Here is a 461373-nt window from a genome sequence, read left to right on the forward strand (position 1 = left end):
AGGCTTTATTATTGAAACTTATGGCGATTACGCAGCAAATGGCGTAAACAATCCTTCATGGGATTTGTCTCATGCGATGACATAAAATGCTGAGACACTTGTCGAGATTACATGTAATAATCGGCGGCTGAATTACCCATAAACAGTTCAGCACGTTATAAACGTTAATGCGCTTGGCGAAAGGATTTTTTATGAAGCTGAAGAACACGATCATCGCATCAGCCTTGTTATCACTCACTGCGCTGTCTGCTCATGCGGCACTTGAGTTAACTCCTGAAAAAGCAGCGGCGCTGAAGCCGTTTGATCGCATCACTATTACCGGCCGCTTTAATGCCATCAATGAAGCCGTTGAGGCCGTATCCCGCCGTGCAGACAAACTGGGCGCAGATTCCTTCTACATCCAGGACAGCAATAACAGCAACAATGGCGGCAACTGGCGCGTCACCGCAGATCTTTATCATAAAGACGCGGCAGAAGTGAGCAAAGAGCCTAAGTACCGCGTCATTAACGGCGTGACCGAATTACCGAAAGAACAGGCGTACCTGCTTGAGCCTTACGATACGGTAACCGTCAGCGGTTTCTACCGCAGCCAGCCGGACATCAACGACGCCATCACCAAAGAAGCGAAAAAGAAAGGCGCTGCCTCATTCTTTATTGTCCGTCAGGTTGATGCTAACCAGGGTGGTAACCAGTTCATCACCGCCTACATCTATAAAGCCGATGCGCCTAAGCGCGTGGTCCAGAGCCCGGATGCCATTCCTGCCGACTCTGAAGCCGGCAAAGCTGCATTGGCCGCCGGTGGCGCTGCCGCCGCCCAGGTTGAAATCCCGGGCGTGGCTTCTTCAGGTTCGCCAAGCCGTGACGTAGGCCGTTTCTTCGAAACCCAGTCTTCTACCGGCCAACGCTATACCGTCACGCTGCCGAACGGCACCAAAATCCAGGAAGTGAACAACGTCACCGCCGCGCAGATGGTGCCGTTTGATTCCGTGACCTTCACCGGTCACTTCAACAGCATGACGGACATTTCCACCGAAGTGGCGAAGCGTGCCGCTGCGAAAGGTGCCAAGTTCTACCACGTGACTCGTCAGTGGCAGAACAAGAGTGGCGGCAACCTGACCGTGAGCGCCGATCTGTTCAAATAAGTTTCACTTCGCGGTTTACTCTCGGGCAGCCATTGGGCTGCCCGTTTTTTTGCCGATTAGCCCCCCGCGTCGGTTGAATAATTTTTTGTAAATTCCGCATATTCAATCATTGCATCGGCAACGATCCATCCGTAGAATTTGCGCCTGTTTTTAGGGCTATTATCTATTTGTTCAGTAATTGTCATTACGTTGTTACTGCCAATCAGTTATCTAACAGTTGTTTATTCTGCGCTCAGGATCCGTCATTGGAAAAAAAACTAGGTCTTACCGCGTTAACCGCATTGGTGCTCAGTTCCATGCTGGGCGCCGGGGTTTTCAGCCTGCCGCAAAACATGGCGCAAGTCGCCAGCCCGGCCGCCCTGCTGCTGGGTTGGGCGATCACCGGCGTCGGCATCCTGTTTCTGGCTTTTGCCATGCTGTTGCTCACCCGCCTGCGACCCGATCTGGACGGCGGGATTTTCACCTATGCGAAAGAAGGCTTTGGCGAGCTGGTGGGCTTCTGCTCCGCATGGGGATATTGGCTATGTGCGGTGATCGCCAACGTCTCCTATCTGGTAATCGTGTTTGCCGCACTGAGCTTATTTACCGATCGCGGCGGCGATGTCATTTTGGGTGACGGCAATACCTGGCAGGCGCTATTGGCGGAATCGTTGCTGCTGTGGATCGTGCATGCGCTGGTGCTGCGTGGGGTGCAAACCGCGGCCAGTATCAACCTGGCGGCAACATTGGCCAAGCTTTTGCCGCTTGGCCTGTTTGCCGTCTTGGCGGCTATCGCGTTCAAAATGGACGTATTTACCCTGGATTTCCACGGCGTCGCGCTCGGCAAACCGGTGTGGGAACAGGTAAAAAACACCATGCTGATTACTCTGTGGGTGTTTATCGGCGTGGAAGGCGCGGTGGTGGTTTCCGCGCGAGCACGCAATAAAAAAGATGTAGGCCGTGCAACCATGTTGGCGGTGCTCTCCGCGCTGGCGGTTTACCTGATGGTGACGCTGCTGTCGCTGGGAGTGGTGCCGCGCAGTGAAGTGGCCGGGATGCGTAACCCCTCGATGGCGGTGCTGATGGTCGATCTGATTGGCCCCTGGGGGGATGTGATTATCGCCGCCGGCCTGATCGTGTCCGTATGCGGCGCTTATTTGAGCTGGACGATTATGGCCGCTGAAGTGCCGCTGCTGGCCGCCCAGCACGGCGCTTTTCCTAAAATATTCCGCAAGCAGAACAAGAATCACGCGCCTTCGGCTTCGTTATGGCTGACCAATATCGCGGTGCAATTCGCGCTGGTGGTGATCTGGCTGACCGGCAGCAACTATAACTCGTTGCTGACTATCGCCTCGGAAATGATTCTGGTGCCTTACTTCCTGGTCGGCGCCTTCCTGTTCAAGGTCGCGCTGCGCCGCCAGGACAAACGACTGATGTTCGCCGCCACCGGTGCCTGCCTGTACGGTATTTGGCTGCTGTACGCATCAGGGTTGATGCATCTGTTGATGTCGGTGTTACTGTATGCGCCGGGGTTGCTGGTGTTTATCTATGCTCGACGCGGGCACGAGAATGTCAAATTGCTGAATCAGCTGGAGAAAAGCAGCATTTTGCTGTTGCTGGTGGCTACGGTGCCGGCGGGTTGGTTTATGCTGCAGTAGTGAAGGACGTCCGGGTGGAATCACCCGGTCAATACCTTAGGATGCGCGCAAGGTAATGGTCATGCGTTCCCCTATCTGAGAGATGATAATCCCCTCAACGCACTCTTGCTGAATGGCCGCCAACTGCTGTTGGTCCAACGCATACGGCAGTTTAATGTCGAACACTGCCAGCCCCTGCTGCTGCGCCAGATCGATCAGGCGCACGATATTGGTTTCGTCGCTGACCTGGGTGGATACCACCTGCAGCGCCAGTTCCTTCAACTGCTCTTTTCGCGTTTGCGAGGCGCAAGCCTGAGATTTCAATACCATGCCGAAAAATGGCATCACGCCATAAATTGCATCAACAAAGCGCCAGTGCTTCTTGCACGATGCGGACAGAAAATCCATGTAATCAAAACAGATTTTCTCACTGCGCGCGACGGATGCAAGGTGACTGCTGTTCATCCCTTCCTCCCTCTCATTGCCAGTGTATTACATCCTGAAATGGATAATCGATGCGAAGCTTTAACGAATTTCCGACGTATAATGGCATAATTCCCCTATTGTTTGCCAGTCTGTCCAGGAGCTTTAATCAATGGAACATCACAACTCCGCACCGGTGCTGATCACCGGCGGCGCACGCCGGATTGGGCTGGCGTTGGCCAGGTCATTCTTGCAGCGTGACATCCCCGTGATCATTGCCTATCGCAGCGATTACCCGGCACTGAACGAGCTGAAAAGACTGGGAGCAACGTGCATTCAGGGCGATTTCTCGACTCACGACGGCATTTACCGTTTTGCCGAGCGGGTGCGACAGGTCGCACCGAAATTGCGCGCAGTGATCCACAACGCCAGCGCTTGGTTGGCCGAATCTGCGGAGGTGCCACCAGAGCAGGTTATGGCAGCGATGCTGCAAATCCACGTTTATACCCCTTACCTGCTCAATCAGTTGCTGGAGCCCTGTCTGCTTGGCCAAGGGCAGGCAGGCGCAGATATTATCCACCTGACCGATTATGTGGTGGAGAAAGGCAGCGACAAGCATATCGCTTATGCTGCCAGTAAAGCCGCGCTGGACAACATGACACGCTCTTTCGCCCGTAAACTGGCGCCGGAGGTCAAGGTCAACGCCATCGCACCGGCGTTGATTATTTTCAATCCGGGCGATGATGAGCCTTATCGTCAGCAGGCTCTGGCAAAATCGCTGATGAAAATCGCCCCGGGCGAGAGCGAAGTGGTCAACCTGGTCAATTATTTGCTGGACAGTCGTTATGTCACCGGCCGCACCCATGGTGTGGACGGAGGACGACCTCTGCGCTAGGCAAAGATGTGCATGGCGTATCGCTGACCCCCGCGTTATGCTGAACTCCGTTATTCTTATAAAACCGCTGAATATGCATAAAATTGTTTTTGTGGAAGACGATCCTGAAGTCGGCAAGTTGATTGCCGCCTATTTGGGCAAGCACGATATAGAAGTGTTGATTGAGCCGCGTGGCGACAGTGCGCAAGCGCGCATAGAGCAAGAACTGCCGGACCTGGTGCTGCTCGACATTATGCTGCCCGGGAAAGACGGCATGACGCTGTGCCGCGATTTGCGCCCGACCTTCCCCGGGCCGATCGTGCTGCTCACTTCGCTCGACAGCGATATGAACCATATCCTTTCATTGGAAATGGGTGCCAACGATTACATTCTGAAAACCACGCCGCCGGCGGTTTTGCTGGCACGGCTGCGTTTACACCTGCGCCAGCATGGCAATCACCCCAAGGAAGAGTCAACGCAACCGATCACCCAGCACAATGCGCTGCACTTCGGGTTGTTGTGCATCGATCCGGTTAACCGCCAGGTGACGCTGAGTGAAGAAGTGATCACCCTTTCCACCTCGGATTTCGATCTGCTGTGGGAGCTGGCCACCCACGCCGGGCAGATCATGGACCGCGAGGCACTGTTGCAGAATTTGCGCGGCGTGAGCTACGACGGCCTTGATCGAAGCATCGACGTGGCGATTTCCCGTCTGCGCCGCAAGCTGTACGACAATGCGCTGGAGCCTTTTCGCGTCAAAACCGTGCGCAATAAAGGTTATCTGTTCGCACCAAATGCCTGGGAGTTCGTACAGCAATGAGAAAGCTTTTCGTGCAGTTCTTCCTGCTGCTGTTCGTCTGCTTTCTGGTGATGGCGATGTTGGTGGGCCTGGTGTACAAGGTCACAGCCGAACGCGCCGGTCGCCAGTCAATGGACGACCTGATGAAAAGCTCGCTGTACCTGATGCGCAGCGAACTGCGGGAAATTCCATTGAAAGACTGGAATAAGACCATCGCGACGCTGGACTTGAACCTGTCGTTTAAGCTGCATATCGAACCGCTCGGCAAACAGGATCTGAGTGAAGATCTGAAAAAACGTCTACGCCTCGGTGAAATCATCGCTCTCGACGATCAATACACCTTTATGCAACGCATCCCGCGCAGCCATTACGTGTTGGTGGTCGGCCCCATTCCGTACCTGTTCTACCTGCATCAGATGCGGCTGCTGGATCTGGCGCTGCTGGTGTTTATCGGCATGTCGCTGGCGTTGCCGGTATTTTTATGGATGCGTCCGCACTGGCAAGATTTGCTCAAGCTGGAGAACGCCGCCCAACGACTCGGCGCAGGCCATCTGGATGAGCGCACCCATTTTGACCCGACCTCGAGCCTGAATCGGCTCGGGGTGGCTTTCAACCAGATGGCGGACAACGTCAATACGCTGATTGCCAGTAAAAAACAGTTGATTGACGGTATCGCCCATGAATTACGTACCCCTCTGGTGCGGCTGCGCTACCGGTTAGCGATGAGCGATAACCTTTCAGATAGCGAACAACAGGCGCTCAACCGCGATATCGGTCAGTTGGAATCGCTGATAGACGAGCTGCTGACCTACGCGCGGCTGGATCGTCCACAGGTGGCGCTGAACATAGAACCGCTCGACCTGCCCAACTGGCTGGAAGACAAAGTAGAGGATATGCGCCTGATTCACCCGGAGCGCGAGATCCAGCTGGATATTCCGCATGCCGGCGATTTTGGCGGCGTCGATTTACGGCTGATGGAGCGGGTTCTGGATAATCTGGTGAACAATGCCTTGCGCTACAGCGAACAGCGCCTGCGTATCGGCCTGTGGTTTGACGGCGACGCAGCCTGCCTGCAGGTAGAAGACGACGGGCCAGGCATTCCACCTGAAGAACGCGAACGCGTGTTCGAACCCTTCGTGCGCCTGGATCCCAGCCGCGATCGCGCCACCGGCGGTTGCGGGCTGGGCCTGGCGATTGTTCACTCTATCGCCGTCGCCTATCAGGGCCAGGTTTACGTAGACGCCAGCTCACTCGGCGGCGCCAGCTTCCGCTTCTGCTGGCCAGTGAAGCCCACTTTCAATTTAAAAGCAGACCCGGTGTAACCCCGTCAGCGCAACACTCTGAACGATCAGGTTATCCGGCTCACAATAATAGGGAGCCAAACAATGACATCTGCACATTCGCCTTCATCCGCCTACCGCGAACTGCGCGCCATTTTCACCCGACTATCGCGATTCGGCCACCTGTCCGCCATTGCCGGCTGGGATATGCAGACCATGATGCCGCCGGGCGGAAACAAAGCGCGCTCGGAAGCACTGGCCGAACTGAGCGTGCTGCAACACCAGATTTTGACGGCGGAAAATACCGGCCGCCTCTTTGAACGCGCGCAGCAGGAAACGCTGGATGGTTTTGACCAGGCCAATTTGCTGGAAATGCGCCGCCAATATGACAACGCCGTACTGGTGCCGGAGTCGCTGGTTGAGGCTAAATCGCTGGCTGGTGCGCGTTGTGAACACGCCTGGCGCTCCCAGCGCCCCGCCAACGATTGGGAAGGGTTTTCGGAGAACCTGCGTGAAGTGGTCAAACTGACCCGTCAGGAAGCGCAGATCCGTGCTGAAGCTGCAGGTTCAAGCCGCTATGACGCCCTGCTCAACCTGTATGAGCCAGGCATGCGCAGCAGCGATATTGACCGTATTTTTGGCGATCTCAAAACCTGGCTGCCCGATCTCCTGCAAAAAGTGGTGGCCCGGCAGGCCCAAGAGCCTTGCCTCATTCCCGAGGGGCCGTTCCAGGTCGATACCCAGCGTCAACTGGGCCTGAGCGTGATGAAACTGCTCGGTTTCAACTTCGACGGTGGCCGCGTGGACGTCAGCGCTCACCCCTTCTGCGGCGGTGTGCCGGAAGATGTTCGTATCACCACCCGCTACAATGAGAAGGAATTCCATACCGCATTGCTCGGCATTATCCACGAAGCCGGCCATGCGCGTTACGAGCAGAACCTGCCGCGTGATTGGCTGGGCCAACCAGTAGCTCAGGCGCGTTCTACCGCGATCCACGAATCGCAAAGCCTGCTGTTTGAAATGCAGTTGGCGCGTGGCAGCGATTTCCTGAAAATTCTGCGCCCGTTGATTATCAAGCAGTTCGGTGAGCAACCGGCGCTGGAAGAAAGTAACTTCATCCGCCTGAATCAACGCGTTAAACCTGGCCTGATCCGCGTGGATGCGGACGAAGTGAGTTACCCGGCGCATGTGATCCTGCGTTATGAAATCGAGAAAGCCCTGGTCGAAGGCGCTATTGAAGTGGAAGACATCCCGGCGCTGTGGAACGAAAAAATGCGCGATTACCTTGGCCTGGATACGGTCGGTAACTACCGCAATGGCTGCATGCAGGATATTCATTGGACCGACGGCGCATTCGGTTACTTCCCGACTTATACGTTGGGCGCGATGTACGCTGCGCAACTGTTCCACAGTGTCCGTGAAGCGCTGCCTTCGCTGAGCAGCGACATCGCCGAAGGTAACCTGACCCCGTTATTCCAATGGCTGAAACAGAATATCTGGCGTCACGGTAGCCGTTTCTCTACTGATGAGCTGATCACCAAGGCTACCGGTGAAACGCTCAACCCGCGCTATTTCCGTCAACACCTGGAAAACCGCTATCTGTAATGCCCCTGGCACGGGTAAAACCGTGCCTTTTCCCTCCTGCTTAGCCCTACGCCCTTCCATAGAGCACTCTCCTTGCTTACGACACCTTGGCCACAGAGTGGCGGTTGGTGATACGCCACATGTATGTTGTAACTAAAATAACCCTACAGGCTGGCGCATTTCTGCCGGCCAGGCTACCGCGCGGCATGTGCGCTGATCATCTCTATCAATTGCGGCCGCAACTGAGGCGGCAGATCGTGGCCCATCTTCGGGATGACCTGCAGTTGCGAATGGGCTATCGCTCTGGCGACGGCAACGCCACCGGCTTTGCGCACCAGACGATCGGCACTGCCGTGGATCACCAGCGTCGGTGCCGTGATCCGGTGGCTGTAACGACGCAAGTCACCACTGCCGAGTAACGCCGACAACTGCCGTTGCAGGCCTTCGGCATCCATCCCCCGCTTTAATAAGCGCCTGACCAGCATATCCAGTTCCGCCTCCTCGAGCGGATAAGCCGGGCTACCCAACGCACGCAATCCGTCTTTCAAAGACTGGCATCGCTGCTGCGGCGTCGCATTTGCCGGCGGGCGCCGCAGCAACAGTTTCAGCAATGAAGGTGCCGGCGGCGGCAATAACGGTTGGTTGGTGCTGGAAAACAAGATGGTCAGCGACTTTACCCGCTGCGGGTATTCCGCCGCCAGCACCTGAGCAATCATGCCGCCCATTGAGGCGCCCAGCACGTGAGCCTGCGCTATTTGCAGGTGATCCAGCAAATGCACCGCGTCTTGCGCCATGTCCTCCAACGAATACGGCACTTGGGTTTGCCAGCCCAGTTGAGCGCGCAATATCAATAGCCACAAGGGCTGCAACCTCTTGCCCTGCGTCTTGCCGGACAGGCCGACATCGCGGTTATCGAAGCGGATCACCCGAAAGCCTTTGTCCACCAACGCGCGACAGAAATCGTCCGGCCACAGCAGCATCTGCGCGCCAATGCCCATAATCAACAGCAACGGTGGATGTGCGATATTGCCCCAATCCTCATAGGCTATAGGTACTTCGCCCTGCTCTGTGAGCCCGCGACGGATCGCGATATCGTTCATTTGCCGTTCCTTTTTGCGTTATGGCACGCCGCTGCAGGCTACCTCCTGCGGCTTGTACATTAGGTTACACGCCGAAACCAATCACTCACGGAAAGCATTCCGCCATTTGCCTACTATCTTAACACCGGCCCCGCAGTGGGCTTGATACATGACGAGTAATTTGAGGATTCTTTTATGAAAAAAGTATTAGCTCTGGTTGTTGCCGCTGCAATGGGTCTGTCTTCTGTTGCCTTCGCTGCTGACGCTGCCACCACCACTACCGCACCTGCGGCGACGGCGACCACCACTACTACTGCTGCACCGGCTAAAACCACTCACGTGAAAAAACATCACGCGAAGAAAGCGGCAGTTCAAAAAGCGCAGTCGGCTAAAAAGCATCACAAAGCCACCGCTAAAAAAGCCCCGGCTCAGAAAGCTCAGGCAGCAAAAAAACACCACAAAAAAACCAGCCATAAAAAAGCTGCGTAACAGCAATCTGATGTGAGGCTCCCCTCACCAGTCCAGAATTGATTTGTCCAACACCCGGTTCGCCGGGTGTTTTTTCATCGGGGGTTCTCATCAATGCTGCGCCGCTACTTATTTGAAATCATTCTGGTCGCCCTGATCCTGTGCGGGTTGGTCGCCACCTTCTTTTATTTGTAGCCGCAGATGTCCTCCGGTTATAAATTATCGAAAAATCAATCACTGCCCATCCACACAATAGCTAAATCAGTCTATAGTTAGCATTCCGTGTGTTTATGGATGATTCGTATTTGCCAGGCAAGAGATCTATGCGCATAACCGTTTTGCTGTTGCTGTGCTCATTCCCGCTCGCATTCTCCCTCTCAGCCCGGGCCGACAGCCCATCCGACGCGTCGATGGCTGAGCAAACCCGCTTATTTTTCGGTAAGGATGATCGGATAAAAGTCACAGAAACCGAGGGGTGGCCCTGGCAGGCAATTGGCCAGGTGGAAACCGCCAGCGGCAACTTGTGCACCGCCACACTGATTTCCCCCCATCTGGCGCTTACCGCCGGCCATTGCGTACTGGCGCCGCCAGGCCAATTGGATAAGGCCATCGCCCTGCGTTTTGTTGCCGGCAATAAGAGCTGGAAATACCAGACCGACAATATCGAAACGCTGGTCGACCGCAAGTTGGGGAAAAAGCTCAAGCCTGACGGCGAGGGATGGATTGTGCCGCCGGCTGCCGCAGCCTATGACTTTGCGCTGATCCGCCTGAAGGATAAAAAACCGCTGCCGATTAAACCTCTGCCCCTGTGGCAAGGCGACAGCAAAGCGCTAACTCTGGCGATGAAACAGACCAAACGACTGATTACCCAAGCGGGTTACCCGGGAGATCATCTGGACGATCTCTACAGCCACCAGAACTGTAAAGTGACGGGTTGGGCGCAACAGGGGGTGCTATCGCACCAGTGCGATACCCTGCCTGGCGACAGCGGTTCGCCCCTGCTGCTGAAAACCAACGACGGTTGGTCGTTGATCGCCATTCAAAGCTCCGCGCCGGCAGCCAAAGACCGTTACCGCGCCGATAACCGCGCGTTGGCAGTGACCGGCATACGCGATGCGCTGGACGCGCTGGCTGCGGGAAAATAACGACGGGGGTTCAGCATGCTGAACCCCTCGCTTAGTCAGGCCGAAAGCTGCTCGATAGTCTGCAAGATACGTTTGTCCGAAATCGGATAAGGCGTGCCGAGTTGCTGGGCGAACAGGCTGACGCGCAGCTCTTCGATCATCCAGCGCACTTCTTTCACCTCGTCATCCTGCCGACGTTTCGGCGGCAGCTTGTTCAGCCACTGTTGCCACGCCTGCTGCACCTGATCCACCCGCAGCATCTGCGCGCGATCGCGGTGCGGATCGATCGCCAGCTTCTCCAGCCGGCGTTCAATCGCCTGCAAATAACGCAGCGTATCCGGCAGGCGCTTCCAGCCGTTGTTGGTGACGAACCCGCGATAAATCAGGCCACCAAGCTGGGTTTTGATATCCGAGAGCGCCAGCGCCAACGACATGTCCACCCGGCCCTTCAGCCGCTTGTTGATGTTAAATACCGTGGTCAGGATCTGCTCGACCTGCTTGGCTACCCCCACCACGGTTTCATTCAGCTCGCCTCGCACCAACTCTTGCAAGCGTGCGAAGTTATCTTCCTGCCATACCGGCCCGCCATGTTCGGCGATCAGCTTGTCGATACCGCACGAGATGCAATCGTCGATCAGATCCAACACCTTGCCATAAGGGTTAAAATACAGCCCCAGCTTGGCTTTGTTGGGCAGTTTTTCATGGAGATACTTGATTGGCGATGGGATATTCAGCAACAACAGGCGGCGCGTACCCTGCCACATCGCCTGTTGCTGCTCTTGCTCGCTGTCGAACAGGCGGATCGCCACGCTGTCTTTTTCATCCACCAGCGCCGGATAGGCTTTCATCGAGTAGCCGCCGCGTTTCTGCTCATAAAACTCGGGCAGTTTGCCGAAGCTCCAGATATGCAAATTGCTTTGTTCCAGCCCATCATCCGCCACCGCCGACAGCGTCTCCTGCACTTTGTCCTTCAATTGCAGCTTCAGCGCCGTCAGATCTTTGCCTTCGAGCAAGGTTTTGTGATTTTCACCCACCACACGGAACGTCATTTTAAGATGATCGGGCACCTGATCCCAGTGCCAGTCGTCTCGTGACACCGTCACGCCAGTCATGCGCCGCAATTCACGCTCCAGCGCATCCAGCAGCGGCAGCTCCAGCGCGGTCACCCGCCCGAGGAAAGCCTCGGCGTAGTTCGGCGCCGGCACAAAGTTTCGGCGAACCGGCTTCGGTAGCGACTTGATCAGCGCAATCACCAACTCACGGCGAATCCCCGGGATCTGCCATTCGAAACCCTGATCTTCAATCTGGTTGAGAATAGGCAGAGGAATATGGACCGTGACGCCATCGGCATCGGTGCCAGGTTCAAACTGGTAAGTCAGGCGCAGTTTGAGATTGCCCTGGTGCCAGGCATTCGGGTAGTCCAGCGCGCTGACCTTGTTGGCGCCGTCCTTGATCAGCATCTCTTTTTCAAAACTGAGCAGGTCCGGCTTTTGTTTACCGGCGGTTTTCCACCAGTTGTCAAAATGACGCCCGGACACCACATCGCTCGGAATGCGCTGGTCGTAGAAACTGAACAAAGTCTCGTCATCCACCAGAATGTCACGGCGGCGCGATTTATGCTCCAGCTCTTCCACCTCGGCGCGCAGCTTCAGGTTGGCGCTGAAGAATGCATGCCGCGTCTGCCAGTCGCCTTCCACCAGTGCATGACGGATAAACAGCTCACGGCACAGCAGCGGATCAATAGTGCTGTAATTGACCGGCCGCGCGGCGACAATCGGCAGCCCAAACAGCGTCACTTTTTCGCTGGCCATCACCGCGCCCTGGGATTTGGACCAGTGAGGTTCGCTGTAACTGTGCTTCACCAGATACTGGGCCAGCGGTTCAATCCACTCAGGTTCGATGCGCGCGGCGATGCGGCCCCACAGGCGGCTGGTTTCCACCAGTTCTGCCACCATCGTCCATTTCGGCGGCTTCTTGAACAGGCCGGAGCCTGGGAAGATCGAGAAACGGGCGTTGCGGGCCCCGGTGAACTCTTGCTTGTCGGCATCCTTCTGGCCAATGTGCGACAGCAACCCGGTGAGCAACGCGGTATGCACGCTGCGGTAATCGGAAGGTTCGCTGTTAACCGGCAGCCCCAGCTCTTTCACCACCTGGCGCAGTTGGGTGTAGATATCCTGCCATTCACGCACCCGCAGGTAGTTAAGGAAATCATTGCGGCACAGCCGGCGGAACTGGCCGGAGGAGTGCTCTTTTTGCTGCTCTTTCAGGTAGTCCCACAGGTTAACGTAGGCCAGGAAGTCCGAGTCTTTATCGGCGAAGCGACGGTGTTTCTCGTCCGACGCCTGCTGCTTGTCCATCGGCCGCTCTCGCGGATCCTGGATCGACAGCGCGGCAGTGATGATCATCACCTCACGCACGCTGCCGCTCTTTTGCGCTTCCAGCACCATGCGCGCCAGACGCGGATCGATAGGCAACTGCGCCAGTTGGCGGCCCTGCGGAGTGAGCTGATAATGGCCGTTTTCAGCCGTTTTAATCGCTCCCAACTCCTCCAAAAGGCGCACGCCGTCCAGAATATTGCGCTTGTCCGGCGCTTCGACAAACGGGAATGCGGCGATATCCCCCAGCCCGAGCGACGTCATCTGCAAGATAACCGACGCCAGGTTGGTGCGCAGGATTTCCGGATCGGTAAACTCCGGCCGCGACAGGAAATCCTGTTCGGAGTACAGGCGGATACAGATACCGTCCGACACGCGGCCACAGCGGCCCTTACGCTGGTTGGCGGAAGCCTGCGACACCGGCTCGATCGGCAGGCGTTGGACCTTGGTGCGGAAACTGTAGCGGCTGATGCGTGCGGTGCCCGGATCGATGACATACTTGATGCCCGGCACCGTCAGCGAGGTTTCCGCCACGTTGGTCGCCAACACAATGCGGCGGCCATGATGCGACTGAAACACCCGGTTTTGTTCGCTGTTCGATAGCCGCGCATACAGCGGCAATACTTCGGTATGCGGTAAATCAAGACGGTTCAACGCATCGGCGGTATCGCGAATTTCACGCTCGCCGCTCATAAAGATCAGGATATCCCCGGGCCCTTCGCGACCAAGTTCATCCACCGCGTCGAAAATCGCCTGCAGTTGATCGCGATCGGTATCCTCGGCGTCGTCCACCACCGGGCGATAACGCACCTCGACCGGATAAGTGCGGCCGGAAACTTCGATAATCGGCGCGTGATTGAAATGGCGCGAAAAACGCTGCGGATCGATGGTTGCCGAGGTAATGATGACTTTCAGATCCGGGCGTTTCGGCAACAGTTCGCGCAGATAACCAAGGATAAAGTCGATGTTCAGGCTGCGTTCGTGCGCTTCATCGATAATCAGCGTGTCGTACTGCATCAGCAGCCGGTCCTGCTGGATTTCCGCCAGCAAAATACCGTCGGTCATCAGCTTGACCAGCGTATTTTCCCCGACCTGATCGTTAAAGCGCACCTTATAACCGACGCTGCCGCCGAGCGGCGTTTCCAGCTCATCGGCAATGCGGTTTGCTACGGTGCGCGCCGCCAGGCGCCGTGGCTGGGTATGGCCGATCAGCCCCTTCACCCCACGCCCCAGCTCCAGGCAGATCTTCGGCAACTGGGTGGTTTTCCCCGAACCGGTTTCCCCGGCGACAATCACTACCTGATGGTCACGGATCGCGTTCAGGATATCCTGCTTTTTCTGGCTGACCGGCAGGTTTTCCGGATAGGTGATTTTCGGGCAAGAGGCGGCGCGCGCCTGCACTTTCTGCAACGCAGCCGCAATGTCACTTTCGACTTCAGCGACGGCCGCCTGCTGAGCATCGGGATTTTTGATTTTTCGTGCGCCCTGCAACCGACGTTGCAGGCGTTGTTGATCACGGAGCATCAGTTCGCCCAGTTGGGCAGTGGATGCCGCGAGCGGAGATTTCACGTTCGGTATTCCTTGTCTCATCGCTGCCGTATCAAGGTTTAGCAACGGTTTAATGATGTGTAAGCACATTTTCAGCTTTAGCCGCTCAGAATATCACAAGCCGCTTTTTCCCCATAATCCATCTGCTTAAGCGGCATTGGGTCATTCAATAAAATCGAACAAAGATCTCGAAATATTGCGCTATCACTGTTGGAAGAATGTGAATAGAGTGTACTGCATGCAAGGGACGCGTTGTCCTGATGTCACTGTCATAACGTAAGGAATTACCGATGAGCAAAGTATTGGTTCTCAAATCAAGCATCCTGGCGGGTTATTCTCAGTCCAACCAACTGGCCGATTTCTTCGTGGAACAGTGGGCCAACACCCACGGCAACGACACCATTACCGTTCGCGATCTGGCCGCACAGCCAATCCCGGTGCTCGACGGCGAGCTGGTTGGCGCACTGCGTCCTTCCGATACGCCACTGACCCCACGTCAGCAAGAAGCGCTGGCGCTGTCGGACGAACTGATTGCCGAGCTGCAGGCCAATGACACCATCGTTATGGCGGCGCCGATGTATAACTTCAACATCCCGACTCAGCTGAAAAACTATTTCGACCTGATTGCCCGTGCCGGCGTGACCTTCCGTTACACCGAAAACGGCCCGGAAGGTCTGGTGAAAGGCAAACGCGCCATCATCCTGACCAGCCGCGGCGGCATTCATAAAGGCACGCCAACCGATCTGGTTGAACCTTACCTGCGTCTGTTCCTGGGCTTCATCGGCATCACCGACGTTGAGTTCGTCTTCGCCGAAGGCATCGCCTATGGCCCGGACGTTGCAACCAAAGCGCAGGCCGATGCCAAAGCCGTGCTGGCGCAAGTTGTCGCCGCCTGATGCTTCTCGCAGGGGTAATGTGCCCCTGCCGAACCCTACCGATCTGCGTTAATACCTTTCAGACCTGCACTGCCCTCATAAAAATTCCAGATTTGTATTACCGCTGCGCGCCAAACGGCGCGCTTTTTTATTTCTTCAACCACTGACCGTTAATGCCACGCACGTACTCTCCCGCAGGCGCACGCGTCACCAGCTTCTGCCCGGCCATGCGCGCCACTTCATCGATGGCGATATGGTTGCCGTCCGCCACTTCCTGATATTTTTCGGTACGTCCGGCGTTAATATTTTTCACCAGCGCCAGGGTTTCGGCGTCCTGCTTGACCGGGGCAATATAGCCGCTGAGCGTCTCGCCCACCCGGCCCTGCTGTTTGGCTTCGTCCAGCGTCAGCGCCATCGCCATACTGCTGAATAACCAAGCGACCCCCACCAAGCCTAAATAACGTTTTTTCATTTTTGGTTTGGCTCCTAGAACAGACCGCTTTGGGTTTTCAGCAGATTATCGACGTCCTTATCCACCTTGATGTGTATTTCATGTTCGATCTTCACGTTCATATTGATGGTAATCGGGTCTTTGGGCGTCGCGACCTCAATGCGCGGCACGCAGCCGCTCAGCAAAGAAGTGCCCAATACGGCGACCAGCAAGGGCCCGCTGATGATTTTCATGGTTGTTCCCCGGGTTTTGAGAGGGCCTGCTCTAGCCACTCCTGTAAATTGTCGCCAAAGCGCAGACTACGCCATAGCTGAAACACGTTTTCCTGATGGGTATAGTTCAGGATAACCTCACGTTTGGCACTTTTTTGCGGGTTAAGCCCGTCAATGTGCGCTTTTAGCGTCAGTTCGCCCAAATTGTCGAGATCGACACTGGCCCGCGAACGGTTGATCTCCATGTAGCGCAGCCAGTCTATCGCCGCCCCGGTCGCCAGATTATTGCTGCCGATAGCATCAGCCATGTCTTTGTCCAGCCGCAGCGTCAGCATGCCGGCATTGGCTATCCACCCATTGCGCACCAGCCATTTGGGGTGATTGAGGTACAGAGGCAGCTCACCGTCGACCTTGCCGGACATGGCAAGCTGTTTTGGCTTCAAGGCGGTAAACAGCGCGCTCAGATCCACTTTATCCAGCTTCAGCACCGCAGCATCATGTTGCGGCATCCGCAACGCCGACAGGCTGATATGCCCGTTCAGCACATCCAGGCCGACATTGCTCAACGTTAACGGCGCCGGCTCGCTGTAGGGATAAAAGCCCTGAAGATCGGCCGTGATATTCTGCATTTCGAACAGATTGCTGAATGACTTGATACGCAGCGTCACCGGCCCTTTGGCGCCCAACTGCCACAAATGATTTTTCAATCGGTAGGACATGACAAAATCCAGACCGCTCATCTCACCGTCTTTCAGCCACATGCCGCCATTGTTCACGACCCAGTGGCCACCGGCTTCAAAGCCCTGTACGCGGGCGGCGGAAAAGGCCGACTGAGCATAAAACTCGCCGTCGCGCAGTTTGATATTGAGATCCGGCGAGATCAACGGCTGGAATACTTTCAGCGATTGTTTCGGCCACCAGCCTTCGCCGCGCAGCCGCTCGCCGTCCCAACGGCCATGCAAGGCGATGGGCCCAATCTGTTCCGCCTGCAATTTGCCCTGCCACTGGAAGCTGTCCGGCGTCGTACCTTTAAGCTGCAACGCCAGCACCGGCGCGGGTAAGTGACCACCGTCCGTGAAACTGACCTTGCCGGCCACCAGTTGTATATCGGCATTGAACGCCGGGTTCTGCTCGCCACGCTGCCAGCGCAGTGGCTGGCCAAGGCTGAGACGCGGCCCATCCACCGTCACCAGGCCGTACTTCAGCTTGTCAAAACCGGTGGAAAGACGATCGAGAACAATCGTCGTGTCCTGCCAACTGCCGCTGCCAGCAACGTCCCAGGCCGCCTGCAACGGCGGTAACTGTCCCTTCCCCCAATAGCGCCATTGCCAATTGCCGTGGTCCGGCCAAAAATCCTGCGCTTTACCGTCCAGATGCAGTTTAAAGCGGCCCCAGTAGCTGTCGCTGGCGTTGATGATGGCCTGCAGGCGGCCGGTAATGCCGCCGGCGGTAACCTTGACGCCGGCCAGCGGCAAGCGCGCCTCTTCCAGTTTCATTTCCGGCGAGGCGTTGCCCCACAGGCGTAGCAACGACCCTGGCTGCAAAACCAGAGTGGGATTAAGGATAGTGCCACTGAGAATGCCGGGAATAGAGGCGGTCATGGAAAAATCGGCCAGATTCGCCTGGCCGGTCAGTTGGAAACGCAGATCGCTGTCGATCAATCCGACCTTGCCCGGCCCCAGCGTCAACACTGCATTGCCTTTACCATTGTGGCCGGCGGTAATCACATTCAAACGAGCGCTGATTTGGGTTTCATCAAGCCCCTTGCTCCAGTCGTGCAACGCCACGTTCAGCCCGCCGTTAAGCGGCTGCTGGCTGTAGGGCCAACGCCACTCGCCTTGATTGATGCTGACCTGCTGCGGGGTGATTTCCCAGGGTAACGTCACCAGCGGCTTATCGTCGCCCTTTTCCGTCAGCGTCAACACGCCTTGCTGCTGTTGCCAGCGCATATCGAGCAGCAACGGCTTTTCGAGATAACCGGTTTGCATCTCGCCCTGCAACGCGCCCTGCGCAGGCAGGCTGTCCAAATCCAGCGGAATGGCAATCTTGCCGGTCAAATGCAGGGGTTGCGGGCTGTTGGGCGGGGTAAGCGTCATGCTGTTCAGCGTCAACTGCTGATGTTTATCCAGCACGGCTTCGACGCTGAGGTTCTTCCCCTGGTACAGCAGGTGCTGGCCGCCAGCAGAAGCTTGCAATTGCAGCTTTCCGGCGTAGTGTTGCCACGGGATTACCGTGAAATCATTGATGGTGACATCCAGCAACGGCAGCTGTTTTTGCAACTTATCAAGCGCCAGAGGAGCGCTGTTGGCGTCGCCGGCAGGCAACTTTGATAAACAGGCGCTATCAATGCTGAGTTTGTCGCCGATCAGTTGCCAGCGCCCCTGCCGATAAGTCAACCGGGTCGGCCCGACGGCGGCCAGCAAACAATCCTGTGCGGTAAACCGGGCGCCATCCAGTTGCAAGGCACCCTGCTGCCACCGCGGTTTACCCTGCAAAACCAACTGACTGCCCTGCGGCAGCCAATGAGCAAGCACGCGCGGCAGCCAGCGCGGCAGGGTTTGCCACAGCGCCAGCAGCAGGATCACAATACCTGTCACAATCCCTATGAATACTTTCAATCGCTTAGTCATTAAATGATTGCTTCATTCCTGAGTTAGGCATTATCCCCCCAAACCGAACGCCATTTAAGGGTAAGTCTATGCCTGAATTGGCAATAATGATGGCACGAATTTAACATAGGGTGAAGTCGATAGCACCGGTAACGCCTGTTCAGGCGGTTTTCCAGTCATCGATGCTACCCTTGTAGACTTTAGTTACATATTCATAATGTGAATAATATATGTTTCAGACTTTTGTTATTGTAGTTGCGGTTGTTCATTAATAGTCTTGCAAGCATTCTAACAAAAGTCAGCCGCGAGCTTACTGTACTTGAGAAGCCATTCCCCACCCCCGTGGGGATTTTTTTACCTCGCCCCCCGCGCCCTTCCGCTACTCTTAATCCTGCCCCCAACAAAGCGTTTTACCCATACCGAACATAAGCTAACCAATTGTAGAATTTACTAAAATCTGTTAAATTCGTCACAAAATCACGCGGGAGAAACCACGATGAAATTGGCGATATACAGCACCAAACAGTACGACCGTAAATATCTCGAACTGGTGAATCAACAGTTTGGTTATGAACTGGAGTTCTTCGACTTCCTGCTCAGCAAGAAAACCGCCAAAACTGCCGCCGGTTGCAAAGCGGTGTGCATTTTCGTCAATGACGACGGCAGCCGTGAAGTGCTTGAAGAGCTGGCGGCGCTGGGGGTTGAAATCCTGGCCCTGCGTTGCGCCGGTTTCAACAATGTGGACCTGGACGCCGCCAAAGAATTGGGCATCAAAGTGGTCCGCGTACCGGCTTATTCTCCGGAGGCGGTGGCGGAGCACGCCGTGGGGATGATGATGTGTCTTAACCGACGCATCCACCGCGCCTACCAACGTACCCGCGACGCCAACTTCTCGCTCGAGGGGCTGATCGGCTTCAACATGCATAATCGCACCGCTGGGGTGATCGGCACCGGTAAAATTGGCGTGGCAGCCATGCGTATCCTGAAAGGGTTCGGCATGAAACTGTTGGCTTACGATCCCTATCCAAGCGAGCAAGCGCTGGAGTTGGGCGCAGAATATGTCGATCTGAAAACGCTGTACGCGCAATCGGACGTGATCACCCTGCACTGCCCGCTGACGCCGGAAAACCATCACCTGCTGAATACCGACGCTTTTGCGATGATGAAGGACGGTGTCATGATCATCAACACCAGCCGTGGCGGCCTGATTGACTCCTCGGCGGCAATTGACGCGCTGAAGCAACAGAAAATCGGCGCGCTGGGGATGGACGTATATGAAAATGAACGCGACTTGTTCTTCGAAGACAAATCCAATGACGTGATTCAAGATGACGTATTCCGTCGCCTGTCAGCCTGCCACAATGTGTTGTTCACCGGTCACCAGGCTTTCCTGACAGAAGAGGCGCTGACCAGCATCTCGGAAACCACGCTGAAAAACGTCAATCAGTTGGATCGCGGTGAAAATTGCCCTAATCAGCTTAACGCCTGATTTTTTAGTGAGGGAAACGCATGAAAAAGTGCCTGCCGATGGCGTTAGCAGCGCTGTTATTAACGGGGTGTGGAATGAGCCAGAGCGGTAAAACGGTCACGGAAGACGACCTGTTACATCACAATTTCGTGCTGCAAAGCGTGGACGGCGTTGCGGTGAAGCCGCAGCCCGGTAACGCCCCGAGCATTGAGTTCGGTGAAAAAATGCATGTTTCCGGCGCGATGTGTAACCGCTTCTTTGGCAGCGGTCAGTTGCAAAACGGCGTGCTGACGGTGAAAAACCTGGCCTCAACGCGGATGCTGTGCACCGATGCGCAACGCAATCAGTGGGATCAGACTCTCAGCGCAGTGCTGGAAAAAGGGGCAAAAATCAGCCTCAACGCTCAGCAGTTAACGCTGAGCGGCGGCGACCATGTCCTGGTATATACCCTGCGAGACTGGGTGCAGTGATCCCTGTTCACCAGGCTGTGTGATCGGCCTGGTGTTCTTTCTTGTTAACCGGCGGTCGAGCAAGCCCCTTTACCCAGGGTCCACTCCTCACACTGCTTACCGTTCGGCATCTGGCACATTCTTACCGCTTCACCGTTTAAATTATGAGCCACGGTAGTGATGCCGCCAACGCTGGCGCAGTTGGCGCTGGTCTGTAACGTATTGATTCTTGCGCTGTTGCCCTGCTGAACTGGTTCTTCACTCTTGCTGCTACATGCGGCCAAAAGCAGTACGGCGCCGGCAAGCAGCCACGTTGATTTTTGCATTATTTCACTCCTGAACCCGGAACTGCGCTGTGTAAAATCGCCATTGCTGATAACCCGCGTCACTTTAAATGCGGACACGTTCAGTTATCTTTGATGCAAACCTGTTTAATTTAGCCTGATAAATTAATTATGGAAATATATTCCTGCAATTATTTGGCGTTTATTTGAACAAAATCGCCATTATTATCGTTACGGAATTTCTTTAGCTCCGATGCCATGCCGGCACCGAGGGTCGGTGACGTACTGCGGGTTTGCAGGCAACGGCGTCGCGGTGGCGAGGCGCAGTGACAACCAAAGTTTTAAATCTTGCTGGCGAGCAAGGCGGAGGTGGGGATCTTGGGCTGCTGCGAATTTTTAGCTACCGGAGCGGGAGATATTGCCGGCCTCTGCTACGGGTTAAAACATCCGCGACATTCGGGCATTAGCTGCATTGGCCTTAATTTGAAATTGGCTGGGTACAACAGTCCCTTATTTTTCGTTATTTGTTCCTGAATGATTCAGCCAGCGTCACTGAATGTCACGCTGGCTATTCTCACATTAAAATAACAATCAATGCGCCGCCGTTTTCGACAGTAAATTAATCACCAGTACGCCGGCAATAATTAATACCATGCCGATCACCGCAGGCAGATCCAGCTTTTGCTGATAGACGAATACGGCCGCTATCGACACCAGAACAATGCCCATGCCCGACCAGATAGCATAGACTATCCCCAGCGGCATGGTTTTCACCACCATTGACAACCCCCAGAACGCCACGGCGTAGCCCACGACAACCACCAGCGAGGGCCACAGTCGGGTAAAGCCTTCAGAGGCTTTCAACATGGTGGTGGCGATCACTTCCGCAACAATCGCCATGGTCAAATAGATAAATCCGCTCATCGTTTTTTCTTCTGTAAGTGAACACGTTCACCAGTATGGCGCGTCGCGAATAAATTGTCGTTAAACCACCCGGCTAATTCTCCGTTTGAAAACAATTTTTACCGAAAATATTACCTCGCGCGTGCGCTCTGTTGTTTTTTCGCCCGCCACACAAACGCGATAAAGGGCCAATATATCCCTCTGCTAGACTTTGTTAATTACTGCGAGAGGCAACTTTTGCAGCTTTTTGAGCAATGAAAGGTAAAGTCGATGATTACTACAGATGGTAATAATGCAGTCGCTTCCGTCGCCTATCGCACCAGCGAAGTGATTGCCATCTACCCGATCACCCCCAGTTCAACCATGGCGGAACAGGCGGATGCCTGGTCCGGCGACGGCCGCCCAAACATCTGGGGAGACGTGCCGCGCGTGATGGAAATGCAGTCCGAAGGCGGGGCCATCGCCACCGTGCACGGTGCGCTGCAAACCGGCGCGTTGTCGACCTCATTCACCTCATCGCAGGGCCTGCTGCTGATGATCCCGACGCTGTACAAGCTGGCCGGTGAACTGACGCCGTTTGTGTTGCACGTCGCCGCGCGTACCGTGGCGACCCATGCGCTGTCGATCTTCGGCGACCATTCCGACGTAATGGCCATACGCCAGACCGGCTGCGCCATGCTGTGCGCCAGTAGCGTCCAGGAAGCGCAAGACTTTGCGTTGATATCCCAAACGGCGTCCCTCAACAGCCGCCTGCCGTTTATTCATTTTTTCGATGGTTTCCGCACCTCGCACGAAATCAACAAAATCGTGCCGTTAAGCGACGATACCCTGCGTCAGATGCTGCCGCAGGAAGCGATTGACGCCCATCGCAGCCGTGCCTTGTCACCGGACCACCCGGTGGTGCGCGGTACTTCCGCTAACCCGGATACTTATTTCCAGTCGCGTGAAGCCACTAATCCCTGGTACGACAGCGCCTGCCAGCATGTGATTGATGCGATGGACAAATTCGCGCAGGTCACCGGGCGGGCATATCAACCCTTTGAATATTACGGCCACCCCCAGGCCGAACGCGTAGTGATCCTGATGGGTTCCGCTATCGGCACCTGCGAAGAAGCGATTGATGCCCTGTTAACGCGCGGTGAAAAGGTCGGCGTGCTGAAAGTACGGCTGTTCAGGCCCTTCTCCGCTCGGCATCTGCTCAGCGTGCTGCCGGAAAGTGCCCGGAAAATCGCCGTACTGGACCGCACCAAAGAGCCGGGCGCGCTGGCGGAACCGCTGTATCTGGATGTGATGACCGCACTGGCCGAGGCCTTCAGCCGTGGCGAACGCGCGGACATGCCGATGGTGATCGGTGGCCGTTACGGCTTGTCCTCGAAGGAGTTTGGGCCGGACTGTGCGTTGGCGGTATTCAACGAACTGCAACTTGCCAGGCAGCGCCCGCGCTTCACCGTCGGCATTTTCGACGATGTGACCGGCCTTTCCCTGCCGCTCAGCGAAGAAACCCTACCGCCGCGCGCTTCGCTGGAAGCGTTGTTCTACGGTCTGGGCAGCGACGGCTCCGTATCCGCCACCAAGAACAATATCAAAATCATCGGCAACAGCACGCCGATGTACGCGCAAGGGTATTTCGTCTACGACTCGAAGAAGGCCGGCGGCCTGACGGTTTCTCACCTGCGCGTCAGCGAACAGCCCATCAATTCGGCCTATTTGGTCAGCCGCGCAGACTTCGTCGGTTGCCATCAACTGCAGTTTATCGATACCTACCAGATGGCGGAACGGCTGAAACCCGGCGGCATCTTCCTGCTCAATACGCCGTACGGGGCCGATGAGGCATGGTCACGGCTGCCGCAGGAGGTTCAGGCGGTGCTGCAACAGCGCCAGGCGCGTTTCTATATTATCAACGCGGCAAAACTGGCGCGCGAATGCCAACTCGGCGCGCGCATCAATACCGTTATGCAGATGGCATTTTTCCAACTGACGCAAATTCTGCCGGGCGACGTGGCGCTGCAGCAACTGCGGGACGCTATCGCCCGCAGCTACAGCAGCAAGGGCCAGGAGATCGTCGAACGCAACTGGCAGGCGCTGGATGCCACGCTGGATGCGCTGATTGAGATCCCGCTGCAACCGGTCAACGCCGGCAGCCCGCTGCGCCCACCGGTAGTCTCGGATGCCGCCCCCGATTTTGTCAAAACCGTTACCGCCGCGATGCTGGCCGGGCTGGGCGATGCGCTGCCGGTCTCGGCCTTCCCGCCGGACGGCACCTGGCCGGTCGGCACCACCCAATGGGAAAAACGCAATATCGCCGAGACGATCCCGCTCTGGCAGCCGGATCTCTGCACCCAATGCAACCACTGCGTCGCCGCTTGCCCGCACTCTGCCATCCGCGCCAAAGTGGTGCAACCGCAGGCGATGGAGCACGCCCCCGCCAGCTTGCAGTCGCTGGATGTCAAAGCGCGTGACATGCGCGGGCAGAAGTATGTGCTGCAAGTCGCGCCGGAAGATTGTACCGGCTGTAACCTGTGCGTAGAGGTGTGCCCGGCGAAAGACCGCCAGAACCCGGACATCAAGGCGATCAACATGGCTTCGCGCCTCGATAATCTTGAGGTGGAAAAGCAGCATTACGATTTCTTCCTGCAGTTGCCGGAGATTGACCCAGCGCAGATAGAACGCATCGACATCCGCACTTCGCAGTTGATCTCGCCGCTGTTCGAATACTCCGGCGCCTGTTCCGGCTGTGGCGAAACACCCTACATCAAGCTGCTGACCCAGCTCTATGGCGACCGGTTGCTGATTGCCAACGCCACCGGCTGTTCATCCATTTACGCCGGCAATCTGCCGACCACGCCTTACACCACCAACGCCGAAGGCCGCGGCCCGGCGTGGGCCAACTCGCTGTTCGAAGATAACGCCGAATTTGGTCTGGGCTTCAGGTTGACGGTCGATCAGCACCGTAGCCGCGTACTGCGGTTGCTGAATACGCTGGCGCCGCAACTGCCTGAGCCGTTGGTCAACGCGTTGCAGATGATCGACGTCGCACCGGAACCGCGCCGCCGACAGATCGCTGAATTGCGCGGCTTGTTGACGCAAATCGAGGGTAACGACGCCCGCCAGTTGGCGACCGACGCCGATTATCTGGTGGATAAATCCATCTGGCTGATTGGCGGCGACGGCTGGGCCTACGATATTGGTTTTGGCGGATTGGACCACGTCCTTAGCCTGACCGAGAACGTCAACGTGCTGGTGCTGGATACCCAGTGTTACTCCAACACCGGCGGCCAACAGTCGAAAGCCACGCCGCTCGGGGCGGTCACCAAGTTCGGCGAGCACGGCAAACGCAAGGCACGCAAGGATCTGGGTGTCAGCATGATGATGTATGGCCATGTGTATGTGGCGCAGATCTCCCTGGGTGCGCAGCTCAACCAGACGGTGAAGGCCATTCAGGAAGCGGAGGCCTATCCGGGCCCGTCACTGATTATCGCCTACAGCCCCTGCGAAGAGCACGGTTACGATCTGGCACTTAGCCACGATCAGATGAAACAGCTGACCGCTACCGGTTTCTGGCCGCTGTACCGTTTCGATCCCCGCCGCGCCGACCAGGGTAAACCCGCGCTGGCGCTGGACTCTCGACCGCCAAACAGCGATCTGACCGAAACCCTGCTGAAAGAGCAGCGCTTCCGCCGCCTGAACTCACAGCAACCGGAGGTCGCCAGCGCGTTGTACCAGGCCGCCGAGAAAGAGTTGAAAGAGAAGTACGACTTCCTCAGTATGTTGGCCGGCAAGACGGAACAATCGTCCGCCGAGTAAGTTCCCCTTCAGGGCGCGATCGGTTCGCGCCCTGCTTCCAGCCAGCTTTGCCGCTGCGCTTCTTTTACCGCACCGCGCACATAGTTTTCTTTTCCCTGCCATTGCGCAACATCGAACCGCACCTTCTCGATCACCGGCTGGTAACGATCTATTTTCATTAGGCTATCCGCCTGAATCAACAGCGGCACGATGCGCACCCCAACCCGATCAAGGCTTGGATAGGGCCATTTCCGCCCTGCATCAGCGTAAGGTGCCATAAAATCCAACGCCGCCAACAACGAACTGCCTTGCGTCGAGCGGTAATGCCACAAGTCAATGCCCTGGCGCTGCGCCACCCCAGCCATCAGCACCAACGCCTGCAGATTGAAATAGCTGTAATGGAACGAACGGGTGCGCAACAATTCTTGCGGCTGCGAACCGTTAACGGCGAGTTGTAAATCAAGCTTATCCTGCGTCAGCGTCGCCATCTCCCGCACCACGTCATCACGCCCGAGCCAGGCGGCAATCCCCGCCACCTGAACGGCGTACCAACTGCCGTGGTTATTCTTCGCGGCGGCTTCCTGTTTACCGGCGGGGCTGTGCAGTAGCCAATCGAGGTAGCGGCCAAACCATTGCCGCGTCCGACTTTCATCGTCCAGCGTCCAGCCTGGCGTCTGGCGCAACAGCAGCAGGCTGTCAACAATCCGGGTGGCGAAATAACGCCCGTCCAGAATGCCGTTACCGCGGCCGCTGTCGCGCCCTGGAATACCCTGTGCGTAGTTGAGGTTCGGGTTCATCCGCGTTTGCGGGTTGATAAACCAGGCGCGGATCAACGCGATCGCCCTGTCGCTATAGCGTTGTTGCCCGGAGAAATAACCCGCCAACGTCAGAACCTGTACCCGCTGAGTGAACTCCGCCAGCCGCACGCCATCACTCTGCTCGTTTTTACTGGCCGGATTCACAAGCCCATCGCGGCGCACCCAGGGCAACCCGTTCGCTTTGCCGGCATCCGGCCACCAGTAGGCACCGAGACTCAGGTAATCGTGCTTGTCGCCGCTGGGGGGAGTCAAACCTTTGTCGGTGACGCTGAGCAAGGGTTTTTGCATCGCGCTGTCGGCGTCCTGCAGCAGCCGCTTATAGTTAGCGTCACCACTGAGATGGGTTTTTACCTGTAACAACGACGGTTGCTGCAAGAAAATGCAGCACTCTGCGGCGTGGGCCGCAAACGACGCAAAACAAAGCAATAACCCGGCCTGCAAGAATTTACGCATAATCCCCCCTGCCATATGACCCCTTACACGGACGCGCTCTTGGGATAACACCCGGCAAACCGGCAATCTGTCAGGAGTGAAGTTCGGCCACGGTCATGGTGAAGATCAATTTCCCCTCACCCTGATTTGAATAATGATGCGGCACATCGGTGCTGGCGACGGCAGAAGCACCCTCAGGAACAATCATCTCGGTACTCCCCACCTTCAGGTGGAGAACGCCCTGCTCAACATGCAACAGCTCGAAGGTACCTTGAGGGTGGCCCGAGGAGGCAAACAGCTCATCAGGAAACATCTCCCAGCGCCACAGCTCAATCATATTCGGCCCACGCGTCCCCGCCAGCAAACGGGCCGTTCCGCCCGAGTCACCCGTCCACAATGTAGGTATATCTTTTTTATCGATAAGATAAGCGGAGGGCGCATCGGTGACATTAACGATATCGGCGACAGACAGGCCCAGCGCCGCCGCTATTTTGCACAATATGGCAATGCTCGGATTCGCGGTTCCTTTCTCGATTTCCACCAGCATCCCTTTGCTGACGCCCGCCCTGCGTGATAGCTCATCAAGCGTCAATTTCTTGTCTTTGCGGTGCTGTTTGATGGTGCTTGAAACCGCTTCATTGACAGTTTGAATGTCCGCGCCGTGCTCGGTCGATATATTGACTTTATTGGTCATTAGTCATTACCATGAAATAAATTAGTCATTATAGGATTATCAGATGTTTTCAGTTCTTCCGTCAATCGATCCCAAAGTCTCCTCCGTGGCCCCCGGCTTCAGAGCCTTAAGCATTGCGGTTGAAGCCGCGCCCATTATCAACCCGAGGATTGCCGGCCAGGCTTTGGAACAGGCTTGTCATTCTATTTCTGCGGGTGATGCCCCCTGGGCTGAGGCTCATCTTGCCGCCTGGGGTGAGGTATTTACCCGATTCGGCGCCAAACCCAAGCGCACCCCCTGCTCTGCAGAAGCACTGCGCAAACGGGTCATTCGAGACGGCTCGCTACCCGGTATCGACCCCGTAGTTGACCTCTATAATGCCATCAGCATTCGCTATGCCATTCCCGTTGGCGGGGAAAATATTGAAGCCTATGTCGGGCAACCCAGGTTGGTGGTTGCCGACGGAAGCGAACTGTTTGATACGGTGAAAGACGGTGAAGTGGCACATGAATCACCGGAACCGGGAGAAGTCGTCTGGCGCGACGATCTGGGCGTAACTTGCCGTCGCTGGAACTGGCGCCAGGGGATAAGAACCCGGCTGAACGCAGATGCCGGCAAGATGTGGTTTATTCTGGAGAGCCTGCCGGCCATGCCGTTACAGGCGTTGTTTGATGCCGGTGAAGAGTTGATCAAGGGGCTGCATCAGATGATGCCGGGCGTAAAAACCGAGCAGACACTGATTGGTTTCGATCTGGCTGAAGAACATCAAACGAAGTAAAAAGACGGCTTTTGCTCCTCATTGGGCCATGCCTGGAGCTCATGCATAAAACTCGCTGGCATTCGGCGGCGTAATCCGTACCATACGCGACATACTTTTGCCTGCTGGTTGTTGTCTGCGGGCGCGAACCCATTTTTATCGCAAACCAGATGGAGCATGATATGCGCATAGGGTCTTCAGGCCTCGGGTGCAAACAGGGCAGAAATGAATAATGACCCAAACCGCCTGTTGAATGTTAAACTCGCGGTCTATATGTCATGCCCCCATAGTGCCCCCAATTGAAAACGAGCACGATTTAAATGTCAGAAAAACAAACCGTTAGTCAAAAAGAGCAGTACAACCTCAACAAATTGCAAAAACGTCTGCGTCGCAACGTAGGCCAGGCGATCGCCGATTTCAACATGGTTGAAGAAGGCGACCGCATCATGGTCTGCCTGTCCGGCGGCAAAGACAGCTACACCATGCTGGAAATCCTGCGCAACCTGCAACAAAGCGCGCCGGTGAACTTCTCGCTGGTGGCGGTCAACCTCGACCAGAAACAGCCGGGCTTCCCCGAGCATATTTTGCCCGCTTATCTGGAAAGTCTGGGGGTGGAATACAAGATTGTCGAGGAAAACACCTACAGCATCGTCAAGGACAAGATCCCTGAAGGCAAAACGACCTGCTCACTGTGTTCACGCCTGCGCCGCGGTATTCTTTACCGGACCGCCACCGAACTGGGCGCGACCAAGATTGCCCTTGGCCACCACCGTGACGACATTCTGCAAACGCTGTTCCTCAATATGTTCTACGGCGGCAAGCTGAAAGGCATGCCACCCAAGCTGATGAGCGACGATGGCAAACATGTGGTGATCCGCCCACTGGCCTATTGCCGTGAAAAGGATATCGAGCGTTTCTCGGTGGCCAAAGAATTCCCCATTATTCCGTGTAACCTGTGCGGTTCACAGCCCAACCTGCAGCGTCAGGTGATTGGCGACATGCTGCGCGATTGGGATAAACGCTATCCGGGCCGTCTGGAAACCATGTTCAGCGCAATGCAAAACGTGGTGCCTTCACACCTGAGCGATTACAACCTTTTTGATTTCAAAGGCATTCACCACGGCAGCGAAGTGGTAGGCGGTGGCGATCTGGCCTTTGATCGCGAAGATATTCCAATGCAACCGATCGGTTGGCAGCCGGAGGATGCAGACGAAACTGCACCGGCGCTGGAGCGTTTAAACGTCCTCGAAATCAAGTAAGCCCTGGCGCCGCCCGTTATCTGCGGGCGGCGTTCTTTCCTCCCGACAGTTTTCGATCCTGCTCACAATTTCAGCATAATTTATCGGACAGCGCCGCCTTTCCTCTATACTGTGTATTCATACAGTCATAAGGAGATTGCCGATGAACATTACCCCCTGCTTATCCCACGTTTCCCTGGGTACCAATCATTTCGATGCCGCCGCAGAGTTTTACGATAGTACGCTCTCCGCATTGGGCTGCCGGCGAGTGCTGGAACACCCCGGCGCTATTGGCTATGGCCGTGATTACCCGGAATTCTGGTTGCAAGTGCCGATCGATAACCAACCCGCCTCTACCGGTAACGGCGTGCACGTAGGCTTTTTCGCCACCAGCAAGCAGCAGGTCAATGAGTTTTACCGGCTGGCGCTGCAGGCCGGCGCGAAAGATGAAGGAGCCCCAGGATCACGACCACACTATGGCGAAGCCTATTACGGGTGCTTTGTTCGCGATCTGGACGGGCATAAAATCGAGGCCAGTTTCTGGGACGAAAGCGCGGCCTGAAGACGGTAAACTGCAGACAAAAAAATGCCGGTGGTTAGACCGGCATCGTATGAATCAATGTGCTATGCAGCAATTCTAAATAATAAGAAAGTAAGACAATTATGGAGCGCAACGCCCATCGCTTGACGTTGCATTCACCTGCGAGAGAGATCATGCCCCATTTCCGCCCGGCAAAAGTTGATATCGCTCAATGTTAACCGGGTTTTCGCGCTTTTTTGGCTACAGCCAGCGGCTGCGTTTCAACCACCAGGCCACGCCGAGCACCAACCCCGTCAGCATCAGGCAAAACGTGGCAAAACCAAAGGGATTGCCCCCGCCGGGAATGCCGCCCAGGTTAACGCCGAACAGTCCGGTCAAAAACGTGGTGGGCAAAAATACCATTGCCAGTAGCGACATGGTGTAAGTTCGGCGGTTCATGGCATCAGCCATCACGGTGGTAATTTCATCGGAAAGGATCGCGGTACGCGCAATGCTGCCATCCAGATCGTCCAGACCGCGCCCCAGCCGGTCGGCAACATCTTGCATACGGCGTCGATCGTCATCGTTCATCCAGGGCAACCGCTCGCTTGCCAGCCGGGAAAATACGTCGCGCTGCGGTGCCATGTAACGGCGCAACACAATCAGTTGTTTGCGGATCAGCGCCAACTGCCCGCGCTCCGGGATTTGCTGCTCCAAAAGCGCATCTTCCAGATCGATGATCTTATCGTGCAGATCCTCGATAAAATCGCTGGTGTGATCGTTCAACGCATCGGAAACCTCCACCAGCCAGTTGCCGCTGTTGGTCGGCCCGGCGCCGCTTTGCAGATCGTTCACCACCTGATCGATAGAGTACACCTTACGGTGCCGGGTGGAGACGATCAGTTTATCGGTCAAGTAAACGCGGATGGTCACCAACTGATCCGGCCGTGAGTTGGCGTTGAAATTAATACTGCGCAACGTGATCATGGTGCCATCGCCCAGACGGCTGACCCGCGGGCGTGAGCTTTCCCCTGATAACGCTTCTCTTACCGCATCCGGCAACAGCGGCGTAGTGTTCAGCCATTCGGCGCTGGCCGGGTGCGCATAATCCAGATGCAGCCAGCAAGGCTCATCGCAGGTGATTTTATCATCGTAGTCAATCGATGTTACGCCACCTTTGCCGTCTAGCTGGTAGGCATACACCGCATCAGGAACCTGTAACTCGCGCCCCTCAATGACATCCATTCCTTATCCCCTTCGCTTTTCAGTTACACCAGAGTCTAGCGTTAATGTTTTGCGACTCAAAGATAAAGCCGCTTGATGCTTACCCCTGACTCGCACCTTATGCGCTAACATGGGTGAATAACGACCAACGTTCAGCCTGGTACCCATGAAATACGCATCGACATTACTGTTAGCCTCTATTTTGACGCTTGCTGCTGCGCCATTCTATCCGCTGTTTGCCGCACAGGGCCCGCTCGAGGGTATCGCTGATGCCTATCGACTCAAGCTCAGCGACTCGGCGGGTAATTTGCCTTACTACGTCGCAAAAACCCACGGCCGAACACCGAATTCCGCTTTAATCGTGCTGCACGGCCACCCCAGAGATGCCGGGAAAACGCTGGCTGCGGCGCTAAAAGCGGCACGACTGGCAGGTAAAATCGACGATACTTTACTGGTTGCTCCGCTCTATCCGGTTCCCGCCGCTCAGGCCCGGCGCTGCCACTCACCCGGCCTCCCTGCGGCGCAGCCGGGTGATGCCTTGTGGAGTTGCAGTTCCTGGATAGACGGCGGGTTGAGTTTGCACTCAAACGTCAGCTCATTTTCCGCGCTTGACCAATTGATCGCCGAACTGAAAATCAAATGGCCGCAGTTGCGGCTGGTCACTGTCGCTGGGTTTTCCGCCGGCGCGCAGTTCGTGCAGCATTATGTCGGGTTTGCGGAACCGCCCACCGGCGTGAGCGTGCGCTATGTCGTTTCCGACCCCGGCAGTTGGCTTTACTTCGATCGCCTGCGCCCGCGGCCGGTTGTCGACTGGCTCAGTTGCCGTCAGGAAAAAGATTGCGACTTTACCTGGACGGAAGTTAACACCGACTCGTGCCCAACCCTAAACCACTGGAAATACGGTATGGAAGATATCCCCGCTTTTCATGGCCAAACCCGCGAGACGGTGCGTCAGCGCTATGCCGCAGCGGACATCACTTATATTGAGGGAGGAAAAGATACCGGCAACGCGCCCGGCGCCTTCTACAAAATACTCGACAAATCCTGCGCCGCGCAGGCTCAGGGCCCCTACCGTCTGCAACGCGGCATCGCCTATGCGGCTTACGATCGGCGTTTTATCGCACCTGGCGCCAAACGTCAGTTACTGATCGTCCCCGGCTGCGCGCACGATGTGTCTTGCGTATTTCCATCCGCCATTGCGCGTAGGGCGTTGTTTGTGGCGCCATAACCGCCATAGTTCCGCCACAAAAATAAAACCCCGCCATTAGCGGGGTCTGGTGAAAATACGTAGCAAACGCGGCTGATCAATGCTGCAAAATATACATTGTCTGGCTGTAGGCCACGTCCTCCGGGTTGGTGATCGGGTAGCCTTTTACCCAAGGCTTGATCAGGCGACCGTTGGTGTACTGGTAAATTGGCGCGATCGGCGCCTGTTCCGCAATGATCTGTTCCGCTTTATTGTAATCCGCCGTCAGGGCCTTTGCGTTGGTTTCCCGGCTGGCCTGTGCCAGCAGGTTGTCATACCTGGCGCTCTTGAATTTGGCGATGTTGCCGCTGTGGGAAGAGCTCAGCAGAGACAGGAAGGTCGATGCCTCGTTGTAATCGCCCACCCAGGACGCGCGCACTACGTCGAAATTACCGGTGTTGCGGCTGTCGATATAGGTTTTCCATTCCTGGTTTTGCAGCTTGACGTCAATCCCCAGCGTTTTCTTCCACATCGACGCCACGGCAATCGCGATTTTCTGATGGCTTTCCGAAGTGTTGTACAACAGCGTCAGTTTCAGCGGATTATTTGGGCCGTAGCCGGCGGCCTGCATCAACGCCTTGGCCTGCGCATTCAATTCCGCCTGCGATTGCTGCTGCATCAGGCTCACTTCCGGTTTGAACCCGGCGGTCACGTCCGGCGTGAAGTGATAGGCCGGCTTCTCACCGGTGCCCAGCACTTTTTCGGCGATAATTTTACGGTCGATCGCATACGACAGCGCTTTACGCACTCGCACATCGTTGGTCGGCGCACGTTGGGTATTGAAGGCGTAATAATAGGTACCGAGCTGATCCGGGGTATAAACCTGGTCCGGGATATCTTTCAGCAACTTCTGGTACATGTTTTTCGGGAAGGACTCAGTGATATCGATGTCGCCGGCCAGATAACGCTTGGTGGCGTTGGACTCCTGGTTGATCGGCACAAAGGTCACTTTGGTCAGCACGGTATGCGCGTGATCCCAATAGTGTTCATTTGGCGTCAGCACCAGTTTCTCATTGACCACCCGCTCTTGCAGTTTAAACGCACCGTTACCCACCAGGTTGCCGACTTTGGTCCAGTCATTGCCGAATTTCTCCACCACCGACCGGTTAACCGGGAACAGGCTGAAGTTGGCGGTCAAGCTGACAAAGTACGGTACCGGTTTGTTCAACTGCACTTTAAAGGTGTAGTCATCCAACGCCGTTACACCCAGCTTATCGGCAGGCAGCTTGCCGGCGATGATCTCGTCGGCGTTCTGAATGCCGGCCAGTTGGGCGAACCAGGCAAAGGGTGACAGGTTCTTCGGCTCAACCAGGCGTTGCCAGCTGTAAACGAAATCCTTCGCCGTTACAGGGTCACCGTTTGACCAGCGCGCATCTTTGCGCAGCGTGAAGATATAAGTTTGATTATCAGTCGTCTGCCAACGGGTGGCGACGCCAGGGATCACCTTGCCGTTGGCATCCTGATTCACCAGCCCTTCGAACAGGTCACGCGCCAATTGCGCCTCCGGCAAGCCCACGGCCTTGATCGGATCCAGTGAGGCCGGCTCATCTTTAATATGGCGAACGATTTCCTGCTTTTCCGCCAGAGTGGTGCCTGGGGGAACCTGCGCAGCCATCGCGCTGCTCAATCCTGCGCCGATAGCCACTGCACACAACGCCAAACGAAAACCTTGCTGAATTTTTCTTCTCGTCATTCTGATTCATCCCCGTTAACCATCTGAATTTTTTATCATATAGCACAAGATCCCTCTCACCTATAGCCCAGGGCGGACAAGATGCAAAAACTGAGGGCCAGACAATAAAAAATGCCCGTGCGACAACGTCGACACGGGCATTTTTGTCTCAGGGAGAGTTAGTCGTACAGGTGAATGCTGTTGATGCGATAGCTGAACTCTTCGCCCTCTTCCTCGTCGAAAATGGTGAAGAAACTTTGCTCGGCGAGCGGTTTAGAATATATATCGGTTTTTTGCATCTGGCGCGACTCGGCATCGTCATAACCATAGTCGAGATAGAAGGTGTTTTTCTGGTAGTCGACGTGCAGAGTAAAGGGATAATTGGACTCATCGCCACGCCCGTCATCATTTTTCACCACGCCGAACCATTCCCCCTGACGGATCTGATTTTCCTCATCCACGCCGCACAGCAGCGTGATGGTATCCTTTTCATTTTCGCTATAGCTGGCAACTATTCTGGCTACTGGCATGTTAAATCCCCTGCTTGGTTATTGGGTTAGCTTTGCCGATAGTATAACAACAGCGAAATGACCGGCGCGGTTTTATTATTGCCTGCGCCAACGCACAGCTCACATATCAGGCAAAGGTGAAACAATAGCTCTGGGAAAGATAAGCCAAAGCGTAATACACTGAATAAAATGATAATGACTCTCGACATTTAACTCAGGGACAACACCATGATCCAGCATCGACCGCGCAGTGAACGTGGCCAATTGGCCGTTGCAGGAGAGAATTACGGCAGTTCGCTGTTAGGGGCACCGCTGCTTTATTTCCCCGCAGCCATCAGCGGGCCGGAAACCGGGCTGATCATCGCCGGTACCCACGGTGACGAGGGAGCAGCTATCGTCACCCTTTCTTGTGCGCTACGCAGCATTGCGCCAAACCGGCTGCGCCATCACGTGATACTGGCGGTCAATCCCGACGGGTGCCAACTGGGGTTGCGCGCCAACGCCAACGGCGTTGACCTGAACCGTAACTTCCCCGCCGCCAACTGGCGCTCCGGCGATACGGTTTATCGTTGGAACAGCGCAGCGGAGGCGCGGGATGTGAAGCTGTCAACCGGCGGCCGCCCCGGTTCAGAACCGGAAACCCAGGCGCTGTGCCACCTGATTCACCGGTTGAAACCGCGCTGGGTGGTGTCGTTTCATGAACCCTTGGCCTGCATTGAAGATCCCGCCAGTTCCCAACTCGGTGTCTGGCTTTCACATAAGTTTGCTTTGCCGCTGGTCACCAGCGTGGGTTACGAGACGCCGGGTTCGTTCGGCAGTTGGTGCGCAGATTTGTCGCTGCCCTGCATTACCACCGAATTCCCGCCGATCTCCGCCGATGCCGCCAGCGAGAGCTATCTCGATGCAATGGTAGAGCTGTTGACCTACCAGGGTTAATTCTGCCGAGGGGCGAGATTGATCGCCCCATAGTCAAAATCCAGCCCCGCGTCGACGTCCTTCGCCAGCCAGGTCGGGCCATCCAAATCCACAAAACGCGCCCCTGGGGCCAGGGGTAACGCCGCGTTGATCGCCCGTGAAGTACACAACATGCAGCCGAGCATAATGGCGAACCCCTGCTCGCGCGCCTGCTTAGCCAAAATCAGCGCTTCCGTCAGGCCGCCTGTTTTATCCAACTTGATATTGACCATCTGATAGCGGCCGATAAGCGCCGGCAGATCGCGACTGGTGTGGCAACTCTCATCGGCACAAATCGGCAGCGGGTGGATAAAGTTCTCCAGCGCGCCGTCATCGGCGGCCGGCAGCGGCTGCTCCAACATTGCCACCCCCAGATCCGCCAACAGTTGGCAACGCGCAGCCAGGCCTTCCGCCTGCCAGGACTCGTTGGCATCGACGATCAGCGTCGCTTCCGGCACCGCTGCGCGGATGGCCACCAACCGTTCGCTGATCAGGTGATTATCCAGCTTGATTTTCAACAGCCGTGCGCCCTGCTGGTCGAGTTCGCGTGCGGCGAACGCCATTGCCTCCGGCGAGCCGATGCTGACGGTTTGCGCCATCAGGATGCGTTCCGGCGCCGTGACACCGCTGCGCTGCCAGCGGCTCTGGCCACTGAGACGGCACTCCAGATCCCATAGCGCCGAATCCACCGCATTGCGCGCCGCGCCTGCGGGCATCAACTGCTGCAACTGCTCACGCGTCACTCCCCGTTCGATAGCCGGTGCCACCTCCGCCAATTGCGCCAGCACCGAGGCTTCGCTTTCGTCATAGCGCGCATACGGCGTGCATTCGCCGATGCCGCGCACACCCTGCAGTTCAATCTCGACTACCACCACTTTCGCTTCGGTGCGGCTGCCGCGGGCAATGACAAAGGCGGTATGCAATGGCCAGGCTTCTGGGTAAAAACGCATGCTTCTCATAACGGCTCCTGAGCGGAAATAGCGTATAAAAACGGGCTAACGGGCGGATGATTTTTGGACACAACCTAATATATACAACTATTTAGCAAACTTTATATATCCAACCCACAATTGTTGACTTAAACTGACGCCAGGGCGTGAACCTAATGGCAAACCCAGCCATAGCGGCTATTTTATTAGGTTCATCCCCTTTGTATAAACACCTGTAAAAGGAACCAAGCCAATGACTCAGACAGTACATTTCCAAGGCAACCCGGTCAGCGTTGCAGGCCATCTGCCACAGTCAGGCGAACAAGCCAAAGCGTTCTCGCTGGTTGCCAAAGACCTGTCAGACGTAGCGCTAAGCAGCTTCGCGGGTAAACGCAAAGTCCTGAACATTTTCCCAAGTATTGATACCGGCGTTTGCGCTGCCTCGGTACGTAAATTCAACCAACTGGCCAGCGGTCTGGATAATACCGTGGTGCTGTGCATCTCCTCCGATCTGCCGTTCGCCCAGTCACGCTTCTGCGGCGCTGAAGGCCTGAGCAACGTAGTGACGCTGTCTACCCTGCGTGGTTCAGAATTCAAACAGGCTTACGGCGTCGAAATCGCTGAAGGCCCGTTGGCAGGTCTGACTGCACGTGCGGTCGTGGTGCTGGATGGCCAGGACAATGTGCTGTACAGCGAGCTGGTGAATGAGATCACCAACGAGCCGGATTACGATGCTGCGCTGGCTGCACTGAAGTGATGCCACCAGGGCCGGCTTTCGCGGGCTCTGATAAACGAAACGGGCGCCGCGGCGCCCGTTTTTTTATTCTTCGCTTTCCCCCGCCGCCTTGCGGCTGCTGAGGCCATACTCGCGCAGCTTGTTGGCAATCGCGGTATGTGAAACCCCCAGGCGTTTCGCCAGTTTTCGCGTGCTAGGGTAAGTGCGGTATAACCGCGTCAGCACCGAACGCTCGAAGCGCTTGCTGATATCGTCCAGCGAGCCGTCCAGCACTTCGTCGCCCAGCGACATCTCGACCTCAAATTCCGGCAGCACGATATCCTGCGGGCGCAGCTCAAAGCCTTCCGTTTGCGTCAACGCACGGTAGATGGCGTTTTTCAACTGCCGCACATTGCCCGGCCAGCCATACTTGCTGAGGAAACTCCCCAGATCGTTCGCCAACTTCGGCCGTGCCACACCCTGTTCGTCGGCAAAGCGCGCCACAAACAGCTCGGTCAACGGCATGATGTCCTGCGGACGCTCGCGCAGCGGCGGAATAGTGATGGTCAGCACGTTAAGGCGATAGTAGAGATCCTCGCGGAATTCACCGCGTTGCACCAGCTCCGTCAAGTTTTTCTGGGTGGCGCAGATGACCCGCACATCCACGTGTACTTCGTGTTCTTCCCCTACGCGACGGAAAGTGCCGTCGTTGATGAAACGCAGCAGTTTGGTTTGCATGCGCGGCGACATTTCACCGATCTCATCCAGCAGCACCGAGCCGCCGTGCGCCTGTTCGAAGAAGCCTTTCTTGCCCTCCAGCGCATTGGGGTAAGCGCCGGGCGCATGGCCGAACAGCTCGCTTTCCACCACGTCATCCGGCAGTGCGGCGCAATTCAGCGCCAGGAACGGCTGTTTGCCGCGCGGGCTGCGCAGGTGGCAGGCGCGAGCCAGAATGTCTTTGCCGGTACCGGTATCGCCGACCAGCAGCAACGGCGCATCCAGCATCGCCAGTTTACGCGCCTGTTCCAGCACCTGGCGCATTTTCGGGCTGACGGCCACGATATGATCGAATTCGGTGTCGTCGTTCACCGACAGGTTCTGTAGCTGGCGCCCCATGCGTGCAGTCGACTTGAGCATGACCACCGCGCCAACGGTGGCGTTCTGCTGGTTTTCGTCTTCCAGGTAGATGGGCGTGATATCCATCAGGAAATCCTGGCTGCGGATCACGACCCGTTCGGAGTGCGGCGCCGTTTGTTCGCTCTCCAGCCAGCGGCTGAAGTTATAGCCGCCAATCAGAGCCGTAGCCGTTTGATTGCGGATTTTATCTTCGCTGAAGCTGAACAGCACCTGTGCCGCCGGGTTGGCCAACTCGACCTTGCCCCGCATATCAATCGAAAATACCGGCTCCGGCATCGACTCAAGCAGCGCCCGCAACGCACGGTGTTCACGCTCGGACGGCATGAAGTTAACGGTGCGCACGTCAGTCACGCCGGCAATGCGGCGGATCTCCGCCATCAGAGCGCGGAAGGTGTCAAAATCCAGTTGGGAAAAATTGAGGTAAATGCGGCCGATGGGATCGATTTCGATACCCCGTAAATCGATGCTGCGCGATACCAAAAGATCGAGTAATTCTCGAGTCAGACCGAGCCGGTCTTCGCAAAATACTTCCAAACGCATCAGTGTTGGCCTTATCTCTGCAGGTGCGGGGATGACTGACGATGATGATACTCTCTCACCCCGAGCGGTAGAAGCAATCTGTCAGCAAAAGTTGACAGAACTCTGATTTATCGCCGTTGTTGATGATTTTAAACGCAAGTAAATAACACCATCGGCGTCATTTTAGTTCATTTGCAGAGAGTTATCATAACCGGCAATAATTTTTCAGATAAATATAATGTGATTGCAGGGGGATCGTCTTTCGTCAACCAGGGGTTACGTACTGAGTTGTGCAGTGGCTATTGATGCAGAAACAAACAACTGCGCCCAGGGCGGGCGCAGTTGGTGAGTTACTTGGCTTTATTGTCGTTTTTTTTCATGGCGTCTTTCAGTTGACCGACCAACTGGCTGCGGAAATCTCCGAGTTTGGGCTTCTCACCTTCCAGCCACGGAAGCGGGCGGCACAGCTCCATCGCCTTGATGCCCAGCCTGGCGGTCAGTAAACCGGCGCCAATGCCTTGGGCTGCGCGGGCGGACAACCGTGCAGCCAGATCCTGTGACATCCAATCCATCCCCACCTCACGTACCAGTTCGGACGCACCGGCAAAGGCGATATTCAACAGCACCAAACGGAACAGCCGCAGACGGCTGAAATAACCCAGTTCAATGCCGTACAACGTCGCAATGCGGTTGATCAGCCGAATGTTACGCCAGGCGATAAATGCCATATCCACCAGCGCCAGCGGGCTGACGGCGATCATTAATGTGGATTCTGCCGCCGAACGGCTGATTTCACGACGCGCCTGATTATCCAATACCGGTTGCACCAGCTTGGCATAAAGCGCTACCACTTCGCGGTCATTTTGAGTTTCATGCAAGGAAGCCTGCCAGCGCTGTAACGCCGGGTGCCCCTGATCGAGGCCGGCCTGCCGCGCCAGCTTCTCGCAGAATTCGCGCCCCTTGCCCAACCCGTGGCTGTGCAACAGTTCCCGCGCTATGTCGCGCTCTTCCGCACGCTGGCGCAGACGATACAACCGGCGCCATTCGGTCACGACCGACCCTACCCCGGCAAACACGATCAAGCCGCCAGCCACGCCGCCGCCCATGGCAATCCAATCCTGCTGCACCCACGCGGTATGCACCCACTGCACGCCCTGCGCCACCACGCTGACGCCGAACAACGCCAACCCGGCAGTAACCATTTTGCGCCACAGGCTGCGTTTGGGTTTCAAGGCGGCATTGATAATGCCTTCGGCTCGCCCTTCCTCCTCTTCTTGTTCCAACTCAGGCGCGGCCGGGAAAAAACGCTCCGCCTGCTGTTCATCAAAAGCGACGTTGGCGCGCAATATCGGTTCTTGCGGCGGCTGCAACGGCTCTTCAAAATCGATACGCGGCTTTATCGGTTCGCTCATCGCAATTTATCTCCCAGTAAAAATTCCATCACCGCGTCCAGACGGATGTGCGGCAACGGGCTGTCTACGCTCATGGCGCGGGGACGAAACTCATCAAAGTGGAACCCCTGGTTTTGCCAGAAAGCCGGCCCCGGCAAACGCGCCGGTACTTCGCCGGGGAACACCGTCAACGGCGCGCCATCGACGAGGCGATTGCCCTTCAAGGCCGGGATCCGCTGCCCCTGGTGATCGACGATGCCGCTTTCGGTCGCCTGTACGGAGGCCAACCCCACGCAATCCATGCTGATGCCCTCAAACGCCGCGTTCTGCCACGCTTCCTGCACCAACTGCTGCAACAACGACACCAGATTGGCGTGCTGGTCGGCGGTAATGTGATCCGCCTTGGTGGCGGCAAACATCAGCTTGTCGATGGTCGGCGAGAACAAGCGACGGAACAGCGTGCGCTTACCGTAGTGGAAACTTTGCATCAATTGGGTCAGCGCCAGGCGCATATCGTTGAACGCCTGTGGACCGCTGTTGAGCGGTTGCAGACAGTCAACCAGCACAATCTGCCGATCGAAACGGACGAAATGTTCTTTATAGAAGTTTTTGACGATTGATTGGCAGTAGTAATTGAAACGCGCCCGCAGCATACCGATGTTGGTGTGCTTGTCAGCCTGCGCCAGCTTCGATTCGCCGAGGCTGTCGACATTGGGCCACGGGAAGAACTGCAGTGCCGGCGCACCGGCCAGATCGCCCGGCAGCACGAAGCGGCCCGGCTGGATAAAGTGCAAGCCTTCGCTTTTGCAACGCAACAGATAATCGGTGTAGGCCTGAGCAATGGCCGCCAACTTGTTTTCGTCGGCCGGCGCGAGCGGATCGCAACCTTTGCACAGTTCTAGCCAGGGTTTGGCCCACTCGGCGCGATCGCCCTGCAACAGACCGGCCATCTGGCGCGACCAGGCCAGATAGTCCTGTTCCAGCATGGGCAAATCCAGCAACCATTCACCGGGATAATCGACGATTTCCAGATACAGCGTCGAGGTATCTTTAAAATGCCGCAGCAACGAGTCGTTGGAACGGTAGCGCAGCGCCAGGCGAATTTCGCTGACGCCGCGCGTCGGGGTCGGCCAGCTTGGCGGGGTGCCATAAAGCTGCGCCAACCCTTCATCATAGGTAAAACGCTGAATGCCAAGATCGCGCTGCGGAATGCGTTTCACGCCCAGAAGCCGCTCTTCGCGCACTGGCGAAAACAACGGCATGCGCGCACCGCTGTGAACGTGCAGCAACTGATTGACGAAGGCGGTGATAAAGGCGGTTTTGCCGCTGCGGCTAAGGCCGGTCACCGCCAGACGCAAATGGCGATCCATCCCGCGGTTGACCAGCGAGGTTAACTCATTTTGCAGTCGTTTCATTTTGCGTAGAGTGACTTCCTTTTGTTATATAAAACATGGATTTATATAAAATTCGTTAATCTCGGCAGCCTATGAGCATTATTATAGTCATAAGCCAGATTATTTTATGTCATGGATAAGGTCTTTCGCGCCTGCACCGCTTGCCATACATGTTATTCGTTGTGTGGTATATAGCCGAACGACCTAATATCGCACCTCATAAAAAACCAAGATAGCATTATCTTGCTGGGAATAATCTCAATATTGCACCTTCAATCCGAAAAAATTTGGCGTCGAAGATGCTTTCTCTAACATTTAATACTACCCGGAGAACTCTATGAGTGCAATTAATTTAGAGCAAAACACAGCCGCAGCAAGCACTATGAATGCATTAAGAAACACCTTGCCAGAATATGATGGGCAACGTATTTTTTTAACGGAGTACTATGCGGGAAAAGGCAAAGGCGGTGGCGTATTTACAGGTTATCTTAACATTGCCAATGCAATTGATGACGGCGGATACTCCACTGTTATAGTTAATCAATCAACAGCAGTGTGGCGACGAAACGATTTAACGCAACTTTCTTTATATGATGGCGGTTGCGATCCTACCCTAAGTGATAACAGCTCATTTATTCAAAACATTTCACTGATACAAGGCGATCGCTCGGTAAAAATCCCAAGCGGTTACTGGAATATTGCAAAACCGGTCATTTTCCCAGCTAACAGAGGGATCGCGCTCTACGGCGAAAACAGTTTTAACGGGCGTGCAGTGTTAACCTACTCCGGGCCAGATCTAACTGATATTTCAGATGTTAGTGGAGTTATTACCGTTTCTGCCAACGCAGGGGAAATGACGTATAGTGGGATCAACTTCAGAAACTTTCAAATACGTGGCAATAATAAAATCATTAGTGGATTAAGCATAAAATACGCTGGTTACGTGCAAGTACAGAATGTAAGCATCCTCTATTGCAAAGGTGCAGGTCTCTATCTTGATAAAGTTCAGGATAGTTACTTTAAATTCCTTGAGGTCCAAGGTTGCGGCAGAACTTCCGGGGATTATAACAGTTATGCCGACATTACAGATTATGAGAAAATGCTACTGGCCCCCGTTCATTTAACCTCAACCATCAAGGACGATGATTGTAACATGTTGCGCTTTGAAGATTGCCAATGGGAAGCCAACCTGATCAGCCCGACTATTTACATTCATGGCGGCATTGGATTGTGGTTCACGAAATTGCATATGGAACATCGTAGCGGCCCATTGAAAACATTAATTGGAGAGAATACCAATGCCAGCCGATTATTACACATGAACTCTGGGGAAGTTTATCTTAATGAAATTCAGGCGTCGGAAGTAAATGATTTGGTTTACAGTACGGGGTATGGTGTTTTGTATGTAACCAATATTAACCGTGCGGGGAATATTACGCATGCTGCATCCGGGAAACGGTTCAATATTTTCATGAGCGGATGCTGGTTACAAGACATGAACTTTTCCTCCAGCGTAAAGGCCATGATCAGCAACAGTTGGTTAGCGAATCTGACGTGGAGCCACCCTTCTTATCCGAGTACTATTTCTGACACCTATTTCTCCGGCAACGTTGCCCTTACCGGAGATGGCGCAAATACCCGGGTCGATCTGGCTGACTGTCAGTACGGCAGCGTAAGCTGTAACACCAGTAATCTGCGCTTCCTTGGCGGCCGCTGCCTGGGCGACTTTCGTTATGCCTCACTGTCTGGCGCAGGTTCGGTCATCGATGTCGATGTCGAAGGCGCGACAACTATCAGTACTAGCTATGGCAGTTCATATCAACCAGGAAAAAGCAGCTATAGCGTGGCGCGTGTCGCCGATGTTCCCAAAGAGCTAGGGAGTGTAATGCGCCCTATCGGCTCCGAATGGTTCAATACAGCGGTAACAGGGGACCAGGAAGGCGCGATTTACAGTTGGGTGAAAACCGCTGCCGGCTGGCGGCCTAACAGTCGCATCAGTCGCTTTGGTACCCATTTGTCGTCAATGACGTTTTCTCAGCTTCCCGCTGCGATCTCCTGCAAAGGCACCGTTATTTTCTGTACCAATACTGCAGCCTCTCCTACGGCTCAGGCCATTATCAGCGACGGCGCAGACTGGGTCTATCTGGCAACACCGGGGACGAAAGCGACCGCCGCCAATTAAAGTTTATGCCACCCTATCTGGGTGGCATTTTTGCACCCGCTACGTAACGACCAAATACCTTGTTCAGGCCTTTGCGGAACAGGGGTTCCAGCACCAGCGCCAGCACAAAGCGAATCGGTTTGCGGCCAACGGTCCGCAGCAGCCAGCCCGCCGCGCCGGCAGGGCCGTAATTCAGTAACGCCATGATGATCACTTTAGACAACGTCTTCAACACCGTCCCTGCTCCTTGTTTGATTCCAGCGGATTTAACGGCCTTTGCGGCATAGGTTTTATTCATTTATCAATGCCCTCCGGCACGGTTGCTTGAAACAGGATGATGGCAGGCGCAATGCCTGACCTGCGCCACGCGCAGGTCATTGCACGCGAGGCAGGGTTACAGCTTGCGGAAACGGCTCTGTACGCCGAAGGTGTCCGACGTGACATAACGTTCAACCTGACGCAGTTGCTGTTCGCCGCTGCCCAACTCATACTCCAGTTGATCGAGCAATTGGCGCGGCGTTTTATAGTTTTCGCCTTCGAAACGGCTGGCCAGCGCTTCATCCAGCACGAAAACCAGCGCGAAATAGGCCACCAGCGTGAAGAAAAACAGGCCGAAAATCATCGACAGCACCACTATTACGCGGATCAGACGCACCGGCACGTCGAAATAATGGGCCAGCCCGGCGCAGACGCCCTTCACCATGCCTTCCTCAGGTACGCGATAAAGTTTTTTACTGCCCAGAGTATTGCTCATCAAGACTGTCTCCAGTTCGGGTGTTCCGCATCGAGGATTTCTTCCAGCGCCTGAATGCGTTCACGCATGCGCTTGGCATCGTCGGCCAACTGCGCCAGACGCTGCATTTCCTGATGGCTCAGTTGAATGCCGCTTTGTTGCCGATTGCTGTAATGCAGCCAAAGCCAAATCGGTGCGACAAACAACACGAAGATTGTCAACGGAATGGCAAGTAGTAGAGCACTCATTTCTTTTCCTTCTTATTGCGTCTTTAATAGGCGGCCACCTCGCCGTGGCCGCTGTCGCCTTACTCAGTGCGGTTCATTTTGGCTTTCAGCGCCGCCAGTTGTTCGCTGATGGCATCGTCGGCTTTCAGTTCGGCAAATTCCTGGTCCAGAGACTTCTTTTTACCGATGATGACGCTTTCCGCTTCGGCTTCCATATGATCGATACGGCGCTCAAACTGTTCGAAACGCGCCATCGCCTCATCCAGTTTGCCGCTGTCGAGCTGGCGGCGCACGTCGCGGGAAGAGGATGCTGCCTGGTGGCGCAGCGTTAACGCCTGCTGGCGCGCACGGGTTTCGGTCAGCTTGTTTTCCAGCTCGCCGATTTCGCTTTTCATCCGGGCCAATGTCTCTTCCACGGTAGACACTTCGTGGGTCAGCGTGGAGATCAGGTCAGCCACCTTCTGTTTTTCGATCAGCGCCGCACGGGCCAGGTCTTCCTTATCTTTGCGCAGCGCCAGTTCGGCCTTGTCCTGCCAATCGTTGAGCTGATTTTCACCCTGCTCAATGCGGCGCAGCAGTTGCTTTTTCTCCGCCAGCGCACGCGCCGAGGTGGAACGAACTTCAACCAGCGTGTCTTCCATCTCCTGGATCATCAGGCGCACCAGTTTTTGCGGATCTTCCGCCTTATCCAGCAGCGTATTGATGTTGGCGTTCACGATGTCGGCAAAACGAGAAAAAATACCCATAATTCACTTCCTCTTGGTTCTGATGGCGTCTGAAGCGCCGCGTTAAATAATACAGCTTGCCCAAAGACTTAATCAAAACTCGTGCCAACTTTTATTTAATTGAATAATAAGGATTATTTATTTTTGACACTCCGTCAACTTGCTGTAGAGTGATTATTTTCACCAAACATTGGCGAATTTCATCATGAGCGAACAGTTAGAAAACCTGCTGGGCGAAGCGAACGCCTTTGTCGAAGTATTGGAGCAAGTCTCGCAACTGGCAAAGTTGAACAAGCCGGTGTTGGTGATCGGCGAACGCGGCACCGGCAAAGAGCTGATCGCCCACCGTCTGCACTACCTTTCCAACCGCTGGCAAGGGCCGTTTATCTCGCTTAACTGCGCGGCTTTGAATGAAAACTTGCTGGATTCCGAGCTGTTCGGCCATGAAGCGGGAGCCTTTACCGGCGCGCAGAAACGCCACCTGGGTCGCTTTGAACGCGCCGACGGTGGCACGCTGTTTCTGGACGAACTGGCCACTGCCCCCATGCTGGTGCAGGAAAAACTGCTGCGGGTGATTGAATACGGGCATCTGGAGCGCGTAGGCGGCAGCCAACCGCTGCAGGTCGATGTGCGGTTGGTGTGCGCCACCAACGATGACTTGCCTGCGCTGGCGGCAGCGGGGAAATTCCGCGCCGATCTGTTGGACCGGCTGGCGTTCGACGTCGTTCAACTGCCGCCGCTGCGCCAGCGGCAGCAAGATATCATGTTGCTGGCTGAACACTTTGCGATTCAGATGTGCCGCGAGCTGTCGCTGCAGCTGTTCCCCGGCTTTACCGAACGCGCCAGGGATACGCTGATCGCCTATAGCTGGCCGGGCAACGTGCGGGAATTGAAAAACGTGGTGGAACGTTCCGTATACCGGCACGGCACCAGCGCCAACGCGCTCGATGAGATCGTTATCAATCCCTTTGCCCAACGGGAAAGCCCCTTCCCGCTGCCGGAGCGCGAAACGCGCAATGACCGACCGACGCTACCGCTGGATTTAAAAACCTGGCAGTTGGAACAGGAAAAGTCGTTGATCGAGGCAGCACTTCAACAAGGGAAATTTAACCAACGCAAGGCGGCGGACCTGCTGGGGCTGACCTATCATCAATTGCGGGGGATGCTGAAAAAACATGCTCTCCTGCAAAATGGGGGGGCGGAAGAAGACTAATGGGCAAAAAAAAAGCCAGCACCCGAGCTGGCTTAAAAAACACTGGAAGCAATGTGAGCAATGTCGTGCCTTTCACAGCAGAGCCACTGAGCGTGGCCTTCCGTGAACGACAAACAAATGATAATGGTTATCACTATCACCTGTAAAGCAATTTGTTGAGAATTTTTCTCATCACCACACTGATGTTGTGTACTTACCACTCAGGGAAGGGATCGGCCATCCTCCGCCAATAGTCCACACCGGCCACCATTTCGTCATCGGTCAGTAAGCAGGCATCCAGCAAGCGGGTAATCTCCGCCTGTCGCAGATTCTGGCCGATAAACACCAGCTCCTGACGCATATCGCCAAACGGCTCCACCCATTTTGCCTGAATCTGCGCCCGGGTTTCTTCATCTTGTGGCCAGCTCTCCTGCGACAGCGCGCGCCAGAAGGTACCCGCCAGTCCATAATGAGCGATGCCACCGGCCTGACTCCACTGCCCCGCTTGTCTCGGACGCGTAGCCAGCCAGAAGAACCCCTTTGAACGCAACAGCTTACCGCCACCCCAGTCGCCGTTGATCATCCGATAAAATTTATCCGGCGCAAACGGCCGCCGCGCCTGATAAACAAAGCTGCTGATGCCATAGTTTTCCGTCTCCGGAACATGCTCGCCCCGCAACTCCTTCAGCCAGCCCGGTGCCTGTTGGGCCTTTTCGAAGCTGAAACTGCCGGTGTTCAATACCGCCTCCAGCGGCAATTTACCGGGGGAGATGGGGATAATATTGGCATCCGGGTTAAGGCTCGCGAGCAGCGCCATCACTTCCCCCTGCTGTTCTGGCGTCAGCAAGTCGGTTTTACTCACCAGCATCACATCGCAAAATTCGATTTGCTCGATAAGCAGATCCGCCACGCTGCGCAGATCGTCCTCGCCCAGGCTTTGCCCGGCCTCCTGCAACGTTTGAGCCTGCTGGTATTGCTGCATAAAATTCACGCCATCCACCACCGTGACCAGCGTATCCAGCCGGGCGAACTGCGACAGGCTTTCACCCTGTTCGTCTTCAAAGGTGAAAGTTTCCGCCACCGGCAGCGGTTCTGAGATCCCACTGGATTCAATCAGCAGATAATCGAAGCGACCGGCCTGCGCCAGTTCGCGCACCGAGATCAACAGATCTTCGCGCAGCGTGCAGCAGATACAGCCATTGCTCATTTCCACCAGCTTTTCCTGTCGGCGATCGAGCTGGACCTGGTTTTCGATCAGCGCAGCATCAATGTTCACTTCGCTCATGTCATTAACGATCACCGCCACGCGCATGCCCTGGCGGTTATTCAGAATATGGTTGAGCACCGTGGTTTTACCGGCGCCGAGAAAACCGGAAAGTACGGTAACGGGTAACGGATTCATCAGGTTCCTCACTTAAAACTCATTACGTAATGCCTGGTAGCCGCGAACCAGTTCGACGTTAGTGGCGGCCACTTCTTCAGAAAATTGCAGCGCGCCGCGATCAACCTGGCGATACAGCGACAGATCGCTGTCGGCGCCGACGCGCTCGGTCGATGGGATATACAGGTTCTCCGGCAGCGTGACGCCATCCACCACCGCGTTGTACCGCACCACGCAGCCGGAACGGATATGGCAGTTGAACAGCACGCTGTTGAACCCGATAAACACCCGATCCCCGATGCGGCACGGGCCGTGAACAATCGCGCGATGCGCGATGGAGCTGTAGCTGCCGATGGTGACCGCCGCGCCGCTTTTCGAGTGGATCACCACGCCGTCCTGAATATTCGAGTGAGAACCGATAACGATCGGCTCCATATCGCCGGCCGCATTCAGTTCATCGGCGCGGATCACCGCGTAGGGGCCAACGTAGACAAAATCTTCGACAATCACCCGACCACAGATAATGGCGGTAGGATCGATATAGGCCTTTGGCGATACCTGCGGCAGGTGGCCACTGGGGTTTTTACGCAGCATCGCCTTCCTCCCGCCAGCTCAGTTCGGCCACCGCATTGTGGGCGTGCAGGCTTTCCTGATGCTCCACCCGCAACGAGAATCCTCGCAGGCCGCATTGGCTGCGCAGCATCCGGTACAGACGGCGCGCGGCGTCCTCGCAAAACATCAGGTTTTGGCCATTAGCCAGGGCGAAGGCCTGCTCATCGCGACGCTTTACCAACGTTTGCGACGGCGTACCCAGCGCATGCTCAATGCGATCGATTAAATTGACCACCGGTAACGCCGGTTCACTGCTACCGAGCGTCAGCGTCACCCAGGCCCAACTGCGCTGGCTGTGCGGGGTCGCGGGCATTCCCTGCTCACCCAGCCAATCGATCACCTGCTGCCGATCGACCCTGTTCGGCTCCTGTTCAAAATCAAACTGAAACTGCTGTTGCGCCAGTTGACGGCTGAGCGCCGCCGAGCTGGGACAGGTGGAGGAATAAGGCACGCCGATCGTCAACGACAGCGTCAGAGCCTGGGCTAACGTGGCGTCAATGCGCAACGGGTAGGCTTTCCAGCCGCGATGCGGCGAGAGTAGCGCCGGACGTGACACCAGCAGTTCGCCGCGGATACTCAGGCTGGCATGGTCGCTGTGTTCAGGCTGCGAAGCCAAAAAAGCATCCAGCGTTCGCCCGATGCGCTGCGGCGTCAGTTCGCCTTGCGTCAATTCATCCAGCGCGAGATACAGCCGCGACATGTGTATTCCCCGCGCGCCCTGCCGACCGGCACGCAGATTGATCCCGGCATTAACCTTCGCCATCAGCGGTTTGCCCGCAAGCTCCAGCGGCAGCGCTATCTCTTGCATCCCGACCCAATCGAGCCCGACGTCACTCATCTCACCCCGCCAGGCCTGCGCATCCGGCAACGGCTGGCGGGGTGGAAGTGCAATCTTGTTCATACGTCCCCTTGCTGTTATTGATATCGTGCCTGGGGACGGTAGCATGAAATTGTTATGTTATAACATATCATTTTAAAGATTTTTTGCCTGTGGCGGTAAAGTGTTCAATCAAGTCGCAGAAAACTCTGCCATTTTGCTCAATGGATTGGGCAGTTCGCCAGAGTGCGATACACTAACGCTATTGCTTATTAACCCATGAAGCGTCTATGCGTGGTTTACCCCTTTGGATACTGTCATTGTGCCTTACGAGTTCTGCCCTGGCCTCAACACCGCCCGCGGCGCCGCCGTTGCCGGACATCCGCCAGAGCGGCTTTGTCTATTGCGTCAGCGGCATACTGAACACCTTCAATCCGCAGATGGCCAGCAGCGGGCTGACGGTCGATACCCTGGCCGCACAGCTGTACGATCGCCTGCTGGATGTCGACCCTTATACCTACCGGCTGATCCCCGAACTGGCGCAAAGTTGGGAAGTGCTGGATAACGGCGCAACCTACCGCTTCCACCTGCGCAAGGACGTGCCGTTCCAGACCACCGCCTGGTTTACGCCAACCCGCAAATTGAACGCCGACGACGTGGTGTTCAGCTTTGAACGCATGTTTAACCAAAAGCATCCGTATCATGACGTCAACGGCGGCGAGTATCCGTACTTCGACAGTCTGCAGTTTGGCGACTCGGTGCAAAGCGTGAAGAAGCTCGACGACTACACCGTCGAGATCCGTCTGCAGGCGCCGGACGCCTCGTTTTTGTGGCATATCGCGACCCATTACGCCCCGGTGATGTCGGCAGAATATGCGGAAAACCTGACGCGTGAAGGCCATCAGGAAATGATCGATCGCGAGCCGGTCGGCACCGGGCCCTTCCTGTTGAATGAATATCGTTCGGGGCAATATATCCGTCTGGCGCGCAATGACGTTTACTGGAAAGGCCAACCGCGCATGCCACAGGTGGTGATCGATCTGGGCGCCGGCGGCACCGGCCGGCTGTCGAAGTTGTTGACCGGTGAGTGCGACGTGCTCGCTTATCCCGCGGCCAGCCAGCTCTCGATTCTGCGCGACGATCCGCGCCTGCGCCTCACGCTGCGGCCGGGCATGAACATCGCCTATCTGGCCTTTAACACCCGCAAACCGCCACTGAACAATTTAAAAGTGCGTCAGGCCATTTCGCTGGCAATCAACAACCAGCGCCTGATGCAGTCGATTTACTACGGCACGGCGGAAACCGCCGCCTCCATTCTGCCGCGCGCGTCGTGGGCCTACGACAACGAAGCGCACGTTACCGAATTTGATCCCGCAAAATCGCGCGAAATGCTCAAGCAAGCGGGTATTGAATCGTTGAATCTGAAGCTGTGGGTACCCACCGCCTCGCAATCTTATAACCCCAGCCCGCTGAAGACCGCCGAACTGATCCAGGCCGATTTGGGCCAGGTTGGCATTAACGTCACTATCGTGCCGGTCGAGGGCCGCTTCCAGGAGGCGCGACTGATGGAGATGAACCACGATCTCACACTCACCGGCTGGGCCACCGACAGTAACGACCCGGACAGTTTCTTCCGGCCGCTATTGAGTTGCGCGGCAATCCGCTCGCAAACCAACTATGCTCACTGGTGTGACCCGGGGTTTGACGAGGTGCTGCAAAATGCCCTGCTGTCGCAGCAGTTGGCGCAGCGCATCGAAAACTACCAGAAGGCGCAAAAAATTCTTGAGCAGCAACTGCCGGTGTTGCCGCTGGCCTCCTCATTGCGCCTGCAGGCTTACCGCTACGACATCAAAGGACTGGTATTGAGCCCGTTCGGCAACGCGTCATTTGCCGGGGTGTACCGTGAATCCGCGGAGGGGCCGAAAAAGTGATTATCTTTACCTTGCGCCGCATCTTGTTGCTGCTGATCACGCTGTTCCTCCTGACTCTGGTCAGCTTTAGTCTGAGCTATTTCACGCCGCGCGCGCCGCTGTACGGCGCCGCCCTGCTGGATGCCTACCACTTTTACTTCGTCAGCCTGCTGCACTGGGACTTTGGCGTTTCCAGCATTAACGGCCAGGCGATCAGCGAGCAACTGCGCGAAGTGTTCCCCGCCACCATGGAACTGTGCCTCCTTGCTTTCACTCTGGCGTTGTTTATCGGCATTCCGCTGGGGATTATCGCCGGCGTGATGCGCGGCAAATGGCAAGACACCGCCATCAGCACCTTTGCCCTGATCGGATTTTCGATGCCGGTTTTCTGGTTGGCGTTGCTGTTAATGCTGTTTTTCTCGCTGCACCTTGGCTGGTTGCCGGTCTCCGGCCGTTTCGACCTGCTGTATCAGGTCAGGCCCATCACCGGTTTTGCGCTGATTGATGCCTGGCTGTCGGATTCGCCGTACCGTTCCGAGATGATCGGCAGCGCGTTGCGCCATATGATATTGCCGATTACCGCGCTGGCGGTGGCCCCCACCACCGAAGTGGTGCGCCTGATGCGGATCAGCACCGACGACGTGCTCAGCCAAAACTACATCAAAGCCGCCGCTACCCGGGGCTTGTCCCGCTTTACCATTATCCGTCGCCATGTGCTGCATAACGCGCTGCCGCCTATCGTTCCCAAACTGGGGTTGCAGTTCTCCACCATGCTGACGCTGGCGATGATCACCGAAGTGGTCTTCAATTGGCCGGGCCTGGGGCGCTGGATGATTAACGCCATCCGCCAGCAGGATTATGCGGCAATCTCCGCCGGCGTGATGGTGGTCGGCACCTTGGTGATCGCCATTAACGTCCTGGCCGATATTTTGGGCGCAGCAACCAACCCACTGAAACATAAGGAATGGTATGCCCTTAGATAACGTATACCGCGAAAAGAAAATGCCCAGCCCGCTGCTTTACACCTGGCGGATTTTTTACGGCGATGCCCTGGCGATGATCGGCTTCTACGGCGTGATCGCGCTGCTGTTGCTGTGCGTATTCGGCAGCCTGTTGGCGCCTTATGCACTCGATCAACAGTTCCTGGGTTATCAGTTGCTGCCGCCCTCCTGGTCGCGTTACGGCAACGTCTCCTTCTTTCTCGGCACTGACGATCTCGGCCGCGATATCCTGAGCCGTCTGTTGACCGGTACCGCCGCCACTTATGGTTCGGCGTTGTTGGTTACCGTCGCCGCCGCCTTTTTCGGGGTGATCCTCGGCGTGTTTGCCGGCGTGACCCACGGCCTGCGCTCGGCGGTGCTGAACCACATTCTCGACACCCTGCTCTCCATTCCCTCGCTGCTGCTGGCGATTGTGGTGGTGGCGTTCCTTGGGCCAAAGCTCGAGCACGCGATGCTGGCGGTCTGGCTGGCGTTGTTGCCGCGCATGGTGCGCACCATCTACAGCGCAGTGCACGACGAACTGGAAAAAGAGTATGTGGTGGCGGTGCGCCTCGACGGTGCCTCGACGCCGCAAATCCTGTGGTATGCCGTGATGCCGAACATTGCGGCGGTGCTGGTGACCGAATTTACCCGTGCGTTGTCGATGGCGATCCTGGACATCGCCGCACTCGGTTTCCTCGACCTCGGCGCACAGTTGCCCTCTCCTGAATGGGGCGCCATGCTCGGCGACTCGCTGGAGCTGGTGTACGTCGCGCCCTGGACGGTAATGCTGCCCGGTGCGGCAATCCTGATCAGCGTGTTGCTGGTTAACCTGTTGGGCGACGGCATGCGCCGCGCAATCAACGCAGGAGTGGAATAATGCCGTTACTTGATATCCGCAACCTGACGATTGAATTTATGACCGCCGACGGGCCGGTCAAGGCGGTCGATCGCGTCAGCATGACGCTGACCGAAGGTGAAGTACGGGGTTTGGTGGGTGAATCGGGCTCGGGCAAAAGCCTGATCGCCAAAGCGATTTGCGGCGTAACCAAAGACAACTGGCGCGTCACCGCCGACCGTTTCCGCTTTGATGATATCGATCTGCTGCAATTGACGCCGCGCGAGCGACGCAAGCTGGTCGGGCATAACGTCTCGATGATTTTCCAGGAACCGCAGTCTTGCCTGGACCCTTCGGAGAGCATCGGCCGCCAACTGGCCCAGGCGATCCCCGGTTGGACCTATAAGGGCCGCTGGTGGCAACGTTTCAACTGGCGCAAACGTCGTGCCATTGAGTTGCTGCACCGCGTTGGCATCAAAGACCATGTCGACATCATGGGCAGCTTCCCCTACGAACTGACCGAAGGCGAATGCCAGAAAGTGATGATCGCCATCGCTCTGGCCAACCAGCCGCGCCTGCTGATTGCCGATGAACCGACCAACGCCATGGAGCCCACCACCCAGGCGCAAATTTTCCGCCTGTTGGCCCGGCTTAATCAAAACAACAACACCACCATTTTGTTGATCAGCCATGATTTGCAGATGATGAGCAAATGGGCCGACCGGGTGAACGTACTGTACTGTGGCCAAACGGTGGAAAGCGCGCAGTGTGAAGATCTGCTGGCTGCTCCTCACCATCCGTACACGCAGGCGCTGATCCGCTCAATGCCGGATTTTGGTCGTTCATTGCCGCATAAAAGCCGGCTCAATACGCTGCCGGGCGCCATTCCATCGCTGGAACATCTGCCGATCGGTTGCCGGCTGGGGCCTCGCTGCCCCTACGCGCAGAAAAAGTGCATCGAGACGCCGCGCCTGCGCCCGGTGAAAAACCACTTATTCGCCTGCCACTTCCCGTTGAACATGGAGGAGCAATAACATGGAAACGCTGTTGGAAGTGCGCAACCTGACCAAAACCTACCGTTACCGCACCGGGCTGTTCCGTCGCCAGCACGTTGAGGCGGTGAAATCGGTCAGCTTTACCCTGCGTGAACGGCAGACGCTGGCGATCATCGGTGAAAACGGTTCCGGCAAATCGACGCTGGCCAAAATGCTGTCCGGCATGGTTGAACCATCATCCGGGGAACTGCTGATTGACGATCACCGGCTCGGCTACGGCGATTATCGCTACCGCAGCCAGCGTATCCGCATGATATTTCAAGATCCGAGTACGTCGCTTAACCCGCGCCAGCGCATCGGTCAACTGCTCGACGCCCCGCTGCGGCTGAATACCGATCTGGAGGGCCCAGAGCGTGAACAGCGCATCTATCAGACGCTGCGCCAGGTGGGCATGCTGCCGGACCACGCCTATTACTATCCGCATATGCTGGCCTCCGGCCAGAAACAGCGTGTGGCGCTGGCCCGTGCGCTGATCCTGCAGCCCAAGGTCATCGTCGCCGATGAGGCGCTGGCTTCGCTGGATATGTCGATGCGTTCGCAGATCATCAACCTGATGCTGGAACTGCAGGAGAAACACGGCATCTCGTACATCTATGTGACTCAGCATCTGGGCATGATGAAGCACATCAGCGATCAGGTTATGGTGATGCACGAAGGGGAAATCGTTGAGCGTGGCAGCACCGCCGAAGTGCTGGCCGCGCCATTGCACGATCTGACCAAGCGCCTGATCGCCAGCCATTTCGGTGAAGCGCTGACCGCAGACGCCTGGCGGCGCGACGGCGGCCGATTCTGACGCTGGCAGGAAACCCGCTTTCGAGCGGGTTTTTTATTGCCGAACAGCCCGCCGCGCTTATCCAATAACCTCAAATACAAATTACAATTTTGTTATATATCATTATATTTTATTCCATTCAGTTATTGATTAGCACTTAACATTATTTTATCTCGCCTATCGAATCGGTGAGGATATCCCCTACGTTGAGCTTATTAAACGACAGGATATCGCACTGATGAACAGCCCCCGCAATCGCCGACTCGCGCAGTTTCTGCTCGCTTTAGCCGCAGGTTTCTCTGTTTATGGTCACGCATTGTGTTGCGATGACCGCCGCTGATCCTGCCATTCCATGCCCGCTTCGGGTATGCACCTCTTTTGTCTTGCCGCCGCTGCCTGTCGCACCGGTGGCCGTTGCTCATGATTAAGGATTACCCCCTATGGAACTACTACGTCGACAACATAATGCCCAGTGGTATCACGAAACCCAAAGCAGCGTTCGCGGAGACCAGCCGCTTGAGCCGCAAGCGGCCACCGTCCGCGACAAATTCTTGCTGGGGCTGGGCGCATTTGCCGACGAAGCGTTGAACACCGCACTGACCGCGCGCGCCGGGGTATTTAATGCCTCGCACGCCAGCTATCACGTGTTGTTCCCGGATCATGTGACACTGACAAGAATGGTGACATTGTCACCTTACGATCGCCTTAGTACCGCACTGACCGTGGCTCAGGTGACCGGCGTTCAATCCCTTTGTAGCCATTACGCCGCTCGCCTCGCCCCGCTGCACAGCCCCGACGCCTCACGCGAAAGCAACATCCGCCTCGCCCAAATCACGCAATACGCCCGGCAACTCGCCAGCCAACCGACCCTGATTTGCAGCAAAGCGCTGCAACAGCTCAGCGATGTCGGATTAAGCCCGGCGGATATCGTGACCTTCTCGCAGATTATCGGTTTTGTCAGTTACCAGGCGCGCGTCGTCGCCGGCGTGGCGGCGCTGGCCGGGCGGCCAACGGGTGTGGTGCCCGGTTTCCCGAATATAGAGGATGCTGAAGGAGTGGAGTTCACCGACGAGGAACTGACGTGGCAATCGCGATTACCGCCGATAGCCCTGGAAGACGCTCGCGCTGAACAGCTCGACGTGCTCGACCAAAGCCACCCGGACGCTCGCAGCGAGCCTTATTATCTGCTGCTGGCCCACGATGCCCCCGCGCTGCGCGAACGCAACGGCGTCTTTAACAGCATCAACGCGGACGGTTACGGGTTGTCGGCGCGGTTGAAAGCGCTGGCGACGCTGGCCGTTTCGCGCATTAACGGCAGCCGCTATTGCGCATCGACCGTGGCCCAGGATATTCAGGACGCCGCATTGGCAGGCGCCATCTTCACCGACATTAACCGCGGGCTGGAAAGCAGCGATAATCCCGTAGTCCAGGCGGTGATCCGCGTTGCCGCAGACCTGACCCGCACGCCGGAAAAGTTCACCCCGCGCAGCGTACAGCCGCTGTTTAACAGCGGGCTGAATCAGGCTCAAGCCCTGGACGTGATCCTCACCGGTGCCCTCTACGCCTGGGAGAACCGTTTACGTCAGACCCTCGGCGATACACAGACGATCGGCGAGAGCCAACCGGCATAATTACTGCAACAGCCAACTGCTGGCGGCGTCGAAAAAATGCTGGGCCAACGGCGACGCCCGTCCCGGCTCAGCTATCACCACTGCCGCATGCCGCGACATGGCGGGAATGGCGACTGGCCGCCGCTGCAAGTCCGGCGTCATGGCCGGCAGCAGGTTACCTTGCGGAAACAGGCCACAGCCCAGGCCAACAAAAATGCCTTCCAGCAGTTGGAAAATAGACGTGGTTTCCATGCGCGCATGCAACGTCAACCCGGCTTCACGAAAGTTTTGATCGAGGTAACGGCGGAAGTAACGTGTAGGTTCAGCCAGGCACAGCGGCAGCGCGGTGACCTCCGCCAAGGTCAAAGGTTTATCCCCCACCAAGTGCGGGAAGTGCTGCGGATGGAAGACCAGTTCGACGCCGGCGTCAGCCAAAGGCTGCGACTGAAAATGCAGCTCTTTCAGCGTCGCCAACTCAAAGAAACCGATGCCGATATCCACGGTATGCGCCGTCAAGGCTTCCAGCAACTGATCGGCGCTCAACACCGCAACCCGATAGTCCAACTGCGGGAAACGCTCGCTGACCGCTTTAAGCATTTGCGCCAGTGAAATGCTGCACTGCGGCACGGCACCGATACGCAGGGTGCCGTTAAAGCCGTGCTTGAGCGATTCCACCTCCAGTTTCAACCCCTGATAAACCGATACAATCTCGCGCGCCCACGCCAACACACGCTCGCCTTCCGCGGTAAAACCGCCAAAGTTATTGCCGCGGTTGATCAACGAAACACCCAATTCTTTTTCCAGGTTTTTCAACCGCATGGATAACGTTGGCTGGCTAACGAAACTGGCTTCCGCCGCTCGGCCAAAGTGGCGCTCTCGTTCCAGATTGCACAGGTAGATCAGTTGTTTAATATCCATAAGGCGGCTCGGGAAATAATGACTGTCCTTAGTATATCACTGCGGGGACTTTTGGGCGCTGTGCTCGATGGATCAGAGTTTCAGCTTCGCATAGTCCATCAGGCGCGAGAACATACCGCCGTCGTTTACTGGCTGCAGCGCCACCAGCGGCAGAGTTTTCAACAGCTTGCCGTTATCGCTGATGCGGATCTCCCCAATCGACTGCCCCTGTGCCAACGGGGCCTCAAGACGCGAAGGTTTTATCACATACTGGGCTTTCAACTTGTCCGCCTCGCGCTTTGGCAGGCTGAGGTATTGATCCTGTTCACTGCCCACCGGCACAAGGTGGCGATCGCCATACCACACTTTTTCCTGCCCCAGCGTTTGCCCGGCGCTAAACAGATGCACGGTGGCGAAATCTCGCAGACCCCAGGTCAGCAGTTTGCGGGCCTGATCTTCTCGCCCTTTTGCGCTTTTACCGCCCATCACGACGGCAATCAAACGCCGGTCGCCTTCGGTTGCGGAGGCAATAATGTTAAAACCGGCCGATGCGGTATGACCGGTTTTCAGGCCGTCCACCCGCAGGTTTTTATCCCACAGCAGCCCGTTGCGGTTCTGTTGGGTGATCCCGTTCCAGGACAGCGATTTTTCGCTGTACATATGATACTCCGCCGGTTCGCTCATGATGATGGCGCGTGAAATCACCGCCAAATCGCCGGCCGTAGTGAACTGGCCCGGTGCGTCCAGCCCGTGGACGGTTTCAAAATGCGTATTTTGCAGGCCAAGCTGAGTGCTTTTTTCATTCATCAATTTGACGAATGCGGCCTGGCTACCCGCCACGTAGTCCGCCATCGCCACGCAGGCATCGTTGCCGGAGTCAATAATAATGCCGCGACTGAGATCGCGCACCGTGACCCTGTCACCTGGCTTCAGAAACATCAGCGAGGAGCCCTTGAACACCGGATTGCCCTGCGCCCAGGCGTCTTTGCCCACAGTCACCACGTCGTCCAGGCCAATTTTGTGCTGGTCGAGCGCATGATCAATCACCAATCCGGTCATCAGTTTGGTCAGGCTGGCCGGATTGCGTCGCTCGTCCGCATTGTTCTCCGCCAGTACCTGACCGGTGGTATAATCCATCAATACGTAAGAAGCCGCGTCTATCGCCGGCGGAGTATTGAGAGGGAAACTGAGTGGCGCATCCGCCGCCTGTACCGCCAACGGCAGCAGAACTCCGGTCATCACAGACAATACTGAACGCTTCACTCACCCATCCTTAAATAAAATTCTAATATAATCCGCGGGATAGACTGCACTAAAGGCGCAGTCAGCGGAATCATTAGTCTTTTTCAGGGAATAACATAGTGAAACTATTTGTATGTCCAGCCGAGGAGCAAAACCGCGCGCGATAAATCCGCTCTATGCCGCGATTACCTAATTCTATTAGACGCTCCTGCCGTACCCACCTAAACTTGCGACATAAATACCTAAAACGATTAAAAAATCGTTTACTTTTTAGCTACAACACATGCGAAAACAATCATGAAATTCAAACCGTCAATAAAGCCGTATACCGGCGCGGCAGGCGGCTGGGGTTCACTCGAAGCCACCACGCGCTACGTGCTCGACAGCAAACAGACGCTGAAAAACCTGCGCAATCTGATGCGCGTGAATAAGGTACGCGGCTTCGACTGCCCGGGCTGCGCCTGGGGCGACGACAATCACAGCACTTTCAGCTTCTGCGAAAACGGCGCCAAGGCGGTCAGTTGGGAAGCCACGCGCAATGCGGTTGAACCGGCATTTTTCGCCACCCACAGCGTCAGTACCCTGCAACAGCAAAGCGACTATTTCCTCGAGTATCAGGGCCGCATTACCCATCCGATGCGCTATAACGCAGAAACTGACCATTACCAGCCGATCGGTTGGCCGGACGCGCTGGCGCTGATCGCCCGGCACATCCAACAGATGGATAATCCGAACCAGATCGAACTTTATACCTCCGGCCGCGCCAGCAACGAAGCCTCTTATCTGTATCAGCTGTTCGGTCGCATGCTCGGTACCAGCAATTTCCCCGATTGTTCCAACATGTGCCATGAGGCCAGCGGCGTCGGGTTGAAACAAAGCATCGGCGTGGGTAAAGGCACCATTCGCATGGATGACTTTGAAAAAGCCGACGCCATCTTTGTGTTTGGCCAAAATCCGGGCACCAACCATCCACGCATGCTGCACAGCCTGAAAAACGCCGCCGCTCGTGGCGCGCGCATCGTTAGCTTTAACACCCTGCGCGAACGCGGCCTGGAGCGCTTCGCCGATCCGCAAAACCCGATTCAGATGCTGACGCCAGCATCGTCACCAATAAGTTCAGCCTATTTTCAGCCCAACCTCGGCGGGGATATGGCGGCGGTACGCGGCATGGTGAAAGCGCTGCTCGAGAGCCATCGCCGACGTTTGGCGGCCGGTGAGCCTGGCCTGTTCGATTTGGCGTTCATTGAGCAGCACAGCGTTGGCGTGGAGCGCTACCTGGCGCAGGTGGATGCCACCTCCTGGACTCACATCATCCAACAGTCCGGCCTCAGCGAAGCGCAACTGCGGCAGGCGGCGGCGATTTATCAGGGCGCCGAACGGGTGATTTGCACCTGGGCAATGGGCATCACGCAGCATAAGCATTCGGTGCCGACGGTGCGCGAGATAACCAACCTGCAACTGCTGTTCGGCCAGTTGGGCAAACCGGGCGCCGGCCTGTGCCCGGTGCGCGGCCACAGCAACGTACAGGGCAACCGCACCATGGGCATTGACGAGAAATCACCCAAGGCGCTGCTCGACAGCCTGGAAAAACATTTCAACTTCTCCCCACGACGCGAGCCGGGCCATAACACGGTAGAGGCCATCGAAGCCATGCTGCGCGGTGAAGTGAAGGTGCTGTTGGCGTTGGGCGGCAATCTGGCGGCCGCCGCACCGGATACCGAACGCACCGCTCGCGCCCTGCGCTGCTGCGATCTGACGGTACATATCAGCACCAAGCTCAACCGCAGCCATCTGGTCACCGGTAAAGACGCGCTGATCCTGCCGACGCTGGGGCGTACCGAGCAGGATCTGCAGGCCAGTGGCCCGCAGTACATCACGGTGGAGGATTCATTCAGCATGGTTCACGCCTCCGAAGGCGTCGGTAAACCGCTGGCGGATACCCAAAGGTCGGAAACCGCCATTGTCTGCGGTATCGCCGATGCGGTGCTGGGCAACAAGCCAGTGGATTGGCTGGCGCTGGCAGATGACTATTCGTTGATCCGTGACCATATCGCCGCCACCGTTCCCGGCTTCGAGGATTTCAACCGTCGCTGCGATCAACCCGGCGGTTTCTATCTGGGCAATGCCGCCGCCGAATTGCGTTTCGCCACGCCTAGCGGTAAGGCGGAATTCAGCGCAGCCTCGCTGCCAAAGAGCCAGCTCCCGGAGTTCGACGGCCAAAAAGCGCCGTTCACGCTGCAGACTCTGCGTTCCCACGATCAATACAACACCACCATTTACGGATTGGATGACCGCTATCGCGGCGTGTATGGCCAGCGTGAAGTGCTGTTTATCCACCCGGAAGACCTGGCGGCGTTGGGCATGCAAGACGGCGAGTTTGTGGAGATCGAAACCCTGTGGAATGACGGCGTCATTCGCAAGGTGAGCGGTTTCAAACTGGTGAGCTACGATATTCCGCGCGGCAACCTGGCGGCCTACTATCCGGAAACCAACCCGTTGGTGCCACTGGCCAGCTTTGGCGACGGTACCGGCACGCCGACCTCCAAATCCATTCCGGTGACGATCCGCCGCTGCGCGGCGCAACCGACGCGGCGTATCGCCTGACTTGATGCGCCCGGTTTACGCCGGGCGCATGACGCTCTGCGGCCACCTTGCGCGCGGCGATTTTCTTTCCCGCCTTTTGATCGCCGGATATTCAGTAAAATCGCGTGCCAACACAGGAAAACCGTGACGTTAGGCTTGCCCGCAGCGGGTGATTCGCGTAAAACTGTCTGCCGCAAATCTTGCCACTCACAACCCATTCACTGGACGATATGTTTCAAGATAACCCGCTGCTGGCGCAGCTTAAACAGCAACTTCACTCTCAGACCCCGCGCGTTGAAGGCGTAGTAAAAGGGACTGAGAAAGGCTTTGGCTTTCTTGAGGTCGACGGTCAAAAGAGCTATTTCATCCCACCGCCGTACATGAAGAAAGTCATGCATGGGGATCGCGTGATCGCCACCCTGCACACCGAGAAAGAACGCGAAATCGCCGAGCCGGAAACCCTGGTCGAGCCATTCCTGTCGCGCTTTGTCGGCCGCGTGCAGAAGCGTGATGACCGCCTGTCCATCGTGCCCGATCATCCGTTGCTGAAAGACGCGATTCAGTGTCGCCCGGTGCGTGAACTGACCCATAACTTCCAGGCCGGTGACTGGGCGGTAGCGGAAATGCGCCGCCACCCGTTGAAAGGCGATCGCGGCTTCAACGCCGATCTGACCCACTTCATCACCGAAGGCGAAGATCATCTGGCCCCTTGGTGGGTCACGCTGGCTCGCCATAATCTGGAAAAAGAAGCGCCGGAGATGGTGGCCATCAGCGAGCCGGACGCCGCGCTGCCGCGTGAAGATCTGACCGCGCTGAATTTTGTCACCATCGACAGCGCCAGCACCGAGGATATGGACGATGCGTTGTTCGTTCAGGACAACGGCGACGGCTCGCTGCAACTGACCATCGCCATTGCCGATCCTACCGCTTACGTAGAGCAAGGCAGCCCGTTGGATGATATCGCCCGCAAGCGCGCCTTCACTAACTACCTGCCGGGCTTCAACATTCCGATGTTGCCGCGCGATCTGTCAGATAACCTGTGCTCGCTGCGCCCGAACGAACGCCGTCCGGTACTGGCTTGCCGCGTCACCATAGGTACCGATGGCGCGTTGGCTGACGATATTCGTTTCTTCGCCGCCGAGATCGAGTCGAAAGCCAAACTGGTTTATGACGAAGTCTCCGACTGGCTGGAAGGCATTACCGGCTGGCAGCCGCCAAGCGACGAGATTGCACAGCAAATCACCCTGTTGAAACGCGTCTGCGATGCCCGCAACGCCTGGCGCCATCAGCATGCGCTGGTGTTCAAGGATCGCCCTGATTACCGTTTTGTTCTGGGCGAAAAAGGCGAAGTGCTGGATATCATCACCGAACAACGCCGCAGTGCCAACCGTATCGTTGAAGAGTGCATGATTGCCTCCAACGTGTGCGCCGCCATCGTTCTGCGCGATCGCCTGGGCTTCGGGATTTACAACGTGCATACCGGTTTCGATCCGGCGCTGGTGGAGCAGGCGGTGACCGTGCTGCAAGCCAACGGTGTGGAAGCCGATGCCGAGAAACTGCTGACGCTGGACGGGTTCTGCGAACTGCGCCGTCATCTGGACTCGCAACCTACCCAGTTCCTCGACAGCCGTATCCGCCGTTCCCAGACTTATGCCGAGATCAGCACCACGCCAGGCCCGCATTTCGGCCTAGGGCTGGAAGCCTATGCCACCTGGACCTCGCCGATCCGTAAATACGGCGATATGGTCAATCACCGTCTGCTGAAAGCCATCATCGCCGAACAGCCTGCCGAAAAACCTCAGGACGACGTGACGGTCCAATTGGCGGAACGCCGTCGTCTTAACCGCATGGCGGAGCGTGACGTCGGTGACTGGCTGTATGCGCGTTACCTGCAAGACAAAGCCGGCACCGATGAACGCTTCAATGCGGAAATCATCGACGTGACCCGAGGCGGTCTGCGCGTGCGCCTGCTGGACAATGGTGCGGTCGCCTTTATCCCTGCACCGTTTATTCACTCGGTGCGTGATGAAATGGTCTGCAGCCAGGATACCGGCACGGTGCAAGTGAAAGGCGAAGTCGTCTATCGCCAAAGCGATACTCTGCAGGTCAACATCGCCGAAGTGCGTATGGAAACCCGTAGCGTGATCGCCAAACCGGCGGCGTAATCTTGCGCGAGTAGCCCAGCGTCATGTAAACACCGGCAGGGAAACCTCCGGTGTTTTTTTTCGTCGGTCGACAGGCCACGCCGGTGAAAAGATCCGGATGATGCGAGACTTCGGTATCGCCCTCTTACGTCCCTTGCAGCTCTCCGCAACAGCGACATCACATTGTTTTTACGCTATTACTCAACCAGCATCACATTTCTCATCCGACCTGCTACTTTTCGCGCGCAAAACTCCTATTTTTAATCTGTATTCATTCTCCATAAGAACATCTCTTTCTTTATCTCTGCACACCAAGGAGTTGTTGATCATGAAAAACGTCAAGTCCGGGATTATCTGGCTGGTGGTGGCGTTAGTCGGTGCATTTGCCTTCGCCATGCTGGCGCTCAGCCGCGGAGAGCATGTTAACGCGGTCTGGCTGGTGGTGGCTGCCGTCGCCTGTTACAGCATCGCTTACCGTTTCTATAGCCTGTTCATCGCCAAGAAAGTGTTTGAGCTTGACGACCGCCGCATGACGCCGGCGGAACGTCGTAACGATGGCCTGGACTATGTCCCGACCAACAAGTGGGTGCTGTTTGGTCACCACTTTGCCGCCATCGCCGGCGCCGGGCCACTGGTTGGACCGATTCTGGCCGCGCAGATGGGTTTTTTACCGGGCACCATCTGGATCCTGGTCGGCGTAATGCTGGCCGGTGCGGTGCAAGACTTCCTGATCCTGTTCATCTCTACCCGCCGCGACGGCCGCTCGCTGGGTGAAATGGCCAAACAGGAACTCGGCGCCTTCGCTGGGGTGATCACCATGCTTGGTGCTCTGGGCGTAATGATCATCATTTTGTCTGCGCTGGCTCTGGTGGTGGTAAAGGCGCTGGCCGACAGCCCCTGGGGGCTGTTCACCATCGCCGCCACCATTCCTATCGCGCTGTTTATGGGCGTGTACATGCGTTTTATCCGGCCGGGGAAAATCGCCGAAATCTCGGTGGTCGGCTTCGTGCTGATGCTGCTGGCGATCATTTACGGCGGCAATGTGGCGCAGCACCCTTACTGGGGCCCCTTCTTTACGCTGCATGGCACCACGCTGACCTGGGTGCTGGTGATCTACGGTTTCGTCGCTTCGGTGCTGCCGGTATGGCTGTTGTTGGCGCCCCGTGACTACCTTTCCACCTTTATGAAGATTGGCGTCATTATCGGGCTGGCGATAGGCATCGTCTTTGCCATGCCGGAAATGAAAATGCCCGCGGTATCGCGGTTTATCGACGGCAGTGGCCCGGTATTCGCCGGTTCACTGTTCCCGTTCCTGTTTATCACCATCGCCTGCGGCTCGATTTCCGGCTTCCATGCGCTGGTGTCCAGCGGCACCACGCCGAAACTCGTCGAGCGCGAAAGCCATATTCGTTTTATCGGTTATGGCGCCATGCTGATGGAGTCCTTCGTGGCTATCATGGCGCTGATTTGCGCTTCGGTGATCGACCCCGGCGTTTACTTCGCCATGAACTCTCCGGCGGCGCTGATTGGCACTACGGTGGAAAATGCTTCGCAGGTCATCAACAGTTGGGGCTTTATCATCACGCCGGAAACCCTGACGATGATCGCCAAAGACGTGGGTGAGCATTCGATCCTGTCGCGCGCCGGTGGCGCACCGACTTTTGCTGTGGGGATGGCGCACATCATCACCGAAGTGTTTAACAGCCGCGCGATGATGGCGTTCTGGTATCACTTCGCCATTCTGTTTGAGGCGCTGTTCATTTTGACCGCCGTCGATGCCGGCACCCGCGCCTGCCGTTTTATGGTGCAGGATCTGGTTGGCGTGGCGATCCCTCGGCTGGCCAACAACCGCTCATGGTTCGGTAATCTGGCAGGGACGACGGTGGCCGTCGCCGGTTGGGGTTTCTTTGTTTATCAAGGCGTGGTCGATCCGCTCGGCGGCATCAACACCCTGTGGCCCCTGTTCGGCATAGGCAACCAGATGCTGGCCTCAATGGCGCTGATTCTCGGTACCGTGGTGCTGTTTAAAATGAAAAAACAGCGCTACGCCTGGGTGACCATTCTGCCAACCGTCTGGTTGTTCATTACCTCGATGACCGCCGGCTGGCAAAAAATCTTCCACGAGAAACCCAGCATCGGCTTCCTGGCTCAGGCGAAGAAATTCTCCACCGGCATTGAGCAAGGCACACTGATTGCCCCGGCCAAATCGCTGAAAGATATGGAAACCATTGTCTTCAGCAACCAGATTAACGCGGCTTTGTGTGCGTTCTTTATGCTGGTGGCGGTAACCATGCTGGTTTCTGCGTTCTTTGTGATCCGCCGGGCGCTGAACGCCAACCAACCTACGGCAAATGAGTCGCCAGTCGTCTTGCGTGAAGAAACTAGTTAAGCAGGTTGGTGCCGAATGCCCCCTGCCAATCCTGCTCGAACTGTTCGACCGCCGCCTGTACCGCCGGAGCGGCAAGGAACTGTTCGGCCACATCGACAGGCAAGGTAATGGCCTGGCAACCCGCCAGCAGGCACGCCAGTGCCTGCCGCGGGGTCTTGAAACTGGCGGCCAGCACCCGGGAGCCCGGTGCATGCAACGTCAGCAATTGCTGCAGTTCATGCACCATTTCGATGCCGTCACCGCCCTGCGCGTCCAGTCGGTTAACGTAGGGGGCTACGTATTCCGCGCCGGCCAGAGCCGCCAACAACCCCTGGCCGGCACCGTAGACTGCGGTGCCCAGCGTTGGAATCGACATAGATTTCAGTTTTTTAATCGCCGCCAACCCCTCTGCGGTCGCCGGGATCTTGACCACCAACCCAGGCACTCGCTGATGAAGCAGCGCCGCCTCCGCCACCATGCGCTCGGCGTCGTTGGCCATCACTTGGGCAAACAGCTTGCCGGTCCCGCCCAGGGCATCACGCAGCGCCGGCAGCACCTCCCAAATGGGTTTCCCCTCTTTGGCGACAATGCTCGGATTGGTAGTAACGCCGTGCAGCGGCAGAATGCGTGCCAGGCGTTTTACAGCATTCACATCAGCGGTATCGAGATAAAGCTCCATTACGAACTCCTGAATCTTCTGTGGGCGAATTCAAACTCTCATCATAGTAGGACAAAAGAACTTATGATTTTTGATCACAATCAAATCAATTTTCATTCAAAACCCCTTTAATATGAAAAATGGAGTAATTGAATGACGGGTCACTTGCGTTCCCCACTCTGCAACGCTATTCAATCCCTGCCGACCGAGCATTCGCAGCGTAGTCTGCTCGCATCGCTGGATATTCCGCTTTCTTTACCGCATCATCTTCTGACGCGCAGGATGGTATTATTGCGCGAACAGAACATACTATTTAAACAATAAATATTAGCGGCCGCACATTGGTAGCCGCACATCAGGTCGATATGAATTCAAGACAACAAACAATCCTGCAGTTGGTGAACGAACGCCGAAGGATCAGCGTCAGCGATCTGTCGCGCACCACCGGTGTTTCAGAGGTCACTATCCGTCAGGATTTGAACCTGCTGGAGAAGCGCAGCTATCTGAAACGGGTGCATGGCTCTGCGCTGGCGCTGGAAAGCGACGACGTCGATGCTCGCATGATGTCCAATTTTTCTCTCAAGCAGAAGCTGGCGCGATTTGCCGCTGCGCAGGTTAACGACGGCGAAACCATCTTTATAGAAAGTGGCAGCACCAACGCCCTGTTGGCGCGCTATATCGCCGAGCGCAAAACCATTACGCTGATCACCGTCAGCCACTATATCGCCAACCTGCTCAAAGAGAGCGATTGCGAGGTGATAGTGCTGGGCGGCATGTATCAGAAAAAGAGCGAGACCGTGGTCGGGCCACTGACGCGCATGTGCATTCAGCAAGTGCATTTCAGCAAGGCGTTCATCGGCATTGACGGTTACCATGCGGAAACCGGCTTTACCGGCCGCGATATGATGCGCGCCGACGTAGTCAACGCCGTGCTGGCGAAGGGCGTGGAAAATATCGTGCTGACAGACTCGTCTAAATTTGGTCAGATCCAGCCCAATCCTTTGGCATTGCATGGCAAGGTTGATCGGGTGATCACCGATTCACGCCTGGAATTGGAGTATCAACATCAGTTGAAACGCCAGGGAATACGGCTGGACAAGGTCGGCGATTAATCGCCTCGAGGAGCGGCGGGCATGGCTTGCCCGCCTGATGATCACTGCCCGTAATAAGCGTTTTTACCGTGCTTGCGCAGGTAGTGCTTATCCAGCAGCGTTTGCTGCATGTTCGCCAGCCCAGGCGTCAACTGGCGTGAAAAAATCCCCATATAGGCAATCTCCTCCAGCACGACGGCATTGTGCACTGCGTTCTCCGCGTCTTTGCCCCAGGTAAACGGCCCGTGCGAATGTACCAGTACCGCCGGCATGCTGGCCGGATCCAATCGCCTTTCGCGGAAGGTTTCGACGATCACCCTGCCGGTCTCCCATTCATAACGCCCGGCGATTTCCTCATCCCGCATTGTTCGCGTACAAGGAATGTCACCGTAGAAGTAATCGGCATGCGTCGTGCCCCAGGCGGGAATATCCTGGCCGGCCTGCGCCCAGATGGTGGCATGTCGCGAATGGGTGTGCACGATGCCGCCGACCGCGTCGAACTCGAGATACAATGCCCGGTGGGTATCACTGTCTGAAGAAGGTTTTTTATTGCCCTCCACCACCTTGCCGCTTTCGAGTTCCACCACAACCATGTCGTCGCGGGTCATCACCCCATACTCCACCCCCGAAGGTTTGATCACCATCAGCCCTGCCTGGCGGTCAACGGCACTGACGTTGCCCCAGGTGAAGGTCACCAGGTGATGGCGTGGCAATGCCAGATTAGCGTCCAATACCTGCAGTTTGAGATCGTTGAGCATTTGTCTTTCCCGGTTAAGCCTGTCTGCGAATATTGTCGGTAGGCCGGCGACGGGGCGGTATGGCATAAATCGCTAAAGACCGCGTAGGCTTCTGCTGGATGCGGAGTTCTGTGGGGTTAGCGGCGAATCGCTCATATCAACGAAGGAGAGGCATCGGGAATTTCGGACTATTTACCTGTTTATTGACCAACGGAAGCTTATAGTGAATTTGGGCAGAGAGACCGCTTTCAACTTTTTATTGTTCTGCCTTTAACAAATAATGCCATTTTTTATATCGATACTGTATGGGAGCCGATAGCAGGCCGAATTTATGGTTCACGCCTATACTTAAAGGGCACTTCCATATAGCCCATGCTAAGGAGAAGTCATTATGATGATTATCAATAAACGTTTCGCCACCGCCGCTCTGGCACTGACTCTGGCGTTTTCACTCAGCGCTTGTTCCAACATGTCCAAACGCGACCGTAACACCGCAATTGGTGCCGGCGCAGGGGCCGTAGGCGGCGCAGTGCTGACCGATGGCAGCGCATTGGGTACGCTTGGTGGGGCCGCCGTTGGGGGTATCATTGGTCATCAGGTAGGTAAATAACCTGCCCGGCCACTTCATATACCTCTGCCGACAGGCTGGCAAAAGCGTTATCGCTTTGACGTATTAAGCATAATAAAGATTATTTCAGGTCTGTTTTATCTTCAAGCCATGGCATTTTCGCCATCGACGGGCTCCGGTCCGACAGCTCGACCTAAGCCATGCCGCAGCTATTGCACCGCGGCATGGCACTCCGCCTGCGGCAGTTAACCGCCCGCCAGCTTGACCTTCATTCCTTTGGCTTCCAGCAACTGCTTAAGCAGATCGCGCTTATCGCCCTGGATCTCGATCACCGCGTCTTTGACCGAACCGCCACAGCCACATTTCTTCTTCAGCTCTGCCGCCAACTTTTCCAGCGCCGCATCGTCCAAATCAATTCCGGTGATCAGGCAAACGCCTTTCCCCTTACGGCCGCTGGTCTGGCGCTGAATGCGCACGATGCCGTCACCCTTGGTTCGCTGCGGTTTGGCCTCTTCTTGCTTGATACGCCCGCTGTCGGTGGAGTAAACCAGCCGGCTATTGTCGTCATTCATCGCGAGCCCCCTCAGGCCAGGGAAGCGCGAATAGCGCTCAGCGTAGCGGCAGGATCGGCGGATTGGGTGATCGGACGCCCAATCACCATATAATCTACCCCGGCGGCCTGCGCCTGCACCGGCGTCATAATACGGCGCTGATCGCCGGCTGCGCTGCCCTCTGGACGAATGCCTGGCGTGACCAGTTGGAACTGACGCCCGCAGACCGCTTTCAGCCGTTCAGCTTCATGCGCCGAACAGACAACGCCGTCCAACCCGCAATCACGAGTCAAACGCGCCAGCCGCTCAGCCTGCTCAGCCGGGGAAATGTCGATGCCGATAGCTTGCAGATCCTCCGCCTCCATACTGGTAAGAACGGTAACGGCGATCAACAGCGGCGCCTCTGCGCCATAAGGCAGCAACGCTTCTTTAGCCGCGGTCATCATACGTGCGCCGCCGCTGGCATGGACGTTAACCATCCATACGCCCAGTTCGGCCGCGGCCGCTACCGCATGGGCCGTGGTATTGGGGATATCGTGGAATTTTAAATCCAGGAATACGTCGAAGCCACGATCGTGCAAATCACGCACCAATTGCGGCCCAAACAGGGTGAACATTTCTTTGCCCACTTTTAACCGGCAGTCCTGTGGATTAATGCGATCGACAAACGCCAATGCGGCGCCAATATCTGCGTAATCCAACGCAACGATGATTGGAGATGATTTTAAGTCATTGTTATTAATGTTATTTTCAGACTTCATTTCTTCTACCTTCTTTAAAATGGACATAACCAGGTAACAACCCACCAAACTGACCGCCGCATTCTACATGCCGCCCGGCAGAAATCCCAGCCGCAGCGCACCCTGCCGTTAAGTAATGTTAATCCATCGTTCGTCATCAAGCGTCAATAAAGCCTCAAAACCAATAGCGCAGGCTGCGTAAAGCGCCGTAAAGATGCGTAAATTATCAATCAGATATTTTGAATAAGATGCTCAGCATTATCAGATTTTAAATCCCCATGGATGCTTTATTATTCAACTCATCGGAAGCGAACTGCTTCCAACCTAAAAAAACTGACTGGAGTCACCCATGAAAATCATCAAATATTTTGCAACTGCTGCCGCCATCGCCCTGACCTCTTTCGCTACCTTCGCCGCTGAGCCGGTTAATTTGCAGCAGGCTAACGACCTGGCCCCTGCCGGCGTAGTCTCCGCAGGCCACGCGACGACCCTGAGCGGTCTGGAAGCCAAACTGGCGGCGAAAGCAGAAGCCCAGGGCGCCAGCAGCTACCGTATTATCTCCGCCGGTGGTAACAACTTGCTGAGCGGTACTGCCATCATTTACAAGTAATTCTCTTTGCATAGGGCCCGGCACGCCGGGCTCTGCCTATTTCCCCGCCATTACGTTCATTATTCCCGCGCTCAATGTTACATAAATATTAAATTTTTATTACACCCTAGACTCTTACTCATTACTGGCTTAGCTTGAAGGTATCTTCCCGCAGAAAGGCTTCAAAATGAGCGAGATATCTACACTAACCATCAAAATCCCTCTGGAACTCAAAGAGAAAATTCGTGCTATTGCCGCTGATAACCAACTCTCTCTGAGTGCTGAGGTGTGTCAACGCCTTGAAAGCAGCTTCGAAGCGCCGGTTAAAGCGGAAAAAACCGCTAAAAAATCGGATGAGCTGCACCACGGCGAAATCGATAATCAGGGGATTGAAGAAGAAATCGAACAGCCTCTGAATCAAAAAGAATTGAAAAAGCTGCGTCAGTTGCTGAAAGGCGGCGTGAAAGCAGGCAAGAAAAAGTAATTCCGTCTACTACGAAAAACGGGGCGATCATCGCCCCGTTTTTTATTGTCCATCCAGCCCTCGAATCGGCTTAACCGATGCCCAGGCCCGACATGACGGGCAATGCCAATAAAGTGAATGTGCGGTAAAACCGCATTTATGGCAACGATAGCGCGGCTTGGTGCGGATTTGCTCACCCACCATGTCCCGCAGCAGCAGCAGGCTCTCTTTTGCGCGCCCATCTTCGGCGTCCGCCAGGTGGTAATCCATCAGGCGGTAAAACACGCGCATGGTCGGATGACGCTGTAACTGACGGTTGATATACACCTGAACTACGTCGCGCCCTTCATGCTGTTCGATGATCTCCGCCAGCATCAGTTCGGCGGTCGCGCCCGTATTTTCCTCAACGCAACGTTTGAGGAACTCCGCCCAATCCTGTTGGTTTTCCAAATGCTGATAACATTCATGCAGCATAGGCAGCGTTTCGCTTACCAGCTCTTTATCCTGATTCAGCACCCGCTGCAGAGACTCGACCGCTTTGGCGTATTCAGCCTGCGCCATGTAGATGCGGCCGACCATAATCGACACACGGGCGCACTGTTTATCCGCCGAGGCCGCACGTTTCAGCAGGCTCATCGCCTTATCGAGATCGTCACTGCCCATTGCCTGGAGCGCCAGCTCACAGTAGAAATGCGCGATCTCGATACGTTGTTTGTCTTTACCCAGCTTGACCAGCTTTTCCGCCACGTCGATCGCTTTCAGCCAGTCGCTGGTCGCCTGGTGGATCACCAGTAATTGCTGCAGCGCCGAGATACGGAAATCCTCTTCGCCGACCAACTGGCCGAACATGTCTTCCGCGCGATCGTACATGCCGGCGGCCATATAGTCGCGGCCCAGCTGTTGTACCGCCAGCAGGCGTTGTTCGAAAGTGAGAGAAGCGCTTTCCATCAGCGCCTGATGGATGCGTATTGCGCGGTCGACCTCGCCGCGCGAGCGGAACAGGTTACCCAGCGTCAGGTGGGCCTCAACGGTGGTACTGTCCTCTTTCAACATATCGAGGAACAGATCGACCGCTTTATCCTGCTGATTGGAAAGCAGGAAGTTAACCCCGGCCACGTACTCACGCGACAGGCGGTTGGCTTCCTGTTGTTTATCCTGTTGAGCACTTCTGCGCCCCATGTACCAACCGTACGCGGCAGCCACGGGCAGCAACAGAAACAACAGCTCTAACATAGAAGATTATTCCTTGCTGACAACGGACTGAGCTGCCGGCTCAGCAGGTTGTTCAAGCTGCAGTTCCAGCCTCTTGACTTTGCGTTCGGCTCGCCCCAGCGCAATGCGGGTACGCAGATAAAACAGGCCACAAATGACCCAGCCGAGAACAAAACCGGCGCCAAACAACGCAGCCAACAGGGTCGATATACGATAATCACCCTGCGCAACCAGGTAATTAAAACTCACAACCTGATCGTTATGCGCGCCCAACGTGACAGAAATCACGAAAACCACCAGAACCAACAAAAAAATCAGCAAATATTTCACATTCTTTCCCGCGATGCCGAGTTAATCGGATGAATTATACCCGATGTATTTCAAGTTGCCGCCTGGCGGCGACTTGAAAGACGAAAGGTATATGCCAATACGTGGCGTCCCTCCCATTAAGTTAGCATTTCCCATCGTGCCAGGGAAACCCTGCGGCACGATAAAACCAGATATCTGCCGGCATATTCGGCAGTAAATGGCGCTCCCGGGGAAATTAATGAGAAAGCTTCTCAAAATAATGAATTTATAAAGATATGGGGGCAATCATAGCAATTGCAATGATTGGCGAATGTAAGAGATTAATACGGCGCCTTCTCGGCGCCGCGTTAAGTGACAATGTCACCTAATGTTTCCTTCCGGACGTTCTTTCCACCACTTCCTGTTGCTCCTGAGGAGGCAGCGTCAGCGGGCCAAACCAGCGCTGCGCCAGCCAGCAGGCAATCGTCACCAGCAGCCAACTGATCAATGTCGCCATAGCCAGGTCGCGCGGCCAGTGCATGCCCAGCAGCAAACGGCTGCCCATCACGCCGCTCGCCCACAGCATCAGCAATGCGACGGTTTTGTAATGACGGCGCGGCCACAACAGCCCCACTCCCAGCAATGCCCAGGTGGCGGCGAACAGGGTATGCCCTGAAGGAAAGGCAAAGCCGGTTTCAAACTGCCAGTGCTTGCGCAGCCAGACGGGCACCAGCGGCTGATCATGCAACTGTTCCGCCACCAGCGCGCTGCGCTCTTTGCGAGGCAGCGAGTAAAAGTATTTTTCGTCCACGCCGTGATTTTGCTCCAGCCAGACGACAAAAGGCCGAGGCTCCTGTACACGATCCTTGATCAGTGATTTAACGCCCTGGCCGATCAATACCGCGGCAGAGAGTAAAATGACCAGACCTATGGCTGCCTTGAGGCGAAAGCGCAGACACCAAAGAAACCAGGCGGAGAGAATGATGCTGGTGATGATTCCCCACGGCGAGGTCACGGTTTCGGTGATCCAATACAGACCTTTCAGCAAGGGGTCGTTACCGCCCGGCTGCCATTGCCAGCCGGATAACCACACGGCCAGCGGCATCAGCAACAGCACTATCGCCCCCGCTGCCGTACGTTTTGCTATCTCAAACATTCCAGGTTTCCTTTGTTTAAGCCAAAGGTCAGTGTAACAATCTTGCAATATCGATAACACTCGAAAAATTAAACAGATAACAAACCTGTCGCAATAATAATGAGCTGAAAACGCCGGATGCTGGTTTGCTGAGCACCTCAGGGCAAGAAGTTATGGCAAAATAACCGATAATTAACGAAATAGAGATCGTCGTTGCGCGTTTTAATACTGGTCAGGTCACTGCGTCGGACGTAGGATGCGCAACAATGATTGAATCGGATGTGTTTGTGGAGAGCAACATGCAGCTTAAACGGGTGGCAGAGGCAAAACTGCCAACACCTTGGGGCGATTTCCTGATGGTAGGATTCGAAGAACTGGCTACCGGGCACGATCATCTGGCGCTGGTCTTCGGTGATATTACCGGCGCGACGCCGGTACTCTCACGCGTACATTCTGAATGTCTGACCGGCGATGCATTATTCAGCCTGCGCTGCGACTGCGGTTTCCAGCTGGAAGCGGCGTTGGAGCATATCGCAGAAGAAGGCCGCGGGATCCTGCTCTACCACCGCCAGGAAGGTCGCAATATCGGGTTGCTGAACAAGATCCGCGCTTATGCCTTGCAGGACAAGGGCGCCGATACCGTAGAGGCCAATCATCAACTCGGCTTTGCCGCTGATGAACGTGATTTCACCCTGTGTGCGGACATGTTCAAATTGCTGGGCGTGGACGCGGTGCGTTTGTTGACCAACAACCCGAAAAAGGTTGAGATCCTGACCGAGGCGGGGATCAACATCACCGAGCGCGTGCCGTTGATCGTCGGCCGCAATCCAAAAAATGAACGCTACCTGGCGACCAAAGCCGCCAAAATGGGCCATTTGCTGGACCAGAAGTAATTTCCCTTCAAAAAATCAGGGCGCCATCAAAGGCGCCCTTTCTTATTACCCTACTCTTACAGCATTTTCCTGATCACATAGTGCAGGATGCCGTCGTTCTCGTAGTAGGTCAGCTCATTGCCGGTATCGATACGGCAGCGGGTATTGACCACTTCCTGACGACCATCCGCATAAGTGATATGCACCGGCACCGTCTGCCCCGGCTTCAGCGTTTGCAAACCGCTTACGCTGATCTGCTCATCGCCGCTCAGCCCCAGTGTTTTGCGGTTGACGCCTGCCGGGAACTCCAGTGGCAGAATGCCCATACCGATCAGGTTCGAACGATGGATACGCTCGAAGGACTCGGCAATCACCACCCTCACGCCCAGCAGACGCGGCCCCTTCGCCGCCCAGTCACGGCTGGAACCGGAGCCATACTCTTTCCCGGCAATGACCGCCAGCGGCACCTGCTCCTGCTGATACTGCATGGCGGCATCGTAGATCGACAGCTGATTTTGCGACGGAATATGGCGGGTGTAGCCTCCTTCAACCCCCGGCACCATTTCGTTGCGGATACGGATATTGGCAAAGGTGCCGCGCATCATCACTTCGTGGTTACCACGACGCGAACCGTATGAGTTGAAGTCCTGCGCCGCGACACCGCGATCGCTCAGGTAGCGCCCCGCAGGGCTGTCACGCTTGATATTCCCCGCCGGGGAGATGTGGTCGGTGGTCACAGAATCCGCCAGAATGGCAAGAATGCGCGCATTCTTGATATCCTGCACCGGATCCGGTTTCACCTGCATGGTGCTGAAAAACGGCGGGTGTCGGATATAGGTGGAATCAGCCTGCCATTGATAGGTGGCCGATCCGGTTACCTGAATCGCCTGCCAATTGGCGTCGCCGTCAAACACCGCGCCATATTCCTTGTGGAACATTTCGGTGCGAACCTGCTCCACCGCCAGAGCAATGTCCTGGCTACTCGGCCAGATATCCTTCAGATAAACCGGCTTGCCGTCACGCCCGTCACCTAGCGGCTCTTTGGTCAGATCAATCTTCATGCTGCCTGCCAGCGCATAGGCCACCACCAGCGGCGGCGAGGCCAGCCAGTTGGTTTTCACCAGCGGGTGGATGCGTCCCTCAAAGTTGCGGTTACCCGACAGCACCGCGCCCACGGTAAGATCGCCCTCTTTGATCGCCTGCTCGATGGGCTCAGGCAATGGCCCTGAGTTGCCGATACAGGTGGTGCATCCATAACCCACCAGATTAAAACCCAGCTCTTCAAGGTATGGCGTCAGTTTGGCGCTGTCGAAATAGTCGGTGACAACCTTGGAGCCTGGCGCCAGAGAAGTCTTCACCCAAGGCTTGGTCCGCAACCCTTTGTTCACCGCATTCTTCGCCAACAGGCCGGCGGCCATCATCACGCTGGGGTTGGAGGTATTGGTGCATGAGGTGATCGCCGCGATCACGACCGCACCATTGTGCAGTTCGTGCTCCCGGCCGCTGAGGGTAAAGGATTTGAATTCCGACTTGCTCTTCTGGCTGGCGATGTCCAATTCGGTTGCAGCATTAAACGCCTTCGGCACATCCGGTAGCGCCACCCGATCCTGCGGGCGTTTCGGCCCGGCGAGGCTGGCTACCACCGTCGACATATCTAAAGCCAAGGTACTGGTAAATACGGGTTCGTCGCCCGGATGGCGCCACATGCCCTGCGCTTTGGCGTAGGTTTCCACCAGCGCAATTTGCTCATCGCTACGGCCGCTCAATTTCATGTAGCCGAGTGTGACTTCATCCACCGGGAAGAAACCGCAGGTGGCGCCAAACTCCGGCGACATATTGGCGATGGTCGCCCGATCGGCCAACGGCAAGCTGGCCAGCCCATCACCGTAGAATTCAACGAATTTGCCGACCACGCCATGCTTGCGCAGCATTTGGGTCACCGTCAACACCAGGTCAGTAGCGGTGATGCCTTCGCTGAGTTTGCCCGTCAGCTTGAAACCCACCACATCTGGGATCAGCATGGATACAGGCTGGCCGAGCATCGCGGCTTCAGCCTCAATGCCGCCAACGCCCCAACCGAGAATGCCCAGGCCGTTAATCATGGTGGTGTGAGAATCGGTGCCGACCAAGGTGTCCGGGTAGGCGACGTGCCTGCCGCTTTCGTCAGTGTGCCACACCGTCTGGCCAAGATATTCCAGGTTAACCTGGTGACAGATGCCGGTGCCTGGCGGCACCACACGGAAGCGGTTGAAGGCTTTCTGCCCCCAACGCAGGAAAGTGTAGCGCTCGTGATTGCGCTCCATTTCGATACGCACGTTTTCTTCAAACGCATCGTCGTCACCGAACTCATCCACGGTGACCGAGTGGTCAATCACCAGATCAACCGGCGACAGCGGGTTAACCTGGTCAACATTGCCACCCAACCGCTGCACCGCTTCGCGCATGGCGGCCAGATCCACCACCGCAGGCACGCCGGTAAAGTCCTGCATCAAGACGCGCGCCGGGCGGTAGGCAATTTCGCGATCGGCATGACCGGTTTGCAACCAATCGACGATGGCTTTCAGATCGTCAACCTGCACGGTGTCGCCATCCACATGACGCAGCAGGTTTTCCAACAGCACTTTCATTGATTTTGGCAGCCGGTCGATATCACCCAACTGTTTCGCCGCCAGCGGCAGACTGTAATAGTAATACTCGCTGTTCAACGCAACCAGCTTATCCAGACTCGTTTCTCTAAGATCGGACGACATAGCTCCTCCATTTCTTATTATGAATAAAACAGGGTAATCACTGAGGTCTTGTTTAAAGATACCACATAGAGAAATTAACGTTTTGATAACAACACGTTTTGATCAGAACGATAGGCAGAAGTAATCAAGTGAGTGAAGTGACCTTGGCTCAACAAGTTAATCGCCAATGTTTATTGAACCCTGACAGAGCCCGAACAAAGTGCCTCTCCTTTCCCCCGACGCTACTCTTCACAGGCAAAGTCATGCAGCAGGTACAGCTATCTGGACACCCCGCCTTGCATGTCAATTTTTCATTACATGGGAAGAAAAATATGGCCGAGACTAAAATCAATACACTTGCAGATGTGGCTGCATTAAGGGCTACCGAACCAGAATCAGAAGGTCAGGTGATTTTGTTACGCGGCACTGCCGATCGCGTGCTTTTCTATGTTTATAAAGCGGGCGACAACACGGCTGATGACGGTACATTGACGGTAGTCACTCAGGCGGGCAAACGCTGGCGTTTGGTTAGAGACGGTAATACGCTCGAACTTGTCTGGTTTAAGACCGTCAATAACAGTTGGGACCAAGCAATGGAGACATTGCTCAACCATGCCTCGACGATCAATGGGAATGCAGCCAAAATTGTGTTTCCGCGTGGAACAGTGAATTTTAAAAAACCTATAGTGCTGGATTACAGCAAAGATTGGTTTTTGGAAGGGCAAGGCGGCCACGGCGCTTCAGGTACCGTGCTCGACTTTAATATTCCGCGCAGCGCAGGCTATGGTGATTACGGTGCTATCCATTGCTGGGGCGAACCTTTTGGATTCCAACAGCTCACCCTGCGCAACCTGATGGTACAAGGGATTGGTACCAGCATCGTTGATCCCACCCAAGACGAAAAAGGTCGGGCATACTGCCACGGCGTCTATTGTCGTACCACTGCCACCATGTGGGAAGATGTCGCCATACAAAACTTCCGGGGTTCAGCGTTGTTCCTCGACAATGCCTTCGATAACAACTTCAACCGGGTTTCCGTTTTTGCCTCTGGTCGTATGAAGGACGGTTACAGCTACACCAACCTTGACGATGTCGCCAACCCAGATGCTACCGCTTACCCACCCCTGTTAATCATGAGCACCCGCCCTGGTGATCAAAGTAATTTTAACCGCTTTTTTGATGGTTCTATCGAGCTGAACAACGTTACCCCGTTTGTTGAGGTCCGTGGCGGCATTCAAATGCACTTTACGCGAATGCACGCTGAACGCCCCGGTGGGGGTAACGCTGAAGGACATTGGCCATTAGGGACCTTCATCAAAGTGGGGGGGGAGATTTGGCTAACCGAATGCGGCATTAGCAATTTCACGCGCGCCGTTTCTTACGGTCCATACGCTCAAATGGTGATCAATGGTTGTCACCGCCTTTCAGGGGATATTTATCCTTACGATACGACAACAATTGGTAACGGTCGTATCAAACTCGATAACACCCTCTGCAGCGGTTTGTATATATCAGGCAATATTCAGGGCGATTACCAGATCAGCAACAGCATTCTGAATTACCTGAGGACAGTTGTGATGTCGGGTTCAACTCTGGTTACCAACTGCAGGATCAACGGCGATGTGACGGTCGCTGCAGCAGCAGGCACACCGCTCGGTTCCGCTGGCGGAGTCAAAATTAGCAATAGTCAGATTACCGGTAGCCTTATCGCGGGCACCACGGCACAGCGAGTTAGCGTTGCCGGCTGCCATATTTTCGGCGATCTGACGTTACCGGGCGCCAATTGCAGCGCAGTACATAACGTGGTGATCGGGAAAGAATCCATTGCGGCTACGGGAAATAACATCAGCATCGGCAAAACCTCCCCGGCCATTATTTATGTTGATAACAGCTATACCGAAATCAGCGGCACCATTCAAAAAGGAGCACTAATTCTGAAGCGTGAGGCGTTGGCAAACCAGTCACCAGGCTGGGTGTGTACATTCAGCGGTGCTCACGGTTCTGGACTGAAAGTTGCGCCATTAGCCACTTTGGGGGCAGAGGTTTGACATTTCAGCAGCCTTGTTATTCACGGGATTGCCAGCATGAGCTGGGGATTTTTTAACCAGTTATGGTATTGCCAACTTACTGATTGCTGATACGCGGTAAAAAGCAAAAACGGGAGGGGGAACCCTCCCGTTTCTCGGAGTGAAAGCGGGTATACGGCGTTTACTTAATCGGCAGCTTGATGTCCTTGAACATCGCTTCGATCTCTTCGTTGGATCGCAGTGCTACCGCGTTGTCGACCACGTCGCGAGTCAGGTGCGGTGCAAAGCGCTGGATAAAATCGTACATGTAGCTGCGCAGGAAGGTGCTGCGACGGAAGCCGATTTTGGTGGTGCTGTAGGTGAAGATATCACGCGCATCCACGGTCACCAGATCCGGATCCTGCACCGGATCCACCGCCATGCTGGCGATCACCCCGACCCCTAATCCCAGGCGCACGTAGGTTTTGATCACATCGGCATCCGTTGCGGTGAATACGATGCGTGGCGTCAGGCCGGCGCGATTGAACGCCGTGTCCAACTCGGAGCGACCGGTAAAGCCGAAGGTATAGGTGACGATCGGGTACGCCGCCAATTCTTCAATGGTGATATGACTTTTGCCGGCCAATGGGTGATCGGGCTTCACTACCACCGCACGGTTCCAGTGGTAACAAGGCAGCATGATTAAGTCGTCGTAAAGATGCAGCGCTTCGGTGGCAATGGCAAAGTCTGCATTGCCTTTGGATACCGCTTCCGCAATTTGGGTCGGCGATCCCTGGTGCATGTGCAACGAAACGCGCGGATAACGCTCGATAAAGCCTTTGATGACGTTAGGCAACGCATAACGCGCCTGGGTATGGGTAGTCGCGACGTACAGCGAACCTTTATCCGGATAGGTGTGCTCGCCGGCAACGGCTTTGATCGCATCCACTTTGGACAGAACTTCACGCGCGATGCGGATGATTTCCTGGCCTGCGGGGGTAACCTGGGTAAGGTGTTTTCCGCTGCGAGCGAAAATCTGGATACCCAACTCATCTTCCAGCATTCGCACTTGCTTGCTGATACCGGGTTGTGAAGTGTAAAGCCCTTCTGCCGTCGATGAGACATTCAGGTTGTGGTTAACCACTTCCACAATGTAACGAAGCTGCTGCAATTTCATATCTTATACCATCCTAGGTTAAACACTGCGGCTTACCCGCAGCCAGGTATATCGGTGTCGCCCCGGTATGCTGAAAACTAACAAGCCTTAACACAGTGTCTCACCCAGATGCTGAAGAAAACGCCGTTATTAATAAGCTTTAATCATAAAAAAACTTTTTATATAACCACTATATCACGTAGCAGCTTCAAGTATAGATCCGCATCACACCATGATAACGATTATTTTGCATTGCTATCAACGCGAAACCCCAGCCCAGTGAAGGAAAAACGGCAAAAAATAGACCCGCTATCGTTCAGGCAACAAAAAACCAGCCACAAGGGCTGGTTTTTATTATTGCATTCAGGCTGCAAACTTACTTTTTGCCTTCAACCCATTTGCCGTCAACGTAGAAAGCGGACCAACCCGTGGCCTTGCCGTCTTTCTCTGAAGAGACATACTGCTGTTTGGTTTTACGGCTGAAACGCACCATCGTTTTGTTGCCTTCGCCATCCGCTACCGGCGCATCCGCCAGGTAACGCAGTTTTTCCGGCAGACGATCCTTGAAACGGGCCAGCTCTTCTACCAGCGGCGCACGAGTCTCGCGCGATTTAGGGAAGGTGTTGGCCGCCAGGAACACGCCGGCTGCACCGTCGCGCAGAACAAAGTAAGCGTCTGACTTTTCGCACGGCAATTCCGGCAATGGAACCGGATCTTCCTTCGGCGGCGCAACATCGCCGTTACGCAGGATTTTACGGGTGTTTTTGCACGTCTCGTTGGTGCAGCCCATGTACTTACCGAAGCGCCCCATTTTCAGGTGCATTTCGGAACCACATTTGTCGCACTCAACTACCGGGCCGTCATACCCTTTCAGGCGGAATTCGCCCTCTTCGATTTCATAGCCGTCACACGCAGGGTTATTACCGCAAACGTGCAGCTTACGCTGGTTATCGATCAGGTAGCTGTCCATCGCCGTGCCGCATTTTTGGCAACGATGGCGAGCACGCAACGCGTTGGTTTCTGCATCATCCCCTTCGAGGATATTCAGCACTTCCGTTTCCGGCACCAGGTTAATGGTGGTTTTGCAGCGCTCCTTCGGCGGCAGCGCATAACCGGAACAACCGAGGAACACGCCGGTACTGGCGGTACGGATGCCCATTTTACGGCCGCAGGTCGGGCAATCGATGCTGGTCATGACCATCTGATTCGGGCGCATACCGCCGTCTTCAGGATCTTTCTCCGCCGTTTCCAACTGTTCGCTGAACTCGGCAAAAAACTCATCCAGCACCGCTTTCCACTCGGCGTGGTTATTGGCTACCTGGTCAAGGCCGTCTTCCATGCGCGCTGTAAAGTCATAGTTCATCAGCTCACGGAAGTTTTCTTCCAGACGGTCAGTAACGATCTCACCCATTTTCTCGGCGTAGAAACGGCGGCTTTCGACCCGCACATAGCCACGGTCCTGAATGGTCGAGATGATCGACGCATAGGTCGATGGGCGGCCGATACCGCGTTTTTCCAGTTCTTTCACCAGCGAGGCTTCGCTGTAACGCGCAGGCGGCTTGGTGAAGTGCTGGCTCGGGATCAGCTTTTGCAGTTCCAGATCGCTGCCTACTTCAACATACGGCAGGGTACGGTCTTCATCACCCTTGCGCAGAGCAGGCATCACTTTGGTCCAGCCATCGAAACGCAACGTACGGCCTTTGGCACGCAGTTGATAATCGCCAGCCTTCACTGACAGCGTAGTGGAATCGTACTGCGCAGGCGTCATCTGACAGGCCACAAACTGGCGCCAGATCAGCTGATACAGCTTTTGCGCATCTGCTTCCATATCTTTCAACTGCTCGGCCAGCACGTTCACGTCCGACGGACGGATAGCTTCGTGCGCTTCCTGCGAGTTTTCTTTGCTGCTGTACTGGTTTGGCGCTTTCGGCAAGTACTTGTCGCCGAAATTGTCGCCGATATAGCCACGCACCATGTTGAGCGCATCCTGGCTCAGATTGGTGGAGTCAGTACGCATGTAGGTGATGTGGCCGGCTTCATACAGCCGCTGAGCCATCATCATGGTTTTCTTCACGCCAAAACTCAGACGGGTACTGGCCGCCTGTTGCAGCGTAGAGGTAATGAAAGGCGCGCCCGGCTTGCTGCTGGTAGGTTTGTCTTCGCGATCCAGCACCGTATAACGGGCTTTCTCCAGCAGTTTGAGAGCGGCGTGGGTCTGCTCACGATTAACCGGTTTGAATGGCTTGTCGTGGGCATGCGTCACTTCCATCTGCAGCGCGGTATCATTCTTCGCCAGCAGATCCGCGTGCAGTTCCCAGTACTCTTCCGGCACGAAGGCTTTGATGTCGCGTTCGCGCTCCACCACCAACCGTACCGCAACGGATTGCACGCGCCCAGCGGACAGGCCGCGGGCAATTTTTTTCCACAGCAGCGGCGATACCATGTAACCCACCACGCGGTCCATAAAGCGACGCGCCTGCTGTGCGTTAACACGATCGATATTCAACTCGCCCGGCTGTTTAAAAGCCTGTTGGATCGCGTTCTTGGTGATTTCGTTGAACACCACGCGGCTAAAGCGTTTGTCGTCACCGCCGATCACTTCCCGCAGGTGCCAGGCAATGGCTTCCCCTTCGCGGTCAAGGTCCGTTGCGAGATAAATGTGGTCGGCGTTTTCCGCTAACGATTTTAACTCTGCGACAACTTTTTCTTTACCTGGCAGAATTTCATAATCCGCTTTCCAGCCATGGTAAGGATCGACGCCCATTCGATTTACCAGCGCCGTTTTCTCATCTTTTTTAACTTTCTTCTTGGCTTTGTCTTCGGTTGAGTCAGCGCTCTTTTTGCTGGCTGAGCCACTGGTCGGCAAATCACGGATATGACCGACGCTGGACTTCACCACGTAGTCATTACCTAAGTATTTATTAATAGTTTTGGCTTTTGCCGGGGACTCAACTATTACGAGAGCTTTACCCATATTTACCTTTACCTAAATTTGTTTCTTCTAAAAAGAAGTCTTTTATCTCGCCGTGCCGCAGCGATTCATATCTCTTTTTTATATTGCGGCAGTCTGGCAAGAGATCAACATGTTTTTTTCTTTTGGTTGCTTAACTGCTCAACCTGAACGCAAGTTGTTGATCCCGCCAGCTAATCACCCATGCCCCAGAAGTATGGCCGTGTGAGACTCATTCATGGCGTAAACAAAACCTTCCACCTGACGCCGCAAAATCCCACACTGTACCTGATAAAAAGCGTCACGCAACCTAATTAGCACGGAAACAGCGATTTCGCCAATCGACAGATACCGCTAGCCATCCAGACGGCAAATAAACCTTAGTCTGTTTGCGGATAAATGCGAACCGGCGTTAGAATACGCGCAGAATTTATGATTGGAGTGTAATAATGTGCACTAATACTACCCCCATTGGCCGTGAGGCTCTGTTGCAAGAAGCAAATAATATTATCCGACAACATGAAGATTATCTGCAGGGCATGGTGGCTAACGACGTTGAACAAAAAGGCAGCGTTTTAGTTTTCCGCGGCGAATTCTTTTTGGATCAGGATGGATTACCTACGGTAAAAACCACTGCTGTATTTAATATGTTTAAACATTTGGCCCACGTGCTTTCCGAAAAATATCATTTGGCCGATTAAGAAAAAAACGGGGGTTTTTAGCCCCCGTTATGTTTAATCAAAGCGCTTAAAGCAACGGTTTTTCACCGCGCTGCCACCAGCGCAGCAGCAAACGGTCGACGCTTTCAGCAGCGCTGCCGGTAAATCGATCCATCAGACGTTTACGACGCGTATAGCGCACCCCGACCACTTCGTGATTTTCCATTTCGGCGATCAGCAGATCGTCACTGGTGCCAATCGCATCAATCAGCCCTTTCTCTTTCGCCTGAGAGCCAAACCAGTGCTCGCCGGTCGCCACGCTGTCGATATCCAGCGAAGGCCGTTGCTGGTGTACAAATTCTTTGAACAGTTCATGGGTTTCATTCAGATCTTCGCGGAACTTCTCACGCCCCTGTTCGGTGTTTTCCCCAAACAGCGTCAGCGTCCGTTTGAACTGGCCTGCCGTATGCAACTCCACATCAATATCGTTCTTTTTCAGCAGGCGATGGAAGTTGGGAATTTGTGCCACGACGCCGATAGAGCCGATGATGGCGAAGGGTGCCGCGACGATGCGATCCGCCACGCAGGCCATCATATAGCCGCCGCTGGCCGCTACCTTGTCTACCGCTACCGTCAGGCGGATGCCGCCGGTACGCAGACGCGCCAACTGTGACGACGCCAGACCATAACCATGCACTACCCCGCCCGGGCTTTCCAGCCGTAGCAGTACTTCGTCCTGCGGCGTTGCCACTGCCAACACCGCCGAGATTTCTTCGCGCAGCGAAGTCACTTCATGAGCATCCATGCTGCCTTTGAAGTCCAGGACATACAGGCAGGGTTTGGTTGCTTCAACGGCACCGGCTTTAGCGCGTTGTTTCTTCAGTTTATCGTCGGCTTTGGTCTGTTTTTTAAACTGTTTACTCCAGGCTTTTTGTTCCGCTTCACCCATACGCGCCAGGCGCATGTCGCGTTGCATCTCGCGATATTGCTCCCCGAGATCAGTCAGCTGAAGCTCACCTTTCTGACGGGTCTTACGTTGCCCAAGGCTGACCGCCAGCAACGCCAGCGCAGCGATGGCAATCACTACCGTCGCGACTTTGGCCAGAAACAGGCCGTAAATAGATATAAACTCCACAGATTCCGCCTTTATTTACAGGTTGTTAGTATGATCTCGTTCATTCTAGCCAACCGACGCGGTGGCTGTCGCGGCTAAATAAAAATTCCTTGTGATGCCTCTTTACTATGTGGGCGCATTTTGACTTAACCAAGCCGGCGCTGTTCCATTTTTGTTACAAAAGAATGCCGATTCTGCTGCCTAATCATTGAAAATACGATCCATTTGAGGCATATAACACGGATTATTCATCAACATGATGAGCCAAATTCGCTGCGGGGCCCTGCATGCGGTCGAGCCTTTGCTCCCGCCGGGGTCTCTTAATCCACACCACTCCCCGATGCAAGCGGGAGACAGCCATCACGGCGCGAGGAATTATTGTGCATTACCAACCTAAACATGACCTGCTGGAACAAAGAATCATCCTGGTCACCGGCGCCGGTGACGGCATCGGACGCGAAGCCGCACTTACCTATGCCAAATTTGGCGCGCAACTGGTGCTGCTGGGCCGTACCGAAAGCAAGCTACGGGCGGTACAAAGCGAGATCGCCCTACTGGGCGGCGCACCAAGTTTCACCGTTACGCTGGATTTGCTGCACACCACGCAGGAACAGTGCAAACAGGTTGCGGATGATCTGGCCACCCAGATCCCGCGCCTCGACGGTGTTTTGCATAACGCCGGGCTGTTGGGGGATATCGCTCCGATGGCTGACTTGTCGATGGAAATGTGGCACGACGTCATGCAGGTCAACGTCAATGCAACCTTTATGCTCACCCAGGCGCTGCTGCCGCTGCTGCTGAAATCCAACTCGGGATCGCTGGTATTTACCAGTTCCAGCGTGGGTCGTACGGGCCGCGCCAACTGGGGCGCCTACGCGGTGTCCAAATTTGCCACGGAGGGCATGATGCAGGTGTTGGCCGAAGAATACAAAAGCCGCCATCTTCGGGTAAATTGCATCAATCCTGGCGGAACACGCACTCAAATGCGCGCATCGGCCTTCCCGAACGAAGATAAAAACAAGCTGAAAACACCGGCGGATATTATGCCGCTTTACCTCTATTTAATGGGCGATGACAGCCGCCGAAAAACCGGCATGAGCTTCGATGCTCAACCCAATCGTAAACCCGGCGCCGCTGAATAAAGGAGGCTTTATCATGGCCGAAGACCGCCATCAACAACGTCAGCAGCGCCTGAAAGAACAGGTCGACGCTCGTATCGCCGCCGCCCAGCAAGTCCGCGGTTTAGTGCTGGTATTCACCGGTAACGGTAAAGGCAAAACTACCGCGGCGTTTGGCACAGTAACGCGCGCCGTCGGCCACGGTATGAAAGCCGCCGTTATTCAGTTCATCAAAGGCGAGTGGCCGAACGGGGAGAAAAACCTGCTGCAGCAGCACGGGGTAGAATTCCAGGTAATGGCAACCGGCTTCACCTGGGAAACCCAGAATAAAGCCGGCGATACCGCAGCCTGTCAGGCGGTATGGCAGCACGGCAAACGCATGCTCGCCGACAGCAGCCTGGATCTGGTGCTGTTGGATGAGCTGACCTATATGGTCAGTTACGGCTATCTTGAGCTGGATGAACTGCTGGAAGCGTTGCGGCAGCGCCCTGCGCACCAGACGGTCATTATCACCGGGCGTGGCTGCCATCGCGATCTGCTGGAACTGGCGGATACGGTGACGGAAATGCGGCCGGTAAAACATGCGTTCGACGCAGGTATCATGGCGCAACAGGGAATTGACTGGTAACGAAAAGAAAACGCCGCAGCCCAGAGAGGGTTGCGGCGTAATGATTAGCTGCGCTTGCTTGGTTTGCCGGACTTGCTGCCTGGCGCGCTGCGGCGGCCACTGCCCGCCACCTGGGTATGGCGTTTGACCGCACGACGGATCTGATTCGCTTTCACGCGGCGACGCTCGCGCTCCACCGGCATCTTGCTGACCGTTTCGGGCTTCAGCTCAACCAATTCGCGCAGATAGTTGATCGCCGGCAGTTCCAGCTCGGTCCAACCGCCACGCGGCAGGCCTTTAGGCAGATCGATATCGCCGTAACGTACGCGGATCAGGCGGCTGACCTGCACGCCAACCGCTTCCCAAAGACGACGCACCTCACGGTTACGCCCTTCGGTCAGGGTCACGTTGTACCATTGGTTAATGCCTTCGCCGCCCTGGAAAGTGATGGTGCGGAAGGCGGCTGGGCCATCTTCCAACTGAACGCCCTTGCTCAGTTGCTTCACTTTTTCATCGTCAATCTGGCCAAAGACGCGCACCGCGTATTCGCGCTCGACTTCACGGCTAGGGTGCATCAGGCGGTTTGCCAACTCACCGTCGGTGGTGAACAGCAGCAGGCCTGAGGTATTGACGTCCAGACGCCCCACCGCTACCCAGCGAGAGCCACGCAGCTTAGGCAGGCGATCGAACACCGTCGGGCGGCCTTCAGGATCGCTACGGGTACAGAGTTCACCTTCCGGCTTGTAATAAGCCAGCACACGGCAAACCGTTTCTTCGGATTCTTTAATTGAAAGTACGTGACCATCCAGACGAATTTTCATCGAGGCAGTCACTTCAACGCGGTCGCCCAGTTTGGCGACTTTACCGTCAACGCTGACGCGGCCGGCTTCAATTATGGTTTCGATTTCACGACGCGAGCCATGGCCGGCGCGCGCTAAAACTTTTTGTAACTTTTCGCTCATTGAGCAACCTCTAGTGTCGCCTTCACAGGCGTCGGGGGGATGACCACTGCGGCGACAGGCACCACAGCAGTAACAATACGTTTACTTGGATCGAACCGCGCATTATACAGGCTTTCTATAGTGTTGGAACCCACTTTATTAGCAGACCGATTATCGAAATCTATTAACCGCGGGCACAGGCCCGCATCAGGTTAAGCCAGGCAAAAGGTTAATCGCCAAGAAAGTTAACCACCGCCCGATACACGTCATCCGGCCGCTCGAGGATCCCCAGGTGCGTTCGGGCATGTTCCAGCCGCAAGACCGAGAAGAGCGGATGGTCGGTCGCAAAAGCCTGCTGTTGCCTCAGATAATTTTCATCACGATCCAGCGAGTAAATATGCCTGCACGGGAGCGGCGAGCCAAGTTCGCTTAACCGGTTAAGCGGCGATTGGTATTGCCGATAAGCGTGTTCTATCGCCACGCCGGCGGCCTGCCAGAGGCGAAAGTCCTCACGGGCCATTTCAACGGTCAGATGATGCTTCACCGGCTGATGGTCAACCCCGCCTTGCCAGAAGGCAAACAGGGCATCGCGCGCCGCCAGCCATTGCTCTGGCCGTTGCATTTGCTGCACCGACTGAAAAAATGCCGGCGCGGGTTGCGTCATGATCCAATCGAGAAATACCAAGCCTTTGACCTGCTGCGGCATGAGCTCTGCCAAGGCGACGGCAATCCAACTGGCGTGTGCCACCGAAAGCGTCACAAAGCTTTCCACCTGCAGGGCAACCAGCAACTGATGGATGTCCGCCAGCAAATCTTCGGCACCAAGCGAAAGCGCGTCATCACAGGAAGACAGGCCGTGCCCACGCCAGTCGAAGCTAATCACCCGGTATCGCTCACTCGCCAGCGCGCTGAAGGGGGCAAATACCGTTTTTGGCTCACACCAGCCGGGCAGCAAGACCAGCGTCAACGGGCCGGAACCGGCATCATGATAATCGAGGGAGTGGGTAGCAAAGTGAAACGCTGTCATTTTACCTCCTGAAGCGTCATGCCCTCAAAGCGGTTAAGAGGGCTTGTGCGCAGGAAGTAAACTGACAGCGTTTGGCGATTTAATCTATTGAAGAACGTGCTAAAAAACGGGGAGCGCACCAAATGAAAATATACGCACCAAACGAACGGATTTAGTGCCTTTCACAAGGATAAGCCGCGGTTAACGCCAGCATGATCACTGAAGGTGCAGAATAATGCAGCTGTTCCGGGTGTTCATTTAAATAATGCATTACCGCGTCGGAAGCCATGCCTACGCTCATGCCAGCATCCGGGCAAATATTGCGGTTGCCCTGCATCGAATAGGTGTCAAAGACGCCGGCCACATAGCCCATGAACATGCCGCCATCGAGCGCTTCCGCAACGGTAGCAGCCCCATTTTTGTTTTTCACATAGCCGCCCGTTTCAGACAGCAAAGCGTTACCGGAATAAAAACCGGCATTGGCCACAGAGGAAAACAATAAGACCGCTAAAAGAGAACCCCGTTTAATCATCGCCATGCATCCTGCCTATTTTCAGTTTTTGATTGTGTAGAATAGCGGCTTTCACGATAAATGACGTCGTTTCAGCCACTTTTCAGAAAATGAGCAACCGTCGCGGCGATAAAATCAACGGAAAGGCGTTATGTCGCCCGCACCTTCGCGCACCACTTCCGGCGCCGACTCAGTCAGATCAATCACCGTGGTCGGCTGCTGGCCCAGGAAACCGCCGTGGATCACCAGATCCACTTGCTTGCCCAGATGATCGCTGATCTCTTCCGGATCGGACTCGGCGAAATCGTTACCCGGTAACATCAGCGTGGTCGACATCATCGGCTCGTCCAGCACTTCCAACAGCGCCAGCGCAATAGGGTTCGAGGGTACACGCAGGCCGATGGTTTTGCGTTTGTCATTCATCAGGCGGCGTGGCACTTCTTTGGTCGCTTTCAGGATGAAGGTGTAGTTGCCCGGCGTGTTGTTTTTGATCAAGCGGAATGCGGTATTGTCGACATAGGCGTAAGTCGAGAGTTCGGACAAATCACGGCACATCAGCGTAAAGTTGTGGTTACCGTCCAACTGGCGAATACGGCAAATACGTTCCATAGCCGATTTTTCTTCCAGCTTGCAGCCCAGCGCATAACCGGAATCGGTCGGGTAGACAATCACCCCGCCCTTGCGCAGCACGTCCACCGCCTGGTTGATCAAACGCGGTTGAGGATTATCTGGATGAATATAAAAAAGCTGACTCATGACTTGCTCCTAAAAATGATGCACGCGGGCGCATCCGCCCCCCGTAAAATCAATATACTGCTGCCTGCTGCGGTTGCGGCCAGTCACGCCACACCGGCTCAACGCCACCGGGTAACCACAGTTTACGGCCCAGTTCGATCCACGCGCAGGGCTGATGAAAATCAGACCCCTGCGATGCCAGTAATTGATACTCTTGCGCATACTTCGCCAGTAGCGAACGCTCATGCGGTGCTTGCTGACACTGGGCCACTTCCATCGCGTCGCCGCCGTGTTCGGCAAAATGCGCAAACAGCCGCTTCAGCCATTTGGCCGTCAGATCGTAACGGCCCGGATGCGCTATCACCGCCTGCCCGCCAGATTGATGAATCACATCAATGGCTTGTTTTATTGTACACCACTGTGGCGGAACATAACCGGTTTTGCCCTTGGCCAGATATTTCTTGAACACCTGCGCCATGTTGTCGGCAATGCCGATCTGCACCAGATAACGCGCAAAGTGCCCACGCGTCACCGCCCCGCCGTCCGCCAATTTTTGCGCGCCTTCGAAGGCGTCATCGATGCGTGCTTTTGCCAGCCGTACGCCAATCTCCTGCGCACGCAGGTTGCGACGTTCAGTCTGTTCGGCCAATAACTGCACCATCGCCGGATGGGCGATATCAATCCCCAGGCCGACGATATGAATCTCGTGGTTTTCCCACAGCGTGGAGATTTCTACCCCATTCACCAGTTGCAACGGCAGCGACAACTCGGCAATAGTCGCGGCGGCCGCAGCCAGCCCATCGGTGGTGTCGTGATCGGTGATCGCCAATACGCCAACCCGCATTTCAACCGCCCGCTGCACCAGTTGCGCCGGTGTCAGGTAGCCGTCAGAGGCGGTGGTATGGCTGTGGAGGTCGTAAAGGGTAAACGCGGAAGGCTGGGGGTTGCTGTCTGTCAAAAGAAATATCCGGCAATGGCTTGGCCTTCTATCATACCCGCGATCGTCGGCCGGACGGAAATCTATTCTGGCCCGCTCACATTCGCCCTGATGAAAATAACTCACGTTTGCCGCTAAAACATTGTGTAAAAAGAGGGTTGACTTTATTCCTGCGAACCAGTTAACTAGTACACAAGTTCAGGGGCATCCCCTGGTTGGATGATAATCGAGAGAGCAAAGATATGAACAAGCAAACTTCTCTTCTTCGTTGGTGGCGTACTTCCCTTTCGCGGGCGGTGTAATCACGCATACCTGTCATCTGACACTGCAGATTCCCTAAGCCCGCTGGTAATGCGGGCTTTTTTATGGACAAAATCTAACTGGAAACACCCATGATGAACATCAAACCACAACTCACACTGCTGAAGGCGGAAACCCACTACCGGGGCGATCCGACGACCATTTTCCATCAGTTGTGCGGCGCGCGCCCGGCCACCCTGCTGCTGGAGTCTGCCGAAATAAACAGCAAGCAAAACCTGCAAAGCCTGCTGGTGATCGACAGCGCCCTGCGCATCACCGCGCTGGGCCGCAGCGTCACGCTGCAGGCGCTGACCGCCAACGGTGCGGCGATGCTGCCGCTGCTCGATGAAGCATTGCCGGCGGAAGTGCAGATTCAGGTTCGCCCAAACGGCCGTGAACTGACCTTCCCGGTCATCGATGCGGTGCAGGATGAGGATGCCCGTCTGCGCTCACTGTCAGTGTTTGACGCACTGCGCACTCTGCTGACACTGGTCGACGCCCCGGCGGACGAACGTGAAGCGGTCATGCTCGGCGGCCTGTTTGCCTATGACCTGGTTGCCGGTTTCGAAGATCTGCCGGCGCTGCGTCAGGATCAACGTTGCCCGGACTTCTGCTTCTACCTGGCGGAAACCCTGCTGGTGCTGGACCACCAGCGCGGCGTGGCTCGCCTGCAGGCCAGCGTGTTTACCGCCGATGCGGCGGAAGAACAGCGCCTGCAACAGCGTCTTGAGCAGTTGCAGACCCAGTTGAAGCAGACCCCGCAACCCATTCCTCATCAGAAGTTGGAAAACATGCAGTTGAGCTGCAACCAGACCGATGAGGAATACAGCGCCGTGGTCAGCGAACTGCAGCAGGCCATTCGCCAGGGCGAGATTTTCCAGGTAGTGCCGTCACGCCGCTTCTCGCTGCCATGCCCGGCCCCGCTGGCGGCCTACCAAACCTTGAAAGACAGCAACCCAAGCCCTTACATGTTCTTTATGCAGGACGACGAGTTCACTCTGTTCGGCGCCTCTCCGGAAAGCGCGTTGAAATACGACGCAAGCAACCGCCAGATCGAAATTTACCCTATTGCCGGTACCCGTCCGCGTGGCCGCCGCGCTGATGGCTCGCTGGATCTGGATCTCGACAGCCGCATCGAATTGGAAATGCGCACCGATCACAAAGAACTGGCCGAGCATCTGATGCTGGTCGATCTGGCGCGCAACGATCTGGCGCGCATCTGCCAGGCCGGTAGCCGCTACGTGGCGGACCTGACCAAAGTGGACCGCTACTCTTTCGTGATGCACCTGGTTTCCCGAGTGATCGGTACCTTGCGCGCCGACCTTGACGTGCTGCACGCCTACCAGGCTTGCATGAACATGGGGACCCTGAGCGGCGCCCCCAAGGTTCGCGCCATGCAGTTGATCGCCGCCTCTGAAGGCTCCCGTCGCGGCAGCTACGGCGGTGCGGTGGGGTATTTCACCGCCACCGGCGATCTGGATACCTGTATTGTCATCCGCTCCGCGTATGTTGAAGACGGTATTGCCACCGTGCAAGCCGGCGCCGGCGTGGTGCTGGATTCTGTTCCTCAGGCGGAAGCCGATGAAACCCGTAATAAGGCACGTGCCGTGCTGCGTGCCATTGCCAGCGCGCACCAAGCCAAGGAGGTGTTCTGATGGCCGATATCTTACTGCTCGACAACGTTGATTCCTTTACCTATAACCTGGTCGATCAACTGCGTGCCAGCGGCCACCAGGTGGTGATTTACCGTAACCAGATTTCTGCGGACGTGATTATCGAGCGCCTGCAACAGTTGGAGCAACCGGTGTTGATGCTGTCACCGGGCCCAGGTACGCCATCCGAAGCCGGCTGCATGCCGGAATTGCTGCAACGCCTGCGCGGCCAGTTGCCGATTATCGGCATCTGCCTGGGGCACCAGGCGATTGTAGAGGCCTACGGTGGGCACGTCGGCCAGGCGGGCGAGATCCTGCACGGTAAAGCCTCGGCCATTAGCCACGATGGCGAAGGCATGTTTGCCGGTATGGTGAACCCGCTGCCGGTGGCTCGCTACCATTCACTGGTCGGCAGCAATATCCCGGCCGAACTCACCGTTAACGCTCGCTTCGGCGACATGGTGATGGCAGTACGTAATGACCGGCACCGCGTATGTGGTTTCCAATTCCATCCGGAATCGATCCTCACCACCCACGGCGCACGTTTGCTTGAGCAAACGCTGGCCTGGGCGCTGGCGAAATAATAAGGGAAACGACGATGCAACCTATTCTTGAAAAACTGTACCGCTCAGAATCAATGAGCCAAGAGGAAAGCCAGCAGTTGTTCAGCGCCATCGTGCGAGGCGAGCTGGAACCCAGCCAACTGGCAGCGGCACTGATCAGCATGAAAATCCGCGGAGAGCGCCCGGAAGAGATTGCCGGTGCCGCCAAGGCCCTGCTGGCCGACGCCCTGCCGTTCCCACGCCCGGATTATCCGTTTGCCGATATCGTCGGCACCGGCGGCGACGGCACCAACAGCATCAATATCTCTACCGCCAGCGCCTTTGTGGCGGCGGCATGCGGTGCCAAAGTGGCAAAACACGGTAACCGCAGCGTCTCCAGCCGTTCCGGTTCTTCGGACCTGCTGGCGGCATTCGGTATCCGCCTGGATCTGCCGGCGGAAGAGTCCCGCCAGGCGCTGGATGAACTGGGCGTGTGTTTCCTGTTCGCACCGCAATATCATACCGGTTTCCGCCATGCGATGCCGGTACGCCAACAGTTGAAAACCCGCACGGTATTTAACGTGCTCGGCCCGTTGATCAACCCGGCACGTCCACCGCTGGCGCTGATCGGCGTTTACAGCCCGGAGCTGGTATTGCCGATAGCCCAAACCCTGCGTGTACTGGGTTATCAGCGTGCCGCCGTGGTGCACGGCGGTGGCATGGACGAAGTGGCAATTCACACCGCGACCCACGTGGCGGAGCTGAACAACGGTGAGATTGAAAGCTACCAATTAACGCCAGAGTCCTTTGGCCTGCAACGCTACCCGCTGGAAGCCCTGCAGGGCGGATCGCCGGAAGAAAATCGTGACATTCTGGCACGGTTGTTACAAGGTAAAGGCGACCCGGCGCACGCCGCAGCGGTAGCGGCTAACGTGGCGCTGTTACTGAAGTTATTCGGGCATGAAGACCTGCGCCAAAACGCGCAGCAGGCACTGGACATGATTCACAGCGGGCAAGCTTACGAGCGCGTCACCGCACTGGCAGCAAGAGGATAAATGATGCAGGAAACCGTGCTCAACAAGATTGTTCGTGATAAAGCGCAATGGGTCGCAGCACGACAGCAACAACAACCACTGGCCAGCTTTCACGATGAAATCGTCCCAAGCGAACGCGGCTTTTATCATGCGCTGCAAGGGGCCAGAACGGCATTTATTCTTGAATGCAAAAAAGCGTCCCCTTCCAAAGGGTTGATCCGCGAAAACTTTGATCCGGTCGAAATCGCTTCGGTCTACAAGGATTTCGCTTCGGCCATCTCGGTACTGACCGATGAAAAGTACTTCCAGGGCAGTTTCGATTTCCTGCCGCTGGTCAGCAAAACGGTCACGCAGCCGGTGCTGTGCAAAGATTTTATTATCGACCCGTACCAGATCTACCTGGCGCGGTTCTATCAGGCCGATGCCATCCTGCTGATGCTGTCGGTGCTGGACGACGATCAATATCGTCAGTTGGCAGCCGTGGCGCACAGCCTGAACATGGGCGTGCTGACCGAAGTGATCAGCGAAGAAGAACTGCAGCGGGCAATCGCGCTCGAGGCACGCGTGGTCGGCATTAACAACCGCGACCTGCGCGACCTTAGCATTGATCTGGACCGTACCCGCCAACTCGCACCACGCGTGCCGCACGGGGTGACGGTGATCAGCGAATCCGGCATCAACAATTACGGCCAAATCCGCGAACTGAGCCACTTCGCCAACGGGTTCCTGATCGGCAGCGCACTGATGTCGGAAACCGACCTGCGCGCCGCCGTACGCCGGGTAACGCTGGGCGACAATAAAGTCTGCGGGCTGACCCGCCCACAAGATGCCGCAGCCGCCTATCAGGCCGGCGCGATCTACGGCGGGCTGATTTTTGTCGGGCGTTCACCGCGCTATGTCGACATCAACCGCGCCCGCGAAGTGATTGCCGGCGCACCGTTGAAATACGTCGGCGTGTTCTGCGACGCGCAGGTGGAAACCCTGGTGCAAACCGTTGAACGCCTCGGTCTGAAGGCGGTGCAGCTACACGGCGCGGAAGATCAAGCCTACATCGACACCCTGCGCGCCAAACTGCCTGCCTCCTGCCAGATCTGGAAAGCGCTGAGCGTGAAAGACAGCTTGCCGGCACGTGATCTGCAGCACGTTGACCGCTATCTGCTGGATAACGGCGCCGGCGGCACCGGCCAGCGTTTCGACTGGTCGGTATTGCACGGCCAAAACCTGGGCAACGTGATGCTGGCAGGCGGTCTGAGCGCAGACAACTGCGTTGACGCAGCCAAACTCGGCTGTGCCGGGCTGGATTTTAACTCCGGCGTCGAGAGCGAGCCCGGGATTAAAGATCCTGCCCGCCTGGCGGCGGTATTTCAAACGCTGCGCGCCTACTGAATGCGAACACAATTTAACGGATAATAACGGGAACTATAATGACGCTGCTTAACCCCTACTTCGGCGAATTTGGTGGCCAATATGTGCCGCAGATTCTGATGCCGGCATTAAAACAACTGGAAGAGGCCTTCGTCAGCGCACAGCGCGACCCTGAATTCCAGGCTGAGTTTATCGATCTGCTGAAAAACTACGCCGGCCGCCCGACGGCGCTGACGCTGTGCAAAAACCTCACCGCCGGCACCAAAACCAAGCTGTACCTGAAGCGTGAAGATTTGCTGCACGGCGGCGCGCACAAAACCAACCAGGTGCTGGGGCAAGCGTTGCTGGCCAAGCGCATGGGCAAAACCGAAATCATCGCCGAAACCGGTGCCGGCCAGCATGGCGTGGCCTCTGCTCTGGCCTGTGCATTGCTCGGCCTGAAATGCCGCATCTATATGGGTGCCAAAGATATTGAACGCCAGTCGCCGAACGTGTTCCGCATGCGCCTGATGGGTGCAGAAGTGATCCCGGTGCACAGCGGCTCCTCCACGCTGAAAGATGCCTGCAACGAAGCGCTGCGCGACTGGTCCGGCAGCTATGAAACCGCCCACTATATGCTGGGTACCGCAGCCGGCCCGCACCCGTATCCGACCATCGTGCGTGAGTTCCAGCGCATGATCGGCGAAGAAACCAAAGCGCAGATGCTGGAGCGCGAAGGCCGCCTGCCGGACGCCGTATTGGCGTGCGTCGGCGGCGGTTCTAACGCCATCGGCATGTTCGCCGACTTTATCGATGACGTCAGCGTTGGGCTGATCGGTGTGGAACCTGCCGGCCTCGGTATCGAAACCGGCCAACACGGTGCACCGCTGAAGCACGGCCACGTCGGTATCTATTTCGGTATGAAAGCGCCGATGATGCAGACCTCCGAAGGCCAGATCGAGGAGTCCTATTCCATTTCCGCCGGGCTGGACTTCCCGTCCGTCGGGCCGCAGCACGCCTATCTGAACAGCATTGGCCGTGCCGAATATGTGTCGATTACCGACGACGAAGCGCTGGATGCCTTCAAGGCTTTGTCGCGCAGCGAAGGCATTATCCCGGCGCTGGAGTCCTCCCACGCCCTGGCGCACGCGCTTAAAATGATCCGTGAAACGCCGCAGAAAGAACAGATCCTGGTGGTTAACCTGTCCGGCCGCGGCGACAAAGACATATTTACCGTTCACGACATACTGAAAGCTCGGGGAGAAATCTGATGGAACGTTATCAGCAACTGTTCAAACGTCTGGAAAGCAACAAGGAAGGCGCCTTCGTCCCGTTTGTCACCCTGGGCGATCCGAACCCGGCACTGTCGCTGCAGATTATCGATACTCTGGTTGAAGCCGGGGCAGATGCGCTGGAGCTGGGCATCCCGTTCTCCGATCCCTTGGCCGACGGCCCGACTATTCAGAGCGCTGCGCTGCGTGCCTTCGCCTCCGGCGTGACGCCGACCCAGTGTTTTGAAATGCTGGCCGCCATTCGTCAGAAGCACCCGACCATTCCTATCGGCCTGCTGATGTACGCCAACCTGGTGTTTCATAAAGGCATCGATGCCTTTTACCAGCGTTGCGCCGAAGTCGGCGTGGATTCGGTGCTGATTGCCGACGTGCCATTTGAAGAGTCTGCGCCCTTCCGTGCCGCCGCTACCCGCCACGGCATCGCGCCTATCTTTATCTGCCCGCCGAACGCAGACGACGATTTGCTGCGTGAAATCTCTTCGCACGGACGGGGTTATACTTACCTGCTGTCCCGCGCAGGCGTTACCGGCACCGAAAGCCGCGCTCAATTGCCACTGCATCATCTGGTGAACAAACTGCGCGAATACCATGCCGCGCCACCGCTGCAGGGGTTCGGCATTTCCGAGCCTGCGCAGGTGCATGATGCACTGCGGGCCGGTGCCGCCGGTGCGATCTCCGGTTCGGCGATCGTCAAAATTATCGAGAAAAATCAGGCGCAGCCGGCAGAAATGCTGACTCGGCTGGCGAACTTTGTTCGCGAAATGAAAGCCGCGACCCGAAGTTGATCCTCCCTGAGGCGGGCGTGATGGATCGCGCCCGCCGATAACATCTTGTTTCCTCTCAGTGTTGTTCGATTTTTTTACATCTAAAATTTGAACAAACCCGCTTATTGACTCACACTTGAAGGTGCCCGTTGCAGATTTCTGCATTTTGCGGAAATACTGAGCGTTTTCAGGTAATAACCTGAATGTAGTTTCAACAATAACATTGCATGGAGAGTAATTTATGAAGCTATTTAAAACCCTTTCGGCCTTATGCATGGCAGCCGTTGTGGCATTCGCAGTAAGCGCCTGCGCGCCGACAGCGAAATCCGAAGGGACTGGCGGTTATATTGACGATACGGTGATTACCACCAAAGTGAAATCAGCACTGCTGGCAGATAAAAACATCAAGTCGAGAGAAATCAGCGTAGAGACCTTTAAAGGCCGGGTGCAATTGAGCGGCTTTGTCACTTCCAGCGAAGATGCCAACCGTGCGGTGCAGACCACACGCGGCGTGGCGGGTGTTAAATCCGTTGAGAACGTCATGCAACTCAAATAACGATCGCAGGGAGGCATTGCGCCTCCCTGTCTCGGTCATCCTCAGAAGCGATAACCTGCCCCGAACATAAACACCCAAGGATCCAACCGCGTATCAATGCTGTGATGGTTGCCGTTGGCGTCATCAAAGCGGGTTTTGGTCTCGATATTCATCCACCACACCGACATATTCAACATCCAGTGTTCATCCAGGTTGTAATCCAGGCCCGCCTGCGCAGCGACACCCCAGGAGTCTTTCAGGCTCAGATTACTCAGCCCGGCTCCTTTGCCATTGTCATTGAATTTTTCATCAAAGAAGGTGGTGTAGTTCACGCCAAGCCCCAGATACGGACGCAGTTTGTCCTGCTTGTCGCCAAAGTAATATTGCGCCATCAGACTCGGCGGCAGATCGCGCACCGTGGCGATGTTGCCGTTCACTGCCGCGCCGTTCAACGACACCTTATGGCGGAACGGCGTCGCAGCCAGCAGTTCCACGCCAATATTGTCCGTTACCATATAGCCGAAGGTCAGGCCGAGCTGGGTATTATTATCGGCATTGAAGGATCCCTGCCCCAGTACGTCGTCCGATCCTGCATTGGGCCGAACCGTCGCCGCCCCCGCGCGGAAAAGAAAATCACCCGCCTGATGCGCGCTTGCCAACATTGGGGCCATCATAGCCGCCAATACCACCAGAGTTGTCTTTTTCATTATCCATTCCATTTGTATGGTTACTATTCGGAAGGGAATATACCTACTTACGGGTATTTATGATCCCATCGGGATCACATCTTATGTGTAAATTTTTTTATTCCTACTAAAAACAAGGTTACCTAAGGGACTAATAAATCGAGAATTGATCTGAATCAAAAAATGCATTTTGTTGCAAAACATCTGCATGTTCAAACTTCGGTTGCTAAAAAAACAGCCACTGAGTAAGTTCATTATCCGTGTTGGTTTTGGTGAGTGCCGTCAGGAGTCGGCGCGATCAAGATGAGCGAAATTCATAATCCCTGTGTCAGTTGCGGCGCATGCTGCGGCTATTTTCGAGTGTCATTCTATTGGGCCGAAGCGGAAGATGGCGGCGGCGTGGTTCCTGTCTCTCTTACCGAGCCCTTAACTCCCTTTTTGCGCTGTATGCAGGGGACCAACAGCAAGTCCCCGCGCTGTACCGCTCTCGAGGGCGAAATCGGCAAGGCCGTGTCCTGCTCCATTTATCTCAATCGCCCCAGCCCTTGTCGCGAATTCGATCAGTCCGGAGAAAACGGCCTGCGCAACGAAGCCTGCGATCGCGCTCGCGAGCGTTATGGTCTGCCGCCGCTGCCGGTTCCTTTACCCTTGTCGCTGCCAATAACGGTGATTGCCGAAGAAATAGCCGCAGTGCAACTCGCGGGGTGCCACAGCGACGCGGAACAGGGTACAATCGCCCACTGATTTTGCTATATACCTATGAATTTCAAGTTGCGGCCAACCATGGCGCAACTTGAAAGGCGATGGATATATCTTTGTTTCTCGACGCCAAGGAGTCTGCATGCCTATCACGGCCAACACGTTGTACCGTGACAGTTTTAACTTTTTCCGTAATCAACTGACCAGCATTCTGATGCTGGCGCTGTTGACCGCGTTCATTTCTGTACTGCTCAATCAGGTTTTTAGCCCTGACGTCGAGCAGTTGAAGATCTTGTCCGCAACGGAAGGTGATTTTACGGCATCCGCCGGAATGGGGATCCAGGAAATCATTCAGCAAATGACGCCCGAGCAGCAGATGGTGTTATTGAAGGTGTCAGCTGCCGCCACTTTCTCCGCTTTAGTGGGCAACGTGTTGTTGGTTGGCGGGATGCTGACGCTGATTAGCCTGGTTTCCCAGGGGCAACGCATCAGCGCGCTGCGCGCTATTGGCGCTTCTGCGCCGGAATTGCCGCGTTTGCTGCTGCTGCTGTTTATCTGCACTCTGCTGATTCAGCTAGGCTTGACGCTGTTCGTCGTGCCGGGCGTAATCATGGCGATCGCCTTCTCGCTGGCGCCGGTGATCACCACCGCCGACAAAAAAGGCGTGTTCGCGTCGATCAAGTTGAGTTGCAAACTGGCCTTCGCCAATGCGCGCGTGATTGTGCCGGCCATGATGCTGTGGTTGGCCGCCAAGCTGCTGGTGTTGTTTATGGTGAGCCACCTTTCGGTACTGACCCCGAATGTCGCCAGCGTAGTGCTTACCGCGCTGAGCAACCTGGTTTCCGCCCTGTTGCTGATTTACCTGTTCCGTCTGTATATGCTGCTGCGCAGTTGATCTGCCTGCAGTGACTAAAAGGGCACGCCTCGGCGTGCCCTTTTTGCTTATGGAACCGCGGCCGTCTCAGCCTGTTCCTTACTCTGAATCAGCTTCAACGCCAGATACAAATCCGGCACCAGAATCAATTCCCGATCGCGTCCCAGCCGATTGATGCGGAACCAACGCGTCAGCTCGGTTCGCCTCCCTGCCAACACCAGTTTAACGTTACGCTGTAACAGATCGCGTTTCAGCTCATCTATCGCCGCCAGAACGCTGATATCCGCGTGGGTAAAGCTGGCGACAGCATCCACCACCACCCAGCGCGGCTGAAATGGTGTACTGTCCACCAAATTCAGGATCCGGCGCTTGAAGTACGCCACGTTAAAATAGGTTAACGGCGAGTTGAAGCGGTACATCATCACGCCGGGTACCGCTTTAACGCCGTTGTTGTTGCCCATCGAGTGGATCATGCCCTCGTCGTTCACACCCAGCAACTGCTCCGTCGGACGAAATACCGTGCGCAGGAACTGCATCAGCCCCAGCAATACCGCAAGGCCGATACCGCTGATCACCCCCACCAGCAGCACGCACAAGAAGGTGAACATGGCCAACCTGAAGGCCTGCGCATTGCGGCGGCGCATGATCCAGATGCCCCGAAAATCCAGCAGCGACCAGGCGGCATACATCAGCACTACGCCTAACCCCGCCACCGGAATAAACTGCAGCGGCGCCATCAGGAACAACAGCACGAAAGCAATCACCCCCGCTGCAATGATCGACACCAATTGACTCTTGCCGCCGTTGGCATCGTTAACCGCAGTACGGGAATCCGCCCCGCTGATGGCAAACCCCTGCGAAAGCGCCGAAACGATATTCACCAGCCCCAGCGCGCGGAACTCAGCGTCGGCGTTCACCTCATAGCCATTCTTTGCCGCAAAACTGCGCGCAGTCAGCATCATGCTGACAAAACTCACTACCGCCAGGTTGAGTGCCGGGATCACCATGTCTCGCAGCAACCCTGGCTGGAAATCCGGCCACTGGACTATCGGTAATACGTCGCTAACCCCCCCCACCGTCACTACGCCATGCCGTTGTAACCCGCCTATCCAGGTGACGAAAGCCGCCAATACGATGGCAAACAGCGGTGCCGGCCAGTTAGGGCGCCATTTTTTAAACCCCAGCAGCGTGACCAGCGTCAACAGCGACACTGCCATAGTCAGCCAGTCGCTGTGCAGCAGGTTGCCCGGCAGCGCGTAAATGCGCTCAATCAACTGCGCAGGGTGAACGCCAAAACCGAGGACCTTGCCGATCTGATCGACCATGATAGTGATCGCCACACCGTTCAGCAGCCCGCTGAGTATCGGCCGGGAGAGCAGATCCGCCAATGCGCCCAGTTTGAAACGGCTAGCCAACAGGCACCAGGCGCCCATCATTGCCGTCATCATAATGGTGAGTTGCCAGTGCCGCTCCATATTACCCGCAGCCAGCGGCGTCACTACTGCGGCTATCACTGCACAGGTGGCTGCGTCCGGCCCGACAATAAGTTGGCGCGACGATCCGAAAAACGCGTAGGCGACCATCGGCAAAATACAGGAGTACAGCCCCACCACCGGGCTGACCCCGGCCAGCTCGGCGTAAGCGATCGCCACCGGCAATGCCACCGCAGCTACGGAGAGCCCGGCGCGTATATCCGGTTTAAGCCAACTGCGTTGATACCCTAATAAATGCGTCAAACCAGGCGTCAACGCCTGGAGAGATTTCCACTGCATAAACTGTTTTCCGTTATAAATTATCCGTCTATTATTACGCGTATCATGAGATGCCAGGGCCGCGCTGGCAATCGGCCCACCACGAAGTCGCGACCTCAATCGTAAGTTTATGCAAATTCCTGCTTTCATGGCAGAAATCCGGCCCCCAAACGCCGATAATCAGCGCTTCCCAGCGGTACACAGAGCCCGCCGAATCCGGTATAGTCGGGCGATGAACAGATGATGGATTGATTTATGAAGCAGTTTCTTGATTTCCTCCCGTTAATTGTCTTTTTTGCTTTTTATAAGCTCTACGATATCTACGTCGCCTCCGGCGCGTTGATTGTCGCTACCGCACTGGCGCTGGTGTTCACCTGGATCAAATACCGCAAGGTCGAGAAGATGACGCTGATCACCTTCCTGATGGTGCTGGTGTTCGGCACCCTGACGCTGGTATTCCATAACGATTTGTTTATCAAATGGAAAGTCACGGTCATCTATACCCTGTTTGCGTTGGCGTTGCTGATCAGCCAACTGGTGCTCAAGAAGCCTCTGGTTCAGCGCATGCTGGGTAAAGAGCTGACGCTGCCGGACAAAGTGTGGAGCAACCTCAACCTGGCCTGGGCGGTATTCTTCCTGGTCTGTGGCCTGGCGAATATCTACGTCGCCTTCTGGCTGCCGCAAAGCGTTTGGGTTAACTTTAAAGTGTTCGGCCTGACTGCGCTGACGTTGGTGTTTACCCTGCTCAGCGGTATTTATATTTATCGGCACATGCCGGAAGAACAGAAAAAATAGTTACAAAATTGTTAATGCCCGTTGCGCTTGCTGCGGGCAGTATAATGAAAACCCTTCTTTGATAAGCAGACGGCTATGACTCAACAACGACCTTTACCCAGTGGCGAAATGGTGCTGCGTACTCTGGCAATGCCGGCAGATACCAATGCCAACGGTGATATTTTTGGCGGCTGGCTGATGTCGCAAATGGACATTGGCGGCGCTATTCAGGCGAAAGAAATTGCCGAAGGACGCGTAGTGACAGTGCGTGTCGATGGTATGACCTTCCTGAAACCGGTCGCAGTGGGTGATGTGGTTTGCTGCTATGCGCAGTGTATCCGCACCGGCCGCAGTTCGATCACCATCAATATAGAAGTGTGGGTAAAGAAAGTGTCCTCCGCGCCTATCGGTCAGCGCTACCGTGCAACCGAGGCGGTATTTACTTATGTGGCGGTGGACGATGAGGGCAATTCACGCGCCCTGCCCGATGGCAAAATGAACTTCCGCGTCGGCTTTGAAGAATAGCTGAAATGCAGACAGCAAAAAGGGTCGCTTCGGCGACCCTTTTCTATTGGCGCCAACGTCGATATCAGTCCATCTCCGTGGTGCCGTTAATTTTAAAGATAATATTCGTGGTGCGATTTTTCGCTTCCTTGGCTTCATAGCGCCACTTGCGCATTGCCTGTTTCACTTCACGCTCGAACATATTGCGCGGTTCCGCAGACAGAATACGCACGTTTGTCACGCGGCCGTCGCTGTCGATATCAAATTGAACCCGCACATTGCCTTCAATCTGCAAGGCTCTGGCGCGTGGTGGGTAGATCGGATCTGCACGGCTGATTGGCTTCGGCCCCACATCACGCGAATTGCCCTGAACCGGCGCTGAAGGCGCTTGCTTCACCGGCGCTTTGTCGACTGGCTTGGCTGGCTCGTTATTTTCAAACGGCGATGGCTCGCGCGGCTCGGTTTTCTGCGGTTCGCGTTTGACCGTTTTTTCGACCTTCGGCTTGGGTTTCGGCTTCGGTTTGGGTTTTACCGGCTCAGGCTTCAGTATCGCCTTTGGCGGTGGCTCTGGCAGCGGTTCCGGCTCTGGTTCTGGTTCCGGTTCCACCTGCGGTTCTGGCTCAGCAGGCGCGGGCGGCGGCGGCTCGGCCATTGCCGCGGTATTGACCATCATGACGCTGATCGGCGCATCCTCTGGTTTCGGCAACTCCATGACTTCATTGACAGAAGCATAGAGCAAGCTCGCCACCAGGGCGCTATGTAAGCCAACGGACAGGACAATCGGCACTGATAAACGGCGATTAAGGAACATCTTTTTTAGCGGCATAATGATTCTGTTTCCTCTGGTTCGCCAAGTTTAAATGCAAATAGCAATCATATTCAATAACGAATGGCAAACTATCGCTTTAATCGTCATTATTCATCGCTAAAACCTGTAAACTCATGGGGATATTAACCTTTTATTTGCATTTTTACTGAGGATTTCACACGCTCTATTAACCTGATTTATCGCGACAAAAACAAAAAAACCCGCCGTAGCGGGTCATTCTTCACCAATGCGGCGTTATTCTTCATCACCGTAATACAGCACGCCCAATTTGATCAGTGGCCGCCCCTGCGCTTTGCGATGCAGGTTGGTATCACGCAACGAATAGACACAGCCACAGTATTCTTGCTGATAGAAGCGTTCGCGCTTGCTGATTTCTATCATTCGCGATGCGCCGCCTTTTTTGCGCCAGTTGTAATCCCAATACTGCAGGTCAGGATATTTTTCTGCCGCGCGAATACCGCAATCGGTGATTTGCTGCATATTCTTCCAGCGGGAAATACCCAGCGAACTGGAGATGGTGTCGTAGCCGTTTTCATGTGCGTACAACGCGGTGCGCTCGAAACGCATGTCGAAACACATGGTGCAACGGATCCCACGCTCTGGTTCGTTTTCCATGCCTTTGGCGCGGGCAAACCAGTTATCGGTATCGTAATCGGCGTCAATAATGGGTATCCCGTGTTGCTCGGCAAAGCGAATGTTCTCTTCCTTGCGCAGCAGATACTCTTTTTGCGGGTGAATATTCGGGTTATAGAAAAAGATGGCGTATTCGATGCCGGAGGCCTGAATGGCTTCCATCACCTCACCGGAACAAGGCGCACAGCAGGAGTGCAGCAACAGCTTGCTTTTGCCCTCAGGCAAGTCGAGTTTATCCCTAACCAGTTCCGTCATTTCCTCACCTCTCACACAGGGGTTCAATTCATCGCGCGGCCGCACTATACGAATAAAAACTAGCTGCTTCAAGGCATAAGCGCCAGCTAGAGGTAAATTCCCCCTGCCAGGCATTCCCTTGGCGCGCCTTTTGCGCTACCTTGAATCACCCCCTTCTATACTAATGATTTTAAAGGTGAAACATGCTTTATCTGATCTACGCGCAGGACGTCCCTAACTCATTGGAAAACCGTCTGTCGGTGCGGCCGGCGCATTTGGCACGCCTGCAGGCGCTGCGGGATGAAGGCCGTCTGGTGGTTGCCGGCCCAAACCCGGCTATCGACAGCAACGATCCGGGTAGTGCGGGCTTCAGCGGCTCTACGGTGATTGCGGAATTCGCCTCGCTGGCGGATGCCCAAGCCTGGGCTGAACAGGATCCCTACGTCGCTGCCGGCGTTTATGGTGACGTGACGGTAAAACCCTTTAAACAAGTATTTTAGATAGTCATCAAGTAAACCTGTTGCTTTCCATTATAACGGGTTGCACTGCTACAATTACGGGTCACGTTAAGTGGTCCGTGACTTGTTTCTCCACCCGCCTCAGAATGAACAACACCGTAAAAAAAGCCAGCACGGAGTGGCTGGCTAAAGGGGTCTTCGAGGGAATATCTTATGAGATAACCCTACGCTTTCCTCTTTGGCCCCGCCAGCTATCGGTGCGATAGCTTTTCTCTTAAAGCGAAGCGTATGGCGGCGCATTCCGGCTTCTGGTATGGTTAACGGGCAGCCTATAACCATATAAATAATAATGAATTAACAGAGGGGAGTATACTTGCAGCGACAACCGGTTTCATCTTCAAGAATTATATCAATAGGCTATGATGAAACTGCTCAGGTTCTGGAAATCCAGTTTCGTGATGCAGGGATCTATCAATATATCGGGGTTCCCAATCGTATCTACCAGGACTTTGTCGTGGTGGTTTCGAAAGGCAGATTTTATGACGGCGTCATAAAGGGCAAATACCTGTGCCGTAAAACAGGGTAACCGACCAGGCCGATATCAACCCGGCCTGCGCGCCAACCCCGAACGGTATCGGGGTTAAGGTGACTTTCGCATATTACTTCAATGCCGGATCCTCTGTTGCCGTTTGGCTTTGCGCCAGAATCAGTGCCTGCATATCCGTAAACATAGCGTCCCACTCTTGCTGGTCGATATTCATCAAACCAAAAAAACGCAGCATAAATGCCCCTTCGGTGGCCAGAAAGGCCAGCCGCGCGCGCCTTCCTTGCTCAGTGGTCAAATCCAGACCGGCAATTCGGCTGCGGTACCATTCACGCGTGCTGTCCAGATGCTCCGGCGTTTGAATCAGCGTCGCCATCAACCCCGCAGCCTTGGCGCTGGATGCCTGATCGGAACTTCTGGTCGCCTGCATATGCGCCTGCACGGCGGTGGTCGCCGAGGGGTTCTCCCCGGCAATCGCGTCGAACAGGGTGTCATACGCCTTGCCCCAGCGTTCAAACATCGCATCAATCAACGCATCTTTACTGCCGAAGCAGTATTGCACTCCGCCTTTGGAGATCCCCATCGCTTTCGCGACGGAATCAATGGTCAGTCCGGCGGCGCCCTGGTTGGCGACAATCTCTTCGGCCGCATCCAGAACCTTGTCACGATCGATGCTGCGTTGACGTCCCATTGATAGACTCCTCTTTTCAATACGTACGTATGGATATATATTATGACCAGTATACCACCAGTGGAGACTGGGGTTTACCTTCTGGCCGCGCATCCGCGCCGGTCGCATTTTTTGGAATAATATTATGTTCGTAAACAACCGCTGGTTGATTTTGGCCTTAATCTCCAGCGCACTATTTCTGATCGTTATCGACATGACGGTGTTGTACACCGCCTTACCGCGGCTGACGCAGGCGCTGGATGCCAATGCGTCACAAAAATTATGGATCGTAAACGCTTACCCGTTGGTGGTTGCAGGTCTGTTACCTGGCGCAGGCATGCTGAGCGATCGCGTCGGTCATAAGCGCTTGTTTATGGCCGGATTGCCGGTTTTTGCCGCCGCCTCACTTTGCGCCGCTTTTTCACCCACGGCAGAATGGCTGATTGCTGCGCGCGCATTCCTTGCCGTAGGTGCCGCCATGATGATGCCGGCAACCCTGTCCATCGTCCGTCATATCTTTACCGACGAGCGCGAGCGTGCTCTGGCTATTGGCATCTGGGCGGCGGTAGCCTCCAGTGCCGCCGCGCTGGGGCCCGTGGTCGGCGGGGTGCTACTGGAATATTTCTGGTGGGGGTCGGTGTTTCTGATCAACGTGCCGGTGGTAATGTTGGCCCTGCCGCTGGCATGGCGACTGATACCGCACTGCGGCGGGGAGAATACGCGCCCTTACGACATCATAGGCTCGGTACAAATCATGATCGGCCTGGTGGGCAGCATCTATGCGCTGAAAGAATTGAGCAAAACGGCACCTTCGTTTATTGCGTTAGCGATGTCCGCGGCGCTCGGCATTGTCTCTCTTGTCTTTTTTGTACGCCGCCAAAGGCAAACGCAATACCCGATGATCGACTTCACGCTGTTCCAAAACCGGCTGTTTGCCGGTGGCGTCGGCGTCGCCTTGCTCTCGATGATAGCGCTGATTGGCGTGGAACTGGTTCTGAGTCAACGCCTGCAACTGGTTCTCGATCTGAGCCCATTGCAAGCCGCGCTATTTATTTTGCCGATCCCGCTGGCCTCCGTGCTGGCCGGGCCGCTGACAGGCTTATTCCTGCCCCGCTACGGCGAACGCCGCATGATACTCGGCAGTTTTATGCTGACCGGTTTCGGGATCGCAGGTCTCGCCCTGTTCTATCAAAGCAGCGTTTTATTGCAATTGGTTTGCCTGTGTATCACTGGTTTTGGCGGTGGATGCGCCATTACCGCCGCATCCACCGCCATCATGTTGAATGCGCCTGAAGAAAAGTCCGGCATGGCGGCGTCGATTGAAGACGTTTCCTATGAACTGGGCGGGGTTTTGGGTATCACCTTGCTCGGCGGGCTAATGACTGCCGTCTATAGCCACAGTTTGACGTTGCCGGGCAGTTTGCCGGTGAGCGACATCGCCTATGACAGCATTGATGAAGCTCTACGGCTGGCCGCCACTCTGGCCACCGATCAGGCCGAACAGCTAAAACAGCTGGCGCGCATGGCTTTCGACCGGGCATTTATCGCGGTACTGATAGCGGCAGCGCTGTTAATGGTGCTGGGGGCAGGCATGGCGAAATGGACTTTAGGCAAGAAATGATAACGTTCTGAATCAGGGGGAGTTTGTCGCTGAGGAATACAAGGGCGTATCCCCAGGTTTAAAGGCAACTTTTTCATCGAATTCACAGTCCCTGCCGGGACTGTTTTCGTTTTACCACTCGTAGGCGACCACAAACAGCAATGCGCGCCGGTGCTGGTCATCCAGGCGGCGTCGCACCCGAATAATGTGCCGGTTGCTGCATGACTGGCGTTCCAGCCAGCGATGTCTGCGGCGCTGACTCTGCCGCAGCATCCGCCAACGGCCCACCTCGTTTCTACTGCGTCTCATCGTTTCGTCACTCGTCCGTCAAATGCCAACGGCGGGCATTATAGCGCTTTCGCCGTGCGATCCAAGCCACAGTTCGTCGCACTTTCACGTCGCCAAGCGACGCGATGGCCGGATAAAAATGTTTTTTTCGCTTTCAGCAAGTGCCTTAAGGCAATCATATTTATGCAACATAAGCGCCGAGAAAAGGTTCCCCCTTTACCATTCTGTGCGTACACTCATTGTTGGTGGTTTGCGAACAGGATTTTTCGCCTTTATGACAACATTTTATACCGTAATCAGTTGGCTCATGGTGTTCGGTTACTGGCTGCTTATCGCCGGGGTCACGCTACGTATTCTGATGAAACGTCGCGCTGTACCTTCCGCCATGGCCTGGCTGTTGGTTATCTATATTCTGCCGTTATTCGGTATCGTGGCTTATTTATCTTTCGGCGAATTGCATTTAGGCAAACGTCGCGCCGAACGAGCCAAAGCGATGTGGCCCTCGACCGCTCGCTGGCTCAGCGAATTAAAAGAGAGCCAACGGATCTTCGCTACGGAATACAGCGAGGTTGCCAGGCCTCTGTTCCAGCTGTGCGATCGTCGCCAGGGTATTGATGGCGTTAAGGGCAATCAACTGCAATTGCTCACCACCACAGACTCGACGATGAAGGCCCTGATCCGCGATATCGAGCTGGCACGCCATAATATTGAGATGGTGTTCTATATCTGGCAACCCGGCGGGCTGGTGGATCAGGTCGCCGAATCGCTGATGGCTGCCGCGCGACGCGGCGTGCACTGCCGGGTGATGCTGGACTCTGCCGGCAGCCTGCAGTTTTTCCGCAGCCCTTATCCGGGCATGATGCGCAATGCCGGCATCGAGGTGGTAGAAGCGCTCAAGGTTAACCTGTTCCGCGTGTTCCTGCGCCGAATGGATTTACGTCAGCACCGCAAAGTCATCCTGATCGACAACTACATCGCCTATACCGGCAGTATGAATATGGTCGATCCGCGTTATTTCAAACAGGGCGCAGGCGTCGGCCAATGGATCGATCTGATGGCGCGTATGGAAGGCCCGGTCGCCAGCACCATGGGTATCGTTTATGCCTGTGACTGGGAGATTGAAACCGGCAAACGCATTCTGCCGCCGCCGCCCGATGTCAATATCATGCCGTTCGAACAAGAAAGCGGCCACACCATTCAGGTCATCGCCTCCGGCCCCGGCTTCCCGGATGAGATGATCCATCAGGCGTTGCTGACCGCCGTGTACTCTGCGCGTGAGCAATTGATCATGACGACGCCTTATTTCGTACCGAGCGACGATCTGCTGCATGCCATTTGCACCGCCGCGCTGCGTGGCGTCGAAGTCAGCATCATAGTGCCGCGCGACAACGATTCAACGATGGTACGCTGGGCCAGCCGTTCCTTCTTCTCTGAATTACTCGAAGCCGGCGTGCGCATCTACCAGTTTGAAGGCGGCCTGCTGCATACCAAGAGCGTACTGGTCGATGGTCAACTCAGCCTGGTAGGCACGGTGAATCTTGACATGCGCAGCCTGTGGTTGAACTTTGAAATCACCCTGGTCATCGACGATGACGGCTTCGGCAGCGATCTGGCCTGCGTGCAGGATGACTATATCGCCCGCTCACAGTTGCTGAACGCCCAAGAGTGGCAGAAACGGCCGTTCTGGCACCGTATTGTCGAACGCCTGTTCTACTTTTTCAGTCCGCTGCTATAAAAGCCGCGTCGGGCATGGTTTAATAATGCCAAATCATTTTTTATCGGGATTTTTTTATGGATTTGAATAACCGCCTTACCGAAGACGAAACGCTGGAACAGGCTTATGACATCTTTCTGGAATTGGCCGGCGACAATCTGGATCCGGCGGATATTCTGCTGTTCAACCTGCAATTTGAGGAACGCGGCGGCGCCGAGCTGTATGATCCGGCGGAAGACTGGTCGGAACATGTGGATTTTGACCTGAACCCGGACTTTTTTGCCGAAGTGGTCATTGGCCTCGCAGACAGCGATGGCGAACCGATCAACGACGTGTTTGCCCGCGTATTGCTCTGCCGCGAGAAAGACCACAAGCTGTGCCACATTTTGTGGAAAGAATAAGCGTCCTGCTTGTATGAAAAAACCCGCCAACGTTGGCGGGTTTTTTTTGGTGACGCAGCGAACAAGGCTGCGGCTTGAAGACGACGGGTAAATTATAAAGGATCGACTTTCAGGCACGACACCGCATGGCGGAAACTCCCCTCCAGCAGCGGCCGGGTTTTGGCGCATTCCGGCCCGGCAATCGGGCAGCGAGTGCGGAACACGCAGCCTGAAGGCGGGTTGATCGGCGAAGGCAATTCCCCTTCCAGCAGTTGGATCTGTTTTTCCCTCTCCTTGTCCGGGTCCGGGATCGGCACCGCCGACATCAGCGCTTTGGTGTAAGGGTGCTGCGGGTTGTGGTACACCTCATCGTAGGTTCCCAGCTCCACCGCATGGCCCAGATACATCACCAGCACGCGGTCGGAGATGTGCTTGACGACCGCCAGGTCATGGGCGATGAAGATCAACGACAGCCCCATTTCACGCTGCAGTTGCTGCAACAGGTTGACCACCTGCGCCTGAATCGACACATCCAGTGCAGAGACCGGTTCGTCACAGATCACCAACTTCGGTTCCAGGATCAACGCACGCGCAATGCCGATACGCTGACACTGACCGCCGGAGAACTCATGCGGATAGCGGTTGATCAAGTTTGGCAACAAGCCCACCTTCAGCATCATCGCCTTTACCTTGTCCTTCACTTCCTGACGCGGCATCTTCGGGTAATAGGTGCGCAACGGTTCGGCGATGATTTCGCCGATGGTCATGCGTGGGTTCAGTGAGGCCAGCGGATCCTGGAAGATCATCTGGATATCGCTGCGCGTTTTGCGCCAGTCGGTATCGCTCATGCCGAGCAGATCCTTACCTAACCAGGCAACGCGCCCGCTGGTGGCTTTCACCAGGCCGATAATGGCGCGGGCGAAGGTCGATTTTCCGCAACCGGACTCGCCAACCACGCCCAGCGTTTCCCCTTCGAACAACCGCAGCGTCACGCCGTCGACCGCCTTCAGGGTTTTCGCCGGCTGCCAGAACCACTGTTTGTCATCATGAATGTCGAAGTGCACTTTCAAATCGGCCACTTCGAGCAGCACTTTCTTGTCGGTTACCGCTGTCATACCAACGCCTCCACCGGTTTAAAGCAGGCGCGCAGGCGCCCTTCACCAAACTGCTCCAACGGCGGAGCGCTCGCACATTGTTCCATAGCGAACTGACAACGCGGCTGGAACGGGCAACCTTTCGGCAGACGCAGCAGATTCGGCGGGTTGCCGGGAATGGTCATCAAGGCTTCACCTTCAGCGTCCAAACGCGGTACCGCATTCAACAGACCGATGGAATAAGGGTGGCTTGGGTGATAGAACACATCACGCGCGCTGCCGTATTCCATCGTGCGCCCGGCGTACATGACCAGCACCTTATTGCAGATACCGGCCACCACGCCCAAATCGTGGGTGATCATGATAATGGCCGTGTTGAACTCGCGTTTCAGTTCATTCAACAACGTCATAATCTGTGCCTGAACCGTCACATCCAGTGCGGTGGTCGGTTCATCGGCAATCAATAGTTTGGGCCGACACAGCAACGCCATGGCGATCATCACCCGCTGGCGCATACCGCCGGAGAACTCATGCGGATACATGCGCATGCGCTTGCGCGCTTCCGGCATTTTTACCGCATCGAGCATACGCACCGACTCTTCGAAGGCTTCGCTTTTGCTCATTTTTTTATGCAGCATCAGCACTTCCATCAACTGCTCGCCAACGCGCATATAAGGATTAAGCGACGTCATCGGATCCTGGAAGATCATCGAAATCTCTTCCGCCCGCAGCTTGTTGAGCTGTTTTTCCGGCAGGTTGAGGATTTCGCGGCCGTTAAATTTAGCCGAGCCGCCGATGCGGCCGTTGCTGGCCAACAGCCCCATCAGCGCGAAAGCGGTCTGGGATTTGCCCGAACCGGACTCACCGACGATGCCCAGCGTTTCACCGGCTCGCAGGTCGAAGTTCAGATCGTTCACTGCCGTCACGTCACCGTCCGGGGTGCCGAAGGTCACGCGCAGGTCTTTTACATCCAGCAACAGCGGCGATTTGGCGACGGCACTGGTTTGCAACTGCGGGTTTTCAATGGTGCTCATGATGGCACTCCTTAACGATCTTTCGGGTCGAGGGCGTCACGCAGACCGTCGCCGATAAAGTTGAAACAAAACAGAGTGACTACCAGGAAACCCGCCGGGAACAGCAGCAACCACGGTGAAACTTCCATCGAGTTGGCGCCGTCGCTGAGCAATGCGCCCCAGCTGCTTAATGGCTCCTGCGTGCCCAGCCCCAGGAAGCTGAGGAAGGATTCGAACAGGATCATGCTCGGCACCAGCAATGAGGCATACACCACCACCACGCCAAGCACGTTAGGCACGATATGGCGCAGTACGATATTTCGGGTTGAAACCCCGCACACCAATGCCGCTTCGATAAATTCTTTACGCTTTAAGCTCAGGGTTTGCCCACGCACAATACGCGCCATATCCAGCCACGACACCATGCCGATTGCCACAAAGATCAGCAGGATATTTTGACCGAAGAAGGTCACCAGCAGGATCACGAAGAACATGAACGGGAAGGAGTTGAGGATCTCCAGCAAACGCATCATCACCGAGTCGGTCTTGCCGCCCAGGTAACCTGACATCGCGCCGTACAGGGTACCGACAATCACCGCCACCAGCGCCGCAGCCACGCCGACCATCAGCGAGATGCGCCCGCCAATCGCCACGCGCACCAGCAAATCGCGGCCGGAGGAGTCAGTGCCGAAGTAGTGCGCAGATTCAAGACTCGGCGCAGCCGACATCATCGCCCAGTCGGTATCGTCATAGGCGAACTGAGACAGCCACGGCGCTACAATCACAAACAGGGTAATCAGCCCCAGCACAAACAGGCTGCTGACCGCCGCACGGTTATGCACAAAGCGGCGACGAGCATCCTGCCACAGGCTGCGCCCTTCCACTTCCAGCTTTTCGCCGAAGTGTTCCAGAGCTTCGCTGTTCTTTTTCGTCAACATCATTTGCGTGCTCCAGCTTAATAACGAATTTTGGGATCGATAACGGCGTACAGCACGTCAACAATCGCGTTAAACAGAATAGTCAGGCCACCCACCAGAATGGTTAGGCTCAATACCAGAGAATAGTCGCGGTTCAGCGCACCGTTAACGAACAGCTGGCCGATGCCCGGCAGGCCATAAATGGTTTCGATCACCATCGAACCGGTGATGATGCCGACAAAGGCAGGCCCCATATAAGAAAGCACCGGCAATAACGCAGGTTTCAAGGCATGACGCAGAATGATGCGGCGCATTGGCAAACCCTTGGCACGGGCTGTACGGATAAAGTTTGAGTGCAGCACTTCAATCATCGATCCGCGCGTGATACGGGCGATACTGGCAATATAGGCCAGCGACAACGCCACCATCGGCAAGATGATAAATTTCGGTGCCCCGCCGTTCCAACCTCCGCCTGGCAACCATTTCAGCGTGATGGCGAAAATCAATACCAGCAACGGCGCCACCACGAAACTGGGGATAACCACCCCGGTCATGGCAAACCCCATTACCGTATAATCCCATTTGGTATTTTGATTCAATGCGGCAATGACACCGGCGCTAACCCCCAAAACCACCGCCAGCAAAAATGCGGCCAGGCCCAATTTGGCTGAAACCGGGAAAGAAGCGGCGACCAGATCGTTGACCGAATAATCCTTGTATTTGAAGGACGGGCCAAAATCACCTTGCGCAAGCTGAGCCAGATAATGGCCGTACTGTTTCCAGATAGGATCATTCAAATGGTATTTGGCTTCGATATTGGCCATCACTTCCGGTGGCAATGCACGCTCACCGGTAAAGGGGCTGCCGGGGGCCAAACGCATCATGAAGAATGAAATGGTGATAAGGATAAATAGTGTCGGGATCGCTTCTAACAAGCGACGAAATATAAATTTTAGCATTGCCCTAACCCTGTGCTGCAGCCTGATAACGGCTTATTATTCTCAACATGGGCCGGCGGTTCGCACCGCCGGCGCTTACCGTATCAATGCTTGATGATGTACAGGTTTTTGTCGTACACGTTATCAAGCGGGTCTTGGCCGGTGTAACCGCCAACATAAGGTTTCACCAGACGGGCATTCACATAGTAATAAACCGGAACGATGGCGGAGTCTTTATCCAGCTGAACTTCGGCTTTCTGATACAGTTCGGCACGTTCTTCTTTGGTTTTCGCCGTCAGCACGTTAGCCATCAGCTTGTCGAACTCGGCGCTCTTGTAGTGCGGGGTGTTACTGCTGCTGTCAGACAGCATCATGTTCAGGAACGAGCTAGGTTCGTTGTAGTCCGCACACCAGCCGGCGCGAGATACGTCATAGTTACCCTGATGACGGGTATCCAGGAAGGTTTTCCACTCCTGGTTCACCAGCTTCACATCCACACCCAGGTTTTTCTTCCAGATGGAGGCGGCGGCAATCGCCAGCTTCTTGTGCAGATCTGAGGTGTTGTACAGCAGCGAGAAAGTCAGCGGTTTGCCTGGGCCGTAACCCGCGTCTGCCAGCAGTTTCTTCGCCACTTCGTTGCGTTTTTCCTGCGTCCAACCGAACCATTCCGGCGGAGTCAACTTGGCGCCATCGGTATAAGGCGGCGTGAAGCTGTAGGCAGGCAGGTCACCCTGGTTTTTCACTTTATTGGTGATGATGTCACGGTCCAGGCCCAGTTTCAGCGCTTCACGTACGCGCTCATCGGTAAACGGCGCTTTCTGGTTGTTGATTTCGTAGTAATAGGTACACAGGTACGGATCAACATGAACTTCTTTCGGGATCTCTTTTTTCAGCTTCTGGAACAGCTCGATCGGCATGTTGTTGTAAGTCATGTCGATTTCACCGGTACGGTAGCGGTTAACGTCGGTCACTTCCGACGCAATTGGCAGGAACGTGACTTTATTAATGATGGTTTTTGCGTTATCCCAATATTCCGGGTTACGTTCCAGTACGATGCGTTCGTTGACTACCCAGTCTTTCAGTTTATAAGCGCCGTTGCTGACGTAGTTGGCAGGCAGAGTCCACTTCTCGCCATACTTCTCTACGGCGTCTTTAAACACCGGTTTCATCGCGTAGTGCGGCGTCATTTCAACCAGGTAAGGTACCGGCTCGGTCAAGGTAACCTGGAAGGTATGGTCGTCAATGGCTTTCACGCCCAAGGTTGATTTGTCTTTCTTGCCTGCGATGATGTCATCCACGTTTTCTACGTGGGCGTATTGCAGATAGCTGGCATAAGGGGATGCGGTTTTCGGATCCACCACGCGTTGCCAGCTATACACGAAATCTTGCGCCGTTACCGGTTTGCCGTTCGACCATTTCGCGTCTTTACGCAGGTGGAAGGTCCAGACTTTAAAATCCTTGTTATCCCAGCTTTCCGCCACACCCGGCACGACGGCCCCATCCAGGCCGTTGTTGGCCAGACCTTCCATCAGATCGCGCGTTACGTTATTTTCCGGCACACCTTCGATTTTATGCGGATCCAGCGACTGTACTTCCGAACCGTTGTTTTTAACGATCTCTTGTTTCTCTGCCAGTTGCACACCTGCGGGCACGACGGCAGCAATTGCGCTGCCGGTTGCTGTGATGCCCAGCGCGGCAATGATGCCGGCGGCAAGGAGGTTTTTTTTCGTGATGTTGGTCATTGATATACTCCAGTTTTTTATTATCACAGACTCATCGTGGAGCCTGCGTTGCCCGTGAGCGGACCTTGTTATACCGGCTGCCGATGAACGAAGGCGGCAGGCGGCCTTCCCTGTATTACTCCTCGTTGTTGGCGTGGCGTAATACCCCTTTTACTGCTTGATGATGTACAGATTTTTTACGTCGGTATAATCCAGCGGATCTTTGCCGGTAAAGCCCCCGACCGACGGCCTGATCAGGCGCGCGCTGACACGGTAATACACCGGAACCAACGCAGAATCTTTATCCAACTGCGCTTCCGCCTGTTGATAAATCACGGCGCGTGCAGCCTCATCCGGCGCCTTCAGCGTACTGGCCATCAGGGCGTCGAATGCCGGGCTCTTGTAGAAGATAGTGTTCATGCTGCTATTGGAAACCACCAGATTCAGGAAAGCGCTTGGCTCGTTATAATCGCCGCACCAGGTCGCGCGCGCCACGTCGTAGTCCCCTTGATGACGGCTTTCCAACGAGGTTTTCCACTCCTGATTGCGCAACGTGACATCCGCCCCGAGGTTTTTCTTCCACATCGACGCCGCAGCGATCGCCTGCTGTTTGTTTTGATCAGAGGTGTTGTACAACAGCGTGAACTTCAAAGGTTTTGCCGCAGTGAAACCGGCTTGCGCCAACAGTTTCTTCGCTTCGGCATTACGCTGCTCCTGGCTCCAGCCCGCCCATTCCGGCGTGGTGAATCTGGCGCCATCGGTAAAGGTTGGGGTGAAGTTGTACGCCGGGATCTGGCCCTGACCCATGATTTTGTTGGCGATGATGTCGCGATCGAGCGTTAGCTTCACCGCAGTGCGCACCCGGGCATCGGTAAAAGGTGCGCGCTGATTATTGATCTCGTAATAGAACGTGCACAGGAACGGGTTAACGTGCAGTTGCTCCGGGATTTCTTTTTTCATCTTCACGAACAGATTCGGCGGGATAGCATTGTTGGTGATATCAATCTCACCGCTGCGGAAGCGGTTGACGTCGCTGACCTCTGAAGCGATCGGCAAGAAGGTCGCCTGGTCGATGACCGTTTTTTTGTTGTTCCAGTAGCTCGGGCTGCGCTCAAGCACAATGCGCTCATTCACCACCCACTCTTTCAGGCGGTAAGCGCCGTTGCCGACATAGTTGGCGGGCAACGTCCATTTGTCGCCAAACTTTTCAACTACCGCTCGTTTTACCGGTTTCAACGAGGTATGGCTCAACATGCTGACAAAGTACGGCACCGGCTCGCTCAGTTGAACCTGCAGCGTTTTGTCATCGATAGCCTTGACGCCAAGGGTTTGCGGGCTTTTCTTGCCGGTCAGGATATCGTCGACGTTTTCAATTTTGGCGTATTGCAAATAGCTGGCGTAAGGGGAAGCGATTTTGGGGTCGGCCAGACGCTGCCAACTGTAGACAAAGTCCTGCGCGGTAACCGGGGAACCGTCGCTCCACACCGCATCCGCGCGCAGGTGGAAAGTCCAGGTTTTAAAATCCTGGTTTTCCCAGGTTGTCGCCGCCGCCGGCACCACATGCCCATTGGCGTCGGTGCTGACCAATCCTTCCAGCAGGTTAAGAATGATATTGCTTTCAGGCGTTCCTTCGACCTTGTGCGGATCCAATGAAGCGACTTCGCTGCCGTTGTTGATCACAATGCTTTGCTGTTGGGCCAATTGCACCCCGGCCGGAACATCGGCCGCCTGTACGGAATAAACGGCGCTGATACCCAGCATGCCGGCAATGAACATGGTCAACGGCGTGCGCTTCATTGTTTGCTGCATAGTCGAGGCTCCTTTTCACCGACAAGCATTGCTTATCGATATTTGTGAAGTATTTATAAGAATTCTAAATAACGGACACCAGCAAGAATCGTTCCTACTTTGACGACGCTCTGCAATTATCTAAGCGAATAAAGTTGCTCGGAAATTAGCAGAAGCCAAATTCCATAGCCAATAATTTTTACAAAAATGTTAAGCAATTCTCTTTTATTGCCCAGTGTGCGATTTGCCCCACCGCTAACCAGACAACCCAATCAATAACTAACAGATTGATTTTATTGAATAAAATTAAAATATTCTTTGTACAATTTCTGCACCGCAGGCCAGAACGCACTACTAAGAAACATTCAGTTAACAAAGAGCCCGTTCAAAGAACAAACGCCTGCTTATACGCGGTTAATCACTAATAACACCTGGATGAAAGCGAGACAAGCCCTACAGAATGATGTGACTAAATTAACAGCAGATTTGACATTAGGCAGGCTATAACGGGCAGAAAAGGCGCAAGATAAGGGTCAGAAATAGCGATTAGAGCTTTTATTGAGCAGCAAAGTGGGATTTATGCCACATCATGGTGCAAGTGAAGAAAATTTATTCACATTCCGCACTATATTAATGCGAGCCAATAATTAATTTTAAAAGTTAAAATTAATTTGAGTCGCGAATTATCCTATTCGCGACCCACTGACCTGATTACAACAGCCCCGGGAATATGGCTTTAATACCGGTAACAATAAACTCGATACCCAATGCCATCAGGAGCAGACCCATGATTCGGGTAATAACGTTGATGCCGGTTTGTCCCAATAAACGCACCAGCAAGGGAGCGGCACGGAACAGCAGCCAACAGCAGAAAGCAAACAACGCAATCGCCAGGCTAAAACCCAGCAGGTTTTGCCAATTGTGATAACGGGAACTCCAGACAATAGTGGAACTGATAGCGCCCGGCCCCGCCATCAGGGGCAACGCCAACGGCACCACGCCGATGCTTTCACGGATCGCGCTCTCTGATTTTTCCTGCTTGTTCTGTTTATCTTCACCCAGCTTGCCGCTGATCATCGACATGGCAATGCTTACCACCAGAATGCCGCCGGCAATGCGGAACGAATCAATAGAGATGCCGAACATGCGCAAAATCCCCTCCCCCAGAAACAGCGAGGTCCACAGGATAATGGCAACCGACAGGTTGGCGGTCATGTTCGTTTTATTGCGTCCGGCCGCCGCCTGGTAGCTGGTCATGCTGATGAACACCGGCAAAATGCCCACCGGGTTCACCAGCGCAAACAGGCCGACAAAAAATTTAATGTAGCCGGAAAAATCCAACAGAGATTGGCCCACAAATGACTCCGCTTAAATAGCTTTGAAAAGTGATACTGCCTACGCGCGCTAATGTAATTGAATTGCCACGGGTAATCTATTGGCCAAATGCAGCATTTTTATCCATTAAGAATAAAAGTTATGAAATAATTCACTATTGTTAAAGTAATGTGTGGTTTATGATTTTTTATGTTTAAAAAACACGTCTGCCACACAGTTATCAAGAATAATTATCAACAACTAGAGCTGAATGGTGTCAGCCTGCACTTTTCATGATTTAAATCACAAAATCGCTAATCAAGAGTAGTTAAGCTCTTAGTCGTAGTCAGGGAGTAGAACAGGTTAAGGAAAAAGAGGTATCTCTGTTCAGCCCACCGGTCTTCCCCAGAGGCAGTGGGAAAGCTCTTTAAGCAAATCAGCAGCATGCGTTGCACAGTATGGAAAGCCCTTGTTTTTAAGCAGCATTTTCCGCTTAGGTGTCTATACTAGTTGCTCGCACGGCTTATTTACTGAAAGAGTTTAACATTATCAGGAGAGCATTATGGCTGTAACGAATGTCGCTGAACTGAACGAGCTAGTCGCACGTGTCAAAAAAGCCCAGCGCGAATATGCCAACTTCACTCAAGAGCAAGTTGATAAAATCTTCCGCGCTGCTGCCCTCGCCGCTGCCGATGCCCGTATTCCCCTGGCCAAAATGGCCGTTGAAGAATCCGGTATGGGTATCGTTGAAGATAAAGTGATCAAAAACCACTTCGCTTCAGAGTATATCTACAACGCGTATAAAGATGAAAAAACCTGCGGTATCCTGTCTGAAGACGATACCTTTGGCACGATCACCATCGCCGAGCCTATTGGCTTGATTTGCGGTATCGTACCGACCACCAACCCAACCTCTACGGCTATTTTTAAAGCGCTGATCAGCCTGAAAACCCGTAACGGCATTATCTTCTCGCCACATCCGCGTGCGAAAAACGCCACCAACAAAGCGGCGGATATCGTGTTGCAGGCGGCCATCGCTGCCGGGGCACCAAAAGACATCGTCGGCTGGATTGACCAGCCTACCGTTGAACTGTCCAACCAGTTAATGCACCACCCGGACATCAACCTGATCCTCGCTACCGGCGGCCCAGGTATGGTGAAAGCCGCCTACAGCTCCGGCAAGCCTGCAATCGGTGTTGGTGCCGGTAATACTCCGGTGGTGGTTGACGAGACAGCGGACATCAAACGCGTTGTTGCCTCTATTTTGATGTCTAAAACCTTCGACAGCGGCGTGATTTGCGCCTCCGAGCAGTCTGTCATCGTCGTTGACTCCGTCTATGATGCAGTGCGTGAGCGTTTCTCTTCCCACGGCGGCTACCTGCTGCAGGGCAAAGAGCTGAAAGCGGTCCAGGACATCATTCTGAAAAACGGCGGCCTGAACGCGGCCATCGTCGGCCAATCTGCGCCGAAAATCGCTGAAATGGCCGGCATCAAAGTGCCTGCCAGCACCAAGGTACTGATCGGTGAAGTGAAATTGGTTGATGAATCCGAACCTTTCGCTCACGAAAAACTGTCTCCGACGCTGGCAATGTATCGCGCCAAAGATTTTGAAGACGCCGTCAGCAAAGCGGAAAAACTGGTCGCCATGGGCGGTATCGGCCATACGTCCTGCCTGTACACCGACCAGGATAACCAACCGGAACGCGTTGCCTTCTTCGGCGACAAGATGAAAACCGCACGTATCCTGATCAACACCCCGGCGTCTCAGGGTGGTATCGGTGACCTGTACAACTTTAAACTCGCTCCGTCACTGACGCTGGGCTGCGGTTCCTGGGGTGGTAACTCCATCTCTGAAAACGTCGGTCCAAAACACTTGATCAACAAGAAAACTGTAGCGAAGCGAGCAGAAAACATGTTGTGGCATAAACTTCCGAAATCAATCTACTTCCGCCGTGGCTCATTGCCTATCGCGCTGGAAGAAGTAGCGACCGACGGGGCAAAACGCGCCTTCATTGTGACCGACCGTTACCTGTTCAACAACGGCTACGCAGACCAGATCACCACGGTTCTGAAATCGCACGGCATTGAAACAGAAGTGTTCTTTGAGGTAGAAGCTGACCCAACGCTGTCCATCGTGCGTAAAGGCGCCGAGCAGATGAACTCCTTCAAACCAGACGTGATCATCGCGCTGGGTGGTGGTTCACCGATGGATGCTGCGAAGATCATGTGGGTGTTGTACGAGCATCCGGAAACCCATTTCGAAGACCTGGCGCTGCGCTTTATGGATATCCGTAAACGTATCTACAAGTTCCCGAAAATGGGCGTCAAAGCAAAAATGATTGCCGTCACCACTACCTCAGGTACCGGTTCTGAAGTCACGCCGTTTGCGGTAGTGACCGACGATGCGACCGGCCAGAAATACCCGCTGGCTGACTACGCATTGACGCCGGATATGGCGATCGTTGACGCCAACCTGGTGATGAACATGCCGAAATCCCTCTGTGCCTTCGGCGGCCTGGATGCGGTTACCCACGCACTGGAAGCTTATGTATCGGTACTGGCGAACGAATACTCTGACGGCCAGGCGCTGCAAGCCCTGAAATTGCTGAAAGAATATCTGCCAGCCAGCTACAAGGAAGGCGCCAAGAACCCGGTAGCCCGTGAGCGTGTGCACAACGCCGCGACCATTGCCGGTATCGCGTTTGCCAACGCCTTCCTGGGGGTTTGCCACTCCATGGCCCACAAACTGGGCTCTGAGTTCCATATCCCGCACGGCCTGGCCAACGCCATGTTGATCTCCAACGTCATTCGCTATAACGCGAACGACAATCCGACCAAGCAGACGGCCTTCAGCCAGTACGACCGCCCACAGGCACGTCGTCGCTACGCTGAAATCGCCGACCACCTCGGCCTGAGCGCACCGGGCGACCGTACCGCGCAAAAAATCGAGAAGCTGCTGGTATGGCTGGATGAGATCAAAACCGAGCTGGGCATCCCTGCTTCCATCCGTGAAGCCGGCGTGCAGGAAGCCGACTTCCTGGCGAAAGTCGACAAACTGTCCGAAGACGCCTTTGACGACCAATGTACCGGCGCCAACCCGCGTTATCCGCTGATTGCCGAACTGAAGCAAATCATGCTGGATACCTTCTACGGACGTAAGTTCAGCGAAGCGGACGAGGAAGAAGTTGTGGTTGCACCGGTTGCGGCCAAAGCGGAAAAAAAGTCCAAAAAATAACGGTTCATTGAGCCGACAAAAAAACCGCCGAAAGGCGGTTTTTTTATGTTGATAAATCATTCATTCGGCCTCACGGCACGGTAGCGCTAAAACGTCCCACAATGCGTGCTACGCTGCCCAGTGGCTTACTCCAGTGCGTGTATGGCTTCCTTGTAATGTTTGCGGCAAACGGACACGTAGCTCTCGTTACCGCCTATCACGACCTGTTCACCTGCATGCATTGCCTGGCCGCTTTCATCCAGCCTCAGAACCATATTCGCCTTGCGGCCGCAGTGGCAGATGGTTTTCAACTCCACCAGTTTATCCGCCCAAGCCAGCAAATATTGGCTGCCGATAAACAGCTCACCCAGAAAGTCGGTGCGCAACCCATAGCACAACACCGGAATATCCAGTTGGTCGACTACGTCGCACAATTGCTCAACCTGTGCTTTCGTCAAGAATTGGCTTTCATCCAATAACACGCAGTGTACCGGCTGCTGCTGATGTTCCTGAGCAATCATGGCATAGAGCATGGAGTCATTATTATAGAGCTGCGCCTGAGACGACAATCCGATGCGCGAACTCACCTTCCCTACGCCAAAACGATGATCGATTTCGGCAGTAAACACCAACGTGCGCATACCACGTTCTTGATAATTATATGAAGATTGTAACAGCGCGGTGGATTTTCCTGCATTCATAGCAGAATAATAAAAATAAAGTTGAGCCATGGGCCCGCAACTCCAATGGTATAAGAAATATTCAGACGTTGATTCAAGCGCTAAGTGTACCATAACCCGTAAGCCTGCTCATGCTCTGGGTTCTCAATATCCTGGGAAAGGTAATAGCAGGCTTTCAAATGAAACATTTCGTTCTGATCCAGCCCCTCTTTTACATCTATTTACAGGATAATCTTTGCCTGCCATCACTATTAATTACCGCTAATGATTTGCCCTCCGCATTAATGGTTAAGCTAGTGGAGAGACGCCGTCGCACGACTGCCCCCCGGTTACAAACTCAAATCTATTAACCCCAAAAGGGAGTGCCGAGAAATTTAATGACATAAAACAGACAAAGGCACAGTTCTTGACGTTATCTTTACCCGCATACCCCCATTGTTTACAATGTCTGCATACTGAAACACGTGATTAAGCCCACAGAATTCGTCGTAATATCGATATAAAACACAATTATAACTTAGCCATAAATGCCTTACAGCTCCATCAAACATAGTGCGGCTGTTGAAAATTTGACTTAAAAATGGGGGTTGTAATACTTAACACCCCTACCTATATTAGCCAAACGGATCTGATTAACCGTTTTTTTAAAGATAAATTTGAGCACTCCTTTCAATTTGGCTATTGCAGAAAAGAAAAGAGCACTCTATTATTATCCAGACGCCCCCCACCAATATAATTTGAGACTAGGATAATGAGCGAAGCATTAAAGATTTTGAACAACATCCGTACTCTACGCGCACAGGCAAGAGAATGCAGCCTGGAAACGCTGGAAGAGATGCTTGAAAAACTGGAAGTTGTTGTGAACGAACGTCGCGAAGAAGACAGCCAGGCTCAAGCAGAAGTGGAAGAACGTACCCGTAAACTGCAGCAATATCGTGAAATGTTGATTGCTGACGGTATTGACCCAAATGAACTGCTGCAAACTATGGCTGCGACTAAAGCCGCTGGTAAAGCCAAACGTCCAGTACGTCCAGCTAAATATCAATATAAAGACGAAAACGGCGAACTGAAAACCTGGACCGGCCAGGGCCGTACCCCGGCAGTGATTAAGAAAGCTATCGAAGAGCAAGGTAAATCTCTGGACGATTTCCTGCTGTAATAGCATTTCGCTGCACGTTAAAAAGGCTCCCTATGGGAGCCTTTTTGTTATGTGTATTTTCTGCCTGCCAAGCCCACAGCTTAGCTTTGACGCAAATATCCACCCACGCCAGGCTCCCCATTCTTCTTATCGCCTGAGCTATCCCTGGCGTTTTTCAAGACATAAAAAAGGGGCCGCAGCCCCTTTATAACATTGTTCAGTTGTTCAATTACTGAACTTTATAAAATGACTTATACCACTCGACAAAGCGTTTCACGCCTTCTTCAACACCGGTTTCCGGCTTGAAGCCGATAACGCGATAAAGCTCGGCGGTATCCGCGCTGGTATCCAAAACGTCGCCAGGTTGCATCGGCAGCATATTCTTGCGCGCCTCAATCCCTAACGCCTGCTCCAGTGCGCGAATATATTCCATCAACTTCACCGAACTGCTGTTGCCGATATTATAGACACGATAAGGCGCAGAACTGGTTGCCGGTGAACCCTGCTCGACCGTCCATGCCGCGTCAGCCTGAGGAATAACCGCCTGCAACCGCACAATAGCTTCAGCGATATCGTCAATGTAGGTAAAGTCGCGGTGCATCTCGCCGTGGTTATATACGTCGATGCTTTCGCCCGCCAATATGGCCTTGGTAAATTTAAACAACGCCATATCAGGGCGGCCCCACGGGCCATATACGGTAAAGAACCGCAGGCCGGTAGTCGGAATACCATATAAGTGGGAATAGCTGTGCGACATCAGCTCATTGGCTTTTTTGGTTGCCGCATACAATGACACCGGATGATCAACTGAGTCTTCCGTCGCAAAGGGCAGTTTACGGTTCAGACCGTATACCGAACTGGAGGAGGCATATAACAGATGCTCAACTTTATTGTGGCGACACCCTTCCAGCACGTTTAAATGCCCAATGAGATTGGCATCCGCATAGGCCAGAGGATTTTCCAGCGAATAACGTACACCCGCCTGCGCACCCAGATGAATCACCCGTTGAAACTTTTGCTCCGCAAACAGCCCCGCCATACCCTCGCGATCGGCCAGATCCAGCTTAATAAACTGAAATTCAGATTTATCCGAAAGCAACTCAAGGCGGGCCATTTTCAGGCCCACATCATAATAATCATTCAGGTTGTCGATACCGACAACCTGATGCCCGGCAGCCAACAAACGCTCAGCAATATGATAACCAATAAACCCTGCAGCGCCTGTAACCAGGAATTTCATGTTCACCCCTTAAATAACCGGCTGAATGGACGCGCCACGGCCGATTGCATAATACGTGAAACCGCGGCTTTCCAGACGTTCTGGATCAAACAGGTTGCGGCCATCAAAAATGACAGGCTCTTTAAGAGAACCTTTAACCACATCGAAATCTGGCGCACGGAAATTCTGCCATTCGGTACAGATAACCAGTGCGTCAGCCCCCTGCAGCGCCGCCTCTTTGGTGCCCACCAGCTTCAGGTCGTCACGCTGACCATAGATACGCTGTACCTCGTTCATGGCTTCCGGGTCGAAGGCTTGAACGATAGCACCCGCTTCCCACAGTTGCTCCATCAGTACGCGACTGGAGGCCTCGCGCATGTCGTCGGTATTGGGTTTGAATGCCAACCCCCACAACGCGAAGGTTTTACCTTTCAAATCTTCACCGAAGTGATGCTTGATAAATTTAGTCAGCTTATATTTTTGCTGATAGTTAACCTGCTCTACCGCCTGCAACAGTTTTGGCTGGTAACCAATATGCTCCGCAGTGCGGATCAGCGCTTGAACGTCTTTCGGGAAGCATGAGCCGCCGTAGCCACAGCCCGGATAGATGAAGTGGTAACCGATACGCGAGTCAGAACCGATCCCCTGGCGCACTTTCTCAATATCCGCACCCAACATTTCGGCCAGATTGGACATTTCGTTCATAAAGCTGATCTTGGTCGCCAGCATACAGTTGGCGGCATATTTGGTCAGCTCGGCGCTGCGGATATCCATCATGATCATGCGATCGTGATTGCGGTTGAACGGCTCGTAAAGCTCACGGATAGGTTCGATAACCTCTTTGTTATCGGTACCGATAACAATACGCTCCGGACGCATGCAGTCCGCTACCGCCGCGCCCTCTTTCAGGAACTCCGGATTGGAAACCACGTCGAATGGCACTGTGCTGCCGCGTTTTTTCAGGGTTTCTTCCATCACCTGGCGTACTTTATCCGCAGTACCGACCGGCACTGTAGATTTGTCGATCACCACCTTGCGATCGGTCATATGTTCCGCGATGGTGCGCGCTACGGCAGTCACGTATTTCAGATCGGCAGAGCCGTCTTCATCCGGTGGCGTCCCCACGGCGATGAACTGAATGGTACCGTGTGCAACACCGGCTTTAGCGTCGGTGGTGAAGTGCAGACGACCCGCTTCATAGTTTTGCTGCACCAGCGGCGTCAGACCGGGTTCAAAAATGGGGATATTCCCGTTCTTCAGGTTTTCGACTTTACGCTCGTCTACATCAATACACATAACGTCATGGCCGACTTCTGCCAATACCGCAGCCTGTACCAGGCCAACATAGCCAATACCAAAAACTGTTACTTTCATGGGAAAATCCTAGTTTTTCAAATTAAGACGAAAGATAAATAAATTATTTCTTATCAGCGGCCAACAGTTGTTGCAACCACTGAGAAAATTCTTTGCCAAGGCTGGCATGGCGCAGACCATACTCGACGAAAGCCTGCATGTAGCCCAGCTTGTTGCCGCAGTCATGGCTCACCCCTTTGAGGTGATAGGCTTCTACGGTTTCCTGCTGCATCAGCATTTCAATACTGTCGGTAAGCTGGATCTCGCCGCCGGCGCCTGGAGGCGTTTTCGCCAGCAACGGCCAGATATCGGCAGAAAGCACATAGCGGCCAACAATAGCCAGGTTTGACGGCGCTTCGTCTGGCGAAGGTTTTTCGACCACACTGACCATCGGAGCGCTTTCGCCTGCCTGCAGTTCATAACCTTTGCAATCAGCCACGCCATAATTGCCGACATCTTTCTGCGGCACAGGTTCAACCATAATCTGGCTGATGCCGGTTTGTTCGAACCGCTGCAACATTTCGTGCAAATTGTCTTTTTTCAGATCGGCGCTGTACTCATCGAGGATCACGTCCGGCAAAATTACGGCAACCGGCTCATCGCCCACCAATGGATAAGCGCACATGATGGCATGCCCAAGGCCTTTCGCCACCCCTTGACGCACTTGCATCACGGTGACGCCCTTCGGGCAAATAGACTGCACTTCATCCAGTAGTTGACGCTTAACGCGTTTTTCCAGCATCGCTTCCAGCTCAAAACTGGTATCGAAATGGTTTTCAATCGAATTCTTGGAGGAATGGGTGACCAGCACAATCTCGTTAATCCCTGCCGCAATGCATTCGTTGACCACGTACTGGATCAATGGCTTGTCAACCAGCGGCAACATTTCTTTTGGGATGGCTTTTGTCGCCGGCAACATTCGTGTTCCCAAGCCTGCAACCGGGATCACTGCCTTTCTGATTTTACGATTTACAGCAGGCATTATTTCCTCTCTCTAATAGAATTGGCGCTCATTTTGTGAGCTTCATCTGCCATACAAAAAACCTTCGGAGTATACCAGTTTATGACTGTCTGGCATTAGTCTGAGCACAAATAGAAAAAATTTAGGACAATTACCCAATCAGATTTTCTGAGATAAAAATAAGTATGTTGAATATCTTAATTTCAAATAATATTTTTACAACTGCTTGCTATTCGGCGCTAAGCATCAGCCGCAGCCTGCCCCCAGAGCCCCAAACCTGACACTGCCAGGCGGAACAGTGCTGGCTGATTTGGTTCATGTAGGTTGCGCCCAGCATACCCAGAGGCACGCCGTTGCTCAGTTGGATTTGATTGTCACCGGTATTCACATTGGCATGCAGGCCCGCAGAAACCAGAATCAAGTTTTTATATTCGGCGTGATAATAACCAACTAACAGAGGAAATTGCCCTTCCAGCTTTCCTTGGCGCAATAATTGATTAACTTGCTTTAACAGTGTTGTCATTTGCGGCAACCGATGACGCTGATTAACTAAATGATCCTGCAATAACCCGTTAAATAAAGCACGCAGCAACAGCGCAGCCAATACGCCATTATCACCGGCGCGGGTAACATCCAGGCAATAGAAAGCCAGGTCCTTATCCGACAGTGCGGCTATATCGAGCACCAACCCCGGATTCTCGCTGGTGGTTAATTGCCGATAATTAATCCGACAATGGGCTACGGTCTGTTGCACCGGCGGCTGAAGCTGTTTGAGTAATTTTACCGCTTCGGAAGGATTTTTACTCAGCGCATTCCAATCCTTGAACAGCTCTGCTTCTTCCAGAGCCGGAGAGGTAAACATATTGGGATATAAACACCCCAATACCGCTTCACGCAGTCGGTTCAGATCGGCCACCGGTTTCAGCAACACGTCCTGCACGCCCAAACGCAGTACCTTGGCGATATCCGCCATTTTATCCGTGGCCGAAATCACCAGAACCGGGATTTGCAGGCCTTGCAGCCGCAGATGTTCGACAAACTCGATCCCGCCCATTTCCGGCATGGCGAGATCGCACAAGATTAAATCGGGATGGACATCGTCGACGGCACTCAGCGCCTGCAAACCATTGGTCGCTTCACTGGTCTCCGCTCCCAACGATTTCAAATAGCCAACAAGCACGGAACGAAACACCAGTTCGTCCTCGACGATCAAAATCCGCTTGTGAGTGAGTGGTAATGCCATCAGCCGAGCCTCTTCCCTTTTCATAGTGTAATAGTGGCTCAAAAAGGGCATTTACGCTTGCCGGAAAATGTCCCAACCGCACGTTGCCCCCCTGAAGCCGGCAGCTATTTATTTTTTATCAATGGCAACAGCATATCGAGCTGTTTTTCCACCGCCAGTTCGCCGGCTTCAATCGCCTCATTGGCGCGGTGAAAGTCCAGCGTTGAAATTTGCGGGCAGTAGGGTTGAATCAACACATCGGGCGGATCGCCGGCCATGCGGTTGCGTTTCAGGCGATTTTCCAACACCTGTATCGACGTCCCCATGATTTCCATCGCCGTTGGCGTGAAGTTAGGCTTTCTCAACGTCATCTTGCTGATTCGTTCGCGCAAACGCCCCCGCCAGTTGCGGGCAGGGAGATCGTTCGGCTCTTCCATATCATTGCGAACCGAGAACAAATCCTGCTGCATCAAATGCGCGTCATGTTGCAGGTCAACGGCGATGACGATATCGGCGCCCATCGCGCGAGTTAATGAGATGGGAACCGGGTTAACCACCGCACCATCCACCAGCCAATAACCGTCGAACCACACCGGCGCCAACAAGCCGGGCATGCTGCATGAAGCTCGTACCGCCTGATGAATATCCCCTTTCGTCAACCACAACTCCCGCCCGGTACTCAGATTAGTCGCCACGGCACCGAATTTCAGAGAGCACTCGGCAATATCATCGATCTTCAACAACAGCCCCACCGCATTGAACACCCGCTCGCCCCGCAACAGGCCGCCCCGCTGCCAGGACAAATCCATCAGCCGAATCACATCCCAATAACTGAACGAACGCACCCACGTCTCCATGGCGGGCAGACGATGGCTGGCAAAAGCGGCCCCCACCAGCGCGCCAACCGAGCAACCGGCTACTATATCGACCTCAACGCCCAATTTCTTTAGCGCGTTGATGACACCGATATGCGCCCAGCCTTTGGCCGCCCCCGCCCCTAATGCCAGTCCTACTTTAATTTGTCGCATAACGCCTGCCCTTTGCCCGGTAAATTGTATCAAACCTGCTGTCAGCGTAGATTGTCACGACCGAATAATGTTAGGTAACATATGCGCTAAATTCATTTCATCATCGTTGGCCCGTTCTTTTTCGTGCCGGCCATTTTAGGAGTTACCTTGCCTGAATTATGCCCCTGTGGCGGCGGTCTGGAGTATAGCGCATGCTGCGAACCCTACATTAACGGGGTCAGATTCGCCCCCACTCCAGGCACGTTAATGCGCTCGCGCTTTAGCGCCTACGTAAAACACAATGTTGATTATCTGATCGCCACCTGGCATCCCGATTGCCATGCCAATGAATGGCGCAAGTCCATCGTCGACAGCTTCAAAGGCACCGAGTGGCTTGGTCTGACTGTAGTAGAAGAAAAAGAAGGTCATGATACCGGCGAAGGTTTTGTAGAATTCATTGCGCGCTTCGTTGACGCCGACAGCGGCGAACACAAGGCGATGCATGAGCGTTCGCGCTTCCTTCAGCTTGACCAACGCTGGTACTATATTGATGGAACCAAACCCCAGCCTGGCAGAAATGCAATTTGCCCCTGTGGTTCAGGTAAAAAATATAAAAAATGCTGCGGGCGTTAGCCGGTTGTCATTGTGTCCCATAGCGTTCAAGCCGCAGCCGACCAGGCTACCGTTTGAAGATGAAGACTATAAAAACTCTCGCCTGCACAGACAGGACGTTCAGTATCAGACAGGATCCTCATTCCCATGCCACACCAACAAAATGTACAAAGAAAAGTTTTGCGCACCATCTGTCCGGATGCCAAAGGCCTGATCGCCAAGATCACCAACATTTGCTACAAACATGAACTCAACATTGTTCAAAACAATGAGTTTGTTGATCACCGCACCGGGCGTTTCTTTATGCGTACCGAGCTGGAAGGTATCTTCAACGACACCACGCTGCTGGCAGATCTCGACAGCGCCCTGCCGACAGGCTCTGTTCGCGAACTGCACAACTCCGGCCGTCGCCGCATTGTGGTACTGGTGACCAAAGAAGCACATTGTCTGGGCGACTTGCTGATGAAAAGTGCTTACGGCGGTCTGGATGTAGAGATTGCTGCGGTTATCGGCAACCACGATACGCTGCAAACGCTGGTGGAACGCTTCGATATTCCGTTCCATCTGGTCAGCCATGAAGGGTTGACGCGCGACCAGCACGATCAAAAAATGGTGGCTCAGATCGATCAATATCAACCGGATTACGTGGTATTGGCCAAATATATGCGCGTGCTGACCCCGGCATTTGTTCAGCATTACCCGAACCAGGTGATCAATATCCACCATTCGTTCCTGCCGGCCTTCATTGGCGCACGGCCTTACCATCAGGCTTACGAACGCGGGGTAAAAATCATCGGCGCTACCGCGCACTACGTTAACGATAATCTGGACGAAGGCCCAATCATCATGCAGGAGGTAATTCATGTTGATCACACCTATTCTGCTGAAGATATGATGCGTGCCGGGCGTGACGTAGAGAAAAACGCGCTCAGCCGCGCGCTGTATCATGTGTTGGCCCAGCGGGTATTTGTTTACGGTAACCGCACGGTTATTCTGTAACGGCCAAATATATCCGATAAATTTCAAGTTGCCGCCAGGTGCCACTCGCTTATCCCCGGGGGCGAATATATCTGCCCCCTGGGGTGAGCCAGCGCAGCCAAAAACGCGACAGCTTGAAAGGTTAGGGGGATAAAACGGGGCCTTTCGTTCAGGAATGCACCGCCACGGGCAAAAAATCGGCAAACGATTCATTTTCTGCATTTCAATACTTTACACGCGCGCTTCATTTGATATGATGCGCCCCGCTTACCGAGACAGACGTTTCGCAAGCAAGGCCAGTGGTGGGGTTCCCGAGCGGCCAAAGGGAGCAGACTGTAAATCTGCCGTCACAGACTTCGAAGGTTCGAATCCTTCCCCCACCACCATCTTCTCTCTGTTGATGAGAGCACAGCGAAAGCTGAGGCTACATAAAACACCGAGGAGACAACGAAACCGGCCAGGTTTCTTCCGGGCAAAACCGGAGCTACAATTTGTAAATCCATGAATATCATGGTGGGGTTCCCGAGCGGCCAAAGGGAGCAGACTGTAAATCTGCCGTCACAGACTTCGAAGGTTCGAATCCTTCCCCCACCACCATCCTTGTACTTCCCCCTTAATTTAAATCAAACTCAGCCGTAGCCTGTCGCATCACTAATCAAAATAGTTGCACGTCACATTTATCAGTTACCTTAACCATTGACCTCACGCTCAGCTTGAACTCCGGTCAACAATTCGCTATACCACTGACTTCTTTAATGCAGTAAGGAAAAAAGTGCATGCGTAACAATATCTGCGTTTTTTGTGGTGCCAGCGAAGGCGCTAACCCTGCTTATGCCGATAATGCCCGGCAATTGGGCCGGACGCTTGCCAGCCAGGGCAGACGTCTGATCTATGGTGGCGGTAAAAAAGGGTTAATGGGCATTGTGGCGGACGCAGTGCTTGAAGCCGGTGGTGAAGCCGTGGGTATCATTCCTGAACGGCTGGTAGAAGCAGAAACCGCGCATCGTAGTCTGACCGAACTGGAAGTCGTGCCGGACATGCACACCCGCAAAGCACGCATGGCGGCCCTGGCGGACGGTTTTATCGCCCTGCCCGGCGGTATTGGTACTCTGGAAGAACTGTTCGAGATCTGGACCTGGGGCCAGATCGGTTATCACAGCAAACCGGTTGGCCTGCTGGATGTAAACGGGTTCTATCGCCCGTTGAACAATTTCCTGCAGCATGTAGCCGATCAGGGCTTTATGCGCCATGACTACCTCGGCACCCTGCACCTCAGCGAATCACCGCATACCCTGCTGCAACAATTCGACGATTACCAGCCAAAGAATTACGATCGCTGGGCAAAATAACGCGGCTTGCCGGCGGCGGCAGTTGCCGCTGGCCTGCGTTACATTTCTGGCCAAACTCTGCTACTATCTCAACACATTTTTCTCGCGAAAACGGCACCGCTCATGAAGTTTGTCTCTTTCAATATCAATGGACTGCGCGCGCGTCCGCATCAACTGTCCGCAATTATCGAACAGCACCAACCCGACGTGATTGGCCTGCAGGAAACCAAAGTTCACGATGACATGTTCCCGCTGGAAGAAGTCAGCCAGCATGGCTATCACGTGTTCTATCACGGCCAAAAAGGCCACTACGGCGTCGCACTGCTGACTAAAGATGAGCCGATTGCCGTACGCCGCGGGTTCCCTACCGACGATGACGACGCGCAGCGCCGCATCATCATGGCCGATCTGGCCACACCTCAAGGCACATTGACCGTAATTAACGGCTATTTCCCGCAGGGAGAAAGCCGTGACCATCCGACCAAGTTCCCGGCCAAATCACGCTTCTACCAGGATCTGCAGAACTACCTGGAGCAGCAACTTTCCGTGGAATCGCCGGTGCTGGTGATGGGCGACGTAAATATCAGCCCAAGTGATTACGATATCGGGATCGGTGAAGAAAACCGTAAACGCTGGTTGCGCACCGGCAAGTGCTCCTTCCTGCCGGAAGAGCGCGAATGGATGGACCGTTTGCTGAACTGGGGCCTGGTAGATACCTACCGCCATGCCAACCCGGGACGCAACGATGAATTCTCATGGTTTGACTACCGCTCACGAGGGTTCGATGAGAACCGGGGTCTGCGCATCGATCTGCTGCTGGCCAGCACGCCGCTGGCGGCGCGTTGCACTGCAACCGGCATCGATTACCAGATCCGCGGGATGGAAAAACCGTCGGATCACGCCCCAGTCTGGGCAGAATTCTCGCTGTAATTCCTCCAACCCCGGCAACTGCCGGGGTTTCACGCTGTGGTACGCATGAAAATTATCGACGTCGTCGCTGCCATCATTGAAAAAAATGGCAAAATTTTACTGGCTCAACGCGATGCAAACAGCGATCAGGCCGGCTTATGGGAGTTTCCCGGCGGTAAGGTCGAGGAAGGCGAAAGCCAGCCGCAGGCGCTGGCCCGTGAGTTGGATGAAGAGTTAGGGATTATGGCGAGCGTAGGGAATTACGTCGCCAGCAACCAGTGGCAACACAACGAACGCATTATCCGGCTGCATGCCTGGCGTATTGAAGCATTCAGCGGCGAATTGCAGAATCGCTGCCATTCTGATTTTGTCTGGCTAACACCGGAACGGGCGTTCGACTATGCCCTGGCCCCGGCGGATGTGCCGCTGTTAGCGGCCTATATTGCCTCTTTGCCGCCCAAGAGCTAAACGGCAACGTTACCTCGTCACTTTTTCAAGCGGATCCAGATCAACGGATTGGTGCCAACCACGTTGGGATCGCGAGTGCATTGCAGCACTTCCCCTTCGACCTTGAGCACCGCCCCTTCAGAATAGTGTTGATCCTGATAAATGCAGCACCGGCTGCAAGGCTGTGCTGCCGGCTGGGCGGCGGCGTCTTTCGCCGTGCCCCAGATTTCCGGCGCCACCGGCAACACTACATCCACATCACCACGATTGGCCGCCGCAACAGTGGAAAACAACAGCCCACCTGCGGCCAGCATCAGTAACCCATGATTCACTCGCTTTTCTCCCGCGCCTTGCCGGCGCTTTTCTTGCGTTTTTTTGCCCCGGCGGAAGGCGACGGCGGCAACCCGCGAAACGCCATACTCGCCCGGCTTTGCTTGGCCTGATAAATCAGCTCCTGCAAAGTACCTACCAAGGGTTGCATAAAGTCCTGATAGCGGCAGGATTTTTCACTGATTTGCGTCAGCGTAGCCTCCCAGTTGGCCGTCATATCAGGGCGAGCCGCAATATCCGGCAGCGAATGGATCAACGCCCGACCGGTCTCGCTGGAATGAATATAACGCCCTTTCTTGTACAAAAACGCCCGCTTGAACAGCAACTCAATGATGCCCGCACGCGTCGCCTCGGTACCTAAACCATCGGTCGCTCGCAGGATTTTCTTTAGCGCTTTATCTTGTACGAAACGCGCTATGCCAGTCATGGCAGAAAGCAGACTGGCATCGGTGAAAGGCCGCGGAGGCTGAGTCTGGCGTTCCACCACCTCACCACGTTCGCACAATAGCTCATCATCTTTCGCCACCACCGGCAACGGAGAACCTTCGTTTTCTTCGTCGCGTTCTTTGCTGCCCAGCAGCGTCCGCCAGCCCGCTTCGGCCAGGAAACGCGCTTTGGCAACAAATTTCCCCCCGGCGATATCCAGCTCAATCACGCATTTGCGGAACATGGCATCCGGGCAAAACTGCATCAGGTACTGGCGCGCCACCAACCCGTAGACGTTCAATTCGTCCTGACTGAGGCTCACTTTGCTGGCGCGGGCAGTAGGAATAATGGCATGGTGGGCATCAACTTTTTTATCGTCCCAGCAACGGTTGCGGCGATCGCTGTCGATCACCGGCTGCGGGTAAAGATCCGGTTGATGAGCGCTGATCGCGTTAAGCACCGCATGACGCCCGGCAAAATGTTCTTCCGGCAGATAGCGGCAGTCGGAACGCGGATAGGTGATCAATTTATGCGTTTCATACAACCGCTGGCAGACATCCAGCACCTGCTGCGCACTCAGGTTGAAACGTTTGGAAGCCTCAATCTGCAGCGTCGAGAGCGAAAACGGCAGCGGAGCGGTATCTGATTCCCGTTTATCATTATAGGACGTGACCAGCGCAGGCTGGCCCTCGATGCGTTTAAGCACGTGCTCCGCCAGCGGCCGATGCAGCAGACGCCCTTCTTCGTCCTGATAAGGCTCGCAAGAATCACTCGGCTGCCAAAGCGCGACAAAGCGCTCTTCCTTTGGCGTCACGATGTGCGCTTTGACTTCAAAGAAGTCTTTTGGCACAAAGTTTTCAATCTCTTCATCACGCCGCACCACTAACCCCAACACCGGCGTCTGCACCCGCCCAACGGACAACACGCCGTCATAGCCGGCATTTCGCCCTAAGATGGTATAGGCTCGGGTCATATTGATGCCATACAGCCAATCAGCGCGGGAACGCGCCAGCGCGGAGACGCACAGCGGGATAAAGTCGCGGTTGTCACGCAGCCGTTCTATAGCGCGCTCCACCGCCTGCGGGTTGAGATCGTTAATCAGGCAACGGCGCACGCTGTGACGTTTTTCCGGCGTCAACGCCAGATAGTCCAGCACCTCATCCACCAGTAATTGTCCTTCGCGATCCGGGTCACCGGCATGCACGACCTCGTCAGCATCATGTAATAGCTTTTTAATCGCATTAAGCTGTTTACTGACCGAGGGACGCGGCTGCAGTTGCCACTTTTCGGGGATAATGGGCAGATCCGCCAGCGACCAGCGCGCATAGCGGCTATCGTAGGCATCCGGCTGCGCCTGCTCTAGTAAATGGCCCACACACCAGGTGACCACATCATTGTTGCCACAGGCAATAAACCCGTCACCGCGACGATGCGGTTTGGGAAGAACGTCGGCAATGGCGCGCGCCAAACTCGGTTTCTCGGCAATAAACAGTCGCATTATTCACCGTTATTCTGGCTGTACGTCATCAGGAATTCTCTTACTTCAGCATCATTCCCGCGGAAAGCGCTCCGTCGGGATTTCTTTTCCAATTGATAGTGATACATCTGATCATAGTCGTGCCGCAACACCGGCACCAGCCACTTCTGATGCGCGTCACCCTTGCCGCCGGCATGCTGGAACTGCAACGCCCATTCAGGCCGTTGCGTCGGCAACGGGAAGCGTTCCATTAGGCGACGGCCACCATGCTGTTTTTTCAGCAATAACACAGCCAGACGATTCTCAAAATCAATCTGCGTGTTTGACACTAACAACCTCAATCAGCGGCTTGCCCGACCTCGGCGAATGCAATTCACCGATGGCGGTTAGCTGAACACCGTGGCGCTCGGCAATCGCCAGCACCTGCTGTTCTGCTGCGGGAAGCACCGCCAGCAACAGGCCACCGGAAGTTTGCGGATCGCACAACAACTGGCGTTGCAGATCGGTCATGTCACCAATCAGGTGCCCGTAGCTGTCAAAGTTACGCCCAGTGCCGCCCGGCACGCAGCCTTCGGCAATATAGCGTTCGACATCCGGCAGTTTCGGCACCTGATCAAACCATAACGTCGCCTGCAAATCTGAACCCTGACAAACTTCGCTCAGGTGGCCCAGCAGGCCGAAGCCGGTGACGTCGGTCATCGCCGTCACGCCGGCGACCTCGGCAAAATCCGCCCCCGGTTTGTTCAGTTGACACATCACTTCCGTCGCCAAGCCTGCATGTTCAGGGCGCAGTTTGCTTTTCTTCTCCGCGGTGGTCAGCACGCCAATACCCAGTGGCTTGGTAAGGAATAATTGGGTGCCGGCTTGCGCTGCGCTGTTTTTCTTTACCCGGTCGGTATTGACGATGCCGGTTACCGCCAGGCCAAAAATGGGTTCGGGGGCATCAATCGAGTGGCCACCGGCCAGTGCAATACCCGCCTGCTGGCAGGCGTAACGCCCGCCGTCAATGACCTGCTGCGCCACTTCCGGCGACAGTGTGGCGATCGGCCAGCCGAGAATGGCTATCGCCATGACCGGTTTGCCGCCCATGGCATAGACGTCGCTGATGGCGTTGGTGGCGGCGATGCGGCCGAAATCGAACGGGTTGTCGACGATCGGCATAAAGAAGTCAGTGGTACTGATGATGCCAACGCCGTTGCCGATGTCATACACCGCAGCATCGTCACGGGTCTCATTGCCAACCAACAAGCGCGGATCGACAAACTTTTCCCGTTCGCTGTGCAGAATGGTTTCGAGAACTTTCGGTGAGATTTTGCAGCCGCAGCCTGCACCATGGCTGTACTGGGTCAAACGGATCGCTGGCGATGTCATATACCACTCCCTTCGGTTAACGGCATTCAAGATATCATAGGGTAGCGCTTGCCGACGGGATTGATAAGAGCGGGCTGCCGATAACCGTACAGCCTGCTCAGAAACAACGCAGAATTGCGGGATCCGGCGCATTTTCGCGCAACCCCGCAGGGGATCAGAAGTAACTGACGAAAGATGTGCTGTCGGGGGCGACAACTTTAGTAGCGGCTTTCAACTGTGGCGTGCCCAGATAGAGGAAACCGACGATTTCGTCTTGCTCACGGCACCCAAAAGCTTCGCGAACCAGTGGGTGTTCGGTCCAGGCACCCGTGCGCCAGATCCCGTTGAAGCCCTGCGCCAGGGCGGCCATCTGCATCGCCTGTACCGCGCAACCGGCAGAAACCACCTGCTCCCAACGCGGCACCTTGGTTTCTTCGTTGCAATGCGCCACCACCGTGATGATAAGCGGGGCGCGGAACGGTGCCTTTGTGGCCTTTTCTACCGCAGCGTCGTCCAGTTGATCCTGTTTCGCAGCAGTTTGTAACAATTGGCTGAAACGCTCCAGACCCTGATTCTCGATCATCACAAAGCGCCACGGCTGCAGCGCCCCGTGATCGGGCGCACGAAGGCCCGCATTGATGATATTCTGGCGAATATCCCCCGTTGGCGCTGGGGCCGCGAGGCGTGATGCAGAACGGCGATTCAGTAAAAGATCCAGTGCATCCATCGTAAACTCCCAATAATAATTTTCATTACGATCACGTTAACATAGCTCAACGGTGAGTTACAGCCTCGGCGATAGCTCCCGTGACTCACGATTTAAAGCTGACTTTTCTTCGGCCGCTCATTAGGATAGCGGGACATTCTCGACTCTTGTTGGAGAGCACATGCGCACATTGTGGCAAATCATTGCCGGCGTTTTCAGGTGGACATGGCGTCTGCTGAACTTTATCAGGGAACTGATCCTTAATCTGTTCTTGGTGTTGCTGATCCTGGTTGGGGTCGGTATTTATCTTTCATTCCAGAGTTCCACTACCCCTGCCGTCCCGACGAGCGGTGCGCTGCTGGTTGATTTGAGCGGCGTGGTCGTTGACCAACCGTCAATGAACAACAAAGTACGCCAGTGGGGCCGCGAACTGCTGGGCGCTTCCAGCAACCGTCTGCAGGAAAACTCGCTGTTCGACGTGGTCGACAGCATCCGCAAGGCCAAAGACGACAAAAACATTACCGGCATGGCATTGCAGTTGAATGACTTTGCCGGCGCCGATCAGCCTTCGCTGCAGTACATCGGCAAAGCACTGCGCGAATTCCGCGATAGCGGTAAACCGATCTTCGCCATCGGCGACAGCTATAACCAGACGCAATATTATTTGGCCAGCTACGCCAACAAGGTTTACCTGTCACCGCAGGGCGCGGTCGACCTGCACGGCTTTGCCACCAACAACCTTTACTACAAATCGCTGTTGGAAAAACTCAAGGTCACTACCAATATCTTCCGCGTCGGCACCTACAAGTCGGCCGTGGAACCCCTGATCCGCGACGATATGTCACCGGCGGCGCGCGAAGCCGACAGCCGTTGGATCGGCGGGCTGTGGCAAAACTATCTGGATACCGTGGCGGCCAACCGTCAGATCACTCCGCAGCAGCTGTTCCCGGGCGCGGCAAGTGTACTGACCGGCTTGCAGGCGGCCGGCGGGGATACCGCCAAGTTTGCGCTGGACAGCAAATTGGTGGATGAACTGGCGTCACGCACCGTTATCGAGAACCAACTGATCAAAACCTTCGGTTGGGATAAACAGGCGAATGATTTCAACGCCACCAGCATCTACGATTATCAGCCAAAACCAACGCCGGATCAGGGCGGCAAAATCGCCGTGGTGTTTGCCAATGGCGCCATCATGGATGGCCCGCAAACGCCGGGCGCCGTTGGGGGGGATACTACCGCCGCGGAACTGCGCCAGGCTCGTCTTGACCCGTCAATCAAAGCGGTGGTGTTCCGCGTGAACAGCCCAGGCGGCAGCGTCAGCGCCTCCGAAGTGATCCGTTCTGAACTGGCTGCAGTGCGTGCTGCCGGCAAACCCGTGGTGGTGTCGATGGGCGGTATGGCGGCCTCTGGCGGCTATTGGGTCTCTACGCCGGCGGACTACATCATCGCCAGCCCGAGCACCCTCACCGGTTCCATCGGCATCTTCGGGGTCATCAATACTTACGAGCAAACGCTGGACAGCATCGGCGTGCATACCGACGGCGTCGCAACTTCGCCGCTGGCGGACCTCGCCGTGACAAAGGCGCTGCCGCCGGAATTCTCGCAAATGATGCAGTTGAATATCGAGAACGGGTATAAGAACTTTATCGATCTGGTTGCCAAATCACGCAAAATGACGCCGCAACAGGTCGATCAGATCGCTCAGGGCCACGTGTGGCTTGGCAGTGACGCCAAAACCAATGGCCTGGTCGATCAGTTGGGCGATTTCGACGATGCGGTGAAGAAAGCCGCCGAGTTGGCGAAGCTGAAGCAGTGGCAGCTTAACTGGTTTGTCGATACCCCAAGCCTGACCGACATGGTGCTCAGCCAATTTGGCGTGTCAATTCACGCCATGTTGCCGGCGGCCATTCAGTCGATGCTGCCGGCTCCACTGGCATCCGTCGCCATGGCGGTGAAAGAACAACCTGGATTGTTCAATAATCTGAACGATCCGCAAAACCGCTATGCCATCTGTTTGACCTGCGGAGAGGTTCGCTAACAAAATAATCCTGAGCCCGGCACACGCCGGGCTTTTTTTCTGCCGTTATCCCCCTATAATTCAGCCCATCTTATTTTCTGTTAAAACAATTACTATGCAAAAAAAATCCATTTACGTCGCCTACACCGGCGGGACCATCGGCATGCAACGCTCTGAACAGGGCTACATTCCGGTTTCCGGCCACCTGCAACGCCAACTGGCGCTGATGCCTGAGTTTCACCGGCCGGAAATGCCGGACTTCACCATTCATGAATACGCACCGCTGATCGACTCTTCAGACATGACGCCGGAAGATTGGCAGCACATCGCCGACGACATCAAACGGAATTACGATAGCTATGACGGCTTCGTCATTCTGCACGGTACCGACACCATGGCCTTCACCGCTTCAGCGTTGTCGTTCATGCTGGAAAACCTGGCCAAACCGGTGATCGTGACAGGTTCGCAAATCCCACTGGCAGAACTGCGCTCAGATGGCCAAACCAACCTGCTTAACTCGCTCTATCTGGCCGCCAATCATCCGGTAAACGAAGTCAGCCTGTTCTTCAACAACAAACTGTTTCGCGGTAATCGCACCACCAAAGCGCATGCAGACGGCTTCGACGCCTTTGCTTCGCCCAATCTGCCCGCGCTGCTGGAAGCCGGTATTCACATTCGCCGCCAGAACGGCATCGACAGCCCGGTTTGCAACGGCGAACTGCAGGTCCACAACATCACGCCGCAACCGATCGGCGTGGTGACGATTTATCCGGGCATTTCCGGCGCTGTGGTGCGCAACTTCCTGCTGCAACCGGTGAAAGCGCTGATTCTGCGCTCTTATGGCGTGGGCAATGCGCCGCAAAAAGCGGAGCTTGTCGATGAATTACGCGATGCGTCCGAACGCGGCATCGTAGTGGTGAACCTGACCCAATGCATCTCAGGCCGGGTGAACATGGAAGGTTATGCCACCGGTAATGCCTTGGCCCATGCAGGGGTCATCAGCGGCTTTGACATGACCGTCGAAGCGGCGTTGACTAAACTGCATTATTTGCTGAGCCAACCGCTGACGCCGGAGCAAATCCGCAGCCAGATGCAGCAAAACCTGCGCGGCGAGCTGAGCATTACAGGCTAAGTCTACCCAGATTACGGAGCCGAGATGAAAACCGCCCTGTTGTTAATCGATTTGCAAAATGATTTTTGCCCCGGTGGCGCGTTAGCGGTGACGGACGGCGATGCCACTGTTATCGCCGCCAATCAGGCGATTGCCGCCTGCGTGGCGCGCGGTGAACCGGTAGTCGCTTGCCAGGATTGGCACCCCGCCAATCATCGCAGTTTTGCGGTAAATTCAGGGACTGAGGTCAACACGCAAGGTGAGTTGGCAGGATTGCCGCAGGTGTGGTGGCCGGTGCACTGCGTGCAGGAAAGCCACGGGGCGCAATTGCATCCGCAGTTGCACCGAGAGGCCATTGCCGAGGTGTTCCGTAAAGGTCAAAACCCGGATATCGACAGCTACAGCGCCTTCTTTGACAACGGTCACCGAGCGCAAACCGCGCTGGACGGTTGGCTGAGGGCGCAGGGCGTCACTCACCTGGCTATCATGGGGCTGGCGACCGATTACTGCGTGAAGTTTAGCGTTCTGGATGCACTGGAACTGGGATATGTGACCTCAGTGATTACCGACGGCTGCCGCGGTGTCGATTTACAGCCAGGTGACAGCCCAAAAGCGTTCCAGACAATGGAGCTGGCCGGAGCGCAGCTCGTTACCCTGTCACAATTCATCGCACATTGATTCCAGCGGGCGCCCCAGGCGCCCGCTTCTTCTCCCTCGGGGCAAATCTCGACATCGCTCACATTCCAACCATTTTCCCGTGATTACATCTTGTTCCCAGACGTTGCTTTTGCTGTTATGACCGCTGATGCCTTCGCATCAATCGGTTATACGCATCCGGGGCCCCTTGAGCCCGGCTTTATGTTACCGCCTCAGGCGGTTTCGGTCGGCCTTGCCGACCAAAGGAGATAACATGGCATTACCCCGTAGGCTGCTGCCTTTGCTGGTAGCGGTGCAATTAGGCATGGCCGGAGCCGGCATGGCTCACGCGGCTTCTTACCTGTCCGTCGGTTATTTTAACGGTGGCGGCGACGTCACTGCCGGCCCCGGTGGCGATATCAACAAGCTGGATGTCACCCAAATCACCCACCTCAACTACTCTTTCGGCCTGATTTACAACAATGAGAAAGAGGAAACCAATCCGGCGCTGAAAGACCCGGCTCGGCTGCATCAGATCTATTTATCGCCGAAGGTTGAGGCCGATCTGAAGCTGTTGCTGGTGTTGCGCAAACAAAACCCTGAGTTGAAGGTGCTGCTTTCCGTTGGCGGTTGGGGAGCGCGCGGTTTTTCCGGCGCCGCCGCCACCCCGGAAAGCCGGGCAATATTTATCCGTTCGATACAACAGGTAATTCAACAATTTCACCTCGACGGCATCGATCTCGATTGGGAATATCCGGTCAACGGTGCCTGGGGCCTGGTCGAAAGCCAACCGGCGGACCGCGCCAATTTCACCCTGCTGCTGGGGGAATTGCATAAAGCGCTGGATAAAGGCAAATTGCTGACCATCGCCGTCGGCGCCAACGCAAAAAGCCCACAGGAATGGGTCGATGTAAAAGGCATTGCGCCCTATCTCGATTACATCAACCTGATGACCTACGACATGGCGTATGGCACCCAATATTTCAATTCCAACCTGTATGACTCTAAACAGTGGCCAACCGTCGCCGCCGCCGATCGTTACAGCGCCAATTTCGTGGTGGATAACTACCTGGCAGCCGGACTGAAGCCCGCACAGTTGAACCTGGGCATCGGCTTTTACGGCCGGGTGCCCAAACGGGCGACGGAGCCGGGCATCGATTGGGATAAACCGGATGCAGCCAAAAATCCGGTTACCCAGCCCTATTTCACCGCACGTGAAACCGCCGTGTTCAAGTCACTGGGGTTGGATCTGACCAAGGACAGCTATTTTAAGTACAACGATATCGTCAGCAAACTGCTGAACGATCCACAGCGCCGCTTCAGCGCCCATTGGGACAACGACGCCAAGGTTCCCTACCTGACCCTGCAATCCGCCGAGGGCAAACCGTTGTTTGCGATTTCGTATGAGAATCCGCGTTCGGTCGCGATCAAAGCTGACTACATTAAAAGCAAGGGGCTGGGCGGCGCCATGTTCTGGGAGTATGGCGCAGACGACAACAATCGGCTGGCACACCAGTTGGCGGAATCATTGGAGATAAACGGCGGGAAACGCTAAACCGACAGGGCGATGGTTGCATCGCCCTGCCTTCGGATTTATTGCGGCTTCAACTTAACCAGCGGTTCGGCAACGAACTGCTGTTTCAGTTCCTGCTTGCTCTTCATCACTATCTGGCCGTCAGTGCCAATAGTCATATGCTGCGGATCGGCATTGTTCAACGATTGCCACAACATCACCGCCTGCAGACTGTTTTCTTTCTGTTCCGGCGTCAGCGCAACGCCGTCTGGCCATTTACCCAGTTCTACCGCCTGTACCAGGCGCTGATAGATCTCCGGGGTCATTGCGGCAATCAGGTCTTTCACGTCCATCAGAGCATTTCCTCACTCGTGGAAGAATAATTAGCTGAATCGATTTTTCTGGCAGAATAATCCTCAGCCGGCTGTTTTTTCGCCGTTCTCGCCGTCGGTAAAACTCAACGAAGCCGAGTTAACGCAGTAGCGTTCACCGGTAGGCTGCGGGCCATCGGGGAATACGTGCCCCAGATGAGCGTCGCAGTGGCCGCAACGAATCTCGATCCGATGCATATTGTGTGAATTATCATCAATATAACGAATCGCATCATCGGATACCGGCTCATAGAAGCTTGGCCAGCCACAGCCGGAGTCATACTTGCTGTCGGAATAGAACAGCGGATGGTTGCAACACAGGCAATGGTATACACCTTCGCGCTTATTGTGCAGCAATTTACCGGAGTACGGCGCTTCAGTGCCCCGTTCCTGGGTCACATAACGTTGGATTTCATTCAGTTCCGTGGCCGGATGGTCAGGGGTTGTGTCTTTAGCCATTTGCGTGATTCTCTGAATGTGGATAATGTCAACGAAAACAATGAGTAATAATAACAAAAAATTAACAACATTGCAGTGCTTTTTGGCCTAAACTGTAGCGCATAAAGGTCACGCTGCGGCGTTATGTGATACCGATCACATATATGAAGTAGGGTGACTTTATACTTGGCGGTTTGACCCCATATAACGGATGAGGCCGAACGCAAACGGAATGTGCAATAAGCAAGCAGATCAAGCCCCGTGATTTGATTTGCAGCAAGAATTGACACGATTCCGCTTGACGCTTGGTAAGGTTTTTGTAATTTTACAACCAACCTTTTATTCACTAACAAATAGCTGGTGGAATATATGACTATCAAAGTAGGTATCAACGGTTTTGGCCGTATCGGTCGCATTGTTTTCCGTGCTGCTCAAGAACGTTCTGACATCGAAATCGTTGCAATCAACGACCTGTTGGACGCAGAGTACATGGCATACATGTTGAAATTTGACTCTACTCACGGCCGTTTCAAAGGCACTGTAGAAGTCAAAGACGGCCATCTGGTTGTTAACGGCAAAACCATCCGTGTTACCGCAGAGAAAGACCCGGCTAACCTGAAGTGGAACGAAGTGGGTGTTGACGTTGTTGCAGAAGCGACCGGTATCTTCCTGACCGACGAAACCGCACGTAAACACATCACTGCAGGCGCTAAGAAAGTTGTTCTGACCGGCCCTTCAAAAGATGCGACCCCAATGTTCGTACGTGGCGCAAACTTTGAAAAATATGCTGGCCAGGATATCGTTTCCAACGCATCTTGCACCACCAACTGCCTGGCTCCGCTGGCTAAAGTTATCAACGACAACTTCGGCATCGTCGAAGGTCTGATGACTACCGTTCACGCGACCACCGCTACTCAAAAAACCGTTGATGGCCCGTCTCATAAAGACTGGCGCGGCGGCCGCGGCGCATCCCAGAACATCATCCCTTCTTCTACCGGCGCAGCTAAAGCAGTTGGCATCGTTCTGCCAGAACTGAAAGGCAAACTGACCGGTATGGCGTTCCGCGTTCCAACTCCAAACGTGTCTGTAGTTGACCTGACCGTTCGTCTGGAAAAAGCAGCGACCTACGAAGAAATCAAGAAAGCCATCAAAGCCGCTTCTGAAGGCTCTATGAAAGGCGTTCTGGGCTATGTTGAAGACGAAGTGGTTTCTACTGACTTCAACGGCGAAATCCTGACTTCCGTGTTTGATGCCAAAGCGGGTATCGCGCTGAACGACAACTTTGTGAAACTGGTTTCCTGGTACGACAACGAAACTGGCTACTCCCACAAGGTTCTGGATCTGATCGCTCACATCTCCAAATAATGGAATGATGGAAAGCTGATAATGAGGGGCGACATTTTGTCGCCCTTTTTTTGTTTCTGCGGCGAACTAAAGGCAACCTAATGAACGAAAAAATTTTCACCCTGCCCGTTACCGAACAAATTTCACCTTACATCAGTCAACGTCAGCTCGAAGAACTGCCGGTAGTGGTCGTCTCTCACCCGAAAGTCCGCGCCGCTGTTGCGCTGCAAGGCGCACACCTGTTAGCCTGGCAACCTGCCGGTGATAAGCCGGTTATCTGGCTGAGCAACAACACCCCCTTTAAAAAAGGCAGCGCCATTCGCGGCGGTGTGCCTATTTGCTGGCCCTGGTTTGGCCCGGCAGCGCAACCCTCGCACGGTTTCGCCCGCAATCAACCCTGGAACCTGACTGCGCACGATGAAGACGACAACGGTGTCATTCTGACCTTTACCCTGAAAGACAATGAGCAAACCCGCAAGCTTTGGCCGCATGCCTTTACGCTGATTGCCCGTTTCAAGCTGGGTGAAGAATGCGAGATTGAGCTGGAGTCACACGGCGACTATCAGGCTACCGCAGCGCTGCATACTTATTTCCAGATTGGGGATATTGAACAAGTAAAAGTAGCGGGCCTCGGCGAACCTTATATCGACAAAGTGGCCGGTGGAGCAGAAGCTCGTCAGACCGGAGACCTGGCATTTATTGGTCAAACCGATCGGGTCTATACCCAACCAGACTCTTTCAGCCTGATCAAAGATCCTTCTCTGCAACGCACCATTGAGGTTCATCACCATCATATGAGCGATGTGATTGCCTGGAACCCAGGCGTGGAGCTGTCCTGCAGCATGGCAGACATGGCGAATGACGGTTATAAAACCATGGTTTGCGTGGAAACCGGCCGTGTCAGTAAACCGTTGGTGGCCGCAGGCGAACAACCAGCCCGGCTGGCGGTAACCTTCCGCAGCCGTAAAAAGGCTTGATGTTTATAGGGCGGCGAGCCAGTCGCCCTGTTTCCCCCTTGCCCCCTCGAACGACATATCGCACTATACCCGCGTTACCCGCGTTACCCGCGTTACCCGCGTTATGCCCGTACTTAACGCATACTGCGCGCGCACCGCAGATGTGCAAAAGGAGCGCAAGCGCCCCTTTATGATGCAGTCATTGCACAATATTCGTGCAATTTTCTTTTAGAAGCTGTAGCTCACACCTGCCATCAGCAACCCTGTGTAAGATTTATCCACCATTGGGCTGTCTTTCACTTCATTAGACAGCCGGATGTAACGCCCGGTGAAGAAAGCATCCCAGTCCTTGTTGATCTGATAATTGGCGCTCAGTTCAACGTAAGGTGCCCAGCTGTCGCCCGGCTTGTAGCTGTCCAGACCACTGCGGCGAGATTCGTTATCGCTGACACCGTAGTAGTATTTGTTCTGGTTTTTGCTGTTCCACATCACGCCCACACCAGGAATCAGGGTCAAGGCGTCTAAATCGAATTTGTAGAGATAAGCGACATCCCCTTCCAGACCGTTGCTGTTGTCCAGAGTATCACCGGTAAAGGTGGAGCGGATCGAGCCCCAATCGGCATTATGGGTATAAGCCAGGCCAGCCATCAGCGTGCCGCGTCGTTTATCCAGACGCTTCATGCGGTCGTCATCGCTGTCGCCGGGACGAAAACCAAACGGCGAGTAATAACCCATTACGCTCAGTTGGTTTTCCTGATCTTTCCACAGGTAGTAACCGGCTGTCAGCGTACGGAAGTAGAAGTCGTCGCCTTCATAGTTAATGACAGGCATCGGATAGACGCGAGTCTTATAACCACGGTACGCGTCAGGGCTAACCAGCGCTGCAGCACCGAGTGACCAGGTTCCTGCCTGAGCACTTTGCGCAAAAACCATTGCGGAAGCGACAATTGCTAACGTTTTGAGTTGAAAATTTTTCACTGGTTCTTTTTCCATAAATAACAGAGTTAATTGCCGACTTAGTTTATGTGAAAATGCCGTTACGCGCCTAATCTTTACAATAGAAAACAACCAAGATCGAATAAGTTAGATCAGAAATATGAATTAATCATGGCGGAACAATGACGTTTTTTGCCGCAAGCCGCGCCAGACAAGGCGTTTGCTCATCCTTGTCACAACTGAGTCATTGATATGACTTAAAAAAAGCTTTTTATGACGCAGGAAATTTTCCGGTATGCCAACTAAGCTTAATCAGAAGGCGAATTTATCCTGAGCCCAGTGGCAATACAACGCAACTCGCGATAATAAGCGTATCAAGTTGGCATACGGGTTGCTGTACTCAGGTAATAACTTCTTCTTTCGGGAGCCAAAACACTATCACCAGCTCCCTTTAACCTGTGCTAATAACGAAAAGGACGGGCATCATGAACATATTTGACCACTATCGCCAGCGCTATGAAGCTGCCAAGGACGAAGAGTTCACACTGCAGGAATTTCTTACCATTTGCCGGCAAGATCGCAGTGCGTATGCCAATGCGGCCGAACGTCTGCTAATGGCTATCGGTGAACCTGTTATGGTCGACACCGCGCTTGAGTCACGCATGTCACGCCTGTTCTCCAACCGCGTGATCGCACGCTATCCGGCTTTCGAAGAGTTCTACGGTATGGAAGAAGCTATAGAACAAATAGTTTCTTACCTGAAGCACGCCGCGCAGGGGCTCGAAGAGAAGAAACAAATTCTTTACCTGTTGGGCCCGGTGGGCGGCGGGAAATCATCGCTGGCAGAACGTCTGAAAGCGCTGATGCAACGCGTGCCGATTTACACTTTGAGCGCCAACGGCGAACGCAGCCCGGTCAACGACCATCCGCTGTGCCTGTTTAACCCGCAGGAAGATGCCAATATTCTGGAAAAAGAATACAACATCCCGAACCGCTACCTCGGCACTATCATGTCGCCGTGGGCCGCAAAACGCCTGCATGAATTTGGTGGCGACATCACCAAATTCAAAGTAGTGAAAGTGCGCCCTTCCATTCTGGAACAGATAGCCATCGCCAAAACGGAACCGGGTGATGAGAATAACCAGGACATCTCTGCGTTGGTCGGTAAAGTGGACATCCGTAAACTGGAAAACCACGCCCAGAACGATCCGGATGCCTACGGTTATTCAGGCGCTCTGTGTCGTGCCAACCAAGGGATTATGGAGTTCGTAGAGATGTTCAAAGCACCGATCAAGGTGCTGCACCCTCTGCTTACGGCTACCCAGGAAGGTAACTACAACGGTACCGAAGGCATCTCCGCCCTGCCGTTCAGCGGGATTATTCTGGCTCACTCCAACGAATCCGAGTGGGTGACTTTCCGTAACAACAAAAACAACGAGGCCTTCCTCGACCGCGTTTATATCGTCAAGGTGCCGTACTGCCTGCGGGTGTCGGAAGAGATGAAAATCTACGACAAGCTTCTTGATCACAGTGAACTGACCCATGCGCCTTGCGCCCCCGGTACGCTGGAGACGCTGGCACGCTTTACCGTGCTCTCTCGCCTGAAAGAGCCGGAAAACTCGAGTATTTACTCGAAAATGCGCGTCTATGACGGTGAAAGCCTGAAGGACACCGATCCAAAAGCCAAGTCGTACCAGGAATACCGCGACTACGCTGGGGTCGATGAAGGCATGAATGGCCTGTCCACCCGTTTCGCGTTCAAAATCCTGTCGCGGGTATTCAACTTCGATCACGCCGAGGTAGCCGCCAACCCGGTGCACCTGTTCTACGTACTGGAACAGCAGATCGAGCGTGAACAGTTCCCGCAGGATCAGTCGGAAAAATATCTGGAACACCTGAAAGGCTATCTGATCCCGAAATACGCCGAATTCATCGGTAAAGAGATCCAGACCGCTTATCTGGAATCCTACTCGGAATACGGTCAAAACATTTTTGACCGCTACGTGACCTATGCAGACTTCTGGATCCAGGATCAAGAGTACCGTGATCCGGATACCGGCCAGCTGTTCGATCGCGAATCCCTGAACGCTGAACTGGAGAAAATCGAGAAACCAGCCGGCATCAGCAATCCGAAAGATTTTCGCAACGAAATAGTCAACTTCGTGCTGCGTGCCCGTGCTAATCATAGTGGCCGTAACCCTAACTGGACCAGTTATGAGAAGCTGCGTACCGTGATCGAGAAGAAAATGTTCTCGAACACCGAAGAGTTGCTGCCGGTGATTTCGTTTAACGCTAAAACCTCAACGGATGAGCAGAAGAAACATGACGACTTCGTCGACCGCATGATGGAAAAAGGCTACACCCGCAAACAGGTTCGCCTGCTGTGTGAATGGTATCTGCGGGTCAGAAAGTCTTCATAACGGCTAATGAGAATTAGCGTCATGGAGATGGCGTAGAAAGTTGGCAACGTCGTTTGGGGGAAGTATGGCGTATTTTATTGACCGACGGCTTAACGGCAAAAACAAGAGCATGGTGAACCGCCAGCGCTTCTTGCGCCGCTACAAGTCGCAAATCAAACAGTCGATTGCCGAAGCCATCAACAAGCGTTCGGTCACCGACGTGGACAGCGGGGAGTCGGTTTCAATCCCCAATGGCGATATCAACGAGCCTATGTTTCATCAAGGCCGCGGTGGCACTCGCCACCGCGTTCATCCCGGTAACGACCATTTTGTGCAGAATGACCGTGTCGAACGCCCTCAGGGCGGCGGCAGCGGCGGGGGTGGCGGTCAGGGAAACGCCAGCCAGGATGGCGAAGGCGAGGATGAATTCGTCTTTCAGATATCCAAGGACGAATACCTTGATCTGCTGTTTGAAGATTTGGCGCTGCCGAACCTGAAAAAAAATCAGTATAAGCAACTTACCGAGTACAAAACTCATCGGGCCGGTTACACCGCCAACGGCGTGCCGGCCAATATCAGTGTGGTGCGTTCGCTGCAAAACTCACTGGCGCGACGTACCGCCATGACCGCCGGAAAGCGGCGTGCCCTGCATGAGCTGGAAGGCGAGCTCACCCAGTTGGAAAACACCGAGCCGGTGCAATTGCTGGAAGAGGAGCGGCTGCGCAAAGAAATTGCCGAGCTGCGCAAAAAAATCGAAAGCGTGCCCTTTATCGATACTTTTGATTTACGTTACAAGAACTATGAACGTCGTCCTGAACCTTCCAGCCAGGCGGTAATGTTTTGCCTGATGGACGTTTCCGGCTCCATGGATCAGGCAACCAAGGACATGGCTAAACGTTTCTATATCCTGCTCTATCTGTTCCTGAGCAGAACCTATAAAAACGTCGACGTGGTGTATATCCGCCACCACACCCAGGCGAAGGAAGTGGATGAACAGGAGTTCTTCTACTCGCAGGAAACCGGCGGCACTATCGTTTCCAGCGCGCTAAAACTGATGAATGAAGTGGTTGAAGAGCGTTACGACCCGGCTCAATGGAACATTTATGCCGCACAAGCCTCGGATGGCGATAACTGGGCCGATGACTCACCGCTGTGCCACGAACTGTTGGCGAAAAAACTGCTGCCGATGGTGCGTTATTACAGCTACATTGAAATCACCCGCCGTGCCCACCAGACGCTGTGGCGCGAATATGAAGACCTGCAGGCCAAATTCGATAACTTTGCCATGCAGCATATCCGTGAGCCGGACGATATTTATCCGGTATTCCGCGAGCTTTTCCATAAGCAAACGGCATAATGTTTATTAAAACAGCCAGTTAATCTTGTTAGCTGGCTGTTCCTTTTACAGGAAAAAAGAACACCCTCTCAGGATCGTTTTCATCCAGGTTTTCAATACAACCGCTCTCAGTAAAGCCGGCTTCCAGTAACAGCCTCTTCATGGGTAAATTCGAACCGTTAGTTGAGGTAAACAGCTTGGGGCGCTCGCAAAGCGATTTTAATTGTTCGAGTAACTTTCGCCCCACGCCTCTGCGTCGGAACCGCTCATCGACCATAAGAATGTCGATAAACCCATAACCGTAAAAGTGATAGTGCAGCACGCCATAAGCCACTATTTCGCCAGCAAGCTCTGCAACATGGCAGACACCGGCCTCGCACCACTCACGGATCTCGGTGTGACGATGCAGATCATGCGATGCAAGGGTATCAAAACCGATCAACACATTAATATCCTGCATTGTTGCAAGGCGAAAAATCATTTTTCCTATCCTCGTCTTTCTTGCCATTAGCACAATCAGCGCTGAGGTAATTCCTAATTACGTTTTCTTTACGCGTTGCTCATTGCTTAGATTGGGAATATTCCTATTTAATGAGTTGGCAAATTGCAATCTTAGGTGAGTGCTATGGAACTACTTCCAATCGCAATCATCGTCGTTTTGATGGCAGTTGTCGTATTTTCCTTTGTCCTCTATTGGCGGCAAAGAAGAACAAGTACTTTCAACACCAAGCGGAAACGACGTTAGGACGACTATCCACAAGGACGTGGTCCCACAGTAACGCTGACAAGCTGCCCCATCACCGCGCAAAACCCTCTTTGAGGATATTCTGATACATGCAGCGCCTTGAACCTTTCACTTGTCCATAAAGTTTCCGTGGGTTAGTGTCACCTTCTGAAGGTCCACACCACCTCATAACCAGAATAAAATCCAATAGCTAGACTATCATCCCTTAATCCCGCCGTCGTGCGGGATCTTTTTAACGCCAGGAAAAATCCCCCCTGCCAGAAATTGACAGTAGCGCCCATTAAACTTGGGATCCTGCGGTAAACCATTCCGCGGACCATTTTCATCCTCATAGGGAAATACACGCCAATGACACGTGCCATAACTCTTCTTACCGATAATTTTTCCGATTGGGAAACCGCGCTGATCAACTCCACTTGTCGAGGCTATTACGGTTTCGATACCCGTTTCGCTTCACCCAAAGCCACCCCCATCGTTTCCTCTGGAGGGATGCTCGTTACCCCGCAGCTATCCATTGAAGCCATCGAACTCGATGATGTTGACCTGTTGATCGTCTGCGGCGGTACGGCATGGCAAAGTGGACAAGCGCCAGACATCACCGCGTTGGTCGCCGAGGCTCACCGAAAAAACATCGTCGTCGCCGGTATTTGCGATGGAACTCGCGTATTGGCACAGTCGGGCGTGCTCGACAATCTCCGCCATACTTCCAATTCAGCGGAAAATCTGTCGCAACTGAACTATGCGGGAGCCGCGTACTATCAGGATGTGCCTTACGCCGTTGCCGATCAACGCGTCGTCACCGCGCCCGGCACCGCTCCCGTCAGCTTTATGGCCGCGATCCTTGGCGTGCTTGGTTTTAACGACGAGAATCTTAAAGCCTATTTGGCGATGCATGCGGCCGAACACAGCAAGCCTGTTTAACCGGCCTGCGGCAAAAAACCGCTGTTGCAAGGCCTTGGTAAGGATATTTCATGAGGTGCTCGCCGCCTCATCAATCAAAGCGACCACTTCTTTTGGGTGCGAGGCAAGCGACGCATGGCTGGCATTCAACGTAATCACTTTTTTAGCGTTCAACCGGGCCGACATGCGCTGCTGATTCTCAGGCGAAATCATCCGGTCGTCGCTGGAAATTTGGTACCAGGAAGGTTTGTGCTTCCACGCAGGCTCATTGATAACGTTACCGAAGGTGCTGGCCAGCGGAGCCTTTTGCGTCACCGCCATCACCAGAGCCTCATCAGAGGAAAGATCCTGGCCGAAGCTTTCATGGAACTTGTCCGGTTTAATCCATAAATAACCGTCGCTGTCCGGCACCAGGTTAGCCATCGCCGCCGGAGGATGTTCCTGCGTGATACCGCCAGGGCTTTCCCCGGTATCCGGCGCAAAGGCGGCGATATACACCAGCCCGACCACGTTGGGTTGGTTACCCATTTCGGTAATAACCGCACCACCATACGAATGACCAACCAACAAAACCGGCCCTGCCTGCTGAGCCACCATTTTGCGCGTACGCTCGGCATCATCGGCCAACGATGTCAGCGGCATTTCTACGGCGTGTATCGAGTGATAACCTTTACGTGACAATTCGCCAATCACCTTACTCCAGTGAGCGGCCCCACCCCAAAATCCATGCACCAGGACTACTGTAGGTTTTGTATTCATACCTGATTCCTTCTTTAAGATGACGGCGTTACGCCGGCCCGCCTGTGCAAGGTCAAACGCCGTTTAGACCTATGATATATAGTTCACCCCAGCAGATTCCGGCAATAGCTACGAATAGTTAACGCGGCTGGACGCCCCCCTCCTGACGTTCCATTCACCCCGCGTCATTTCCCAGATGTCTGATGGCATGCCCACGCAGACGCCTCCCACAACCAAACCTAAACGCAGTTGCAAATCAGCATGAAAACCACTTTAAAACTAGGATTTTTACCCATTAGGATATAAAATCCCATGTAAAAACAATGGGAAGTAAAAACACCAAACATCAAAAGGGAATTTTCACGTGAAGGAAATGATCTCCATCCTTTTCATCGTAAGTCTGTTGGCGATGCTTTTTTCATGGTTGTTTGTCTACGGCCTCAACATTTATTAGACGGCTGAACGGCGTAAAAAACCCCGGCATGCGAACGCATACCAGGGTTGAGAGTCTCGGACTACATGAACATGTCCCCCAGTGCAAAACGGCTGGGCCAGATGATGGCACCACTACTGTTTAGTCTGGATCCAGAAGGCATGAATCAATCCAGGGAAATAGCCCAACACAGTCAGGATAATGTTGAGGATAAAAGCCCCGCCGATACCTTTATCAAGCAACACACCCAGCGGCGGTAGAATAATGGTAAATACGATTCGCCAAAAACTCATACTCTCTCCTCACGTTCTCCAGGGCCTACCAACATATTATATCTGCCAAACGCTTTCAAATTATCCGATTAATTGGGCAACCGCGAGCAGTGGGGAATTATGTTCTTCCGCATCGCCAATACGGCCGCCGAACAATTTCCCCCCACCGAAGATTCCTGAGTTTCCCCCGCGGGTAAACCTATGTCCTGATTTCTCCCATTATCGCTAACAGGAGCCGTCCCGTGCACGTCAGAGCCTAATAACAGCATTAATAATATGGTTATAAATAATAAACTAAATAAACAACTAATAAGCATTGATTATGTGGAATTAAGCCCCTAGAATTCGCGGCTTAAAAATACAACTGGGATAGGTTTCATGTCACCGCTGTGGGTTGCGACACAATATTTCTATTTAATAGGCCTTTTAGTTTCTATGGTTTTTACCTATTTAGTCAGCCGGGATACCATCAAAATTCGTTTTATCAGCGCGTTGACGATTGGTTTGACCTGGCCGCTAAGCCTGCCGGTGGTGTTGCTTTTCTCCCTGTTCTAGCAATGTAAAACCGCCCCGTCGGCAAAGCGACGGGGCGATACGGCCCCTTTCCTCAGAAATCGTACCCCAGGGTAGCCACCACAGAACGTTCCGCCCCCCAATAGCAATAGCCGGTGCCATAACAGGCCGCGACGTATTTCCTGTCGGTCAGATTATTGACGTTCAACTGAACGTAGGCGCCTTTCATTGATGGGTTCACGCTGCCCAAATTCATCCTTACCGAGGCATCCACCAGCGTCACCGAAGGAATGCGCAGCGTATTTTCATTGTCTGCCCACTGCTTGCCGATATAGCGTACCCCAGCGCCAAGATCCACGCCGAATCCGGCCGCGTATTTACCCCACAGAGAAGCCATTTGGTCGGGGGCCAGATACGGCGTATTGCCGTTGTTGCCATCGATCGCGTCTTTAAACTTCACCTTGTTGTAGCTGTAGCCGGCAATCAGATCGAAACGTTCGCTGATCTTGCTGCGCGCTTCCAGTTCAATCCCCTGCGAATGCACTTTGCCGGCCGGCAGATAATAACTTTGCTGCACCACCCGGTTGGCAACGTCTTTCTGCGTCAAATCGTACAATGCCACGCTGTAAATCGATGAACTGCCTGGCGGCTGATATTTCAACCCCACCTCATACTGCTCACTGGTGCTCGGTTTCAGCATGTGTCCGTTTTGATCGGGCAGCGCCTCAGGCGTTACCGCCGTACTGTAGCTGGCGTAAGGTGAAAGACCGTTATCAAAGTGATACAGCAAGGAGGCACGGCCACTGAAATTATCATCGCTGCGCGCATCGCTGGTACCGGTATTGAGCGTCGTATTTTTAGACTCGATACGATCGAAGCGGCCGGACAGGTTCAGATACCAGTTCTGTAAGTTGATTTCATCCTGCAGATATACGCCGCTCTGCTCGTAGTGGCGCCTGGAATCGGTATGCGTCAGGCCGGTTAACGCCGCCCCGCCGGACACACCGGTATAAGGATTCAGCTGCGATGCACCAGCAGATTCTTCCCACAAATTATTGCGAAAGCGCTGATAGTCCAGCCCCAGCATAACCTTATGATCCAGCGCCCCGGTGGTAAAGTCGGCTTCCAGTTGGTTATCGACGGCAAAGGCGTCCAGCGAAGTGGCAGAACCGCTGTAATAACGGTTCAGCAAACGGTGATCGTCATTCCAGCCAATCTGATACACCTGTTGCAACTCAACATTGGAATGGGTGTAACTGGCATTCTGACGGAAAGACCAGACGTCGTTAAAACTGTGAGAGAAGGCATAGCTGTAGATTTGCTCCCAGCGCTTGAACACATTCCGGCTGCTCTCACCGTCAAAGAATCCGCGCCCCAGTTTGTCGCCCGAGCTGGAATAGAGGCTGCCATCGGCCGGCACGGCACTGTGGTAACCGCCGGAAGGATCCTTCTGCAGGTAGGCCTTGAGCAACAGCGAGGTATTTTCATCCGGCTGCCACAGCAATGAGGGGGCGACGGCATAGCGTTCTTCACGCTGATGGTCGTACATGGTTTCGCTGCTGCGCGTCATGCCGGTCAGCCTGTAAGCCCACTGTTCAGACAGCGGTCCGGTCACATCGAAGGCGCCGCCCTGAGTACTGTTGTTGCCTGCCATCAGGTTAACGTGCCCTTCCGTGGCGAACTGAGGCCGCTTGGACGTCAGCGCGACCAATCCACCCGGAATGCTTTGCCCATACATCACCGAGGAGGGTCCTTTGATGACGTCGACGCGTTCCAGGAACCAGGGATCAACCTGCAAGGCGTTATAGGTGCCACCGTCACTCAACAAACGCAGGCCATCAAGGAAAGTGTTATTGACGTCACCGCCATGAAAACCGCGCAATGCAATGGTGTCATAGCGGGTGGCGCCACCGGAAAAATTGGTGAAGACGCCCGGAGCATATTTCAGCGTATCGTTAACCGTCTGGGCATTCTGATCGGTCATCTGCTGCCGAGTTACTACCGAGATCGACTGGGCCGTCAGGGCTAACGGTCTGTCCGTTTTCGTCGCACCCTGGCTGGTCGTAGCCTGATAGCCCTGCGTCGCCGCCTCCGCCGTATCGGCAGATTTGGCAGTGACAACCAAAGTATCCTCAGCCAACGAGGTGAGTGGCAGGAACATGGCGAGCGCGCAGAACAGACGCGATCGTTTAACCGGAAAATGCATCGACATCTCTGTAACCCCTGGTAAATACTCAAAATCACGCCGAATAAGATTCTCTGTCAGCAACGCTGGCTGACAACGTGCAGCGGATCTATCAGTGCACTGAATCCAATGAAAAGATAATATTAATGATAATTATTATCTTTATCGACAAAAAGTTTCAAGCATAGCGACGCTTTTTATGAGCGGGGAAAGTGTTTCATCGTCACTGAAAAACCAAGGGTGTAATCTGGGTTAGTAGACTGAAATAAAAGAAGTAAAAAAATGCCAGCGCGAGGCTGGCAACAAAGATTGGAAGCAATGTGAGCAATGTCGTGCCGGCTTGGGTGGCACATAAGGAGACAATCCTTCTACCCTTACCGACCACTAAATGATAACGACTATCATTATCCATTGTAAAGTGCTTTTTATCTACCTCTTTTTGTCAGTGCACAAGGGTGACTCATCGATGCTTTGTCCTGCCAAGCCAACGATATAAACCCAATATCGCAAAAAAAATGGCCGCCACCAGGGCATTGACTGAAAGCCATACCACTAATATGGGCACAAGGGTCTGATAGATCGGAATCCCGCGTGCAGCAGCGAAGGGATTGAGATGCCAGGATCTAATAAGAAAAAAGGGGTTCAAGTTAAACCATTGGCAGAACAAGGCGATGAGCGTCGGCGGCAGGAAAAAGTAAAGCCCCAACGTGGCAACCAGTAAACATACCGTAGAGTGACCGTTTTTATAATTTTTCATATCAATGTAGTGTCATTACTCTTTCGCTGAAAATACCCTGGACGTTACCGTTTGAACAGACCCAGCAGGCGCTGATTAGTTCCCGTTTGGGGGTAAAATAAAGCCCGTTTGGCGTTTAATTTTCATTTAGCTCTTCGGTGTTATAACGCTATCCAGCTCAGGAGGCCCCAATGATACCGGACTATTGCCCTATCTCGCCAAACACCCAAAAACTCAAAGTCATCTATGGTTGGTATATATATGCCGTCTATACACTGTTGATCTTTAATATCTACCTGGCTGTGTATAACGTCTGCGTCAGGCATCCTATTGAATCGCCAATGATCTCATGGTTTCACAGCCTGTTCATCGCATTTATACTCTACCAATTGCTGAAAAAACGAACGCGTTTTGCCTGGTTAATGCTGGCCTATTTTATTCTGATGCGACTCTATTACGCCAACATATTGCATATCGAATTTAATTCCTGGAGCCGGGGATTGGTATTCGTGATCCTGACAGTGATGTTCACCGGTACGGTTGCTCTGGGACAACTCGCAACGCCGCCGTTGCGTCAGGATTGGCTGGCGCGATTAGGCTGGCGGCAATGGGCTACGTTAGCCTGCCTATCCGGGATACTGACGCCATTGATCACTACCGATTATCTGGGTTGACGACGGTCGTTTATTTTGGAATATGCGGCTCGGAGATATCAACCATACGGCACAGCTTGGTGTAGTTACTGGATTGCTCGCACAGTTTATCGGTGACGTAAACACCAAGGTAACCCAGTACCAGCACATAGGCGGCCATGCACAGAATAAAAATCAACGTTCTCACCGATAGAACCAACCTGACAACAATACCTTGAGCATCATACCTTGATTTCCCTGCTTTAGACTATTTCAAAGTATTTCAGAAATCTGCTGGTCATGTCACGCCAACGAATGTTATGTTATTACATACCATAACTGCTTCGCACAGACACGCTAATGGAAAACCAAAGCCCGCCGTTACTCACCGTAGAACAGTTGACGCTGTCGATTAACGGGGAAGTCAAAATCAGCGATCTGAACTTCACCCTACATGCCGGCGAACGGCTATGCCTGCTGGGCGCATCAGGCTCAGGCAAATCACTCACCGCCGCTGCCATTTTAGGTACGCTGCCGAACGGTGCCGAACTCAGCGGATCGATACGGCTATTGGGGCGAGAAATCAGCGGCCAACGTTTACAACAGCGCAAGTCACTCTCGCTGGCGGCCATTTTTCAAGATCCTTTTACCAGCCTCAACCCCCTGAGCACCGTGGGTAAGCAACTGATCATGGCTCTGCGTGGCCGGAGCGGCATGAGCAAAGAACACGCCCAACGCTGCGCCACAGAACTCTTGGCTGCGCTGGGCCTGCCGCCGGAGAGCATCATGATGCGCTATCCCGGGCAATTGTCCGGCGGCCAATGTCAGCGGATTTGTGCGGCTCTCGCGCTGAGCGGCGAGAAAAGCCTGCTGATAGCGGATGAACCTACCACCGCACTGGACATGGTCAGCCAGCATCAGTTAATCGATATCCTGAAGCGCTACACCGAGCGCCCCGCCGCGCCCGCGCTGCTGTTTATCACCCACGACCTTGCCGTCGCCGCCAGCCTGTGCCAACGGGCCATCGTGCTGGCGAACGGCACGATGGCCGAGCACGGCTCTGTCGCGCAGTTGTTGCGCCACCCTGTACACCCCTACACTCAGCGGCTGGTTGCCACGGTACTGCGCCCGGCATTCGGTCATTACTCCTCTATGAGTATGGCGGGATAACCAATGAGCCACCTACCGGTCAACGCCGCACTGCCTTTTATCAGCCTGCAAAATGTCTGTCGGCGATATGCGTCGGCATCTGGTGGCCTTAGCCCTACCGATCTGAATCTGTATGCCGAAGAACGCATCGGGTTGGTTGGCTGCTCCGGCGCAGGCAAATCCACCTTGCTCAAGCTGCTGCTAGCGCTCGATGCGCCGGATTACGGCCATATCTTCTGCCAGGGTACCGCGATTCGCCCAGCGTCCGTTCGTCGGCTGCGTTGGTACCGACGTTTGGTGCAGTATGTCCCGCAAGACGCCCACTCCTCGCTCAATCCACGCCATACGGTCGCCGAACTGATTATCGCCCCGCTGCGCCAACTCGGTTTGCCGCAGGATCCGGGTATCACTGCAGAGCGTGCTCTGCGTCAGGTTGAACTGGATGAACACCTGCTGTACGCCAGACCGGGCCAGCTTTCCGGCGGGCAGGCACAAAGGGTGGCACTGGCACGCGCTATCGCGCTGCAACCTCGTTTTTTACTGGCCGATGAGCCGGTCAGCGGTCTGGACCAGCCCTTACGCCGGCAGATCATCAACCTGCTCGATCGTATTGCCCGTCAGCAACGGATGGGAATGCTGCTGGTCTCCCATGATATTTCATTGGTGGCCGCCTTATGCCACCGCACGCTGGTGATGGATCGCGGCGCCATCGTGGAAGATCGCCCAACCCACGATCTGTTGCAATCGCCCCGGCATGTCGCTACCCGCGCGTTGATCGCCGCAATCCCATCATTACCCCCCTTTTAGCCCTGAGATCCTGAGGTATTTTGCATGCTGAACCTGCGCTTTATTGGCCCCACCGGCTGCCTGCTTGCCGGCAGTTTGCTGCTTGGCGGTTGCTTTGAACCTGCAAAACCAAAAGAAAGTGTCGCCGAAGAAAAACGTATCCGGCTGGCCATGCTGCAGCCGCCCCGCTCCGGGTTAACGCCGTTGAGCGACGATGCGTTTAAACTCTCACGCTGGAGCAATGCCGAAACCCTGGTGGTGCTGAACGCCAATGGCGATGCCGAGCCGGCACTGGCGACTGAATGGCAGCAAATCGATGAACGCCGCTGGCGCTTTGTGCTGCGTCAGGGTGTCAGTTTCCACGACGGCAGCGTAATGACGGCGCAAAGCGTAGTGCGTTCACTTTCAGCGGCGATAAATGCCGCGCCGAAACCACGCATTCTGGACGGCGTCGAGTTGTCGATCACCGCCGAAGGCGATAATGCCGTGCTGATCGCTACAGCCCGCCCCGATCCTTTAATTCCGCAACGGCTGTCCAGCCCGCAACTGGCGATCCTCGCTGAACGGGCCTACGCCGCCAACGGCGTGGTCAATCCGCTGCAGGCCGGAACCGGCGCTTTCGTGTTAACAGAAATCAACGGCACCAGCAGCGCACGGCTAAATCGTTTTGACGGTTACTGGGGCGAGAAAGCCGCCGCACCGGGGATCGACGTCAGTTTTGTGCCGGACAGCAATGCACGTGCCGCCGCCCTGAGAACCGGCAGCGCCGATCTGGTTGAGGCTCTGCCGGTATCGCAGCTGCCGCTCATTGAAGCGGGGCTGATCCACGAAGTCCCGATGCCGCGCACCAATACGCTGTATCTGAACACTCGTGTCGGCGCTTTCCGCGATCCTGCGGTGCGCGCAGCGGCGGCGGCAGCGGTTCAACGCCAACAGTTAGTGGACAACGTCTACGAAGGCCGTGCCGATCTTGCCACCGGGTTGCTTGGCCCCGCATTACCTTGGGCCGCCTCATTACGGCAACCGCAACCGGCTATCCCGCCGGCGGCGGTGAAAGGCCAAACCATTACCCTGGCGACCTTCAGCGATCGGGCAGAGCTGCCCGAAGTTGCGGTTTATCTGGCTCAACAGCTCAGCGCAGCCGGTTTTACAGTAAAGCAGGAGGTGCGGGAATACGCCCACATTGAAGCCGACGCGTTGGCGGGCAAATTCGATGCGTTCATTTTGTCGCGCGCCACAGTGCTGGATTCCGGCGATCCGGTAGCCTACATGTACAGTGATTTTGCCTGCCGGGGATCGTTCAATATCGCTCAACTCTGTGACCCCGCGGTGGACAAAGCCTTAACCCACGCGGCGACCATCCCGGCCGGCGCGCAAAGACGCCAGGCGATTATCGAGGCGGAGAGCCTCATCCTCGCCACGCATGCGGCTATCCCCTTGTTGCATGAAAGAGTTATCCAGGGTGAAGCCGCCACCCTGCAGCACGCAGAACGCGATCCGCGTGAACGTCGACTGGTGACACCGCGCAGCGTTATTTCCGCCGGGCAGCCCTGATCGTGATAAAGCGCTCGATAAAGACGTTGTTGCCACTCGCCTCACGCCTGCTTGCCCTGCTGGCAATGATTTTGCTCATTGGTCTGATGCCTTGGATTTCCGGCCGCGATCCCGCGCTCAGCCTGCTGCGGGCTCGCTCAAGCGAGCAAGAGGCGACGCCGGAAACCCTGAACGCCATTCGCCAACGATTCGGTTTGGATGACGGGCCGCTGGTGCTGCTTGGCCGGTGGTTTTCGGGGTTGTTGCGGGGGGATGCCGGTAACTCCTGGATCTCGGGTCAGCCCGTGCTGGAAGGCATGCTGCAAGCCGCCGGAGTGTCTTTGATCCTGATGGCCTGCGCGCTCACGGTAGCGCTGTCGGTAGCACTGTTGTTGGCGTTGCCAACCCTGTGGCATGGCATGCGCGGCGACAGTCAGCGCCCTGCCGGCGTTCTGGCCGTAGCGCTGACCTCCCTGCCGGAATTTTTGCTGGCGGCGCTGTTGCTGATTGTCGGCGCCGTCTGGTTGCGCTGGTTCCCGCCCTACGGCTGGCAAAACCTCCAACACGCCGTTCTGCCCGCGCTGGCGCTGGGCCTGCCCGCTGGAGGATTGCTGGGTCTGTTGTTCAGCGACGGGCTGGCCGCAACCTTTTCTGAACGCTGGTTGATCACCTGGAGTCTTGCCGGTATCTCCCGGAGGCAACGTCTCTTGGCAGTATTGCGCCGCACGTTGCCCGCCCTGTTGCCACAAATTGGTCTGGTGCTGGTAGGGCTTACCGGCGGCGCCATTGCCGTCGAGAAGGTGTTTGCCATTCCCGGTCTTGGTCGGGCAACCTTAGGCGCCGCCATCGCACAGGATCTGCCTGCGCTGCAGTGCGGTATCCTGATTCTGCTGATGATCGCCTTCAGCGCCGGTTTCCTGGCGCAGGGAGCGCATTATCTGCTGCTGGGCCGCATCGCCGCGTCCCTGCCTAATGCGCCGCAACCCCAGCACAGCGCCAAAGGCAGTTATCTTGTCGCCGCAATCGCCGCGCTATTGCTGTGCCTGCTGGTGGTGAGCGGGATCATCCGCGATCCGTTCGCGTCCCTGCATATGCGCCTGCAATCGCCCGGCCTGGCGTTACCCTTTGGCGCCGACGCCACCGGCAGGGACATTCTGGCGCGGGTCGCGCACGGCGCGGTGAATACCAGCCTGCTGGCGCTGGGCGTCAGCTTCGCTTCACTGATCCTGGGAATGCTATTTGGGTTGATGCCGCGCCTGATGTGCGGGGTGATTGAACTGGCCAACGCCACGCCCCCCATCATGGCAGGCCTGTTGGTCATCGCCATTACAGGTCCTTCAGCCTACGGCGCCGCGTGCGCGGTGATGTTGGTCAGTTGGGCGCCGTTGGCGGCACACTGTGCCTCGTTATTGACGGAGGCGCGTACGCAGCCCTATATCCGCATGCTCCCCGTATTGGGGATAGGCCGCCTGCGTACGCTGACGCACTACCTGCTGCCGGCGTTAGTCGGGCCGTTGCTTCGTCACGCCATGCTTCGCTTGCCGGGTATTGCGCTGGCGCTGGCCGCGCTGGGTTTCCTCGGACTGGGGCCTCAGCCGCCGGGTGCAGAATGGGGGCTGGTGCTGGCCGAAGCCATGCCTTATATCGAACGAGCGCCCTGGGGCGTTGTGACCCCGGTGGCCGCCCTGGTGTTACTGGCCGTGTTGGCGGTAACGCTGGCTAATGCCGCAGGCCAGCGCCGTGGCTGACTGCGCATCCTCGCCCGGTTTGTAGTAACATACTACGATGACTCAGCCTGCGGAGATCGCCAATGCACCATCTGATGCTAGACATTGAAACTCTGGACATAAAACCCAGCGCAGTGATCCTGGTGGTTGCCGCAGTATTTTTTGATCCCAGGACCGGCCAGCTCGGCGCGGAATTTGAAAACGCCGTCAGCAGCCAAAAAGATCAGCCTGGCAGAACCATCAGCCTGGATACCGTGGCCTGGTGGGCAAAGCAGTCTGACGAAGCACGCAAGCTGGCCTTTGCCGGAACCGAAAGCCTAAAGCGCGTTCTGACCAGCCTGAGCCGTTTTATCCATATGAACAGCACAGACAGAGTGAAGGTCTGGGGAAATGGCAAGGAATTCGATTGCGCGATCCTCGAGCATGCTTTCCAGCAGTTGGAAATGCCCTGCCCATGGAAGTTTTGGGACACGCAGGATGTGCGTACGGTGATCACCCTGGCCGAACTGCACGGCTTCAACCCGAAGAAAGAACGCCCTTTCGAAGGCACACCGCATCGGGCGCTGGACGACGCCAAACACCAGGCGCGTTACGTGGCGGATACGGTTTCCGCACTTTATTATCGCCAAGCCTCTGCCGTGTAATGGGGGAGGCAAAATTAGCCCGTCGAACGCTTATGCTTTGCCTCTTTCCATTTGACGCCAGAATCTCTACTCTACCTCTCTTTGTCACTAGGACGTGCTGTTTTTGTTATGCAAAAATTTCTGTTTCTGCTTCTTAGCCTGGTGCTGCTCGGCCCGCTGGGCATCGATCTCTATCTGCCAACCATTCCCGCTATCGCACTTGGCCTTAACAGCAGTGAGGCGCTGATTCAGTCCACCATTTCCCTGTTCATTCTGGTGTTGGGCCTGGGGCAGGTTATCGCCGGCCCGCTGGTGGATAACTACGGCCGCAAGCCGATCGCATTGGCCGGCGTCGTTATCTACATGATCGGCGCGGCAATGGCGGCACTGGCGACCACGCCAACGGTGTTTGTTGCCTCACGCCTACTGCAGGGCGTTGCCGTGTGCTGTACGGCGGTAGTGGCGTTCAGCGGCGTACGTGACCGTCTGAATGGCGACGACGCTGCACGTGCCTACGGTTTTCTCAACGGCACGCTGAATATTATTCCTGCGCTGGCGCCGCTGCTCGGCGGGTTGCTGGCGGAAGCTTTCGGCTGGCGCGCCCCGTTCTGGTTCCTGGTTTGCTATGCCCTTGCGGTGCTGGTACTGATCGCCCTGCGTCTGCCGGAAACCCGGCCTGCGGATACCGTTAGAGTCAAAGGATTGCCGGTGCGGCAATATGCGCGCATCCTCAGCGATCGCAACTTCCTGTCCTTCGCCGTGGTGAACTCAGGGGCAATGGGAATGGCGTTAACCTATGTTTCCCTGGCGCCGAACGTGCTGATGGGCACCGCCGGGCTAACGCCGCTGCAGTTCTCGCTGGTATTTGGCGCCAACGGTTTTTGGATCATGCTGGTGAGTTATTTCGCCAACCGCATTATTCACAAAGTCGGCCGACCGATTTGCCTGGCGACCGGTGGGGTATTGATGGGGATCGGCTGTATTGGGCTGTTACTGGGCGTTGGCCTGCTTTCCGACGCGGCGCAACCCCACTGGCTGGCGTATATGCTGCCGGTCGCCTGCGCCTGTGCGGGTCTGGCGTTTGTGATGGGCCCGGCAACCAGCTATGCGCTGGAGCCGTACTCCAATGAAGCCGGCGTCGCTTCGGCGTTGGTGGGCTTTGTGCAGATGGCCGGCGGCGCAGCGCTGGGCCTGTTGGCAATGGCTATGCCGTTGCCACCGAAGCTGTCACTGGCGTTGGTCATGCTGGCGGGCTGCTTGCTGGCGCTGCACGCACGGCAGCGCAGCAAGCAAATTAAAAGTCAGTTGAAGAAAATTGCCTGAATTTTACGCCTCGACGGTGACTGGCACTCTCGCGGCCAGCGCCGTCAGCAACTCATAACCCAGCGTGCCTGCCGCGGCGGCGACATCGTCAACCGGCAGGCGCCGCCCCCACAATTCCACTTCCGCACCAATGTCAGCGCCAGGACAGGGCGTCAGATCAACCGCCAGCATATCCATGGAGACCGTGCCCACCGTGTGCGTCAACACGCCATCTACCCAAACCGGCGTGCCGCTCGGCGCATGGCGAGGATAACCGTCCGCATAACCGCAGGCCACTACGCCGATACGTTGCGCCGCCTTGGCGCTGTAACGCCAGCCATAACCGACACGATCACCACTTTTCAGCGCCTGAACGCCAATGATTTCGCTACTTAACGTCATGGTAGCCTGCAAGCCGCTGTCGGCGATATCACGCCACTGGCCGCTTGGCGATGCGCCATACAGCACTATGCCTGGCCGCACCCAACTGCCGTGGGTTTGCGGATGCCACAACGTGGCGGCGGAGTTCGCCAGGCAGCGCGGCAAAGGGATTCCAGCCGCCGCCCCCTCAATGACAGTCATTTGCTCTGCCACGCCCTGTGGGCCGTCGGCGGTGGCAAAGTGGCTCATCAGCGTCAGGCTGGCGATATTGCCCATCTCCCGCGCTTGCAACCAAACGCTGTGCAAACGATCCGGGGAAAAGCCCAGGCGATTCATCCCGCTGTTCACTTTCAGATAAACATCCAGCGGCGCGGACAGTTTGGCTGCCGCTATCGCTGCCAGTTGCCAGTCGCTGTGTACCGAGGTAGTTAAACGGTAGCGGTCGAGCAGGAGCAAATCTTGTGGCTTGAAAAAACCTTCCAGCAGCAGAATCGGCCCTTGCCAACCGGACTCTCGCAGTAAGATGGCCTCGGCGAGATCCAGCAAGGCGAAACCGTCGGTTTGCCCCAGGCTACGCCAGACATGTTTGATTCCGTGGCCATAAGCATTGGCTTTTACTACCGACCAAATTTTGGCGCTGGGGGCGAAACGGCGAATCACCTGCAGGTTATTTTCAAAAGCGGAAAGATGCAGCGTGGCGGTAATCGGGCGAGGCATGGATTCTCCTGCGGACTGGCGGTTGAAGTCACGGGCCAGCGCCCGTGACGTCAGCATTATAAATTAAGAGGATTAACGCGCTGGATGCACATCGTTCAAGGGTGTGGGGTGCTCGTTGCGAAAGCCGGCGCTGTATCGCGCCACCGCCAGATCGTCTGAAGGGATAGCTGGCGTGATTCCGGAAATCAGATCGGAAAGCAATTGCCCGGAGCCGCACGCCATGGTCCAGCCCAAAGTACCGTGCCCGGTATTGAGGAACAGGTTTTTCAGCGAAGTCTTGCCGACAATCGGCGTGCCGTCCGGCGTCATCGGACGCAGACCGGTCCAGAAAGTCGCCTCTTCAATCCGCCCGCCGTTAGGGTAGAGATCGCGTACCACCATTTCCAGCGTTTCACGGCGTTTCGGCTCCAACTGGGTATTAAAACCGACAATTTCCGCCATACCACCGACGCGAATGCGTTTGTCGAAACGGGTAATGGCGATCTTGTAGGTTTCATCCAGAACGGTCGAGAACGGCGCCGCAGCTTCATCCGCAATAGGAATGGTCAGTGAATAGCCTTTCAACGGATAAACCGGGATCGAGACCAGATCGCGCAACAGTGCGGTGGAGTAAGAACCGAAAGCCACGACGTAGCTGTCAGCCTTGAACACTTCTGCGCCGCACTGCACGCCGCTGATCTGATCGCCGTCGACCAGCAGACGATCAACACTGCGGTTATACAAGAAGGTAACGCCCGCCTGCTGCGCCAGCTTGGCCAGTTGCTGAGTAAACAGCTGGCAGTCACCGGTTTCATCATTGGGCAATTGCAGACCGCCGGTCAGCTTGTGCGCGACCTGCGCCAATGCAGGTTCAACTGTCGCCAGTTGGTGAGCTTCCAGCAGTTTATAGGGCACGCCCGCCTCCTCCAGTACGGCAATGTCTTTCGCCGCACTTTCGAACTGCTGCGGGGTGCGAAACAGCTGCAGCGTACCGCCCTGACGCCCTTCATACTGGATGCCGGTTTCCTGACGCAGCGCCTTGATGCAGTCACGGCTGTATTCCGCCAGCCGCACCATGCGCCCTTTATTGGTCATGTAGTGTGAGGTATCGCAGTTTTTCAGCATTTGCCACATCCAGCTCAACTGGAAACTGCTGCCATCCAGGCGTACCGCCAACGGTGCATGGCGTTGAAACATCCATTTGATGGCTTTCAACGGCACACCCGGCGCAGCCCACGGAGCCGCATAGCCCGGCGAGATTTGGCCGGCATTCGCCGCGCTGGTTTCCATTGCCGGGCCAGGCTGGCGATCGATTACCGTCACTTCGTGACCGGCCTTCGCCAAATACCAGGCGCTGGCAACGCCCACCACCCCACTACCTAAAATTACCACTCGCATCGCTGACTCCAGCTCAAGGCTTCACAAAGCATAATCTTCTGCTCACAGGAAATTAACTCAGTGGAAAAATCCGTCCAACATCTTCGTCATCAAACGTGACAACATTCACAATTAATTTATCGTTCATGGCCGCGCCTTTTGCAATACCTACCTATAAATAGCGATAAGATGTCGTCCAAGGCCAGTTTTAGAGGGCAACAGCCGCTGATATGCTATCAATGCTAGCGTTGATAGCATCAAAAAAAACCGGGATGCGCAACAAGCTTTTAACAGAATATAAAAACGAAACACGCGCATTTAAACAGAATAAAAAACCAATAAAGCATCCTTTTATCGCCATAACCTTTTACCGATGGTCGAGTCTGCCATAGCAGAAAAAACTCAGGGCAAAATCCCCCCGGCTCCCCGTTGTGGAGACGTTGCGGGCAGATCGTTGAATTTTTACGCTTTATATCATTATTCCCTATGCGCAGTTTGAGCTACGATTGATACAGGGTCTGCCGTTCGAGCAAGGTCCGTAATAAGAGGGTGCGCTGATGACTACTTCAACACATGATAAGGTCAAGGAAGATAAGCGTCTGAGCGATGGACCGGACTGGACGTTCGAGTTGCTGCAGGTGTATCTGGAGCACATCGATCGCGTAGCCAAACATTACAAGCTCGACACCTACCCGCATCAGATCGAGGTTATCACCTCAGAGCAGATGATGGACGCCTATTCGAGCGTGGGCATGCCGATTAACTATACCCATTGGTCATTCGGTAAAAAATTCATTGAAACCGAGCAGCGCTATAAGCACGGGCAGCAGGGCCTGGCGTATGAAATCGTTATCAACTCCAACCCCTGCATCGCCTATCTGATGGAAGAAAATACCATCACCATGCAGGCCCTGGTGATGGCGCATGCCTGCTATGGGCACAACTCCTTCTTCAAAAATAATTACCTGTTCCGCAGTTGGACCGACGCCAGTTCGATCGTCGACTACCTGCTGTTCGCCCGCCATTACATCAGCCAATGCGAAGAGCGTTACGGCGTTGAGGAAGTAGAAAAACTGCTCGACTCCTGCCATGCGCTGATGAACTACGGCGTGGATCGTTACAAACGGCCGCAGAAAATTTCGCTGATAGAAGAAAAAGCGCGACAGAAAAGCCGTGAGGAGTACCTGCAAAGCCAGGTAAATACGCTGTGGAAAACCCTGCCGCGTGTCGAACGCGAAGAGGCGCCTGAACAGGCCCGCCGCTATCCGAGCGAACCTCAGGAAAACATTCTCTACTTTATGGAAAAAAATGCGCCACTGCTTGAGCCTTGGCAGCGTGAGGTTCTGCGCATCGTGCGCAAAGTGAGCCAGTATTTTTATCCGCAGAAACAAACCCAGGTGATGAACGAAGGCTGGGCGACATTCTGGCACTATACCATTCTCAATCATCTGTACGACGAAGGCCGGGTCACCGAGCGTTTCATGCTGGAATTCTTGCACAGCCACACTAACGTGGTGTACCAGCCTCCGTACAACAGCCCGTACTACAACGGCATCAACCCTTATGCGCTGGGCTTTGCCATGTTCCAGGACATCAAGCGCATTTGCCAATCGCCGACGGAAGAAGATCGTTACTGGTTCCCGGATATCGCCGGTAAAGACTGGCTGGAGACCTTGCATTTCGCCATGCGCGACTTCAAGGATGAGAGCTTTATCAGCCAGTTCCTGTCACCCAAGATCATGCGTGATTTTCGGCTGTTCACCGTGCTGGATGACGACCGCAATAACTATCTGGAAATTGCAGCTATTCATAATGAAGCCGGTTACCGGGCGATTCGCCAAGAGCTGTCTGCGCAATATAACCTGAGCAACCATGAACCTAACATTCAGATTTGGAATGTGGATTTACGCGGCGATCGTTCGTTGACACTGCGCTACATCCCGCAAGATCGCGCGCCGCTGGACAAGAGCCGTCGCGAAGTGATGAAACATCTGCATCGCCTGTGGGGCTTCGACATTATTCTGGAACAACAGAACGAAGACGGCAGCGTCGAGTTGTTGGATCGTTGCCCGCCACGCCCGGCGCCACTGTGATTAGATATGTTATGGGTCGGCCACTTCGTGATTGCGAGGTGGCCAACACTTTCACGCAACCTCTTATCAAAGAAACTACGCATTGAAACTAATTACTCGTAACTTTCGATAAATAAATTTGCATGGTGAGGGAAAAATCCTAAAGCATCACTGAAAAGTGTTTTTTCTTTACAAACCCAACATGCCCTTGCACTATCCTTGCGTCCTCATTACAAGTAGCACTTACATTGTAATATTTTTATAAATCCTGTGGTTATCTAGGTGACTCAATGGAAAACGTAGTAAAAGAAACGGTTAAGAGCTATAGACGAGATATCGATGGCTTACGTGCCGTAGCGATACTGTTGGTAGTTCTTTATCACTCTGGCGTCAGTTTTTTGAGTGGTGGTTTTATCGGGGTAGACGTTTTTTTTGTCATCTCTGGTTTTTTGATTGGCGGTATCATTTATACTGAACTGAATAATAAAAACTTCTCCTATAGTCGCTTCTATGTCCGAAGAATAAAGCGAATTGCGCCAGCACTATTGGTTATGCTGCTTTTTTGCTCGGCATTCGCTTTCTTTTATCTATCACCTCTTGAGCTTAAAGATTTTAGCCTATTCTCTGGCTCAACGATATTATCAGTCCCCAACATTATGCTTTGGCACAAGACCAACTATTTTTCACCTAATGCCGAGCTAAACCCACTATTAATGACCTGGTCTCTTGGTGTTGAAGAGCAATTTTATATTTTCCTACCAATTATTCTATCGATAATTATTAGGGTTAATAAAAAAGCTGTAGCCTCCATAGCAGTAATATCTATTGTCTCATTTGTTTCTTGCGTTATCCTGACCAAAACAAATCCACTATTCTCCTTCTTTATGTTACCTACTCGAGCCTGGGAACTTGGAATTGGTGTTATGCTATCCATAATGCATAAAGAAGGAAGATTCAACAGCTTATCCCTTTTAAAAAAAGAATTTCTACTAATTGTTGGGTTATCATTAATTTTATTTTCCGCTGTCGCCTTCAATAAAAACACGATATTCCCTGGCTATGCCGCTCTATTGCCCGTTCTGGGATCTGCGATGATCATCCTTGGAAATGGACGAATCAGCGCACTTTTACTGGGCAATAGATTTATGGTATTCATCGGCTTGGTATCTTACTCTTGGTACCTGTGGCACTGGCCATTATTGTCTTTCGCACGTTTAGGCATAAATGGCCAACTACCGATGCACAGTGGAATTATAATTTCAGGCATAGCACTTTTCATTGCGTACCTGTCCTATTTATTTGTCGAAACGCCGTTCCGTAAGGGATTTAAGTTTTCAAATAACAAAATAATTTTCGGATATGTCGCAGCATCACTTATTTTGCTTTCACCTACTTTTGCCGCTTACCTGTTACAAGGTATTCCTCAGCGCGTGAACCCTACCGTAGCGCAGGCAGAAATTGATAAGTTGGATCGCATTGCCGATCGCTGCTTGGTAGGTTACGGCTCGACGTCTTATTCCAAGGATAAATCCTGTGTGCCAAACACCGGGCAAGATGCCGTTGCATTGGTTGGTGACAGCCACGCTGCAGCGCTGCGTGGGGGGGTTGACCAATATGCCAAGAAATCTAATATGGCCGTTTACCAATTAACTAAAGCATCATGCCCCATGTTACTTGGCGCCACAAAAGCAATGGGTGATTACCCTTCTCACGCAGCAGAATGTGAGTCCTACAATAGTAAGGTATTAGCACTTATTACTCGCAATGAGAAAATTAAAACCGTTGTTATCTCCGCATTCTGGGATTCTGGTGTTAATGACAAAAACGGGGACTATACAGCAATCAACTCCACGCAGAGCGGAATTGTCGCACTGACCACAGGGTTGAACAATGTTATCCAAAAACTGAATGACTCAGGTAAAAAGGTCATATTGGTTAAAGATGTTCCTTTCTTGAAATTCAACGTTGTCAGGGCGATAGACAATCAGCAAATCCCCTTACGCCGTACCATCAATGAGCTGATCCAACCGGTTTCATTGAATAGTGAATCAACAACTGACTATCGTCTACCGCAGGAGAAAGTCAACGCACTGCTAGCATCAGTAGCAAATGACCACAGTATTGAGATATTTAATCCGATACAGAATTTATGTGATGTTACGGGATGCAAATTTAAAAGCAACAATCGACCACTTTACTATGACAATCAACATCTGACTTATTTAGGAAGCGCATACGCTTTACACGGTTTGTAGATAACAATTGCACTAACGCCCGATATACCCCCATCGGGCTTTTTTTTTAAATCTCTACGTGAATACTGCATTCCGTCATTCTGAATGTAGGAAAACCATCTTGAATTAATTTATCAAGCCGTTTCTTCAATGAAACATACTCAACGGAATATCCGGTGCTATATAAATATCATGGAGTAACCCGTTCGAGGACGAACAGGTATGACGATTATCAGAATGCGCTGATAAAAAGCTGACGAGATACTGAAGACAAAGTGTTTACTCAACGTCCGACATCGAACAGGCGCGACATGAAGGTAAAAGAGTTAGCAAAATTAACAACGCGCGGCAACCGCCTATATCGCTGGCATACAAAAGCCCGACGAGGTTCGTCGGGCGCGAAGATAATCAAAAGTGTCAATCTACAGCAAAACGAGTTAATCACTCAATTTTGGACAAGAGTGAGTGCTAACGGCGGGCGTCGGTCAGGTCGCTCGGCATGGTGCCTTGCATGCTCTGCCAAATGGCACCGCTGTCTTTACCGTAGTTCCGCACGCAATCCATGACCTGATCGTAGGATTTCTCATGGCACAGAGTCGACAGCTTGCTGTAGAAGGCCAGTGCCAGCTTGCGTGATTCCGGGTTGGAGAAATAGTAACGGCCAACGCGGGTATACAAACCTTTCAGGCCGTTGAAGATCAAACCGTAGATCGGGTTGCCGGAAGCAAACGCCAGGCCGCGGAAAATGTCGTAATCCAGCCAGTTGAAGGCATCTGCCTGATCTTCCACTTGGGTAGCTTTAGCCAGCACTTCCAGAGCCTGCTCTGGATGATTACGCACTGCGGCGCGAATAAAGATCGAGGCGATATTGGTGCGCACCGACAACAAATTGTCGATCAATTGCGGGACGCTTTTATGATCGAGGCGCGCCAGGGTCTCAAGAATATTGAGGCCGGATGTTTCCCAGAAATTGTTTACTTTGGTCGGTTTGCCATGCTGAATGGTCAGCCAGCCATCACGGGCCAGGCGTTGTAAAACTTCACGTAACGTGGTGCGCGTGACGCCAATCAGTTCCGAAAGCTCACGCTCCGCGGGCAAAATAGAACCAGGGGGGAAGCGATTATTCCAGATACTCTCGATAATGTATTCTTCCGCGAAACCGGCAGGGCTCTGCGCCTTTATGACCATGTTTTTGACGTTCCGTTGCGACGATAATCAGTAATAGTAATCGGCTGATCATACCAGATCGCACCAGCATGACATAGCGTGAGCGAAAAACATTAAACGAAAGTGTGCATAAAGTGGCAAAAATTGTGCAAAAACACCGCTTCGCAGAAATTTCTCTTCGTAAAGCAAGGCCCTATTGTCTCCGCCCCTGCGACATTGTTAGGGTAATATGCAACCACTTATTTTCAGGACAAGTCACGCAAAATGGAAACAACCCTACGCAGTGCTCTGGTGAAGAACTTTCTCGGGCAATCACCTGACTGGTATAAATTGACCCTCGTCGTTTTCTTATTGGTCAATCCACTGGTTTTCTTCCTGGTCGATCCCTTTATCGCCGGTTGGCTGTTGGTGGTCGAGTTTATCTTCACCCTGGCGATGGCGCTGAAGTGTTACCCCCTGTTGCCGGGCGGCCTGCTGGCGATTGAAGCGGTGCTGATTGGCATGACCAGCCCCGCTCGCGTGGGCGAAGAAATTGCCCATAATCTGGACGTGCTGCTGCTGTTGATCTTTATGGTAGCCGGCATCTACTTTATGAAGCAGTTACTGCTGTTCGTGTTTACCAAGCTGCTGCTCAATATTCATTCTAAAATGCTGCTTTCGCTGGCGTTCTGTCTGGCCGCAGCGCTGCTGTCCGCCTTCCTCGATGCGCTGACGGTGGTCGCTGTGGTGATCAGCGTCGCCACCGGGTTTTACTCGATCTACCACAATGTGGCGTCTAACCGCTCAGATGGCCATACCGACGTCGGTGACGACAGTGAACTGGCGAGCGACGATCACAAGCAAACGCTGGAGCAGTTCCGCGCCTTCTTGCGCAGCTTGCTGATGCACGCCGGCGTCGGCACCGCACTGGGCGGCGTAATGACCATGGTGGGTGAGCCGCAGAACCTGATTATCGCAAAAAGCGCCGGCTGGGGGTTTGCCGAGTTCTTCTTGCGAATGGCTCCGGTTACCTTGCCGGTGATGGTTTGCGGCCTGCTGCTCTGCCTGCTGCTCGAACGCTTTGGCGTTTTCGGTTACGGCGCCAAACTGCCGGAACGGGTGCGCGAGGTGCTGAAAGAGTTTGACCGCCAGGCCACAGCAGGACGCAGCAAGCAGGAACAGGTCAAACTGGTGATCCAGGCGCTGATCGGCATTTGGCTGGTTATAGCCTTGGCCTTTCACCTGGCGGAAGTTGGCCTGATCGGTTTGTCGGTGATCATTCTCGCTACCTCCCTGTGCGGCGTAACCGACGAGCACGCTATCGGCAAGGCTTTCCAGGAAGCGCTGCCCTTTACCGCCCTGTTGACGGTATTTTTCACCGTGGTCGCAGTGATCATCGAGCAACATCTGTTCAGCCCGATCATCCAGTTTGTCCTGCAAGCGGAACCCTCTTCGCAGTTGGCGCTGTTTTATCTGTTTAACGGCCTGCTGTCGTCAGTCTCCGACAATGTCTTCGTCGGCACGGTTTACATCAATGAGGCGCGCGCCGCATTCAACAGCGGAGCAATATCCCTGAAGCAATTCGAAATGTTGGCAGTCGCCATCAATACAGGAACCAACCTGCCTTCGGTCGCCACGCCGAATGGTCAGGCGGCATTCTTGTTCCTGCTGACGTCTGCACTGGCGCCGCTGGTACGTTTGTCCTATGGACGAATGGTGTGGATGGCTTTGCCCTATACTGTGGTATTAACCTTGGTTGGGCTGCTGTGCGTACAGTTTGCTCTGGCGCCGATGACCGAGCTGCTAACCCAGTGGCACTGGCTGACGTTGCCTTCAATCGAAACCGCTGCGCATTAAAGTGCTAACCCACTCTGCTGTCGGCGACTATTTTTGTGCTGAATCCGGCCCAGGTGGCTGGCAGCGGGGTTGAATTGGTTTACACTGCCGGTTCAATTGCTTACTGCATGGAAGAATAAATATATGTTGCAATTCTTTAACCGTTGCTCGCAGGGGCGCGGTGCTTGGCTGCTAATGGCCCTGACTGCGCTGGCGCTGGAATTAGTAGCGCTCTACTTTCAGCACGTAATGCTGCTGCAACCCTGTGTGATGTGCATCTATGAACGCTGCGCGCTGTTTGGCATTCTGGGCGCCTCGCTGGTCGGTGCTATCGCGCCGAAAACGCCGCTGCGCTATGTCGCTATCCTGCTGTGGATTTACAGTGCCTGGGAAGGTTTACAGCTGGCATGGAAGCACACCATGATCCAACTGCATCCTTCGCCGTTTAATACCTGTGATTTCTTCGTCAGCTTCCCGTCCTGGCTGCCACTGGATAAATGGCTGCCGGCGGTATTTCACGCTTCCGGCGACTGTTCAGTGCGCCAATGGCAGTTCCTGTCGCTGGAAATGCCACAGTGGCTGGTAGGTATCTTTGCGGCCTATCTGCTGATCGCCATCGTCGTGTTGATCGCTCAGTTTGTTCGCCCGCGTCGTCGTGACCTGTTCGGTCGCTAAGCGCAGCATTACGACATAATGAAAACGGCGCCTCAGGGCGCCGTTTTGCATGGGGTTGCTTGTGATTTTCAGAGATAACCCGACGTCAAGTATGCGTAAGGTAATAAACGAGCACTATCAGTACGCCAGCCACTGCAAACAGCCGTATCATTTTCATTATTGTACTCTCGAAACCAGACGGGAGAGCGGTCAAAGTACCTAATATCATGACGATAAAGAAGCGCCCTGGCTGGATTTGGCAGGTAATTTACATAACATTAAGTTTGAACGGCATGGCACGTTAATCGCAGGGGGAATGTATTACCCGATCGTCCCTAAGATCGAGAAGCAAAGAGCGGTGATTTTGCACTCATTAAGTTCATACAAAAAAACTCATCATAGTGATGCATTATTGCATCAATATTTTGATGAACTTCTGTCAAAAAATCCTTATAGTAACCGCAAGTTGTATCCCGATTTCCCTGGTGTTGTTGTGTGTCTTGCCCCTCTCTCTTTGCAGGGGCTTTTTTCCTTATCTTGCCCAACTCGGCTTGTTCAAAATATGGTCCTGCCAGTCCACCACTTCACTCTCGCGCACCGCAATGTGCCGTACCGTAATACGTTCACCGTGCATCGCCGCCTTGGAACCGCTTACCAGCGGGTGCCATGAAAACAGCGGTTTACCCTCGCCAATCAGGCGATACGCACAGGTCGGCGGCAGCCAATCAAACGTGGCGAGATTGTCGCGCGTCAGCTTGATGCAGTCTTCTTCCAGCTCGAAGCGGCGTTCATAGTTGCGACACTGACACGACTTAATATTCAACTGGTTGCAGGCTACGTTGGTGAAATAAATCTCGTCGGTATCTTCGTCGATCAGCTTATTCAGACAGCACTGCCCACAACCGTCGCACAGCGATTCCCACTCTTGTTCTGACATTTCCGCCAGCGTTTTTTGTTGCCAAAAAGGGATTTGTGACATGTTCGCGTCCGGTATAGGTAAATGAATAGATAACCTGCGTACAGGTTTTGAGGGTGCACTATATAGATATCAGAGCCAATTGGAAAGGCCGAAAATACAATATAATCATAATGATAACCATAATGCCGCTTAAAAAAAACGCTATTTAAAACAATAACGTCCACCATTGAGCAACAAGAATATCATGGTGTTACCGGTTGTATCCGGTGAATAAAATCACACCCACTGTCCTCAATTATACGTACAAATTACAGGTCCTACACCTTTTGGCGCATCCCGTCAGACACCATCAGCCTTCCGCTCGACAATGTTCGGATTCATCTCATTAAGCACGTTATGCCGCCTGGAACGGAATAATGCTGCTATGTTTAATGTTCGCCTTTAGAACAGAAGATAAGGAGCTAAACATGTTTGGAAAAGCAGAAGACAAGGTCAATGAAGCTGCTGGCGCTGTTCAGGAAGCCTTCGGTGAGGCAACAGATTCGCCGGAGCATCAGGTCAAAGGCGCGGCCCGCAAGTACGCCTCTCAGGCCAGCTATGCGGCTCGCGACGCGGCAGACACGGTGCGAACCCAGGTTGAGTCCAACCCGCTTGCCGGCGTAGCTATCGCCGCAGCCGTAGGTATCGTTTTCGGTTTTTTGTTGGGCCGTAAATAATCCGGTGCCAGAGCGGCAACAGACAGACAAAAGGCCCTTTCGGGCCTTTTTAATTTTGTGCCGCCGGCGATTTTAAATCACGCGGGTGCTCAGTGATTTACCGTTAAGGGTAATCTTCAACATATCGCCAGAGCTCATCGGACCGACGCCCTGTGGCGTGCCGGTAAGAATGATGTCGCCCGCGCGCAGCGTGAAGAAACGGCTCATATAGCTGATCAGCGGCAAAATCGGTGTAATCATATCGCGGGTGTTACCCTGCTGACGCAGTTGGTCATTCACCGTCAGCGACAGCTCGGCATTTTGCGGATCGCCAAACTCCGCTACCGGAATAAAACCGGAGATCGGGCATGAACCGTCAAAACCCTTGGCTTTTTCCCAGGGTTGCCCGGCCTTCTTGAAACCCGCCTGCAATTCGCGCAACGTCAGATCGAGTGCCACGCCATAACCGGCGATAGCACGCGCTACGCGATCTTCATTCGCCTGCTTTAACGGCGTACCGATAAGCACGGCCAATTCCACTTCATGGTGCACCGACCCGAACTCTTTGGGGATAGCCACCGGCTGGCGAATGTCGCACAGCGCTGTTTCAGGCTTGATAAACACTACCGGCTCTGCCGAGGCCGCACTGCCCATTTCCTTAATGTGATCGGCGTAGTTACTGCCGACGCAGACCACCTTATTAACCGGGAAATCAAGTAGTGAACCCTGCCAGTCTCTATGTTGATACATACCGCCTCTCCCTACAATCATGTAGGGGCTTAGCATGCTAAGCCCGTTATTCCACGCTCTGGTGGGGTACCGTAGCGCTAATTTATTGCCCGATACCGTCAGCCATCATACCCACAGCTATCGCAAAATAGTAAGAGCGATTCCAGTGCATGATGGTCCGGAAATTATCATAAACCAGAAACGCGCGGCCCTGCATATCATCGGGTGTGATAACCCAACTGCGCAGGGTTGAGTGCGGAAGCGCTGAACCGTCAGGCCGCCGTACACCACGTTTTTGCCATTCGTTTACACTGCGAGCCTGACGATCTTTCAACCCCAGGCTATCGGTGCCGAAACCCGCCGGCAGCGTCACTTCCCTGCCCCAACCAATGCCCCGTTGCCAGCCCTCACTCGCCAAATAGTTGGCGGTGGAAGCAAACACGTCGTCAGGGTTGTTCCAGATATCGATACGGCCATCGCCGTCGCCATCCGCCGCATAGCTCAGGAACGAGGTCGGCATAAACTGGCATTGGCCCATCGCGCCGGCCCAGGACCCCTTTAGCTGGGTACTGCCGACCCGACCCTGTTCCACGATCTGCAGCGCCGCCATCACTTGTTGGGTGAAGAAGGCTTCACGCCGGCCTTCAAACGCCAAGGTGGCAAGCGCCGAAATAACATCTTCACGCCCCTGAATCTTGCCGAAGGCGCTTTCCATTCCCCACAACGCCACGATATAACGCCCCGGAACGCCATAACGCGCGGTGACGCGGGTCAGTTGCGGCCGATATTGCCGGGACAATGTCCGGCCCTGCTCAATTTTGACGGGTGGCAGTACGCGTTTGAGGTAATCATCCAGAGTGATTTTCTTTTCCGGCTGATTACGATCGGCCTTGATGACACGGTCAACAAAATGCGCGTTGGCGAAAGCGTTATCGATGGTTGCCTGACTAATCCCCTGCGCCAACGCCTGGCGCTTCAGTTGCTCTACATAAGCCGGGAATTGCGCAGGATCGCGGCCAGTTTCAGCCAATGTGGCCACAGTAGCGGTCGTTGTCGGCGCAGGCGCACCCGATGGGGCTGACTCTTCCAGAGCAGCGGCCTGCGCAGCTGTCTGCTGACAGACGCCGCATCCCAGCATCAACAGAGTTAACACCACCGTTATCGCCGACAATTTCATCACACTGTTCCTTAGTCGTTTTGGGGTACTGATTCAGCCAGGCCCCTGCGCGCCAGCAGTGATTATTTTTTGTCCTCTGACAAATGCTGGTTTAATAAATTTTCCACTGGCGGCGGGAATTGCAGATAAAACCCTTCCTCTTTCAAGGCTTCTTTCACTTTCTCAATATCCGCCGAGGCTAACTTTTCCCGTCCTTCGAGGGAAATCACCATCGCCAATTGCGGCGACCCGAAACTTTTCATCAGATCTTCCGGCACTCGGGAGAAATCGTCTTTTTTTTCGACATAAAGATAAGTTTGATCCCGTTTTGGGCTTCTATAGATCACACAAAGCATTTTTTTAACTCTATTTAATTGGGGCAGCGTCTTGCCTGGATATAACTCTGACTATAACATGCTTATAGTACTTCGGAATATCGCACCCCGATTGGTATTCCGGGGATTTAAAGTTGCTGAGACTGAGTCAGGATAGATGTCACAATCGCCAATTGAGCTAAAAGGCAGCAGTTTTACCCTATCGGTTGTTCATTTGCATAATTCGGAACCCGAGGTAATTCGTCAGGCGTTACTGGAAAAAGTGGAGCAAGCGCCCGCTTTTTTGAAAAACGCCCCTGTTGTTATCAACGTTGCAACGCTGAACGGCGATGCAAACTGGAAAGAACTTCAACAGGCTGTCACGGCTGCGGGTCTGCGCGTTGTTGGCATCAGCGGCTGCAGAGATGAGCGTCAGAAACGCGCTATAACCCGTGCCGGGCTGCCGTTACTGAACGAAGGCAAAGGCCAAAAGATGGCCGCCCCGGAACCGGCCCCTGCGCCTGCCCCGGTGGTGGATATCAATGCCCCTGCCAAAACGCGCATCATCAGCGCCCCGGTCCGTTCCGGCCAACAAATTTATGCCCGCAACTGCGATCTGATCGTGACCAGCAGCGTCAGTGCCGGGGCCGAATTAATTGCCGATGGCAATATTCACATTTACGGCATGATGCGCGGTCGTGCGCTGGCCGGCGCCTCAGGAGATACGCAGTGCCAGATTTTTTGCACGCACCTGGGTGCTGAGCTAGTCTCTATCGCAGGGCAGTACTGGTTGAGCGACCAAATCCCGTCCGATTTTCTCGGGCAGGCAGCACGACTCAGCCTGTTGGATAACGCTTTAACCATACAACCTTTAAATTAAGCCCTTTTGACAAGGAATCCATTTCATGGCACGCATTATTGTTGTTACATCGGGTAAAGGGGGCGTTGGCAAGACCACTTCAAGCGCGGCCATCGCTACCGGCTTAGCCCAAAAAGGTAAGAAAACCGTAGTGATCGATTTCGATATCGGCCTGCGGAACCTTGACCTGATCATGGGCTGCGAACGCCGGGTGGTGTACGATTTCGTCAACGTGATTCAGGGCGATGCCACGCTGAATCAGGCGTTAATCAAAGACAAACGCACTGATAACCTTTATATCCTGCCAGCGTCGCAAACCCGCGACAAAGACGCACTGACCCGCGAAGGCGTCGAGAAAATCCTCAACGATCTGGGTGAGATGAATTTTGATTTCGTGGTCTGTGACTCACCTGCCGGCATCGAAACCGGTGCGCTGATGGCGTTGTACTTCGCCGATGAAGCCGTGATCACCACTAACCCGGAAGTCTCCTCGGTGCGTGACTCTGACCGTATTCTGGGCATCCTGTCTTCCAAATCGCGTCGCGCCGAGAAAGGCGAAGCACCCATTAAGGAACACCTGCTGCTCACCCGTTACAACCCGGGTCGCGTCAGCCGTGGCGACATGTTGAGCATGGAAGACGTACTGGAAATTCTGCGCATTCCATTGGTCGGCGTTATCCCTGAAGACCAGTCCGTACTGCGTGCGTCTAACCAGGGCGAGCCTGTTATTCTTGATGTCGAGTCTGATGCCGGTAAGGCCTATGACGATACCGTTAGCCGCTTGTTAGGAGAAGAACGCCCCTTCCGCTTCATTGAAGAAGAGAAGAAGGGCTTCCTGAAACGCCTTTTTGGGGGATAAACCATGGCATTACTAGACTTCTTTCTGTCCCGCAAAAAACCGACAGCCAATATAGCCAAGGAACGGCTGCAAATTATCGTCGCAGAGCGTCGTCGTGGGGACAGTGAGCCCCATTATCTGCCTGATTTAAAACGCGATATTCTGGCGGTAATTTGCAAATACATTCAAATCGACCCTGAAATGCTGCACGTGCAGTTTGAGCAGAAAGGGGATGATATTTCGGTACTTGAACTCAACGTGACATTACCGGAATCGGAAGAAGCAGCTAAATGATTGCGACGCATTAATTACCCCCTGTATATTTTTTACAGGGGGTAACTGTATGCACATCCAGTTATTGAGATAAAAATCACCCATTAACCGTTTTCTCCCTTTGAGATTAATCTCAATTAATCTTGCGCCGCAGCTGTTTAAAGTAAAGGATGGCGATAAAAGTATTTTCTTCGGCTATTCCTAATAAATAACCAGAACAGAGTTTCCTTACCCTGCCCTCTGCTTTTCTACCAATCGATTAATAATTTTTCAGAATGTCCTGAAGTGGCGTCGCTAATAAATCACCGCGCCAACCGCTGACTAATTCCGGCAGGCTATCACCGCTTTTCAATTTCCAATGCCAATTCAGCAGTTGGTTAATCTGCCGCCGCGATGCCAGCAATTCACTGCTCAACCCGCTTTGTTCACTGACGATAACGATCGCCGCTTTGATATCCTTGAACACTTTCTTATAGCCTGGCTGGTCGATCAGGTTGGACAACGGCTCGGGCAGTGCAGCTTCATCCAGCTCGCCGGCCTCGGCCACCAACGCCAACAACGTCTTGCCGTGATAACGAATTTCCGGGCCGCTCAGGCCGAGCGAATCCAACTCTCCCAACGAAGTTGGCATATAGCGCGCCACCTGCCAGAGATTTTCCTCGCGTACCACAAAGTTTACCGCCAAATCACGTTCGCGTGCCTGACGCAGTCGCCATTCCGCCAGTTTCTGCAAACAGCCCAGTTGGCGCGGGCGCAGTTGCCAGGCGTTGGTGATTTCACGGTAGGCCAATTCCGGCGCCAGCGACTCGCTGCGGCGCTGACAGAGCAGCAGGCACTCATTGGCGGCGGCGGCAGTCCAACCGGCGTCTTCGGTTTCCTGCACCAGTTGCTGGGCCATCGGCAGCAGGTAGAACACGTCGGCTGCGGCGTATACGCACTGTTTTTCCGTCAGCGGACGCGCCAGCCAATCCGTACGGGATTCACTTTTATCCAGATCTACCTGCATATACTCCGTCACCAGAGTCGCAAAACCACAAGACAGCGGTCGACCGGTAAAGGCTGCCAGGATCTGAGTGTCGACCATCGGGGTCGGCAGCGTTTTGAACGCATTCAGGAATACTTCAAGGTCTTCGCTGCCGGCGTGCAGGAATTTCACAATCTGGGTATCGCTCAGCAGATCGATAAACGGCTGCCATTGCTTGATCGGCAAGGGATCGATCAGGGAGAGTTGTTCACCGTCGTATAACTGAATCAGGCCTAACTGCGGATAGTAGGTGCGCGTTCTGACAAATTCGGTGTCCAACGCAATCTGGGCATGGTTTCTTGCCTGCTCGCAGACCTGCTGCAATCCGGCATCGGTAGTGATCAACTGATAGTTCAAAACGTCATTCTCTTGGTCGCTTTCATGATTCAAACACAACAACGCCGGCATTCACCGGCGTCGTTGATCTGTAAGGCGTGGATGATAACCTAGGCGGCATCGGCCGCCCGCGTTTTTTTCTGCTCATCACGCAGTTCTCGCCGCAAAATTTTACCGACGTTAGATTTCGGCAACTCGTCGCGGAACTCAACAATTTTAGGCACTTTATACCCGGTCAGGTACCGGCGGCAATGGGTCAACAGCTCTTCTTTAGTCAGAGAGGCGTCTTTCTTCACCACGCAAATCTTGACCGTTTCACCGGACACGTCATTCGGCACACCAATCGCAGCAGACTCCAGCACCTTCGGATGCTGGCTGACCACGTCTTCGATCTCATTCGGGTAAACGTTAAAACCGGAAACCAGAATCATATCTTTCTTGCGATCGACCACGCGTACAAAGCCCGACTCGTCAACTGTAACGATATCGCCGGTTGCGAGCCAGCCCTCTTTTAACACTTCATCAGTGGCGTCCGGCCGCTGCCAGTAGCCTAACATAACTTGCGGTCCTTTGACCCACAGTTCGCCCGGCTCACCCACCGGCACATCATGGCCATCATCATCCACCAACCGAATATCGGTGGACGAGACGGGCAGACCGATGCTGCCGCTGTAGTGCGTCAGATCGTGCGGGTTACAGGTAACCAGCGGCGCGCATTCCGTCAGGCCATAACCCTCAAGCAAATGCCTGCCGGTGACCTTCTCCCATTTGTCCGCCACGGCCTTCTGCACCGACATCCCGCCCCCGACCGAGAAACGCAAAGTCGAAAAATCCAGCTTGTGGAAATCTTCATTATTGAGCAACGCATTAAACAGCGTATTGACGCCGCTGATGGCAGTGAATGGGTATTTGGCCAGCTCTTTCACCAGCCCCGGAATATCGCGCGGGTTAGTGATCAGCAAATTGCGACCGCCCAGCTCGAGAAACAGCAGGCAATTCACCGTCAGCGCAAAAATATGGTAGAGCGGCAGCGCGGTGACTATCAGTTCCTGACCATCGCGGAACAGCGGCCCGTAGGCAGCGTTGCACTGCGCCAAATTGGCCTGCATGTTACGGTGCGTCAGCATTGCGCCCTTCGCCACACCGGTGGTACCGCCGGTATATTGCAGAAACGCCAGATCGGAATTGATGATATCGGGTTTGACATACTGCAGGCGGCGCCCGCGTTGCAAGGCGCTACGGAAAGAAATTGCGGCCGGCAGATGGTATTTCGGCACCAGTCGCTTAATGTACTTCACCACAAAGTTGACCAACGTGCCTTTGGCGGTGGAGAGCTGGTCACCCATGCGCGTCAGAATCACATGTTTTACCTGAGTATTGAACACCACTTTTTCCAACGTATGGGCAAAGTTGGAGACGATCACGATAGCGCCGGCGCCACTGTCATTCAGTTGGTGCTCCAGCTCGCGCGGCGTATACAGGGGGTTAACGTTTACCACCACCATGCCGGCGCGCAAAATGCCGAACAGCGCGATCGGATACTGCAACAGGTTTGGCATCATCAGGGCAACGCGATCCCCCTTCTTCAAGCCCAACTCATTTTGCAGGTAAGCGGCAAAGGCCCGGCTGCGTTCCTCCAGCTTACGGAAGGTCATCATCTCGCCCATGTTGATGAAAGCGGGTTGATCGGCATAGCGCTGAACCGCATTTTCAAACATTTCGACCAAAGATGAATAATGATCGGCGTCGATCTCTGCCGGAACATCTGCCGGGTAACGTTTTAACCAGACCTTATCCAAGGTATTACTCCTGAAATCATTGCTCATTATCATCGCAGCCCCTAACACGCAGCTAAATCATAACAATATTTTAACTCAGCAGACCAGTTTGGGTTTTAAACATTATTCAGGTTGCGATGTACATCACTAATTGGCGGTATTTCCCTGTGCCAAAAGGAAAAGGCGGCCGGAGCCGCCCTGGTAAAATTAGTTAACTTCAAGCACAACCCTACTCGGTAACGATGGTTTGGATCTGCGTAGGACCAGGATTGTACCAGCCATACCCTACGCCCCACCCCGGGCCCCAGGTGCCGCTGCGCCAGCCCCATGGCCCCATCGGCGCCGGTGGCATCATCACCTGCTGGGTTAAGTGCCAGCGCTTGTAACCGGTAGCGTTCATCGTTACAAACTTGTACGGCGTCATGCCGATTTTGCCTTCTTTCACGCCGGTGATTGGCCCGACAACGGTAACCAACTGCCCCTTAAAATCGACCGGCTCCAGGAAACCGTTGACCGTAGCGAGCAAACGGCCCCGCGATGGCTCGCCCAGAATCGGCCGGGCGCCAGAATCGAGCGGCACCGCCGCGATCTCGAGCACCGTGCGCCCCTGTTCGTTAGCGACGTTCACTACGGTGCCGCCAAAGCGGGCTTCAGCGCCTGCAAACAGGTTCGGCGCATTTTGCACCGAAGACAACTGCTGCACCGGCGTCGCCGTACTGCCTTTGATCGCATCCGGCACGGTTACGCAGCCTGACAACGCCAGCGCGCCGCCGGCCATGGCCAGCAGCGACATTTTTTTACTTACAGTGCGGGTTAACATCGTCGCAATCTCCTGAAATGGCTGTAACTTTGACATCAAATCGCTGAGCAAGTTGCAGTTCATTCATAGCCCGGATTCAACCACAGCACAATGGGCTGCCGCTATTCGCGCCCAGGCAGCTTTTTCCAGGTGACTTCGTTGCGCAGGTAAGTCGGCTCGGCATTTTCTACCGCCACCGACAGCCCTTGTTGCCAGGCATGCAGCGCCAGCGGCAACATGTCTTGCGCTTGCGGCAGAAGCATTTGCCCGTCGCGCAGGCACAGGGAAGAGCCTGCAATCAGATCCGGATAGGTTTGCCAGCCGGTGCCCACATGCGCCCAGTTGCCTTGCAGGCCTTGCGCGCGTTCCAGCGCTTGCTGTGGCGAAAGCACCGCTTCACCTTCGCTTTCCAGCCAACTGCCGTCTTGCCGGCGCTCAAACTGCCCCCAGTAGACTTCCCCCATCCGCGCATCAATCGCCGCCAACACCCGGTCTGCACCGGTAACGCGCCAAGCGCCCTGCGCCATGGTTTGCAGCGTAGAGATGCCCAGCATTGGCAACTCGGCCCCCAACGCCAGCCCTTGCGCAATGCCGATACCGATACGTACGCCGGTAAAGCTGCCGGGCCCGCGGCCGAAAGCCAGCGCATCGAGTTGATTAAGGGTTAAACCGGATTCCGCCAGCACTTGCTGCACCATCGGTAAAATGCGTTGCGTATGCTCACGTGGGCACAGCTCAAACAGGGCGTGGATTTCGCCTTGATTCCAGATGGCGACGGAACAGGCTTCCGTCGCCGTATCGATCGCTAAAATTCGCGTGGACATACCAACCTCTGGCGGGAAAAAACAGGGCGCGCATTGTAGCACACCCCCGTGGCTGCGCCTATCCGCTAGCGCTCAGCCTGCAGGAAGGCAATCGCCTGAGCGATATCCCGGGTGCGCGGCGTCGGCGGCAGGCTATTGAGGAACACCTCGCCATAAGGCCGCATCACCAGACGGTTATCGCAGATCACCAGCACACCGCGATCGTCAGTATCGCGGATCAGGCGTCCGACCCCCTGCTTCAGGGTAATGACCGCATCCGGCAATTGCACGTCGTTGAACGGATCGCCGCCGCGCAGCCGGCAATCTTCAATTCGCGCCTTCAACAGCGGATCGTCGGGCGAGGTAAACGGCAGTTTGTCGATGATCACGCATGACAAAGCGTCACCGCGCACGTCAACCCCTTCCCAGAAACTGCTGGTCGCCACCAACAACGCGTTGCCGGCCTCGACAAACTGCGCCAACAGTTGGCCTTTACTGGTTTCCCCTTGCAACAGTACCGGCAGCGTCATGGTGGCACGGAACTCCTCCGCCAGTTCACGCATCATCTGGTGCGAAGTGCAAAGGAAGAAACAGCGGCCGTTGTTGGCTTCAATCAACGGCCGCAGCATGCGCGCCAACTGGCGGGCACCGCCGGGTTGATTCGGCGAAGGCAGAAAACGCGGTACGCACAGCAAGGCCTGGTTGGCGTAGTCGAACGGGCTGGCCAACAACAAGGTTTTGGCTTTGGTCAGGCCCAACCGCTCGGTAAAATGCCCCATCTGCTCGTTGACCGACAGCGTTGCCGAGGTAAAAATCCAGCTGCCCGGTTTCTCATCCAGCAGCTCACGAAAACGATCCGCCACCGTCAGCGGCGTCAGTGCCAACACGAAATGGCGTGAATTGCATTCATACCAGTAGCTGAAACCCGGCTCGTTGACCTCTTTCAATCGTTTGAGGCGTGCGCGATACAGCGTGGCGCGCTCGAAGGCGGCGTCCAGCAAGGCCGAGCGTCCAAGAGACAGTTTAACCACGTCGTAGCACAGCTCCAATGCATCATCGAGCAGCAGCAAGGCGCGCTGCACGTTCGGTTGGCCAAGCACGTCGCGCAGGTTGCCGCGAAACCCCGGCTCCCCCAACATCAAACGGAAATCCTGGGTACTCTGGCTGAGGCGATCGGCGCTTTTTTGCAACTGTGCGGCGTCGCGCACTTCGGTGCGGTAGGCAATAGTAATGTCTTTAGCGAGATCCAGCAGTTGGCGGCTGGTCAGTTGCTTGCCGAAATACTGGCTGGCGATGTCGGGGATCTGATGGGCTTCGTCGAAAATCATCACGTCAGCCTCGGGGATTAACTCGGCAAATCCGCCCTCTTTCACCACCATATCCGCCAGAAACAGATGATGGTTCACCACGATAACGTCGGCATCCATGGCACGACGGCGAGCCTTGACCACAAAGCAATCTTTATACAACGGGCAGTCGCTGCCCAGGCAGTTGTCGTTGGTGCTGGTCACCAGCGGCCAGATAAAGCTGTCTTCCGCCACGTCGCTGCAACTGCTGATGTCGCCCTCTTTGGTCAATGATGACCATTTGCGCAAATGGACCAGATCGATCAGCGTCTGTCCGGCCAGCTCACCGCCGGCCATCGATTGTTGCTCCAGACGCTCCAGACACAGGTAGTTGGAACGCCCTTTCAACAGCGCCATCTTGCCTTTGTACTTGAGCGCTTTGGCGACGGTAGGCAGATCGCGCGCATAAAGCTGGTCCTGCAGGGCTTTTGAACCGGTGGAAATAATCACTTTGCGATCGGCACGCAGCGCCGGCACCAAATAGGCGAAGGTTTTACCGGTACCGGTGCCCGCTTCGACCACCAGCTCCTGTTTGAAATTAATGGCCTCGGTGACCGCTTCCGCCATCTGCCGCTGAGCTTCACGCGGTTTGAAACCCTTGATTGCCTGCGCCAGTGCGCCGTCTGTTGCGAAATCGTCCGTCACGCTATCTCTCTGCCAGTGTAATTCAGCGGTGATTATGCCAATCCTGCCGCACGGCTACCACAGACTTTTACCCTATGGCTTGCAAGCCGCACTGCAGCTTGAAAGACGACGGATTTATCGTCACGTATTTCTGCCGACGGCTGTGTTACCCTTAAGGTGATGATGATATGGAGATAACTGAATGAACATCGAACGCATTGATCCCGACCAACGCTGGTCCGAAGCTGTGATCCACAACGACACCGTCTATTACACCAGCGTACCGGAAAATCTGGATGACGACGCCACCGCACAGACGGCAAATACCCTGGCAGCCATTGACGTGCTGCTGGCCCGCGTTGGTTCCGACAAGAGCCGGATATTGGACGCCACTATTTTCCTGGCAGACGCCGCAGATTTCGCCGCGATGAACGCCGCTTGGGATGCCTGGGTGGTTGCCGGCAGCGCACCTGTACGCTGTACCGTGCAGGCCAAATTGATGAACCCGAAGTACAAGGTTGAAATCAAGATTATCGCCGCGCTGTAAACAAAAAACCGCAGGGAGTGACCCCTGCGGTTTTTATGTTGTCATTCTGCGCGCTGATTAAGCCAGTTTGATGATCACCATACCGACCAGCAGCAGCACCAGGCCGATCCAGCCCTTGGCATTCAGGCGCTGACCGAACAGGATCCAACCGGCGGCGATGGTCGCGGCAATACCGAAACCGCCCCAGAGCGCATAGGCCACCGACAGATCAATCCCCTTCACCGCTTGCGCCAGCGCACTGAACGCACCCAGCACCGACAGCAGAGACAACAGACCCATCCATACTTTACGGAAGCCGTCCGACATTTTCAGAAAGATGTTGGCGACAATTTCCAGGACTATCGCCAGTGCCAGAAACCCGATGTGGTACAACTCAAGCTGTTGCATGGTTGTTACCTCGTGGGCTGACCTGTTTTCGTGCCTTGCGGGTGCCGGATTTCACCAGCATGATGCCGGCAATCAGCGTCACCAGCCCCAGCACTTTCAACGCAGAGATCGGCTCATCAAACCACAACACGCTGAACAGAGTAATAAACAGGATACCGATACCTTCCCACAGCGCATAGGCCACGCCAAGGGCGACGCGTTTTATCGCCAGCGACAGCATTACGTAAGAAGCGGTGATCATCACATACATCACGATATGCCCGGTCATGCCGCCGCTGATACTGGCGTATTTCATCGACAGGGTACCGATAATTTCGGCCACGATAGCCAAACCTAAAAAGATCCAATAAATCATAATTTTTCTCCCAAACGGCGAATAACGCACGCTAAGGCGTATTTATCCCGATTTATCTCGTCGGACAGGCGCAATAAAGCGCTGGCGACGCAGAGATCCCTGGGGATAAATTGACCCAAACGTAATAAAAATGTTTGCCCGGCTACGCGGAATGACGAAGGACTGAGCCTGTCACCAGCACCGGTTAAGGGAGAAAGACGCTATAGCTCGCTGCACCAGTGATGCTCACTGGCAAGGATGGCAGAAAGGAAAAGCTGGCAAGTAGAGGTTCTGAGGGTAGTTCCGTTAAGTTTCATCATAATTATTCTCTATTCTCAGCCGCACACCGTGCGATTTGCCCAATATCCTCATAAAAGTAAAATTTTCAACTGCGATATTTGTACCATAGCCAAAATAAGAAAGCAAACTGCCGTTTTCACAAAAAGCAGAAAAAAACGGGTTAAAAATAAGAAAGTTAAGCATTTTAAAAATAAAAAAAGGTTCAACGGGCCGTTGAACCTTGACGATTTCAAAGGTGGGCAAATAATCGCCAATCCCAGGCGCGGCGCGGGTTACAACGCTGCGCCCTTGACGGCGCTGCGCGCCAGTTCGCTGATGCGTTCGTAGTCGCCGCTCTCCAACGCGTCGGCCGGCACCAGCCAGGATCCACCGATGCACAGCACGCTTTTCAGCGCCAGGTAATCTCGGTAGTTATTCGGCGTGATGCCACCGGTCGGACAAAAACGCACCTGCGGGAATGGGCCGCCGATAGCCTGCAACGCTTTTACGCCGCCGTTGGCTTCTGCCGGGAAGAACTTGAACTCGCGCAGGCCGTAATCCATGCCCAGCATCAGCTCTGAAACGGTGCTGATGCCCGGAATTAACGGAATAGTCCCTGCGGTAGCGGCTTTCAACAACGCCTCGGTCAGACCTGGGCTGATAGCGAATTGCGCACCGGCCTCGGTCACCTCTTGCAACTGTTGGGGATTAATTACCGTACCTGCGCCGATAATCGCCTCCGGCACCTCTTTGGCAATGGCGCGGATCGCCTCCATGGCGCAGGCGGTACGTAACGTCACCTCCAGCACGCGAACGCCACCGGCGACCAGCGCCTTGGCCAGCGGCACCGCATGTTCCAGTTTATTGATCACAATGACCGGAACCACCGGGCCCGCCGTCAGGATCTGTTCTGCGCTGGTTTTCCAGTTTTTCATTATTACGTCTCCACTACTTACGGTTTATAAATGGCACGCCCCTGCCACAGGGCTCCGCAAGTGTATGCGGACGTCCGGCCGTACCCTAAGTGAGGTTGCTATCCCGCGTTCTGCGGGCAAAAAAATGCCGGCAGATAAGCTGCCGGCGGCGTCGTTACTCGAACTCGTTCCAGGAACGGCCATCGCGGGTGATCATCGCGACCGAGGCTACCGGGCCCCAGGTGCCGGACTGGTAAGGCTTCGGCGCTTCGTTGTCCGCTTTCCATGCGTCCATGATGGAGTCTACCCATTTCCAGGCCTCTTCCACCTCGTCACGGCGCACGAACAGCGCCTGAATGCCGCGCATGGTCTCCAGCAACAAACGCTCGTAGGCGTCTGCCACGTGCTCCTGGTTAAAGGTTTCCGAGAAACTCAGATCCAGCTTGGTGGTTTGCAGGCGGTGCTTGTGATCCAACCCCGGCACCTTATTCAGTACCTGGATCTCGATACCTTCATCCGGCTGCAGTCGAATGGTCAACTTGTTCTGCGGCAGTTGCTGGTAAGAATCGCTGAACAGGTTCAACGGCGGGTTCTTGAAGTAAACCACCACTTCAGAACATTTGGTCGGCAGGCGTTTACCGGTACGCAGGTAGAACGGCACGCCGGCCCACTGCCAGTTGTCGATATCCACGCGGATAGAAACGAAGGTTTCGGTGTTGCTGCTTTTGTTCGCCCCTTCCTCTTCCAGGTAGCCCGGCACTTTTTTGCCCTGCACAAAACCGGCGGTGTATTGGCCACGCACCGTGGTTTCACGCACGTTGGTCTGATTAATGCGGCGCAGCGAGCGCAATACCTTCACTTTCTCGTCACGAATGCGATCGGTGGTCAGATCCGCCGGCGGCGACATGGCGATCATTGTCAGAATTTGCAGCAGGTGGTTCTGGATCATGTCGCGCATCTGGCCGGCCTGGTCAAAGTAGCCCCAGCGCCCTTCGATGCCCACCTCTTCCGCCACGGTGATTTGTACGGAATCGATAGTGCGGTTGTCCCAGTTGGAGGCAAACAACGAGTTGGCAAAACGCAGCGCCAGCAGGTTCAGTACAGTCTCTTTACCTAGGTAGTGGTCAATACGGTAAACCTGGGACTCGTTGAAGTACTCCGCCACCTGATCGTTGATCACGCGGGAAGACGCCAGATCGGTGCCCAACGGTTTTTCCATCACGACACGCGCCGGATCGTGATTCAGTTTTGCCTCGCCCAGCCCTTTGCAGATCGCGCCGAAAGTGCTTGGCGGCATGGCGAAGTAGTTGATGGTGGTGCGATGCTTCTGGTCCAGCATTTTACCCAGTTTGGTAAAGTTTTTGCTGTCGTTCACATCCAGGTTGCAGAAATCCAGGCGCGCGCTCAGCGTAGCCCAGAGTTCGTCATCCAGTTTTTCTTTCATAAAGGTGCCAAGCGCTTCCTTGACCACCTTGATATAGGCTTCTTTATCCCACTCGGCACGGCCAACGCCGATAATCCGGGTTTCCGGGTGGATATGGCCGGCTTTTTCTAACTGGTACAGGGAAGGCAGCAGCTTACGACGCGCCAAATCGCCTTTCGCGCCGAAAATAACCAGGTCACACGCCTGGGCTGTAGAGGTTACCGCCATGTTCATCTCCTCGTTGCAGGATATTTGTAATTTTCTTACATTACTAATGTACTCTCTTTGACTACGGCCAGTAAACCCGGATCAAAAGCAGAAAAAAAGCCCCAGAAACTCCAGTGTTAAGTGCGATCGGGCGTAAACGTCGCTGACGAAACTAAAAACTGTAATTTTCTGTCTTTTTTGACGCTCTTTTACCATTATGAAAGTTAGACACAGGTCATGTTCTGATGAAAAAAGTCTGCATACCCTCTGTCGAGACTGCCAACGGTTACCGGCACGTAGTATATTTTCATTAAACCGGCATTGATTTCTCCTTTGATTGAAATCGACATATCCGATGGATTCCAAGTGGCAGCTTGAAAGACTGCGGGTATAAAACCATGAGTGACTCTCGTTATATGAATACGCTGGAAAAAATCCAGAGCCATCTGGAGCTCCTGAGCAAATCTGAAAGGAAAGTCGCCGAGGTGATCCTGGCCTCCCCACAAACCGCCATTCACTCCAGTATCGCCACGCTGGCCAAGATGGCGGACGTCAGCGAACCCACCGTCAACCGTTTTTGTCGCCGTCTCGATACCAAGGGCTTCCCCGATTTTAAGCTGCATCTGGCGCAAAGCCTGGCCAACGGCACCCCGTACGTAAATCGTAACGTGGAGGAAGATGACAGTGTGGACTCCTACACCGGTAAAATATTCGAATCGGTGATGGCCTGCCTGGATACAGTAAAGGCAAATTTGGATATTGCCGCAATCAATCGTGCGGTTGACCTGCTTACGCAGGCAAAAAAGATCTCTTTCTTTGGTTTAGGCGCGTCGGCGGCAGTCGCCCACGACGCGATGAACAAATTTTTCCGTTTTAATATCCCGGTGGTCTACTTCGATGACATCGTCATGCAACGCATGGGATGCATGAACTCCAGCGAAGGCGACGTGGTGGTATTAATTTCCCATACCGGCCGCACCAAAAACCTGGTTGAAATGGCGCAACTGGCGCGCGAAAACGACGCCACGGTGATCGCCATCACCTCACGCGATACCCCCCTCGCCCATGCGGCGACGCTTTCTCTGCTGCTCGATGTGCCGGAAGACACAGACGTTTATATGCCGATGGTGTCCCGAATTGCGCAATTAACGCTCATCGACGTTCTGGCTACCGGATTTACCTTGCGCAGAGGGGCTAAATTCAGAGATAACTTGAAGCGGGTCAAGGAAGCATTGAAAGAATCGCGCTTTGATAAGGGCGCAGTTATCCCGAATAATTTCGACTCGTAACCGATGTAAAAAAACCTGCCGAAAAATTTGAACGGCAGTCTTAGAGGCAGTACCTGTAAAACGCTCATGCGGGTAACCCGGGTGAAACATCAGTGTAGTAAAATTACATTTCACTCCTGGTTTCGTTATCCGACGTTATCGCAACACCAATACTTTGCTTCACCAGTCAACGGAGTAATACATGTCCAGACGGCTCAGAAGAACCAAAATTGTTACCACCCTAGGCCCGGCTACTGACCGCGACAATAATCTTGAAAAGATCATTGCTGCCGGCGCTAACGTGGTTCGGCTCAACTTTTCCCATGGCAGCGCGGAAGATCACCAGGCTCGCGCAGACAAAGTGCGCGAAATCGCTGCCAAACTGGGGCGTCACGTCGCTATTCTGGGCGACCTGCAAGGGCCGAAAATCCGTGTTTCCACCTTTAAGGAAGGCAAAATCTTCCTCAATATCGGTGACAAATTTCTGCTCGATGCCAACATGGCAAAAGGCGAAGGCGATAAAGAAAAAGTCGGTATCGACTATAAAGGCCTGCCTGCCGACGTGGTGCCGGGCGACGTATTGCTGCTGGACGATGGCCGCGTACAGTTGAAAGTGCTCGAAGTTCAGGGCATGAAAGTGTTTACCGAAGTGACCGTTGGCGGCCCGCTGTCCAACAACAAAGGCATCAACAAACTGGGCGGTGGCCTGTCCGCAGAAGCCCTGACCGAGAAAGATAAAGCCGATATCATTACCGCGGCAAAAATCGGCGTCGACTATCTGGCGGTTTCCTTCCCGCGTACCGGCGAAGACCTGAACTACGCACGCCGTCTGGCGCGCGATGCAGGTTGCAACGCCAAGATCGTTTCTAAAGTTGAACGCGCCGAAGCCGTGTGCAGCGACGAAGCAATGGACGACATCATCTTGGCTTCCGACGTAGTGATGGTCGCCCGTGGTGACCTGGGCGTTGAAATCGGCGATCCGGAACTGGTCGGCATTCAGAAAAAACTGATCCGTCGCGCCCGCACGCTGAACCGCGCCGTCATTACCGCGACCCAGATGATGGAATCGATGATCACCAACCCGATGCCAACCCGCGCCGAAGTCATGGACGTGGCGAACGCCGTGCTGGATGGCACCGACGCCGTAATGCTGTCTGCCGAAACCGCTGCGGGCCAGTACCCGGCGGAGACCGTGGCGGCGATGGCGCGCGTTTGTCTGGGCGCTGAAAAAATCCCAAGCATCAACGTCTCCAAACACCGTTTGGACGTACAGTTCGACAACATCGAAGAAGCCATTGCCATGTCTTCAATGTACGCCGCCAACCACCTGAAAGGCGTGACTGCACTGATCGCCATGACAGAATCGGGCCGCACTGCGCTGATGATGTCACGTATCAGCTCCGGACTGCCGATCTTCGCCATGTCACGTCATGAGCACACGCTGAACCTGACGGCGCTGTATCGCGGCGTTACGCCGGTTTACTTCGACAGCCACAACGACGGCGTCATCGCGGCCAATGACGCCGTGAATCGCCTGCGCGACAAAGGCTTCCTGGTTTCCGGCGACCTGGTGATCGTGACACAGGGCGACGTGATGGAAACCGTTGGCACCACCAACACCAGCCGTATCCTGCGCGTAGAATAATCTCGCTTGCCGCCGGCCGTTAACGCGGCCGGCATTTTTTCCCGCACCGCCCTTTCCGCCTGATAAACTCGTCTCCAGTCGCCGCTAAGGCAAACGGAGAGCCAAGATGCTTCATCAACACCCACAGCAAAACAGCAGTTCGCTTGCATTGGATCTTGACGGCCAGGGGCTGGAAAGCCTGGACGATGACCGCCTGCAGGGCAGCGCATTGCTGAAAATCAGCCTGTACGGCAATCGCCTCCGCCAGTTTCCGGCGCAGATCTTTCAGCATCGTGCGCTGCAGGTACTGAATATCTCCTGCAACCAACTCAGTGAACTGCCGGAAGAGCTCGGCCAATGGCAAAAACTGGCGATGCTGGATTGCGGTCACAACAAAGCCGAGCGCGTGCCTGCCAGCATCGGCCAACTCAGCGAACTGACCTATCTTTATCTGAGCGACAACGCTTTCAGCACGCTCCCCATAGAGCTGGGCCGTTTGCATAAATTGCGCTATCTAAACGTGACCGATAACCTACTGAGCGAACTGCCGGCTGCTATCGTTCAATTGAGCGGCCTGCAGGAACTGAGGCTGTATAACAACCAGATTACCGCGTTGCCGGCCGCCATCGGCCAGTTGAGCGCGCTGCAGGAACTGCACCTGATGAATAATCGTCTGGAAACGCTGCCGGAAGAGATCTCGCAATTGTCTGAACTGGCGGTGCTGGACGTGGAAAATAACGCCATCAGCAGGCTGCCTGCGGCATTCTGCCACTTAGCCAGCCTGACCGACCTCAATCTGCGCGCTAATCAGCTACGGCAGTTGCCAGGCTGTTTCGGTCAACTAACGGCGCTCACCACGCTTGACCTGCGCGCTAACCGGTTGAGTGAGCTGCCGGACAGCATGGCGGCATTGACTCGTCTGCGGCGATTAGATTTGCGCTGGAACAACTTCGCCCAAATGCCTGCGGTGCTGGAGCCATTGATGGCGCAAGGCTGTATGGTGCATATATAAGCGCAGTAAAAACAAAGGGCCAGCCACCTTTCGATGGCTGGCCCTTGTGGCCGGAAGCGACTGTGCCGCTTAGCGGTACAAATCGTCGCGTGAATAGGGCTCTGTTTCCCCTTCTTTACGCGTTTTCAGCAGTTTGAGGATCCAGGTGTATTGCTCTGGGTTCGGCCCCACCAAATTCTCCACTTCTTCATTCATGCGGCGCGCAATATAGGGGTCATCGGCCGTGGCCAAATCATCCATCGGCGGGCGAATATGGATATCCAGCATGCTGGTTTTGCCGTCATACACCGGGAACAAAGGCACTATTGCCGCACGGCACACCTTCATCAGGCGCCCCACCGCGGGCAGCGTCGCTTTGTAGGTCGCAAAAAAGTCGACGAACTCGCTATGCTCGGCGCCGTGATCCTGATCGGGCAGATAATAGCCCCAATACCCCTGACGCACCGAGCTGATAAACGGCTTGATGCCGTCATTGCGCGCATGCATTCGGCCGCCAAACTTACGGCGCACCGCATTCCACAGATAATCCACCAAAGGGTTGCTTTGGTTGTGGAACATTGCCGCCATCGGCTGACCACGTGCCGCCATCAGCATTGCGGGGACATCCACCGCCCATCCGTGCGGCACCAGGAAAATCACGTTGCGACCTTCTTCGCGGATTTTATCCAGCACCTCTTCGCCGTGCCAACGCACGCGCTTCAGCACTTTTTCCGGTTTGGTGCAGGCCAGTTCCGCCATCAGAATCATTGATTGCGGCGCGGTGGCGAACATCTCGTCAATAATGTGCTCGCGTTCGTTTTCCGACACTTCCGGCAGGCAATACAGCAGGTTGATACGCGCACGGCGGCGGGCGCTTTTTGCCACCTTGCCGACCAGTTTGCCAACTGCACCTAGCACCGGATCGCGCAAGCGCGCAGGGATCAGTGAAATGCCGGCCATCAGCCCGGTTCCCAGCCAAACGCCCCAGTAGCGTGGATGGTAAAAGGCTTTTTGAAATTGCGGGATGAACTCCAGGTTCGATTTTTTCTCGTTTTGCATGCACAAGCTCTTAACTTAGCGGTTCGGCTAATCATAATTGCAAAGACTGATTTTGCAATTAACAACGACGAAGCGCCAATATAAAACAACATCGGCCCGCAATCAGGCCGATGGAATCACTGGCGCGGCAGCGCGCCCGAACAAAAGGATTAGTCCAACTGCAGTTGAGGAACCACTTCCTTCACCTGCGCCAGATAATCGCTGCGGTCTTTACCGCTCAACCCTTCGGAACGCGGCAGTTTCGCCGTCAACGGGTTGACCGCCTGTTGGTTGGTCCACATTTCGAAATGCAGGTGCGGCCCGGTAGAACGGCCGGTGTTACCCGATAACGCGATGCGGTCGCCACGTTTGACCTTTTGCCCTGGTTTAACCAGCAGTTTTTTCAGGTGCATATAACGTGTGGTGTACTGACGGCCATGACGGATCGCCACATAGTTGCCTGCGGCACCGCTGCGTTTAGCGATCAATACTTCACCGTCACCCACCGCCAGCACCGGGGTGCCAACCGGCATCGCAAAGTCGACGCCTTTGTGCGGCGCAATGCGCCCGGTCACCGGATTCACCCGGCGCGGATTGAAGTTTGAAGAAATGCGGAACTGCTTCATGGTTGGGAAACGCATAAAACCGCGCGCCAGGCCGGAGCCCTGACGATCGTAGAATTTGCCGTCTTCAGCGCGGATGGCGTAGTAATCTTTGCCGCCGGAACGCATGCGCACACCCAGCAACTGGCTTTGCGCGCTCTTGCCGTCAAAGTGTTCGCGTGACATCAATACCGAGAATTGATCGCCCTTGCGCAGTTTGCGGAAATCCAACTGCCACTGCAGCGCTTTGATTACCGCGTTGATTTCAGCGCGGCTCAAGCCGGCAGCACTGGCGCTGCTGACGAAGCTGCCGTTGAGGCGGCCGCTGATCACGTTATTACGCCATTCACCCTGCTGGGCTTCCTGGGTTTCTTTGAAACTATTGCCTACGCGATCGTAGGTGCGGGTTTCACGCCGGGAGACTTCCCAGGTCAAACGCTGCAGATCACCGGCATCGTTTACCGTCCACGACAGTTGCTGACCGATCTTCAGATTACGCAGATCGCGATTTTGCGATGCCAGCATAGAGACGTCCGACATATCTATGCCGTACTGGGTCAGAATGCTGCCCAGCGTATCGCCGGTAGAAACTACATATTCATGCACGCCATCTTCGCCGGCGACCTTCTGGTCCAGTTCATCCTGTGGGATGTCATCATCGGGAGTGGCTTGGTCAAGGTCGATCGGCTCACTGGCTTCTGGCAGTAAGGACCGTAACTGGCTGGATTCTAATTCGATGTTCTTTACGATGGGGTTATGTTCTGGGTGATAAACAAAAGGCCGCCAAACGGCGACGGCCAGTGTAACCACTGTCAGCGACCCCAGCATGACGCGATGGGGCCGTGGCAGATTGTTATACGCCAGAGCGATAGTTCGGACTATCTGCTGCACTCGATATTTTCCTCATAATCTTTACTTCAGGCAGCTCACGTACTGGTTTGACAGCTGAGTCAGGAAGTTCCCGTAGCTGTCTTTCCCCAGTGCGATGCCGGTGCCCAGCGGGTCCAGCGTTCCAGAACGCACTTTGGTACCCTTGGCAACGGCATTGATTACGGCCGGCCTGAATTGTGGCTCAGCAAAAACGCAGACTGCTTTGTGCTCAACCAACTGTGTTCGAATTTGGTGTAGGCGCTGTGCTCCAGGCTGTATTTCGGGATTAACGGTAAAATGGCCCATTGGGCTCAAGCCGAAGTGTTTTTCAAAGTAGCCGTAAGCATCATGAAAAACAAAATATCCCTTGCCTCGCACAGGCCTAAGCATGTTACCAACATTTTTGTCAGTTTGCGTCAGCAGATTCTCGAACTGGCGCAGGTTTGCGTCTAATTTGTCCTTATTTTGCGGCATAAGTTCCAATAACCTGTCGTGAATCGCGATCGCGGTCACTTTTGCCACTTCCGGGGATAACCAAACGTGCATATTATATTCGCCGTGATGATGTCCATCATCTTCGCCATGATCTGCATGGTTATGCGCATCCCCGGCATGTTCATCTCCATGATCGTCGTCGTCCCCCTTCATCAACAGGGGCTTCACCCCGCTCAGTTCACTGATGGCCAACTGACGATTGGCCGATACCGGGGTGAGCGATTTGGTCAGAAAGGCTTCCATGTCCGGCCCTACCCACACCACCAGATCGGCGGCGCGCAGGCGCTGAATGTCGGAAGGCCGCAGAGCAAAATCATGCGGCGAAGCGCCATCCGGCAGCAACACCTCGGTTGACGTCACGCCGTCGGCTATCGCAGAAGCGATAAACCCCAGCGGACGAATGGAAGTCACCACCGCGGCATAAGCGCTGTTCAGCGGCCCGGCCATCATCAATGCGCTGGCCAGCAGCGTGCGTTGCAGCCATTTATTTTTCTGTGCCATTCTCAGTAATCCCGTCGTTTTCATCAGCAAGGCGTGATATTATAACATTCGGTTAGTTCTGCAAAATGTAATCACGAGATGTCTACACTGACAACGCTAAAAAATATCACCGTCTCCTTTGGTAGCCGCAAGGTCCTGTCGAATATTTCGCTCAGCCTCCAGCCGGGCCGTATTCTGACGCTGCTCGGCCCAAACGGCGCGGGTAAATCTACGCTGGTGCGGGTGGTGTTGGGGCTCATTGCGCCAACCGAAGGCACGCTTGAGCGCGAACCTGGCCTGCGTATCGGCTATGTGCCGCAAAAACTGCACCTCGATGCCACCCTGCCGCTTACCGTCAGCCGTTTTATGCGCTTGAAACCCGGCGTCAAAAAGGCCGATATCCTGCCGGCTCTGAAACGCGTGCAAGCGGCCCATCTGCTCGATCAACCGATGCAAAAGCTTTCCGGCGGCGAAAACCAAAGGGTGCTGCTGGCACGTGCGCTGTTGAATAAACCTCAGTTGCTGGTGCTGGATGAACCGACGCAGGGGGTCGACGTCAATGGTCAACTGGCGTTGTACGATCTGATCGATCAACTGCGTAAAGAGCTGGGTTGCGCGGTATTGATGGTTTCCCATGACCTGCATCTGGTAATGGCGAAAACCGATGAGGTGCTGTGCCTCAACCAACACATCTGCTGTTCCGGCGCACCGGAAGTGGTGTCGATGCACCCTGAATTTATCGCCATGTTTGGTAACCGGGGAGCGGAACAGCTGGCGGTTTATCGCCACCATCATAATCACCGTCACGACCTGCAAGGACGCATTGTGTTGAAAAAAACCGGGGGCCGTGAGGCATGATCGAACTGTTATTACCCGGCTGGCTGGCCGGGGTGCTGTTGGCGGGAGCCGCAGGTCCGCTAGGCTCATTTGTTGTCTGGCGTCGAATGTCCTACTTTGGCGATACCTTGGCGCACGCCTCTCTGTTGGGTGTGGCCTTCGGCCTGCTGTTGGATGTGAATCCTTTCTATGCGGTGATTGCCGTAACGCTGGCTCTGGCTCTGGTGCTGGTATGGCTGGAGCGTCGGCCGCAGCTTTCCGTTGATACCCTGCTCGGCATTATGGCGCACAGCGCGTTGTCGCTGGGTCTGGTGGTTGTGGCGTTAATGTCCAATGTGCGGGTCGATCTGATGGCCTATCTGTTTGGCGATCTGTTGTCTGTCACCTTTAGCGATATCTGGATGATTGGCATCGGCGTCAGCATCGTGCTGCTGATTCTGTGGTGGCAGTGGCGCAACCTGCTGTCGATGACCATCAGTCCTGAGCTGGCGCACGTAGACGGCGTTAATCTGGTGCGGGCGCGCACCGTGCTGATGCTGGTCACCGCTCTGACCATTGGTCTGGCGATGAAGTTCGTCGGCGCACTGATCATCACTTCTTTGCTGATTATACCGGCGGCCACGGCACGTCGATTCGCCCGCACGCCTGAGCAGATGGCCGGTTATGCGGTACTGGTAGGCATGCTGGCCGTCACTGGCGGGCTGGCCTTCTCGGCATTTTACGATACCCCGGCAGGCCCCTCGGTAGTGCTGAGCGCTGCGGTGCTGTTTGTGCTGAGTTTATTCAGGAAGCAGCAGGCCTGATACCGGGCTGCCGACAGACGTAACAAGGGCCGCATCCGCGGCCCTTTTTAATGTTTTAATGCTTACTCTTCGCGCGCAATGCCAAAGTGTTTATAGGCATGATTGGTCGCCATTCGTCCACGCGGCGTTCGCTGGATAAAACCCTGCTGGATCAGGAAGGGTTCAATAACGTCTTCGATGGTTTCGCGCTCCTCGCCAATCGCCGCCGCCAGGTTATCTAGGCCCACCGGCCCGCCGGCGAACTTGTCGATTATCGCCAGCAACAGCTTGCGATCCATGTAGTCGAAACCTTCGGCATCAACGTTCAGCATGTCCAGCGCCTGCATCGCAACTTCGCCATTGATCACGCCGTTGGCCCGGACCTCGGCAAAGTCGCGCACCCTGCGCAGCAAGCGGTTGGCGATACGCGGCGTTCCGCGTGCCCGACGAGCCACCTGGTGAGCGCCCTCTTCCGAGAGATCCAGCCCCAGGCAGTTGGCGCTGCGTGAAACGATATGCTGCAAATCGGCAACCTGATAGAACTCCAGGCGCTGCACAATGCCGAAGCGATCGCGCAGCGGCGAGGTCAAAGAACCGGCACGGGTGGTAGCGCCCACCAGCGTAAAGGGCGGCAGATCGAGTTTGATCGAACGCGCAGCCGGGCCTTCGCCGATCATGATATCCAGTTGGTAATCTTCCATTGCCGGATACAATACTTCTTCGACCACCGGCGACAGACGATGGATCTCATCGATAAACAAGACGTCGTGCGGTTCGAGGTTGGTCAGCATAGCCGCCAAATCGCCCGCCTTCTCCAACACCGGGCCGGAGGTAGTGCGCAGGTTAACGCCCATCTCATTGGCGACGATGTTCGCCAGCGTGGTTTTACCCAGCCCTGGCGGGCCGAAGATCAGCAAATGGTCCAGCGCGTCGCCACGCTGCTTGGCCGCCTGAATAAAGATTTCCATCTGCTCACGCACGTGCGGCTGGCCGACATATTCCGTCAGCAGTTTTGGCCGAATGGCGCGATCAAGAATTTCTTCTTCGTTGATCGGCTCAGCAGAAATCAGGCGATCGGCTTCAATCATTCTCTATCCCTTATCAACCTTACAGTGCGGCGCGCAGCGCGTCGCGGATCAGGGTTTCGCAATCGGCGCCCGGCTTGGCGATTTTGCTGACCATGCGGCTGGCTTCCTGCGGTTTATAGCCCAATGCCACCAGTGCAGAAGCGGCTTCTGCTTCCGCGTCCAGCTCGGCCGCCTGCGTCGCCGAAGCGGGCAGCGTGATTTCGCTGCTGTTATTGAACAGATCGCCATTAAGCCCTTTGAAGCGGTCTTTCATTTCGACCACCAGCCGCTCGGCGGTTTTCTTGCCCACTCCCGGCAATTTCACCAATGTGGTGATCTCTTCACGTTCTACCGCGCTGACAAACTGCTGTGCGGACATCCCGGACAGGATAGCCAGCGCCAGTTTTGGGCCCACGCCGTTCACTTTAATCAACTCGCGGAACAGTGCGCGCTCTTGTTTATCGTTGAAGCCGTACAATAGCTGCGCGTCTTCGCGCACCACAAATTGGGTAAATACGATAGCTTCTTGCCCCAGGTCCGGCAGCTCATAAAAGCAGGTCATGGGCATATGCACTTCATAGCCCACGCCGTTTGCCTCCAGTAACACCAGCGGCGGCTGTTTTTCCAGAATATATCCTCTGAGACGACCTATCATTTACCCTCCTGCAGAATTCTTGAGCATGACCGACTGCCATGCCGTGCTGGTAAAGCTTATAACATAAAAAAGGCTGGATGAATATCCAGCCTGAGTTGTCACTGTTCAAGCGCTACTTTAAACGGCCACGAGCCAGGTTTAACCGCCCTTCGCTCATTCGCAGCACGTTTTGGCTGAGATGGCAGTGAGTGATGGCGATAGCCAGCGCATCGGCGGCGTCCGCCTGGGGGTTGGCCGACAGTTTAAGCAGCGAGCGCACCATGTGCTGCACCTGCGCCTTCTCTGCCGCACCGGTGCCGACCACCGTTTGCTTCACCTGACGCGCCGCATATTCAAACACTTCCAGATCCTGGTTCACGGCAGCAACGATCGCCACGCCGCGCGCCTGCCCGAGTTTGAGCGCCGAATCCGGGTTCTTCGCCATAAACACCTGTTCGATAGCGAAAAAATCAGGTTTAAACTGGGTGATGATTTCACTGACGCCTGCGTAGATCAATTTCAGCCGCGTCGGCATGTCATCCACCACGGTGCGAATGCAGCCACTGGCGATATAGCTCAGTTGGCGGCCCTGCTGGCGAATGAGACCATAACCGGTGACGCGCGATCCGGGATCGATACCCAATATGATCGTCATCCCTACACCCACCTTGCGTTAAGCATTAACATCGCCAGGCGCTGCCACAGAGCAGCGCCGTACTGCCACTCCATTACAGCGTCGCTGCAACCTCGTCGGAGATTTCGCCGTTGTGGTAAACCTCCTGCACGTCGTCACAGTCTTCCAGCATGTCGATCAAACGCAACAGCTTCGGCGCGGTTTCTTCATCCATATCGGCCTTGGTCGATGGGATCATGGAAACTTCCGCCGAGTCGGCGGTGAAACCGGCCGCAGTCAGCGCATCTTTCACCTCGCCCAGGTTTTCCCAGGCGGTGAATACGTCGATAACACCGTCGTCGTAGCTGACGATATCTTCAGCGCCGGCTTCCAGCGCCGCTTCCATCACCGCGTCTTCATCCAGGCCCGGTGCATAAGTGATTACGCCCTTCTTGGTGAACAGATAAGCCACGGAACCGTCGGTGCCGAGGTTACCGCCGCATTTGGTGAAGGCATGACGCACTTCGGCCACGGTACGGTTGCGGTTGTCGCTCAGGCATTCGATCATGACGGCAGTGCCGCCCGGACCGTAACCTTCATAAATGATGGTTTCCATGTTGGAATCATCATCGCCGCCTACGCCACGCGCGATGGCGCGGTTCAGGGTGTCGCGCGTCATGTTGTTGGACAGCGCCTTGTCGATCGCCGCACGCAGACGTGGGTTAGCCCCTGGATCTCCACCGCCCAGTTTCGCGGCGGTCACCAGCTCGCGAATAATTTTGGTGAAAATTTTACCGCGCTTGGAATCCTGCGCAGCTTTACGGTGCTTTGTGTTGGCCCACTTACTATGACCTGCCATAAAAAATCTCCGAAAAAAATTACTGGACTGAATTAATCACAAACTCTTCAATCGCCTGCTGATTGCTCCAGGACTTGGTCAACTTCACGGCTTGCGCCGCCTCAAGCCAGCGGTAAGCATGATGCTCGGTAATCACCGGATCGCGCTCTTCAGGCAACGCCAGACAGAACCAGTGCTCTTTATTGCGCGTGGTTCCCGGGGCATAGCGATGTCGCAAATGGACAAAGAGTTCAAACTCCACACAACGCTGGCAATCGAACAACGGCAGATTCTCTGCTTCGATATCGATGCCGACTTCTTCCATGACCTCACGCCGTGCGGCATGCGGCGGCGACTCATTTTCCTCCAGGCTACCGGTAACCGACTGCCAGAATTCGGTATCGTCGCGCCGCTGTAACATCAGCACCCGTCCACTGGATTTGGCGTAAATCACTACCAAAATGGACTCGGGCCGCTTGTAGCTCATCACTCGTTCTCTTCCGGTAACGCGGCTTTCTTGACCACGCAAATCCCCAACTCCTGCAACGACGCCGGGTTGGCGAAGCTTGGCGCTTCGGTCATCAGACAGGCAGCCGCGGTAGTTTTCGGGAAGGCAATCACGTCACGAATGTTGTCGGTGCCGGTCAGCAGCATCACCAGTCGGTCCAGACCAAAGGCCAGGCCGGCGTGCGGTGGTGTGCCGTATTTCAATGCATCCAGCAGGAAGCCGAATTTCTCGCGCTGTTCGTGTTCGTTGATGCCCAGAATGCTGAAGACCGTCTGCTGCATTTCGCTGCGGTGAATACGCACGGAACCGCCGCCCACTTCGTAGCCGTTGATCACCATGTCATAGGCATTGGCAATGGCCGTGGTTGGCGCCGAATTCAGTTCTTCCGGGCTCATGTCGCGCGGTGCGGTGAACGGATGGTGCATCGCCGCCAGGCCACCCTCACCGTCTTCTTCGAACATTGGGAAGTCCACCACCCACAGCGGTGCCCAGCTGTCCAGCTTGGTCAGTTGCAGATCACGGCCCAGTTTCAGACGCAGCGCGCCCATCGCATCGGTCACAATCTTGAAGCTGTCTGCGCCGAAGAACAGGATGTCGCCGGTCTGCGCGTTGGTGCGCGCCAGGATCGCCTCCAGCACTTCCGCGCTGAGGAATTTGGCGATCGGGCTTTGTACGCCTTCCATGCCGGCGGCACGGTCGTTGACCTTCAGCCAGGCCAGGCCTTTGGCGCCATAGATGTTAACGAAGGTGCCGTACTCATCGATCAGCTTACGGGTCAGCTGCGCGCCGCCCGGAACGCAGATAGCGGCTACGCGGCCTTTGGCGTCGTTAGCCGGGCCGGAGAACACTTTGAACTCAACGTCTTTCACCAGATCGGCAACGTCCACCAGCTCCAGCGGGTTACGCAGATCCGGTTTGTCGGAGCCATAGCGACGCATAGCTTCGGCGAAGGTCATGACCGGGAAATCGCCCAGATCCACGCCCTTCACATCCAGCCACAGGTCACGCGCCAACTTCTCCATCACTTCACGCACTTGATCGGCGGTCATGAAAGAGGTTTCAACGTCGATTTGGGTAAATTCAGGCTGACGGTCAGCGCGCAGATCTTCATCGCGGAAGCATTTGACGATTTGGTAGTAACGATCAAAACCCGACATCATCAGCAGCTGTTTGAACAGCTGTGGCGACTGCGGCAACGCATAAAACTTACCTTTGTGCACACGGCTCGGCACCAGGTAGTCACGCGCACCTTCCGGCGTGGCTTTGGTCAACATCGGGGTTTCGATGTCGAGGAAGCCGTTGCTGTCCATAAAGCGACGCACGAAGCTGGTGATTTTGGCGCGGGTCTTCAGGCGATCGGCCATTTCCGGGCGACGCAGATCCAGGTAGCGGTATTTCAGGCGCGCTTCTTCAGTGTTGACCTGGTTGGAGTCCAACGGCAACGGCTCGGAGCGGTTGATGATCTCCAGAGCATGAGCGAACACTTCCACTTCCCCGGTGGACATATCTTTATTGATTTGGCTGTCCGGACGCGCACGCACGGTGCCGACAATCTGAATGCAGAACTCGTTGCGCAGGTCGTATGCCTTGTCAAACGCGGCTTTCTGGTCCGGGTCGAAGAACACCTGCACGATGCCTTCGCGGTCGCGCATATCAATAAAGATCAGGCCGCCCAGATCGCGACGACGGTTGACCCAACCACACAAAGTGACTTCCTGGCCCACGTGGGACAGATTCAATTGCCCGCAATATTCAGTACGCATACGCTATCCTTTTGGCTTAAGCCGATTCCGCGCGGGCTTTTGCGCCGGCCACGCGGCTGTTAACTGATGAACTCTATTTATTACCCGGTTTGAAGTCTGTTGCATACCAACCGGTGCCCTTTAACTGGAAACCCGTGGAAGAAATCAACTTGGTTAACGCGGGCTGCCCACACGCCGGACAGTCAGTCAGCGGCGCATCGGAAAATTTTTGCAATTTCTCTAACCGAAGGCTGCAAGCACCACATGCATATTCATAAATCGGCATAGTTCGTTGGAGTAAAGTGTGTTGAAAAAAGGCGATCATTATAAAGGAAATTCATGCTCCAGATAAGTGCGAACACAGCTTTGTTGCAGCACTAAATGGCGTGTTTTTGTCCGAAGTAACACATTGATTAACAAATTTCTCATTAACCGGTGACCCTTTTTTCACGTAGCCTGAATTCACCCTGGTTTTAGCGCGCCGTTCTGGCTGCGCATATTTTATCCACCCAGTAACGGGAGACCCCGATGTTGAAACTCGATGCTCAAACCACAGCGCTGGTGCTGATTGATTTGCAAAACGGCATTCTGCCTTACGCCGGCGGGCCGCACAGTGCCGAAAGCGTGGTAGCCCACGGCGCGCAACTGGCAGCTCGTTTTCGCTCGCTCGGCGCGCCGGTGATCCTGGTGCGCGTCGGCTGGTCCGACACATTTGCCGATGCGCTGAAACAGCCGGTGGACAGACCTACGCCATCGCCGGCGGGCGGATTACCGGCAAACTGGTGGGAATTCCCGGAATCTCTGGCGGTCAGCGACGGCGATATTCTGGTGACCAAACGTCAATGGGGCGCGTTTTACGGTACCGAACTGGATTTGCAATTACGCCGCCGCGGCATTAAAACTTTGGTGCTGGGCGGGATCGCCACCAATATCGGCGTGGAATCCACCGCCCGCGCCGGCTGGGAGCACGGTTACGAGTTAGTGATAGCCGAAGACCTGTGCAGCGCACAAAATACTGAGATGCACCGGTTTGCCTTCGACAATATCTTCCCACGCCTGGCTCGCGTGCGCAGCACCGGCGAAATCCTTGCCGCGCTCGACCAGTAACGTTAACGTGTAAGCTGATGAGATAAATTAAGGAAGATGACGCGTTGATCTACATCGGACTACCACAGTGGCAGCACACAGCCTGGAATCGCATCGGGCTGCGCGATCTGGCGGATTACAGCCGCTATTTTAACTGCGTGGAAGGTAACACGACTTTCTACGCGTTACCCAAGCTGGAGATCGTTCAGCGCTGGCGCGACATGACCACCGATGATTTTCGCTTTTGTTTCAAGTTCCCCTCAGAGATCAGTCATAAGGCCGCACTGCGTAACTGCGATGCCGAACTGCAAGCATTTTATCACTGCCTGAGCCCGGTCCATCAGCGTATCGGGCAGCTTTGGTTGCAGTTACCCTCGGCATTTGGGCCGGATGAATTGCCGCGCATGTGGCAGTTCTTTGACGGGTTGCCGAAAGAATTCACCTACGGCGTAGAAGTACGTCACCCGGCTTTCTTCGCCAAGGGCGAAGAAGAGCGGCTGTTGAATCAGGGGTTGCATCAGCGCGGGATCAATCGGGTGATCCTCGACAGCCGGCCGGTGCATCATGCCGCCCCTGACAGCGCCGCAGTGCGTGACGCCCAGCAAAAGAAACCCAAGCTGCCGGTGCATGCGCTGGTCACCGCCCACAATCCGCTGGTCCGTTTTATCGGCGGCGACGTGTTGCAAGACAATCTGCGTTGGTTTGACGCCTGGCAGCAGAAACTGCCCCTATGGCAACAGCAATCCACCCCCTTCCTGTTTATTCATACGCCGGATAATGGCGATTCACCGCAACAGGCGCAAAAAATCTGGCAGCAGCTTCATCAGGCTATTCCTAATTTGCCCCCGCCGCCGGACTGGCCGGAGCAGGATGCACTGTTTTGACCGATTAATCTGAGCGATTACATCAGATTTTTCCTCGCGACAGTGATTGTAATGGCGGCTATGATGCTCGCTGCCAGTTTTGGTTAGGGAATGGAGTTAAAAATGGTAAGCGCGCTTTATGTCGTGCTCGGCGCATTGTTGTTGATCAAACTCTCTTATGACGTGGTTAAGTTAAGGATGCAGTACCGTGTCGCCTACGGAGACGGCGGCTTTTATGAGTTGCAGACCGCCATCCGCGTTCACGGCAATGCCGTAGAATATATTCCTATCGCCGCCGTACTGCTGGTGATCATGGAAATGAACGGCGCAGGAATATGGATGATCCATATTTGCGGCCTGATGCTGATGACCGGGCGCCTGGTGCACTACTACGGTTTGCGTAACCGTGAAGTCCGCTGGCGCCGTTCAGGTATGGCGGCAACCTATATTTCGTTGGTCCTGATGGTGTTGGCCAACATTTTCTATCTGCCCTGGGATCTGATTTTCAGCCTGTATTGATCTTCTGTTCGTCATCAGGCGGCCCCGCCGCCTGCTTCCGCTGCGCTTTCTTGCCGTTATCTGTTAGAATACGCGCCTTCGAATTCTGAACTGACTTCCCGCTATGCCAAACCGCGATACTCTTTTTTCTGCCCCCATCGCCAAACTGGGCGACTGGACCTTCGACGAACGCGTCGCTGAAGTGTTCCCCGACATGATCCAGCGTTCCGTTCCCGGCTATTCCAACATCATTTCGATGATTGGCATGCTGGCCGAACGCTTTGTGCAGCCAGACAGCCAGGTGTATGACCTGGGATGTTCATTAGGCGCGGCAACGCTGTCGATGCGTCGGAATATCAAGGTGGCGGGTTGCAACATCATCGCCGTCGATAACTCTCCGGCGATGGTCGAACGCTGCCGCCGCCATATTGACGCTTTTCGCGCCGATACTCCGGTAGAGGTTATCGAAGCCGATATCCTCGATATCAAGATCGAAAATGCTTCCATGGTGGTGCTGAACTTTACCCTGCAATTCCTCGAGCCGGCTGACCGTCTGCGGTTGCTGGAGCAGGTTTATCGCGGTTTGCGCCCAGGCGGTGCGCTGGTGCTGTCGGAGAAATTCAGTTTTGAAGATGCTGACGTCGGCGAACTGCTGTTCAACATGCACCACGATTTCAAGCGTGCCAACGGCTACAGCGAGCTGGAAATCAGCCAAAAGCGCAGCATGCTGGAAAACGTCATGCTGACCGACTCGGTTGAAGCCCACAAGGCACGCCTGAAACAGGCCGGTTTTAAACATGCCGAAGTGTGGTTCCAGTGTTTTAACTTCGGTTCACTGATCGCATTGAAAGCGGGAGCTGAGCAATGATTGAGTTTGGTGATTTCTATCAGCGCATCGCTAAAGGCAACCTTAGCCACTGGCTGGATACCCTGCCCGCACAGCTCAGCGCCTGGCAGCGCGAGTCGCTGCACGGCAAATTCAAACAGTGGTTTAACTCGGTTGAACACTTGCCGGAACTGACGCCCACCTGTCTCGATTTGCTGCACGGCGTGCGGGCCGAAATGGAAGCACCGCTGTCGCCGGGCCAGTTGGAAGGCATCGAAAAGATGCTGCGGACACTGATGCCGTGGCGTAAAGGCCCATTCTCGCTGTACGGCATCGACATTGACACCGAATGGCACTCCGACTGGAAATGGGATCGCGTTCTGCCGCACATTTCACCGCTGGCCGGCCGCACCATTCTGGACGTCGGTTGCGGTAGCGGCTATCACCTGTGGCGTATGGTGGGTGCCGGCGCACAGATGGCGGTGGGTATTGATCCGATGCAGCTGTTCTTGTGCCAATTCGAAGCGGTTCGCAAACTGCTGGGTGGCGATCAACGCGCTCATCTGCTGCCGCTGGGTATTGAGCAACTGCCCGAGTTGGCCGCCTTTGATACGGTATTTTCCATGGGCGTGCTGTACCACCGCCGTTCACCCTTGGATCATCTGTATCAGTTGAAAAATCAGTTGGTTTCCGAAGGCGAGTTGGTGTTGGAAACTCTGGTGGTGGAAGGCGATCGCAACCAGGTACTGGTGCCGGGCGATCGTTATGCCCAGATGCGCAACGTCTACTTCATTCCTTCGGCCGAAGCGCTGAAGTGTTGGCTGGAGAAATGCGGCTTTGTCGACGTCAAGATCGCCGACATGTGCGTAACCAGCACCGAAGAGCAACGCCGCACCGATTGGATGACCAGCGAATCACTGGCCGAATTCCTTGATCCCAAGGACAGCAGCAAGACAATTGAAGGTTACCCGGCCCCGTTGCGTGCGGTGCTGGTGGCCAGAAAACCTTAATTCTTGCCAAAAGGGCCTGGATAACCAGGCCCCGCATTACCCCTTATCGGCATCTACTACCCGCAATTCATACACCATGGTAGCGTTCGGCGGGATTTGCGGCGCATAGCCCGCTTCACCGTAAGCCAGTTCTGGCGGCACCACCATGGTCAGCGAACCGTGATTTCTCAGGTAACCTATCGCCTCGCGGAATAACGGCGGATAGGCTGACAGCGGTTGAGAAAGCACCTTCCCGCTGCGATCCATATCCTGAATCACCCGGCCATCGGTCAACATTTCTTTCACCACGATATCCACCAAAGAGGTTTCAGCAATGGCTTCATCGCCCAGGTAATCGACCCGGTACCAGAAGCCAGCGGACGATTTCTTTACGCCTTTTTTCTTCCTGAACTCAGAAACGAAAGATTCGCCTTGGGCCTGTTGGTCTTTCGCCGCCTTGGTTCTGCCGGCATTCACCGTTTTTTCCGACTCTGCCAACGCACTCGCCAACACCGCCTCACTCAATTGATAGTGGCCATTGAAGGTGTCGATCATGCCGCCCAACAACGTCGTTTTATCGGGATCGATTCCCCACGTTTTACGCTCCGCCAGCAGGGTCTGGATATCTCGTCCCAGCGCTACACCGGCGGCATAACTCTGCTGTTCCTGAGGTTTCGTCAACGCCAGCTTGTCCGGCAACAGCGTGGCCCGTGAACGCAGATCGTCAATTTCCTTGCGCAAACGCTTCTCCACCTGATTGCCGACAACCCGCTCTTGCTCAGCCTCGCTTGCCCGCTTGCTTACCTGCTCGAATTGCTGAGCTGATTTAGCATTTTCTTCAAGTGCAGCGGCAAGTTGCAGCCCATTATCTTCAAGCCGTTTCGCCTGCTTTCGGTTTTTATCCTGAAGCTGCGCCAACTGCACCTGAAGTTCCCCCATCGTCTTGTGCGCCTCAGCTATCAACGCCTGCGCCTGCCGTTCCGTCGGCGTCAGATTTAACGCATGCCGTACACCACGGGCAAACTCACTCAAGGCGGTGAAATCTTGTCGTGAAGGCGCAGTGTTTGGCGCCGTCAACGTTGAAGCGACGCGCAGCGCCGTTAACTCCTGCTGCAGGGATTGAATGGCGGCCTGTTGACGCTCAAGTTGAGCTTCTTTCTCCCGCAACGTTTTGTGGACTGCCATCAATTGTTGCCGTTGATTAGTGGCAGGCTCCCGAACTTGACTCACCTTAACCGTTGGTTTTTGAACCGGTATCTGGGTTGGCTGCTGCTTGTTTGCCGGCATTTCCTGTGCCCCCTGTTGGTGATATCGTTCGGCAAACTGCAGTAAAACGGGCACGCCGTCATCCGCATAAAGCGCACCCGACGCCGCCATCAGCGGCAGCATCAGGCTAAAAAAAGTCTGTCGGGAGCAAGAGATCATTGAGTACGTTCTCCCCGCTCGGCGAGGCCGGTCATCATGGTGGTGCTGATATCGGCGCAAAGGCGGTTGGTGCGATAGCGGTAAAGCGCATCGACGGTTTCCTGAGTGTCAGTATTTACCCTTGTCCGCATCCCGGCATATTGCGCCGCGCCACTCATCAAGGTGTCAAATTCGCGTTTGAATTTTTGGTATTTCTCGGGATCCATATTGCGCATTGCCTCAAGTTCATGTTGGCATTGCTGCATACGCTCGGCTTCGCGCTGTTTTTTATCTTGCTCCAGCACTTCTGTCGCACTCTCTTTATTCACCAGAGGCACAGGTCGTTTGACGTTTTGGCAACCGGCCAATGTCATGGTCAATAAAAGTGAAGCGGTTAGGCGGTATGCCGTTCTGGTCATTATCTTTATCTCCTTGTTAAACCTGACAAGCACTTCCGTTTATGGCCGTGACGGCCATTCGGCGGCCTGTAGCAGGCTTCCTTAGTGGTATTAAGATACTTTCTCTCGCCTATCTCCGTCGCTTCTCAGCAGCCGCGTTGCTGGCTGCGACTTGAAGACCATTGGGTATAGAGAACAGGGCGTTTGAAAATAAAATGGTTAAATTCACCGAGTGGTAAAAATATAACTCAGGTTATTTCTTAGATTAAACCTCATTCATTCATGGTGTTTATAATAATAGTGCAGGAAATTTAAATTAATGATATTAAATGACCGACGTGAATTAAATTTATCAGCTGACATTAATAATGACAAGGGAATACCCAAGGCATCCGACAATAACGAGCCTGATGAGAAATGCCTGTCGTTTTAATCTATCTATATTGCCACTCATCGGGCTTTTTCGGGCATAAAAAAAGCCCCGACAAAACGTCGGGGCCTGGTACTCGCGTGATCACCGAGGGTTCAGTTGCACGCCAAGGGGCTTTAGCCCGGAAACCGGTAATCAGTACACGGTTAGCTGCGTGTTTATGCGCTTTGCGCCAAGGGATCCACCAAGGCCAGCGCGTTTTTCATCGCTTCCACCATTTCGCCATCCACGCAATAATGGCTAAATTCATCGAACTCATTGTCTGAACACATGGTCACGCCGGCTTTACGATAGCGCATGGTCGAAGGCACCGCGTGGCCGGAGGAACTGTGCACCTCCTGAACGCCGATATCCACAAACTTGTGCAGGTTGCTGAGCCGCACACCGGCGCCAGCCATAATCACGGGCCCCTGGCTGGCATGCACCAGATCGCGCAGCAACGGCAGCCCAAGCTCGGCGCTTTGTTGTTGACCGGAGGTCAATATCCGCGCAACCCCCAGTTGCGTCAGTTGGTCAAGTGCCACCATCGGGTTCTGACACATGTCGAAAGCGCGATGGAAGGTGACCGCCATATTGCCGCTCAACCGCATCACTTCACGCATGCGCGGCAGGTCGATATGCCCTTCTTCATCCAGCATACCCACCACTACGCCGGCAAAACCCATGTCGCGGATCTGCACGATGTCCTGCTTGATCACGTCGAAATCCACCGCGCCGTAGCAAAAGTCCCCGCCGCGCGGGCGGACGATCGGATGCACCGGGATGGATACCCTGTCGCGCGCCAGGCGCAGCGTACCGTAACTGGGCGTCAAACCGCCCTCGCTCTGGCTGGCACATAATTCTATGCGATCAGCGCCTGCCTGCTCCGCCGTCAGCGCGCAATCGACGCTAAAGCAGCAAACTTCCAGTTTAATCATTGTCACCCCCAGATGACGGCCAAAATGTGACGGCAGTTTGTTAACTTCAGAATTTCTCGCGTAGGCTCATTGATAGACATGAACCTGTTCAGGGTAATAACTATGGCATTCAATTTTGATCAATGGGTAGACCGTAGTCACAGTGACAGCGTTAAGTGGGATAAATATCGCGACCGCGACATCATTCCGCTTTGGGTCGCCGACACCGACTTCCGCTCCCCGCCCGCGATCATCGACGCATTGCAGCGGCGCGTAGCGCATGGCGTGTTCGGTTACGGCCATCCATCCCCTGAACTTATTGAGGTTTTTACCCGCCGCATGGTAGAGCGCTATGGCTGGCACATCAAGCCCGAATGGCTGATTTTCCTGCCCGGTCTGGTCTGTGGGCTGAATCTGTGCGTCCGCGCCTTTACCGCCGAGGGTGAAGGCACTCTGGCGCCGTCACCCATCTACCCGCCGTTTCGCAAAGCGGCGAAATTCGCCGGACGCCCGCATCTGCCGGTGCCGCTCAAGCTGCACGACCGGCGTTGGCTGCTGGATTTCGACGCGATAGCGGGCCGGCTCGGCGGCAGCGAAAAATTGCTGTTGCTGTGCAACCCGCAAAATCCGGGCGGAACCGTCTACCGGCGGGAGGAGTTGTCGCAACAGCATGAATTCGCCCGTAGCCATGATTTGATCGTCTGTTCGGATGAAATTCATTGTGATCTGTTGCTTGAGCCGGGTTGCGAACACATCCCCTTTGCCACGCTTAATGAAGACGCAGCCCAACGTAGCATTACGTTGATGTCGCCATCGAAAACCTTCAACATTGCCGGATTAGGGGCCTCAATGGCGGTGATTCCCAACGCCGGCCTGCGCCAAAAGTTGGCCCGCGCGCGCAGCGGCATAGTTCCGGAAGTCGACGTGCTGGCGTTGGTCGCCGCACAAGCCGCCTACCAGGACGGGCAAGGCTGGTTGGACGCCCAGTTGGCGTATCTGCGCGCCAACCGCGATTTGGTGACCGAACGCATTAACGCCATGCCCGGCCTGTTGCTGCACCCGATAGAAGCCACCTATCTGGCCTGGATCGATTGCAGCCAACTGGCGACCGACAATCCACACGCTTTCTTTGAACAGGCCGGGGTGGGCTTAAGCGCGGGCCTGGATTTCGGCGACCGCAGGTTTGTACGTCTGAATTTCGGCTGCCGGCGCGAACTGCTTACGCAAGCGCTGGACCGCATGATGCTGGCCACCCAAGCACTGATGCCCGGTTAAGCTTGCTCGCTGGCGACGATTTCCCGGATGGAATACGGGTGAAACTTAATCGTTACGCTGCCGTCGGTGATCGCCAACGTCGGATTCGGCAATCGCTCGCCCTCACCCTGAGGCGAGCTCTGTTTCAGCTTGATCCCCGGCGCCAACAGAGCTTCGTCGGGCAAATGGCTCAGCGCGCGCGCATACAGCGAGGCCGGTTCGCCGCTAAGCACCAATTCCACATGTTCCCATCCCTCGTGAGGATAACGCTTGTCCCCCGGATAAGGCAGTTCCACGCAGTCAATTAACCACGGGCCTACCTGCAACGGCTGCTGCAGATCGAATAGGCAAATCGGGCGTCCGTTGATCGTCGCTTCAGACAACAACGAGCCGCATTGCTGCAACCCCTGCCGCCAGCGTTCAGCGGTGGTGTTTTGGTGGCAACGCACCGAAATGTGGTCCGCGCTGAACTGCGACAAATCCAGATGCAGTTTTTGCGCAAACTGGCTCAACGCCTGTTCAAAACGCGGGAGATCCAGCGCCAAGTCATTAAGCTCGGCAATGGCCGGGAAGATCGTCATAGGGGCCTCGATACGAAGGAAAGCGAATTCAGGGGGGCTAATTTACACGGCTGAGACGCGGCTATCCACGTTTTGCCCAGTAAAATGTAATATTTGTGTCCGTCGCATTACCGCCGTGTAAAATATTTCGACTAACGTTGATAAAGAGCACAAAAGAACAAGCGTTAGCTCCCCTTATTAATGGCACTGTTAAACCTCGAGTCTGATTAATTAAAGTTCGGAATTTTCGTATGCCATAGATAGATTTTTCTTATGACGGGAATATTTCAGAAATTATTAGCTTAATAAGCCGTATTGAATCCAGAAAATCACTCAACCCACTCGATAGCTCGCCATGAAAACAACAAAATCAACAATGGGAAAACGAGATGATTTCAGTAAGAATAATGACATCAACTCATTGTTTTTATTGAATTCCACCCTCGAACACAGTGAGACTTATCTTAAATGGAGTTTTAATAATTGCTTATAAAAATCAATTAAGCTACTTTGGGGAAAATCAAAGCTTGAGATAATAACCATGTTTCTTTTAATCATATCTTTATTGTTGATCGTTATTGCCGCGTACGCAATTTACCGCCATTTCAAATCACGTAGCGTTAACACTCTGGACTCCCGTCGTCATAACAAAAAACGTTAGACCTGGTTATTTCATTTCCTTATCACCTATTCCTTTTCACTCATTTTGACCTTCTTGTACTGCACACGCCCCCCTTGAAACACACTCTCTTTGTTGGCCCGGTATTTTCAAACCTGCACTTTCGCCTTCCCCCCCGGCGCCAACTGCTGACGTAACACATCAGATCGGTTACAATTACAGGCTGTTTTGTGGTGGGCTGCCGTCTCGACGCGCAGCCAGAAAACCACCTTTGAATCCCACAGGGGCATGGCATACGGCCCCTCGTTCGTCATTAAGGTAACCCGGTGAATATTCAGGTTCTTCTTTCAGATAAGGTCAGCCAGGCGCTGATTGCCGCAGGCGCGCCAGCCGATTGCGAAGCACAGGTCCGTCAGTCAGCAAAAGCACAATTTGGCGACTATCAGGCCAACGGCGTGATGTCCGTAGCCAAGAAACTCGGCATGCCACCACGCCAGTTGGCGGAAAAAGTGGTCCAGCTGCTTGATCTCGGCGACATCGCCAGCAAAGTAGAAATCGCCGGCCCCGGCTTTATCAATATCTTCCTGAACGGCGAATGGGTTGCGCAACAGGTTGATCAGGTGCTGAATGCGCCGAAGCTTGGCATTGCACCGGTTAAACAACAAACCATCGTCATCGACTACTCCGCGCCCAACGTGGCGAAAGAGATGCACGTCGGTCACTTGCGTTCGACCATTATCGGCGACGCCGCCGCGCGCACCCAGGAATTCCTGGGCCACAAAGTGATCCGCGCCAACCACGTCGGCGATTGGGGCACCCAGTTCGGCATGCTGATTGCCTACCTGGAAAAAATGCAGAATGAAAATGCCAGCGACATGGGCCTGTCCGATCTGGAACAGTTCTATCGTGAAGCGAAGAAACACTACGACGAAGATGCGGAGTTCGCCGAACGCGCCCGCGCCTACGTGGTGAAATTGCAGGGCGGCGATCAATACTGCCTGAAGATGTGGCGTAAGCTGGTCGACATCACCATGGCGCAAAACCAGCTCACCTATAACCGCCTGAATGTCACCCTGACCGAAGACGACGTCATGGGCGAGAGCCTGTATAACGCGATGCTGCCGGAAATCGTCGCCGATCTGAAAGCCAAGGGGCTGGCGGTAGAAAGCGAAGGCGCCACCGTGGTGTTTCTCGACGAATACCAGAATAAAGACGGCGAACCTATGGGTGTCATCATCCAGAAGAAAGATGGCGGCTACCTGTACACCACCACCGATATCGCCTGCGCCAAATACCGTTACGAAACGCTGGGTGCTGACCGCGTGCTCTATTACATCGACTCCCGCCAGCACCAGCATCTGATGCAGGCATGGACCATCGTGCGTAAAGCCGGTTACATCCCGGATTCGCTCTCGCTGGAACACCATATGTTCGGCATGATGCTGGGCAAAGACGGCAAGCCGTTCAAAACCCGTGCGGGCGGTACGGTGAGGCTGTCCGATTTGCTGGATGAAGCTATCGATCGCGCCGGCAAACTGATTGCCGAGAAAAACCCGGATATGCCGGCAGAAGAAATGCAGCACCTGGCAAATGTCGTCGGTATCGGCGCGGTCAAATACGCCGATCTGTCAAAAAGCCGTACGACCGACTATATCTTTGACTGGGACAACATGCTGGCATTTGAGGGCAACACCGCTCCTTATATGCAGTATGCCTATACCCGCGTGGCCTCGGTATTCAAGCGTGCCGGTCTCGATGAGAACAGCCTGACCCTGCCGCTGGTAATGACCGAAGAGCGTGAGATTGCGCTGGCGACCCGCCTGCTACAATTCGAAGAAGTTATCACCACGGTGGCACGCGACGGCACTCCGCACGTGATGTGTACTTACCTGTACGACCTGGCAGGCCTGTTCTCCGGCTTCTACGAACATTGCCAAATCCTGAATGCAGACAGTGAGGAAGCGCGTCAAAGCCGCCTGAAACTGGCATTGCTGACCGCCAGAACGCTGAAAACCGGTCTGGATACGTTGGGTATCGACACCGTCGAACGCATGTAAGCAACGTCTGAAGACGAAAAAGGGTCGCCGAGGCGACCCTTTTTTATGCAATGGCGACCGGGAATTCCCGTTTATGCCACCCGGCGCGCGAAGTCCCGTGGGCGGAAGCCCAAACCGGCCAACACGCCAAAATAGGCGATCACGCCGGCCACCACGACTACCGCCAGTCGCAGCAGGCGCTCCAGCATATTGCCCTGATCCCATGCCGGCATCAGCCACATTACGCCAACCAATACCACTGACATCACGATTACCGCAATCACCAGTTTGGTGAGGAACGTTGCCCAACCAGGCTGCGGGTGGAAAATCTTCTGTTTACGCAACTGCCAGTACAGCAGCGAAGCGTTAAGGCAAGCTCCCAGCCCAATCGACAGCGAAAGGCCGGCATGTTTTAGCGGGCCAATAAACATCAGATTCATCACCTGCGTCATGACCAGCGTGATAATGGCGATTTTTACCGGCGTTTTGATGTCCTGCCGCGAATAGAAGCCCGGCGCCAGTACCTTCACCACGATCAACCCCATCAAACCTATCGAGTACGCCACCAGCGCACGCTGGGTCATGGCCGCGTCGAAAGCGCTGAACTTGCCGTACTGGAACAGCGATACGGTCAGGGGTTTCGCCAATATCCCCAGCGCGATAGCGCTCGGCAGCGCCAGCAGGAAGCACAAACGCAGCCCCCAGTCCATCAGGCGCGAATACTCATCGTGGTTACCGCTGGAAAAACTCCTGGCCAGCGACGGCAGCAGAATGGTGCCCAATGCCACGCCCAGCACGCCGGAAGGAAACTCCATCAGACGATCGGCATAGTACATCCAGGATACCGAGCCCGAGACCAGGAACGAGGCGAAAATGGTATTGATAATCAGCGAGATCTGGCTTACCGAAACGCCAAAGATCGCCGGCCCCATCTGGCGCATCACACGCCATACGCCGGCATCGCCCAGCTTGAGGCGCGGCAAGACCAACATACCGATCTTTTTCAGATGCGGAAGCTGGTAGCCCAGTTGCAGTACGCCTCCCACAACCACCGCCCAGGCCAACGCCAGCACCGGTGGGTTGAAATAAGGTGCGGCAAACAGCGCAAAGCCGATCATGCTGACGTTCAACAGCGTCGGCGCAAAGGCCGGGATAGAAAAACGGTTCCAGGTATTGAGGATCGACCCCACCAGCGAAGCCAGTGAAATCAGCAGAATATAAGGGAAAGTGATACGCAGCAGCGACGACGTCAGCGCGAACTTGTCCGGCGAATCAGCGAAGCCCGGCGCGGTAATGTAGATCACCCAAGGGGCAGCCAGCATCCCCAATACGGTGACCACCGCCAGCACCAGCGTGAGCAAGCCGGAAACGTAGGCGATGAAGGTACGAGTCGCCTCCTCACCCTGCTGGGTTTTATATTCGGCCAAGATCGGCACAAAGGCCTGAGAAAATGCGCCTTCGGCAAAAATACGGCGCAGCAGGTTGGGCAGTTTGAACGCCACGAAGAAGGCATCCGTCGCCATGCCGGCACCAAACACGCGCGCCACTATGGCGTCACGGGCAAAGCCCAGCACCCGTGAAAACATCGTCATAGAGCTCACGGCGGCCAGTGATTTTAGTAGGTTCATGTGGTTGTCTGATGTGTCCCGTAAATGTCGACGCCTGCATCAGCAGGCGTCCGTAAAACTAGCGGATAAGTTTACGCATCCACAGCAGAATAGCTACCGCCATATGTTACATAGAGTTATAGGCACATCCCGCAATAGCGCGTGCGCCTCACGCGGGGGCATCTCCTTACAAACCGGCATCCTGCAGCAGCCGTTCGATCACCCGTTGCGCGGCGATAGCCTGTTCCCCGGCCGTTTCCGGCACGGTCTGGTTCCTGACAGACGCGATAAAGTGCCGGATAGCGCCATCGAAACCTCGCTGCGCCAGCGTGGTCTGCCAACCCGGTGCCGGATGCTCCAGTACGCCCTGCGGATCTTCCCGCAACCATTGCCGCATATCGTTCACCTGATACACCGCCCCCTCGGCCACCGCCTGTACGCTTTCACGCTGGCTGCCGGCCCGACGATGCATACTGGTCGTCACCAGCGTTTCGCCGCAGGCAAAATGGTGTTCGGCGTACAGCAGTTCACCGGCGTCTGTGGCGCGCAGATGGCCGCTGAGTAGGTGCCCCGCACTTCCCCCCAGCCACAGCGCGGTATCGACCACGTGCAAATAATCATCCAACAGGGTAAAGCGCAGGCCGTTTGGCCCTACGCTGTCGGCCCGGTGCTTATCCATGCGAATCGACGCCGGCCGTTGCATTTCCTGTTTCAACTGAAGATACAAGGGGGAGAAACGGCGGTTAAAACCCACCATCAACGTTTTGCCCTGCTTCTCAGCCAGCGCGATCAGCCGTTCGCCCTGCTCCACGGTCTCCGCCAGCGGTTTATCGACATAAACATGCACGCCATGGCGCAGCAGTTCGCTTATCACCTGAAAATGGCTGGCTGTGCTGCTGTGAACAAATACCGCGTCACACTGCTGCGCCAGGCTATCCAGGCTGGAAAAGCAGGCCATGCGATAACTGTCGCATATCGGCTGCGCTTTTTGCTGATTAGGGGAAAAACCCCCGACCAGCGTCCAATCCGCTGCCAGTGAAAGGATAGGCAAGTAGGCTTTTTGCGCGATGCCGCCCAGCCCAACAACACCAACGCGTAACTTAGTCATGTTGCCCCCCGGCCAGTAACGTCTGCAACTGCCGTTTCAATTCTGCGACTTCGCCTTCCAGCACGCTGACGCGTTCACTCAAATCCGCATCGTCAATCTGCGCAACCTGCGCCGTCGTCTCATCAATCTGGCCGCTGAACAGATGCATAAAACGGCTTTCTCGCTTGCCCGGCTCCCGCGCCAAACGCACGACAAACGGGCCATCCTCCCGGGCGCTTAATTGCTGCAGTACCTGCTCCACTTCAGAGACATCGCTGAATTCATGCATGCGATTGGTACGGGTACGCAGTTCACCGGGGGTTTGCGCCCCGCGCAGCAATAGCGTGGCTATCACCGCCAGCTCGGCGGCAGACAGCTTCAGTTGGCCGAACTCAGAATTGCAAAAGCGGTGTTCATACTTGACCACCCGGTTACCGAAACCGCTCAGCGTACGCAGAAAATGTTTTTTCAGCAGCAGGTCGAGAACCTGCTGCACTTCGCTTTCCGTCAGATCCATCACTGGTTCGCGGTTGGTTTTCTGGTTGCACGCCAAGGCGATGCCGTTCAGGGAGAGAGGATACTGATCCGGAGTGGTGACCTGTTTTTCCAGCAGGCAGCCAATCACTCTGGCTTCTTTAGCGCTTAATTCGTATTTCATTATTATTTGGCCTCAGCGTGGCGGTAGCCATTCTTTATTGGTGAATGCCGTCAGGACGTGATCCTGCCACTGCCCGTCGATCAGCAGATAATCCTTGGCATAACCTTCACGTTCAAATCCCAGACGAGCGAGCAACGCGCCGCTGCGTTGATTGTGCGGCATATAGTTGGCCATAATACGGTGCATGCGCTGCTGACGCAGCATGTAGCGGAGCGCCGACTGCAGCGCTTCATACATCAGGCCCTGCCCCTGCCATTTTTCAGCCAACGAATAGCCAAGGAAACAGGCATAAAACGAACCGCGCAGCACGTTGCTGAAGTTAGCCACGCCCCGCACTTCATTTTCTTCCGGATCGAGCAGGATAAAATAGTACGCGCTGCCCTGCTTTTGCATTTCAGTGATCATCCCAAGCCGCGCCTGCCAGCCGGAAGGGTAACAATGGCTTTCATCCCGCACCGGCTCCCAGGGTTTCAGGAAAGCCCGGTTCTCGGCATAGTATTCCGCCAGACGATAGGCATCGCGTTCATGGACTAAACGCACGACCTGTCGGTCGGTGATGAGACGTACTTTTGGTGATGCAGAGCGGTAGCCAAACATCATTTCCCCCGCGGTCAGAACGGTTCGATAAGAAGTATTTATTGGGGCGCGTCCGGATAATAATCCCGTAACGATCATATCCTGAGCCATTATTTTTCAACGACCGGCGCAGAACCGCACTTACCCTCATTTAATATAACCGTAGCCTGCCCCGGAGGTAAAATCCCGACAGCTCAGTAAATAAGCGATTAGTCATTTTACGGCTATTTTCGTGCGGTTTTGTCGCGCAGGTAACGTATTGACGATAAAAAAATATTATCTACCTGGCCCCTATCGGTAAACGGAGATTGGGTACAAACTAGACGGGTTGCACTCCTCTCCCTCTTAATTGCTCGTGGTGAAGCATGTCTCTGGTATCGCAAGCTCGGAGCTTGGGTAAATATTTCCTGTTACTCGATAATCTGTTAGTGGTTTTGGGTTTCTTTGTGGTCTTCCCGCTTATTTCGATCCGCTTTGTCGATCAACTCGGTTGGGCTGCGGTAGTGGTGGGCGTCGCTCTGGGCTTACGGCAGTTGATTCAGCAGGGATTGGGGATCTTCGGCGGCGCAATCGCCGACCGGTTCGGCGCCAAACCGATGATCGTCACCGGCATGCTGATGCGTGCGGCAGGCTTCGCCACCATGGCGATGGCCGATGAACCCTGGCTGTTGTGGTTCTCTTGCGCTCTTTCCGCACTCGGCGGCACCCTGTTTGATCCACCGCGCACCGCACTGGTGATTAAGCTCACCCGCCCGCACGAGCGCGGCCGTTTTTATTCTCTGCTGATGATGCAAGACAGCGCCGGTGCGGTGATTGGCGCCCTGATCGGCAGTTGGCTGCTGCAATATGACTTCCACTTTGTCTGCTGGGTTGGCGCAGCCATTTTCGTGCTGGCGGCAGGCTGGAACGCCTGGTTGTTGCCGGCTTACCGTATTTCCACCGTTCGCGCCCCGATGAAAGAAGGCATGATGCGCGTGCTGCGCGACCGGCGTTTCCTGACTTATGTGCTGACGCTGACCGGCTACTACATGCTGTCGGTTCAGGTAATGCTGATGCTGCCTATCGTGGTCAATGAAATCGCCGGCTCGCCGGCAGCGGTAAAATGGATGTATGCCATTGAAGCCGCGCTGTCGCTGTCACTGCTCTACCCGCTGGCGCGCTGGAGCGAAAAACGTTTTCGCCTGGAACAACGGCTGATGGCGGGCCTGCTGCTGATGACCCTCAGCCTGTTGCCCGTCGGCCTGGCGACCAGCTTGCAAGGCGTTTTCTCTCTGATCTGCTGTTTCTACCTAGGCTCCATCATCGCCGAACCTGCGCGGGAAACCCTCAGCGCCTCGCTGGCGGATCCGCGCGCACGCGGCAGTTACATGGGATTCAGCCGCCTGGGGCTGGCTTTGGGCGGTGCGATCGGTTACACCGGCGGCGGTTGGATGTACGACACCGGCCGGACGCTGAACATGCCCGAACTGCCGTGGATCCTGCTAGGTATCGTGGGTTTTACGACACTGTTAGCGCTGTACTGGCAGTTCAATCCGCGCACTGCCGCACCGGCGATCCTGCGCGGTGGCTGAGTTTCTTCTCTAAGTTGCCAGAAAATCAGCCGAATTTCCCAGAGCTGCTATCCTGATAGTAAAAACATAAACGGGAGAAGTTGGCGATGAGTGACGAAGATAAATTACCGCAACTGTTGGAACACATGGTACTGAACCTGCGCATGATCTACGCGCGCTCAACGTTGGTAGAAAAAGCGCTGGCCCACATCATTGCTGAAAATGCGACGCTGAAGAGTGACATCATCAAACAGTTGCAAATAGTCAACGCCGCCAACGACCGCGATAAAATCGATTTGGAAGAGGCACGTACGCACCTGATAGACGTCATCAATTCCGTGCCCGCAAAAAAATAATCTCTGCCCCGGCCCGCGTGTAATGCGCGGGCCACGCCACAATAACGCACCTTCCAACACAACTCTTCGCGACAGCCTCAGTATGCTGTGATAACTATTGCTGTTCAAACCTAAAACCGGAGCAAGCATGAAACTGTTTATCTACGATCATTGCCCATTCTGCGTTAAAGCCCGCATGATTTTCGGCCTGAAGAACCTGCCCGTCCGCCTTGTCACCTTGCTAAGCGATGATGAAGCTACGCCCATCAGCATGATTGGCAAGAAAATGGCGCCCATTCTGCAAAAAGACGATGGCAGCTACCTGCCGGAAAGCATGGACATCGTGCGCTACGTCGATAATCTCGACGGCCGGCCGCTGCTGACCGGCAAGAGCAACCCGGCGATCGCCGACTGGTTGCAACGGGTCGGCGGTTACTCCGCAAAATTACTGTTGCCGCGCATCGCCAACGCCGATTTCGAAGAGTTCGCCACTGACAGCGCGCGCCAATACTTTACCCACAAGAAACAGGCTTCAATAGGTGATTTTTCCGAGCACCTGGCCAACAGCGCCGATCTCATTGCTGAGCTGGAAACCGATCTCCAGGCGCTTTCCAGCCTGATCGACACCTCCGATGCGGTGAATGGCTCGCTGTCGGAAGATGACATTCAGCTGTTTCCGCTGCTGCGTTCTCTGTCGATCGTCGCCGGGGTTACGCTGCCGGAAAACGTGGAGGCCTACCGCAACCGTATGGCGCAACTCAGCGATGTTCCACTCCTGCTCGATATGGAACAGTGAAACCTCTCGCAATAAGGATATAGCGCGCCTATGTTAAAAATGGTGTTGGTCACCGCCCGTGATCGGGTGCGACTGAAAGAAATTTCCTCGGTGTTAATCCGCTACGGATTGCAGGATATCATTCGTCTGTTGGGCCTGGGCTCCCTGCTGAGCGGGGCCGAAAGCGGCAATGTTCAACAAGACAATCAAACCCTGCCGGAGCGTTTGCGCACCGCGCTGGAGGCGCTGGGCCCGACCTTTGTCAAATTCGGTCAAATTCTGGCTACCCGTTCGGACCTGCTTGACTCAAGTTGGACCGACGAGCTCGATCGCTTGCACAGTCAGGCGTCTACCCTGCCATGGAGCGAGCTGGCAGCGCAAATCACGGCCGATCTGGGCAGCGATCCGCACAGCCTGTTTGCCGAGTTCGACAGCACGCCGCTGGCCGCCGCCTCAATGGCGCAAATTTACCGGGCACGCCTGCATAGCGGTGAAGCGGTGGTGATCAAGGTGCTGCGACCAAGCCTTGCGAAAACCATTCACGCCGATCTGCGCCTGCTGACTTATCTGGCGGAGACCGTAGAGCAACAAAGCCCCGCGCTGGCCCGTTACCGCCCGCGCCAGATGGTGCGTGCGTTGGCGACCGCGCTCAATCACGAGCTGGACCTGACCCATGAAGGCAATAACTGCGAACGTATCGCCGAATGCTTTATCCAGCATCCTGAGGTAGTAATTCCGAAAATTTACTGGCAATGGTCGTCAAAACGGCTGTTGGTCCAGGAATTCTTGCCTGGCACCGCGCCGGAAAACCCGCAACAGTTGGCAACTGCCGGCTTTGACGGCCCGTTGCTGGCCCAGCGCGGCGCACAAGCCTTTATGAAAATGGTGCTGGAGCATCGCCTTTACCACGCCGATCCTCATCCCGGCAACGTCATGGCGCTAGCGGGTAACCGCGTCGGTTTTATCGACTTCGGTATGGTGGGGCAGCTTTCCGAACGACGTCGCAACCAACTGTTACTTCTGTTACAAGCCATCGCTGAACGCGAATCCGGCGGCATCGTCAATACCCTGATTGCCTGGTCGGACAGCGATCCGCTTGATCTGTTGGATCTGGAGTTGGCGGCGCAGAACTTCCTCGATAAGCAGGCGTCTTCCACCCTGACGTTAGGCAAGGCGTTGACCGATCTGCTGGTGATGGCACGTGAGCATCAGTTAGCGATGCCGCCGGACCTGGTGCTGCTGTTCAAGGCGCTGATTACCGCTGACGGCGTGCTGCACCGGCTCGATCCCAACTTTGATATTATCGCCACGTTGAAACCCCTGCTGCAGCAGGTGATGTTGCAGCGTTATTCCCCCGATGCGGTACAGCGACGCATGCTGGCGTTGGGTGCAGAAGCGCTGGATGCCGGTGAAGAGATCCCGCAAACCCTGCGGCTGCTGATGCGCCGTTTGAAGCGCGGGCAAATCGGTGCCGACATCAACGTCAAGAACATCGATCAATTGGGCAAGGCGCTGGAGAGAGCTGCTGTCACGCTGGCCATCGCCATTGTCACCTCAGCCTTCGCGCTGGGGCTGGCGCCTTATCTGATGCACGCTTCGCCGCGGCTTTGGGGTATTCCGCTGTTTCCTGCGTTGGGTGGGCTTGCCTGCCTGGGCGGCGTGCTGTTGCTGGCGCTGCGTCTGCGGCGCTGAGCAGTTTCAGCGTTATCCGATAGGTGATGCCGTCTTTCACGCGCACTATCATTTCGTTTGCCGGCGTCAGCGATTTCCCTCACAGGCGGTGGCCGTTTATAATGACAAATCAATTATCTGCAGCATGTTGTTGGCAGTAGCTATGAGGCACAAATGAAGAAAATTCTGATGGGCGCAGCCGCCCTGCTGTTCGCCGGCGTCTTGGCCGGTTGTAATCAACTCACCCAATACACGCTCAGCGAGCAGGAGGTGAACGATTACCTGCAAAAGCACAACGATTATCAGAAGCAAATCGGCGTACCGGGGCTGTTGGATGCCAATATTGTGCTGACCCAGTTAAAAAGCCAGATTGGCCGCAGTGAACCGGGTAAGGTCACCCTTTCCGGCGATGCCAAGGTGAATATCAGCTCAATCCTCGGTCCGCAGACTGCGGACCTGAAACTGACGCTGAAAGCGCAGCCGGTCTATGACCGTGAACAAGGTGCGGTATTCCTGAAAGACATGGAGTTGACCGACTACAGCGTGCAGCCGGAGAAAATGCAGACGGTGATGAAAGCCCTGACCCCTTACCTGAATCAGTCGCTGAAATCCTACTTCGATCAAAAACCGGCCTACGTGTTGAACCCGGATAACAGCAAAACCGAAGCGCTGGCGAAAAAGCTGGCAAAAGGGCTGGAAGTAAAGCCCGGCGAACTGGTTATTCCGTTCACTGACTAAGGCAAACCGCTAAAACTAAAAAACCCGCTGACAAGGCGGGTTTATTATTTTTCAGGCAGGCGATACCCTGAAAGCAGTGGCGTTACTGCGGTTCGCTGTAGCTGATTTCACCCGTGTTGCAGTTAAGGGTAACGTTATAGGTTTTATCCTGCTTGGTGCCCCGTACCGTCAACGGCACCTGCCAGATCGCGTCCTTGCCGGTGATGGCTTCCGGGCTGATCCAGGCTATCGGGGTGGCTGTGCCCAGCAACTTTTTATCCGATGCCCAGCGCGTGATGCGGTTCTGCAGATAATCGCGTTTTACCTGAGCGGCGACGTCTGCAGGTTGCAGACCGGTGCATTGCGCCACTTTGGCCGTGCGTTGCTCTTGTGCCTGTACCGCCGTCGTCAAACCCGCCATGGCCAACAGCGCTACGGCCACACTCAGTCCCGTTCTTTTCATATGCCCTCCAGTTGTGATTGACACTATCCATGGGGATTTGCCCCCTGGCTCACAACAGGTCTGGCAAAGGATCAGCGTTTTACAAAGCTGATGACAAACAGCTCATCCAACCCCGGATAGATTTCCTTGATCACCTGCTTCAGCTCGCTGAGCGACATATTTTCTTGTTTGGCATGCTGTTCGGTTAGCGCATCCAGGCGAACCGGTGTGACTGACAGCACTTCAATAAAACAGAAAAATACGTCGTCTTCATTACGGCTAACGCGCAATACCTCACCGGGCTGAAAGTGGGATTCACTGGCATCCCGGAGAGTAATGGTTTTGAGCCCGGCCAAAATGTCTTGCTCAAAGCGACTGAAGAAAGTTATTCCACGGGTCATTCTAGATCCTTTTTCATCACATTGCCGCAACATAAGTCATTATGCTGCCTGCTTTTCTGACGCAGATCCCTCTTTTGAGGTAGCGACGGATTTTTCCGTTTTCACTCTGGTCGGTTTTTTCGGCGCTTCCGCCGGCGCGGCGCCACGCAAAATCTGCCCCAGCGCGTCTTTATGCTCCGCCAGGAAGAAACTCAACCCTTCACGCTGCTCCTCATCCAGGTTCAAAGGCGCCTGCTGCAGCCATTCACCCAGGCTGTCCGCCAGGTCCAGCATTTTGTCGTAAGCATCGGCTTCTTTCTTGGTTGCGAAAGTCATCTTTTCCTCACCGTTTCTCACCACCACATATTTTACTTCAACGGCCATGTGTGCATTCCTCAAAGGTTAGAATACTGTATTTTTATACAGTATAAGGTGGTTTTACGCAGGGATGCAAGCGCACCCCTGACGCGGATTATTTCAACAACCGCACCTTGCAGTTCTTGCCTTTGATTTTGCCCTGCTGAAGCTGTTGCAGCGCCTTGCGAGCACTGGCCTTGCGGATCGCCACATAGGCGTGTACCGGGAACATGTCGATTTTGCCCACTTCAGCGGCCGTCAACCCGGCGTCGCCGGTCAAGGCACCGAGAATGTCGCCAGGGCGAATTTTGGCTTTGCGCCCGCCGTCGATGCACAGGGTGACCATTTCGGCCTCCAGCGTGGTATTGGAAGCGCCGCTCAGTTCAGACACCGGCGCCCAGTTGACCGCCTTGCGCTGGTACTCTTCAATCGCATGCGCACGTTCCATCTCCTGCGGCGTACACAGGCTGATCGCCAGGCCGTTCAGGCCCGCGCGGCCGGTACGGCCAATACGGTGTACGTGTACTTCCGGATCGAACGCCAGCTCATAGTTGACGACCAGCTCCAGCTCTTTGATATCCAGCCCGCGAGCGGCAACGTCGGTCGCTACCAGCACCCGGCAACTGCGGTTGGCAAAACGCACCAGCACCTGATCGCGATCGCGCTGTTCCAGATCGCCGTGCAACGCCGATACGCTGATGCCACGGGCTTCCAACGCTTCATATACGCTCTGGCAATCGCGCTTGGTGTTGCAGAACACCACGCAGGAAGAAGGTTGGTAATGGCGGATGGCGGATACCAGCACCGCCGGACGCTGATCGCGGGTGGTTTCGTAGAAGCGTTGTTCAATGGAGGTCTGATCGTCGCCATCGTCCACTTCCACATTCAAGGGATCACGCTGCACGCGGGCGCTGATGCGCTCGATGCCGCTCGGATAGGTCGCGGAGAACAACAGAGTCTGGCGTTGCGGCGGGGTGTAACTGATCACATCGTCGATGTCATCGGCAAAGCCCATGTCCAGCATGCGATCGGCTTCGTCCAGCACCAGTACTTTCAGTTCATCCAGCACCAGCGTTTTCTTGCGCAGATGCTCCTGAATACGCCCCGGCGTGCCCACCACGATATGCGGCGCATGCACCAGCGAATCGAGCTGTGGCCCCATAGGTTGGCCGCCGCACAGGGTCAGGATTTTGATGTTCTGGGTAAAGCGCGCCAGACGACGCAACTCTTTGCTTACCTGGTCAGCCAGCTCGCGCGTCGGGCACAAGATCAACGCCTGCGCCGCCACCTGGGAAACATTGATTTTATCCAGCAGGCCGATGCCGAACGCAGCCGTTTTGCCGCTGCCGGTTTTTGCTTTGGCTCGTACGTCCTGCCCTTTCAGGATGGCGGGCAACGCGGCGGCCTGCACCGGCGTCATTTCGGCATACCCCAGTTCGTTGAGGTTGGCCAACTGTTCGGCTGGCAGCGGCAGGGAAGAAAAAGATACTGTGCTCACGGCGATAACTCTTATATGGCAAATGGAATGGCGGCGCGCCCACGGGCTGGCGCCGAATCAACCGCAGATGATAACAGAGATAGTAGGGATTACGGATTTCACGCATAAAAAAAGCCGCCGGATGCATTTATTTGGCAATAACATCGCCAACGCCATCCCCCGCCTGCACGCGCAAACGTTTTCGTATATACTGCACACCCGTTATCAGACCGCCTTAAATCCACAGATCCAGGTACGAGACTATGTTAACTATTGGAACCGCCCTGCGCCCGTCCGCCACTCGCGTTATGCTGCTCGGCTCCGGCGAGCTGGGTAAAGAAGTTGCCATCGAATGCCAGCGTTTAGGACTGGAAGTGATTGCCGTAGACCGCTATGCGGACGCCCCGGCCATGCACGTGGCGCACCGCAGCCACGTCATCAACATGCTGGACGGCAACGCGCTGAAAGCCCTGATTGAACAGGAACGTCCCGATTACATCGTGCCGGAGATCGAAGCCATCGCCACCAGCATGCTGGTTGAGTTGGAGCAACAAGGGCACCGCGTAGTGCCCTGTGCCGAAGCAACGCGCCTGACCATGAACCGCGAAGGCATCCGCCGCCTGGCCGCAGAAACCCTGGGCCTGCCAACCTCCAGTTACCGCTTCGCCGACGGTGAAGAAGCCTTCCGGCAGGCCGTCGCCGAAATTGGCTATCCGTGCATTATCAAACCGGTCATGAGCTCCTCCGGTAAAGGCCAGAGCCTGATCCGCAGCCCGGAACAGCTGAAAACCGCCTGGGATTACGCCCAACAGGGCGGCCGCGCCGGCGGCGGCCGAGTGATTGTCGAAGGTCTGGTGAAGTTTGATTTTGAAATTACTCTGCTGACCATCAGCGCGATCGACGGTGTCCATTTCTGCGCGCCAATAGGCCACCGTCAAGAAGACGGTGATTACCGTGAGTCGTGGCAACCGCAACGGATGAGCGAACTGGCGCTGAACCGCGCGCAGGAGATCGCGCAAAACGTGGTGCAGGCATTGGGCGGATTTGGTCTGTTCGGCGTTGAATTGTTCGTCTGCGGCGATGAGGTGATCTTCAGCGAGGTGTCACCGCGCCCGCACGATACCGGCATGGTAACGCTGATCTCGCAGGATCTGTCCGAATTCGCCCTGCACGTTCGCGCCTTCCTTGGCCTGCCCATTGGCGCCATTCGCCAGTTCGGGCCTTCGGCCTCGGCGGTGATCCTGCCGCAAATGACCAGCAGCGATCTGCGCTTCAGCGGTTTGGAACTCGCATTGAGCGGCCACAATCAGTTGCGCCTGTTCGGCAAACCGGAAATTAACGGGCAACGCAGGATGGGCGTGGCGCTGGCAACGGCGGAAAATGTGGAAGAGGCGGTGGCGTTAGCCAAGCAGGCTGCCGCTGCGGTAGTGATTGAAGGATAAAACGTTGGGGCCGGCTTGCCGGCCCCTGCAACATCAATAGTTTTCGTCTTCTTCCGAATCGTCGTCAGCCTGTTCGTCCGGCCTTTCCTGATAGTCTTCGTCTTCATCATCAAACAGAACGCTAACCTGGTCGCCCTGGTGTTTTTCGCGGATTTCCTGCGCGACGCGCGCGATGGCTTCACCACTGCTCATGCCTTGTTCCATCAACAGATGGATACGGTCCGCAGCGTCCTGCTGCTCTTGGTGACTCAATGACGGCATACCTGCAAGCATGTGTTTCTCTCCGGCAAAATGGAGGGGGATTATACGCCTTAAACCGGCGGATCCCAACGCCTGTTATTCGGCGGCGGGCTGCGAGCAATGATCGCAATCCCGCCACTGCTTCAGACGATGCAACCACAACGTAACGTGCCAGATCTGCTTGAGGCCGCGTGCGTTAGCCGCCATCGTTCTATCAATACCACGCTGATAAAACTCAGCGGTGATTTGGCACTGCGCCGCCGGCTCAGGCTCCCGCCGAATACTGTGGCAAATACCCAACGCCTCGCGGGCGATCTGCCAGTGAAAAGCCGGTCGAATAACCATTTTGCTGGCATAGCGTTGGTTAAGCACCACCAGCATTTCCACTATTTTCATATAGTGTCGCTGGTATTCCACGTTCGCCTTGCCGGTGCGGCGGCGATTGCTGATGGATTGATCGTGCACCCGTTGCCGGTACAACGCTTTGCTGAGGTACTTGACCCGCTGCGCATTAAACATCACCTCGGTGGTCCAGGGAATATCCTGGTGATGTAACCCCGGTTCGAAATACAACTGATGCCGCTTAATAAAATCAAGACGATACACCGCCAACCAAACCACATGAATAAATTTTCTTGTTTTCAGCGCCCGCTCTAGCCATTGTGCCCCGCTAATAACGCCGGTGTCGCCCAGTCGCTTTTGCGGAATAATCTCTTGCAGTTCGTTTTCTCGGGAAAAATAACGTTGGCCGTTACACTGCATGACATCTAATTGTTCTTGTTCGGCCAAGGCCACTAACGTTGAATACATTTCAGGCGCCAATAAATCATCCGCATCAGGAAACGCCACATATTTTCCCTGCGCAATAGCCAGCCCCGCATTGCGTGCGCAGGAAACGCCGGAATTAGGCTGGTCGATCACGGTAATATGCGGGTATTGCCGCGCATAGCGGTGGGCGATAGCGCCAGAGCCGTCGGTGGAACCATCATTAACGATGATCACCTCCAGCCGCCGCTCATCCTGAGCCAACAACGACGCCATGAAAGGCTCAAACAGTGCTCCCGCGTTATGCAACGGGACAATGACACTCAGGATTAAGGGCATAGGCAGCTCTTCGCAAAAAGTAACGAATAAATATTTCTATTTTCTAAAAAAACGGTGCACAGTTAAATGAAGCGACTCAAGGTTAAATAATCAAACCAGGCCCCCAAGCGCGTCTTTTTCCAACGAATTTTCTTTAATTTTCATTCCCCCGCAGATAGCGGATAAAGGTGAAAATCGCGACAGTGCGAGACAGCAAAATTTCGTTTGTGACGTTGTTGGCAATAAGGCATGTCGTCCTCACTATTTTTGATGACACCCCGAAACAATAACAAGGTAAAAACAATAAATTGTTTTATTTTCAATCAGCGCCTGCAGATTTAAATTAATTTAACCTCAGCCTGAATTATTATTTTCTAACACATAAAATTGTCGTTAATGGCGCAAAAAATGCTTCATTACAAAATCGTTTACTCACCGTTTATGTGAAGTGTGCTCTGGCGCCCAACGCCAGAACATGCACCCGCCGGTCGAATATGGCAGAATAGCGGGCAGAAACCGCCGTTCCCGTCAGTCAGGTTTATTGAGGCCCATGAGCGCAACCGCACCGAATCTTAAGTCTTTGCCTTACACCCGTACCGCCCTGCTGGAGCATTTTGCTCCGCTGGCACAGCAGCCGTGGGCGATGTTGCTGCACTCAGGCTTTGCCGAACACTCGCATAACCGTTTCGATATCCTGGTCGCAGATCCCTGCACAACTCTGACCACACGAGGGCAAATCACCGAGGTTCGCCGCGGTGAAGATGACCAGCAGTCGCAAGAAGATCCGTTCAGTCTGCTGCAAGAAGAGTTGGAAAAACAGCAGTGGCATCCCACGGCAGATCCCAACCTGCCGTTTCAGGGGGGCGCACTCGGGCTGTTCGGTTACGACCTGGGGCGCAGAGTGGAAAAGCTGCCGCAATGGGCACAGGCGGATATCGCGCTGCCGGATATGGCGATCGGCATTTATGACTGGGCGCTGATTGCCGACCACCACCGGCAGACATTGACGTTGCTCAGCTACGGCGACACGGAACAGCGCTGGCAGTGGCTTAACGCACAACGGCCGCAACCGCAGCAGGCATTTGCCTTGACCAGCCGCTGGCAGGCCAATATGACGCGCCAACAGTACGGCGAAAAGTTCCAGCGCATTCAGCATTACCTGCGTAGCGGTGATTGCTATCAAATTAATCTGGCGCAGCGCTTTTCAGCAGATTATCAGGGCGATGAATGGCAAGCCTTTCAACAACTGAACGCCAGCAACCGCGCGCCCTTCTCCGCCTTTTTACGCCTGCCGGACAACGCCGTACTGAGCGTTTCGCCCGAGCGTTTTCTGTGGCTGGAGAACCGGCACATTCAAACCCGTCCGATCAAAGGCACCTTGCCGAGGCTGGACGATGCCGATCAGGATACGCAGCAGGCGCAGCGATTGGCACACTCTGCGAAAGACCGTGCGGAGAATCTGATGATTGTCGACCTGCTGCGTAATGATATCGGCCGTGTTGCCGAGCCGGGCAGCGTGCGCGTCCCCGAATTGTTCGTGGTCGAACCCTTCCCCGCAGTCCATCATTTGGTCAGCACCATCACCGCCATCCTGCCGGAACGCACAGCAGCAACCGAACTGCTGCGCGCTTGCTTTCCGGGTGGCTCCATTACCGGCGCGCCAAAAGTGCGGGCGATGGAAATCATTGAGGAGCTGGAGCCGCAGCGGCGCAATGCCTACTGCGGCAGCATCGGTTATATCAGCGCCTGCGGCACCATGGACACCAATATCACCATCCGCACGTTAATCACCGAAAACGGTCGCATTTACTGTTCTGCAGGCGGCGGCATCGTGGCCGACAGCCAGGAACAGGCGGAATATCAGGAAACCTTTGATAAGGTCGGCCGTATCTTGCCGCAATTGGGAGAGGTTACCTCGTCGTGAGCCAACCGATTTACCCGACCTCGCTTGCCGCTTTTATCAGCCGCTTCCAACTGCAGTTGCCGCAGGCGTCGCAGATTTCGCACAATACCCGCCCGGCGGCGGTGCTGATCCCTATTGTCTGCCGCCCCGAACCCACTCTGCTGCTCACCCGCCGCGCCGACTCACTGCGTAAACATGCCGGCCAGGTGGCATTTCCCGGCGGCAAAACCGATGCCGAAGATGGCTCGGCGATTATCACCGCACTGCGTGAAGCGCACGAAGAAGTGGCGATCCCACCCCAGTCGGTGACCGTGCTTGGCCAACTGGCGCCGCTTGACAGCAGCACCGGGTTCCAGGTCACGCCGGTGGTCGGCTTGATCTCGCCCGATGTGCAATTCAGCGCCAACGAAGACGAAGTGGCCGACGTCTTTGAGATCCCGCTGCATGAAGCGTTGACGCTGTCACGCTATTATCCGCTGGATATCCACCGCGCAGGCCACTCGCACCGCATTTATCTTTCCTGGTATCAGAGTCAGTTTGTCTGGGGATTGACCGCCGCTATCATTCGCCGGCTGGCGCAGCAGGTGAATATTTAACGCCAGATACGTGACACAGATCACAAGACAAACGGTTACCTGCGTAACAGGCGCGGGTAAAGCGATCGGCATCACTTCATTCCTCTGCTTTTTCAACTACCTTTCTGGCCATGAGAGTTTTAAAAAAACTGTAAACCCTCTCTTCAACCTTACGAAATACCTGTAAAATACTGCCGTCCGGAATAAACCACTATCAATATAGGGATTAAACCGGCAGCGCCCCGCAACGGAAGCTGGCGCGATTGTCATTAACTGAGTTTGGGCAACGGAAGGTTCCACGGCTGACCGGCTGCCAGAGACAATCAATAAGTAAACCAACACCAAGGATTATTTTATTTCATGCGAAAAAGGCAACCGAATCCGTACGGGCCTTTTACAATATCGCTGTTCCCTGCGCGGTTTTTAACCGATGCAGCCATAACAATATGCCTCTAAGGAGTTTTAGCGTGATTAGCGTTTTCGACATGTTTAAGATCGGCATCGGCCCGTCCAGCTCTCATACGGTTGGACCGATGAAAGCCGGCAAACAGTTTGTCGACGATCTGGTAAATAAAGGCCTGATGCCTTCTATCACGCGTGTAGCTGTAGATGTTTACGGCTCACTCTCATTGACCGGTAAAGGTCACCATACCGATATCGCTATCATCCTCGGCCTGGCGGGCAATATGCCGGATACCGTTGATATCGATAGCATCCCGAGTTTTATTCGCGATGTAGAACAACGTCAACGCCTGATGCTGGCCAGCGGCCTGCATGAAGTCGATTTCCCGCGCGACGGCGGCATGGTTTTCCGCAGCGACAACCTGCCGCTGCACGAAAACGGCATGCAGATCCATGCCTTCGCCGGCGATAAAGAAGTTTACAGCAAGACCTACTACTCTATCGGCGGCGGTTTTATCGTCGATGAAGAGAACTTCGGCAAAGCCGACGAACATGAGCTGACCGTTCCTTACCCGTTCAATTTTGCTCGTGAAATGCTCGATCACTGCCGCGAGACCGGGCTGTCTTTATCTGGCATGGTGATGCAGAACGAACTGGCGCTGCACAGCAAGCAGGAAATCGAAACCTACTTCGGCAACATCTGGCAGACCATGCGCGCCTGTATCGATCGCGGTTTGAACACCGAGGGCGTGCTGCCTGGGCCGCTGCGTGTACCGCGTCGCGCTTCCGCGCTGCGCCGTTTGCTGGTTTCCTCCGATAAGCTGTCCAGCGACCCAATGAACGTTATTGACTGGGTCAATATGTTCGCGCTGGCGGTTAACGAAGAAAACGCCGCCGGCGGCCGCGTGGTCACAGCGCCAACCAACGGCGCTTGCGGCATCGTTCCTGCCGTACTGGCCTACTATGACCACTTTATCGAATCCGTCAGCCCGGACATTTACATCCGCTACTTTATGGCTGCGGGTGCCGTCGGTGCACTCTACAAAATGAACGCTTCCATCTCTGGCGCCGAAGTAGGCTGCCAGGGGGAAGTCGGCGTCGCCTGCTCTATGGCGGCAGCAGGCCTGGCTGAATTGCTGGGTGGCAGCCCGGAGCAAGTTTGCATCGCGGCGGAAATCGGCATGGAGCACAATCTGGGTCTGACCTGTGATCCGGTTGCCGGGCAGGTTCAGGTCCCTTGCATTGAACGTAATGCGATTGCGTCCGTGAAAGCGATCAACTCGGCGCGCATGGCGTTGCGTCGCACCAGTGAACCACGCGTTTCTCTGGATAAGGTGATCGAGACCATGTACGAAACCGGCAAAGATATGAATGCCAAATACCGCGAAACCTCGCGCGGCGGCCTGGCAATAAAAGTGCAGTGCGATTGACCCCACACCCCGCCTTCACGGCGGGGTTTTTCTTTGTATAAGATCTTGATAATCAATTCCCTACTCGTCACAAGTGACGCCGTCACGAAAAAATAATTTTACAATATCTCGTCGATCCACCGGTTAACCTGCAATTTAGCCCTTTGTTTCTCTAAATTTAAATAATTTACTGGGTTACCATCACTCTTGTATAACGACAGGCTAGAATTAGCCGAGTATCATTCCATGGCAATTTGGCCTGACGAGGATTCTTGGCTAGCTTACCGAACAAGGATTTACCGATGTTGATGACCCAACTTGCCGTGACTAAATACCGTTATTACCGTTGGCTGCTGGCCGGGGCGGTTGGGTTGGCTATTCTGTTGCTCTCGCTGTATACCCGTTACTATCAGGAACTCGGCACCATTGAACAAAGCCAACGGGTACTGGCCACCCGTACTGTCGCCAAAATCAACAATCTGCTGGCGCCGGCTGAGCAGCAAGCCAAGCGCTCCATGCCCTTGCTGGAACAATCCTGTGAATCCGTCCTGCCGACACTGCGCTTCCGCGCCGCGCAAAATCAGGCGCTGCGGGCCGTGTTGTTAGTCAACGACGGGGTTATTTACTGTTCCAGCCTGTTCGGTGCACGTAACTATGTTTTCAACGCTATCTTGCCCACTCTGGCAAACGGTAGCACAAAGTTGACCCTGCGCCCTTCTCTTGCCGTCGCCAAAGGGGTGCCGACACTGATCATGTGGACGCAGCAAACCGCCGATAACAACCGTAACGGCGTGCTGCATGTATTCAATATTGAACTGTTGGCCAATTTCCTGCTGGAACCGCAAGAACCCTATGCACAACGGGTGGTGCTGAACGTCGGTGGCAACAGCCTGGAATACGGGCGACGGGAGATCCTGCGCAGCGACTCCCTGACTACCGGCCTTCTCTATACCGCAAAATCAACGCAATACCCCTTCTCCATCTCACTGTTTGGCCCGCAGGCAAGCCTGCTCGCCCTGGCTGCGCTACCGCGCCATATTCCGCTGGCATTGCTGATCAGCCTGCTGGCGGCCTATGTCGTGTACCTGCTCACCGCCAACCGCATGAGCCTGTCCTACCATATTGGCCACGCCATTACCCACCGCGAATTTCGCGTTTACTGCCAGCCGATCATCAACGCGGAAACGGGCCGCTGCATCGGGGTGGAAACCCTGCTGCGCTGGAAAAACAAACGCCAGGGCTGGATCTCGCCGGACGTATTTATTCCCCTCGCTGAGCAACATGGGCTGATCATCGCCCTGACCCGCTACCTGATGGGAACCGTGGTGGAAAACCTGCAGTTGTTCCCGCCACGTCCGTCGTTTTACATCAGCATTAACGTCGCCGCAGAGCATTTCAACGCGGTCACCCTTATCGACGACATTCGGCGCATCTGGCTACCGGCCCAACCGATGCCCTCGTTGATGCTGGAGCTTACCGAACGCACCGCACTGTCTGAAATTCAGTATGAGCAAATCAAGACGCTGAAAGAAATGGGGATCATGCTGGCAATCGATGATTTCGGCACCGGGCACAGTTCGCTCAGTTACCTGAAAAAACTCAGCCCTGACGTGTTGAAAATCGATCGCGGTTTTACCGCCGCCATCGGTACCGATGCGATCAACGCCACCGTCACCGATACCATCATTACTCTGGCGCACAAGTTGAAGCTAAAGCTAGTGGCCGAAGGCGTGGAAACCGAGGAACAGGCCGATTACCTGCGTTCACACGACGTGAACGCGCTGCAAGGCTTCTATTTCGCCAAGCCGATGCCAATCAACGTATTTCCGCTGTGGTTACAGCAGTATGAATCGAAGTTGCGAGCGATGAGTGCGCGTGAGGAGCGGCAGAAAGAAAGGGAAAACAAGCCGGAGGCGTGATGCCCCCGGCTCGTCATGTTACTGCTGTTCCTCGTCGTGAGGCGTCACTTTAGTGATACGCACCAGCTCGATGCGGTACTCCGACACTTCAATAACTTCGAAACGCAGCTGGTTTAGCTCCACCACATCCCCCGCAGCCGGCATCTGGCCGTAATGAGAGAGCAGGAACCCCGCCAGTGTGGCGTAATCCGCCGTCGGACTGACCAAATCTTCGCAGTTCAGCGCCTGTTCCAGCGAGTGCAAGTCGGTGCCGCCCTTCGCCAGCCAGCTTGCGCCTTCCACCACGATATCCGGCGTCTCATCTTCGTCCGGGAATTCGCCGGCGATGGCCTCCAGCACGTCCAACGGCGTTACCAGCCCCTGTACCACGCCAAACTCATTGGTCACCACCACCAGACGCCCCTTGGCACGACGCAATACCGCCAGCAGGTTAATCACGTCCATGGTTTCCGGCACCACTATCGGCGGCGTGCGTGCGGCAAACTCGGCGATATCGTCACCCTGTTCTACCGCCACCAGCAGATCCTTGGCGCGCACCACGCCGATAATCTCATCCAGCGAGTCACGGCAAACCGGGAACAGGCTGTGCGGCGTATCCAGCAATTGCTCGCGCACCTCTTCACGTGAGCGATCGCAATCCACCCACGAGATTTCGGTGCGCGGTGTCATTACGCTGCGCAATGAACGCGAAGCCAGCGTTAACACGCCGCTGATCATATAGCGCTCTTCAGCGGCAAAGGTTTCGTTCACCGGCTGCGGTACGGCTTCATCCGTTTGCTGTGCGCGCTGTTGCCCCATCAGACGCATAATCGCCTCTGCGGTACGCTCGCGCATCGGGCGGTGCGCCTGGTGTTTGATAAAGTTACGGCGGGCAATCTGGTTAAACAGCTCGATCAGGATCGAGAAACCAATCGCGGCGTACAGGTAACCTTTAGGAATATGCATGCCAAAGCCTTCGGCAATCAGGCTCAGGCCGATCATCAGCAAGAAGCTCAGGCACAGCACCACTATGGTCGGATGGGCATTCACGAAGTTGGTCAGCGGTTTTGACGCCACCAGCATCACCACCATGGCGATCACCACCGCGGTCATCATTACCGGCAGGTCGTTCACCATCCCCACGGCGGTAATCACCGCATCAAGCGAGAACACTGCGTCAAGGATCACAATCTGTACCACCACCGCCCAGAACTTGGCGTAGCCACGGTTGGCGCCATCCTGGTGCGTCTGCCCTTCCAGCCGTTCGTGCAGTTCCATAGTGGCTTTGAACAACAGGAAGACACCGCCGAACAGCAGGATCAGATCACGGCCGGAGAAGCTGAAATCCGCCACGCTAAACAGCGGCGTAGTCAGCGTAACCATCCAGGAAATGACCGACAACAAGCCCAGACGCATAAACAGCGCCAGCGACAGGCCGAGTATGCGCGCTTTATCGCGCTGCTTCGGCGGCAGCTTATCGGCCAGAATGGCGATAAACACCAGGTTGTCGATACCCAGTACAATTTCCAATACCACCAGTGTAAGTAACCCAGCCCAAATCGAGGGGTCCATTAAAAATTCCATATCAGACTCCGGAAAAAAGACAGGATTGCCGAGCGTGGCTCAGGCGTGACGATGCTGACGCAGTGGGCACACAGACAACAACAGCAAGATAACGGGATTGCAGTACCGGGGGATGGCCGAACGGCCGTGTGACTTGTGTTACGCCAGCAGGTGGCGGGTGGAACCTTGAAAAACAGTAACTTCGGTGACAGTCCATAGGGTGGGCTGAGGCCCTTCACTCCTAAATATGAAAGAGCAAATACTCTAGCAGGAATTTTTTTTACGGCAAAGAAGCTTTTTTACCTTCAGCATCGTCTTGTAACAGCTCTGTTGTTTAATTATGCAAATGCCGGATTAAGAGTTATCTGAGCGCTCAATAACAGAGCAATGTCACAAAATTTATTTTTTCACTCACTAAAATAAATGACGCCAATGTGAATTAACGCGCACAGGCTTTTGAAACTGCGCGAGAAATGTTAAGCCCGCGTTTCTAATTTTCTACCATAATGTATCTGAACCTGTATCTGAACCGCGGAAGTGACTGCCAGGAAGGAAATCAAGAACGACACAATCCGTGCATATACCCTATGGCTTTCAGGTTACAGCCAACAACGCTGCGACTTGAAAGATGACGGGTATGAAGTTTAATGAGGAGGTAGCGAGTGGCAATAGCTATTATCATCGGCACACACGGGACCGCAGCGGAACAATTGCTGAAGACGACGGAAATGCTATTGGGCGAGCAAGATAACGTCGCTTTTATAGACTTCGTCCCCGGTGAAAACGCCGAAACGTTAATCGAGAAATATAACCTGAAAATCAGCGAGCTAGACACCAGCGGTGGTGTCTTGTTTCTGGTGGACACCTGGGGCGGCAGCCCATTCAACGCGGCCAGCCGCATTGCCGTCGATAAAGAAAACCATGAGGTCGTCACCGGGGTTAACATTCCCATGCTGGTGGAAACGTTCATGGCGCGGGACGATAACCCAGGCTTCGACGAATTGGTCGCACTGGCGTTGGAAACCGGCCGTGAAGGCGTAAAAGCGCTGAAAAAACCGGAAGAAGAGAGTGTTAAGCCCGCGGCGCCACAAAGTTCCCCTGCCGCCAAACCCACCGTACCGCAAACCCCGCTTGGCCCCAATGACCATATGAAGATCGGCCTGGCGCGCATCGATGACCGTCTGATTCACGGCCAGGTTGCCACCCGTTGGACCAAGGAAACCAACGTCAGCCGCATCATCGTGATCAGCGACGAAGTTGCCGCCGATCACGTTCGCAAAACCTTACTGACCCAAGTGGCCCCGCCGGGCGTGACCGCGCACGTGGTCGACGTGGCGAAAGCCATCCGCGTATGGAACAACCCGAAATACGCCGGTGACCGCGTGATGCTGCTGTTCACGAATCCGACCGATGTTTGGCGTCTGGTCGAAGCCGGCGTGGATATCACATCGGTGAATATAGGCGGTATGGCGTTTCGCCAGGGGAAAACCCAGGTCAACAACGCCGTGTCGGTCGACGAAAAAGACATCGAAGCGTTTAAGAAATTAAACGATCGCGGTATCGAACTGGAAGTTCGCAAAGTCTCGTCCGACAGCCGGTTAAAAATGATGGACCTGATTAACAAACTCAATTAATGGCGCAAGCCAATAATTATTTTACTCAGAGCTCTTTGGTCATAGGAGAAGTGCAATGGAGATCACCACTCTTCAGATTGTGCTGATATTTATCGTTGCCTGTATCGCCGGGATGGGATCCGTTCTCGACGAGTTCCAGTTCCACCGTCCGCTGGTCGCCTGTACCCTGATTGGCTTTATTCTCGGTGATATGAAAACCGGCATCATCATCGGCGGTACGCTGGAGATGATCGCCCTGGGCTGGATGAATATCGGTGCCGCGGTCGCGCCAGATGCGGCGTTGGCTTCCATCATTTCCACCATTCTGGTTATTGCCGGCGGCCAGAGCGTCGGTGCCGGTATCGCGCTGGCCATACCGCTGGCGGCGGCCGGGCAAGTGCTGACCATCATAGTGCGTACGCTGACCGTGGCCTTCCAGCACGCGGCAGACAGCGCAGCGGAACGCGGCAGTTTGCGCGCCATCACCTGGATCCACATCTCCGCCCTGCTGTTGCAGGCGATGCGTATCGCCATCCCGGCGGTCATCGTGGCCATCTCGGTGGGCACCGCAGGCGTTCACGCTCTGCTTAACTCGATCCCGGAAGTCGTCACCAGCGGTCTGAACATCGCCGGCGGGATGATTGTGGTGGTCGGTTACGCCATGGTGATCAACATGATGCGCGCCGGTTACCTGATGCCCTTCTTCTACCTCGGCTTCGTTACCGCCGCCTTCACCAACTTTAACCTGGTGGCGCTCGGCGTCATCGGCGTGGTGATGGCCGTGCTTTATATCCAGCTCAGTCCGAAATACAACAAGTCCCAGGTTGTACAGGCTGGTCCGGCTAATGCCAACGATCTCGATAACGAACTCGATTAGGAATAGGTGAGAGACATGGTTGATACAACAGCTCAAAAGAAACTCACGCCGGCCGATATTCGCGGTGTGTTCCTGCGCTCGAACCTGTTCCAGGGCTCATGGAACTTCGAACGCATGCAGGCGCTGGGTTTTTGCTTCTCTATGGTGCCGGTGATCCGCCGCCTGTACCCGGAAAATAACGACGACCGCAAGCAGGCAATCAAACGTCACCTTGAATTCTTCAACACCCACCCTTACGTGGCGGCGCCGGTGCTTGGCGTTACCATGGCGATGGAAGAACAACGTGCCAACGGCGCACCGATCGACGATGCGGCCATCAACGGCATCAAGGTCGGTTTGATGGGGCCACTGGCCGGCGTGGGCGACCCGATCTTCTGGGGCACCGTACGGCCGGTATTCGCCGCGCTCGGCGCCGGTATTGCCATGAGCGGCAGCCTGCTTGGCCCTATTTTGTTCTTTGTCTTGTTCAACCTGGTGCGCCTGCTGACCCGCTATTACGGCGTGGCCTACGGTTACCGCAAAGGGGTGGATATCGTTAATGACATGGGCGGCGGCTTCCTGCAAAAACTGACGGAAGGCGCGTCCATTCTTGGCCTGTTTGTGATGGGAGCATTGGTTAACAAGTGGACGCACGTGAATATCCCGCTGGTGGTGTCGAAGATCACCGATCAGACCGGGCATACCACTGTGACCACGGTGCAAACCATTCTCGATCAGTTGATGCCGGGTCTGGTGCCGCTGCTGCTGACCTTCGGCTGTATGTGGCTGTTGCGCAGAAAAGTGAATGCGCTGTGGATTATCATCGGCTTCTTCGCCATCGGCATCTTCGGTTACTGGATTGGTCTGCTGGGCCTGTAAAGCTAGTCGCAGCCGGGGGGAAACCCCCGGTTTTTTTATTTGTGGAGTTGAACGATGTCACTGACCGATGGCGTATTACTGATTTTTACCGCGCTGATGCTGCTGTATGCGATTTACGACGAATTCGGCATGAACCTGCTGAAGGGCAAAACGCGGCTTAAAGTGCAGCTAAAACGCCGCAACCGGATCGACTGCCTGATTTTTGTCGGCCTGATTGCCATTTTGATTTACCGAAACGTCACCACCAACGGCGCAATATTGACCACTTATCTGCTTATTTCTTTAGCGCTGATCGCCATCTACATTTCTTATATTCGCTGGCCCAAGATACTGTTTAAAACACAGGGTTTCTTTTATGCCAACACCTTCATTGAATATAACCGCATTAAAGCCATGAATTTATCTGAAGATGGCATCCTGGTCATCGACCTGGAAAAGCGCCGGTTACTCATTCAGGTTACACAATTAGACGACCTGGAGAAGATTTATCACTTTTTCGTTGAAAATCAATGAATAAATAAGAATTCAAGTTTCACCCCTGTCGATAACACGCGCTGTATATGGATAATTAATCAACAACCCCAGCGCTTATCCGTTTATTATTTACGCAACATTGTTGCATCAGCCTACATTATATTCCCTCTTGCAATTCTTTAATGAAAACAATTCTCAATTCCAAAAAGAATATTCTCAATTAATTAAGGTTGTCGTCGTCAGAAATATTATGGTATGGTTGCGCCGTCATTGGGGAGTAGCCGGTTTCTGGGCAATAAAACGCCAGAAACGCCCGTATCAACATACTCGTTTCGGACTCTGAAACGTGGTGCGGGCAGCCAGGTAAGGTTGGCGAGACCATAGACACGTAACTCCGTCGTATGGTTGGGGGTGGGTTACGTGTATATGGAGCCGCCCGGCCGAGGCTATTTAACATGAATCTTTCCGCTACACTCATTCTCGCTTTTGGCATGTCTATGGATGCGTTCGCCGCGTCTATCGGCAAAGGTGCCAGCCTGCATCAACCCCGTTTTCGTGAAGCCCTGCGCACCGGACTCATCTTCGGCGTGGTCGAAGCCATTACGCCGATCATCGGCTGGGCAATTGGCCTGTTCGCCAGCCAATACATCATGGAGTGGGATCACTGGGTAGCCTTCTCGCTGCTGTTTATTCTCGGTACGCGCATGATTGTCGAAGGCATCAGAAACCGACCGGACGAAGTGGAAAAAGTGAAGCGCCACGGCTTCTGGCTATTGGTGGCCACCGCTATCGCCACCAGCCTTGATGCCATGGCGATCGGCGTTGGCCTGGCTTTCCTGCAGGTCAATATTGTGCATACCGCCATGGCCATCGGCATGGCCACCATGATTATGGCAACGCTGGGTATGATGATTGGCCGCTTTATCGGGCCGCTGTTGGGGAAACGCGCAGAGATCATCGGCGGCGTGGTGTTGATCGGTATCGGCATCAATATTCTGCTGGAGCATTTGGGCTACCTCGCCTGATTGTCCCTGAACGCAAAAAACCTGCCAATGGCAGGTTTTTTCGTTTCTGGCATAAGCATTCACCTTAGCTACCGCCCGGTCGCTTGCCGGCCTCCTGCACGCGCGGCAAACCTGATCGCCAATCCCCATAGAACAGCCGTGAGCAACGACAGGCCTATCGCGCCGCACACGGCGAACTGGATCCCCTTTTCCAGCGGATGAAATGCCGTCATTAGCGCGCCGAAAATCGCCACGCCAAACGCGGAGCCGCTTTGCCTGCCGGCATTAAGCACGCCGGCGGCAATGCCCGCCCGTTCACTCGCGACCTCATTCAACAATGCCGCCGTGGCCGCAGGCGTAATGATCCCGGCCGCCAGGCCAAGCAAGGGGAAACACAACGCAATACGCCAGTAAGGCGGGCTTTCGGCCAGCGCCAGCAAGCCACCGAAGCCCAGCGCATACAGCAGCAAACTGCAATAAACTACCCGCCCCGCACCAAACGCCTGAACCAGACGACCGCAAAGAAAGCTACCCAGCGTGACCATAATGGTCAGGGGAAGAAATGCCAGGCCGGACTGCAGCGGCGACCAGCCACGTACCTCTTGAAAATAAAGATTCAGCAGAAAGAACGCCCCGTAAAATACCCACGCAGAAACCAGCGAAACCCATGCCGAGGCGGAAAAAACCGCGCTGCGGAAAAGCGCCGGCGGCAGCATCGGCTGCCGGCTTCGTCGCTCTATCGCAACAAACATCAGCCAGCTCAAGGCAGCCACGGCGATACCGCCCAACACCCAGCCGGAGTGCCAACCAAGCCGCGCACCCTCAATCAACACCGCCACCGAAGTGGCTAACGCCACAATCACCGTCCCCTGCCCGGCGTAGTCCATCTGGCGCAAGGAGAGTGACGGGCGAACGGCCGCAATACGCAGCGTCAGCCCGATTCCCAACGCAATCACCGGGATATTGATCCAAAACAGGCTACGCCAGCCCAGCAATTGGATCAGCACGCCGCCGGCCAGCGGCCCCGCCGCCATCGCCACGCCGCCGCATCCGGCCCATACGCCAATGGCACCCGCCCGCTGTTTCGCCTCGGGGAAGGCCGCGTTAATCAGCGTTAAGGAACTGGGCACCAGCAAAGCGGCCCCAACGCCTTGCAATATTCTGGCGGCGACCAGTACGGGTAATGCCCCCGCCAGCCCGCAAAGGGCAGAAGCGCAGGCAAAGATCGCCAACCCGGCAAGGTAGACTTGCCGTCCCCCTAACCTGTCGCCCAGCGTCCCGCCACTGAGCAACAGGCTGGCGAACGCCAACGTATAAGCGTTCACTACCCACTGCAGACCGCTAAGCCCGGTACCCAGATCGGCGGCGATCGGCGGCAAGGCGACGTTAACGATCGACGTATCCAGGATGACGATGACATAGCTGAGGCTGGTCGCCATCAGTACTCGTTTTTGTTGTTTATTCAAGCTTGCCACTCGTTGCGAACCCAGATTGATGAAACAGGCATTGACTATAAGCCGCTCTTAGCCTGGAATACTTCGAAGCATATCGAAGTGTGCCTTGAGCGATGAAAACATCGCCTGCTATCGATAAAGGAGAAACTCGTGGGCCAACATAATATTGCATCCGTTGCGCATCTGATCGCCGAACCGGTGCGGGCGGTGATGTTGATCACGCTGGCCGACGGCAACGCGCTATCAGCCAGTGCGCTTGCAGAGGCGGCAGGCGTCACCCCGCAAACCGCCAGCTCGCATCTGGCAAAGTTGTTGGACGGCGGCTTGCTTAGCGTCGAACAGATTGGGCGCTATCGCTACTATCGTCTCTCGGGGCCGCACGTCTCGCATCTGCTGGAAAGTCTGGCGTCGATCGGGCCGGTAACGCCGGCCTGGCGCAATACGCCCAACCGTTCAGCGCGTGAGATGCGTTTCGCGCGCTGTTGTTATGATCATCTGGCCGGGAAAGTCGGCGTAGCCGTAACGCGCAGCCTGCTGAAACAAGGGCTAATCGTCGAAAATGGCGCATGCGAATATGTGCTGACGCCGGCCGGTGCCAATTGGTTACAGGCGTTGGGCGCTGAGGCGGCCGCAGTAGAGCCAGAGGGGGTTGGCAAAGGCCGCCAATGTTTGGACTGGACCGAGCGGCAATATCACCTCGCCGGGCCGCTGGCGGCTTATCTGCTGGACGCGTTTTGCCATTGGGGCTGGTTGCAGCGCTTGCCGGCAACCCGGGCGCTCAAGGTTACCCCACGGGGCTGGACGGCATTGAAAACGCACCTCGCCGTTGAGCGCGCAGATCTGGAGGACGATGCGGTCAATGGCGAAGCGGCATATCCGCTGGTTTAATCGGCTTGGCGACGGTACAGGCCTATAACGAAATCCGTTTCACAGGCGAATGCTTCGCTGGCACTCAGGCGCTGTTGCACCTCTGAAGAAGCCCGCCAGGCGAAAGGCGTCATCTGCAGCAGGTTGGCCGCCTGCTCGCCCGGCAGCGTCATCGGGTACGCCAGTGCCTCGAGCCGCTCGCAGTCAAAGCCCGTCAGTTGCTCATCGGATTCCGCGTGCAGTTGCACCTGCTGATAAACCTGTTCTTTCAATTGATACAGATGGCGCGGGCCAGGCGATACCGTCACTACGACGCCGCCGGGTTTGACCACCCGCGCCAGCTCTTCGGCTTTGCACGGCGCGTAAATGCGCAGGATCGCGTCCAAAGAACGGTCGGCAAAGGGTAAACGGTGGCTGGACGCCACGCAGAATGACACCGCAGGGTAACGCTTGGCCGCATAGCGGATCGCCACTTTGGCAACATCCAGCCCATAAACGGTGATGTCGCGCGGCGCCAATCGTGCCGCCACTTCAGCGGTGTAATAACCTTCGCCACAGCCAATATCCAGCAGCGCCTGCGCCTCGCCACCCAGCGCCTGTTCGAGCAGTTCCGCCACCCGTTGCTGCAACGGTCGATAAAATCCGGCATCGAGAAAAGCGCGCCGCGCCTGCATCATTTCCGTGCTGTCTCCCGGCTGCTTCGAGCGTTTATGCTGCACAGGCAGCAGATTGACATAGCCCTCTTTGGCGCAGTCAAACTGATGATTGGCATCGCAACGCCATTGCAAGTGAGAAAGAACAAGCGGCTGGTGACACAGAGGGCACTGATAAGACATGGTTGGATTCCAGAGAGATACGGCGCAGGTAGTCTAAAGAAGGCTTCTGCACGATGCAAGGCAGGCCTAGCCAACGGGTAAAAAAGCTGGCTACACTGACGATATGTTTTCTGACGCAGGCAAAGACGTTATATGACCGACTACTCCCCGCTTCTCAGCACCGTTCCGGCCATTCAGCACGGTTTCGGCCACAAAAGTGCCCTGCTGCCCGGCCATCTGCAACCCTATCGCACCACGCTGCCGGAAAAAAAACAGGTGCACGGTACTCGCATCGTCGACATTCATCATGCGGCCCAAATTTGCGGTGAAGCCGACGGTTTTTACACCACCCAACCCGGCATTCTGCTCAGCGTATTGACGGCAGACTGTCTGCCGGTCATTTTCAGCCGCAATGACGGCTCGGCCATTGCGGCCGTGCATGCCGGTTGGCGCGGCTTGCTGGATGGCATTCTTGAGCAATTGGCGGCGCGAATCAGCCGCGATGACTCAACGGCAAACTGGGTGGCTGCCATCGGCCCGGCTGCCGGCCCGTGCTGTTATGAGGTGAACGAGGAGCTGGTGACGCGCTTTAAACAGCAGTTGCCGCTGCCTGCCGCCTTGATCAGTCCAAGCTATCGCCATCTGGATCTGGCCGCCATCGCCGAATACAAACTCAGCGAGCTGGGGTTTGCCGCCGTTGATCGCGCCGGGAGTTGCACCATCTGCACGCCGAATACCGACTCGCGGCACCCGCAGCGCTTTAAATACACCAGCTACCGCCGCAACAGCCACCGGCGTGAGCAGGATCCTGGGCACCCAGGCATTACCGGCCGCAATCAGTACGCGGGGATTATCATCGCCGGCTGAGCGCAGACACGAAAAAGCCCGCACGAAGGCGGGCTTTTTGTACAGCTGACGCTGATTAGATAGCAGTAACGTTCACTGCAGATGGGCCTTTCTGGCCATCTTGGATTTCGAACTCAACGTTCTGGCCTTCAGCCAGGGTTTTGAAGCCGTTACCCTGGATTGCAGAGAAGTGTACGAACACGTCTTTGCTGCCGTCAGCTGGGGTGATGAAACCGAAACCTTTAGACTCGTTGAACCACTTAACTTGACCTTTGATCTTTGCCATCTTGAGTATTTCCTTTGGATTGTTTAAACCGCCCGTAGGCGTTACATAGACAAACTAGAGTCGTTACTGCTTGAGGCACTAAGATAAGGATCGGCAGAGAAGCGGTATTCAACGCTAACGTCTTTACTCAGAACTTCTTTACTGAAAATGCCACACATATACAGAACTGTACCTCGTTTTACCCAGATGCGTTATCACATACTCTGTATTCGATGGCAAGCCATTTTTAATCACTGATGGACCTGTCGCACATATTTGAAACGGTCGATAGCAACATAAGCTTAAATAGGCTAAAAGATGTTGAAGCCTTAGCTATTTTCTGCTTAACGCTCACACCGCGCTACACTCCGCAGCCTGACTGAATTTTAACAATTCTTTCATCCGTTCGCTCCTCTGCGTGGCGACATATAACCGCCATCGGGCGCTTAGAACGTTAAAAAATTTGAATCTTTATGGAATTTCTTATACAACATTTGAATATCGATGAACGGGTGCCTTTGACCTCAAACTCATCAGACCACCTGGTCGCCATCTGGACGGCCCAACGCCGGTGCCGCCGCCTGTCTGATAACCTTCCCCTCTCCGGAGAAAATAATACCGATGCTAATTATTAATATTAGTTATCGCGAATACCCGCTGCACAATCGGATCCCCGGCAAAAAACAAATGGCACTGCCGCTTTAAGGTGCATAAGCATGCAATGGGGAAAATTACGCACCATCATTGTGCATAACCGGATAAATATCCTGCTGACGGCAGGATTAAATAACGGCAATAACCCTAACATCCGTGAGAATGTATAACCGAATTAAATCTTAAAAAGACAGGGGGTATTTACTCTGCCGAAAAAACCAACTCTCGGGTCTAATTATTTTATCTTTTTGCGCACCTCGCTATTCGTACCCACTCATCAGACCCGGCACCTGATAACGCCCTCCGCCGTTCCCCCGTACAACGGCAGCCCGCAACCGGGCGGCCTTGCAGGCGGTTCAATCCGAAAAGCCGTCCCTCACGGGACGAGATTAACCCTTAAGAGTTAGAATCAAGCCCAATGCGCTCGCCAATTTTGATTGGCAAGAACTGATGCCGCTCTATTCCGGCGGAACTCAACGCCAGATTTAATTGCTGTGGCGGTTCATCCAGCGACTCATCGGCCAATTCAAAAACGCCCCAATGAATCGGAATAACCCGCGGCGAATTTAATTGCTGATACAGCGTCACCGACTGCTGCGGATCCATATGTTGTTCCTGCATGAACCAACGCGGTGCATAAGCGCCTATCGGCAACGCCGCCACGTCAAACGGCCCCAGGCGCACGCCGATATCCGCCAGCCGCTCCGAATAACCGCTGTCGCCAGAAAAATAGAAACGCAGCGACGGATGATGAATAACCCAGCCGCACCACAAAGAGCGGTTGCGATCCCACAGGGTACGCATGCTCCAGTGACGCGCCGGCGTACAGTGGAACCTTAACTCGCCCAATGACAGGCTGTCCCACCAGTCCAATTCCTCCACACGCTTGAGGCGATAACGCCGGAACCAGCTTTTTAACCCCAGAGGCACGATAAAGGTCGCGTTGGGAAAACGTCGCGCCAATTGGCGCACGGTCCGCCGATCAAGGTGGTCATAATGGTTGTGAGAAATCAACACCACATCCACCGCCGGTAATTGTTGCACCGTCAACGGCGGCGGCGTTTTACGTTTAGGGCCGTAGAAACTCAGCGGAGATGCGCGTTGCGAAAGCACCGGGTCGATCAGGATATAGCGGCTATCCAGACGCAACAGCATCGAAGCGTGCCCCAGCCACCAGATGCCGTCATCGCTGCCGCTGAGGTCGGCAGGCTGCCACCAGCGCTGGGTAAACTGCTGATACCCCAACTGCGGCGGTTTGGGCAACCCTTGCTGCTTACGCTCATTTTGCCAGCGTCTCAGATCCCCTTCCTGACGCTGAGTCGGTTCCGGATTGCGAAACCCCTCCGGGGTGTGGTGAGCTTTCGCGGCATCATAGTAACGATTGATTCTCTTCAAATTGCTCTCCCGACCACTGCGGACACCCTGCACGGGCAGATTAGATAACATAACAAGATAGTCGATTGGCGTGCTTTGTGAACCGTGCCCACCTCGGGGGGGACCTTTTCGGATATTGTGTTGTCACAGTCCCTGTGAGCATGCCAGGGCCATAAAGAGCCTGTTAAGCATCTCTTAAGATCTTTATGATTTACTTATAGGACATTCAGAAAAGGAGAAGTTATGAGCCGTTCTACATCACGCAAATCACGTGTTCGTCTGGGCCGTATCCGTAGCGCGATGCGGCAACAGAGCCAGTATTGGAAAATGTACGCGGCGATGAAGCTCCGCCGGGTGAGAGTGCCGGCACCGCTGGTGCTGCTGTTTGGCGCGCTGGTGAGTTTTTTCATGTTGGGCGTGCTGATGCTTAGCGTGGTCGCTATCGATATCGTCACCACCCTGTTCCTGCTGTGCAGGAAGCTGTTGGGGCTGGGCCGCGGCAATCAGGGCACGGCCTTTATGCCACGTAGCTAAAGCCTGAACCGGAGGCGCGCAAGGCGCCTCCGTTATAGATTAACGCCGCACTTTGGCGCCTTTACGGCGCGTCAGCATAAAACCGACCCACAGCAGCAGGATCCATACCGGCATCAGCAGTACGGAGATGCGGATCCCCTCGCTGAAATACATGATCACCAGAATCAGGCTGAGAAACGCCAGGCACAGGTAGTTGCCAAACGGATACCACAACGCCTTGAAGCTCGGGATCACCCCCTGGCGGTTTTGCGCCGCACGGAACTTCAGGTGCGCCAGGCAAATCATCACCCAGTTAATCACCAGCGTAGACACCACCAGCGCCATCAACAGCTCAAACGCCTTGCCGGGCATCACGTAGTTGATCAGCACGCCGACAGAGGTCACCAGCGCCGACAGCGCAATGGACAGCACAGGTACGCCGCGCTTATTCACCCGAGTCAACGCCTTCGGCGCATTCCCCTGAGTCGCCAAGCCGAACAGCATGCGGCTGTTGGCATAAACCCCGCTGTTATACACTGACAGCGCCGCCGTCAGCACCACCACGTTAAGGAGGGTCGCCACCAGGTTGCTGTTCAGCGCGTGGAAAATCATCACAAACGGGCTGCCGCCTTCCACCACCTTGTCCCATGGGTAGAGAGAAAGCAGTACGGTCAGTGAGCCGATATAAAAAATCAGGATGCGGTACACCACCTGGTTGGTGGCTTTCGGAATGCTGCGGCGCGGATCGGCGGCTTCCGCTGCCGTGATGCCGACCATCTCCAGCCCACCGAATGAAAACATGATCACCGCCATCGCCATGACCAACCCTTCTATGCCGTGCGGCATAAAGCCCCCCTGCTCCCACAGGTTGCCGAAGCTGGCTTGCGGGCCGCCATTTCCGCTGACCAACAGCCAGGCGCCGAAGACGATCATGCCGACAATCGCCACCACCTTGATGATGGCGAACCAGAACTCCGTTTCGCCATACAGGCGCACGTTGACCAGGTTGATCAGATTAATCAGCACAAAAAATCCCGCAGCGGAAACCCAGGTCGGGATCTCCGGCCACCAATACTGAATATAAATCCCTACGGCGGTTAACTCGGCCATGCCGACCAGAATGAACATGGCCCAATAGTTCCAGCCGGAAAGGAAACCGGCGAAATCGCCCCAGTATTTATAGGCAAAGTGGCTGAATGAGCCGGCGACCGGCTCTTCAACCACCATTTCACCCAGTTGGCGCATAATCAGAAAAGCGATAACGCCACCGATTGCGTAGCCCAGCAGCACGGAAGGACCGGCCATTTTAATGGTCTGTGCAATGCCGAGAAACAAACCGGTGCCAATGGCGCCCCCAAGGGCGATGAGTTGTATATGTCTGTTTTTTAAACCGCGTTTTAGCGGAGTATCCTGTTGCTGACCGCCCATCTTATCCTCATATGGCGTTGAATCCCGTCGCTTTCGCACAAGATTTCGCCAATCAATAAATGTATCTGCGGGCGGCTTTTTAACACTTAACCCCGGGAGCATCAAGGAGAAGCACCCCGGCCACAGGAACCAGGATGCGATTTTATGCAAAGAATGGCGCAGGAATGGCTGGGATTCAGCCTGGCAGGCCGCACAGTTTGGTCAGATTGCGTGCGCCAATCATCAGCGTCGCGACATAGGACTGGCGACGCGTGACCACTTCCACTGCCACGCGATCGTTTTGATATTTTATCAGGTAGGTCGAGGGCCAGCCCTGTCGGCGCTGCCCAAAGCTTTCGGCATGACGATCGATTGCCGCATGGGCAATCACCAGATGAGACAAGTTTTTATCACCTTTAATAATGCGCTTCATAAACAGGCTCCGCCAGAGACAGTTCTGTTGTCATAAAAAGGGAAAAATCATCAGTATTTCTGGTGGTTCAACGGGCCATCTCGGTGGTTTGCTGGCTCAGCAGGAAACAGATCATCGCGGCGCGCAATGGGCTGTTGCTGTCTGCCTGCCACTCACCGCGCTGGGTGATCATGCGGGCCTGCCACAGCGGGTTATCGCTTTGGCCGTCAGCATTCAAACTGATTTTATTGGCGCAGATAATCGGCCAGGCATCGGAGGGATTCTTGCAATAATCTTTACCTTTCACGCCGCCGTAAGGATACCATTTTTCCGGGTTTTCTCCGGTGATCAACGCAATGCTGCGGTTCACCTCGGCGTCGCTTTCTTCATACCATTTAATCATCGGCTTCATCCATCTTTCGTAAGGTTGGCGCTACATTACGATGCCAATACGACAGATTTATGACAAAGCGACGGCTTTTCATATTATCCATACTAATGTTTTTACCACTTTATATTCCCGATTAGGATGATTACACTTTTTAGCTGTTTCTTTACACGGAAATTATCGCCATGTTGAGCGGCCTCAACCACCTGACGCTCGCGGTACGCGACGTCAACCGCAGTTTCGATTTCTATACCAACCTGCTGGGATTCATTCCGCGTGCGCGCTGGCAACATGGCGCCTATCTGTCCCTTGGGGAACTGTGGCTGTGCCTGTCATGGGACAATTCTCGAGCACTGAACGCGCCAGGTGACTACACCCATTACGCCTTCAGCGTGGCGGCGGAGAATTTTTCGGCCGTGGCATTACGGCTACGCCAGGCAGGAGTAAAAGAGTGGAAAAGCAACCGCAGCGAGGGGGAATCACTGTATTTTCTCGATCCCGACGGGCATCAGTTAGAAATTCACAGCGGCGATCTGGCCAGTCGTCTGGCAGCATGCCGTGCTCAACCTTATCAGGGGATGGAGTTTTTCTGAGGAAGGCGGGTGGCACAAAGTGCGTGAAGCGCCACCCGACAGGCAGCTGATTAACGTTCGGGGATGAATCCCTTGAAATCCAGCGCCGGGCTGAGATCGTCATCGTCCGCCACGCTGTCGCCGCGGGCGCTTTGCGCCAGGCTTTTCAGTAACGCCGTTTGTTGGCGCTGCTGCTCGGCTATTTCCTGCAACAGGCGAATCTGTTCATTGGCACGCACGCTGGCGCGGTTCACCAGGAACCAGCCCCATAATCCCACCAGCAGCGCCAGCGCTGCGATAGCCAGCGAAACCAGGCTATTTGGACCAAAACCTAAATCGTACATGGACAACCCTATCTACTGCTAAAATCAGGCGGACATCTTAGCACTCCGGGTATGGGCACGAACATCTCCGCGGAAAATTGTTGCGCACCGCCGCGCACCTCACCAGGGAACAAAGCGAGTGATTGAACAAATTCCCAATGCAAACCTCTCCCCCTCATCACAATAACTGTCCAGTGCCAGCAGATAAAAAAACAGACAGGCAGCCAGAGCCGCAATTATCACGAGGATTTTTTTTCGCAACAAATTTTAGCAGCCTCATTGTTATCTTGGTAATTGGTTACTCAGCCTATCATGGCCAACTTAAACGAAGTTTAACCGGTCGTTTAGAAATCTCACCTGGGTTTATTTTTCAGAATGTTACCGTTGCACCCTGCTCTGGCTCGTGGCTATATCGCTACGACAATCAATAACAGGAGTCACAATGGGTAAGCTGATTAAGTGGATCGCGGCGCTGGCGGTGCTGTATGGCGTATTTCTGTTTTCGGGGTACGGGGTGCTTATCGGCAGCAATCAAAACGTCGGTGGGCTGGGGTTGCAGTGTAAATACCTGACGGCGCGGAATGTGGTGATAGCGCAGTATCTGCACGGTGACAACGGCGTGATTGGCATTGCCGACTGCCCGCTGTTCAAAAAGATCGAAACGGTGGTGGATTGATCACCACCGTCCGAAACCGCCGTCAAACGGCGGTTTCCCATCAATTACGCGTGAATTTCATCTCAATCAAAGCAATCGCTTTTTCGATTGCCCGCCGCGTCACCGGATCGGCGCCGGCAGGATGGGTGGAAAAATCGATGCTTTTCAACTGACTTGCCATTTTGTCCCGCACCTCGGTTGGTGCGATAACGTCAATGACATCCAGAATTTGTTTGATGACCAGTTGGCAGGCGACCAGATCGGATGCCAATTCCTGATCGTTGCTCAGCATGTCGGACATAGTGACTTTCCTTCTTAGTTCAGACGCCGCACAGAATACCATGCCGCCTGCCGCTTTTCCGCCCCCCACGCCGTTTGCCGCTGAATTTTCAGCGTTAATGCGCATTGGTCGGCAAAACGCCCTGCCGAATTGGCCTATACTTGGGGCTTGAGCCTTGCGCTTGGCGGCGCATTGCAAATCCTAACCTGACGGGAGAACGTGATGGCAAACCACAATGTGAAATCCTGGGCGACAGTGCGCGAAACTTCGGTTGAAATTGCCGAGGCGATTTTTGAGCTGGCGAAGAACGACGAGATATTGGCGCAAAAAATCTGGGAGGAAGGCAGTGACGAAGCGTTGGAAATGGCCTTCGCCAAAACCAGCGCCGATCAGCTGTACTGGGGCGAAGAAACCGTAGAGCGCAAAAACGTCTGATCGGACGTTATCAACAAAAAGCCCGGATGAACGATGCCCTGTGCATTTCAGGTTGCAGCCAAAACGCGCTGACGCGAAACACGACGGGTATGAACATCCAGGCTTTTTCGGTAGTCTGTCACATCCCACAGCGGGTTATATTGTGGCCTGATCTCACGGCTCTTCACCTCCCACACCTTCCGCATTATTCATTCTCATTACCGGTGTCACCATAAAAGCGGCAACGCCCACGATTACAACCAGAGTAATAATCACTGTCATTAACATGCGATCACCCCATCAACGCTGAGTTGTTACGGCTGACTCTGTCTAGGCGGTTTATTTCCTGCGGCCTGAACCACTTTAGTATCAGCGGTAACGGGCAATCTCAGATTAGCCGTTTTTCCTTCCGGCTGACAAGCCACCTGATGATGGTTTTTCCGAATAATTTCGCCCTGGAGCGGGTGGGCTTTTTGTCCGGGGCGGCAAGTTGTGTATACTTCACCGCTATGTAGATCTCACACAGACGCACTGATGATACAAGAACATCACCTCTCATTAGTCTGCGCCCTCAGTAAATGGGTCGAAACTCACCTAGGTAGAGTGATCCATCTCGAAGAGTTGGCCGAGTACTCCGGCTACTCCCTGTGGCACATGCAGAAGCTGTTCAAAGAAGCGACCGGGATTTCGCTGGGCAAGTATATCCGCGAGCGCCGCCTGGCCGGTGCGGTTTATCAATTGCGCAGCAGTGACGCTACCATTTTTGACATTGCACTGGATTTCGGTTTTGGCTCGCAGTCACATTTTACTTATATGTTCAGAAAACGGTTCAACATCACGCCTTATGATTTCCGCCAGGATTTAAGCGTGGATTTGCACATCGCCCCGCCGTTGCACGTCATCCATCAAAAAACCGCCTGACCGCTCTCCCGCCGTATCCACCGGCGGGCTAATGGGCCCAAATCACCACCAAAATGGCAATCAACGCAGGGAGCGCCTGGACCTTAAGAATTTTACGGCTCGCCGTCAGACCGCCGAAGATGCCCGCCACCAGCACGCAGCCGAGGAAAAACAGTTGCACCGTCGGATCAGTACGCCAGACTCCCCATGCCAGCCCGGCAGCCAGGAAACCGTTATACAACCCCTGGTTAGCGGCCAGCACTCGCGTTGCAGCCGCAAATTCCGCCGTAGTGGCGAACACGCGTCTGCCGGTCGGCGTCTGCCAAAGGAACATTTCCAGGATCAAGATATACAGATGAATCGCGGCTATTAATATCACGATAACATTAGAAAGAATTACCATTGTATTTTTAAAGGTTAATTAAGAATCAGGTTTAATAAGTATAACCGCATTCGGAAAATTGCGAATAATCAGACATAAAAAAACCCGCCGCAGCGGGTCTATTACCTAATCACTCAGTGTTAACTTAGCGCAACAATCAGCATAGCTGCGATAGAGATCCAAAAAGCCGCCGTTGCAATAACAACATGGGATAATCTTGCACGATAGAGTACTTGGCTCATAATGACCTCACAGGCTTCTGACTAGCGGTTAGATAACAACACTTCTTGAAAGATATCTTAATCCACTGCTCCGACCAATTATTTGCGCCAGATCACTATTTACCAGATAAACTATATTCGATCTAAAACATGGACTTTCGATCACATTAATTCAGCGTTGATAGAAAGAAATGAATAAGATCGCCTCATCGTTATAGCCAGAGAGCATCAAACCCCGCTCCAGGGCAGGCGTGGCGCGGTCATACGCGGCCCGCTATAACCACTCACATCCGGAAAACGGCTATTCCCCTGCTCCCAGTCATGCTGCGCCTGGGTAATATCTTGCTTACTGTGGCCGACAAAGTTCCACCAAATGAGAATCTCTTCGTTTAATGGCACCCCGCCGATTAATAATGCCCGACTGCCCTTCTTGGCATTTAACCCGATTTGGTTAAGATTCATGCCTAAATAGGCGAACTCATCAGGTGAAAATTTTTCATCATTAACCTCAATTGCACCAACAAGGGGCAAAAAACCTATTTCATAGTCTTCCCGCAAAGGTAAGGGTAAATAGCCGTCGCTCTGCCACGCCAAATCAATGGCGATTAATGGCGAAAATGTAAACACCGGAGAACGGTATTGCTCAAACTCGCCTACCAACAAAGTATGCCTAACCCCATTTTTTTCCCAGGACGGCAAGTCGGGATAATGATCGAAGCGCGGCGCCATATCGGCATTGTCGGCAGGGAGAGCAATCCACAGCTGTGCGGCATGTAAACGCCGCTCTTCCCCCGTTGACTCTTCGGTATGGGCGATACCGCGCCCTGCCGTCATCAGATTGACCTGGCCCGGACGAATCACCTGCTCGCTACCCAGGCTGTCGCGATGCAGCACCTCTCCTTCAATCATCCAGGTAAAGGTTTGCAAGCCAATATGCGGGTGCGGCCCCACGTCCATGCCTTTCGAGGAGCCGCTGAAGACCGAAGGTCCGGTATGGTCGAGAAAGCACCAGGCACCCACGGTACGGCGTTCGCGGGTAGGTAAGGCGCGATTGATCGGGATACCGCCGACTTCGGCATTGCGTGCGGTAATGCGTTGTATTTGACGCACGCCCTCGACCACGGGACAGTCACGGGAAGAAGAAGAATGGGTTGGGCGGGAGTTGCTCATGGTAACGCCTCCAGAACGGCACGCAGGTTGAATTGATGGCAAAGCCAGCTTATCACACAGCCGGCGGCCTCGATGCAACCTGGGGGGCGGAGAGCGTCAGGACGTCTTGATATAACAGCCTTTTACATCAATTTCGTCACGTGCATGCTTCAAATCGGAGAAATACGTCACACCAAAGAGTATCGATACGACCAACAACACGGAAACCAGCAGGCCGATAACAGCCAGCAGTTTGGTTTCATCGTGGAGATTATGCTCCATTTTATCTCCTGTACAGAACGACATCATGTCAGCCACAGAGTGACTGACAGCGTAAAGATGATCAGGGAGCAGGACGCGATCGCCAGCACAATGATGGCAAACTGCGCATCTCCCAGAGTTTCACGGTAGTTTTTGTCTTGTGAGGCATTACGTTGTTCTTTCACAAAATCTATCTTAACTCATCACGCGTAAACGCTACTGTTATGGGATGGTCGATAAAAACTCGCTACTGCGGTTTTCTTAGATTCTGCGTCAACGCCATTCAGACCTCAATAGTGGCAAGACGCTATCAACTTTCCTCGCCAGGGTCAACATCCCCGGGAGCAGAGGCGGCGGCGAGTATAAAACATTCACAACTTTTATTAAAATCAAAAAATAATCAGTAAAACTGATAGGCCCTACGATAAAAAAAGCCCGATATCACATCGGGCTCCTGGATATCTTATCTTCTTTACTGCGGGATGCGCAGAACCTGTCCTGGATAAATTCTGTCCGGGCTCGATAGCATGGGTTTGTTCGCTTCGAAGATCTTGTTGTACAGATTGGCGTTGCCGTACACTTCTTTCGACACTGCGCTCAGAGTGTCGCCCTTCTTCACGGTATAGAAACGGCTTTCGGCTTCAGATTGTGCAACAGACACCTTGTCTTCCACACCGCTGATACCCGCCACGTTACCGATCGCCACCAGGATTTTTTCTTTCAGTTCCTGGCTGACGGCGTCCCCGGTCACCACGGCTTTGCCATCCACCACCTGCACGTCGACCTTATCGGCACCCGGCAGGCCGATTTTATCCAGGTGCTCCTTCAGTTTGGCACTTTGGTCTTCGGCAGTCGCATTGCCGGTCACTGTGTCCCACAGTTTTTCGCCAGCTTCTTTGACGAAGTTAAACAATCCCATATTCACTCCTTTCGATGGTTACAATGTTGCGTTCACTTAAGGCTTGTTAAGCTTAGCACTGCAAAACGGATATTCAATTGCTCCTGCGGCATTCAGCCGCTGGAGTAATCCGAAAGTGCATCCTTTTGTTGCCAATCCATCGCTTTGCACCGATTCTCGCACTGAAAGACACCCCGTTTTTACCTACAATAAAGGTATGGAGAGATTTGGGTAGAGGACGCAAGACGTTATGTACGCACTGGTGATGTTTGTATGTTATCTGGATGGCGGCTGCGCCGATATCGTGGTTGACGTGCTGCGCAATGAACCCCAGTGCCTGGTCGTCATGAAGGAACAAAACCTGCGCCACGCCGGGTGTTTTCCGGTGGAGGATTTTATCGATGGTTTTTGGCTGCCTGCCAGTGAATATGCGCCGTTGTAGAGCGGCCGTCCATTTTTCCACTATTTACCTCTGAGGAATTTCTGAATTCATCGGAAAAGAGGTATGTCTACGATATTTTATACCGCCACTTTGCTAAATTGCCTCACCCGAACGATATGGAGACGGCGTCATGCCCGTATCTGCTCTCTCAGACGAACATTATGAAACCCTGTTACGCGATGTCAGCCTGGTACTCGGTGGCGCGGTGATCCAACTGATCAATCTCAATAAGAAAGTGTCCGGCAATAATATTTTGGCCCATTTGGTCGCCGAGATTGAACATGAGAAAAATCAGCAGCGCTTTGAAACCCTGCGCTCCGCTATTGAAGTCGTGGGCCAGGCAGCCAAAGGATAGCGTCCCAAATAAAGAAGGCAGAGCTTGCGCCCTGCCTTTTGACCGTTATCCCGACACAGGATGAAGGTAATAGCGTTGAAACTTAGAAACGATAAGTCAGGTTGACCGCAACGATATCGTCTGTGCTCAGTTTCAGCTTGTTGTCGTCATTCAGCTGGTTGATTTTGTAATCGACATAGGTGTACATGTTTTTGTTGAAGTAGTAAGTCGCACCCACTTCCACGTATTTCACCAGATCGACATCGCCGAACCCTTCAATATCCTTGCCTTTGGATTGCACGTAAGCCAGAGATGGACGCAGACCGTTTTCGAACTGGTATTGAGCGACCACCTCGAAGTTCTGAGTTTTGTTGGCGAAACCAGACACGCCGTTGCCGCTGATTGGCGTCATGTTGCGGGTTTCAGCATACATTGCCGCCAGGTAAACCTGATTGGCGTCGTATTTAACCGCAGTGGTCCAGGCCGTCGCGCTGTCGCCTTTGCCGTACTGCAGTTTCTTTTGATCGCTGGTGCGGTTCGAGTCAGAGAATGCCGCCGCCACGCCAACGCCTGAGCCACCGATATCCTGGTAATCCAATGACAGGCCATAGCCGTCACCGTTCTGCTTGGTCACGCTGCGACTGTCACCGTCGTTTTTACCCTGGTACTGTACTGCCAGGTTCAGGCCTTCCACCAACCCGAAGAAGTCACGGTTACGGTAGGTCGCCAAGCCGTTGGAACGCGCGGTCATGTAGTTGTCGGTGTAGCTGTAAGAATCGCCGCCGAATTCCGGCAGCATGTCGGTATAGGCTTCGGCGTCGTACACCACGCCGTAGTTACGGCCGTAGTCGAATGAACCGTAGTTGGCGAACTTCAGACCGGCAAAGCCCAGACGGGTTTTGGTGCCTGTAGTGCCCTGCGCTTCGTCGTGGTTGGCCTGGACGTTATATTCCCACTGGCCGTAACCGGTCAGTTGGTCATTGATTTGCGTTTCGCCTTTGAAACCCAGACGGACATAAGTCTTGTCGCCATCTTCAGATTTATCATCGCTGAAAACATGTTTGGCGGAAACGCGACCGTACAGGTCAAGTTTATTGCCATCCTTATTATAAATTTCAGCCGCGTTGGCAAAGGAGGTGATTGCCGCAAGGGCAACAGCTAAGGCTAATACACTGCGATTCATCATTTATTTTCCTAGATATTATAATTAAAAACCTGCCCATCACGCCCAATTTATGATTTGGGCTGTGATCTTTATCATTTAGTATTTTATGAGCGCCCCTAATCAGGGGCCATGTGACATTAGCATCATGAATCCAAACTTCAAAAGAAAAAGTTCATAAAATACCGTGGGTAAAGCACGTTTATTTGTAACTGAATATTACAGCTAAAGTCATCATCAAATCATTGATTCATAGTGATATTTGACACATAACTTATAACCAAATTGGTGCATTGCACTAATTTAGGGCAAATTACTTTCTTTTTGCCTACTTTCTAAACGATACGTAAATAACATGAAACTTAGCGTGGTTACTAATAACGTTACTTATTTCACATTTTTATCTGAACAAAGTCGCTGCGTTGATTTAGACCATTAACCGAGTTTTAATCAGATCTTTTACGGGTTCTCATAGTCAATACGATTCAAACCGTCAAAATAGTAATACCGGGGGAAATTAAATTTAAGAAATGGCAACAGTGAATAGCGGATATATAAAGAGAAGGGAATGAACAAATACTACAGAACAATACACCATACTAACTCCAGGTTGCAGCTGACAACGCTACAACCTGGCGCACACCGCAAATGAAAACCGCCAGCATGGCTGACAGATTAATACAGCGTGCTGCGCGGCACCTCAGTCAGCACCATACCGGCACGCAGCCCAAGCGCAACGCCAGGATTGGGGAACAGAATCCACTCGCTGGCATGTTGAACCCGGTACTCCTCACCCGGTTGCTCGCACAATAAAGTGCCCTGCTTAAGCTCGGTAAAATTGGCGGTGTCGTCGCTAAGGTGCAGCCTGAAAGCCTCACTGCGCTTAATCAACGACTTTTCTACGCGGAATAGGCGCAGCGCCTCACCCAGCCGAGAAGGTAAAGGTTCAGCGCTCACCACCCCCTGCAACGCACGGTTAATGGCGGCAAACTGTAGCAGATCGTTGCTGCCGAAGGGTTTCGCCTTGCCCAGCTCCAACGTACAACTTGCGGCGTCGGCGTGCTCGCTGGAAAAATGACTAAAGGTGCCGCCGGGCGCGCTGTGGATCACCAGCGCGTCAAGATCGGCGGCATCCAGCACCCCCAGCATCTCCGCACTGTAAGGCCGCGTCTGGAAGGGCAGAATGCCAAAACGCGGCAGCCGCGATTCACGTATCGCCGTGTGCAGATCATAATGGAAACGCGCGGCCTCTTCCCCGTCGAAAAACGCCGTTATCACCTGCTCCAGTTGCTGCGCCCGCGCGGTTTCACCACTGTGGTTAAACTCGCGATAGCGGCCGCCGAACATGCGGTTCATGTCACTGTGCAGATAACGTTTACCTGCACGTATCGCCGCCGGGTTACCCAGCACCACCAACAACCGCACCGCCAGCGGCCTTTCACCCGCCAGCAGCGCATTGACCAATTGGTTCAGCAGTTCAATCGGTGCCGTTTCATTACCGTGTATCCCGGCGGAAAGCACCACCGCCTGCCGGTAAGCCTGGTGCGGGGTGATTTCCAACAGGCCTTCCCCCAGCCAGCGCCAGTGCACATTCAGGTTATCACCCTGTTGGTTGGCCGGGGCTTGCCCCGCCAGCGTCAGGGCCAACAAATCAAACATGGCAGCTCCGTCTATTGTTGGAAAGGATAAACCGACCCCAGCCCGAGGATAGACGTCAACGCGTCCAGCGCATCGCGCCCCTCGCGCAGCAACTGCGGGTCGGCCAAATCGTTTTGCGTCAGCCGATCGCGATAATAGCGATCGACCCACTCATTGAGCGTAACGAACAGCGTATCGTTCATCATCGCGCGCGGATTCACCGCCCGCAGTTCCTGTTCATTCAGCGCCACACGCAGTCTCAGGCACGCCGGCCCGCCGCCGTTACGCATGCTCTCACGCAGATCGAATACCTTGATTTCATCGATCGGCCCGCCGCCGGTCACCATCTCGTTCAGATAGCGCCACACACCGCCATGCTGGCGTGACTCTTCCGGCACCACAATCATCATCTTGCCGTCAGGTTTGGTTAAAATCTGGCTGTTGAACAGATAGGTCGATACCGCATCCGCCACCGAGACCTGTGCCGTCGGCACCTCAATCGCCGTCAGTTCGCAGTCCAGCGTCGCCATCTTGCGGCGCACCTCGTCCAGCGCTTGCTGCTGCTGATGAAACGCCTGCTGATGATGGAACAGCACGTTCTGGTTACTGACCGCAATCACGTCGTTATGAAACACGCCCTGGTCGATCACCGCCGGGTTTTGCTGCACAAACACGGTGTGCTGCTCATCCAATTGATGCAGGCGAGCAATCGCCTCTCCGGCCTCACGCGTCTGGCGGGCCGGGTAGCGCGTCGGGGCCGTTTCGCCACCGAACTCCTGGCGCCCATAGACAAACATCTGCACGCTGCGTTTGCCATAGTCGCCGCCCAACCGGTTGTGGTTGGCCGCGCCTTCGTCGCCAAACAACGCCACCTGCGGCAAGGCTTCGTGGTGGGCGAAATGGCGTTCATCGTTGAAAATCGCGCGCAGCACGCCGGAGGTGGTCTCGGCCTCAATCGCACGATGGAATTTATTGTTCAGGTTGGCGGCGGTGAAATGCACCTTGCCATCTTTGCTGTCCGCCGAAGGCGAAACCGTGGCCGCATTGGCGGTCCACATGCAGGAGGCCGAACTGAGCGCCGACAACAAACGTGGCGACTGACGCATCGCCTGCGCCAACACGGCCTCATCGCTGCCGCTGAAACCCAGTTTGCGCAGCATCGGCACATGCGGCCGCTCCTGCGGTGGCAAAACCCCCTGCTGGAAGCCGAGATCGGCCAGCGCCTTCATCTTCAGCAACCCCTGTTTGGCCGCCAGTTTCGGGTTGGACACGCTGTTTTGGTGCTGCGTAGAGGCTTCATTACCAAACGATAATCCGGCGTAATGATGGGTCAGGCCCACCAGGCCATCAAAATTGACTTCATATCCTGCCATGCTGTTCTCCCGGACCGAGCAGGCTCGGCCCTATTCAAAAAACATACCCCGTGAATGTCAAGTTGGCCGATCTAGCGCGTCCATGCGCTCGCGACATTTGTACATTCCTGTACAGCACAGCCGGGTGCCCAGCTAAATAGCGGCGCCTGGCTGTGGGGCGTCATACCGAGCGCCGACCTCCCTGAGCGTTGGTGCGCTCAACGACCGGCTAACCGTAATAACCCCCACCGGCCTCAAATTTAGGGTGTATCGGTATTAAACGACAGCCCTGGCGACAGACTTGCCGGCAGAGTCAAACTTTCGCTTTCCAGCGACGCCATTGGCCAAGCGCAGTAATCCGCCGCGTAATAGGCGCTTGGGCGGTGGTTGCCCGAGGCCCCCACTCCGCCGAACGGTGCGGCACTGGAGGCGCCGGTCAAGGGTTTGTTCCAGTTGACGATACCGGCACGCGCCTCAAACAGCAGTTGATCAAAGCGTTCACGCTGCGGCGACACCAGGCCGACAGACAAGCCATAGCGCGTCTGGTTGGCGATGCGTAACGCCTCGTCAAAGTCGTTATAGCGAATGACGGTGGTCAGCGGGCCGAAATATTCTTCATCCGGCACGTCCCGTACGCCGGTCACATCGATAATGCCGGGGCTGAGCAGCGCACTGCCGCTTTCCAGCCGCTGCATGGTCAGCAAGGCTTTGCCGCCCAAAGACAACAAATGATGCTGCGCCGCCAGCATTTTTTCCGCCGCCGCAGAGGAAATAACCCCGCCCATGAACGGCTGCGGTTCAGCGTCCCAGCGGCCGACGCGCAGAGCGCCCGCCACCTGCACCAAACGTTCAATGAAGGCATCGCCCTCGCTGCCGCGTTTCACCAGAATGCGGCGCGAACAGGTGCAACGCTGGCCGGCGGAGATAAACGCCGACTGAATCGCCAGATTGACCGCCGCATCGCGATCGTCAATCTGATCGACAATCAACGCGTTGTTGCCGCCCATTTCCAACGCCAGCATCTTTTCAGGCTGCCCCGCCAATTGGCGATGCAAGTGATAGCCGGTCCCTGCGCTGCCGGTAAACAGCAGACCGTCGATATCTGCACTGGCAGCCAGCGCTTCGCCGGTTTCGCGCCCGCCCTGCACCAGGTTGATCACCCCGTTTGGCAAGCCGGCCTGCTGCCACAGCTTCAGCGTTTCCTCGGCGGTCAGCGGCGTCAGCTCGCTGGGTTTAAAGACCACCGTATTGCCCGCCAACAGGGCCGGCACAATGTGACCGTTCGGCAAATGGCCCGGGAAGTTATAGGGCCCGAATACCGCCAGCACGCCATGCGGCCGATGGCGCAGCACCGAAGCGCCGTCCGCCATCGCGGTTTCACTGATGCCGGTGCGCGCCTGGTAAGCCTGCAGGGAAATCGCCACCTTGCCGATCATCGCCTGCACTTCGGTCAACGTTTCCCAGCGCGGTTTGCTGGTTTCACGGCTGATCACCGCCGCCAAATCCTGTTTATGCGCTTCCAGCAGGGCAGCAAAACGCTTTACCAACTGCTCACGCTGTTCAAACGGAGTACGGGCCCAGGCCGGGAACGCGGCGCGAGCAGCCTCGCAAGCGGCGGCGACATCACTGCCATCGGCGGCATTGGCCTGCCACAGCGTCTGGTTGTCGACCGGATCGGTTTTGCCGAATTCAGCGCCCCGGCCCTGTTGCCAGGCGCCGTTAATAAACAGTGCAGGATGTGACATTAGGCTTTCTCCTTTGAAATGAGGGGGATGACCCGCACCAGGCTGCCTTGCTCAACGCCCAGCGCCGCAGCGGTTTCCGCATTGAGATGCAGACGCTCGTCATACAGTTCGGCATTGACCAGCAGTGCGCGGTAGGACTGATAATGATCGTTGGCCACCAGAAGAGCCGGCGCATCGGCGCGCATCGGCGTCTCGTCCAACACCACTTTCACCGTGCGGCTCTCTTTGACAGCGCGGATCTGGTCGATTTCCGCTTCCAGCGTCGGCCCGCCGTCGAAGATATCGACATAGCCCTGATAGCGCAGGCCCTCAGACTCCAGCACCCGGCGGGCAGGAACGGTCTGTGGGTGCACTTGGCCAATCACCTTTTGCGCGTCTTCGGCCAGGAAATCGACATACAGCGGGTGTTTCGGCATCAGCTCGGCGATAAACGCCTTCTGTCCGGTACCGCTCAGGTAGTCCGCCTTGGCGAACTCGATGGAAAAGAAATGGTTTCCGACGCTCTCCCAGAACGGCGAACGGCCCTCTTCATCGGAGAAACCGCGCATTTCGGCAATCAGCCGCGCGGAAAAACGCTCACGGAAAGCGGCGATAAACAGGAAACGCACCTTCGACAACAGCTTGCCATTTTCGCCGTGACGGTAGTCCGGATCGAGGAACAGCGTACACAGCTCGGAATGGCCGGTGTGATCGTTGCTGAGAAACAGCGTCGGCACCGATTTATAGACGTTCAACTGTTTGGACGCGTGCACCTGGGTACCGACGCGAAAGCTGTACCAGGGTTCAGTCAGCCCAACGGCCACTTCAATCGCGCAAACCCCTACCGCCTGCCGGCGCTCGCTGTCCTCCAGCACAAACAGATAGCACTGCTCGCCACGCGGAAGTTCGCCTTGCCAGGTTTTTAACGCCCGCTCAATGCGCGCCGACAACGTATCTTCATCTTGCGGCAGGGAAGTGAGACCGATGCCGGATTTACCGGCCAGCGTCAGTAAATCAGCCAAATCGCGACGCTCTATAGGGCGAATAATCATCATAATGCGAACCTCGTCAGAATCAGGCTGCGCCGGTTAAGGCGCAGCCTGTGTATTAGCTGCAAATCCGCGCCACAGCACGCGCGAATCGCGCCAGCCCCTCTTTCACATCCTGCTCTGGAATGATCAGTGAAGGGGTGAAGCGCACCACATCCGGGCCGGCGATCAGTGCAATCACGCCCTCTTCGTTGGCCAACTGGGTGATCTGTTTTGCCTTGCCGGCATAATCCTTATTCAATTGGCAGCCAATCAGCAGGCCGCCGCCGCGAATTTCAGAGAAAATCGGGTATTGCCGGTTAATTTCGTTCAAGCCGTCGATAAACCACTGGTGGCGCTGCTTCACGCCTTCCAGCACCTCTGGCGTGTTGATGATGGAGAACACCGCGCCCGCCACCGCCGTCGCCAGCGGGTTGCCGCCGTAGGTGGTGCCGTGGGTGCCTACGCCCAGGGTTTTGGCCAATGCGTCGGTGGTCAGCATGGCGCCAATTGGGAAGCCACCGCCCAGCGCTTTAGCGGTGGTCAGCACGTCCGGCACGACGCCGTATTGCATGTAGGCATACAGATGGCCGGTGCGGCCCACGCCGGTTTGCACTTCATCGAAAATCAGCAACGCATCGTGGCGATCGCACAGCTCACGCAGGCCCTGCAGGAAAGCGGCATCGGCCGGCAGCACGCCACCTTCGCCCTGAATCGGCTCCACAATCACCGCGCAGGTCTGGTCGTTGATCAGCTCAGCCGCGGCAGCCAGATCGTTAAACGCCGTGTGGCTGATACCGCCCGGCAGCGGCGCAAAATCTTTTGAATACTTCGGCTGGCCGCCGGCAGACACGGTGAACAGCGTCCGGCCGTGGAAAGCGTTATTGAACGCCACAATCTGGTTCTTGCCGGCGTTGCCGTTGTCCAGCGCACGTTTACGCGCCAGCTTCAACGCCGCTTCGTTGGCTTCCGCCCCGGAGTTGCAGAAAAACACCTTCTCGGCAAAGGTGGCGTCAATCAGCTGTTTCGCCAACAGCAGCACCGGTTCGTTGGTATAGCCGTTGCCCAGATGCCACAGTTTCCCCGCCTGCTCCACCAGCGCCGCCTTCACCGCCGGATGCGCGTGCCCCAACGCATTAACCGCGATGCCGCCGGCAAAATCGATGTAAGACTTACCCTGCTGGTCCCAGACCTGTGACCCCTCTCCCCGCACCAGAATAAAATCAGCGGGGGCATAAACCGGGACCATCCAGTCGTCGAAAGACTGGCGGGTAACTGCGATTGGCTGTTCCATAATGACCTCATAACCTCAGCAAAGGCTGAATTTTGACTGTAAGGGCCGTTCCTGCCCGGATATTCCGCAACAAAACAAAAAAACCGCGCCGTTGATTCCGCTTTTCACCCGGTGATAACTCTGCCATCTACCGGCTATTCAGAAACAAATCTGTTACATAAAATCGGTTTTCCACTATTTCTGCCGCGTATCCGGTCTCTGAACGGGGAATAAATGTTAACGAGCAGTTAAAATACATGCCGTTTGATAAAGAGTGTAGAGCAGCTATCGTGCCAAAACGGGATTTTTGGCGAATATCGCGTTTTTTTTCGTTAAAACAACGGCTTACAATGCATACTTATTCAATAATTATGCATTGGTAATGAATAATTGAAAAAATAAGGCTAAAAATCATCATTGGCCGCGAAATCCTATTCAATTGCAAAAAACTTCAATATTTCTGATCGCGCTCGCAAAAATAATTTGGCCCGATTTGCGCCCGATCACACTTTCGCCCCATTTAAGTGCAGCGAACGCACCAGCGACGAGCAATCCCGCGTCAGTTAAGGCTCTGCCGGGCCATGCTCCTGTCCGCCGGCGGTTCATCCACACGCCAGATCACCTATTTGTTAACCAGCAACTACACTGTGATTTCGACCACCCCGCACTTGAGGAGCCATGATGTCTAAAAAAACTGTTGATCCCACCCAACCGGCAGCGCAAAAGGATATTCGCGCATTCCTGGATGCGTTAAATGCCGGCGGCGGCAAACCGATGGAACAAATGAAGCCGAAAGAGGCGCGTAAAGTGCTGGAGGGGGCGCAAAGCAGCGTTGAGGTGCCGCTGTACGAAGTCGAAATCAGCGAGAAGACCATCCACGTTGAGGGGCAGGATATCCTGCTGCATCTGGTGCGACCGGCCAGAGTAAAGGAAGCGCTGCCGGTATTCATGTTCTTCCACGGCGGCGGCTGGGTGCTGGGCGACTTCCCGACTCATGAACGGCTGGTGCGCGATTTGGTGCACAGCTCCGGTGCCGCGGCGGTGTTCGTCAATTACACCCCTTCACCGGAAGCGCATTATCCCACCGCCATCAACCAGGCCTATGCCGCCACCGAATGGGTGGCCGAATACGGCGAAAAAATCAACGTCGACGGTTCGAGGCTGGCGGTAGTCGGCAACAGCGTAGGCGGCAATATGGCGGCGGTGGTCAGCCTGATGGCCAAGGAAAAAGGCACGCCGGCGTTGCGCAGCCAGATTCTGCTGTGGCCCGTGACCCATGCCAGCTTTGATACCGACTCCTATCACCAGTACGCCGAAGGCCACTTCCTGACGCGCAACATGATGAAATGGTTCTGGGACAACTACACCACCGACAAGGCACAGCGCAAAGAGATTTACGCTTCACCGCTCAATGCTACGCTGGAACAGCTGAAAGGCTTACCGCCGGCGCTGGTGCAGACTGCGGAGCTGGACGTGTTGCGCGACGAAGGCGAAGCCTATGCTCGCCTGCTTAACGCCGCCGGCGTAGAAGTCACCTCCACTCGTTATAACGGGCTGATCCACGATTATGGCTTGCTGAACCCGATAGCCCACGTCCCGGCGGTGCACTCGGCCATCCACCAGGCCGGGCGCGCGCTGAAACACTATCTGGCCTAATCGGCATAATGGCAGGCCACACGGTGCCCTGCAGCCAGGGTACGTAACGCGGGGGCCTGTTGCCGACACTGAGCGGTAGCCTGCGGGCAACGGGGATGAAAACGGCAGCCGTGCGGCGGTTGAGCCGGGTTGGGCAACTCCCCCCTGGCCATCGCCTGCGGCTGCCGCAGTGGATCCAGGCTGGGCACCGCCGCCAGTAACGCCTGGGTGTAAGGATGCCGCGGTTGGCGAAACAGGCTGTCGCGATCGGCGCTCTCGACAATCTGGCCGAGATACATCACCGCCACATCCTGACACAGGTGTTCCACCACCCCAAGATCGTGCGAAATAAACAGGAAGGTTACGCCCTGTTGCTCCTGGAGATCGGAAAACAGGTTGATGATCTGTGCCTGAATCGAGACGTCGAGCGCCGAAATCGGCTCATCGGCGACGATAAACTCGGGCTGCAAGATCACCGCACGCGCAATGCCGATGCGTTGCCGCTGGCCGCCGGAGAACTCATGCGGAAAACGGCCGTAGTGCTGCGCCGACAGCCCGCAGATCTCCATAGTGTCGATCACCCGGTCGCGCAATTCATTTTTACCCACCAACCCATGTTGCAGCAGGGCTTCGCCAATCGCATCGCCAACGCGCATTCTCGGATTCAGCGAGCTGTAGGGGTCCTGAAACACCAGTTGCATCTTCGGACGCAGGGCGCGCAGTTGGCGTGGGCTGAGCGCATCCAGCGCCTGCCCGTTAAACGACACTTCGCCGGCGGTTTTATCATGCAGCCCCAGCAACGTGCGGCCAACGGTGGTTTTACCGCTGCCGGATTCGCCCACCAAACCGAAAATGGTGCCCTTGCGAATGGCGAAACTGACGTCATCCACCGCCCGCAATTGCCCGGTCGTTTGGCCGAACAGGCCATCGCGCAGCGGGAAATACTTCTTCAGCCCCTTCACTTCAACCAGTAATTCAGCCGACATGAATACGCCCTCCCGCGTTCAGAAAGCAGGCGGACTGACGTTGCGCATGGCCATACAGCGGCGGAATGCCGTCACGACAGCGTGCGCTCACCTGCGAGCAACGATCGGCAAAAGCGCAATGGTCGGGCAAACGGGCCAGATCGGGTACCTGACCGGGGATCGAATACAGTCGGCGCCGCCGCTGTCCGGCCACCGGCCGCGAAGCCATCAGCCCCTGGGTGTACGGATGCTGCGGGTTAGCCAACACCTCTCGGGTGGCCCCCTGCTCGACAATGCGCCCGGCGTACATCACCACCAGCCGGTCGGCCATCTGAGCGATGACCCCAAGGTCGTGGGTGATCAGCATCATCGCCATATTGTGCCTTTGCGCCTGTTCACGCAGCAACGCCAGGATTTGCGCCTGCACGGTGACGTCGAGCGCCGTGGTCGGCTCGTCGGCAATCAGCAGCGCCGGGCGGCAACTGATGGCCATGGCGATCATGATGCGTTGCAGCATGCCGCCGGAAAGCTGGTGCGGGTAGCTGGCCATCAGCTGCTCTGCACGCGCCAATCCCACCTCCGTAATCAACGCCGTCGCTTCCCGCCAGGCGGCCTTCGGCGTCGCCCCTCGGTGGCGGATAAGCGGCTCCACCAGTTGCTCGCCAATGGTCAGCACCGGGTTCAGCGCGCTCATCGGTTCCTGGAAGATCATCGCCAGCCGGTTGCCGCGCAAATCGGCCATCTGCTGCGGACGCAGTTTCAGCAAATCCTGGCCGTCAAAATGAATCTCGCCGCCGTCGATCTGCGCCAGCGGCTGCGGCAATAACCCCATCATCGCCAGGGCGGTGACGCTTTTGCCACAGCCGGACTCGCCAACCACACCCAGCGTCTGCCCGGCGTGCAGTTCGAAACTCACCTGCTGCACCGCCCGCACCCGGCCTTGCTCGCCGTTGAAGGCCACCGACAGTTGATTAAAGGCTACCAGCGGTTGGCTCATCGTCTTACCCCGTTCATTTTCGGATCGAGCGCGTCCCGCAGGCCGTCGCCCAGAATGTTAATCGCCACTACGGTGATAAAAATCGCCAGGCCCGGCGGCATCCACAACCAGGGGCGACGCTGAAAATCGATCAGGCTGTTGGCTGCATCCATCATGTTGCCCCACGACGGCGTCGGCGGTACCACACCCAACCCCAGATAGCTGAGCGCCGATTCGCTGAGAATGGCGTTGGCCACCCCCATGGTCGCCACCACCACCAGGATCGGGATGGTATTCGGCAGCAGGTGGCCGAAAATACGTCGCCGCGTGGACAGCCCCAGCACTTCTGTCGCCAGCATGAAATCACGCTCGCGCAGCGACAGGATTTGGCCGCGCACCAGCCGCGCCAGCGAAGGCCAGCCCAACAGGCTGAGCATGATCATCACCATGTAGATACGGTAATCCGGCGAGACGTCCAGCTCGGACAACATCGCTCCCATAATGATCAGCAGCGGCAGGCTGGGGATGGTCATCAACAGATCGGCAAAACGCATGATCAGCTTGTCCACGATGCCGCCCAAATAGCCGGATAACGCCCCCAACAGGTAGCCGAGCGTCACCGACAGCAGCATCGACACCAGGCCGATGGTCAGCGAGATGCGCCCCGCCAGCAGCAGCCGGGTGTAAATATCGCGGCCGAGAAAATCCGTACCCAACCAGTGCGCGGCGTTGGGGGCCTGGTTAATGTTCAGCGCGTCGCCGGCGTCGTCCTGCCACGGCGACAGCATCGGCCCCAAAATGCACAGCACGGCCAGGATCAGCAGCAACAACAGCGAGGCCATCGCCAGCCGGTGGCGCCGCAGCCGTTGCCAGGCCTGAGCGGCCGGCGGTGGCGACAACTGCGCCAGCGCCGGAAGTTGCGCCTGCCGCCAGCGGCGACGGCGACCAAAAAACAGCGTTGCCAACATGTTTACCTCAAACGAATTCGTGGGTCGGCATAGGCGTACAGAATGTCCGCCAGCAGGTTGCCCAAAATGGTCAGCACCGCCAGAAACAGCGTAAAGCCCATCAGTACCGGATAGTCGCGCGCGGCCAGCGAGTCGATGTGAATATGCCCCGCCCCCGGCCAGTTGAAGATCTTTTCGGTGATCAGCGCGCCGGAAAACAGCGCCGGCAGCTCAAACCCCAACAGCGTGATGATCGGCAACAGCGCATTGCGCAGCGCATGTTTGACGATCACCGTTTTTTCTTTAAGTCCCTTGGCGCGCGCGGTGCGGATATAGTCCATGCGGATAACGTCCAGCATGCTGGCGCGGAAATAGCGCGTCAGGGTGCCGGCCTGCAACATCACCAGCGCCAGTACCGGCAATAGCAGGTGCGCCGCCACTTCCAATACCCACGCCAGCCCGGTGGCCTCACTGCCGGTGCGCAGCATGCCGCCCGCCGGCAACCAATGCAGATCGACGGCGAACCATTTAATCAACAACAGGCACAGGAAAAACGTCGGGAACGACATGGCGCCAAACACCGCCACCGTGACCAGATGATCGAACAGCGAATAGGGTTTCATCGCCGAAGCCACCCCCACCGCCAGCGCGATGCCCCAGTACAGCACCAGCGCCACCGAAGCCAGCAGGAACGAGTTCCAGATGTACTGGTTCAACAGCGTGCTGACCGGGATTTGGTATTGCAGCGAAAAGCCGAGATTGCCTTGCAGCAACTGGCCGAGCCAGTGCCAATAGCGGATGAGCAGCGGCTGGTCCAGCCCATACAACGCCCGCAGTTCGGCGGCGCGCTGCGGCGTCAGGTTGATGTTGCCGTCAATAAAGTCGCCGGGGGTCAGCGCGAAGATAAAGAAAATCAGCAGTGACGCCAGCAGCATCATCGGAATGGTTTGCAGCAGGCGGCGCAGGATAAAATTTCTCATGGTGTTTTTCCTCGCCGCCACGCACGATGGCGCGACGGCGTCTTGCCGTTACTGAACCCGTTTTACGTCCGGCAGGCTGCCGGTCAGGCCGTTGTAGACGTCCGGTTTAAAGCCGGTTACACGGGCGCTGCTGGCGCTGAGGATTTTGCGGTTGCCCAGCAGGATCACCGGCGGATCTTCGGCCAAGACCTGATACAACTGGTGATACAACGGTTTGCGCTGCTCGATATCCAGCGTAGCGTTGGCCTGGCCGATCAGCTTGTCCACCTGCGGGTTGTTGTAGCCGGTTTCACTCACCTGGCTGATGTAATCGCGCACCCCATCGTGCGGATCGTTCAGGCTGCTGGTACTGAGCGACGCCAGGTCATAATTGCCCGCCTTGCGTTGCGCCAATAAGGCATTGAAATCCAGCACCTGCGGCTTCAGCAGCACGCCAATCTGCCGGTAGTTGTCTTTGGCGATAGGCACCAGCGCGTCATTCAGCAGCTTTTTGGTCACCAGCAGCGTCAGCTCCAGCTTTTTGCCGTCTTTTTGGCGAATGCAGTCCGCGCCCGGTTTCCAGCCGGCCTGATCCAGCAGTTGCTTCGCTTTGTTGACGTCGTAGGCGTACGGATTAATACCCTGTGGATCGTAAGCCCAGGAAACGGGAGAGATCGGCTGATTCGCCACGGTGCCGTACCCCTGATACACCACGGTAATCAGCTTTTGGCGGTCCAGCCCGTAGATTAAGGCCTGCCGCACGCGCGCATCCTGCAACGCCGGCCGCTTAAAGTTGAAATCGATACGGCTGTAGTCGCTGGAGCTGTACAGATTGATGTTGGCAAAGCCGAGCAGCTTCAACTGCTCAATGTCATCCGGCTTGGCGGTGAAGGCGTCGTAATCGGTTTCGCCGGTCTGGAACAGTTGGAAGTTGGTGGCCGGGTTGGTCACGCGGTAAATAAAGCGCGCCACCGGCGGCGAGCCGAGGTAGAAATTCGGGTTGGCGTGGAAACGGATCTCCTGCCCCGGCACGTATTTATCGTAAATATAAGGCCCGTTGCCCAACGGCTTGCCGTTCAGCGCACGCACGCTATCCAGCTTGCCGCGCTGGTAATCCTTGCCGTAATAGGCTTTCGACAGCACCGGCCCGCCGATCAGTTGCAAGGTCGTCGCCCCAGGCTGGGTGGTGGTGATTTGAATAGTGCGATCGTCGACGACCTTCAGCCCGCTGATGCTGGGCGCGGTGCCGTTTTTATACTCCGCCCCGCCCTGGATATGCGCCGGAGCAATGTCGGTGTCGCCGTCATAAGCCGGGTCATGCAGCAACGTCAGGGTAAAGGCGATATCTTCCGCTTTTATCGGCGATCCGTCGCTGTAGACCAGGTTGGGACGCAGCTTGAGGGTATACACCCGGTTGTCCGGGCTGATCTGCCAGGATTCTGCCAGCCGCGCCACCGGTTTGCCCTGGCTGTCCAGGCCAATCAAGCGGGTGAAAATCACGTCGGTAACGTTCTCGTCCCAGCCGTTGGTAAACAGATAAGGGTTAAAATTGCCCTGCGGCTCGAGAATACCGGCCACCACGGTGTCTTTACGCAACTTGGCGGCCGCCGGCACCTGGCTTGCGTCGGTTGCCGGGGTAATGCCTTCCGTCAGGAGTTCCGCCTGAGCGCTGAAAGCCAGGCCCACGGCACAGGCTATCGCCAATGGCGCCAGCCGTTTTTGCAACAGTTTGTTTATCTTGTTTTTTATTCTGCTCACCCACTGCCCCTTGTCTGCCCGTTGATTAAATGTGACAAAATTTATCGCAGAGTAATGGGCGGCCGGAGGGCTGTCTAACAACGAAACCGGCATTCCATTGCCGGATAAAGCATTATGAATTTTTCTATTGCGATGCTTACCCGCGCGGTGCCACTCAGCCTGCCGGTACAAGCTGCCGGATAAGTTTGGCTAAGGTTTTGATCGCCGCCTCATGCTTGTCGCTCCAGTCGAAAGAGGCGTTCAGGCGGAAGCAATGGTTGAAATGATTGCCGGTGGTGAACATTCTGCCCGGCGCGATGCTCACCCCCAGCGCCAGCGCACGCTGGTACAGCTCCATCGACGACAGCGCAGGATCCAGTTCCAACCAAAGGAAGTAACCGCCGTCGGGCTGGCTGACCTTCACGGTGGGCGGAAAATGGTGGGCAATCGCCTGGCGCATCATGCTCTGGCGCTGGGCCAGCAGCCGCCGCAAACGCCGCAGGTGAGTATCGTAGCCACCGTGCAGCAGGTAGTCGGCAATCGCCATCTGGGTCGGCACGCTGGTCGATACGGTGCTCATCAGTTGCAGCCGCTGGATCTGCTGCGCGTAGCGCCCCGCCGCCACCCAGCCGACGCGAAACCCCGGCGCCAGGCATTTGGAAAACGACGAGCAGTGCAGGATCTGGCCGCCGTTGTCCAGCGCCTTGGCCGGCAGCGGCCGTTCTGCACTGAAGTACAGCTCACCGTAAACATCGTCCTCAATCAACGAAATCTGCCGTTCACGCAGCAAGGACACCAGCCGCTGCTTGTTCTCCTCCGGCATGGTGGCGCCCAGCGGGTTCTGGAAGTGGGTCATCAGCCAGCAGGCCTTGATCGGATACTGTTCCAGCGCCTGCTCCAGCGCATCCAGATCGATACCGTCCTGCGGATGGGTGGCGATCGCCACCGCCTTCAGCCGCAGCCGTTCGAGCGCCTGCAACGCGCCGTAAAAGGCCGGCGATTCAATCGCCACGTAATCGCCCGGCTGGGTCACCGCCTGCAGGCTGAGGCTCAGTGACTCCATTGCCCCGGCGGTAATCACTATCTCGTCCGGAGCCACCTGCATGCCGCTCAGCGCATAACGCTGGGCGATGTTACGCCGTAGCGCGTCGTTGCCGGGCGGCAGGTTGGCCAGCGAGCTGTGCGGCGTAAACTTGCGCGCCACGCTGCTCAGCGCCCGCGCCAGCTTCGGCTGGGCAAACAGCGTAGCGTCGGGAAACGCCGAGCCGAAAGGGACGATTTCCGGATCCTTGCACGCCTGCAACACATCGAAAACAAAGGTGTTGATGTCCACCTGCTCGCTCAACAGCATCTTCTCGCCACGCACCGGCTGCGGCAGCGGTTGCGGGCGCGCCGCCACGTAGTAGCCGGACTGCGGCCGGGCGACGATCCAGCCCTGGCTCTCCAGCAACTGGTACGACTGCACCACCGTCATCAGGCTGAGACCGGCCCGCTTGCCGCTCTCCCGCAGTGACGGCAGCTTGTCTCCCGCCCGCCACACCCGGTTCTGAATTTGTTCGCGAATCTGTTGCGCAAGCTGTTCGTATCTGGTCATAAGCCCTAACTGTTATATGAAAAAGTGAAATAACTGTCACTATTATAGTTACTGTACTCCGTGCTTAACTTGACGCCAAGCTTTCCACAAAAAAATTACAGCTATACTGAAGAGGTTATTTTATGTCCAACCCAAGGAGGCGCCATGCTGGGTCTTGATGCACTGGAACTTGCCAGAATACAGTTCGCCTTCACCGTGTCTTTCCATATCATTTTTCCTGCGATTACCATCGGCCTGGCCAGTTATCTGGCCGTGCTGGAAGGAATGTGGCTGAAAACGCGCAATGAAGCCTATCGCGACCTGTACCATTTCTGGTCCAAAATTTTCGCCGTCAACTTCGGCATGGGCGTGGTTTCCGGTCTGGTGATGGCCTACCAGTTCGGCACCAACTGGAGTTTCTTCTCCGAGTTCGCCGGCAGCATAACCGGCCCGCTGCTGACCTACGAAGTGCTGACCGCCTTCTTCCTCGAGGCCGGTTTCCTGGGGGTAATGTTGTTCGGCTGGAACCGCGTCGGCCCTGGCCTGCACTTCTTCGCTACCTGCATGGTGGCCCTCGGCACGCTGATTTCCACCTTCTGGATCCTGGCGTCCAACAGCTGGATGCAAACCCCGCAGGGACACGAAATCATCAACGGCCAGGTGGTGCCGGTCGACTGGCTGAAGGTGATCTTCAATCCGTCATTCCCGTACCGTTTGCTGCACATGTCGACCGCCGCTTTCCTGTCCTCGGCCTTCTTCGTCGGCGCTTCCGCCGCCTGGCACCTGCTGCGCGGGCGCGACACGCCGGCAATGCGCAAAATGCTGTCGATGGCGATGTGGATGGCGCTGATCGTCGCACCGGTGCAGGCAATGATCGGTGACGCCCACGGCCTGAATACGCTGAAACATCAGCCGGCGAAGATCGCCGCCATCGAAGGCCACTGGGAAAACCCTCCGGGCGAGGCCACACCGCTGATCCTGTTCGGCTGGCCGGATATGCAGCGCGAAGAAACGCGTTTCAAGTTGGAAGTGCCCTATCTCGGTAGCCTGATCCTGACCCACAGCCTGACCGAACAGGTGCCGGCACTGAAATCCTTCCCGCCGGAGGACCGCCCGAACTCCACCGTGGTGTTCTGGTCGTTCCGCATCATGGTGGCGCTCGGGATGCTGATGATCCTCGCCGGGGTATGGAGCCTGTGGCTGCGCTGGCGCGGCGGGCTGTACCAGTCACGGCCTTTCCTCTATTTCATTTTGTGGATGGGGCCCTCCGGGCTGCTGGCGCTGCTGGCAGGCTGGTTCACCACCGAAATCGGCCGGCAGCCGTGGGTGGTGTATGGTCTGTTGCGCACCAAGGACGCCGTTTCTGCGCACGGCGACCTGCACATGAGCATCAGCCTGCTGGCGTTTATCGTCGTTTACTGTTCGGTGTTCGGGGTGGGGTATTCCTACATGATGCGCTTGATCCGTAAAGGACCGCAGCAGCATGAGCATAAAGAAGATGACACCGAAGGCCGCCCGGCGCGTCCGCTGTCTGCGGTGAAAGACACTCTGGATGACAGGAGCTGAGCATGGGCATTGATCTTCCGCTGATTTGGTTTGTGATCATCGTGTTCAGCACCATGATGTACGTGGTAATGGACGGCTTTGATTTGGGTATCGGCATCCTGTTCCCGTGGGTTAAGGACAGCGGTGACCGCGATGTGATGATGAACACCGTCGCCCCGGTCTGGGACGGCAACGAAACCTGGCTGGTGTTGGGCGGCGCGGCGCTGTTCGGTGCCTTCCCGCTGGCTTACGCGGTGATCCTCGACGCACTGGCGATCCCGCTGACGCTGATGCTGTTCGGGCTGATCTTCCGCGGCGTGGCCTTTGAGTTCCGCTTCAAAGCCAAAGAAGAAAAGCGCCATATCTGGGACAAGGCGTTTATTTGGGGTTCGATCTTCGCCACCTTCAGCCAGGGAGTCGTTGTGGGTGCCATCATCAACGGTTTCCCGGTCAGCGGCCGCAGCTATGCAGGGGGTGCGCTCGACTGGCTGACGCCTTTCGCGCTGTTCTGCGGGCTGGGGTTGGTGGTGACCTATGCCCTGCTCGGCTGCACCTGGCTGGTGATGAAAACCGCCGGTGACCTGCAAGCGCGCATGTACCGGCTGGCGACGCCGCTGCTGGTAACCCTGCTGCTGGTGCTGGCGGTGGTCAGTATCTGGACGCCGATTGCCCACCCGGAAATCGCCGGCCGCTGGTTTACCTTGCCAAACCTGTTCGTGCTGCTGCCGGTGCCGGTACTGGTGCTGCTCAGCGCCTGGGGCATCCAGCGCGGGGTAACACGCGGCGCGCACTATTCGCCGTTTATGCTGACCCTGTTGCTGGTATTCCTCGGCCTGAGCGGATTGGGCATCAGCATCTGGCCGCTGTTGATCCCGCCGTCCATCACGCTGTGGGACGCAGCCGCCCCGCCGCAAAGCCTTGGCTTTATGCTGGTTGGCGCGCTGTTTATCATCCCGATTATTTTGGTTTACACCTTCTGGAGCTACTACGTGTTCCGGGGCAAGGTCAGCCATGAACATGGCTATCACTGATGAGGGAGGAGAGCATGAACGATAAAACCGCAACCGCGCCCACTCCCTGGTGGAAACGCGTCGGCTGGCTGGTGATCATCTGGAGCGCCAGCGTGCTGGGGTTGTTCCTGGTCGCTTCACTGTTCCGCCTGCTGATGACGGCGGCGGGCATGAAGTCGCACTGACCGATAGGGTTTATCGAGTCGCGCTGTCAGGAAAGTAAAAGGAAATCACCAGCGCGACCAAAGGCAAGGCGCCGATCTTCAACAACTCGAACACTTGCCTGATAGGCTCGCTTTGATCCCAATAAGCGTGGGCAATAAAAACGCCCACGCTTATCACAAAAATCCCGCACAACACCTGGCGCGCCAACCGCAGGCGCTCCATTTCGTCAAACACCAACACCTGTTCCAGGTAAACTCTGCCGGCCTCATCTCGCAGATTTGTGTCTTCGACGCTCATGGGAAGATCCCCACGACTTGCCCCACGGCCTCCAACTGTTCGCCCTTCTCTCGCACGATGCCAAGGGACGTCCCATCCTGTTTCATCCAGTGCTTATCGGCAATGGCGATCAGCGCAAAAGCCATCTTGATCACCTCGGTTTTCTCCATCCCATGACGGCGGGCTATATCGTTTAGATCATCATCAATCTTATTTGATAAACGAATCGGCAAACTACGCATGCGCCACCTCCTGTGGCTGTCTGTCAGTGATATGGAGTCTACTTTACCGGCCCGCTTCGTTCAATTAGTGAACTGCGTAACGTCTCGCAAATTCAGCAGGTTGCGACAGCATAATCCCTCAATCATGATTGCGGCGTTTTTCGCCCCATCTCGCTGAGAAAACGCTGCTGTAACCGCAGCAACTCCCCCAGTTCAAGCACCCGATAGTCGATACCATAGCGTGGCGCCACCTCGGCAATGATGCGGCTCAACGCGGGATAATGCCGGTGGCTCCAGTGCGGGAACAGGTGATGCGTCAGATGCAGGTTCGCCCCGCCCAGCCAATACCCCAGCCAGCGCGGCCGGGTGCGCCAGTCAAAGGTGGTGGCGAACACGTGGCGATATCTGCCGTGCGGCAACGCCCCCTGCTCCGGCGCCTGATAAAATTTCGCCTTGGCCCAGTGGGTGCCGATGATCAACATCACGAACAGCAGCGAAGAGAGCATCTGGCTCAACAGATACACCAGCAGGATCTCGCTGATGCCGATCTCCGGTGGCAGCAGATAACCCGGGATCGCCAGCGCCAGAAGAAAATGCGCCGCTTTGCCGGCCAGAAAAATGCCCCAGCCGCGCGCCCCTTGCTGCGCCATCCGTGCCGCCACCCGGGTTCTTCCCGCCCGATCCAGCCAGTCGAACAGCCAGATGTAGTACGGGAAGGTCATGGCCGCCACCAACGGCCAGTAATATCGCTGTGCACGCATAAAGGGTTTCCAGCGCTGGAACGGCGTCTGCCGCAGCACGCCGTTGGCGTCGATATCGGGATCGTAGTGTTCGATATTGTTATGCGCATGATGAAAAATAACGTGCCGCACCCGCCAGCAATCAGAGTCCAGCCCGAGCGGGATGCTGACCAGGCCGTTCAACCAGCGGTTGGCCCAGGGCCGTTTGAAAAACGCGTTGTGCGAGGCATCGTGCACCACGTTTACCGTCAGAAACATGCCGATAAAAATAAAGCCGAAATAGCAGGCGAAATAGGTCCAGACGTTCCGCTGCTGCAGGCCAGCAACATAACAGAGCGCGCACAGCGCCAGCAGCACCGCCACCTTCGCCAACATGCCGACATCGGCGAAACGGTGGTCGCGATTGCCGGCCAGATAGTCATGGGCCGCCTGCATCAATGCACGATGCAGCCCGGTATCATCGCGCCGAAAAGCCAGCGGACGCAGCGGCTTCATGGCTGCCCCATGCGGCGTAAAAACTGCTGTTGTTGCGCCAGCAGTTCGCGATAGCCGATACAGCGGTATTCCATGCCGTGCTGTGCGGCCAACTGCGCCACAATGTTGGCCAGCGCCGGATAATGGCGATGATTCCAGCCGGGGAACAGATGGTGGGTCAGGTGATAATTCAACCCACCGGTCAAATGCTGCAGCCAGCGCGGGGACGTCAGCCAGTCGCAGGCGGTGGCGAAGTTGTGACGATACCAACCGTGCGGCATGCTCGTCCCCTCAGGTACCGGGTAAAACTCGGCCTGCGCCCAGTGGGTGCCCAGTAACAAGAACACCACCAACAGCGAGGCGCACATCTGGCTGAGCGTGTAGGTCAGCAATACCCACGGCCAGCCAATGCCATTGTGCTGGCACAGCACCAGCGGCACGCCCAGCACCAACAACAGATGTCCAATCTTGCACAGGATAAACATCGCCCAACCGCCACGCCCCGGCAAAATGTTCTTTTCATGCAACGGGGTTTTGCCCAGGCGATCCGACCAGTCAAAAATCCAGGCGATATAAGGCAAGGAGAGCGCGGCGATCAGCGGCCAGTAAAGATGCTGATAACGCATATGCTTGCGCCAACGCTGGAACGGCGTCTGGCGGAAGAAACCGTTCTCCTCGGTGTCCAGATCGTAATGCTCAACGTTGGCGTAAACGTGGTGATACTCCACATGGCGTACCCGCCAGTAATCCGGATCCACCCCCAATGGCAGCGTCACCAGCCGCCCCACCAGACGGTTCGCCCAGGGCGCGCGCAGAAAAGCATTGTGCGAGGCGTCGTGATTCACATTCACGTTAAGCAGCATCCCCATCATCACAAACAGGAAATAGCAGCCGAAAAACGCCCACGCCTGCTGCTGCATCAGCGCCAAGGCATAAAAACCGCCGCACAACGCCAGCAGCAGTGCCGCCAATGCCAGCCGCCCAGCGTCGGCGTAGCGATGGTCATCTGCCAGATAAGCATGCGCCGCACGCTTAAGCGCGCGATGAAACGCCTGTTCCCCGGCGGCGGGGAAACTCAGCGGCGAAAGCGTGTCAGCCATCGGGTTCTTCCTCCGGTGCAGGCGTCGCTTTCCGCCCCCAGCCCAGTGCCACGCACAGGGCATGCAGCGCGGTAGCCGCCATGGTGATGTGCCAATAGCGTTGCGGCCAGCCAAGGTACCCCATAAACAGCAGCACAATTCCCAGCGTCACCAGCAGCCAGGCGACAATCGCCCAGCCGCGCCCTTCCGACATGCCGCCCAACGCGACCGACCCCAGCGCCAGCAGCGCCAGCAGCGCCATTTGCGGCCAATGAATGTCGGCGTAGCCGTAGCCATACTGGTAGACATAGCCAATCACCAGGGTAAATAACAGCATCGCGCCGCTGAACAGGCTGAATGCCGAGCAGCGGAAACGATCGTTCGCCGTGGCTGGGCGCCACGCAAGGCGGAAATAACGCAGGAACGGCAGGTTACTGGCCCAAAACGGGTTGGCGGAGGCTTTATCCCCACCGACACCGTAGGCAAACGGCGTTTCAGGCAGGCTCGGGCAAAAAGTGCCGAACAGCTTGTCCCAGAAAATAAAACTGCCGCCGAAGTTCTTGTTCGAATAGGCCGGGTCTTTGACATGATGTACCCGGTGGTGGGCCGGAGTGACCAGAATTTTCTCCAGCACGCCAAGCCGGGGCGTCAGAGCATTGTGGTTAAACAGCTGGATGCTGTAATGCAGGATCGAGACCGTGACGAACACCGTCAGCGGCACGCCCACCAGCGCCAGCAGTAAAAAGAACGGTATCGAGGTCAGCGACGAATACCAGGAGTTACGGACCCCCAGCGACAGATTGAAATGCTCGCCCTGGTGGTGCACCACGTGTACCGCCCACAGCACCCGCAGATAATGGTGCAAGCGGTGCAGCCAGTAAAAACCGAAATCCCATGCCAGCAACGCAAACAACCCCATCAACAGCGGCGGCCAGGCATCCAGCAGGCCCAAGCTGAAATGCGCGGCCACATAGCCGTAGCAGGTGATCTCCAGCCCGCGAAACAGCCACAGCATGATATGACCGGAATTCAAATTGAACACCACGTCATGCCAGTTGACCCGCTGCCGTTGCACCCACTGCAATATCCCGGCTTCGCCGACGACGACAAACAGCATGAACACTATCGGCATGGCTAAATCGCTCATCCTGCCTCTCCTTTTACCCTATCTCGCCGGGCGCCTTTAATGTGCAGGGCCAGCCAACCGGCCAGCAACGCCAATAGCGCCCCGCTCGCCAGATCGACAAACAAATGGCGGCGCAGTTGCAAAATTGAAACGGCGATCGCCACCGCCCAAACCAGCAAAAGCACCGTCCTCACCTTACGCTGCCGGTCGCTGAGCGCCCACACCGCCAGCACCGTCAGCGCCATATGCAACGAGGGCAGGCAATTTTGCGGTGAATCTACCCCAATCAGGGCCGCCAGCACCTCGGAACTTAAACCGGTGCCGCTATCCACCGGATATGCCATCGTGGTCGGCCACAGTAGGTATATGGCGCCGGCCCCCAGAGCGGTCAGTTGCATGGCCGTTGCCAGCCATTTGACCCGATGAGCCGGTGCCAGCAAATACCCCAGCGGAATGAGGATAAAGAAAGACAGATACAGCCAAACGGCAGCCGGGCTGAAAGGGATCCAGCGGTCAATCGCCGCAGGCGATATCAGGTGCCCCGCCCCTTGCCACCGATCGGCGCTGGAATAAATGACCCCAACAAATCCCCAGCCCAACAACATTTGCCATAGCCGAAACAGGATTATTTTCATGCCATCCCCGCCAACCGGATGATCCGCCGTCTTTTTCTGTCAAATTCCGGCATCACCGCCTGTACCGTTAATTGCCACTCCAGCAGGTCGGTAGCTATGCCCTGTTGGCCGAGCACCTCGACCAGGTGCGCCTGACAATGCGCCAACTCAGCCTGGGTGCCATCGGCAATCAATTGCAATCGCCGTGGCGCGTGTTGAATCAGCCGATAGTCGCTGGTCAGCGGCAGCGCATTGGCGATCGCCCGGCTGCACAAGTCGGCAAAGACCACCTGGGCTTGCCGCTGCCTATCCGGCAGAATCAGTTGATCGTCCCTGCGCCCTTCAATACGGGCAAGCGCCATCGTCGGCTGCCCGCACGGGCAGGCCTCGGGCCGCCTGACCAGCACGTCATCCAGCCGATAACGCACTATCGGCTGGGTGCTGCGGGTAAAGTCGGTGATTAAGGGGGTAAAACGGTGCTCATCGATCCACTGCGGTTCAATATGCAAAAACTCTTCGTTCAGATGCAGCGTGCCGTGCGCGCAGGTGGCGGCCAGGAACCCCTCGGTGGCCTGATACACTTCGCCCACCGCCGGAAAAACCTGTGCCAGCAAGCGGCGATCCTGCTCCTCCAACACCTCCGCCACCGAAATCACTTTTTTCACGTTGAGGACGATCTGTTTTTTCAGCACCGCCAGCGCCAACGCGCGCAGTACCTGAGCCGGCGCCACAATCAGGGTCGGTGCCTGCTGCTCCAGGCGCGGCAACTGCGCGGAAAACGGGGCAAACAGATCGTAGAACGCCAGGCTCAACCAGCGATTATTGACGCTCTGATAGAGGTTATTGTCCGCCCGCAGAAACAGCGCGACGCGTTCGCGGGCAAATACCCCTTCCGGCAGCATCTTCGCCAACATGCCGCCCGCCCAGACTTGCTGCTCGCGCGGGCTGACGACAAATAGGCCGCGCTGCCCAGAGGTGCCGGAAGACAACCCAACGCTGTATTGACCGATTTTTGGCGTGAAATCCCGCTCCGCCTCGCTGCGCTGCGCACAGGCAAGCAACGTGTCACGCTGCAATCCGGCGGTATTCATTTGGTCGAACTGCGCCATCATCAGCGCCTTGTCCATCCGCGGCCAGGCGGCGATCGGTTGCCGGCTGAAGCGCCTGAAGTAAGGGCTTCTCGCCAGCACCCGGCGGGCGAAGACCTTAAGCCGTTTAGCCTGGTGCGCCTCCAGTGCCGCGCGATCGGCAAACATTAAGCGCCGGGCGCGGAAATAGTGCCACAGCGTCATTAACGGGATCATAGATCCCCCTCGTGGCACAGAAGAATGTTCACGTTGCCGCCCGCCCACAGTTGGTTCAGCCGTTCCAGCGTGCGGTAATAGCCTTTGGGATCGTCCATCACCAGATTGGCCAGCACTGACGGCCCTCGCAGTTGCTGATAGCTCAAGGGCGACCAGGCGGCATCGCTGGCCAACAGCGTCCAGCCGCTCTCGGTGAGAATAAACGCGCCGATATGGCCCGCCGCATGACCGGGTAACGGCACCAGCAGGATCTGTCCTTTGCTGCCCGGCAGCACATATCCCCGCTCAAAAGGGGCCAGCAGCGCAGGCAGACTCACCTGCGGAAAGCCCTCGATAAAGTGCAGGCCACTCTCGAAATCGTCGGGGATCAACCCGGGGATAAAAGCGCGTTTTAACGCAGCGAAGCCACGCAGCGAGCGGGTTTGCTGCCAGCCTTCACCGGAACAGATAAACTCGAGTTGGCTAAAATCGCGCAACCCGGCAATGTGGTCGGCGTGAAAGTGCGAAACAATCAGCCCCTGAATATCGTCGGCGGCATAGCCGGCGGCGCGCAACTGCTGCGCCAGCGACTCTGCGGGATCGAAATAGACCGGCGTCATATGGCGGTAAAGGCGAAAAATGCCCGACTGCGTTTGCTGCTGGAAATAGCGCGCGTAGCCGGTATCCCACAGCCAGCGGCGGTTCCCCACCTCTAGCAGGTAGGCGCGCGCCGGGAATTTACACACCCGAAATCCCGCCCCGCGCAGCGCCATGCAGCCAATGTGGGTACAGTAGCCCACTTCAAAGACCCTGACCTTAGCCATGGTTCGCCCCCCGAGGTTTTTTGAGCCACTCGCCGGTCAGGCGGATCCCCTCTTCCATCGAATAGCGCGGCCGATAGCCCAGCTCTTCAACGGCGCGGGCTTGGCTCAGCGTCATATCGAAATGCACCGCCGCCACGCTGTAGCGCGTCAGCAACGGTTCTTTGCCGGTAAAGCGAGCCAACAGTTCAAGCCCGCCGGCCAAGGCGTAAAGCAACGGGTACGGCACCGCTTGCAGTCGGTAATTCAGCCCCAACTGCTGGTGCAACAAGGCGTGCAGCATATCAGCCAGCCGCTGCGGCTGGTGATTGGTGATGTTGTAAACCGCGCCGGATGCCAACCGGGGCCGGCAACTGGCCAGGTCCATCGCATGCACCACGTTCAACACAAACGTCAGGTCCAGCATCGCCCGCCCACCGCCGGGCAAGCGCAACACGCCGCCATCGCGTTCGAGCTGTTGCAACAACCTCGGCACAATCACCCGGTCATGCGGCCCAAACAGGCCCCTGGGGCGCAGAATAACGTAGGTAGTTTGCGGGTAGCGCGGCACCCGCGCCTGCAACCGCTGCTCGGCGGCATACTTGCTGCCTGCGTAATGGTTGGCGAAGCGGCGGGCACGGTAACCCTCATCAACATCCTGATGCGGGTGGAAATCGAAGTAAATCGCCGGGGTGGAAATATGAATAAACCGCCGGATGCCGCACTGGCCGGCCGCCTCCGCCAGTTTTTCCGTCGCGGTAGCATTGGCCTGATAGAACTCGTTTTTGGCTCCCCAGGGTGAAGATTTTGCCGCGCAGTGCCAGACCCAATCGCAGTCGGCCATCAGTTGTCGGCACTGCTCCAACGTAGCCTGCGCCAAATCCAGCGGGACAAATTCGGCGCCCATCTGACGCAACTCCTGTCCGGCCTGGCTGTCGCGCCCGGTGGCGCGCACCTGATGACCCGCCTCCAGCAACCACTGCGCCGCATTGCGTCCCAGGCCGCTGGTGGCCCCGGTAACCAGCACCTTCATGGCAGCAACACCATGCCGGCCAGCGACAGCCCGGCGGCGGTGCCGATCAGCATCACCGGCTTGCCGGGATTAAAGCGGCCTTGAGTGACGGCAGCGTGCAGCGCCGTAGGAATGGATGCCGCGACCTGATTGCCGTGGTAGGGATAAATATCCACCAACACCTCGTTGGAAACGTGCAGGCGCTTGCGCATGTGTTCGAGAGAAAGATGGCTCGCCTGATGCGGCACCACGGTGGCGATTTGCGCCAGTGTCAGCCCGCCGGCCGCCAGCAAGCGGGCAAGATAGCTTTCGATCAATGCCGAAGCCTGCCTGAACAGCTGTTTGCCCTGCATATGGAACAGGAAATCGCTGGCGGTCATACCGGCACGCGGGTTGCGGCGGGTACCGCCCGCGCGGATCTCGCACAGCTCGCTGCCCTCCGGATAGGTTTCCACCAGGCTCGCCAGAATGCCGCTGGCGCCGTCGCCGCGTTCGACAATGGCGCAGGCCGCGCCGTCGCCAAAGATCAGCGAGGATTCCTCGTGCTCCCAGTCGATGCCACGCGAAGCTAAATCCGCCGACACTATGGCAATGCGCCGATAGGTGCCGGCATTCAGCAGCCCGGCGGCCACCTGCAGGGCGGAGATAAAGCTCACGCAACTGCTGTTGATGTCAAAACCTGGGGTGCCTGGCGCCAGTCCGGCCACCTTGAGAATGTGCGCAGCAGTGCAAGGTAGCGCCTGGACAGAAATCGCCGAGGCGGAAATCAGCAGGTCAATCGAGTGTGCGTGAAGCGAGTGGCGGGCCAAGGCGTCATGCAATGCGGCAGCGGCCAGTTCGGCCTGGCTGGCGTCGTCGGTGGCGTGAAAACGGTGAACAATCCCCGAGCGTTTTTCAACATAGCCGGCCGGTTTGCCCAACAGGCTATCCAGCGCGGAGGACGCTATACAGTTTGGCGGCAAAGCCACGCCGGTGGCGATGACTTTGAGAGGTAACAAAGCGGGTGAACCAGAGTGTATTGTCATTATTATTAATAAGTAACCTGAATATCCATAAAGCGATCTCCCGGCGCTGTCGGCATGGCGACGGCGGCAGGTCATCCCCGGTTTTTAATTTCCCAAATGCCCCTTGAATCTGGGCTAGCGATCGTAGTTATGCGGAGCAAGCAACCGGTATCCGCCGGCGCAGCCATCGTAACCATACTGAGATATTGACGTCAGGGCAAGACAGCAAAAATGCACCGATTAAGGTGCATTTGTGTTGAGGTCAAGAAGGGGATCTCGCCGCGTTGATTCTGGTGTTGCGATGCTTAACGGCGGTTGCGCACCAGTTGGTAACGGCGAGTCAGGTATTCCACCGGCACGCTCCAGATATGCACCAGGCGGCAGAACGGGAACAGCACGAACAGCGTCATGCCCAGCACCATATGCAGTTTAAAGATCGGCGCAACGCCCGCCAGATAGTGCGACGCTCCGGCATGGAAAGTCACCACCGCCTGCGCCCAGGCCACCAGCTTCATCATTTCGCTGCCGTCCATATGTTGGGCGGAGAACGGAATGGTCAGCAGGCCAAGACACACCTGCACCACCAGCAACGTCAGGATCATGATATCGGCAAAGCTGCTGGTGGCGCGCACTCGCGCATTGGTCAGACGGCGTTTCAGCAGCAACGCGCCGCCGATCAGCGTCATCACCCCGCAGGCACCGCCGGCGATCATCGCCAGTTTCTGCTTCACATCGATAGGCAGGAAGGCTTCATACATCCAGTGCGGCGTCAGCATACCGAGAAAGTGCCCGGCGAAGATGCCCAGGATACCGATGTGAAACAGGTTGGAGGCCAGACGCACGCCTTTTTTGTCCAACATCTGGCTGGAGCCGGCGCGCCAGCTGTATTGCCCGTAATCGTAGCGCAGCCAACTGCCGATCAGAAAAATCGCCCCCGCCAGATAAGGGTAAATATCGAAGAAGAACAGATTTAAAAATTGCATGATTAGCGTCCTTTGGTTCCGGTTAGCGCCGCTGTCAGGTCCAGGTACTGTGGCGCCACGGCGCCGGCAAAACGCCGCTGGTGCGCCGTCTGCTGTGCCGAAGCGCAGCCCTGCTCGCCCAGAAACTTGATCTGTTCCTCTTCCCACACCGCGTCCAGCGCCTGCGGCGTATCGTCCCTGGCCTCACCCGCCACCTGGCTCTCCAGGCTGGCGCTATCGACGCCGGTGCCGGACAGCGTCAGCAACAAATCAAACAGCACCGCATACGGGCTTTCGCGCTGCTGCAACCGGGCGCCGAGCAGCGCCAGAATCGGGGCGATGTCCTGCAACCCTTCAGCGGACTGCGCCTGGCTGCGGCTGGCGAGATACTCCAGATACAACGGCAGGAAATCCGGCAGTTCGCGGCTGTCGATCTCCAGCCCCGCGGTGCGGTATTGCGCCATCAGATCGACCATCGCCTGGCCGCGATCGCGCGATTCGCCGTGCACGTGTTCAAACAGCAGCAGCGAGGTGGCGCGGCCCCGATCGAACAGCTCGCAGTACTCGGCCTGCACGTCCAGCAGCGGACGGGCGCAGAAGCGGCGAATAAACAAAATCAGCTGCGCGCTGCGGTGCAAATCCAGCTCGTTGGCCGGCTCCAGCGCCTCGATCAGCGCCTTTTGGTGGTCAAACAATGCCTGCTCCGGGTAATCCAGCAGGCGAGCAATCACTTTCAGGCTAATCATGAGATATCCTTCTGACGGCCGGTTTTCTGCGTCACATCGATAGCGTCGATGCGGCGGCTGTTGAACAGGTTGAATTTACCGTCGCTGCCGTGGCAACCGTCGCCAAAGCTGAAACCGCAGCCTTTGCTTTCCGGGAAGGCTTCTCGCGCCAGTTCGCGGTGGCTGGACGGGATAACGAAACGGTCCTCGTAGTTGGCGATCGCCAGATAGCGATACATTTCCTGCGCCTGCGCTTCACTCAGCCCCACCTGCTCCAACGCGCTGGTGTCCACCACGCCGTCCACGGTTTCCGCGCGCTTGTAGTGGCGCATCGCCAGCATGCGTTTCAGCGCCAACAGCACCGGCGCGGTATCGCCGGCGGTCAGCAGATTCGCCAGATATTGCACCGGGATACGCAGGCTCTCCACGTCCGGCAGGACGCCGCTGTGCGCCAGCTCACCGGCATCTGCGGCGGATTGAATCGGCGACAACGGCGGCACGTACCACACCATCGGCAAGGTGCGGTATTCCGGGTGCAGCGGCAGAGCCAGCTTCCAGTCCATCGCCATTTTGTATACCGGCGACTGCCGGGCGGCCTCAATCACCCCTTGCGGAACGCCATCCTTCAGCGCCTGAGCAATCACCGCCGGGTCATGCGGATCGAGGAAGATGTCCAGCTGGCTCTGGTAAAGGTCTTTCTCATGCTCAACGGCGGCCGCCTGTTCAATGCGATCGGCGTCGTACAGCAGCACCCCCAGATAGCGGATACGGCCGACGCAGGTTTCCGAACAGACCGTCGGCTGGCCGGACTCAATGCGCGGATAACAGAAGATGCACTTCTCGGACTTGCCGCTCTTCCAGTTGAAATAGATTTTCTTGTACGGGCAGCCGGTCAGGCACATGCGCCAGCCGCGGCATTTATCCTGATCGATAAGCACAATGCCGTCTTCGCCACGCTTGTAGATCGCCCCGCTCGGGCAGGTGGCGACGCAGGCCGGGTTGAGGCAGTGCTCGCACAGGCGCGGCAGGTACATCATGAAGGTGTTTTCGAACTGGCCGTACATCGCCTTCTGCATGTTGTCGAAGTTTTTGTCCTGCGCGCGTTTTTCGAATTCGCCGCCGAGGATCTCCTCCCAGTTCGGGCCATTTTCGATCTTCTTCATGCGCTGGCCGGTGATCAGCGAGCGCGGCCGGGCGATCGGCTGATGCTTGCCCTGCGGCGCGGTATGCAGATTCTGGTAGTCGTAGTCGAACGGCTCGTAATAGTCGTCCAGCGCCGGCACGTCCGGGTTGGCGAAAATCTTCGACAGCAGCCCAACGCGGCTGCCCATGCGCGGTTCCAGCTTGCCGTTGATTTTACGGATCCAGCCGCCCTTCCATTTGTCCTGATCTTCCCAGGCGTGCGGATAGCCGACGCCCGGTTTGCTTTCCACGTTGTTGAACCAGGCGTATTCCATGCCCTCGCGGCTGGTCCAGACGTTCTTGCAGGTCACCGAGCAGGTGTGGCAACCGATGCATTTGTCCAGGTTCAGCACCATGCCGACTTGCGAACGAATTTTCATTTTGCTTTCTCCTGCTGGCTGCCCTGCGAGTCGTCGTTGCCTTCACCGTCTAACCAGTCGATCCGGTTCATTTTGCGCACCACCACGAACTCGTCGCGGTTGGAACCGACGGTGCCGTAATAGTTAAAGCCGTAGGCCAACTGCGCATAACCGCCGATCATGTGGGTCGGTTTCGGGCAAACGCGGGTCACCGAGTTGTGGATGCCGCCGCGCTGGCTGGTGATTTCCGACCCGGGAATATTCACGATGCGTTCCTGCGCGTGGTACATCATGGTCATGCCCGCAGGAATGCGCTGGCTGACCACCGCCCGTGCGGTCAGCGCGCCGTTGGCGTTAAAGGCCTCGATCCAGTCGTTGTCCTTGATGCCCAGATCCTGGGCGTCGTCTTCACTCATCCAGACAATCGGCCCGCCGCGCGACAGGGTCAGCATCAGCAGGTTGTCGCTGTAGGTGGAGTGAATGCCCCATTTCTGGTGCGGCGTCAGGAAATTCAGCGCCTTCTCTTTATTGCCGTTCGGCTTCCGGTTCAGCAGCGGCTGCGCGGCGCGGGTGTCGATCGGCGGGCGATACACCAGCAGGCTTTCGCCAAAGGCGCGCATCCATTCGTGATCCTGATACAGCTGCTGGCGACCGCTGAGGGTGCGCCAAGGGATCAGCTCATGCACGTTGGTGTAACAGGCGTTATACGACACATGCTCATCTTCCAACCCTGACCAGGTAGGGCTGGAGATGATTTTGCGCGGCTGAGCCTGGATATCGCGGAAGCGGATCTTTTCGTCTTCCTTGTTGAGCGCCAGATGGCGGTGATCGCGGCCGGTAATGTTGCCCAACGCTTCCCACGCCTTGACCGCCACCTGCCCATTGGTTTCCGGCGCCAGCGACAAAATCACCTCGGCGGCGTCGATCGCGCTTTCAATCTTCGGCCGGCCCACCGCCGGGCCTTCGGTTTTCACGTAATTGAGCTTTTTCAGGAAATCGACTTCGGTCTGGGTATTCCAGGTGATGCCTTTGCCGCCGTTGCCCAGCTTGTCCAGCAACGGCCCCAGCGAGGTAAAACGCTCGTAGGTGGCCGGGTAGTCACGCTCCACCACCAAGATGTACGGCGCGGTTTTACCGGGGATCAGCTCGCATTCGCCCTTCTTCCAGTCTTTCACCCCATAAGGTTGCGCCAGTTCTGCCGGGGAGTCGTGCTGGATAGGCAGCGTCACCACGTCGGTTTCCTGCGCCAAATGCCCTACGCACACCTCGGAGAAGGCTTTGGCGATGCCCTTGTAGATCTCCCAGTCGCTCTTGGAATCCCAGGCCGGATCGACCGCCGCCGACAGCGGGTGAATGAACGGATGCATGTCCGAGGTATTCATGTCGTCTTTTTCGTACCAGGTGGCAGTCGGCAGCACGATGTCAGAGTAAAGGCAGGTGCTGGACATGCGGAAATCGAGCGTCACCACCAGATCCAGCTTGCCTTCACCGCCGTTATCCCGCCATTCCACTTCCTGCGGCTTGGCAGCGCCCTGTTGGCCCAGATCCTTGCCCTGAATGCCGTTTTCAGTGCCCAGCAGGTATTTGAGCATGTACTCATGGCCCTTGCCGGAGGAGCCCAGGAGGTTGGAACGCCAGACGAACAGGTTACGCGGGAAGTTCTGCGGGTTGTCCGGTTGCTCGGCGGCGAAGCCAAGCCGCCCCGCCTTCAGCGCGTCGACGGTGAAATCTACCGGCGTCTGCCCGGCGGCTTTCGCCTGCGCCGCCAGATGCAGCGGGTTAACGCCCAGCTGTGGCGCGGAAGGCAACCACCCCATGCGTTCGGCACGCACGTTGAGATCGATCAGGCTGCCGCCAAAGCGCGACTTGTCCGCCAGCGGCGACAACAGCTCTTCGGTTGCGACGGTTTCATACCGCCATTGGCTGGAGTGGTTGTAGAAGAACGAGGTGCTGTTCATATGGCGCGGCGGACGTTGCCAGTCGAGCCCGAACGCCAGCGGCAGCCAACCGGTTTGCGGCCGCAGTTTTTCCTGGCCGACATAGTGTGCCCAGCCGCCGCCGCTTTGGCCGACGCAACCGCAGAAGATCAACATGTTGATCAGGCCGCGGTAGGTCATGTCCATGTGGTACCAGTGGTTGACGCCGGCCCCCACGATAATCATTGAGCGGCCACGGGTTTTCTCGGCGTTGTCGGCGAATTCGCGGGCGATGCGGATAATGTTGTGGCGCGACACGCCGGTGATCTGCTCGGCCCAGGCCGGCGTGTAAGCTTTGACGTCGTCGTAATTCGCGGCGCAGTTGGCGTCGTCCAGGCCACGTTCCAACCCGTAGTTGGCCAGCGTCAGATCGTAGACGCTGGTGACCAAAGCTTCGCTGCCGTCCGCCAGGCGCAGACGTTTTACCGGCAGCTTGTGCAGCAGGATCTCGTCCAGCGCCACGCTGTTAAAGTGCTCGCCCTCGGTTTTTATGCCGCCAAAATACGGGAAGCCCACCTCGGCTATCTCGTCATGAACGCCCATCAGGCTGAGCTGCAGCTCCACATCCTGCTGGCCCTTGCCTTCACGCTGTTCCAGGTTCCATTTGCCCTGCTCGCCCCAACGGAAACCGATGGACCCTTGCGGCGCCACCAGTTCGCCGCTGCGCTGGTCGATAGCAACGGTTTTCCACTCCGGATTGTTTTCCTGCCCCAGGCCGTCCACCAGATCGGCGGCGCGCAGCAGGCGGCCGGCGGCGTAATAACCTGCTTCACGCGGCTCCAGCACGACCAACATCGGCATATCGGTGTAGCGGCGCACATAGTCGCGGAAATAACCGACCTCGCGATCCAGGTGGAATTCTTTCAACATCACGTGGCCCATCGCCAGCGCCATAGCGCTGTCGGTCCCCTGCTTGGGGTTCAACCATTGGTCGCACAGCTTGGCCACTTCGGCGTAGTCCGGCGTCACCGCCACGGTTTTAGTGCCTTTGTAGCGCACTTCGGTGAAGAAATGGGCATCCGGGGTGCGAGTCTGCGGCACGTTAGAGCCCCAGGCGATGATATAGGAGGAATTGTACCAGTCGGCAGATTCCGGCACGTCGGTCTGCTCGCCCCAGGTCATCGGCGAAGCCGGTGGCAGATCGCAATACCAATCGTAGAAGCTCAGGCAGGTGCCGCCGATCAGTGACAGATAACGGGCGCCGGCGGCGTAGGACACCATGGACATCGCCGGGATCGGCGAGAAACCGATAATGCGGTCCGGACCGAAGGTTTTGGCGGTATAAACGTTGGAGGCGGCGATCAGTTCGTTCACCTCCTGCCAGCTGGAGCGCACAAAGCCGCCGCGGCCGCGGGCTACCTTATAGCTCTTTGACTTTTCGGGGTCGGAGACGATAGATCCCCAGGCATCGACCGGATCGCTGTGCAGCGCCTTCGCCTCACGCCACAGTGCGATCAGGCGTTTACGCATCAACGGATATTTCAGTCGGTTGGCGCTGTACAGATACCAGGAATAGCTGGCGCCGCGTGGGCAGCCGCGCGGTTCATGGTTGGGCAGATCGGGGCGGGTGCGCGGGTAATCGGTCTGCTGGGTTTCCCAGGTCACCAGGCCGTTTTTGACGTAAATCTTCCAACTGCAAGAGCCGGTGCAGTTCACTCCGTGGGTCGAGCGCACAATCTTGTCGTGCTGCCAGCGGCTGCGGTAGCCGTCTTCCCAGTCGCGGTTGGTGTTCAGCGTCTGGCCATGATCGCCAGAAAAAGGTTCCGCCAGTTGCTTAAAATAGCGGAAACGGTCTAGAAACTTGCTCATCCGGAGTTCTCCTGAAGGCTTTTAATATTTTTACCCTATGGATTTCAAGTGCGGGTAACAGCGCTGCGGCTTGAAATACGACGGGTAAATGACATTGCTCAATCTGCCGCCAGCCTACTGAGGCGACAAAGGCGGCAAATTGATTGCGATCAAGGGAATAGAGGGAGATAAACGGAGAGGCAAGCGTGACTACCCCTAAAGTATAATCAGGAGAAGAAAGGCTAGTTTATTGAAAGTAAAAGCAAAAAATAAGGGATTGCGTTTAGTGGGAGGGGTAACAAAACAAGCTGGGGTATTTGGGGGTAGGATGCGGGGCGGCCCCCGCATCCGGCAACATTAACCGAGATCCATTTCGTGCCCTATCCACTCGCCGCTGTCGCGGTTGATAAAGCGCAGATACTGCTCGTACTCTTCTTCGCCGTAGAACAGGTTCAGCAATGGCGTTTTGTAAAACGACTGCCACATTTCCCCCAGCAGGATGGGGCGACGCGGGACATAAATATTCTCGATAAGGTTGTAGCCGGTGGCCATCAGCATGAAACACAAGAAGAAATAATTAAACCGGCCGCGCAGGAAAGAACCCTGGTGGGCAACGTAGTAAAACAGCAGGAACACCGACGCCACGCTCGCATAGCGGCTCGCCGCCTGCAATGAGCTGGAACACAGGAAGACAAACACCACCAGCCACGCCGCAGCGTTTTTGATATCCCCGGCCTGGTTGCGCATCGGATTGCCCAGCATATACCCGCCGAGGAACAGCGCCGGGAACAGGATAATCAGGAAGTTAATCATCCCGTTGGCGTTACCGCTGGTCAGATAGTCGCTGGCATACATGCCCGAGGTATAGACGTCCGAGTAGCTATTGATGCCGGAAATCGTAATATGCGACAGGATAAACGGCAGTGCGAACTTGGCGGTCACCAGCGCAATGGCGCTGAACAATACCGTCAGCGGGCGGTTCAGGCGCATCAGCCTGCTGCACAGGAAAACGCCGACCAGCAGCATGCTGGAAAAGTGGGTCAGCATGGCGAACAGCATCAAGCAGATGGCAAGCGTTTGATTTTTCTTATGGCAAAACAGCGTCATGGCGAGTGTCATCACGGCCATAGAGAAACCAAATCGCAGCCCCATGGCGATGATAAACGGGTTGATCAGAAACAACACCGCCAGATGCAGCAGGACAAACTGCCGGGAGGAAAACGTCTTGCCGGAGTGCAACATGACAATATTCAGCGCGGTGAGATAACAGTAGACCGACAGCGCGGTGTAAAGCCCCGGAATGACGAAAAAGGGAATGCCCAACGTTTTGAAAATGTAAAAGTTGGCATAAAGAACGATGTCCACCTTACCCTGAATCACATCTGTCAGCGTGGTGGCCGAGGTGATGGCCGCGTAATTGGCAAAGTGGCGATAGAGATCCGCCAGCGGCGGGATCTTGATGAAAAAGAAAAAAAAGCACAGCGCTATCAGCAGATAGGCCATCGAATTTTTCTTTCCTGGACGCAGCGTGGCGATACTCTGTATCAAAGCAAATAGCGGCACCGTCAACAACAGCACGCTGCCGATCACCGTAGAACGTTCAAAGCGCATAATCTTCCTCTGGATGGGTTCGCCCTTCACCGCACATCACACATGGCCCTTCAGAAGGGGACGCCACGGAAAAACAGGTTGCGGATGATATTTTTCATGTAAACCCCGGCCATCAGGCCGCTGTTTACGTAGACAATGCCCTTCAGACCGTACGCTACGCCCGCCAACCGGCTCTGGCCGTCGGTAATGATGCGCGAATCAATACAGGTGTGGCGCAGACGCATAACCTTGCGCGCCCGGGGCGATATCTGCGGCATCAGCCGCCTTTCGAACTGCATTTTGTTGCGATACCCGATAATGCCTTTCGGGCTGGAGGTAATGCGTTCGCCGTCATGGTCGTTATGTACCGCCAGGCGTTCATGCAGCGTACCGATGCGCGCCCCGGCCGCCAGCAGCCGATACAGGAAAATATGATCCTGGTAGCGCGGGGTGTTGAAAAAACCGCGCACCGCAATCGCCGCGCTGCGCCGCATCATGATCATCGGCGTATAGGCTACGCCGGCCAACATAAAGTCCTCCAGGCCGTCGCAACGGGCGCGGTAATAATGGTCTGCGTTAATCTGGCCGTTTTTCAGAATATCCATATCGCACAGGCTGACGTCATAATCGCTCTGGCGCATAAACGCCAGTTGGTGGGCAATCTTCTGCGGATGGTAGTAATCGTCGTCATCCAGAAAAGTGATGTACTCCCCGCTTGAACGCAGGATCCCGCTGTTGCGCGCCAGCGCGCCGCCGCCGTTGTGCCGGCGCGGATAATAGATAACCTGCCCCTTATCAATATAGCCTGCCAGGCATTCGCGGGTCGCCAGGCGGTGCGCATCGCCTTGCGGGTTGTCGTCCACCACGATGATTTCCAACGCGCGGTGGGTTTGCGCCAGCACGCTGTCAATGGCGCGCGTCAGCAACTCGCTGCGGCCATAGGTGGGTATGATAACGCTGACTTTGATGTCCATGGTCTTATTCTGCCTGTAGGGGGCGAATACATTCGCCCCGTTTAACATGGGCGCCGCATGCGGCGCCCCTACTCGATCCGGGAATGGGTGAAGACAGCGCCGCTATCCGCGCAGGCTATAAAGCCGGGCCATCAGGTAGTAGGCCAGCGGACTGCGATAGAACAACCGGTTCTTGCGGCTCAGCAGTTTGCGTTCCTCTGCGCGCAAACCGGAATAGCGGCGTTTCAGTTCGCCGGTTTCCCGCAACGCGTCGCGCAGCCCGAAAAAATCCAGCCCCACCAGCAAACGCGCCTTGAGCGTGGTGACATAAAGGATCGAATACAGCCCATTCCCCGTTCCCAGGAGCCGCCCGCTGTCGGCGCCGGCGATCGCATAATCCAGGTCATCCAGATCGCGCCGTTTTGGCGCACGCGTAATGCCGTTCGGGTTGGTGCGGTATCCCACCAGCGGCGTATCGCACATCACGATGCGTTCCGCTTTCAGGTACAGCTGCGGGATGAGCTGAATATCCTCAAAATTGCGCCCCTGCGGGAAACGCATCTCGTCGAATAACGTTTTGCGGTAAATACGCGCCCAGGCAAACCACATGCTGCGATTGAAGCTGTCCGCCAGCAGCGCCATATGCGCGTCGCGCTCCTGCGGTGCGGCATTGCCTGGCACGATGGCCAGGGTGCAGTCCGGCTGGATTTGGCCGTTGTTCATCACGGAAAATCGCTGGGCATTGAAAGCCACGATGTCAGCCAACGGGTTATCCGCCAACAGCCTGCCCAGAATGCTGAAATACCCTTCCAGCAGCACATCGTCGGAATCCAGGAAACCGACATGTTGCCCCTCGGCATGCGCAATGCCGCTGTTGCGCGCCTCGCTCAGCCCCTGGTTATGCTGCCGCAGAATGCTGACCTGCGGTTTCAGTTGCGGGTAACGGCACAACACCTCTTCGGCAATGTCGATGGAATCGTCCGGGCTGCCGTCGTCCACAATGATCACCTCCGCCCAATCAGGCAGCTGTTGCAGTACCGAGCAAAGGCACGCCTCAATGTAAGCCTCGACCTTATAGACCGGAATAATCAGGCTCAGGGTGGTTTTCATGATCGGTTATCCTTTCTTTTCTGTTTGACGTTGCACCTCTACCGCGCTGCTGCCCATCGACGACAACTGCGCGTCGATCTGCGTCTTCCCTTGCGCTCGCCAGCCCGTAGGCAGATCGAAACGCGCCGACATCAGCCGATAGTAAGGGTTGGCGATCAACACCAGACCGCGCTCACCGTTGATAAACAGCCGCGCCGGGATGGCGGTATTGTTGCCCTGCAGCAAGACGCTTTCGCCAGACAGCAGGTAGGGGTTAAAGCTGACAATCTGCTGCGCTACGCTGGCCACGCCTCGCCAGACCGCATCGAACTCCCGCTGGCTGAAGCCGCCGCGTTGGCGCTTGTAGAACAAGTCGGTATAGGAATAAAACAAGATGCCCTTCGCGCCGCCAATCAAGCCCAGCCAGGCCTGATTGCGCATCTCCGCCTCGGTGGGCTGGCGCGGTTTGCGTTTTGGCGCGTAAGCGGCGTGATCCATGATCTGCATCACCAGCCAGGCACCCTTGACCTGGCGCGCCACCTGGCTGGTGATACGCGTGTATTCCAGGGTTCGCGTCAGATCGGCATCTCTGCCGACCGGGTACGGATCGCTGGCCAGCACGTCCGAACTGTTGAAATAGGCGTTGAGCGTGCCGGTCTTGTCCAGCACCTGGAACGTCAGGTGATCCGGATCCAGCCGTTTCACCTGCAGGTGTTTTTCTTCAATCTGCGGCACATACTCCGGCCCCAGCTCATCGTTGATGTACCAGGCCAGCAGGTTCGGTTCATGTTTGAACTTTTCGACGTAATTCGCCGTCAGTTGCGGGTAACTCAGTTTGGTTTGCGGCGCGAACCGGGTGCCGGGATACAGGTCTTTCAGCGAGAAAATCACCTGCAAACCATACTGCTGCGTTTTGCGGAAATAACGGCTCGGATCGCCCACGGTGCCGTAGTTGTAATTCAGCAGCGTGTTGAAACCGGCATCGCGGATACGCGCCAGGTGCTCATCCGTCGCCATCTCGCCGTACATGTAAATGCCGAGCGGGAAGAAACGCTTCCCCTGTTTCAGGGTATAGCCCTGCGCATCCAGCGCCACTTTCGGTTGCGGGCGGCCGACGCTGATCGGCATCTCGCTGCGCTGGCTGCGCTGAGTCGCCACGTCCGTCACCTGCTGCTGCAGGCGGTATTCCCCGGCGGCCAGCCCGGCCGGCAGCGTGAACTCTACCTGCTGTTTCCCTTCTATGCGGTAACGGCGGCTGTCGCTTTTCACGGCGGCACTTTTTCCGTCGACCAGGGTGCTGTCCACTTGCACCTGCTGCGGATCCACGACCTCGATCAGGCTCGATGCCGCGCCGTTGCCTGCGCGCATCTGGTACAGGGCCGGCGCAACCGGCTGCCGACAGACGTAAACGTCGTCAAACCAGGCGCTGCCGGTCGTACCGCGGCGCAGATAAACCCCCAGCACCACCTTTACCGCCCGCGCCGGCACCCTGAAATCGCCGGTGACCGGTTGCCAGCCGCTGGTGCCCAGCACGCCCTGCGGGTAGCTGCCCGCCAGAAAGCGCCCCTGATCGTCGTAGCTTTCGACAAACACCGTCGCGCCCTGGTTGTCGCCCTTGCCCTTCAGGTTCTCGCCGCGCACCCAGGCGCCGAAAGCCAGTTGCTGGCCCGCTTTGACCGACAGCGTCTGCAACATGTTGTGATAGTTGGCCGGATTGTGGTTTTGATAAAACAGGCTGGCCTGGCCGGTATGGCCGCCGGGCACCACCTCAGCGGAAGCCAGCGACCAGCCCGCGCCGCCTTGCTCAAAGCCGGGGTTAGCCAACAGGTTGTCGCCGCAAGGCGCGGCATGGGCCTGCACGGCCAGCCCGACGCTCACCAACAGGCAGGCGAAAGAGAGCTTGCTGATATTCATTGGCGTTTCATCACTGCGCTGTACAGGTAGGAGAAGAACAGGTAGCAGGACTTCTGGTAGGACAGCCCCAAATGGCGACGATAGATTTGCCACTGCCAGTCCGCCGCCTTGATTTTGTTGCCCGACAACGACTGGGCGGAAAGACGGTAAAAAGCCAGCGGTTCAGGAATGCAGTACGCCAGACGGTTGCGCGCTTTTTCCAGCACCGACAGCCACATCACATAATCCTCATGCCCTACCTTGCTCTGGTAGATCTTGCCCACCCGGCGCTGGTTGTACATGCCGGTCAGGTTGCCGATCCAGTTGCTTTTCAGCATGTCCTTGTAGGCGATAATCTCGCCTGCGCCACGGTAGTTTTTCACCAGCGCCGGATCATTTTCGAAGGTGTAATAATGCGAACACACCACGTCGTAGCGGTTGGTCTTCAGGACGCCGACCTGGCGCGCCAGCTTGTTTTCGCGCCAGACGTCGTCGCTGTCGCAGAAAGCGATATAGTCGCCGCGCGCCGCCTCAATGGCGATGTTGCGGGTTTCGGCCACGCCCTGGTTGGTATTGTTGCGAATGTAGGTCAGACGATCGTGGATGAAGGGTTTAACCACGTCTGCGGTGTTGTCCGTCGAAGCATCGTCGATCACGTACAAATGGTAATCCTGATAAGTCTGGTTCAACACACCCAGGATCGACTCTTTGATAAAACCGGCGGCGTTGTACGCCGGCATGATTACTGACACCTTTTCCATCTTAACCTCCAGCGATAAGCTGTTGCCATTGGGGATATATACGTTCAGGGATGTACTGTTGCGCCCGCTCCAGCGAATGCAGGGAGAAGCGCTTACGCAACTCGCCGTCAGCGATCAGCGCCAGGGTGCGTTGGCTAAAGGCAGCGATATCGCCTTCCGGCACCAGATAACCGTTGCCGCCATCGTCAATCAGCTCGGCGGGGCCGGTCTGACAGTCAAACGCCACCAGCGGCAGGCCAAAGCTCATCGCTTCAATCAGCACCATCGGCAGCCCTTCATAACGGGACGTCATCAACAACATGCCGGCCTGCCGGTAGTGACTGGCGATATCCGGAGTCGCCGGCAACAACTTCACCTGTTCGCCAAGGCCGGCTGCATCGATTTGCCGCTGCAATGCAGCGCGATCCGGGCCGTCGCCGACGATATGCAACTGCCAGCCCGCCGCTTGTTGCGCCGTCCGCTGCCAGGCCGCAATCAAGCGGTCAAAGCCTTTCTGGTAACACAGCCGCCCCACCGCCAACGCCACCGGCTGCGGCTCCTGCTGCGGCGGCCGTATCGGGAACGGCGAGACGTTCTCGATCACCCGGCATTTATGCTCGGGCACCCAGCGGCTGATGGTGGCCAGATCTTTCTTGGTCAGCAGCACGGTGTGGTCGCCCAGCCGGTAGACCAACACCTTCAGCCACTTCATCGGCCAGGCATACTGATGGAAACTGACGTGTTCGCTCAGCAGCAGGCGGCTATGCGGGCACAACAACCGCAGATACGGCACCATGATCGACGAGAGCTTGCCCATAGATACGGTGACTATCACGTCATAACGCCCGCGCCGCAGAAACCGCGCCAGCCGCCAGGGCCACAGCGCTGATCTGCCGGACATGAAGCGCAACTTCACTTCGGGCTCGAGCGGGTAAAACGCCCGATCACCGCTGATCGACACCAGATCCACCTGATGGCCCAAACGCGCGGACAGCGCATTGGCCAGGCTGCTGGCTACCCGCTCGGTACCGCCTTTTTCGGCGATGTTCTCAATCACGATCGCTACTTTCCGTTGCTGCATATCATCTCCGAAACCCCTCACGGGCTGTGCGCAACAGGCGTCCCCCTAACGGAAACAACCCCAGTCTGGCCAGGCAGTCGCCGTACAGTTTGATCGCCTTGAACTTGCTGCTCAGAGCGTGGTGCTCCGCGCGCGATGAGTAATAGTTGAACGCCTGCAGATTCTCGCTGTACAACGAAGCCAACAGGTGTTTGCTGGCAAACCCGCTGATATAGCGGCCGCTGGCGTTCAGATAAGCGTCAATAAACTGTTCACTGGCGTCGATGTTCATCCGGCTGCGATCCGTCGCGGCATCGCCGCAACGGATGAACACCCCCAGCCCCTCGTCGAAGGCCACCCTGGCGCCCAGATTGGTGGCATTGACCAAAAACCCCCAGTCCTGGTATTTGTAAAGAAACTCGGGAAACAAAAAACGCCGGTCATCTTTTTTACGCAGGCTGATGGCGGAAGTGCGAATATCGCCCATATCGAGAAATAAAAAATCCGCCCCAGTCGCCCCCTCTTTGTAATCAAATCTATAGCTGCGGATATTCTTGTCATTCACCGTGCTGTAATTGCCGAAAACAATGTCCAGCCGGGTATCCTGGTGGCGTTTCAGACGGCGAATAATATAATTGGTGCTGAAGAAATCCTCCGGTTCCAGAAAGAAAACCACCTCTGCACGCGCCAGGCGGAAGCCGGTATTACAGGACGCCGCCGTGTTGCTGCGCACTTTATTTTCATGCAGGCGCGCCCGACGGTTAGCGGCCAATAAACTGCGCATTTTTTCCAACTCTTCTGGTTCTGATGCATCATCAACCACAATAATTTCATAATCGAACCCGAAACAGGCGTTGGTCATACGGACTAATGTTGCGGCCAGACTGGCTGAATTATTAAAAGCGGGCATGACAATTGATAAGTCCATTTACTACCTCAACAATATATTATCATCTGGCAAAACAGTGGTAATGCCAGCGGAATAGTTTGTTATCCCAGCATATCCTTGCCCGGTTATTCCCCCCCATCCTGCAGCGATTAAAATACGCGCAGCCTACCGGTCATTTAATTAATCCTGAAAATAACTGCCCCACTCCTGTTCAATGGTTTCTGGCATCAACCTTTGCAACCCGGCCCCCGGGGTAAACGTCAGTTCGCCAAAATAGATACGCTCTTGCACCTGATAAAAATCCACGCGCACATAAGAGAACTGCTCCGCCACCTGCCATGCCAGGAGCAGCATTTTCTCCAGCCTGCAGGGTTTATCCATGGGCACTTCACTGTTTGGCACGCCCATGCGGATCTCGGTGCGGTTCCAGTCGGCATCAAAAAAATCTCGCCGATGATCGATAAAGCGCTGATAATCTATCTGGATGAAAAACCGAATGTCTCCCCCCTGATTAAAGCAGTGGATCTTGATATCATTCGGCGTTTTTCCCTCTTCCAGCAGCATTCTCTCGACCATGATGCACGGCGGGATATCCTTATAATGACGTTCGCGGTAAACCTGATAAAAACTCTGCCGCAGCCAGCTGTTGGTTAACACCCGTAACTCATTGAAGCTGGTTTGGCTTTTATCGAACACCAGTTTGTTATAACCGCTGCCGTGGTTTGCCTTGATCACGAAGGCGTCAGGTAATGCCTGATACATTTCCTCGGTTAATTGATTGCCGTGCGCATAAAGATCGATCAGGTATTCTTTCCCCCACAGCTTTTCAATATAGTCGCGCACCCGATATTTGTCGGACAGTTGAGTATATATCGCCAGAGGATAGACCTTTCTGCGCATTAATTTTTCGCTATACCTTTTCGGTTGAGCCAAATGCGGTATTTTCCGAAAAAACAGGGCGTATTTTAACTGATGATATAACGCGTCGGGCATATTACGGTAAAAACCCTTCACCAGATTATTTAACATAGATTTCTCGCACCTTCCCTATTAACTGAGGTAAACAACGGTAGCAGGTCAACTGCAATCTCGTAATTTGTCCTCTTCTGAAGAAGCCATTAAGTACAAAGAATGAAATAAACTCCGTTATCAGGGTTGAAACCGCCGCACCTACTATGCCGTAACGCGGTATCAACGCCAGATTCATCAGCACGTTGGCCAACGCGGCCAGCGGCATTTTTATCGCTATAAATCGATAGCCCCCAAACAGCACTATCGCCCGATAGGACACGGTGCCCATCACCGAGAACAGCGACGTCACCGAACACAGCGCCAAGATGGTGGCGGTTTCGCGGTAGCTGTCGCCAAACATCAGCGCCACGATCGGGCCTGGGAACAACGACAGCAGCAAGATCACCGGCATGGAGAGCGACAACACCACCAGATACAGCAACCGGATACGTCCTTCCTGTTCGGCCAATGAGCGGGCATTCGCCACGCCCGGCATCATTGAGGTGATCAAGGCAATGGGGACGAATATCCATCCCTGGCTCAGGGTAATCGCCGCGCTGTACAAGCCGACGCTGTGCTCGCCCAGTACGTTGCCGATCATGATCTGATCGATACGCGTGTAGACGACGATCGACAACCCGGAGACCGCCAGCGGCAAACCTACCTTTAACAGATAACGACCATAGCGCCGCTTGTGACGCCCGCTGATCGCCCGCATACCGCCCTGCTCGCGGCGAAACAGCACCCAACGCACGGCGTACGGGATCAGGCTGCTCACAACATAGGGCACGGCAAACCATTCCAACGGCAATTTGGCATGCACCAGCGCCAGCCGCAGAATGATTGACAGCAACAGAGCCAGGTTGTTGATCAGCGTGTTCAGCTTCGATTTCAACAGCGCGTCGTAATAAATCTTGTAGACGTCCTGAATAGAGAAATACGCGCTGGCGAGCATCAACAACATCATGATCTGACTGGTACGATCCTGCGTCAGCACAGCCCAGGCCATCAGCGGCACGGCGATCAGCGCAAAAAGCTGGCGCCGCAAACGCATCGAGGCCATCATCAGCCGAATACCGCTGCGCCGCCGCTTGGCGACGCGGTTGAACAACACCGCATCCGCCCCCAGTTGTACCAGCGGCACGGCAATGGCGATCACCGACAGCAGATAGTTAATCAGACCGTATTGCGCCGGCCCCAGATAACGCGCTACGTACACCGAAACGAAAATCCCCGAAAGGCTCAGCGATATCCGTTCCAACATCAGCCACAGGGAGTTCATCAGCATCGCTTTCATGCGCGATTACACCTTTTCCTGATGACTGGGGTAAGCAAAGGCGTAGTAGCCGGCGTCGGTGGCGGTTTTTTTCACCATGCCGTTCAGGATCACCCCTTTAATCGCCACGCCGTTCTGCTCGAAACGACGAATGCTGGTTTCGATCTGCCGGACGGTGTCGACCTCAAAACGCACCACCATCAGCGCGGTGCCGACATGGTGACCCACGATGGCGGCGTCGGTCACCGCCAGTACCGGCGGCGTGTCGATCAGCACCAAATCGTAGTTCTGCCTCGCCCACTGCAGGAAGTCGGCGAAACGCTGATGCATCAGCAGTTCGGACGGGTTCGGCGGCACCTGGCCACGCGGCACAAAATCCAGATTGGCGATAGCGGTTTTCTTCACCGACTGATCTGGCGCAATCAACCCGGACAGCATGTCCGACAACCCGCCCCTGGCGCTGTTGTTGAACCAACGGTGCAGGAATCCCTTGCGCATGTCTGCGTCGATCAGCAGCACCCGTTGGCCCGCCTCGGCGATCACCACAGCCAGATTGGTGCTGGTGAAACTTTTCCCGCTGGCGGGGCTGGCGCCGGAGACCATCAGGATATTGTTTTTGGCCTCCATCATGGCGAAGTGCAAACTGGTGCGCAGGCTGCGGATGGCTTCGACGGACAAATCCCCCGGCTCTTCCCTGGCCAGGATCGGCAGCTTGTCACCGCCGTTTTTGACCAGTAGCTGCTGCTGGGTACGGTTACGTTTTTGCTGCCACGGCGACAGCGGGACCGTGGCATACACATTGATACCGCGCTTTTCCAACGCCTCGGTGTCACTGACGCCCCGTTGGAGCGCCGCGCGCAATACCACGATCGAAGCCGACAGCACGCCCCCCATCAACAGCGCGAAGAGCACGATCATCGCTTTTTGCGGTTTTATCGGCCGCAGACCGCTTTCCGCCTCATCGATAATGCGGATATTGCCCACGGTGCCCGCTTTGCTGATGCTCAATTCCTGCTGCTTGTTCATCAGTTGCATGTATACCTGCTGATCCACCTGCACATCACGGGTCAGACGCAGAATTTCCTGCTGCGTTTTCGGCAACGTCTGCACCTGTTTGCCGAGCCGCGCCTTTTCCGCCTCCAGCGTGGCGCGTTTTTCCAGCAGTGCGCGATAGGCCGGATGCTCGCGGGTATAGAGCTTGGAGATTTCCGCTTCTTTGAAGGTCAGCTCATTCAACTGGGCCTCCAACTGAACCTGAGTATCCAGCACCGATTTGGCTTCCAGCGTCAGGTCCACCGAATCGTTCTGCTGACGGAACTGGTTGAGCTGATTCTCGGCGTTGTTGAGCGACGTCTGGGTGCGCGGCAGCTGTTCGTGCAGGAAAGCCAGCATGCGCTGCGCTTCCTCGGTTTTGCGATCCACATTCTGTTGCAGATAGTTATCGGTGATGCTCTTGAGCACCGCTTCGGCGCGCTGCGGATCCTCGCCGGCCAGGTTGAACGTCATAATGCCGCTTTCCTTGCCGCCAGGAGCAACGTCAAGCAGGTTGCGAAGATCGTCCACCGCCTGCTGGCGCGGCACGTTGACCACGCTAAACTCGGTGCCCGGCAATGCCTCCAGCGCAGTGACGTTCATCGCCCAGGCGCCCTGCTTCAGCGGTTGCCCCACGGTGCCGCTGAACAAGTTCTTCCCATCATGGCTCAGGCTATAACGTTGCTTATCCTGCACGGTCAGGGTCAGTTCCTGGCCCTGCATCGCCGCCGGCACCGTCATCCCTGAGATGAGCAGTACCGGTGGCGGTTCGCCGCTCAGGCGGGCCAGCCCCTTGCCGAACAGCGGAAAGTAATCCGGGCTGATGCGCACCGTCAAACCGAGATCGTCCACGGTTTTGCCAATCACGTAACGTGATTTCGCCAGCGAAACCTCATCTTGCGTCGCCGAATTCTGACCCATCGAACCCATCGAGTTGTCCAGCGTCTCGCGCAGCAGCGAATCGCCCGAAAGCTGTTTTTCCACCTGTACCAGCGCGGTTGCCTGATAGATCGGCGTCGCCATCAAGGCATAGGCGCAGCCCAGGACACCGGCGACGCCGGTCACCAGCAAAATGCGCCAGCGATTATCCCACAGCGGGCCAATCAGCCGTTCCCAGTCCAGTTTCTCGTCCTGCTCGGCCATCACAATCGGCATTGCATTATTCTTCATCATCGGTGTTCCTTAAGTCAGCGTGGCGGGGTTACCAGTTACGCACCCGCAACGTGGCCTCGCTGAGGTCGTTAAAGCTGGAAATCGTCGGTACCAGCTGGCTTATCAAGCGGTTCCAGCGCGCAATCGGTGCTGCGGTGACGTACACCACGTCGTAAGGTTCCAGCTGAAATTCTGTCCCCATCGCCAGTGCAGCGGCATCAGACAGGTCGAACTGGTACAAAGACGCCAGCCGCTGCGGCTGTTTGCCGCCGTTCGGGCGGATCACGAACACGCCGGTGGCATCGGCCACCGTCTGGCTGATGCCCTCTGAACTGCCCAACGCCTCCGTCAAGGTCATGCCGCTGCGGTCCATTTTCAGCGTCGCCTGTTTACCGACCTCACCCATCACAAACACCTTCAACTCGTCATTGCGCGGCACATACAGGATGTCGCCCGGCTGCAGCAGTTGGTTCTGGCCGGTATCGCCGCGCTGCATCAGCGCCTGCAGGGAGATGGGCTGTTCCTTGCCCTGGTGAGTCAGCACCACGTTGCGCCAGTCGGCGTTGTCCGTCAGGCCGCCGGCGGCGTTAATCGCATCGAGAATGGTCAGCGGCACGTTGGTCACCGCCTGCTGCCCTGAGGTTTTCACTTCGCCGGTCACATACACTTTCTGCGAGCGGAAAGCGGCAATGCTGACGTCCACCTGCGGGCTTTCCACATAGCGCGCCAACCGGTTGGCAATCTGATTGCGTACTTCGGTGACGGTTTTTCCCACCACCTGCACCCGGCCGATATAGGGGTAGAAGATCGCCCCGTCGGCATGCACCCAGTTGCCGGTATCGCTGGCACTGCGGTATTGGCCGGCAGGCGTGGTCAATTCCGGATGGTCCCAAACGGTGACGTTAAGCACGTCGCCGACGCCGATGCGGTATTGGTAACTCTGCAAGCGCTGGTCCAGCGCCGGGTTTGGCCGGGCCACCGGCTCCACCCGGCGCATTTTTTCCAGCAGCATCGGCGTTACGCGGTATACCTGGACCTGCTTATCCAAATCGAAGTCTTCATCCTGCTGGGTGACTTTGGCTTTCCCTTGAGTAGGCAGGTGCGAACCTGGAAATGTCGTGCAGCCGCTAAGCAACGCGGTGGACAACACCAGCGGCATCAAATGAGGTAAGTGAAGGTTCATGACAGTACCGTGAAAAAACGGGCCGCCGTTGCGGCCCGTGGGAGGATTAACGATCGGCGGTAGGGTTATCGGTAAAAATCGGTGCCTGACGCGGTTCATGCAACATGACAAAGTAACCGAAGAAGCAAAGTACAAAGGCCACCAGCATCTGGTAGTCCGGCAGTTGCAGGACCTCGCTGCAGATACCGACGCAGGCCAGCGTCACCGCCAGCATGCAGCTCATCGCCAACGCCTGGCGCGCATTGAGACCACGCCGCATCAGGATGTGATGCAGATGGTCACGACCGGCCTTGAACGGGCTCTGACGGCGCAGCAGTCGGCGCACCATGACCGTCACCATGTCCATCAATGGGATAGCGATCAACCACAGCGCGGTCACTGGCCGTATGACAGCGTCCTGCCCCTGGGTGGCGACGATCAGCAACCACAGCACGCTGAAACCAATCACCATGCTGCCGGCATCGCCCATGAAAATCTTGTTGCGCGGACCGAACATGCCGAGGTTAAACAACAGATAGGCCGCCAAGGCCGCGATCAGGCTCAGGCACCACATCGCCAGTTTTTCTTGCCCCGCCAGACCAAACAGAATCGCCAGTGCGATAAAAGTGACGCAAGACAGCGCGCCAAGCTGGCCGTCGATGCCGTCAACCATGTTATAGGCGTTAATCGCCCCCCAGACCGCCAGCGGCGTGATCAGCAAGGCTATGTAACCCAGCATCAGCTCCTGATGCCCCCACAGATAGCCGAAGGAAGTAAGTTGCATCCCTGCCGCCAGCATCATCGCCAGCGCGATCCCTCCCTGCACGATGACGCGCGGCGCCACCGGCAGATCAAAACGGTCATCAAGCACACCCAACACCACTAACGCCGTGACGCATAACAGATAGATATTGTTGTGCGGCAACCATTCCGGTTGCCAAAACGTCACCAGCATGAGGGTGAGATAAATGGCTATTCCGCCAACCAGCGGTATATGCCCCTGATGACGCTTGCGGGCATTGGGTTTATCCACTAATCCCACTGCCAGCGCAGCACGGCGTGCAATAACCACCAGCGTCAGCGCCAAAATAAATATTATGCTCAGTTGATATAACATTGTTCCTCCAGCGAATAAGCACGCTACCGCCCTTGAGTTACAGCTCCCAATGCGCTATTAACAAAAACAAAATTGACATCGCCAGGATATAAGTCAGCATCAGCTCATCCTGTTAACTACAGATTCATCCGAAAAATAAAAGACGTTAGCGCATGAGAAATATATCTCTAGGAAAACTCATGCTTAATGGTTCTTTCGATTGCCAAATTAAGTTCAACCGGCGCCTCGAAATTGTTTTGCACATTGCTTTTAAATTGTGTTCTGGCGCAGAATTTTTGTACTCTCACGCGGCTAATAGGGAATTTACGGTGACTTATTTTACTCACCACATCCAATGCCGCAGCGCCGCAGATCCCGAATATATAAGGAATCCGAATGGTTTTGTTCTCTCTGCCCAATGAAGACGAAATAACGTCGACCAGTTGGTTCATGGTGAAATCCGGTTTATCAACATAATTGCTGACCTGATAACTGGCCTGCTGATCCAGCGCATACTCCAGCCTGGCTGCAATATTCTCGACATAAGCCATGGATTTCATATTATTGCCGCTGCCAATCATTACGAAACGGCCGCTGGCGATCTGACGGAACAGGTTATAAACGTTGCCGCGATTATTTTCGCCGAATACCACGGTCGGACGGATAATGGTCAACTTATTGTCACCGTCGGCCTTGCGCCAGGCTTCGTAGACATACTCCGCTTCCAGCTTGGATTTACCGTAATGGTTAAAGGGTTCAAAACGCCCTTCTTCACCGGTTTCCTGGGTAACGAACCCGTAGACCGCCACGGATGAGGTAAAGATAATCTGTCTAATGTTCAGCGAAGAGGCCGTCATGCAAACATTACGCGCACCCTCGACATTAACCTGATAATACAGCGAGATCGGATCGACATTATCCTGATGCTCTGCCGCAAGATTAATCACGGCATCACACCCCGCCAGTGGCTGCAGCAAGGTCTGCGGCTGGGTTACATCGCCAAACTGATAGAGCTCCGGAAAATGTTCGCTTTGTTTCTTGTCTACAATCGTCAAAATCAGATCGCTACGCGCACTCAGGCGCTTAACCAAACGCGTTCCGATAAAACCGGAACCCCCGATGATAGCTACTTTACGCTTATCCATATTTGTCACTCAGCCAAGTTTTCCATTAATTCCCACCGCAGAATTGAGGCGAGACGCTTAATACGCGTTAGATCATGGAAACCAGACTGGACAAATCGGCCCAAGCTTTCAAATAACAAATAATGAAATAACAATATTTGCCGAATGTAAAATTATGGGGAAAAATGAAATGTCGGTGTAGACTAATTTTTAACTTCGTAAGCAACCTGATATTGAATGCTTTTATTCGGCAGAATAAGATTAATCTTACCTTTACCCTTGGCCTCTGAAATTTCGTATTTCACCGGCTGTTTAAACTTCCCCTGTTTGGGATCGATGCACTCGATGGTCGCCTGCTCCAGGCTTTCGCCCTGATAAAGGCAAAGCAGCGTTTGCGGGCCGTTAGATTGGGGGTTGTTCAGCGTCAGGGTAAGCACCACGCGGGTGTTGTTTTGTATATCATTGATAATCGGTGGACGAGTTTGGTTCCCCAGCACATAGGAAAAATGTGAAATAATCAGCAGTGAGACAAACACCGACAGGTACTTCACCACTCTGACGGCAGGAACGGAGAAAAAACCCGCCGATGCAGTCATTTTATTTCTTATTGTTGTATTTTTCAGCGGTACGGATACCACAGCAACAGGTGGCCCGGAACTCGTAATCGCTTCCTCATGCGTGTCTATTTTCTCGGCGCTAATTTCATCGTTTTGATTTCCACTTTCAGATATTTCCGCTTGAAAATCTTCATTAATATCCCCAGAAACTTTCCATATTTCATCAACACCATATTCATCCTCCTCCGATATAAAGTGAAAAGCGGCCTTGTTTTCCACCTTATAACCCAGGCGTGGAATCGTTCTGATAAGCGTATGTTCAACATCACCTATTTTCTGACGAATTGATTTAATTGTTTGATTTATCGTCGAATCTGAACAATAAGTTCCTTTCCATATATTTTCTATAATTTCCGTACGACTAACCAGTTCAGGGGATCTGGCGACCAGAAGTGAAAGTATCTGATACTCCTTCCAACGCAGGCGGAATTTTTCCCGGGAAGGTGTCAGAACATCTAGATTCCTAATCTTTATTCTTTTATCAAGATTCACTTTTAATTTCCTTAACGTGCCTGTCCTGCACACTTTGTATAGAAATATGAAAAAATGTTCAAGAAATTAAATGTAAACTCAACAGGTTGTATTCATTGGATGTTTATTTTTATAAAAATTCGCTGATTTCATTTTTTACATCACCTCGAATACCAAAGATCCGATTCTAAGAATGTTCTCTTTTTCCCTGTTGGTAACATGGTTTCTTTTCATGTTTACCGGCAATAAAAATCAGCCAACAGACTGATTTAAAACAAAAAGCCCATATATGTTATAACTTTGTTGGTTAAGTGAAATTGTGAAATTCACCCGAAAGTCTGCAAGTATCACCTGTTTTTCCACCTAATCCGATTGCCAGATAGCCTACAAAAAGCCAGCGAAAACAGAATGAGAGTTATCTGATTTAATCACTTCATGAAACAAAGCACCAAATACAAAGACATATTTTCAATTTGGCTACACAACCTTCAAATAATGAAGTTCTCTGTCACTCACCATAACAGGCTATGTCACCAGCATGCTTTATTTCTGTAAAAATTTAGACAAGAAAATGAAAATCACGCTAACAATAATATTGTGGAGTATTCTTCATTGAAAAACATGAAGTGAGAGATGCGCCTATAAGAAAAGAGAAATTCAGCATGGGGAAATAAGAATATTACCTAAAGGCGGGGAATTTCACTGCGGAAAAACAAACTACGCGGGGAGTAAAAGAAACAGTCCCTCCCCTGTCGGGGAGGAACAAATCGCATCAGGCCGTTTTTTTACGACCGTACACAGCCCAGGTGATCACCACACACAACAGGTAGAACACCAGGAAAATTTTCATCGCGCCCGCCGGAGAACCGGTCAGCGCCAGGGAAGTGCCAAAGGCTTTCGGAATAAAGAAACCGCCGATGGCGCCAATCGCCGAGATAAACCCCAGAGCGGCTGCGGAATCGGTTACCGCTTCGCGCTGTGCGCTTTCGTCGCTCCCGCCTCGAGCCTTAACGCGCTCGAGGGTAATTTTACGGAAGATCACGGCGATCATCTGGAAGGTCGAGCCGCTGCCCAAACCGGCGGTAAGAAACAGCAGCATAAAGACGCCGTAAAACGCAATAAAGGACCCCGCATGCCCAGCCCCCGGTAAGGTCAGGAACAACAGTGCGGCAAACACCGCCATCAACACAAAGTTAATCAGCGTAACGCGAATACCGCCAAACCGATCGGAAAGCGCACCGCCAACCGGCCGTGCCAGGGCGCCGAGGAACGGGCCGAAGAAGGCATAATGCAGGATCACCACGTCCGGAAACTGCGTCTTCGACAACATGGCGAAACCGGCGGAAAAACCGATGAAGGATCCGAAAGTGGCAAGATACAGCAGACTCAGCATCCACAGATGGCCACGCTTGAGCACCGGCAACTGTTGTCTGAGCGAGGCCTTCGAAGCCGCCAGGTCGTTCATGCCGAACCAGGCCGCCAGCGTGGCGATCAACAGGAACGGCACCCAGATCCACGCGGCGTTCTCCAGCCACAGTTGACTGCCGTCCGGCTGAACCTGGCCCGTGCCGCCAAAAACGCCGAACATGGCGATGGAGATCGCCAACGGGGCCACCAATTGCATCACGCTGACGCCCAGATTGCCCAACCCGCCGTTCAAGCCTAATGCGCCGCCCTGCCTGGCCTTCGGAAAGAAGAAACTGATGTTGGCCATGCTGGAGGCAAAGTTGGCGCCGGCGAAGCCGCACAGCAGAGAGATGATGACAAAAACGCCATAGGCGGTAGAGGTATCCTGAACCGCAAACCCCAGCCACAGGCAGGGGACCAGCAGTAAACAGGTGCTGATTGCCGTCCAGCGGCGGCCGCCGAACATCGGGATCACGAACGAATAAGGCACGCGCAGGATGGCGCCCGAAACGGAAGGCAGCGCGGTGAGCAAAAAAAGTTGGTCGGTAGTGAAATTGAAACCGACCTTGTTCAGATTGACCGCAACCGCGCTGAACAGCATCCAGACGCAGAAAGCCAATAGCAGGCAAGGAACGGAAATCCACAGGTTGCGACTGGCAATCGCCTGACCACGCTGTTGCCAGAACTCGGTGTCCTCAGGTTGCCAGTTCTGAATAACCGCACCTGTTTTTTTTGATGATGACATTGCAGATTGCGACATAAAAACCTCAGAGACAGGGTGATAACTCCGCACACCCTAGGTGGCGGCCCCCAGGTCAAAGTTGATGTAAATCAATCGGAGTGCAGGTAGTCATGCGCGGCAAACGAACCGACATCCCTTTGTGAGTAAGCGGCCATTATTTGTAATGTTATTTAAAATCAATTATTTGCATTTTATTTTCCGCCACTGCTACCCGCCTGTAGCGGCGCGCGGAAACTAAGAGGTACTTCGTTAGAGGTATGGGGTTGCCTGCAAGTATGGTGAAAAATAGCGCCAAATCGTTACCGCCTTCGCTGGCACAGCCTGCTTTCGCCCTCTGGTTTCCAGCCGTCGCCACACTCTATCTCCGGGGATCCAAGCAACATGAAACGCCTGTTAGCTCCACTTTCCATCGTTAATCAGGTAGCCATGCTGATGATACTGCTAGGCATATTGGGCATCGCCGGAATGGGCATTTCCGCCTGGATGTCGCAGAGCATTCAGGGCAACGCGCATGCCATCAATAAGGCCGGCTCGTTGCGTATGCAGAGTTATCGCCTGCTGTCGCAGGTTCCGCTGGATGCTCGCAGCGAAGCGCTGGTTCGCGAACTGGATCAGGCTCAAGACAGCCCTGATCTTCAGCGTTCGCTGGAACAAGAAGAGATGACTGAACAATTTCAGGCGCTGCATGATTATTGGCAGCTAACCCTGCTGCCGCAGTTGCGTCAGGCTAGGCACCCGGCCGACGCTGCGCCGCAGGTCGCGCATTTCGTCACCCTGCTGGATAAGCTGGTGTCCGACATTGACCGCCAGACTGAACGGCGGCTGTTGATGGTGACGCTGGTACAGGCGGTATTTATCGCTCTGACGCTGTTCTTGTTGGTCGGCACCATCTGTTACCTGCGCCGTCGCCTGCTGCATCCATGGAGGCAACTGGTGGCGATGGCGCTGTCGGCGGGCCGTGGCGATTTCAGCCGGCGTTTCGCCCAACGCGGCCACCAGGATGAAATGGCCTCGCTCGGCGGCGCGTTAAACACCATGTCCGACGAACTTTCCGCCATGTACAGCGGGCTGGAGCAACGGGTGGCGGAAAAAACCGCCGACCTGCAACAAAAAAACCAGGTGTTGAGCTTCCTCTATAAAGCCAGCCGCCAGTTGCACGGCAATGAGCCTTTGTGCAGCCGCCTGACGCCGATACTCAATCAACTGCAAAGCCTGACGCCACTGCGGGCCATTCAGGTTCGTCTGTACGAGAACAACAGTCAGGAACAATTCGTACAATTGAGCGGCAACCTGCCGCTACGACCGGAATACTGCACCAACCCGGTCTGCAGCGCCTGCCTGAACGACGAGGGCCAACAACACGCCCATCACCCTTCCCTGAGCTGGAGTTTAAGCGACAAACTGGGGGATTACGGGGTGATCGTCGCGCAGCACCTACCGCAACAGCCGCTAAATGACGATCATCACCAGTTGGTTAACACGTTGGTAGAACAACTGACCAGCGTGTTGGCGATTGAACGCCAGGTCGATCATCAGCAACAGCTGATGTTGATGGAAGAGCGCGCAACGATTGCGCGTGAGTTGCATGACTCCATTGCTCAGTCGCTGTCGTGCCTGAAAATGCAGACCAGTTGCCTGCAAATGCAGGGCGCGGAGCTCTCGCCCGCCAACCTGGCGCTGGTGCGACAAATGCGTGAAGAACTGAACATCGCTTACCGCCAATTGCGCGAGCTGTTGACCACGTTCCGCCTGCGCCTGACCGAACCGGGGCTGCTGGCGGCGCTGCAGTCAACGGTACAGGAATTTAGCCAGCGGCTCGGCGTTGCCATCGATCTCGATTACCAGTTGACGCCACGCACGGTGCCTTCTTATCAGGCTATTCACCTGTTGCAGATCGCCCGCGAAGCCTTAAGCAACATCAATAAACATGCCCAGGCCAGCCGGGTAAGCATTCAGGTGGTCAATCGACGAGGCGAAGTTACCCTGAGCGTCTGCGATAACGGACGCGGGCTGCCGGAAGAGACCGACCGCCCCGATCACTATGGCCTGATAATTATGCGCGATCGCGCCAAAAGCCTGCACGGCCACTGCGAGATTTTACCCTGCAGCGGCGGCGGCACTGAAGTCCGGGTGGTATTCAAACCGGACAACCACGCCATCGATTAATGAGAGAAACCATGACGACTGAAACCGCTGCCACCATTTTACTGATTGATGACCATCCGATGCTGCGTAATGGCGTAAAGCAGCTGATCGCTATGGACCCACGCCTGCAGGTGATTGCCGAAGCCGGCAATGGCGAACGGGGCGTCGCGCTGGCCGAAGAGCACGATCCTGATCTGATCCTGCTCGACCTGAACATGCCGGGCATCAACGGCCTGGAGACGCTGGATCGCCTGCGCATGACCGCGCTATCGGGCCGCATCGTGGTGTTTAGCGTCTCAAATCACGAAGATGACGTGGTCAGTGCTCTGAAACGCGGTGCCGACGGCTACCTGCTGAAAGACATGGAGCCGGAGGATCTGCTGAAGGCCATGCATCAGGCGGCAGCCGGCCAGATGGTGTTAAGCGAAGCCCTGACACCGGTCCTGGCCGCCAGCCTGCGTGAGAACCGCCCCAGCGCCGAACGTGATATCCAGCAACTGACGCCGCGTGAGCGCGATATTCTGAAACTGATCGCCCAGGGCCTGCCGAACAAAATGATCGCCCGCAGGCTGACGATCACCGAGAGTACCGTCAAGGTGCACGTCAAACACCTGCTGAAAAAAATGAAGCTGAAATCGCGCGTTGAAGCCGCCGTCTGGGTGTTGCAGGGGAAAAACGGTTAATCCCCGCCGTTCAGTGGCCCGGTCTGTGCCGGTATCGCCGGCGTTTGCAAGGTTTTCGCCGGCGGCAACCCCTCGTCGGTGCCGGAAGACAGCGTCAGGGGCGGCGTCACTTGCAGTTGGATCCAGTTGGATGTCACTAACTGGTGTTTATCGTCTTCCAGCGTAACCGATAAAGAGTAACTGTTGCTTGCGCCCGGAGAGGCATCCCACTCAGGCACAATCAGGCTCCAACCGTGCGGATCGTTACCGTTTTGCGGCGGCGTCAGGCTCAGAGCCTGGGTATCCCCCTGCCAACTGACGCGGGCGATTTTGTTGGCCGCTTTGATTTCAAGCACCAGCGGCAACGTTTCCCCTTCTTTCAGGCTCCACGGCGGCGTAGCCAAAAACACCTGCAGCGTTTTGCGTTGTCGGAACGCCAACACCGGGACATTTTTGCGTTCGATATTGTCATAGCGGCTACCGCGCAGCGACTTGGCCTGCGCAACGTACTCCGGCGATATCTGTTTCACCAGGGGCACACCAAGACGGTAACTCAGCGCCAGTTCGATCTGATCCTGGCTCACCCCGCCTTCGCCCATCTTGTGCAGCGCTTTCACCGTCACCAGCGGCACCGGCGTGTAATTTACCCCAAACTGCATGGCACGCGGATCGCTTTGCTTTTTACCGCTGCCGAACAGATCGACATTCTCCCCCCAGTACTGCTCATAGCTGAGAGAACCGCCAATCTGGCGGTAGAATGGCAGGTAGCCTTGAGTGGTAATGTCATAGCCGTTCGCCGGTCGGCTGAGGAACACCGCGTCATTTTTCTGCTGCGCCAGCGCCGACAACGGATAGTAATAATTGGCGGAAAAACGCAGGAAATCGCCCCAGGCTTCGGCGCCCACGCTGGCACGGTTGTGCCGGCGCTCAAAATCGCTGTCAAACACCGTGTTATACCCCAGCAACCAATCCCCGGCGACCCAGCGTTGCCCAATCCCCAGGTTGCCCAGCGAACCGTCGTTTTGCTGCAAAAGACCGAGCTGGCTGTAAGTCAGCAAGCCGTTTACGTCATACAGCGGGCTGAACAGTTGGCCGCTGCTGCCGGCAAAATCCCCCTGATTGGACACCGCCAGCGACAGTTTAGCGGTGCCCAGCGGCGATAACAGCTCCTGCGCTTGCTGCTGCAAGACGTCGTTTGCCTGGCCCAACACATAGTTCTCGGCGCGGGTACGCACCTGCTGGCCGGAAACGTTATTCAAATTACGTTCCCCCAGTTGTTTGGCCATGGTGGCCCACTCTTTCTCACGCGCAGCGTCGTCCTGGGCGTTGCCGCCAAGCTCGGGCAAATCATTGCCCGACGAATGAGCGAGGGAATCGGGTGCCGGCGGGGATTCAGCCTGGGCGGGCAACGCGCCGCAAAACCAGGCAAGTGGCCACACCAGCAGCGCCGCCGGTAAACTGCCGGTCAGGCGAGGGAGAAAATGAACGGCTTTTTTCACTCTGCAGCGTGTTTTTTGTCTAACGTCAGTCATTACTCTGTCGCCATCCCCTCATCCGGAGAGCAAGGCGCATCAATCCTTTTTTTGCTGCGGCCACTCCAGGCGGCAGACAACTCAACCTTCGCACACTGGTAACACAGGGCATTTATCCCCTTTCGAGGGCCCGGCGCCACAGCGCATCATGAATACCCAAGCCTAGTGGATTTGCGATGAGAAACCATCGGATAAACCTCAGTTATTCATGTGACAATGTAACAAAACCACCACCACCACAGAGGCGATGGCATCAAACCATAAAATGCCCGGTTCCGAGCCGCCAAAAGGAGTGAATTCACTTTATTTCACCTGAAATTTTGCCGAAAAAAACCTCAACCGGAAATCAACATGGCCAATAACATCTTGATTATGCGCAGCAATACACAATTTTTTGCTATCCCTCTTTTGGCTGAACAATACTTTGCGGCCAGGCTCGCAATGCCAATCATCGATGGCGTCATTTTTCCCAATCAACCGTATTTTGCCACTATTTTGAACGCTGATTTCAGCTCGGTAAGGACGTTTTATGCTCGACGACGCGCAACACGATCTCTGGCATCGCTGCCTGTTTATCCCGGCACTGCTGCTTGCTGCAGCCATCGCTACGCGGTTGATTCACTGCGTATCGGCAAGCCTGTCGGGGCCCTCGCCAAAGCAAACTCGCTGGGTGATGGGAGCAGCCCTTTGCGCCGGGCTGGCGGCATTGCCTTTCGGCATGCCGCTCCTGCACCGCGTGGTGTTGCTGCCGGTGGCGGCGGTATTGATCGCGTTGGCGTTTATCGATTGGCGGCACCGCTTGTTGCCGGATCGCCTGACACTGCCGCTGCTATGGGCCGGGCTGCTGGTGAACCAGCAAGGCTATTTCACTTCGCTGGCGGAGGCGGTGTCAGGTGCCGTCGTCGGTTATCTGTCGCTGTGGCTACTCAACGCGGCCTATCGCCGCCGTCATCAACGGGATGGCATTGGGCAAGGGGATTTTAAACTGTTGGCGGCATTAGGCGCCTGGGTCGGCTGGCCCGCCCTGCCGATGTTGGTCACCGGTGCGGCGGCAACGGGATTATGCGCAGTGGCCATTGCCGGCCTGATGCGCAAACCCGGCTGGCAAGCCCCGCTGCCGTTTGGCCTGTATCTGGCGGCGGCGGCCTGGCCGTTGCTGCTATCGGCGGCCGGCGGGGAATTCCCGCCGTCAACGGGGTATAACGCTAAATTTCACCTTATTTCACTCTGGCGGTAAATGGGCACAGGGCCATTTTACCGCTGTTATAGCCTGCTGTCGGTACGGCTGTTATGGCGACGCTTCATCTGCCCCGCTATCCTTTGGCTAAGCCCAAACGGGGTTTTGCCTAAATCAATACGGGAGTTATATGATCGGTCATGGTTTATCCGCACTCGCGCTCGGCGCGGCGTTACTGACGGGGTCACTGTCATTCGCGGCACAGGCGGCCGGCACCTTTACCCTCACCTCGCCGGCGTTTCAGGATGGCGGAATGCTGGCGCAAAAATATGCCGGCGCGACGCCGGGCAATGCCAGTTGCACCGGCGATAACGTTTCACCGCCGCTGAACTGGGCCAACCCACCGGCAGGCACCCAAAGTTTCGCTCTGCTGCTGTCCGATCCCGAAGGGCGCAGCGGCCTTGGCGTCAGCCATTTGGTGGCCTACGGCATTCCCGTCTCGGCCAGCGGCTTCGCCGAGGGCGATCTCACCCTGGGCAAAGGCTTTATTGGCGGCAAAAACTCGCAGGGCACTGCGGTTTATCACGGCCCTTGCCCCCCGGCCGGATCAGGGTTACACCACTATACTTTCGTGTTGATCGCCACCGATCTCGCGCCCCATGCACTTGGCCCGGGTTTGACGCGCGAACAACTCCTGGAAAAGCTGCAAGGCCACGCCAAGGGCGGCGCGGGCATTATCGGCCGCTTTGGCCAATAGCCGTTCAGGCCGTCAACGCCTCTGCCGGGGTCTCTGCGGTCACCGCCGCAGCGCGGTACAGGCTGACCACCTCACCGATAACCAGCAGGCTGGGCGAAACCGGCCGCTGCCGGGCCATGATCGCCGGCAGTTCGCCCAAGGTGCCGATCAATACCCGCTGCTGCGGCTGGGTACCGCGTTCAATGATCGCCAACGGCATCTCCGCCGCCATACCATGGCGCAACAACTGTGCGGCGATGGTTTCACTCAAGGCCAGCCCCATATAAAACACCAGCGTTTGCCCCGAACTGACCAATCCCGGCCAGTCCAGATCCACCTCGCCGTTACGGCAGTGGCCGGTAACAAAACGTACCGACTGCGCGTAATCCCGGTGGGTTAACGGAATGCCGCTTGCCGCCGCACAGCCACTGGCGGCGGTAATGCCCGGCACCACATGGCAGGCCACGCCATGACGCTGCAACCAGGCCATCTCCTCGCCGCCACGACCAAAAATAAAAGGGTCCCCCCCCTTCAACCGCACCACCCGATTGCCGGCCTGCGCCAGCTCTACCAGCAGTTGTTCGATCTCCGATTGCGACAAAGTGTGGCAGCGCAGGGATTTACCCACGTCGATACGCAACGCCTCCGCAGGCAGCAGCGCCATCACCGCCGGGGAAACCAGGCGATCAAACACCACCACGTCCGCCTGCTGGAGAACCCGCAGCGCCTTCAACGTCAGCAGCTCGGCATCCCCCGGCCCGGCACCGACCAACCACACTTCACCCCGGCGCACCGGCTGGCGACGATCCCCAGCCAACATCAGCATTTCAAGTGCTTTCATTGCATCACCTCCGCTATGCCACCCGTTGGGCCGCGTGCTGTTGAATCAACTTTTTCAGTTCCGGCAAACAAGAGCCGCAGTTGGTGCCGCATTGCAGACGATCGCCCAGTTCACTGGCGCTGTGGCAGCCCGCCTGAATCGCCGCAATAATGCGGTTCTCGCCCACGCCGAAGCAGCTGCAAATCGTCGTCCCGCCCGCCGGCTCCCCCGCAGCCCCTCGCCCCGCTAACAACGCCAAGCGCTGCGATCCGCCGACCGGCGGTTGTGCAAAAGCGCTCAGAATTGCCGGTCGATCGAGCATCGGAGCCTGTTGGCGAACATAAAACGCCAGTTGCACCTCGTTCTGACGCCAGCCAATAACGTGCAAACCGCGCTGAGCCAGCTGTGCGGTCTGCAGCGTCAGCCCCGCCAAGGGGAAGTGCCGCCGCAACCAGTCCTGCCAGTCTTCGACCGGCCGTTGCCCGGCCATGATGTAGTGGGTCAGGCCCTCCTGCGCTACCCGGCTCCAGTAAATGCCCACCGGTGGCGCCACCTCGGCGCGCAGGAAAATCTCCGCCTGCCAGCTCGTTGGCCACAAGCTGACCCGTACCGGCGCATGTTTGCTTTCCGGTTGGCCGGAATGAGCATCGACCACCGGCGGGATCAGGCTGTCGACCCGGCCCTGAGCGGTAAACTGACCATTCCAGTGCATAGGCGCGAATACGCTGCCGCGCCGCTGCCCCGGATGGCACTGGGCTCGCGCCAGCATCCAGCCATGGGGCGAACTGAGCCGCACCAGGGCGTTATCGGCAATGCCCAACGCCGCAGCATCCTGCGGGTGCATTTCACAAAACGGCTCGCTGAGATGGCGCATCAGACGCGCCGCTTTGCCGGTGCGCGTCATGGTGTGCCACTGATCGCGGATACGGCCGGTGTTCAGCACCATCGGGTAACGCGGCGATACCGCATTTTGCGGCAGGCGCGGCGTCACCGGCAGCAGTCGCGCTTTGCCGTCCGCATGGAAAAAGCGGCCATCGCTGAACAGACGCCGGCACCCGCCAGGGTGCTGGGTATTGACCGGCCACTGCACCGGCGCCATACGCGACCACTGCTCCCGATCCCCCTGCGCCAGCAGGCTGATATCGAACGCGCGCGTTCCGTTATTCTCAAACCCTGACAACGCGGCGTGCTCACTGAAAATCTCCGAAGGGTGCCGGTAGCCGAACGCCGCCCCATAGCCCATGCGCCGTGCCACCTGGCTGAGGATCCACCAGTCGGCCCGCGCCTCTCCCGGCGGTGGCAAAAACGCGCGCTGGCGGGATATGCAGCGTTCGGAGTTGGTGACGCTGCCCTCTTTTTCGCCCCAGGCCAGCGCCGGCAGGCGGATGTGCGCCAGCTCTGCGGTATCGGTCACCGCCATCACTTCCGACACCACCACCAGTGGGCACTGTTTCAACGCCTGTCGCACCGCGTCCGCATCCGGCAGCGACACCGCCGGGTTGGTGCCCATGATCCACACCGCCTTCACCTGCCCGGCGGCCATCGCCTGGAACAGTTCGACCGCGTTCAGGCCGGGTTGCCTGGCAATGCCCGGCGACTGCCAGAAACGCTGCACCCGGTCGGTATCCTCGTCGCTGAACCCCATATGCGCCGCCAACTGATTAGCCAGCCCGCCCACTTCACGCCCGCCCATCGCATTCGGCTGGCCGGTAATGGAAAACGGGCCGCTGCCCGGCCGGCCAATGCGCCCGCCCGCCAGGTGCAGGTTGATGATTGCATTGCATTTATCCGCACCGCTTGAAGACTGGTTGATGCCCATGGAATAGAGCGTCACCCAGTCGCGCGATGTTTCCAGCAAGGCGAAAAAGGCCAGTACGGCGCTGAGCGGCAGTTCGCAAAAATCCGCTACCCGTTCCGGTGCCCAGTCGGCCACCGCCGCCAGCGCTTCCTCCACGCCGTTGGCATGCTGATGCAAAAAGGCGTTATCCAGGCCGTCGTGCTGCGCCAGCCAGCGCAGCGCTCCGGTAAACAGAGCAGCGTCGCTGCCAGGGCGCAGCGGCAGGTGCAGATCGGCAATATCGCAGGTCGCCGTCTCTCGCGGATCAATCACCACCACGCGCATCTGCGGCCGCTGCTGACGCGCCTTCACCAGCCGCTGATACACCACCGGGTGCGCCCAGGCAGTGTTGGAACCGGTCAGGATCACCAGATCCGCCTGTTCGATGTCCTCATAACAGCAAGGCACCGCATCGCCACCGAACGCCCGCTTGTAACCCACCACCGCCGATGCCATGCACAGCCGGGAGTTGGTGTCGATATTGGCCGCGCCGATAAAGCCCTTCATCAGCTTATTGGCGACGTAATAGTCCTCGGTCAGCAACTGGCCGGAAGCGTAAAATGCCACCGCCTGCGGGCCGTGTTGCTCGATCACGCGGCTAAAACGCAGCGCCACCTGCTCCAGCGCGTCGTCCCAGCCCACCGTTTTGCCGTCAACCTGCGGTTGCAGCAAGCGGCCCGCCAAATCCAGGGTTTCTCCCAACGCGCTGCCTTTCACGCACAGTCGCCCCTGATTTGCCGGGTGGGCGACATCACCGCTGACCGCCACCGCGCCGTCGCTGCGCTTTTCGACGGCGACGCCGCAGCCAACGCCGCAGTAAGGACAGGTGGTGCAGTGTGCGGCGGTCATGATGCAGCACCCGTCGCTTCCGGCATGGCGGCCTGCACCGCCAGCGGCTGGCTGCACACCCAGACTCTGCCCGCCGTCACCCGTACCGGCCAGGCGGTAACACCAGATTGCGCGTTATCCACACAGCTGCCGTCGCTCAGGCGGAAACGCTGCTTGTACAACGGGGAGATCACCACAGGCACACCGGCTACGTCCCCCAGCAACCCGCGCGCCAGCACGTTGGCCTCGCTGTCCGGCTCCTGATTCGCCAGCGCATAAACGCCGCTGCCCGGCAGATGGAACAGCGCAATCTGCCGCGGCCCCAGACGTGCGGCAATGCCGGCGTTGACGGGAATGTCCGCCAACGCGCAGACATCCAGCCACTGCTCGCCTGCGGCCGGGGCCGGTTGCACGTCGATAACCTGCCCGCGTTCCTCTCCGCTGGCCGGGCGGCGCTGCCCGCGCTCCGGCTGCCAGACAATGGCTTCGTCCGGCCGATCGCTGTTCACAAAGGCGCGGAACAGCTTAAGACGATCCGGGCTGGCGAGCGTGGTCTGCCATTCGCACTGATAGCTGCCGACCACCGCCTGCATGTCGTTTTCCAGATCGGCGGCGATACCCAGGCTATCCTCCAGCACTACCTCACGCAGGTAATCCAGCCCGCCTTCGAGGTTATCCATCCAGGTGCTGGTGCGCTGCAGGCGATCGGCGGTGCGGACATAGAACATCAGGAAACGATCGACCATGCGGATCAGCGTGGCGGTGTCGAGATCGCTGGCGAACAAATCCGCATGCCGTGGCTTCATGCCGCCGTTGCCGCACAGGTAGAGGTTCCAACCTTTGTCGGTGGCGATCACCCCAACGTCCTTGCTTTGCGCTTCTGCGCATTCGCGCGTGCAGCCGGAAACCGCCATCTTGATTTTGTGCGGCGCTCGCAATCCCTTGTAACGGTGCTCCAGTTCAATCGCCAGCGCGGTCGAATCTTGCACGCCATAACGGCACCAGCTTGAGCCGACGCAGGATTTCACCGTACGCAGCGACTTGCCGTAGGCATGGCCGGTTTCAAACCCGGCGTCGACCAGTTGCTGCCAAATTTCCGGCAGTTGCTCCAGGCGGGCGCCAAACAGGTCGACCCGCTGGCCGCCGGTGATTTTGGTGTACAGTTGATAACGCTGGGCGATTTGGCCGATGGCGATCAGCCCTGCCGGGGTAATTTCACCGGCCGGCACGCGCGGCACCACCGAATAGGTGCCGTCTTTTTGGATATTGGCGAAGAAACGATCGTTGGTGTCTTGCAACGGCAGGTGCTGCGGCTTGAGCAGGTATTCGTTCCAGCACGACGCCAGAATCGATCCCGCCAGCGGTTTGCAAACTTCGCAGCCGTGCCCATGACCATGTCGGGCCAGCAGATCGTCGAAGGTGCGGATATTGCCGACCCGCACCAGGTGATACAGCTCCTGGCGCGAGTAGGCGAAATGCTCGCAAACGTCCTTTTTCACCACCACGCCGCGTTGCTGCAGTTCGTGCTCCATCACCTGTTTCACCAGCGCGGCGCAACCGCCACAGCCGGTGCCGGCTTTGGTGCAGGCTTTCACCGCCGCCAAATCGCCGCAGCCCTGGTCCACCGCACAGCTGATATCGCCTTTACTGACGTTGTGACAGGAGCAAATCTGCGCCGTGGCCGGTAACGCCGATACGCCCAGCGCTTTTGGCGCGCCGCCGGCCGAGGCCGGTAGAATCAGGCTTTCCGGTGCGGCGGGCAGCGGCAGATCATTGAGCATCATTTGTTGCAGCGTACTGTATTCGCTGCTGTCGCCGACCAATACCGCCCCCAGCAGCCGTTTGCCGCCGGCATCAACCACCAGCTTTTTATACACTTCCGCCGGGCCGTCGACCCAGCTGTAGCTTTGGCTGCCGGGCGTATGGCCGTGCGCATCCCCGATCGACGCCACCTCGACGCCCAGCAGTTTCAGCTTGGTGCTCATGTCTGCGCCGCAGAACGCGTTTTCCCGCCCGGCCAGCAGATCCGCCAGCGTGCGCGCCATTTGATACCCCGGTGCCACCAGCCCGAAAATTTGGCCGTTCCATAACGCGCATTCGCCGATGGCGTAAATGGCGTCATCGCTGGTGCGGCACTGGCTGTCAATCACGATGCCGCCGCGGGGTCCCACCTCCAGTTCGGCGGCACGGGCGAGCTGGTCACGCGGCCGGATACCGGCGGAAAACAGAATCAAATCAGCATCCAGGGTTTCACCGTCGGCGAAATTCATACTGTGACGGTGTAACGAACCCTCGATAATCGCCTGTGTTTGCTTGCCGGTGTGTACGCTCACGCCCAGCGCCTCAATCTTTTTGCGCAGCATCGCCGCGCCGCCGTCATCCAGTTGCACCCCCATCAGGCGCGGCGCAAACTCCACCACGTGGGTTTTCAGCCCAAGCTGCTGCAAGGCATTGGCGGCCTCCAGCCCCAACAGACCGCCGCCGACCACCACGCCCACGCTGGCGCTGGCGGCACATTCGGCAATCGCCGCCAGATCCTCCAGCGTGCGGTAAACCAGGCAGCCGGGGCGATCGTTGCCGGGGATCGGCGGGACAAACGGATAAGAGCCGGTCGCCAGTACCAGGTGGTCGTAGGCCGTTTCGCGCCCCTCGGCGTCGATCACGCATTTGCGCCGGCGATCGATGGCGCAAACCGCCTGCCCCAGCCGCAGCTCAATCCCGGAACGTTCGAAGAAACCCGCTTCCACCATCGACAGCGAGTCGGCGCTGCGGCCGGAGAAAAATTCCGACAGATGGACCCGGTCATACGCCGCCACCGGCTCCTCGCCAAAGACCACAATGTGATACTGCTGATGCAGTTCGCGAGCGACCAGCTGTTCCAGGAAGTGATGACCGACCATGCCGTGTCCGGCAACCAGCAAAACGGGCTTATGCATATCCGATGTCCTCTCGTCAGACGCCTGCGGCGCCTCGGGTTCGCTACTGCCAAACAGCAGGGCTTCCGGCTGATTCACCGGCTGACCAAGCTGCCGCAGATAAAAAGGGCTGTCCTGGGCGTCGCCGTACAACACGACGCCCTGTAATCTGCCGTCGCGCACCAGCAGGCGGCGGTAATGCTGCGCCTGTGGGTCTTCGGCGTGATGAAGCTCGGTTTGCGCGTCGGCGATCATTTCGCCGGCGCTGAACATCTCGATGCCGCTGACCTTCAGGCGGGTATGCAGCGGCGCCGGTCGGTAGCCCGGCACCTGCTCACCGCTCAACCGCCGCGCCAACAACTCCGCCTGTTGCCAGCAAGGTGCCACCAGACCGAAGGTGGTGGCGTCGAGCTGGGCGCATTCGCCGATGGCGAAGATCGCCGGATCCTCAGTCTGCATCCGATCGTCGATCAAAATGCCGCGCTCGCAGCCCAGCCCGGCGGCCTGAGCCAGGCTGATTTCGGGCCGCACCCCGGCGGCAATCACCACCAGATCGCAATCGCACCGCTCGCCATTACTCAGCGTGGCAGCCTGAACCTGCTTTGTGCCGTGGAACCGGCTGGCCTCACAGGCCAGCCGACATTCGATACCGCGTTGCAACAGATTGTGTTGCAGCATCCGCCCGGCGCGGGCATCCAGTTGCCGCTCCATCAGGTGTGTGCCACGGTGCACCACGGTGGCGGTCATGCCGCGCTGCGTCAGGGCGGCGGCCGCCTCGATCCCCAACACGCCGCCCCCTACCACCAGCGCATGCCGCCCTGGCCGGCAGCGGCCAAGCATGGCTTCAACGTCGTCCAGCGTGCGAAAACCGTAAATGCCGTTCAGCGTCACGCCGGGCAGTTGCGGCATCAACGGACGCGAACCTGTGGCAAACACCAGCAGGTCATAAGGCACCTCGTGCCCGGCCGTCATCACCCGCTTGTGCCGCCGATCTACCGCCAGCGCCGGTTCACCGGCCAGCAGCCGCACGTCGTGCCGGTGATACCAGTCAAGATCGTGCAACAGGGTCTCGCTGAACGCCTTTTCCCCCGCCAGCACCGGCGACAGCAGAATGCGGTTGTAGTTGCCGCGTGGCTCCTCGCCAATCACCGTGATGGCATAGCGCGCGGGTGCCAGCCGGCAGAGCGTCTCCACCAGCCGCATCCCGGCCATGCCGTTGCCAATCACCACCAATTGGGTTTTGTCCATCATTCGGCTCTCATGCCGCTTTCGCGTGCTTCTCGTAGAGGAACTTCAGCACCTGGCGACGGTAATGGTGATAATCCGGGTCGTCCGCCAGCGCGACCCGTGAACGCGGACGCGGCAGCTTCACCTCGAGAATTTCACCGACGGTGGCCGCCGGGCCGTTGGTCATCATCATCACCCGGTCGGACAGCAGCACCGCTTCATCGACGTCATGGGTGATCAGCACGATGGTGGTGTTCAGCCGTTGCTGGATTTCCATCACCGCATCCTGCAGATGGGCGCGGGTCAGCGCATCCAGCGCGCCAAAGGGCTCGTCCATCAGCAACACCTTGGGCTTCATCGCCAGTGCGCGGGCGATGCCGACGCGCTGTTTCATGCCGCCGGAGATTTCATGCGGCCGCTTGTGCAACGCGTGGCTCATATGCACCAGCTCCAGGTTGTGCTCGATCCACTCGCGCATTTCGCCGCGCGTCATTTCGCGCCGGAATACCTGATGCACCGCCAAGGCCACGTTTTCGTAGGTGGTCAGCCACGGCAACAGCGAATGGTTCTGGAACACCACGCCGCGTTCTGGTCCCGGCCCGGTGATTTGCCGGTTATCGCACAACAGCACGCCGTCGCTGGGCAGAGTCAGCCCGGCGATCAAATTCAGCAGCGTCGACTTGCCGCAGCCGGAATGGCCGATCAGGCTGACGGTTTCCCCTGCCTGGATATCGAAACTCACCCGATCCAACGCAATAAACTCCCCCTGTGGGGTGGCAAAGCGCTGGCTGACGTTCTGGACCTGAATAATCGGTTTCATGGCGCACTCCTTAACGGTTCTGATAGCTAAAACGTTTTGCCAGTAACATCAGCCCCTGCTCGAGCAGCAGCCCCACCACGCCGACCACGATGATGGCGATGATGATGTTTTCGACGTTGAGGTTGTTCCATTCATTCCAAATCCAAAAACCGATGCCGACGCCGCCGGTCAGCATTTCCGCCGCCACGATCACCAGCCAGGCGATGCCGATGGACAGACGCACGCCGGTCAGCACATACGGCAGCACGGCCGGGAACAGGATTTTGCGCATCACCGTCCATTCAGACAGCTTCAGCACCCGCGCCACGTTGAGGTAGTCCTGCGGAATGCGCGCGACGCCTTCTGCGGTGTTGAGGATCATCGGCCAGATGGAGCAGATGAAAATGGTCCAGGTTGATGCCGGCTCCGCACGCTGGAACAGCAGCAGGCCAATCGGCAGCCAGGCCAGCGGGCTGACCGGGCGCAACAGCGAAATAATCGGGTTGAGCATGTTCGCCAGAAAGGCAAAGCGTCCCAGCAGGAACCCGGCCGGAATACCGACCAACGCCGCCAGCCCAAAACCTGTGGCTACGCGCTGCAACGAGGCCAGCACGTTCCAGCCGATCCCCTGATCGTTCGGCCCGGCGGAATAAAACGGATCGGCAAACAGCGTCAGCGCCGCTTGCCAGGTCGCCACCGGTGTCGGGAAACCCTTGCTGTTGAGCGCGGCGATCTGCCAGACAACCAGGATCAACACCAGCCCCAACGCCGCGGGCACCGCACGGCGAAAAGCGTTCTGTAAAGGCAAACTCCAGCGCGCTTTGGGTTGCGGCTTCGGGGGGGCCGGGATTTTCAACGGCACGACTTCCGCACGGGTCGGCGTGGGTATATCAATACGTTCAGCGAGATTTTTCATCGGTTACCTCAGCGCTTTAAAGAGAAACTGTTGGCGTATTCCGCCGGATTGCTGCCGTCCCAACGTTTACCGTCAAACAGCGTGCTGGCGCGCATGTCGCTGCCGGGAAGATTCACCCCGCCCACCGCGCTTGCCGCCTGTTTGTAGATCTCGATGCGGTTGATTTTTTGCGCGACGGCCAGGTAGTCCGGCTCGGCGTTCAACAGGCCCCAGCGGCGATGCTGGGTCAGGAACCACATGCCGTCAGACAGATACGGGTAGTTCACCTCGCCATCGTGGAAAAAGCGCATCGCATGAGCGTCCTGCCAGGATTTGCCCAGACCGTTTTGGTATTGACCCAGCATGCGGCCGGTGATCACTTCCGGTTTGGTATTGATGTAGGCGCGGCCTGCCACCACCTGGGCGGTCTCCTCGCGGTTGGCGTCGGAGCTGTCTATCCAGCGTGCGGCGTCCAGCACGGCGGCGGTCAGCGCACGGGCGCCGTTCGGGTTGGCCGCCACCCAGTTCCCCGTGGTGCCCAGCACTTTTTCCGGGTGATCGGGCCAGATTTCCTGGGTGGTGACGGCGGTAAAACCGATGTTTTCGGCGATGGCGCGCTGGTTCCACGGCTCCCCGACGCAGAAACCGCTCATGTTGCCGATCTTCATGTTCATCACCATCTGTGGCGGCGGCACTACCACGTTGCGCACGTCGTCAAACGGATGAATGCCGGCGTTCGCCAGCCAGTAATAGAGCCACATGGCGTGAGTGCCGGTCGGGAAGGTTTGGGCGAAGGTGTAAGTGCCCTTGGCGCTGGCGTCGACGTGTTTTTTCAGCGCGCCCGCATCGGTGACGCCGGCCTGCTTCAACTGGTTGGAAAGCGTGATCGCCTGACCGTTGTTGTTGAGCGTCATCAGCACCGCCATGTCGTGCTGCGGCCCGGCTACACCCAATTGCAGGCCATAAACCATGCCGTACAGCACGTGCGCCGCATCCAGTTCGCCGGACAGCAACTTGTCGCGCACCGCCGCCCAACTGGCTTCTTTGCTGGGAATGATTTTGATGCCGTATTTCTCGTCAAACTTTTTCACCGCCGCCATCACCACCGAGGCGCAGTCGGTGAGCGGAATAAAGCCCACGCGGATCTCTTTTTTCTCCGGTGCGTCAGAGCCTGCCGCCCAGGCCGTATTCATCAGGCCAGGCAGCAACATGCTGCCGCCCAGCGCCGCGCTGCCGGCCAAAAAGCGGCGGCGCGTCAACTCAAGCCCAGGGTGTTTGGTGTGCGTCATCAGCAAGTCCTTCAATCAGGCGATAAAAATAAAAAAGGCGTCCCATCAGCACATTCCACCATTGGGGTGAACATGCTGAAAGGACGCCTTTATCCAAATTCTTGTTGGCAATCCGGCCGCCATTGGCCGGGTTACGTTTTAGTTAATGCAGCTTGCGTGCCAAATCTGTCGATAATCCCAGCCAGCCCCTGCCAGACAGGCACGCTGCACTCCGCACCCGCATAATTCGGGCCGAATATATTCGTCCCCTACTGCCGATGGGGGGTACACAGGACATCGTTTGCACAACGGCAAGGCATTAACTGCACTGACTGTGTGCATATACTCCTTAAGGAGTATCTCCGGTGGCCGGTAAAATATCCGCCACCGCCAGCATGGCATTGGCGATATCAATCAGCCGCTTGTTTTGGTTCATGGCCATCCTGAGCAACAAGCGGTGGGCGTCCTCCTCGGTCAACCCGCGATGCCGGATCAGCAACCCTTTGGCGCGTTCGATTTGCTTGCGCTCATGCAGCGTCGCCCGCGCCGTCGCCAACTCTTCTGACAGCACCTGCAACCGCTGCGACTGCTGCTGAATCAACTCCATCATGGAACGGCCCAGACGCGGATTGATGCCGTCCCCCATCAGCGGCGACGCCTCCCCCAGCGGGGTGGCCACAAACACCGCGTAGCTTTCTCTCGCCTGTTGCGGCACGTAATCGACATAATCCAGCGCCAGCGAGCGCTGGGCCTCGGCCAGGCTGTGGCGGCAACTGGCCATCAGCGCCTCTTCCAGCCGATCCTCTATCTGTTTCATCAGGTCGATGCGCGCACTGGTGATCTCGAACCAGCGCAGGCTGGTGTCGGCACGATCGCTCAGCTGCAATTGGGTACAGGCAATGCGACGCAGGCGTTCAAACTCGCGGTCATCCTGCTGCTGTATGCGCCGCCACTGGGCCAGCGACTGTTCGTCGGCGAACTCGCTGAAGGTTTGAAAACAGCGCTCCTGACCTTCGATCAGCATCAGTAACTGCTGATGGGAGGCGTGACTGAAATGCATGGCGGCAAAACCGGCCGAACCTATTGCCCGCTCTTGCCCGGCCAGTTCCTTGCCTTGCATAAAGCTGAACATGGCGATCAACGCACGCGTCATGGCGGGTTCAACGCAGGCATCCGCCGCCTCGAATACCAGCGCCAGCAGGCTGTGAATGATGTTATTGAAGGTATCCATGGCCGCAGGCTGCGAGACCTGCTGCTGCTGTACTTGCCGGCGCAGCGCGGGCAAAGCGGTGAGGTTGTGCAACGCACAGGCAATGCGGCTGAACAGGCGGCTGGCGCTGGCCAGCGGTGCCGTGGCGGCATCCAGCTGCGCCAGTTGCCGCTGCACCGCCAGTTCGGCCTGCTCCACGTCCTGCGTTCTGCCGGGCAGCCGTTCGCCGAACAGCGCCCCCTGCGAACACAGATAAATATTGACGGTGCCGCGCTCCCGCTGAAGCACGTGGATCAATTGGCTCACCCGGCCAACCAACTGGCCCATTTGCAGCAGCTGTTGCAGCACGGTGATTTCGCAGCGTTTGGACGCCAGCAGAAAATCGCCGGCGCTGGGCGGGAAAGCGCTATTACGGCTCATGACAGGATCCCCGTTACGGTAAATAGGCAGATCCTGCAAAAGCCGTGCCGTAGCCTTACTTACTCACGCGATCCAGATAAAGCATGCTGTTGGCGATATTCAGCGTGGCGCCCTTGATGTTGTCGCGCAGCGCCACCAGCGTTTGCCCTTGCAACGCGACGACGTACGGCGAGCTGGCCTGCACTTCATGCTGCAAGGCTGCGTAGCGCGCGGCGCGTTTTACCCCATCGCTTTCTGCCGCCGCCGCGCGGGTTTCCGCACTCAGCGCCGGTATCGTCCATTGGGTGCGCCAGGCCAGGGTTTTCGGGCCGTTCGGCACGTTGTAAGCAAAGGTGCTGGCGTTGGTGTTCGGGTCCAGATAATCGGCGCCCCAATAGGTGAAGATCGCCTGGAAATCGCGACCGCGCATCTTGCCCCACAGATCGCTTTCTACCACCGGGTGAATATCGAGTTGCAAACCGGCCTTGGCGAAGCTGGCCTGCAGCGCCTGGGCGATATCGGTATACGGCGGTTGGTTAATGACGATCAAATCGATGCGCGTGCCTTCAGCGATACCGGCGTCATGCAAAATCTGCCTGGCCTTTGCCACGTCAAGTTTGAACGGCTGGTCCGAGACGGCGCCGTCCAGCCCGACCGGCAGAAAAGCCTGATGAACGCGGTATTGCCCTTTCAGCAGATCTTTCGCGATGGATTGGTAATCGACCAGCCAGCGCGCCGCCTGCCACAGCGCCGGATTGCTCAGCGCCGGCTGCTGTTTGTCGCCGGTATTGAAACCGAGGTAATACACCTTTGCCGAATCATGCTGCTCAATACGCACGCCCTTTTCATTGCGCAACGAGTTGAACTGATCGGCCCCCAAATCATAGGCCACGTCGGCGTCGCTTTTCAGCAGCAGCAGGCGGCGGGTGCCGGCGTCGCTGACGTTCTTCAGCAACACCGTTTTCAACTGCGCTTTGGGTTGGGCGTAATCGTTACGGCTGAACAACAGCGCCTCGTGCGGCACATAGTTGCTGACCCGGTAAGGGCCGGCACCGGCGGAGTTCGAACGCAGCCAGGCATTGCCGAAATCCCCCGCCTGGCTGTGTTCGCTCAGCAGCTTCTCATCGACAATCGACGCCACCGGTGCGGTCAGCAACCGCAACGCCAGTTCGCTGCCGATATTCGCCGGCCAGCTCAGTTGCAACTGGTTGTCGTTGAGTTTTTTCAACTGGCTTTCGACGTTGTCCGGCGTCCAGCCGAATTCGCCGAGAATAAACGACGGCGCCTTGTTCAGTTTCACCGCACGCACCAGCGAGAAGATCACGTCTTCCGGCCGTACCGGATTGCCGGAGGCAAAGCGTTGGTTGTCATGCAGGGTAAAAATCAGGCTGTGACCGTCCGCGCCCGCCTGCCAGCCGCTGGCCAGTTCCGGTGCCAGCTTTTCCGGCGTTTCACGATCGGGTGCCAGCAGGCGCTGGTACAGATTGACCAGGTTGGCCGAGCTGACGGTTTCAAAACTCTCGGCCGGATCGAGGCTGATGATCCCTTCGAGCGAACTGACCACGACCAGCGTATCTTGCGGAGTGGCGGCCTGCGCGCCGAGGCTTGCAGCCAGGGCGCTGAACACTAAGGTTGGGATGAGACGTTTCATTGCTGCACTCTCCATCAATCACGCGGATGCGTTATTTTTCGAGTGTAGGGGGATGAACTTATAAGAAGAACAACTAAAAATTGCTTTATTTATTACATAGATGAATATACCCGCCGGAGCCACGGCGGGTATTGCTTCAATTCACCAGCCGGCCGTGCGCCATCGCCACCGAGCGATCGCACATATGGTCGATGACGTCGGCGTCGTGGCTGACCAGGATCATGGTCAGATCCCCCGCCTGCTTCAGATCGTTGAGCAGGTTGAGGATTTCCGCCTGTACCGACATGTCCAGCGCCGACGTCGGCTCGTCCAACAGCAGCAGTTTCGGTTTTAGCAGCAGCGCCCGCACTATCGCCACCCGCTGGCGCTGGCCGCCGGAAAGCTGGTGCGGATAGCGATCCAGCAAGCGAGGGTCTAACCCCACCTGCCGAAAACCGGCGCTGATTTTCTGCTCGATATCGCGCTCTTTCAGCAACTTCAACGGCTCCGCCAGCGTGCGCAACAGCCGGTGCTTGGGGTGCAACGACGCATAAGGGTCCTGAAACACCATCTGCACCTCACGCCGCAGCGTGCCGGTGAACGGCCGGCCGGGCTTCAGCTCCTGGCCCAGCAGCCGGAAACCGCCGCTCCAGTTCTCGTTCAACCCGGCCAGCACCCACAGCAACGAGGATTTACCGCAGCCTGAGGGGCCGACCAGCCCGAAACATTCACCTTGTTCGATATGCAGATTGACGTCATGCACCACCCTGCGCAATTCATGGCCCTGACGGTGACTGACGTTGATATTTTCCAAAGTAATCAGGCTCATTTCAGCGCCTCCAGCAGCGCGCGATCCAATACCGGCAGGGGTTTGCCGTGAGTTTCCCGGCTCGGCCGGCACGACCATAGCGTGCGGGTGTAAGGATGCGTCGCCGCGGCCAACTGGTCGGCCGGCAGTTGATCCAGCAGTTCGCCCTTGTACATCACCAGTACCCGTTCGCAGTAGTGCGCCACCTGCTGCAAATCGTGACTAATCAGAATCAGCCCCATATTGCGCTGCTCCACCAGATTTTCGATCAGTTGCAGCACCTGATCGCGCATCTGGTGATCCAGTGCGGAAGTCGGTTCATCGGCAATCAGCAACTGCGGATCGTTAATCAGCGCAATCGCCAGCATCACCCGCTGCCCCATGCCGCCGGAAAGCTGATGCGGGTAGCGCTGACGCAACGCCGTCGGGTCAGGCAAGCCTACCGCCGCCAGCATGTCCAGCACCTTTTCCCGTCGTTCGGCCCGGCCCAGGCGAGTGTGCAGCAACAGCGGCTCCTCCACCTGCTTGCCAATCGGCTGAGTGGGGTTCAGCGCATGCTTGGGATCCTGCATCACCATCGCCACTTTTGTGCCACGCAGCCGGTTCCACTGACGCTCGTTCAGTTGCGTAAGTTCATCCCCGCCTAACGTCAGGCGCTGCGCCCGAACTTGCAGCGGCGGGGGCAATAGCCCCATCAGCGCCCGGGCGGTCAAGGATTTGCCGGAACCGGATTCGCCGACCAGCGCCAGCCGCTCCTGCCCCATGCTGAAAGAAATCTCTTTTACCAGCGCAACCGGCTGTGGCGCCGGCAGCAGCACCGACAGCCGGTCGGCGATTAATAAGCGGTTATCAATGCCCATGACGAGGATCCATTTTATCGCGCAGGCCATCGCCCAGCAGGTTAAAAGCCAGGCTGGCGAACAGGATCGCCCCGCCCGGCACGGCGGCTACCCACCACTGATCGAAAATCACTTTACTGCCCTCGGCCACCATGGACCCCCATTCGGCGGTCGGCGGCGCAACGCCCATGCCGAGAAAACCCAAACCGGCGGCGGACAGGATAATCCCGCCCAGGCTCAGCGCGGCGCGAACGACCGCGCTCGGCAGACACAGCGGCAAAATATGGCCGGCCATCAGCCGCAGGCCGCCAATGCCCTGCATGCGTGCCGCCGCCAGATAGTCACTGCGACGCAACGCCAGGGTTTCCGCCCGCGCCTGACGCGCGAAAGAAGGCCAACTGGTCAACGCCAGCGCCAGCGCGCCGTTCATCAACCCAGGGCCAAGCACCGCGACAAACGCCAGCGCAATCACCAGGCTGGGCAGCGACAGAAAAATATCGGTCACGCGCATCAAAATACGCTCCGCCCAACCGCCGAGATAACCGGCGCTGATGCCCACCAGCAGGCCAATAGGAATGGTCAGCAACAGGATCAGGGACACCAGAATCAGCGTCGGGCGGGCACCGTAAATCACCCGCGACAACAAGTCGCGGCCAAAACCGTCAGTGCCCAGCCAATGGCCGGAGGAAGGCGGCAGCAGGCGCAACTCAATGTGTTGCAGATTGGGGTCGAAGGGTGCCAGCCACGGGGCCAACAGCGCGGTCAGGATCAAGATCGCCACCAGCGTCGCGCCAATCGTCAACGTCGTCAGGCGACGGCGGGCGCGGTAGCCGGTCGCCGGTGCGCCCTGGGGCTCATGTTCGGAAAGGTATTGGCTCATCGGGTTCGCGGGTCCACTAAATAAGTCAGTGCGTCGGCCAGTGCGTTAAGCACCACGAAACAGGTGCCGATCAGCAGCGTAGCGCCAAGAATGGCCGGTGTATCGGCGGCAAACAGCGCGGTGGTCAGGTAACGCCCGACGCCCGGCCAGGCGAACACCGTTTCGGTCAGTACCGCGCCTTCGAGCAGGCTGGCGTAGGAAAGCGACAAAACGGTGATCAGCGTGCCGAGCACGTTGGGAAACACGTGGCGCAACAGAATGCGCACGCGGCTGGCGCCTTTGGAACGCGCCAGAGTGACGTACTCTTTGTTGCACTCTTCCAGCATCGCCGCGCGCAGCAGCCGGGTGATGCCCGCCATCGACAACAGCGCCACCACCACCACCGGCAGCCACAGGTGGCTGATGGCGTTGTAAAACATCTCACGATCGCCGGACAGCCAGCTATCAATCAGCACAAATCCGCTGCGCGGCTCCATGCTGTAAAGGTAGATATCATCCAGCCGTCCCGGCCCCGCCGACCAATGCAGCGTGGCGTAAAACAGCAGCAGGCCCAGCAGGCTGAGCCAGAAGATCGGTACCGAATAGCCTATCAACGACAGCAGCCGCGCCGCGTTATCCAGCCAACTGCCCGGTTTGAGCACCGCCAGAAACGCCAGCGTAATGCCGCCGAGGGCGCCGAGGATAATGGCGCAAGTGGCCAGTTCTACCGTGGCCGGGAAGGTGCGCAACAGATCGCTCAGCACCGGCTGCGAGGTGATGCGGGATATTCCCATGTCGCCGTGCGCCAGATGCACCAGATAGCGCCAGAACTGCACCGGCAGCGGCTGATCCAGCCCCAAATCGTGGCGCACCTGGGCGTAAGTGGCTTCGCTGGCGTGATCGCCGGCAATTTGCAACGTGGGGTCGATCGGCGCCAGGTGAGAGAGCATAAAGGTGAACAGCAACAGGCCAAGCAGCGTCAGCGCCAGGGACAGCACGCCGGTCAACAGCCTGCGGCCCCAGCGCCAGCTGTGCCGGGCGAACCCGGCAGAGGAAGAACGGGTTGTCATTACTTGCTGACCTTGCTGTAGAACACCATGTCGGGGTTGATGCCTTGCACGTAGCCTTTCAGATTGTCACGCACGGCGATCAGGCTGCGCGCCTGCAAGCCGATAACAAATGGCGAGCTTTGCTGAACGGATTTCTGCAACTGTTGGTAATCCGCCACCCGTTTGGCGGTGTCATTCTCCGCCGTGGCCGCCAGCGTCAGCTTATTCAGCGCGGGAATTTGCCAGTTGGCGCGCCAGGCCAGGGTTTTGCTGCCGTCTTCCGGGTTATAAGCGAAGGCGGCGGCGTTGGTGTTCGGGTCAAAATAATCCGGCCCCCACGAGGTCAGGACCGCGTCATAGTTCAGGGTTTTGACCTTGGTGGACACCTGAGCGCTAAGCCCCGGTACCAGATCCACTTTCACGCCACCCTGGGCGAAACTGGCCTGCAGCGCCTGGGCGATATCCAGGTACGGCGGCTGGTTGTTGACGTCCAGCTTAAAGCTGACGTTTTTCAGGCCGGCTTTCGCCAGGATTTCTTTGGCTTTTTGCGGATTAAAACTGTACGGCCGGTCCTTCAACGCCCCCAGATACCCTTCCGGCAGGAAAGCCTGATGGTTCTGGAACTGGCCTTTCAGCAGATCGTTGGCAATGCCGTTATAGTCGAACAGCCAGCGCGCCGCTTCCCAGAACGCCGGATTGCTCAGTGCCAGTGACGCCTTGGCGTTGAACTGCAGGAAGTAGAGTGACGCGTAAGGGATGGCCAGCGGTTTTACGCCCGGCTTGTCTTTCAGCGCCGCCATCTGATCTGCGCCCAGGTTGCGCGCAATATCGGCGTCGCCCTGCTCCAGCAGCAAGCGGCGCGCAGCAGGATCCGGCACGTTCTTGATCAAGACGGTTTTCAGCGTTGGCGCGCCTTCCGGTGAGGTCGGATTGGCATCCAGCACCACCACTTCATGCGGCACATAGGTACGGATTTTATACGGGCCGCTGCCGGCGGAATGGCTGTTCAGCCACTGATGCCCCAAATCATCGCCCTGCTGGTGCGCCAGCGCTTCTTTGGCATCGACAATCGACGATACCGGCGCCGACAGCAGGCTGAGCACGAACGCCGGGCTGACGTTTTCGCTCCAGCTTATTTTCACCTTGTGGTCGTCCACCTTGCTCAGGTGTTGGTCGACGTTTTTAGCGTTCCAACCCAGTTGGGTGAGGATAAACGACGGTTCCAGGTTCAGCTTCACCACCCTTGATAGCGAGAAGATCACGTCCTCCGGGCGCAACGGGTTGCCGCTGGAGAATTTGGCGTCCGGCCGCAGGCTGAAGGTCAGGCTGCGGTTATCGCTGCCCGCCTGCCATTCGCTGGCCAGCGTAGGCTTGAGGTCGATAGGGTTCTGCGGATCCGACTGGATCAAACGCTGATACAGGCTGTTGAACGATTGCACCGTGGTTAATTCAAAGCCCTGGGCAGGGTCAAAGCTGACAACGTCATCAATGGACTGGGCAATCACCAACGTATTCGCCGGGGTCGCCGCCTGCGTGTTGAAACTGGCCGCTACGGCCAAAAATAGCAAAGAAGGAACGAACGCTTTCATCAGAAACTCTCCAACCGGATGGAATTTATAGTAATTTCGCGAGTGTAAGTGAGTGCATTCGGCAGGCGAAGGTACTTAAATAACTATAGATATTCTTTTTATATCTATAGATGAGGTTTTGATTATTAAGCAGGCTAAGCTCTGCGACGTTGCCCGCAATGGCATGCGCAAATTTTGTCGCTAATGACTTCTCTTGCGTGAGGATACGCCTTATGCAAAAACAACGTTTTGCGTTGCCCTTTGCCTGCGATTAGCGTGCGGCCAGTCAAGGCCGGGGATGATCAGATGATCAAATGGGAAAAGGTAAACGCCGCCTGGCCAGAAAGTTATTGAAAAAGCGGCTTTAGGGTCCTCTATTATCGCCGGGCAATCTGCCCGGCTTTTTATGTTCATCGCCGGGTCAAATCTGGTAATCGATCACCGCATCCAACTGTGAGGAGAATACCTTGTCCTTGATTTCGGTCAGCGACAGCGTCGGGTTGCACAACTGGATAAACCGCCAGGCATAGTTACGTTGTAACTGGCTGCGTTTCAACCCCAGCCACACGGTATTGGGTTCGAACAGATGCTCGGCATTGAGGCTGACCAGGCCGTGGTCGCGCTCTTTCTCGTACGACATATCCGCCAATACGCCGACCCCCAGCCCCAACTCGACATAGGTTTTAATCACGTCGGAATCCTGCGCGCTCAGAGCGATATCCGGCGTCAGGCCGGCGGCCTTGAAGGCGGCATCCAGCCGTGAACGGCCGGTAATGCCCTGCCGGTAGGTGATCAACGGCAACGTGCTGAGCATCTCCAGCGTCACCTGCGGCTGGCGGGTCAGTTCATGCCCTTCCGGCACCAGTATGGTGTGATGCCAGCGGTAGTAGGGAAATGCCGCCAGCGATTCGTCGCTCATCAAGCGTTCGCTGGCAATACCGATATCGGCTTCGCCGGAAGCCAGCATGGCGACAATTTCCTCCGGGCTGCCCTGGTTCAGCACCACTCTCACCCGCGGATACAACGCGCGAAACTCTTTAATCACCCCCGGCAGGCTGTAACGTGCCTGAGTATGAGTCGTAGCGATATGCAGTTGGCCGGAGTCGTTGCTGCTGAATACGTCTGCCAGGCGGCGGATATTATTGGCATCATTCAGGATACGTTCAGCCACCACCAGCAATTCTTTACCCGGTTCGGTCATGCCCAATAAACGCTTCCCGCGGCGGATAAATATCTCAATGCCTAGTTCTTCTTCCAACTCACGAATATGACGGCTAACCCCAGATTGCGAGGTAAATAACGTGTTGGCGACCTCGGTCAGGTTGTAGTTGCAACGCGCCGATTCACGAATAATTTTTAGTTGTTGAAAGTTCATCCCTTCCCCCTGTCGAGCAATAGTGTTAACGACAGTGATACTGAGTCTGGCGGGAGGGAACAAATAAGAAATAACCTTTACTTATGCATTTTAATGCTAAGTGTATTTTTCACGGCCGTGAATTAACTGTTTCTTCGAGATAAAATAACGAAAACCTTTAAAATTAACGACATATAAAACCACTTAATTATTATGGATTAAATATTCCGGCGAAATAAAGTTATTAAATATAGGCATTGGTTATATATAAAAAGGCCCTGCATGCAGAGCCCGTTTGGAAAGGATGTTTCGGCTGAAAGAATCAGGCGGTCGCTTCACCGCCAATAGGGCCGGACGTGTTCTGCTGCAACCACTGCTGCACATAGTTGACCAAATCGCCGATGCAGTCGTCCTTCATGCCGTGGTTTTTCAGCTCGTTATCCAGTGCAAAGAGGTATTGGGCATTGGTGCCCAACGGCCCGCTGGCGCTGGCTATCAGAGGCGCTATCACCTGATGGCTGGTGTCTTCTTCAAACAGCGGGTGTTGCGGATTCATCACGAATACCAGCGCGGTGACCACTTCGCCATCGGCAAGCTGGAGATCGCACCAGGTCGGCAGGTAACAGCCGGTCACCATTTCGCGTTTCCACAGCAGTTCCAGCTCTTCGCGCAGCTTCTCTTCCGGCAAGCGGAACGCCAGCCCGGTAGTATGGCCGCCCTCTTTCAGCGCCAGCATGCGCCCCGGCTGATGCAAGGTGCCGCGCCCGGCGGTTAACCGCAGGCAAAACGCACGGTGCCACCCCTGCAGCGTGGCCGGACGCACCTCTTCGGATTCAAATACCGGGTTCCACATCAGCGAGCCATAACCGAATACCCACACCGGGCTGTTATCCGGACGACGGGATAAAGTACAATTCAGCGAGGCCGCACGCTGCTCTGATGTCAGTAACAGCGACTCCTCAATTGTGCCGAATGCTGTTTTGCAATCTGCCTTTTGCAGAAAATCTCGCGTTAACACCTTAACAACCTCCTGGGAATAGGCGACTCATACTCCCTGCCACTGCGATCTCTGGAATTTTTATTTATTGGATGCGGAATTTTATTAATTCAATAGTCACTCCACGATAATAATGACCTTATTCTTTTCTCGATCCGCAATCAAGTTTCAAAACGTAGATAAAGTGAAAAAGTATTTGTACGCGAGAGCAATAATATTAATTGCATGCTTAGCTATGCAGATATTGTGATTTTCCCGGCACCCGCAGCCGGGTTTTAAGGTTACTTTTTGTGCCAACGGTCGTCGTCGCCTTTGCGGTAGGTCTGCTTCACCGCCGACCAGGCGACTTTATGCGCCGTTTCTTCACGGCTGTCATCGCCGCGACGGTCATCAGGGTCCCGATATTGATCCCAGGCGCTATTAAACGCTTCTTTATAGATCTCTTGTGCATGATCCGGCAGCACATTTTTCACATTGTCAGGTAAGGCGCTTTTGCTGTTATAGGGCATCATTTCTCTCCCGTAACGACGTATTAATCTCTAAGCCTGGTCAATACCGCCTGCCGCCTCAACCAGCAAACGATTCTCATTATCAAATGACATGATATACTCGGCGCCAAACGAACATAAGGAGATCACCGTGAATACCGATGCCCCCCGCTCACGCGCGCCTTACCTGATTGAAGTCGCCGCTGTCCGTGACATTACGCCGCACCTGCGTCGCATCACCTTTAGCGCGCCAGACCTGCGCTATTACCCGGCGCAAGCCGCTGCCGCGCACATCAAGGTTTTCCTGCCGCTCGCAGGCCAACGGCAACCGGACCTCCCAACCTTGACCGCTAACGGCCCGGTTTGGGCAGCGGACGCGGTACGCCCGATTATTCGCACCTATTCGGTGCGCGCCGTGCGCCCGGAACTGGCCGAAATCGACATCGAATTCGCCATCCACGACCATAGCGGCCCGGCGGTAAACTTTGCGCGCCAGGCTAAAGTGGGCGATAAAATTGGCATCAGCAACCCTGGCGGCCCCAAACCGATGCTGCCGCCGGCCGATTTCTACTGCCTGGCCGGCGATCCTTCATCGTTACCCGCGCTGGCGGCGTTATTGGAACAGCTGCCGGCGAGCAGTGAAGGCCATGCTTTTATCCGCGTGGATACTGCCGCCGACGTTATCAGCCTGAAAAAACCTGCCGGCGTCGAGCTGAATTGGATTATCGGCGGCACCGAAAAAACGCCGGAGCTGATAACCCAATTTTGCGCATTGCCCCTGCCGCAGGCCGCCACCCAGTTCTGGCTGGCGGGTGAAGATCGCCTGGTGGTCGAACTGCGCCGCTACCTGCGCCGCGATCGCCAATGTGATCGTAATCAGCTTTATGCCGTGCCTTACTGGCGTGAGGGGTTAAATGAAGAGGGTTATCATAATAAACGGCATGAAATCATGGATAACATTGACGACTAATGGGAATTTTTCCCTTTATTAACCATACAATGCGTGTATAAATGCAATTTATGCGCCATTGATGCGAAAAGTTAATCCCACTACGTAAAAGTAAGTAAATAAAACCGCATCTGATGCGGTTTTTTTGTTAACCTTGTCACACAAAGCAAGCAATTGCTTTTTCGAGTAACACAACATCACATCATTACCCGACACAAGACACTGGGTGTATCCTATTATTATTAAATATAAATATGCCCAATGGATTTCAAACTGCGGCCAACAATGCGGCAGCGTGAAAGGCGGCGGGTAAACATTCTGGATACGCGAGTTGCCGTACTGCGGCAGTCAGCGATGACTGGTCCACGCTGTTTGAGAAGGAGTACCATCAAAATGAAGTCGCAACACGATCCTGGCCGATCCAAATCCCGCCACACCGAGTATTCGCTGATTTTCCCGATCGCCGCCCTGGTAGTCCTGAATCTGTGGGGCAGCACCAGCAACTTTCCCTTGATCGTCGGCATTAACATCATCGCCCTGATAGGTATTCTCAGCAGCGCCTTTAGCGTGGTGCGCCATGCGGACGTGCTGGCTCATCGTTTGGGGGAACCCTACGGCTCGCTGATCCTCAGCCTGTCGGTGGTTATTCTGGAAGTGAGCCTGATTTCAGCGCTGATGGCGACCGGCGACGCGGCCCCAGCGCTGATGCGCGATACGCTTTATTCCATCATCATGATCGTCACCGCCGGGCTGGTAGGCGTTGCGCTGCTGCTCGGCGGGCGCAAATTCGCTACCCAGTACGTTAACCTCGGCGGCATCAAACAGTATTTGATGGCGATTTTCCCGCTGGCAATCATCGTTCTGGTGTTCCCGAGTGCGCTGCCGGGGGGTAACTTCAGCACCGGTCAGGCACTGTTGGTCGCGGTGATTTCTGCCGCCATGTATGGCGTGTTCCTGGTGATCCAGACCAAAACCCACCAGAGCCTGTTCGTGTACGAGCATGAAGATGACGACGGCGACCCGCACCACGGCAAGCCTTCCTCGCACAGCAGTGCCTGGCATGCGGGCTGGCTGGTCGTGCATCTGATTGCGGTGATCGCGGTAACCAAATTCAACGCCAACCCGCTGGAAGGTTTGCTGACCAAAGTGAATGCCCCGGCGCAGTTTACCGGCTTCCTGGTGGCGCTGCTGATCCTGTCGCCGGAAGGGCTGGGCGCCCTGCGCGCCGTGTTGAACAATCAGGTTCAGCGCGCCATGAACCTGTTCTTCGGCTCGGTATTGGCGACCATTTCCCTGACGGTGCCGGCGGTAACCATCATCGCCACCCTCACCGGCCAGACGCTGATCTTCGGCCTGCAGACGCCGCATATCGTGGTGATGTTGACGGTATTACTGCTGTGCCAGCTGTCGTTCTCCACCGGGCGCACTAACGTGCTGAACGGTACCGCGCACCTGGCGCTGTTTGCCGCCTACATGATGACCATCTTTTCCTGAATGACCGAGGGGCGCACTCTGCGCCCCTCTTCTTATACCGCCTTGTACCGCCAGGATTTATACCGCGAAGAAAATGCCCGCCGCGATCCCGCCAAACAGAATCCATTTAATGATGTAATAACCGGTGCGGTTCCACGCCTTTAGCCGTTTCCCCACTTTGCGCACCGCATAAATATACTTGAACAGCTTGTTAACGCCACCGGTGCGATCGCCCTCTTCGTTTGGCGCAGTGGCCGCGCTCATCAGATTACGCCCCAGCCAGTGGTTGACGCTCTGCGCCCAGCGATAACGCATCGGCCGTTCGATATCGCAAAACAGAATCAACCGGTTTTGCCCGCTCTGGTTTTCGGCGTAATGCAGATAGGTTTCATCAAACATCACCCCTTCTCCGTCACGCCAGCTGTAACGTTCGCCGTCGACTTCAATAAAACAGCGATCGTCATTGGGCGTAATCAGCCCCAGATGGTAACGCAGCGAACCGGCGTAAGGGTCACGGTGGCGCGGCAGGCGGCTGCCGTCCGGCAGTTCGGCAAACATCGCCGCCTTGACCGAAGGCAGGCTGCGCAGCAGCGCGGTGGTCTGTGGGCACAGGCTCATCGCCGACGGATGGTTGTCTTCATACCATTTCAAATAAAAACGCTTCCAACCGGTTTTGAAAAACGAGTTGAAGCCGGCATCGTTGAATTGATCCGAAGCTTTAATTTGCTGGATCGCCATCAACTGCTGCCCTTCGTCGCGAATGGTTTGCCAATTATCCCGCAGCACCGCCAGTTCGGGAAATTGCTCCGGTTGCAGATAAGGCGTTATCGGCGCGCGCGAGAACAAGTACATAAAAACGTTCAGTGGCGCGGTGAAAGTGGAATGATCGGAAAGCTGCCGCCAGAAGGTATAACGCACCCGGCCGCGATAATGGATATAGACCACACATAAAATAAATAAAATTAAAATAATATATTTCATGACTGAACCGCTGTGAGAAGCCCAACACCTGTGCGCCAAACCGGCGCACAACGCAACTACTTCCGTTTGCCAGGTAAAGGCTGGCGCCAATTTGGAACACCATTAATCATTAACGCTAATGCAACGAAAATCCATACAAAAACCTACAATAATTTACATAACGGGTTGGCGGACGGGGATTCGCGGCAGAAAAGAAAAAGGCCGCCGAAGCGGCCTCGTCATAGCAGGCAGGTTAACTGTAGGCGTTGAGCGTACGCTGGCACAGGGCGGAGCGGACGCAGTCTTGTTTATCAAAGCGGATGATGCCGATCATTTCATCCTCTTCGAAGCGCTCCATCGCATCGCTGAGGCCGGACTTCACGCCGCGCGGTAAATCGCACTGGGTTACGTCACCATTGACGATTACCGTTACGTTCTCACCCAAACGGGTCAGGAACATCTTCATCTGGCTGGCGGTGACGTTCTGGGCTTCATCCAGGATAACGACCGCATTTTCGAAGGTACGCCCGCGCATGTAGGCGAAAGGCGCGATCTCTACCTTGCCGATTTCCGGGCGCAGGCAGTATTGCATAAAGGACGATCCCAAGCGGCGCACCAGAATGTCATACACCGGGCGGAAATAAGGGGCGAACTTCTCAGAAATATCCCCGGGCAAGAAACCGAGGTCTTCATCCGCCTGTAAAACCGGACGCGTAACAATAATCCGATCCACTTCTTTATGTATAAGGGCTTCTGCCGCCTTCGCGGCGCTGATGAATGTTTTGCCGCAGCCGGCTTCACCGGTGGCAAATATCAACTGCTTTTTATCTATGGCGATTAAGTAATGACCCTGAGCTTCGGTTCTAGCCTCGATGGGAGAGCTATCGCGCTTGTCTCGCGCCATGCCGATAGACTCAACTCCACCCATTTGTACCAGCGAGGTTACGGACTCTTCTTCCAGCTGGCGATGACTACGAGCGTCACGACGAATAACGCGTTTCGCTTCACGACGTGCTTTGATCACTGCTTTTTGTCTCATAGTGGCACCTTACAGTTTGTTTCACCTACCGCAGCGGCCTGGCCGCGCGATTATGTTTCACACACGGATTAGGTTTTGGCTTCCTTCAGAGCCAATAAAAGCCAATAGACGAAGTGAATACGCGGGCGTTGTAGCGCACCGTTTTTTCACGGGAGAACGCGGTTGCGTAATTAATTGTGGAGTAAAAAGCGACAAGAATTTGTCATGCCGAGAATGCGGAGTTGCCGGGAAAAGAGAGTCGGAGAGAGAACCCTCGTTACAACGAGAAATCAGAGAAGGTGTATTGTTTTTTCTTTCCAGCCCAACCAAGGACTTTACCATTAGCGATCCCCGCAGTGTTATTTACAGCTTCCGCTGTGCACCTTGTGAAAACTACCGCCAGATGATTACAGTATAATGACATTCAAACCCATCGCGTTACTAAAATGTAAAAAATTTTAATCTTTTTTGTTTTCAGACAGCGCCAGAACACTATATCACGCTGTTTACGCCATTCCAGATAAATTTTATCACCCAGCCAGATCAAATAGTTATGATTAAAAGTGCCGGATGACATTTTGGTTTCCTGATTAAATTTTGCACAAACAAAAACGCGGTTTTATCCGCAATGTCAGCGGCACGCCTTCCCCCTGGTGCCGTACTTCATTAATAAAAAAGGCGGGAAATCTCCCGCCCTGAAGTACCAGGTATACGCGTCCAAGGTGGGCCGAAAGTGCTTTTACTCGAAGGAGTAAGAGACGCTCACGCCGCCGCCCCAGTTCCTGCCCGGCGCCGGTTCGTAATAACGGCCGTTGCCTTCATTGACGATGACCGAGCCAACATATTGGCGGTCAAACAGGTTGTCCACTCGGCCGAAAACGTTAAGCATCCAGTTCCCTACCGGATAGCGGTAGCCGGTATTCAACCCCACGGTGGTATAGGACGGTGCCTGTTCGGTGTTTTCATCATTCACCTCGATGTCGCTCATGTAGCGCACCTCCGCGCCGGCATACCAGCCTTCCGGCGGGGCCCAGGCGAAGGAAGCAAACCCCATATTGCGTGCAATGCCCGGCATGCGGTTGCCGCTTGGCACTTTATTGGCCGCCGTACACTGGCTGTCGCCGCACACGTCATCCCGGTAGCGCGCATCCAGCAGCGTCCAGGCCAATTGCAACCGCCAATCGTAGGCAAACTGCTGGTCCAGCGCCAACTCCAGCCCGCGCCGACGGGTTTGTCCGGCGTTTTTGTAGCTGGTGCGCCCGTTGCTGCTCTCATCGACGACAATTTCATTCTTGGTGTCGGTCTGGAAAACGGCGGCGGTCAACAGACCGTTGCCGATACGTGTTTTGCTGCCAAACTCCACCGTATCGCTGGTTGCCGGTTTCAGGCCGAAATTGAGCCCGCTTTGGTCGCCGGGGCGATAGGACAACTCGTTGATGGTCGGGGTTTCGAAACCGCGACCGGCGGAAAGATACAGGTTCCAGCCGCGGCTGACGGCATAATTGAGTGAGCCGGCCGGCAACCACTGATGGTAGCTGGCGCTGCCGCTGTCATCGCCATTGCTGCCGGTGACGTAGTGATCGTTGGAATCAAAATTGACGGTGCTGTAACGCGCACCGGCATCCAACGTCAGTTGCGGGGTCAATTTCCATGAAGTTTGCAGATAAGGGTCCACATTCCACATCAGGTTGCGTTCGTTGCGGCGCAGCGCGCCCTGGGTGCCCAGCTCGGTCACGCCGTTGGACTGGGTAAAGTTTTCATACCCTTTGCGCTGTTCGGTCATGGTTTCATAGTCCAGACCGCCGGTCAGAGTGTAAGGCACCGCCACCAGTTCGCCACGGTGGGTCCAGCGCGTATCAATTCCCTGATAATGACGCGTCAGGTCAATCACCCCGCCCGGATGCTGCGCGCTGCGCTGCTGTACCGCGACCGGGATCGACTGGTACTGAGTGGTTTCGCGTTCGCCGGCGTACATCATCACGCTCAGGTCATCATTGACGCCCATCTGGCGTTCATAGTGCAATCCGGCCTGGGTCTGCGAGGTGGTTTTGCGCGTATTGTATTGATCGGCTCGCGGTGCCTGCCGTGGGTTGTCGTGCCATTCGGCAGACGTCAGGCCGCCGGGATCGTTGGCGTTGATATCCACGCTGTTGAACAGCAGCGTAAGCGTGCTGACATCGTCGATACGCACGCCCAGCTTGGCGTTGCCGAGGTTCTTTTGCGCACCGCTGTGGTCGCGGAATCCTTGAGTGGTAAACCGCGTGCCGGAAATGGTGTAGTTAACGTCGCCGGCATGGCTGCCATCCCCGGTTGCCCCGGAGGCTTTGATGCCATTGCGCCAGGTGCCGTAGCTGCCAAAATAGCTGCCCGCCTCAATGCGGTTGGGCTGTTGGCCGGTTTCGGTTTCCACATTCACCATGCCGCCGGAGGCGTTGCCGTAAAGCGCGGAAAACGGCCCGCGCAGCACTTCCACCTTGTCGACCGAGTTCAGGTCGATATTCGAGGTTTGCCCCTGCCCATCCGGCATGGTGGCCGGAATGCCGTCCACATAAATCCGCACGCCGCGCACGCCATACATAGAGCGTGCGCCAAAACCCCGCACCGATAACTGCAAATCTTGCGCATAGTTCTGGCGGTTTTGAATTTGCAGGCCAGGCACGCTGCCCAGGCTTTCAGACAGGTTGATCTGAGGCTTGGCGTCACGGATTTGATCGCCATTCACCACGCTGACGGCGGCAGGCGTCGAGAGTTCGGAAAGGCCGCTGCGTTTGGCGGTCACCACCATGGTCTGTTCCCCCTCGCTGTCTTGCGCATAGCACAATGAAAGGGGCAGTAAGGCGGGAATGACGATAGCGGACGCCAGCGTGTTTTTACGGGTGTTTTTCATCAAGAGAATGCCGTTAAAGGGATCGGAAAATCTGAACCGTCTGGAACAAAATGGCTGGCATGTTAATACTTTTAACAAACAAATGAAAACAGTTAGCCATAATTAAAAACCCGGATTCCCGGTTGCGCAAGGCCACGGAATATTTAAATAAGATCGGTTCGGTGCGGAGGGACGATGAAAAAAGGCGGGATGAACCCGCCAGATTGAATATGGCTACGCTTTCAGCAAACCGCTGCCAAGGTAATCATTGCCGTCTTTCACCCCCGGCAGCGCAAAGAAGTACCCGCCGCCAATCGGCTTCACGTACTCTTCCAACGCCTCGCCGTTCAGGCGTTTTTGCACCGTCAGGAAGCCTTTCTCCAGATCGGCCTGATAACAGACGAACAGCAGCCCCATTTCCAGTTGGCCGGAATTGGACACGCCGATCGAATAGCTGTAACCGCGGCGCAGTAACAGATTGCTCTGGGTTTGCGGGGTGCGCGGGTTCGCCAGGCGGATATGCGCATCCATCGGAATGGTTTTACCCTCGGGATCTTTAGCGTAGTCCGGCTCGTCGTGCTCATGCTTCATGCCGAGCGGCGCGCCGCTGTGCTTTTCACGGCCGAAGATGGTCTGCTGCTCCTGCAACGGCGTGCGGTCCCAGAACTCGACGTGGAAACGGATAATCCTCAGCGCCTGATAGCTGCCGCCTACCGCCCAGGCAGGTTCCCCGGCATTGTCCGCCACCCATACAACCTGATCCATCAACGGCTTGTCGCCGGTTTTCGGGTTGGCGGTGCCGTCTTTAAAGCCCAGCAGGTTGATCGGCGTTTCTTTGCCTTTGCTGCGCGCGGCGTGGGCGGAAATAAAGCCTTCCCGCTTCCAGCGAACGCTGAGCAAGTCCGGCGAATGCTTGATGATATCGCGCAGCGCGTGGATAACCGTTTCATTGGTGTTGGCGCAAATTTGCAACACCAGATCGCCATGACACAGGCTGGCGTCCAGCGAGTCATTGGGAAAGCGCGTCATCTTTTGCAGCCGCAGCGGTTTTTGCCCCTGCAGACCAAAACGTTCGTCAAACAGCGAAGTCCCCACCGACACGGTGATGGTCAGGTTGTCCGGATAGATCTCCGGCCCCATGATGCCCGAGTCGAGCGGCGGCAGCTTGGGATCAACCTCCGGCGCCTTGCCGCCGCTGGTCAGAAACGCAATGCGGGCAGTCAGCAACCGGAACAAGCGTTCCAGATCCTGCTTGTTGCTTGCCAGCACGTCAAAGGCCACCAGCATCATCGCGGCCTGCTGCGCGGTGAGGATCCCGCCCTGATGCGCGCCATAGAACGGCTGTTTCTGCCAGCGCTCGTCCTGCGGCGTCGCCAGCGGTTCGGCGCCCTTCTCTGCGGCCTGCGTCAAACGGCTGCCGCCCAGCGCCAGAACACCCAGCCCCAGCCCCTGCAGCAAACGACGGCGCGACGGTGACGCCGCGCCTGTTGATTGCGGATGCGGCCCGTTGCCCGGGCCGATCTTGTTACTCATAGTGCTTGCCTCAATCCAGACCCAGTACGCCACGCAGTTGTGACAGGTCTTCCGCCAGGGTAGTGATCGGCCCTTTCATTGAGTTACGATCGGCGTCGGTCAGCTTCTCGTAAGACTCATAGCCGTCTTTGGTTTTGTATTTTGCCAAAATGCCATCAACGGTTTTGAAGTTGGCGTCAATCTTGTCAAGCAAGGGTTTGTTGGCCTTAACCAGCAGCGGACGCAGCAGGTTAACGATTTTTTGCGCACCGTCGACGTTGGCCTGGAAATCCCACAGGTCGGTACGGCTGTAACGGTCTTCTTCACCGCTGATCTTGCTCGCCGCCACTTCCTCGATCAGGCCGGCCGCGCCACCCACCACCTTGCTTGGCGGGAAGGTCAAATCGCTCACGCGCTTTTGCAGTTCAAGGGTATCGTTGTACAGGCGATCGGCGTATTTGCTCATGTCTTTGGTGGTGTTGTCGGCAAACAGCGCTTTCTCCAGACGGTGGAAACCGGTGAAGTTAGGATCTTCGGCTTTCTTCTCGTAGTCGTCTTCGCGGGCGTCAATGCTGCCGTCCAGATCGGAGAACAGTTCGGCGATAGGCTCGATACGCTCGTAGTGCTGGCGGGTCGGCGCATACAGTTTGCGCGCTTGCGCGACATTGCCGGCTTTTATCGCGTCGGTGAACAGCTTGGTCTGCTTGACCAGCCCTTCCACTTCTTTAGTGACGTAAACCTTGTACTCGGCAATCGGCCCAACCAGATCCAGCGCGTTAGGTTTGCCGTCGGTAGCCGCACCCGCCGTAACGATCAGTTTGCCTTTCGGGTTGCTGAGCAGCCCGCAGGTCATATCGTATTCGCCCGCTTCCAGATTGGCGGTCATCTTCTGGGTGAAACCCGGCGCAATGTTTTCGCGCTCTTCCACCACCATCACCCCTTTCAGGATTTCCCATTCGACGTTTTTCTGGCTGGTGTTGTGCACCACAAACTGGGTTTTCCCGGCCGGCACGGTCAGTTGCATCGGCTCGCACTGCTTGTCGTTAACGGTAATCTTCACCTGCGGCACGTCCGCCGCCAGGGCATCGATGCTCAGCGCGAACGCCGGGATAGCCAGTAATGCTGCGTGCAACGCCTTGCGGCGGAATAACGGAGTAGACATACAAGATTCCCTATTAAAATTAATGATTGATTTTACGTTGCGCCGAAACCGCTGCCGGCTCCACACGCTGCGGCAGGAAAAAGAAAATCAGCGCCGGGATCAGATACAGGAAATAGACCGCCACTTCGCTCACCGTCGGCGCTTCCTGGTAACCGAAGATGCCTTCAAGCAGGGTGCCAAACAGCGAATGGGTGGACAGATGGTTGCTGAGATCAAACGCGATATCCTGGAAATGGTTCCACAGCCCGGCTTCGTGGAAAGCGCGGATCGCCCCGGCGGCCAGGCCGGCGGCAACAAACAGGATAAACAGGCTGGTCCATTTGAAGAATTTGGCCAGGTGCAGCTTCACGCCGCCCCAATAGAGAGCCATGCCGAGCACGATGGCGGCGACCAGGCCGAGCACCGCGCCAATCGGCGCTTCGATGCCGACGTCCTGCTGGAAGGCCGCCAGCAGGAAAAATACCGACTCCAGCCCTTCGCGGGCCACGGCGAAGAATACCATCGCCACCAGCGCCCAGCCCTGGCCTTTGCCGGAATTGAGCGCGCTGTCGATGGCACCTTCCAGATGCACCTTGACCGATTTGGAGACCTTACGCATCCAAAACACCATATAGGTGAGGATCAACACCGCAATCACCGCGACGATGCCTTCGAACAGTTCCTGCTGTTTCTGCGGGAATTCGCCGGTGGTTTCATTAATGAAAATGCCGAGCGCCAGGCACAGGGCAGCGGCGACAATCACCCCTATCCACACCACGCCTAGCCATTGACCGCGCTGGGTGCGTTTCAGGTAGCTGGCGATCAGGCTGACGATCAGCGCAGCCTCCAGCCCCTCACGGAACATGATAAGGAAGGGAACAAACATAAGTAATAACCCCTAAAAAGGCTTCTGCCGCGAAGCGTCCGCGCGCCAGGAATGGCCGCAGCGCTAATGTAAAGAAAAGTAAAACACAACGATAGTGATTATCATTCTGCCAAGAAGAAATACAAGGGGAGCAAGGGTGATTTTTTCTAATCAAATGTCGCGAGGTGTTTCCGGCGGAGGACAGAAACGACGAAGTGAAAATGACAAAGGGCGCATTAAGCGCCCTTCGATACCCGTACTGCGAGAGGGTTAAACCGTTTTGAACTCAGCTTCCGCCTTGTCGAAACGTTCGGTCATGGTGGCCGAAGGCTGGCGGCCCATCAGGCTCACCACCACAATGGCGATGCAGCCGAACAGGAAGCCCGGGATGATTTCATACAGATCCAGCCAGGCGAAGTGTTTCCAGACAATCACCGTCGCGGCACCAACCAACATGCCGGCCAATGCGCCGTTGCGGGTCATGCGTGACCACATCACCGAGATCAAGACTACCGGACCAAAGGCGGCGCCGAAGCCGGCCCAGGCATAGCTTACCAGGCCCAGCACGCGGTTTTCCGGGTTGGCGGCCAACGCGATCGCCACCAGCGCCACGACCAGTACCATGATGCGGCCGACCCATACCAGCTCACGTTGGCTGGCACCTTTACGCAGGAAGGCCTTGTACAGATCTTCGGTAATCGCGCTTGAACACACCAGCAACTGGCAGCTCAGGGTGCTCATCACCGCCGCCAGGATCGCCGACAGCAGAATGCCCGCCACCCACGGGTTGAACAAAATCATCGCCAGCTCGATAAACACGCGCTCGCCGTTTTGCGACACGTTACCCGCCTGATCCGGATTGTTGGCGAAGTAGGCAATACCGAAGAAACCGACGGCAATGGTGCCCGCCAGGCACAGGATCATCCAGGTCATACTGATGCGACGTGCGCTGCGGATGGTGCGATGGGAATCCGCCGCCATGAAACGCGCCAGAATGTGCGGCTGGCCAAAGTAACCCAAACCCCAACCCAGCAGGGAAAGAATAGCCACAAAGTTCAGGCCTTTCAGCATGTCGATGTTGGCCGGGTTCTTCGCTTCAATCACCAGCATCGAGGTGTCGATGCCGCCTACCGCGAGGATCACGAACACCGGCGTCAGGATCAACGCGAAAATCATCAGACTGGCCTGCACGGTATCGGTCCAGCTCACCGCCAGGAATCCGCCGATAAAGGTATAAATGATCGTGGCGGCCGCACCGGCCCATAGCGCCGTGCCGTAACTCATGCCAAAGGTGCTTTCAAACAAACGCGCGCCGGCCACGATGCCGGATGCACAGTAGATGGTAAAGAACACCAGGATAACAATGGCGGAGATCACCCGCAGCAACTTGCTCTTGTCTTCAAAACGGCTGGTGAAATAATCCGGCAGCGTCAGGGCGTTATTGTTGGCTTCGGTATGCACACGCAGCCGCCCCGCTACCAGCTTCCAGTTGAGGTAAGCGCCGATCGTCAGGCCAATGGCTATCCAGCTTTCCGAGATACCGGACAGGAAGATGGCGCCCGGCAGGCCCATCAGCAACCAGCCACTCATATCCGATGCGCCTGCGGAGAGCGCGGTCACTACGCTGCCCAGGCTGCGGCCGCCCAGAATATAGTCGTCGAAGTTATTGGTTGCCCGGTAGGCAAGCAAGCCGATTAACACCATCCCGAAGATATACACCAGGAAGGTCACCAGCATAGGTGTGCTCATTGTCATGAAATTCTCCACTCTCATTATTATTTCGCGCTGTATTGCGATATTTACTACTTGCCGATCCGCCGGAACGAGGCGAAATGGCGAACAGGCCGCGAGTGAAAATAGTTTCCTCCCGCAATTGTCTGACCGCCGGCTATCCTAGATGACCTGTTCGTTATCCAACAAGACATTTAACAACAAAGTTACACAAAGTTTACCCTGCGTCACATTTAACCGTTTTTACGGTTGCACCACTCGACCTCAAATTCAGTTGCACCTCCTGAAACCCAACCTTTATCCCTTGTCTTATTGAGGATAACGCCTTCAAGCATCAAACCTTCGCACTCTCCGGCAGAGAACCCAGCAAGAATCGTGCCGATTGCCGATGTTAAAAAATCGATGGAACTCACACTTCGCTCATCAGCCTGATTTAACAAGGTTGCACAAAGTTGCAACATGCTGGATATTGTCTGCATTCTTCACACCACATAACGCACGAACCTATCCCAATAGCCTATGTGGCCCGCAGTTTGTATAGCCTGATGGGATAGGTTCTTTAACACAGGAGTTGGATTGGCATGGGCACTACCACAATGGGCGTGAAGCTCGACGAGGCAACACGCGACCGGATTAAAGACGCGGCACAGCGTATCGATCGCACGCCGCACTGGCTCATCAAGCAGGCCATTTTCAATTACCTCGAGCGTCTCGAGGGCGGTTCCGATATTCCTGAAATTCCAGCACTTGCCGCTGCGGCCCAGGCCGAAGCGGACGACATTATGCCGCAAGCGCTGGAAGAGTCCCACCAGCCATTCCTTGAATTTGCAGAACAAATTTTACCGCAGTCGGTCAATCGTGCCGCCATTACCGCCGCTTATCGCCGCCCGGAGACTGAAGCGGTGCCGATGTTGCTCGAACAGGCGCGATTACCTGCCGATCTTGCCAAAGCTACCCACAAGATGGCTTACGACATCGCCGAGAAGCTGCGTAACCAAAAGAGTGCAAACGGCCGCGCCGGCATGGTGCAAGGTCTGCTGCAGGAGTTCTCGCTCTCCTCGCAAGAAGGCGTGGCGCTGATGTGCCTGGCGGAAGCCCTGCTGCGCATTCCGGACAAGCCAACTCGCGATGCGCTGATCCGTGACAAAATCAGCAACGGCAATTGGCATTCCCACCTCGGCCGCAGCCCGTCGCTGTTCGTTAACGCCGCCACCTGGGGCCTGCTGTTCACCGGCAAGCTGGTATCGACCCATAACGAAGCCAATCTGTCCCTTTCGCTGAACCGCATCATCGGCAAAAGCGGCGAACCGCTGATCCGCAAAGGCGTGGATATGGCGATGCGCCTGATGGGCGAGCAGTTCGTGACCGGCGAAACCATCGCCGAAGCGCTGGCCAACGCACGCAAACTCGAAGACAAAGGCTTCCGCTATTCCTACGACATGTTGGGTGAAGCCGCGCTGACCGAAACCGACGCGCAGGCCTACCTGGTATCCTACCAGCAGGCTATCCACGCTATCGGCAAAGCCTCTAACGGCCGCGGTATCTATGAAGGCCCGGGCATTTCGATCAAACTCTCCGCCCTGCACCCGCGTTACAGCCGCGCGCAGTACGAGCGCGTAATGGAAGAGCTTTACCCGCGCCTGCTGTCGCTGACCCTGCAAGCACGGCAGTATGACATCGGCATTAACATCGACGCCGAAGAAGCGGACCGTCTGGAGATCTCGCTCGATCTGCTGGAGAAGCTGTGCTTTGAACCGCAACTGGCCGGTTGGAATGGCATTGGCTTCGTGATCCAGGCATATCAAAAACGCTGCCCGTTCGCCATCGACGCGGTTATCGACATGGCGCAACGCAGCCGCCGCCGCCTGATGATCCGCCTGGTGAAAGGCGCCTATTGGGACAGCGAGATCAAACGCGCCCAAATGGACGGGCTGGAAGGCTATCCGGTATACACCCGCAAGGTCTACACCGACGTGTCTTACCTGGCCTGCGCCCGCAAACTGCTGGCGGTGCCAAACCTGATTTACCCGCAGTTCGCCACCCATAACGCCCACACATTGAGCGCGATTTATCATCTGGCGGGCAACAACTATTATCCAGGTCAGTATGAGTTCCAATGCCTGCACGGCATGGGCGAACCGCTGTATGAGCAAGTGGTGGGCAAAGTGGCCGACGGCAAACTGAACCGCCCTTGCCGCATCTATGCGCCGGTCGGCACCCATGAAACGCTGCTGGCGTATCTGGTGCGCCGCCTGCTGGAAAACGGCGCCAACACCTCGTTCGTTAACCGTATTGCCGACGCCACCCTGCCGCTCGACGAACTGGTCGCCGATCCGGTCACCGCAGTCGAGGCCCTGGCCGCAAGCGAAGGTCAGATTGGCCTGCCGCACCCGCGCATTCCGCTGCCGCGTGAGCTGTATGGCGATAAGCGCACCAACTCCAGCGGCCTGGATCTGTCCAACGAACAGCGTCTGGCCTCGCTGTCCAGCGCACTGTTGACCAGCGCCACCCAGCCATGGCGTGCAGAACCTATTATCGACGCCGAGCTGGATCAGGGCGTGGAACAGCCGGTGATTAACCCGGCCGAGCCGGGCGATGTGGTCGGTTACGTGCGTGAAGCCACCGAAGCGGAAGTCAGCCGGGCGCTCGACGCCGCCGCCGCCGCCGGCCCAATCTGGTTCGCTACCCCGCCTTCCGAACGCGCCGCCATTCTTGAGCGCGCCGCAGAACTGATGGAAGGCCAGTTGCAAAGCCTGCTGGGCATCCTGGTGCGCGAAGCGGGTAAAACCTTTAACAACGCCATCGCCGAAGTGCGTGAAGCGGTCGATTTCCTGCATTACTACGCCGGCCAGGTGCGCGACGACTTCGCCAACGACAGCCATCGCCCGCTGGGCCCGGTGGTCTGTATCAGCCCGTGGAACTTCCCGCTGGCGATCTTCACCGGCCAGATTGCCGCGGCATTGGCGGCAGGCAACAGCGTGCTGGCCAAACCGGCCGAGCAAACTCCGCTGATTGCCGCACAGGCGGTGCGCATTCTGCTGGAAGCCGGTATTCCCCAAGGCGTGCTGCAACTGCTGCCGGGCCAGGGTGAGAGCGTCGGTTCGGTGCTGGTCAACGACGCCCGCGTGCGCGGCGTGATGTTTACCGGATCCACCGACGTGGCAGGCATCCTGCAACGCAGCATCGCCGGTCGCCTGGATCCGCAGGGCCGCCCAACGCCATTGATCGCCGAAACCGGTGGCCTGAACGCCATGATCGTCGACTCTTCCGCTCTGACCGAACAGGTGGTGACGGACGTGGTCGCCTCGGCCTTCGACAGCGCCGGTCAGCGCTGTTCCGCGCTGCGTATCCTGTGCATTCAGGAAGACGTGGCGGAACATACGCTGCAAATGCTGCGCGGCGCGATGGCCGAATGCCGCATGGGTAACCCGGAACGCCTGTCTACCGACATCGGCCCGGTGATCGACGCCGAAGCCAAAACCGGCATCGAACGTCATATCCAGGCGATGCGCGCCAAGGGCCGCAAGGTCTATCAGGCGGCGAAAGGCAATGCGCAGGATGAAAAAGAGTGGTCACGCGGCACCTTTATCAAGCCGACGCTGATCGAACTGGACAGCTTCGACGAGTTGCAAAAAGAGATCTTCGGCCCGGTGCTGCATGTGGTCCGCTTCCAGCGTACCAATCTGGAGTCGCTGGTCGATCAGATCAACGCCGCCGGCTATGGCCTGACGTTGGGCATTCACACCCGCATCGATGAAACCATCGCCCGCGTCACCGAACGCGCCAAAGTGGGTAACCTGTACGTTAACCGCAACATGGTTGGCGCGGTCGTCGGCGTGCAACCCTTCGGTGGCGAAGGCTTGTCCGGCACCGGCCCGAAAGCCGGTGGCCCGCTGTATCTCTACCGCCTGCTGGCCAACCGGCCGGACGACGCCGTTCAGCGCACCCTGAACCGCCAGGACGACGAGCGCCCGCTGGAAGCCACCGCGCGGCCGCTGCTGCTCAATGCCCACCAGGCGCTCGAGCAGTGGGCGATTGCCGAAAAACAAAGCGATCTGGTGCAGTTGGCGCAACGTTACGCCGAGCTGGGCCAGGGCGGCACCGTTCGACCGCTGCCGGGCCCGACCGGCGAACGCAACACCTACGCCCTGCTGCCGCGTGAGCGCGTGCTGTGCCTGGCGGACAACGAGGCCGATGCGCTGACCCAACTGGCTGCAGTGCTGGCAGTTGGCAGCAGCGTACTGTGGCCGGAAGCCGAATTGCAGCGCACGCTATACCGCCGCCTGCCGACGGCTGTTCAGGCACAAATCAGCTTCAGCAAGGACTGGCAGCAAGATAAGGTGGAATTCGACGCCGCCATTTACCACGGCGACGCCGATCAGCTGCGCACCCTGTGTGAACAGATCGCCCAACGCAGCGGCGCGATCGTCTCGGTACAGGGCTTTGCCCACGGTGAAACCAACATCCTGCTGGAACGCCTGCTGATCGAACGCTCGCTCAGCGTCAACACCGCCGCCGCCGGCGGTAACGCCAGCCTGATGACCATCGGTTAACCTTTAAAGAGGGATTGCAGCCGTTTGTAATCCACTCTGCTGTCTCCCTCGCAAACCCTGCACCCGTGCAGGGTTTTTTATTGTCTGCACAAAAGCGGCACGCTAGCGTAGTCATCTCGTTGCCATTAAGTGTGTATGGTGTGTATAATAAAGGGATGATAAGTGCGTGAAAAGTGCAGAACCGATCAGGCTGTTAGAACGGGAAGATTGGGTTTTAGAGCGGATAAAGGGAAGCCACCATCAGTTCAAACACCCGAGTTCCCGTCTGGTGATCACCGTTCCACACCCGCGTAAAGATCTGAAGCCGGGAACGCTGCGCCAAATCATGAAAGATGCCGGGCTGTGCTGACCCGGCGCCATGAGTTAACAGGAGAAATTATGTTCTACCCTGCTTATGTACATTCAGACTACGACGGCAGCGCCAGCGGTTTCTTCCCCGATGTGCCGGGCTGTTATTTTGCCGGCGACACCCTAGATAAAGCCTTTGAAGATGCCAAAGGCGCGCTGGACGCGCATTTCGAACTTCTGAGCGAAGACAACCAGGCCATCCCGCGCCCACAGGCCGTTTCCTTCCATCTGGCACAGGAAAACGACGCCCTGAACGGCGGGCAGTGGCTGCTGGTCGATATCAATATGGATAAGTTCGATGGGCGGGCGGAACGGATAAATATCACCCTGCCGCACCGCTTGCTGAACCGCATCGATTCAGTGGTGCAGCAGCATCCCGGCTATGGGAGCCGCAGCGCCTTTTTGGCCGCAGCCGCCCGTAATGAATTATTGAAAGTCGATTAGTAGAGAGTCGGGGGGCAAAACGCCCCCCTTTCTCATTGATTCAAAAACTTGTCGAGGAATTGCTGGGTGCGCTGGTGTTGCGGGTTGGCGAACAGTTCTTTGGCCGGGCCCTGTTCAACGATGCGCCCGTGGTCCATAAAAATGGCGCGGTCGGCAACGTCGCGGGCAAAGCTCATTTCATGCGTCACGATCACCATGGTGCGCTTCTCTTCTGCCAACGAGCGAATGGTGTTGAGCACCTCGCCCACCAGCTCGGGATCGAGCGCGGAAGTGGGTTCATCAAACAGGATCACTTCCGGCTGCATCGCCAGAGCGCGGGCAATGGCCACGCGTTGCTGCTGGCCGCCGGAAAGCCGGCGCGGATAAGCGGACTCTTTGCCACTCAGCCCGACTTTGGCCAGCAAAGCACGGGCGCGCTGTTCGGCGCCGGCTTTGCTCTCGCCCTTAACGATGACCGGGCCTTCAATAATGTTCTCCAGCACCGAACGGTGCGGGAACAAGTTGAAGTTTTGGAACACGAAGCCCACCTGCTGGCGCAATGCCCGCACCTGTTTTTTCTGTTTGCTCAGCGGCTTTGAACCGTCGATCTGAATATCGCCGACGCGAATGGTGCCGGAATCCGGAACCTCCAGCAGATTGATGCTGCGCAGCAAGGTGGTTTTCCCCGAGCCGCTCGGCCCGATGATCGCCACCACTTCACCGGCGTTAACCTCCAGATCGATCCCGTGCAGCACCGTTTGGCCGTTGAACTGCTTGACCAGTTTTTTCACTTCGATGGCACTCATGCGTTACTCCTGATCCTGGCGGTTAACGTGGGCTTCCAGACGATTTTGCAGTGCCGAAAGCAGGGTCGCCATCACCCAGTAAATCAACGATGCCGCCAGATACAGAGTAAACACTTCCAGCGTACGCGAAGTGATCAACTGCGCCTGACGGAACAGCTCAGGCACCTGAATGGTCGCCGCCAACGAGGTGTCTTTCACCAGGCCGATGAAACTGTTGCCCAGCGGCGGCAAGGCGGTGCGCGCCGCCTGCGGCAGGATCACCCGGCGCATGGTTTGCCAGCGCGTCATGCCAATGCTGGCTGCGGCTTCCCACTGCCCTTTTTCAATCGACGAAATCGCCGCGCGCAAGGTTTCCGAGGTATAGGCTGCGGTGTTAAGCGACAAGCCAATCAGCGCCGCCGGGAAGGGATCAAACTCGATGCCGAACTGCGGCAGACCGTAATAAATCATGAACAACTGAGCGATCAATGGCGTGCCGCGAAACAGCGACACATAAATACGCGACAGCCACGACAGCGGCCATAATGGCGAAAGGCGCATCAGCGCCAACAGAAAACCAAGCAATAAACCGAGCGCCATGCCCCCCAGACTAAGCTGGAGGGTCAGTATCGCGCCCTTCAATAAAAATGGCGCTGAATCCAGCGCCAGTTGAATACTTTCGTGCATTATTTAGTTACGTCCGCGCCAAACCATTTCTCGGAAATCTTCGCCAGCGTGCCGTCTTTTTGCATCTCGGCAATCGCCTGGTCAATCGCTGCCAACAGTTCCGGGTTGTTTTTACGCACCGCGACGCCGGACTCCTGACGAGAGAACGCCGGGCCGGCGACCGCCAGCGTATCGCCGGTTTTCTTCACCAGATCCAACGCCGCCAAACGGTCAACCAGAATGGCGTTGATACGGCCAATGCGCAGGTCCTGGTATTTGGTCGGGTCGTCATCATAGGTACGTACGTCAACGCCCTGCACGTTTTCACGCAGCCATTGCTCGTAGTTGGTACCCAGGCCAACGCCGACCTTTTTACCCTTCAGATCTTCCGGCTTGGCAATGGTGCCTTCATTGCCCTTCTTCACCAACGCCTGAATACCGGACACGGTATAAGGCGTTGAGAAATCATATTTCTTCTTGCGCTCGTCGGAGATCGTCACCTGATTGATCACCACGTCGATGCGTTTCGACTCCAGCGATGCCAGCATACCGTCCCATTTGGTCGGGTTCAGCTTGGCCTTCACGCCGATGTGCTGTGCCAGCGCGTTGGCGAAATCCACTTCGAAACCGGTCAGGTTACCGTCTTCGCCCTGGAAGCTGAATGGCGGATAGGTGCCTTCCAGCCCGACAATCAGAGTGCCGCGCTGCTTGACCTGCTGGAGCAGATTGTCGGCGGCATAGGTTTGTGCGCTTAAACCGGCGGTCAGCGCAACGGTCATCACGCCCAACAGCAATTGACGACGAACTTTGGAAAAGATCATAAACACCCCATCTGTTGTTTATCTTTTTGATATCAGCACTTTACCAGTGCGTTTGGTCGCACAAAGGAATATAACATTATAAATATAGTTCAAAATGGAATAACAAGCTGCCGTCACACCTGCGGATGGTAGGCAAACAGCGCCGGCGCACCGCCGGTGTGAATGAACAGTATCGGGCCATCGTCGCAAAAACGCTGCTGGGCAATGCCGTCGATCAGGCCGGCCATCGCTTTGCCGGTATAGACCGGATCCAGCAACACGCCTTCCTGCTGCGCCAGCAACTGCACCGCCGCCGTGCCCTCGTCGTTGGGCATGCCATACTGCGGCGCAAAATACTCGTCCCACAGCTTGATCGGCGCCAGAGTGTCGATGCCTAACGAGCAGGCCAGCGCTTTTTGAATCAGCTCAACCTTGGGTAATTGGTCGATCACTTTACGCGAAACCGTAACGCCAATCAGTTCAGTCTCCGGCAGCAGTTGCTGAAGGCCGACCGCCAGCCCGGCATGCGTACCGGCACTGCCGGAAGCCACCAGCACCGAACTGAAAGCGACGCCGCTACGCCGGCTCTGCTCGGCGATTTCCAGCGCGCACTGCACGTAACCCAACGCGCCCAACGCGTTGGAGCCGCCCACCGGCACCACATAAGGCCGGAAACCCTGCCCTTCGAGACGCGTCGCCAGGTCGGCCAATTGCTGCTGCGGATCGTGCAACGCTTCGCACATCACCACTTCGGCGTTGAACAGCCCGAGCAGCAGACGGTTACCGTTGGTGAGGTAGTTTTCCGCTTGGGTGTCGATCGGGTTTTCCAGCAACGCCACGCAGTGCAGGCCGAGTTTTGCCGCTACCGCCGCAGTTTGGCGTACGTGATTGGATTGGATGGCACCGGCGGTCACCAGCGTGTCCGCGCCCTGTCGCAGGGCCTCGGCAGCAAGATACTCCAGTTTTCTCAGTTTGTTGCCGCCCATCGCCATCGGCGTGACGTCGTCACGTTTGATGTAAATTTCACGGCCAAGGTAGTCTGAAAGGCGAGACAGTTTTTCGAGCGGTGTGGCAGAGCCGACTAAATCCAGGCGCGGGAATTGCGCCAATTGCTGTTGCAGATTCACAACGTCCCCCAGGGAACAGGTATCAACATCCAAAGCATAGATTTATCAGATGTGGGCCGAATAATCACTCTTTTTGATGAGACGCAAAGCGGTGAACCCCCGGCCGGCGCGCCGGGGAGACGGGATCAGTAACTTTTCTGCCAGGCGATATATTGGTCGTATTTACGCAGAGCGATGCGGTAATTATTGTGTGCGGCGCTGGGCAAGTCTTCGATAATGCGCTGATGGTTATTGCTGCTGGCGAACTTGTCCGCCGGATAGTTGCGCGCCACCAGCATTTCGTCCAGCCGACGCAGACGCACCACGTATTCGCGGATAGTGCTGTGGCTCATCTCGGTCTGCTCAAACAGATACTGTTTGAACGCCATGATATCGAAATAGCTCGGATGGCTGTTGCAGGAAATCTCACTGCAAAAACGGCATAGCGCGGTCAGCTCATTTTGCACATTCAGCCAGACGTTATCGTCAATCGGCTGGTCCATGCGCGCAATGGCATCTTTGTTAATGATCTTGCCTCGGAACACCAACGCCATGCGATCCAATAACTTACCGCACTGGGAGCAATGGGTTTGGCTGTGTTTGTAATCTTTCAAATAACGGCTCAGCGGCCGTTTTTTCAATAATATTCCTGGCATAAGGCAGTCCGGTTATCGCAACGGTAATCAGGTTGAAGGGTAAGCGTTGATTCGCCTCAATTTTCGGCCGCCAGGCGGGCGCGCAGCCGCTTGATCGCCTGACTGTGCAGTTGGCTGACGCGCGATTCCCCCACGTCCAGCACGGCGCCGATCTCTTTCAGGTTCAACTCTTCCTGGTAATACAGCGTCAGCACCATTTTTTCGCGCTCCGGCAACGCGTCGATAGCGTCGATCACCCGCTGTCGGAGGTTGCCCTCCAGCAGATGATGCAACGGGTTGGCTTCTTCGTGCCCTTCCAGCAGCGGCTCTGCGCTTTCGCCATGCTCTTCACGCCATTCGTCGTAGGAGAAAAGCTGGCTGTTATTGGTGTCCAACAGTATTTGACGGTACTCATCCAGCGGGATATTCAGCGTCTGCGCGACCTCCACTTCACTGGCCGGGCGGCCGAGCCGCTGTTCCAGTTGCCGCATCACCTGTGCCACTTCACGCGCATGCCGACGCACGCTGCGCGGCACCCAGTCGCGGCTGCGCAGCTCATCGAGCATTGCGCCGCGAATGCGCTGCACCGCATACGTGGTAAAGGCGGTTCCCTGCAGGGCGTCATAACGCTCAACGGCGTTCAACAACCCGATTCCCCCGGCCTGCAGCAGATCGTCGAGCTCCACGCTGGCGGGCAGCCTGACTTGCAGGCGCAACGCCTCGTGGCGCACTAACGGAACATAGCGCAGCCAGAGAGAATTTTTGTCCATCACGCCTTCGGCGGTATACAGATCGCTCACTATGTCTAAAACCTGCGGATAAGAGAGTCAGCGCTATTATCCGTAGGGGGCAAAATGCCAATCGGCTGAACAGTCGCACAAAATAGGCTTTATTTGCGCCATGCATTAACTTCTGGGCGCGCACCATAAAAAAACCCTGCCGAAGCAGGGTTCTTTACGACAGGTTAATCGCGGAGATCGATTAACGCAGCAGGGTCAACACGTTCTGGGTAGACTGGTTAGCCTGTGCCAGAACGGAGGTGCCTGCCTGTTGCAGGATGTTGGCACGGCTCATGTTGGACACTTCGGTCGCGTAGTCGGCATCCTGAATACGGGACTGAGAAGCGGACAGGTTGTTCACGGTGCTGTTCAGGTTGTTGATAACAGAATCGAAACGGTTCTGTACCGCACCCAGAGAAGAACGCAGTGAGTCAACCTGTGACAGCGCTTTGTCCAATACAGACAGCGGATCCTCAGTGGTCGGCGTGGTGCTCATTTCTGCGCCTTTGCTGACTTTACCCGCAGAGTCTACGTTAGCTTTGAAGTATTTGGCATTTGCGCCAGTGCCTTCCTGGATAACGTAAGATTTGCCGCTGTCATAAGACTTCAGGTTAGCCGCGTCAGCGCCGGTTGCAGTCACTTCCTGCTTAACGGTAGTAGTAGCGCTGGTGCTGGCCAGGCCGGTGGTGTCAGTCGCTGCGATCGCAGTGATGTCACCTGAAGTTTTGTCAACGGTGGCCAGGTAGTTCTTACCATCGGTACCTACCGCGTAAACGTCGCCGGTCGCGTCATCTTTGATAAAGCTGGCTGGTGCTGCACCGTTAGCCTGCTTGTTGGTGGTGTTGGTGATGGCGATATCTTTGCCGTTTGGTACAGTCGTCGCCGCGCCACCCACTTTGGTAGGATCGATGGAGGTCGCAACGCTGAACTTGTCCAGGCCCAGAGTAGAAGAGTTGATGTTTTTCAGGTCGATATCGATAGTTTCGTTATCGTTGGCGCCCACCTGAATGGTCAGCTTCTGGTCGCCGCTCAGCACTTTCACGCCGTTGAAATCGGTTTGCGCAGAGATACGGTTGATCTCGGACATACGCTGGGTGATTTCGTCCTGGATTGACTGCAGGTCGCTGGAAGAGTTGGAACCGTTCTGGGACTGTACGGTCAGACGACGGATGTTTTGCAGGTTGTCGTTGACTTCGTTCAGTGCGCCTTCGGTGGTCTGCGCCAAAGAGATACCGTCGTTAGCGTTACGGGAAGCCTGAGTCAGGCCTTTGATGTTAGCGGTGAAACGGTTAGAGATCGCCTGACCCGCAGCATCGTCCTTCGCGCTGTTGATACGCAGACCGGAAGACAAACGCTCGATCGCAGTGCCCAGAGTGGATTGGGATTTGTTCAGGTTGTTCTGCGCCATCAGCGACAGGCTGTTGGTGTTAATTACTTGTGCCATTGTATGCTTTCCTTACGAATCAGTTGCGATATTCGCATCACGGTTAAAAGGTTCGGGCTTCGTTGCCCACGGCGTTAACCACCGTCCCATCAGGTATCGGCCCTCCCCCTGCAACCTTTAGAAATTTTTTATTTTTTTTTCGCTTTCGGGCAATGGCATAAATAACGCTGTTTTTCCTTCCTCTATTGCGCCATCGGTTTTTTATTTTTTCAGTAAACTTTTTCTCCACTGGGCCGATAAACGCGTAAAGCGAATAAAGTCATTATTAAGGAGAATTACGAATGGCATCGATCAGTTCATTAGGCATCGGCTCAGGACTCGACCTCAACGGCTTGCTGGACAAGCTGACCAAAGCGGAGCAGCAACGTCTGACGCCCTACACCACCCAGCAGACCAGCTACAACGCAAAACTGACCGCTTACGGCACCCTGAAAGGCTCGCTGGAGAAGTTTGATACCCTGAGCAAAGATCTGGCCAAACCTGATTTCTTTAATAACACCACCGCCAGCACCCACGATCAGTTCACCATCACCACCAATGCCAAAGCGGTACCGGGCAACTATGTGGTCGAAGTCGAACAGTTGGCGCAGTCCCAGACGCTGACGACTCAGGCGGCCATTAGCGATCAGGCCGCCGAACTCGGTACCTCCGGTGCCAGCGGCCGCACCATCAGCATCACCCAAGGTAACCCGGCCAAAACCGTTAATATCCCTTTGAATGACGATCAAACCTCGCTGCTGGAAATGCGCGATGCGATCAACGGTGCGAAAGCGGGCGTCAACGCCAGCATCATGCGCGTTGGCGATAACAAGTATCAGTTGGCGTTAAGCTCCTCGGCCACCGGCGAAAGCAACAAGATGTCGATCAAGGTCAATAATGACGATGCGCTGAACGACATTCTGAGCTACGACTCCAGCATCCCCAGCGGGGCCATGAAGCAGACGGTTCCCGCGCAGGATGCCAAAATCAAGGTTAACGGCACGGAGATCCAACGCAGCACCAACACCATTGCCGATGCCCTGCAAGGCGTGACCCTCGATCTGAAAACCAAGACCAAGGTCGATGAGCCGCAAAACCTGGTGATCAGCAACGATAAAACCGGCTCCGCCGATAAAATCAAAAGCTGGGTCGACAGCTACAACTCTCTGCTGGACACCTTTAATTCGCTGTCCAAGTTTACCCCAGTGAAAAGCGGCGAAGAGCAGTCGGCGAAAAACGGCGCACTGCTGGGCGACAACACCCTGCGCGGCATTCAATCCTCAATCAAAAGCGCGCTCAGCGCGGCGCAGGATAACCCGGAGCTGAAGGGGCTGGGCAATCTGGGGATCACCACCAATGTTAAAACCGGCAAACTCGAGCTCGATAACGAGAAACTGAAGAAAGCCATCGATGAGAAACCCGCCCAGGTGGCGAATTTCTTTGCCGGCAATGGCACGGATACCGGCATGGCGACCGAAATCCACAATGAAATTCAAAATTATATTAAAGCCGGCGGTGTGCTCGAGAATGCGACCAAGAGTATCAACACCAATCTCGATCGCCTGAATACGCAAATTACCCGCGTGACAGAAAGTATTCAGAGCACCATAGACCGCTATAAACAACAGTTTGTTCAACTCGATACCATGATGTCCAAACTCAATGGCACCAGTAATTATTTAAACCAGCAGTTCTCATCCAAATAAGAACTTTTTAACCAGGTAATAAATCGCATGTATAACCGTAGCGGAACTAAGGCCTACGCCCAGGTCAGTTTGGAAAGTGGCGTAATGAGTGCCAGCCCGCACCAGTTAATCGTGATGCTTTTCGACGGGGCGCTCAGCGCCCTGTTACGCGCACGCATTCTGATGAATCAGGGTGATATCGCCGGCAAAGGGCTGGCCATATCAAAAGCCATCAACATTATTGATAACGGCCTGAAAAACGGCCTCGACCACGATCAAGGTGGCGAGATGGCCGATAATCTGGCTGCGCTGTATGACTATATGAAACGGCGCCTGATGCAGGCCAATCTGCATAACGACGAAGCGGCGATCGCCGAAGTGGTCAAGCTGCTGGAAAATATTGCTGACGCCTGGCGCCAGATTGGTCCCAATTATCACCCTTCTCAGGACGCCGTATAATGGAACGTCAACAGCAACTGCTAGCCGCGTATCAGCAAATTTATGCCCTGAGCAGCCAAATGCTCGCGCTGGCGCAAACGGAAAGATGGGAAGACCTGGTCGAGCTGGAGCTGGCCTACGTTCAGGCGGTAGAGAAAACCGCCGATTTTACCGGCAAAGCGGGACCATCAATGGCGTTGCAGGAATTGTTGCGCAATAAGCTGCAGCAGATCCTGGACAACGAAAACGAGCTGAAACGCCTGTTGCAACGCCGCATGGACCAGTTGAAAGAATTGATTGGCCAATCGACGCGCCAAAGCGTGGTCAACAGCACCTACGGTCAGTTTCACGATCGCGCCCTGCTATTAGGGGAACCGCAAATCCGGTGAGCCAGTTATAATAACGACATTTTATGGATAAATAGCACCATACGCTATTTACACCCGATTAATTCAGGATATTAATCCATGATATTTGAATTACTCATGCCCATCATATTTATCACCCAGGCTCCATAGGGGCGAATATAATCGCCCCGGCTAACGCGGCGCAGCATGCGGCGCCCCTAGGATACGGATAAATATCACTCCGACACGGACGTTTTCTGTTCAGCAGGAAATTGATTTTTGATAGATAAAACACGTCGTTGTGCTTCACAACGCATGGAAAAATGTTGCTCCGACGCCCATCAAAGCGTAAAGATATTCCCAGATAATGGCTGCGAAATGAATATCGATGGAACGTACAATTAATCTTTGTCCTGGGATTGGTGCCTCTGCGCACATCATTCAGCATACTGAATTATTATTCCCTTCAGTTTATTTTGAGCAACCTCATCTGTATCTGGTACAGCAAGGCCACAAACGCGTGCGCTGGCAACAACATGAAGTGGTGGCTCATGCGGGAGAACTGTTGATTATCGGCGGGGGGCAAACCGTGGATATTATTAATGGCCTTTCCGATGAGGGCATATTCAGTTGTCAGTTGCTTACCTGCGATCCTCTGTTGTTCCACGCACAGCAAACTCCCGCTGAAACCGCCCCTCAACCCCCGTTCGACGCGGTGTTGGCCTTACGCAACCTGCCCAGCGCGCTGATGCACAGTTTTGAGACCACCAGTCTGGCGATGGCGTTTAAACACCGTTTCCCGCCGATCATCATCCGCCACAAGATGCTGGAAATCCTGCTCTGGCTAAAGCAATTCGACATCAGCTTTATGCATAACGAGGCGCGCGACTTAACGCAACGGGTACGCCGCTGCCTGGCGACCGATCCGCATAACATCTGGACGGCGGCCAAAGTGGCGGAAAGTCTGTCAATGAGCGAAGTCATGCTGAGACGCAAACTTTCTTTAGAAAACACCGCGTTGCGCAATTTAATGATCGACGTGCGCATGAGCAGCGCGCTGGCGCTGCTGCAATCTACCGATTGGCCAATATCCGCCATCTCCCAGCACGTCGGTTATGAAAGTTCTTCGCGGTTTGCCGAGCGTTTCCGCAAACGTTTCGGTTTTGCGCCAACGGCCATTCGCGGGCACCAGCGGATCATGGAGCCCGGCGCGATCCAGCCCTATCGCCTCAGCCTGATGGAGGACCCGGAGTGATGTCCATCCTGCAAAATTAAATCATTGCACAATGAACTCACCGTTTATGCACCCGGCGTTAGCGGAAAATGGTCAGGTGCGATAGCATCGGCAAACCTTAATACCGCCAGAGGTGAATCAACGGTGCTCAACGAAAAATGGCTGCTTTCCCTTGCCGTGTTGCTTGTCGGCCTGTGGCTTATGGGTCTGCTGTACGAAGAAGACGCTATGCGGATGCTGGCGGGGAAATAAATCAGCAGGGCCACGCGCAGTGGCCAATGATTATTTAACTTTGTTTAATTAATACCGTGATCAATCCAACTAAAACGATCAATATTAACACACTGAAAAATCGCCATCTGCTTTCGCTTTTGCTGCTCATTTTTATTACCTGATAATTAAAATGCCTTAAACTCGCACGATTATAATCCAGCAATAAGTTCAGCAATTTGAGACAAAGCATGTTTTTTATGCGTTTACTCAGGCGATTGATTTCAAAGAACTCAATCCATCACACCGCCATATTCATCACTTCCTGATAGGCGGAAACCAGCTTATTGCGCACCTGCACGCCCATTTGCAGCGAGATGGAGGATTTTTGCAGATCGACCATCACGTCGTTCAGGCTGACGCCCGGCGCGCCCAGTTCGAAATCTTGCGCCTGTTTGCGCGCAGCCTGCTGGGTATCGCTGATCTTGCCGATAGCCGCTTTCAACTCGCCGGCAAAACTGACGCCCTGCACCGCTGAACCCTGGTCAATCTGCCCCGCCTGAATCGCCGTGGCCTGCAATTGCTGCAATACCCCTTCAATCCCCTGAATTGCCATTGTGACCTCAATAAAGACTCTGCTGCCGGATGAGTTTTCATCAGGCACTACTTTGATGCTGAGGAGCCTACCACAGCATTTTTATCCTAAAGCGGCTAATTAACTGCAAAAAACCCGGCTTATCGAGCCATCGAAATCGCCCTTAAGGGCAAATAATGGCACGCCCAGAAATGGGAGCGCCGCTATTTAGAAGATATGTGTATCAGGGAGTCTGTTTTGTCACCACACAACGCTAACCACACCGTTCATCAGCCTGGCAGGGAGCTACGCCGTGGCTTGCACCGGATACTGAGCGACATTGAAGGACACGGGATAAAATGAGTGCTTCAATAACCGCCACCGAAAGCCGCGAAAATGGCCTGCAAGCCCTGTGGGACCGTCTGCGCGCCAACCCGAAAATCCCACTGCTGATCGCCGCTTCTGCGGCAATCGCCATTGTGGTCGCGTTGCTGTTATGGGCGAAAAGCCCGGATTACCGCGTGCTGTACAGCAATCTTAACGATCGCGACGGCGGTGCCATCGTTACCCAATTGACGCAGATGAATATCCCTTATCGGTTTGCCGAAAACGGTGCTGCGTTGATGATACCGGCCGATAAGGTCCATGAAACCCGCCTGCGTCTGGCGCAGCAGGGATTGCCGAAAGGCGGTGCGGTGGGCTTCGAATTGCTGGATCAGGAAAAATTCGGCATCAGTCAGTTTAGTGAGCAGATCAACTATCAGCGTGCGCTGGAAGGCGAACTGTCCCGCACCATCGAGTCGCTGGGGCCGGTACAAAATGCCCGTGTGCATCTGGCGCTGCCCAAGCCTTCGCTGTTTGTCCGCGAACAGAAATCCCCTTCCGCCTCCGTCACCCTGACGCTGCAACCCGGCCGAGCGCTGGATGACGGCCAGATCAACGCTATCGTTTATATGGTCTCGAGCAGCGTGGCCGGATTGCCGCCGGGCAACGTCACGGTAGTCGATCAGGCCGGTCGCCTGCTGACCCAGTCTGACGGCGCCGGTCGCGATCTGAACGCGGCGCAGCTGAAATACACCAACGAAGTGGAAAACCGCTACCAACGCCGCATCGAAGCGATTCTGGCGCCAATGGTCGGCAATGCCAACGTGCACGCCCAGGTCACCGCGCAGATCGATTTCGCCACCCGCGAGCAAACCGACGAAGAATACCAACCGAACCAACTGCCGAATCAGGCCGCCGTGCGTTCTCAGCAAATGAGCCAGAGCGAACAGCTTGGCGGACCGCAGGTCGGCGGCGTACCGGGTGCACTCTCCAATCAACCCAGCGCGCCGGCGACTGCGCCGATAGAAACCGCCAAAACCAACGCTGCTGCCGGCAATAACGCCAACGGCGCAAAACCTAACGCCGCCGCAACCCGCAGCACTGCAGCCAACGGCAGCGGGCCACAGAATACCCGTCGCGATGAAACCACCAACTATGAGGTCGATCGCACCATCCGCCACACTCAGCAGAAAGCCGGGACGGTACAGCGGCTGTCGGTGGCGGTAGTGGTCAACTATCGCGGCGTCGATAAAGACGGCAAACCCTTGCCGATGAGCAAAGAGCAACTGGCGCAGATCGAATCGCTGGTGCGTGAATCCATGGGCTTCTCCAGCAGCCGCGGCGATACCCTGAATGTGGTCAATACGCCGTTTACCGATACCGAAGTCACCGGTGGCGAACTGCCGTTCTGGCAAACCCAGAACTTTATCGATCGTCTGTTCGATGCCGGTCGCTATCTGCTGGTCTTGCTGGCGGCCTGGCTGCTGTGGCGCAAGCTGGTGCGCCCGCAACTGCAAAACCGTCAGGCGGTGCAACAGGCCGCGCTCGCCGCCGCCAATGCACCGATGGCCAAGCCGGCCGACAACAATAAACCGAGCAATGAGGAGCTGGCGCAGCACAGAAAATCGCAGCAGCGCGTCAGTGCAGAAGTCCAGAGCCAGCGGATCCGCGATCTGGCTGATAAAGACCCGCGCGTGGTCGCTCTGGTAATCCGCCAATGGATGAGTAACGAATTATGAGTCTGACCGGAACCGAAAAAAGCGCCATCCTGTTGATGACCTTGGGTGAAGACCGCGCCGCCGAGGTGTTCAAACACCTCTCCTCGCGTGAAGTGCAGCAGCTCAGCGGCACCATGGCCAGCATGAGCCAGGTCTCGCACAAACAGCTGGGCGAAGTCCTGCGCGAGTTCGAAGACGATGCCGAACAGTACGCGGCGCTGAGCGTCAATGCCAGCGACTACTTGCGCTCGGTGCTGGTCAAAGCCCTGGGTGAAGAGCGCGCCTCCAGCCTGTTGGAGGACATTCTCGAATCGCGCGAGACCACCACCGGCATGGAAACCCTCAACTTTATGGAGCCGATGAGCGCCGCCGATCTGATCCGCGACGAACATCCGCAAATCATCGCTACCATTCTGGTCCATCTGAAGCGCGGCCAGGCGGCGGATATTCTGGCGCTGTTCGACGAACGCCTGCGCAACGACGTGATGCTGCGCATCGCCACCTTCGGCGGTGTGCAACCGGCGGCGTTGGCGGAACTGACCGAGGTGCTGAACAACCTGCTCGACGGCCAGAACCTCAAGCGCAGCAAGATGGGCGGCGTACGCACCGCAGCCGAGATTATCAACCTGATGAAAACCCAGCAGGAAGAAGCCGTTATCGACGCCATGCGCGAATACGACGGCGAGCTGGCCCAGAAGATCATCGACGAGATGTTCCTGTTCGAAAATCTGGTGGAAGTCGACGACCGCAGCATCCAGCGCCTGTTGCAGGAAGTGGAAGGCGAATCGCTGCTGGTTGCGCTCAAAGGCGCGGAACAGCCGTTGCGCGAGAAGTTCCTCAGAAACATGTCGCAACGCGCCGCCGACATTCTGCGCGACGATCTGGCCAACCGTGGCCCGATGCGCATGTCGCAGGTGGAGAACGAACAGAAAGCCATCCTGCTGGTTGTGCGCCGATTGGCGGAGAGCGGCGAAATGATTATCGGCGGTGGCGAGGACACCTATGTCTGATCGCATTAACACCCTGCCCTGGCAGCCCTGGTCGCTCAACGATCTGCTGGAACCCAAACCGCCGATCGAGCCTTTGCTGCCCATTGAAACGGACGCCCTGTCGCCGGACGACAGCGCCGATCGGCAACAGCAGTTGCTCCAGTTGCGCCTGCAGGCGGAGCAGCAAGGCCAACAGCTGGGCTATGCCGACGGCCAGCAAAAAGGCTATGAAGCGGGTCTCCAGGCCGGTATGGAAGAGGGGCGCCGGCAGGGTTTGCTGGAGGCGCAGCAGCAACAACAGCCGCTGACCGCACACTGGCAGCAACTGATCACCGAGTTTCAGCACACGCTCGATGCGCTCGACAGCGTGATCGCTTCGCGTTTGATGCAGTTGGCGCTGACCGCCGCCAAACAGGTGCTCGGTCAACCGCCGATATGCGACGGTACCGCCCTGCTGGCGCAGATCCAGCAGTTGATCCAGCAAGAGCCGATGTTCAGCGGCAAGCCGCAGTTGCGCGTGCACCCGGACGACTATCAGCGTATCGAACAGCAACTGGGGGCCACGCTCAGCCTGCACGGCTGGCGGCTGTTGGCGGACGGTCAACTGCACCCCGGCGGCTGCAAGGTCAGCGCCGAAGAAGGCGATCTCGATGCCAGCCTGGCGACCCGCTGGCACGAACTCTGCCGCCTGGCTGCACCGGGAGACGTGTAATGACCGCTCGCCTCGGCCGCTGGCTGTCCTCGCTGGATACGCTGGAAAAACGCATCGCTTGCACGCCTACGGTTCGCCGCTACGGCCGCCTGACACGCGCCACCGGGTTGGTACTGGAAGCCACCGGCTTGCAATTGCCGATCGGCGCCACCTGCCTGATCGAACGTCACAGCGGCGGTGAGGTGCAGGAAGTGGAAAGCGAAGTGGTCGGTTTTAACGGCCAGCGGCTGTTCCTGATGCCGCTGGAAGAAGTGGAAGGCATCGTGCCCGGCGCACGGGTTTACGCCCGCGTTGCGCCGGAAGGGCAAAGCGCCGGCAAGCAACTGCCGCTCGGCCCGGCGCTGCTGGGCCGGGTGCTGGACGGCAGCGCCAAACCGCTCGACGGCCTGCCCGCGCCGGAAACCGGCTATCGCGCGCCATTGATCACCGCCCCGTTCAACCCGCTGCAACGCACGCCGATCGAACAGGTGCTGGACGTCGGCGTGCGCACCATCAACGGCTTGCTGACCGTCGGGCGCGGCCAGCGCATGGGGCTGTTTGCCGGCTCCGGCGTCGGTAAAAGCGTCTTGTTAGGCATGATGGCGCGTTATACCCAGGCCGACGTGATTGTCGTCGGTCTGATCGGCGAACGCGGCCGCGAAGTCAAAGATTTTATCGAGAATATCCTCGGCACCGAAGGCCGGGCGCGCTCGGTGGTGATCGCCGCCCCGGCGGACGTCTCGCCGCTGTTGCGTATGCAGGGCGCCACCTATGCCACACGCATCGCCGAGGACTTCCGCGATCGCGGTCAGCACGTGCTGTTGATTATGGATTCGCTCACCCGCTACGCCATGGCGCAACGTGAAATCGCGCTGGCTATCGGCGAGCCGCCGGCCACCAAAGGGTATCCGCCCTCCGTGTTCGCCAAACTGCCGGCGCTGGTGGAGCGTGCAGGCAACGGCATCAGCGGCGGCGGGTCGATCACCGCGTTTTATACCGTACTGACCGAAGGCGATGACCAGCAAGATCCGATAGCCGACTCGGCACGCGCCATCCTCGATGGCCACGTGGTGCTGTCGCGTCGGCTGGCGGAGGCAGGCCATTACCCGGCGATCGACATCGAAGCCTCTATCAGCCGCGCCATGACCTCGCTTATCGACGAAGAACACTACCGCCGGGTGCGCAATTTCAAACAGATGCTGGCCAGTTACCAGCGTAACCGCGATCTGATCAGCGTCGGTGCCTACGTAGCGGGTAGCGATCCGCTGCTGGATAAGGCCATGACGCTGTACCCGCAGATGGAAGCCTATCTGCAGCAGGGCATTTTTGAACGCAGCGGTTACGACGACGCCTGCCAACAGTTACAGCAGTTGATCGTTTAACGTCACAAAAGGCTGAACCCGATGAAACCACAGTCACCTCTGATTACCCTGCGCGATCTGGCTCAGGATGCGGTGGAACAGGCTACGCAACAGTTGGGCCAGGTGCGCAAAGCGCAACAGGCGGCCGAACAACAGCTTTCCATGTTGCTCAATTATCAAGACGAGTACCGCCAGAAGCTGAATCACCAGTTGAGTGACGGAATGGACTCTTCGCACTGGCAAAACTACCAGCAGTTTATCGGCACGCTGGAGCAGGCCATCGATCAGCATCGCCGGCAACTGATGCAGTGGGGCCAGAAGGTAGACCACGCAATGAAACAGTGGCAGGACAAACAGCAGCGGCTGAACGCCTTCGACACTCTGCATACCCGCGCCCAAAGCGCGGAACGGCAGGTGGAGAACAAACGGGATCAAAAACTGATGGACGAGTTCGCTCAACGCAGTTCACAAAGGAATCTACACCCATGAACCTGAATGCCTTGCCGGGCAGCATAGCGCCTGGCGATGCCGGCGTGCTGCCGGACGCGCAGTTGCCGATGGATGACTCGCAGCTGTCTTCGGCCTTTGCCCTGCTGCTCGGCGCACGTACGCTGCCGGCCGACAAAGATGAGGGCAAGCTGCCGCCGGCGCTACTGAGCGCAGAAGATGACAACACGCCGGCGCTGAGCCGCAACCCGCTAAACCCACTGCTCGCCGCCTTCAGTGAACGCGATGGGCTGTTGGCGCCCGCCTTGTTAAGCGATACTCAGCCGCCAGTCGCGGCGGGCGGCGATGACAAGACGCAAGATAAAAAACCGGATGCCGTCTTGCGCCCCGCCGGTGAAATAGATGCCGCCACGCTGCAGGCGCTGTTCGCCATGCTGCCGCTGGCCGTTACCCCTGCCGCGCCGATCGCGTCCGCAACGGGGCTAAGCCTTGAAAGCGAACAGGATCCGGCGCACCCCGCCGCCCTGCTGGGCGTCGCGCTGAATCAACAGCCCAATGCCGCAGGCATCCCGATGACGCCGTCCCCAAAAGCCACGTCGCCAGTGACCGAAAAACCGCTGAACCTTGACGCGCGCACCGACGGCCCGCAGCCAACCGCGGCCCCCCATGACCAACCGGATGCAGCGCCGCTAAAATTCAGCGCCGATACCCAGCCTCAGGCACCGGCCAATCACCTGATGGTGCCGCCGGTCGCCAGCCCGGTCGTAGCGACAACGCCAAGCGCTTCCCTGGTCACCGCCCCGCCGACGCCGCAATTGAACGCCCAACTTGGCAGCCCGGAGTGGCAACAGGCGCTGAACCAGCAGGTACTGATGTTCCATCGCAACGGTCAGCAAAGCGCCGAACTGCGCCTGCACCCGCAGGAACTGGGTGCGCTGCAAATCACCCTCAAACTGGACGATAGCCAGGCACAGTTGCACATCGCTTCAGCGCACGGCCAGGTGCGTGCCGCGGTGGAAGCCGCCATGCCGCAACTGCGCCATGCTCTGGCGGAAAGCGGCATCAATCTGGGGCAAAGCAGCGTTGGCGGCGAGCCCACGCCGCAGTGGCAACAGCCACAGCAGCAGACGGCGGACGATCGGGGCCGACCGACCTACCGCGATAGCCACGGCGACAGCGATCTGGCCGCCGAAACCCTCATCGCCCCGACGCAATTGCAGGCGATGGCCCGCGCCGTCAGCGGCGTTGATATTTTCGCCTGAGCAGCGGCAAACGTTCAAGCTGGCACGTTTTTCCCCGCCTATTCTGGCTATTGCACACCGGAATAGGCGCGATAATACCTTTACATGTCATGCGTGAGGCTTTTGCGCGCGCTATGCCCGGCAGCGGTTCGTAGACTCTCGGGTGTCACTACAGGAATTTGATTTAGCTATGTCTCAAAACACCCTACCGGCAGCATCGAAACGCCCCCTCCTGGTCATCCTGCTGGTGTTGATTACCGTCCTCGCCTGCGGCGCGGCAGGCTACAGCTGGTGGCAACTGAAACAGCACAAAGACGGCGCTCAACCCGCCGCCAAAGCACTGCCGCCGGCTGCGCCGGTGTTTATGCCGTTGGATACTTTTACCGTCAATCTGGTTACGCCGGATAACAACCCCGATCGCGTGTTGTATATCGGCCTGACGTTGCGCTTACCGGACGAAAACACCCGCCGCCAGCTGAACGATTTTCTACCGGAAGTACGCAGCCGCCTGTTGATGCTGCTCTCCCGTCAGGAAGTGGGTCAACTGAGCAGTGAACAAGGGAAACAGCAACTGGTGGCGCAGATTAAGGACGTGCTTAGCCCGCCGCTGGTTAAGGGACAACCGAAGCAGGTGGTCAGCGACGTGCTGTTCACCGCCTTCATATTGCGGTAATCACTATGGGCGACAGCATTCTTTCACAGGCAGAGATCGACGCCTTGCTCAACGGCGACAGCGCGGGGGATGAACCCGAAGCGGTGGTCAGCAACGAGAGCGAGGTCAAGCCTTACGATCCGACCACCCAGCGCCGAGTGGTGCGCGAACGGCTGCACGCGCTGGAAATTATCAATGAACGTTTTGCCCGGCAGTTCCGTATGGGGCTGTTCAACCTGCTGCGACGCAGCCCGGACATCACCGTCGGCCCGATCAGGATCCAGCCGTATCACGAATTCGCCCGCAACCTGCCGGTGCCCACCAACCTCAACCTGGTGCACCTGAACCCGTTGCGCGGCACCGCGCTGTTCGTGTTCGCGCCGAGCCTGGTGTTTATCGCCGTCGATAACCTGTTCGGCGGCGACGGACGTTTTCCGACCAAAGTGGAAGGCCGCGAGTTCACGCCAACCGAACAGCGGGTGATCAAACGCATGCTGCGCCTGGCGCTGGATGCCTATGGCGACGCCTGGAGCGCGATTTACAAGATCAATGTGGAATACGTGCGCGCCGAAATGCAGGTGAAATTCACCAATATCACCACCTCGCCGAACGACATCGTGGTCACCACCCCGTTCCAGGTGGAAATCGGTGCGCTGAGCGGTGAATTCAACATCTGCATTCCGTTCGCGATGATCGAACCGCTGCGCGAACTGCTGACCAACCCGCCGCTGGAAAACTCGCGGCAGGAAGACAGCCAGTGGCGTGAAACGCTGGTGAAGCAGGTGCAACATTCCGAGCTGGAGCTGATTGCCAACTTCGTCGATATCCCGATGCGGCTGTCAAAAATCCTGCAGCTGCAGCCGGGTGACGTATTACCGATCGATAAACCGGAACGCCTGATCGCCCACGTGGACGGCGTACCGGTTCTGACCAGCCAATATGGCACGTTAAACGGGCAGTACGCCCTGCGTGTTGAACATTTGATTAACCCTATTTTGAATGCTCTGAGTGAGGAACAGCCCAAATGAGTGATCCTAAGCAACCGTCTGGCGAAGGAAAGGAATCCGTGGACGATCTGTGGGCTGATGCGTTTAACGAACAGCAAGCGACCGAAAAAACGTCCGCAACCGACGCGGTATTCAAGTCGCTGGAGGCGCAGGATGCCGTCGGCAGCCTGCAGGATATCGATCTGATCCTGGATATCCCGGTCAAGCTGACCGTGGAATTGGGCCGCACCAAAATGACCATCAAAGAGCTGCTGCGCCTGTCGCAGGGATCGGTGGTGGCGTTGGACGGGCTGGCGGGTGAACCGTTGGACATTCTGATCAACGGCTACCTGATCGCCCAGGGCGAAGTGGTGGTGGTGGCCGACAAGTTCGGCGTACGCATCACCGACATCATCACCCCCTCCGAACGCATGCGCCGCCTGAGCCGCTGATGAACCCAGGTACCGCCGTGCCCGGCCAGGGCACACTGCAACCCGCTGCACCGGCACTGCCGGCCGGCTCGGTGCTGACGCAAGTCAGCACTGCGCTGGGCGGCATTCTGCTGCTGATCCTGCTGGCCGGCTGGCTGTTCCGCCGCCTGGGGTTTGCCCCTCAGGCGCGCAACAGCAAACTGCTCAACCTGCGCGCCAGTTGCCAGGTCGGGCAGCGTGAGCGGGTGGTGGTGATTGAAGTGGATAACACCCTGCTGGTGCTGGGCGTGACCGCGCAACAAATCACCCCGTTGCATACACTGCCGGCTCCAGCGCGGGATAGCGAAGCAGCCGACGCCGCGCCGGCTGACTTTCGCCAACTGATGCAAAAAGTTCTGAAACGTCCGGAAAAATCGGCATGAAATCCATCGCTCATTGTGTCGCTCCGCTTTATCGAAGCGGGAAGAATATGCCCTGGCTGGCTGCCACCCTGCTGCTCGTCAGCCCGGCGGCGTTGGCACAGTTGCCCGGCCTGATCAGCCAACCGCTCGCCGACGGCGGCCAAAGCTGGTCGCTGCCGGTACAGACGCTGGTGCTGCTGACGTCTCTCAGCTTCCTGCCCGCCATGCTGCTGATGATGACCAGTTTCACCCGCATCATCATCGTGCTCGGGTTGCTGCGCAACGCGCTCGGCACCCCCTCGGCGCCGCCGAATCAGGTGATGCTCGGGCTGGCGCTGTTCCTGACCTTTTTCATCATGTCGCCGGTCTTCGACAAGGTCTATCAGGACGCCTATCTGCCGTTCAGCCAGGACAAAATCAGCCTGGACGCGGCACTGGATAAAGGTTCCCAACCGCTGCGCGAGTTTATGCTGCGCCAGACGCGTGAAACCGATCTGGCGCTGTACGCCAGGCTCGCCAACCAGCCGCCGCTGGCCGGGCCGGAAGCGGTGCCGATGCGCATTCTGCTGCCGGCTTACGTCACCAGCGAACTGAAAACCGCGTTCCAAATCGGCTTCACGGTATTTATTCCGTTTCTGATTATCGATCTGGTGGTCGCCAGCGTGTTGATGGCGCTGGGGATGATGATGGTGCCGCCAGCCACCATTTCACTGCCGTTCAAACTGATGCTGTTTGTGTTGGTGGACGGCTGGCAATTGCTGCTCGGCTCGCTGGCGCAGAGTTTTTATTCGTAAATTTATTCAGGTGGCCGCTACGCAGCCACTGAGGAACTCACAATGACACCCGAATCGGTCATGGCGCTGGGCACCGAGGCGATGAAAGTGGCGCTGGCGCTATCCGCCCCGCTGCTGCTCGCCGCACTGGTCAGCGGCCTGGTGGTAAGCCTGTTGCAGGCCGCCACCCAGATCAACGAAATGACGTTGTCGTTCATTCCCAAAATTCTGGCGGTGGTCGCCACTATCGTGGTTGCCGGGCCGTGGATGCTGAACCTGCTGCTGGACTATATGCGCACGCTGTTCAGCAACCTGCCGAATCTGATTGGTTAGCCATGCTCACCGTTGACAGCGCACAGTTCGGCGTCTGGCTTAGCCACTATTTCTGGCCGCTGCTGCGCATTCTGGCGCTGATCAGCACTGCGCCGGTGTTCAGCGAAAAACAAATCGGCAAAAAGGTGAAAATCGGCCTCGGCGGGCTGATTGTCATTCTGATCGCCCCCGGGCTACCCACCAGCGCCGTTCCCATTTTCTCCGCCGCCGGTTTGTGGCTGGCGGCCCAGCAAATCCTGATTGGCGTGGCGCTCGGGCTGACCATGCAGTTCGCCTTTGCGGCGATACGCCTGGCCGGCGAAGTGATCGGCATGCAGATGGGCCTGTCCTTCGCCACCTTCTTCGATCCCAGCGGCGGACCGAACACGCCGGTGCTGGCGCGGCTGCTCAATCTGCTGGCGATGTTGCTGTTCTTGAGCTTTGACGGCCACCTGTGGCTGATTTCCCTGCTGGCCGACAGCTTCCACACCCTACCGATCCAGCCCGCCCCGCTGAACGGCAACGGTTTTCTGGCATTGACCCAGGTAGGTTCGCTGATTTTTATCAACGGCATGATGCTGGCGCTGCCGCTGATCTGCCTGCTGCTGACGCTGAACATGGCGCTCGGCCTGCTCAACCGCATGACGCCGCAGTTGTCGGTATTCGTCATTGGCTTCCCGGTCACCATGACCATCGGCATTATGACCATCGGCATTATGACCATCGGCATGATGATGCCGATGCTGGCGCCGTTCTGCGAGCACCTGTTCGGCGAATTTTTCGACCAGTTGGCAGGCGTTATCGGCGGCATGGCTTTCTGAATCCCCACCGGCTACTCGCAACGCCCCCGCCCGCCACAAGACAAAATGGCAATAAACCGGCTTTACCGGGACAAAAGCGTGATAAAGCCCTTTTGTCCAGATTAAGGTCCAAATGTCCGTCACGGCTTGAATAAAAAAATACCCGACCTAGAATAGACCCATCGACAAAATATAATCGACCATTAACTTTTGGAGAAAAGGGCATAAAAATCCAATAGGCGAATTATTAAACCACTGAATGATTAACCCACGTATTTATTAATTACGTGCAGGACCCTGTACGTCATAAAAACATGCGCCCGGCCTGGCTGCAGGGCGAAGCGTTGACCTCTGATAACAACAGGAGTGATATCATGATTAAAGCGAAAAGCAACCGCAAGGCAAGACGTTTATTTGGCATAACCCACTGGACCAGCAACCGTTTTAGAGTGGTTTTTAACGAAACGTCGAATGGCGGCGAATGGCAAGTGGAAAAGAAAAAGAAATAAGGCCTTTATTTATAATCTGGCAGAGTAATATCCTCACGCTGCTTTTCGCGTACGATATCCATAACGCCGCTGCGCGTTACATCGAACCAGCAGCCTGTTACTCTGCTAGCTGCCAAATACACAATCGACATCCCCCTGGTTAATTCCCCTATATTCCAATGCCGACACAACGTTCATTATTTCATTGCATACTCTGCTTTATTACTAAAAGCAGTTAAAATAAAAAATAACCATAGCGCATTAAACAAAGCACTTATATAAACACACAATTAACCTCAAAAAAAATACTCTTGAGAAAAAAATAAAACGAAAGTATATTATTTCAATGCCAAACAAAGGCAATCATATTTCACAGGGAAAGCTGGTATACACATGAAAATAAAATTGACGATTGAAGGCTTGATAATCGGCATCGTCGGCGCATTACTGATGACAAGCATATTGAAAACCCAGGGTCTGTCATGGGGACTATTTACCATGCCAGTAGAGTTGAGCAACGCTTTTATCTATATGTTCACGTTATACGGTTCGATAAAAATGACAGAATATCTCTATCGACCTATACGCTGGTTGTTAATGCAAAGCAGTAACTCAAAACAGTCGTAAAACAGACACGATAAATAATTACCAAAAGGACAGTGCTCATGTTAAAGGAAATGACCAAAGCAGAAATGCAACTTATCGGTGGTGCCGGCGACGGTAACAACGGCGGCGATCGTGACCATAGTCGAAGTTCTTATGGTGCTCAAGCAAATGGCTTTCAACCCAACTGGGCGGCGAAAGGGCATGGCCTATTCCAGGATGCCTCACGCCCCTGCCCAAGTGCCATCATTAACGGTGTGCTTGGAGTCGGTTCTGCATTGGCAAGTCGCAATGCTACAGCAATAGGAATTATGGCTACTGCCGCCTTTATCAATATAGGCGGTCAATGCAATAAAGACTCCGGCCGCGATCGCGGTGTGCCCTTCCGCTAACGATTAGCGTAAATAGAAAGAGAATGGCGGAGAAAAAAAAGGCACGTCACTCAAGCCTATTGTGGGAGAAAGAGTGACGTGCCCAACAGTGCGCCCGGTTTCAAGAAGCCGCTATCTCTGCGCAGCAGCGATGGCATTTTCTAAGCGTACTAAAGGGAAACCCGTCGCGGTCAGGCAACGGGGTAGTGCTCTTAACGGTTCATTTGGAACAGCGACATCCCCTGCATATCACCGAAGGTCTTGTACGATGCCTGCAAGGCCGCCTGCTGCATGAAGTAGCTGGAAATCGACTCGGTCAGATCGGCATCCACCAGCGCACTCATTTGCGTTTGGTTGATCATGTCGCGATCCTTGCCAATACTGTCCAGCGTATCCATTTCCTGCAGTTGGTTGCCCAACTCGGCGCGCACGCTGAGCACCTTGTTATAGGAGTTGTCCAACCCGCGATTGGCCTTGGCCATCGCGTCGTTCACTTGCTGTTTGGTGGCGTCGTCCGCCCCGTCGAGCGGGGTTTTCAACGCTTTCAGCGCGATATCGATGCTTTCGAACACGTTGGACACCGATGCGCTGCCGTCCGGCTCCGGCTTGGGGTTGCTGGTCAACGACATGAATACCGTATCGCCGGTATGGCCGACCGTCATGATGCGATTGGCATCCACTTTCTGCTCGACCGGCGTATTGCCACCCACATAGCTGACCGAACCGCCGTTGTTCGCAAACGGTGGCTTGTCATTCTCAAAACCGCCGAACATAAAGCGGCCATTGCCGTCGGTACTGTTGGCCTGGTTAAGCAATTGGTCTTTCAGCCCCTGCAACTGGGTAGCCAGCGAATCGCGGTCGTTGTCGCTTTTGGTGCCGCCGGCATTGACGATCAGTGCTTTCATGTCCGAAATGGTGCTGGTCGCTCCGGCCAGCACCGTCTCTTCCATCGACACGCTCTGGCGGGCAAAGGTGCGCGCCAGCGCATATTGGGTGTTTTCCGACTGGGACTGGGCCAGCATCACCGCCTGCGACGCCGCCAGCGGATCGTCGGACGGGTTGCTGACTTTTTTGCCGGTGGAAAGCTGTTCTGCCGCCTTCATAAACAACGACTGATTACCGGTAATGCCGGTCATGTTCTGCTGGTACATCATGCTGGTGCTCATGCGCATGGTGCGGGTTCCTCAAAATCAGCGGCCGGAGCCGCCGGGGCTCCGGTTAAAATGAAAATCAACGGATATTCAGCAACGTATCGAACAGCGTGCTGGCGGTCTGAATCACCTTCGAGTTCGCCATATAATATTGCTGGAAGCGCAGCAGCTCGCCGTATTCTTCGTCCAGGTTGACGCCCGAAATCGACTGCTGTTGGTTTTCCAACTGCTTGACGATGTTGCCCTGCGAGGTGGCGGTCACCTTGGCGGATGCGGTCTGATTGCCGACGCTGCTGACCAGGCTGGCGTAAGCGCCGCTGAAGGTGGCCTTGCCGTCCACCAATTTTTGGGTTTGCAGATCAAGCAGCTTCTTGGCGTTTTCATTGTCGCCACGGCCGCTGTCATCTTTGCCTGCGGCAGCGATGTTGGCGGAATCGGTGATGGCGACCTTCAGGCTGCCCGCCACGTCGCTGACCGGCTTGACGGTGAAGCTGTCATTCTTTTGCGCAGTGCCGTCAATGCCGACTTTCAGGCCATCAAAACTCAACGTCGGGTTGCCGGCGGCGTCAGTACCCGCCGTGGCATTAACCTTGACGTTATCCGGCAGGCGGCTCACCTGCCAGTTGCTGCCGTCAAATTCTACCCGGTAATCATTGGCCTTCACCTTGCTGGTATCGGTGTAGGACACCGACAGCGCGGCATCGCCGGTATTGCGGTTGTTGTCCACTGCGCGGGCGCCGCCAAAGCTGAAGAAATCCGTGCCGGCATCGCCGTTGAGATCGAACCCGGCGCGGTGCTGTTGGTTAAAGCTGTCTGCCATTGCCAACGCGAGTTGCCCCAGTTGATTGCGGGCGCTGTCCAGCGATTCGCTGCGGAATTTCAACACCCCGCTGACGCTACCGCCGGTGATTTGGCCTTCCGGTATTTCGCTGGCGCCGTTACCGCGGTCATACCCCATCGTCAGACGGGAAGGATCGCCGCTGGTGGGCACCGCCGCGACCTGGTAAGCATTGTTGCCCTGCACCAGCGTCAGGCCGTTGGCGAAAGAGACGGTGTAGGCATCGCCGTCTTGCTGAGTCACCTGGACGCCAACCACTTTGTTCAGGTCGGTAACCAGCTGATCGCGCTGGTCCAGCAGCGCATTGGGCTCGCCGCCGCTGCCGCGCAGACGGGTGATCTCTTCGTTCAGTTTGGCGATCTGCTGGCTGTAGCTGTTGATCTGCTGCGCACTGTCGCTGAGCTGCTGATTCACGCCGCTGTCCATGTCGCGCAGGTACTTGTCGGTATTGTTGAACTGATTGACCAGGCCATTGGCCTTGCCCAGCACCGTCTGGCGCGCGGCGTCATCACCGGCGTTGCTGACCAGATTTTGCAGGTTGCTGAAGAAGTCCTGCATGTTGGTCGACAAGGTGTTGGTCTTGCTGGCCAACAGGTTATCAATCTGCGAGATTTTTTCGAAATAGGCGTTCTGCGCACCGGCCTGGCTCTGCGCACCACGCAACTGGCTGGTGATGAACTGGTTATATTCCCGGTTGACGCTGGTGACGGTGACGCCGTTGCCAATAAAGCCGCTCATAGTGCTCATGCCGCCGTTTTGCGCCAGGATCGCCGTCTGACGGTTGTAGCCCGCCACGTTATAGTTGGAAATGTTGTTACTGACGGTGCTGAGCGCCACCTGCGCCGCATTCAGCCCGCTCATGGCGGTATTGATTAAGCTATTGGACATAGAAGTTCCTTTTACTGCGGCGCCGGTGGCCCACAGGAGTCAATGAATCTGCCGAGCCGTTCGCCCAGCCTGTCTGTGTTATCGGCAAAAACGGAGGAAACTTGAGAGGAAAAACCGGGTTCAGCATGCTGAATTCCTACGTTTTAATGCTGCTTATCGCGTAGGGGCGTTACATGCCGCACCCGAAAACTAGAACAGATCCTTCAGGTCATGGGTATAGGCTTTTACCACCTGCTCGCCGGCGTTTTTCATCTGCTGGATCACGCTGACCAGCTTGTTGGCGTATTGCGGGTCGGTGGCGTATCCGGCCTGTTGCAGCGCATGCGCCGCCTGCTCCGGGCTGCGGGCGGCGGCCACGTCGGCGTAGCGCGGGTTATTGGTCAGCAACTTGACGTAGTCGGCAATCGCCTCGACGTAAGAACCATAAACCCGGAACCGCGCCTTGATCTTCTTCGCCGCCCCCTGCTCAAACTCGGTGGTGGTGATCTCGGTCACCGGGCCGTCCCAGCTGCCGCCCGCCTTGATGCCGAACAGGTTGTAACTCGGCGAGCCGTCGGCGGTCGGGATCTCGCGTTGGCCCCAGCCGGATTCCAGTGCCGCCTGCGCCACAATCAGCTGATGCGGAATGCCGCTCTGCTGGCTGGCGACGCGTGCCGGGATCGACAAACGGGCGACAAAGTTACCGCTGTTGAGCGACAGCGGCGCGGCCGTCGGCGCTTTCGGCACCGCACGGCGAATCATCTGTTCCAGCGCCTGATTCGGCAGCGTTTGCAACACGTCATTGTCCAACGCCATCGGCGACATCCCCGCCGTTTCGCTCGGAACGGCGTTGGCATTGGCCATCTGTTTCACCATCATATCGGCCAGCCCCAGCCCCTTCTGCGACATCTGCTGGGCGATCTGCTGGTCATACATCGAGGTGTAGAGCCGCGACTGATCGCTGCTCAGCACCCCATCCTGCGGCAGCGCGGCGCGCATGCTTTTCAGCATCATCTGCACGAACATGCCTTCAACCTGCTGCGCCACCTGCTTCAGGTTGCCCTGCGGATCGGCCGCTGCATCGCGCTTCAGGCCGTTCAGCGCCTGGGCGTCATAGGCGGCGCCCGACATCGCCATCAGATCGCCGGCCATCAGATAATTTCCAGCTTGGCGCGCAGGCAGCCGGCGCTTTGCATCGCCTGCAGGATCGACATCAGATCGATCGGCGTAGCGCCCAGCGCATTGAGCGCACGGATCACATTGTTCAGGTTGGCGCTGGCGTTCACCTTCTGCAACGAACCGCCCTGCTGCTGCACCGAAATCTGGGTATTTGGCGTCACCACGGTTTGCCCGCCGCCAAACGGCGTGTTCGGCTGGCTGACGGTATTTTGCCGATCCACCACCACCGACAGGTTGCCCTGCGCCACCGCACAGGAGTCCAGGATCACGTCGCGGTTCATCACCACCGATCCGGTGCGTGAATTGATGATCACCTTGGCGTCAATCGCCCCGACGCTGACGTTGATGTTCTGAATTTCCGCCAGGAAACGCACCTGCGAGCTGTTGCCCTGTGGCACCAATACCTGAATGGTGCGGGCATCCAGCGGTGAGGCGGTGCCGCCGCCACGCTGGCGGTTGATGGCGTCGCTGATCTGCTGCGCCAGTGTGAAGTCTTCGTTATTCAGTTGCAGGTTAATCACCCCGCCGTTGCCGAAAGTGGTCGGCAATTCACGCTCGATAGTCGCACCGTTGCTGATGCGTCCCCCCGCCAGCTGATTGACCTGCACGCTGCTGCCGCCGGACGCCGCACCGGCGCCGCCCACCAGCACGTTGCCCTGCGCCAGCGCGTAAACCTGGTTATCCACGCCTTTCAGCGGCGTCATCAGCAAGGTACCGCCACGCAGGCTTTTGGCGTTGCCCATCGAGGACACCACCACGTCAATGTTCTGCCCGGTGCGCGAGAACGGCGGCAGCTTGGCGGTGACCATGACCGCCGCTACGTTTTTCAACTGCATATTGGTGCCCGGCGGCACGGTAATGCCCAATTGCGACAGCATATTGCTCAGGCTTTGGGTGGTGAACGGCGTCTGCATGGTCTGATCGCCGGAACCGTCCAGCCCCACCACCAACCCGTAACCGATCAGGGCGTTGTCACGCACGCCCTGCACCGTCACCAGATCGCGGATGCGTTCCGCCGTCGCCGGCAGGCTCAGCGCACAAATCACCAGCGCCATTAGAAATTTCTTTAACATTGGAACCTCATTCGCCTTACCCACAAGGCGTTATTGTCGCAGGCAGTTTGGGGGCGGACAGCGCACAGGCGGCGGAGCGTACACGCAGTACGTGACGGCACCGAGCACTGCCCAACCGCAAAATGACAAGTAAAATAGCCTGTACTCAAAACGGGGAGACATTTAAGAAGAAGCGTTGCAACCACCCCATGGTCTGCGCTTCGTTGATATAGCCGTTGCCGACGTATTCAATGCGCGCATCCGCCACCTGGGTGGAGGTGACCGAGTTACTGCCGCTGATGGTGCGCGGGTTAACCACCCCGGAGAAACGGATAAATTCGGTGCCCTGGTTGATGGCGATCTGTTTTTCACCCACCACGTGCAGGTTGCCGTTGACCAGTACCTGATTGACCGTGACGGTAATGGTACCGCTGAAGGTATTGTTGGCGTTGGCCCCGCCCTTGCCGCCAAAGGTGCTGTCGCCGGAGATATCCATATCGGCGCGCGCGTTGCCCAGCAGGCCGTCGAGATAACGCGGCGACGTGGCGACGCCGAACTTGCTCGCCCCATTGCGGCTGGCGTTGGCGGAGGAACTTTTGCTGGCGCTGACGTTTTCCTGCAACACGATGGTCAGGGTATCGCCGATATTGCGCGGGCGGCGGTCTTCAAACAGCGGCTGATAACCGTAGTTCATCGGCTGCACCGTCTGGAAAATCGATCCGTTCGGTACCGGAGCGCCCGCCGGCGCCGGCTGCGCCGTGGTAGCGCCATCAACCAGGGGTTTATGCGGAATATAGGCGCAGCCGCTCAGCGTCAGCATCGCCATCGCCGCCAGCCAGCGCTTTCCTTGCTGCGGCGCGTTTGCCATCAGATATGTGGTTACCACGGGTCTCGCCTTTGTTTCACGAAATAGGGTGACGGGCGCACCGGCGGCGCCCGTCAATTACAGTTGCGTCAGTTTTTGCAGCATCTGATCGGACGTCGATACCGCTTTACTGTTGATCTCGTAGGCGCGCTGGGTCTGGATCATGTTGACCAGCTCTTCAGCCACGTTGACGTTCGAGGTTTCCACGTAGCCCTGATAAAGCAGGCCCGCGCCGTTCAACCCTGGCGTGCTTTCGTTCGGCGCGCCGGAACTTTCGGTTTCCTGGTACAGATTCTCGCCCACGCTTTCCAGGCCGCTGTCATTGATAAAGGTGGTCAGGGTCAATTGGCCCACCTGTTGGGCGGCGGTCTGCCCCTGCTGAGTGACGCTGACGATGCCGTCACGGCCGACGGTAATGCTCAGGGCGTTGGCCGGAATGGTGATCGCCGGCTGTACCTGAAAACCGCTGGCGGTCACTAGTTGGCCGTTCTGGTCGATCTGGAAAGAGCCGTCGCGGGTGTAGGCCTGGCTGCCGTCCGGCAACATCACCTGGAAGAAGCCCTGGCCTTTAATCGCCACGTCTTTGCTGTTGTTGGTCTGCGACAGGTTGCCCTGGCTGTGCAGACGCTCGGTCGCCACCGGGCGCACGCCGGTACCGATCTGCAGGCCCGACGGCAAGGTAGTCTGCTCGGATGACTGCGCGCCCGGCTGACGCATGGTCTGGTACAGCAGATCTTCAAATACCGCACGCTGGCGTTTGAAGCCGTTGGTGCTGACGTTCGCCAGGTTGTTGGCGATTACGTCCATATTGGTCTGCTGCGCATCCAGACCGGTTTTGGCAATCCATAAAGATGGGATCATGGGTTATTTCCTTGCTGCTTAACTCAGTGATAACAACGAGTTGGCGCGCTGTTCATTTTCATCCACACTGTGGATGACCTTCATCTGCATTTCAAAGCGACGGGCGTTGGCGATCATGTCGACCATGGTTTCCATCGGCTTGACGTTGCTGCCCTCCAGCACACCCGGCATCACCCGCACCAGCGGATCGTTCTGCAACTGATTGCCGCGTTGCTGCTGGGTTTCCGGCGTCAGGCGAAACAGCCCGTCGTCGCCGCGCATCACTTCACGCGCATTGGCCTTCACCAGCTTCAACCGCCCTATCTGGGCGATGGTGTTCGGCGGATCGCCGGCGTTCAGCGCCGAGATGGTGCCGTCGGCCGCGATGGTGATCTCTGCCGACGGCGGCACTTCAATCGGCCCGCCATCGCCCATCAGCGGCCTACCCTGCACCGTCAACTGCCCGGCGGACGAGATCTGGATGTTACCGTTGCGGGTGTAGGCTTCGCCGCCGTCCGGCAGGCTTACCGCCAGAAAACCGTCCTGCTGCAACGCAACGTCCAACGGGCGCGCGGTGTAGTTCAGCGCCCCCTGGCTCATGTCGGCACCCGGCGTCGACGCGGTGACCAACGTACGCGTCGGCAGGCTGGGCCCGTCCACCGGCACGGCACGCAGCGCCGAAAGTTGAGCACGAAAGCCCGGCGTCGACGCGTTGGCCAGGTTGTTGGCGGTAACGGACTGCTGTTCCAGCGTCTGTCGCGCTGCGCCCATCGCGGTATAAATCGCGTGATCCATAAATCAATCCTATTAGCGCAGGCTGACCAGCGTTTGCAGGATGGAGTCCTGCGTTTTGATGGTCTGGGCGTTCGACTGGTAGTTACGCTGTGCGACGATCATGTTCACCAGTTCCTGGCTCAGATCGACGTTGGAGGCTTCCAGCGCACCGCTGGTCAGCTTGCCGAAACCGCCGCTGCCCGCCAGCCCTACGCGCGGTTGGCCGGACGCGCCGGTTTCCTGCCACACGTTATCGCCCTGTGAGGACAAGCCTTCCGGGTTGGAGAAGTTGGTCAATACGATTTGGCCCAGCAATTGGGTTTGCTGGTTGGAATAGATCCCCACGACGCTACCGTCATTATTGATCTGGAAGTTGGTGTACTCGCCGGCGGTATACCCGTCCTGCGACACCTTGCTGACCGAGTCGCTGCTGACGCTCTGCTGCATGCTCTTGGCAAAGCTCAGGCTGAAGTTCTGCGCCGGGGCGCCGTTGGTGGCGGACATCGGGATCAGCATGCTGAATTCGCCGGTGTTGCCCTGCTTGCTGGTGGTGCTGACCAGGTTGCCGCTGGTATCGAACGCCATCGTACCGGCATCCGTCACCGGGGAGCCGGGGATGTTGCCTTCCTGGGTATACACCTGCCAGTTGTTGTCGGAGGTCTTCACAAAGTAGGCATTGATATTGTGCACATTGCCCAGCGAGTCATAGGCGGTAATCGAGTTGACGTAGTTGTAGGAATCCTGCTTGGCGGGATCGAACGTCTTGTTATCCGGCACCTTATGGGTCGATTTCAGGTTGGCGACCATGGTGCCCGAGGTGGTGGACTTGGCGGTCATCATCCCTTCCGGAATGCTCAACGGCACCGGGTTGGCGCCCTGCTGAATGGTCGGCGGTGAACCGGCTGCCGGGAAACCGGTCAATTGCAGGCCCTGCATATTGGTCAGGTTACGGTTTTCATCCAGCTTGAACTGGCCGTTGCGGCTGTAGAAAATACCGCCGTCCTTGTCCTGCAGGCGGAAGAAACCGTTGTCGGAAATGGCGACGTCCAGCGCGCGGCTGGTGCCGGTCGTGGTGCCGCCCTTGAAGTTCTGAGTGATCCCCGCCACCTTGACGCCCAAGCCGACCTGCGAGCCGGCGAACATATCGGCAAAGGAAACGGTGCCTGATTTGAAACCGGAAGTGGCGGAGTTCGCGATATTGTTACCGATCACGTCCAGGTTGGTTGCTGCTGCGTTCAAGCCGCTTACTGCCTGAGAAAAGGCCATGTCATTCTCCGAATAATGTGCAGGCTATCGTCCGATAACGCCTGAGAAAAAAGTGATAGAGTTATAAAATCTGCCGAACGTCTTCCAGCGTCGCGCTGCCCGCCAGGCCCAGATCCAGCTTCGTGCCGTCTGAACCGCGGATAACGCCATTGACCATGCCAAAATGCAGGCTGCGCGCCACCAGCTGTTCGCCATTGCCCTTGGCGTTGATCGCCACGGTGTAGGCGCCGTCGGGGGCGGTGGTGCCGTCTGTCAGTGAACCGTCCCAGGTAAATGAGTGCACGCCGGCGGTCAGGCCGCCGATATCAATGGTGCGCACCGCTTTGCCGGTGGCGTCGGTGATGGTGGCAGTTACCGTGTCGGCGGCGCGCTCCAGTTCGAGGCCAAACGGCGTGGTGCTGACCTTGCCGTCTTTGCTGCCAACCAGAATGTTGCTGCCGGGCACCATCACGCCGTGACCGATCAGCGCGGTTGCCTGCAATGACTGATTGCTGTTGATCTGGCCGGAGATCGACCCCAGCGTGGTATTGAGTTTTTCGATGCCCTGAACGGTGTTGATCTGCGCCAGCTGCGTGGTCAGCTCATTGTTCTGCATCGGGTTGGTCGGATCCTGGTTTTTCAACTGCGCCACCAACAGCGTCAGGAAGTTGTTCTGCAGATCCTGGCCGGTGTTGCTTTTGGCGTTGACGCCGGTGACGGTGTTATCCAGCGATTCATTGGTGGTTGCGGCAATGGCCATGCATAGCTCCGGTTACTGACCCAGCGTCAGGGTTTTCATCATCATCGACTTGGTGGTGTTGAGCACCTCGACGTTGGCCTGGTAGCTGCGCGAGGCGGAAATGGTATTGACCATCTCGCTCACTACATCCACGTTCGGCATGCGCACATACCCTTTGCCGTCCGCCAGCGGATTACCCGGTTGATACACCAGACGTTCCGGCGCCGGGTCGTCGACCACCTGAGATACGCGCACCCCACCGGTGGGTTGCCCGGCGGCTGCGGCCACCTCAAACACGACCTGTTTGGCGCGGTAGGGTTCGCCGTCCGGGCCGGTGACGCTGTCGGCGTTGGCCATGTTGCTGGCGCTGACGTTCATGCGTTGCGACTGGGCGGAGAGCGCCGAACCGGAGATATCGAAAATATTCAGTAGCGACATGCGCCTTATCCTTGTTGTAACACTGACATCATCCCTTTGATCTGACCGTTGATCAGCGTCAGGTCGGTCTGATACTTCAGGCTGTTATCGGCGAAGTTGGTGCGTTCGCGATCCATGTCCACCGTATTGCCGTCCATCGCCGGCTGATCCGGCACGCGAAACAGTAAATCGAGCTGCGGCGGCTGCATGTTTTGCGCCGGGATATGGCGTGCAGACGTCATATTCAGCGCGATGCCGCTGCCGCTGGCGCGGCCCTGTGCCAGCACCTTGTTCAACTGGCCGGCGAAATCGATATCCCGCGCCTGATAGCCCGGTGTGTCTGCGTTGGCGATGTTAGCGGCCAAAATCTCTTGCCGCTGGGCGCGCAGATTCAGCGCCTCTTGACCAAAGCGCAGAGCAGCGTCCAGTTTGTCGATCATGCTCCCTCCGCGAGGTTAAAATTTGGAGCCGACAGCATAAACGCCCCTTCCGCCAGCCTATCGTGGGAATAAGGGCAAAATGCGTCGCTATTTGTCTGCTTAGCCTGCGCGCAGTCCGGGTAAACTTACCCGCACCCGATGGCGCTTGAGGAAGCGAAGATGAAAGGTAAAATACTGTTGTTCGCCGCCCTGCTGTGCAGCCTGAACGCACAGGCCGACGATCTGGCGGCACAGATCGACAGCTTCATCAGCGGCCAGTTCAGCGGCAACCCGGTACAGGTTAAGGTGCTGGTGCGCACGCCGGCGGCACAGTGGCCGCAGTGTGAGTTTCCGCAGCTGTCGCTTGCGCAGAACGCCCGCCTCTGGGGCAATATCAGCATTTCGGCGCGTTGCGGCCAGGAACGGCGTTTTATACAAACGCAGGTGCAGGTGATCGGCAACTACCTGGTGTCGGCACGTAGCATCAGCGCCGGCAGCCGGCTGACGGCCGCAGACGTGAAGCTGAAAAGTGGTCGGCTCGATACCCTGGCACCCCGCACCCTGACCAATGCGGACAAGGCGATCGGTGCGGTCAGCCTGCGAAATATCAGCCCCGGCCAACCGCTGACCTTCGCCATGCTGCGCCGCGCCTGGGTGATCAAGGCCGGTCAGCCGGTGCAGGTAACGGCGCAAGGCACCGGGTTTAACATCAGCGGCGCAGGCAAAGCCATGAACAACGCCGCCGCCGAGGACAGCGTCCGCGTACGCATGGCCTCCGGGCAAATCGTCAGCGGTATTGCCGATGATGACGGTACGATTCGCATCACTTTATAAAAAGGTAAAGGTTTATAAAAACCTGCCGATAAGAACAATATAAGCAGAGGTTGATGACAAAGTTGCCGTTGAGTCCGAGATACCCGGGCCTGGCACACTGAGGGGCACTCTGGCGGCAAGCCGCTACGACCCCTTCAGCACGCTCTCCCTGATAATGGGATTTGTCAGCCGTCTGAAGCAGTAATTACCTGGCCGCCAGGGCCGCAAAAAATATCAGCCATTGCCCGTCGGGCCGCGGCATTGATGGAGATTGACCATGAGTATCGATCGCACCCAGCGGCTGCAGCCCGTGACAACGGTGCAGCCGCGTGAAACACCGGCAGACAATCAGCTTCAGCCGCGCAAGGCTGTTCAGGCGGAAAGCGCCGTCAGCGGCACCCAGGTAAAATTGAGCGACGCGCAGGCGCGCCTGATGCAACCGGGCACTCAGGATATTGATATGAACCGGGTGGACGCTATCAAGCAGGCGATCCGCCGCGGCGAATTGAAAATGGATGCCGGCAAAATTGCCGATGCACTGCTGCAAGACGCGCAGAGCGATGCCCAATGGATGTCAAACGGCAGTCGGCCGCCGAAGGCATAATCGGGTGATGCAACCTGGCCTGCGTTGCCCGCAGGGCTGCGGCGTGAAAGATTAAGGGACACTCTGAAAGGTGATGAATCGCAATGGAAAATCTGCCACAGCTGCTTGATAATTTGCTGGAAACCCTGAATGCACTCGATACGGTGCTGACGGAAGAACATCATTTGCTCTGCTCCGGCCAACTGCCGGGCGTAGCGTTGCAGCGCGTTACCGACGTCAAGAGCCAGCTGTTGGCTACGGTGAACTACCTGGAACAGCAACGGCTGGAGCTGGAGCGCGCGCAAAGGCAACAGGCGCCCTATGCCGCTCATCCGCGTCTGGCCGACGCCTGGCAGCAAGTACAATTGCTCAGCCAAAAGTTGCGCGAGAAAAATCAGCATAACGGTCTGTTGCTCAATCAGCAGATTGATCATAACGCCCAGGCGCTGGCGATCCTCGGCAAAAACAACAAATCGCTTTATGGCCCGGATGGCCAGTCGCGCAGCAGCAGCCTGCTGGGGCGAAAAATCGGCGTTTAGGGTCTTTTGACGAAGGGGGCGGACAGGCCCCCTTCGTTTTGCCATCTTCCTCTCAACTTCGCTTCATCCTGCTAAACATCTAAAATCTTCACGCGAAGTCCTTCGCATTCCGGTGAATCAGACTTTTTCGCCTATTTAAATGTCGATTATGAAATCGTGGAAGCAGGGGAGCGTGGCGAAGCGCGGCCTGATTCCGCCGCGATGAAACTGCTTTCGCTGGTCGATCGCAATGGGCTGGCGATCCTCGCTTAAACCGTTATTGGTAATTCACAATCACCTGATTGCCAATCACCCGCAGCGGCGGATTCAATCCGCCGCGCGCCTGCACGTAATAGACAAAGCGCAATTCGGCATTAGCCGGTTCCCCGTTCAACCCGTTGCTGCTGCCACTGCCGCCGCCCAACGCAATGCAACGGGTCAGCGTACAGAGCTGTACCTGCAAGCCGGCAGGTTCGGCAGCCAGCAGCCGATAACGCCAACTGACGCTGGTGATGCGTGCATTCGGATCCGGCAATGCGTAAGGCGTACGCAGACCAGGCGATTCGCCGCGAACGCCGCCATATTCCAGCGTAGCACCGACGCTGTCGGCCACCCAGGATCCCGACACCGCCTGCGCGCCAAGCGGCGCCAGCAGGCAGAGCAACGGCAAACAGTGTTTCATTATGCGGCTCCAATGGTCGACGTCATGCGGATTTGACGATCGTCGTTGATTTCCAGATTAGACAACACCACCATCTGCGGCAGGCTGCGGCGCAGGAAGCGCGCCAACAACGCCCGCAGCGCGTGGTTTACCAGCAGCACCGGTGGCGCGCTGAGCATTTCTTGCCGCTGTAACGCCTGCTTGGCCTGCTCCAGCAGACGGTCCGCCAGCCCCGGCTCCAATCCGCCACCGCCCTGCAACGCCTGTAACAACAAGCGCTCGAGCTGGGTGTCCAGACCAATGACCTGAATTTCGCCGTTGCCCGGGAACCATTGCTGGGTGATCGCCCGCCCCAGCGCAACCCGCACCACGGTGGTCAGCTCATAAGGGTCGGTTTGCGACGGCGCATGTTCCGCCAGCGTTTCAATAATGGTGCGCATATCGCGGATCGAGACCCTTTCCGCCAGCAGGTTCTGCAATACCTTATGCAGCGTGGTCAGGGACACCACGCCGGGCACGAAATCTTCGGTCAATTTCGGTATATCCTGCGCTACGCGATCCAGCAACTGCTGGGTTTCCTGCCGGCCAAACAGTTCGCTGGCGAACTGGCCAATCAAATGATTGAGATGGGTCGCCACCACGGTGCTGGCCTCCACCACGGTAAAACCCTGGATCTGCGCCTGTTCGCGCAACGCACTGTCAATCCATACCGCTTCCAGCCCAAAGGCCGGATCGACGGTTTTATCTCCCGCCAGTTCACCCACCGCATTGCCCGGGTTAATCGCCAGCCAACGCCCCGGTTGCGCTTCGCCGCTGCCGATTTCTACGCCCTTCATCAGGATCCGGTAGCTGGCGGGCGGCAACTCGAGGTTATCGCGGATATGCACCACCGGCGGCAGGTAGCCCATCTCTTGGGCGAATTTTTTACGGATGCTGCGGATTCGTCCGAGCAGTTCGCCGTTTTGCTGAAAATCCACCATCGGGATCAGCCGGTAGCCCACCTCCATGCCCAACGGATCTTCCAGTTGTACGTCCGACCAACTGGCTTCTACCGCCTGTGGATTATCCTGTGCCAGCGGTATCTCCTGTACCTTCGGCGCTTGTTGATCGCGCCCCCGCAGCCACCAGGCCAACCCCAACAAGGCCGCAGTGAACAGCAGGAACACCAGGTTCGGCATCCCCGGCACCAGGCCCAGCAGGCCAAGCACTGCGGCACTGAGCAACATCACGCGCGGGTTGTTGAACAGTTGGCCGACCATCTGTTCGCCCACGTCCTGATCGGTCGCCACGCGAGTCACGATGACACCGGCGGCAGTCGAAATGACCAGCGCCGGGATCTGCGCCACCAGGCCGTCACCGATAGTCAGCAGGGTGTAGGTTTCCGCCGCCGTACCCAGCTCCATACCGTGCTGGATCACACCGACCAGCAGACCGCCGACCACGTTCAATATCATGATCATCAGCCCGGCGACCGCATCGCCGCGCACGAACTTGCTGGCGCCGTCCATCGAGCCGTAGAAATCGGCTTCCTGCGTTACCTCGGAACGGCGTTTTTTCGCCTCTTCCTCACCGACCAGACCGGCGTTGAGATCGGCGTCGATCGCCATCTGCTTGCCGGGCATGCCGTCCAGAACGAAGCGCGCCCCCACTTCGGCGATACGCCCGGCGCCCTTGGTGATGACCATAAAGTTGATCAGCACCAAAATGATAAACACCACGATGCCGATGGCGAAATTGCCCCCCACCAGGAAGTGGCCAAAGGCCTCCACCACGCGGCCGGCGGCGGCGGAACCGGTATGCCCTTCCATCAGGATGATGCGCGTCGATGCCACGTTGAGCGACAGGCGCAGCAGGGTCGAGAACAGCAATATGGTGGGGAATGCAGCGAATTCCAGCGTGCGCTGGGTAAACATCGCTACCAGCAATACCATGATCGACAAGGCAATATTGAAGGTGAACAACAGATCGAGGATAAATGCCGGTAACGGCAGCACCATCATCGACAGGATCATCAGGATCAGGATCGGGCCGGCCAGTACCTGCCACTGCGTATCTTTAAAACTGCCCGGCAAACGAAGCAAGGCGGCCAAATTAGCCATTAGAGTTACTCTCTCCAGCAAAATCCAGTGCTTCCGGCACCGGTAAACGTTCAGGTTTCTTCGGGATCAGACCGCCCTCGCGCCGCCAACGTCGCAGTTGGTAAACCCAGGCCAGAACTTCGGCCACGGCGGCATACAGGGTGGCCGGGATGTGTTGTCCAATCTCACTGTGCCGATACAGCGCTCGCGCCAGCGGCGGCGCCTCCAGCATCGGAATGCGATGTTCCGTGCCCAGTTCACGGATGCGCAGCGCAATTTCCCCGGCGCCTTTGGCCAGCACTTTCGGCGCACTCATTTTTTGATCGTTGTACTGCAACGCCACGGCGTAATGGGTCGGGTTGGTGACTATCACGTCGGCCTTCGGCACGTCGGCCATCATGCGGCGTCGGGCGATAGCGCGCTGCTGCTGACGGATACGGCCTTTAACGTGCGGATCGCCCTCCTGATCCTTGAACTCGTCGCGAATGTCCTGCTTGGTCATTTTCAGCTTTTTAAAATGGCTCCACAGTTGGTAGAACACGTCAAACGCCACCATCGGCGTCAACCCGAGCACCACCAGCAGACCGCAGAAAATGATCATGCGCAGCGCATTGCCGAGCGCATCGAGCGGCTGTTGCGTCACCAGATGCAGCATCTCCGCCCAGTGGTGCCACAGGTACAAACCGGTGATCCATCCCACCAGCGTCGCCTTCAAAAGGCCCTTCAGCAGCTCTGCCAGCACCTGACTGGAAAACATGCGTTTCAGCCCCGACAGCGGGTTCATCCGTTTTACATCGAACTTGAGCGATTTGCCGCTTAACAACAGGCCGCCCAGCAGCATCGGCGCGGTGATAGCCACCAATACCAGACCCGCCATGATTGGCAGCAGCGCCCACACCGCCTGCCGCAACAGCATGCCCAGTTGGCGCAGCATCTGTTTGTCGTTGCTGACCATCGTATGATCGAAATTCAGCCCCTGGGTCAGCATCGCCGCCAGTTGCTGCGCCATGCCGCCACCGGCAACCCAGATGATCGACAGCCCCGCGACCAGCATCAACACCGACGTCAGCTCGCGCGAACGCGGGATCTGGCCATCCTCGCGCGCCTTTTCCACCCGGTGGGCCGTGGGGGCTTCACTTTTTTCCAGATCGCTGTCTTCAGCCACGGGCGCGCATCCTGTGCCGGGGGGGAATAAAATTGCGGCCAGCATGCCAAAAAAACGCTGACTTCATTGATGGAACAACGGGGGAAAAGGCGGGTTATTTGGGGGATGAGGAGGAAGCGCAGGCATTACGCCCACATGCGGCATCTGGGGCGCAATAATGTGCGCCCCAGAAAACGTCAGAAACCGAGGCTGTCGAGCAGGTCATCCACCTGCGCCTGATTGGCGATAACGCCGGCGCCGTTTTGATCGAGCTGCGGGCCGTTGAGCAAGCTGTCGTTCGGTTTTTTCTCCTTCGCTGGCTGCTCTGGAATATTTTCCATCAGCACCATCAGCAGCTGCTTTTCGATCTCCTGCACCACGTCCATCATGCGTTTGATCACCTGCCCTGTCAGGTCCTGGAAATCCTGCGCCATCATGATTTCCAGCAACTGGGCGTTGGTGAACGCCGTATGTTCCGGCACCTGTTCCAGATACTGCCGGGTATCGGTGACCAGCGCGCGCGCGTCGGCCAGTTCGATCGGATCGGCAAACCAGTCGTCCCAGCGCCCTTTCAGCGCTTTGGCCTCTGACTCCAGCTCCGCCTGGCGCGGCTGCGCCGCTTCCACGCAGTTCAACGCCCGTTCCGCCGCCTGCGCCGTCATGGTGACCACGTAATCAAGCCGATCGCGCGCATCCGGGATTGCCTCTGCCGCTTGGGCGATTGCCTGATCTAGCCCCAGTTCACGCATGCTGTCGCGCAACATGCGCGTCAGTTGACCAATGCGGGAAATGATCTCTCCCGCAGTCGCCGCATCGCTGGCAGGCATTGGAATGTCTCTCATCGCCCTCTCCTTACATGCCCAGTTTTTCAAAGATCTTATTGAGCTTTTCTTCCAGCGTCGCCGCCGTAAAAGGTTTCACCACGTAACCGCTGGCACCGGCCTGCGCCGCCGCGATAATGTTTTCTTTCTTGGCTTCCGCCGTCACCATCAGTACCGGCATCGCCGCCAGCGCGCCGTCGGCGCGAATGGTTTGCAGCAGTTCGAGGCCGTCCATATTCGGCATGTTCCAGTCTGATACCACAAAATCGAAACCGCCGGCGCGCAGCTTGTTCAGCGCATCCGCGCCGTCCTCAGCCTCTTCAACATTGTTAAAGCCCAACTCTTTCAACAAATTTCTGACGATGCGACGCATAGTGGAGAAATCGTCCACCACCAGAAATCTGAGATTTTTATCTGCCATGTTCACTCCCAAGGTGTTAACCGTTCAATTGTGCAAAACCACCACCGCCGTAAGGCAGCAATATAAAATCAAATACGCAGTGCCTGCCCACCGGCAATTTGCGCCAGCATGCGTTGGCTCATGCGATCCAGATCCACCACTTCATTCACCCCGCCGGTGGCGATAGCCTCGCGCGGCATGCCGAACACCACGCAGCTTGCCTCGTTCTGCGCCAGGGTATAGGCGCCGGCGCGGTGCATTTCCAGCATGCCCGCTGCGCCGTCGTTGCCCATGCCGGTCAGGATCACGCCAACCGCATTGCGCCCGGCGAACTGCGCGACAGAACGGAACAGCACGTCCACCGAAGGCCGGTGACGGTTAACCGGCGGGCCGTCATTCAACTTCACCTGATAGTTGGCGCCGCTGCGCGACAGTTCCAGATGGCGATCGCCCGGCGCGATATAAGCATGGCCCGGCAACACCCGCTCACCGTCCTCGGCCTCTTTCACCGTGATCTGGCATAGCTTGTTCAGCCGTTCGGCAAACGATCGGGTGAAACCCGGCGGCATATGCTGGGTGATCAACAGCGCCGGGCTGGTAGCCGGCAACGGTTGCAGCACCTGACGGATCGCTTCGGTGCCGCCGGTGGAGGCGCCGATGGCAATCAACTTCTCGCTGCTCAGCAACGGCGTATGGCTAAGGATCGCCGGTGCCGGGCTGTTGGAGCGCTGCGGTAACCGCGCCTTGGCCGCCGTACGGATTTTCTCGGCAATCAGTTCGCTGTATGCCAGCATGCCTTCGCGGATGCCAAGCTGCGGTTTGGTGACGAAATCAACCGCCCCCAGCTCCAGCGCGCGCAGGGTGATTTCCGATCCTTTGCCGGTCAATGACGACACCATCACCACCGGCATCGGCCGCAAACGCATCAGCTTTTCCAGGAAATCCAGGCCGTCCATGCGCGGCATTTCGACGTCCAGCGTCAGCACCTGCGGATTAAACTTTTTGATCATGTCGCGCGCCACCAGCGGATCCGGCGCGGTCGCTACCATCTCCATATCGGGATGGCTGTTCACAATTTCGGTCATCAACTGCCGCATCAGGGCCGAATCGTCTACGCTCAATACTCTGATTTTACTCATTACCTCTCCTTGGTCAGGCCATACACGGTCTGCCCACGCAAGTAGAAATCCCGGCTGATCTGGCTGAAATTCTCGGAGTGGCCGGCAAACATCAGGCCCCCCGGTTTAAGCAAGGGCACGAAGCGGCGCAGGATGCGCTCCTGCGTCGCCTTATCGAAATAGATCATCACGTTGCGGCAAAAAATGGCGTCAAACTGCCCCGGCAGCGCCCATTCCGGCGCCAGCAGGTTGAGCGACTGGAAATTCACCCGCGCCGCCAACTCCGGCCGCACCCGCACCAGCCCCTGATGCGGACCTGTGCCGCGCAGAAAATAGCGCTGCATCTGCGCCGGCGTCAGAGTGCGCAGATCCTCGTGGCGGTAAACGCCCGCTTCGGCCTTTTCCAACACCTGGGTATCGATATCGCTGGCCCATACCTGACAGCCGCTGGCGCGTTGCCCCAGCGCTTCGTTCAGGGTGATGGCGATCGAATACGGCTCTTCCCCGGTCGATGCCGCCGTACTCCACACGCAATAGCCGTTGGGCCGCTGGCGCGCATGCTCCGCCAGGATCGGGAAGTGGTGCGCCTCGCGGAAAAATGCCGTCAGGTTGGTGGTCAGCGCATTGATAAACGCCTGCCATTCGGCGCTGTTCGGATCGCTTTCCAGCAGCGCCAGGTAATCGCCGAAATCGTTCAACCCCAGCAACCGCAGCCGGCGTACCAGGCGGTTGTAAACCATCTCGCGCTTGTGTTCCGCCAGCACAATGCCGGCGCGCTGGTAAATCAGTTGGCTGATACGCCGAAAATGCACGTCCAACAGCGGCAGGCGCTGCACCATCTGCGTCAGTAAGGACCCAGGATCCCGGTTAGGGGTCGACGGCGCCTGTTTCATACCCTATCACTCATAAAAAACGTGCTGCTTATGCGGTTTGACAATCTGAGGCTTCCTTTACCACGGGTGAAACTGCGTCTTGATTGTTGCCCGGCGCGGCGAAGTTATCGTCTGCCAGACGGAATACCGACACCGCGTCGGCCAGGGTTATCGCCTGCTCTTCCAGCGCGGAGGCTGCCGAAGCGGCTTCCTCCACCAGCGCGGCGTTCTGCTGGGTTACCTGATCCATTTGGGTCACCGCCTGCGTGACCTGCTCGATACCGCGGCTCTGTTCATCGGACGCCGAAGCGATTTCGCCCATGATGTCGGTAACCCGGGTGACCGAGCGCACGATGTCCTGCATGGTCGCGCCGGAGTTTTCCACCAGCACCGAACCCTGTTTCACGCGGCTGACCGATTCGTCGATCAACCCTTTGATTTCTTTCGCCGCCTGCGCGCTGCGGCTGGCTAAATTGCGCACTTCACCGGCCACTACCGCAAAACCGCGCCCCTGCTCACCGGCACGCGCCGCTTCTACCGCCGCGTTCAGCGCCAGAATGTTGGTCTGGAAGGCAATGCCGTCGATCACGCTGGTAATGGCGCCAATTTTCTGCGAACTGTTGGCGATATCCTGCATGGTGGTCACCACGTCGCCGGCCATTTCGCCGCCCTTGGCTGCTGTGGCGGAGGCATCGCGCGCCAGTTGCGAGGCCTGGCGCGCATTGTCGGCATTCTGCTTCACCGTGGCGGTCAACTGTTCCATGCTGGCGGCGGTCTCCTCCAACGAGGCGGCCTGTTGTTCGGTACGCGAAGAGAGATCGTTGTTGCCCTCGGAGATTTCCTGCAGGCCAATCAGGATGGATTCTGCGCCATCGCGCACTGCGCCGACGGTGCCAATCAGCGAACGCTGCATGCGCTGCAGACTGGCGAACAGCTGGCTGATTTCATTGCGGCCATAAACCTGGATCGGCGTCGCCAGATCGCCGGCGGCGATGCGGTCAAAATGGCTGCGCATGATATTCAGCGGTTGCACCAGCATATTGCGCAACCACCACAGGGCGCTGCCGGTCACCAGGATAAGCATCAGCACCGCACCGCCCACCAGCCAGCCGGACAAGGTGAAAGATTGCTGATTGGCGGCATTGGCCGCATCGACATTGGCGTTCACCAGTTGCAGATACTGGACAAAATCGGCCTCGAACAGGTCCTGGGTTTTCTGCGTCGGCTGGTCCATAAACGCCTGCAGGTTGTTGTTCTCCAGGAAGCCAATCAGCTCGTGCAGCGCGCTGCGCAGTCGGTTATAGCTGGCTTGGGTGGTTTCGGTCAGTTGCTGTTCCTGTTCGCTGTGACGCGGTACCGCCAGGAACTGGTTGAAATAGAGATCGGCTTTCTGCAGTGAGCTGCGCGCATTGCCCATCAGCGCATTCACCTGCTCTTGCGGCAGCTTAAGCGCCGAACGGGTGCCGGCGCGGTTCAGCGTATTGCGGGCCTGTAGCAGCGATACCCAGCTCAGGCTGAGGGCATCGCGCTGCTGGCTGCCGAGCGTGATCAGGTTCAGGTTGTGGTGATCGGAACGGAAAGCGGTGTACGACAAGCCGCTGGTGGCCAACTGCATAACACAAAAAGTCATCAACAACAGAAACAGACTGGTAGAGACGCGGATTCGGTTAAACACTGTGAACCTCCTTGCAGCCGGCCGGCGGCCAGCTTACGACGGGGAATAAGCCTCCCGCAGAACTGCGAGGAGGCCCAATGTCGGTCAGAACGTTTCCCAGTTATCCTGCAGATCGCTGGCGTTCGTTTTTTTATGGTTGAGTACCGGGAGAACGGTGGCTTTGCCGGCAGGCATTTTGAATTCGTCCTGGCCTTCCGCTTTCAGGCGGAACACCGCCACCGACTGCGTCAGCATGCTGGCTTGCTCTTCCAGAGCCGCCGCCGCAGAGGCGGACTCTTCTACCAGCGAGGCGTTTTGCTGGGTGACGCGGTCCATTTCCGCCACCGCCTGGCCGACCTGATCGATACCGCGGCTCTGTTCGTCGGAGGCCGAGGCGATTTCACCCATGATGTCAGTGACGCGGGTGACCGCGTTTACGATGTCGCCCATGGTCTCGCCGGCGCTTTCCACCAGCACCGAGCCCATATCGACACGGCTGACGGAATCTTCGATCAGGCCCTTGATCTCTTTCGCTGCCTGCGCGCTGCGCTGGGCCAGGTTACGCACTTCCCCCGCCACCACCGCAAAGCCACGGCCCTGTTCGCCGGCGCGTGCCGCTTCTACCGCCGCATTCAGCGCCAGGATGTTGGTCTGGAAAGCAATGCCGTCGATCACGCCGGTAATGTCGGCAATTTTCTGCGAACTGCCGGCAATGTCGTGCATGGTCTGCACCACGTTGGCCACCACTTTGCCGCCCTTCTGCGCGGTTTCGGAGGCGCTCAGCGCCAGTTGGCTGGCCTGACGGGCGTTTTCGGCGTTCTGTTTCACCGTGGCGGTCAACTGCTCCATGCTGGCGGCGGTTTCCTCCAGCGAGGCGGCCTGCTGTTCGGTACGGGAAGAAAGATCGTTATTGCCGGCGGCAATTTCGGATGCGCCGCTGTAGATGGCGTCGGCCCCCTGACGCACGCCGCTGACGGTCTCGATCAGTTCGCTCTGCATGTGTTTGAGGCTGGCGGCCAGCACGCCCATTTCATTGCGGCTGGTCACGGCAATCTGTTGGGTCAGATCGCCGGCGGCGATCATTTTGATATGATCGATCATGCGGTTGAGCGGACGCACCAGAATGTGGTGGATACCGCTCCACACCAATACGATCACCGCCAGCACCACGACCAACACCACGACCAGCGTCCAGATGGCGAAGCTGAAGGAGCTGTTGCTGTCTTCCACCGCGCTTTGGTAGAGCTTGTCGTTTTGTGCCAGGTAGGTGTTGTAGATATCTTCAAAGCCGTTCTGATAGCTTTGCGTCGGTTGGTCGAAGAAGGCGTTGATCTTGCCTTCACCCAGCAGTTGAACCAACTCGGACAACGCACCGTGCAAAATACCGTATTGCTGTTTGAGCTTTTCGGCAGACTGCGCGTCCTGACGAGGACTTAGAGGAATTTTGTCATAGGCGGCATAATGTTGTTCCGCCACCAGCAGGTTGTTTTTGGCCCCAGCCAGCAGGTCCGTAACGCTGGCGCCGCTGCCAATCTTATTGGCATCCATCATGTAACGGATCCCGGCGCGGTTCAGCGTATTGCGAGCCTGCAGCAGGTTAACCCAGCTTTCGTTCAAATCGGACTGCTGCTGGCGAATGGTCTGCAAAACGGTGAAGTTTTCTTTGTCATTCTTTAGTGAGGAGAAAAAGAGCCCGCCCGAAACCAGCTGCAAGGCGCCAAATAACACCAGTACCAGCAACAGGCTGGTGACCACCTTCATACGATTAAACATGTTTTCCCTTGTTGAAAGCCCGCGCGGACAGGCCCGAAGTCTGTTGATTGACAGAGTTATCGGCGCTGCGGGGCAGAACTTTATGCGAGGAGGTAACTATTTTTGGTTGGGGGTTTGGGCGCACCGTACGGCGTCCCTGCGGTGCAGACAATGGCGGCATATTGTTTTGTCATATGCAGGGTTCAGCACGCAGCCCCCGTATCGCCACAGGGCTTGGCGCGTACGCCCGCCAGGCGTAATATCCTGCCATCATCGGAAAGCATTTGTGAGGACGAGATGGAGAATCGACGAATCAAACGGGCGGCGTGGGTATTTGCAGGATTCTTGGCCGCCAACCTGCTGAGCGGCCTGTTGAACTCAACGACGCAGGTCAACCTGTTGCGCAGCGCCACGGTTGCGGCGCTGTTCGCTGCCGGTTACCTGCTGGTGACCAGCCGTGTCTGGAAAAGATACGTGCTGCGCTTGAAGGATATCGATTAGTCGGGCAATGCATCATCAGGCGCTACCCGTTTTTGGGGCGCAACATGCGGCGGAGATCCCTTGCCGCATGCTGAACCCGTCTCATCGCCAATCAGGCGCTTTTCGCCACGCTGTCGACCAGCGACATCTCTTCGCTGCTCAGCAGCTTTTCGATATCCACCAGAATCAGCATGCGATCGCCCAGCGACCCCAGGCCGGTCAGGTATTCGGTCGCCAGCGTCACGGCGAACTCCGGCGCCGGGCGGATCTGCTCGGTGGTCAGCGACAGCACGTCGGATACGCCGTCAACCACAATACCCACCACCCGCAGGCCAAAGTTCAGCACAATCACCACGGTGTTTTCATCGTAGGACACGTCCTGCTGGGCAAATTTCACCCGCAGATCGATAATCGGCACAATCACGCCACGCAGGTTAGTGACGCCCTTGATAAAGGCCGGTGTATTGGCGATGCGCGTAACCTGATCGTATCCGCGGATCTCCTGCACCTTGAGGATATCGATGCCATATTCCTCGTTGCCCAAGGTAAAAATCAGGAACTCCTGCCCTACCGTTTCGCCAGCCAATTTGCTGACGGTTGCCAGTCCTGCCATATCATTCACCTCTACACCAATCGATTAGTTATTATCAGACGGCTGCCAAAGTCCGTTATTAGGGAGAGCGTGCCGAAGGGGTCGTAACGGCTTGTGCCGTCGACCAATTTGCTGGGAGCAAATTGGAACGACTTCCAGTCGGCCCGAAGGGTGGGACACAGGGATGTGTCCCATAATAGCCCCTCGGTGCGCCAGGCCCGGGTATCTCGAACTCAAAGACAACGCGGCCATCAACCTCATTATTATTATGCAGCCGCGTCCGTCAGACGTTGTTCGCGGTTCAGCGTTTGCAGCGCCGACACATCGACAATCAGCGCCACGCTGCCGTCGCCCAGAATGGTCGCGGCGGAAATCCCCGGCACTTTGCGATAGTTGCTTTCCAGATTCTTCACCACCACCTGATGCTGGCCGATCAACTGATCCACCAGCAGCGCATAGCGGCGGCCGGCGCTTTGCAGGATCACCACAATGCCCTGAGTGGCATCGGTTTTGGCGCCTGCCACCTCGAACACCCGGAACAGCTCCACCAGCGGCAAATATTCGCCGCGTACCTGCAACACCCGCTCGCCACCGGCCAACGGGTGCAGGTCTTCGGCCTGCGGTTGCAACGATTCCATCACCGCATTGAGCGGTAAGATAAACACTTCGTCGTTTACCTTGACCGACATACCGTCGAGGATCGCCAGCGTCAACGGCAGCAAAATGCGAATCGCTGTGCCCTTGCCTGCCTGCGAGTGGATTTCTACATGCCCACCCATTTCCTGAATATTTCGCTTCACCACGTCCATGCCGACGCCGCGGCCCGACACATCGGTCACCTGCTCTGCGGTGGAAAAACCCGGCGCAAAGATCAGCATGCCGACCTCTTCATCGCTCATGCTGTCGCTGACCGGCAGCCCCTGCGACGCCGCTTTGGCGAGAATTTTTGCCCGGTTCAGCCCGGCGCCGTCGTCGGTCACCTCAATGCAGATATTGCCGCCCTGATGCTCCGCCGACAGAACCAGATTACCCACAGCCGATTTACCGGCAGCAACGCGCGTGGCCGGGTCTTCGATGCCGTGATCCAGGCTGTTGCGCACCAGGTGCGTCAGGGGATCTATAATGCGTTCGATCAGACTCTTGTCCAACTCGGTAGAACTGCCCTGCAACTGCAGCTCCACCTGCTTGTTCAGCTTGCCGGCCAGATCGCGCACCAGACGCGGGAAGCGGCTGAACACGTACTCCATCGGCATCATGCGGATCGACATTACCGACTCTTGCAGATCGCGCGCGTTACGCTCCAGTTGGCTCATGCTGTTGAGCAGATCGCCGTGGTTGACCGGGTCCAGGCTGCCGGAACGCTGCGCCAGCATCGACTGGGTGATCACCAGTTCCCCGACCAGGTTGATCAACTGGTCAACTTTTTCCACCGCCACGCGGATGCTGGTCGACTCGTTGGCCTTGGCGCGCGGTTTCGGCGCTTCGGCAACCGCAGGCGCCGGTATGGCTACCCTCGGCTCCGTAGCCTGAACGGCTGGCGGTGTCGGCACCGGCGGCAACTCGGCCTGCGGCGGCTTGGCGAAGCTGATTTGCTCCGGCTCCAGCACGAAACACAGCACTGCGCTGATGTCATCTTCGCCGACAGAGGTCAGCAGCGTCACTTCCAGGCTGCTTTCGGTCTGCTGCGGGTTTTTCACCTCGCCCAGGTTGCCCAACTCTTCCAGCATCAGCGGGATTTCATTCGGCTTCAGGCCACTGAGGCAAACCCGCATCCCGCCCTCTGTCGCCGAAGGTGCGGCGACGGCAGTTTCCGTCAACGCAAGCGCAGCGGGAGCATCCTGCTGCTGTGCGTCCAGCGCAAGCTGCCGCAACGCCTGACAGATGTATTCAAAGCTGTCGGCGTCTGGCTTTTGCGACGTTTTATAGGCGTCCAGTTGCTCCTGCATAATGTCTTTGGTTTCCAGAAACAGGTTGATAATTTCAGTGCTCAGGCTCATCTCCTGACGCCGCGCACCGTCCAGCAGGTTCTCCAGCAAATGGGTCGTTTCCTGCAGCACCGAGAAGCCGAAGGTCGCCGCACCGCCCTTGATCGAGTGCGCTGCGCGGAAAATGGCGTTCAGCGGTTCAATGTCCGGGGCCAGCGGATCCAGCTCCAGCAGGTGTTGCTCCATATCGGCCAGCAACTCATCTGCTTCATCAAAAAAGGTCTGATAAAAAGCGCTAATATCCATGCTCACGGGGTCACCTCTGCTGTGAGTCGCTGTTAGTCGGTGAAGGGACAGCCGCCGGCTGCTCCGGGGCGATAAGGGTCGCCGGTGCCGTTGCCGACGGCGCCAGAGGCTTCAGATCAACCGGCCGGGCGATGCCTATCGCGTTGCTTTCGCCATTTTCGTGTTCAATGCCCTGTTGGGTTTGCTTGTTCAGCACCAGCACGGTGATGCGGCGGTTGATGGCATCATCGGCACCGTGCTGTTTCAGGCTCATGGTGGCGGCCATGCCCACCACCCGCAGCACCTTGCCCTCCGACAACCCGCCGGCGATCAGCTCGCGCCGCGAGGCATTGGCGCGATCGGCCGAAAGCTCCCAGTTGCTGTAGCCACGCTCGCCGGTGGCGTAGGGAATATCGTCGGTATGACCGGACAGGCTGATTTTATTCGGCAGGTCATTCAGGATCGGCGCAATGGCCCGCAAGATATCGCGCATGTAGCTTTCTACCTGTGCGCTGCCGGTTTTGAACATAGGCCGGTTCTGGCTATCGATGATCTGAATGCGTAATCCTTCATCCATCATGTTGATCAGCAGATGCGGACGCAGCGCTTTCAGGCGCGGATCGGATTCAATCAGCTCATCCAGCTTTTCCCGCAGCTTGTTGAGCCGCAGTTCCTCGTCACGCTTCTCCAGCGTATCGATCTGTTTTTTCACCAACCCATCCTTCTGAGTGGGGTCATCCCCACCCCCCGGGATCGGGCTGCTTTCCGAACTGCTTTTGTCGCCGGTGGTCAGCGCCACCTTCAAGGGCGTGCGGAAATATTCGGCGATTTGCGTCAGCTCCTGGGGGCTGGCGATCGCCAGCAACCACATCACCAGGAAGAACGCCATCATGGCGGTCATAAAGTCAGCATAGGCAATCTTCCAGGAGCCACCGTGATGCCCCGCCTGATGCGATTTGCGTTTTCTGACCAGAACGACCGGGTGATTCTGTTTCATGCCTGCTCTTCTTCCGTCGCCTGCTGCGCCGGCGCCTTAACACGGCGCACGTGTTCTTCCAGCTCAACGAAGGATGGCCGCTCGGTGGTGTACAGTGTTTTACGGCCAAATTCGACCGCAATCTGCGGCGCATAGCCGTTCAGGCTCGACAGCAGCGTGACCTTGATGCATTGCATCATTTTGACGTTTTCCGCGCTTTTCTGCCGCAGCAGGGTCGCCAGCGGCGAGATAAAACCGTAGGCCAGCAAAATGCCGAGGAAGGTACCGACCATCGCGTTGGCGATAAGTGCCCCCAACTCGGCCGCCGGGCGATCGGCCGAGGCCAGCGCATGCACCACGCCCATCACCGCCGCCACAATGCCGAAGGCCGGCAACGAGTCGCCGACCATCGCCAGGCTACCGGCCGGCACTTCGCTTTCCTGTTCGAAGGTTTCGATCTCTTCGTCCATCAGCGCTTCAATCTCAAACGCATTCATGTTGCCGCTCACCATCAGCCGTAAGTAATCGGTAATAAATTCCACCAGGGTGTTATCGGCAAGGATGCGGGGATAATTAGAAAAAATTTCACTTTCCTGCGGGTTATCGATATCGAACTCGAGGGACAACATGCCCTGTTGACGGGATTTGGCCAGCAGGCGATACAGCAACGCCATCAGATCCATGTACAGATCCTTGCTGTATTTCGAACGGCGCATCAGTTTGGGGATAGCGCGTAGGGTGGATTTTATCGCCTTACCGTTGTTGCCTACGATAAAAGCGCCGATGCCCGCACCGCCGATGATCAAGAACTCCGACGGTTGATAAAGCGCACCGAGATGGCCCCCCACCATCATGTACCCCCCAAAAACCGCCCCCAATACCACGAGATAACCCAAAATAACTAACACACGCATTCCTTAAATTAACAATGTGGATGGAAGGTGGGATAAGCGCGCTTTTGAGCCGCAACGGCGCAGCAGTCCAAGCTGCGCCGACGGGTTCGGTATACCGAACCCTGCGTTTCACAAGTCGATTTAGGTCTGGACGAACCGGCGTTGCCGCCGGCTCAAATTGCGCGTTTAACCTGCTCGTCCGGCTGTTGAGGAATAATATCGGCCAGTTGCGGCGAAAGTTTACGTCTTTTTACTGCGCGGGAAGGGGGTTGGCATAAACTGCAAACAAAACTGTTCAAGGGTTGGTGCGCGTGGGTGATAAAAGTGCCGCCACAACAGTTGCAGGCGGAGAGCTGCAACATGCCGCTATCGACGAAACGCACCAGCGTCCAGGCGCGGGTCAGCGCCAGCAACGGCGTCTCCCCCGCCGGGTGCGGGCACTGTTCCAGATACAGACGATAGGCTTTGATCACCGCCTCGACACCGGTGCAATACCCGCTCTTCATCAGGAAACTGTAGGCGTTGTAAAACATGGATGAATGGATGTTCTGTTCCCAGGTCATAAACCAGTCGGTAGAGAACGGCAACATTCCTTTCGGCGGCGGACTGCCGCGCAATTCCTTATAGAGTTTGATCAACCGCCCGCGGCTGAGCTGAGTTTCACTTTCCAGCATCTGCAAACGCGCACCCAGCGTAATCAATTCCATCGCCAGCTGGATGTCCTTGGCTTCCTGAACAATACTTTTCTCTACCATCATCAGGCTCTTTTCTTCGTCGCACTACCGTCTTTAGCCGATAGTTCTTGCAGTAAATGGCTTGATAGCAAAATGCCCGTATGGATTTGCTGCAGATCGTCCACACGTGACTCTTTCGTCAGGCGTTCGATAGTATGGCTTTCGTTAAAACGGAAGTGACAGACCAACTGGTTAGTCTCAGCCAGTTTGACCATTTGCGGTAACGTGAGTTGAGCGAGCGCATCGGCCATGGCTTCGTCGATACCCAGACGGAACATCGCCGATGCTTTTTCATCATTAATCAGACGCTGTGCTAAAAGTAAATATGACAAATTTATGTCATAAATATGCTTAAGTAATTCAGACGTACCCATATTCCCCATCCCGACAGACTATGTTTAAAAACATACGCTGGGTGATAATTTTTATCGCCCGTGACCTGGGTTTGTTCCCGAAGTTGGCAAATGAATCCCTGAATAACGGCCGTTATAAATTTTTCAACATCTCTAAATTCGGACCATCATTCAGTATTTGATACGTGCGCAAACCAATGTGTATGGATGTACAGCATTTTGCTTCGATAGTGTGTAGTCACCATGAAACTATTTTTACAAAATTAATAAGATTATTCCTAAAGCAGCGCAACTCTACCCCCGAACCATTAGCACACACAACGTAAGTAGGCGGCAATTTTAAATACAATGTGACATGGATCACAAAAATAAAAAATAATTAAGCCAAATACCCCCTTATACGTCCATTTTTTAACCGTGTTTTTGCTTAAAAATCAGCCATAAGTAAAAAAACGTCTTAAAAACAATGCATATGAGCCAAAAAAATATCATTTTTAGATCAATTCGAACAAAAGCATTACCAAACCAAAATAACAGAACAAAAATCTGTTCATAGCCGGTAAACGCAGTATAAATAACCATTTAGTTAACAATAAACTATCAACACTCCAAAAATAACTCATGGAAACTATAAGGGAATTAAGTTTCAGATTTGACTTAAAGAACGGCTCATCGCCTGTTTTAATTTTAAGCGAAAGTGCATATTAGGTTAACAATGGGTTGCTTGGGTTATGAACAAGAAAACAGACGTAACGACATGTTTCTCGATTTGCAGAGTTAAGGCGGCGGATTTAGGCTTATGTCTCCCCGTAACGTTTTATCGGCAGAGATAATTAAAACTTTAATCATTTTTTCATTGTAAAAAATTTAAATATCGCTGGGCGATTATTTTTCGATAAAATTTACCCGTGCATTTTTACCGCCATATAAAATAAAACGTAGTTTTATTTTACTTTTTTCTCCGGGCGAGCTATTTCATTATTCGCTGCGGCCAGAGAACCAACCCTATAACGTCGGTAATGTTGTCAGCGGCTGCCATAAGAGAATTGAAGACGCCCTACGGTGGGTTTCAGGTGAATGCGCTCGACCGTCGGAGAGCTTCAACGCGAGGAAAACAATCCCCTCAGGAGGATGCTGCTCAGCGTTTACCGCCCCGGCTTGCCCCCGCCTCGTTGCCCTTGTCGGCCCGCCGCCCTCCTCCAGCGACCTGAGACTTTCCCTATTTCGCGTATTTACCGACAGGATGACATTGCCGATACCGCGTGGGCATATTATTATTCTTCACGCAAAGGCGCTGGCAGCGCAGCCGATTATTACCCTATTGCAATTTATTCATTTGAAATTGATTTTTCAGGTCGAACATCACTCTTTTGACGCCGTTCTGGGTGACCGCGTGATGTTTCTTCGTCCGGCCACTACTCTTAACAGGCTATATTTTAATCATGAATGATACCTTCGATTACCTGATGACGTTCCGCAAATGCTCCAGTCTGGACAGCGTGGAAAAAGTGTACGACAAGCTTAACTATTCCATTGATAACGATATTGAAATGAGCAATATGTACCGTGCGGCCGATCACCGTCGTGCCGAACTGGTTGCCGGTAAATTGTTCGATTTGGGCAAGGTACCAAAAACGCTGTGGGCGCAGGTGCTTTAATTTTCTTTCATTACGCGCGAAAGCCCCTTTATCTTTTATTGCTAAATAGCGGCAATAATCTCCGATTTATTGTCGCGCGTGATACAAAACACATTTATCAAACGCACCAGGCTCTACTCTTTATCTTAAGCATGAGAAACGGGGGTGGAAGATGGGATATCAAAACGTTCTGGTTACTGTTGCCGTAGCGGCTGACAGCCACCGCCTGGTTGAAAAAGCCGTCTCCATCGTGCGCCCCTCTAATGGCAAAATCACCCTGCTGAGCACGATCGCCAACCCGGAAATGTACAATAACTTCGCCGGGCCGATGCTGGGCGATTTGCGTGCGCTGATGGAAGAAGAGACGCTGCTGTTTATGGAGGAACTGCGGTTGAGGGCCGATTACCCAATAACAGATACGCTGATCGTTCATGGTGAACTGAGCGATAGCCTGAGCTACGCCCGCCAGCGCCAGCCGTTTGATCTGCTGATCTGCGGCAACCACTGCGACAGCCTGATGAACAAGATCTCCTGTTCTGCTGCGCGTTTTATCAATACCAGCCATATCGACGTGCTGATCGTCCCGCTTTGATATCCGGCGGTTTGCCGCAAAGCCGCCACTTTTGCCCCGCCGTCTTCATGACGCACTTTTAGCTCTGTGATAGCCCTGCCGATTTAAGGGGGCAGCGCCGAAGCACATTAGGCCATTCCCCCTTACCGCGGATTGACTAGACTTAGGGTTCTGTCCGCATAAGGAGTTCCTGATGTCTCAATCTGAACAACAAAACCGCCGCATCCTGCTGGCCTCACGCCCGCACGGTGAACCCACCGCTGACAATTTCCGCCTGGAAACGGGGGCGATACCGCAACCCGCCGCCGGCCAGGTACTTTTACGCACCGTCTATCTGTCGCTTGATCCCTACATGCGCGGCCGTATGAGCGATGCGCCTTCTTACGCGCCGCCGGTGGAGATAGGCCAGGTCATGGTCGGCGGTACGGTGTCCCGCGTTGTCACGTCGCAACACCCTGATTTCAAACCCGGCGATTGGGTGCTGGGCTACGACGGCTGGCAGGATTATGCGCTGTCTGACGGCAGCGGCTTGCGTAACCTTGGCCCGCAACAGACACACCCTTCCCGCCTGCTCGGGGTCTTGGGCATGCCGGGCTTTACCGCTTATATGGGCCTGCTGGATATCGGCCGGCCGCAACCCGGTGAAACCCTGGTGGTCGCCGCAGCCAGCGGCGCCGTCGGTTCGGTCGTTGGCCAGATAGCCAAACTGAAAGGTTGTCGCGTGGTCGGCGTGGCGGGCGGCGCGGAAAAATGCCGCTATGTGGTGGAAGAACTGGGCTTCGATGCCTGTGTCGATCACCGGGCTGCCGACTTTGCCGAACAGCTGGCCGCAGCTTGCCCGCAGGGGATCGACATTTATTACGAGAACGTCGGTGGTGCGGTGTTTGATGCGGTAATGCCGCTGCTGAACGCCAAGGCGCGTATTCCGGTCTGCGGCATTATTGCCCACTATAATGCCACCGGTTTGCCCGACGGCCCGGATCGGCTGTCAATGCTGCAGGGGCTGATTTTACGTAAGCGCATCCGCATGCAGGGTTTTATTATTTTCGATGACTATGGCTCAGAGTACGGTGACTTCCTGCAGCAAATGGGCGAATGGGTCGGGCAGGGAAAAATCAAGTTCCGCGAAGATGTGGTCGACGGGCTGGAAAATGCGCCACAGGCGTTTATCGGCCTGTTACAAGGGAAAAACTTCGGCAAACTGGTGATCCGCGTCGCCGACGAGTAACCGAAAGCCAGGGCGCAGCGGTCCGCTACGCCCTGGCATGACTTCAATCCAACAGCCTCAGTGCAGCGCGCCGCTGGCGATCGTCAAGTCCTCGTCAACCGTCAACGTGGTATGCACGATGCTGCGCACCGCGTCGATCATGGCCGCCAGCGCCATGCTCGGTTTGCCCGGATGATTGACCGCCAGCTCATGGCTATACGGAATGTGAATAAACCCGCCTTTTATCGCCAGATGATGGCTGGCAATGTGGTGGCTCAGCCCGTAAAAAAGCTGGTTGCAGTTATAGGTACCGGCAGTATGAGACACCGCCGCCGGAATACCCTGCCGGCGCAAGTTCTGCACAATCGCCTTCACCGGCAGTGTAGAGAAATAACCGACCGGCCCACCTTCTACCACCGGCACGTCTATCGGCTGTTTACCGGCATTATCGGGAATGCGGGCGTCGATCAGATTGACGGCCACCCGCTCAACGGAAATCTCCCCGCGCCCGCCGGCCAACCCCAGGCAGATAACGGCAACGGGATGCAGCTCTTCGATCGCCGCAATCAGCTGTTGGTTGGACAGCCCCAGCACACAGGCAAGCTCGCGCACCACGATTTCCGCACCGGCGATATGTTCCCCTGCCAAAGCCTGCGCAACCTGCCATGACGGGTTTACGTCGTCGCCATCAAACGGCTCGATGCCGGTCACCAATACCCTCTCCATCGCTACACCTTATGCTGTGCTTAAATTCCTAGGGTATCAGCCTAAACGCGACAATATGATTATGGAAATATGTTATCCGCATATACCGGTGCGCCAGGGCCTGTGGCTATATTTTCTTCACCGATTGATAAATATCGAGATCGAAATAGCCGTCTGCTTCACAGTCGTTGAGATAGTGCTCAATGGTCTACGGGCAAGGTCCCTGCCCGCTAGGCACCAATTTCGGTGCGCACATCCAGCAACTCCGGGAAGAAGGTCAGATCCAGCGCCTTTTTCAGGAAGCTGACGCCGCTGGAGCCACCGGTACCCGATTTGAAGCCGATAATGCGCTCTACCGTCTTCATATGACGGAAACGCCACAGGTGGAAGCTTTCTTCTATATCCACCAGCTTCTCGGCCATTTCATAGGCTTCCCAATACTTTTGCGGGTGGTCGTAGATCTCTTTGAACGCCGGCAACAGATTCGGGTTGCGTTGGTATGGCTGCGTCCAGTCGCGGTCGATACATTCCTGCGGGATCGGCAGGCCGTGGCGGGACAGGTAGAGCAGGTATTCGTCGTACAGGCTTGGCGCCTCGAGGATCGCTTTCAGCGCCGCGTGTTTTTCCGCATCATTACTGAACACCGCCAGCATGGCCGCATTCTTGTTGCCCAGTAAAAACTCGATGGAGCGATATTGATGGGACTGGAAGCCCGAGGAGTTGCCCAGCACGTCACGGAATTCAACATACTCTGACGGCGTCAGGGTTTCCAGCACCGCCCATTGTTCAAACAGCAGCCGCTGAATCTGTTTGACCCTGGCCAGGATCTTGAAACAGTGGCTGAGCTTGTCTTGTTGTACCAACGCTCGTGCCGCCTGCAGTTCATGCAGCATCAGCTTCATCCACAGCTCAGAGGTTTGGTGCTGCACCACGAACAGCATTTCATCATGATGCTGCGGGTTGGACAGCGGATGCTGGCAATCCAGCAACTGGTCCAGGCACAGGTAATCGCCGTAGCTCATGCGTTTGGAAAAATCGGTGACAATCGCGCTTTCTAATTCTCGTTTGTTCATCTGTACTCTCCGCGGTACCACGGCCGGAAGCGGCGTGGAACGTGCTGCAAAGAGAAAACAATAGTACAGAACCCTCACGCCCGGCGGACTATAAACGAGAGTTGCCTCGCAGATCTTGGTCATGATGAGGCCAGGGGTAATCTCGTATCGGTAAAGGTGCAGGAGGAGTCTCATTCCCGGCGCGGAATACCTGGCGCGAGAACCTGAAAATATCGAAAGCAAATAACAAACCAAACGGTAACATTACAGTGAATCAATATCGATTAGCCTTACTCGCATTATTTAATACATCAGCTTACCGCAACCAATAACATATTTATCTTTCCGTTTTATTTTCTAAAAAAACACTTGATATGATAATTGCCATGCGATAATAATTAATCACCTTACAGAGGTCAGCATTACAATAAATCATATATTCAAAAGGAGTTGGTTATGGAAATAGTTGATGCAGTTTGGTTCGACTCTATCGCCGGCGGTCGCGGCAATAATGGTGGCGATCGTACCGATAATGGCGGAAGAAATAAGGGTGGAAGTCAATCCGGTAACAACCGTGGTTCAGGTAATTACTACGCCAACAATACCTCGGAAGACTGTATCAATGGGATGGGCGTTGGTGCGGCATTGGGCGCATTTGGTGGGTTACCCGGTATAGCCGCTGGCTTGATTGGCGGCGCAATTACCGGGAAATGTTTCCAAGACACCAGTAAAGGCGGCGGCAACGTAGGAATGGGTAAAGGCGGCAACAAGTGCGGGTCAAGCGCAGGTGGCAGTTGTTCCTGGTAAGCGTTCACACTAAAAAATGATTTCTATATTTTGTTGTCAGGTTCACTTTCGGCAAGTCTCCTGTAGAGAATTAGCCTGCCCATTTTGAATTATAACAACGCAACCACCTGGGAATTCATTAATTAAAGGCGGCAGTTAACACCTGCCGTCTTATAGATTAACAACGAGTTATAAATGGATAAAATCATCAGACCCATAATTATATTTTTCGCCATACTTTCCATCTCCCCTTTCCTTAGTGGGGCCGGAGTGTTAACACCGGGCTCCGTGTTCTCTGCACCCGCGGGCATATCCAAATTTATGATTACCCTCGCCACCGGCTACTTTTTTGTTTCTTTATCCTTAAAGCTCTATGATTTCTTACGAAAAAGTAAATGAATATCACAGCAAACCACTACCATCAGGCAGCCATACTCAATCCCCTTTGCGAGGCTGGCTCGGACTCAGCCAACCCTAACCTTGATAATATCGCTAAATTTAGTGGTATAACCCGGTGACAGCATTTCGCGTTTCATTTGCCACGGCTTGACGATGCCTTGCCCGGCAAACCAGATGCGGCCGCGCCCTTCCCGGTTGAGTTTGTCCAGCGTCGCCATCAGTTGGCCGCTGTTGCGCCGCGGCGGGCAGTCGTCGAACAGGTCAATTTGCGCCATGGTACCGGCACTGAAATCCCCCAGTATCACGCCGCCTTTCAGGTAACGGCAGCCCTCCCGCCAGATGCTTTCCAGCGCACGCACTGCCATGGCAATAATATCGCGGCTGTCGTTGCTCGGCGTTTGCAGCCGGGCGGTGCCCAGGTTGCTGTAGTAACCCTCACCTGCGGAATGTGGGCTCGTTTTGATAAAGACCGACACGCTGCGGCAATAGCGTTCGTCCTGCCGCAGTTTTTCCGCCGCGCGCTCCGCATAGCTGCAAATCGCCTCCCGCATATGCGGGTAATGGGTCAACCGCTGGCCGAACGAACGTGAGCAGATAATCTGCTCTCTGGCCGCGGCCTCATCCTCCAGTTGCAAGCAGGATTCCCCGCGCAGCTCGCGCACCGTGCGTTCCAGCACCACGCTGAACGTTTTGCGCACCAGCCGGGTGTCGCAATCCGCCAGTTGCAATGCGTTTTCAATCCCCATCGCCCGCAGCTGCCGGGTCAGTCGGCGGCCGACGCCCCACACTTCCTCTACCGCTATCAACGCCAACAGCTTGCGCTGACGGACAGGATCCGAAAGATCCACCACGCCCCGGGTACCTGGCCAACGCTTGGCGGCGTAATTGGCCAACTTGGCCAGCGTCTTGCTGGGCGCAATGCCCACGCCGACGGCCAAATGCGTCTCCTGCAAAATCCTTTGTTGCACCTGGCGGCCAAACTGCGCCAGATCGGCACAGCGATTAACGCCATCCAACCGCAGAAAGGCTTCGTCCAGCGAATAGATTTCCACCGCCGGCGCCATCTCGTCCAGAATGCTCATCACCCGGTGGGACATATCGGCATACAGCGCGTAATTGGAAGAGAACACCGCCACATTGCGGCGGCGCATCTCCTCTTTGATCTTGAAATACGGCGCCCCCATCGGCACGCCCAGCTTCTTGGCCTCGGCGCTACGGGCGATCACGCACCCGTCGTTATTGGACAGGACTATCACTGGCTTACCTTTAAGATCTGGCCGAAAAACCGTCTCGCAGGAGGCATAAAAGCTGTTCACGTCCATCAGAGCAAACATCGTCAGGCCACTCCATAGCAAGGGTTCGGCATGATCGCATCGGGTTTTGGGCAACAGGGTTGACGTGTCTTCATAATGCATAACTTAACTGTATATATATACAGTTAATGATAAACAAAAATTACCGCCCTGCAAGCAACTTTGCCGGCAGGATGCGGTGTGAAGCGCTAAGGCAATCATTTTCTGTGAAATTTGGTTGCCTGGCCAGCCGTGAGCCGAAACCGCATTCCGCCCAACATAAATGCCCGGTTGGTATGCAGGCTTCGCTACAGACTCCCCCCAAACATGCGGTTCATCATAAAGGCATGCATAACGTCACGGCGTCATCATTAGCTATTCCCTTCCTCTATTTAGGAATATTTATACTTAAACTATCGATTATATTAATTAATGCCGCACTAAGGTTGCTCATCTGCACTATACCCGTGCGAAATATCATTTATCAATTCCACCAAAATTTAATTTAAACGTATCTTTAATTACAGAAAACAAAATACATCAGATTGTTAAATAAAGGATTTATTATTTATTTTTTATTCTGGCACGCTTAATGCTCATTCATCTGCATCGGCAGACACAACACTTATATCTTGGGAGATTTAAATGACCCTAGTCAGCGAGTCAGTAATAGAAAAAAGCAATCAGCGGTGGACACAACTCCTGTTGGGGTTGATCTGTATGGCGGCGATTTCCAGCCCACAATATGTTTGGACATTATTGACCAAATCGCTATCGGCCAAACTGGGCGTTGATCTGCCCGCGTTACAGGTCACCTTTTCGCTGCTCATCATATTGCAAACCTTCTTCTCACCCTTCCAGGGCAAACTTATCGATCGCTTTGGGCCACGGATATTAATCTCCATCGGCACGCTGTTGTCGGGATTTAGCTGGATTATTTCATCCCAGGTCAGCAGCCTGACTGAGCTCTATCTGGTGTATGGCTGTCTCGGTGGACTGGGTACCGGCATTGTGTATATCGGCGTCGTTGGGCTGATGGTCAAGTGGTTTCCGCAACAGCGCGGTTTTGCCGCCGGTGCCGTGGCTGCCGGATATGGCATGGGGGCGATTTTAACCACCTTTCCCATCAGCATTTCTCTGGGCAGCTACGGGCTGGATCAGACCATGATGGTCTTCGGCGGCCTCTTTGCCCTGGTGGGCTTTCTGGCCAGCCAAGGGTTGAAAGTACCGGTCAATGTTGACTTGCAGCCGACCAGCACCAAGCTGGAGCAGAACAAACGTCAGTTCACATCAAAAGAAATGCTGCGTCAGCCCCTGTTCTGGCTGATGTTTGTCATGATGGCAATGATGTCCACCTCTGGGTTGATGGTGACGTCACAGATGGCTATTTTCGCGGAAGATTTTGGCATCAGTCAGGCGGTGGTTTTTGGCCTGGCGGCGCTGCCCCTGGCGTTAACCCTCGATCGCTTCACCAATGGGCTGACTCGCCCGCTGTTCGGTTTTATTTCCGACCGCTATGGCCGGGAAAAAACCATGTTTATCGCCTTTGCGCTCGAAGGTGTCGCAATGACGCTATGGCTGATGTGCCGTGAGGACCCGCTGTTATTCGTTTTACTTTCCGGCGTGGTGTTTTTTGGTTGGGGGGAGATATTTTCTTTGTTCCCTGCAACATTAACCGATACCTTCGGCAGCCAAAACGCCACCGCCAACTATGGCTGGCTGTACATGTCGCAAGGGATCGGCTCTATTTTTGGCGGCCCGTTGGCGGCACTGCTTTATCAACACACGCAAGGATGGCACGTTGTTTTTGGCATGGCGATTTCCTTTGATTTTATCACCGCCGCACTGGCCCTTTGGGTGCTGAAACCCTGGCGCTCACGCTTTATGCGCCAACACGGCTGATAATACGCAGGGTGATCTGAGCCGTGGTCACCCTGCAAACGGCATGCGAACTATTTACAAGCCACAAGATTGGCCATTTGCTCTTTATCCGGCAGACCGGCGATCTGTTGAAGCACGTTGGCATGGTTCAGATAATAAATCGCCGGTGTGCCGTTGGCGCCCAGATCGTCCATCAATTTCTGGTTGTACTGGATCTGGGAAAAAATCGGTTGCGGCGTTTTTTCCAGGAGTGCCGGCTTGCTTTTGCCGCCAGACAGTTCGAAATCCTGCCACACCTTCGCGGGGTTATCAGCAGACAATATCGCCGCCGCGTAACGGCCGCTGTCGGGCTGCATGACAGCGACCAACTGCGTTTTCATGGCGATTTTATTGTCGTTGATATAGGGCTGCACTTCCTGTCTGAACTTTTTACAATATGGGCAGAAAGGATCGGCAAACACGACAATCTGGCAATTTGCCTTATCGTTGCCTTCCATGATGCCTGGCGCCTTTAAGAGCGTTTGCCACATCTCCCGGCCAGCAGGAATGTAAATCTCCTCTTGTATGACTTTTTCGCTCAGGTTACTGCCGTTCTCATCGTACATATAACCTGATATGGCATGTTTTTTATCGGGGGTCAGATAAATTGTCACCCCCGTTCCCCGGTATTTTCCCAACCATCCCTGAACGCCACCTGGCGCGGTGAAGGGTTTGATGATTTCAATACCTTGTTTTTCCAGCTGTTTGACCGGTGCGGGAAGCTCAGCAGGCGTTGCAGCCTGAACCTGCGTGCCGATAAGCGCAGCAGATAACGCGAGGAGGTATTTGTTCACTCTTATCTCCATATAATAGGTACTCGTTACGGGCCTTTATATCACAAACCACCGGATCTCTCGGTCATGCCAGAAATAATTGCAAAAAAGATCCCATTGGCCTTTATCATTGCCCGAGTTATGTGATGCCGAGTGCCGGCTAATACCTAAGGAGAATACATGCAAGATTTCAAAGCACTGCTTGATGCCGCATCGGGTTACAGCGAATTTGTTGCCGGCGGAACAGAAGAAGACAGCAAGGCATTGCGGCATTTTGAGGCGCTTGCCAAAGGGGCATTGCCTGACGATGTCATCGGTAAGCTGTCACACCTGCCGGGTTCGTACAGCATTCTGGTTGCAGCCGAAATGTGGTGCCCCGACTGCCATAAAAACTTGCCCGTTATCCATGCCGTTGCCGCGTCAGCACCGGCTATTCGTTTGGGCATAGTCACGCGCGATAAGGCGGAAGCCGTCTTTAAAGCACACTTTGGTGTCGATAAAGTCAAAATTCCGTTTGCGGTGGTACTGGATGAGAACGCGATTCCGCTGGGGCAGTTTATTGAACGGCCTAAAACCGCTATCGGCAAGAATGGAGAAGTGACCGCGAGTTACAAAAACGGCGAGCTTCTGGCCGATACCGCCCGTGAAGTGGCTTCAATTTTCCCTCAGGGCTGAGGATCGCCAGAAAACCCGATCAAAATAGTGAATCTCAACGCCAGGCGACTAAGCCTGGTGCTGGGCAGCACCGGGTACTAATAAAAAACGAGTAATATCAATAAGAGTCTTAGCCCTGCTTATTTGCAGGGCTTTTTTGAATAGACGATTTATACCCCTGGCATTGGCGTGGCTCTGAATGCATTTACAGCCTTGTCCATAACAACCTGGGCGTTACTTCCCGAATCAAGAACCGTATTTTTAACCGATTCGTTTTCTATCAGTACGGTAGTCACGTCAAGCTCCTGCAATTGATCGGTAGCCAGCAAAGCGCCCACTTGCGTAGCGAAACAAGAACCCGTTGCTATAGCCTGCACCTCCGACGCTTCGGTAGTGGCAACAATATGATTGCCAGAAATATAATTTCCCTGCCCCGAAGCGATACGTATTATTACGGGTGTTGCACCAGGGGGTGTGACATACTGAGTACCTATCGTTTCAGAAATATGATTGGCAATCACAGAGTTATTGTCACCACTGATATAGAGAATGCCATACAAATCATCCAAGCCATTGTTGTATGCCTGCATAGGAGGCCAGGGTTCACGGTCACGTAAAAAGTGATTTGAAGAAACCAAATTTTCCGAGCAGTTTCCCCGGAGCACCACCATTCCCGGGTAAAATGAATGAAATCTATTGCTGGAGATAGCTGAGCGCACGACACCAGAAAAATGGACGCTGCTTTTACCCCGTGGGAAAATATTGTTGGCCGTAATTAATAGCCCACCAAAATTCTCAGCATAAATTGAGTAGCCTTTATAACCAGCGCCTAGTAGATTATCGGTCACTTTTGACGCCTGCCCCGAACCCCGCAGCTCTATACAGTTGCCGCATTCAGCGATGAAATTATCATGAACATCCAGCGCATCTGCATTATAAATAGTCACCCCATGCTCCAAATACACCATTCCCATACCGGTAATCCGGAATGAGTCTTGAGCACTGGCAATATAAATACCTGTTTTCCCGTTTGTGTAGCTATTTTCTGGATCATTGTTTCCTGAGCCATCATCCAAAAAATGTAAACCATCAATACAAAAGTCAGCAAACTCTACCGAGCTAATTCGGGGTGCGCCATCGCGCTGAACATAAAATGCGGCTCCTGCATACTCCTCATCGCCAGCCGCCGACGATATGCCCACCTGTATTCTGCTGCCCCCCGGCCACACTTCGTGCCAGTTTGCCAGCTCACTCTCCGGAGTATTAAAACGAATGCTGGAAGAGGTGAAACCATGACCAGAACCCACAATTTTCAGATAGCTGATGTCAATAACCACCTGCGTAGTAAGATGATAGTCACCTGGCGGAATATAGATAACGGCGCCTGGCTTACCACCTTCATTCATATCAACGTTCGTTTGCCTGCTTTTAACATCCGCGATAATGCTATTAATTACCTCGCCAATATCCTCATACGGATTACCCACATGCCATTCTGTTACATCGTAGTAATTTTCACTCGCCATTTATTAAACCTCTTATAAGATGACATTAAAGGACAGGAACGTCTTTATATTCCAGTGATTGACCCCGACCGTTCTCCAGCTCACGCTTTGCAAGATCGACTTTGATTTTTTCGAGGAGCGCATTATTCAGCTTGAAGTAGCGCACCATAAACGCGCTGATGAAATAACTCACCATGGGCAGTAACGAGAACATCATGATAATGCCCTGAATCGTCTCCGTATTCTGTGCCGGTTTATTGGCAATATACCCGGTAAACGACAGTATCCAGGCAACGATCGCGCCGGCCACCGCCAACCCCATTTTCAACATAAACAGGTTGCCGGCGAAGGAGATACCGGTCAGGCGTTTACCGAATTTCCAGTCGCCGTAGTCGTCAACGTCGGACATCATTGCCCACAGAATGGGGCCCGACTGGATTAAATGCAGAATATTGATGACGATAAACAGCGTTAACAGCGGGGTCAGCGATTTCGGGTCGACAAACCATAACGCAAAAGACAGGATGCCGAGAATGATGTTGATAATGCGGAACAATTTTATTTTATCGAAGCGATCGGTGAGCGGCTTGGCAATCACGCTACCCAGCATATTGCTGGCGACGCCGAGCGCCATAAAAAAGGTGATAAATCCTACCGAGGCCTGCATTACGTAGGTGGCGTAATAGATAGTGACCGCACCGCGAATAAAAGCCGGGAAGACGTTCAGGAAGGTAATCGAAATCATCAGTAGCCATTGGTCATTTTTGGCGATGTCTTTCAGATCCCGCATTAAGCTGTCGTTGGCTTTAATCGAAACGACGCGTTCCTTGATACTGGAGAAGCAGAACAGGAACATTAAGGTCGCAGCGCCGCCCATGATCATCATCGTCATCTGGAAACCGGAAGCCCGGTCGCCATTACCCAGCCAGTCGGTCAGAGGCAGGATGGAAGAAGAGACGATAAGCGTCGCCAGGCCGTTCAGGAAGAAACGCCATGACAGACAACCCATGCGTTCTTTCTGGTTCAATGTAATGACGCCCGCTACCGAGCAATAGGGAATATTGATCGCCGTATAGATCAGCGACATCACCAGATAAGTTACCCATGCATAAATGATTTTTCCGTTCATGCTCAGGTCTGGTGTGGTGAACATCACAACGGCACCCAGACCAAACGGCAGCGCCATCCACAACAGCCAGGGCCGAAATTTACCCCAGCGGCTTTTGGTGCGGTCGCAAATCGCGCCCATGACCGGATCGCTAAAGGCGTCAAAAATGCGGATGACCAGAAATAATGTGCCCACAATCCCGGGATCCAAGCCATACACATCGGTATAAAACCATGTCAGGTACAGCGCCAGCACGCTCCAAATCATGCAGGATCCGGCATCCCCCATACCGTACCCCACCTTTTCTTTCAGGCTCAGCTTTTCGTAAGCGCTTTGCTTTTCTATTGCGGTAGCAGACATAAACCCACCTCTTTATTGCGCAGTCATGAATACAAAGCACGGGCCGTGTTCCAGCCATCAACGCCAGCGCTTTCATCGTTTTTTGTTAAAAGGAATCCCTGGCGCAAACAGTTGCACCTTGGCTAAACCTGAATCGAATTACAGGGTAGTGATGTGAATATTAACGCTGCTCTCTCGTATAATTAATCGTGAGACAATTTCATGCATTTCGATACTTTCCTGCCTAACTTGATTTTTCACCATTTGAAAGGCCAGGTGAGCAATTTCGCTTATCGGTTGTGCCATGCTGGTGATCTTTTTTGTTTGCGCCAATAAGGTGTTGTCGAAACTGGCGATGGCAATATTCTGAGGTACCGCAACGCCTTTTTCTTTTAACCCATCAATAATATAACTGGCGGCGACATCGTTATAAACCAAAAGACAGGAACAGGTTTTATGCTGCTTCGTTAATTTTTCGATGATGACATCAAGTATATTTATATGGCCTGATATTTTTTCTCCCACGCCTTTGGTTATCCAGAACTGGTTCTCTTTGGCTAGAGCCAGACCATGGCTGCTGATTTTTTTACTGTAGGAAGACACTTTTCGATTATCGACACCTTCCTGAGCAACAAAACCCAATGAGGTATGCCCCATTTGCATAAAATGTTCCGCAATGCTTTCCGCGCCTTTACCTTGGTTAATTGATACGGAGTTAAAAAAACGGGAAACCTGCGTTACGACTGCCACCGGAATGTTGGTGATCGTTAACCACTCAGAGAGTTCAGCCTCCACTTCTGTCGGTACCCACAGCAGGCTGTCGATCCCCATGCCGACCAAGGTATGGATAATTTGCTTATCCTGCTGCGGTTGATTCTGATGCGTTTTAACGATAACCGACTTACCAATGTATCTGGCCTCTTCTTCAAATGTCGCCAGCAGCTCACAGAAGTGAGGGTTAACCAGATTAGGCAATACCACGCCAATCAACCCGGAACATTTGCCGCTAAGTTGGAAAGCACTCTTGCTTGGCACATAACAAAGATAATCCATCGCATCACGCACCGCCTTGCGTGTTTCCGCCACTACGCTGGGGTGGTTATTTAAAACCCGCGATACGGTGGCGGTAGAGACCCCGGCTTTTTTTGCTACGTCTTTAATGGATGCCATGATGATTACTGCGTCTCCCTAACAATGGAACTCACTATAAAGTGTGACGGGAGTTGAAAATGCAAGCCAGTTCACATGTCGTTGTGTTACATCAAACCACGGCTTGCGCTCTCAATTTTATCTATCGCGGGGTTTTGTTGAGTAAATAGAACGTTGGGCCGCCAGCAGGTTCGGAACGCTGTCCTTCTGGTTTGATGCGCAGGTCGTCCAGGCCCGGGGTTTTAATTTCCCACTCACATCGCAGCATAAACAATAAAGGTGACCACGCCGAAAATCTCCAGCGCGTCTTCGTCACCGAAGACGATCGGCGAATAGGCCGGGTTCATCGGCAGCAGCCGCAGATCGGGGTGGCGCTGCAACTTTTTCACCGTGAACTCGCCGTCGATGGCGGCAATGACAATGTTCCCGTGCTCCGCCCGCAGTGAACTGTCGACGATCAGAAGATCGCCATCCTTGATGTTGCCCTCGACCATCGAATCGCCGCTGGCGCGTACAAAGTAAGTGGCGTTGGGGTGCCGCACCAGCAGTTTGCCGATATCCAGCCGGGCCTCCACATAATCCTGCGCAGGAGAAGGGAAACCGCAAGCCACGGGATCGGCAAACAGCGGCAGTGCCGGCGTGGTTTTATTGTCTTCGGAAGGGGAAATAAGCATCATAATGAACAACCTTACTTAACTGTGTTTTTATACAGTATCGCAAAGAATTTATAGCGTTCAAGTTGTTTACTTGAGGATCCCGGGAACCGATTGATGCCGTGGGAAATTTAGCTGCCCTGGCCGGCCGGCAACCTATCTGCATTTTCCCCCCTCAGGCATCAGTAAACACCTTTACCGCAAGAGTATACCATAGCTATAATGACATGATTTTTCACGTAAAAATTATCAATTTACTCTCGGTTTTCTTGTCATTTCAGCCAGTATGCTGACCGATGAGCAGGCCTTCGCACTGATATGATCGCTCTGTGTTCATCGTCTAAACTACAAGTCTTTATCTTTTTCATTGAGGTGTAACCCCAGCCTGAATGGCCTGCGGCGCAGAGCAGCCTGATTATCCCCCGCCATGTCTTCATTTTGACATCCGGATCGGGTTAATTAGGGGGGTAGCATGAGCGCATTTGCCGGCCGAAGAACGGGCGGACTGCGTGGGATTCCCTTGGGTACATGCCCGGTTGCAGGGCGTAATTGCAGAGGCAAGCTATGGAACATGTCGTTTATGTCGTCGATGATGACCATTCGGTCAGGCAATCTATTGTCAGGCTGTTAAACTCTGCCGGCTACAGTGCCGTTGATTTTGACTGTGCAGAGGCCTTTCTTTCACACGCCTTTCCCGCCATACCCGGCTGCATCATTCTGGATATGCGCATGCCGAGCGGTGATGGTTTCGCGGTAACCGACGCGCTGAAAGCCAGCGGCCGGGAAATGCCGGTGATCTTCCTTACCGGCTACGGCACCATCCCGCTGTCGGTGCAGGCGATGAAAGCCGGTGCGCATGAGTTTTTGACCAAGCCGGTCGCTTCCGACGATCTGCTGAAGGCGGTTCAGGAAGCCCTCAATCTGGCCGCGGAAAATTCAGATCAGTTGCGCGAGCATTACGAACTGAAACAGCGGCACCTCACGCTGACCCCGCGCGAACAGGAAGTGCTGGAGCTGACGATTAAAGGCTTGATGAATAAACAGATTGCCGCAGAGCTGGGCGTCAGTGAAATTACGGTCAAGGTACATCGTCGCCGGGTGATGGATAAAATGCAGGTGCGTTCTCTCGCGGATTTGGTGCGTCATGCCGAGCGGTTAAATCTCAGTAAATCCAAAGCATCCTGACAAATCGGCTCATGTGCAGGCATACAGGGAACCCCGCACATGAGCCATTTTGCTTAACGAGCTTGCAAGAACGCCAGCAGATCGTCGTTTAACCGGTCCTGATGCGTTACGGCAAAACCGTGAGGCGCATTGTCATACACCTTCAGTTCAGCGCCAGGGATCGTTTCAGCGGCCACTTTACCGGTGACGTCAATCGGAACGACTTGATCGTTGCTGCCGTGGATCACCAGCGTAGGCACATCAATCTTCAGCATATCGTCACGGAAGTCGGTTTCCGAGAACGCGGTCACGCACTCGATGGTCCCCTTCAGCGATGCCAGCAAAGCAATGTTCAGGGTCTGGGTCAATACGCCTTCAGAGATCGTCTGGCCGGCATTGATGCCGTAAAAAGGCACGTTGAAATCGCTGATGAACTGGGCGCGGTCTTTACGTAACCCATTGCGGATCCCTTCGAAAACGGACAAGTCCACGCCTTGCGGATGCGTTTCGCTTTTGCCAAACATCGGCGTGACCGCACCTAACAGCACCAGGCCAGCCACACGCGCGCTGCCGTAGCGGCCGATATAGCGGGCCACGTCGCCACCGCCCATAGAAAAGCCCACCAGCGTGACGTCTTGCAGATCAAGCTGCGTGATCAGTTCATTGATGTCCGATGCGAAAGTGTCGTAGTCATAGCCGGTCCAGGGCTGATCTGAACGGCCAAAACCGCGACGGTCGAACGCAATGGCACGGTAGCCGCGTTCAGCCAGAAAGTTTAGCTGGCTGTCCCACATATCCGCGTCCAGCGGCCAGCCGTGGCTGAACAGCACCGGCTTCCCCTTCCCCCAGTCTTTGTAGTAAATCTGCGTACCGTCGTTCGTTTTAATCGTGCTCATAACAGACCTCTTGGCAGTGTTTATAAACTCAGCGACTGACGGACCCGGTTAAACCGGCGCCACCAGATAACGGATCAGCGGCAGTGTTTCGCCCTGATGAAATGCACAAATACGGTTTTGTATTTTCTGGTCATTAACGGTGTAACGCTCCTGCTGGCGCAGGTACTCCATCCAGGAACCGACCACAAACGTCTCGACAAAAACGCCGGGCTGAAGAATATCCTCATACACGGACCAGTTGATGGCGCCGCCGCGCCGCCTGACGCGTCGCATATCCTGCATGCATACCGTGAAGGCGCGCGCATCCTCTGCCGTAACCAAATATTCGTAGCTCACCATCACCGGCCCACGGTCATGGCGCACATCCAGCTCGGGCGTGGCCCCCCGTTCCGTACTGATGTCCAGGTTCAGGTCGGGATCCTGGTCCAAACGCCAGCGGTAAACCGTGGTACTGGCCAACACCATGCCCAACGCGGCCACGCACAGCGAAACGGGAATGCCGAAATGCGAAGCCAACTGCCCCCAAATGGCGCTGCCGGCGGTCATGGAGCCGAAGAAGACGGTGAGATACACCGCCAACGCGCGCGCTTTCACCCATTTCGCTGCGCTGCGCTGTGCGCCGAGGTTCAGCGTAGACAGCACCGCTATCCAGGAAAAACCGGTGAAAAATTCAAACGCGTTGAGCAGCCAGACGTTACGGACAAACGCCAGCGCCAGCATCGTGACGGCAAACAGCAGGCTGGCCAGCACCATCAGCCGATCCGGGTTGAAGGACTTACGCAAGCGAGGCAGCAACACGGCACCGAAAATCGCCCCTACGCCGATAAAGGCCAGCATGATCCCGTAACCGCCCGGGCCAAGCCCAAGTTCACGCCGCGCGACCAGCGGCAGCAAAGCCCAGCCCGCACTGCCGAACGTGAAAAAAGCTACCGTACGGACCAGCACATTGCGCAAAACCGGTGCGGCATGCACATAGCGAAACCCGGCTCGCACGGCGGAGAAAAAGTGCTCGGGCGGCAGGCGCTGAACGCTCGGTTCCGCCTTCCAGCGGTAGAGCACCCAGGCCACGCCCAGCACCGAGATGGCATTGAGCAAAAACACCATCCAGGGGCCGGCGAAGGAAAGAATCAGCCCGCCCAACGCCGGGCCGATGGCGCGGCTGATGTTGATGCCCAATGAATTGAGCGCAATGGCCGGCCCCATCTCATTTTTGCTGACCAGATCGGGCACGATGGCCTGGAATGGCGGCGAGCTCATGGCCGCGCCGGCACTCAGCAGGAAGGCCGCAACCAACAACACCCCGGGGGTGACGTGGCCCGTCACCGACAAGAGGGTCAGCCCGGCCGCGGCGATAAACACCCAGACCTGCGAAAACAGCAGGTATTTACGGCGATCGACAATATCCGCCATCACCCCGGAAGGCAGCGCAAACAGAAACATCGGCAAGCTGCTGGCCACCTGGACCATGGCGACGGACAGCGGATCGGCACTGAGCGTCAGCATGGTCCAGTTCACCCCGATATCGTTCATCCATGAACCGATATTGGAAACGACGGTGGCTATCCACAGCATGCGGAACACGCGTTGGCGCAGCGGTTGCCACGGCGATGCGCTCGCCGCCGGCACCTCTTTCAGCGCTTCAGCTGTGATGCTGTGAATATCATTAATCTGCGTCATAACGCCTCTCCAGCGGCCTGTCTGCACCGATACGCCATTTACCCGGTCCGGTTATCGCCAGCGTGGTAAAGATGATCAGCAGCAGCCAGCCGAACTGCCCTTCGGCGATGGACCAGCCTGGGTGCACGAACAGCATCGCCACCAGCAGCACGCCGATAATGGGCAGACAGGCGATACGCGTACCGAACCCCAGAATAATGAACACCGGGCAGACCACTTCGGCCAAAATGGCGGGCAACAGGCTCATGTAAGGCCCGAAACCAAAAGGATCTTCGATGCGTGTCAGTTCTTCGCTGAAATTAAACACCTTCGGCAAACCGTGCACGTGCAGCAAGAGCAGGCTGCCGGTCAGGCGCAGGAAGAACAGCCCCAGATCGATCCGGGGCGCGATGAAAAATGCAGATGACGTTTTCATAGGATTAAAACGCAAAGCAGCTGCAGCCGAGCGTGCCCCAGAATGCATTGTCATCTGCAACGGGTACGCTGGAGCCGCGGGCTATATCATGATTGTGGGTATGCACCCCACAAGGGCCGCTGCAGTGATGCGCCTGTGACATCATGCCGACGCGCGCGTTCGCTACCGGCGGTGCGCTGCGGTAGTGACCCGGCACCTTCACCACCGGCGACCAGTCCGGCAACACCGGAATGGACGGCGGCGCCAACGGCCCGAACGTGCCGGCGGCATAAACGATGTCGCCACCGACCACCGTCAGCACGGATTCGATGCCCTTGATCTCTTCTTCAGGCACGCAGAAGTAATCCTTGCTGAGCACGGCCAGGTCCGCCAGTTGGCCCGCTTTGATCTGCCCTTTTTTGCCCTGCTCGCTGGAGAACCAGGCGCTGCCCTGCGTCCACAGCATCAGCGCGGTATCGCGATCCAGACGCGCATTGGCGTCATACATCTGCATGCCGCCCACGGTGCGGCCGGAAACCAGCCAGTAAAGCGCCGTCCACGGGTTGTAGCTGGCCACGCGGGTCGCGTCCGTTCCCAGCCCCACCGGCACGCCGGTGTCCAGCATGCGGGCCACCGGTGGCGTGTGGCGGGTAGCCTCAATGCCGTAACGCTCGGCGAAGTATTCGCCCTGGAAGGCCATGCGGTGCTGCACGGCAATGCCGCCGCCAAGCTCCTTGATACGATCGATGTTTTTCTGGGTCACGGTTTCTGCATGGTCAAAGAACCAGTGCAAGCCATTGAACGGGATCTCGCGGTTGACTTTTTCAAACACGTCCAGCATGCGGCTGATGGATTCGTTGTAGGTCGCATGCAGGCGGAACGGCCAGCGATGCTCGACCAGGTGGCGTACGACACGCTCCAGCTCGTCTTCCATGCCCGGCGCCAGATCCGGGCGCGGTTCCAGGAAGTCTTCGAAGTCCGCGGCGGAAAACACCAGCATTTCGCCTGCGCCATTATGGCGGAAGAAGTCGCTGCCCTGGCCCGGCGTCAGCATGTCGGTCCATTTTTCGAAATCTTCCAGCTCATGCCCCGGCCGCTGGGTAAAGAGGTTGTAAGCGATGCGCAGCGTCATCTGCTTCTTCTCGTGCAACTCGGCGATCACTTGGTAGTCTTCCGGGTAGTTTTGGAAGCCGCCGCCCGCATCGATGGCGCTGGTCAGGCCCAGACGGTTCAGTTCACGCATGAACTGGCGGGTCGAATTCACCTGTTGTTCCAGCGGCAACTTCGGCCCTTTGGCCAGTGTGGCATAGAGGATCATGGCGTTAGGGCGTGCAATCAGCATGCCGGTCGGGTTGCCGTTGCCGTCGCGCTGAATTTCGCCGCCTGGCGGATTGGGGGTGTCTTTGGTATAGCCCACCACTCTCAATGCTGCGCGATTGAGCAGCGCACGATCGTAAAGATGCAGAATAAACACCGGCGTATCCGGCGCGGCTTCGTTGATCTCATCCAGCGTTGGCATGCGGCGTTCGGCAAACTGGAACTCCGTCCAGCCGCCCACCACGCGCACCCATTGCGGCGATGGCGTGCGCAGCGCCTGATCTTTCAACATCCGCAAGGCATCCGCCAGCGACGGCACGCCTTCCCAGCGCAGTTCAAGGTTGTAGTTCAGGCCACCGCGGATCAGGTGAAGGTGTGAATCATTAAGCCCCGGCACCGCAGTGTGCCCCTTAAGATCCACCACTTTCGTGCCTTCGCAGTGGTGCTGCATCACTTCGGCGACGGTACCGACTTCAAGGAACTTGCCCTCGCGGATCGCCACGGCTTCCGCCAGCGGTTTTTCGCGATCGACAGTATGAAACTGCCCGTTAACCAGTATCAAATCAGCTTTGCCCAGCGAAACCATAGATCCTCCAGTCTGAGACGTCCGGTTCAGGCAGAAGGCCGCCGGACACAAGGTACGCGGCTCTTCAGAGCGGCGCGAATTGAAAGGATTATGGAATAGGAATGGGAAAAGACCAGTTATACAAAGGGATAGATATACCAAAGTATAGGTATACGAAAGGTTAGTTATACCAACAGATAATAGTTTCGCCCCCGCCGCCAGCCTAACATTCAATCCGTTGATAGCGTTTACCACCCGGTAGCTCTCGGCTCCGTCGCTGCGCCAACGGCGCGATGACCTTGTTACTTTTAACCTCATCCCAAAGGTATTTTTATGACAACCTCTAAGCTTGAAGTCCTGACGCCTGCCAACTGCCAGATGATTTTTATCGACCACCAACCTCAGATGGCTTTTGGCGTACAGTCGATTGACCGCCAGGTGCTGAAAAACAACACCGTTGCCCTGGCGAAAGCCGCAAAGGTATTCAACATTCCAACCCTCATTACAACCGTTGAAACCGAGAGCTTCTCAGGTAATACCTATCCGGAACTGCTGGACGTGTTCCCGGGTAAGGACATCCTCGAGCGTACCTCGATGAACTCGTGGGACGATCAGAAAGTGCGCGACGCGCTGGCCGCCAACGGCAAGAAAAAAGTGGTGGTTGCCGGCCTGTGGACCGAAGTCTGCAACAACAGCTTTGCCCTGTGCGCCATGCTGGAAGGCGACTATGAAATCTATATGGTGGCTGATGCGTCAGGCGGCACCTCTAAAGAAGCGCACGATTATGCTATGCAGCGCATGATTCAGGCAGGCGTGATCCCGGTAACCTGGCAACAGGTGATGTTGGAATGGCAACGGGACTGGGCACACAAAGAGACCTACAACGCGGTAATGGATATCGTGAAAGAGCATTCGGGCGCTTACGGCATGGGCGTGGATTACGCCTATACCATGGTGCATAAAGCGCCTTCGCGTCAGAAGAGCGAACACCGCACTCTGGCGCCGGTCGCCGCACGCTAACCTCGGGAAGCCGGCCGGCAGAGAACCCGGCCGGCTTCTGTACTGGAGATAATGATGAGCGCAGGATTAATGTCCCTTGCCGCCGGCGTCCTCATTGGCCTGATCTATGCGCTGCTTAAGGTCCGCTCGCCGGCCCCCCCGGCACTGGCGTTGGTGGGCCTGCTGGGAATGCTGGCGGGAGAGCGTTTGACGGTACAGGCGTTGCAACCTGAGCAGACCGCCCACATTCAGCTTTGTCAGGCGCAGCCCGGCGCGGCAGCCTCTTCCACTGTAACCTGCCCTGCGAAAGGGGACTGAAATGAAAGCATGGCTCGTTTCGCTGGCCATCGGCCTTCTGGCCGGTATTATCTATGCCGCATTGAATATTCATTCACCGGCACCGCCGGTTATTGCCCTGCTGGGCCTGTTTGGTATGCTGATCGGCGAACAGATTATCCCGGTCACCCGGCGGCTTATAAATCGGCAACCGCTGACGCTGGCGTGGTTTCGCCATGAGTGCGTCCCCAAAATCTGCGGAACTCCGCCGGCCAAGCCCCAGACGACAACAGAGGACCCTCCGCTTTAGTCATAATTTGCCAAAGGAATTTCAGCATGATGCTGCCGCAGCGCATTGCTATTGTCGATGATGAACGTTCTGTCCGCAGCGGGTTAATCAACCTGCTGCAGTCGGACGGTTACGCGACATGCGCCTTCGAATCCGCCGAGGCGTTTTTAAACGAAAAAACCGCGCTGTCAGACGCTTCGTTGGTCATTATCGACATCAAGCTAAAAGGAATGGGTGGCGTTGAGCTTTATGAAAAAATAAAGACTTACGCAACGCCGCCACCGGTGATATTTATATCCGGCCACGGTGATGAAAATATGCAACGGCTAGCCCTTAAACTCGGCGCCGTTGCTTTTTTGCGTAAGCCTATCGACATCGACGCACTCCTGGGCCTGATACAACACGCATTGAGAGGCGATAAAAACGCCTGATGACAAGACCGCTTCCTGCGAGAGAGCCGAATGAATGACCCGCTGATACCGCCAGACCGGGCTGCCCTTCCTGATTTTCAGGATGGGCAGTTTTTTGCATTTAAAGATGATGTCATTTTTACGCCACTTGTTCAGGAAGGCTGCATCGTCTGGATGAACGGGCGGCACCCATTTTCGAACGGGGCTTTCATCCTCGCCACGGCGGTCAGCGATGAGGCGGAAGCGGACGCGACGCAACTGCTGAAAAATGAATTTCTGCTGCGTCCCTACCTGTCCGACGCCTGGGCGGTGAAACCCGCCGCCTGTACGCAGTATCGCGGCCGATACGCGCTGGTCTATCCGTCATTTTCCTTTGACTCCCTGGCCCGCATCACGGGGCAGCCGATGGCCTGCATTGCCAGCTTCCTGGAGCTTGCCATCCGGATATGTGCCCCACTGCGCCAGATGCACAGGCACAACCTGATCCACGGCGATATCAAGCCGGGCAATATCTTTATCCAGGAAGATGCCTCATGCCGCCTTGCCGGGTTTGGTCTGACGACGGGCACTGCGGAAGAGTTAAAACAGACCCGCCTGCCGTTTTTTGGCGGCACGCTCGCCTATATGTCACCCGAACATACTTCGCGCACGCAAAGATCGGTGGACAGCCGCAGCGATCTCTATAGCCTTGGCATCGTTTTTTATGAGCTGCTGACCGGCTCTTTGCCCTTCGACCTCAGCGAAGGCGGCCTGGCGGAATGGGCGCATCACCATATCGCTTCGGAGCCACGCCCGCCTCATCTGCTGCGCGAACAGATACCGGCCATGCTTTCGACGCTGGTCCTGCGGTTGTTGGCCAAGTCGCCCGATAACCGTTACCAGACGGTCGACGGGTTGGTCGCTGACCTGCGCCGCTGTCAGGCCACCCTGACCGATGACAATGACATCATGCCCTTTCCTCCCGGGTTGCAGGATCGCGCACCCGAGTTTCATCTCGCCGATACGTTGTATACCCTCCATCCACAGGGTCGCGAGCTTGTCGCCGCGTTCGACAAGGTTAACCAGAGCGGAACCCACGCGCTTGCGGTCATCAGCGGGCCTTCTGGCATCGGTAAATCCTCGCTGATCGCCTCAGCGTTAAAAGAGCTGAAAAACCGGCGCACGCTGCTTGCCGTGGGTAAAGTCGACCAGTTTTCGTCGTCGCTGCCTTATGGCGTGCTGACCTCCGCCTTCCGGACGCTGACCCTGAAACTGCTGGGATTGCCGGCAGAAGATGTCGCGCTATGGAAAACCCGCCTGGCGCGCACGCTGGACGGTTACGAGGGGTTGGCCATTAACCTGGTGCCTGAACTGGGTCTGTTGCTGGAGCGGAAATCCCGGCAGGCCCCCGACTCGCTGTCGACCGATGCCCGGGCCCGCTTTAATCTTATGATAGTCAGCCTGGTCAATACCTTTGCCACCCCCGGCTGCCCGCTGGTGTTGCTGATTGACGATATTCACTGGATCGATGCCGCCAGCTTGCAGGTGCTGGAATATCTGCTTAAAAACAGCGATGCGCTGCCGTTGCTGTTGGTGGTTGCCCTGCGCGATCCCTCTTCAACGGACAACCTTTCGGCGTCTGAAGCGCTGGGCCGTCTTCGTGATGCGGCTCAACGTAAAATCGACATCATACCGGCGCCGCTCTCGGTTAAAGCCGTCGCTCGTTGGCTGGCCGACGTCTTCCAGCGGCGCTCAACCGACACCCTCGACCTGGCTCGTCTGATTCATGAAAAAACCGGCGGCAACCCGCTGTTCGTGCATGAGTTTTTCAAACGCATCGTCGATGACGGCCTAGTGACGCACAACAAGTATCAAGGCAAGTGGTATTACGACGTGCCGACCATTCAGGCTCGTCATTACACCGAAAACGTCGTCGGCCTGGTATTGCAGCAACTGGAGAAAATGCCCGAAGAAACCCGCAAGCTGTTAGGCAGCCTGGCCTGCCTGGGTAGCAGCGGTGAGCTTGGCACCATTAGCCGCGTCCTGAACCTCTCCGATACGGATATCCGCTATCAACTGCACCCTGCGGTTACCGCCCAGTTGATTACCCTGTCCGCCGACACCTACACCTTCCCCCACGATCGCGTGCAGGAAGCGGCCTTCGCCCTGCTGGATGCCGGCGAACGGGGGCATCTGCACCTCACGACGGCAAGCCTGCTGGCCGAAGCTTCACGCCAGGCGGCGGGCAATGAGATGCTGTTTCGCGCCATTCACCATGTGTCCGCAGCCATTGACTGCGTACAGCCGCCGCAACAGCGCAAAATGTTCCGCGAATTGAGCATGCTGGCGGCCCGCCGCGCGAAGCGTTCCGGCGACTACCTCTCGGCACAGCGCTATCTACAGACCGCCCGTGCACTCGGCGGCCCTGTGTCTGATAGTGCCGCCGATTTCGCGCTGGAGCTGGAAGAGGCCGAATGCGCGTTTTTACTGGGTAACCTGGTCGCGGCGCGGCATTTGAGCGACCGGTTGCTGGCTTCGCCTGGCGGGTTGGCGGAAAAAATCTCCGCGGCCAATTTGCTGGCGGAAGTGCATATGCGCCAATCGGATAACCCGCTGGCGCTGGAGACCGCATTATGCTGGCTGACGGTATCCGGCATTACGCTTAACCGACACCCCGACGATGCGGAATGCGAGACAGCCTGGAAAATGCTCCACGCCCGTATCGGTGATAGCCCGGCCGCGATTTTCAATCAATTGCCGCTCATGGCTAATCCTGAAACGGAAGCCGCGATGAGTTTGCTGGCCCGTGCCGGTCTGTCCGCCAGCTTCATCAGCCCACGCCTGCACTTCATGTTGCTGTGCCAGATGCTGCATCTAACGCTGGAACACGGCATTACCGGCGCCTCAACGTCGGCGATGGGCTGGTTTGGCGTGCTGATCGGCCACCGCTATGCCGAATATCGGTTGGGCTTCAAATACGCGGTGCTGGCCCGTGAACTCGTGACGCGCCACGGTTATAGCGTTTACGAAGCGAAAACGCTGCTGCCGCTCGATCAGTTGAGCGTCTGGACCCAGCCGCTCTCCTACACCACCGAATGCGCCAAAGCCTGCTTCACGGCGGCGGTGACGCACGGCGATCTGACCGTCGCCTCTTTTGCCGCCTGTCATCAGATCATTAACTTTTTAAGCCGCGGCGATCATCTCGATAACGTGCTGACCAGCATCGAACGGGGGCTGGCCTTTGTGCGGAAATCCCATTTTCCGGACGTTGAACGCATTATGTTGATCCAGCGGCATTATGTGGAGCATTTGCGCGGGGCATCGCCAGGAGCCTGGGGCGGCGTGGATGCGCTGCCTGACTCGCTGCTGCCGACCGCGCCGGAACAGGCGCCGCAGCAAATGTCCACCATGATGTTCTGGTTCTGGCTGTATCGGGGCATGACGCATTTTGTCGCCGACGAATACCCGCAGGCGGAAGAGTCGCTGAAACAGGCTGAGTCCTTTTCCTGGTCTGCGCCGGGGCATATCCACCTGCTGGATTTGCATCTGTACAGCGCGCTGACGTTAAGCGCTCAACTGACACCGGATACCTTCTCCGTTGAACACCGGCGAAAACTGCAAAAGCACCATGACAAAATCGCGCTCTGGGCGCGCATTAATCCGGGCACATTCGCCGACAAAGAAGCGCTGGTGTATGCGGAGATTGTCCGCCTTGACGGCATGAACAGCATTGCGCTCGAACAGTATGAAAAAGCGGTAAGGCTCTCGCGGGACTCGGGTTTCAACCCCAGCAATGCGCTGGCTCATGAACTCGCGGGTCGCTTCGCGCTCAGTTGCGGCTACCATACTGCCGCCGATGCCCACTTTCGAGGCGCAATGGCGGCATGGGGGCGTGCAGGTGCTCAGGCCAAGGTGAATCAGCTGAAACAGGCTTATCCCCATCTGGTGTCCCCTGGTCAGGCAACGCCTTATGACACCATCGCCTTTGCCCAGAATGAAGAAATCCGCGATCTGCAAAGTGTCATCAAAGCATCGCGTGCCCTGTCTGAAGAGATCAATCTGGAACGGCTTATTCAGATACTGATGACCATGCTGCTGGAACGTGCCGGTGCCCAACGCGGCCTGTTGATCCGCATATTGGACAACAACATTCCTGAAATCGAGGCAAGCGCCTATACCGGCAGCGACGGCGTCAGGGTGCGGATTATAAAAGATGTGCCGATGGCCACCGACATGCCGCTGTCGGTACTGTCCGCCGTGATCCGCACCGGGCAAGAAATACGCACCGGCAAGCCGGAAGAATTCAGCCCTTTCTCGCAGGATCCTTACCTCGTGACTTCCGGCGCCGCCGTTTTGTGCGTGCCGATGTTCAAGCAGGCGCGGCTGGTCGGCGTGTTGTATCTCGAAAACCGCTTAATGCCTGAAATCTTCACCGCCGAGCATTCGAAAGTGGTTAACCTGCTCGGCGCGCATGCCGCAGTATCGCTCGAAACCGCAAGACTGTATGCCGAATTGCTTGAGGAGAACATTCAGCGCAGGCGAGTGGAGAAAGAGCTCAGATCAAGCCAGACCTCGCTGATGCTGGGCGAGCAGATCAGTCATACCGGCAGTTGGCGTTGGGAGCTGGAGCAGGATCTGATGTTCATGTCCGAAGAATATGCCCGTATTCTCGGCCTGCCCGAAAAGCAGAAAATGATTTCTATGGCCGAGTTTCTTACCTTCGTTCACCCGGACGACTATGCGCGAGTCAGCACCGTCGTCACCGACGGGGTGAGAGACGGGCAACCCCTGCGGGCCGAGTTTCGCATCATGAGCGCGGATGGCGTTTGCCGCTACATATTGGGCATCGGTAACCCTGTCGGCGTGGGCACCGAGGTCTACGAATACTACGGCACCATCACCGACATCACTGCCCAGCGGCAGACGGAGGACGCCGTCAGGGTGGCCCAGGCCGAGCTGGCCCGCGTTTCCCGCGCGACCACCGTCGGCCAGTTGACCTCGTCCATTGCGCACGAAATCAATCAACCCTTGATGTCGATTGTCTCGAACGCCGGGGCAAGCCTGCGCTGGCTGAACCACGACCCTGTCCGGCATGACAATATTCGTACGGGGCTGGAGGAGATCATTGCAGAAGGCCAGCGCGCAGGTGAAATCATTCGCAGCCTGCAAACCCTGACGCGCAAGCAGGAGCCGGTCTTTTCCCGTATCGATCTGCACTACCTTGTCCGCCATATCATGACCCTGTCACGCAGCGAAATCGAGCAACGCCGCGTGGCGGTGGAGTATGAACTGAAGGCCGCCGACAGCTTCATCTTTGGCGATAGCGTTCAGATTCAACAGGTATTGATTAACCTGGTGATGAACGCGATCGAGGCTTTGTCTGAAGTGAGCGATCGTACGCGAACGCTTAGGATAACCACGTTGAACCCAGATGACGGCAGGGTTGAGCTACGCATAATGGACAACGGCGTCGGGCTGGATCCTGACGTAATGGAACGGGTTTTCGATTCTTTCTACACCACAAAAGCGCAGGGAATGGGAATGGGGTTGACCATCAGCCACACCATTATTGAACGGCATCGGGGCGCGCTGAAAGCGCAGGCGGCGGAACCCTGCGGCAGTTGCTTCAGTTTTGTGGTGCCAACCGCCGGCAATGAAAGCGCCATTATGCCGCAATGAGCACAGGAATTTGCGTGATCATCGGGTGAAATCCCGGCGGCCCGTCTCAGCCAAACTGCCCCGAATGAGGCGAGCCGCCGGGTTAGCGGCTACAGCAGCAGCGCCAGTTCCATCGCCGCGCGTTGCAACTGTGGCAGCACCCGCTCACGCAACTCCGCCGAGGAAATTTGCGAAGCATTGACCCCCACGTTCATTGCCGCCACCACGCCGCCGCCCTTGCGCGAATGCATCGGCACCGCGATCGAACGCAGACCAATCTCCAGTTGCTGATCGTTGATGGCATATCCCTGCCTGCGCACTTTAGCCAACTGTTCACGCAGCTGTTCCGCGCTGGTCACGGTATGCTCGGTCAGCGGTTCGAAGGACACCCGCGACAGATAATCCTCCAACTGTTCCTCATTCAGCGCACTGAGCAAAACCAGCCCCATTGACGTGGCGTAGGCCGGCAAGCGGCTGCCGCGCCCCAGATCAATCGTCATGATGCGCTTCACCGAGGCGCGAGCGATATACAAAATGTTGTCGCCGTCGAGCGTTGCCACCGAGCAGGACTCGTTGAGCAGCTTGCTAAGGTAATCCAGCGAATTCTGCGCCGCCTTCGCCAGTTCGGAAGAGGAAAGATAGGCGTGACCGATGGTCAGCACCCGAGGCAGCAACCGATAATGTCGGCCGTCGGGGCAATGCACAAAACCCAGCGCCCGCAGAGTGTACAGGCAACGGCGCACCGCAGCGCGCGGTATACCGGTAATCTGGCTGATTTCGGAAACCGACATCTGCGAATACTGCGGCTGGAAGGCCTGCAACACCTCTAATCCCCGGGCCAGCGAAGCCATAAAGTTGGGATCGCCCTTGTACCTCTCGTTGCTTAAATCGCCGATCTCCTGCAGCCGACGCAGCTCCCCGCCGCCAAATTCCGAAACATCACCCATACTGATCCTCCCTTCTTTCGATGACGCCTGGGCTGATACGCCCGAAGTGCCGAAAACAGTGCCGAAACAACGCCAAATATCGATTTAGTTACCTGCATCACAAAATGAGCAGCTTAACCACCAATGTTTCGATAATCGCACAATACGCTGATATTCGCACTTGTCGCTGTATTTTTCATCATTTAATTTAGAGCCAGAACCACCAGTGTGACGCTGAATTAACCGTAGCCTACTCAGGAGAGCTGATGATCGATAAAAACGTGGCATCCGCAGACGCCGCCGTCGCCGATATACCGGATGGAGCCACCCTTATGGTCGGTGGTTTTGGCCCTGCCGGCCAACCCTGCGCCCTGCTGGATGCGCTGATCCGCCACCGTCCGCGCGAGCTGACGCTGATCAGCAATAACGCCGGTAACGGGGATTTCGGCCTGGCCGCGCTGCTGAAGGCCGGCTGTGTGCGCAAAGTGGTGTGCTCTTTCCCGCGCCAGTCCGACTCCTGGGTATTTGACGACCTGTACCGCCGCGGCGAACTGGAACTGGAGCTGATCCCGCAGGGCAATCTGGCCGCCCGCATTCAGGCCGGCGGTGCCGGCCTCGGCGGCTTCTACACGCCGACCGGTTACGGCACCAAACTGGCGGAAGGCAAGGAAACCCGTGAGATAGACGGCCGCCAGTACGTGTTTGAGCTGCCGCTAAAGGCCGATTTTGCTCTGATCAAGGCTGAAAAAGGCGACCGCTGGGGCAACCTGCTGTATTCCAAAACCGGGCGCAACTTCGGGCCGATCATGGCGATGGCCGCCCATTGCACCATCGCTGAAATCAATCAGCTGGTGCCCCTGGGCCAACTGGACCCTGAAACCATCATCACGCCGGGGATCTTCGTGCAACGCCTGGTAACTTCCCCGGCAAGCGCAGCGCAACTGTCGGCTTAAGGAACGGACTTATGTCAAAACTCACTCACCAGCAGTTGGCCGAGCGCATTGCGCGCGACATCCCGGAAGGCGCCTATGTGAATCTGGGCATCGGCATCCCGACGCAGATCGCCAACTACCTGCCGACGGACAAAGAAATTTTTCTGCACAGCGAAAACGGCATCCTCGGCATGGGCCCTGCACCGGCAGAGGGGCTGGAGGATCCTGATCTGATCAACGCCGGCAAACAGCCGGTCACGCTGCTGAAAGGCGGTTGCTTTTTCCATCACGGCGACTCTTTCGCCATGATGCGCGGCGGCCACCTGGATATCTGCGTACTGGGTGCTTATCAGGTCTCCGAACGGGGCGATCTCGCCAACTGGAGCACCGGCGCACCGGGGGCCATACCGGCAGTCGGCGGCGCGATGGATTTGGCGATTGGCGCACGCCAGGTCTTTGTGATGACCGAACATCTGACCAAAAAAGGCGAATGCAAGATTGTCCGCCACTGTACCTATCCTCTGACCGGCGTCGGCTGCATTGACCGCATCTACAGCGATCTGGCGGTGATGGACGTTACGCCTCAGGGCCTGGTGGTACGCGAAATATTCGGCGGGCTGACCCCGCAGCAATTACAGGAAGTCACCCCGGTCGAATTGACCTTTGCCCTTCAGCACGGAGAACCAACGCATGAATCCAGCCTATCTGTGTGACGCCGTTCGTACACCTTTTGGCCGTCTGAACGGCAGTCTCGCCACTGTCCGCGCCGACGATCTGGCCGCCCTGCCGCTGAAAGCGCTACAGGCGCGCCACCCGCAGCTTGACTGGAGCGCGGTAGATGACGTGTTGCTCGGCTGCGCCAACCAGGCGGGAGAAGATAACCGCAACGTGGCACGCATGGCGCTGCTGCTGGCTGGCCTGCCGGTGCAGATCCCCGGTTGCACCCTCAATCGTCTGTGCGGCTCCAGCCTGGATGCGGTGGCGATGGCGGCCCGCGCCATCAAGACCGGTGAAAGTGAGCTGATGATTGCCGGTGGCGTGGAAAGCATGTCGCGGGCGCCGTTTGTGATGGGCAAAGCGGAGAGCGCCTTTAGCCGGGCGATGAAAATAGAAGACACCACCATGGGCTGGCGGTTTATCAATCCGCAAATGCAGGCGCAATACGGCGTGGACTCTATGCCGCAGACCGCTGAAAACGTAGCCCTGAAGTTTGGCATTAGCCGCCAGGATCAGGATGCTTTCGCCCTGCGCAGCCAGCAACGCACCGCAGCGGCCCAGGAAAGCGGTTTCTTTGCCGAGCAACTGATTGAAGTCAGTCTGGCGCAGAAAAAAGGCGACCCACTGCTGTTCCGCCAGGATGAACATCCGCGCGCCACTACGCTCGAGGCACTGGCGAAGTTGAAACCGGTAGTTAATCCGCAGGGTACCGTCACCGCCGGTAATGCCTCCGGACTGAACGACGGTGCCTGCGCATTGTTGCTGGCCGGAGAACGCGGCGTAGCCCGCCACGGCTTACAGCCAATGGCGCGCATTGTCGCCAGCGCCGTGACCGGCATTGAACCTTCGATTATGGGCTTTGCGCCGACAGAGGCGGTGCGCAAAGTGCTGAAAATCGCCGGTCTGACGCTCGATCAAATGGACGTTATCGAACTTAACGAAGCCTTTGCCGCGCAGGCGCTGGCGGTGACTCGTGAGCTGGGACTGAGTGACGACGCCGCACAGGTGAACCCGAACGGCGGCGCGATTGCGCTGGGTCATCCGCTGGGCGCTTCCGGTGGCAGGCTGGTGATGAACGCCGCCTGGCAATTGCAGAAAACTCGGGGACGCTACGGGTTATGCACCATGTGCATCGGCGTTGGCCAAGGTATTGCGCTGATCATCGAGCGGGTATGAATATGGCCATCGACTATCGCCTCGATGGCCGCGCCGGTGCGCCGCTGTTGGTGCTGTCCAACTCGCTCGGCACCACCTTCGACATGTGGCAGGCGCAGTTGCCGGCATGGTGCGAACACTTTCGCGTGTTGCGCTACAACCAACGCGGCCACGGCGCAACCCCCTTGCCGGCGACCCCGCTGCGGCTGGAAACGCTGGGCAATGACGTTGTCGCCCTGCTCGACCGGCTGGGTGCGCCAAGCGCCCACTTTTGCGGCATTTCGATGGGCGGGCTGACCGGGCTGTGGCTCAACCGCTACCACCCGCAACGCATCGATCGCCTGGTGGTGGCGAATACCGCCGCGCGCATCGGCAGCGCTGAAGGCTGGCAACTGCGTGCGCAACAAGTGCGCTGCGAGGGATTGGCGGCGGTGGCCGCCGCATCCCCTTCACGCTGGTTCACCGAAGCCTTTTTGCAGCGCTCGCCGCAGCAGGTTGCTGCGCTGGTTGACGGGCTGGCAGCAGGCGACGCCGCCGGTTACGCAGCCTGCTGCGATGCGCTGGCGCAGGCCGATCTTCGTGACCAGACCCGCCAGATGGCGCGGCCGATGTTGGTCATTGCGGGGGAACATGATCCGGTCACCACCGTGGCGGACGCCGAATTTTTGGTCGCCAACGCGCCACATGCCCGGTTAAACGTCTTGCCGGCCTCGCATATTTCCAACGTGGCCTGCGCGGAAGCGTTCGGCCAAAGCGTTATCGAGTTCCTCACCGAGAAGGATTGACGGGCCGGCGGGCCTGTCATTTTCCCGTGATTCGTTGCCCCTGCGCATCAATCACCGGCTCGCCGTCTTCTTTGCTGAACGGACCCTGCTGAGGATCCGGCAGGATATCCAGCACCGCCTCCGACGGACGGCACAGCCGCGTGCCCAAGGGTGTCACCACTATCGGCCGGTTAATCAAAATCGGCTGCTGCAACATAAAGTCGATAAGTTGAGCATCGCTCCACTGTGCGTCCGCCAGCCCCAGTTGTTGGTAAGGTTCGACGTTTTTGCGCAGCAACTCACGCACGGAAATGCCCATATCGGCAATCAGTTTGACCAGTTGGTCACGGCTGGGCGGCGTCTCCAGATACAGGATCACCGCAGGCTCCACGCCGCTGTTACGGATCAATGCCAGCGTATTGCGCGAGGTGCCGCAGGCCGGGTTATGATAAATGGTTATCTGGCTCATGGGGTTCTCTCTTGTTAACACTAAAGCGACAGGCGCAGGGCCAGAGCGGCCAACGCGACAAACAACACCGGAAGTGTCATCACTATCCCCACCCGGAAGTAATATCCCCAGGTGATGACGATATTTTTCTGCGACAGCACATGCAACCACAGCAGCGTAGCCAGGCTGCCGATCGGGGTAATTTTCGGCCCCAGATCGCTGCCTATTACGTTGGCGTAAATCATCGCCTGCTTGATCACGCCGTCCGCGTTGCTGCCGTCGATCGACAGCGCGCCCACCAGCACCGTCGGCATGTTATTCATGATCGAAGACAAGAACGCCGTCAGAAAGCCGGTCCCCATCGTGGCCACCCACAGCCCCCGCTCGGCCAGGCTATCCAGCATACCGGACAGCAGATCGGTTAATCCCGCGTTGCGCAAACCGTAGACCACCAGGTACATGCCCAACGAGAACACTACGATCTGCCAGGGCGCACCACGCAACACTTTACCGGTGTCAATCGCATGCCCCCTTTTCGCCACTGCCAGCAGGATCAACGCCCCCACGGCGGCGACCAGGCTGACCGGTACGCCAAGCGGCTCCAGGCCAAAGAAACCCACCAGCAGCATGGCCAACACGCCCCAACCGGCTTTAAAGGTCGGCAAATCGCGGATCGTCTCGCGCGGCGGCCGCAGCAGCGCCAGGTCATAGCTCACCGGAATATCCTTGCGAAAATACAGGTGCAGCATCACCAACGTTGCGACAATGGCGGCAATGTCCACCGGCACCATCACGGAGGCATACTGAGTAAAGCCCAGCTTGAAAAAATCTGCCGAGACGATGTTCACCAGATTAGAGACCACCAGCGGCAGGCTGGCTGTGTCGGCAATAAATCCCGCCGCCATCACGAACGCCAGCGTGGCGCCCGAGCTGAACCCCAGCGCCAGCAGCATCGCAATCACAATCGGCGTAAGGATCAGTGCCGCGCCGTCGTTGGCGAACAGCGCCGCCACGCTAGCCCCCAGCAACACAATATAGGTGAACAACCACCGCCCTTTGCCCTTGCCCCAGCGCGCAACGTGCAGCGCCGCCCACTCAAAGAAGCCGGACTCATCCAGCAACAGGCTGATGACGATCACCGCGATAAAGGTCGCCGTGGCGTTCCAGACAATGTGCCAAACCAGCGGAATATCAGCGGGATGCACCACGCCAGTCAGCAGCGCCAGCACCGCCCCGAGCGAGGCGCTCCAGCCAATGCCCAACCCTTTTGGCTGCCAGATCACCAAAATGAGTGTCAGAATAAAAATTGCCCCAGCCAGTACCATCATCGCTCCCTGGCGCATCACGCCATAAACACATATGATTTTTCGAATATATAAAAACAAATTTTTTAACGTTACCGGCAGAGCACCCGGCCACCCGCTGCAGCTTGCTGCGCCAGTTCGGTGAACCGTTGCTGCTGACTGAGCCAGGCTTGCTCGATAATCGCCGCAGCCCAGGCCGGCATATGCGGTGACAACCGGTAAAAGATCCACTTACCTTCACGGCGATCGAGCAACAGGCTGCTTTCACGCAGCATAGCGAGATGACGGGAAATTTTGGGCTGCGACTCGTCTAACGCGCCGGACAGCTCGCATACGCACAGCTCCCCCGCCTGGCGCAACAACAACACCAGGTTCAACCGAGTGTCGTCCGACAAATTCTTAAACAGTTTCAGCGGCGTCAGTGATGGCATAGATTTCTCTCCGAATGATAACCGCCATCATAATTCGCAGCCGGGCGATGTCAACAACACATATGGATAATCAAATATAATAACCTTTTTACAAGGCATCCGCGAACGTCAAGGCCCTACTGACGCACTATACTGAGTACACCGCCGCAGTTCTGGAGATGTGTGATGTCGCTACCCTTCAAATGTTCGGAAAGGCTTACCCTTGGTACGGAGATAGAACTGCAGCTGGTGGATAATGACAGCTACGATCTGTCGCACAAGGCCGACCGGGTGGTGGTGGACGTCGGCGACAAAAAACGCGTCAAGCACGAGCTGACTAAATCGATGGTGGAGTTAAACAGTTCGGTGCATACCGATATCGGCGAACTGTTGGCAGAGCTGAACGAGCTGACCGGGAAGATACGCGCAAGCGCACAGCGCATTGATTGCGACGTTTGCGGTGGAGGCCGCCATCTGAGCAACGACTGGCGTCAACAGGTCATTACCGACTCCGAACGCTACACATTGCTGGCCAGCCGCTTTGGCTACCTTTCCAAGCTGGCCTGCGTGTTCGGCCAACATATCCATATCGGCGTCAACGACGGTGACGAGGCTATGTATCTGTGCCATGCCATGACGCCCTATTTGCCGCATCTGATTGCCTTGAGCGCCTCTTCGCCGCTCTATCAGGGCGTCGATACCCTGTTTGCCAGTTCCCGTTTCAGCGCGCAAAACTCTTTCCCCAATTACGGCTGCCTTGAGCAAATCTATAATTGGGATGAATTCACTGTGTATTATGAAAGACTTACCAGCGCCGGGGTGATTGAAGGCATCAAAGACATTTATTGGGACGTGCGTCCAAAACCGGAGTTAGGTACGGTGGAAGTCAGGGTCTGCGATACGCCGTTGCATATTCACCATGCGGCCACATTAGCCGGTTACTGCCGGTTGCTGGCCAGATACCTGTTGGATAACAGACAAAGGGTTATTGCAGAATATGTCGCCTTTACCAACTACAACAAGATCAATGCCTGTCGCCACGGCTTTGGCGCCGACTATGTGGATCCCGCCACGCTGCGCCGCTGCAGCCTGACATCGCATATGCTGGCCACACTCGCCGCTCTGCGGCCTGGCGTGCAAAACAGCGAAGAAAACGCGCTGCTCGATGGTGTTGAGCATTACGTCAAGATAGCGCTGAACGATGCGGACCGCATACGCCGCCTGCGGCATAACGGCCTGCAGCAAAAGGAAGTGATCAAACAACTCTGCCATGAGCTGTTGCAGCCGCCGCATTAAACGGCTGACCGAAAATGGCTGCCCACGGCGAAGGAACCACACAGGTTTCAGCTATCGATTCCATACGCCAAAGCGACTGTTCATTACGTGCTATTCCCCTACAATCAGCCTTAACAAGACACCATTTATTCTCACCGGGGGCACGATGTACAATTTCTCACGCTATCAGGCAAAAGAACTGGCGCTGGCTTATATGAGCGGCAAAAAACACGATCTGTCGCCGCAAGAATTTTTGCAGCAGTTGAAAAGCAGCGAAAGATCTTTTGAATACTTGCTGAAGCACGGCGCCGAGCAACCGCGCGAAGTGTTGGTAAAAAGCTTTTAAACCCCACCTCAGCCTTCGCCGGTGGCATGCCAAACAGGCGTGCGTATTCCCGGCTGAATGACAATGCGCTTTCATGTCTGACGTTGAACGTCCCAATAAGGCCGTTCCCCACCCAAGTGCGCCAGCAGGAAATCGACAAAGGCCATGACTTTCGCCGGCACGTGTTTGCGTTCCGGGTACACGGCATAAATCGCGTGTTCCGGCAGCTTGTGATCCGGCAACAGTTCGATCAGCCGCCCCTGCGCAAGATCGTCACCGACGATAAAGGTCGGCATCTGACAAACACCCAGGCCGGCGAGCAACGCTTCACGTAGCGCCTCACTGTTATTCACCTGGTAATTCCCCCTCGGCTGAAAACGTACCGCCCCTTCAGGCCCCTGAAACTGCCATTCGCTGCCGGCACGGTAGTAGCTGTAAAACAGGCAGTTATGCTGCGCCAACTGCGCCAGATCCTTTGGCGTGCCGCAGCGCGTCAGATAAGCCGGCGCAGCGCACAATACGCTGTAACAAGGCGCGATACGCCGGGCAATCAGGCTCGAATCGGCAAGCCGGCCAATGCGGATCGCCAGGTCATAACCCCCCTCCACCAGATCGACCAGCTTATCGTCCATCATCATATTGATTTCCACCTCCGGGCAGGCGGCCAAAAAAACCGGAATCAACGGCGCAATGTGCAAACGGCCGAACACCATCGGCACACTGAGCCGCAAAATGCCCTGCGGCTGCCCCTGCAATCGCGTGATGGCGTCTTCCCCTTCCTGCGCCACCGCGCAGGCGTTCCGCGCATAACCAAAATACTGCTCGCCCGCTTCGGTCAGGCTCAGGCTGCGGGTGGTGCGATGCAGCAACTGCACGCCCAGCGAGCCTTCCAGTTGGGTAATGCGTTTACTTACCGCAGACTTGGTAATGCCCAGCCGCTGGCCGGCCGCTGAAAAACTGCCGCATTCCACTACCGCTACAAACAACGGGATCGCCGCAAAATTATCGGTCATTTATAGTCAACTTTTACTCAACAATGAGTTTCCATTGTAGTGGATTATGACGATAACAAAAACAATGTACGCTGTTCGCCACTGTAAAAATGGAACCTGACATGATGATACGCGGACGTTTCTCCGATCCTTTGCTGGCGTTAACCGCCGGTGCTTTGCTGGCCCTGATGATCAGCGTCAACAGCGGACTGGCTAGCTATAACAGCCCGCTATTCGCTTCCTGGGTGGCTCATGGCGTTGGCGCGATCGCCGCCTGGTTGTTGCTGCTGCTGCTGCTGCGCCGCCGTACGCCCCTCTCTCCTGCGACGGCGCCCCCCCGCTGGGCCTACTTGGGCGGCATTCCGGGTGCCCTGACCGTGGTAGTGGCCGCCATCACCGTCAATAGCCCGCTGGCGCTTGCCGGTAGCCTGGCGCTCATGCTTACCGGTCAGGTGTTGTTCGGCATGCTTTCCGACAGCCGCGGCTGGTTTGGCGTCATTCAACGCCGCCTGCGCACCAACGACATTATCGCCACGCTGCTGATCCTCGCCGGCTGCGCCCTGCTTATTTTTCTGAGATAACCGCCATGCTAACCTTGGTACTCCTCGCGCTGTTCAATGGCGTCTGCATCAGCATCAGCCGCGCGGTCAATGGCCGCCTGGCGTTGAGTCGCGGCGCTTTCCAGGCCTCGCTCTGCAATCACATCGTCGGTTTTTTGTTCCTCAGTCTGCTGCTGGCGACGGGGGGCGGGTTCAATGGCCTCCCGCTTGGTCATGCCCCGTGGGGAGCCTACCTCGGCGGGGTCATCGGTGCGCTGTTCGTGGCGCTGAACAGTTACGTGCTGCCGCGCCTTGGCACTCTGCGCGCCGCACTGCTGATTATCAGCGGCCAAATGCTGGCGGGCGTCATCATCGATCGCCTGCGCGACAGCGGCGCTCCGGTCGGTGCGCAGCTCTTGGGTGTTGGGCTGATCCTGCTCGGCGTCGCTCTGGCACGGAGGGAAAAACCCCTTATTGCGCTGATCCATAACGTTCTTAAATTGCGCGAATAATTCGCCTTTAGAAGCGAATAAACGCTAAATTCGCATTCAGATACGAATAATTGACATATTCGTATTTAGGTGCGAATTTTAACGGTAAATTATCGCTTCAGAGCAGAGAAAAGCATGCAAACGCAACTCAGCGTAATCACCGGCGATCTGGTCAACTCCCGGCAATTCGACACCGCAAATTACATTACCGGGCTAAACGCCCTGCTCAACCGGCTGCAACAGGCCAAGCTTATACAGCGGTTCGAGATTTTCCGCGGCGATGGCTTCCAGGCGGTGGCCGAATCGCAATCCGGCCTGCTGCTGGCGGCATATATCCGTATCGCACTCAAAGCAATGGACGCCGGCCAGTGGGACGCCCGCATCGCGGTGGGCCTGGGAGATGGCCAGGAGCGAGCCGCCGGTTATGCCAGCGCCTTTGTGAATTCCGGCCACGCGCTGGACAGCCTGGATAAAAATTGCAGGCTGGCTCTGAAAAATGACAATGCCGAGACGAATGCCATTGTCAGCGATCTGTTGCCAATGTTAGATCATGTCATTGGCCGTCTGTCGCAAACCGAGGCGCAGATAGTGCAGACGCGGATGTTTGCCGCCACCAACCTGGAGGTGGCCGAGAAACTGCATAAAGCCGCGTCCACGGTCTCCGCAACGCTAAAACGCGCAGCCTATGAGGAGATCATGCGATTTATTCACGCGATTAACAGGATCACCTGAAGATGGATTTAACCTACGCGCCGTTGCTGACCTGGTTGCTGATTGCACACTTGCTGGCCGATTTCCCGCTGCAACCGCTCAGTTGGGTGGAGGATAAAATTCGCCGTCGCGCGCGTTCGCGTTTCCTGCTGTTGCATGCCTTGCTGCACGGTATATTGGCCGCCTGTGCGGTGGCGAGTTTCGGTCTGCTGCATGGCGGGCTCTCCGCCGCCGCGGCGCTGGCTACTTTGCTGGTTATCGCTATCAGCCACTATTTTATCGACCTGCTGAAAGTCACCCTCCTGGCCCACCTCAGCCGGGCCGGCGGCTTTCTTCTCGATCAATGCCTGCATCTGACGGTGATTGTTCTGCTGTGGCTGTGCCTGGTGCCAGAACCCCGCAACCTGATAGCCACGCTTGGCGCCGCCGCTACCGGTGGGCAGTTTGGGCTGATGCTACTGGCGTATTTAGTGATTTATATGCCGATGGGCGTTCTGATTGGGCAATTGCTGGCGCACTGGACGCCGCAAATGCCGCCCTCGGCCAAAGCCGACAACGATTCGCTGTTACGCGCAGGCAAGCAGATTGGCTACCTGGAAAGAACGCTGATACTGACGTTTGTGCTGATCGGCCAAATTCCGGCGATCGGCTTTTTGCTGGCCGCAAAGTCTATTTTTCGCTTTGGCGACCTACGACAGAGCGATGACAAAATGCGTACCGAGTATGTGCTGCTCGGCACGCTGTTTTCCTTTACGCTGACCATCTTGCTCGGTCTGCTGGTAAAAAGATTATTATAACCGCCAGGCATTGCGCCCGGCGGTCAGGGTAATTACAGCCACTCACCGAAGCGGCGAATATAAAAACGCTTCATCATCTGCGCTACTACGCAGTAGCTGACCAGCGTGCCGGCCAGCCACGGGAAGTATTCCCACGGCAAGGGCTGCAAACCGACCCAGGCACCCAGCGGCGAGAACGGCAGATAAATGCCCAACGCCATTACCAGCGCCGTAGTCAGCAGAACCGGCAATGCGGCGGTGCTTTGAATGAACGGGATCTTCTGGGTACGCAACATATGCACCACCAGCGTTTGCGACAACAACCCTTCAATAAACCAGCCGGACTGGAACAATGCCTGATGCTCGACGCTGTTGGCGGCAAAGACGAACCACATCAGCGCATAGGTGGTGATATCAAAAATCGATGAGGTTGGCCCAATCCACAGCATAAAGCGACCGATGTTCTTCGCATCCCACTTGCGCGGCTTACGCAGGAACTCTTTGTCCATCTTGTCCCACGGCAGCGACAGCTGGGAAATATCGTACATCAGGTTCTGAATCAACAGGTGGATCGCCAGCATCGGCAAAAACGGGATAAACGCACTGGCCACCAGCACCGAAAATACGTTGCCGAAGTTGGAGCTGGCCGTCATGTTCAGGTATTTGATGATATTGCCGAAGGTTTCACGGCCTTTGATGACCCCTTCTTCCAGCACCATCAGGTTTTTTTCCAGCAGAATGATGTCCGCCGACTCCTTGGCGATATCGGTGCCGGTATCCACCGAGATGCCGACGTCCGCATCGCGCAACGCCGGAGCATCGTTAATACCGTCGCCGAGGAACCCGACGGTATGGCCATTCGCCTGCAACATCTTCAACACCCGCGATTTCTGTAGCGGTGTCAGTTTGCTAAAGACCGTGCGTTGCTCCACCTCACGCGCCAGCGTTTCATCGTCCATCTGTTCGATTTGCGGGCCGGAGAGCGGCTCGCCCGGCTCCAGCCCGACATCGCGACAAATCTTGCAGGTGATCACCGGGTTATCGCCGGTCAATACCTTCACCGCCACGCCGTTTTCCTGTAGTGCGGCTATGGCTTCCTGCGCGCTCTCCTTTGGCGGATCGAGGAAGGTCAGGACGCCCTGGATCACCATATCGCGCTCATCGGCCACGCTCAGCGGCAAGGGATCTTTCTGCTCACCCAACTCCCGCGTCGCCAGCACCAGCACGCGGAATCCATCCTCATTATACTGGGCGGCAAGCGCCTGCAGCGCCGCACGCCGCGCCTCATCCAGCACCAGCGTCTGCTGCCCCTCGCGCACGTGGGTGGCGATATCCAGCATCTCCTCCACCGCCCCTTTGCAAATCAACCGCTGTTGGCCATTTTCATCCGCCACCACGATCGACAGACGGCGGCGCACAAAATCGAACGGCAGCTCATCTACCTTGCTAAACCGCCCCAGCGCCTCGATGCCCGGCTTGCCGCGCCCGAAGCGGATCACCGCCTGATCCATCAGATTTTTCATGCCGCTTTGGTGGGCGCTGTTCAACCACGCCAGGTGCAACACCTCATTATCTTTGGCGCCGCCGGCGTCCAGATGATGTTCGAGGATAATGCGATCCTGAGTCAGGGTGCCGGTTTTATCCGTACAGAGCACGTCCATAGCACCGAAGTTCTGGATGGCATTGAGGCGCTTGACCACCACTTTGCGCCGTGACATGGCAATCGCGCCCTTCGCCAGGTTGGAACTGACGATCATCGGCAGCATCTCCGGCGTCAATCCCACCGCCACCGCCAAAGCAAACAGCGCCGCTTCGCTCCAGTCGCCCTTGGTAAAGCCGTTGATCAGCAACACAATCGGCACCATCACCAGCATAAAGCGGATCAACAGCCAACTGACGCTGTTCACCCCACGATCGAAGGCCGTTTGCGAACGGGAGCCGACGATCGACTTGGCCAGCGAGCCAAAATAGGTGCGCCCGCCGGTCGCCACCACGACCGCCGTGGCGGTGCCGCTGGCGACGTTGGTGCCCATCAGGCAGATATTCGGCAGTTCCAACAGCGCATGCTCACTGGAGACTTCCTCCTCGCTCGATTTTTGGCTGACGTTACCCATTGCATCGTATTTCTCGATCGGGATTGCCTCCCCAGTCAGGATCGCCTGGCTGATGAACAGATCGCGTGAAGCAAGCAGGCGCACGTCCGCCGGCACCATGTCCCCGGCGGAAAGCTGGATGATATCTCCCGGCACCAGTTCGCGAATTGCCACTTCCAGCGTTAACGGCTGCGCGCTGTAGCTGCTGCGACGTAATACCGTTGCGGTAGTGCGCACCATCGATTTCAGCGTTTCCGCTGCCTTGTTGGTCCGGTATTCCTGCCAGAAACGCAGCAGCCCGCTGAGTGAAACCATCACCAGTATGATGATCACGCCAATGAGATCGGTTTCTTCACCGCGCCGGAGAGGCAACCAGTAATCGGTAAAGAAACTGATCGCAGCCAGCACCATAAGAACAAAGATAAATGGATTATTAAATGCGCCAATCAGCTGCACCAGCGCGTGCGGCGCTTTCTCATGGGCAACCTGATTAACGCCAAATTGCTCCAGCCGTTCATCGGCGTCGTCCTGGGTCAGGCCATTACGGTTGCATTTTAAATTTGCCAGCGTCTGGGCGACGCTATTTTTCGCTTCTTGCGCGATGGCGTAAGGCGCCTCTTTTTTATCGCGACGGCGTAGGTTGTCATTAATATAGGTCATAACGCTATTCTCTTATCTTATTCTGCGCACAGGGTTACCCCGCCTGAACAACAGGTGAATAAGCGCAGAGTGGAATTTTATTTAATCAGTGTCATTGCCGGGATTTATAATCACAGGCAATCACGTCGAACAATCAATATTATGGGGTCATCGTCCATGACGCCTCCTTACCACCAAATGAGGTGAATATTAATGAAGAATTAAACGGGTAATTCAGAAGCGACTCGCCAGCGTACGGCACTCACGCTTTTTTCCAGGCTGACGCGGCAGACAATACCCTCGATTTCTTTTTGCGCTGCGGGATTGGCCGTTATCTCGGCACAAACCTCAAGCTGGCCGGGAATGGATATATCGGCGCTGCGCAAAGATTGCAATCTTAGTGCCACGCCGTTCAGCGCCTGCAATATCAGCGTGCGTACCAGTATTTCATCTTGTTCGCCGCAGGTAACCTGAATGCGATAACACAGTTCCAGGTCGGTCGCCTGCTGCTGAGGTTGCAGATTGATGCGCTGCGCCGCTTCGCGCAGCAGAATATTCGCGCACAGGATCACCAGCGTCGCCAGTACCGCATTCCAGTATTGCCCCAGGCCACACAGCACGCCAATCGCCGCCGAGCACCACAGCGTGGCGGCGGTATTCAGGCCACGGATATTCAGCCCTTCACGCATGATCACCCCGGCGCCCAGAAAGCCGATGCCGGAAACAATCTGCGCGGCAACCCGCCCGGCGCTGGAAGGATCGGTGGACATGGAGCTGAGGATAAACACCGCCGCACCGGTGGCCACCAGCGCATTGGTGCGCAGGCCGGCCATACGCTGACGCCACTGCCGCTCAGCGCCAATAACCGCGCCCAGGCTCATCGCCAGTAATAGATTTAAAACAAAAGGAGTCATAGCCATGACTGTCCCCTTAATAAACTGCAGGAGATAAAATCATGTGCTTTTTAGCACACGCGAAATTACGCCAATAATATATTAGCGAACGAACGCGTCAGTGCCTGGAGGGAAAAGGCTGTGGCTGCAAATCACCATAATAACGTCCAAATCAATTCGCCTGATGCCATTGGGCCTCAGGTACAACAATGAGATTCGGGTTTGCACAGCTCGGAATAAAAAGAGAGGGGTGCTGCCCGCCGTTTTCGGCAAGCAACAAATCAGAAGAGGATTGGTCAGCTTGCCTTATTTATATCGCTACAACTAAAACTGTCCAATTGTGTTTCCTCACTGAAATTTTGGCTGAGTATAGTGACGCAGAGTAATGATGTAAAGGCGAATTTATTAAACGGAAATTAAACTGCATAACGCCATTTATTTGACGCGCAACGCAATCTGCCGCATTGGCTTTGGGTGATGTGCTTATTATCTATAGACTAGCGTCTCAACAGGACATTAATCCCCGAAGGACAGCCAATCCGATGAACATGCTTCGCCTTTCCATCAGTTTCGCCCTGTTTGCCGCCGTCCCCGCCGACGCCCTGTTACTGCAACAGGGAGCGGCCCGTTTTGATATCGACCCGGCCACGCTGCAAATCACAACAGGCAAAACCATCGTCAATCAGGCTCAGGCCGCGCAAGCCGTAGCCGAACTGCAAAGCACGCCAACGCAGGCCCGTTGGCAATGGCCGGACAGCGCCATGCAGGTGTCCGCCAGGCTTGAGGACGGCGATCTGCGTCTTGGCTTCAACACCCACCGGGCGCAGACATTGAATTGGTTCACCCTGCCGCAGCAGGCCGACACCCTGTTGTTGCCAATAGGTGAAGGCAGCCGTATCCCGCTGGATAATGCCGTCTGGCAGCAGTATCTGGTTAAGGAAATGACGCCGCTGGATACCAATTGGGACCTGAAGTTGCCATTGTGGAGCCTGGAGCAGCAGGGCAAGGTGTATAGCTGGCTGCTGCTTACGCCGTTCAGCAATCAGGTCAACTTTGCCAGCGCAAAGGGCGTATTCAGCATGCGCAGTAGCCACCAGTTCAGCCGTTTTAA

Annotated in this window: 430 protein-coding genes, 2 tRNA genes, 5 pseudogenes, 1 riboswitch and 1 other annotated feature (1 of these 439 cut by a window edge); of the genes and pseudogenes, 186 read left to right on the forward strand and 251 right to left on the reverse strand. The window is 55.9% G+C overall.

The features are described from left to right. The first annotated feature begins 191 nt into the window (after positions 1 to 191). The gene (ydgH, locus tag ACUTQW_RS06255; protein WP_004944994.1) at positions 192 to 1142 is read left to right on the forward strand and encodes a DUF1471 family protein YdgH; all 951 of its coding nucleotides are present in this window, start codon (positions 192 to 194) and stop codon (positions 1140 to 1142) included. Between the two features lie 245 nt (positions 1143 to 1387). Further along, positions 1388 to 2779 (forward strand): amino acid permease, encoded by a 1392-nt coding sequence (locus tag ACUTQW_RS06260; protein ID WP_006325624.1) that lies wholly within the window; start codon positions 1388 to 1390, stop codon positions 2777 to 2779. Positions 2780 to 2815: 36 nt separating this feature from the next. On the opposite strand, the gene ACUTQW_RS06265 is transcribed toward ACUTQW_RS06260, so the two are convergent. Next, the gene (locus ACUTQW_RS06265; RefSeq protein WP_006325625.1) at positions 2816 to 3223 is read right to left on the reverse strand and encodes a hypothetical protein; all 408 of its coding nucleotides are present in this window, start codon (positions 3221 to 3223) and stop codon (positions 2816 to 2818) included. A 130-nt stretch (positions 3224 to 3353) separates the two neighbouring features. Between ACUTQW_RS06265 and folM the strand changes: the two genes are divergently transcribed. The 4 genes from folM (at position 3354) to ACUTQW_RS06285 (ending at position 7739) form a co-directional block, all read left to right on the forward strand. Further along, positions 3354 to 4076, forward strand: a complete 723-nt coding sequence (gene folM / locus ACUTQW_RS06270) for a dihydromonapterin reductase (RefSeq protein WP_006325626.1) — start codon at positions 3354 to 3356, stop codon at positions 4074 to 4076. Positions 4077 to 4149: 73 nt separating this feature from the next. Further along, positions 4150 to 4875: a two-component system response regulator RstA gene (gene rstA, locus ACUTQW_RS06275; RefSeq protein WP_006325627.1), complete on the forward strand. Its 726-nt coding sequence runs from the start codon at positions 4150 to 4152 to the stop codon at positions 4873 to 4875. Beyond that, positions 4872 to 6176 (forward strand): two-component system sensor histidine kinase RstB, encoded by a 1305-nt coding sequence (gene rstB, locus ACUTQW_RS06280; protein ID WP_004945012.1) that lies wholly within the window; start codon positions 4872 to 4874, stop codon positions 6174 to 6176. The genes rstA and rstB overlap by 4 nt, the downstream gene beginning before the upstream one ends. Positions 6177 to 6239: 63 nt before the next feature. Continuing rightward, positions 6240 to 7739: a carboxypeptidase M32 gene (locus tag ACUTQW_RS06285; protein WP_445654823.1), complete on the forward strand. Its 1500-nt coding sequence runs from the start codon at positions 6240 to 6242 to the stop codon at positions 7737 to 7739. A 173-nt stretch (positions 7740 to 7912) separates the two neighbouring features. Here the strand turns inward: ACUTQW_RS06285 and ACUTQW_RS06290 are convergent, their stop codons facing one another. Then, positions 7913 to 8818, reverse strand: a complete 906-nt coding sequence (locus ACUTQW_RS06290) for an alpha/beta fold hydrolase (RefSeq protein WP_006325632.1) — start codon at positions 8816 to 8818, stop codon at positions 7913 to 7915. 174 nt (positions 8819 to 8992) lie between these two features. Between ACUTQW_RS06290 and asr the strand changes: the two genes are divergently transcribed. Next, positions 8993 to 9286, forward strand: a complete 294-nt coding sequence (asr, locus tag ACUTQW_RS06295; protein WP_004945019.1) for an acid resistance repetitive basic protein Asr — start codon at positions 8993 to 8995, stop codon at positions 9284 to 9286. Between the two features lie 302 nt (positions 9287 to 9588). After that, the gene (locus ACUTQW_RS06300) at positions 9589 to 10410 is read left to right on the forward strand and encodes a trypsin-like serine peptidase (protein WP_006325633.1); all 822 of its coding nucleotides are present in this window, start codon (positions 9589 to 9591) and stop codon (positions 10408 to 10410) included. 35 nt (positions 10411 to 10445) lie between these two features. Here the strand turns inward: ACUTQW_RS06300 and hrpA are convergent, their stop codons facing one another. Continuing rightward, positions 10446 to 14333 carry an ATP-dependent RNA helicase HrpA gene (hrpA, locus tag ACUTQW_RS06305; RefSeq protein WP_081275697.1) on the reverse strand — a complete coding sequence of 1296 codons (3888 nt, stop codon included), beginning with the start codon at positions 14331 to 14333 and terminating at the stop codon, positions 10446 to 10448. Positions 14334 to 14602: 269 nt separating this feature from the next. Here hrpA and azoR point away from each other — a divergent pair, with 269 nt between their 5' ends. After that, positions 14603 to 15208: an FMN-dependent NADH-azoreductase gene (azoR, locus tag ACUTQW_RS06310; protein WP_004945026.1), complete on the forward strand. Its 606-nt coding sequence runs from the start codon at positions 14603 to 14605 to the stop codon at positions 15206 to 15208. A 127-nt stretch (positions 15209 to 15335) separates the two neighbouring features. Here the strand turns inward: azoR and ACUTQW_RS06315 are convergent, their stop codons facing one another. Genes ACUTQW_RS06315 through ACUTQW_RS06325 form a run of 3 tightly spaced genes read right to left on the reverse strand, consistent with a single transcriptional unit; the run spans position 15336 to position 18480 of the window. After that, on the reverse strand, positions 15336 to 15659 hold the full coding sequence (locus ACUTQW_RS06315; protein ID WP_004945028.1) for a YdbL family protein: 324 nt from the start codon (positions 15657 to 15659) through the stop codon (positions 15336 to 15338). Positions 15660 to 15673: 14 nt separating this feature from the next. Beyond that, entirely contained in the window at positions 15674 to 15871 is a 198-nt protein-coding gene (locus ACUTQW_RS06320) for a YnbE family lipoprotein (RefSeq protein ID WP_004945033.1), read from the reverse strand. Then, complete coding sequence (locus ACUTQW_RS06325; RefSeq protein WP_020439125.1) at positions 15868 to 18480, reverse strand: YdbH family protein; 2613 nt, start codon at positions 18478 to 18480, stop codon at positions 15868 to 15870. Before ACUTQW_RS06325 ends, ACUTQW_RS06320 begins: the two co-directional genes overlap by 4 nt. 475 nt (positions 18481 to 18955) lie before the next feature. Between ACUTQW_RS06325 and ACUTQW_RS06330 the strand changes: the two genes are divergently transcribed. Together ACUTQW_RS06330 and hslJ are read left to right on the forward strand one after the other, a co-directional pair. Then, positions 18956 to 19948: a 2-hydroxyacid dehydrogenase gene (locus ACUTQW_RS06330; RefSeq protein WP_004945038.1), complete on the forward strand. Its 993-nt coding sequence runs from the start codon at positions 18956 to 18958 to the stop codon at positions 19946 to 19948. A 20-nt stretch (positions 19949 to 19968) separates the two neighbouring features. After that, positions 19969 to 20397, forward strand: coding sequence for a heat shock protein HslJ (gene hslJ, locus ACUTQW_RS06335; RefSeq protein ID WP_004945042.1), 429 nt, complete (start codon positions 19969 to 19971; stop codon positions 20395 to 20397). Between the two features lie 44 nt (positions 20398 to 20441). Here hslJ and ACUTQW_RS06340 read toward each other — a convergent pair whose 3' ends face one another. Together ACUTQW_RS06340 and ACUTQW_RS06345 are read right to left on the reverse strand one after the other, a co-directional pair. Continuing rightward, entirely contained in the window at positions 20442 to 20702 is a 261-nt protein-coding gene (locus ACUTQW_RS06340; protein ID WP_004945045.1) for a DUF333 domain-containing protein, read from the reverse strand. Positions 20703 to 21251: 549 nt separating this feature from the next. Then, on the reverse strand, positions 21252 to 21584 hold the full coding sequence (locus tag ACUTQW_RS06345) for an SMR family transporter (protein WP_004945049.1): 333 nt from the start codon (positions 21582 to 21584) through the stop codon (positions 21252 to 21254). A gap of 249 nt (positions 21585 to 21833) precedes the next feature. Here ACUTQW_RS06345 and nifJ point away from each other — a divergent pair, with 249 nt between their 5' ends. Then, entirely contained in the window at positions 21834 to 25367 is a 3534-nt protein-coding gene (gene nifJ, locus ACUTQW_RS06350) for a pyruvate:ferredoxin (flavodoxin) oxidoreductase (protein ID WP_445654824.1), read from the forward strand. An 8-nt stretch (positions 25368 to 25375) separates the two neighbouring features. Here the strand turns inward: nifJ and ACUTQW_RS06355 are convergent, their stop codons facing one another. Beyond that, on the reverse strand, positions 25376 to 26617 hold the full coding sequence (locus ACUTQW_RS06355; RefSeq protein ID WP_020439127.1) for an alginate lyase family protein: 1242 nt from the start codon (positions 26615 to 26617) through the stop codon (positions 25376 to 25378). A gap of 70 nt (positions 26618 to 26687) precedes the next feature. After that, positions 26688 to 27290: a helix-turn-helix domain-containing protein gene (locus ACUTQW_RS06360; RefSeq protein WP_445654825.1), complete on the reverse strand. Its 603-nt coding sequence runs from the start codon at positions 27288 to 27290 to the stop codon at positions 26688 to 26690. A 43-nt stretch (positions 27291 to 27333) separates the two neighbouring features. On the opposite strand from ACUTQW_RS06360, the gene ACUTQW_RS06365 reads away from it, so the two are divergent. The 4 genes and pseudogenes from ACUTQW_RS06365 (at position 27334) to ACUTQW_RS06380 (ending at position 29826) form a co-directional block, all read left to right on the forward strand. Further along, a complete protein-coding gene (locus tag ACUTQW_RS06365) occupies positions 27334 to 28047 on the forward strand; it encodes a B3/B4 domain-containing protein (RefSeq protein WP_445654826.1) in 714 nt (237 codons plus the stop codon). Positions 28048 to 28062: 15 nt separating this feature from the next. Beyond that, positions 28063 to 28208: pseudogene (locus ACUTQW_RS06370) on the forward strand (site-specific integrase); the annotation flags it as partial. A gap of 138 nt (positions 28209 to 28346) precedes the next feature. Continuing rightward, a complete protein-coding gene (ttcA, locus tag ACUTQW_RS06375; protein ID WP_004945064.1) occupies positions 28347 to 29285 on the forward strand; it encodes a tRNA 2-thiocytidine(32) synthetase TtcA in 939 nt (312 codons plus the stop codon). Positions 29286 to 29427: 142 nt separating this feature from the next. Next, on the forward strand, positions 29428 to 29826 hold the full coding sequence (locus ACUTQW_RS06380; protein ID WP_020439128.1) for a VOC family protein: 399 nt from the start codon (positions 29428 to 29430) through the stop codon (positions 29824 to 29826). A 219-nt stretch (positions 29827 to 30045) separates the two neighbouring features. Here ACUTQW_RS06380 and zntB read toward each other — a convergent pair whose 3' ends face one another. Then, positions 30046 to 31029: a zinc transporter ZntB gene (gene zntB, locus ACUTQW_RS06385; protein ID WP_004945070.1), complete on the reverse strand. Its 984-nt coding sequence runs from the start codon at positions 31027 to 31029 to the stop codon at positions 30046 to 30048. 145 nt (positions 31030 to 31174) lie between these two features. On the opposite strand from zntB, the gene ACUTQW_RS06390 reads away from it, so the two are divergent. Further along, entirely contained in the window at positions 31175 to 32236 is a 1062-nt protein-coding gene (locus tag ACUTQW_RS06390; RefSeq protein WP_020439129.1) for a hypothetical protein, read from the forward strand. 76 nt (positions 32237 to 32312) lie between these two features. Here the strand turns inward: ACUTQW_RS06390 and ACUTQW_RS06395 are convergent, their stop codons facing one another. Together ACUTQW_RS06395 and ACUTQW_RS06400 are read right to left on the reverse strand one after the other, a co-directional pair. Beyond that, positions 32313 to 33947 (reverse strand): peptide ABC transporter substrate-binding protein, encoded by a 1635-nt coding sequence (locus tag ACUTQW_RS06395; RefSeq protein WP_006325645.1) that lies wholly within the window; start codon positions 33945 to 33947, stop codon positions 32313 to 32315. 158 nt (positions 33948 to 34105) lie between these two features. Beyond that, on the reverse strand, positions 34106 to 34456 hold the full coding sequence (locus ACUTQW_RS06400; protein WP_004945080.1) for a hypothetical protein: 351 nt from the start codon (positions 34454 to 34456) through the stop codon (positions 34106 to 34108). A 207-nt stretch (positions 34457 to 34663) separates the two neighbouring features. Between ACUTQW_RS06400 and mpaA the strand changes: the two genes are divergently transcribed. Then, a complete protein-coding gene (mpaA, locus tag ACUTQW_RS06405; RefSeq protein WP_445654827.1) occupies positions 34664 to 35371 on the forward strand; it encodes a murein tripeptide amidase MpaA in 708 nt (235 codons plus the stop codon). Here the strand turns inward: mpaA and ycjG are convergent. After that, the gene (gene ycjG, locus ACUTQW_RS06410; RefSeq protein ID WP_004945086.1) at positions 35368 to 36348 is read right to left on the reverse strand and encodes an L-Ala-D/L-Glu epimerase; all 981 of its coding nucleotides are present in this window, start codon (positions 36346 to 36348) and stop codon (positions 35368 to 35370) included. The genes mpaA and ycjG overlap by 4 nt on opposite strands. Before the next feature lie 223 nt (positions 36349 to 36571). On the opposite strand from ycjG, the gene tpx reads away from it, so the two are divergent. Further along, positions 36572 to 37075: a thiol peroxidase gene (tpx, locus tag ACUTQW_RS06415; RefSeq protein WP_004945089.1), complete on the forward strand. Its 504-nt coding sequence runs from the start codon at positions 36572 to 36574 to the stop codon at positions 37073 to 37075. A 63-nt stretch (positions 37076 to 37138) separates the two neighbouring features. Here tpx and tyrR read toward each other — a convergent pair whose 3' ends face one another. From tyrR to ACUTQW_RS06430, 3 genes are all read right to left on the reverse strand, one after another. Next, on the reverse strand, positions 37139 to 38710 hold the full coding sequence (gene tyrR / locus ACUTQW_RS06420) for a transcriptional regulator TyrR (RefSeq protein ID WP_004945094.1): 1572 nt from the start codon (positions 38708 to 38710) through the stop codon (positions 37139 to 37141). Positions 38711 to 39039: 329 nt separating this feature from the next. Next, positions 39040 to 40101, reverse strand: a complete 1062-nt coding sequence (locus tag ACUTQW_RS06425) for a YcjF family protein (RefSeq protein ID WP_006325648.1) — start codon at positions 40099 to 40101, stop codon at positions 39040 to 39042. Continuing rightward, positions 40098 to 41495 (reverse strand): YcjX family GTP-binding protein, encoded by a 1398-nt coding sequence (locus ACUTQW_RS06430; protein ID WP_006325650.1) that lies wholly within the window; start codon positions 41493 to 41495, stop codon positions 40098 to 40100. The genes ACUTQW_RS06425 and ACUTQW_RS06430 overlap by 4 nt, the downstream gene beginning before the upstream one ends. Before the next feature lie 316 nt (positions 41496 to 41811). On the opposite strand from ACUTQW_RS06430, the gene ACUTQW_RS06435 reads away from it, so the two are divergent. Continuing rightward, on the forward strand, positions 41812 to 43656 hold the full coding sequence (locus ACUTQW_RS06435; protein ID WP_064798855.1) for a hypothetical protein: 1845 nt from the start codon (positions 41812 to 41814) through the stop codon (positions 43654 to 43656). 13 nt (positions 43657 to 43669) lie between these two features. Here the strand turns inward: ACUTQW_RS06435 and pspD are convergent, their stop codons facing one another. The 4 genes from pspD to pspA all read right to left on the reverse strand — a co-directional run bounded on the left by pspD (position 43670) and on the right by pspA (position 45341). After that, a complete protein-coding gene (pspD, locus tag ACUTQW_RS06440; RefSeq protein ID WP_006325657.1) occupies positions 43670 to 43933 on the reverse strand; it encodes a phage shock protein PspD in 264 nt (87 codons plus the stop codon). 96 nt (positions 43934 to 44029) lie between these two features. Further along, the gene (gene pspC, locus ACUTQW_RS06445; protein ID WP_064798856.1) at positions 44030 to 44389 is read right to left on the reverse strand and encodes an envelope stress response membrane protein PspC; all 360 of its coding nucleotides are present in this window, start codon (positions 44387 to 44389) and stop codon (positions 44030 to 44032) included. Continuing rightward, a complete protein-coding gene (pspB, locus tag ACUTQW_RS06450; RefSeq protein ID WP_004945113.1) occupies positions 44389 to 44616 on the reverse strand; it encodes an envelope stress response membrane protein PspB in 228 nt (75 codons plus the stop codon). The genes pspC and pspB overlap by 1 nt, the downstream gene beginning before the upstream one ends. A 59-nt stretch (positions 44617 to 44675) precedes the next feature. Next, positions 44676 to 45341 carry a phage shock protein PspA gene (gene pspA, locus ACUTQW_RS06455; RefSeq protein ID WP_004945117.1) on the reverse strand — a complete coding sequence of 222 codons (666 nt, stop codon included), beginning with the start codon at positions 45339 to 45341 and terminating at the stop codon, positions 44676 to 44678. 184 nt (positions 45342 to 45525) lie between these two features. Between pspA and pspF the strand changes: the two genes are divergently transcribed. Further along, a complete protein-coding gene (gene pspF / locus ACUTQW_RS06460; protein ID WP_006325659.1) occupies positions 45526 to 46533 on the forward strand; it encodes a phage shock protein operon transcriptional activator in 1008 nt (335 codons plus the stop codon). A gap of 193 nt (positions 46534 to 46726) precedes the next feature. Here the strand turns inward: pspF and zigA are convergent, their stop codons facing one another. The 3 genes from zigA to folE2 are packed head-to-tail and all read right to left on the reverse strand — an operon-like array spanning position 46727 to position 49406. Next, positions 46727 to 47914: a zinc metallochaperone GTPase ZigA gene (zigA, locus tag ACUTQW_RS06465; protein WP_006325661.1), complete on the reverse strand. Its 1188-nt coding sequence runs from the start codon at positions 47912 to 47914 to the stop codon at positions 46727 to 46729. Positions 47915 to 47926: 12 nt separating this feature from the next. Beyond that, positions 47927 to 48487 (reverse strand): carbonate dehydratase, encoded by a 561-nt coding sequence (locus ACUTQW_RS06470; RefSeq protein WP_004945126.1) that lies wholly within the window; start codon positions 48485 to 48487, stop codon positions 47927 to 47929. Next, positions 48477 to 49406 carry a GTP cyclohydrolase FolE2 gene (folE2, locus tag ACUTQW_RS06475; RefSeq protein WP_020439134.1) on the reverse strand — a complete coding sequence of 310 codons (930 nt, stop codon included), beginning with the start codon at positions 49404 to 49406 and terminating at the stop codon, positions 48477 to 48479. The genes ACUTQW_RS06470 and folE2 overlap by 11 nt, the downstream gene beginning before the upstream one ends. A gap of 206 nt (positions 49407 to 49612) precedes the next feature. Here folE2 and sapA point away from each other — a divergent pair, with 206 nt between their 5' ends. From sapA to ACUTQW_RS06505, 6 genes are all read left to right on the forward strand, one after another. Beyond that, a complete protein-coding gene (gene sapA / locus ACUTQW_RS06480) occupies positions 49613 to 51253 on the forward strand; it encodes an ABC transporter substrate-binding protein SapA (RefSeq protein ID WP_062791818.1) in 1641 nt (546 codons plus the stop codon). Next, positions 51250 to 52215, forward strand: a complete 966-nt coding sequence (sapB, locus tag ACUTQW_RS06485; RefSeq protein WP_004945135.1) for a putrescine export ABC transporter permease SapB — start codon at positions 51250 to 51252, stop codon at positions 52213 to 52215. Before sapA ends, sapB begins: the two co-directional genes overlap by 4 nt. Next, positions 52202 to 53092 (forward strand): putrescine export ABC transporter permease SapC, encoded by an 891-nt coding sequence (gene sapC / locus ACUTQW_RS06490; RefSeq protein ID WP_006325668.1) that lies wholly within the window; start codon positions 52202 to 52204, stop codon positions 53090 to 53092. Before sapB ends, sapC begins: the two co-directional genes overlap by 14 nt. After that, complete coding sequence (gene sapD / locus ACUTQW_RS06495) at positions 53092 to 54084, forward strand: putrescine export ABC transporter ATP-binding protein SapD (RefSeq protein ID WP_004945143.1); 993 nt, start codon at positions 53092 to 53094, stop codon at positions 54082 to 54084. Before sapC ends, sapD begins: the two co-directional genes overlap by 1 nt. 1 nt (position 54085) lies before the next feature. Continuing rightward, positions 54086 to 54898 carry a putrescine export ABC transporter ATP-binding protein SapF gene (sapF, locus tag ACUTQW_RS06500; protein WP_004945147.1) on the forward strand — a complete coding sequence of 271 codons (813 nt, stop codon included), beginning with the start codon at positions 54086 to 54088 and terminating at the stop codon, positions 54896 to 54898. Between the two features lie 419 nt (positions 54899 to 55317). Then, positions 55318 to 56508, forward strand: coding sequence for a CMD domain-containing protein (locus tag ACUTQW_RS06505; protein ID WP_004945150.1), 1191 nt, complete (start codon positions 55318 to 55320; stop codon positions 56506 to 56508). Here ACUTQW_RS06505 and ACUTQW_RS06510 read toward each other — a convergent pair whose 3' ends face one another. Further along, a complete protein-coding gene (locus ACUTQW_RS06510) occupies positions 56509 to 57405 on the reverse strand; it encodes a LysR family transcriptional regulator (RefSeq protein WP_006325669.1) in 897 nt (298 codons plus the stop codon). It lies immediately after the preceding gene. A 72-nt stretch (positions 57406 to 57477) separates the two neighbouring features. Further along, positions 57478 to 58647: a serine-type D-Ala-D-Ala carboxypeptidase DacD gene (gene dacD / locus ACUTQW_RS06515; RefSeq protein WP_006325670.1), complete on the reverse strand. Its 1170-nt coding sequence runs from the start codon at positions 58645 to 58647 to the stop codon at positions 57478 to 57480. A gap of 276 nt (positions 58648 to 58923) precedes the next feature. Here dacD and ACUTQW_RS06520 point away from each other — a divergent pair, with 276 nt between their 5' ends. From ACUTQW_RS06520 to ACUTQW_RS06530, 3 genes are all read left to right on the forward strand, one after another. Beyond that, a complete protein-coding gene (locus ACUTQW_RS06520; RefSeq protein ID WP_006325672.1) occupies positions 58924 to 61230 on the forward strand; it encodes an FdhF/YdeP family oxidoreductase in 2307 nt (768 codons plus the stop codon). A 209-nt stretch (positions 61231 to 61439) separates the two neighbouring features. After that, the gene (locus ACUTQW_RS06525) at positions 61440 to 63374 is read left to right on the forward strand and encodes an exoribonuclease II (RefSeq protein WP_006325680.1); all 1935 of its coding nucleotides are present in this window, start codon (positions 61440 to 61442) and stop codon (positions 63372 to 63374) included. Between the two features lie 307 nt (positions 63375 to 63681). Then, positions 63682 to 65742 (forward strand): carbon starvation CstA family protein, encoded by a 2061-nt coding sequence (locus tag ACUTQW_RS06530; RefSeq protein ID WP_037433004.1) that lies wholly within the window; start codon positions 63682 to 63684, stop codon positions 65740 to 65742. Here ACUTQW_RS06530 and fsa read toward each other — a convergent pair. Then, positions 65735 to 66400 carry a fructose-6-phosphate aldolase gene (gene fsa, locus ACUTQW_RS06535; RefSeq protein WP_004945165.1) on the reverse strand — a complete coding sequence of 222 codons (666 nt, stop codon included), beginning with the start codon at positions 66398 to 66400 and terminating at the stop codon, positions 65735 to 65737. The two genes, ACUTQW_RS06530 and fsa, sit on opposite strands and share 8 nt — an antisense overlap. 209 nt (positions 66401 to 66609) lie before the next feature. On the opposite strand from fsa, the pseudogene ACUTQW_RS06540 reads away from it, so the two are divergent. Both ACUTQW_RS06540 and ACUTQW_RS06545 read left to right on the forward strand, forming a co-directional pair. Next, positions 66610 to 66696, forward strand: a pseudogene (locus ACUTQW_RS06540) (hypothetical protein); the annotation flags it as partial. A gap of 48 nt (positions 66697 to 66744) precedes the next feature. Further along, a complete protein-coding gene (locus ACUTQW_RS06545) occupies positions 66745 to 67491 on the forward strand; it encodes a DeoR/GlpR family DNA-binding transcription regulator (RefSeq protein WP_006325686.1) in 747 nt (248 codons plus the stop codon). A gap of 41 nt (positions 67492 to 67532) precedes the next feature. Here ACUTQW_RS06545 and araD read toward each other — a convergent pair whose 3' ends face one another. Next, positions 67533 to 68228, reverse strand: a complete 696-nt coding sequence (gene araD, locus ACUTQW_RS06550) for an L-ribulose-5-phosphate 4-epimerase (RefSeq protein WP_006325689.1) — start codon at positions 68226 to 68228, stop codon at positions 67533 to 67535. 370 nt (positions 68229 to 68598) lie between these two features. Between araD and osmB the strand changes: the two genes are divergently transcribed. Then, entirely contained in the window at positions 68599 to 68817 is a 219-nt protein-coding gene (gene osmB / locus ACUTQW_RS06555) for an osmotically-inducible lipoprotein OsmB (RefSeq protein WP_004945176.1), read from the forward strand. A 203-nt stretch (positions 68818 to 69020) separates the two neighbouring features. Here the strand turns inward: osmB and yciH are convergent, their stop codons facing one another. Together yciH and pyrF are read right to left on the reverse strand one after the other, a co-directional pair. After that, positions 69021 to 69347 carry a stress response translation initiation inhibitor YciH gene (gene yciH, locus ACUTQW_RS06560; RefSeq protein ID WP_004945179.1) on the reverse strand — a complete coding sequence of 109 codons (327 nt, stop codon included), beginning with the start codon at positions 69345 to 69347 and terminating at the stop codon, positions 69021 to 69023. An 11-nt stretch (positions 69348 to 69358) separates the two neighbouring features. Further along, the gene (gene pyrF / locus ACUTQW_RS06565) at positions 69359 to 70087 is read right to left on the reverse strand and encodes an orotidine-5'-phosphate decarboxylase (protein WP_006325691.1); all 729 of its coding nucleotides are present in this window, start codon (positions 70085 to 70087) and stop codon (positions 69359 to 69361) included. A 328-nt stretch (positions 70088 to 70415) separates the two neighbouring features. Here pyrF and bhsA point away from each other — a divergent pair, with 328 nt between their 5' ends. Next, positions 70416 to 70676, forward strand: coding sequence for a multiple stress resistance protein BhsA (bhsA, locus tag ACUTQW_RS06570; RefSeq protein WP_006325698.1), 261 nt, complete (start codon positions 70416 to 70418; stop codon positions 70674 to 70676). Positions 70677 to 70842: 166 nt separating this feature from the next. Beyond that, entirely contained in the window at positions 70843 to 71139 is a 297-nt protein-coding gene (locus tag ACUTQW_RS06575; RefSeq protein WP_004945188.1) for an Arc family DNA-binding protein, read from the forward strand. Between the two features lie 42 nt (positions 71140 to 71181). Here ACUTQW_RS06575 and lapB read toward each other — a convergent pair whose 3' ends face one another. The 3 genes from lapB to pgpB all read right to left on the reverse strand — a co-directional run bounded on the left by lapB (position 71182) and on the right by pgpB (position 73774). Next, positions 71182 to 72351, reverse strand: a complete 1170-nt coding sequence (gene lapB / locus ACUTQW_RS06580; RefSeq protein WP_004945190.1) for a lipopolysaccharide assembly protein LapB — start codon at positions 72349 to 72351, stop codon at positions 71182 to 71184. A 6-nt stretch (positions 72352 to 72357) separates the two neighbouring features. Then, on the reverse strand, positions 72358 to 72660 hold the full coding sequence (locus ACUTQW_RS06585; protein ID WP_006325701.1) for a LapA family protein: 303 nt from the start codon (positions 72658 to 72660) through the stop codon (positions 72358 to 72360). A gap of 343 nt (positions 72661 to 73003) precedes the next feature. Continuing rightward, positions 73004 to 73774, reverse strand: a complete 771-nt coding sequence (pgpB, locus tag ACUTQW_RS06590; RefSeq protein ID WP_006325704.1) for a phosphatidylglycerophosphatase B — start codon at positions 73772 to 73774, stop codon at positions 73004 to 73006. A 278-nt stretch (positions 73775 to 74052) separates the two neighbouring features. On the opposite strand from pgpB, the gene ribA reads away from it, so the two are divergent. Next, positions 74053 to 74646, forward strand: a complete 594-nt coding sequence (gene ribA, locus ACUTQW_RS06595) for a GTP cyclohydrolase II (protein ID WP_006325706.1) — start codon at positions 74053 to 74055, stop codon at positions 74644 to 74646. A gap of 56 nt (positions 74647 to 74702) precedes the next feature. On the opposite strand, the gene acnA is transcribed toward ribA, so the two are convergent. Then, complete coding sequence (gene acnA / locus ACUTQW_RS06600; protein ID WP_006325712.1) at positions 74703 to 77375, reverse strand: aconitate hydratase AcnA; 2673 nt, start codon at positions 77373 to 77375, stop codon at positions 74703 to 74705. 242 nt (positions 77376 to 77617) lie between these two features. On the opposite strand from acnA, the gene ACUTQW_RS06605 reads away from it, so the two are divergent. Then, complete coding sequence (locus ACUTQW_RS06605) at positions 77618 to 79402, forward strand: hypothetical protein (protein WP_037431045.1); 1785 nt, start codon at positions 77618 to 77620, stop codon at positions 79400 to 79402. A 160-nt stretch (positions 79403 to 79562) separates the two neighbouring features. Here ACUTQW_RS06605 and cysB read toward each other — a convergent pair whose 3' ends face one another. Then, positions 79563 to 80537 (reverse strand): HTH-type transcriptional regulator CysB, encoded by a 975-nt coding sequence (gene cysB, locus ACUTQW_RS06610; RefSeq protein WP_004945202.1) that lies wholly within the window; start codon positions 80535 to 80537, stop codon positions 79563 to 79565. A 355-nt stretch (positions 80538 to 80892) separates the two neighbouring features. Next, the gene (gene topA, locus ACUTQW_RS06615) at positions 80893 to 83490 is read right to left on the reverse strand and encodes a type I DNA topoisomerase (RefSeq protein ID WP_004945205.1); all 2598 of its coding nucleotides are present in this window, start codon (positions 83488 to 83490) and stop codon (positions 80893 to 80895) included. A gap of 425 nt (positions 83491 to 83915) precedes the next feature. Here topA and ACUTQW_RS06620 point away from each other — a divergent pair, with 425 nt between their 5' ends. After that, the gene (locus tag ACUTQW_RS06620) at positions 83916 to 84167 is read left to right on the forward strand and encodes a YciN family protein (RefSeq protein ID WP_006325742.1); all 252 of its coding nucleotides are present in this window, start codon (positions 83916 to 83918) and stop codon (positions 84165 to 84167) included. A 46-nt stretch (positions 84168 to 84213) separates the two neighbouring features. Here ACUTQW_RS06620 and sohB read toward each other — a convergent pair whose 3' ends face one another. Continuing rightward, positions 84214 to 85260 carry a protease SohB gene (gene sohB, locus ACUTQW_RS06625; RefSeq protein ID WP_004945212.1) on the reverse strand — a complete coding sequence of 349 codons (1047 nt, stop codon included), beginning with the start codon at positions 85258 to 85260 and terminating at the stop codon, positions 84214 to 84216. A gap of 359 nt (positions 85261 to 85619) precedes the next feature. Between sohB and ACUTQW_RS06630 the strand changes: the two genes are divergently transcribed. Together ACUTQW_RS06630 and cobO are read left to right on the forward strand one after the other, a co-directional pair. Next, on the forward strand, positions 85620 to 86381 hold the full coding sequence (locus ACUTQW_RS06630; protein ID WP_006325743.1) for a YciK family oxidoreductase: 762 nt from the start codon (positions 85620 to 85622) through the stop codon (positions 86379 to 86381). A gap of 13 nt (positions 86382 to 86394) precedes the next feature. Next, entirely contained in the window at positions 86395 to 86985 is a 591-nt protein-coding gene (gene cobO, locus ACUTQW_RS06635; protein ID WP_004945218.1) for a cob(I)yrinic acid a,c-diamide adenosyltransferase, read from the forward strand. A gap of 44 nt (positions 86986 to 87029) precedes the next feature. On the opposite strand, the gene rluB is transcribed toward cobO, so the two are convergent. The 5 genes from rluB to rnm form a co-directional block, all read right to left on the reverse strand. Beyond that, positions 87030 to 87926, reverse strand: coding sequence for a 23S rRNA pseudouridine(2605) synthase RluB (gene rluB / locus ACUTQW_RS06640; RefSeq protein ID WP_004945221.1), 897 nt, complete (start codon positions 87924 to 87926; stop codon positions 87030 to 87032). A gap of 208 nt (positions 87927 to 88134) precedes the next feature. Beyond that, positions 88135 to 88932: an alpha/beta hydrolase gene (locus ACUTQW_RS06645; RefSeq protein WP_006325744.1), complete on the reverse strand. Its 798-nt coding sequence runs from the start codon at positions 88930 to 88932 to the stop codon at positions 88135 to 88137. A gap of 151 nt (positions 88933 to 89083) precedes the next feature. Continuing rightward, entirely contained in the window at positions 89084 to 89443 is a 360-nt protein-coding gene (locus ACUTQW_RS06650; RefSeq protein WP_004945227.1) for a Rap1a/Tai family immunity protein, read from the reverse strand. Positions 89444 to 89557: 114 nt separating this feature from the next. After that, positions 89558 to 90178 carry an L-threonylcarbamoyladenylate synthase gene (locus tag ACUTQW_RS06655; RefSeq protein WP_235195861.1) on the reverse strand — a complete coding sequence of 207 codons (621 nt, stop codon included), beginning with the start codon at positions 90176 to 90178 and terminating at the stop codon, positions 89558 to 89560. 49 nt (positions 90179 to 90227) lie between these two features. Further along, positions 90228 to 91115, reverse strand: a complete 888-nt coding sequence (gene rnm / locus ACUTQW_RS06660; protein WP_020439146.1) for an RNase RNM — start codon at positions 91113 to 91115, stop codon at positions 90228 to 90230. Between the two features lie 242 nt (positions 91116 to 91357). Next, positions 91358 to 91461, forward strand: a sequence feature (Trp leader region). Positions 91462 to 91486: 25 nt separating this feature from the next. On the opposite strand from rnm, the gene ACUTQW_RS06665 reads away from it, so the two are divergent. From ACUTQW_RS06665 to ACUTQW_RS06690, 6 genes and pseudogenes are all read left to right on the forward strand, one after another. Further along, a complete protein-coding gene (locus ACUTQW_RS06665) occupies positions 91487 to 93049 on the forward strand; it encodes an anthranilate synthase component 1 (protein WP_006325747.1) in 1563 nt (520 codons plus the stop codon). Continuing rightward, positions 93049 to 94643, forward strand: a pseudogene (trpD, locus tag ACUTQW_RS06670) (bifunctional anthranilate synthase glutamate amidotransferase component TrpG/anthranilate phosphoribosyltransferase TrpD). Before ACUTQW_RS06665 ends, trpD begins: the two are co-directional and overlap by 1 nt. A gap of 3 nt (positions 94644 to 94646) precedes the next feature. Then, a complete protein-coding gene (gene trpCF / locus ACUTQW_RS06675) occupies positions 94647 to 96008 on the forward strand; it encodes a bifunctional indole-3-glycerol-phosphate synthase TrpC/phosphoribosylanthranilate isomerase TrpF (RefSeq protein ID WP_006325748.1) in 1362 nt (453 codons plus the stop codon). A 38-nt stretch (positions 96009 to 96046) separates the two neighbouring features. Continuing rightward, on the forward strand, positions 96047 to 97237 hold the full coding sequence (gene trpB / locus ACUTQW_RS06680) for a tryptophan synthase subunit beta (RefSeq protein ID WP_004945250.1): 1191 nt from the start codon (positions 96047 to 96049) through the stop codon (positions 97235 to 97237). Next, positions 97237 to 98043, forward strand: a complete 807-nt coding sequence (gene trpA, locus ACUTQW_RS06685) for a tryptophan synthase subunit alpha (protein ID WP_006325750.1) — start codon at positions 97237 to 97239, stop codon at positions 98041 to 98043. Before trpB ends, trpA begins: the two co-directional genes overlap by 1 nt. Positions 98044 to 98263: 220 nt before the next feature. Further along, positions 98264 to 98578 (forward strand): BON domain-containing protein, encoded by a 315-nt coding sequence (locus ACUTQW_RS06690; RefSeq protein ID WP_004945257.1) that lies wholly within the window; start codon positions 98264 to 98266, stop codon positions 98576 to 98578. A gap of 41 nt (positions 98579 to 98619) precedes the next feature. On the opposite strand, the gene ompW is transcribed toward ACUTQW_RS06690, so the two are convergent. Beyond that, complete coding sequence (gene ompW, locus ACUTQW_RS06695) at positions 98620 to 99264, reverse strand: outer membrane protein OmpW (RefSeq protein ID WP_006325752.1); 645 nt, start codon at positions 99262 to 99264, stop codon at positions 98620 to 98622. Positions 99265 to 99546: 282 nt separating this feature from the next. On the opposite strand from ompW, the gene ACUTQW_RS06700 reads away from it, so the two are divergent. Continuing rightward, on the forward strand, positions 99547 to 99987 hold the full coding sequence (locus ACUTQW_RS06700) for a YkgJ family cysteine cluster protein (protein ID WP_037431064.1): 441 nt from the start codon (positions 99547 to 99549) through the stop codon (positions 99985 to 99987). 97 nt (positions 99988 to 100084) lie between these two features. Next, the gene (locus ACUTQW_RS06705; protein WP_004945267.1) at positions 100085 to 100837 is read left to right on the forward strand and encodes a YciC family protein; all 753 of its coding nucleotides are present in this window, start codon (positions 100085 to 100087) and stop codon (positions 100835 to 100837) included. A 47-nt stretch (positions 100838 to 100884) separates the two neighbouring features. Here the strand turns inward: ACUTQW_RS06705 and ACUTQW_RS06710 are convergent, their stop codons facing one another. Further along, the gene (locus ACUTQW_RS06710) at positions 100885 to 102588 is read right to left on the reverse strand and encodes a SulP family inorganic anion transporter (protein ID WP_235195862.1); all 1704 of its coding nucleotides are present in this window, start codon (positions 102586 to 102588) and stop codon (positions 100885 to 100887) included. A 234-nt stretch (positions 102589 to 102822) separates the two neighbouring features. Between ACUTQW_RS06710 and ACUTQW_RS06715 the strand changes: the two genes are divergently transcribed. Together ACUTQW_RS06715 and yciA are read left to right on the forward strand one after the other, a co-directional pair. Beyond that, positions 102823 to 103362, forward strand: a complete 540-nt coding sequence (locus ACUTQW_RS06715) for a septation protein A (RefSeq protein WP_006325764.1) — start codon at positions 102823 to 102825, stop codon at positions 103360 to 103362. A 75-nt stretch (positions 103363 to 103437) separates the two neighbouring features. Continuing rightward, complete coding sequence (gene yciA / locus ACUTQW_RS06720; protein WP_004945276.1) at positions 103438 to 103866, forward strand: acyl-CoA thioester hydrolase YciA; 429 nt, start codon at positions 103438 to 103440, stop codon at positions 103864 to 103866. Positions 103867 to 103930: 64 nt separating this feature from the next. Here yciA and tonB read toward each other — a convergent pair whose 3' ends face one another. Then, on the reverse strand, positions 103931 to 104671 hold the full coding sequence (gene tonB, locus ACUTQW_RS06725) for a TonB system transport protein TonB (RefSeq protein ID WP_198640310.1): 741 nt from the start codon (positions 104669 to 104671) through the stop codon (positions 103931 to 103933). A gap of 237 nt (positions 104672 to 104908) precedes the next feature. Continuing rightward, positions 104909 to 105562 (reverse strand): epoxyqueuosine reductase QueH, encoded by a 654-nt coding sequence (locus tag ACUTQW_RS06730; RefSeq protein WP_004945282.1) that lies wholly within the window; start codon positions 105560 to 105562, stop codon positions 104909 to 104911. A gap of 182 nt (positions 105563 to 105744) precedes the next feature. Here ACUTQW_RS06730 and ACUTQW_RS06735 point away from each other — a divergent pair, with 182 nt between their 5' ends. Both ACUTQW_RS06735 and ACUTQW_RS06740 read left to right on the forward strand, forming a co-directional pair. Continuing rightward, positions 105745 to 106041, forward strand: coding sequence for a YciI family protein (locus ACUTQW_RS06735; protein ID WP_004945285.1), 297 nt, complete (start codon positions 105745 to 105747; stop codon positions 106039 to 106041). A 331-nt stretch (positions 106042 to 106372) separates the two neighbouring features. After that, positions 106373 to 106585, forward strand: coding sequence for a KTSC domain-containing protein (locus ACUTQW_RS06740; RefSeq protein WP_006325768.1), 213 nt, complete (start codon positions 106373 to 106375; stop codon positions 106583 to 106585). Positions 106586 to 106658: 73 nt separating this feature from the next. Here the strand turns inward: ACUTQW_RS06740 and ACUTQW_RS06745 are convergent, their stop codons facing one another. Further along, positions 106659 to 107234 (reverse strand): TetR/AcrR family transcriptional regulator, encoded by a 576-nt coding sequence (locus ACUTQW_RS06745; protein ID WP_006325770.1) that lies wholly within the window; start codon positions 107232 to 107234, stop codon positions 106659 to 106661. A gap of 124 nt (positions 107235 to 107358) precedes the next feature. Between ACUTQW_RS06745 and ACUTQW_RS06750 the strand changes: the two genes are divergently transcribed. After that, positions 107359 to 108834: an MFS transporter gene (locus ACUTQW_RS06750; protein ID WP_006325771.1), complete on the forward strand. Its 1476-nt coding sequence runs from the start codon at positions 107359 to 107361 to the stop codon at positions 108832 to 108834. A 111-nt stretch (positions 108835 to 108945) separates the two neighbouring features. Here ACUTQW_RS06750 and ACUTQW_RS06755 read toward each other — a convergent pair whose 3' ends face one another. Further along, on the reverse strand, positions 108946 to 109122 hold the full coding sequence (locus ACUTQW_RS06755) for a YciY family protein (RefSeq protein WP_004945296.1): 177 nt from the start codon (positions 109120 to 109122) through the stop codon (positions 108946 to 108948). Positions 109123 to 109375: 253 nt separating this feature from the next. On the opposite strand from ACUTQW_RS06755, the gene cls reads away from it, so the two are divergent. Together cls and ACUTQW_RS06765 are read left to right on the forward strand one after the other, a co-directional pair. Further along, positions 109376 to 110836, forward strand: coding sequence for a cardiolipin synthase (gene cls / locus ACUTQW_RS06760; RefSeq protein WP_004945298.1), 1461 nt, complete (start codon positions 109376 to 109378; stop codon positions 110834 to 110836). 56 nt (positions 110837 to 110892) lie between these two features. After that, complete coding sequence (locus tag ACUTQW_RS06765; RefSeq protein WP_004945300.1) at positions 110893 to 111216, forward strand: HI1450 family dsDNA-mimic protein; 324 nt, start codon at positions 110893 to 110895, stop codon at positions 111214 to 111216. 92 nt (positions 111217 to 111308) lie between these two features. Here the strand turns inward: ACUTQW_RS06765 and oppF are convergent, their stop codons facing one another. The 7 genes from oppF to ACUTQW_RS06800 form a co-directional block, all read right to left on the reverse strand. Then, complete coding sequence (oppF, locus tag ACUTQW_RS06770; protein WP_004945302.1) at positions 111309 to 112310, reverse strand: murein tripeptide/oligopeptide ABC transporter ATP binding protein OppF; 1002 nt, start codon at positions 112308 to 112310, stop codon at positions 111309 to 111311. Further along, the gene (locus ACUTQW_RS06775; protein WP_004945304.1) at positions 112307 to 113323 is read right to left on the reverse strand and encodes an ABC transporter ATP-binding protein; all 1017 of its coding nucleotides are present in this window, start codon (positions 113321 to 113323) and stop codon (positions 112307 to 112309) included. Before ACUTQW_RS06775 ends, oppF begins: the two co-directional genes overlap by 4 nt. A gap of 11 nt (positions 113324 to 113334) precedes the next feature. Next, the gene (oppC, locus tag ACUTQW_RS06780; RefSeq protein ID WP_004945306.1) at positions 113335 to 114243 is read right to left on the reverse strand and encodes an oligopeptide ABC transporter permease OppC; all 909 of its coding nucleotides are present in this window, start codon (positions 114241 to 114243) and stop codon (positions 113335 to 113337) included. A gap of 14 nt (positions 114244 to 114257) precedes the next feature. Beyond that, positions 114258 to 115178: an oligopeptide ABC transporter permease OppB gene (oppB, locus tag ACUTQW_RS06785; protein ID WP_004945308.1), complete on the reverse strand. Its 921-nt coding sequence runs from the start codon at positions 115176 to 115178 to the stop codon at positions 114258 to 114260. A gap of 83 nt (positions 115179 to 115261) precedes the next feature. Next, positions 115262 to 116899, reverse strand: coding sequence for an oligopeptide ABC transporter substrate-binding protein OppA (oppA, locus tag ACUTQW_RS06790; RefSeq protein WP_020439160.1), 1638 nt, complete (start codon positions 116897 to 116899; stop codon positions 115262 to 115264). A 150-nt stretch (positions 116900 to 117049) separates the two neighbouring features. Beyond that, complete coding sequence (locus tag ACUTQW_RS06795; protein ID WP_020439161.1) at positions 117050 to 118687, reverse strand: ABC transporter substrate-binding protein; 1638 nt, start codon at positions 118685 to 118687, stop codon at positions 117050 to 117052. A gap of 690 nt (positions 118688 to 119377) precedes the next feature. Beyond that, positions 119378 to 120022, reverse strand: coding sequence for a YchE family NAAT transporter (locus ACUTQW_RS06800; RefSeq protein ID WP_004945318.1), 645 nt, complete (start codon positions 120020 to 120022; stop codon positions 119378 to 119380). Positions 120023 to 120542: 520 nt separating this feature from the next. Between ACUTQW_RS06800 and adhE the strand changes: the two genes are divergently transcribed. After that, positions 120543 to 123215, forward strand: a complete 2673-nt coding sequence (gene adhE, locus ACUTQW_RS06805) for a bifunctional acetaldehyde-CoA/alcohol dehydrogenase (RefSeq protein WP_006325792.1) — start codon at positions 120543 to 120545, stop codon at positions 123213 to 123215. Positions 123216 to 123340: 125 nt separating this feature from the next. On the opposite strand, the gene ACUTQW_RS06810 is transcribed toward adhE, so the two are convergent. Beyond that, positions 123341 to 123925 (reverse strand): thymidine kinase, encoded by a 585-nt coding sequence (locus ACUTQW_RS06810; RefSeq protein ID WP_004945324.1) that lies wholly within the window; start codon positions 123923 to 123925, stop codon positions 123341 to 123343. A 700-nt stretch (positions 123926 to 124625) separates the two neighbouring features. On the opposite strand from ACUTQW_RS06810, the gene hns reads away from it, so the two are divergent. Next, positions 124626 to 125033: a histone-like nucleoid-structuring protein H-NS gene (gene hns / locus ACUTQW_RS06815; RefSeq protein WP_004945327.1), complete on the forward strand. Its 408-nt coding sequence runs from the start codon at positions 124626 to 124628 to the stop codon at positions 125031 to 125033. 208 nt (positions 125034 to 125241) lie between these two features. Here the strand turns inward: hns and ACUTQW_RS06820 are convergent, their stop codons facing one another. The 5 genes from ACUTQW_RS06820 to rssA form a co-directional block, all read right to left on the reverse strand. Beyond that, a complete protein-coding gene (locus ACUTQW_RS06820) occupies positions 125242 to 126252 on the reverse strand; it encodes an NAD-dependent epimerase (RefSeq protein ID WP_006325793.1) in 1011 nt (336 codons plus the stop codon). A 9-nt stretch (positions 126253 to 126261) separates the two neighbouring features. Further along, positions 126262 to 127605 carry a UDP-glucose dehydrogenase family protein gene (locus ACUTQW_RS06825; protein WP_006325794.1) on the reverse strand — a complete coding sequence of 448 codons (1344 nt, stop codon included), beginning with the start codon at positions 127603 to 127605 and terminating at the stop codon, positions 126262 to 126264. Between the two features lie 43 nt (positions 127606 to 127648). Further along, positions 127649 to 128566, reverse strand: a complete 918-nt coding sequence (gene galU / locus ACUTQW_RS06830; protein WP_004945340.1) for a UTP--glucose-1-phosphate uridylyltransferase GalU — start codon at positions 128564 to 128566, stop codon at positions 127649 to 127651. Positions 128567 to 128774: 208 nt separating this feature from the next. Then, on the reverse strand, positions 128775 to 129788 hold the full coding sequence (gene rssB, locus ACUTQW_RS06835) for a two-component system response regulator RssB (RefSeq protein ID WP_004945343.1): 1014 nt from the start codon (positions 129786 to 129788) through the stop codon (positions 128775 to 128777). A gap of 104 nt (positions 129789 to 129892) precedes the next feature. Next, positions 129893 to 130795: a patatin-like phospholipase RssA gene (gene rssA / locus ACUTQW_RS06840; protein WP_006325796.1), complete on the reverse strand. Its 903-nt coding sequence runs from the start codon at positions 130793 to 130795 to the stop codon at positions 129893 to 129895. Between the two features lie 147 nt (positions 130796 to 130942). Here rssA and ACUTQW_RS06845 point away from each other — a divergent pair, with 147 nt between their 5' ends. The 7 genes from ACUTQW_RS06845 to ACUTQW_RS06875 all read left to right on the forward strand — a co-directional run bounded on the left by ACUTQW_RS06845 (position 130943) and on the right by ACUTQW_RS06875 (position 135069). Further along, positions 130943 to 131407 (forward strand): YchJ family protein, encoded by a 465-nt coding sequence (locus ACUTQW_RS06845; protein WP_020439162.1) that lies wholly within the window; start codon positions 130943 to 130945, stop codon positions 131405 to 131407. A 126-nt stretch (positions 131408 to 131533) separates the two neighbouring features. Continuing rightward, positions 131534 to 132385 carry a formyltetrahydrofolate deformylase gene (purU, locus tag ACUTQW_RS06850; RefSeq protein ID WP_006325797.1) on the forward strand — a complete coding sequence of 284 codons (852 nt, stop codon included), beginning with the start codon at positions 131534 to 131536 and terminating at the stop codon, positions 132383 to 132385. A 280-nt stretch (positions 132386 to 132665) separates the two neighbouring features. Further along, positions 132666 to 132750: transfer RNA gene (locus tag ACUTQW_RS06855), tRNA-Tyr, on the forward strand. Between the two features lie 126 nt (positions 132751 to 132876). After that, positions 132877 to 132961, forward strand: a tRNA-Tyr gene (locus ACUTQW_RS06860). Positions 132962 to 133140: 179 nt separating this feature from the next. Beyond that, positions 133141 to 133713 (forward strand): LOG family protein, encoded by a 573-nt coding sequence (locus ACUTQW_RS06865; RefSeq protein WP_020439163.1) that lies wholly within the window; start codon positions 133141 to 133143, stop codon positions 133711 to 133713. Positions 133714 to 133815: 102 nt separating this feature from the next. Continuing rightward, complete coding sequence (xthA, locus tag ACUTQW_RS06870; protein ID WP_006325800.1) at positions 133816 to 134622, forward strand: exodeoxyribonuclease III; 807 nt, start codon at positions 133816 to 133818, stop codon at positions 134620 to 134622. Positions 134623 to 134667: 45 nt separating this feature from the next. Continuing rightward, on the forward strand, positions 134668 to 135069 hold the full coding sequence (locus ACUTQW_RS06875; protein ID WP_006325802.1) for a pyrimidine (deoxy)nucleoside triphosphate diphosphatase: 402 nt from the start codon (positions 134668 to 134670) through the stop codon (positions 135067 to 135069). Positions 135070 to 135086: 17 nt separating this feature from the next. On the opposite strand, the gene ACUTQW_RS06880 is transcribed toward ACUTQW_RS06875, so the two are convergent. From ACUTQW_RS06880 to ACUTQW_RS06900, 5 genes and pseudogenes are all read right to left on the reverse strand, one after another. Beyond that, on the reverse strand, positions 135087 to 135380 hold the full coding sequence (locus ACUTQW_RS06880) for a DUF1496 domain-containing protein (protein WP_006325803.1): 294 nt from the start codon (positions 135378 to 135380) through the stop codon (positions 135087 to 135089). Next, positions 135377 to 137302, reverse strand: coding sequence for a DNA topoisomerase III (locus ACUTQW_RS06885; protein WP_004945367.1), 1926 nt, complete (start codon positions 137300 to 137302; stop codon positions 135377 to 135379). Before ACUTQW_RS06885 ends, ACUTQW_RS06880 begins: the two co-directional genes overlap by 4 nt. Beyond that, positions 137302 to 137616: pseudogene (locus ACUTQW_RS06890) on the reverse strand (hypothetical protein); the annotation flags it as partial. The gene ACUTQW_RS06885 and the pseudogene ACUTQW_RS06890, both read right to left, overlap by 1 nt. After that, entirely contained in the window at positions 137591 to 138652 is a 1062-nt protein-coding gene (gene selD / locus ACUTQW_RS06895) for a selenide, water dikinase SelD (RefSeq protein ID WP_006325805.1), read from the reverse strand. The pseudogene ACUTQW_RS06890 and the gene selD, both read right to left, overlap by 26 nt. Before the next feature lie 154 nt (positions 138653 to 138806). Continuing rightward, positions 138807 to 139358 (reverse strand): NAD(P)H nitroreductase, encoded by a 552-nt coding sequence (locus tag ACUTQW_RS06900; protein ID WP_020439164.1) that lies wholly within the window; start codon positions 139356 to 139358, stop codon positions 138807 to 138809. A 160-nt stretch (positions 139359 to 139518) separates the two neighbouring features. Between ACUTQW_RS06900 and sppA the strand changes: the two genes are divergently transcribed. The 4 genes from sppA to ACUTQW_RS06920 all read left to right on the forward strand — a co-directional run bounded on the left by sppA (position 139519) and on the right by ACUTQW_RS06920 (position 144656). Continuing rightward, positions 139519 to 141375 carry a signal peptide peptidase SppA gene (gene sppA, locus ACUTQW_RS06905; protein ID WP_445654828.1) on the forward strand — a complete coding sequence of 619 codons (1857 nt, stop codon included), beginning with the start codon at positions 139519 to 139521 and terminating at the stop codon, positions 141373 to 141375. Positions 141376 to 141469: 94 nt separating this feature from the next. Continuing rightward, positions 141470 to 142486: an asparaginase gene (gene ansA, locus ACUTQW_RS06910; RefSeq protein WP_004945378.1), complete on the forward strand. Its 1017-nt coding sequence runs from the start codon at positions 141470 to 141472 to the stop codon at positions 142484 to 142486. Between the two features lie 24 nt (positions 142487 to 142510). Continuing rightward, positions 142511 to 143143, forward strand: coding sequence for a bifunctional nicotinamidase/pyrazinamidase (gene pncA, locus ACUTQW_RS06915; protein WP_006325811.1), 633 nt, complete (start codon positions 142511 to 142513; stop codon positions 143141 to 143143). Positions 143144 to 143375: 232 nt separating this feature from the next. Next, positions 143376 to 144656 carry a glycoside hydrolase family 18 protein gene (locus tag ACUTQW_RS06920; RefSeq protein WP_166728935.1) on the forward strand — a complete coding sequence of 427 codons (1281 nt, stop codon included), beginning with the start codon at positions 143376 to 143378 and terminating at the stop codon, positions 144654 to 144656. 38 nt (positions 144657 to 144694) lie between these two features. Here the strand turns inward: ACUTQW_RS06920 and ACUTQW_RS06925 are convergent, their stop codons facing one another. Then, entirely contained in the window at positions 144695 to 144967 is a 273-nt protein-coding gene (locus ACUTQW_RS06925; protein WP_004945385.1) for a YeaC family protein, read from the reverse strand. A 63-nt stretch (positions 144968 to 145030) separates the two neighbouring features. Next, the gene (gene msrB, locus ACUTQW_RS06930; protein WP_004945389.1) at positions 145031 to 145444 is read right to left on the reverse strand and encodes a peptide-methionine (R)-S-oxide reductase MsrB; all 414 of its coding nucleotides are present in this window, start codon (positions 145442 to 145444) and stop codon (positions 145031 to 145033) included. A 348-nt stretch (positions 145445 to 145792) separates the two neighbouring features. Here msrB and gapA point away from each other — a divergent pair, with 348 nt between their 5' ends. Beyond that, entirely contained in the window at positions 145793 to 146788 is a 996-nt protein-coding gene (gapA, locus tag ACUTQW_RS06935) for a glyceraldehyde-3-phosphate dehydrogenase (RefSeq protein ID WP_004945391.1), read from the forward strand. 80 nt (positions 146789 to 146868) lie between these two features. Next, on the forward strand, positions 146869 to 147744 hold the full coding sequence (locus ACUTQW_RS06940; RefSeq protein WP_006325816.1) for a D-hexose-6-phosphate mutarotase: 876 nt from the start codon (positions 146869 to 146871) through the stop codon (positions 147742 to 147744). A gap of 207 nt (positions 147745 to 147951) precedes the next feature. On the opposite strand, the gene ACUTQW_RS06945 is transcribed toward ACUTQW_RS06940, so the two are convergent. Continuing rightward, positions 147952 to 148716, reverse strand: a complete 765-nt coding sequence (locus tag ACUTQW_RS06945; RefSeq protein ID WP_020439166.1) for a MipA/OmpV family protein — start codon at positions 148714 to 148716, stop codon at positions 147952 to 147954. Positions 148717 to 149144: 428 nt separating this feature from the next. Here ACUTQW_RS06945 and yeaG point away from each other — a divergent pair, with 428 nt between their 5' ends. Both yeaG and ACUTQW_RS06955 read left to right on the forward strand, forming a co-directional pair. Beyond that, positions 149145 to 151079: a protein kinase YeaG gene (gene yeaG / locus ACUTQW_RS06950; RefSeq protein ID WP_006325823.1), complete on the forward strand. Its 1935-nt coding sequence runs from the start codon at positions 149145 to 149147 to the stop codon at positions 151077 to 151079. A 64-nt stretch (positions 151080 to 151143) separates the two neighbouring features. After that, positions 151144 to 152415 carry a YeaH/YhbH family protein gene (locus tag ACUTQW_RS06955; protein WP_006325825.1) on the forward strand — a complete coding sequence of 424 codons (1272 nt, stop codon included), beginning with the start codon at positions 151144 to 151146 and terminating at the stop codon, positions 152413 to 152415. A 28-nt stretch (positions 152416 to 152443) separates the two neighbouring features. Here the strand turns inward: ACUTQW_RS06955 and ACUTQW_RS06960 are convergent, their stop codons facing one another. After that, positions 152444 to 152875: a GNAT family N-acetyltransferase gene (locus ACUTQW_RS06960; protein WP_006325826.1), complete on the reverse strand. Its 432-nt coding sequence runs from the start codon at positions 152873 to 152875 to the stop codon at positions 152444 to 152446. Positions 152876 to 153487: 612 nt separating this feature from the next. Between ACUTQW_RS06960 and ACUTQW_RS06965 the strand changes: the two genes are divergently transcribed. After that, entirely contained in the window at positions 153488 to 154060 is a 573-nt protein-coding gene (locus tag ACUTQW_RS06965; RefSeq protein WP_004945410.1) for a type 1 glutamine amidotransferase family protein, read from the forward strand. A 48-nt stretch (positions 154061 to 154108) separates the two neighbouring features. Here ACUTQW_RS06965 and ACUTQW_RS06970 read toward each other — a convergent pair whose 3' ends face one another. Beyond that, on the reverse strand, positions 154109 to 154798 hold the full coding sequence (locus ACUTQW_RS06970; RefSeq protein WP_006325828.1) for an alpha/beta hydrolase: 690 nt from the start codon (positions 154796 to 154798) through the stop codon (positions 154109 to 154111). Positions 154799 to 155344: 546 nt separating this feature from the next. Beyond that, positions 155345 to 155503 carry a YqaE/Pmp3 family membrane protein gene (locus tag ACUTQW_RS06975; RefSeq protein WP_004945416.1) on the reverse strand — a complete coding sequence of 53 codons (159 nt, stop codon included), beginning with the start codon at positions 155501 to 155503 and terminating at the stop codon, positions 155345 to 155347. Positions 155504 to 155860: 357 nt separating this feature from the next. On the opposite strand from ACUTQW_RS06975, the gene ACUTQW_RS06980 reads away from it, so the two are divergent. Beyond that, the gene (locus ACUTQW_RS06980) at positions 155861 to 156037 is read left to right on the forward strand and encodes a GhoT/OrtT family toxin (RefSeq protein ID WP_004945419.1); all 177 of its coding nucleotides are present in this window, start codon (positions 155861 to 155863) and stop codon (positions 156035 to 156037) included. Positions 156038 to 156089: 52 nt separating this feature from the next. Here ACUTQW_RS06980 and ACUTQW_RS06985 read toward each other — a convergent pair whose 3' ends face one another. Continuing rightward, positions 156090 to 158207: a TonB-dependent siderophore receptor gene (locus ACUTQW_RS06985; RefSeq protein ID WP_062791855.1), complete on the reverse strand. Its 2118-nt coding sequence runs from the start codon at positions 158205 to 158207 to the stop codon at positions 156090 to 156092. Positions 158208 to 159257: 1050 nt separating this feature from the next. Here ACUTQW_RS06985 and ACUTQW_RS06990 point away from each other — a divergent pair. Beyond that, a complete protein-coding gene (locus ACUTQW_RS06990) occupies positions 159258 to 159590 on the forward strand; it encodes a hypothetical protein (RefSeq protein ID WP_230554758.1) in 333 nt (110 codons plus the stop codon). A 10-nt stretch (positions 159591 to 159600) separates the two neighbouring features. Here ACUTQW_RS06990 and ACUTQW_RS06995 read toward each other — a convergent pair whose 3' ends face one another. Then, a complete protein-coding gene (locus ACUTQW_RS06995; RefSeq protein WP_004945427.1) occupies positions 159601 to 159756 on the reverse strand; it encodes a hypothetical protein in 156 nt (51 codons plus the stop codon). A gap of 152 nt (positions 159757 to 159908) precedes the next feature. On the opposite strand from ACUTQW_RS06995, the gene ACUTQW_RS07000 reads away from it, so the two are divergent. The 6 genes from ACUTQW_RS07000 (at position 159909) to ACUTQW_RS07025 (ending at position 166689) form a co-directional block, all read left to right on the forward strand. Further along, entirely contained in the window at positions 159909 to 160718 is an 810-nt protein-coding gene (locus ACUTQW_RS07000) for an ATP-binding cassette domain-containing protein (protein ID WP_064798866.1), read from the forward strand. Between the two features lie 3 nt (positions 160719 to 160721). Beyond that, complete coding sequence (locus ACUTQW_RS07005) at positions 160722 to 161504, forward strand: ABC transporter ATP-binding protein (RefSeq protein WP_064798867.1); 783 nt, start codon at positions 160722 to 160724, stop codon at positions 161502 to 161504. A 24-nt stretch (positions 161505 to 161528) separates the two neighbouring features. Further along, complete coding sequence (locus tag ACUTQW_RS07010) at positions 161529 to 163037, forward strand: ABC transporter substrate-binding protein (RefSeq protein WP_064798868.1); 1509 nt, start codon at positions 161529 to 161531, stop codon at positions 163035 to 163037. A gap of 65 nt (positions 163038 to 163102) precedes the next feature. After that, positions 163103 to 164764, forward strand: coding sequence for an ABC transporter permease subunit (locus ACUTQW_RS07015; protein WP_064798869.1), 1662 nt, complete (start codon positions 163103 to 163105; stop codon positions 164762 to 164764). A 62-nt stretch (positions 164765 to 164826) separates the two neighbouring features. Beyond that, the gene (locus ACUTQW_RS07020; protein ID WP_004945437.1) at positions 164827 to 165387 is read left to right on the forward strand and encodes a 3'-5' exonuclease; all 561 of its coding nucleotides are present in this window, start codon (positions 164827 to 164829) and stop codon (positions 165385 to 165387) included. Between the two features lie 108 nt (positions 165388 to 165495). Continuing rightward, on the forward strand, positions 165496 to 166689 hold the full coding sequence (locus ACUTQW_RS07025) for a multidrug effflux MFS transporter (RefSeq protein ID WP_202290945.1): 1194 nt from the start codon (positions 165496 to 165498) through the stop codon (positions 166687 to 166689). A 3-nt stretch (positions 166690 to 166692) separates the two neighbouring features. Here the strand turns inward: ACUTQW_RS07025 and dadX are convergent, their stop codons facing one another. Both dadX and ACUTQW_RS07035 read right to left on the reverse strand, forming a co-directional pair. Next, the gene (dadX, locus tag ACUTQW_RS07030) at positions 166693 to 167766 is read right to left on the reverse strand and encodes a catabolic alanine racemase DadX (protein ID WP_006325841.1); all 1074 of its coding nucleotides are present in this window, start codon (positions 167764 to 167766) and stop codon (positions 166693 to 166695) included. Positions 167767 to 167838: 72 nt separating this feature from the next. Continuing rightward, a complete protein-coding gene (locus tag ACUTQW_RS07035) occupies positions 167839 to 169143 on the reverse strand; it encodes a D-amino acid dehydrogenase (protein WP_064798871.1) in 1305 nt (434 codons plus the stop codon). A 536-nt stretch (positions 169144 to 169679) separates the two neighbouring features. Between ACUTQW_RS07035 and ACUTQW_RS07040 the strand changes: the two genes are divergently transcribed. After that, on the forward strand, positions 169680 to 171215 hold the full coding sequence (locus tag ACUTQW_RS07040) for a SpoVR family protein (protein WP_004945446.1): 1536 nt from the start codon (positions 169680 to 169682) through the stop codon (positions 171213 to 171215). Positions 171216 to 171484: 269 nt separating this feature from the next. After that, positions 171485 to 173449 carry an acyltransferase family protein gene (locus tag ACUTQW_RS07045; protein ID WP_064798872.1) on the forward strand — a complete coding sequence of 655 codons (1965 nt, stop codon included), beginning with the start codon at positions 171485 to 171487 and terminating at the stop codon, positions 173447 to 173449. A 447-nt stretch (positions 173450 to 173896) separates the two neighbouring features. Here the strand turns inward: ACUTQW_RS07045 and fadR are convergent, their stop codons facing one another. Then, entirely contained in the window at positions 173897 to 174616 is a 720-nt protein-coding gene (gene fadR, locus ACUTQW_RS07050; protein ID WP_064798873.1) for a fatty acid metabolism transcriptional regulator FadR, read from the reverse strand. A gap of 243 nt (positions 174617 to 174859) precedes the next feature. Here fadR and nhaB point away from each other — a divergent pair, with 243 nt between their 5' ends. Together nhaB and dsbB are read left to right on the forward strand one after the other, a co-directional pair. Beyond that, positions 174860 to 176431, forward strand: a complete 1572-nt coding sequence (gene nhaB / locus ACUTQW_RS07055; RefSeq protein ID WP_006325848.1) for a sodium/proton antiporter NhaB — start codon at positions 174860 to 174862, stop codon at positions 176429 to 176431. Positions 176432 to 176554: 123 nt separating this feature from the next. After that, positions 176555 to 177085: a disulfide bond formation protein DsbB gene (dsbB, locus tag ACUTQW_RS07060; RefSeq protein ID WP_004945454.1), complete on the forward strand. Its 531-nt coding sequence runs from the start codon at positions 176555 to 176557 to the stop codon at positions 177083 to 177085. Between the two features lie 511 nt (positions 177086 to 177596). Here the strand turns inward: dsbB and ACUTQW_RS07065 are convergent. Beyond that, on the reverse strand, positions 177597 to 178043 hold the full coding sequence (locus ACUTQW_RS07065; RefSeq protein WP_064798874.1) for a YcgN family cysteine cluster protein: 447 nt from the start codon (positions 178041 to 178043) through the stop codon (positions 177597 to 177599). Positions 178044 to 178450: 407 nt separating this feature from the next. On the opposite strand from ACUTQW_RS07065, the gene ACUTQW_RS07070 reads away from it, so the two are divergent. Beyond that, positions 178451 to 178699 carry a CsbD family protein gene (locus tag ACUTQW_RS07070; RefSeq protein WP_004945460.1) on the forward strand — a complete coding sequence of 83 codons (249 nt, stop codon included), beginning with the start codon at positions 178451 to 178453 and terminating at the stop codon, positions 178697 to 178699. Between the two features lie 72 nt (positions 178700 to 178771). Here ACUTQW_RS07070 and ACUTQW_RS07075 read toward each other — a convergent pair whose 3' ends face one another. The 3 genes from ACUTQW_RS07075 to ACUTQW_RS07085 form a co-directional block, all read right to left on the reverse strand. After that, positions 178772 to 179428, reverse strand: coding sequence for a fumarylacetoacetate hydrolase family protein (locus ACUTQW_RS07075; RefSeq protein ID WP_004945462.1), 657 nt, complete (start codon positions 179426 to 179428; stop codon positions 178772 to 178774). Positions 179429 to 179510: 82 nt separating this feature from the next. After that, positions 179511 to 180584: a lytic murein transglycosylase gene (locus ACUTQW_RS07080; RefSeq protein ID WP_064798875.1), complete on the reverse strand. Its 1074-nt coding sequence runs from the start codon at positions 180582 to 180584 to the stop codon at positions 179511 to 179513. A gap of 62 nt (positions 180585 to 180646) precedes the next feature. Continuing rightward, a complete protein-coding gene (locus tag ACUTQW_RS07085; protein WP_020439176.1) occupies positions 180647 to 180919 on the reverse strand; it encodes a YcgL domain-containing protein in 273 nt (90 codons plus the stop codon). 136 nt (positions 180920 to 181055) lie between these two features. Between ACUTQW_RS07085 and minC the strand changes: the two genes are divergently transcribed. The 3 genes from minC to minE are packed head-to-tail and all read left to right on the forward strand — an operon-like array spanning position 181056 to position 182868. Continuing rightward, entirely contained in the window at positions 181056 to 181757 is a 702-nt protein-coding gene (minC, locus tag ACUTQW_RS07090; RefSeq protein ID WP_004945469.1) for a septum site-determining protein MinC, read from the forward strand. A gap of 25 nt (positions 181758 to 181782) precedes the next feature. Continuing rightward, positions 181783 to 182595 carry a septum site-determining protein MinD gene (minD, locus tag ACUTQW_RS07095; RefSeq protein ID WP_004945470.1) on the forward strand — a complete coding sequence of 271 codons (813 nt, stop codon included), beginning with the start codon at positions 181783 to 181785 and terminating at the stop codon, positions 182593 to 182595. A 3-nt stretch (positions 182596 to 182598) separates the two neighbouring features. Then, complete coding sequence (gene minE, locus ACUTQW_RS07100) at positions 182599 to 182868, forward strand: cell division topological specificity factor MinE (RefSeq protein WP_004945472.1); 270 nt, start codon at positions 182599 to 182601, stop codon at positions 182866 to 182868. 238 nt (positions 182869 to 183106) lie between these two features. Here minE and rnd read toward each other — a convergent pair whose 3' ends face one another. The 5 genes from rnd to ACUTQW_RS07125 form a co-directional block, all read right to left on the reverse strand. Continuing rightward, positions 183107 to 184228, reverse strand: a complete 1122-nt coding sequence (rnd, locus tag ACUTQW_RS07105) for a ribonuclease D (RefSeq protein ID WP_004945475.1) — start codon at positions 184226 to 184228, stop codon at positions 183107 to 183109. Between the two features lie 89 nt (positions 184229 to 184317). Beyond that, on the reverse strand, positions 184318 to 186006 hold the full coding sequence (fadD, locus tag ACUTQW_RS07110; RefSeq protein WP_006325859.1) for a long-chain-fatty-acid--CoA ligase FadD: 1689 nt from the start codon (positions 186004 to 186006) through the stop codon (positions 184318 to 184320). 208 nt (positions 186007 to 186214) lie between these two features. Beyond that, on the reverse strand, positions 186215 to 186805 hold the full coding sequence (locus ACUTQW_RS07115; RefSeq protein ID WP_004945481.1) for a Slp family lipoprotein: 591 nt from the start codon (positions 186803 to 186805) through the stop codon (positions 186215 to 186217). A gap of 101 nt (positions 186806 to 186906) precedes the next feature. Continuing rightward, positions 186907 to 187608: a tRNA (adenosine(37)-N6)-threonylcarbamoyltransferase complex dimerization subunit type 1 TsaB gene (gene tsaB / locus ACUTQW_RS07120; RefSeq protein ID WP_004945483.1), complete on the reverse strand. Its 702-nt coding sequence runs from the start codon at positions 187606 to 187608 to the stop codon at positions 186907 to 186909. A gap of 65 nt (positions 187609 to 187673) precedes the next feature. Continuing rightward, positions 187674 to 189578 carry an ATP-dependent DNA helicase gene (locus ACUTQW_RS07125; RefSeq protein ID WP_004945486.1) on the reverse strand — a complete coding sequence of 635 codons (1905 nt, stop codon included), beginning with the start codon at positions 189576 to 189578 and terminating at the stop codon, positions 187674 to 187676. A 181-nt stretch (positions 189579 to 189759) separates the two neighbouring features. Here ACUTQW_RS07125 and ACUTQW_RS07130 point away from each other — a divergent pair, with 181 nt between their 5' ends. After that, positions 189760 to 190104: a RidA family protein gene (locus tag ACUTQW_RS07130; protein WP_004945489.1), complete on the forward strand. Its 345-nt coding sequence runs from the start codon at positions 189760 to 189762 to the stop codon at positions 190102 to 190104. A gap of 57 nt (positions 190105 to 190161) precedes the next feature. Here ACUTQW_RS07130 and mdtI read toward each other — a convergent pair whose 3' ends face one another. The 4 genes from mdtI to zwf all read right to left on the reverse strand — a co-directional run bounded on the left by mdtI (position 190162) and on the right by zwf (position 193669). After that, positions 190162 to 190491, reverse strand: a complete 330-nt coding sequence (gene mdtI / locus ACUTQW_RS07135; protein WP_064798876.1) for a multidrug/spermidine efflux SMR transporter subunit MdtI — start codon at positions 190489 to 190491, stop codon at positions 190162 to 190164. Continuing rightward, the gene (mdtJ, locus tag ACUTQW_RS07140; RefSeq protein WP_064798877.1) at positions 190478 to 190846 is read right to left on the reverse strand and encodes a multidrug/spermidine efflux SMR transporter subunit MdtJ; all 369 of its coding nucleotides are present in this window, start codon (positions 190844 to 190846) and stop codon (positions 190478 to 190480) included. The genes mdtI and mdtJ overlap by 14 nt, the downstream gene beginning before the upstream one ends. 551 nt (positions 190847 to 191397) lie before the next feature. After that, on the reverse strand, positions 191398 to 192039 hold the full coding sequence (locus ACUTQW_RS07145; protein WP_037433018.1) for a bifunctional 4-hydroxy-2-oxoglutarate aldolase/2-dehydro-3-deoxy-phosphogluconate aldolase: 642 nt from the start codon (positions 192037 to 192039) through the stop codon (positions 191398 to 191400). A 154-nt stretch (positions 192040 to 192193) separates the two neighbouring features. Further along, the gene (gene zwf, locus ACUTQW_RS07150) at positions 192194 to 193669 is read right to left on the reverse strand and encodes a glucose-6-phosphate dehydrogenase (RefSeq protein ID WP_004945501.1); all 1476 of its coding nucleotides are present in this window, start codon (positions 193667 to 193669) and stop codon (positions 192194 to 192196) included. Positions 193670 to 194064: 395 nt separating this feature from the next. On the opposite strand from zwf, the gene ACUTQW_RS07155 reads away from it, so the two are divergent. The 3 genes from ACUTQW_RS07155 to ACUTQW_RS07165 all read left to right on the forward strand — a co-directional run bounded on the left by ACUTQW_RS07155 (position 194065) and on the right by ACUTQW_RS07165 (position 197552). Beyond that, positions 194065 to 194937, forward strand: coding sequence for a MurR/RpiR family transcriptional regulator (locus ACUTQW_RS07155; RefSeq protein ID WP_006325867.1), 873 nt, complete (start codon positions 194065 to 194067; stop codon positions 194935 to 194937). 181 nt (positions 194938 to 195118) lie between these two features. Continuing rightward, a complete protein-coding gene (gene pyk, locus ACUTQW_RS07160) occupies positions 195119 to 196561 on the forward strand; it encodes a pyruvate kinase (RefSeq protein ID WP_004945505.1) in 1443 nt (480 codons plus the stop codon). A gap of 106 nt (positions 196562 to 196667) precedes the next feature. Beyond that, positions 196668 to 197552 carry a leucine-rich repeat domain-containing protein gene (locus ACUTQW_RS07165; protein WP_198640305.1) on the forward strand — a complete coding sequence of 295 codons (885 nt, stop codon included), beginning with the start codon at positions 196668 to 196670 and terminating at the stop codon, positions 197550 to 197552. Positions 197553 to 197621: 69 nt separating this feature from the next. Here ACUTQW_RS07165 and lpxM read toward each other — a convergent pair whose 3' ends face one another. The 3 genes from lpxM to znuA form a co-directional block, all read right to left on the reverse strand. Further along, a complete protein-coding gene (lpxM, locus tag ACUTQW_RS07170; protein ID WP_006325872.1) occupies positions 197622 to 198590 on the reverse strand; it encodes a lauroyl-Kdo(2)-lipid IV(A) myristoyltransferase in 969 nt (322 codons plus the stop codon). 149 nt (positions 198591 to 198739) lie between these two features. Further along, the gene (gene mepM, locus ACUTQW_RS07175) at positions 198740 to 200062 is read right to left on the reverse strand and encodes a murein DD-endopeptidase MepM (protein WP_006325873.1); all 1323 of its coding nucleotides are present in this window, start codon (positions 200060 to 200062) and stop codon (positions 198740 to 198742) included. A gap of 21 nt (positions 200063 to 200083) precedes the next feature. Further along, positions 200084 to 201037 (reverse strand): zinc ABC transporter substrate-binding protein ZnuA, encoded by a 954-nt coding sequence (gene znuA, locus ACUTQW_RS07180; protein ID WP_020439181.1) that lies wholly within the window; start codon positions 201035 to 201037, stop codon positions 200084 to 200086. A gap of 78 nt (positions 201038 to 201115) precedes the next feature. Between znuA and znuC the strand changes: the two genes are divergently transcribed. Beyond that, positions 201116 to 201874 (forward strand): zinc ABC transporter ATP-binding protein ZnuC, encoded by a 759-nt coding sequence (znuC, locus tag ACUTQW_RS07185; RefSeq protein ID WP_006325880.1) that lies wholly within the window; start codon positions 201116 to 201118, stop codon positions 201872 to 201874. Further along, positions 201871 to 202656 carry a zinc ABC transporter permease subunit ZnuB gene (znuB, locus tag ACUTQW_RS07190; RefSeq protein WP_004945521.1) on the forward strand — a complete coding sequence of 262 codons (786 nt, stop codon included), beginning with the start codon at positions 201871 to 201873 and terminating at the stop codon, positions 202654 to 202656. Before znuC ends, znuB begins: the two co-directional genes overlap by 4 nt. 62 nt (positions 202657 to 202718) lie before the next feature. Here znuB and ruvB read toward each other — a convergent pair whose 3' ends face one another. The 7 genes from ruvB to ACUTQW_RS07225 all read right to left on the reverse strand — a co-directional run bounded on the left by ruvB (position 202719) and on the right by ACUTQW_RS07225 (position 208362). Then, a complete protein-coding gene (gene ruvB, locus ACUTQW_RS07195) occupies positions 202719 to 203723 on the reverse strand; it encodes a Holliday junction branch migration DNA helicase RuvB (protein ID WP_004945523.1) in 1005 nt (334 codons plus the stop codon). Between the two features lie 19 nt (positions 203724 to 203742). Next, positions 203743 to 204357, reverse strand: a complete 615-nt coding sequence (ruvA, locus tag ACUTQW_RS07200) for a Holliday junction branch migration protein RuvA (protein WP_004945526.1) — start codon at positions 204355 to 204357, stop codon at positions 203743 to 203745. 112 nt (positions 204358 to 204469) lie between these two features. After that, a complete protein-coding gene (gene ruvC, locus ACUTQW_RS07205; protein WP_004945529.1) occupies positions 204470 to 204991 on the reverse strand; it encodes a crossover junction endodeoxyribonuclease RuvC in 522 nt (173 codons plus the stop codon). A 73-nt stretch (positions 204992 to 205064) separates the two neighbouring features. Then, positions 205065 to 205808, reverse strand: a complete 744-nt coding sequence (locus ACUTQW_RS07210) for a YebC/PmpR family DNA-binding transcriptional regulator (RefSeq protein ID WP_004945533.1) — start codon at positions 205806 to 205808, stop codon at positions 205065 to 205067. A gap of 19 nt (positions 205809 to 205827) precedes the next feature. After that, positions 205828 to 206274 (reverse strand): dihydroneopterin triphosphate diphosphatase, encoded by a 447-nt coding sequence (gene nudB, locus ACUTQW_RS07215; protein WP_006325886.1) that lies wholly within the window; start codon positions 206272 to 206274, stop codon positions 205828 to 205830. Continuing rightward, positions 206274 to 208058 (reverse strand): aspartate--tRNA ligase, encoded by a 1785-nt coding sequence (gene aspS, locus ACUTQW_RS07220; RefSeq protein WP_004945541.1) that lies wholly within the window; start codon positions 208056 to 208058, stop codon positions 206274 to 206276. The genes nudB and aspS overlap by 1 nt, the downstream gene beginning before the upstream one ends. A gap of 73 nt (positions 208059 to 208131) precedes the next feature. Then, the gene (locus ACUTQW_RS07225) at positions 208132 to 208362 is read right to left on the reverse strand and encodes an FmdB family zinc ribbon protein (protein WP_004945545.1); all 231 of its coding nucleotides are present in this window, start codon (positions 208360 to 208362) and stop codon (positions 208132 to 208134) included. 203 nt (positions 208363 to 208565) lie between these two features. Here ACUTQW_RS07225 and ACUTQW_RS07230 point away from each other — a divergent pair, with 203 nt between their 5' ends. From ACUTQW_RS07230 to cmoB, 5 genes are all read left to right on the forward strand, one after another. After that, on the forward strand, positions 208566 to 209144 hold the full coding sequence (locus ACUTQW_RS07230) for a hydrolase (RefSeq protein ID WP_006325887.1): 579 nt from the start codon (positions 208566 to 208568) through the stop codon (positions 209142 to 209144). Between the two features lie 47 nt (positions 209145 to 209191). Next, positions 209192 to 210007, forward strand: a complete 816-nt coding sequence (locus ACUTQW_RS07235; RefSeq protein WP_086016592.1) for a DUF72 domain-containing protein — start codon at positions 209192 to 209194, stop codon at positions 210005 to 210007. Between the two features lie 102 nt (positions 210008 to 210109). Further along, a complete protein-coding gene (locus ACUTQW_RS07240; RefSeq protein WP_004945554.1) occupies positions 210110 to 210505 on the forward strand; it encodes an MAPEG family protein in 396 nt (131 codons plus the stop codon). Between the two features lie 103 nt (positions 210506 to 210608). Then, a complete protein-coding gene (gene cmoA, locus ACUTQW_RS07245; protein ID WP_004945557.1) occupies positions 210609 to 211352 on the forward strand; it encodes a carboxy-S-adenosyl-L-methionine synthase CmoA in 744 nt (247 codons plus the stop codon). Continuing rightward, positions 211349 to 212320 (forward strand): tRNA 5-methoxyuridine(34)/uridine 5-oxyacetic acid(34) synthase CmoB, encoded by a 972-nt coding sequence (gene cmoB / locus ACUTQW_RS07250; RefSeq protein WP_006325889.1) that lies wholly within the window; start codon positions 211349 to 211351, stop codon positions 212318 to 212320. Before cmoA ends, cmoB begins: the two co-directional genes overlap by 4 nt. Before the next feature lie 36 nt (positions 212321 to 212356). Here the strand turns inward: cmoB and ACUTQW_RS07255 are convergent, their stop codons facing one another. The 3 genes from ACUTQW_RS07255 to cutC all read right to left on the reverse strand — a co-directional run bounded on the left by ACUTQW_RS07255 (position 212357) and on the right by cutC (position 215448). After that, positions 212357 to 213724 (reverse strand): FKBP-type peptidyl-prolyl cis-trans isomerase N-terminal domain-containing protein, encoded by a 1368-nt coding sequence (locus ACUTQW_RS07255; protein ID WP_041417594.1) that lies wholly within the window; start codon positions 213722 to 213724, stop codon positions 212357 to 212359. After that, entirely contained in the window at positions 213721 to 214122 is a 402-nt protein-coding gene (locus tag ACUTQW_RS07260; RefSeq protein ID WP_020439184.1) for a hypothetical protein, read from the reverse strand. The genes ACUTQW_RS07255 and ACUTQW_RS07260 overlap by 4 nt, the downstream gene beginning before the upstream one ends. A 567-nt stretch (positions 214123 to 214689) precedes the next feature. Beyond that, a complete protein-coding gene (gene cutC, locus ACUTQW_RS07265; protein ID WP_020439185.1) occupies positions 214690 to 215448 on the reverse strand; it encodes a copper homeostasis protein CutC in 759 nt (252 codons plus the stop codon). 102 nt (positions 215449 to 215550) lie between these two features. Between cutC and ACUTQW_RS07270 the strand changes: the two genes are divergently transcribed. Continuing rightward, positions 215551 to 216702 (forward strand): MalY/PatB family protein, encoded by a 1152-nt coding sequence (locus ACUTQW_RS07270; protein WP_020439186.1) that lies wholly within the window; start codon positions 215551 to 215553, stop codon positions 216700 to 216702. Here the strand turns inward: ACUTQW_RS07270 and ACUTQW_RS07275 are convergent. After that, complete coding sequence (locus ACUTQW_RS07275; protein ID WP_006325898.1) at positions 216699 to 217262, reverse strand: VOC family protein; 564 nt, start codon at positions 217260 to 217262, stop codon at positions 216699 to 216701. The genes ACUTQW_RS07270 and ACUTQW_RS07275 overlap by 4 nt on opposite strands. 924 nt (positions 217263 to 218186) lie before the next feature. On the opposite strand from ACUTQW_RS07275, the gene argS reads away from it, so the two are divergent. After that, the gene (argS, locus tag ACUTQW_RS07280) at positions 218187 to 219917 is read left to right on the forward strand and encodes an arginine--tRNA ligase (RefSeq protein WP_004945573.1); all 1731 of its coding nucleotides are present in this window, start codon (positions 218187 to 218189) and stop codon (positions 219915 to 219917) included. 71 nt (positions 219918 to 219988) lie between these two features. On the opposite strand, the gene murJ is transcribed toward argS, so the two are convergent. The 4 genes from murJ to rimJ form a co-directional block, all read right to left on the reverse strand. Continuing rightward, entirely contained in the window at positions 219989 to 221524 is a 1536-nt protein-coding gene (murJ, locus tag ACUTQW_RS07285; protein ID WP_004945575.1) for a murein biosynthesis integral membrane protein MurJ, read from the reverse strand. Positions 221525 to 221690: 166 nt separating this feature from the next. Beyond that, complete coding sequence (locus ACUTQW_RS07290) at positions 221691 to 222611, reverse strand: Gfo/Idh/MocA family protein (protein WP_235195865.1); 921 nt, start codon at positions 222609 to 222611, stop codon at positions 221691 to 221693. Continuing rightward, positions 222604 to 223248, reverse strand: a complete 645-nt coding sequence (locus tag ACUTQW_RS07295) for a YceH family protein (RefSeq protein ID WP_006325908.1) — start codon at positions 223246 to 223248, stop codon at positions 222604 to 222606. The genes ACUTQW_RS07290 and ACUTQW_RS07295 overlap by 8 nt, the downstream gene beginning before the upstream one ends. Before the next feature lie 12 nt (positions 223249 to 223260). After that, entirely contained in the window at positions 223261 to 223845 is a 585-nt protein-coding gene (gene rimJ / locus ACUTQW_RS07300) for a ribosomal protein S5-alanine N-acetyltransferase (RefSeq protein ID WP_006325909.1), read from the reverse strand. A 344-nt stretch (positions 223846 to 224189) separates the two neighbouring features. Between rimJ and mdtH the strand changes: the two genes are divergently transcribed. The 5 genes from mdtH to ACUTQW_RS07325 all read left to right on the forward strand — a co-directional run bounded on the left by mdtH (position 224190) and on the right by ACUTQW_RS07325 (position 228893). Continuing rightward, a complete protein-coding gene (mdtH, locus tag ACUTQW_RS07305; protein ID WP_020439189.1) occupies positions 224190 to 225395 on the forward strand; it encodes a multidrug efflux MFS transporter MdtH in 1206 nt (401 codons plus the stop codon). Positions 225396 to 225481: 86 nt separating this feature from the next. Continuing rightward, the gene (locus tag ACUTQW_RS07310) at positions 225482 to 225730 is read left to right on the forward strand and encodes a hypothetical protein (protein ID WP_004945585.1); all 249 of its coding nucleotides are present in this window, start codon (positions 225482 to 225484) and stop codon (positions 225728 to 225730) included. A 127-nt stretch (positions 225731 to 225857) separates the two neighbouring features. Beyond that, positions 225858 to 226505: a glutaredoxin 2 gene (grxB, locus tag ACUTQW_RS07315; protein WP_020439190.1), complete on the forward strand. Its 648-nt coding sequence runs from the start codon at positions 225858 to 225860 to the stop codon at positions 226503 to 226505. A gap of 30 nt (positions 226506 to 226535) precedes the next feature. Then, positions 226536 to 228176 (forward strand): ABC1 kinase family protein, encoded by a 1641-nt coding sequence (locus ACUTQW_RS07320; protein ID WP_020439191.1) that lies wholly within the window; start codon positions 226536 to 226538, stop codon positions 228174 to 228176. 153 nt (positions 228177 to 228329) lie between these two features. Further along, complete coding sequence (locus ACUTQW_RS07325; protein WP_004945593.1) at positions 228330 to 228893, forward strand: lipoprotein; 564 nt, start codon at positions 228330 to 228332, stop codon at positions 228891 to 228893. A gap of 82 nt (positions 228894 to 228975) precedes the next feature. On the opposite strand, the gene yebF is transcribed toward ACUTQW_RS07325, so the two are convergent. The 4 genes from yebF to dbpA form a co-directional block, all read right to left on the reverse strand. Beyond that, positions 228976 to 229335, reverse strand: coding sequence for a protein YebF (gene yebF, locus ACUTQW_RS07330; RefSeq protein WP_020439192.1), 360 nt, complete (start codon positions 229333 to 229335; stop codon positions 228976 to 228978). Between the two features lie 71 nt (positions 229336 to 229406). After that, entirely contained in the window at positions 229407 to 229715 is a 309-nt protein-coding gene (gene yqfB / locus ACUTQW_RS07335) for a N(4)-acetylcytidine aminohydrolase (protein ID WP_004945601.1), read from the reverse strand. Positions 229716 to 229754: 39 nt separating this feature from the next. Then, entirely contained in the window at positions 229755 to 230078 is a 324-nt protein-coding gene (locus ACUTQW_RS07340; RefSeq protein ID WP_006325916.1) for a YebG family protein, read from the reverse strand. An 88-nt stretch (positions 230079 to 230166) separates the two neighbouring features. Beyond that, positions 230167 to 231549 carry an ATP-dependent RNA helicase DbpA gene (gene dbpA / locus ACUTQW_RS07345; RefSeq protein ID WP_004945607.1) on the reverse strand — a complete coding sequence of 461 codons (1383 nt, stop codon included), beginning with the start codon at positions 231547 to 231549 and terminating at the stop codon, positions 230167 to 230169. A 242-nt stretch (positions 231550 to 231791) separates the two neighbouring features. Here dbpA and purT point away from each other — a divergent pair, with 242 nt between their 5' ends. Further along, positions 231792 to 232970: a formate-dependent phosphoribosylglycinamide formyltransferase gene (gene purT / locus ACUTQW_RS07350; protein ID WP_020439194.1), complete on the forward strand. Its 1179-nt coding sequence runs from the start codon at positions 231792 to 231794 to the stop codon at positions 232968 to 232970. Between the two features lie 33 nt (positions 232971 to 233003). Here purT and ACUTQW_RS07355 read toward each other — a convergent pair whose 3' ends face one another. Then, complete coding sequence (locus ACUTQW_RS07355) at positions 233004 to 233243, reverse strand: YoaH family protein (protein WP_445654829.1); 240 nt, start codon at positions 233241 to 233243, stop codon at positions 233004 to 233006. Between the two features lie 63 nt (positions 233244 to 233306). After that, positions 233307 to 234314, reverse strand: coding sequence for a glycosyltransferase (locus ACUTQW_RS07360; RefSeq protein ID WP_004945615.1), 1008 nt, complete (start codon positions 234312 to 234314; stop codon positions 233307 to 233309). Positions 234315 to 234843: 529 nt separating this feature from the next. Between ACUTQW_RS07360 and pabB the strand changes: the two genes are divergently transcribed. The 4 genes from pabB (at position 234844) to ACUTQW_RS07380 (ending at position 240501) form a co-directional block, all read left to right on the forward strand. Continuing rightward, the gene (pabB, locus tag ACUTQW_RS07365) at positions 234844 to 236217 is read left to right on the forward strand and encodes an aminodeoxychorismate synthase component 1 (protein ID WP_064798935.1); all 1374 of its coding nucleotides are present in this window, start codon (positions 234844 to 234846) and stop codon (positions 236215 to 236217) included. Continuing rightward, on the forward strand, positions 236214 to 236792 hold the full coding sequence (locus tag ACUTQW_RS07370) for a CoA pyrophosphatase (RefSeq protein WP_006325924.1): 579 nt from the start codon (positions 236214 to 236216) through the stop codon (positions 236790 to 236792). Before pabB ends, ACUTQW_RS07370 begins: the two co-directional genes overlap by 4 nt. 446 nt (positions 236793 to 237238) lie before the next feature. Beyond that, positions 237239 to 238603, forward strand: coding sequence for an L-serine ammonia-lyase (sdaA, locus tag ACUTQW_RS07375; RefSeq protein WP_006325926.1), 1365 nt, complete (start codon positions 237239 to 237241; stop codon positions 238601 to 238603). Between the two features lie 281 nt (positions 238604 to 238884). Next, the gene (locus tag ACUTQW_RS07380) at positions 238885 to 240501 is read left to right on the forward strand and encodes an EAL domain-containing protein (RefSeq protein ID WP_006325928.1); all 1617 of its coding nucleotides are present in this window, start codon (positions 238885 to 238887) and stop codon (positions 240499 to 240501) included. An 18-nt stretch (positions 240502 to 240519) separates the two neighbouring features. On the opposite strand, the gene ACUTQW_RS07385 is transcribed toward ACUTQW_RS07380, so the two are convergent. Continuing rightward, positions 240520 to 242064: a TerC family protein gene (locus tag ACUTQW_RS07385; RefSeq protein WP_004945630.1), complete on the reverse strand. Its 1545-nt coding sequence runs from the start codon at positions 242062 to 242064 to the stop codon at positions 240520 to 240522. Between the two features lie 641 nt (positions 242065 to 242705). On the opposite strand from ACUTQW_RS07385, the gene manX reads away from it, so the two are divergent. The 5 genes from manX (at position 242706) to mntP (ending at position 246890) form a co-directional block, all read left to right on the forward strand. Then, the gene (manX, locus tag ACUTQW_RS07390; protein WP_006325930.1) at positions 242706 to 243677 is read left to right on the forward strand and encodes a PTS mannose transporter subunit IIAB; all 972 of its coding nucleotides are present in this window, start codon (positions 242706 to 242708) and stop codon (positions 243675 to 243677) included. Between the two features lie 55 nt (positions 243678 to 243732). After that, positions 243733 to 244533: a PTS mannose/fructose/sorbose transporter subunit IIC gene (locus tag ACUTQW_RS07395; RefSeq protein ID WP_004945641.1), complete on the forward strand. Its 801-nt coding sequence runs from the start codon at positions 243733 to 243735 to the stop codon at positions 244531 to 244533. A 15-nt stretch (positions 244534 to 244548) separates the two neighbouring features. Next, positions 244549 to 245391, forward strand: a complete 843-nt coding sequence (locus ACUTQW_RS07400; protein WP_004945644.1) for a PTS mannose transporter subunit IID — start codon at positions 244549 to 244551, stop codon at positions 245389 to 245391. A gap of 54 nt (positions 245392 to 245445) precedes the next feature. Further along, entirely contained in the window at positions 245446 to 245904 is a 459-nt protein-coding gene (locus tag ACUTQW_RS07405) for a DUF986 family protein (RefSeq protein WP_020439196.1), read from the forward strand. Positions 245905 to 246125: 221 nt separating this feature from the next. Beyond that, positions 246126 to 246309, forward strand: a riboswitch (yybP-ykoY riboswitch). An 11-nt stretch (positions 246310 to 246320) separates the two neighbouring features. After that, positions 246321 to 246890 (forward strand): manganese efflux pump MntP, encoded by a 570-nt coding sequence (gene mntP, locus ACUTQW_RS07410; RefSeq protein WP_004945650.1) that lies wholly within the window; start codon positions 246321 to 246323, stop codon positions 246888 to 246890. A gap of 68 nt (positions 246891 to 246958) precedes the next feature. Here mntP and ACUTQW_RS07415 read toward each other — a convergent pair whose 3' ends face one another. After that, positions 246959 to 248344, reverse strand: a complete 1386-nt coding sequence (locus ACUTQW_RS07415) for an MFS transporter (protein WP_020439197.1) — start codon at positions 248342 to 248344, stop codon at positions 246959 to 246961. A gap of 129 nt (positions 248345 to 248473) precedes the next feature. Between ACUTQW_RS07415 and ACUTQW_RS07420 the strand changes: the two genes are divergently transcribed. Continuing rightward, positions 248474 to 249211 (forward strand): ArsR/SmtB family transcription factor, encoded by a 738-nt coding sequence (locus tag ACUTQW_RS07420; protein ID WP_064798936.1) that lies wholly within the window; start codon positions 248474 to 248476, stop codon positions 249209 to 249211. On the opposite strand, the gene rlmA is transcribed toward ACUTQW_RS07420, so the two are convergent. Continuing rightward, positions 249208 to 250026 (reverse strand): 23S rRNA (guanine(745)-N(1))-methyltransferase, encoded by an 819-nt coding sequence (rlmA, locus tag ACUTQW_RS07425; protein WP_064798937.1) that lies wholly within the window; start codon positions 250024 to 250026, stop codon positions 249208 to 249210. The two genes, ACUTQW_RS07420 and rlmA, sit on opposite strands and share 4 nt — an antisense overlap. A gap of 132 nt (positions 250027 to 250158) precedes the next feature. On the opposite strand from rlmA, the gene ACUTQW_RS07430 reads away from it, so the two are divergent. After that, entirely contained in the window at positions 250159 to 250872 is a 714-nt protein-coding gene (locus tag ACUTQW_RS07430) for a polyphenol oxidase family protein (protein WP_064798938.1), read from the forward strand. A gap of 55 nt (positions 250873 to 250927) precedes the next feature. Here ACUTQW_RS07430 and cspE read toward each other — a convergent pair whose 3' ends face one another. The 3 genes from cspE to ACUTQW_RS07445 all read right to left on the reverse strand — a co-directional run bounded on the left by cspE (position 250928) and on the right by ACUTQW_RS07445 (position 253165). Beyond that, positions 250928 to 251137, reverse strand: coding sequence for a transcription antiterminator/RNA stability regulator CspE (gene cspE, locus ACUTQW_RS07435; RefSeq protein ID WP_002221949.1), 210 nt, complete (start codon positions 251135 to 251137; stop codon positions 250928 to 250930). 41 nt (positions 251138 to 251178) lie between these two features. After that, a complete protein-coding gene (locus ACUTQW_RS07440) occupies positions 251179 to 251295 on the reverse strand; it encodes a DUF2627 domain-containing protein (RefSeq protein ID WP_002211058.1) in 117 nt (38 codons plus the stop codon). A gap of 871 nt (positions 251296 to 252166) precedes the next feature. Next, a complete protein-coding gene (locus ACUTQW_RS07445; RefSeq protein ID WP_006325940.1) occupies positions 252167 to 253165 on the reverse strand; it encodes an MBL fold metallo-hydrolase in 999 nt (332 codons plus the stop codon). Between the two features lie 222 nt (positions 253166 to 253387). Here ACUTQW_RS07445 and ACUTQW_RS07450 point away from each other — a divergent pair, with 222 nt between their 5' ends. Then, positions 253388 to 253678 (forward strand): hypothetical protein, encoded by a 291-nt coding sequence (locus ACUTQW_RS07450; protein ID WP_006325941.1) that lies wholly within the window; start codon positions 253388 to 253390, stop codon positions 253676 to 253678. A 39-nt stretch (positions 253679 to 253717) separates the two neighbouring features. Here ACUTQW_RS07450 and ACUTQW_RS07455 read toward each other — a convergent pair whose 3' ends face one another. The 3 genes from ACUTQW_RS07455 to ACUTQW_RS07465 all read right to left on the reverse strand — a co-directional run bounded on the left by ACUTQW_RS07455 (position 253718) and on the right by ACUTQW_RS07465 (position 255879). Beyond that, positions 253718 to 255085, reverse strand: coding sequence for an amino acid permease (locus ACUTQW_RS07455; protein WP_064798939.1), 1368 nt, complete (start codon positions 255083 to 255085; stop codon positions 253718 to 253720). 175 nt (positions 255086 to 255260) lie between these two features. Beyond that, complete coding sequence (locus ACUTQW_RS07460) at positions 255261 to 255497, reverse strand: DUF4060 family protein (RefSeq protein WP_004945669.1); 237 nt, start codon at positions 255495 to 255497, stop codon at positions 255261 to 255263. 67 nt (positions 255498 to 255564) lie between these two features. Further along, positions 255565 to 255879, reverse strand: a complete 315-nt coding sequence (locus ACUTQW_RS07465) for a phage protein NinX family protein (RefSeq protein WP_006325943.1) — start codon at positions 255877 to 255879, stop codon at positions 255565 to 255567. Between the two features lie 170 nt (positions 255880 to 256049). Here ACUTQW_RS07465 and fos point away from each other — a divergent pair, with 170 nt between their 5' ends. Beyond that, positions 256050 to 256457 (forward strand): fosfomycin resistance glutathione transferase, encoded by a 408-nt coding sequence (gene fos, locus ACUTQW_RS07470; RefSeq protein ID WP_004945676.1) that lies wholly within the window; start codon positions 256050 to 256052, stop codon positions 256455 to 256457. A 50-nt stretch (positions 256458 to 256507) separates the two neighbouring features. Here fos and ACUTQW_RS07475 read toward each other — a convergent pair whose 3' ends face one another. Both ACUTQW_RS07475 and ACUTQW_RS07480 read right to left on the reverse strand, forming a co-directional pair. Next, positions 256508 to 256780, reverse strand: a complete 273-nt coding sequence (locus ACUTQW_RS07475) for a YebO family protein (protein ID WP_004945679.1) — start codon at positions 256778 to 256780, stop codon at positions 256508 to 256510. 99 nt (positions 256781 to 256879) lie between these two features. Beyond that, on the reverse strand, positions 256880 to 257023 hold the full coding sequence (locus ACUTQW_RS07480) for a PhoP/PhoQ regulator MgrB (protein ID WP_006325944.1): 144 nt from the start codon (positions 257021 to 257023) through the stop codon (positions 256880 to 256882). A 178-nt stretch (positions 257024 to 257201) separates the two neighbouring features. Here ACUTQW_RS07480 and ACUTQW_RS07485 point away from each other — a divergent pair, with 178 nt between their 5' ends. Beyond that, complete coding sequence (locus ACUTQW_RS07485) at positions 257202 to 257435, forward strand: YobH family protein (protein WP_004945682.1); 234 nt, start codon at positions 257202 to 257204, stop codon at positions 257433 to 257435. Positions 257436 to 257475: 40 nt separating this feature from the next. Here the strand turns inward: ACUTQW_RS07485 and ACUTQW_RS07490 are convergent, their stop codons facing one another. Continuing rightward, a complete protein-coding gene (locus tag ACUTQW_RS07490; protein WP_004945684.1) occupies positions 257476 to 257715 on the reverse strand; it encodes a DUF2766 family protein in 240 nt (79 codons plus the stop codon). A gap of 201 nt (positions 257716 to 257916) precedes the next feature. Here ACUTQW_RS07490 and ACUTQW_RS07495 point away from each other — a divergent pair, with 201 nt between their 5' ends. Together ACUTQW_RS07495 and ACUTQW_RS07500 are read left to right on the forward strand one after the other, a co-directional pair. Then, positions 257917 to 258129, forward strand: coding sequence for a YccJ family protein (locus ACUTQW_RS07495; protein ID WP_004945687.1), 213 nt, complete (start codon positions 257917 to 257919; stop codon positions 258127 to 258129). Between the two features lie 513 nt (positions 258130 to 258642). Further along, complete coding sequence (locus ACUTQW_RS07500) at positions 258643 to 259029, forward strand: helix-turn-helix domain-containing protein (RefSeq protein WP_013813378.1); 387 nt, start codon at positions 258643 to 258645, stop codon at positions 259027 to 259029. A 28-nt stretch (positions 259030 to 259057) separates the two neighbouring features. On the opposite strand, the gene ACUTQW_RS07505 is transcribed toward ACUTQW_RS07500, so the two are convergent. From ACUTQW_RS07505 to lysM, 5 genes are all read right to left on the reverse strand, one after another. Further along, positions 259058 to 259411 carry a DUF1304 domain-containing protein gene (locus ACUTQW_RS07505; RefSeq protein WP_064798940.1) on the reverse strand — a complete coding sequence of 118 codons (354 nt, stop codon included), beginning with the start codon at positions 259409 to 259411 and terminating at the stop codon, positions 259058 to 259060. Between the two features lie 428 nt (positions 259412 to 259839). Beyond that, positions 259840 to 260781 carry a pirin family protein gene (locus ACUTQW_RS07510; protein ID WP_064798941.1) on the reverse strand — a complete coding sequence of 314 codons (942 nt, stop codon included), beginning with the start codon at positions 260779 to 260781 and terminating at the stop codon, positions 259840 to 259842. A 96-nt stretch (positions 260782 to 260877) separates the two neighbouring features. Next, on the reverse strand, positions 260878 to 261042 hold the full coding sequence (locus ACUTQW_RS07515) for a hypothetical protein (protein ID WP_004945699.1): 165 nt from the start codon (positions 261040 to 261042) through the stop codon (positions 260878 to 260880). Positions 261043 to 261065: 23 nt separating this feature from the next. Continuing rightward, the gene (locus tag ACUTQW_RS07520) at positions 261066 to 261206 is read right to left on the reverse strand and encodes a hypothetical protein (protein ID WP_004945701.1); all 141 of its coding nucleotides are present in this window, start codon (positions 261204 to 261206) and stop codon (positions 261066 to 261068) included. 287 nt (positions 261207 to 261493) lie between these two features. Next, positions 261494 to 261940 carry a peptidoglycan-binding protein LysM gene (lysM, locus tag ACUTQW_RS07525; RefSeq protein WP_006325948.1) on the reverse strand — a complete coding sequence of 149 codons (447 nt, stop codon included), beginning with the start codon at positions 261938 to 261940 and terminating at the stop codon, positions 261494 to 261496. A gap of 229 nt (positions 261941 to 262169) precedes the next feature. Here lysM and ACUTQW_RS07530 point away from each other — a divergent pair, with 229 nt between their 5' ends. After that, the gene (locus ACUTQW_RS07530) at positions 262170 to 262361 is read left to right on the forward strand and encodes a YdfD/YebW family protein (protein WP_006325949.1); all 192 of its coding nucleotides are present in this window, start codon (positions 262170 to 262172) and stop codon (positions 262359 to 262361) included. Positions 262362 to 262491: 130 nt separating this feature from the next. Then, on the forward strand, positions 262492 to 262716 hold the full coding sequence (locus ACUTQW_RS07535) for a biofilm development regulator YmgB/AriR family protein (RefSeq protein WP_004945707.1): 225 nt from the start codon (positions 262492 to 262494) through the stop codon (positions 262714 to 262716). A gap of 82 nt (positions 262717 to 262798) precedes the next feature. Here ACUTQW_RS07535 and ompC read toward each other — a convergent pair whose 3' ends face one another. From ompC to ACUTQW_RS07565, 6 genes are all read right to left on the reverse strand, one after another. Then, positions 262799 to 263881 carry a porin OmpC gene (gene ompC / locus ACUTQW_RS07540; RefSeq protein ID WP_037431119.1) on the reverse strand — a complete coding sequence of 361 codons (1083 nt, stop codon included), beginning with the start codon at positions 263879 to 263881 and terminating at the stop codon, positions 262799 to 262801. A gap of 651 nt (positions 263882 to 264532) precedes the next feature. Then, positions 264533 to 265516, reverse strand: coding sequence for a succinylglutamate desuccinylase (gene astE / locus ACUTQW_RS07545; RefSeq protein WP_064798942.1), 984 nt, complete (start codon positions 265514 to 265516; stop codon positions 264533 to 264535). 11 nt (positions 265517 to 265527) lie between these two features. Then, positions 265528 to 266868 (reverse strand): N-succinylarginine dihydrolase, encoded by a 1341-nt coding sequence (gene astB, locus ACUTQW_RS07550; RefSeq protein ID WP_006325957.1) that lies wholly within the window; start codon positions 266866 to 266868, stop codon positions 265528 to 265530. A 239-nt stretch (positions 266869 to 267107) separates the two neighbouring features. Next, positions 267108 to 268592 carry a succinylglutamate-semialdehyde dehydrogenase gene (astD, locus tag ACUTQW_RS07555; RefSeq protein WP_020439206.1) on the reverse strand — a complete coding sequence of 495 codons (1485 nt, stop codon included), beginning with the start codon at positions 268590 to 268592 and terminating at the stop codon, positions 267108 to 267110. Continuing rightward, positions 268592 to 269626, reverse strand: a complete 1035-nt coding sequence (gene astA, locus ACUTQW_RS07560) for an arginine N-succinyltransferase (protein ID WP_037433053.1) — start codon at positions 269624 to 269626, stop codon at positions 268592 to 268594. The genes astD and astA overlap by 1 nt, the downstream gene beginning before the upstream one ends. A 52-nt stretch (positions 269627 to 269678) precedes the next feature. Further along, complete coding sequence (locus tag ACUTQW_RS07565; RefSeq protein WP_006325967.1) at positions 269679 to 270893, reverse strand: aspartate aminotransferase family protein; 1215 nt, start codon at positions 270891 to 270893, stop codon at positions 269679 to 269681. Positions 270894 to 271553: 660 nt separating this feature from the next. On the opposite strand from ACUTQW_RS07565, the gene ACUTQW_RS07570 reads away from it, so the two are divergent. Further along, complete coding sequence (locus tag ACUTQW_RS07570; protein WP_006325970.1) at positions 271554 to 272528, forward strand: alpha/beta hydrolase; 975 nt, start codon at positions 271554 to 271556, stop codon at positions 272526 to 272528. On the opposite strand, the gene ACUTQW_RS07575 is transcribed toward ACUTQW_RS07570, so the two are convergent. From ACUTQW_RS07575 to ACUTQW_RS07600, 6 genes are all read right to left on the reverse strand, one after another. Further along, a complete protein-coding gene (locus ACUTQW_RS07575; RefSeq protein ID WP_041417596.1) occupies positions 272525 to 273493 on the reverse strand; it encodes an ABC transporter ATP-binding protein in 969 nt (322 codons plus the stop codon). The two genes, ACUTQW_RS07570 and ACUTQW_RS07575, sit on opposite strands and share 4 nt — an antisense overlap. Further along, the gene (locus ACUTQW_RS07580; RefSeq protein WP_006325974.1) at positions 273483 to 274469 is read right to left on the reverse strand and encodes an ABC transporter ATP-binding protein; all 987 of its coding nucleotides are present in this window, start codon (positions 274467 to 274469) and stop codon (positions 273483 to 273485) included. Before ACUTQW_RS07580 ends, ACUTQW_RS07575 begins: the two co-directional genes overlap by 11 nt. Continuing rightward, complete coding sequence (gene opp4C / locus ACUTQW_RS07585; RefSeq protein WP_006325976.1) at positions 274466 to 275416, reverse strand: oligopeptide ABC transporter permease; 951 nt, start codon at positions 275414 to 275416, stop codon at positions 274466 to 274468. The genes ACUTQW_RS07580 and opp4C overlap by 4 nt, the downstream gene beginning before the upstream one ends. Positions 275417 to 275418: 2 nt before the next feature. After that, a complete protein-coding gene (locus ACUTQW_RS07590) occupies positions 275419 to 276375 on the reverse strand; it encodes an ABC transporter permease (RefSeq protein ID WP_006321561.1) in 957 nt (318 codons plus the stop codon). A 48-nt stretch (positions 276376 to 276423) separates the two neighbouring features. Beyond that, entirely contained in the window at positions 276424 to 278112 is a 1689-nt protein-coding gene (locus tag ACUTQW_RS07595; protein WP_445654830.1) for an ABC transporter substrate-binding protein, read from the reverse strand. A 154-nt stretch (positions 278113 to 278266) separates the two neighbouring features. Next, positions 278267 to 279685, reverse strand: a complete 1419-nt coding sequence (locus ACUTQW_RS07600; protein WP_006325985.1) for an aminotransferase-like domain-containing protein — start codon at positions 279683 to 279685, stop codon at positions 278267 to 278269. Positions 279686 to 279829: 144 nt separating this feature from the next. On the opposite strand from ACUTQW_RS07600, the gene ACUTQW_RS07605 reads away from it, so the two are divergent. The 3 genes from ACUTQW_RS07605 to ACUTQW_RS07615 are packed head-to-tail and all read left to right on the forward strand — an operon-like array spanning position 279830 to position 282404. Next, positions 279830 to 281230 (forward strand): cytochrome ubiquinol oxidase subunit I, encoded by a 1401-nt coding sequence (locus ACUTQW_RS07605; RefSeq protein ID WP_006325986.1) that lies wholly within the window; start codon positions 279830 to 279832, stop codon positions 281228 to 281230. A 2-nt stretch (positions 281231 to 281232) separates the two neighbouring features. Then, positions 281233 to 282240, forward strand: coding sequence for a cytochrome d ubiquinol oxidase subunit II (gene cydB / locus ACUTQW_RS07610; protein ID WP_006325987.1), 1008 nt, complete (start codon positions 281233 to 281235; stop codon positions 282238 to 282240). 14 nt (positions 282241 to 282254) lie between these two features. Next, a complete protein-coding gene (locus tag ACUTQW_RS07615) occupies positions 282255 to 282404 on the forward strand; it encodes a DUF2474 domain-containing protein (protein WP_006325988.1) in 150 nt (49 codons plus the stop codon). A 10-nt stretch (positions 282405 to 282414) separates the two neighbouring features. Here the strand turns inward: ACUTQW_RS07615 and ACUTQW_RS07620 are convergent, their stop codons facing one another. The 29 genes from ACUTQW_RS07620 to ACUTQW_RS07760 form a co-directional block, all read right to left on the reverse strand. After that, on the reverse strand, positions 282415 to 282681 hold the full coding sequence (locus tag ACUTQW_RS07620; RefSeq protein WP_020439207.1) for a hypothetical protein: 267 nt from the start codon (positions 282679 to 282681) through the stop codon (positions 282415 to 282417). After that, on the reverse strand, positions 282678 to 282902 hold the full coding sequence (locus ACUTQW_RS07625; RefSeq protein WP_004945754.1) for a hypothetical protein: 225 nt from the start codon (positions 282900 to 282902) through the stop codon (positions 282678 to 282680). The genes ACUTQW_RS07620 and ACUTQW_RS07625 overlap by 4 nt, the downstream gene beginning before the upstream one ends. Before the next feature lie 122 nt (positions 282903 to 283024). Next, positions 283025 to 284116, reverse strand: coding sequence for a fatty acid desaturase family protein (locus tag ACUTQW_RS07630; RefSeq protein WP_006325990.1), 1092 nt, complete (start codon positions 284114 to 284116; stop codon positions 283025 to 283027). After that, complete coding sequence (locus ACUTQW_RS07635; RefSeq protein ID WP_006325991.1) at positions 284113 to 285195, reverse strand: acyl-CoA desaturase; 1083 nt, start codon at positions 285193 to 285195, stop codon at positions 284113 to 284115. Before ACUTQW_RS07635 ends, ACUTQW_RS07630 begins: the two co-directional genes overlap by 4 nt. Beyond that, complete coding sequence (locus tag ACUTQW_RS07640; protein WP_006325992.1) at positions 285188 to 286321, reverse strand: sterol desaturase family protein; 1134 nt, start codon at positions 286319 to 286321, stop codon at positions 285188 to 285190. Before ACUTQW_RS07640 ends, ACUTQW_RS07635 begins: the two co-directional genes overlap by 8 nt. After that, positions 286318 to 286935, reverse strand: coding sequence for a phosphatase PAP2 family protein (locus ACUTQW_RS07645; protein WP_006325993.1), 618 nt, complete (start codon positions 286933 to 286935; stop codon positions 286318 to 286320). The genes ACUTQW_RS07640 and ACUTQW_RS07645 overlap by 4 nt, the downstream gene beginning before the upstream one ends. Continuing rightward, complete coding sequence (locus ACUTQW_RS07650) at positions 286932 to 288218, reverse strand: F390 synthetase-related protein (RefSeq protein ID WP_006325994.1); 1287 nt, start codon at positions 288216 to 288218, stop codon at positions 286932 to 286934. The genes ACUTQW_RS07645 and ACUTQW_RS07650 overlap by 4 nt, the downstream gene beginning before the upstream one ends. Beyond that, positions 288215 to 289021: an MBL fold metallo-hydrolase gene (locus ACUTQW_RS07655; RefSeq protein WP_020439209.1), complete on the reverse strand. Its 807-nt coding sequence runs from the start codon at positions 289019 to 289021 to the stop codon at positions 288215 to 288217. Before ACUTQW_RS07655 ends, ACUTQW_RS07650 begins: the two co-directional genes overlap by 4 nt. Beyond that, a complete protein-coding gene (locus ACUTQW_RS07660; RefSeq protein WP_197912583.1) occupies positions 289014 to 290030 on the reverse strand; it encodes an NAD-dependent epimerase/dehydratase family protein in 1017 nt (338 codons plus the stop codon). The genes ACUTQW_RS07655 and ACUTQW_RS07660 overlap by 8 nt, the downstream gene beginning before the upstream one ends. Continuing rightward, on the reverse strand, positions 290027 to 291034 hold the full coding sequence (locus tag ACUTQW_RS07665) for a 3-oxoacyl-[acyl-carrier-protein] synthase III C-terminal domain-containing protein (protein ID WP_064799903.1): 1008 nt from the start codon (positions 291032 to 291034) through the stop codon (positions 290027 to 290029). The genes ACUTQW_RS07660 and ACUTQW_RS07665 overlap by 4 nt, the downstream gene beginning before the upstream one ends. A gap of 284 nt (positions 291035 to 291318) precedes the next feature. Further along, positions 291319 to 291996: a respiratory nitrate reductase subunit gamma gene (gene narI / locus ACUTQW_RS07670; protein ID WP_062792547.1), complete on the reverse strand. Its 678-nt coding sequence runs from the start codon at positions 291994 to 291996 to the stop codon at positions 291319 to 291321. 2 nt (positions 291997 to 291998) lie between these two features. After that, the gene (gene narJ, locus ACUTQW_RS07675) at positions 291999 to 292721 is read right to left on the reverse strand and encodes a nitrate reductase molybdenum cofactor assembly chaperone (RefSeq protein WP_197912582.1); all 723 of its coding nucleotides are present in this window, start codon (positions 292719 to 292721) and stop codon (positions 291999 to 292001) included. Beyond that, entirely contained in the window at positions 292718 to 294262 is a 1545-nt protein-coding gene (gene narH, locus ACUTQW_RS07680) for a nitrate reductase subunit beta (RefSeq protein WP_004945784.1), read from the reverse strand. The genes narJ and narH overlap by 4 nt, the downstream gene beginning before the upstream one ends. Next, positions 294259 to 298026 (reverse strand): nitrate reductase subunit alpha, encoded by a 3768-nt coding sequence (locus ACUTQW_RS07685; RefSeq protein ID WP_445654831.1) that lies wholly within the window; start codon positions 298024 to 298026, stop codon positions 294259 to 294261. The genes narH and ACUTQW_RS07685 overlap by 4 nt, the downstream gene beginning before the upstream one ends. A 336-nt stretch (positions 298027 to 298362) precedes the next feature. Beyond that, a complete protein-coding gene (locus tag ACUTQW_RS07690; protein WP_006326022.1) occupies positions 298363 to 299616 on the reverse strand; it encodes an EpsG family protein in 1254 nt (417 codons plus the stop codon). Positions 299617 to 299666: 50 nt separating this feature from the next. After that, the gene (locus tag ACUTQW_RS07695; protein WP_006326023.1) at positions 299667 to 300569 is read right to left on the reverse strand and encodes a glycosyltransferase family 2 protein; all 903 of its coding nucleotides are present in this window, start codon (positions 300567 to 300569) and stop codon (positions 299667 to 299669) included. 102 nt (positions 300570 to 300671) lie between these two features. After that, positions 300672 to 301658, reverse strand: coding sequence for a glycosyltransferase family 2 protein (locus tag ACUTQW_RS07700; protein WP_006326029.1), 987 nt, complete (start codon positions 301656 to 301658; stop codon positions 300672 to 300674). Between the two features lie 6 nt (positions 301659 to 301664). Then, positions 301665 to 303551, reverse strand: coding sequence for a carbohydrate-binding protein CenC (locus ACUTQW_RS07705; protein WP_445654832.1), 1887 nt, complete (start codon positions 303549 to 303551; stop codon positions 301665 to 301667). Next, complete coding sequence (locus tag ACUTQW_RS07710) at positions 303548 to 304291, reverse strand: glycosyltransferase family 2 protein (protein ID WP_004945805.1); 744 nt, start codon at positions 304289 to 304291, stop codon at positions 303548 to 303550. Before ACUTQW_RS07710 ends, ACUTQW_RS07705 begins: the two co-directional genes overlap by 4 nt. Position 304292: 1 nt before the next feature. Next, positions 304293 to 305351 carry a glycosyltransferase family 4 protein gene (locus ACUTQW_RS07715; RefSeq protein WP_006326041.1) on the reverse strand — a complete coding sequence of 353 codons (1059 nt, stop codon included), beginning with the start codon at positions 305349 to 305351 and terminating at the stop codon, positions 304293 to 304295. A 1-nt stretch (position 305352) separates the two neighbouring features. Further along, positions 305353 to 306258 carry a glycosyltransferase family 2 protein gene (locus ACUTQW_RS07720; RefSeq protein ID WP_004945816.1) on the reverse strand — a complete coding sequence of 302 codons (906 nt, stop codon included), beginning with the start codon at positions 306256 to 306258 and terminating at the stop codon, positions 305353 to 305355. Between the two features lie 141 nt (positions 306259 to 306399). After that, positions 306400 to 307248 (reverse strand): ATP-grasp fold amidoligase family protein, encoded by an 849-nt coding sequence (locus ACUTQW_RS07725; RefSeq protein ID WP_261149515.1) that lies wholly within the window; start codon positions 307246 to 307248, stop codon positions 306400 to 306402. Continuing rightward, the gene (locus tag ACUTQW_RS07730) at positions 307238 to 308527 is read right to left on the reverse strand and encodes a flippase (protein ID WP_004945822.1); all 1290 of its coding nucleotides are present in this window, start codon (positions 308525 to 308527) and stop codon (positions 307238 to 307240) included. The genes ACUTQW_RS07725 and ACUTQW_RS07730 overlap by 11 nt, the downstream gene beginning before the upstream one ends. A gap of 6 nt (positions 308528 to 308533) precedes the next feature. Next, positions 308534 to 310711 carry a polysaccharide biosynthesis tyrosine autokinase gene (locus tag ACUTQW_RS07735; protein ID WP_006326042.1) on the reverse strand — a complete coding sequence of 726 codons (2178 nt, stop codon included), beginning with the start codon at positions 310709 to 310711 and terminating at the stop codon, positions 308534 to 308536. Positions 310712 to 310739: 28 nt separating this feature from the next. Beyond that, entirely contained in the window at positions 310740 to 311873 is a 1134-nt protein-coding gene (locus ACUTQW_RS07740; RefSeq protein ID WP_020439216.1) for a polysaccharide export protein, read from the reverse strand. Positions 311874 to 311919: 46 nt separating this feature from the next. Continuing rightward, positions 311920 to 312969: a UDP-N-acetylglucosamine--undecaprenyl-phosphate N-acetylglucosaminephosphotransferase gene (gene wecA / locus ACUTQW_RS07745; RefSeq protein ID WP_006326045.1), complete on the reverse strand. Its 1050-nt coding sequence runs from the start codon at positions 312967 to 312969 to the stop codon at positions 311920 to 311922. Positions 312970 to 313136: 167 nt separating this feature from the next. Continuing rightward, positions 313137 to 314093: an NAD-dependent epimerase/dehydratase family protein gene (locus ACUTQW_RS07750; RefSeq protein ID WP_004945832.1), complete on the reverse strand. Its 957-nt coding sequence runs from the start codon at positions 314091 to 314093 to the stop codon at positions 313137 to 313139. Positions 314094 to 314275: 182 nt separating this feature from the next. Next, positions 314276 to 315181 carry a transcriptional regulator gene (locus tag ACUTQW_RS07755; RefSeq protein ID WP_006326046.1) on the reverse strand — a complete coding sequence of 302 codons (906 nt, stop codon included), beginning with the start codon at positions 315179 to 315181 and terminating at the stop codon, positions 314276 to 314278. 751 nt (positions 315182 to 315932) lie between these two features. After that, on the reverse strand, positions 315933 to 317327 hold the full coding sequence (locus ACUTQW_RS07760) for a NarK family nitrate/nitrite MFS transporter (RefSeq protein WP_020439220.1): 1395 nt from the start codon (positions 317325 to 317327) through the stop codon (positions 315933 to 315935). Positions 317328 to 317690: 363 nt separating this feature from the next. Here ACUTQW_RS07760 and narX point away from each other — a divergent pair, with 363 nt between their 5' ends. After that, positions 317691 to 319475, forward strand: a complete 1785-nt coding sequence (gene narX / locus ACUTQW_RS07765; protein WP_020439222.1) for a nitrate/nitrite two-component system sensor histidine kinase NarX — start codon at positions 317691 to 317693, stop codon at positions 319473 to 319475. Between the two features lie 11 nt (positions 319476 to 319486). Continuing rightward, positions 319487 to 320137, forward strand: coding sequence for a two-component system response regulator NarL (narL, locus tag ACUTQW_RS07770; RefSeq protein WP_020439223.1), 651 nt, complete (start codon positions 319487 to 319489; stop codon positions 320135 to 320137). Here the strand turns inward: narL and ACUTQW_RS07775 are convergent. Next, positions 320134 to 321648, reverse strand: coding sequence for a YchO/YchP family invasin (locus ACUTQW_RS07775; RefSeq protein WP_037433060.1), 1515 nt, complete (start codon positions 321646 to 321648; stop codon positions 320134 to 320136). The two genes, narL and ACUTQW_RS07775, sit on opposite strands and share 4 nt — an antisense overlap. A 529-nt stretch (positions 321649 to 322177) precedes the next feature. On the opposite strand from ACUTQW_RS07775, the gene ACUTQW_RS07780 reads away from it, so the two are divergent. Beyond that, positions 322178 to 322885: a prepilin peptidase gene (locus ACUTQW_RS07780; protein ID WP_006326053.1), complete on the forward strand. Its 708-nt coding sequence runs from the start codon at positions 322178 to 322180 to the stop codon at positions 322883 to 322885. Between the two features lie 130 nt (positions 322886 to 323015). Next, positions 323016 to 323582, forward strand: coding sequence for a YbhB/YbcL family Raf kinase inhibitor-like protein (locus ACUTQW_RS07785; RefSeq protein ID WP_037433062.1), 567 nt, complete (start codon positions 323016 to 323018; stop codon positions 323580 to 323582). 4 nt (positions 323583 to 323586) lie between these two features. On the opposite strand, the gene cobA is transcribed toward ACUTQW_RS07785, so the two are convergent. The 16 genes from cobA to chaB all read right to left on the reverse strand — a co-directional run bounded on the left by cobA (position 323587) and on the right by chaB (position 345372). Next, positions 323587 to 324402 carry a uroporphyrinogen-III C-methyltransferase gene (gene cobA / locus ACUTQW_RS07790; RefSeq protein ID WP_064798947.1) on the reverse strand — a complete coding sequence of 272 codons (816 nt, stop codon included), beginning with the start codon at positions 324400 to 324402 and terminating at the stop codon, positions 323587 to 323589. Positions 324403 to 324415: 13 nt separating this feature from the next. Next, on the reverse strand, positions 324416 to 327067 hold the full coding sequence (locus tag ACUTQW_RS07795) for a nitrate reductase (protein WP_064798948.1): 2652 nt from the start codon (positions 327065 to 327067) through the stop codon (positions 324416 to 324418). Then, a complete protein-coding gene (gene nirB, locus ACUTQW_RS07800) occupies positions 327064 to 331209 on the reverse strand; it encodes a nitrite reductase large subunit NirB (RefSeq protein WP_422052949.1) in 4146 nt (1381 codons plus the stop codon). Before nirB ends, ACUTQW_RS07795 begins: the two co-directional genes overlap by 4 nt. A 10-nt stretch (positions 331210 to 331219) precedes the next feature. After that, the gene (locus ACUTQW_RS07805; RefSeq protein ID WP_006326063.1) at positions 331220 to 332008 is read right to left on the reverse strand and encodes an ABC transporter ATP-binding protein; all 789 of its coding nucleotides are present in this window, start codon (positions 332006 to 332008) and stop codon (positions 331220 to 331222) included. Between the two features lie 10 nt (positions 332009 to 332018). Further along, entirely contained in the window at positions 332019 to 332903 is an 885-nt protein-coding gene (ntrB, locus tag ACUTQW_RS07810) for a nitrate ABC transporter permease (RefSeq protein WP_445654833.1), read from the reverse strand. 8 nt (positions 332904 to 332911) lie between these two features. After that, positions 332912 to 334171 carry a CmpA/NrtA family ABC transporter substrate-binding protein gene (locus tag ACUTQW_RS07815; protein WP_004945856.1) on the reverse strand — a complete coding sequence of 420 codons (1260 nt, stop codon included), beginning with the start codon at positions 334169 to 334171 and terminating at the stop codon, positions 332912 to 332914. A gap of 328 nt (positions 334172 to 334499) precedes the next feature. Continuing rightward, a complete protein-coding gene (locus ACUTQW_RS07820) occupies positions 334500 to 335780 on the reverse strand; it encodes a nitrate regulatory protein (protein ID WP_004945858.1) in 1281 nt (426 codons plus the stop codon). A 55-nt stretch (positions 335781 to 335835) separates the two neighbouring features. Further along, positions 335836 to 337410: an ABC transporter substrate-binding protein gene (locus ACUTQW_RS07825; RefSeq protein ID WP_198640678.1), complete on the reverse strand. Its 1575-nt coding sequence runs from the start codon at positions 337408 to 337410 to the stop codon at positions 335836 to 335838. Positions 337411 to 337546: 136 nt separating this feature from the next. Further along, positions 337547 to 338218, reverse strand: a complete 672-nt coding sequence (locus ACUTQW_RS07830) for an ABC transporter ATP-binding protein (RefSeq protein WP_041417600.1) — start codon at positions 338216 to 338218, stop codon at positions 337547 to 337549. After that, on the reverse strand, positions 338215 to 339057 hold the full coding sequence (locus ACUTQW_RS07835; protein ID WP_006326077.1) for an ABC transporter ATP-binding protein: 843 nt from the start codon (positions 339055 to 339057) through the stop codon (positions 338215 to 338217). Before ACUTQW_RS07835 ends, ACUTQW_RS07830 begins: the two co-directional genes overlap by 4 nt. Continuing rightward, entirely contained in the window at positions 339047 to 339916 is an 870-nt protein-coding gene (locus ACUTQW_RS07840; protein WP_004945872.1) for an ABC transporter permease, read from the reverse strand. Before ACUTQW_RS07840 ends, ACUTQW_RS07835 begins: the two co-directional genes overlap by 11 nt. Then, complete coding sequence (locus ACUTQW_RS07845) at positions 339913 to 340965, reverse strand: ABC transporter permease (RefSeq protein ID WP_261149490.1); 1053 nt, start codon at positions 340963 to 340965, stop codon at positions 339913 to 339915. The genes ACUTQW_RS07840 and ACUTQW_RS07845 overlap by 4 nt, the downstream gene beginning before the upstream one ends. Further along, on the reverse strand, positions 340965 to 342533 hold the full coding sequence (locus ACUTQW_RS07850) for an ABC transporter substrate-binding protein (protein ID WP_006326081.1): 1569 nt from the start codon (positions 342531 to 342533) through the stop codon (positions 340965 to 340967). The genes ACUTQW_RS07845 and ACUTQW_RS07850 overlap by 1 nt, the downstream gene beginning before the upstream one ends. Positions 342534 to 342933: 400 nt before the next feature. After that, on the reverse strand, positions 342934 to 343887 hold the full coding sequence (cbl, locus tag ACUTQW_RS07855) for an HTH-type transcriptional regulator Cbl (RefSeq protein WP_004945885.1): 954 nt from the start codon (positions 343885 to 343887) through the stop codon (positions 342934 to 342936). A gap of 301 nt (positions 343888 to 344188) precedes the next feature. After that, complete coding sequence (locus tag ACUTQW_RS07860; protein WP_006321352.1) at positions 344189 to 344884, reverse strand: gamma-glutamylcyclotransferase; 696 nt, start codon at positions 344882 to 344884, stop codon at positions 344189 to 344191. A gap of 260 nt (positions 344885 to 345144) precedes the next feature. Then, the gene (gene chaB / locus ACUTQW_RS07865; protein ID WP_037431184.1) at positions 345145 to 345372 is read right to left on the reverse strand and encodes a putative cation transport regulator ChaB; all 228 of its coding nucleotides are present in this window, start codon (positions 345370 to 345372) and stop codon (positions 345145 to 345147) included. Between the two features lie 130 nt (positions 345373 to 345502). Between chaB and ACUTQW_RS07870 the strand changes: the two genes are divergently transcribed. Further along, positions 345503 to 346321: a siderophore-interacting protein gene (locus ACUTQW_RS07870; protein WP_006326083.1), complete on the forward strand. Its 819-nt coding sequence runs from the start codon at positions 345503 to 345505 to the stop codon at positions 346319 to 346321. A gap of 372 nt (positions 346322 to 346693) precedes the next feature. Continuing rightward, complete coding sequence (gene chaA, locus ACUTQW_RS07875) at positions 346694 to 347794, forward strand: sodium-potassium/proton antiporter ChaA (RefSeq protein ID WP_004945895.1); 1101 nt, start codon at positions 346694 to 346696, stop codon at positions 347792 to 347794. 57 nt (positions 347795 to 347851) lie between these two features. Here the strand turns inward: chaA and lpxO are convergent, their stop codons facing one another. From lpxO to ACUTQW_RS07915, 8 genes are all read right to left on the reverse strand, one after another. Beyond that, positions 347852 to 348754 carry a lipid A hydroxylase LpxO gene (gene lpxO / locus ACUTQW_RS07880; RefSeq protein ID WP_004945898.1) on the reverse strand — a complete coding sequence of 301 codons (903 nt, stop codon included), beginning with the start codon at positions 348752 to 348754 and terminating at the stop codon, positions 347852 to 347854. 232 nt (positions 348755 to 348986) lie between these two features. Continuing rightward, positions 348987 to 349772 carry a phosphate starvation-inducible protein PhoH gene (gene phoH / locus ACUTQW_RS07885; RefSeq protein ID WP_004945903.1) on the reverse strand — a complete coding sequence of 262 codons (786 nt, stop codon included), beginning with the start codon at positions 349770 to 349772 and terminating at the stop codon, positions 348987 to 348989. Positions 349773 to 350490: 718 nt separating this feature from the next. Next, complete coding sequence (pqqU, locus tag ACUTQW_RS07890; protein WP_006326087.1) at positions 350491 to 352638, reverse strand: TonB-dependent receptor PqqU; 2148 nt, start codon at positions 352636 to 352638, stop codon at positions 350491 to 350493. A gap of 213 nt (positions 352639 to 352851) precedes the next feature. Continuing rightward, positions 352852 to 354150 carry an iron uptake transporter deferrochelatase/peroxidase subunit gene (gene efeB, locus ACUTQW_RS07895; protein WP_006326089.1) on the reverse strand — a complete coding sequence of 433 codons (1299 nt, stop codon included), beginning with the start codon at positions 354148 to 354150 and terminating at the stop codon, positions 352852 to 352854. A gap of 10 nt (positions 354151 to 354160) precedes the next feature. Then, positions 354161 to 355291 (reverse strand): iron uptake system protein EfeO, encoded by a 1131-nt coding sequence (gene efeO, locus ACUTQW_RS07900; RefSeq protein ID WP_020439236.1) that lies wholly within the window; start codon positions 355289 to 355291, stop codon positions 354161 to 354163. A gap of 19 nt (positions 355292 to 355310) precedes the next feature. Next, the gene (gene efeU / locus ACUTQW_RS07905) at positions 355311 to 356156 is read right to left on the reverse strand and encodes an iron uptake transporter permease EfeU (protein WP_004945916.1); all 846 of its coding nucleotides are present in this window, start codon (positions 356154 to 356156) and stop codon (positions 355311 to 355313) included. 249 nt (positions 356157 to 356405) lie between these two features. Next, the gene (gene putP, locus ACUTQW_RS07910; protein WP_063201931.1) at positions 356406 to 357890 is read right to left on the reverse strand and encodes a sodium/proline symporter PutP; all 1485 of its coding nucleotides are present in this window, start codon (positions 357888 to 357890) and stop codon (positions 356406 to 356408) included. A gap of 209 nt (positions 357891 to 358099) precedes the next feature. Beyond that, positions 358100 to 358345 carry a hypothetical protein gene (locus ACUTQW_RS07915; protein WP_020439238.1) on the reverse strand — a complete coding sequence of 82 codons (246 nt, stop codon included), beginning with the start codon at positions 358343 to 358345 and terminating at the stop codon, positions 358100 to 358102. 102 nt (positions 358346 to 358447) lie between these two features. On the opposite strand from ACUTQW_RS07915, the gene putA reads away from it, so the two are divergent. From putA to ACUTQW_RS07930, 3 genes are all read left to right on the forward strand, one after another. Continuing rightward, on the forward strand, positions 358448 to 362419 hold the full coding sequence (putA, locus tag ACUTQW_RS07920) for a trifunctional transcriptional regulator/proline dehydrogenase/L-glutamate gamma-semialdehyde dehydrogenase (RefSeq protein WP_020439239.1): 3972 nt from the start codon (positions 358448 to 358450) through the stop codon (positions 362417 to 362419). 166 nt (positions 362420 to 362585) lie between these two features. Then, positions 362586 to 362768 (forward strand): type II toxin-antitoxin system HicA family toxin, encoded by a 183-nt coding sequence (locus tag ACUTQW_RS07925; protein WP_006326093.1) that lies wholly within the window; start codon positions 362586 to 362588, stop codon positions 362766 to 362768. A gap of 29 nt (positions 362769 to 362797) precedes the next feature. After that, a complete protein-coding gene (locus ACUTQW_RS07930) occupies positions 362798 to 363211 on the forward strand; it encodes a type II toxin-antitoxin system HicB family antitoxin (RefSeq protein ID WP_006326094.1) in 414 nt (137 codons plus the stop codon). 32 nt (positions 363212 to 363243) lie between these two features. On the opposite strand, the gene tcyN is transcribed toward ACUTQW_RS07930, so the two are convergent. The 7 genes from tcyN to ACUTQW_RS07965 form a co-directional block, all read right to left on the reverse strand. After that, positions 363244 to 363996 carry an L-cystine ABC transporter ATP-binding protein TcyN gene (tcyN, locus tag ACUTQW_RS07935; RefSeq protein ID WP_004945934.1) on the reverse strand — a complete coding sequence of 251 codons (753 nt, stop codon included), beginning with the start codon at positions 363994 to 363996 and terminating at the stop codon, positions 363244 to 363246. Positions 363997 to 363999: 3 nt separating this feature from the next. Further along, positions 364000 to 364662 (reverse strand): cystine ABC transporter permease, encoded by a 663-nt coding sequence (tcyL, locus tag ACUTQW_RS07940; protein WP_004945937.1) that lies wholly within the window; start codon positions 364660 to 364662, stop codon positions 364000 to 364002. Then, positions 364662 to 365462 carry a cystine ABC transporter substrate-binding protein gene (tcyJ, locus tag ACUTQW_RS07945; RefSeq protein WP_006326095.1) on the reverse strand — a complete coding sequence of 267 codons (801 nt, stop codon included), beginning with the start codon at positions 365460 to 365462 and terminating at the stop codon, positions 364662 to 364664. Before tcyJ ends, tcyL begins: the two co-directional genes overlap by 1 nt. Before the next feature lie 113 nt (positions 365463 to 365575). Continuing rightward, positions 365576 to 366568, reverse strand: a complete 993-nt coding sequence (locus ACUTQW_RS07950) for a D-cysteine desulfhydrase (protein WP_006326096.1) — start codon at positions 366566 to 366568, stop codon at positions 365576 to 365578. A 125-nt stretch (positions 366569 to 366693) separates the two neighbouring features. Next, a complete protein-coding gene (gene fliZ / locus ACUTQW_RS07955) occupies positions 366694 to 367203 on the reverse strand; it encodes a flagella biosynthesis regulatory protein FliZ (RefSeq protein ID WP_004945946.1) in 510 nt (169 codons plus the stop codon). 56 nt (positions 367204 to 367259) lie between these two features. Then, positions 367260 to 367982 carry an RNA polymerase sigma factor FliA gene (locus ACUTQW_RS07960; RefSeq protein ID WP_004945948.1) on the reverse strand — a complete coding sequence of 241 codons (723 nt, stop codon included), beginning with the start codon at positions 367980 to 367982 and terminating at the stop codon, positions 367260 to 367262. A gap of 181 nt (positions 367983 to 368163) precedes the next feature. Next, complete coding sequence (locus tag ACUTQW_RS07965) at positions 368164 to 369405, reverse strand: FliC/FljB family flagellin (RefSeq protein ID WP_020439242.1); 1242 nt, start codon at positions 369403 to 369405, stop codon at positions 368164 to 368166. 281 nt (positions 369406 to 369686) lie between these two features. Between ACUTQW_RS07965 and fliD the strand changes: the two genes are divergently transcribed. The 5 genes from fliD (at position 369687) to ACUTQW_RS07990 (ending at position 373340) form a co-directional block, all read left to right on the forward strand. Next, complete coding sequence (gene fliD / locus ACUTQW_RS07970) at positions 369687 to 371090, forward strand: flagellar filament capping protein FliD (RefSeq protein ID WP_004945953.1); 1404 nt, start codon at positions 369687 to 369689, stop codon at positions 371088 to 371090. A gap of 27 nt (positions 371091 to 371117) precedes the next feature. After that, positions 371118 to 371528 carry a flagellar export chaperone FliS gene (fliS, locus tag ACUTQW_RS07975; RefSeq protein WP_004945956.1) on the forward strand — a complete coding sequence of 137 codons (411 nt, stop codon included), beginning with the start codon at positions 371118 to 371120 and terminating at the stop codon, positions 371526 to 371528. After that, positions 371528 to 371896, forward strand: coding sequence for a flagella biosynthesis regulatory protein FliT (gene fliT / locus ACUTQW_RS07980; protein ID WP_006326098.1), 369 nt, complete (start codon positions 371528 to 371530; stop codon positions 371894 to 371896). The genes fliS and fliT overlap by 1 nt, the downstream gene beginning before the upstream one ends. A 346-nt stretch (positions 371897 to 372242) precedes the next feature. After that, positions 372243 to 373109 (forward strand): helix-turn-helix transcriptional regulator, encoded by an 867-nt coding sequence (locus tag ACUTQW_RS07985; RefSeq protein WP_006326100.1) that lies wholly within the window; start codon positions 372243 to 372245, stop codon positions 373107 to 373109. Positions 373110 to 373133: 24 nt separating this feature from the next. Continuing rightward, the gene (locus tag ACUTQW_RS07990) at positions 373134 to 373340 is read left to right on the forward strand and encodes a hypothetical protein (RefSeq protein WP_231106904.1); all 207 of its coding nucleotides are present in this window, start codon (positions 373134 to 373136) and stop codon (positions 373338 to 373340) included. Positions 373341 to 373599: 259 nt separating this feature from the next. Here ACUTQW_RS07990 and fliE read toward each other — a convergent pair whose 3' ends face one another. Further along, complete coding sequence (fliE, locus tag ACUTQW_RS07995) at positions 373600 to 373914, reverse strand: flagellar hook-basal body complex protein FliE (RefSeq protein ID WP_006326104.1); 315 nt, start codon at positions 373912 to 373914, stop codon at positions 373600 to 373602. A 317-nt stretch (positions 373915 to 374231) separates the two neighbouring features. On the opposite strand from fliE, the gene fliF reads away from it, so the two are divergent. From fliF to ACUTQW_RS08070, 15 genes are all read left to right on the forward strand, one after another. Then, positions 374232 to 375935, forward strand: coding sequence for a flagellar basal-body MS-ring/collar protein FliF (gene fliF, locus ACUTQW_RS08000; RefSeq protein ID WP_006326106.1), 1704 nt, complete (start codon positions 374232 to 374234; stop codon positions 375933 to 375935). Then, complete coding sequence (fliG, locus tag ACUTQW_RS08005) at positions 375932 to 376924, forward strand: flagellar motor switch protein FliG (protein WP_006326107.1); 993 nt, start codon at positions 375932 to 375934, stop codon at positions 376922 to 376924. Before fliF ends, fliG begins: the two co-directional genes overlap by 4 nt. Continuing rightward, a complete protein-coding gene (gene fliH / locus ACUTQW_RS08010; RefSeq protein WP_004945976.1) occupies positions 376917 to 377615 on the forward strand; it encodes a flagellar assembly protein FliH in 699 nt (232 codons plus the stop codon). The genes fliG and fliH overlap by 8 nt, the downstream gene beginning before the upstream one ends. Beyond that, positions 377615 to 378976: a flagellar protein export ATPase FliI gene (fliI, locus tag ACUTQW_RS08015; protein ID WP_166728896.1), complete on the forward strand. Its 1362-nt coding sequence runs from the start codon at positions 377615 to 377617 to the stop codon at positions 378974 to 378976. The genes fliH and fliI overlap by 1 nt, the downstream gene beginning before the upstream one ends. A gap of 21 nt (positions 378977 to 378997) precedes the next feature. Beyond that, a complete protein-coding gene (gene fliJ / locus ACUTQW_RS08020; protein WP_006326110.1) occupies positions 378998 to 379444 on the forward strand; it encodes a flagellar export protein FliJ in 447 nt (148 codons plus the stop codon). Further along, complete coding sequence (locus ACUTQW_RS08025; RefSeq protein WP_037433075.1) at positions 379441 to 380664, forward strand: flagellar hook-length control protein FliK; 1224 nt, start codon at positions 379441 to 379443, stop codon at positions 380662 to 380664. The genes fliJ and ACUTQW_RS08025 overlap by 4 nt, the downstream gene beginning before the upstream one ends. A 169-nt stretch (positions 380665 to 380833) precedes the next feature. Continuing rightward, positions 380834 to 381316, forward strand: a complete 483-nt coding sequence (gene fliL, locus ACUTQW_RS08030) for a flagellar basal body-associated protein FliL (protein ID WP_006326114.1) — start codon at positions 380834 to 380836, stop codon at positions 381314 to 381316. Between the two features lie 5 nt (positions 381317 to 381321). Further along, a complete protein-coding gene (fliM, locus tag ACUTQW_RS08035; RefSeq protein WP_006326116.1) occupies positions 381322 to 382323 on the forward strand; it encodes a flagellar motor switch protein FliM in 1002 nt (333 codons plus the stop codon). Continuing rightward, positions 382320 to 382733 (forward strand): flagellar motor switch protein FliN, encoded by a 414-nt coding sequence (fliN, locus tag ACUTQW_RS08040; RefSeq protein WP_004946060.1) that lies wholly within the window; start codon positions 382320 to 382322, stop codon positions 382731 to 382733. Before fliM ends, fliN begins: the two co-directional genes overlap by 4 nt. Beyond that, on the forward strand, positions 382733 to 383134 hold the full coding sequence (fliO, locus tag ACUTQW_RS08045) for a flagellar biosynthetic protein FliO (protein ID WP_004946063.1): 402 nt from the start codon (positions 382733 to 382735) through the stop codon (positions 383132 to 383134). Before fliN ends, fliO begins: the two co-directional genes overlap by 1 nt. 47 nt (positions 383135 to 383181) lie before the next feature. Beyond that, positions 383182 to 383907, forward strand: a complete 726-nt coding sequence (gene fliP / locus ACUTQW_RS08050) for a flagellar type III secretion system pore protein FliP (protein WP_004946065.1) — start codon at positions 383182 to 383184, stop codon at positions 383905 to 383907. Between the two features lie 42 nt (positions 383908 to 383949). Next, complete coding sequence (gene fliQ, locus ACUTQW_RS08055; RefSeq protein WP_004946069.1) at positions 383950 to 384219, forward strand: flagellar biosynthesis protein FliQ; 270 nt, start codon at positions 383950 to 383952, stop codon at positions 384217 to 384219. Between the two features lie 2 nt (positions 384220 to 384221). Continuing rightward, entirely contained in the window at positions 384222 to 385019 is a 798-nt protein-coding gene (gene fliR, locus ACUTQW_RS08060; protein ID WP_445654834.1) for a flagellar biosynthetic protein FliR, read from the forward strand. 353 nt (positions 385020 to 385372) lie between these two features. Continuing rightward, a complete protein-coding gene (gene sra / locus ACUTQW_RS08065; RefSeq protein WP_006326123.1) occupies positions 385373 to 385507 on the forward strand; it encodes a stationary-phase-induced ribosome-associated protein in 135 nt (44 codons plus the stop codon). A 644-nt stretch (positions 385508 to 386151) separates the two neighbouring features. Next, complete coding sequence (locus ACUTQW_RS08070; RefSeq protein ID WP_006326126.1) at positions 386152 to 386481, forward strand: hypothetical protein; 330 nt, start codon at positions 386152 to 386154, stop codon at positions 386479 to 386481. Positions 386482 to 386672: 191 nt separating this feature from the next. On the opposite strand, the gene flgL is transcribed toward ACUTQW_RS08070, so the two are convergent. From flgL to flgB, 11 genes are all read right to left on the reverse strand, one after another. Beyond that, a complete protein-coding gene (gene flgL, locus ACUTQW_RS08075) occupies positions 386673 to 387632 on the reverse strand; it encodes a flagellar hook-associated protein FlgL (protein ID WP_004946072.1) in 960 nt (319 codons plus the stop codon). A 58-nt stretch (positions 387633 to 387690) separates the two neighbouring features. Next, the gene (gene flgK, locus ACUTQW_RS08080; protein ID WP_004946074.1) at positions 387691 to 389337 is read right to left on the reverse strand and encodes a flagellar hook-associated protein FlgK; all 1647 of its coding nucleotides are present in this window, start codon (positions 389335 to 389337) and stop codon (positions 387691 to 387693) included. 189 nt (positions 389338 to 389526) lie between these two features. Continuing rightward, the gene (gene flgJ / locus ACUTQW_RS08085; protein WP_006326127.1) at positions 389527 to 390468 is read right to left on the reverse strand and encodes a flagellar assembly peptidoglycan hydrolase FlgJ; all 942 of its coding nucleotides are present in this window, start codon (positions 390466 to 390468) and stop codon (positions 389527 to 389529) included. Next, on the reverse strand, positions 390468 to 391568 hold the full coding sequence (locus ACUTQW_RS08090) for a flagellar basal body P-ring protein FlgI (protein ID WP_004946077.1): 1101 nt from the start codon (positions 391566 to 391568) through the stop codon (positions 390468 to 390470). Before ACUTQW_RS08090 ends, flgJ begins: the two co-directional genes overlap by 1 nt. Positions 391569 to 391713: 145 nt before the next feature. Next, on the reverse strand, positions 391714 to 392415 hold the full coding sequence (gene flgH / locus ACUTQW_RS08095; protein WP_004946079.1) for a flagellar basal body L-ring protein FlgH: 702 nt from the start codon (positions 392413 to 392415) through the stop codon (positions 391714 to 391716). A 75-nt stretch (positions 392416 to 392490) separates the two neighbouring features. Then, complete coding sequence (flgG, locus tag ACUTQW_RS08100) at positions 392491 to 393273, reverse strand: flagellar basal-body rod protein FlgG (RefSeq protein ID WP_004946081.1); 783 nt, start codon at positions 393271 to 393273, stop codon at positions 392491 to 392493. An 18-nt stretch (positions 393274 to 393291) separates the two neighbouring features. Continuing rightward, positions 393292 to 394047, reverse strand: a complete 756-nt coding sequence (locus ACUTQW_RS08105; RefSeq protein ID WP_004946084.1) for a flagellar basal body rod protein FlgF — start codon at positions 394045 to 394047, stop codon at positions 393292 to 393294. Positions 394048 to 394059: 12 nt separating this feature from the next. Then, positions 394060 to 395292, reverse strand: coding sequence for a flagellar hook protein FlgE (flgE, locus tag ACUTQW_RS08110; RefSeq protein ID WP_006326132.1), 1233 nt, complete (start codon positions 395290 to 395292; stop codon positions 394060 to 394062). A gap of 61 nt (positions 395293 to 395353) precedes the next feature. Next, positions 395354 to 396031, reverse strand: coding sequence for a flagellar hook assembly protein FlgD (flgD, locus tag ACUTQW_RS08115; RefSeq protein ID WP_004946091.1), 678 nt, complete (start codon positions 396029 to 396031; stop codon positions 395354 to 395356). A gap of 12 nt (positions 396032 to 396043) precedes the next feature. Continuing rightward, on the reverse strand, positions 396044 to 396448 hold the full coding sequence (gene flgC / locus ACUTQW_RS08120; RefSeq protein ID WP_004946094.1) for a flagellar basal body rod protein FlgC: 405 nt from the start codon (positions 396446 to 396448) through the stop codon (positions 396044 to 396046). Between the two features lie 5 nt (positions 396449 to 396453). Then, entirely contained in the window at positions 396454 to 396867 is a 414-nt protein-coding gene (flgB, locus tag ACUTQW_RS08125; protein WP_006326134.1) for a flagellar basal body rod protein FlgB, read from the reverse strand. Positions 396868 to 397026: 159 nt separating this feature from the next. Between flgB and flgA the strand changes: the two genes are divergently transcribed. The 3 genes from flgA to ACUTQW_RS08140 all read left to right on the forward strand — a co-directional run bounded on the left by flgA (position 397027) and on the right by ACUTQW_RS08140 (position 398781). Then, the gene (flgA, locus tag ACUTQW_RS08130; protein WP_006326136.1) at positions 397027 to 397680 is read left to right on the forward strand and encodes a flagellar basal body P-ring formation chaperone FlgA; all 654 of its coding nucleotides are present in this window, start codon (positions 397027 to 397029) and stop codon (positions 397678 to 397680) included. Positions 397681 to 397936: 256 nt separating this feature from the next. Continuing rightward, a complete protein-coding gene (gene flgM, locus ACUTQW_RS08135) occupies positions 397937 to 398263 on the forward strand; it encodes a flagellar biosynthesis anti-sigma factor FlgM (protein ID WP_006326137.1) in 327 nt (108 codons plus the stop codon). 83 nt (positions 398264 to 398346) lie between these two features. Next, positions 398347 to 398781, forward strand: a complete 435-nt coding sequence (locus ACUTQW_RS08140; RefSeq protein WP_006326138.1) for a flagella synthesis protein FlgN — start codon at positions 398347 to 398349, stop codon at positions 398779 to 398781. Between the two features lie 256 nt (positions 398782 to 399037). Here the strand turns inward: ACUTQW_RS08140 and ACUTQW_RS08145 are convergent, their stop codons facing one another. From ACUTQW_RS08145 to tsr, 9 genes are all read right to left on the reverse strand, one after another. Continuing rightward, positions 399038 to 399442: a flagellar protein FlhE gene (locus ACUTQW_RS08145; RefSeq protein WP_004946111.1), complete on the reverse strand. Its 405-nt coding sequence runs from the start codon at positions 399440 to 399442 to the stop codon at positions 399038 to 399040. Further along, positions 399442 to 401520 carry a flagellar biosynthesis protein FlhA gene (gene flhA, locus ACUTQW_RS08150; protein ID WP_004946114.1) on the reverse strand — a complete coding sequence of 693 codons (2079 nt, stop codon included), beginning with the start codon at positions 401518 to 401520 and terminating at the stop codon, positions 399442 to 399444. The genes ACUTQW_RS08145 and flhA overlap by 1 nt, the downstream gene beginning before the upstream one ends. Beyond that, a complete protein-coding gene (flhB, locus tag ACUTQW_RS08155; RefSeq protein ID WP_006326139.1) occupies positions 401513 to 402664 on the reverse strand; it encodes a flagellar biosynthesis protein FlhB in 1152 nt (383 codons plus the stop codon). The genes flhA and flhB overlap by 8 nt, the downstream gene beginning before the upstream one ends. Positions 402665 to 402840: 176 nt before the next feature. Continuing rightward, on the reverse strand, positions 402841 to 403485 hold the full coding sequence (cheZ, locus tag ACUTQW_RS08160; RefSeq protein ID WP_006326140.1) for a protein phosphatase CheZ: 645 nt from the start codon (positions 403483 to 403485) through the stop codon (positions 402841 to 402843). A gap of 10 nt (positions 403486 to 403495) precedes the next feature. After that, a complete protein-coding gene (cheY, locus tag ACUTQW_RS08165; protein WP_006326141.1) occupies positions 403496 to 403885 on the reverse strand; it encodes a chemotaxis response regulator CheY in 390 nt (129 codons plus the stop codon). A gap of 68 nt (positions 403886 to 403953) precedes the next feature. Continuing rightward, a complete protein-coding gene (locus ACUTQW_RS08170; RefSeq protein ID WP_198640674.1) occupies positions 403954 to 405003 on the reverse strand; it encodes a protein-glutamate methylesterase/protein-glutamine glutaminase in 1050 nt (349 codons plus the stop codon). Beyond that, the gene (cheR, locus tag ACUTQW_RS08175) at positions 405003 to 405875 is read right to left on the reverse strand and encodes a protein-glutamate O-methyltransferase CheR (RefSeq protein WP_004946129.1); all 873 of its coding nucleotides are present in this window, start codon (positions 405873 to 405875) and stop codon (positions 405003 to 405005) included. The genes ACUTQW_RS08170 and cheR overlap by 1 nt, the downstream gene beginning before the upstream one ends. A gap of 28 nt (positions 405876 to 405903) precedes the next feature. Beyond that, entirely contained in the window at positions 405904 to 407529 is a 1626-nt protein-coding gene (locus ACUTQW_RS08180) for a methyl-accepting chemotaxis protein (RefSeq protein ID WP_037433078.1), read from the reverse strand. 84 nt (positions 407530 to 407613) lie between these two features. Further along, complete coding sequence (gene tsr, locus ACUTQW_RS08185) at positions 407614 to 409281, reverse strand: methyl-accepting chemotaxis protein (RefSeq protein ID WP_110605843.1); 1668 nt, start codon at positions 409279 to 409281, stop codon at positions 407614 to 407616. Between the two features lie 276 nt (positions 409282 to 409557). Here tsr and ACUTQW_RS08190 point away from each other — a divergent pair, with 276 nt between their 5' ends. Then, on the forward strand, positions 409558 to 409761 hold the full coding sequence (locus tag ACUTQW_RS08190) for a hypothetical protein (protein ID WP_037431160.1): 204 nt from the start codon (positions 409558 to 409560) through the stop codon (positions 409759 to 409761). A gap of 91 nt (positions 409762 to 409852) precedes the next feature. Here ACUTQW_RS08190 and cheW read toward each other — a convergent pair whose 3' ends face one another. The 6 genes from cheW to flhD form a co-directional block, all read right to left on the reverse strand. Further along, positions 409853 to 410353 (reverse strand): chemotaxis protein CheW, encoded by a 501-nt coding sequence (cheW, locus tag ACUTQW_RS08195; protein ID WP_004946138.1) that lies wholly within the window; start codon positions 410351 to 410353, stop codon positions 409853 to 409855. 245 nt (positions 410354 to 410598) lie between these two features. Further along, positions 410599 to 412569: a chemotaxis protein CheA gene (cheA, locus tag ACUTQW_RS08200; RefSeq protein ID WP_261149441.1), complete on the reverse strand. Its 1971-nt coding sequence runs from the start codon at positions 412567 to 412569 to the stop codon at positions 410599 to 410601. Positions 412570 to 412573: 4 nt separating this feature from the next. Beyond that, positions 412574 to 413539: a flagellar motor protein MotB gene (gene motB / locus ACUTQW_RS08205; RefSeq protein WP_006326149.1), complete on the reverse strand. Its 966-nt coding sequence runs from the start codon at positions 413537 to 413539 to the stop codon at positions 412574 to 412576. Continuing rightward, positions 413536 to 414426 carry a flagellar motor stator protein MotA gene (gene motA, locus ACUTQW_RS08210; RefSeq protein ID WP_006326150.1) on the reverse strand — a complete coding sequence of 297 codons (891 nt, stop codon included), beginning with the start codon at positions 414424 to 414426 and terminating at the stop codon, positions 413536 to 413538. The genes motB and motA overlap by 4 nt, the downstream gene beginning before the upstream one ends. Before the next feature lie 158 nt (positions 414427 to 414584). Next, positions 414585 to 415169: a flagellar transcriptional regulator FlhC gene (flhC, locus tag ACUTQW_RS08215; protein WP_004946150.1), complete on the reverse strand. Its 585-nt coding sequence runs from the start codon at positions 415167 to 415169 to the stop codon at positions 414585 to 414587. After that, positions 415169 to 415519 carry a flagellar transcriptional regulator FlhD gene (gene flhD / locus ACUTQW_RS08220; protein WP_004946152.1) on the reverse strand — a complete coding sequence of 117 codons (351 nt, stop codon included), beginning with the start codon at positions 415517 to 415519 and terminating at the stop codon, positions 415169 to 415171. The genes flhC and flhD overlap by 1 nt, the downstream gene beginning before the upstream one ends. A 1421-nt stretch (positions 415520 to 416940) precedes the next feature. On the opposite strand from flhD, the gene ydgT reads away from it, so the two are divergent. From ydgT to ACUTQW_RS08235, 3 genes are all read left to right on the forward strand, one after another. Next, positions 416941 to 417156, forward strand: a complete 216-nt coding sequence (ydgT, locus tag ACUTQW_RS08225; RefSeq protein WP_004946155.1) for a transcription modulator YdgT — start codon at positions 416941 to 416943, stop codon at positions 417154 to 417156. A gap of 151 nt (positions 417157 to 417307) precedes the next feature. After that, a complete protein-coding gene (gene uspC / locus ACUTQW_RS08230; RefSeq protein ID WP_004946159.1) occupies positions 417308 to 417727 on the forward strand; it encodes a universal stress protein UspC in 420 nt (139 codons plus the stop codon). A 172-nt stretch (positions 417728 to 417899) separates the two neighbouring features. Next, positions 417900 to 418934, forward strand: a complete 1035-nt coding sequence (locus ACUTQW_RS08235; RefSeq protein WP_004946161.1) for an NADP-dependent oxidoreductase — start codon at positions 417900 to 417902, stop codon at positions 418932 to 418934. Between the two features lie 57 nt (positions 418935 to 418991). Here the strand turns inward: ACUTQW_RS08235 and pcp are convergent, their stop codons facing one another. The 3 genes and pseudogenes from pcp to kynA form a co-directional block, all read right to left on the reverse strand. Continuing rightward, positions 418992 to 419639, reverse strand: a complete 648-nt coding sequence (gene pcp, locus ACUTQW_RS08240) for a pyroglutamyl-peptidase I (protein ID WP_020439251.1) — start codon at positions 419637 to 419639, stop codon at positions 418992 to 418994. 106 nt (positions 419640 to 419745) lie between these two features. Further along, positions 419746 to 419820: pseudogene (locus tag ACUTQW_RS08245) on the reverse strand (DNA gyrase inhibitor SbmC); the annotation flags it as partial. Between the two features lie 28 nt (positions 419821 to 419848). Beyond that, positions 419849 to 420691 carry a tryptophan 2,3-dioxygenase gene (gene kynA, locus ACUTQW_RS08250; RefSeq protein WP_006326156.1) on the reverse strand — a complete coding sequence of 281 codons (843 nt, stop codon included), beginning with the start codon at positions 420689 to 420691 and terminating at the stop codon, positions 419849 to 419851. 435 nt (positions 420692 to 421126) lie between these two features. Between kynA and ACUTQW_RS08255 the strand changes: the two genes are divergently transcribed. After that, positions 421127 to 421477: a hypothetical protein gene (locus tag ACUTQW_RS08255; RefSeq protein ID WP_006326157.1), complete on the forward strand. Its 351-nt coding sequence runs from the start codon at positions 421127 to 421129 to the stop codon at positions 421475 to 421477. 443 nt (positions 421478 to 421920) lie between these two features. Here the strand turns inward: ACUTQW_RS08255 and umuC are convergent, their stop codons facing one another. Beyond that, positions 421921 to 423189 carry a translesion error-prone DNA polymerase V subunit UmuC gene (gene umuC, locus ACUTQW_RS08260; RefSeq protein WP_037433084.1) on the reverse strand — a complete coding sequence of 423 codons (1269 nt, stop codon included), beginning with the start codon at positions 423187 to 423189 and terminating at the stop codon, positions 421921 to 421923. Positions 423190 to 423792: 603 nt separating this feature from the next. Here umuC and oxlT point away from each other — a divergent pair. After that, positions 423793 to 425049, forward strand: a complete 1257-nt coding sequence (gene oxlT / locus ACUTQW_RS08265) for an oxalate/formate MFS antiporter (protein ID WP_020439263.1) — start codon at positions 423793 to 423795, stop codon at positions 425047 to 425049. 50 nt (positions 425050 to 425099) lie between these two features. Here oxlT and dsbG read toward each other — a convergent pair whose 3' ends face one another. Continuing rightward, positions 425100 to 425861 (reverse strand): thiol:disulfide interchange protein DsbG, encoded by a 762-nt coding sequence (gene dsbG / locus ACUTQW_RS08270; RefSeq protein WP_006326161.1) that lies wholly within the window; start codon positions 425859 to 425861, stop codon positions 425100 to 425102. A 159-nt stretch (positions 425862 to 426020) separates the two neighbouring features. Here dsbG and ACUTQW_RS08275 point away from each other — a divergent pair, with 159 nt between their 5' ends. Continuing rightward, positions 426021 to 426515, forward strand: a complete 495-nt coding sequence (locus ACUTQW_RS08275; protein ID WP_006326162.1) for a thioredoxin family protein — start codon at positions 426021 to 426023, stop codon at positions 426513 to 426515. Positions 426516 to 426664: 149 nt separating this feature from the next. Here ACUTQW_RS08275 and ACUTQW_RS08280 read toward each other — a convergent pair whose 3' ends face one another. The 4 genes from ACUTQW_RS08280 to umuD all read right to left on the reverse strand — a co-directional run bounded on the left by ACUTQW_RS08280 (position 426665) and on the right by umuD (position 431272). Further along, complete coding sequence (locus ACUTQW_RS08280) at positions 426665 to 428020, reverse strand: NosD domain-containing protein (protein ID WP_006326163.1); 1356 nt, start codon at positions 428018 to 428020, stop codon at positions 426665 to 426667. Positions 428021 to 428045: 25 nt separating this feature from the next. Next, on the reverse strand, positions 428046 to 429467 hold the full coding sequence (locus tag ACUTQW_RS08285; protein ID WP_004946181.1) for a glycoside-pentoside-hexuronide (GPH):cation symporter: 1422 nt from the start codon (positions 429465 to 429467) through the stop codon (positions 428046 to 428048). 138 nt (positions 429468 to 429605) lie between these two features. Next, positions 429606 to 430616 carry a LacI family DNA-binding transcriptional regulator gene (locus tag ACUTQW_RS08290; RefSeq protein ID WP_006326164.1) on the reverse strand — a complete coding sequence of 337 codons (1011 nt, stop codon included), beginning with the start codon at positions 430614 to 430616 and terminating at the stop codon, positions 429606 to 429608. Positions 430617 to 430849: 233 nt separating this feature from the next. Continuing rightward, on the reverse strand, positions 430850 to 431272 hold the full coding sequence (gene umuD / locus ACUTQW_RS08295) for a translesion error-prone DNA polymerase V autoproteolytic subunit (RefSeq protein WP_006326165.1): 423 nt from the start codon (positions 431270 to 431272) through the stop codon (positions 430850 to 430852). Positions 431273 to 431812: 540 nt separating this feature from the next. On the opposite strand from umuD, the gene ACUTQW_RS08300 reads away from it, so the two are divergent. After that, a complete protein-coding gene (locus tag ACUTQW_RS08300; RefSeq protein ID WP_006326166.1) occupies positions 431813 to 432433 on the forward strand; it encodes a response regulator transcription factor in 621 nt (206 codons plus the stop codon). Positions 432434 to 432486: 53 nt separating this feature from the next. On the opposite strand, the gene ACUTQW_RS08305 is transcribed toward ACUTQW_RS08300, so the two are convergent. Genes ACUTQW_RS08305 through ACUTQW_RS08320 form a run of 4 tightly spaced genes read right to left on the reverse strand, consistent with a single transcriptional unit; the run spans position 432487 to position 437282 of the window. After that, positions 432487 to 433308 carry an alpha/beta fold hydrolase gene (locus tag ACUTQW_RS08305; protein ID WP_006326167.1) on the reverse strand — a complete coding sequence of 274 codons (822 nt, stop codon included), beginning with the start codon at positions 433306 to 433308 and terminating at the stop codon, positions 432487 to 432489. Between the two features lie 48 nt (positions 433309 to 433356). Beyond that, positions 433357 to 434985, reverse strand: a complete 1629-nt coding sequence (locus tag ACUTQW_RS08310) for an MFS transporter (protein ID WP_006326168.1) — start codon at positions 434983 to 434985, stop codon at positions 433357 to 433359. After that, complete coding sequence (locus ACUTQW_RS08315) at positions 434972 to 435400, reverse strand: DoxX family protein (RefSeq protein WP_006326169.1); 429 nt, start codon at positions 435398 to 435400, stop codon at positions 434972 to 434974. Before ACUTQW_RS08315 ends, ACUTQW_RS08310 begins: the two co-directional genes overlap by 14 nt. A 4-nt stretch (positions 435401 to 435404) precedes the next feature. Beyond that, the gene (locus ACUTQW_RS08320; protein WP_006326170.1) at positions 435405 to 437282 is read right to left on the reverse strand and encodes an amidohydrolase; all 1878 of its coding nucleotides are present in this window, start codon (positions 437280 to 437282) and stop codon (positions 435405 to 435407) included. A gap of 312 nt (positions 437283 to 437594) precedes the next feature. Here ACUTQW_RS08320 and ACUTQW_RS08325 point away from each other — a divergent pair, with 312 nt between their 5' ends. From ACUTQW_RS08325 to ACUTQW_RS08345, 5 genes are read left to right on the forward strand one after another with little or no spacing between them, the layout of a single operon-like run. Then, the gene (locus ACUTQW_RS08325; RefSeq protein WP_004946197.1) at positions 437595 to 438281 is read left to right on the forward strand and encodes a hydrolase; all 687 of its coding nucleotides are present in this window, start codon (positions 437595 to 437597) and stop codon (positions 438279 to 438281) included. 54 nt (positions 438282 to 438335) lie between these two features. Next, entirely contained in the window at positions 438336 to 438578 is a 243-nt protein-coding gene (locus ACUTQW_RS08330) for a DUF1427 family protein (protein ID WP_020439267.1), read from the forward strand. Position 438579: 1 nt separating this feature from the next. After that, positions 438580 to 438846 carry a XapX domain-containing protein gene (locus tag ACUTQW_RS08335; protein ID WP_006326172.1) on the forward strand — a complete coding sequence of 89 codons (267 nt, stop codon included), beginning with the start codon at positions 438580 to 438582 and terminating at the stop codon, positions 438844 to 438846. Between the two features lie 26 nt (positions 438847 to 438872). Continuing rightward, positions 438873 to 439256 carry a response regulator transcription factor gene (locus ACUTQW_RS08340; protein ID WP_006326173.1) on the forward strand — a complete coding sequence of 128 codons (384 nt, stop codon included), beginning with the start codon at positions 438873 to 438875 and terminating at the stop codon, positions 439254 to 439256. 30 nt (positions 439257 to 439286) lie between these two features. After that, positions 439287 to 444893, forward strand: a complete 5607-nt coding sequence (locus tag ACUTQW_RS08345; protein ID WP_445654835.1) for a trifunctional serine/threonine-protein kinase/ATP-binding protein/sensor histidine kinase — start codon at positions 439287 to 439289, stop codon at positions 444891 to 444893. An 89-nt stretch (positions 444894 to 444982) separates the two neighbouring features. On the opposite strand, the gene ACUTQW_RS08350 is transcribed toward ACUTQW_RS08345, so the two are convergent. Then, positions 444983 to 445819: an IclR family transcriptional regulator domain-containing protein gene (locus tag ACUTQW_RS08350; protein ID WP_006326175.1), complete on the reverse strand. Its 837-nt coding sequence runs from the start codon at positions 445817 to 445819 to the stop codon at positions 444983 to 444985. Between the two features lie 245 nt (positions 445820 to 446064). On the opposite strand from ACUTQW_RS08350, the gene ACUTQW_RS08355 reads away from it, so the two are divergent. Genes ACUTQW_RS08355 through pcaD form a run of 4 tightly spaced genes read left to right on the forward strand, consistent with a single transcriptional unit; the run spans position 446065 to position 449387 of the window. After that, positions 446065 to 446751, forward strand: a complete 687-nt coding sequence (locus ACUTQW_RS08355) for a 3-oxoacid CoA-transferase subunit A (protein WP_006326176.1) — start codon at positions 446065 to 446067, stop codon at positions 446749 to 446751. Between the two features lie 11 nt (positions 446752 to 446762). Beyond that, positions 446763 to 447443 carry a 3-oxoacid CoA-transferase subunit B gene (locus tag ACUTQW_RS08360; RefSeq protein WP_006326177.1) on the forward strand — a complete coding sequence of 227 codons (681 nt, stop codon included), beginning with the start codon at positions 446763 to 446765 and terminating at the stop codon, positions 447441 to 447443. Continuing rightward, positions 447421 to 448623: a 3-oxoadipyl-CoA thiolase gene (gene pcaF / locus ACUTQW_RS08365; RefSeq protein ID WP_006326178.1), complete on the forward strand. Its 1203-nt coding sequence runs from the start codon at positions 447421 to 447423 to the stop codon at positions 448621 to 448623. The genes ACUTQW_RS08360 and pcaF overlap by 23 nt, the downstream gene beginning before the upstream one ends. Continuing rightward, positions 448620 to 449387 carry a 3-oxoadipate enol-lactonase gene (pcaD, locus tag ACUTQW_RS08370; RefSeq protein ID WP_020439269.1) on the forward strand — a complete coding sequence of 256 codons (768 nt, stop codon included), beginning with the start codon at positions 448620 to 448622 and terminating at the stop codon, positions 449385 to 449387. Before pcaF ends, pcaD begins: the two co-directional genes overlap by 4 nt. 16 nt (positions 449388 to 449403) lie before the next feature. On the opposite strand, the gene arsC is transcribed toward pcaD, so the two are convergent. The 3 genes from arsC to ACUTQW_RS08385 form a co-directional block, all read right to left on the reverse strand. Beyond that, positions 449404 to 449835: a glutaredoxin-dependent arsenate reductase gene (gene arsC / locus ACUTQW_RS08375; protein WP_006326180.1), complete on the reverse strand. Its 432-nt coding sequence runs from the start codon at positions 449833 to 449835 to the stop codon at positions 449404 to 449406. A gap of 20 nt (positions 449836 to 449855) precedes the next feature. After that, a complete protein-coding gene (locus ACUTQW_RS08380; protein WP_006326181.1) occupies positions 449856 to 451139 on the reverse strand; it encodes an arsenic transporter in 1284 nt (427 codons plus the stop codon). Positions 451140 to 451210: 71 nt separating this feature from the next. Next, on the reverse strand, positions 451211 to 451549 hold the full coding sequence (locus tag ACUTQW_RS08385) for a metalloregulator ArsR/SmtB family transcription factor (RefSeq protein ID WP_006326182.1): 339 nt from the start codon (positions 451547 to 451549) through the stop codon (positions 451211 to 451213). Positions 451550 to 451714: 165 nt separating this feature from the next. Between ACUTQW_RS08385 and ACUTQW_RS08390 the strand changes: the two genes are divergently transcribed. Next, positions 451715 to 452824: a YbdK family carboxylate-amine ligase gene (locus tag ACUTQW_RS08390; protein WP_006326183.1), complete on the forward strand. Its 1110-nt coding sequence runs from the start codon at positions 451715 to 451717 to the stop codon at positions 452822 to 452824. Between the two features lie 145 nt (positions 452825 to 452969). Continuing rightward, positions 452970 to 453149 (forward strand): hypothetical protein, encoded by a 180-nt coding sequence (locus ACUTQW_RS08395; protein WP_004946232.1) that lies wholly within the window; start codon positions 452970 to 452972, stop codon positions 453147 to 453149. 71 nt (positions 453150 to 453220) lie between these two features. On the opposite strand, the gene ACUTQW_RS08400 is transcribed toward ACUTQW_RS08395, so the two are convergent. Then, the gene (locus tag ACUTQW_RS08400) at positions 453221 to 454141 is read right to left on the reverse strand and encodes a LysR family transcriptional regulator (protein WP_004946236.1); all 921 of its coding nucleotides are present in this window, start codon (positions 454139 to 454141) and stop codon (positions 453221 to 453223) included. 101 nt (positions 454142 to 454242) lie between these two features. Here ACUTQW_RS08400 and ACUTQW_RS08405 point away from each other — a divergent pair, with 101 nt between their 5' ends. From ACUTQW_RS08405 to ACUTQW_RS08420, 4 genes are all read left to right on the forward strand, one after another. Further along, on the forward strand, positions 454243 to 454701 hold the full coding sequence (locus ACUTQW_RS08405) for a DMT family transporter (RefSeq protein ID WP_006326192.1): 459 nt from the start codon (positions 454243 to 454245) through the stop codon (positions 454699 to 454701). Between the two features lie 5 nt (positions 454702 to 454706). Then, positions 454707 to 455171, forward strand: a complete 465-nt coding sequence (locus ACUTQW_RS08410) for a DMT family transporter (RefSeq protein WP_006326193.1) — start codon at positions 454707 to 454709, stop codon at positions 455169 to 455171. 114 nt (positions 455172 to 455285) lie between these two features. After that, a complete protein-coding gene (locus ACUTQW_RS08415) occupies positions 455286 to 455882 on the forward strand; it encodes a hypothetical protein (RefSeq protein ID WP_004946244.1) in 597 nt (198 codons plus the stop codon). Between the two features lie 2 nt (positions 455883 to 455884). Beyond that, positions 455885 to 456658: a DUF3307 domain-containing protein gene (locus ACUTQW_RS08420; protein ID WP_020439270.1), complete on the forward strand. Its 774-nt coding sequence runs from the start codon at positions 455885 to 455887 to the stop codon at positions 456656 to 456658. 32 nt (positions 456659 to 456690) lie between these two features. Here the strand turns inward: ACUTQW_RS08420 and mgtA are convergent, their stop codons facing one another. Next, positions 456691 to 459390, reverse strand: a complete 2700-nt coding sequence (mgtA, locus tag ACUTQW_RS08425; protein ID WP_006326195.1) for a magnesium-translocating P-type ATPase — start codon at positions 459388 to 459390, stop codon at positions 456691 to 456693. A gap of 200 nt (positions 459391 to 459590) precedes the next feature. Further along, positions 459591 to 460289, reverse strand: coding sequence for an MgtC family protein (locus ACUTQW_RS08430; protein ID WP_004946253.1), 699 nt, complete (start codon positions 460287 to 460289; stop codon positions 459591 to 459593). Between the two features lie 515 nt (positions 460290 to 460804). On the opposite strand from ACUTQW_RS08430, the gene ACUTQW_RS08435 reads away from it, so the two are divergent. Further along, positions 460805 to 461373 carry the 5' end (the start) of a glycoside hydrolase gene (locus ACUTQW_RS08435; protein WP_445654836.1) on the forward strand. The gene runs 1615 nt beyond the window's last position, so 569 of the gene's 2184 nt are visible here — the first part of the coding sequence; the start codon lies at positions 460805 to 460807; the stop codon falls past the right edge of the window.

Source organism: Serratia sp. TSA_7 (assembly GCF_052692135.1).

Coding starts and splice junctions, on each gene's coding strand:
- ydgH (WP_004944994.1), top strand. CDS start 192: ATGAAGCTGAAGAACACGATCATCGCATCAGCCTTGTTATCACTCACT.
- ACUTQW_RS06265 (WP_006325625.1), bottom strand. CDS start 3,223: ATGAACAGCAGTCACCTTGCATCCGTCGCGCGCAGTGAGAAAATCTGT.
- folM (WP_006325626.1), top strand. CDS start 3,354: ATGGAACATCACAACTCCGCACCGGTGCTGATCACCGGCGGCGCACGC.
- rstA (WP_006325627.1), top strand. CDS start 4,150: ATGCATAAAATTGTTTTTGTGGAAGACGATCCTGAAGTCGGCAAGTTG.
- rstB (WP_004945012.1), top strand. CDS start 4,872: ATGAGAAAGCTTTTCGTGCAGTTCTTCCTGCTGCTGTTCGTCTGCTTT.
- ACUTQW_RS06285 (WP_445654823.1), top strand. CDS start 6,240: ATGACATCTGCACATTCGCCTTCATCCGCCTACCGCGAACTGCGCGCC.
- ACUTQW_RS06290 (WP_006325632.1), bottom strand. CDS start 8,818: ATGAACGATATCGCGATCCGTCGCGGGCTCACAGAGCAGGGCGAAGTA.
- asr (WP_004945019.1), top strand. CDS start 8,993: ATGAAAAAAGTATTAGCTCTGGTTGTTGCCGCTGCAATGGGTCTGTCT.
- ACUTQW_RS06300 (WP_006325633.1), top strand. CDS start 9,589: ATGCGCATAACCGTTTTGCTGTTGCTGTGCTCATTCCCGCTCGCATTC.
- azoR (WP_004945026.1), top strand. CDS start 14,603: ATGAGCAAAGTATTGGTTCTCAAATCAAGCATCCTGGCGGGTTATTCT.
- ACUTQW_RS06315 (WP_004945028.1), bottom strand. CDS start 15,659: ATGAAAAAACGTTATTTAGGCTTGGTGGGGGTCGCTTGGTTATTCAGC.
- ACUTQW_RS06320 (WP_004945033.1), bottom strand. CDS start 15,871: ATGAAAATCATCAGCGGGCCCTTGCTGGTCGCCGTATTGGGCACTTCT.
- ACUTQW_RS06325 (WP_020439125.1), bottom strand. CDS start 18,480: ATGACTAAGCGATTGAAAGTATTCATAGGGATTGTGACAGGTATTGTG.
- ACUTQW_RS06330 (WP_004945038.1), top strand. CDS start 18,956: ATGAAATTGGCGATATACAGCACCAAACAGTACGACCGTAAATATCTC.
- hslJ (WP_004945042.1), top strand. CDS start 19,969: ATGAAAAAGTGCCTGCCGATGGCGTTAGCAGCGCTGTTATTAACGGGG.
- ACUTQW_RS06340 (WP_004945045.1), bottom strand. CDS start 20,702: ATGCAAAAATCAACGTGGCTGCTTGCCGGCGCCGTACTGCTTTTGGCC.
- ACUTQW_RS06345 (WP_004945049.1), bottom strand. CDS start 21,584: ATGAGCGGATTTATCTATTTGACCATGGCGATTGTTGCGGAAGTGATC.
- nifJ (WP_445654824.1), top strand. CDS start 21,834: ATGATTACTACAGATGGTAATAATGCAGTCGCTTCCGTCGCCTATCGC.
- ACUTQW_RS06355 (WP_020439127.1), bottom strand. CDS start 26,617: ATGCGTAAATTCTTGCAGGCCGGGTTATTGCTTTGTTTTGCGTCGTTT.
- ACUTQW_RS06360 (WP_445654825.1), bottom strand. CDS start 27,290: ATGACCAATAAAGTCAATATATCGACCGAGCACGGCGCGGACATTCAA.
- ACUTQW_RS06365 (WP_445654826.1), top strand. CDS start 27,334: ATGTTTTCAGTTCTTCCGTCAATCGATCCCAAAGTCTCCTCCGTGGCC.
- ttcA (WP_004945064.1), top strand. CDS start 28,347: ATGTCAGAAAAACAAACCGTTAGTCAAAAAGAGCAGTACAACCTCAAC.
- ACUTQW_RS06380 (WP_020439128.1), top strand. CDS start 29,428: ATGAACATTACCCCCTGCTTATCCCACGTTTCCCTGGGTACCAATCAT.
- zntB (WP_004945070.1), bottom strand. CDS start 31,029: ATGGATGTCATTGAGGGGCGCGAGTTACAGGTTCCTGATGCGGTGTAT.
- ACUTQW_RS06390 (WP_020439129.1), top strand. CDS start 31,175: ATGAAATACGCATCGACATTACTGTTAGCCTCTATTTTGACGCTTGCT.
- ACUTQW_RS06395 (WP_006325645.1), bottom strand. CDS start 33,947: ATGACGAGAAGAAAAATTCAGCAAGGTTTTCGTTTGGCGTTGTGTGCA.
- ACUTQW_RS06400 (WP_004945080.1), bottom strand. CDS start 34,456: ATGCCAGTAGCCAGAATAGTTGCCAGCTATAGCGAAAATGAAAAGGAT.
- mpaA (WP_445654827.1), top strand. CDS start 34,664: ATGATCCAGCATCGACCGCGCAGTGAACGTGGCCAATTGGCCGTTGCA.
- ycjG (WP_004945086.1), bottom strand. CDS start 36,348: ATGAGAAGCATGCGTTTTTACCCAGAAGCCTGGCCATTGCATACCGCC.
- tpx (WP_004945089.1), top strand. CDS start 36,572: ATGACTCAGACAGTACATTTCCAAGGCAACCCGGTCAGCGTTGCAGGC.
- tyrR (WP_004945094.1), bottom strand. CDS start 38,710: ATGCGTTTGGAAGTATTTTGCGAAGACCGGCTCGGTCTGACTCGAGAA.
- ACUTQW_RS06425 (WP_006325648.1), bottom strand. CDS start 40,101: ATGAGCGAACCGATAAAGCCGCGTATCGATTTTGAAGAGCCGTTGCAG.
- ACUTQW_RS06430 (WP_006325650.1), bottom strand. CDS start 41,495: ATGAAACGACTGCAAAATGAGTTAACCTCGCTGGTCAACCGCGGGATG.
- ACUTQW_RS06435 (WP_064798855.1), top strand. CDS start 41,812: ATGAGTGCAATTAATTTAGAGCAAAACACAGCCGCAGCAAGCACTATG.
- pspD (WP_006325657.1), bottom strand. CDS start 43,933: ATGAATAAAACCTATGCCGCAAAGGCCGTTAAATCCGCTGGAATCAAA.
- pspC (WP_064798856.1), bottom strand. CDS start 44,389: ATGAGCAATACTCTGGGCAGTAAAAAACTTTATCGCGTACCTGAGGAA.
- pspB (WP_004945113.1), bottom strand. CDS start 44,616: ATGAGTGCTCTACTACTTGCCATTCCGTTGACAATCTTCGTGTTGTTT.
- pspA (WP_004945117.1), bottom strand. CDS start 45,341: ATGGGTATTTTTTCTCGTTTTGCCGACATCGTGAACGCCAACATCAAT.
- pspF (WP_006325659.1), top strand. CDS start 45,526: ATGAGCGAACAGTTAGAAAACCTGCTGGGCGAAGCGAACGCCTTTGTC.
- zigA (WP_006325661.1), bottom strand. CDS start 47,914: ATGAATCCGTTACCCGTTACCGTACTTTCCGGTTTTCTCGGCGCCGGT.
- ACUTQW_RS06470 (WP_004945126.1), bottom strand. CDS start 48,487: ATGCTGCGTAAAAACCCCAGTGGCCACCTGCCGCAGGTATCGCCAAAG.
- folE2 (WP_020439134.1), bottom strand. CDS start 49,406: ATGAACAAGATTGCACTTCCACCCCGCCAGCCGTTGCCGGATGCGCAG.
- sapA (WP_062791818.1), top strand. CDS start 49,613: ATGCGTGGTTTACCCCTTTGGATACTGTCATTGTGCCTTACGAGTTCT.
- sapC (WP_006325668.1), top strand. CDS start 52,202: ATGCCCTTAGATAACGTATACCGCGAAAAGAAAATGCCCAGCCCGCTG.
- sapD (WP_004945143.1), top strand. CDS start 53,092: ATGCCGTTACTTGATATCCGCAACCTGACGATTGAATTTATGACCGCC.
- sapF (WP_004945147.1), top strand. CDS start 54,086: ATGGAAACGCTGTTGGAAGTGCGCAACCTGACCAAAACCTACCGTTAC.
- ACUTQW_RS06505 (WP_004945150.1), top strand. CDS start 55,318: ATGGAACTACTACGTCGACAACATAATGCCCAGTGGTATCACGAAACC.
- ACUTQW_RS06510 (WP_006325669.1), bottom strand. CDS start 57,405: ATGGATATTAAACAACTGATCTACCTGTGCAATCTGGAACGAGAGCGC.
- ACUTQW_RS06520 (WP_006325672.1), top strand. CDS start 58,924: ATGAAATTCAAACCGTCAATAAAGCCGTATACCGGCGCGGCAGGCGGC.
- ACUTQW_RS06525 (WP_006325680.1), top strand. CDS start 61,440: ATGTTTCAAGATAACCCGCTGCTGGCGCAGCTTAAACAGCAACTTCAC.
- ACUTQW_RS06530 (WP_037433004.1), top strand. CDS start 63,682: ATGAAAAACGTCAAGTCCGGGATTATCTGGCTGGTGGTGGCGTTAGTC.
- fsa (WP_004945165.1), bottom strand. CDS start 66,400: ATGGAGCTTTATCTCGATACCGCTGATGTGAATGCTGTAAAACGCCTG.
- ACUTQW_RS06545 (WP_006325686.1), top strand. CDS start 66,745: ATGAATTCAAGACAACAAACAATCCTGCAGTTGGTGAACGAACGCCGA.
- araD (WP_006325689.1), bottom strand. CDS start 68,228: ATGCTCAACGATCTCAAACTGCAGGTATTGGACGCTAATCTGGCATTG.
- osmB (WP_004945176.1), top strand. CDS start 68,599: ATGATGATTATCAATAAACGTTTCGCCACCGCCGCTCTGGCACTGACT.
- yciH (WP_004945179.1), bottom strand. CDS start 69,347: ATGAATGACGACAATAGCCGGCTGGTTTACTCCACCGACAGCGGGCGT.
- pyrF (WP_006325691.1), bottom strand. CDS start 70,087: ATGAAGTCTGAAAATAACATTAATAACAATGACTTAAAATCATCTCCA.
- bhsA (WP_006325698.1), top strand. CDS start 70,416: ATGAAAATCATCAAATATTTTGCAACTGCTGCCGCCATCGCCCTGACC.
- ACUTQW_RS06575 (WP_004945188.1), top strand. CDS start 70,843: ATGAGCGAGATATCTACACTAACCATCAAAATCCCTCTGGAACTCAAA.
- lapB (WP_004945190.1), bottom strand. CDS start 72,351: ATGTTAGAGCTGTTGTTTCTGTTGCTGCCCGTGGCTGCCGCGTACGGT.
- pgpB (WP_006325704.1), bottom strand. CDS start 73,774: ATGTTTGAGATAGCAAAACGTACGGCAGCGGGGGCGATAGTGCTGTTG.
- ribA (WP_006325706.1), top strand. CDS start 74,053: ATGCAGCTTAAACGGGTGGCAGAGGCAAAACTGCCAACACCTTGGGGC.
- acnA (WP_006325712.1), bottom strand. CDS start 77,375: ATGTCGTCCGATCTTAGAGAAACGAGTCTGGATAAGCTGGTTGCGTTG.
- ACUTQW_RS06605 (WP_037431045.1), top strand. CDS start 77,618: ATGCAGCAGGTACAGCTATCTGGACACCCCGCCTTGCATGTCAATTTT.
- cysB (WP_004945202.1), bottom strand. CDS start 80,537: ATGAAATTGCAGCAGCTTCGTTACATTGTGGAAGTGGTTAACCACAAC.
- topA (WP_004945205.1), bottom strand. CDS start 83,490: ATGGGTAAAGCTCTCGTAATAGTTGAGTCCCCGGCAAAAGCCAAAACT.
- ACUTQW_RS06620 (WP_006325742.1), top strand. CDS start 83,916: ATGTGCACTAATACTACCCCCATTGGCCGTGAGGCTCTGTTGCAAGAA.
- cobO (WP_004945218.1), top strand. CDS start 86,395: ATGGCCGAAGACCGCCATCAACAACGTCAGCAGCGCCTGAAAGAACAG.
- rluB (WP_004945221.1), bottom strand. CDS start 87,926: ATGAGCGAAAAGTTACAAAAAGTTTTAGCGCGCGCCGGCCATGGCTCG.
- ACUTQW_RS06645 (WP_006325744.1), bottom strand. CDS start 88,932: ATGACAGCGTTTCACTTTGCTACCCACTCCCTCGATTATCATGATGCC.
- ACUTQW_RS06650 (WP_004945227.1), bottom strand. CDS start 89,443: ATGATTAAACGGGGTTCTCTTTTAGCGGTCTTATTGTTTTCCTCTGTG.
- ACUTQW_RS06655 (WP_235195861.1), bottom strand. CDS start 90,178: ATGAGTCAGCTTTTTTATATTCATCCAGATAATCCTCAACCGCGTTTG.
- ACUTQW_RS06665 (WP_006325747.1), top strand. CDS start 91,487: ATGATGAACATCAAACCACAACTCACACTGCTGAAGGCGGAAACCCAC.
- trpCF (WP_006325748.1), top strand. CDS start 94,647: ATGCAGGAAACCGTGCTCAACAAGATTGTTCGTGATAAAGCGCAATGG.
- trpB (WP_004945250.1), top strand. CDS start 96,047: ATGACGCTGCTTAACCCCTACTTCGGCGAATTTGGTGGCCAATATGTG.
- trpA (WP_006325750.1), top strand. CDS start 97,237: ATGGAACGTTATCAGCAACTGTTCAAACGTCTGGAAAGCAACAAGGAA.
- ACUTQW_RS06690 (WP_004945257.1), top strand. CDS start 98,264: ATGAAGCTATTTAAAACCCTTTCGGCCTTATGCATGGCAGCCGTTGTG.
- ompW (WP_006325752.1), bottom strand. CDS start 99,264: ATGAAAAAGACAACTCTGGTGGTATTGGCGGCTATGATGGCCCCAATG.
- ACUTQW_RS06700 (WP_037431064.1), top strand. CDS start 99,547: ATGAGCGAAATTCATAATCCCTGTGTCAGTTGCGGCGCATGCTGCGGC.
- ACUTQW_RS06705 (WP_004945267.1), top strand. CDS start 100,085: ATGCCTATCACGGCCAACACGTTGTACCGTGACAGTTTTAACTTTTTC.
- ACUTQW_RS06710 (WP_235195862.1), bottom strand. CDS start 102,588: ATGCAGTGGAAATCTCTCCAGGCGTTGACGCCTGGTTTGACGCATTTA.
- ACUTQW_RS06715 (WP_006325764.1), top strand. CDS start 102,823: ATGAAGCAGTTTCTTGATTTCCTCCCGTTAATTGTCTTTTTTGCTTTT.
- yciA (WP_004945276.1), top strand. CDS start 103,438: ATGACTCAACAACGACCTTTACCCAGTGGCGAAATGGTGCTGCGTACT.
- tonB (WP_198640310.1), bottom strand. CDS start 104,671: ATGCCGCTAAAAAAGATGTTCCTTAATCGCCGTTTATCAGTGCCGATT.
- ACUTQW_RS06730 (WP_004945282.1), bottom strand. CDS start 105,562: ATGACGGAACTGGTTAGGGATAAACTCGACTTGCCTGAGGGCAAAAGC.
- ACUTQW_RS06735 (WP_004945285.1), top strand. CDS start 105,745: ATGCTTTATCTGATCTACGCGCAGGACGTCCCTAACTCATTGGAAAAC.
- ACUTQW_RS06745 (WP_006325770.1), bottom strand. CDS start 107,234: ATGGGACGTCAACGCAGCATCGATCGTGACAAGGTTCTGGATGCGGCC.
- ACUTQW_RS06750 (WP_006325771.1), top strand. CDS start 107,359: ATGTTCGTAAACAACCGCTGGTTGATTTTGGCCTTAATCTCCAGCGCA.
- ACUTQW_RS06755 (WP_004945296.1), bottom strand. CDS start 109,122: ATGAGACGCAGTAGAAACGAGGTGGGCCGTTGGCGGATGCTGCGGCAG.
- cls (WP_004945298.1), top strand. CDS start 109,376: ATGACAACATTTTATACCGTAATCAGTTGGCTCATGGTGTTCGGTTAC.
- ACUTQW_RS06765 (WP_004945300.1), top strand. CDS start 110,893: ATGGATTTGAATAACCGCCTTACCGAAGACGAAACGCTGGAACAGGCT.
- oppF (WP_004945302.1), bottom strand. CDS start 112,310: ATGACAGCGGTAACCGACAAGAAAGTGCTGCTCGAAGTGGCCGATTTG.
- ACUTQW_RS06775 (WP_004945304.1), bottom strand. CDS start 113,323: ATGAGCACCATTGAAAACCCGCAGTTGCAAACCAGTGCCGTCGCCAAA.
- oppC (WP_004945306.1), bottom strand. CDS start 114,243: ATGATGTTGACGAAAAAGAACAGCGAAGCTCTGGAACACTTCGGCGAA.
- oppB (WP_004945308.1), bottom strand. CDS start 115,178: ATGCTAAAATTTATATTTCGTCGCTTGTTAGAAGCGATCCCGACACTA.
- oppA (WP_020439160.1), bottom strand. CDS start 116,899: ATGACCAACATCACGAAAAAAAACCTCCTTGCCGCCGGCATCATTGCC.
- ACUTQW_RS06795 (WP_020439161.1), bottom strand. CDS start 118,687: ATGCAGCAAACAATGAAGCGCACGCCGTTGACCATGTTCATTGCCGGC.
- adhE (WP_006325792.1), top strand. CDS start 120,543: ATGGCTGTAACGAATGTCGCTGAACTGAACGAGCTAGTCGCACGTGTC.
- ACUTQW_RS06810 (WP_004945324.1), bottom strand. CDS start 123,925: ATGGCTCAACTTTATTTTTATTATTCTGCTATGAATGCAGGAAAATCC.
- hns (WP_004945327.1), top strand. CDS start 124,626: ATGAGCGAAGCATTAAAGATTTTGAACAACATCCGTACTCTACGCGCA.
- ACUTQW_RS06820 (WP_006325793.1), bottom strand. CDS start 126,252: ATGAAATTCCTGGTTACAGGCGCTGCAGGGTTTATTGGTTATCATATT.
- ACUTQW_RS06825 (WP_006325794.1), bottom strand. CDS start 127,605: ATGAAAGTAACAGTTTTTGGTATTGGCTATGTTGGCCTGGTACAGGCT.
- galU (WP_004945340.1), bottom strand. CDS start 128,566: ATGCCTGCTGTAAATCGTAAAATCAGAAAGGCAGTGATCCCGGTTGCA.
- rssB (WP_004945343.1), bottom strand. CDS start 129,788: ATGGCATTACCACTCACTCACAAGCGGATTTTGATCGTCGAGGACGAA.
- rssA (WP_006325796.1), bottom strand. CDS start 130,795: ATGCGACAAATTAAAGTAGGACTGGCATTAGGGGCGGGGGCGGCCAAA.
- purU (WP_006325797.1), top strand. CDS start 131,534: ATGCCACACCAACAAAATGTACAAAGAAAAGTTTTGCGCACCATCTGT.
- ACUTQW_RS06865 (WP_020439163.1), top strand. CDS start 133,141: ATGCGTAACAATATCTGCGTTTTTTGTGGTGCCAGCGAAGGCGCTAAC.
- xthA (WP_006325800.1), top strand. CDS start 133,816: ATGAAGTTTGTCTCTTTCAATATCAATGGACTGCGCGCGCGTCCGCAT.
- ACUTQW_RS06875 (WP_006325802.1), top strand. CDS start 134,668: ATGAAAATTATCGACGTCGTCGCTGCCATCATTGAAAAAAATGGCAAA.
- ACUTQW_RS06885 (WP_004945367.1), bottom strand. CDS start 137,302: ATGCGACTGTTTATTGCCGAGAAACCGAGTTTGGCGCGCGCCATTGCC.
- selD (WP_006325805.1), bottom strand. CDS start 138,652: ATGACATCGCCAGCGATCCGTTTGACCCAGTACAGCCATGGTGCAGGC.
- ACUTQW_RS06900 (WP_020439164.1), bottom strand. CDS start 139,358: ATGGATGCACTGGATCTTTTACTGAATCGCCGTTCTGCATCACGCCTC.
- sppA (WP_445654828.1), top strand. CDS start 139,519: ATGCGCACATTGTGGCAAATCATTGCCGGCGTTTTCAGGTGGACATGG.
- ansA (WP_004945378.1), top strand. CDS start 141,470: ATGCAAAAAAAATCCATTTACGTCGCCTACACCGGCGGGACCATCGGC.
- pncA (WP_006325811.1), top strand. CDS start 142,511: ATGAAAACCGCCCTGTTGTTAATCGATTTGCAAAATGATTTTTGCCCC.
- ACUTQW_RS06920 (WP_166728935.1), top strand. CDS start 143,376: ATGGCATTACCCCGTAGGCTGCTGCCTTTGCTGGTAGCGGTGCAATTA.
- ACUTQW_RS06925 (WP_004945385.1), bottom strand. CDS start 144,967: ATGGACGTGAAAGACCTGATTGCCGCAATGACCCCGGAGATCTATCAG.
- msrB (WP_004945389.1), bottom strand. CDS start 145,444: ATGGCTAAAGACACAACCCCTGACCATCCGGCCACGGAACTGAATGAA.
- gapA (WP_004945391.1), top strand. CDS start 145,793: ATGACTATCAAAGTAGGTATCAACGGTTTTGGCCGTATCGGTCGCATT.
- ACUTQW_RS06940 (WP_006325816.1), top strand. CDS start 146,869: ATGAACGAAAAAATTTTCACCCTGCCCGTTACCGAACAAATTTCACCT.
- ACUTQW_RS06945 (WP_020439166.1), bottom strand. CDS start 148,716: ATGGAAAAAGAACCAGTGAAAAATTTTCAACTCAAAACGTTAGCAATT.
- yeaG (WP_006325823.1), top strand. CDS start 149,145: ATGAACATATTTGACCACTATCGCCAGCGCTATGAAGCTGCCAAGGAC.
- ACUTQW_RS06955 (WP_006325825.1), top strand. CDS start 151,144: ATGGCGTATTTTATTGACCGACGGCTTAACGGCAAAAACAAGAGCATG.
- ACUTQW_RS06960 (WP_006325826.1), bottom strand. CDS start 152,875: ATGATTTTTCGCCTTGCAACAATGCAGGATATTAATGTGTTGATCGGT.
- ACUTQW_RS06965 (WP_004945410.1), top strand. CDS start 153,488: ATGACACGTGCCATAACTCTTCTTACCGATAATTTTTCCGATTGGGAA.
- ACUTQW_RS06970 (WP_006325828.1), bottom strand. CDS start 154,798: ATGAATACAAAACCTACAGTAGTCCTGGTGCATGGATTTTGGGGTGGG.
- ACUTQW_RS06975 (WP_004945416.1), bottom strand. CDS start 155,503: ATGAGTTTTTGGCGAATCGTATTTACCATTATTCTACCGCCGCTGGGT.
- ACUTQW_RS06980 (WP_004945419.1), top strand. CDS start 155,861: ATGTCACCGCTGTGGGTTGCGACACAATATTTCTATTTAATAGGCCTT.
- ACUTQW_RS06985 (WP_062791855.1), bottom strand. CDS start 158,207: ATGTCGATGCATTTTCCGGTTAAACGATCGCGTCTGTTCTGCGCGCTC.
- ACUTQW_RS06990 (WP_230554758.1), top strand. CDS start 159,258: ATGATCTCATGGTTTCACAGCCTGTTCATCGCATTTATACTCTACCAA.
- ACUTQW_RS07000 (WP_064798866.1), top strand. CDS start 159,909: ATGGAAAACCAAAGCCCGCCGTTACTCACCGTAGAACAGTTGACGCTG.
- ACUTQW_RS07005 (WP_064798867.1), top strand. CDS start 160,722: ATGAGCCACCTACCGGTCAACGCCGCACTGCCTTTTATCAGCCTGCAA.
- ACUTQW_RS07010 (WP_064798868.1), top strand. CDS start 161,529: ATGCTGAACCTGCGCTTTATTGGCCCCACCGGCTGCCTGCTTGCCGGC.
- ACUTQW_RS07015 (WP_064798869.1), top strand. CDS start 163,103: ATGATTTTGCTCATTGGTCTGATGCCTTGGATTTCCGGCCGCGATCCC.
- ACUTQW_RS07020 (WP_004945437.1), top strand. CDS start 164,827: ATGCACCATCTGATGCTAGACATTGAAACTCTGGACATAAAACCCAGC.
- ACUTQW_RS07025 (WP_202290945.1), top strand. CDS start 165,496: ATGCAAAAATTTCTGTTTCTGCTTCTTAGCCTGGTGCTGCTCGGCCCG.
- dadX (WP_006325841.1), bottom strand. CDS start 167,766: ATGCCTCGCCCGATTACCGCCACGCTGCATCTTTCCGCTTTTGAAAAT.
- ACUTQW_RS07035 (WP_064798871.1), bottom strand. CDS start 169,143: ATGCGAGTGGTAATTTTAGGTAGTGGGGTGGTGGGCGTTGCCAGCGCC.
- ACUTQW_RS07040 (WP_004945446.1), top strand. CDS start 169,680: ATGACTACTTCAACACATGATAAGGTCAAGGAAGATAAGCGTCTGAGC.
- ACUTQW_RS07045 (WP_064798872.1), top strand. CDS start 171,485: ATGGAAAACGTAGTAAAAGAAACGGTTAAGAGCTATAGACGAGATATC.
- fadR (WP_064798873.1), bottom strand. CDS start 174,616: ATGGTCATAAAGGCGCAGAGCCCTGCCGGTTTCGCGGAAGAATACATT.
- nhaB (WP_006325848.1), top strand. CDS start 174,860: ATGGAAACAACCCTACGCAGTGCTCTGGTGAAGAACTTTCTCGGGCAA.
- dsbB (WP_004945454.1), top strand. CDS start 176,555: ATGTTGCAATTCTTTAACCGTTGCTCGCAGGGGCGCGGTGCTTGGCTG.
- ACUTQW_RS07065 (WP_064798874.1), bottom strand. CDS start 178,043: ATGTCACAAATCCCTTTTTGGCAACAAAAAACGCTGGCGGAAATGTCA.
- ACUTQW_RS07070 (WP_004945460.1), top strand. CDS start 178,451: ATGTTTGGAAAAGCAGAAGACAAGGTCAATGAAGCTGCTGGCGCTGTT.
- ACUTQW_RS07075 (WP_004945462.1), bottom strand. CDS start 179,428: ATGTATCAACATAGAGACTGGCAGGGTTCACTACTTGATTTCCCGGTT.
- ACUTQW_RS07080 (WP_064798875.1), bottom strand. CDS start 180,584: ATGAAATTGTCGGCGATAACGGTGGTGTTAACTCTGTTGATGCTGGGA.
- ACUTQW_RS07085 (WP_020439176.1), bottom strand. CDS start 180,919: ATGCTTTGTGTGATCTATAGAAGCCCAAAACGGGATCAAACTTATCTT.
- minC (WP_004945469.1), top strand. CDS start 181,056: ATGTCACAATCGCCAATTGAGCTAAAAGGCAGCAGTTTTACCCTATCG.
- minD (WP_004945470.1), top strand. CDS start 181,783: ATGGCACGCATTATTGTTGTTACATCGGGTAAAGGGGGCGTTGGCAAG.
- minE (WP_004945472.1), top strand. CDS start 182,599: ATGGCATTACTAGACTTCTTTCTGTCCCGCAAAAAACCGACAGCCAAT.
- ACUTQW_RS07115 (WP_004945481.1), bottom strand. CDS start 186,805: ATGTTAACCCGCACTGTAAGTAAAAAAATGTCGCTGCTGGCCATGGCC.
- tsaB (WP_004945483.1), bottom strand. CDS start 187,608: ATGTCCACGCGAATTTTAGCGATCGATACGGCGACGGAAGCCTGTTCC.
- ACUTQW_RS07130 (WP_004945489.1), top strand. CDS start 189,760: ATGAACATCGAACGCATTGATCCCGACCAACGCTGGTCCGAAGCTGTG.
- mdtI (WP_064798876.1), bottom strand. CDS start 190,491: ATGCAACAGCTTGAGTTGTACCACATCGGGTTTCTGGCACTGGCGATA.
- mdtJ (WP_064798877.1), bottom strand. CDS start 190,846: ATGATTTATTGGATCTTTTTAGGTTTGGCTATCGTGGCCGAAATTATC.
- ACUTQW_RS07145 (WP_037433018.1), bottom strand. CDS start 192,039: ATGAAAAACTGGAAAACCAGCGCAGAACAGATCCTGACGGCGGGCCCG.
- zwf (WP_004945501.1), bottom strand. CDS start 193,669: ATGGCGGTAACCTCTACAGCCCAGGCGTGTGACCTGGTTATTTTCGGC.
- ACUTQW_RS07155 (WP_006325867.1), top strand. CDS start 194,065: ATGAATACGCTGGAAAAAATCCAGAGCCATCTGGAGCTCCTGAGCAAA.
- pyk (WP_004945505.1), top strand. CDS start 195,119: ATGTCCAGACGGCTCAGAAGAACCAAAATTGTTACCACCCTAGGCCCG.
- ACUTQW_RS07165 (WP_198640305.1), top strand. CDS start 196,668: ATGCTTCATCAACACCCACAGCAAAACAGCAGTTCGCTTGCATTGGAT.
- lpxM (WP_006325872.1), bottom strand. CDS start 198,590: ATGCAAAACGAGAAAAAATCGAACCTGGAGTTCATCCCGCAATTTCAA.
- znuA (WP_020439181.1), bottom strand. CDS start 201,037: ATGGCACAGAAAAATAAATGGCTGCAACGCACGCTGCTGGCCAGCGCA.
- znuC (WP_006325880.1), top strand. CDS start 201,116: ATGTCTACACTGACAACGCTAAAAAATATCACCGTCTCCTTTGGTAGC.
- znuB (WP_004945521.1), top strand. CDS start 201,871: ATGATCGAACTGTTATTACCCGGCTGGCTGGCCGGGGTGCTGTTGGCG.
- ruvB (WP_004945523.1), bottom strand. CDS start 203,723: ATGATTGAAGCCGATCGCCTGATTTCTGCTGAGCCGATCAACGAAGAA.
- ruvA (WP_004945526.1), bottom strand. CDS start 204,357: ATGATAGGTCGTCTCAGAGGATATATTCTGGAAAAACAGCCGCCGCTG.
- ruvC (WP_004945529.1), bottom strand. CDS start 204,991: ATGACGATCATATTGGGTATCGATCCCGGATCGCGCGTCACCGGTTAT.
- ACUTQW_RS07210 (WP_004945533.1), bottom strand. CDS start 205,808: ATGGCAGGTCATAGTAAGTGGGCCAACACAAAGCACCGTAAAGCTGCG.
- nudB (WP_006325886.1), bottom strand. CDS start 206,274: ATGAGCTACAAGCGGCCCGAGTCCATTTTGGTAGTGATTTACGCCAAA.
- aspS (WP_004945541.1), bottom strand. CDS start 208,058: ATGCGTACTGAATATTGCGGGCAATTGAATCTGTCCCACGTGGGCCAG.
- ACUTQW_RS07225 (WP_004945545.1), bottom strand. CDS start 208,362: ATGATCGCCTTTTTTCAACACACTTTACTCCAACGAACTATGCCGATT.
- ACUTQW_RS07230 (WP_006325887.1), top strand. CDS start 208,566: ATGTTGAAACTCGATGCTCAAACCACAGCGCTGGTGCTGATTGATTTG.
- ACUTQW_RS07240 (WP_004945554.1), top strand. CDS start 210,110: ATGGTAAGCGCGCTTTATGTCGTGCTCGGCGCATTGTTGTTGATCAAA.
- cmoA (WP_004945557.1), top strand. CDS start 210,609: ATGCCAAACCGCGATACTCTTTTTTCTGCCCCCATCGCCAAACTGGGC.
- cmoB (WP_006325889.1), top strand. CDS start 211,349: ATGATTGAGTTTGGTGATTTCTATCAGCGCATCGCTAAAGGCAACCTT.
- ACUTQW_RS07255 (WP_041417594.1), bottom strand. CDS start 213,724: ATGATCTCTTGCTCCCGACAGACTTTTTTTAGCCTGATGCTGCCGCTG.
- ACUTQW_RS07260 (WP_020439184.1), bottom strand. CDS start 214,122: ATGACCAGAACGGCATACCGCCTAACCGCTTCACTTTTATTGACCATG.
- cutC (WP_020439185.1), bottom strand. CDS start 215,448: ATGATTAAACTGGAAGTTTGCTGCTTTAGCGTCGATTGCGCGCTGACG.
- ACUTQW_RS07270 (WP_020439186.1), top strand. CDS start 215,551: ATGGCATTCAATTTTGATCAATGGGTAGACCGTAGTCACAGTGACAGC.
- ACUTQW_RS07275 (WP_006325898.1), bottom strand. CDS start 217,262: ATGACGATCTTCCCGGCCATTGCCGAGCTTAATGACTTGGCGCTGGAT.
- murJ (WP_004945575.1), bottom strand. CDS start 221,524: ATGAACCTACTAAAATCACTGGCCGCCGTGAGCTCTATGACGATGTTT.
- ACUTQW_RS07290 (WP_235195865.1), bottom strand. CDS start 222,611: ATGACTAAGTTACGCGTTGGTGTTGTTGGGCTGGGCGGCATCGCGCAA.
- ACUTQW_RS07295 (WP_006325908.1), bottom strand. CDS start 223,248: ATGAAATACGAATTAAGCGCTAAAGAAGCCAGAGTGATTGGCTGCCTG.
- rimJ (WP_006325909.1), bottom strand. CDS start 223,845: ATGTTTGGCTACCGCTCTGCATCACCAAAAGTACGTCTCATCACCGAC.
- mdtH (WP_020439189.1), top strand. CDS start 224,190: ATGTCTCTGGTATCGCAAGCTCGGAGCTTGGGTAAATATTTCCTGTTA.
- ACUTQW_RS07310 (WP_004945585.1), top strand. CDS start 225,482: ATGAGTGACGAAGATAAATTACCGCAACTGTTGGAACACATGGTACTG.
- grxB (WP_020439190.1), top strand. CDS start 225,858: ATGAAACTGTTTATCTACGATCATTGCCCATTCTGCGTTAAAGCCCGC.
- ACUTQW_RS07320 (WP_020439191.1), top strand. CDS start 226,536: ATGTTAAAAATGGTGTTGGTCACCGCCCGTGATCGGGTGCGACTGAAA.
- ACUTQW_RS07325 (WP_004945593.1), top strand. CDS start 228,330: ATGAAGAAAATTCTGATGGGCGCAGCCGCCCTGCTGTTCGCCGGCGTC.
- yebF (WP_020439192.1), bottom strand. CDS start 229,335: ATGAAAAGAACGGGACTGAGTGTGGCCGTAGCGCTGTTGGCCATGGCG.
- yqfB (WP_004945601.1), bottom strand. CDS start 229,715: ATGACCCGTGGAATAACTTTCTTCAGTCGCTTTGAGCAAGACATTTTG.
- ACUTQW_RS07340 (WP_006325916.1), bottom strand. CDS start 230,078: ATGGCCGTTGAAGTAAAATATGTGGTGGTGAGAAACGGTGAGGAAAAG.
- purT (WP_020439194.1), top strand. CDS start 231,792: ATGTTAACTATTGGAACCGCCCTGCGCCCGTCCGCCACTCGCGTTATG.
- ACUTQW_RS07355 (WP_445654829.1), bottom strand. CDS start 233,243: ATGCTTGCAGGTATGCCGTCATTGAGTCACCAAGAGCAGCAGGACGCT.
- ACUTQW_RS07360 (WP_004945615.1), bottom strand. CDS start 234,314: ATGCCCTTAATCCTGAGTGTCATTGTCCCGTTGCATAACGCGGGAGCA.
- pabB (WP_064798935.1), top strand. CDS start 234,844: ATGAGCGCAACCGCACCGAATCTTAAGTCTTTGCCTTACACCCGTACC.
- ACUTQW_RS07380 (WP_006325928.1), top strand. CDS start 238,885: ATGTTGATGACCCAACTTGCCGTGACTAAATACCGTTATTACCGTTGG.
- ACUTQW_RS07385 (WP_004945630.1), bottom strand. CDS start 242,064: ATGGAATTTTTAATGGACCCCTCGATTTGGGCTGGGTTACTTACACTG.
- ACUTQW_RS07395 (WP_004945641.1), top strand. CDS start 243,733: ATGGAGATCACCACTCTTCAGATTGTGCTGATATTTATCGTTGCCTGT.
- ACUTQW_RS07400 (WP_004945644.1), top strand. CDS start 244,549: ATGGTTGATACAACAGCTCAAAAGAAACTCACGCCGGCCGATATTCGC.
- ACUTQW_RS07405 (WP_020439196.1), top strand. CDS start 245,446: ATGTCACTGACCGATGGCGTATTACTGATTTTTACCGCGCTGATGCTG.
- mntP (WP_004945650.1), top strand. CDS start 246,321: ATGAATCTTTCCGCTACACTCATTCTCGCTTTTGGCATGTCTATGGAT.
- rlmA (WP_064798937.1), bottom strand. CDS start 250,026: ATGTCTTATCAGTGCCCTCTGTGTCACCAGCCGCTTGTTCTTTCTCAC.
- ACUTQW_RS07430 (WP_064798938.1), top strand. CDS start 250,159: ATGACCGACTACTCCCCGCTTCTCAGCACCGTTCCGGCCATTCAGCAC.
- cspE (WP_002221949.1), bottom strand. CDS start 251,137: ATGGCAAAGATCAAAGGTCAAGTTAAGTGGTTCAACGAGTCTAAAGGT.
- ACUTQW_RS07440 (WP_002211058.1), bottom strand. CDS start 251,295: ATGTGTGGCATTTTCAGTAAAGAAGTTCTGAGTAAAGACGTTAGCGTT.
- ACUTQW_RS07450 (WP_006325941.1), top strand. CDS start 253,388: ATGAGCCGTTCTACATCACGCAAATCACGTGTTCGTCTGGGCCGTATC.
- ACUTQW_RS07455 (WP_064798939.1), bottom strand. CDS start 255,085: ATGGGCGGTCAGCAACAGGATACTCCGCTAAAACGCGGTTTAAAAAAC.
- ACUTQW_RS07460 (WP_004945669.1), bottom strand. CDS start 255,497: ATGAAGCGCATTATTAAAGGTGATAAAAACTTGTCTCATCTGGTGATT.
- ACUTQW_RS07465 (WP_006325943.1), bottom strand. CDS start 255,879: ATGATTAAATGGTATGAAGAAAGCGACGCCGAGGTGAACCGCAGCATT.
- fos (WP_004945676.1), top strand. CDS start 256,050: ATGTTGAGCGGCCTCAACCACCTGACGCTCGCGGTACGCGACGTCAAC.
- ACUTQW_RS07475 (WP_004945679.1), bottom strand. CDS start 256,780: ATGTACGATTTAGGTTTTGGTCCAAATAGCCTGGTTTCGCTGGCTATC.
- ACUTQW_RS07485 (WP_004945682.1), top strand. CDS start 257,202: ATGGGTAAGCTGATTAAGTGGATCGCGGCGCTGGCGGTGCTGTATGGC.
- ACUTQW_RS07490 (WP_004945684.1), bottom strand. CDS start 257,715: ATGTCCGACATGCTGAGCAACGATCAGGAATTGGCATCCGATCTGGTC.
- ACUTQW_RS07495 (WP_004945687.1), top strand. CDS start 257,917: ATGGCAAACCACAATGTGAAATCCTGGGCGACAGTGCGCGAAACTTCG.
- ACUTQW_RS07500 (WP_013813378.1), top strand. CDS start 258,643: ATGATACAAGAACATCACCTCTCATTAGTCTGCGCCCTCAGTAAATGG.
- ACUTQW_RS07505 (WP_064798940.1), bottom strand. CDS start 259,411: ATGGTAATTCTTTCTAATGTTATCGTGATATTAATAGCCGCGATTCAT.
- ACUTQW_RS07510 (WP_064798941.1), bottom strand. CDS start 260,781: ATGAGCAACTCCCGCCCAACCCATTCTTCTTCTTCCCGTGACTGTCCC.
- ACUTQW_RS07515 (WP_004945699.1), bottom strand. CDS start 261,042: ATGGAGCATAATCTCCACGATGAAACCAAACTGCTGGCTGTTATCGGC.
- lysM (WP_006325948.1), bottom strand. CDS start 261,940: ATGGGATTGTTTAACTTCGTCAAAGAAGCTGGCGAAAAACTGTGGGAC.
- ACUTQW_RS07530 (WP_006325949.1), top strand. CDS start 262,170: ATGTACGCACTGGTGATGTTTGTATGTTATCTGGATGGCGGCTGCGCC.
- ACUTQW_RS07535 (WP_004945707.1), top strand. CDS start 262,492: ATGCCCGTATCTGCTCTCTCAGACGAACATTATGAAACCCTGTTACGC.
- ompC (WP_037431119.1), bottom strand. CDS start 263,881: ATGATGAATCGCAGTGTATTAGCCTTAGCTGTTGCCCTTGCGGCAATC.
- astE (WP_064798942.1), bottom strand. CDS start 265,516: ATGTTTGATTTGTTGGCCCTGACGCTGGCGGGGCAAGCCCCGGCCAAC.
- astB (WP_006325957.1), bottom strand. CDS start 266,868: ATGGCAGGATATGAAGTCAATTTTGATGGCCTGGTGGGCCTGACCCAT.
- astD (WP_020439206.1), bottom strand. CDS start 268,592: ATGTCACATCCTGCACTGTTTATTAACGGCGCCTGGCAACAGGGCCGG.
- astA (WP_037433053.1), bottom strand. CDS start 269,626: ATGATGATTATTCGCCCTATAGAGCGTCGCGATTTGGCTGATTTACTG.
- ACUTQW_RS07565 (WP_006325967.1), bottom strand. CDS start 270,893: ATGGAACAGCCAATCGCAGTTACCCGCCAGTCTTTCGACGACTGGATG.
- ACUTQW_RS07570 (WP_006325970.1), top strand. CDS start 271,554: ATGTCTAAAAAAACTGTTGATCCCACCCAACCGGCAGCGCAAAAGGAT.
- ACUTQW_RS07575 (WP_041417596.1), bottom strand. CDS start 273,493: ATGTCGGCTGAATTACTGGTTGAAGTGAAGGGGCTGAAGAAGTATTTC.
- ACUTQW_RS07580 (WP_006325974.1), bottom strand. CDS start 274,469: ATGAGCCAACCGCTGGTAGCCTTTAATCAACTGTCGGTGGCCTTCAAC.
- opp4C (WP_006325976.1), bottom strand. CDS start 275,416: ATGTTGGCAACGCTGTTTTTTGGTCGCCGTCGCCGCTGGCGGCAGGCG.
- ACUTQW_RS07590 (WP_006321561.1), bottom strand. CDS start 276,375: ATGAGAAATTTTATCCTGCGCCGCCTGCTGCAAACCATTCCGATGATG.
- ACUTQW_RS07600 (WP_006325985.1), bottom strand. CDS start 279,685: ATGACCAGATACGAACAGCTTGCGCAACAGATTCGCGAACAAATTCAG.
- ACUTQW_RS07605 (WP_006325986.1), top strand. CDS start 279,830: ATGCTGGGTCTTGATGCACTGGAACTTGCCAGAATACAGTTCGCCTTC.
- cydB (WP_006325987.1), top strand. CDS start 281,233: ATGGGCATTGATCTTCCGCTGATTTGGTTTGTGATCATCGTGTTCAGC.
- ACUTQW_RS07615 (WP_006325988.1), top strand. CDS start 282,255: ATGAACGATAAAACCGCAACCGCGCCCACTCCCTGGTGGAAACGCGTC.
- ACUTQW_RS07620 (WP_020439207.1), bottom strand. CDS start 282,681: ATGAGCGTCGAAGACACAAATCTGCGAGATGAGGCCGGCAGAGTTTAC.
- ACUTQW_RS07625 (WP_004945754.1), bottom strand. CDS start 282,902: ATGCGTAGTTTGCCGATTCGTTTATCAAATAAGATTGATGATGATCTA.
- ACUTQW_RS07630 (WP_006325990.1), bottom strand. CDS start 284,116: ATGAAGCCGCTGCGTCCGCTGGCTTTTCGGCGCGATGATACCGGGCTG.
- ACUTQW_RS07635 (WP_006325991.1), bottom strand. CDS start 285,195: ATGGCTGACACGCTTTCGCCGCTGAGTTTCCCCGCCGCCGGGGAACAG.
- ACUTQW_RS07640 (WP_006325992.1), bottom strand. CDS start 286,321: ATGAGCGATTTAGCCATGCCGATAGTGTTCATGCTGTTTGTCGTCGTC.
- ACUTQW_RS07645 (WP_006325993.1), bottom strand. CDS start 286,935: ATGAAAATAATCCTGTTTCGGCTATGGCAAATGTTGTTGGGCTGGGGA.
- ACUTQW_RS07650 (WP_006325994.1), bottom strand. CDS start 288,218: ATGATCCCGTTAATGACGCTGTGGCACTATTTCCGCGCCCGGCGCTTA.
- ACUTQW_RS07655 (WP_020439209.1), bottom strand. CDS start 289,021: ATGGCTAAGGTCAGGGTCTTTGAAGTGGGCTACTGTACCCACATTGGC.
- ACUTQW_RS07660 (WP_197912583.1), bottom strand. CDS start 290,030: ATGAAGGTGCTGGTTACCGGGGCCACCAGCGGCCTGGGACGCAATGCG.
- ACUTQW_RS07665 (WP_064799903.1), bottom strand. CDS start 291,034: ATGACAATACACTCTGGTTCACCCGCTTTGTTACCTCTCAAAGTCATC.
- narI (WP_062792547.1), bottom strand. CDS start 291,996: ATGCAATTTTTAAATCTGTTCTTCTTCGATATTTACCCTTATCTGGCG.
- narJ (WP_197912582.1), bottom strand. CDS start 292,721: ATGATTAGCCTGAAAGTGATTGCTCGCCTGCTGGATTACCCGGAGCAG.
- narH (WP_004945784.1), bottom strand. CDS start 294,262: ATGAAAATTCGTTCGCAAGTCGGCATGGTGCTGAACCTGGACAAATGC.
- ACUTQW_RS07685 (WP_445654831.1), bottom strand. CDS start 298,026: ATGAGCAAGTTTCTAGACCGTTTCCGCTATTTTAAGCAACTGGCGGAA.
- ACUTQW_RS07690 (WP_006326022.1), bottom strand. CDS start 299,616: ATGCGCTTTGAACGTTCTACGGTGATCGGCAGCGTGCTGTTGTTGACG.
- ACUTQW_RS07695 (WP_006326023.1), bottom strand. CDS start 300,569: ATGGACATCAAAGTCAGCGTTATCATACCCACCTATGGCCGCAGCGAG.
- ACUTQW_RS07700 (WP_006326029.1), bottom strand. CDS start 301,658: ATGAAAACCACCCTGAGCCTGATTATTCCGGTCTATAAGGTCGAGGCT.
- ACUTQW_RS07705 (WP_445654832.1), bottom strand. CDS start 303,551: ATGAATATCAGCAAGCTCTCTTTCGCCTGCCTGTTGGTGAGCGTCGGG.
- ACUTQW_RS07710 (WP_004945805.1), bottom strand. CDS start 304,291: ATGGAAAAGGTGTCAGTAATCATGCCGGCGTACAACGCCGCCGGTTTT.
- ACUTQW_RS07715 (WP_006326041.1), bottom strand. CDS start 305,351: ATGCAGCAACGGAAAGTAGCGATCGTGATTGAGAACATCGCCGAAAAA.
- ACUTQW_RS07720 (WP_004945816.1), bottom strand. CDS start 306,258: ATGGACTTATCAATTGTCATGCCCGCTTTTAATAATTCAGCCAGTCTG.
- ACUTQW_RS07725 (WP_261149515.1), bottom strand. CDS start 307,248: ATGTTAAATAATCTGGTGAAGGGTTTTTACCGTAATATGCCCGACGCG.
- ACUTQW_RS07730 (WP_004945822.1), bottom strand. CDS start 308,527: ATGAAAGCGATGCTGATGAACTCCCTGTGGCTGATGTTGGAACGGATA.
- ACUTQW_RS07735 (WP_006326042.1), bottom strand. CDS start 310,711: ATGATGAAGAATAATGCAATGCCGATTGTGATGGCCGAGCAGGACGAG.
- ACUTQW_RS07740 (WP_020439216.1), bottom strand. CDS start 311,873: ATGAACCTTCACTTACCTCATTTGATGCCGCTGGTGTTGTCCACCGCG.
- wecA (WP_006326045.1), bottom strand. CDS start 312,969: ATGTTATATCAACTGAGCATAATATTTATTTTGGCGCTGACGCTGGTG.
- ACUTQW_RS07750 (WP_004945832.1), bottom strand. CDS start 314,093: ATGGATAAGCGTAAAGTAGCTATCATCGGGGGTTCCGGTTTTATCGGA.
- ACUTQW_RS07760 (WP_020439220.1), bottom strand. CDS start 317,327: ATGTCGCAATCTGCAATGTCATCATCAAAAAAAACAGGTGCGGTTATT.
- narX (WP_020439222.1), top strand. CDS start 317,691: ATGAAACGCCTGTTAGCTCCACTTTCCATCGTTAATCAGGTAGCCATG.
- narL (WP_020439223.1), top strand. CDS start 319,487: ATGACGACTGAAACCGCTGCCACCATTTTACTGATTGATGACCATCCG.
- ACUTQW_RS07775 (WP_037433060.1), bottom strand. CDS start 321,648: ATGACTGACGTTAGACAAAAAACACGCTGCAGAGTGAAAAAAGCCGTT.
- ACUTQW_RS07780 (WP_006326053.1), top strand. CDS start 322,178: ATGCTCGACGACGCGCAACACGATCTCTGGCATCGCTGCCTGTTTATC.
- ACUTQW_RS07785 (WP_037433062.1), top strand. CDS start 323,016: ATGATCGGTCATGGTTTATCCGCACTCGCGCTCGGCGCGGCGTTACTG.
- cobA (WP_064798947.1), bottom strand. CDS start 324,402: ATGAAAGCACTTGAAATGCTGATGTTGGCTGGGGATCGTCGCCAGCCG.
- ACUTQW_RS07795 (WP_064798948.1), bottom strand. CDS start 327,067: ATGACCGCCGCACACTGCACCACCTGTCCTTACTGCGGCGTTGGCTGC.
- nirB (WP_422052949.1), bottom strand. CDS start 331,209: ATGGACAAAACCCAATTGGTGGTGATTGGCAACGGCATGGCCGGGATG.
- ACUTQW_RS07805 (WP_006326063.1), bottom strand. CDS start 332,008: ATGAAACCGATTATTCAGGTCCAGAACGTCAGCCAGCGCTTTGCCACC.
- ntrB (WP_445654833.1), bottom strand. CDS start 332,903: ATGAAAAATCTCGCTGAACGTATTGATATACCCACGCCGACCCGTGCG.
- ACUTQW_RS07815 (WP_004945856.1), bottom strand. CDS start 334,171: ATGACGCACACCAAACACCCTGGGCTTGAGTTGACGCGCCGCCGCTTT.
- ACUTQW_RS07820 (WP_004945858.1), bottom strand. CDS start 335,780: ATGAGCCGTAATAGCGCTTTCCCGCCCAGCGCCGGCGATTTTCTGCTG.
- ACUTQW_RS07825 (WP_198640678.1), bottom strand. CDS start 337,410: ATGAAACGTCTCATCCCAACCTTAGTGTTCAGCGCCCTGGCTGCAAGC.
- ACUTQW_RS07830 (WP_041417600.1), bottom strand. CDS start 338,218: ATGAGCCTGATTACTTTGGAAAATATCAACGTCAGTCACCGTCAGGGC.
- ACUTQW_RS07835 (WP_006326077.1), bottom strand. CDS start 339,057: ATGGGCATTGATAACCGCTTATTAATCGCCGACCGGCTGTCGGTGCTG.
- ACUTQW_RS07840 (WP_004945872.1), bottom strand. CDS start 339,916: ATGAGCCAATACCTTTCCGAACATGAGCCCCAGGGCGCACCGGCGACC.
- ACUTQW_RS07845 (WP_261149490.1), bottom strand. CDS start 340,965: ATGACAACCCGTTCTTCCTCTGCCGGGTTCGCCCGGCACAGCTGGCGC.
- ACUTQW_RS07850 (WP_006326081.1), bottom strand. CDS start 342,533: ATGAAAGCGTTCGTTCCTTCTTTGCTATTTTTGGCCGTAGCGGCCAGT.
- cbl (WP_004945885.1), bottom strand. CDS start 343,887: ATGAACTTTCAACAACTAAAAATTATTCGTGAATCGGCGCGTTGCAAC.
- chaB (WP_037431184.1), bottom strand. CDS start 345,372: ATGCCCTATAACAGCAAAAGCGCCTTACCTGACAATGTGAAAAATGTG.
- chaA (WP_004945895.1), top strand. CDS start 346,694: ATGAAGTCGCAACACGATCCTGGCCGATCCAAATCCCGCCACACCGAG.
- lpxO (WP_004945898.1), bottom strand. CDS start 348,754: ATGAAATATATTATTTTAATTTTATTTATTTTATGTGTGGTCTATATC.
- phoH (WP_004945903.1), bottom strand. CDS start 349,772: ATGAGACAAAAAGCAGTGATCAAAGCACGTCGTGAAGCGAAACGCGTT.
- pqqU (WP_006326087.1), bottom strand. CDS start 352,638: ATGAAAAACACCCGTAAAAACACGCTGGCGTCCGCTATCGTCATTCCC.
- efeB (WP_006326089.1), bottom strand. CDS start 354,150: ATGAGTAACAAGATCGGCCCGGGCAACGGGCCGCATCCGCAATCAACA.
- efeO (WP_020439236.1), bottom strand. CDS start 355,291: ATGTCTACTCCGTTATTCCGCCGCAAGGCGTTGCACGCAGCATTACTG.
- efeU (WP_004945916.1), bottom strand. CDS start 356,156: ATGTTTGTTCCCTTCCTTATCATGTTCCGTGAGGGGCTGGAGGCTGCG.
- putP (WP_063201931.1), bottom strand. CDS start 357,890: ATGACAATGAGCACACCTATGCTGGTGACCTTCCTGGTGTATATCTTC.
- ACUTQW_RS07915 (WP_020439238.1), bottom strand. CDS start 358,345: ATGCAGACAATATCCAGCATGTTGCAACTTTGTGCAACCTTGTTAAAT.
- putA (WP_020439239.1), top strand. CDS start 358,448: ATGGGCACTACCACAATGGGCGTGAAGCTCGACGAGGCAACACGCGAC.
- ACUTQW_RS07930 (WP_006326094.1), top strand. CDS start 362,798: ATGTTCTACCCTGCTTATGTACATTCAGACTACGACGGCAGCGCCAGC.
- tcyN (WP_004945934.1), bottom strand. CDS start 363,996: ATGAGTGCCATCGAAGTGAAAAAACTGGTCAAGCAGTTCAACGGCCAA.
- tcyL (WP_004945937.1), bottom strand. CDS start 364,662: ATGCACGAAAGTATTCAACTGGCGCTGGATTCAGCGCCATTTTTATTG.
- tcyJ (WP_006326095.1), bottom strand. CDS start 365,462: ATGATCTTTTCCAAAGTTCGTCGTCAATTGCTGTTGGGCGTGATGACC.
- fliZ (WP_004945946.1), bottom strand. CDS start 367,203: ATGCCAGGAATATTATTGAAAAAACGGCCGCTGAGCCGTTATTTGAAA.
- ACUTQW_RS07965 (WP_020439242.1), bottom strand. CDS start 369,405: ATGGCACAAGTAATTAACACCAACAGCCTGTCGCTGATGGCGCAGAAC.
- fliD (WP_004945953.1), top strand. CDS start 369,687: ATGGCATCGATCAGTTCATTAGGCATCGGCTCAGGACTCGACCTCAAC.
- fliS (WP_004945956.1), top strand. CDS start 371,118: ATGTATAACCGTAGCGGAACTAAGGCCTACGCCCAGGTCAGTTTGGAA.
- fliT (WP_006326098.1), top strand. CDS start 371,528: ATGGAACGTCAACAGCAACTGCTAGCCGCGTATCAGCAAATTTATGCC.
- ACUTQW_RS07985 (WP_006326100.1), top strand. CDS start 372,243: ATGGAACGTACAATTAATCTTTGTCCTGGGATTGGTGCCTCTGCGCAC.
- fliE (WP_006326104.1), bottom strand. CDS start 373,914: ATGGCAATTCAGGGGATTGAAGGGGTATTGCAGCAATTGCAGGCCACG.
- fliF (WP_006326106.1), top strand. CDS start 374,232: ATGAGTGCTTCAATAACCGCCACCGAAAGCCGCGAAAATGGCCTGCAA.
- fliG (WP_006326107.1), top strand. CDS start 375,932: ATGAGTCTGACCGGAACCGAAAAAAGCGCCATCCTGTTGATGACCTTG.
- fliH (WP_004945976.1), top strand. CDS start 376,917: ATGTCTGATCGCATTAACACCCTGCCCTGGCAGCCCTGGTCGCTCAAC.
- fliI (WP_166728896.1), top strand. CDS start 377,615: ATGACCGCTCGCCTCGGCCGCTGGCTGTCCTCGCTGGATACGCTGGAA.
- fliJ (WP_006326110.1), top strand. CDS start 378,998: ATGAAACCACAGTCACCTCTGATTACCCTGCGCGATCTGGCTCAGGAT.
- ACUTQW_RS08025 (WP_037433075.1), top strand. CDS start 379,441: ATGAACCTGAATGCCTTGCCGGGCAGCATAGCGCCTGGCGATGCCGGC.
- fliL (WP_006326114.1), top strand. CDS start 380,834: ATGTCTCAAAACACCCTACCGGCAGCATCGAAACGCCCCCTCCTGGTC.
- fliM (WP_006326116.1), top strand. CDS start 381,322: ATGGGCGACAGCATTCTTTCACAGGCAGAGATCGACGCCTTGCTCAAC.
- fliN (WP_004946060.1), top strand. CDS start 382,320: ATGAGTGATCCTAAGCAACCGTCTGGCGAAGGAAAGGAATCCGTGGAC.
- fliO (WP_004946063.1), top strand. CDS start 382,733: ATGAACCCAGGTACCGCCGTGCCCGGCCAGGGCACACTGCAACCCGCT.
- fliP (WP_004946065.1), top strand. CDS start 383,182: ATGCCCTGGCTGGCTGCCACCCTGCTGCTCGTCAGCCCGGCGGCGTTG.
- fliQ (WP_004946069.1), top strand. CDS start 383,950: ATGACACCCGAATCGGTCATGGCGCTGGGCACCGAGGCGATGAAAGTG.
- fliR (WP_445654834.1), top strand. CDS start 384,222: ATGCTCACCGTTGACAGCGCACAGTTCGGCGTCTGGCTTAGCCACTAT.
- sra (WP_006326123.1), top strand. CDS start 385,373: ATGATTAAAGCGAAAAGCAACCGCAAGGCAAGACGTTTATTTGGCATA.
- ACUTQW_RS08070 (WP_006326126.1), top strand. CDS start 386,152: ATGTTAAAGGAAATGACCAAAGCAGAAATGCAACTTATCGGTGGTGCC.
- flgL (WP_004946072.1), bottom strand. CDS start 387,632: ATGCGCATGAGCACCAGCATGATGTACCAGCAGAACATGACCGGCATT.
- flgK (WP_004946074.1), bottom strand. CDS start 389,337: ATGTCCAATAGCTTAATCAATACCGCCATGAGCGGGCTGAATGCGGCG.
- flgJ (WP_006326127.1), bottom strand. CDS start 390,468: ATGGCCGGCGATCTGATGGCGATGTCGGGCGCCGCCTATGACGCCCAG.
- ACUTQW_RS08090 (WP_004946077.1), bottom strand. CDS start 391,568: ATGTTAAAGAAATTTCTAATGGCGCTGGTGATTTGTGCGCTGAGCCTG.
- flgH (WP_004946079.1), bottom strand. CDS start 392,415: ATGGCAAACGCGCCGCAGCAAGGAAAGCGCTGGCTGGCGGCGATGGCG.
- flgG (WP_004946081.1), bottom strand. CDS start 393,273: ATGATCCCATCTTTATGGATTGCCAAAACCGGTCTGGATGCGCAGCAG.
- ACUTQW_RS08105 (WP_004946084.1), bottom strand. CDS start 394,047: ATGGATCACGCGATTTATACCGCGATGGGCGCAGCGCGACAGACGCTG.
- flgE (WP_006326132.1), bottom strand. CDS start 395,292: ATGGCCTTTTCTCAGGCAGTAAGCGGCTTGAACGCAGCAGCAACCAAC.
- flgD (WP_004946091.1), bottom strand. CDS start 396,031: ATGGCCATTGCCGCAACCACCAATGAATCGCTGGATAACACCGTCACC.
- flgC (WP_004946094.1), bottom strand. CDS start 396,448: ATGTCGCTACTGAATATTTTCGATATCTCCGGTTCGGCGCTCTCCGCC.
- flgB (WP_006326134.1), bottom strand. CDS start 396,867: ATGATCGACAAACTGGACGCTGCTCTGCGCTTTGGTCAAGAGGCGCTG.
- flgA (WP_006326136.1), top strand. CDS start 397,027: ATGAAAGGTAAAATACTGTTGTTCGCCGCCCTGCTGTGCAGCCTGAAC.
- flgM (WP_006326137.1), top strand. CDS start 397,937: ATGAGTATCGATCGCACCCAGCGGCTGCAGCCCGTGACAACGGTGCAG.
- ACUTQW_RS08140 (WP_006326138.1), top strand. CDS start 398,347: ATGGAAAATCTGCCACAGCTGCTTGATAATTTGCTGGAAACCCTGAAT.
- ACUTQW_RS08145 (WP_004946111.1), bottom strand. CDS start 399,442: ATGAAACACTGTTTGCCGTTGCTCTGCCTGCTGGCGCCGCTTGGCGCG.
- flhA (WP_004946114.1), bottom strand. CDS start 401,520: ATGGCTAATTTGGCCGCCTTGCTTCGTTTGCCGGGCAGTTTTAAAGAT.
- cheZ (WP_006326140.1), bottom strand. CDS start 403,485: ATGAGAGACATTCCAATGCCTGCCAGCGATGCGGCGACTGCGGGAGAG.
- cheY (WP_006326141.1), bottom strand. CDS start 403,885: ATGGCAGATAAAAATCTCAGATTTCTGGTGGTGGACGATTTCTCCACT.
- ACUTQW_RS08170 (WP_198640674.1), bottom strand. CDS start 405,003: ATGAGTAAAATCAGAGTATTGAGCGTAGACGATTCGGCCCTGATGCGG.
- cheR (WP_004946129.1), bottom strand. CDS start 405,875: ATGAAACAGGCGCCGTCGACCCCTAACCGGGATCCTGGGTCCTTACTG.
- tsr (WP_110605843.1), bottom strand. CDS start 409,281: ATGTTTAATCGTATGAAGGTGGTCACCAGCCTGTTGCTGGTACTGGTG.
- ACUTQW_RS08190 (WP_037431160.1), top strand. CDS start 409,558: ATGGAGAATCGACGAATCAAACGGGCGGCGTGGGTATTTGCAGGATTC.
- cheW (WP_004946138.1), bottom strand. CDS start 410,353: ATGGCAGGACTGGCAACCGTCAGCAAATTGGCTGGCGAAACGGTAGGG.
- motB (WP_006326149.1), bottom strand. CDS start 413,539: ATGAAACAGAATCACCCGGTCGTTCTGGTCAGAAAACGCAAATCGCAT.
- flhC (WP_004946150.1), bottom strand. CDS start 415,169: ATGATGGTAGAGAAAAGTATTGTTCAGGAAGCCAAGGACATCCAGCTG.
- flhD (WP_004946152.1), bottom strand. CDS start 415,519: ATGGGTACGTCTGAATTACTTAAGCATATTTATGACATAAATTTGTCA.
- ydgT (WP_004946155.1), top strand. CDS start 416,941: ATGAATGATACCTTCGATTACCTGATGACGTTCCGCAAATGCTCCAGT.
- uspC (WP_004946159.1), top strand. CDS start 417,308: ATGGGATATCAAAACGTTCTGGTTACTGTTGCCGTAGCGGCTGACAGC.
- ACUTQW_RS08235 (WP_004946161.1), top strand. CDS start 417,900: ATGTCTCAATCTGAACAACAAAACCGCCGCATCCTGCTGGCCTCACGC.
- pcp (WP_020439251.1), bottom strand. CDS start 419,639: ATGGAGAGGGTATTGGTGACCGGCATCGAGCCGTTTGATGGCGACGAC.
- kynA (WP_006326156.1), bottom strand. CDS start 420,691: ATGAACAAACGAGAATTAGAAAGCGCGATTGTCACCGATTTTTCCAAA.
- ACUTQW_RS08255 (WP_006326157.1), top strand. CDS start 421,127: ATGGAAATAGTTGATGCAGTTTGGTTCGACTCTATCGCCGGCGGTCGC.
- umuC (WP_037433084.1), bottom strand. CDS start 423,189: ATGTTTGCTCTGATGGACGTGAACAGCTTTTATGCCTCCTGCGAGACG.
- oxlT (WP_020439263.1), top strand. CDS start 423,793: ATGACCCTAGTCAGCGAGTCAGTAATAGAAAAAAGCAATCAGCGGTGG.
- ACUTQW_RS08275 (WP_006326162.1), top strand. CDS start 426,021: ATGCAAGATTTCAAAGCACTGCTTGATGCCGCATCGGGTTACAGCGAA.
- ACUTQW_RS08280 (WP_006326163.1), bottom strand. CDS start 428,020: ATGGCGAGTGAAAATTACTACGATGTAACAGAATGGCATGTGGGTAAT.
- ACUTQW_RS08285 (WP_004946181.1), bottom strand. CDS start 429,467: ATGTCTGCTACCGCAATAGAAAAGCAAAGCGCTTACGAAAAGCTGAGC.
- ACUTQW_RS08290 (WP_006326164.1), bottom strand. CDS start 430,616: ATGGCATCCATTAAAGACGTAGCAAAAAAAGCCGGGGTCTCTACCGCC.
- umuD (WP_006326165.1), bottom strand. CDS start 431,272: ATGATGCTTATTTCCCCTTCCGAAGACAATAAAACCACGCCGGCACTG.
- ACUTQW_RS08300 (WP_006326166.1), top strand. CDS start 431,813: ATGGAACATGTCGTTTATGTCGTCGATGATGACCATTCGGTCAGGCAA.
- ACUTQW_RS08305 (WP_006326167.1), bottom strand. CDS start 433,308: ATGAGCACGATTAAAACGAACGACGGTACGCAGATTTACTACAAAGAC.
- ACUTQW_RS08310 (WP_006326168.1), bottom strand. CDS start 434,985: ATGACGCAGATTAATGATATTCACAGCATCACAGCTGAAGCGCTGAAA.
- ACUTQW_RS08315 (WP_006326169.1), bottom strand. CDS start 435,400: ATGAAAACGTCATCTGCATTTTTCATCGCGCCCCGGATCGATCTGGGG.
- ACUTQW_RS08320 (WP_006326170.1), bottom strand. CDS start 437,282: ATGGTTTCGCTGGGCAAAGCTGATTTGATACTGGTTAACGGGCAGTTT.
- ACUTQW_RS08325 (WP_004946197.1), top strand. CDS start 437,595: ATGACAACCTCTAAGCTTGAAGTCCTGACGCCTGCCAACTGCCAGATG.
- ACUTQW_RS08330 (WP_020439267.1), top strand. CDS start 438,336: ATGAGCGCAGGATTAATGTCCCTTGCCGCCGGCGTCCTCATTGGCCTG.
- ACUTQW_RS08335 (WP_006326172.1), top strand. CDS start 438,580: ATGAAAGCATGGCTCGTTTCGCTGGCCATCGGCCTTCTGGCCGGTATT.
- ACUTQW_RS08340 (WP_006326173.1), top strand. CDS start 438,873: ATGATGCTGCCGCAGCGCATTGCTATTGTCGATGATGAACGTTCTGTC.
- ACUTQW_RS08345 (WP_445654835.1), top strand. CDS start 439,287: ATGAATGACCCGCTGATACCGCCAGACCGGGCTGCCCTTCCTGATTTT.
- ACUTQW_RS08350 (WP_006326175.1), bottom strand. CDS start 445,819: ATGGGTGATGTTTCGGAATTTGGCGGCGGGGAGCTGCGTCGGCTGCAG.
- ACUTQW_RS08355 (WP_006326176.1), top strand. CDS start 446,065: ATGATCGATAAAAACGTGGCATCCGCAGACGCCGCCGTCGCCGATATA.
- ACUTQW_RS08360 (WP_006326177.1), top strand. CDS start 446,763: ATGTCAAAACTCACTCACCAGCAGTTGGCCGAGCGCATTGCGCGCGAC.
- pcaF (WP_006326178.1), top strand. CDS start 447,421: ATGAATCCAGCCTATCTGTGTGACGCCGTTCGTACACCTTTTGGCCGT.
- pcaD (WP_020439269.1), top strand. CDS start 448,620: ATGAATATGGCCATCGACTATCGCCTCGATGGCCGCGCCGGTGCGCCG.
- arsC (WP_006326180.1), bottom strand. CDS start 449,835: ATGAGCCAGATAACCATTTATCATAACCCGGCCTGCGGCACCTCGCGC.
- ACUTQW_RS08380 (WP_006326181.1), bottom strand. CDS start 451,139: ATGGTACTGGCTGGGGCAATTTTTATTCTGACACTCATTTTGGTGATC.
- ACUTQW_RS08385 (WP_006326182.1), bottom strand. CDS start 451,549: ATGCCATCACTGACGCCGCTGAAACTGTTTAAGAATTTGTCGGACGAC.
- ACUTQW_RS08390 (WP_006326183.1), top strand. CDS start 451,715: ATGTCGCTACCCTTCAAATGTTCGGAAAGGCTTACCCTTGGTACGGAG.
- ACUTQW_RS08395 (WP_004946232.1), top strand. CDS start 452,970: ATGTACAATTTCTCACGCTATCAGGCAAAAGAACTGGCGCTGGCTTAT.
- ACUTQW_RS08400 (WP_004946236.1), bottom strand. CDS start 454,141: ATGACCGATAATTTTGCGGCGATCCCGTTGTTTGTAGCGGTAGTGGAA.
- ACUTQW_RS08405 (WP_006326192.1), top strand. CDS start 454,243: ATGATGATACGCGGACGTTTCTCCGATCCTTTGCTGGCGTTAACCGCC.
- ACUTQW_RS08410 (WP_006326193.1), top strand. CDS start 454,707: ATGCTAACCTTGGTACTCCTCGCGCTGTTCAATGGCGTCTGCATCAGC.
- ACUTQW_RS08415 (WP_004946244.1), top strand. CDS start 455,286: ATGCAAACGCAACTCAGCGTAATCACCGGCGATCTGGTCAACTCCCGG.
- ACUTQW_RS08420 (WP_020439270.1), top strand. CDS start 455,885: ATGGATTTAACCTACGCGCCGTTGCTGACCTGGTTGCTGATTGCACAC.
- mgtA (WP_006326195.1), bottom strand. CDS start 459,390: ATGACCTATATTAATGACAACCTACGCCGTCGCGATAAAAAAGAGGCG.
- ACUTQW_RS08430 (WP_004946253.1), bottom strand. CDS start 460,289: ATGGCTATGACTCCTTTTGTTTTAAATCTATTACTGGCGATGAGCCTG.